Source organism: Falsiroseomonas frigidaquae (assembly GCF_012163145.1).
GTDB classification, from domain to species: Bacteria; Pseudomonadota; Alphaproteobacteria; order Acetobacterales; family Acetobacteraceae; genus Falsiroseomonas; species Falsiroseomonas frigidaquae.
Window position 1 is genome coordinate 223,908 of the sequence record NZ_JAAVTX010000003.1, and the last position, 448,673, is coordinate 672,580.

General features: G+C 70.3%; 421 protein-coding genes, 3 tRNA genes, 1 other RNA gene, 2 pseudogenes, 1 riboswitch and 2 other annotated features (2 of these 430 cut by a window edge). Of the genes and pseudogenes, 174 read left to right on the forward strand and 253 right to left on the reverse strand.

Annotated features, from left to right (window positions below; translation table 11 throughout):
* Both dut and HB662_RS10030 read left to right on the forward strand, forming a co-directional pair.
* A protein-coding gene (gene dut / locus HB662_RS10025) for a dUTP diphosphatase (protein WP_171970237.1) crosses the window boundary here: on the forward strand, nucleotides 1–374 show its 3' portion. Its footprint begins 73 nt before the window's first position; only the last 374 of its 447 coding nucleotides appear in the window; its start codon lies beyond the left edge, outside the window; the stop codon is at nucleotides 372–374.
* An 83-nt stretch (nucleotides 375–457) separates the two neighbouring features.
* On the forward strand, nucleotides 458–1,054 hold the full coding sequence (locus HB662_RS10030; RefSeq protein ID WP_168049602.1) for a hypothetical protein: 597 nt from the start codon (nucleotides 458–460) through the stop codon (nucleotides 1,052–1,054).
* 81 nt (nucleotides 1,055–1,135) lie between these two features.
* Here HB662_RS10030 and HB662_RS10035 read toward each other — a convergent pair whose 3' ends face one another.
* Nucleotides 1,136–1,573 (reverse strand): DoxX family protein, encoded by a 438-nt coding sequence (locus HB662_RS10035; protein WP_168049603.1) that lies wholly within the window; start codon nucleotides 1,571–1,573, stop codon nucleotides 1,136–1,138.
* Nucleotides 1,574–1,724: 151 nt separating this feature from the next.
* On the opposite strand from HB662_RS10035, the gene HB662_RS10040 reads away from it, so the two are divergent.
* The 3 genes from HB662_RS10040 to HB662_RS10050 all read left to right on the forward strand — a co-directional run bounded on the left by HB662_RS10040 (nucleotide 1,725) and on the right by HB662_RS10050 (nucleotide 5,324).
* Complete coding sequence (locus tag HB662_RS10040) at nucleotides 1,725–2,657, forward strand: LysR family transcriptional regulator (RefSeq protein WP_209443216.1); 933 nt, start codon at nucleotides 1,725–1,727, stop codon at nucleotides 2,655–2,657.
* Between the two features lie 187 nt (nucleotides 2,658–2,844).
* Nucleotides 2,845–4,683, forward strand: coding sequence for a transglycosylase domain-containing protein (locus HB662_RS10045; RefSeq protein WP_342449481.1), 1,839 nt, complete (start codon nucleotides 2,845–2,847; stop codon nucleotides 4,681–4,683).
* Nucleotides 4,684–4,697: 14 nt separating this feature from the next.
* Nucleotides 4,698–5,324, forward strand: coding sequence for a sensor histidine kinase (locus tag HB662_RS10050; protein WP_168049605.1), 627 nt, complete (start codon nucleotides 4,698–4,700; stop codon nucleotides 5,322–5,324).
* A 99-nt stretch (nucleotides 5,325–5,423) separates the two neighbouring features.
* Here HB662_RS10050 and HB662_RS10055 read toward each other — a convergent pair whose 3' ends face one another.
* The 6 genes from HB662_RS10055 to HB662_RS10080 all read right to left on the reverse strand — a co-directional run bounded on the left by HB662_RS10055 (nucleotide 5,424) and on the right by HB662_RS10080 (nucleotide 9,299).
* On the reverse strand, nucleotides 5,424–5,975 hold the full coding sequence (locus HB662_RS10055; protein WP_245185560.1) for an NUDIX domain-containing protein: 552 nt from the start codon (nucleotides 5,973–5,975) through the stop codon (nucleotides 5,424–5,426).
* A complete protein-coding gene (locus HB662_RS10060) occupies nucleotides 5,968–6,582 on the reverse strand; it encodes an FMN-binding negative transcriptional regulator (protein WP_168049606.1) in 615 nt (204 codons plus the stop codon). Before HB662_RS10060 ends, HB662_RS10055 begins: the two co-directional genes overlap by 8 nt.
* A 139-nt stretch (nucleotides 6,583–6,721) precedes the next feature.
* Complete coding sequence (locus HB662_RS10065; RefSeq protein ID WP_168049607.1) at nucleotides 6,722–7,597, reverse strand: DMT family transporter; 876 nt, start codon at nucleotides 7,595–7,597, stop codon at nucleotides 6,722–6,724.
* Between the two features lie 221 nt (nucleotides 7,598–7,818).
* On the reverse strand, nucleotides 7,819–8,661 hold the full coding sequence (folD, locus tag HB662_RS10070) for a bifunctional methylenetetrahydrofolate dehydrogenase/methenyltetrahydrofolate cyclohydrolase FolD (RefSeq protein WP_168049608.1): 843 nt from the start codon (nucleotides 8,659–8,661) through the stop codon (nucleotides 7,819–7,821).
* A complete protein-coding gene (locus HB662_RS10075; RefSeq protein ID WP_168049609.1) occupies nucleotides 8,658–8,957 on the reverse strand; it encodes a DUF167 domain-containing protein in 300 nt (99 codons plus the stop codon). The genes folD and HB662_RS10075 overlap by 4 nt, the downstream gene beginning before the upstream one ends.
* 30 nt (nucleotides 8,958–8,987) lie before the next feature.
* Nucleotides 8,988–9,299 carry a YggT family protein gene (locus HB662_RS10080; protein WP_168049610.1) on the reverse strand — a complete coding sequence of 104 codons (312 nt, stop codon included), beginning with the start codon at nucleotides 9,297–9,299 and terminating at the stop codon, nucleotides 8,988–8,990.
* Between the two features lie 166 nt (nucleotides 9,300–9,465).
* Between HB662_RS10080 and HB662_RS10085 the strand changes: the two genes are divergently transcribed.
* The 6 genes from HB662_RS10085 to HB662_RS10110 all read left to right on the forward strand — a co-directional run bounded on the left by HB662_RS10085 (nucleotide 9,466) and on the right by HB662_RS10110 (nucleotide 13,891).
* Nucleotides 9,466–9,541 (forward strand) — tRNA-Ala (locus HB662_RS10085).
* 126 nt (nucleotides 9,542–9,667) lie between these two features.
* The gene (locus tag HB662_RS10090) at nucleotides 9,668–10,516 is read left to right on the forward strand and encodes a phosphate/phosphite/phosphonate ABC transporter substrate-binding protein (protein WP_168049611.1); all 849 of its coding nucleotides are present in this window, start codon (nucleotides 9,668–9,670) and stop codon (nucleotides 10,514–10,516) included.
* Between the two features lie 10 nt (nucleotides 10,517–10,526).
* Nucleotides 10,527–11,273 carry a phosphonate ABC transporter, permease protein PhnE gene (gene phnE / locus HB662_RS10095; RefSeq protein ID WP_209443217.1) on the forward strand — a complete coding sequence of 249 codons (747 nt, stop codon included), beginning with the start codon at nucleotides 10,527–10,529 and terminating at the stop codon, nucleotides 11,271–11,273.
* Nucleotides 11,274–11,295: 22 nt separating this feature from the next.
* Entirely contained in the window at nucleotides 11,296–12,123 is an 828-nt protein-coding gene (locus HB662_RS10100; protein WP_168049613.1) for a metallophosphoesterase family protein, read from the forward strand.
* Nucleotides 12,124–12,177: 54 nt separating this feature from the next.
* Complete coding sequence (locus HB662_RS10105; protein WP_168049614.1) at nucleotides 12,178–12,978, forward strand: DUF72 domain-containing protein; 801 nt, start codon at nucleotides 12,178–12,180, stop codon at nucleotides 12,976–12,978.
* Nucleotides 12,979–13,045: 67 nt separating this feature from the next.
* Nucleotides 13,046–13,891, forward strand: coding sequence for an SH3 domain-containing protein (locus HB662_RS10110; RefSeq protein WP_168049615.1), 846 nt, complete (start codon nucleotides 13,046–13,048; stop codon nucleotides 13,889–13,891).
* A gap of 5 nt (nucleotides 13,892–13,896) precedes the next feature.
* Here the strand turns inward: HB662_RS10110 and HB662_RS10115 are convergent, their stop codons facing one another.
* Together HB662_RS10115 and HB662_RS10120 are read right to left on the reverse strand one after the other, a co-directional pair.
* On the reverse strand, nucleotides 13,897–14,607 hold the full coding sequence (locus tag HB662_RS10115; protein ID WP_245185561.1) for a TVP38/TMEM64 family protein: 711 nt from the start codon (nucleotides 14,605–14,607) through the stop codon (nucleotides 13,897–13,899).
* 11 nt (nucleotides 14,608–14,618) lie between these two features.
* Nucleotides 14,619–16,112 (reverse strand): dihydrolipoyl dehydrogenase family protein, encoded by a 1,494-nt coding sequence (locus HB662_RS10120; protein WP_245185562.1) that lies wholly within the window; start codon nucleotides 16,110–16,112, stop codon nucleotides 14,619–14,621.
* A gap of 116 nt (nucleotides 16,113–16,228) precedes the next feature.
* On the opposite strand from HB662_RS10120, the gene HB662_RS10125 reads away from it, so the two are divergent.
* The 15 genes from HB662_RS10125 to HB662_RS10195 all read left to right on the forward strand — a co-directional run bounded on the left by HB662_RS10125 (nucleotide 16,229) and on the right by HB662_RS10195 (nucleotide 32,605).
* The gene (locus tag HB662_RS10125) at nucleotides 16,229–17,248 is read left to right on the forward strand and encodes an ABC transporter substrate-binding protein (RefSeq protein ID WP_168049617.1); all 1,020 of its coding nucleotides are present in this window, start codon (nucleotides 16,229–16,231) and stop codon (nucleotides 17,246–17,248) included.
* The gene (locus tag HB662_RS10130; RefSeq protein WP_168049618.1) at nucleotides 17,248–17,874 is read left to right on the forward strand and encodes a cysteine hydrolase family protein; all 627 of its coding nucleotides are present in this window, start codon (nucleotides 17,248–17,250) and stop codon (nucleotides 17,872–17,874) included. The genes HB662_RS10125 and HB662_RS10130 overlap by 1 nt, the downstream gene beginning before the upstream one ends.
* The gene (locus HB662_RS10135) at nucleotides 17,871–18,656 is read left to right on the forward strand and encodes an ABC transporter ATP-binding protein (protein WP_168049619.1); all 786 of its coding nucleotides are present in this window, start codon (nucleotides 17,871–17,873) and stop codon (nucleotides 18,654–18,656) included. The genes HB662_RS10130 and HB662_RS10135 overlap by 4 nt, the downstream gene beginning before the upstream one ends.
* Nucleotides 18,656–19,471 carry an ABC transporter permease gene (locus HB662_RS10140; protein WP_168049620.1) on the forward strand — a complete coding sequence of 272 codons (816 nt, stop codon included), beginning with the start codon at nucleotides 18,656–18,658 and terminating at the stop codon, nucleotides 19,469–19,471. The genes HB662_RS10135 and HB662_RS10140 overlap by 1 nt, the downstream gene beginning before the upstream one ends.
* Nucleotides 19,472–19,613: 142 nt before the next feature.
* Entirely contained in the window at nucleotides 19,614–20,762 is a 1,149-nt protein-coding gene (locus HB662_RS10145; protein ID WP_168049621.1) for an acyl-CoA dehydrogenase family protein, read from the forward strand.
* Nucleotides 20,759–21,628 carry an amidohydrolase family protein gene (locus tag HB662_RS10150; protein ID WP_168049622.1) on the forward strand — a complete coding sequence of 290 codons (870 nt, stop codon included), beginning with the start codon at nucleotides 20,759–20,761 and terminating at the stop codon, nucleotides 21,626–21,628. Before HB662_RS10145 ends, HB662_RS10150 begins: the two co-directional genes overlap by 4 nt.
* Complete coding sequence (locus tag HB662_RS10155) at nucleotides 21,625–23,064, forward strand: class I adenylate-forming enzyme family protein (protein WP_168049623.1); 1,440 nt, start codon at nucleotides 21,625–21,627, stop codon at nucleotides 23,062–23,064. Before HB662_RS10150 ends, HB662_RS10155 begins: the two co-directional genes overlap by 4 nt.
* A gap of 178 nt (nucleotides 23,065–23,242) precedes the next feature.
* Complete coding sequence (locus tag HB662_RS10160; RefSeq protein ID WP_168049624.1) at nucleotides 23,243–25,147, forward strand: hybrid sensor histidine kinase/response regulator; 1,905 nt, start codon at nucleotides 23,243–23,245, stop codon at nucleotides 25,145–25,147.
* Between the two features lie 417 nt (nucleotides 25,148–25,564).
* Nucleotides 25,565–26,920: a tyrosine-type recombinase/integrase gene (locus HB662_RS10165; protein ID WP_168049625.1), complete on the forward strand. Its 1,356-nt coding sequence runs from the start codon at nucleotides 25,565–25,567 to the stop codon at nucleotides 26,918–26,920.
* A 231-nt stretch (nucleotides 26,921–27,151) separates the two neighbouring features.
* Nucleotides 27,152–27,514, forward strand: a complete 363-nt coding sequence (locus HB662_RS10170) for a hypothetical protein (protein ID WP_168049626.1) — start codon at nucleotides 27,152–27,154, stop codon at nucleotides 27,512–27,514.
* A 72-nt stretch (nucleotides 27,515–27,586) separates the two neighbouring features.
* Nucleotides 27,587–28,246, forward strand: coding sequence for a hypothetical protein (locus tag HB662_RS10175; RefSeq protein WP_168049627.1), 660 nt, complete (start codon nucleotides 27,587–27,589; stop codon nucleotides 28,244–28,246).
* Nucleotides 28,247–28,335: 89 nt separating this feature from the next.
* A complete protein-coding gene (locus HB662_RS10180; RefSeq protein WP_168049628.1) occupies nucleotides 28,336–28,626 on the forward strand; it encodes a hypothetical protein in 291 nt (96 codons plus the stop codon).
* 246 nt (nucleotides 28,627–28,872) lie between these two features.
* A complete protein-coding gene (locus HB662_RS10185; RefSeq protein WP_168049629.1) occupies nucleotides 28,873–29,838 on the forward strand; it encodes a DUF7146 domain-containing protein in 966 nt (321 codons plus the stop codon).
* Nucleotides 29,835–31,025, forward strand: a complete 1,191-nt coding sequence (locus tag HB662_RS10190; protein WP_168049630.1) for an AAA family ATPase — start codon at nucleotides 29,835–29,837, stop codon at nucleotides 31,023–31,025. The genes HB662_RS10185 and HB662_RS10190 overlap by 4 nt, the downstream gene beginning before the upstream one ends.
* Nucleotides 31,026–31,180: 155 nt before the next feature.
* Nucleotides 31,181–32,605, forward strand: coding sequence for a DEAD/DEAH box helicase (locus HB662_RS10195; RefSeq protein ID WP_245185564.1), 1,425 nt, complete (start codon nucleotides 31,181–31,183; stop codon nucleotides 32,603–32,605).
* Between the two features lie 588 nt (nucleotides 32,606–33,193).
* On the opposite strand, the gene HB662_RS10200 is transcribed toward HB662_RS10195, so the two are convergent.
* The 5 genes from HB662_RS10200 to HB662_RS10220 all read right to left on the reverse strand — a co-directional run bounded on the left by HB662_RS10200 (nucleotide 33,194) and on the right by HB662_RS10220 (nucleotide 38,395).
* Entirely contained in the window at nucleotides 33,194–33,793 is a 600-nt protein-coding gene (locus tag HB662_RS10200) for a hypothetical protein (RefSeq protein WP_168049631.1), read from the reverse strand.
* 787 nt (nucleotides 33,794–34,580) lie between these two features.
* A complete protein-coding gene (locus HB662_RS10205) occupies nucleotides 34,581–35,324 on the reverse strand; it encodes a hypothetical protein (protein WP_168049632.1) in 744 nt (247 codons plus the stop codon).
* Nucleotides 35,325–35,434: 110 nt separating this feature from the next.
* Nucleotides 35,435–36,088, reverse strand: coding sequence for a hypothetical protein (locus HB662_RS10210; RefSeq protein ID WP_168049633.1), 654 nt, complete (start codon nucleotides 36,086–36,088; stop codon nucleotides 35,435–35,437).
* On the reverse strand, nucleotides 36,085–36,927 hold the full coding sequence (locus tag HB662_RS10215) for a TIGR04255 family protein (protein ID WP_168049634.1): 843 nt from the start codon (nucleotides 36,925–36,927) through the stop codon (nucleotides 36,085–36,087). Before HB662_RS10215 ends, HB662_RS10210 begins: the two co-directional genes overlap by 4 nt.
* A gap of 1,378 nt (nucleotides 36,928–38,305) precedes the next feature.
* Nucleotides 38,306–38,395, reverse strand: a tRNA-Ser gene (locus HB662_RS10220).
* A 211-nt stretch (nucleotides 38,396–38,606) separates the two neighbouring features.
* Between HB662_RS10220 and rplU the strand changes: the two genes are divergently transcribed.
* The 6 genes from rplU (at nucleotide 38,607) to HB662_RS10250 (ending at nucleotide 44,346) form a co-directional block, all read left to right on the forward strand.
* Nucleotides 38,607–38,924, forward strand: a complete 318-nt coding sequence (rplU, locus tag HB662_RS10225; protein WP_168049635.1) for a 50S ribosomal protein L21 — start codon at nucleotides 38,607–38,609, stop codon at nucleotides 38,922–38,924.
* Between the two features lie 29 nt (nucleotides 38,925–38,953).
* Nucleotides 38,954–39,223: a 50S ribosomal protein L27 gene (gene rpmA / locus HB662_RS10230; RefSeq protein WP_168049636.1), complete on the forward strand. Its 270-nt coding sequence runs from the start codon at nucleotides 38,954–38,956 to the stop codon at nucleotides 39,221–39,223.
* A 76-nt stretch (nucleotides 39,224–39,299) separates the two neighbouring features.
* Nucleotides 39,300–40,325, forward strand: a complete 1,026-nt coding sequence (gene obgE, locus HB662_RS10235) for a GTPase ObgE (RefSeq protein WP_168049637.1) — start codon at nucleotides 39,300–39,302, stop codon at nucleotides 40,323–40,325.
* Between the two features lie 78 nt (nucleotides 40,326–40,403).
* Nucleotides 40,404–41,552: a Fic family protein gene (locus HB662_RS10240; protein WP_168049638.1), complete on the forward strand. Its 1,149-nt coding sequence runs from the start codon at nucleotides 40,404–40,406 to the stop codon at nucleotides 41,550–41,552.
* Complete coding sequence (proB, locus tag HB662_RS10245; protein ID WP_168050060.1) at nucleotides 41,549–42,682, forward strand: glutamate 5-kinase; 1,134 nt, start codon at nucleotides 41,549–41,551, stop codon at nucleotides 42,680–42,682. Before HB662_RS10240 ends, proB begins: the two co-directional genes overlap by 4 nt.
* A gap of 134 nt (nucleotides 42,683–42,816) precedes the next feature.
* On the forward strand, nucleotides 42,817–44,346 hold the full coding sequence (locus HB662_RS10250) for an ABC transporter substrate-binding protein (RefSeq protein WP_245185565.1): 1,530 nt from the start codon (nucleotides 42,817–42,819) through the stop codon (nucleotides 44,344–44,346).
* 183 nt (nucleotides 44,347–44,529) lie between these two features.
* Here HB662_RS10250 and HB662_RS10255 read toward each other — a convergent pair whose 3' ends face one another.
* Nucleotides 44,530–44,892, reverse strand: coding sequence for a hypothetical protein (locus tag HB662_RS10255; protein WP_168049639.1), 363 nt, complete (start codon nucleotides 44,890–44,892; stop codon nucleotides 44,530–44,532).
* 70 nt (nucleotides 44,893–44,962) lie between these two features.
* Nucleotides 44,963–45,325, reverse strand: a complete 363-nt coding sequence (locus tag HB662_RS10260; protein WP_168049640.1) for a hypothetical protein — start codon at nucleotides 45,323–45,325, stop codon at nucleotides 44,963–44,965.
* A gap of 254 nt (nucleotides 45,326–45,579) precedes the next feature.
* Here HB662_RS10260 and HB662_RS10265 point away from each other — a divergent pair, with 254 nt between their 5' ends.
* From HB662_RS10265 to HB662_RS10275, 3 genes are read left to right on the forward strand one after another with little or no spacing between them, the layout of a single operon-like run.
* Nucleotides 45,580–46,845, forward strand: a complete 1,266-nt coding sequence (locus HB662_RS10265) for a glutamate-5-semialdehyde dehydrogenase (protein ID WP_168049641.1) — start codon at nucleotides 45,580–45,582, stop codon at nucleotides 46,843–46,845.
* 19 nt (nucleotides 46,846–46,864) lie between these two features.
* Nucleotides 46,865–47,728 (forward strand): 2-keto-4-pentenoate hydratase, encoded by an 864-nt coding sequence (locus HB662_RS10270; RefSeq protein WP_168049420.1) that lies wholly within the window; start codon nucleotides 46,865–46,867, stop codon nucleotides 47,726–47,728.
* Complete coding sequence (locus HB662_RS10275; protein WP_168049642.1) at nucleotides 47,725–48,327, forward strand: nicotinate-nucleotide adenylyltransferase; 603 nt, start codon at nucleotides 47,725–47,727, stop codon at nucleotides 48,325–48,327. Before HB662_RS10270 ends, HB662_RS10275 begins: the two co-directional genes overlap by 4 nt.
* Nucleotides 48,328–48,341: 14 nt before the next feature.
* On the opposite strand, the gene HB662_RS29690 is transcribed toward HB662_RS10275, so the two are convergent.
* Nucleotides 48,342–49,187, reverse strand: a complete 846-nt coding sequence (locus HB662_RS29690) for a hypothetical protein (protein WP_168049421.1) — start codon at nucleotides 49,185–49,187, stop codon at nucleotides 48,342–48,344.
* 31 nt (nucleotides 49,188–49,218) lie between these two features.
* Between HB662_RS29690 and rsfS the strand changes: the two genes are divergently transcribed.
* The 4 genes from rsfS (at nucleotide 49,219) to HB662_RS10300 (ending at nucleotide 52,147) form a co-directional block, all read left to right on the forward strand.
* Nucleotides 49,219–50,013 (forward strand): ribosome silencing factor, encoded by a 795-nt coding sequence (gene rsfS, locus HB662_RS10285; RefSeq protein ID WP_342449483.1) that lies wholly within the window; start codon nucleotides 49,219–49,221, stop codon nucleotides 50,011–50,013.
* On the forward strand, nucleotides 49,964–50,479 hold the full coding sequence (locus HB662_RS10290) for a 23S rRNA (pseudouridine(1915)-N(3))-methyltransferase RlmH (RefSeq protein ID WP_168049643.1): 516 nt from the start codon (nucleotides 49,964–49,966) through the stop codon (nucleotides 50,477–50,479). The genes rsfS and HB662_RS10290 overlap by 50 nt, the downstream gene beginning before the upstream one ends.
* 31 nt (nucleotides 50,480–50,510) lie before the next feature.
* Entirely contained in the window at nucleotides 50,511–51,182 is a 672-nt protein-coding gene (locus HB662_RS10295; protein WP_168049644.1) for an NnrU family protein, read from the forward strand.
* A 104-nt stretch (nucleotides 51,183–51,286) separates the two neighbouring features.
* Nucleotides 51,287–52,147 carry an ion transporter gene (locus HB662_RS10300; protein WP_168049645.1) on the forward strand — a complete coding sequence of 287 codons (861 nt, stop codon included), beginning with the start codon at nucleotides 51,287–51,289 and terminating at the stop codon, nucleotides 52,145–52,147.
* 243 nt (nucleotides 52,148–52,390) lie between these two features.
* Here HB662_RS10300 and HB662_RS10305 read toward each other — a convergent pair whose 3' ends face one another.
* Nucleotides 52,391–53,473: an alpha/beta hydrolase gene (locus HB662_RS10305; protein WP_168049646.1), complete on the reverse strand. Its 1,083-nt coding sequence runs from the start codon at nucleotides 53,471–53,473 to the stop codon at nucleotides 52,391–52,393.
* A gap of 118 nt (nucleotides 53,474–53,591) precedes the next feature.
* Here HB662_RS10305 and gpmI point away from each other — a divergent pair, with 118 nt between their 5' ends.
* The gene (gpmI, locus tag HB662_RS10310) at nucleotides 53,592–55,118 is read left to right on the forward strand and encodes a 2,3-bisphosphoglycerate-independent phosphoglycerate mutase (RefSeq protein ID WP_209443218.1); all 1,527 of its coding nucleotides are present in this window, start codon (nucleotides 53,592–53,594) and stop codon (nucleotides 55,116–55,118) included.
* 57 nt (nucleotides 55,119–55,175) lie between these two features.
* On the opposite strand, the gene HB662_RS10315 is transcribed toward gpmI, so the two are convergent.
* Together HB662_RS10315 and HB662_RS10320 are read right to left on the reverse strand one after the other, a co-directional pair.
* Nucleotides 55,176–55,430 (reverse strand): chaperone modulator CbpM, encoded by a 255-nt coding sequence (locus HB662_RS10315; protein ID WP_168049647.1) that lies wholly within the window; start codon nucleotides 55,428–55,430, stop codon nucleotides 55,176–55,178.
* A complete protein-coding gene (locus tag HB662_RS10320) occupies nucleotides 55,427–56,347 on the reverse strand; it encodes a DnaJ C-terminal domain-containing protein (protein WP_168049648.1) in 921 nt (306 codons plus the stop codon). Before HB662_RS10320 ends, HB662_RS10315 begins: the two co-directional genes overlap by 4 nt.
* A 189-nt stretch (nucleotides 56,348–56,536) precedes the next feature.
* On the opposite strand from HB662_RS10320, the gene HB662_RS10325 reads away from it, so the two are divergent.
* From HB662_RS10325 to HB662_RS10340, 4 genes are all read left to right on the forward strand, one after another.
* Nucleotides 56,537–57,787: a murein hydrolase activator EnvC family protein gene (locus HB662_RS10325; RefSeq protein WP_168049649.1), complete on the forward strand. Its 1,251-nt coding sequence runs from the start codon at nucleotides 56,537–56,539 to the stop codon at nucleotides 57,785–57,787.
* Between the two features lie 207 nt (nucleotides 57,788–57,994).
* On the forward strand, nucleotides 57,995–59,377 hold the full coding sequence (locus tag HB662_RS10330; RefSeq protein WP_168049650.1) for a S41 family peptidase: 1,383 nt from the start codon (nucleotides 57,995–57,997) through the stop codon (nucleotides 59,375–59,377).
* 75 nt (nucleotides 59,378–59,452) lie between these two features.
* Entirely contained in the window at nucleotides 59,453–60,952 is a 1,500-nt protein-coding gene (locus HB662_RS29925; protein ID WP_168049651.1) for a divergent polysaccharide deacetylase family protein, read from the forward strand.
* Nucleotides 60,953–60,969: 17 nt separating this feature from the next.
* Entirely contained in the window at nucleotides 60,970–61,452 is a 483-nt protein-coding gene (locus HB662_RS10340) for an RNA pyrophosphohydrolase (protein WP_168049652.1), read from the forward strand.
* A gap of 144 nt (nucleotides 61,453–61,596) precedes the next feature.
* Here the strand turns inward: HB662_RS10340 and HB662_RS10345 are convergent, their stop codons facing one another.
* The 7 genes from HB662_RS10345 to atpH all read right to left on the reverse strand — a co-directional run bounded on the left by HB662_RS10345 (nucleotide 61,597) and on the right by atpH (nucleotide 68,794).
* A complete protein-coding gene (locus tag HB662_RS10345) occupies nucleotides 61,597–62,736 on the reverse strand; it encodes an endo-1,4-beta-xylanase (RefSeq protein ID WP_245185567.1) in 1,140 nt (379 codons plus the stop codon).
* Nucleotides 62,737–62,738: 2 nt separating this feature from the next.
* Nucleotides 62,739–63,599, reverse strand: coding sequence for a ferritin-like domain-containing protein (locus HB662_RS10350; RefSeq protein WP_168049653.1), 861 nt, complete (start codon nucleotides 63,597–63,599; stop codon nucleotides 62,739–62,741).
* Between the two features lie 98 nt (nucleotides 63,600–63,697).
* Nucleotides 63,698–64,108 (reverse strand): ATP synthase F1 subunit epsilon, encoded by a 411-nt coding sequence (gene atpC / locus HB662_RS10355; RefSeq protein WP_168049654.1) that lies wholly within the window; start codon nucleotides 64,106–64,108, stop codon nucleotides 63,698–63,700.
* 190 nt (nucleotides 64,109–64,298) lie between these two features.
* Nucleotides 64,299–65,729, reverse strand: a complete 1,431-nt coding sequence (gene atpD, locus HB662_RS10360) for a F0F1 ATP synthase subunit beta (protein ID WP_168049655.1) — start codon at nucleotides 65,727–65,729, stop codon at nucleotides 64,299–64,301.
* Nucleotides 65,730–65,745: 16 nt separating this feature from the next.
* On the reverse strand, nucleotides 65,746–66,639 hold the full coding sequence (locus tag HB662_RS10365) for a F0F1 ATP synthase subunit gamma (protein WP_168049656.1): 894 nt from the start codon (nucleotides 66,637–66,639) through the stop codon (nucleotides 65,746–65,748).
* Nucleotides 66,640–66,650: 11 nt separating this feature from the next.
* The gene (atpA, locus tag HB662_RS10370; RefSeq protein WP_168049657.1) at nucleotides 66,651–68,189 is read right to left on the reverse strand and encodes a F0F1 ATP synthase subunit alpha; all 1,539 of its coding nucleotides are present in this window, start codon (nucleotides 68,187–68,189) and stop codon (nucleotides 66,651–66,653) included.
* Entirely contained in the window at nucleotides 68,189–68,794 is a 606-nt protein-coding gene (atpH, locus tag HB662_RS10375) for an ATP synthase F1 subunit delta (protein ID WP_245185568.1), read from the reverse strand. Before atpH ends, atpA begins: the two co-directional genes overlap by 1 nt.
* Nucleotides 68,795–68,984: 190 nt before the next feature.
* On the opposite strand from atpH, the gene HB662_RS10380 reads away from it, so the two are divergent.
* Entirely contained in the window at nucleotides 68,985–70,181 is a 1,197-nt protein-coding gene (locus tag HB662_RS10380; RefSeq protein WP_168049659.1) for an MFS transporter, read from the forward strand.
* 12 nt (nucleotides 70,182–70,193) lie between these two features.
* Here HB662_RS10380 and HB662_RS10385 read toward each other — a convergent pair whose 3' ends face one another.
* The 3 genes from HB662_RS10385 to hisC are packed head-to-tail and all read right to left on the reverse strand — an operon-like array spanning nucleotide 70,194 to nucleotide 73,037.
* Nucleotides 70,194–71,063, reverse strand: coding sequence for an LOG family protein (locus tag HB662_RS10385; protein WP_168049660.1), 870 nt, complete (start codon nucleotides 71,061–71,063; stop codon nucleotides 70,194–70,196).
* Between the two features lie 8 nt (nucleotides 71,064–71,071).
* Nucleotides 71,072–71,959, reverse strand: coding sequence for a prephenate/arogenate dehydrogenase family protein (locus HB662_RS10390; RefSeq protein WP_168049661.1), 888 nt, complete (start codon nucleotides 71,957–71,959; stop codon nucleotides 71,072–71,074).
* Nucleotides 71,952–73,037, reverse strand: a complete 1,086-nt coding sequence (gene hisC / locus HB662_RS10395) for a histidinol-phosphate transaminase (RefSeq protein ID WP_168049662.1) — start codon at nucleotides 73,035–73,037, stop codon at nucleotides 71,952–71,954. The genes HB662_RS10390 and hisC overlap by 8 nt, the downstream gene beginning before the upstream one ends.
* Nucleotides 73,038–73,182: 145 nt before the next feature.
* On the opposite strand from hisC, the gene metX reads away from it, so the two are divergent.
* Nucleotides 73,183–74,373 (forward strand): homoserine O-acetyltransferase MetX, encoded by a 1,191-nt coding sequence (gene metX / locus HB662_RS10400; protein WP_168049663.1) that lies wholly within the window; start codon nucleotides 73,183–73,185, stop codon nucleotides 74,371–74,373.
* 279 nt (nucleotides 74,374–74,652) lie between these two features.
* Here metX and HB662_RS10405 read toward each other — a convergent pair whose 3' ends face one another.
* Nucleotides 74,653–76,230, reverse strand: coding sequence for an ABC transporter substrate-binding protein (locus HB662_RS10405; protein WP_168049664.1), 1,578 nt, complete (start codon nucleotides 76,228–76,230; stop codon nucleotides 74,653–74,655).
* A 171-nt stretch (nucleotides 76,231–76,401) separates the two neighbouring features.
* Here HB662_RS10405 and HB662_RS10410 point away from each other — a divergent pair, with 171 nt between their 5' ends.
* Nucleotides 76,402–77,256, forward strand: a complete 855-nt coding sequence (locus HB662_RS10410) for a metallophosphoesterase family protein (protein ID WP_168049665.1) — start codon at nucleotides 76,402–76,404, stop codon at nucleotides 77,254–77,256.
* Nucleotides 77,257–77,337: 81 nt separating this feature from the next.
* Entirely contained in the window at nucleotides 77,338–78,360 is a 1,023-nt protein-coding gene (locus tag HB662_RS10415; RefSeq protein ID WP_168049666.1) for an ABC transporter substrate-binding protein, read from the forward strand.
* A gap of 89 nt (nucleotides 78,361–78,449) precedes the next feature.
* Here the strand turns inward: HB662_RS10415 and HB662_RS10420 are convergent, their stop codons facing one another.
* Complete coding sequence (locus tag HB662_RS10420; RefSeq protein WP_168049667.1) at nucleotides 78,450–78,656, reverse strand: hypothetical protein; 207 nt, start codon at nucleotides 78,654–78,656, stop codon at nucleotides 78,450–78,452.
* 499 nt (nucleotides 78,657–79,155) lie between these two features.
* Here HB662_RS10420 and HB662_RS29930 point away from each other — a divergent pair, with 499 nt between their 5' ends.
* Nucleotides 79,156–81,489, forward strand: a complete 2,334-nt coding sequence (locus HB662_RS29930) for a hybrid sensor histidine kinase/response regulator (RefSeq protein WP_209443219.1) — start codon at nucleotides 79,156–79,158, stop codon at nucleotides 81,487–81,489.
* A 302-nt stretch (nucleotides 81,490–81,791) separates the two neighbouring features.
* Nucleotides 81,792–83,648 carry a hypothetical protein gene (locus tag HB662_RS10430; RefSeq protein WP_168049668.1) on the forward strand — a complete coding sequence of 619 codons (1,857 nt, stop codon included), beginning with the start codon at nucleotides 81,792–81,794 and terminating at the stop codon, nucleotides 83,646–83,648.
* 1 nt (nucleotide 83,649) lies between these two features.
* Here HB662_RS10430 and HB662_RS10435 read toward each other — a convergent pair whose 3' ends face one another.
* Nucleotides 83,650–84,714: a class I SAM-dependent methyltransferase gene (locus HB662_RS10435; protein WP_168049669.1), complete on the reverse strand. Its 1,065-nt coding sequence runs from the start codon at nucleotides 84,712–84,714 to the stop codon at nucleotides 83,650–83,652.
* A gap of 254 nt (nucleotides 84,715–84,968) precedes the next feature.
* On the opposite strand from HB662_RS10435, the gene HB662_RS10440 reads away from it, so the two are divergent.
* Nucleotides 84,969–85,178: a hypothetical protein gene (locus tag HB662_RS10440; protein ID WP_168049670.1), complete on the forward strand. Its 210-nt coding sequence runs from the start codon at nucleotides 84,969–84,971 to the stop codon at nucleotides 85,176–85,178.
* A 2-nt stretch (nucleotides 85,179–85,180) separates the two neighbouring features.
* Here the strand turns inward: HB662_RS10440 and HB662_RS10445 are convergent, their stop codons facing one another.
* Entirely contained in the window at nucleotides 85,181–86,293 is a 1,113-nt protein-coding gene (locus tag HB662_RS10445; RefSeq protein ID WP_342449484.1) for a glycosyltransferase family 4 protein, read from the reverse strand.
* A 160-nt stretch (nucleotides 86,294–86,453) separates the two neighbouring features.
* Here HB662_RS10445 and HB662_RS10450 point away from each other — a divergent pair, with 160 nt between their 5' ends.
* Both HB662_RS10450 and HB662_RS10455 read left to right on the forward strand, forming a co-directional pair.
* Nucleotides 86,454–87,860: a leucyl aminopeptidase family protein gene (locus tag HB662_RS10450; protein WP_168049672.1), complete on the forward strand. Its 1,407-nt coding sequence runs from the start codon at nucleotides 86,454–86,456 to the stop codon at nucleotides 87,858–87,860.
* 172 nt (nucleotides 87,861–88,032) lie between these two features.
* Entirely contained in the window at nucleotides 88,033–88,416 is a 384-nt protein-coding gene (locus tag HB662_RS10455; protein ID WP_168049673.1) for a MarR family winged helix-turn-helix transcriptional regulator, read from the forward strand.
* Between the two features lie 113 nt (nucleotides 88,417–88,529).
* Here the strand turns inward: HB662_RS10455 and HB662_RS10460 are convergent, their stop codons facing one another.
* The 8 genes from HB662_RS10460 to HB662_RS10495 form a co-directional block, all read right to left on the reverse strand.
* Entirely contained in the window at nucleotides 88,530–89,462 is a 933-nt protein-coding gene (locus HB662_RS10460) for a 2-hydroxyacid dehydrogenase (RefSeq protein WP_168049674.1), read from the reverse strand.
* The gene (locus HB662_RS10465) at nucleotides 89,462–89,920 is read right to left on the reverse strand and encodes a hypothetical protein (RefSeq protein ID WP_245185569.1); all 459 of its coding nucleotides are present in this window, start codon (nucleotides 89,918–89,920) and stop codon (nucleotides 89,462–89,464) included. The genes HB662_RS10460 and HB662_RS10465 overlap by 1 nt, the downstream gene beginning before the upstream one ends.
* The gene (locus tag HB662_RS10470) at nucleotides 89,917–91,530 is read right to left on the reverse strand and encodes an ABC transporter ATP-binding protein (protein ID WP_168049675.1); all 1,614 of its coding nucleotides are present in this window, start codon (nucleotides 91,528–91,530) and stop codon (nucleotides 89,917–89,919) included. Before HB662_RS10470 ends, HB662_RS10465 begins: the two co-directional genes overlap by 4 nt.
* Nucleotides 91,527–92,564, reverse strand: coding sequence for an ABC transporter permease (locus HB662_RS10475; RefSeq protein ID WP_168049676.1), 1,038 nt, complete (start codon nucleotides 92,562–92,564; stop codon nucleotides 91,527–91,529). Before HB662_RS10475 ends, HB662_RS10470 begins: the two co-directional genes overlap by 4 nt.
* The gene (locus HB662_RS10480) at nucleotides 92,561–93,673 is read right to left on the reverse strand and encodes a microcin C ABC transporter permease YejB (protein ID WP_168049677.1); all 1,113 of its coding nucleotides are present in this window, start codon (nucleotides 93,671–93,673) and stop codon (nucleotides 92,561–92,563) included. Before HB662_RS10480 ends, HB662_RS10475 begins: the two co-directional genes overlap by 4 nt.
* Nucleotides 93,674–93,930: 257 nt before the next feature.
* Nucleotides 93,931–95,802: an extracellular solute-binding protein gene (locus HB662_RS10485; protein ID WP_245185570.1), complete on the reverse strand. Its 1,872-nt coding sequence runs from the start codon at nucleotides 95,800–95,802 to the stop codon at nucleotides 93,931–93,933.
* A gap of 43 nt (nucleotides 95,803–95,845) precedes the next feature.
* Complete coding sequence (gene hisN / locus HB662_RS10490; protein ID WP_245185571.1) at nucleotides 95,846–96,625, reverse strand: histidinol-phosphatase; 780 nt, start codon at nucleotides 96,623–96,625, stop codon at nucleotides 95,846–95,848.
* Between the two features lie 11 nt (nucleotides 96,626–96,636).
* The gene (locus tag HB662_RS10495) at nucleotides 96,637–97,167 is read right to left on the reverse strand and encodes a c-type cytochrome (protein ID WP_168049678.1); all 531 of its coding nucleotides are present in this window, start codon (nucleotides 97,165–97,167) and stop codon (nucleotides 96,637–96,639) included.
* A gap of 204 nt (nucleotides 97,168–97,371) precedes the next feature.
* Here HB662_RS10495 and HB662_RS10500 point away from each other — a divergent pair, with 204 nt between their 5' ends.
* Nucleotides 97,372–98,235 (forward strand): prephenate dehydratase, encoded by an 864-nt coding sequence (locus HB662_RS10500; RefSeq protein WP_168049679.1) that lies wholly within the window; start codon nucleotides 97,372–97,374, stop codon nucleotides 98,233–98,235.
* A 9-nt stretch (nucleotides 98,236–98,244) separates the two neighbouring features.
* On the opposite strand, the gene HB662_RS10505 is transcribed toward HB662_RS10500, so the two are convergent.
* The 3 genes from HB662_RS10505 to nudC form a co-directional block, all read right to left on the reverse strand.
* The gene (locus tag HB662_RS10505; protein WP_168049680.1) at nucleotides 98,245–99,756 is read right to left on the reverse strand and encodes a hypothetical protein; all 1,512 of its coding nucleotides are present in this window, start codon (nucleotides 99,754–99,756) and stop codon (nucleotides 98,245–98,247) included.
* Nucleotides 99,757–99,829: 73 nt separating this feature from the next.
* Complete coding sequence (locus HB662_RS10510; protein ID WP_168049681.1) at nucleotides 99,830–100,132, reverse strand: phosphoribosylamine--glycine ligase; 303 nt, start codon at nucleotides 100,130–100,132, stop codon at nucleotides 99,830–99,832.
* On the reverse strand, nucleotides 100,129–101,058 hold the full coding sequence (nudC, locus tag HB662_RS10515) for an NAD(+) diphosphatase (RefSeq protein ID WP_168049682.1): 930 nt from the start codon (nucleotides 101,056–101,058) through the stop codon (nucleotides 100,129–100,131). The genes HB662_RS10510 and nudC overlap by 4 nt, the downstream gene beginning before the upstream one ends.
* 215 nt (nucleotides 101,059–101,273) lie before the next feature.
* On the opposite strand from nudC, the gene ffs reads away from it, so the two are divergent.
* The 4 genes from ffs (at nucleotide 101,274) to recR (ending at nucleotide 104,493) form a co-directional block, all read left to right on the forward strand.
* Nucleotides 101,274–101,370: signal recognition particle sRNA small type (gene ffs, locus HB662_RS10520), an RNA gene on the forward strand.
* Between the two features lie 50 nt (nucleotides 101,371–101,420).
* Entirely contained in the window at nucleotides 101,421–103,388 is a 1,968-nt protein-coding gene (locus tag HB662_RS10525; protein ID WP_168049683.1) for a DNA polymerase III subunit gamma/tau, read from the forward strand.
* A gap of 6 nt (nucleotides 103,389–103,394) precedes the next feature.
* Complete coding sequence (locus HB662_RS10530) at nucleotides 103,395–103,736, forward strand: YbaB/EbfC family nucleoid-associated protein (RefSeq protein WP_168049684.1); 342 nt, start codon at nucleotides 103,395–103,397, stop codon at nucleotides 103,734–103,736.
* 160 nt (nucleotides 103,737–103,896) lie between these two features.
* Nucleotides 103,897–104,493, forward strand: a complete 597-nt coding sequence (gene recR, locus HB662_RS10535; RefSeq protein ID WP_168049685.1) for a recombination mediator RecR — start codon at nucleotides 103,897–103,899, stop codon at nucleotides 104,491–104,493.
* 5 nt (nucleotides 104,494–104,498) lie between these two features.
* Here the strand turns inward: recR and HB662_RS10540 are convergent, their stop codons facing one another.
* Entirely contained in the window at nucleotides 104,499–105,419 is a 921-nt protein-coding gene (locus HB662_RS10540; protein ID WP_245185572.1) for a YihY/virulence factor BrkB family protein, read from the reverse strand.
* 125 nt (nucleotides 105,420–105,544) lie between these two features.
* Here HB662_RS10540 and HB662_RS10545 point away from each other — a divergent pair, with 125 nt between their 5' ends.
* The 6 genes from HB662_RS10545 (at nucleotide 105,545) to HB662_RS10570 (ending at nucleotide 109,722) form a co-directional block, all read left to right on the forward strand.
* Entirely contained in the window at nucleotides 105,545–105,958 is a 414-nt protein-coding gene (locus tag HB662_RS10545; RefSeq protein ID WP_168049686.1) for a DUF3830 family protein, read from the forward strand.
* A gap of 16 nt (nucleotides 105,959–105,974) precedes the next feature.
* Nucleotides 105,975–106,307 carry an FKBP-type peptidyl-prolyl cis-trans isomerase gene (locus tag HB662_RS10550; RefSeq protein WP_245185573.1) on the forward strand — a complete coding sequence of 111 codons (333 nt, stop codon included), beginning with the start codon at nucleotides 105,975–105,977 and terminating at the stop codon, nucleotides 106,305–106,307.
* Between the two features lie 61 nt (nucleotides 106,308–106,368).
* A riboswitch (SAM-I-IV-variant riboswitch) is annotated at nucleotides 106,369–106,479 on the forward strand.
* Between the two features lie 30 nt (nucleotides 106,480–106,509).
* Nucleotides 106,510–106,800 carry a hypothetical protein gene (locus tag HB662_RS10555; RefSeq protein WP_168049688.1) on the forward strand — a complete coding sequence of 97 codons (291 nt, stop codon included), beginning with the start codon at nucleotides 106,510–106,512 and terminating at the stop codon, nucleotides 106,798–106,800.
* Between the two features lie 50 nt (nucleotides 106,801–106,850).
* The gene (locus HB662_RS10560; protein WP_168049689.1) at nucleotides 106,851–107,813 is read left to right on the forward strand and encodes a Bug family tripartite tricarboxylate transporter substrate binding protein; all 963 of its coding nucleotides are present in this window, start codon (nucleotides 106,851–106,853) and stop codon (nucleotides 107,811–107,813) included.
* A complete protein-coding gene (locus HB662_RS10565) occupies nucleotides 107,810–109,000 on the forward strand; it encodes a 3-hydroxybenzoate 6-monooxygenase (RefSeq protein WP_168049690.1) in 1,191 nt (396 codons plus the stop codon). The genes HB662_RS10560 and HB662_RS10565 overlap by 4 nt, the downstream gene beginning before the upstream one ends.
* Nucleotides 108,997–109,722 (forward strand): class II aldolase/adducin family protein, encoded by a 726-nt coding sequence (locus HB662_RS10570; RefSeq protein ID WP_168049691.1) that lies wholly within the window; start codon nucleotides 108,997–108,999, stop codon nucleotides 109,720–109,722. Before HB662_RS10565 ends, HB662_RS10570 begins: the two co-directional genes overlap by 4 nt.
* A 3-nt stretch (nucleotides 109,723–109,725) precedes the next feature.
* On the opposite strand, the gene HB662_RS10575 is transcribed toward HB662_RS10570, so the two are convergent.
* The 5 genes from HB662_RS10575 to ppsR are packed head-to-tail and all read right to left on the reverse strand — an operon-like array spanning nucleotide 109,726 to nucleotide 116,677.
* Complete coding sequence (locus HB662_RS10575) at nucleotides 109,726–111,585, reverse strand: putative bifunctional diguanylate cyclase/phosphodiesterase (RefSeq protein WP_168049692.1); 1,860 nt, start codon at nucleotides 111,583–111,585, stop codon at nucleotides 109,726–109,728.
* On the reverse strand, nucleotides 111,582–112,466 hold the full coding sequence (locus HB662_RS10580; protein ID WP_168049693.1) for a substrate-binding domain-containing protein: 885 nt from the start codon (nucleotides 112,464–112,466) through the stop codon (nucleotides 111,582–111,584). The genes HB662_RS10575 and HB662_RS10580 overlap by 4 nt, the downstream gene beginning before the upstream one ends.
* Before the next feature lie 24 nt (nucleotides 112,467–112,490).
* Nucleotides 112,491–113,099 (reverse strand): biliverdin-producing heme oxygenase, encoded by a 609-nt coding sequence (locus tag HB662_RS10585; RefSeq protein ID WP_168049694.1) that lies wholly within the window; start codon nucleotides 113,097–113,099, stop codon nucleotides 112,491–112,493.
* A gap of 3 nt (nucleotides 113,100–113,102) precedes the next feature.
* Nucleotides 113,103–115,334 (reverse strand): GAF domain-containing protein, encoded by a 2,232-nt coding sequence (locus HB662_RS10590; RefSeq protein WP_209443220.1) that lies wholly within the window; start codon nucleotides 115,332–115,334, stop codon nucleotides 113,103–113,105.
* On the reverse strand, nucleotides 115,331–116,677 hold the full coding sequence (ppsR, locus tag HB662_RS10595) for a transcriptional regulator PpsR (RefSeq protein WP_168049695.1): 1,347 nt from the start codon (nucleotides 116,675–116,677) through the stop codon (nucleotides 115,331–115,333). Before ppsR ends, HB662_RS10590 begins: the two co-directional genes overlap by 4 nt.
* 254 nt (nucleotides 116,678–116,931) lie before the next feature.
* On the opposite strand from ppsR, the gene HB662_RS10600 reads away from it, so the two are divergent.
* Both HB662_RS10600 and HB662_RS10605 read left to right on the forward strand, forming a co-directional pair.
* Nucleotides 116,932–118,374, forward strand: a complete 1,443-nt coding sequence (locus HB662_RS10600; RefSeq protein ID WP_342449485.1) for a phytoene desaturase family protein — start codon at nucleotides 116,932–116,934, stop codon at nucleotides 118,372–118,374.
* Nucleotides 118,371–119,309: a carotenoid 1,2-hydratase gene (locus HB662_RS10605; protein ID WP_168049697.1), complete on the forward strand. Its 939-nt coding sequence runs from the start codon at nucleotides 118,371–118,373 to the stop codon at nucleotides 119,307–119,309. Before HB662_RS10600 ends, HB662_RS10605 begins: the two co-directional genes overlap by 4 nt.
* Nucleotides 119,310–119,325: 16 nt before the next feature.
* On the opposite strand, the gene HB662_RS10610 is transcribed toward HB662_RS10605, so the two are convergent.
* On the reverse strand, nucleotides 119,326–119,595 hold the full coding sequence (locus HB662_RS10610) for a hypothetical protein (protein ID WP_209443221.1): 270 nt from the start codon (nucleotides 119,593–119,595) through the stop codon (nucleotides 119,326–119,328).
* A gap of 186 nt (nucleotides 119,596–119,781) precedes the next feature.
* Between HB662_RS10610 and HB662_RS10615 the strand changes: the two genes are divergently transcribed.
* Nucleotides 119,782–120,162, forward strand: coding sequence for a c-type cytochrome (locus tag HB662_RS10615; RefSeq protein WP_168049698.1), 381 nt, complete (start codon nucleotides 119,782–119,784; stop codon nucleotides 120,160–120,162).
* Nucleotides 120,163–120,183: 21 nt separating this feature from the next.
* Here the strand turns inward: HB662_RS10615 and HB662_RS10620 are convergent, their stop codons facing one another.
* The 5 genes from HB662_RS10620 to HB662_RS10640 form a co-directional block, all read right to left on the reverse strand.
* Nucleotides 120,184–121,038, reverse strand: coding sequence for a substrate-binding domain-containing protein (locus HB662_RS10620; protein ID WP_342449486.1), 855 nt, complete (start codon nucleotides 121,036–121,038; stop codon nucleotides 120,184–120,186).
* On the reverse strand, nucleotides 121,031–121,825 hold the full coding sequence (locus HB662_RS10625; RefSeq protein ID WP_168049699.1) for a class II aldolase/adducin family protein: 795 nt from the start codon (nucleotides 121,823–121,825) through the stop codon (nucleotides 121,031–121,033). The genes HB662_RS10620 and HB662_RS10625 overlap by 8 nt, the downstream gene beginning before the upstream one ends.
* 92 nt (nucleotides 121,826–121,917) lie before the next feature.
* The gene (locus tag HB662_RS10630; RefSeq protein WP_209443222.1) at nucleotides 121,918–122,886 is read right to left on the reverse strand and encodes a Bug family tripartite tricarboxylate transporter substrate binding protein; all 969 of its coding nucleotides are present in this window, start codon (nucleotides 122,884–122,886) and stop codon (nucleotides 121,918–121,920) included.
* A 135-nt stretch (nucleotides 122,887–123,021) separates the two neighbouring features.
* Nucleotides 123,022–124,068, reverse strand: coding sequence for a questin oxidase family protein (locus HB662_RS10635; RefSeq protein ID WP_168049701.1), 1,047 nt, complete (start codon nucleotides 124,066–124,068; stop codon nucleotides 123,022–123,024).
* A gap of 113 nt (nucleotides 124,069–124,181) precedes the next feature.
* Nucleotides 124,182–125,378 (reverse strand): amidohydrolase, encoded by a 1,197-nt coding sequence (locus HB662_RS10640; protein WP_168049702.1) that lies wholly within the window; start codon nucleotides 125,376–125,378, stop codon nucleotides 124,182–124,184.
* A 150-nt stretch (nucleotides 125,379–125,528) separates the two neighbouring features.
* Between HB662_RS10640 and HB662_RS10645 the strand changes: the two genes are divergently transcribed.
* The 4 genes from HB662_RS10645 (at nucleotide 125,529) to HB662_RS10660 (ending at nucleotide 129,070) form a co-directional block, all read left to right on the forward strand.
* On the forward strand, nucleotides 125,529–126,206 hold the full coding sequence (locus tag HB662_RS10645; protein ID WP_168049703.1) for an isochorismatase family protein: 678 nt from the start codon (nucleotides 125,529–125,531) through the stop codon (nucleotides 126,204–126,206).
* A complete protein-coding gene (locus HB662_RS29935; RefSeq protein ID WP_168049704.1) occupies nucleotides 126,203–127,597 on the forward strand; it encodes an amidohydrolase family protein in 1,395 nt (464 codons plus the stop codon). Before HB662_RS10645 ends, HB662_RS29935 begins: the two co-directional genes overlap by 4 nt.
* A 70-nt stretch (nucleotides 127,598–127,667) precedes the next feature.
* Nucleotides 127,668–127,744: transfer RNA gene (locus HB662_RS10655), tRNA-Arg, on the forward strand.
* A gap of 369 nt (nucleotides 127,745–128,113) precedes the next feature.
* Nucleotides 128,114–129,070, forward strand: coding sequence for a LysR family transcriptional regulator (locus tag HB662_RS10660; protein ID WP_168049705.1), 957 nt, complete (start codon nucleotides 128,114–128,116; stop codon nucleotides 129,068–129,070).
* Here HB662_RS10660 and HB662_RS10665 read toward each other — a convergent pair.
* The 13 genes from HB662_RS10665 to HB662_RS10725 all read right to left on the reverse strand — a co-directional run bounded on the left by HB662_RS10665 (nucleotide 129,046) and on the right by HB662_RS10725 (nucleotide 141,255).
* On the reverse strand, nucleotides 129,046–129,306 hold the full coding sequence (locus HB662_RS10665; RefSeq protein WP_168049706.1) for a DUF2274 domain-containing protein: 261 nt from the start codon (nucleotides 129,304–129,306) through the stop codon (nucleotides 129,046–129,048). The two genes, HB662_RS10660 and HB662_RS10665, sit on opposite strands and share 25 nt — an antisense overlap.
* A gap of 3 nt (nucleotides 129,307–129,309) precedes the next feature.
* A complete protein-coding gene (locus HB662_RS10670) occupies nucleotides 129,310–130,470 on the reverse strand; it encodes a TrbI/VirB10 family protein (protein ID WP_168049707.1) in 1,161 nt (386 codons plus the stop codon).
* The gene (gene trbG, locus HB662_RS10675) at nucleotides 130,467–131,420 is read right to left on the reverse strand and encodes a P-type conjugative transfer protein TrbG (protein WP_168049708.1); all 954 of its coding nucleotides are present in this window, start codon (nucleotides 131,418–131,420) and stop codon (nucleotides 130,467–130,469) included. The genes HB662_RS10670 and trbG overlap by 4 nt, the downstream gene beginning before the upstream one ends.
* The gene (gene trbF / locus HB662_RS10680) at nucleotides 131,417–132,100 is read right to left on the reverse strand and encodes a conjugal transfer protein TrbF (protein ID WP_168049709.1); all 684 of its coding nucleotides are present in this window, start codon (nucleotides 132,098–132,100) and stop codon (nucleotides 131,417–131,419) included. The genes trbG and trbF overlap by 4 nt, the downstream gene beginning before the upstream one ends.
* Nucleotides 132,100–133,362, reverse strand: a complete 1,263-nt coding sequence (trbL, locus tag HB662_RS10685) for a P-type conjugative transfer protein TrbL (RefSeq protein ID WP_168049710.1) — start codon at nucleotides 133,360–133,362, stop codon at nucleotides 132,100–132,102. The genes trbF and trbL overlap by 1 nt, the downstream gene beginning before the upstream one ends.
* 44 nt (nucleotides 133,363–133,406) lie before the next feature.
* Nucleotides 133,407–134,156 (reverse strand): P-type conjugative transfer protein TrbJ, encoded by a 750-nt coding sequence (gene trbJ / locus HB662_RS10690; protein WP_168049711.1) that lies wholly within the window; start codon nucleotides 134,154–134,156, stop codon nucleotides 133,407–133,409.
* Nucleotides 134,153–136,591, reverse strand: a complete 2,439-nt coding sequence (trbE, locus tag HB662_RS10695; RefSeq protein WP_168049712.1) for a conjugal transfer protein TrbE — start codon at nucleotides 136,589–136,591, stop codon at nucleotides 134,153–134,155. Before trbE ends, trbJ begins: the two co-directional genes overlap by 4 nt.
* 7 nt (nucleotides 136,592–136,598) lie before the next feature.
* Complete coding sequence (locus HB662_RS10700; protein ID WP_168049713.1) at nucleotides 136,599–136,871, reverse strand: VirB3 family type IV secretion system protein; 273 nt, start codon at nucleotides 136,869–136,871, stop codon at nucleotides 136,599–136,601.
* Nucleotides 136,871–137,191: a TrbC/VirB2 family protein gene (locus tag HB662_RS10705; protein ID WP_168049714.1), complete on the reverse strand. Its 321-nt coding sequence runs from the start codon at nucleotides 137,189–137,191 to the stop codon at nucleotides 136,871–136,873. The genes HB662_RS10700 and HB662_RS10705 overlap by 1 nt, the downstream gene beginning before the upstream one ends.
* Entirely contained in the window at nucleotides 137,188–138,156 is a 969-nt protein-coding gene (gene trbB / locus HB662_RS10710; protein WP_168049715.1) for a P-type conjugative transfer ATPase TrbB, read from the reverse strand. Before trbB ends, HB662_RS10705 begins: the two co-directional genes overlap by 4 nt.
* Before the next feature lie 372 nt (nucleotides 138,157–138,528).
* Nucleotides 138,529–138,909, reverse strand: a complete 381-nt coding sequence (locus HB662_RS10715) for a YkvA family protein (protein ID WP_168049716.1) — start codon at nucleotides 138,907–138,909, stop codon at nucleotides 138,529–138,531.
* Entirely contained in the window at nucleotides 138,906–140,915 is a 2,010-nt protein-coding gene (locus HB662_RS10720) for a bifunctional DedA family/phosphatase PAP2 family protein (RefSeq protein WP_168049717.1), read from the reverse strand. Before HB662_RS10720 ends, HB662_RS10715 begins: the two co-directional genes overlap by 4 nt.
* 61 nt (nucleotides 140,916–140,976) lie before the next feature.
* Nucleotides 140,977–141,255, reverse strand: coding sequence for a hypothetical protein (locus HB662_RS10725; protein ID WP_168049718.1), 279 nt, complete (start codon nucleotides 141,253–141,255; stop codon nucleotides 140,977–140,979).
* Nucleotides 141,256–141,372: 117 nt separating this feature from the next.
* Between HB662_RS10725 and HB662_RS10730 the strand changes: the two genes are divergently transcribed.
* On the forward strand, nucleotides 141,373–141,651 hold the full coding sequence (locus tag HB662_RS10730) for a metal-sensing transcriptional repressor (RefSeq protein WP_168049719.1): 279 nt from the start codon (nucleotides 141,373–141,375) through the stop codon (nucleotides 141,649–141,651).
* A gap of 92 nt (nucleotides 141,652–141,743) precedes the next feature.
* On the opposite strand, the pseudogene HB662_RS10735 reads toward HB662_RS10730, so the two are convergent.
* The 17 genes and pseudogenes from HB662_RS10735 to HB662_RS10815 all read right to left on the reverse strand — a co-directional run bounded on the left by HB662_RS10735 (nucleotide 141,744) and on the right by HB662_RS10815 (nucleotide 156,114).
* Nucleotides 141,744–142,387, reverse strand: a pseudogene (locus HB662_RS10735) (transposase).
* Between the two features lie 162 nt (nucleotides 142,388–142,549).
* Nucleotides 142,550–143,113, reverse strand: a complete 564-nt coding sequence (locus HB662_RS10740; RefSeq protein ID WP_245185574.1) for an SCO family protein — start codon at nucleotides 143,111–143,113, stop codon at nucleotides 142,550–142,552.
* Nucleotides 143,079–144,313 (reverse strand): IS3 family transposase gene (locus tag HB662_RS10745; RefSeq protein ID WP_168049720.1). Its coding sequence is split into 2 segments (ribosomal slippage): nucleotides 143,079–144,019 and nucleotides 144,019–144,313, totalling 1,236 coding nucleotides; the frame shifts between segments, so codons are not numbered across the junction. Before HB662_RS10745 ends, HB662_RS10740 begins: the two co-directional genes overlap by 35 nt.
* Nucleotides 143,910–144,026: a sequence feature (AL1L pseudoknot), on the reverse strand. (Overlaps the previous gene by 117 nt.)
* A gap of 199 nt (nucleotides 144,314–144,512) precedes the next feature.
* A complete protein-coding gene (locus HB662_RS10750; RefSeq protein ID WP_168049721.1) occupies nucleotides 144,513–145,007 on the reverse strand; it encodes a copper chaperone PCu(A)C in 495 nt (164 codons plus the stop codon).
* 58 nt (nucleotides 145,008–145,065) lie between these two features.
* A complete protein-coding gene (locus HB662_RS10755) occupies nucleotides 145,066–145,458 on the reverse strand; it encodes a hypothetical protein (protein ID WP_168049722.1) in 393 nt (130 codons plus the stop codon).
* Nucleotides 145,455–145,781, reverse strand: coding sequence for a YnfA family protein (locus tag HB662_RS10760; protein ID WP_168049723.1), 327 nt, complete (start codon nucleotides 145,779–145,781; stop codon nucleotides 145,455–145,457). The genes HB662_RS10755 and HB662_RS10760 overlap by 4 nt, the downstream gene beginning before the upstream one ends.
* A complete protein-coding gene (locus HB662_RS10765; RefSeq protein WP_230411007.1) occupies nucleotides 145,778–146,188 on the reverse strand; it encodes a M23 family metallopeptidase in 411 nt (136 codons plus the stop codon). Before HB662_RS10765 ends, HB662_RS10760 begins: the two co-directional genes overlap by 4 nt.
* A 131-nt stretch (nucleotides 146,189–146,319) precedes the next feature.
* A complete protein-coding gene (locus HB662_RS10770) occupies nucleotides 146,320–147,015 on the reverse strand; it encodes a thioredoxin domain-containing protein (protein WP_168049725.1) in 696 nt (231 codons plus the stop codon).
* Nucleotides 147,012–147,518 (reverse strand): signal peptidase II, encoded by a 507-nt coding sequence (gene lspA / locus HB662_RS10775; protein WP_230411006.1) that lies wholly within the window; start codon nucleotides 147,516–147,518, stop codon nucleotides 147,012–147,014. The genes HB662_RS10770 and lspA overlap by 4 nt, the downstream gene beginning before the upstream one ends.
* Nucleotides 147,518–148,240 carry a cytochrome c biogenesis CcdA family protein gene (locus HB662_RS10780; RefSeq protein WP_168049726.1) on the reverse strand — a complete coding sequence of 241 codons (723 nt, stop codon included), beginning with the start codon at nucleotides 148,238–148,240 and terminating at the stop codon, nucleotides 147,518–147,520. The genes lspA and HB662_RS10780 overlap by 1 nt, the downstream gene beginning before the upstream one ends.
* Nucleotides 148,230–149,825: an apolipoprotein N-acyltransferase gene (lnt, locus tag HB662_RS10785; protein WP_168049727.1), complete on the reverse strand. Its 1,596-nt coding sequence runs from the start codon at nucleotides 149,823–149,825 to the stop codon at nucleotides 148,230–148,232. Before lnt ends, HB662_RS10780 begins: the two co-directional genes overlap by 11 nt.
* A gap of 163 nt (nucleotides 149,826–149,988) precedes the next feature.
* Nucleotides 149,989–150,456 carry a copper chaperone PCu(A)C gene (locus HB662_RS10790; RefSeq protein WP_168049728.1) on the reverse strand — a complete coding sequence of 156 codons (468 nt, stop codon included), beginning with the start codon at nucleotides 150,454–150,456 and terminating at the stop codon, nucleotides 149,989–149,991.
* The gene (locus tag HB662_RS10795) at nucleotides 150,453–150,746 is read right to left on the reverse strand and encodes a TFIIB-type zinc ribbon-containing protein (RefSeq protein ID WP_168049729.1); all 294 of its coding nucleotides are present in this window, start codon (nucleotides 150,744–150,746) and stop codon (nucleotides 150,453–150,455) included. The genes HB662_RS10790 and HB662_RS10795 overlap by 4 nt, the downstream gene beginning before the upstream one ends.
* A gap of 12 nt (nucleotides 150,747–150,758) precedes the next feature.
* A complete protein-coding gene (locus HB662_RS10800; RefSeq protein ID WP_168049730.1) occupies nucleotides 150,759–151,682 on the reverse strand; it encodes a cation diffusion facilitator family transporter in 924 nt (307 codons plus the stop codon).
* Between the two features lie 12 nt (nucleotides 151,683–151,694).
* Complete coding sequence (locus HB662_RS10805) at nucleotides 151,695–153,911, reverse strand: heavy metal translocating P-type ATPase (protein WP_171970238.1); 2,217 nt, start codon at nucleotides 153,909–153,911, stop codon at nucleotides 151,695–151,697.
* 129 nt (nucleotides 153,912–154,040) lie between these two features.
* Nucleotides 154,041–154,493, reverse strand: coding sequence for a DUF411 domain-containing protein (locus HB662_RS10810; protein ID WP_168049732.1), 453 nt, complete (start codon nucleotides 154,491–154,493; stop codon nucleotides 154,041–154,043).
* 283 nt (nucleotides 154,494–154,776) lie between these two features.
* Nucleotides 154,777–156,114, reverse strand: a complete 1,338-nt coding sequence (locus HB662_RS10815) for an Nramp family divalent metal transporter (protein ID WP_168049733.1) — start codon at nucleotides 156,112–156,114, stop codon at nucleotides 154,777–154,779.
* A gap of 82 nt (nucleotides 156,115–156,196) precedes the next feature.
* Between HB662_RS10815 and mntR the strand changes: the two genes are divergently transcribed.
* The 9 genes from mntR (at nucleotide 156,197) to HB662_RS10860 (ending at nucleotide 163,604) form a co-directional block, all read left to right on the forward strand.
* A complete protein-coding gene (gene mntR / locus HB662_RS10820) occupies nucleotides 156,197–156,649 on the forward strand; it encodes a manganese-binding transcriptional regulator MntR (protein WP_168049734.1) in 453 nt (150 codons plus the stop codon).
* Complete coding sequence (locus HB662_RS10825; protein ID WP_168049735.1) at nucleotides 156,646–157,119, forward strand: MerR family transcriptional regulator; 474 nt, start codon at nucleotides 156,646–156,648, stop codon at nucleotides 157,117–157,119. Before mntR ends, HB662_RS10825 begins: the two co-directional genes overlap by 4 nt.
* 225 nt (nucleotides 157,120–157,344) lie before the next feature.
* Entirely contained in the window at nucleotides 157,345–157,752 is a 408-nt protein-coding gene (locus HB662_RS10830; RefSeq protein ID WP_168049736.1) for a hypothetical protein, read from the forward strand.
* A 131-nt stretch (nucleotides 157,753–157,883) separates the two neighbouring features.
* A complete protein-coding gene (locus HB662_RS10835) occupies nucleotides 157,884–158,435 on the forward strand; it encodes a cupredoxin domain-containing protein (RefSeq protein ID WP_456305470.1) in 552 nt (183 codons plus the stop codon).
* Nucleotides 158,436–158,451: 16 nt separating this feature from the next.
* Nucleotides 158,452–160,263, forward strand: coding sequence for a copper resistance system multicopper oxidase (locus HB662_RS10840; RefSeq protein WP_168049737.1), 1,812 nt, complete (start codon nucleotides 158,452–158,454; stop codon nucleotides 160,261–160,263).
* Nucleotides 160,263–160,988 (forward strand): copper resistance protein B, encoded by a 726-nt coding sequence (locus tag HB662_RS10845; protein WP_168049738.1) that lies wholly within the window; start codon nucleotides 160,263–160,265, stop codon nucleotides 160,986–160,988. Before HB662_RS10840 ends, HB662_RS10845 begins: the two co-directional genes overlap by 1 nt.
* Before the next feature lie 35 nt (nucleotides 160,989–161,023).
* A complete protein-coding gene (locus HB662_RS10850) occupies nucleotides 161,024–161,767 on the forward strand; it encodes a response regulator transcription factor (RefSeq protein WP_168049739.1) in 744 nt (247 codons plus the stop codon).
* Complete coding sequence (locus HB662_RS10855; protein ID WP_168049740.1) at nucleotides 161,764–163,134, forward strand: ATP-binding protein; 1,371 nt, start codon at nucleotides 161,764–161,766, stop codon at nucleotides 163,132–163,134. Before HB662_RS10850 ends, HB662_RS10855 begins: the two co-directional genes overlap by 4 nt.
* A gap of 137 nt (nucleotides 163,135–163,271) precedes the next feature.
* Nucleotides 163,272–163,604, forward strand: a complete 333-nt coding sequence (locus tag HB662_RS10860; protein ID WP_230411005.1) for a DUF411 domain-containing protein — start codon at nucleotides 163,272–163,274, stop codon at nucleotides 163,602–163,604.
* 322 nt (nucleotides 163,605–163,926) lie between these two features.
* Here HB662_RS10860 and HB662_RS10865 read toward each other — a convergent pair.
* The 4 genes from HB662_RS10865 to tnpA all read right to left on the reverse strand — a co-directional run bounded on the left by HB662_RS10865 (nucleotide 163,927) and on the right by tnpA (nucleotide 167,960).
* Nucleotides 163,927–165,161 (reverse strand): IS3 family transposase gene (locus HB662_RS10865; RefSeq protein ID WP_168049720.1). Its coding sequence is split into 2 segments (ribosomal slippage): nucleotides 163,927–164,867 and nucleotides 164,867–165,161, totalling 1,236 coding nucleotides; the frame shifts between segments, so codons are not numbered across the junction.
* Nucleotides 164,758–164,874 (reverse strand) — a sequence feature (AL1L pseudoknot). It overlaps the preceding gene by 117 nt.
* 382 nt (nucleotides 165,162–165,543) lie before the next feature.
* The gene (gene tnpC, locus HB662_RS10870; RefSeq protein WP_168050075.1) at nucleotides 165,544–167,082 is read right to left on the reverse strand and encodes an IS66 family transposase; all 1,539 of its coding nucleotides are present in this window, start codon (nucleotides 167,080–167,082) and stop codon (nucleotides 165,544–165,546) included.
* 117 nt (nucleotides 167,083–167,199) lie between these two features.
* Nucleotides 167,200–167,550 carry an IS66 family insertion sequence element accessory protein TnpB gene (gene tnpB / locus HB662_RS10875; protein ID WP_168049742.1) on the reverse strand — a complete coding sequence of 117 codons (351 nt, stop codon included), beginning with the start codon at nucleotides 167,548–167,550 and terminating at the stop codon, nucleotides 167,200–167,202.
* A complete protein-coding gene (gene tnpA, locus HB662_RS10880) occupies nucleotides 167,550–167,960 on the reverse strand; it encodes an IS66-like element accessory protein TnpA (RefSeq protein ID WP_168049743.1) in 411 nt (136 codons plus the stop codon). Before tnpA ends, tnpB begins: the two co-directional genes overlap by 1 nt.
* Nucleotides 167,961–168,584: 624 nt before the next feature.
* Between tnpA and HB662_RS10885 the strand changes: the two genes are divergently transcribed.
* The 10 genes from HB662_RS10885 to HB662_RS10925 all read left to right on the forward strand — a co-directional run bounded on the left by HB662_RS10885 (nucleotide 168,585) and on the right by HB662_RS10925 (nucleotide 175,888).
* Complete coding sequence (locus tag HB662_RS10885) at nucleotides 168,585–169,028, forward strand: hypothetical protein (protein WP_230411004.1); 444 nt, start codon at nucleotides 168,585–168,587, stop codon at nucleotides 169,026–169,028.
* A 207-nt stretch (nucleotides 169,029–169,235) separates the two neighbouring features.
* Nucleotides 169,236–169,439, forward strand: a complete 204-nt coding sequence (locus HB662_RS10890) for a heavy-metal-associated domain-containing protein (protein ID WP_168049744.1) — start codon at nucleotides 169,236–169,238, stop codon at nucleotides 169,437–169,439.
* A gap of 286 nt (nucleotides 169,440–169,725) precedes the next feature.
* Nucleotides 169,726–169,995, forward strand: coding sequence for a CopM family metallochaperone (gene copM / locus HB662_RS10895; RefSeq protein ID WP_168050077.1), 270 nt, complete (start codon nucleotides 169,726–169,728; stop codon nucleotides 169,993–169,995).
* A gap of 96 nt (nucleotides 169,996–170,091) precedes the next feature.
* The gene (locus tag HB662_RS10900; protein WP_168049745.1) at nucleotides 170,092–170,706 is read left to right on the forward strand and encodes a Spy/CpxP family protein refolding chaperone; all 615 of its coding nucleotides are present in this window, start codon (nucleotides 170,092–170,094) and stop codon (nucleotides 170,704–170,706) included.
* Between the two features lies 1 nt (nucleotide 170,707).
* Nucleotides 170,708–170,962, forward strand: coding sequence for a DUF2933 domain-containing protein (locus HB662_RS10905; protein ID WP_209443224.1), 255 nt, complete (start codon nucleotides 170,708–170,710; stop codon nucleotides 170,960–170,962).
* A 29-nt stretch (nucleotides 170,963–170,991) separates the two neighbouring features.
* Nucleotides 170,992–171,429 (forward strand): hypothetical protein, encoded by a 438-nt coding sequence (locus tag HB662_RS10910; protein ID WP_209443225.1) that lies wholly within the window; start codon nucleotides 170,992–170,994, stop codon nucleotides 171,427–171,429.
* A 14-nt stretch (nucleotides 171,430–171,443) separates the two neighbouring features.
* Nucleotides 171,444–173,813, forward strand: coding sequence for a heavy metal translocating P-type ATPase (locus HB662_RS10915; RefSeq protein WP_168049746.1), 2,370 nt, complete (start codon nucleotides 171,444–171,446; stop codon nucleotides 173,811–173,813).
* A gap of 37 nt (nucleotides 173,814–173,850) precedes the next feature.
* Nucleotides 173,851–173,979, forward strand: coding sequence for a hypothetical protein (locus tag HB662_RS29695; protein WP_280864153.1), 129 nt, complete (start codon nucleotides 173,851–173,853; stop codon nucleotides 173,977–173,979).
* 103 nt (nucleotides 173,980–174,082) lie between these two features.
* Nucleotides 174,083–174,445 (forward strand): c-type cytochrome, encoded by a 363-nt coding sequence (locus HB662_RS10920; protein WP_245185575.1) that lies wholly within the window; start codon nucleotides 174,083–174,085, stop codon nucleotides 174,443–174,445.
* Nucleotides 174,446–174,562: 117 nt separating this feature from the next.
* Nucleotides 174,563–175,888, forward strand: coding sequence for an MFS transporter (locus tag HB662_RS10925; protein WP_168049747.1), 1,326 nt, complete (start codon nucleotides 174,563–174,565; stop codon nucleotides 175,886–175,888).
* Between the two features lie 103 nt (nucleotides 175,889–175,991).
* Here the strand turns inward: HB662_RS10925 and HB662_RS10930 are convergent, their stop codons facing one another.
* The 11 genes from HB662_RS10930 to HB662_RS10980 all read right to left on the reverse strand — a co-directional run bounded on the left by HB662_RS10930 (nucleotide 175,992) and on the right by HB662_RS10980 (nucleotide 185,080).
* Nucleotides 175,992–176,408 (reverse strand): CopG family transcriptional regulator, encoded by a 417-nt coding sequence (locus tag HB662_RS10930; RefSeq protein WP_168049748.1) that lies wholly within the window; start codon nucleotides 176,406–176,408, stop codon nucleotides 175,992–175,994.
* A gap of 6 nt (nucleotides 176,409–176,414) precedes the next feature.
* The gene (locus tag HB662_RS10935; protein ID WP_168049749.1) at nucleotides 176,415–178,391 is read right to left on the reverse strand and encodes a conjugal transfer protein TraG; all 1,977 of its coding nucleotides are present in this window, start codon (nucleotides 178,389–178,391) and stop codon (nucleotides 176,415–176,417) included.
* 154 nt (nucleotides 178,392–178,545) lie between these two features.
* A complete protein-coding gene (locus tag HB662_RS10940) occupies nucleotides 178,546–180,303 on the reverse strand; it encodes a relaxase/mobilization nuclease domain-containing protein (protein ID WP_168049750.1) in 1,758 nt (585 codons plus the stop codon).
* Nucleotides 180,304–180,615: 312 nt separating this feature from the next.
* The gene (locus tag HB662_RS10945) at nucleotides 180,616–181,332 is read right to left on the reverse strand and encodes a lytic transglycosylase domain-containing protein (protein ID WP_209443226.1); all 717 of its coding nucleotides are present in this window, start codon (nucleotides 181,330–181,332) and stop codon (nucleotides 180,616–180,618) included.
* A gap of 113 nt (nucleotides 181,333–181,445) precedes the next feature.
* Entirely contained in the window at nucleotides 181,446–181,976 is a 531-nt protein-coding gene (locus tag HB662_RS10950) for a S26 family signal peptidase (protein WP_230411003.1), read from the reverse strand.
* Complete coding sequence (locus HB662_RS10955) at nucleotides 181,973–182,437, reverse strand: DUF2840 domain-containing protein (RefSeq protein ID WP_168049751.1); 465 nt, start codon at nucleotides 182,435–182,437, stop codon at nucleotides 181,973–181,975. The genes HB662_RS10950 and HB662_RS10955 overlap by 4 nt, the downstream gene beginning before the upstream one ends.
* On the reverse strand, nucleotides 182,434–183,507 hold the full coding sequence (locus tag HB662_RS10960; RefSeq protein WP_168049752.1) for a replication initiator protein A: 1,074 nt from the start codon (nucleotides 183,505–183,507) through the stop codon (nucleotides 182,434–182,436). The genes HB662_RS10955 and HB662_RS10960 overlap by 4 nt, the downstream gene beginning before the upstream one ends.
* Before the next feature lie 12 nt (nucleotides 183,508–183,519).
* The gene (locus HB662_RS10965; RefSeq protein WP_168049753.1) at nucleotides 183,520–183,804 is read right to left on the reverse strand and encodes a helix-turn-helix transcriptional regulator; all 285 of its coding nucleotides are present in this window, start codon (nucleotides 183,802–183,804) and stop codon (nucleotides 183,520–183,522) included.
* A gap of 124 nt (nucleotides 183,805–183,928) precedes the next feature.
* On the reverse strand, nucleotides 183,929–184,321 hold the full coding sequence (locus HB662_RS10970; protein WP_168049754.1) for a DUF2285 domain-containing protein: 393 nt from the start codon (nucleotides 184,319–184,321) through the stop codon (nucleotides 183,929–183,931).
* Between the two features lie 31 nt (nucleotides 184,322–184,352).
* Nucleotides 184,353–184,691 (reverse strand): transcriptional regulator domain-containing protein, encoded by a 339-nt coding sequence (locus HB662_RS10975; RefSeq protein ID WP_168049422.1) that lies wholly within the window; start codon nucleotides 184,689–184,691, stop codon nucleotides 184,353–184,355.
* A gap of 122 nt (nucleotides 184,692–184,813) precedes the next feature.
* On the reverse strand, nucleotides 184,814–185,080 hold the full coding sequence (locus HB662_RS10980) for a DNA -binding domain-containing protein (protein ID WP_168049755.1): 267 nt from the start codon (nucleotides 185,078–185,080) through the stop codon (nucleotides 184,814–184,816).
* A 152-nt stretch (nucleotides 185,081–185,232) separates the two neighbouring features.
* On the opposite strand from HB662_RS10980, the gene HB662_RS29940 reads away from it, so the two are divergent.
* The gene (locus HB662_RS29940; protein WP_168049756.1) at nucleotides 185,233–185,550 is read left to right on the forward strand and encodes a helix-turn-helix domain-containing protein; all 318 of its coding nucleotides are present in this window, start codon (nucleotides 185,233–185,235) and stop codon (nucleotides 185,548–185,550) included.
* A 140-nt stretch (nucleotides 185,551–185,690) separates the two neighbouring features.
* Here the strand turns inward: HB662_RS29940 and HB662_RS10990 are convergent, their stop codons facing one another.
* The 14 genes from HB662_RS10990 to HB662_RS11055 all read right to left on the reverse strand — a co-directional run bounded on the left by HB662_RS10990 (nucleotide 185,691) and on the right by HB662_RS11055 (nucleotide 202,624).
* Entirely contained in the window at nucleotides 185,691–186,008 is a 318-nt protein-coding gene (locus tag HB662_RS10990) for a DUF736 domain-containing protein (RefSeq protein WP_168049757.1), read from the reverse strand.
* 464 nt (nucleotides 186,009–186,472) lie between these two features.
* On the reverse strand, nucleotides 186,473–187,012 hold the full coding sequence (locus HB662_RS10995) for a hypothetical protein (protein ID WP_209443227.1): 540 nt from the start codon (nucleotides 187,010–187,012) through the stop codon (nucleotides 186,473–186,475).
* Nucleotides 187,013–187,114: 102 nt separating this feature from the next.
* Nucleotides 187,115–188,047, reverse strand: coding sequence for a DUF2493 domain-containing protein (locus HB662_RS11000; RefSeq protein ID WP_209443228.1), 933 nt, complete (start codon nucleotides 188,045–188,047; stop codon nucleotides 187,115–187,117).
* 614 nt (nucleotides 188,048–188,661) lie between these two features.
* On the reverse strand, nucleotides 188,662–191,418 hold the full coding sequence (locus HB662_RS11005; RefSeq protein WP_168049759.1) for an AAA family ATPase: 2,757 nt from the start codon (nucleotides 191,416–191,418) through the stop codon (nucleotides 188,662–188,664).
* A 380-nt stretch (nucleotides 191,419–191,798) separates the two neighbouring features.
* Nucleotides 191,799–192,827 (reverse strand): DUF7146 domain-containing protein, encoded by a 1,029-nt coding sequence (locus HB662_RS11010; RefSeq protein ID WP_168049760.1) that lies wholly within the window; start codon nucleotides 192,825–192,827, stop codon nucleotides 191,799–191,801.
* A 62-nt stretch (nucleotides 192,828–192,889) separates the two neighbouring features.
* Complete coding sequence (locus HB662_RS11015) at nucleotides 192,890–195,010, reverse strand: ParB/RepB/Spo0J family partition protein (protein ID WP_168049761.1); 2,121 nt, start codon at nucleotides 195,008–195,010, stop codon at nucleotides 192,890–192,892.
* A 77-nt stretch (nucleotides 195,011–195,087) separates the two neighbouring features.
* The gene (locus HB662_RS11020) at nucleotides 195,088–195,507 is read right to left on the reverse strand and encodes a hypothetical protein (RefSeq protein ID WP_245185576.1); all 420 of its coding nucleotides are present in this window, start codon (nucleotides 195,505–195,507) and stop codon (nucleotides 195,088–195,090) included.
* A 44-nt stretch (nucleotides 195,508–195,551) separates the two neighbouring features.
* A complete protein-coding gene (locus HB662_RS11025; RefSeq protein ID WP_168049762.1) occupies nucleotides 195,552–196,472 on the reverse strand; it encodes an ArdC family protein in 921 nt (306 codons plus the stop codon).
* Between the two features lie 161 nt (nucleotides 196,473–196,633).
* On the reverse strand, nucleotides 196,634–197,026 hold the full coding sequence (locus HB662_RS11030) for an XRE family transcriptional regulator (protein WP_168049763.1): 393 nt from the start codon (nucleotides 197,024–197,026) through the stop codon (nucleotides 196,634–196,636).
* On the reverse strand, nucleotides 197,026–197,397 hold the full coding sequence (locus HB662_RS11035; protein WP_168049764.1) for a type II toxin-antitoxin system RelE/ParE family toxin: 372 nt from the start codon (nucleotides 197,395–197,397) through the stop codon (nucleotides 197,026–197,028). Before HB662_RS11035 ends, HB662_RS11030 begins: the two co-directional genes overlap by 1 nt.
* Before the next feature lie 22 nt (nucleotides 197,398–197,419).
* Nucleotides 197,420–198,802, reverse strand: coding sequence for a tyrosine-type recombinase/integrase (locus HB662_RS11040; protein ID WP_168049765.1), 1,383 nt, complete (start codon nucleotides 198,800–198,802; stop codon nucleotides 197,420–197,422).
* Between the two features lie 447 nt (nucleotides 198,803–199,249).
* The gene (locus tag HB662_RS11045) at nucleotides 199,250–201,289 is read right to left on the reverse strand and encodes a prolyl oligopeptidase family serine peptidase (protein WP_168050084.1); all 2,040 of its coding nucleotides are present in this window, start codon (nucleotides 201,287–201,289) and stop codon (nucleotides 199,250–199,252) included.
* A 139-nt stretch (nucleotides 201,290–201,428) separates the two neighbouring features.
* Nucleotides 201,429–201,827: a RidA family protein gene (locus tag HB662_RS11050; protein ID WP_168049766.1), complete on the reverse strand. Its 399-nt coding sequence runs from the start codon at nucleotides 201,825–201,827 to the stop codon at nucleotides 201,429–201,431.
* 104 nt (nucleotides 201,828–201,931) lie between these two features.
* Nucleotides 201,932–202,624, reverse strand: a complete 693-nt coding sequence (locus tag HB662_RS11055; RefSeq protein WP_168049767.1) for a type 1 glutamine amidotransferase domain-containing protein — start codon at nucleotides 202,622–202,624, stop codon at nucleotides 201,932–201,934.
* On the opposite strand from HB662_RS11055, the gene HB662_RS11060 reads away from it, so the two are divergent.
* The 5 genes and pseudogenes from HB662_RS11060 (at nucleotide 202,623) to HB662_RS11075 (ending at nucleotide 204,969) form a co-directional block, all read left to right on the forward strand.
* Complete coding sequence (locus tag HB662_RS11060) at nucleotides 202,623–202,904, forward strand: hypothetical protein (protein ID WP_168049768.1); 282 nt, start codon at nucleotides 202,623–202,625, stop codon at nucleotides 202,902–202,904. The two genes, HB662_RS11055 and HB662_RS11060, sit on opposite strands and share 2 nt — an antisense overlap.
* 197 nt (nucleotides 202,905–203,101) lie before the next feature.
* Nucleotides 203,102–203,152 (forward strand): annotated as a pseudogene (locus HB662_RS29945) (hypothetical protein); the annotation flags it as partial.
* Between the two features lie 100 nt (nucleotides 203,153–203,252).
* Nucleotides 203,253–203,975, forward strand: a complete 723-nt coding sequence (locus HB662_RS11065) for a LysR substrate-binding domain-containing protein (RefSeq protein ID WP_342449488.1) — start codon at nucleotides 203,253–203,255, stop codon at nucleotides 203,973–203,975.
* Between the two features lie 143 nt (nucleotides 203,976–204,118).
* Nucleotides 204,119–204,529 (forward strand): hypothetical protein, encoded by a 411-nt coding sequence (locus tag HB662_RS11070; protein WP_168049769.1) that lies wholly within the window; start codon nucleotides 204,119–204,121, stop codon nucleotides 204,527–204,529.
* A 107-nt stretch (nucleotides 204,530–204,636) separates the two neighbouring features.
* Nucleotides 204,637–204,969, forward strand: a complete 333-nt coding sequence (locus tag HB662_RS11075) for an Atu4866 domain-containing protein (protein WP_168049770.1) — start codon at nucleotides 204,637–204,639, stop codon at nucleotides 204,967–204,969.
* A gap of 209 nt (nucleotides 204,970–205,178) precedes the next feature.
* On the opposite strand, the gene HB662_RS11080 is transcribed toward HB662_RS11075, so the two are convergent.
* From HB662_RS11080 to HB662_RS11110, 7 genes are read right to left on the reverse strand one after another with little or no spacing between them, the layout of a single operon-like run.
* Nucleotides 205,179–206,930 carry a SulP family inorganic anion transporter gene (locus HB662_RS11080; protein WP_168049771.1) on the reverse strand — a complete coding sequence of 584 codons (1,752 nt, stop codon included), beginning with the start codon at nucleotides 206,928–206,930 and terminating at the stop codon, nucleotides 205,179–205,181.
* A gap of 4 nt (nucleotides 206,931–206,934) precedes the next feature.
* A complete protein-coding gene (locus HB662_RS11085; RefSeq protein ID WP_168049772.1) occupies nucleotides 206,935–208,599 on the reverse strand; it encodes a bifunctional protein tyrosine phosphatase family protein/NAD(P)/FAD-dependent oxidoreductase in 1,665 nt (554 codons plus the stop codon).
* Between the two features lie 47 nt (nucleotides 208,600–208,646).
* On the reverse strand, nucleotides 208,647–209,297 hold the full coding sequence (locus tag HB662_RS11090) for a peroxiredoxin (protein WP_168049773.1): 651 nt from the start codon (nucleotides 209,295–209,297) through the stop codon (nucleotides 208,647–208,649).
* A gap of 24 nt (nucleotides 209,298–209,321) precedes the next feature.
* Nucleotides 209,322–210,215, reverse strand: coding sequence for an MBL fold metallo-hydrolase (locus HB662_RS11095; RefSeq protein ID WP_168049774.1), 894 nt, complete (start codon nucleotides 210,213–210,215; stop codon nucleotides 209,322–209,324).
* 31 nt (nucleotides 210,216–210,246) lie between these two features.
* A complete protein-coding gene (locus HB662_RS11100; RefSeq protein WP_168049775.1) occupies nucleotides 210,247–210,702 on the reverse strand; it encodes a DUF6691 family protein in 456 nt (151 codons plus the stop codon).
* An 8-nt stretch (nucleotides 210,703–210,710) separates the two neighbouring features.
* Nucleotides 210,711–211,139, reverse strand: a complete 429-nt coding sequence (locus HB662_RS11105) for a YeeE/YedE family protein (protein WP_168049776.1) — start codon at nucleotides 211,137–211,139, stop codon at nucleotides 210,711–210,713.
* 1 nt (nucleotide 211,140) lies between these two features.
* Nucleotides 211,141–211,359 carry a YgaP family membrane protein gene (locus HB662_RS11110; protein WP_209443230.1) on the reverse strand — a complete coding sequence of 73 codons (219 nt, stop codon included), beginning with the start codon at nucleotides 211,357–211,359 and terminating at the stop codon, nucleotides 211,141–211,143.
* 75 nt (nucleotides 211,360–211,434) lie between these two features.
* On the opposite strand from HB662_RS11110, the gene HB662_RS11115 reads away from it, so the two are divergent.
* Nucleotides 211,435–211,806: an ArsR/SmtB family transcription factor gene (locus HB662_RS11115; RefSeq protein WP_168049777.1), complete on the forward strand. Its 372-nt coding sequence runs from the start codon at nucleotides 211,435–211,437 to the stop codon at nucleotides 211,804–211,806.
* On the opposite strand, the gene HB662_RS11120 is transcribed toward HB662_RS11115, so the two are convergent.
* The gene (locus HB662_RS11120; RefSeq protein ID WP_168049778.1) at nucleotides 211,725–212,198 is read right to left on the reverse strand and encodes an Rrf2 family transcriptional regulator; all 474 of its coding nucleotides are present in this window, start codon (nucleotides 212,196–212,198) and stop codon (nucleotides 211,725–211,727) included. The genes HB662_RS11115 and HB662_RS11120 overlap by 82 nt on opposite strands.
* Before the next feature lie 96 nt (nucleotides 212,199–212,294).
* Between HB662_RS11120 and HB662_RS11125 the strand changes: the two genes are divergently transcribed.
* The 7 genes from HB662_RS11125 to HB662_RS11155 all read left to right on the forward strand — a co-directional run bounded on the left by HB662_RS11125 (nucleotide 212,295) and on the right by HB662_RS11155 (nucleotide 218,646).
* Nucleotides 212,295–213,707, forward strand: coding sequence for a cytochrome ubiquinol oxidase subunit I (locus HB662_RS11125; RefSeq protein ID WP_168049779.1), 1,413 nt, complete (start codon nucleotides 212,295–212,297; stop codon nucleotides 213,705–213,707).
* A gap of 10 nt (nucleotides 213,708–213,717) precedes the next feature.
* Complete coding sequence (cydB, locus tag HB662_RS11130) at nucleotides 213,718–214,722, forward strand: cytochrome d ubiquinol oxidase subunit II (protein WP_168049780.1); 1,005 nt, start codon at nucleotides 213,718–213,720, stop codon at nucleotides 214,720–214,722.
* Nucleotides 214,719–214,835: a DUF2474 family protein gene (locus HB662_RS11135; RefSeq protein WP_209443231.1), complete on the forward strand. Its 117-nt coding sequence runs from the start codon at nucleotides 214,719–214,721 to the stop codon at nucleotides 214,833–214,835. Before cydB ends, HB662_RS11135 begins: the two co-directional genes overlap by 4 nt.
* Before the next feature lie 35 nt (nucleotides 214,836–214,870).
* The gene (locus tag HB662_RS11140) at nucleotides 214,871–215,302 is read left to right on the forward strand and encodes a hypothetical protein (protein ID WP_168049781.1); all 432 of its coding nucleotides are present in this window, start codon (nucleotides 214,871–214,873) and stop codon (nucleotides 215,300–215,302) included.
* Nucleotides 215,303–215,322: 20 nt separating this feature from the next.
* Nucleotides 215,323–216,753, forward strand: a complete 1,431-nt coding sequence (locus tag HB662_RS11145) for a dihydrolipoyl dehydrogenase (RefSeq protein WP_168049782.1) — start codon at nucleotides 215,323–215,325, stop codon at nucleotides 216,751–216,753.
* Nucleotides 216,754–216,820: 67 nt separating this feature from the next.
* On the forward strand, nucleotides 216,821–217,801 hold the full coding sequence (locus HB662_RS11150; protein WP_209443232.1) for a Bug family tripartite tricarboxylate transporter substrate binding protein: 981 nt from the start codon (nucleotides 216,821–216,823) through the stop codon (nucleotides 217,799–217,801).
* Complete coding sequence (locus tag HB662_RS11155; protein ID WP_168049783.1) at nucleotides 217,798–218,646, forward strand: amidohydrolase family protein; 849 nt, start codon at nucleotides 217,798–217,800, stop codon at nucleotides 218,644–218,646. The genes HB662_RS11150 and HB662_RS11155 overlap by 4 nt, the downstream gene beginning before the upstream one ends.
* Here the strand turns inward: HB662_RS11155 and HB662_RS11160 are convergent.
* Nucleotides 218,625–219,410: a helix-turn-helix domain-containing protein gene (locus HB662_RS11160; protein ID WP_168049784.1), complete on the reverse strand. Its 786-nt coding sequence runs from the start codon at nucleotides 219,408–219,410 to the stop codon at nucleotides 218,625–218,627. The genes HB662_RS11155 and HB662_RS11160 overlap by 22 nt on opposite strands.
* Before the next feature lie 88 nt (nucleotides 219,411–219,498).
* On the opposite strand from HB662_RS11160, the gene HB662_RS11165 reads away from it, so the two are divergent.
* The 4 genes from HB662_RS11165 to HB662_RS11180 are packed head-to-tail and all read left to right on the forward strand — an operon-like array spanning nucleotide 219,499 to nucleotide 223,407.
* Complete coding sequence (locus HB662_RS11165; protein ID WP_168049785.1) at nucleotides 219,499–220,473, forward strand: Bug family tripartite tricarboxylate transporter substrate binding protein; 975 nt, start codon at nucleotides 219,499–219,501, stop codon at nucleotides 220,471–220,473.
* Nucleotides 220,470–221,339 carry a MaoC family dehydratase N-terminal domain-containing protein gene (locus tag HB662_RS11170; protein WP_168049786.1) on the forward strand — a complete coding sequence of 290 codons (870 nt, stop codon included), beginning with the start codon at nucleotides 220,470–220,472 and terminating at the stop codon, nucleotides 221,337–221,339. The genes HB662_RS11165 and HB662_RS11170 overlap by 4 nt, the downstream gene beginning before the upstream one ends.
* Complete coding sequence (locus HB662_RS11175) at nucleotides 221,336–222,550, forward strand: CaiB/BaiF CoA transferase family protein (RefSeq protein ID WP_168049787.1); 1,215 nt, start codon at nucleotides 221,336–221,338, stop codon at nucleotides 222,548–222,550. Before HB662_RS11170 ends, HB662_RS11175 begins: the two co-directional genes overlap by 4 nt.
* Nucleotides 222,547–223,407, forward strand: coding sequence for an HpcH/HpaI aldolase/citrate lyase family protein (locus HB662_RS11180; RefSeq protein ID WP_168049788.1), 861 nt, complete (start codon nucleotides 222,547–222,549; stop codon nucleotides 223,405–223,407). The genes HB662_RS11175 and HB662_RS11180 overlap by 4 nt, the downstream gene beginning before the upstream one ends.
* A gap of 3 nt (nucleotides 223,408–223,410) precedes the next feature.
* On the opposite strand, the gene HB662_RS11185 is transcribed toward HB662_RS11180, so the two are convergent.
* Complete coding sequence (locus tag HB662_RS11185; RefSeq protein ID WP_168049789.1) at nucleotides 223,411–223,647, reverse strand: thioredoxin family protein; 237 nt, start codon at nucleotides 223,645–223,647, stop codon at nucleotides 223,411–223,413.
* 11 nt (nucleotides 223,648–223,658) lie between these two features.
* Nucleotides 223,659–224,711, reverse strand: a complete 1,053-nt coding sequence (locus HB662_RS11190) for a permease (RefSeq protein ID WP_168049790.1) — start codon at nucleotides 224,709–224,711, stop codon at nucleotides 223,659–223,661.
* 156 nt (nucleotides 224,712–224,867) lie between these two features.
* On the opposite strand from HB662_RS11190, the gene HB662_RS11195 reads away from it, so the two are divergent.
* Complete coding sequence (locus HB662_RS11195) at nucleotides 224,868–225,101, forward strand: cyclic nucleotide-binding domain-containing protein (RefSeq protein WP_168049791.1); 234 nt, start codon at nucleotides 224,868–224,870, stop codon at nucleotides 225,099–225,101.
* A gap of 34 nt (nucleotides 225,102–225,135) precedes the next feature.
* Here the strand turns inward: HB662_RS11195 and HB662_RS11200 are convergent, their stop codons facing one another.
* The 8 genes from HB662_RS11200 to HB662_RS11235 are packed head-to-tail and all read right to left on the reverse strand — an operon-like array spanning nucleotide 225,136 to nucleotide 234,302.
* Nucleotides 225,136–225,981: a sterol desaturase family protein gene (locus tag HB662_RS11200; RefSeq protein ID WP_168049792.1), complete on the reverse strand. Its 846-nt coding sequence runs from the start codon at nucleotides 225,979–225,981 to the stop codon at nucleotides 225,136–225,138.
* 44 nt (nucleotides 225,982–226,025) lie between these two features.
* Complete coding sequence (locus HB662_RS11205; RefSeq protein WP_168049793.1) at nucleotides 226,026–227,213, reverse strand: MFS transporter; 1,188 nt, start codon at nucleotides 227,211–227,213, stop codon at nucleotides 226,026–226,028.
* Nucleotides 227,214–227,245: 32 nt separating this feature from the next.
* Nucleotides 227,246–228,313 (reverse strand): ABC transporter ATP-binding protein, encoded by a 1,068-nt coding sequence (locus tag HB662_RS11210; protein WP_168049794.1) that lies wholly within the window; start codon nucleotides 228,311–228,313, stop codon nucleotides 227,246–227,248.
* Between the two features lie 2 nt (nucleotides 228,314–228,315).
* Nucleotides 228,316–230,058, reverse strand: a complete 1,743-nt coding sequence (locus HB662_RS11215; protein WP_168049795.1) for an ABC transporter permease — start codon at nucleotides 230,056–230,058, stop codon at nucleotides 228,316–228,318.
* 12 nt (nucleotides 230,059–230,070) lie between these two features.
* The gene (locus tag HB662_RS11220; protein ID WP_168049796.1) at nucleotides 230,071–231,135 is read right to left on the reverse strand and encodes an ABC transporter substrate-binding protein; all 1,065 of its coding nucleotides are present in this window, start codon (nucleotides 231,133–231,135) and stop codon (nucleotides 230,071–230,073) included.
* Nucleotides 231,136–231,181: 46 nt separating this feature from the next.
* On the reverse strand, nucleotides 231,182–232,240 hold the full coding sequence (locus HB662_RS11225) for an ABC transporter substrate-binding protein (RefSeq protein ID WP_168049797.1): 1,059 nt from the start codon (nucleotides 232,238–232,240) through the stop codon (nucleotides 231,182–231,184).
* A 43-nt stretch (nucleotides 232,241–232,283) separates the two neighbouring features.
* Complete coding sequence (locus HB662_RS11230; RefSeq protein ID WP_168049798.1) at nucleotides 232,284–233,093, reverse strand: enoyl-CoA hydratase; 810 nt, start codon at nucleotides 233,091–233,093, stop codon at nucleotides 232,284–232,286.
* Between the two features lie 9 nt (nucleotides 233,094–233,102).
* Nucleotides 233,103–234,302: a CaiB/BaiF CoA transferase family protein gene (locus HB662_RS11235; RefSeq protein ID WP_168049799.1), complete on the reverse strand. Its 1,200-nt coding sequence runs from the start codon at nucleotides 234,300–234,302 to the stop codon at nucleotides 233,103–233,105.
* A gap of 196 nt (nucleotides 234,303–234,498) precedes the next feature.
* Here HB662_RS11235 and HB662_RS11240 point away from each other — a divergent pair, with 196 nt between their 5' ends.
* The 7 genes from HB662_RS11240 to HB662_RS11270 all read left to right on the forward strand — a co-directional run bounded on the left by HB662_RS11240 (nucleotide 234,499) and on the right by HB662_RS11270 (nucleotide 240,004).
* Nucleotides 234,499–235,236, forward strand: coding sequence for a GntR family transcriptional regulator (locus HB662_RS11240; RefSeq protein WP_168049800.1), 738 nt, complete (start codon nucleotides 234,499–234,501; stop codon nucleotides 235,234–235,236).
* Complete coding sequence (locus HB662_RS11245; RefSeq protein WP_168049801.1) at nucleotides 235,233–236,063, forward strand: sugar phosphate isomerase/epimerase family protein; 831 nt, start codon at nucleotides 235,233–235,235, stop codon at nucleotides 236,061–236,063. The genes HB662_RS11240 and HB662_RS11245 overlap by 4 nt, the downstream gene beginning before the upstream one ends.
* A complete protein-coding gene (locus HB662_RS11250) occupies nucleotides 236,060–237,127 on the forward strand; it encodes an enolase C-terminal domain-like protein (RefSeq protein ID WP_168049802.1) in 1,068 nt (355 codons plus the stop codon). Before HB662_RS11245 ends, HB662_RS11250 begins: the two co-directional genes overlap by 4 nt.
* Before the next feature lie 65 nt (nucleotides 237,128–237,192).
* Entirely contained in the window at nucleotides 237,193–238,170 is a 978-nt protein-coding gene (locus HB662_RS11255) for a Bug family tripartite tricarboxylate transporter substrate binding protein (protein WP_168049803.1), read from the forward strand.
* Nucleotides 238,163–238,645: a GAF domain-containing protein gene (locus HB662_RS11260; RefSeq protein ID WP_168049804.1), complete on the forward strand. Its 483-nt coding sequence runs from the start codon at nucleotides 238,163–238,165 to the stop codon at nucleotides 238,643–238,645. Before HB662_RS11255 ends, HB662_RS11260 begins: the two co-directional genes overlap by 8 nt.
* 33 nt (nucleotides 238,646–238,678) lie before the next feature.
* Nucleotides 238,679–239,743 carry a ketopantoate reductase family protein gene (locus tag HB662_RS11265; protein ID WP_168049805.1) on the forward strand — a complete coding sequence of 355 codons (1,065 nt, stop codon included), beginning with the start codon at nucleotides 238,679–238,681 and terminating at the stop codon, nucleotides 239,741–239,743.
* A 60-nt stretch (nucleotides 239,744–239,803) separates the two neighbouring features.
* Complete coding sequence (locus HB662_RS11270; protein WP_168049806.1) at nucleotides 239,804–240,004, forward strand: hypothetical protein; 201 nt, start codon at nucleotides 239,804–239,806, stop codon at nucleotides 240,002–240,004.
* Between the two features lies 1 nt (nucleotide 240,005).
* Here HB662_RS11270 and ggt read toward each other — a convergent pair whose 3' ends face one another.
* Nucleotides 240,006–241,619: a gamma-glutamyltransferase gene (gene ggt, locus HB662_RS11275; RefSeq protein WP_168049807.1), complete on the reverse strand. Its 1,614-nt coding sequence runs from the start codon at nucleotides 241,617–241,619 to the stop codon at nucleotides 240,006–240,008.
* Nucleotides 241,620–241,725: 106 nt separating this feature from the next.
* Here ggt and HB662_RS11280 point away from each other — a divergent pair, with 106 nt between their 5' ends.
* The 3 genes from HB662_RS11280 (at nucleotide 241,726) to HB662_RS11290 (ending at nucleotide 244,907) form a co-directional block, all read left to right on the forward strand.
* Entirely contained in the window at nucleotides 241,726–242,703 is a 978-nt protein-coding gene (locus HB662_RS11280; protein ID WP_168049808.1) for a Bug family tripartite tricarboxylate transporter substrate binding protein, read from the forward strand.
* A gap of 6 nt (nucleotides 242,704–242,709) precedes the next feature.
* Nucleotides 242,710–243,612 carry an ABC transporter substrate-binding protein gene (locus HB662_RS11285; RefSeq protein WP_168049809.1) on the forward strand — a complete coding sequence of 301 codons (903 nt, stop codon included), beginning with the start codon at nucleotides 242,710–242,712 and terminating at the stop codon, nucleotides 243,610–243,612.
* 113 nt (nucleotides 243,613–243,725) lie between these two features.
* On the forward strand, nucleotides 243,726–244,907 hold the full coding sequence (locus HB662_RS11290) for an MFS transporter (RefSeq protein WP_168049810.1): 1,182 nt from the start codon (nucleotides 243,726–243,728) through the stop codon (nucleotides 244,905–244,907).
* Here the strand turns inward: HB662_RS11290 and HB662_RS11295 are convergent.
* The 17 genes from HB662_RS11295 to HB662_RS11375 form a co-directional block, all read right to left on the reverse strand.
* A complete protein-coding gene (locus tag HB662_RS11295) occupies nucleotides 244,829–245,560 on the reverse strand; it encodes an ABC transporter permease subunit (RefSeq protein WP_168049811.1) in 732 nt (243 codons plus the stop codon). The genes HB662_RS11290 and HB662_RS11295 overlap by 79 nt on opposite strands.
* On the reverse strand, nucleotides 245,557–246,471 hold the full coding sequence (locus tag HB662_RS11300; RefSeq protein WP_168049812.1) for an ABC transporter ATP-binding protein: 915 nt from the start codon (nucleotides 246,469–246,471) through the stop codon (nucleotides 245,557–245,559). The genes HB662_RS11295 and HB662_RS11300 overlap by 4 nt, the downstream gene beginning before the upstream one ends.
* Nucleotides 246,468–247,592, reverse strand: a complete 1,125-nt coding sequence (locus tag HB662_RS11305; RefSeq protein WP_168049813.1) for an ABC transporter permease subunit — start codon at nucleotides 247,590–247,592, stop codon at nucleotides 246,468–246,470. The genes HB662_RS11300 and HB662_RS11305 overlap by 4 nt, the downstream gene beginning before the upstream one ends.
* A 10-nt stretch (nucleotides 247,593–247,602) precedes the next feature.
* Entirely contained in the window at nucleotides 247,603–248,520 is a 918-nt protein-coding gene (osmF, locus tag HB662_RS11310; RefSeq protein WP_168049814.1) for a glycine betaine ABC transporter substrate-binding protein OsmF, read from the reverse strand.
* Nucleotides 248,521–248,689: 169 nt separating this feature from the next.
* Nucleotides 248,690–250,213, reverse strand: coding sequence for an ABC transporter substrate-binding protein (locus HB662_RS11315; protein ID WP_168049815.1), 1,524 nt, complete (start codon nucleotides 250,211–250,213; stop codon nucleotides 248,690–248,692).
* 26 nt (nucleotides 250,214–250,239) lie between these two features.
* Nucleotides 250,240–251,871, reverse strand: a complete 1,632-nt coding sequence (locus tag HB662_RS11320; RefSeq protein WP_168049816.1) for a hydantoinase B/oxoprolinase family protein — start codon at nucleotides 251,869–251,871, stop codon at nucleotides 250,240–250,242.
* The gene (locus HB662_RS11325) at nucleotides 251,868–253,922 is read right to left on the reverse strand and encodes a hydantoinase/oxoprolinase family protein (protein WP_168049817.1); all 2,055 of its coding nucleotides are present in this window, start codon (nucleotides 253,920–253,922) and stop codon (nucleotides 251,868–251,870) included. Before HB662_RS11325 ends, HB662_RS11320 begins: the two co-directional genes overlap by 4 nt.
* Nucleotides 253,923–253,978: 56 nt before the next feature.
* Nucleotides 253,979–255,586, reverse strand: coding sequence for a dipeptide ABC transporter ATP-binding protein (locus tag HB662_RS11330; protein WP_168049818.1), 1,608 nt, complete (start codon nucleotides 255,584–255,586; stop codon nucleotides 253,979–253,981).
* Complete coding sequence (locus HB662_RS11335; RefSeq protein ID WP_168049819.1) at nucleotides 255,583–256,416, reverse strand: ABC transporter permease; 834 nt, start codon at nucleotides 256,414–256,416, stop codon at nucleotides 255,583–255,585. The genes HB662_RS11330 and HB662_RS11335 overlap by 4 nt, the downstream gene beginning before the upstream one ends.
* Nucleotides 256,413–257,387, reverse strand: coding sequence for an ABC transporter permease (locus HB662_RS11340; protein WP_168049820.1), 975 nt, complete (start codon nucleotides 257,385–257,387; stop codon nucleotides 256,413–256,415). The genes HB662_RS11335 and HB662_RS11340 overlap by 4 nt, the downstream gene beginning before the upstream one ends.
* Before the next feature lie 131 nt (nucleotides 257,388–257,518).
* Nucleotides 257,519–259,120 (reverse strand): ABC transporter substrate-binding protein, encoded by a 1,602-nt coding sequence (locus HB662_RS11345; RefSeq protein ID WP_168049821.1) that lies wholly within the window; start codon nucleotides 259,118–259,120, stop codon nucleotides 257,519–257,521.
* Nucleotides 259,121–259,185: 65 nt separating this feature from the next.
* Nucleotides 259,186–260,019, reverse strand: a complete 834-nt coding sequence (locus tag HB662_RS11350; protein ID WP_168049822.1) for a VOC family protein — start codon at nucleotides 260,017–260,019, stop codon at nucleotides 259,186–259,188.
* A 9-nt stretch (nucleotides 260,020–260,028) separates the two neighbouring features.
* A complete protein-coding gene (locus HB662_RS11355; RefSeq protein ID WP_168049823.1) occupies nucleotides 260,029–260,994 on the reverse strand; it encodes an oligopeptide/dipeptide ABC transporter ATP-binding protein in 966 nt (321 codons plus the stop codon).
* A complete protein-coding gene (locus HB662_RS11360; protein WP_168049824.1) occupies nucleotides 260,991–262,001 on the reverse strand; it encodes an oligopeptide/dipeptide ABC transporter ATP-binding protein in 1,011 nt (336 codons plus the stop codon). Before HB662_RS11360 ends, HB662_RS11355 begins: the two co-directional genes overlap by 4 nt.
* On the reverse strand, nucleotides 261,991–262,842 hold the full coding sequence (locus HB662_RS11365; protein ID WP_168049825.1) for an ABC transporter permease: 852 nt from the start codon (nucleotides 262,840–262,842) through the stop codon (nucleotides 261,991–261,993). Before HB662_RS11365 ends, HB662_RS11360 begins: the two co-directional genes overlap by 11 nt.
* Nucleotides 262,842–263,846: an ABC transporter permease subunit gene (locus HB662_RS11370; RefSeq protein ID WP_168049826.1), complete on the reverse strand. Its 1,005-nt coding sequence runs from the start codon at nucleotides 263,844–263,846 to the stop codon at nucleotides 262,842–262,844. The genes HB662_RS11365 and HB662_RS11370 overlap by 1 nt, the downstream gene beginning before the upstream one ends.
* Nucleotides 263,847–263,877: 31 nt before the next feature.
* Complete coding sequence (locus tag HB662_RS11375; protein WP_168049827.1) at nucleotides 263,878–265,467, reverse strand: ABC transporter substrate-binding protein; 1,590 nt, start codon at nucleotides 265,465–265,467, stop codon at nucleotides 263,878–263,880.
* A gap of 173 nt (nucleotides 265,468–265,640) precedes the next feature.
* On the opposite strand from HB662_RS11375, the gene HB662_RS11380 reads away from it, so the two are divergent.
* From HB662_RS11380 to HB662_RS11390, 3 genes are read left to right on the forward strand one after another with little or no spacing between them, the layout of a single operon-like run.
* Nucleotides 265,641–266,393 (forward strand): SDR family NAD(P)-dependent oxidoreductase, encoded by a 753-nt coding sequence (locus tag HB662_RS11380; RefSeq protein WP_168049828.1) that lies wholly within the window; start codon nucleotides 265,641–265,643, stop codon nucleotides 266,391–266,393.
* A 5-nt stretch (nucleotides 266,394–266,398) separates the two neighbouring features.
* Entirely contained in the window at nucleotides 266,399–268,438 is a 2,040-nt protein-coding gene (locus tag HB662_RS11385) for a hydantoinase/oxoprolinase family protein (RefSeq protein ID WP_168049829.1), read from the forward strand.
* A gap of 11 nt (nucleotides 268,439–268,449) precedes the next feature.
* Complete coding sequence (locus HB662_RS11390; RefSeq protein WP_168049830.1) at nucleotides 268,450–270,414, forward strand: hydantoinase B/oxoprolinase family protein; 1,965 nt, start codon at nucleotides 268,450–268,452, stop codon at nucleotides 270,412–270,414.
* Here the strand turns inward: HB662_RS11390 and HB662_RS11395 are convergent.
* The 5 genes from HB662_RS11395 to HB662_RS11415 are packed head-to-tail and all read right to left on the reverse strand — an operon-like array spanning nucleotide 270,411 to nucleotide 275,626.
* Entirely contained in the window at nucleotides 270,411–270,959 is a 549-nt protein-coding gene (locus HB662_RS11395; RefSeq protein WP_168049831.1) for a carboxymuconolactone decarboxylase family protein, read from the reverse strand. The genes HB662_RS11390 and HB662_RS11395 overlap by 4 nt on opposite strands.
* Before the next feature lie 56 nt (nucleotides 270,960–271,015).
* Nucleotides 271,016–272,371 carry a cytochrome P450 gene (locus tag HB662_RS11400; RefSeq protein ID WP_209443235.1) on the reverse strand — a complete coding sequence of 452 codons (1,356 nt, stop codon included), beginning with the start codon at nucleotides 272,369–272,371 and terminating at the stop codon, nucleotides 271,016–271,018.
* Nucleotides 272,368–273,999, reverse strand: a complete 1,632-nt coding sequence (locus HB662_RS11405; RefSeq protein WP_168049832.1) for a Dyp-type peroxidase — start codon at nucleotides 273,997–273,999, stop codon at nucleotides 272,368–272,370. Before HB662_RS11405 ends, HB662_RS11400 begins: the two co-directional genes overlap by 4 nt.
* 13 nt (nucleotides 274,000–274,012) lie before the next feature.
* Entirely contained in the window at nucleotides 274,013–274,963 is a 951-nt protein-coding gene (locus tag HB662_RS11410; protein WP_168049833.1) for a hypothetical protein, read from the reverse strand.
* 15 nt (nucleotides 274,964–274,978) lie between these two features.
* Nucleotides 274,979–275,626 carry a hypothetical protein gene (locus HB662_RS11415; protein WP_168049834.1) on the reverse strand — a complete coding sequence of 216 codons (648 nt, stop codon included), beginning with the start codon at nucleotides 275,624–275,626 and terminating at the stop codon, nucleotides 274,979–274,981.
* 208 nt (nucleotides 275,627–275,834) lie between these two features.
* Between HB662_RS11415 and HB662_RS11420 the strand changes: the two genes are divergently transcribed.
* Nucleotides 275,835–277,100, forward strand: a complete 1,266-nt coding sequence (locus HB662_RS11420) for a twin-arginine translocation signal domain-containing protein (protein ID WP_209443236.1) — start codon at nucleotides 275,835–275,837, stop codon at nucleotides 277,098–277,100.
* An 8-nt stretch (nucleotides 277,101–277,108) separates the two neighbouring features.
* Here HB662_RS11420 and HB662_RS11425 read toward each other — a convergent pair whose 3' ends face one another.
* Entirely contained in the window at nucleotides 277,109–277,495 is a 387-nt protein-coding gene (locus tag HB662_RS11425) for a VOC family protein (protein WP_245185577.1), read from the reverse strand.
* A gap of 7 nt (nucleotides 277,496–277,502) precedes the next feature.
* Nucleotides 277,503–278,270, reverse strand: coding sequence for an alpha/beta hydrolase (locus HB662_RS11430; protein WP_168049835.1), 768 nt, complete (start codon nucleotides 278,268–278,270; stop codon nucleotides 277,503–277,505).
* Nucleotides 278,271–278,387: 117 nt separating this feature from the next.
* Between HB662_RS11430 and HB662_RS11435 the strand changes: the two genes are divergently transcribed.
* The gene (locus HB662_RS11435; protein ID WP_168049836.1) at nucleotides 278,388–279,479 is read left to right on the forward strand and encodes an isocitrate/isopropylmalate dehydrogenase family protein; all 1,092 of its coding nucleotides are present in this window, start codon (nucleotides 278,388–278,390) and stop codon (nucleotides 279,477–279,479) included.
* A 73-nt stretch (nucleotides 279,480–279,552) separates the two neighbouring features.
* On the opposite strand, the gene HB662_RS11440 is transcribed toward HB662_RS11435, so the two are convergent.
* From HB662_RS11440 to HB662_RS11450, 3 genes are read right to left on the reverse strand one after another with little or no spacing between them, the layout of a single operon-like run.
* A complete protein-coding gene (locus tag HB662_RS11440) occupies nucleotides 279,553–282,441 on the reverse strand; it encodes a CHAT domain-containing protein (protein WP_168049837.1) in 2,889 nt (962 codons plus the stop codon).
* Nucleotides 282,441–288,491 carry a two-partner secretion domain-containing protein gene (locus HB662_RS11445; protein WP_168049838.1) on the reverse strand — a complete coding sequence of 2,017 codons (6,051 nt, stop codon included), beginning with the start codon at nucleotides 288,489–288,491 and terminating at the stop codon, nucleotides 282,441–282,443. The genes HB662_RS11440 and HB662_RS11445 overlap by 1 nt, the downstream gene beginning before the upstream one ends.
* 13 nt (nucleotides 288,492–288,504) lie before the next feature.
* Nucleotides 288,505–290,244, reverse strand: coding sequence for a ShlB/FhaC/HecB family hemolysin secretion/activation protein (locus tag HB662_RS11450; RefSeq protein WP_168049839.1), 1,740 nt, complete (start codon nucleotides 290,242–290,244; stop codon nucleotides 288,505–288,507).
* A 182-nt stretch (nucleotides 290,245–290,426) separates the two neighbouring features.
* On the opposite strand from HB662_RS11450, the gene HB662_RS11455 reads away from it, so the two are divergent.
* Complete coding sequence (locus HB662_RS11455) at nucleotides 290,427–290,879, forward strand: DUF1622 domain-containing protein (protein WP_168049840.1); 453 nt, start codon at nucleotides 290,427–290,429, stop codon at nucleotides 290,877–290,879.
* Between the two features lie 981 nt (nucleotides 290,880–291,860).
* On the opposite strand, the gene HB662_RS11460 is transcribed toward HB662_RS11455, so the two are convergent.
* Genes HB662_RS11460 through HB662_RS29700 form a run of 4 tightly spaced genes read right to left on the reverse strand, consistent with a single transcriptional unit; the run spans nucleotide 291,861 to nucleotide 296,885 of the window.
* Nucleotides 291,861–292,289: a c-type cytochrome gene (locus tag HB662_RS11460; protein ID WP_168049841.1), complete on the reverse strand. Its 429-nt coding sequence runs from the start codon at nucleotides 292,287–292,289 to the stop codon at nucleotides 291,861–291,863.
* On the reverse strand, nucleotides 292,286–292,810 hold the full coding sequence (locus tag HB662_RS11465) for a DUF3341 domain-containing protein (RefSeq protein WP_168049842.1): 525 nt from the start codon (nucleotides 292,808–292,810) through the stop codon (nucleotides 292,286–292,288). The genes HB662_RS11460 and HB662_RS11465 overlap by 4 nt, the downstream gene beginning before the upstream one ends.
* The gene (nrfD, locus tag HB662_RS11470; RefSeq protein ID WP_168049843.1) at nucleotides 292,807–294,126 is read right to left on the reverse strand and encodes an NrfD/PsrC family molybdoenzyme membrane anchor subunit; all 1,320 of its coding nucleotides are present in this window, start codon (nucleotides 294,124–294,126) and stop codon (nucleotides 292,807–292,809) included. The genes HB662_RS11465 and nrfD overlap by 4 nt, the downstream gene beginning before the upstream one ends.
* Entirely contained in the window at nucleotides 294,123–296,885 is a 2,763-nt protein-coding gene (locus HB662_RS29700; protein ID WP_168049844.1) for a 4Fe-4S dicluster domain-containing protein, read from the reverse strand. Before HB662_RS29700 ends, nrfD begins: the two co-directional genes overlap by 4 nt.
* Before the next feature lie 116 nt (nucleotides 296,886–297,001).
* Here HB662_RS29700 and HB662_RS11480 point away from each other — a divergent pair, with 116 nt between their 5' ends.
* Complete coding sequence (locus tag HB662_RS11480) at nucleotides 297,002–297,481, forward strand: c-type cytochrome (protein WP_209443237.1); 480 nt, start codon at nucleotides 297,002–297,004, stop codon at nucleotides 297,479–297,481.
* On the opposite strand, the gene HB662_RS28780 is transcribed toward HB662_RS11480, so the two are convergent.
* From HB662_RS28780 to HB662_RS11515, 7 genes are read right to left on the reverse strand one after another with little or no spacing between them, the layout of a single operon-like run.
* On the reverse strand, nucleotides 297,475–297,864 hold the full coding sequence (locus HB662_RS28780; protein WP_209443238.1) for a hypothetical protein: 390 nt from the start codon (nucleotides 297,862–297,864) through the stop codon (nucleotides 297,475–297,477). The genes HB662_RS11480 and HB662_RS28780 overlap by 7 nt on opposite strands.
* Entirely contained in the window at nucleotides 297,861–300,404 is a 2,544-nt protein-coding gene (locus tag HB662_RS11490; protein WP_168049845.1) for a cbb3-type cytochrome c oxidase subunit I, read from the reverse strand. The genes HB662_RS28780 and HB662_RS11490 overlap by 4 nt, the downstream gene beginning before the upstream one ends.
* The gene (gene coxB, locus HB662_RS11495) at nucleotides 300,404–301,417 is read right to left on the reverse strand and encodes a cytochrome c oxidase subunit II (RefSeq protein ID WP_168049846.1); all 1,014 of its coding nucleotides are present in this window, start codon (nucleotides 301,415–301,417) and stop codon (nucleotides 300,404–300,406) included. The genes HB662_RS11490 and coxB overlap by 1 nt, the downstream gene beginning before the upstream one ends.
* Before the next feature lie 58 nt (nucleotides 301,418–301,475).
* Nucleotides 301,476–302,081 (reverse strand): cytochrome c3 family protein, encoded by a 606-nt coding sequence (locus HB662_RS11500; protein ID WP_168049847.1) that lies wholly within the window; start codon nucleotides 302,079–302,081, stop codon nucleotides 301,476–301,478.
* On the reverse strand, nucleotides 302,078–304,618 hold the full coding sequence (gene ligD, locus HB662_RS11505; protein ID WP_168049848.1) for a DNA ligase D: 2,541 nt from the start codon (nucleotides 304,616–304,618) through the stop codon (nucleotides 302,078–302,080). Before ligD ends, HB662_RS11500 begins: the two co-directional genes overlap by 4 nt.
* Complete coding sequence (gene ku / locus HB662_RS11510) at nucleotides 304,618–305,565, reverse strand: non-homologous end joining protein Ku (protein ID WP_168049849.1); 948 nt, start codon at nucleotides 305,563–305,565, stop codon at nucleotides 304,618–304,620. Before ku ends, ligD begins: the two co-directional genes overlap by 1 nt.
* Nucleotides 305,566–305,587: 22 nt before the next feature.
* Nucleotides 305,588–306,088: a YciE/YciF ferroxidase family protein gene (locus HB662_RS11515; RefSeq protein WP_168049850.1), complete on the reverse strand. Its 501-nt coding sequence runs from the start codon at nucleotides 306,086–306,088 to the stop codon at nucleotides 305,588–305,590.
* A gap of 182 nt (nucleotides 306,089–306,270) precedes the next feature.
* On the opposite strand from HB662_RS11515, the gene HB662_RS11520 reads away from it, so the two are divergent.
* The gene (locus tag HB662_RS11520; protein ID WP_168049851.1) at nucleotides 306,271–307,143 is read left to right on the forward strand and encodes an SDR family oxidoreductase; all 873 of its coding nucleotides are present in this window, start codon (nucleotides 306,271–306,273) and stop codon (nucleotides 307,141–307,143) included.
* A gap of 13 nt (nucleotides 307,144–307,156) precedes the next feature.
* Nucleotides 307,157–307,402, forward strand: a complete 246-nt coding sequence (locus HB662_RS11525) for a hypothetical protein (RefSeq protein WP_168049852.1) — start codon at nucleotides 307,157–307,159, stop codon at nucleotides 307,400–307,402.
* 63 nt (nucleotides 307,403–307,465) lie between these two features.
* Here HB662_RS11525 and HB662_RS11530 read toward each other — a convergent pair whose 3' ends face one another.
* Genes HB662_RS11530 through HB662_RS11540 form a run of 3 tightly spaced genes read right to left on the reverse strand, consistent with a single transcriptional unit; the run spans nucleotide 307,466 to nucleotide 309,856 of the window.
* On the reverse strand, nucleotides 307,466–308,155 hold the full coding sequence (locus tag HB662_RS11530; protein ID WP_168049853.1) for an extensin-like domain-containing protein: 690 nt from the start codon (nucleotides 308,153–308,155) through the stop codon (nucleotides 307,466–307,468).
* A gap of 22 nt (nucleotides 308,156–308,177) precedes the next feature.
* Complete coding sequence (locus tag HB662_RS11535) at nucleotides 308,178–308,900, reverse strand: UTRA domain-containing protein (RefSeq protein WP_168049854.1); 723 nt, start codon at nucleotides 308,898–308,900, stop codon at nucleotides 308,178–308,180.
* Entirely contained in the window at nucleotides 308,900–309,856 is a 957-nt protein-coding gene (locus tag HB662_RS11540; protein WP_168049855.1) for an isopenicillin N synthase family dioxygenase, read from the reverse strand. The genes HB662_RS11535 and HB662_RS11540 overlap by 1 nt, the downstream gene beginning before the upstream one ends.
* A 156-nt stretch (nucleotides 309,857–310,012) precedes the next feature.
* Between HB662_RS11540 and HB662_RS11545 the strand changes: the two genes are divergently transcribed.
* From HB662_RS11545 to HB662_RS11560, 4 genes are read left to right on the forward strand one after another with little or no spacing between them, the layout of a single operon-like run.
* The gene (locus HB662_RS11545; protein ID WP_209443239.1) at nucleotides 310,013–310,852 is read left to right on the forward strand and encodes a transporter substrate-binding domain-containing protein; all 840 of its coding nucleotides are present in this window, start codon (nucleotides 310,013–310,015) and stop codon (nucleotides 310,850–310,852) included.
* A gap of 55 nt (nucleotides 310,853–310,907) precedes the next feature.
* Nucleotides 310,908–311,534 carry an amino acid ABC transporter permease gene (locus HB662_RS11550; RefSeq protein WP_245185578.1) on the forward strand — a complete coding sequence of 209 codons (627 nt, stop codon included), beginning with the start codon at nucleotides 310,908–310,910 and terminating at the stop codon, nucleotides 311,532–311,534.
* Nucleotides 311,531–312,184 carry an amino acid ABC transporter permease gene (locus HB662_RS11555; protein WP_168049856.1) on the forward strand — a complete coding sequence of 218 codons (654 nt, stop codon included), beginning with the start codon at nucleotides 311,531–311,533 and terminating at the stop codon, nucleotides 312,182–312,184. Before HB662_RS11550 ends, HB662_RS11555 begins: the two co-directional genes overlap by 4 nt.
* Complete coding sequence (locus HB662_RS11560; protein WP_168049857.1) at nucleotides 312,181–312,921, forward strand: amino acid ABC transporter ATP-binding protein; 741 nt, start codon at nucleotides 312,181–312,183, stop codon at nucleotides 312,919–312,921. The genes HB662_RS11555 and HB662_RS11560 overlap by 4 nt, the downstream gene beginning before the upstream one ends.
* 87 nt (nucleotides 312,922–313,008) lie before the next feature.
* Here HB662_RS11560 and HB662_RS11565 read toward each other — a convergent pair whose 3' ends face one another.
* From HB662_RS11565 to HB662_RS11610, 10 genes are all read right to left on the reverse strand, one after another.
* The gene (locus HB662_RS11565; RefSeq protein WP_168049858.1) at nucleotides 313,009–313,704 is read right to left on the reverse strand and encodes a PEP-CTERM sorting domain-containing protein; all 696 of its coding nucleotides are present in this window, start codon (nucleotides 313,702–313,704) and stop codon (nucleotides 313,009–313,011) included.
* A 154-nt stretch (nucleotides 313,705–313,858) separates the two neighbouring features.
* On the reverse strand, nucleotides 313,859–315,346 hold the full coding sequence (xrtA, locus tag HB662_RS11570; protein WP_168049859.1) for an exosortase A: 1,488 nt from the start codon (nucleotides 315,344–315,346) through the stop codon (nucleotides 313,859–313,861).
* Nucleotides 315,343–316,560 (reverse strand): TIGR03087 family PEP-CTERM/XrtA system glycosyltransferase, encoded by a 1,218-nt coding sequence (locus tag HB662_RS11575; RefSeq protein ID WP_168049860.1) that lies wholly within the window; start codon nucleotides 316,558–316,560, stop codon nucleotides 315,343–315,345. Before HB662_RS11575 ends, xrtA begins: the two co-directional genes overlap by 4 nt.
* Nucleotides 316,560–317,591, reverse strand: a complete 1,032-nt coding sequence (locus HB662_RS11580) for a FemAB family XrtA/PEP-CTERM system-associated protein (protein ID WP_168049861.1) — start codon at nucleotides 317,589–317,591, stop codon at nucleotides 316,560–316,562. The genes HB662_RS11575 and HB662_RS11580 overlap by 1 nt, the downstream gene beginning before the upstream one ends.
* 2 nt (nucleotides 317,592–317,593) lie before the next feature.
* Nucleotides 317,594–318,508 (reverse strand): XrtA system polysaccharide deacetylase, encoded by a 915-nt coding sequence (locus HB662_RS11585; RefSeq protein WP_342449490.1) that lies wholly within the window; start codon nucleotides 318,506–318,508, stop codon nucleotides 317,594–317,596.
* Entirely contained in the window at nucleotides 318,505–319,473 is a 969-nt protein-coding gene (locus HB662_RS11590; RefSeq protein ID WP_168049862.1) for an AAA family ATPase, read from the reverse strand. Before HB662_RS11590 ends, HB662_RS11585 begins: the two co-directional genes overlap by 4 nt.
* 9 nt (nucleotides 319,474–319,482) lie before the next feature.
* Nucleotides 319,483–321,177 (reverse strand): porin family protein, encoded by a 1,695-nt coding sequence (locus HB662_RS11595; RefSeq protein WP_168049863.1) that lies wholly within the window; start codon nucleotides 321,175–321,177, stop codon nucleotides 319,483–319,485.
* Nucleotides 321,170–322,084 carry a P-loop NTPase family protein gene (locus tag HB662_RS11600; RefSeq protein ID WP_168049864.1) on the reverse strand — a complete coding sequence of 305 codons (915 nt, stop codon included), beginning with the start codon at nucleotides 322,082–322,084 and terminating at the stop codon, nucleotides 321,170–321,172. Before HB662_RS11600 ends, HB662_RS11595 begins: the two co-directional genes overlap by 8 nt.
* Nucleotides 322,081–323,580, reverse strand: a complete 1,500-nt coding sequence (locus tag HB662_RS11605) for an XrtA system polysaccharide chain length determinant (protein ID WP_168049865.1) — start codon at nucleotides 323,578–323,580, stop codon at nucleotides 322,081–322,083. The genes HB662_RS11600 and HB662_RS11605 overlap by 4 nt, the downstream gene beginning before the upstream one ends.
* Before the next feature lie 2 nt (nucleotides 323,581–323,582).
* Nucleotides 323,583–324,224, reverse strand: a complete 642-nt coding sequence (locus HB662_RS11610) for an XrtA/PEP-CTERM system exopolysaccharide export protein (protein WP_168049866.1) — start codon at nucleotides 324,222–324,224, stop codon at nucleotides 323,583–323,585.
* 327 nt (nucleotides 324,225–324,551) lie between these two features.
* Between HB662_RS11610 and HB662_RS11615 the strand changes: the two genes are divergently transcribed.
* The 7 genes from HB662_RS11615 to HB662_RS11645 all read left to right on the forward strand — a co-directional run bounded on the left by HB662_RS11615 (nucleotide 324,552) and on the right by HB662_RS11645 (nucleotide 335,675).
* Nucleotides 324,552–325,883: an exopolysaccharide biosynthesis polyprenyl glycosylphosphotransferase gene (locus HB662_RS11615; RefSeq protein WP_168049867.1), complete on the forward strand. Its 1,332-nt coding sequence runs from the start codon at nucleotides 324,552–324,554 to the stop codon at nucleotides 325,881–325,883.
* Nucleotides 325,883–326,050: a hypothetical protein gene (locus HB662_RS11620; protein WP_168049868.1), complete on the forward strand. Its 168-nt coding sequence runs from the start codon at nucleotides 325,883–325,885 to the stop codon at nucleotides 326,048–326,050. The genes HB662_RS11615 and HB662_RS11620 overlap by 1 nt, the downstream gene beginning before the upstream one ends.
* A complete protein-coding gene (gene prsK / locus HB662_RS11625) occupies nucleotides 326,038–328,065 on the forward strand; it encodes an XrtA/PEP-CTERM system histidine kinase PrsK (protein WP_168049869.1) in 2,028 nt (675 codons plus the stop codon). Before HB662_RS11620 ends, prsK begins: the two co-directional genes overlap by 13 nt.
* Nucleotides 328,062–329,447: a PEP-CTERM-box response regulator transcription factor gene (gene prsR / locus HB662_RS11630; RefSeq protein ID WP_168049870.1), complete on the forward strand. Its 1,386-nt coding sequence runs from the start codon at nucleotides 328,062–328,064 to the stop codon at nucleotides 329,445–329,447. Before prsK ends, prsR begins: the two co-directional genes overlap by 4 nt.
* A gap of 12 nt (nucleotides 329,448–329,459) precedes the next feature.
* Nucleotides 329,460–332,231, forward strand: a complete 2,772-nt coding sequence (gene prsT / locus HB662_RS11635; protein WP_168049871.1) for an XrtA/PEP-CTERM system TPR-repeat protein PrsT — start codon at nucleotides 329,460–329,462, stop codon at nucleotides 332,229–332,231.
* A gap of 100 nt (nucleotides 332,232–332,331) precedes the next feature.
* Nucleotides 332,332–333,597, forward strand: coding sequence for a glycosyltransferase family 4 protein (locus tag HB662_RS11640; RefSeq protein WP_209443240.1), 1,266 nt, complete (start codon nucleotides 332,332–332,334; stop codon nucleotides 333,595–333,597).
* Nucleotides 333,594–335,675: a hypothetical protein gene (locus tag HB662_RS11645; RefSeq protein ID WP_168049872.1), complete on the forward strand. Its 2,082-nt coding sequence runs from the start codon at nucleotides 333,594–333,596 to the stop codon at nucleotides 335,673–335,675. The genes HB662_RS11640 and HB662_RS11645 overlap by 4 nt, the downstream gene beginning before the upstream one ends.
* A 16-nt stretch (nucleotides 335,676–335,691) precedes the next feature.
* On the opposite strand, the gene HB662_RS11650 is transcribed toward HB662_RS11645, so the two are convergent.
* Genes HB662_RS11650 through HB662_RS11660 form a run of 3 tightly spaced genes read right to left on the reverse strand, consistent with a single transcriptional unit; the run spans nucleotide 335,692 to nucleotide 338,707 of the window.
* Nucleotides 335,692–336,684 (reverse strand): glycosyltransferase family 2 protein, encoded by a 993-nt coding sequence (locus HB662_RS11650; protein WP_168049873.1) that lies wholly within the window; start codon nucleotides 336,682–336,684, stop codon nucleotides 335,692–335,694.
* The gene (locus HB662_RS11655) at nucleotides 336,681–337,706 is read right to left on the reverse strand and encodes an FkbM family methyltransferase (protein WP_168049874.1); all 1,026 of its coding nucleotides are present in this window, start codon (nucleotides 337,704–337,706) and stop codon (nucleotides 336,681–336,683) included. The genes HB662_RS11650 and HB662_RS11655 overlap by 4 nt, the downstream gene beginning before the upstream one ends.
* Complete coding sequence (locus HB662_RS11660) at nucleotides 337,703–338,707, reverse strand: glycosyltransferase (protein WP_168049875.1); 1,005 nt, start codon at nucleotides 338,705–338,707, stop codon at nucleotides 337,703–337,705. The genes HB662_RS11655 and HB662_RS11660 overlap by 4 nt, the downstream gene beginning before the upstream one ends.
* A 235-nt stretch (nucleotides 338,708–338,942) precedes the next feature.
* On the opposite strand from HB662_RS11660, the gene HB662_RS11665 reads away from it, so the two are divergent.
* The 4 genes from HB662_RS11665 to HB662_RS11680 all read left to right on the forward strand — a co-directional run bounded on the left by HB662_RS11665 (nucleotide 338,943) and on the right by HB662_RS11680 (nucleotide 344,545).
* On the forward strand, nucleotides 338,943–340,034 hold the full coding sequence (locus HB662_RS11665; protein WP_168049876.1) for an NAD-dependent epimerase/dehydratase family protein: 1,092 nt from the start codon (nucleotides 338,943–338,945) through the stop codon (nucleotides 340,032–340,034).
* 131 nt (nucleotides 340,035–340,165) lie between these two features.
* Nucleotides 340,166–342,076, forward strand: a complete 1,911-nt coding sequence (gene asnB / locus HB662_RS11670; protein WP_168049877.1) for an asparagine synthase (glutamine-hydrolyzing) — start codon at nucleotides 340,166–340,168, stop codon at nucleotides 342,074–342,076.
* The gene (locus HB662_RS11675) at nucleotides 342,066–343,610 is read left to right on the forward strand and encodes an oligosaccharide flippase family protein (protein ID WP_168049878.1); all 1,545 of its coding nucleotides are present in this window, start codon (nucleotides 342,066–342,068) and stop codon (nucleotides 343,608–343,610) included. Before asnB ends, HB662_RS11675 begins: the two co-directional genes overlap by 11 nt.
* Complete coding sequence (locus HB662_RS11680; RefSeq protein WP_168049879.1) at nucleotides 343,607–344,545, forward strand: glycosyltransferase family protein; 939 nt, start codon at nucleotides 343,607–343,609, stop codon at nucleotides 344,543–344,545. The genes HB662_RS11675 and HB662_RS11680 overlap by 4 nt, the downstream gene beginning before the upstream one ends.
* On the opposite strand, the gene HB662_RS11685 is transcribed toward HB662_RS11680, so the two are convergent.
* Nucleotides 344,479–345,567: a GNAT family N-acetyltransferase gene (locus tag HB662_RS11685; RefSeq protein ID WP_168049880.1), complete on the reverse strand. Its 1,089-nt coding sequence runs from the start codon at nucleotides 345,565–345,567 to the stop codon at nucleotides 344,479–344,481. The genes HB662_RS11680 and HB662_RS11685 overlap by 67 nt on opposite strands.
* A gap of 47 nt (nucleotides 345,568–345,614) precedes the next feature.
* On the opposite strand from HB662_RS11685, the gene HB662_RS11690 reads away from it, so the two are divergent.
* From HB662_RS11690 to HB662_RS11720, 7 genes are all read left to right on the forward strand, one after another.
* The gene (locus HB662_RS11690; RefSeq protein ID WP_168049881.1) at nucleotides 345,615–347,870 is read left to right on the forward strand and encodes a glycosyltransferase; all 2,256 of its coding nucleotides are present in this window, start codon (nucleotides 345,615–345,617) and stop codon (nucleotides 347,868–347,870) included.
* A complete protein-coding gene (locus HB662_RS11695; RefSeq protein ID WP_168049882.1) occupies nucleotides 347,867–348,655 on the forward strand; it encodes a YdcF family protein in 789 nt (262 codons plus the stop codon). Before HB662_RS11690 ends, HB662_RS11695 begins: the two co-directional genes overlap by 4 nt.
* A gap of 374 nt (nucleotides 348,656–349,029) precedes the next feature.
* Nucleotides 349,030–350,043, forward strand: a complete 1,014-nt coding sequence (locus HB662_RS11700; protein WP_168049883.1) for a GNAT family N-acetyltransferase — start codon at nucleotides 349,030–349,032, stop codon at nucleotides 350,041–350,043.
* Nucleotides 350,040–351,233, forward strand: coding sequence for a glycosyltransferase family 4 protein (locus tag HB662_RS11705; RefSeq protein ID WP_168049884.1), 1,194 nt, complete (start codon nucleotides 350,040–350,042; stop codon nucleotides 351,231–351,233). Before HB662_RS11700 ends, HB662_RS11705 begins: the two co-directional genes overlap by 4 nt.
* Nucleotides 351,230–352,444, forward strand: coding sequence for a glycosyltransferase family 4 protein (locus tag HB662_RS11710; RefSeq protein ID WP_168049885.1), 1,215 nt, complete (start codon nucleotides 351,230–351,232; stop codon nucleotides 352,442–352,444). Before HB662_RS11705 ends, HB662_RS11710 begins: the two co-directional genes overlap by 4 nt.
* Before the next feature lie 593 nt (nucleotides 352,445–353,037).
* Nucleotides 353,038–356,250: a carbohydrate-binding domain-containing protein gene (locus HB662_RS11715; RefSeq protein ID WP_168049886.1), complete on the forward strand. Its 3,213-nt coding sequence runs from the start codon at nucleotides 353,038–353,040 to the stop codon at nucleotides 356,248–356,250.
* A gap of 290 nt (nucleotides 356,251–356,540) precedes the next feature.
* Entirely contained in the window at nucleotides 356,541–357,047 is a 507-nt protein-coding gene (locus tag HB662_RS11720; RefSeq protein ID WP_168049887.1) for a helix-turn-helix domain-containing protein, read from the forward strand.
* Nucleotides 357,048–357,249: 202 nt separating this feature from the next.
* Here HB662_RS11720 and HB662_RS11725 read toward each other — a convergent pair whose 3' ends face one another.
* From HB662_RS11725 to HB662_RS11770, 10 genes are all read right to left on the reverse strand, one after another.
* Nucleotides 357,250–360,159 (reverse strand): response regulator, encoded by a 2,910-nt coding sequence (locus HB662_RS11725; RefSeq protein ID WP_168049888.1) that lies wholly within the window; start codon nucleotides 360,157–360,159, stop codon nucleotides 357,250–357,252.
* A gap of 284 nt (nucleotides 360,160–360,443) precedes the next feature.
* Nucleotides 360,444–361,481 carry a UDP-glucuronic acid decarboxylase family protein gene (locus HB662_RS11730; RefSeq protein WP_168049889.1) on the reverse strand — a complete coding sequence of 346 codons (1,038 nt, stop codon included), beginning with the start codon at nucleotides 361,479–361,481 and terminating at the stop codon, nucleotides 360,444–360,446.
* Between the two features lie 4 nt (nucleotides 361,482–361,485).
* Nucleotides 361,486–362,580 carry a CgeB family protein gene (locus HB662_RS11735; RefSeq protein ID WP_168049890.1) on the reverse strand — a complete coding sequence of 365 codons (1,095 nt, stop codon included), beginning with the start codon at nucleotides 362,578–362,580 and terminating at the stop codon, nucleotides 361,486–361,488.
* Nucleotides 362,577–363,671 carry a CgeB family protein gene (locus HB662_RS11740; RefSeq protein ID WP_168049891.1) on the reverse strand — a complete coding sequence of 365 codons (1,095 nt, stop codon included), beginning with the start codon at nucleotides 363,669–363,671 and terminating at the stop codon, nucleotides 362,577–362,579. The genes HB662_RS11735 and HB662_RS11740 overlap by 4 nt, the downstream gene beginning before the upstream one ends.
* Nucleotides 363,668–364,774, reverse strand: coding sequence for a CgeB family protein (locus tag HB662_RS11745; protein ID WP_168049892.1), 1,107 nt, complete (start codon nucleotides 364,772–364,774; stop codon nucleotides 363,668–363,670). Before HB662_RS11745 ends, HB662_RS11740 begins: the two co-directional genes overlap by 4 nt.
* Before the next feature lie 2 nt (nucleotides 364,775–364,776).
* On the reverse strand, nucleotides 364,777–365,868 hold the full coding sequence (locus tag HB662_RS29705; RefSeq protein ID WP_209443241.1) for a glycosyltransferase family 4 protein: 1,092 nt from the start codon (nucleotides 365,866–365,868) through the stop codon (nucleotides 364,777–364,779).
* Nucleotides 365,865–367,865: a TIGR03862 family flavoprotein gene (locus HB662_RS11755; RefSeq protein WP_168049893.1), complete on the reverse strand. Its 2,001-nt coding sequence runs from the start codon at nucleotides 367,863–367,865 to the stop codon at nucleotides 365,865–365,867. Before HB662_RS11755 ends, HB662_RS29705 begins: the two co-directional genes overlap by 4 nt.
* Nucleotides 367,862–368,965, reverse strand: coding sequence for an NAD-dependent epimerase/dehydratase family protein (locus HB662_RS11760; RefSeq protein WP_168049894.1), 1,104 nt, complete (start codon nucleotides 368,963–368,965; stop codon nucleotides 367,862–367,864). The genes HB662_RS11755 and HB662_RS11760 overlap by 4 nt, the downstream gene beginning before the upstream one ends.
* A gap of 25 nt (nucleotides 368,966–368,990) precedes the next feature.
* Nucleotides 368,991–369,974 (reverse strand): Gfo/Idh/MocA family protein, encoded by a 984-nt coding sequence (locus HB662_RS11765; protein WP_168049895.1) that lies wholly within the window; start codon nucleotides 369,972–369,974, stop codon nucleotides 368,991–368,993.
* Between the two features lie 8 nt (nucleotides 369,975–369,982).
* Nucleotides 369,983–370,972 carry an MDR/zinc-dependent alcohol dehydrogenase-like family protein gene (locus HB662_RS11770; RefSeq protein WP_168049896.1) on the reverse strand — a complete coding sequence of 330 codons (990 nt, stop codon included), beginning with the start codon at nucleotides 370,970–370,972 and terminating at the stop codon, nucleotides 369,983–369,985.
* A gap of 250 nt (nucleotides 370,973–371,222) precedes the next feature.
* On the opposite strand from HB662_RS11770, the gene HB662_RS11775 reads away from it, so the two are divergent.
* Nucleotides 371,223–372,131: an endonuclease/exonuclease/phosphatase family protein gene (locus tag HB662_RS11775; protein ID WP_245185579.1), complete on the forward strand. Its 909-nt coding sequence runs from the start codon at nucleotides 371,223–371,225 to the stop codon at nucleotides 372,129–372,131.
* Nucleotides 372,132–372,227: 96 nt separating this feature from the next.
* The gene (locus HB662_RS11780; RefSeq protein WP_168049897.1) at nucleotides 372,228–373,766 is read left to right on the forward strand and encodes a phospholipase D family protein; all 1,539 of its coding nucleotides are present in this window, start codon (nucleotides 372,228–372,230) and stop codon (nucleotides 373,764–373,766) included.
* Here the strand turns inward: HB662_RS11780 and HB662_RS11785 are convergent.
* From HB662_RS11785 to HB662_RS11810, 6 genes are all read right to left on the reverse strand, one after another.
* Nucleotides 373,761–374,426, reverse strand: coding sequence for a 4'-phosphopantetheinyl transferase family protein (locus HB662_RS11785; RefSeq protein ID WP_168049898.1), 666 nt, complete (start codon nucleotides 374,424–374,426; stop codon nucleotides 373,761–373,763). The genes HB662_RS11780 and HB662_RS11785 overlap by 6 nt on opposite strands.
* Nucleotides 374,414–374,902, reverse strand: a complete 489-nt coding sequence (locus HB662_RS11790) for an aminomethyltransferase family protein (RefSeq protein WP_168049899.1) — start codon at nucleotides 374,900–374,902, stop codon at nucleotides 374,414–374,416. The genes HB662_RS11785 and HB662_RS11790 overlap by 13 nt, the downstream gene beginning before the upstream one ends.
* On the reverse strand, nucleotides 374,895–377,789 hold the full coding sequence (locus HB662_RS11795; RefSeq protein ID WP_168049900.1) for a sarcosine oxidase subunit alpha family protein: 2,895 nt from the start codon (nucleotides 377,787–377,789) through the stop codon (nucleotides 374,895–374,897). Before HB662_RS11795 ends, HB662_RS11790 begins: the two co-directional genes overlap by 8 nt.
* Nucleotides 377,786–378,037, reverse strand: a complete 252-nt coding sequence (locus HB662_RS11800; protein ID WP_168049901.1) for a sarcosine oxidase subunit delta — start codon at nucleotides 378,035–378,037, stop codon at nucleotides 377,786–377,788. Before HB662_RS11800 ends, HB662_RS11795 begins: the two co-directional genes overlap by 4 nt.
* On the reverse strand, nucleotides 378,037–379,287 hold the full coding sequence (locus HB662_RS11805) for a sarcosine oxidase subunit beta family protein (RefSeq protein ID WP_168049902.1): 1,251 nt from the start codon (nucleotides 379,285–379,287) through the stop codon (nucleotides 378,037–378,039). Before HB662_RS11805 ends, HB662_RS11800 begins: the two co-directional genes overlap by 1 nt.
* A 67-nt stretch (nucleotides 379,288–379,354) precedes the next feature.
* Nucleotides 379,355–382,312, reverse strand: a complete 2,958-nt coding sequence (locus tag HB662_RS11810) for an L-glutamate gamma-semialdehyde dehydrogenase (RefSeq protein WP_168049903.1) — start codon at nucleotides 382,310–382,312, stop codon at nucleotides 379,355–379,357.
* A gap of 71 nt (nucleotides 382,313–382,383) precedes the next feature.
* Between HB662_RS11810 and HB662_RS11815 the strand changes: the two genes are divergently transcribed.
* Together HB662_RS11815 and HB662_RS11820 are read left to right on the forward strand one after the other, a co-directional pair.
* Nucleotides 382,384–382,848: an Lrp/AsnC ligand binding domain-containing protein gene (locus HB662_RS11815; protein ID WP_168049904.1), complete on the forward strand. Its 465-nt coding sequence runs from the start codon at nucleotides 382,384–382,386 to the stop codon at nucleotides 382,846–382,848.
* 31 nt (nucleotides 382,849–382,879) lie between these two features.
* Nucleotides 382,880–383,464, forward strand: coding sequence for an HdeD family acid-resistance protein (locus HB662_RS11820; RefSeq protein ID WP_168049905.1), 585 nt, complete (start codon nucleotides 382,880–382,882; stop codon nucleotides 383,462–383,464).
* Here the strand turns inward: HB662_RS11820 and HB662_RS11825 are convergent.
* The 3 genes from HB662_RS11825 to HB662_RS11835 are packed head-to-tail and all read right to left on the reverse strand — an operon-like array spanning nucleotide 383,449 to nucleotide 386,515.
* Nucleotides 383,449–384,957 (reverse strand): tripartite tricarboxylate transporter permease, encoded by a 1,509-nt coding sequence (locus tag HB662_RS11825; RefSeq protein WP_168049906.1) that lies wholly within the window; start codon nucleotides 384,955–384,957, stop codon nucleotides 383,449–383,451. The two genes, HB662_RS11820 and HB662_RS11825, sit on opposite strands and share 16 nt — an antisense overlap.
* A complete protein-coding gene (locus HB662_RS11830) occupies nucleotides 384,954–385,448 on the reverse strand; it encodes a tripartite tricarboxylate transporter TctB family protein (RefSeq protein WP_168049907.1) in 495 nt (164 codons plus the stop codon). Before HB662_RS11830 ends, HB662_RS11825 begins: the two co-directional genes overlap by 4 nt.
* 59 nt (nucleotides 385,449–385,507) lie before the next feature.
* On the reverse strand, nucleotides 385,508–386,515 hold the full coding sequence (locus HB662_RS11835; RefSeq protein ID WP_245185580.1) for a Bug family tripartite tricarboxylate transporter substrate binding protein: 1,008 nt from the start codon (nucleotides 386,513–386,515) through the stop codon (nucleotides 385,508–385,510).
* A gap of 166 nt (nucleotides 386,516–386,681) precedes the next feature.
* Here HB662_RS11835 and HB662_RS11840 point away from each other — a divergent pair, with 166 nt between their 5' ends.
* On the forward strand, nucleotides 386,682–388,382 hold the full coding sequence (locus tag HB662_RS11840; protein ID WP_168049908.1) for an FAD-dependent oxidoreductase: 1,701 nt from the start codon (nucleotides 386,682–386,684) through the stop codon (nucleotides 388,380–388,382).
* Here the strand turns inward: HB662_RS11840 and HB662_RS11845 are convergent.
* Nucleotides 388,373–389,167: a shikimate dehydrogenase family protein gene (locus tag HB662_RS11845; RefSeq protein ID WP_168049909.1), complete on the reverse strand. Its 795-nt coding sequence runs from the start codon at nucleotides 389,165–389,167 to the stop codon at nucleotides 388,373–388,375. The genes HB662_RS11840 and HB662_RS11845 overlap by 10 nt on opposite strands.
* A gap of 44 nt (nucleotides 389,168–389,211) precedes the next feature.
* On the opposite strand from HB662_RS11845, the gene HB662_RS11850 reads away from it, so the two are divergent.
* The 3 genes from HB662_RS11850 to HB662_RS11860 are packed head-to-tail and all read left to right on the forward strand — an operon-like array spanning nucleotide 389,212 to nucleotide 392,479.
* Nucleotides 389,212–389,994, forward strand: a complete 783-nt coding sequence (locus HB662_RS11850; protein ID WP_168049910.1) for an IclR family transcriptional regulator — start codon at nucleotides 389,212–389,214, stop codon at nucleotides 389,992–389,994.
* Nucleotides 389,991–391,667 (forward strand): FAD-dependent oxidoreductase, encoded by a 1,677-nt coding sequence (locus tag HB662_RS11855; protein ID WP_168049911.1) that lies wholly within the window; start codon nucleotides 389,991–389,993, stop codon nucleotides 391,665–391,667. Before HB662_RS11850 ends, HB662_RS11855 begins: the two co-directional genes overlap by 4 nt.
* Entirely contained in the window at nucleotides 391,664–392,479 is an 816-nt protein-coding gene (locus HB662_RS11860; protein ID WP_168049912.1) for a sugar phosphate isomerase/epimerase family protein, read from the forward strand. Before HB662_RS11855 ends, HB662_RS11860 begins: the two co-directional genes overlap by 4 nt.
* On the opposite strand, the gene HB662_RS11865 is transcribed toward HB662_RS11860, so the two are convergent.
* From HB662_RS11865 to mutM, 14 genes are all read right to left on the reverse strand, one after another.
* Nucleotides 392,462–393,307: a sugar phosphate isomerase/epimerase family protein gene (locus HB662_RS11865; RefSeq protein ID WP_168049913.1), complete on the reverse strand. Its 846-nt coding sequence runs from the start codon at nucleotides 393,305–393,307 to the stop codon at nucleotides 392,462–392,464. The genes HB662_RS11860 and HB662_RS11865 overlap by 18 nt on opposite strands.
* A gap of 51 nt (nucleotides 393,308–393,358) precedes the next feature.
* Entirely contained in the window at nucleotides 393,359–395,449 is a 2,091-nt protein-coding gene (locus tag HB662_RS11870; protein ID WP_168049914.1) for a TonB-dependent receptor family protein, read from the reverse strand.
* A gap of 38 nt (nucleotides 395,450–395,487) precedes the next feature.
* Nucleotides 395,488–395,859 (reverse strand): DUF2946 family protein, encoded by a 372-nt coding sequence (locus HB662_RS11875; protein WP_168049915.1) that lies wholly within the window; start codon nucleotides 395,857–395,859, stop codon nucleotides 395,488–395,490.
* Between the two features lies 1 nt (nucleotide 395,860).
* Complete coding sequence (locus HB662_RS11880) at nucleotides 395,861–396,679, reverse strand: exodeoxyribonuclease III (RefSeq protein WP_168049916.1); 819 nt, start codon at nucleotides 396,677–396,679, stop codon at nucleotides 395,861–395,863.
* Nucleotides 396,680–396,760: 81 nt separating this feature from the next.
* A complete protein-coding gene (locus HB662_RS11885; protein WP_168049917.1) occupies nucleotides 396,761–397,444 on the reverse strand; it encodes a fumarylacetoacetate hydrolase family protein in 684 nt (227 codons plus the stop codon).
* Nucleotides 397,445–397,542: 98 nt separating this feature from the next.
* Nucleotides 397,543–398,412, reverse strand: coding sequence for an aldose 1-epimerase family protein (locus HB662_RS11890; RefSeq protein ID WP_168049918.1), 870 nt, complete (start codon nucleotides 398,410–398,412; stop codon nucleotides 397,543–397,545).
* Nucleotides 398,409–399,335 (reverse strand): 2-dehydropantoate 2-reductase, encoded by a 927-nt coding sequence (locus HB662_RS11895; RefSeq protein ID WP_168049919.1) that lies wholly within the window; start codon nucleotides 399,333–399,335, stop codon nucleotides 398,409–398,411. The genes HB662_RS11890 and HB662_RS11895 overlap by 4 nt, the downstream gene beginning before the upstream one ends.
* 164 nt (nucleotides 399,336–399,499) lie before the next feature.
* Nucleotides 399,500–400,333 carry a DUF4394 domain-containing protein gene (locus HB662_RS11900; protein WP_168049920.1) on the reverse strand — a complete coding sequence of 278 codons (834 nt, stop codon included), beginning with the start codon at nucleotides 400,331–400,333 and terminating at the stop codon, nucleotides 399,500–399,502.
* 101 nt (nucleotides 400,334–400,434) lie between these two features.
* Entirely contained in the window at nucleotides 400,435–401,115 is a 681-nt protein-coding gene (locus HB662_RS11905) for an anti-sigma factor (RefSeq protein WP_168049921.1), read from the reverse strand.
* 11 nt (nucleotides 401,116–401,126) lie between these two features.
* Nucleotides 401,127–401,666 (reverse strand): sigma-70 family RNA polymerase sigma factor, encoded by a 540-nt coding sequence (locus HB662_RS11910; RefSeq protein WP_168049922.1) that lies wholly within the window; start codon nucleotides 401,664–401,666, stop codon nucleotides 401,127–401,129.
* Between the two features lie 69 nt (nucleotides 401,667–401,735).
* Complete coding sequence (dnaA, locus tag HB662_RS11915) at nucleotides 401,736–403,319, reverse strand: chromosomal replication initiator protein DnaA (RefSeq protein WP_168049923.1); 1,584 nt, start codon at nucleotides 403,317–403,319, stop codon at nucleotides 401,736–401,738.
* 341 nt (nucleotides 403,320–403,660) lie between these two features.
* Entirely contained in the window at nucleotides 403,661–403,939 is a 279-nt protein-coding gene (gene rpsT / locus HB662_RS11920; RefSeq protein WP_168049924.1) for a 30S ribosomal protein S20, read from the reverse strand.
* A 175-nt stretch (nucleotides 403,940–404,114) separates the two neighbouring features.
* Complete coding sequence (locus HB662_RS11925) at nucleotides 404,115–404,891, reverse strand: enoyl-CoA hydratase (RefSeq protein WP_168049925.1); 777 nt, start codon at nucleotides 404,889–404,891, stop codon at nucleotides 404,115–404,117.
* Nucleotides 404,892–405,054: 163 nt separating this feature from the next.
* Nucleotides 405,055–405,954 carry a bifunctional DNA-formamidopyrimidine glycosylase/DNA-(apurinic or apyrimidinic site) lyase gene (mutM, locus tag HB662_RS11930; RefSeq protein WP_168049926.1) on the reverse strand — a complete coding sequence of 300 codons (900 nt, stop codon included), beginning with the start codon at nucleotides 405,952–405,954 and terminating at the stop codon, nucleotides 405,055–405,057.
* A 126-nt stretch (nucleotides 405,955–406,080) separates the two neighbouring features.
* Between mutM and HB662_RS11935 the strand changes: the two genes are divergently transcribed.
* A complete protein-coding gene (locus HB662_RS11935) occupies nucleotides 406,081–406,818 on the forward strand; it encodes a class I SAM-dependent methyltransferase (RefSeq protein ID WP_168049927.1) in 738 nt (245 codons plus the stop codon).
* The gene (locus HB662_RS11940) at nucleotides 406,806–407,264 is read left to right on the forward strand and encodes a PaaI family thioesterase (protein WP_168049928.1); all 459 of its coding nucleotides are present in this window, start codon (nucleotides 406,806–406,808) and stop codon (nucleotides 407,262–407,264) included. Before HB662_RS11935 ends, HB662_RS11940 begins: the two co-directional genes overlap by 13 nt.
* A 58-nt stretch (nucleotides 407,265–407,322) precedes the next feature.
* On the opposite strand, the gene HB662_RS11945 is transcribed toward HB662_RS11940, so the two are convergent.
* Nucleotides 407,323–408,294, reverse strand: coding sequence for a Bug family tripartite tricarboxylate transporter substrate binding protein (locus HB662_RS11945; RefSeq protein WP_168049929.1), 972 nt, complete (start codon nucleotides 408,292–408,294; stop codon nucleotides 407,323–407,325).
* Nucleotides 408,295–408,359: 65 nt separating this feature from the next.
* On the opposite strand from HB662_RS11945, the gene HB662_RS11950 reads away from it, so the two are divergent.
* On the forward strand, nucleotides 408,360–409,430 hold the full coding sequence (locus HB662_RS11950; protein ID WP_168049930.1) for a mandelate racemase/muconate lactonizing enzyme family protein: 1,071 nt from the start codon (nucleotides 408,360–408,362) through the stop codon (nucleotides 409,428–409,430).
* Here HB662_RS11950 and HB662_RS11955 read toward each other — a convergent pair.
* The 9 genes from HB662_RS11955 to HB662_RS11995 form a co-directional block, all read right to left on the reverse strand.
* Nucleotides 409,417–410,187 carry an enoyl-CoA hydratase/isomerase family protein gene (locus HB662_RS11955; RefSeq protein WP_168049931.1) on the reverse strand — a complete coding sequence of 257 codons (771 nt, stop codon included), beginning with the start codon at nucleotides 410,185–410,187 and terminating at the stop codon, nucleotides 409,417–409,419. The genes HB662_RS11950 and HB662_RS11955 overlap by 14 nt on opposite strands.
* A complete protein-coding gene (locus HB662_RS11960) occupies nucleotides 410,184–411,152 on the reverse strand; it encodes a Bug family tripartite tricarboxylate transporter substrate binding protein (protein ID WP_168049932.1) in 969 nt (322 codons plus the stop codon). The genes HB662_RS11955 and HB662_RS11960 overlap by 4 nt, the downstream gene beginning before the upstream one ends.
* Nucleotides 411,149–412,117 carry a Bug family tripartite tricarboxylate transporter substrate binding protein gene (locus HB662_RS11965; protein ID WP_168049933.1) on the reverse strand — a complete coding sequence of 323 codons (969 nt, stop codon included), beginning with the start codon at nucleotides 412,115–412,117 and terminating at the stop codon, nucleotides 411,149–411,151. The genes HB662_RS11960 and HB662_RS11965 overlap by 4 nt, the downstream gene beginning before the upstream one ends.
* A gap of 4 nt (nucleotides 412,118–412,121) precedes the next feature.
* Nucleotides 412,122–413,111: a Bug family tripartite tricarboxylate transporter substrate binding protein gene (locus HB662_RS11970; RefSeq protein ID WP_168049934.1), complete on the reverse strand. Its 990-nt coding sequence runs from the start codon at nucleotides 413,109–413,111 to the stop codon at nucleotides 412,122–412,124.
* 40 nt (nucleotides 413,112–413,151) lie between these two features.
* Nucleotides 413,152–414,003 (reverse strand): amidohydrolase family protein, encoded by an 852-nt coding sequence (locus tag HB662_RS11975; protein ID WP_168049935.1) that lies wholly within the window; start codon nucleotides 414,001–414,003, stop codon nucleotides 413,152–413,154.
* Nucleotides 414,000–414,593 (reverse strand): carboxymuconolactone decarboxylase family protein, encoded by a 594-nt coding sequence (locus HB662_RS11980; protein WP_168049936.1) that lies wholly within the window; start codon nucleotides 414,591–414,593, stop codon nucleotides 414,000–414,002. The genes HB662_RS11975 and HB662_RS11980 overlap by 4 nt, the downstream gene beginning before the upstream one ends.
* Nucleotides 414,590–415,792, reverse strand: coding sequence for a CaiB/BaiF CoA transferase family protein (locus tag HB662_RS11985; RefSeq protein ID WP_456305471.1), 1,203 nt, complete (start codon nucleotides 415,790–415,792; stop codon nucleotides 414,590–414,592). Before HB662_RS11985 ends, HB662_RS11980 begins: the two co-directional genes overlap by 4 nt.
* Nucleotides 415,792–416,391 carry a glutathione S-transferase family protein gene (locus HB662_RS11990; protein ID WP_168050098.1) on the reverse strand — a complete coding sequence of 200 codons (600 nt, stop codon included), beginning with the start codon at nucleotides 416,389–416,391 and terminating at the stop codon, nucleotides 415,792–415,794. Before HB662_RS11990 ends, HB662_RS11985 begins: the two co-directional genes overlap by 1 nt.
* A gap of 77 nt (nucleotides 416,392–416,468) precedes the next feature.
* Nucleotides 416,469–417,407: a 2-hydroxyacid dehydrogenase gene (locus HB662_RS11995; protein WP_168049937.1), complete on the reverse strand. Its 939-nt coding sequence runs from the start codon at nucleotides 417,405–417,407 to the stop codon at nucleotides 416,469–416,471.
* A 76-nt stretch (nucleotides 417,408–417,483) separates the two neighbouring features.
* On the opposite strand from HB662_RS11995, the gene HB662_RS12000 reads away from it, so the two are divergent.
* Nucleotides 417,484–418,353 carry a fumarate hydratase gene (locus tag HB662_RS12000; RefSeq protein ID WP_171970241.1) on the forward strand — a complete coding sequence of 290 codons (870 nt, stop codon included), beginning with the start codon at nucleotides 417,484–417,486 and terminating at the stop codon, nucleotides 418,351–418,353.
* The gene (locus HB662_RS12005) at nucleotides 418,350–418,976 is read left to right on the forward strand and encodes a fumarate hydratase C-terminal domain-containing protein (protein ID WP_168049938.1); all 627 of its coding nucleotides are present in this window, start codon (nucleotides 418,350–418,352) and stop codon (nucleotides 418,974–418,976) included. The genes HB662_RS12000 and HB662_RS12005 overlap by 4 nt, the downstream gene beginning before the upstream one ends.
* 70 nt (nucleotides 418,977–419,046) lie before the next feature.
* Here the strand turns inward: HB662_RS12005 and HB662_RS12010 are convergent, their stop codons facing one another.
* Entirely contained in the window at nucleotides 419,047–420,294 is a 1,248-nt protein-coding gene (locus tag HB662_RS12010) for a M24 family metallopeptidase (protein WP_168049939.1), read from the reverse strand.
* 87 nt (nucleotides 420,295–420,381) lie between these two features.
* Here HB662_RS12010 and HB662_RS12015 point away from each other — a divergent pair, with 87 nt between their 5' ends.
* Genes HB662_RS12015 through HB662_RS12025 form a run of 3 tightly spaced genes read left to right on the forward strand, consistent with a single transcriptional unit; the run spans nucleotide 420,382 to nucleotide 423,183 of the window.
* Complete coding sequence (locus HB662_RS12015) at nucleotides 420,382–421,392, forward strand: TRAP transporter substrate-binding protein (protein ID WP_168049940.1); 1,011 nt, start codon at nucleotides 420,382–420,384, stop codon at nucleotides 421,390–421,392.
* A 1-nt stretch (nucleotide 421,393) separates the two neighbouring features.
* Entirely contained in the window at nucleotides 421,394–421,897 is a 504-nt protein-coding gene (locus HB662_RS12020; protein ID WP_168049941.1) for a TRAP transporter small permease, read from the forward strand.
* Nucleotides 421,894–423,183: a TRAP transporter large permease gene (locus tag HB662_RS12025; RefSeq protein ID WP_209443242.1), complete on the forward strand. Its 1,290-nt coding sequence runs from the start codon at nucleotides 421,894–421,896 to the stop codon at nucleotides 423,181–423,183. Before HB662_RS12020 ends, HB662_RS12025 begins: the two co-directional genes overlap by 4 nt.
* Nucleotides 423,184–423,186: 3 nt before the next feature.
* Here HB662_RS12025 and HB662_RS12030 read toward each other — a convergent pair whose 3' ends face one another.
* From HB662_RS12030 to HB662_RS12060, 7 genes are all read right to left on the reverse strand, one after another.
* A complete protein-coding gene (locus tag HB662_RS12030) occupies nucleotides 423,187–424,797 on the reverse strand; it encodes an FAD-dependent oxidoreductase (protein ID WP_168049942.1) in 1,611 nt (536 codons plus the stop codon).
* Between the two features lie 4 nt (nucleotides 424,798–424,801).
* The gene (locus HB662_RS12035) at nucleotides 424,802–425,779 is read right to left on the reverse strand and encodes a Bug family tripartite tricarboxylate transporter substrate binding protein (RefSeq protein ID WP_168049943.1); all 978 of its coding nucleotides are present in this window, start codon (nucleotides 425,777–425,779) and stop codon (nucleotides 424,802–424,804) included.
* 22 nt (nucleotides 425,780–425,801) lie between these two features.
* Nucleotides 425,802–427,076 carry an FAD-dependent oxidoreductase gene (locus tag HB662_RS12040; protein ID WP_168049944.1) on the reverse strand — a complete coding sequence of 425 codons (1,275 nt, stop codon included), beginning with the start codon at nucleotides 427,074–427,076 and terminating at the stop codon, nucleotides 425,802–425,804.
* A 50-nt stretch (nucleotides 427,077–427,126) separates the two neighbouring features.
* Complete coding sequence (locus tag HB662_RS12045; RefSeq protein WP_168049945.1) at nucleotides 427,127–427,675, reverse strand: demethoxyubiquinone hydroxylase family protein; 549 nt, start codon at nucleotides 427,673–427,675, stop codon at nucleotides 427,127–427,129.
* A 105-nt stretch (nucleotides 427,676–427,780) separates the two neighbouring features.
* On the reverse strand, nucleotides 427,781–428,908 hold the full coding sequence (gene dnaN, locus HB662_RS12050) for a DNA polymerase III subunit beta (RefSeq protein WP_168049946.1): 1,128 nt from the start codon (nucleotides 428,906–428,908) through the stop codon (nucleotides 427,781–427,783).
* Between the two features lie 111 nt (nucleotides 428,909–429,019).
* Nucleotides 429,020–430,048 carry an agmatinase gene (speB, locus tag HB662_RS12055; protein WP_168049947.1) on the reverse strand — a complete coding sequence of 343 codons (1,029 nt, stop codon included), beginning with the start codon at nucleotides 430,046–430,048 and terminating at the stop codon, nucleotides 429,020–429,022.
* Nucleotides 430,049–430,389: 341 nt separating this feature from the next.
* A complete protein-coding gene (locus HB662_RS12060) occupies nucleotides 430,390–431,193 on the reverse strand; it encodes a gamma-glutamyl-gamma-aminobutyrate hydrolase family protein (protein ID WP_168049948.1) in 804 nt (267 codons plus the stop codon).
* Between the two features lie 216 nt (nucleotides 431,194–431,409).
* Here HB662_RS12060 and HB662_RS12065 point away from each other — a divergent pair, with 216 nt between their 5' ends.
* On the forward strand, nucleotides 431,410–432,408 hold the full coding sequence (locus HB662_RS12065) for a Bug family tripartite tricarboxylate transporter substrate binding protein (protein ID WP_168049949.1): 999 nt from the start codon (nucleotides 431,410–431,412) through the stop codon (nucleotides 432,406–432,408).
* Here HB662_RS12065 and HB662_RS12070 read toward each other — a convergent pair whose 3' ends face one another.
* Nucleotides 432,409–433,242, reverse strand: a complete 834-nt coding sequence (locus HB662_RS12070; RefSeq protein WP_168049950.1) for an FkbM family methyltransferase — start codon at nucleotides 433,240–433,242, stop codon at nucleotides 432,409–432,411.
* A gap of 175 nt (nucleotides 433,243–433,417) precedes the next feature.
* On the opposite strand from HB662_RS12070, the gene HB662_RS12075 reads away from it, so the two are divergent.
* Nucleotides 433,418–433,558, forward strand: a complete 141-nt coding sequence (locus tag HB662_RS12075; protein WP_168049951.1) for a hypothetical protein — start codon at nucleotides 433,418–433,420, stop codon at nucleotides 433,556–433,558.
* A gap of 2 nt (nucleotides 433,559–433,560) precedes the next feature.
* Here the strand turns inward: HB662_RS12075 and HB662_RS12080 are convergent, their stop codons facing one another.
* A complete protein-coding gene (locus HB662_RS12080; protein ID WP_168049952.1) occupies nucleotides 433,561–433,992 on the reverse strand; it encodes a DUF488 domain-containing protein in 432 nt (143 codons plus the stop codon).
* A gap of 16 nt (nucleotides 433,993–434,008) precedes the next feature.
* Entirely contained in the window at nucleotides 434,009–436,318 is a 2,310-nt protein-coding gene (locus HB662_RS12085) for an NADP-dependent malic enzyme (protein WP_171970242.1), read from the reverse strand.
* Between the two features lie 150 nt (nucleotides 436,319–436,468).
* Here HB662_RS12085 and mutS point away from each other — a divergent pair, with 150 nt between their 5' ends.
* The 3 genes from mutS to HB662_RS12100 are packed head-to-tail and all read left to right on the forward strand — an operon-like array spanning nucleotide 436,469 to nucleotide 442,826.
* A complete protein-coding gene (gene mutS / locus HB662_RS12090; RefSeq protein WP_342449493.1) occupies nucleotides 436,469–439,273 on the forward strand; it encodes a DNA mismatch repair protein MutS in 2,805 nt (934 codons plus the stop codon).
* Nucleotides 439,274–439,278: 5 nt separating this feature from the next.
* Nucleotides 439,279–442,077 (forward strand): [protein-PII] uridylyltransferase, encoded by a 2,799-nt coding sequence (locus HB662_RS12095; RefSeq protein WP_168050103.1) that lies wholly within the window; start codon nucleotides 439,279–439,281, stop codon nucleotides 442,075–442,077.
* Nucleotides 442,078–442,130: 53 nt separating this feature from the next.
* A complete protein-coding gene (locus tag HB662_RS12100) occupies nucleotides 442,131–442,826 on the forward strand; it encodes a DUF4410 domain-containing protein (protein WP_168049954.1) in 696 nt (231 codons plus the stop codon).
* Nucleotides 442,827–442,830: 4 nt separating this feature from the next.
* Here HB662_RS12100 and HB662_RS12105 read toward each other — a convergent pair whose 3' ends face one another.
* From HB662_RS12105 to HB662_RS12120, 4 genes are read right to left on the reverse strand one after another with little or no spacing between them, the layout of a single operon-like run.
* The gene (locus HB662_RS12105; protein WP_168049955.1) at nucleotides 442,831–443,601 is read right to left on the reverse strand and encodes a (Fe-S)-binding protein; all 771 of its coding nucleotides are present in this window, start codon (nucleotides 443,599–443,601) and stop codon (nucleotides 442,831–442,833) included.
* A gap of 9 nt (nucleotides 443,602–443,610) precedes the next feature.
* Nucleotides 443,611–444,315, reverse strand: a complete 705-nt coding sequence (dnaQ, locus tag HB662_RS12110) for a DNA polymerase III subunit epsilon (RefSeq protein ID WP_168049956.1) — start codon at nucleotides 444,313–444,315, stop codon at nucleotides 443,611–443,613.
* A 3-nt stretch (nucleotides 444,316–444,318) separates the two neighbouring features.
* The gene (gene coaE / locus HB662_RS12115) at nucleotides 444,319–444,903 is read right to left on the reverse strand and encodes a dephospho-CoA kinase (RefSeq protein WP_168049957.1); all 585 of its coding nucleotides are present in this window, start codon (nucleotides 444,901–444,903) and stop codon (nucleotides 444,319–444,321) included.
* Entirely contained in the window at nucleotides 444,900–445,739 is an 840-nt protein-coding gene (locus tag HB662_RS12120) for a shikimate dehydrogenase (RefSeq protein WP_209443243.1), read from the reverse strand. The genes coaE and HB662_RS12120 overlap by 4 nt, the downstream gene beginning before the upstream one ends.
* Before the next feature lie 119 nt (nucleotides 445,740–445,858).
* On the opposite strand from HB662_RS12120, the gene gshB reads away from it, so the two are divergent.
* Complete coding sequence (gene gshB / locus HB662_RS12125; protein ID WP_168049958.1) at nucleotides 445,859–446,824, forward strand: glutathione synthase; 966 nt, start codon at nucleotides 445,859–445,861, stop codon at nucleotides 446,822–446,824.
* 92 nt (nucleotides 446,825–446,916) lie between these two features.
* A complete protein-coding gene (locus tag HB662_RS12130; RefSeq protein ID WP_168049959.1) occupies nucleotides 446,917–447,504 on the forward strand; it encodes a D-Ala-D-Ala carboxypeptidase family metallohydrolase in 588 nt (195 codons plus the stop codon).
* Nucleotides 447,505–447,517: 13 nt separating this feature from the next.
* Here the strand turns inward: HB662_RS12130 and HB662_RS12135 are convergent, their stop codons facing one another.
* The 3 genes from HB662_RS12135 to HB662_RS30115 all read right to left on the reverse strand — a co-directional run.
* A complete protein-coding gene (locus HB662_RS12135) occupies nucleotides 447,518–447,769 on the reverse strand; it encodes a GlsB/YeaQ/YmgE family stress response membrane protein (RefSeq protein ID WP_168049960.1) in 252 nt (83 codons plus the stop codon).
* 79 nt (nucleotides 447,770–447,848) lie between these two features.
* The gene (locus HB662_RS12140; protein WP_168049961.1) at nucleotides 447,849–448,493 is read right to left on the reverse strand and encodes a lytic transglycosylase domain-containing protein; all 645 of its coding nucleotides are present in this window, start codon (nucleotides 448,491–448,493) and stop codon (nucleotides 447,849–447,851) included.
* Nucleotides 448,494–448,525: 32 nt separating this feature from the next.
* On the reverse strand, nucleotides 448,526–448,673 hold the end of the coding sequence (locus HB662_RS30115) for a hypothetical protein (RefSeq protein ID WP_456305472.1). Its footprint extends 284 nt past the window's final position; the window shows 148 of its 432 coding nt (coding positions 285–432); its start codon lies off the right edge, out of view; the stop codon is at nucleotides 448,526–448,528.

A 448,673-nucleotide genomic window follows, 5' to 3' on the forward strand; every position in this document is an offset into this window, starting at 1 on the left:
CCGCCGGGATGGACCTGCTGGCGGCCGTCGCGGCGCCGCTGGTGATAGCGCCCGGCGCCCGGGTGCTGGTGCCGACCGGCCTCTGCATCGCGCTGCCGCCCGACCATGAATTGCAGGTGCGGCCACGTTCCGGCCTGGCGCTGAAGCACGGCATCACCCTGCCCAACAGCCCCGGCACGGTGGATGAGGATTATCGCGGCGAGCTGCAGGTGATCGTGATGAATGCCGGCACCGAGCCGTTCACGGTGGAGCGCGGCATGCGCATCGCGCAGGCGGTGGTGGCGCCGGTGGTGCGGGCGCGCTTCCGCGAGGTGGAGGTGCTGCCGGAAACGGCACGCGGCGTCGGCGGCTTCGGGTCGACCGGCACGCGGTAAACGTCGCTGCGGCGACCCTGGGACCAGCTTGGCATACTATTTCTATATCGTTATGGTTCTGATCCATAACGGAGACGTCCTGCATGCCTCGCCTTCTGCGCCTGGTGGCGCTGCTGTCCATCGCCCTGCTGCCGGCCTGCGCGACCGTCACCTCCGGCACGAGCCAAAGCCTCGCAATCCAGACGGAACCGACCGGGGCCGCCTGCACCGTCTCCCGCCAGGGGGCCGTGATCGGTACTGTCGGCGCCACGCCGGGCAGCGTGGAGATCTCGAAGTCGCGGCAGGATCTGGCGGTGGCCTGCACCCGCCGCGATTTCCTGCCTGCCTCGCAGGTCGTGGTCGCGGAAGCGCAGGTGATGACGGCCGGAAACATCCTGCTCGGCGGCGTGATCGGCCTGGCAGTGGATGCCGCGACGGGCGCCATGACCCGCTATCCCACCAGCGTGTCCCTGATCCTGCCACCCTCGCGCTTCGCCTCGGAAGCGGAGCGGGACGGCTTCTTCGCAGGCCGCGCCGCGGAGACGCGCCGCCGCCATGCTGAGCGCCTTCAGGCGCTGACATCCCAATGCGCGGTCATCGGACCAGACGCCTGCGACACCCAGACCCGCGCCCTGGAAGCCGAGCGCGATGCGGCGCTGGTGGAGCTGGAGCGGCAGCGCGGCGTCACGACCACCGGGTAAGCGCCGGCCCCAGGGTCTCCCCACGGGGGCTGGCAGGCCCAACGGCGCCGCGGGTTGCCCCGCGGCGCCCCATTGCAGGCTTCAGGCCCGCGCCACCTCGGCGCCACGGCCGGACAGGCGGCCCAGATCCACCGCATGCGCCCCGGCGCCCAGCCCCGCCTGCACCAGCAGCAGCACGGTCCAGAAGGCCGGGAATTCCCAGCCGCCGCCCGGCGCGCTGAAGATCCAGGGGTTGCCCATGTGCTGGATGGTGGCGCCGATCATGATCGGCAGCAGCAGCAGGCTGACCGGCCGGACCCAGATGCCGAGGATCAGCGCGATGCCGGCCAGCGTCTCCGCCACCGCCACCACGGCACCTAGCACGGGCGGGTAACCGAGCGAGCCGAAGAAGCCCATCGTGCCGGCGAAGCCGAAGGTCATGATCTTCAGCAGCAGGCCATGGGCCAGGAACAGGACACCCATGCTCACGCGCAGCAGCAGCGCGGCATAGGGGGTGGTGGTGCGGGGGTCGAGGTTCATATCCGTGGCTCCGTCAGGAAGGGGCGCGGTTCGCGTCCCGGTGTGGCCCGGTTATGGGGTCGCAACGGTGGGTGCTTCCGACGCGGGGATGGAACACCCATCATCACGACCACAAATGATGCGCCCTCGACGCATCCGGGATGCCCCGACCTTGGCCGACCTGCAGACCCTCGACTTGAACCTGCTGCGCGTCTTCGACGCGGTGGCGCGCGAACGCCATGTGACGCATGCGGCGGAGAAGCTGAACCTGTCGCAGCCCGCCGTCTCCAACGCCCTGGCGCGGCTGCGCGCGGCGCTGAACGACGAGTTGTTCCTGCGCCGGCCCGGCGGCGTGGAGCCCACCGCCCTTGCCCTGTCGCTCGCCGGCCCGGTGGCGGAGGTGCTGGACCGGCTGCGGACCACGCTGGCCGACCACGCACCCTTCGAGCCGGCCAGCACGGATCGCGTCTTCACTGTGGCGCTGTCCGAATATGCCGAAAGCGTGCTGGTGCCGCCGCTGCTGGAACAGATGCACCAGGACGCGCCGCGCGCCCTGCTGGCGGTGCGCCACGCCGACCGCACCAATGCGCTGGACCTGCTGGCGAAGGGGGAGGCGGAGCTGGCGGTGGCCGTGCTGCCGGACCCGCCGGCGCTCTACACCCGGGTGCGGCTGCTGCCGGAGAACTTTCTCACCCTGGTCCGCAAGGGGCATCCGCTGGCGGAGGGGCCGCTGACGCTGGAACGCTTCACCGCCTTCCCGCACCTGCTGCATTCCCCGAACGGGTCGCGCGACGGCGCGCTGGACGGGCCGCTGCGGGATGCGGGCTTCCCCCGCCGGCTTGGCGCCGTGGTCGCCCATCTCGGTGCGGTGCCCGAGATCCTGGCGCGGACGGACATGGTGATGTCGCTATCGGCCCGGCTGGCACAGCGCATGGCGGAGACCTATGGCCTGGCGCTGCGACCCTGCCCGGTGGAGTTCCGGCACACCCGCCTGTCCATGATCTTCCACCGCCGATTCGAGGCCGACCCCGGCCACGCCTGGCTGCGTCGTTCGCTGCTGGCGGTGGCGCGGGAAGTGGGACCGGTGCCGGGAGTGGGCGCCTAGGGCGAATCATTCACCCCCGGCTTTGTAATCAAGGGTTTCGCGCCCAGGATTTGCGTTCCCTGGCAGGGGTTTTGCGCTAAGCCTGCCGCCGATGGCCCGCACCGCCCGCCCCCGCACCGCTGCCCCACGCCCACGGCCCGCCGCTCCGGCCGCCGCGCCGGCACGTCCGGGGCCAGGGCGCGCCGCGGTGGCAGGGTCCGCGCCGGCGCGGGCCGGGGTGGGGCGACGGCGTGCCTGGTTCTGGCTGCGGCTGCTGGTGCTGGTCACCATCTGGGGCAGCCTGGCGCTGGCGGCCGTGCTGCTGGTGCTGGTCTGGGACCTGCCACGCACCGATCTGGCGCTGAGCCAGACCCGCCGGGCCGGCGTCACCCTGGAAGCCGCCAATGGCGCCATCATCGCCACCTCCGGCGATGTGCACGGCCAGATCGTGCGCCTGCCGGCGCTGCCGGCGCATCTGCCCGCGGCGCTGCTGGCGATCGAGGACCGGCGCTTCTACCAGCATCTCGGGCTGGACCCGATCGGCATCGCCCGCGCCGCCTGGGTGAACTGGTCCACCGGCCAGATCTCGCAGGGCGGCTCGACCCTGACGCAGCAGCTCGCAAAGAACCTGTTCCTGACGCCGGAGCGCAGTTTCCGGCGCAAGGCGCAGGAAGCGGTGATGGCGCTGTGGCTGGAATGGCGCTTCAGCAAGGATGAGCTGCTGGAGATCTACCTGAACCGGGTCTACCTCGGCGCTGGCGCCTTCGGCATGGATGCCGCCGCGCGGCTGTATTTCGGCATCCCCGCCACGCGGCTGAACCTGTGGCAATCGGCCGTGCTGGCCGGGCTGCCCAAGGCGCCCTCCCGCCTCAACCCCCGCACCGCGCCGGAGGCCGCCGCCGGGCGCGCGGCGGAGGTACTGGGCGCGATGGTGGAGGTCGGCACCATCACCCAGCGCGAGGCGACCCTGGCGGCGGAGAGCATCCGCATCCCGCCACGCCCGTCCCGCGATTCGGGATGGTTCGCGGATTGGGCGCTGGATGACCTGGGCGCGCGCTTCCCGGGCAATGCGGATCTGGTGCTGCGGACCTCGCTGGACCTGCGCATCCAGGCGGTGGTGGAACAGCGGCTGGAGGCGCTGCTGGCCGGCCCCGGCGCGCGGGCCGGCGTCGGCCAGGGTGCCGTGGTGGTGATGCAGGCGGAAACCGGCCATGTGCGGGCCATGGCGGGCGGGCGGGATTACCGCCAGAGCCAGTTCAACCGCGCCACCCAGGCGCGCCGGCAGCCGGGTTCCGCCTTCAAGCCCTTCGTCTTCCTCACCGCGCTGGAAGCCGGGATGGGGCCGGGGGACGGCGTGGCGGACGGGCCGATCAACCTCGGTGGCTGGCGTCCCGGCAACGGCGCCTGGCGCAGCCAGGGCCAGATCACGCTGGAGGAAGCGCTCACCCATTCGGTGAACACCGCCGCGGTACGCGTGCTGGCGCGTGGCGGTGGGGCGCGGGCGGCCAATGCCACGGCGCAGCGCTTCGGCCTGCCCGGCCCGTTTCCGCGCGATGCGACGCTGGCGCTCGGCACCGGGGAGGTGACGCTGCTCGACCTGGTGGCCGCCTATGCACCCTTCGCCAATGGCGGGCTGCTGCCGGAACCGCGCGGCCTGGTCTCCGCCCGCGCCGATGGCCAGGCGGTAGCGGCCGGGCGGCCAACCCTGCTGCGGGTGACCACGCCCGAATATGCGGCGGCGATGCGGCAGATGCTGGAATCGGTGGTGACGCGCGGCACCGGCCGCGCCGCGCAGCCACCCGGCGGGCGCCAGGTGGCGGGCAAGACCGGCACGACGCAGGATTTCCGCGACGCCTGGTTCATCGGCTTCACCGCCGCGCCACCCGGGACTGGCGGCGGCACGCTGGTGCTGGGCGTCTGGCTCGGCAATGACGATGCCACGCCGATGGCGGATGTGCGCGGCGGCACCCTGCCGGCACGGCTGTTCCGCGACATTCTCGAAACCCTCGTCCGGCCGTCGCCGGGCGCCGCCTCCCTGTCCCGATGAAGGAGAATTCCGGCTTGGCGGATGACCCGACCCTGTCCCCACCCCAGGATGCGCCGCATCCGGGGCCGGAACGCCTGGACCGCCTGCGCCGCGTGGCGCCGGCGGTGCAGCATGACATCAACAACGCCATGATGGTGCTGGCCGCCAATCTGGACCTGCTGGCCCGCAGCGTCGGGGATGCGGAGGGTGCGCCGCGGCGACAGCTCGACCGCGCCGTTCAGGCCAGCCGGCGGCTGGAGGAGACGATGCGCGGCTTCCTCGACTGCGCGCGCCGGGCGGCGGAGGAGCCGGCGAAGGTCTCGCCCGCCACCGTGCTGCGCCAGGTGCTGCCGCTGCTGCGCGTGGCGCTTGGCGCGCGGCTGAAGGTGGAGGCGACGATGCCGGAGCGGCTGGTCGAGGTGCGAATGGACCGTGCAGCGCTGGAACTGGCGCTGCTGGCCCTGGCCCAGGACGCCGCCGCCCGCATGCCACAGGGCAGCCGCCTGCTGGTCGAGGTGCGGGAGGCGGCGGCAGAGGTGGAACTGGCACTGACCCTGCCGCAGGGCGCGGGCGAGGCCGCGCTGATCCTGCTGCGCGGCTGCTGCACGCGGCTGGAGGTGCTTCCGGATGGCTGCGTGCTGGCGTGGCGGAAGGAAGGCTGAGGACCCGCGCGCACCAGCCTCAGTCTCGGACGCCTCGGCGGCGGCCCTCCGGCCGGGCCGAAGGCCGCGGCCTCAGGCGGGCAACGCAGGAGGGTGATCTCAGATCAGGCCCTTGAGGCGCAGCAGGCCGAAGCTGGCGACGGTGGTCGCGTCCAGGATGCAGCCATCGCGAAGCATGGCCTCGAACTCGGCCAGCGTCACCGCGCGGGTGACCAGGTCCTGCTCCTCCACCTCCGGCATCGCCGCCCCCTGCGTCAGGCCGCGGGCCACGAAGATGTCGTAGCCCTGGCGCATGGTGCCCTGGGCCAGGTTGAGGAAGCCGCCATGCAGCCATTCGGCCGCTTCCATCCCGGTTTCCTCCAGCAATTCGTGGCGCGCCGCCTCCAGCGGGTCCGTCCCCGGCGGGCCCCACATGCCCTGGACGAATTCCCAGTGCCGCTGCCCGACCGGGTAGCGGAATTGCTGGACGAGCTGGATCGATCCATCCGGATGCACCGGCACGACGGTGACGAAATCCACCTTCTCCACCACGCCATAGATGCCGGTGGAGCCATCGCGCCGCCGCACCTGATCCTCCCGCACCGTCATCCAGGCGTTGCGGTAGATCTCGCGGCTGGCGAGGGTCTCGATATCCGGTCGCGTGTCACTCAATGCCGTTGGCCTCGCGCAATGCCGCGGCGGCCGCGTGTTCGCCGCGCGCCTCGAGTGCCGCGGCGACGCTGGTGCGGTCCGCCTGCGGGCGATTCTGGCTCTGCTTGCGCTTGCCCGTCCAGTGCCGCACCGAAATGCTCACCCCGACCAGCGCCTTGAACATGCCGTCCATGTATTTCGCCGGCTGCGCGTCCATGTCGAAGCCCGGGGTGGGCTCATAGGCGGCGGCCATGGCACGCATCTGCAGCGCGATCTCAGCCGGGTCCTCGATCAGCGTGGCGATGCCCTCGGCCTGCACCACATCGTAGTTCCAGGTCGGTACGCTGGGGTGCTGGCCGTACCAGGTCGGCGAGATATAGGCGTGCGGGCCGCGGAACACGGCCAGCGCCTCCTCGCCCGCGCCGGCGAAGGCCTGCCAATGCGGGTTGGCGCGGGCCAGGTGGCAGACCAGCCTTGCGGGTTTGTCGCCTGCCGGGCGGACAAGCTGAAACGGCAGGTGGCTGACCATCAGCGGCGTGGCGCTGACCAGCATGCCGAAATCATGCCGCTCGACATGGGCGAAGATCCAGGCCGGGTCGTCCACCCGGAAGGCGGCTGGCGTGTACATGGGGGGTATCCTGCAGGCGAACGGGCGTGGCGGCCAGGAGGCCGGCTGAGTTCAGAAGCTGATGGGTGCTCGTCGTCGCGCTTGCATGCCCGCATCCTGCATCGAAACCCCGGCGGCGCAGCATTGCATTGCCGGAAGATCAGCCCCGCGACCGCGCATGCACCAGCAGCGCCAGCCCGCCCAGCGTCAGCACGCCACCCATGATGTCGCTGGCATAGAGCCGCTCGCTCAGCAGCGCCCAGCCGAACACCGCGGCTAGCGGCGGCGCCAGCAATTGCAGGGCGGCGGCGGTGGAGGCCGGCACGCGGCGCATCATGGCGAAGTTCAGCGCATAGGCGCCGATGCCCACCACCACCATCGACCAGCCCATCGCCGCGACCGTCGGCAAGCTGGCGGAAGTGGGCGGCGCACCCTCCAGCGCCAGGGCCAGCACCAGGCACAGCGCGGCGGAAACCGCGGTCTGGCCGAAGCTCGCGAACCAGATATCGACGCGCCCCTTGGCCGGCGCATAGACCAGCAGCCCCACCGCCTGGCTGATCGCGGCGCCCAGCGCGAAGACGAAGCCCAGCGCCTCTGCCGCCGCCAGCCCGTCGACCGCGCGGAGAAAGCCCAGCAGCGCGACGCCGGACCAGCCGATGGCGAGCCCGACCCAGGCGAGGCCCGGCAGCGGCCGGCGCAGGAACAGGCTTTCCCCGGCGGCGACCATCAGCGGCGTCGTGGCGCAGATCAGCGCCACCAGCCCGGTCGGGATGCGCGCCATGGCGAGCCAGGCGAAGGCGAGGTACCCGCCCATGCCGCACAGCCCCAGTACCGCGACCCGCCCGATATCGCCCGGCCGCGGCAGGCGGGACCGCATGATGAGCAGGATCGCCAGCAGCAGCGGCACGGTCAGCCCGAAGCGGATGCCGAGCGCCCAGAGCGGCGGCCATTCCTTCACCACCACCCCGGCCACCGTGAAGGCGGAGGCCCAGATGGCAACGAATGTGCCCGCGATCAGCAGCCCGCTGCCCTGCATGGGAAAGCCCTTCGGTCGAGGCGCCTCAGTAGCGCGGGCGCGCCACCGCGGGCACCCTCAGAGCCTGACCCAAAAGCTCGGCGGATCAGTCCTGTGCAGCTTTTCCGCCCTGGCGGCGTCCGACAACTTGCCGATGCAGTTAGCATCGGCGGCGTTGCCGTCCTGGCCAGGACGAAAAATCCGCGACTGGCCCTCAGCCGCCGACCTTATGGGTCAGGCTCTCAGCCGCGGCGGGCCAGGGCCGCGTCCAGCGTGTTCTCCAGCAGGCAGGCGATGGTCATCGGGCCGACGCCGCCGGGCACCGGGGTGATGGCGCCGCAATGCGCCGCGACCTCGGCGAAGGCGACATCGCCCACCAGCCGCCCATCGGCCCGGCGGTTGATGCCGACATCGATCACGGTGGCGCCTTCCGCCACCCAGTCGCCGCGCACCATCTCGGGCCGCCCGACCGCCGCCACCAGGATCTCCGCCCGCCGGCACTCGGCGGGCAGGTCGCGGGTGCGGGAATGCACGATGGTGACGGTGCAATCGGCTGCAAGCAGCAGCTGCGCCATCGGCCGGCCGACGATGTTGCTGCGCCCCAGCACCACCGCCCGCGCCCCCGGCAGCGCCGCGCCAGCCGCCTTCAGCAGATGCATGACGCCCTTCGGCGTGCAGGGCACCAGGCCCGGCTGCCCGCTGGCCAGCCGCCCGGCATTCAGGGGATGAAAACCATCCACGTCCTTCTCCGGCGCGACGGCAGCGATCACGCGGTCGGCGCGGATCTGCGGCGGCAGGGGAAGCTGCACCAGGATGCCATCCACCGCCGGGTCGGCATTCAGCCGCGCCACCTCGGCCAGCAGCGCATCTTCCGTCGTGTCCTCGGGCAGGGCGATGGTGGCGCTGTCGAAGCCCACCTCCTTCGCCGCCTTGTCCTTGTTGCGGACATAGACGCCAGATGCCGGATCCTGCCCCACCCGCACCACGCGCAGGCCGGGCCGGAAGTCGAGCCCGGCCACGCGCGCGGCGATGTCCTGGCGCAGCGTGGCGGCAACCGCCTTGCCGTCGATGATTGTGGCGCTCATGCGATCAGCTTTTCCAGGATGGGCGCCAGCGAAGCCGGGTCGCCGGTCACGCGCAGGGTTTTCTGGCGGGCGCCGGCGCCGTGCAGCACCGCCACCGCGGAATTGGGCAGGTGCAGGGCACGGGCCACCGCCTCGCACACCGCACGGTTGGCGCGGCCATCCTCCGGCACCTCCGCCACCGCGATGCGCAGCGCGGCGCCATCCGGGGACAGGCCGCCGAGCGCCGGGCGCCTGGCGCGCGGCTGCACCTTCACCGCCAGGTCCAGCCCATCCGCCCGCAGGCGCCAGGGGGGCATGGCGGCTTCAGAGGTACCGGACGTCCCACATCAGAAATACAGGCCGCTCCGCAGCAGGTAGCCCTGCACGGCGGTCACCGCGATGCTTGCCGCGGTGATCAGCAGCAGCACGATCAGCGGGGAAAGGTCGATGCCGCCCATGTTCGGCAGCAGCCCGCGCACCCGCCGCAGGGCCGGTTCCGTCACGCGATACAGGAAGTCCGCGATGGTCCAGACGATGCGGTTGCGGCCGTCCAGCACGTTGAAGGACAGCAGGGTCTGCATGATCGCGGCCAGCAGCACGGCCCACCAGAACAGGTCGAGACCAGCCCGGACCAGAAAGAAAACGGCATCGAGCAGCATCTGCGACCCCTGGGCGTTGCGCCCGGAACCTAGTGGCGGGCCGCGCGCGGAACAAGGCTTGGTACAGGGCTTGGACGGGCCGCGGAGAACTTGTGCCCCCCGCCTTGACACCCGCCCCCGCCGCTTTCATAAGCCACGCCCTGCGGTGGACCCACGCTTGGCGTGTGGGGGTGTAGCTCAGTTGGTAGAGCGCGTCGTTCGCAATGACGAGGTCAGCGGTTCGATCCCGCTCACCTCCACCACCGTCCTCATCCCGTTTTCCTGGCGTGCCATTCGCTGAGATGCAGGCTTCCTGGCCTGCCCGCCTGCGCGTAACCCTTGGCGGGCGCGCGGCGAAGCAGTGGCGCCCGCGCCATGGAGCACACCGGATGACCACCCGCCTGCCGCGCCGCCTCCTGCTGGCCGCCGCCGCCACTCTCGCCAGCCCCGCGCTGGCCCAGGCGGCGCCGCTGCGTTTCGCGGTCGGCCCCTTCCAGCCCACGCCGGGCGATACGCGGCGTGCCTTCGAGCCCTTCTTCGCCCACCTCGCCGCGCGGCTGGAGCGCCGCTACGAACTCGCCGTCACCAGCGACTGGGCCGGCATTGCCGTGGCACTCGGCAGCGGCCAGTCGGATTGCGCCTGGATGGGCCCCTGGGGCTATGTGCTGGCCCGGGCCCGGGCCGGGGCGGAACCTGTCGCCAGCGTGCTGTGGCGCGGCAGCCCGACCTACCACGCCATCATCCTGGCCCGCCCGGACCTGGCCATCGCCCGCTTCCCCGAGGATGCGCGCGGCCTGTCCATCTCCTTCGCCGATGCCGGGTCCACCAGCGGCTGGCTGGTGCCGCATCACTGGTTCCTGCGGCAGGGCATCGATCCGCGCAGCTTCTTCCGCTACCGCGACGGCGCCAGCCATGCGGCCAATGTCATCGCCGTGGCGAACGGGCAGGTGGACCTCGCCACGGATTACGACCGCAACCTGGCCGCGATGATCGCCAGCGGCAGGGTGCGGGCGGACCAGGTGAAGGTGGTCTGGCGCAGCGCGCCGCTGCCGAATGACGCGCTGGCGGTGCGCCGGGACCTGCCGGCGGAGACCAGGGCGGCGCTGGCCGCCGCCGCCCTGGCCAGCACCGCCGCCATGCTGCCGCCCGACTACACCGGCTGGGTGACCGCGACACCGGAGACCTATGCCGGCATCGAGGAAGCCGGCCGCGCGCTCGGCCGGTTGCGCAACGCGTGAGGCTGCCGGCTTGTTGAAGCTTGGCGGCTGGGCCGCCTTCCTGGCCCTGGTCGCGGCCTCCGTCTGGGTGGTGGGGCCGGACCCGGCGCGGCTTGCGGCCGGGCTGCCGCGGCTGGCCGGCTGGCTCGCCACCGCCTGGCCGCCGGACTTCTCCAACCCGGGCGACATCGCCCGCCGCGCGGCGGAAACGGTGGGCATCGCCACCCTCGGCACGCTGCTCGCCGCCATCCTGGCCGCGCCCATCGCGCTGCTGGCGGCGCGGCCGGTCACGCGCGCGGCCCTGCTGCGCCAGCCGGCACGGGGCGCGCTGGATGCGCTGCGCGGGGTGGATGGCTTCGTCTTCGCGCTGATCTTCGTCGCCGCCGTGGGCCTCGGCCCCTTCGCGGGGATGATCGGCGTGGCGCTGCATTCGGCCGGCTCCCTCGGCAAGCTGTGGTCGGAGGCCTTCGAGGCGGCGGATCCTCGCACGGCGGAGGCGATCCTGGCCGTCGGCGGCACGCGCCTGCAGGTGGCCCGCCTGGCGCTGATCCCGCAGACCCTGCCGGAGACGGCGGGCGCGCTGTTCTATGTGTGGGAATTCAACATCCGCGCTTCCACCGTGCTCGGCCTGGTGGGCGCCGGCGGCATCGGGCAGGAGTTGAAGAACGCGGTGGACCTGCTCGACTTCAACCGGCTTTTCGCCATCCTGCTGGTGGTCGTCGGGCTGACCCTGGCGGCGGACCGGATCAGCGCGGCGCTCAGGCGAAGCCTGGCTTGAGACGCACTCGGAGACGCCTGGCATGATGATCGCGCTCGACGGCCCGCTGCTCGCCTTCGGCGGCCCCTACTCCAACCTGCAGGCCACCACGGCGCTGCTGGCGGAGGCGGCGCGGCGGCATATTCCGCCATCCCATGTCCTCTGCACCGGCGATGTCGTCGCCTATGGCGCGGATGCCGCGGCGACCACGTCGCTGGTGATGGACAGCGGCATCGCGGTGCTGGCCGGCAATTGCGAGGAACAGCTGGCGGACGCCGCGGAGGATTGTGGCTGCGGCTTCGAGGAGGGCACCGCCTGCGACCTGCTCAGCCGGAGCTGGTACGCGCATGCCAATGCCGAGGTGACGCCGGCGCAGCGCGAATGGATGCGCGGCCTGCCCAGGCGCATCGAGCTGGCGCTGCCGGATGGAAGGCGCCTCGCCGTGCTGCATGGCGGCGCCGAGGAGACCAGCCGTTTCCTGTTCGCCTCGACACCCGAGGAGGTGCTGGCGGCGGAGATCGCGGCCACCGGCTGCGACGGCGTCGTCGCCGGCCATTGCGGCATTCCCTTCGCGCGGCGGGTTGGCGACGGGCTTTGGCTGAATGCGGGCGCGGTGGGCATGCCGGCCGATGACGGCACCCCGCGCAGCTGGTTCGCCCTGCTGACGCCCGAGCGGACCGGCCTGCGCGTCGAGATCCTGCCGCTGCACTACGACCACGCGGCGGCCGCCGCGGCGATGCGCGCCGCCCGCCTGCCGGAGGGATATGCGGAGGCATTGTCCACCGGCATCTGGCCGTCCTGCGACGTGCTGCCGGCGGCGGAACGCGCGCGGCGCGGCCAGGCGCTGGCCCCGATCTCGCTGATGTGGTGAGGCGCCACCGTGGGTTGCGGTGCAGCCTGAGACGAAGGGACAGGGAGGCGCATCGTGGCGGGTGAGATTCGCGTCGGCATCGGCGGCTGGACCTTCGAGCCCTGGCGGGACAATTTCTATCCCAAGGGCCTGCCGCAGAAGCAGGAGCTGCATTTCGCCAGCCGCCACGTCACCACCATCGAGATCAACGGCACCTATTACGGCGCCCAGAAGCCCGAGAGCTTCGCCCGCTGGCATGACGAGGTGCCGGAGGATTTCGTCTTCGCCCTGAAGGCCAGCCGCTTCACCACCAACCGCAAGGTGCTGGCCGAATCGGGCACCTCCATCACGCGCTTCCTGTCCAGCGGGCTGGTCGAGCTGAAGGCGAAGCTCGGCCCGATCAACTGGCAGTTCCTGCCAACCAAGACCTTCGAGCCGGAGGATTTCGAGGCCTTCCTGCAATTGCTGCCGAAGACCCAGGACGGCGTGGCGCTGCGCCATGTGGTGGAGGTGCGGCACCCCAGCTTCGCCGTGCCGGAGTTTCCCGAATTGCTGCGCCGCTACGGCATCGGCGTGGTCCTGGCGGATAGCGAGAAGCACCCCGCCATCCATGATGTGACCGCACCCTTCGTCTATGCCCGGCTGCAGGCGGCGGCGGAGGAGGAGGCGCTGGGCTACCCCGCCGCGGCGCTCGATCGCTGGGCGGCGCGGGCACGGGAATGGGCCGGCGGCGGCACGCCGGAGGATCTTCCCCTGCTCGCGCCTGCGCAGCAGAAGCCCGCGAAATCGCGTGAAGTCTTCATCTTCATGATCAACGGCTACAAGCCCAAGGCGCCGAAGGCCGCGATGGCGCTGATCGAAAGGTTGCGCGGGTAACCCGGCCTTGGTTGACGCTGTGTCGGCGGCACCGCAACTCTGCCGCCCGGGACGAGGAAAAGCCGATATGCGACGAGCCGGACTGATGAATGCCGCGCTGGGTGCCGCGCTGCTGGCACTGGGTGCCTGCGCCGTGCCCCAGGGTGGCCCCTCGGCGACCGGAGTGGCGGCAAACCGGGCGGCGGCTGACCCGCAGGATAGCTGCGGACCGCAGGTGGTGGTCTTCGTCAATGCCGGGGACCTGTTCGGCAGCCCGCCCCGCCGCAGCGGCCCGCCCTCCGTCGCCGAGCTGGAGGCGGAGCTGGAGCGGGAGAATGCGGCGCTGGAACGCCTGCAGATCGCCTTCGACGCGCTGCTGTATTGCCGCTGGACGGAGGTGCGGGTGATCCGCGCCGAAACCCCGCCCGCCGCCCTGCCCGCCCGGCTGCAGGAAGCCCAGGGCCGCATGCGGCGGGACCTGGACCAGGCCGAGCGCACCCGCGCCGCCATCGCCGCCCGCGCCGCACGCATCGAACAATCGGTGGAAGCCGTCGCCCCCGGCACCCGCGCGGCGATCTCGGCGCGGCGGGCGGCGGATGCGGCGCTGCCACGCGGCGTCGCCTCCGCCGGCGTGCCGCTGCGGGTGCGGCCGGAGGCCAATGCCCCGGTGGTCGGGCGGCTGACTGCGGGGGCGGAGGTCACCCTGCGCCCGGCGGCCGGCGGCTTCGCCTATGCCGATGGCGGCCCCGCGCTGCGCGGCTACGCCCCCGGCAACGCCTTCACCCTGCAACCCGCCACCGAGGCGGCGCCCAGCGGCGGCCCGGGCCGGCTGCGAACCCTGGCGGCCACCAACATCGCCCGGCGGGATGCCTTCGCGCAGAGCCTGGAACTGGCCGGGCGGCCTGGCGCGGGCGGCTTCGAGGCGGCTTCGTAGAGGCATCAGCCCTTGGCGAAGCGCGCCTTCAGCGGGATGGCGGCGAGCGACAGCGCCGCCAGCCCGAGCAATGCGCCCAGGATCTGCGGCGTCAGCACGCGGCCGACATCGAAGCTGCCGCCGGCCTCCAGCACCTCCCCCAGCCCGGCGCCGGCCAGGCTGAACACGGCGGTGGCCGGCAGGATGCCGAAGAAGGTGGTCAGCACATAGACCGGCAGCCGCACCCCGGCGAAGGCCGGCACCAGGTTGACCAGGAAGAAGGGGAACAGCGGCACCAGCCGCAGCACCAGCAGGTAGGACGCCGCGTTGCGCCTTATGCCCTCGGCCAGCTTCTGCGCCGTGGGGCCGAGGCGGTCCAGCGCATCCGGCCCGAAGATGCGGCGCGCCAGCAGGAAGACCAGCGTGGCCCCGATGGTGGCCCCCAGCACCGTCAGCGCCGTGCCCAGCACCGCGCCGAACAGGAAGCCGCCGGCCAACGTCAGGAACACCGCGCCGGGCACGGAAAGCGCCACCGCGGCGGCATAGGCGGCGACGAAGGCCAGCCCCGCCAGCAGCGCATTGGCCTCCACCAGCGCCGTCAGGCTCACCCGATGGCGGGCGAGCGTTTCGAGCGACAGGTGCTCCGTCAGCCCGGTCAGCCGCAGCGCCAGGATGACGGCGAGGATCGCCAGCACGATCCACAGCCGGCGGTCGCGCATCCAGTTGGGCAGGGTCATGGTCGCGGTCCTCATGGCAGCAGGCGCTGGACCAGCCCGACGATGCGCCGGGTGCCCGCGCCGAACAGGCGGGGCGTGTAGAAGCCGCCCGCGGCGCGCTTCGAGATCTCGGACAGGGTGGGGTAGGGCGCAAGGGAGGATGCGATGGCGCCGATGCCCAGCCTGCGCTGGATCGCCAGCCCCCAAAGCCCGATCATCTCCCCGGCGCGCGGCGCCAGGATGGTCGCGCCCAGGATGCGCCCGCGCGGGCCGAGCACCACCTTGATCAGCCCCTCCGTCGCCGCCTCGGCCTGGGCGCGGTCATTGCCGGACAGTTTCTGCGTCAGCAGCGAGACCTGGTGCCCGGCCTCCCGCGCCGCGGCCTCGGTCAGGCCGACATGGGCGAGTTCGGGGTCGGCATAGGTGACCCAGGGCAGCGCCGCGTAATCCACCTTCACCGGCAGGCCGAACAGCGCGGCGCGGATCACCAGCCCGGCATGGTAGCCGGCGATATGGGTGAATTGCGGGCCACCGGCGACATCGCCGATGGCGAAGACGCGGCGGTTGGCTGTGCGCAGGCCCGCATCCACCGTGATGCCGCGCGGCGTGGCGGCGATGCCGGCCAGGTCCAGCCCCAGCCCTTCCGTGTTCGGCCTTCGCCCGGCGGCGACCAGCAGATGGCTGCCGCGGATCAGGCGCAGCGCGGCGGGCGCCTCCAGTTCCAGCTCCACGCCGTTGCCGGCGCGGCGGATGGCGGTGACGGATGCGTTCTCCACCACCGCGATCCCTTCGCGCCGCAGCGCATCGCGCAGGATCGCCACCGCCTCGGGCTCATCCTTCGGCAGGATTTCGGCGCGTTCCACCAGGGTGACGACGGCGCCGAGGCGGCGGAAGGCCTGCGCCATCTCCACCCCGATCGGCCCGCCGCCCAGCACCACAAGATGCGCCGGCCGTTCCGTCAGATCGAAGATCGATTCGTTGGTGAGGAAGGGCGTCTCCGCCAGGCCCGGCACCGGCGGCACGGCGGGGGCGGAGCCGGTGGCGAGGACGAAGCGGCGCGCACGGATCCGCTCGCCGCCCGCCTCCATTTCCTCCGGCCCGGTGAAGCGGGCGGCGGCTTGCAGCACGGTGACGCCGAGCCCGGTGAAGCGTTCCACCGAATCATGCGGCGCGATGGCGGCGATGACGCCCTGCACATGCGCCCGCACGGCGGCGAAATCGATTTCCGGTTCATGCCCGTTCACGCCGAAGCGTGCGCCACCCCGCACCACCGCCGCCGCATGGGCCGCAGCCAGCAGGGCCTTGGAGGGAACGCAGCCGGTGTTCAGGCAGTCGCCGCCCATCAGGTGCTTCTCGACCAGCACGACGGAAGCGCCCATCTGCGCCGCGCCTGCGGCGACCGACAGGCCGCCGGAGCCTGCGCCGACGATGCAGAGATCGGCATGCAGCGCGCCGTCGCGCCGAACCGGGCGACGGCCCGCGGGGTGAACCGGGCGGCGGCCCGGTGATTGGGCAGGGTGCATCATCCGTCCGCTCCTCATGGCCCCCACGCTTCGCGCGCCGGCCAATGAGGGTTACGGCGGGCATTGACGCGCCGCGCCGGCGGGGTTCCCCTGCGCGCTTCATGCGAAGGAGACGGAAGATGTCCGCACCGACCACCACGCGCCGCGCCGCGCTTGCCCTGGGCGGCGCAGCGATGCTGTCCCTCACCTTGCGCGATGCCCGTTCGCAATCACCGCGCAGCATGACCTTCGTCACGCCCTTCTCCTACATCCTGGCCTTCGCCGATGTGCTGAACGCCAAGGGCGGCGGCTTCTTCGAGCGGGAGGGGCTGGACGTCACCATCCAGCAGGGTCGCGGTTCCGCCATGGCGGTGCAGCAGATCGTCGGCGGCGGCGCGCTGCTGTCGCGCACCGGCGTGGGCGACCACATCCGCGCTTCCTCCCGCCCCGGCGGCGACGATCTCATCGCGGTCGGCACCATCAGCCAGGGCTCGCCCTTCTACGTCATCAGCGCGCCGGACAAGCCGGTGCGCACGCCGGCGGATATGGCGGGCAAGACCATTGGCGTGCTGTCGGTCGGCGGCGCGACGGAGATCGTGCTGGATGTGATGCTGCAGGAACGCGGCGTGGAGCGGGCGCGCGTGGCACGCCAGGTGGCGCCGAATTCGCCGGCCGGGCTGCAGCTGATCGCCCAGGGGCGGATCGATGCCTATATCGTCTCCGCCGGCGTGCCGGTGGCGCTGCAGGCATCCAATACGCCGCATGTGAGCTGGAACACGGATGACGTCGCGCCGATCCCCGGCCAGTGCTACATCGCGCGGCGCTCCACCCTGGAGCAGAACGGCGACATCGTGGTGCGCTTCCTGCGCGCGGTGAAACTCTCGCTGGATGCCATGCTGGCGGATACCGACCTGTCGAAGACGCTGGCCAATCTGCGCGGCTTCGAGATCGCCGAGATGCGCAACGCCACCACCGCGCCGCTGATCCTGCGCAACGAGATGCAGTTCTGGCTGACCGCCGGCCGCCAGAACATGCTGCGCAACGTGCCGGAACGCTGGCAGCGCGGCTACGACCTGATGGCGGCGGCGGGCTTCGCGCCGGCCGGGGTGAAGGCGGAGACGCTCTACACCAACGCCTATGTCGAGCGCGCGCTGGCCTGATGCGATTCCATCGCGCGGAAGCCGCGCTGCTGCTGGTGGACTACCAGCGCGGCTTCCTGCATCCGGAAGGCTTCGTCGCCGCGCAGGGGCGCGACGTTTCCGCCTGCGCGGCGGCCGCGCAGCAGGGTTACGCGCTGGCGCGGGCGGCGCGGGCTGCCGGCATGAAGGTGATCTGGACCCGGCATGTGCTGCGTGCCGATCATGCCGATGGCGGGCTGCTGACGACGGAGCTGCGGCCGCGCCTCGGGCAGATCGGCGCGCTGGCGGCCGGCAGCGCCGATGTGGCGATTCCGGAGGAGGCGGGGGTCGATCCCGCCGATGTGGTGCTGGACAAGCCACGCTATTCCGCCTTCTTCGGCACGGCGCTGGATGTGGTGCTGGCGAGTGCCGGCATCCGCGCGCTGATGGTGGGCGGCGTCACCACGTCGATGTGCGTGGAAAGCAGCGTGCGTGATGCGGCGCAGCGCGACATCCGCACCTTCGTGGTGCGCGATGCGGTGGCGGATTTCGACGCGGCGCGGCATGCGGCATCGCTGGACGCCATGGAATTCGGCTTCGCCCGCATCCTCGGCGCCAACCAGGCGCTGGACGCCATCGCGGCCGGACAGGCGGATTTCGCACCATGACGCATCCCGCCATCGCCTTCGACGCGGTCGAGAAATGGTACGGCACGCGGGACGAGCCGGTGCATGCGCTGGCGGCGACCGACCTTGCCGTGGCGGAGGCCGAGTTCCTGGTGCTGCTCGGGCCTTCCGGCTGCGGCAAGACCACGCTGCTGCGGATGATCGGCGGGCTGATCGCGCCGACCTCCGGCGCCATCGCCATCGAGGGCAAGGGGCTGTGGCAGAACGGCCAGCGCCAGGCGGAGGCGCTGTCCGACCTCGGCATGGTGTTCCAGGAAGCCAACCTGTTCCCCTGGCTGTCGATCGAGCAGAACATCGCCCTGCCGCTGGAGCTGAAGGGCGTGCCCAGGGCGCAGCGCGCGGCGCGGGCGCAGGAGCTGGCGCGGCTGGTCGGCATCCAGGGCTTCGAGAAGCGCTGGCCGCGCGAGCTCTCGGGCGGCATGCGGCAGCGCGCCGCCATCGCACGCGCTTTGTCCTACGACCCGCGCATCCTGCTGATGGACGAGCCCTTCGGCGCGCTGGACGCAATGACGCGGGAGGCGATGAACCTGGAGCTGCAACGCATCTGGCTCGCCACCCGGAAAACCATCGTGCTGGTGACGCATTCAATTGCGGAGGCGGTGTTCCTCGGCGACCGCATCCTGCTGCTGTCGCCGCGTCCGGGGCGCATCGACATGGTGGTGGACGTGCCCTTCGCCCGGCCGCGCGTACCGGACCTGCAATCGACCGTGGAGTTCCAGGAAATCGTGCGCAAGCTGCGGCATCGCCTGGCGGAGATCAGCTGATGGCCGAGGCCGCCCCCGCGCAATTCCGCAAACGCCTGGTGACCCTGCAGGGCGCGCTGCCCTGGATCACCACGCCCATCCTGCTGGCCGTCTTCGTGCTGATCTGGGACAGCTATGTGCGCTTCTCCGGCATCTCCCCGCTGATCCTGCCGCGGCCGGTCGCTGTGTGGTCCGCCTGGCTGGAATTGCTGGCCGATCCGCGCGCCTGGCACCATACCTGGATGACGGTCTATGCGACGCTGACCGGCTTCGCCTATGCCACGGTGATCGGCGTGACGCTTGGCGTGCTGATCGCGCGCATCCGCTGGCTGGAGCAGACGCTGAACCCCTTCATCGTGGCGACGCAGGTGATCCCGAAGGTCGCGCTGGTGCCGCTGTTCGTGCTGTGGTTCGGCTTCGGCGTGACGTCCAAGGTGATCGTCGCCGCGGTGCTCGCCTTCTTCCCGATCCTGACCAATACGGCGATGGGGGTGAAGTCGATCGATGAGGGGCACCGGGATGTCATGGTGTCGCTGAATGCGACGCGCTGGCAGGTATTCCGGCGCCTGGAACTGCCCTCCGCCCTGCCCTTCATCATCACGGGGCTGGAGATCGGCATCGTGCTGGCGATCATCGGCGCGGTGGTCGGCGAATACCTCGGTGGCAATGCGGGGCTGGGGCATCTGCTGATCGCGCGGCTGAACGCCTTCGAGACGGATCAGATGTTCGCGGTGCTGATCCACATGTCGCTGCTCGGCTTCCTGTTCTACTTCGCCATCGGCGCGCTGCGGCGGATGCTGGTGCCGTGGCATGCCTCCGCGCGGCTGCGGGTATGATGGGAAGTCGGCGCCCTTCCGCCCTGCGGCCCGCAGGGCCGAGCGCCCGAATGGGCGCCGCCGCTTTTGCGGCGAAGCCAAGCGGCCGGAGGCCGCGCCCGGCGTTTGAGGGGCATGGAAGCGAAGCCTTCATGCAATGCAAGTGACCCCGGAGCAAACGCAGATCCTGGCGAGCGTCGAGACATTCCTCGCCCGCCGCCTGCCGCCGGCGGAAATCCGCCGGCGCGATGCGGCGCATGTGCCGCCCTACGACCTGCTGCCGGAGATGGGGGCGCTTGGCCTCTTCGCACTGGCGGTGCCGGTGCCGGAAGGCGGCCTCGGCGGGGATTGGGCGACGGTGGCGCTGGTGCAGGATGCGCTGGGCCGGCACGCCTATATGGCCGCTTCCATCTTCAACCGCGTCGTCGGCTTCGGCCTGGCCACCATCCGCGCCCATGGCAGCGCCGCCCAGCGGGCGGAGCTGCTGCCGTTGCTGATGGCGGGGGAGGCGTTCTGCGCCCTGGCGCTGACCGAACCGCAGGCCGGCAGCGATGCCGCGGCGATCCGCACCCGCGCCGTGCGCCACGAAGGCGGCTGGCGCATCAATGGCCGCAAGACCTGGATCAGCGATGCGGAAGGCGCGCGCTGGCTGATCCTGCCCGCCCGCACGGGGCCGGAGCCTGCGGGCGCGCGCGGCATTTCCCTGTTCCTGGTACCGACCGCGACGCCCGGCCTCGCAATGACCCGGCTGCCCAAGGTGGGCAACAACTGCATGCCCTCCTTCGACATCGGGCTGCAGGATGTGGATGTGCCGGAGGATGCGCTGCTGGGCGAGGAAGGCCGCGGCTTCCCGCATATGATGTCCACGCTGCATTTCTCCCGCGCCTCCATGGCCGCCACGGTGACGGGGGCTGCGGAAGCCGCGCTGCGGATCGCGCTGGCGCATGCGCAGGAGCGGGAGCAGTTCGGCCAGCCGATCGGCCGCTTCCAGGCCATCGCGCACCGGCTGGTGGATATGCGGATGCGGGTGGATCAGTCCCGCCTGATGGTGCGGCACCTGGCGCAGCTGATCGACCAGGGCGCGCCCTGCCGGCGGGAAGCGGCGCAGGCCAAGATCATCGCGACGGAGACGCTGCGCGATGTCGCCGATGCCGGCATGCAGATCCTGGCCAGCGCGGGCTATGCGGCGGAAAGCGACATGCAGCGGCTGTGGCGGGATTCGCGCCTCTACACCTTCGGCGAGGGCGCGAATGAGGTGCTGCGCGATTCCATCGCGCGGGAGATGGGTCTGACGACAAGGGGAATGGCGTGACGGGCATCCGGGCGATCGACGCGGTGGTGAACATCTGGACGCCGGAGGCGCTGGCCGGAAGGCCGGACCGCACCGGCTTCTACACCAGCAAGATGCGCGTGAAGCGCGAGATTTTCGAAGGCATGAGCCTGAAGGACATGATCGCCCGCATGGATGCGGCGGGCATCGAGAAGGCCTTCCTGATCGCCGCCAAGGTCGGACGACTCGGCCACCCCGCCTGCTATCATGTGGACTACAGGCTCGTGGCGGATGCGGTGCAGGCGCATCCAGACCGCTTCTACGGCCTGGCGGGCCTGGACCCGACCGAGGGCATGCGCGGCGTGCGCGAATTGTCCCGGGCTGTCACCGAATACGGCTTCATCGGCGCGCATTTCTATCCGCATTGGTTCGAGCTGCCGCCGGACCATGCCAAGTGGTACCCGTTCTACGCCAAATGCGCGGAGCTGGACGTGCCGGTGCAGCTGCAGGTCGGGCAATCCATGGTCTATGACCCGAGCTACCCGCTGCGCTCCGTCGGCCGCCCGATCGCGCTGGATGCGGTGGCCTGCGACTTCCCGGAGCTGAAGATCATCGGCATCCATGTCGGCATCCCCTGGACCGAGGAGATGATCGCGATGGCCTGGAAACACGCCAATGTCTTCATCGGCTCCGACGCGCACAGCCCGCGCTACTGGCCCGAGAGCTTCAAGCACTACATCCGCAGCTACGGCCAGGACAAGGTGATCTTCGGCACGGATTTCCCGGTGCTGGATTTCGGCCGTACCATGGCGGAGATCGCCGAGCTGAACCTGCCCGAGGCAGTGCTGGCGAAATTCCTCCGCACGAATGCCGAACGAATCTACAAACTGGACGGCGCCAGCCAATGAACCTCGCCGATGCGCTGGACATCCACGCCAAGGCGCGGCCCGGCCACATCGCGCTGATCGATGGCGAGCTGGTGCTGACGCACGCGGCATTCGCCACCCGGGTTCGGCGCATGGCGGCCTGGCTGCTGGGTCTCGGCCTGCCGGGCGACCAGCCCGTCGGCATCTGCCTGCGTGACACGGCGCAGCATGTGGTGGCGCTGTACGCGGTGGCGCGCGCCGGGCTGCCGATCCTGCCCATGGATGTCCGCTGGACGGCGGAGGAACAGCGCAACGTCGCCACCCATTTCGGCGCCGCCCTGGTGCTGCTGGAGGCCGGCACGCCCGCCTTGCCGGGCCTGCGCTGCGACCAGCCGGGGGAGTCCGAGGCGGAAGGCATGGTCTTCGCCAGCGATGCCGAGGCACCCTTCGTGCTGTCCCTGTCCTCCGGCACCACAGGGCGGCCGAAGGGGCCGCTGATCGCACACCGGCATTTCCTGGCGCGCTTCCGCACGCATTGGATCAATCTCGGCCTGAACGGCCGCGACCGCTTCATCTGCGCCACGCCGCTGTATTTCGGCGGCGGCCGCACCTTCGCCATGTCCGTGCTGTTCTCCGGCGGCACGCTGATCCTGAAGCCGCCGCCCTGCACGCCGGAGGATCTGGTAGCCTGCGTGGCGCAGCATGAGGCCACCAGCCTGTTCCTGGTGCCGACGCAGTTCCGCCGGCTGCTGGCACTCGACGATGCCGCGCTGGCGCCGCTGCGCGGGCTGCATCTGCTGTTCTCCTCCGGCGCGCCGCTGTCGCCCGAGGAACGGCTGGCGATCCGCGACCGGCTCTGCCCGAACTTCTTCGAATACTATGCGAGCACCGAGGGTGGCGGCGTGTCCCTGCTCACCCCCGGCGACCTCGCCACGCATGGCGAGACGGTGGGCCGCCCGGTCTTCGGGGTGGAGGTGGAGGTCGTGGATGATGCTGACCAGCCCCTGCCGCCGGGCGAGACCGGCCTGCTGCGCTACCGCGGACCCGCCTGCGCCACCGGCTACCACCGCGACCCCGAGGCCTCCGCCGAGGCGTTCCGCGCGGGCTGGTTCTACCCGGGCGACCTCGCCTCCCTGGACGCGGAAGGCTTCGTCACGCTGCGCGGGCGGCGCAAGGACATGATCATCCGCGCCGGCATCAACATCCACCCGGCCGATATCGAAGCCGCGCTGAACGCGCACCCGGCCGTCGCGGAATGCGCCGTGCTGGGCTGGCCCTCGGCCGAGTTCGGCGAGGAGATCGCGGCCTTCGTGAAGCTGGCCGCGCCCTGCGACCCGGCCACGCTGCTGGAATTCGCGCGCGCCCGGCTGCCCCGGCCGAAATGGCCGCGCCAGGTCTTCGTGGTGGCCGACCTGCCGCGCAACAGCGCGGGCAAGGTTCTCAAGCGCGAACTGGCGTTGCAACTGCCGGCAAGCTGATCGTCACGACTGTTTACATTTCGACAACCTCCGGTTGAGTGATTCGGCGAATTCGCGCTATAGGGCAGCGCGACAGCAAAAGGCGTCCTGTTGAGGGGGCGGAACTGCATTGCCGGACATCCACCTGCCGACAGTCTTTGTTTTTTCAGCGATACTTGGCGGCTTCCTCGGGTTTGCCATGCTCTGGCTGTGGTCCCTCGACCGCCGGGAAACCGCCCTCGCATCCTGGGGCACGGCCCGGCTGCTCGGCGCCGGTGGCACCATCCTGCTGGGCATGCGCGGCCTGGTGCCGGACTGGGTTTCGATCGACGTCGCGAACCTGCTGATCTGCATCGGCTACGGCCTGCACTGGACCGGCGCACGCCAGTTCGAGGACCGGCGACCGATGCCGTGGCTGCTGCTGCTGGGCGCCGCCGCATGGCTGCTGGCAAACCGGATACCGGCCTTCCACGACAGCGTCGATTCCAGGGTGGCGCTGATGGGGCTCGTGCTGCTGGGCTACAACGGCCTGGCGATCATGGAATTCCTGCGCGGCCAGAAGGTCAATCCGCTGCCGACGCGGCCCCTGTTCATCATCCTGCTGGCCGGCGTTTCCGTCACCTACCTCGCGATCGCGGGGGTGACGCTGGCCTTTGCGCCGCGGCCGGTCAGCAACGAGCTTCCGCAAGGCTTCATGTTCGGCGCGCTGGTGGTGCTCAACGTGGTCTTCCTGGCCGGCGGCACGCTGCTTCTCGTCGCGCTGACCAAGGAGAAGGCGGAGCGGCGATCCACCGCCGCGCTCGCCGCCGCCCGTGATGCCGCCGACCGCGCCAGCGCCCACAAGACCCGCTTCCTGTCGCGCATGAGCCATGAATTGCGGACCTCGCTGAATGGCGTGCTCGGCCTGGGGCAGGCGCTGGCGCATGATCGGAGCCTCGGCGCGCCGCAGCGGCGCCAGGCGGAGACGTTGGAGCAGGCGGGCCGGCACCTGCTGGCCATCGTCAACGACGTGCTCGACATCTCCCGCATCGAGGCGGGGCGCTTCGTCGCCCTTCCGCGGCCCTTGCAGCTGGGCGGCTTCCTGCGCGAGACCCTGGCCCTGGTGGAGGAGGCGGCGGCGGCCAGGGGCGTGGCGCTGGAACTGCGCCTGGACCCGGCGGTGCCGGAGGCCATGCTGGGGGATGCCCTGCGAATCCGGCAGGTCCTGCTCAACCTGCTGGCCAACGCCATCCGATTCACGCCGCATGGCGGGACCGTGACGCTGGAGGTTGCGCTGGATGGGGAGCCGGTTGGGGCGGCGATCCGCTTCGCCGTGATCGACACCGGCAGCGGGGTGCCGGCAGCATTGCGGCCGCGACTATTCGAGGAATTCGTCCAGGCGACCGACTACGATTCGCAGAATGGCAGCGGCCTGGGCCTCGCCATCAGCGCGGCCCTGGCACGCGCCCTGGGCGGCAGCCTGGACCACGCCGATGGGCCACAGGGGCTGGGCAGTTGCTTCACCCTGGCGCTGCCCTTGCTCCCCTGCGCGGCCGAGGCGCCGCCGGCAGCCGACCCGGCGGTTGCCCCTGCGGACGCCCCCACGGGCACCCCCACGGGCACCCCCACGGGCACCCCCTGGGACGCCCCGCCTGCCCTGCCCGCGCCGGAGGCCCCGCAGCCTGTGCCCCCTGGCCCTCAGCGGGCCGGGTTGCACATCCTGGTGGTGGATGACGTGGCCGCCAACCGCTTCGTCGCCGCAGCCCTGCTGGAGCCCGCCGGGCACCGGGTGGTCGGCGTGAAGAGCGGGCAGGAGGCACTGGACCTGCTGGCGACCGGCGACCTGCCGGACCTGATCCTGATGGATGAGCAGATGCCCGGCCTGAGCGGCAGCGCCACCGTCCAGCGCATCCGCGCCCTGCCCGGGCCGGCCGCCGCCCTGCCGGTCCTGGCGCTGACCGCGGATGCGCTGCCGGAGCAGGTGGAGGCGATGCTGCAGGCGGGCTTCGATGCGCATCTGTCGAAGCCGGTGGAACGCCATGCGCTGATGGCCGCCGTGGCCCGCGCCGCGGAGACGCCGACGCCGCGACCCTGGCAGAGGCTGGAGACAGGGGCGGCCGCCTGACAGGCCGGCCGCAGCGCATGTGACCGTTCACGAGAGAACGTGGGAACGGGGTCGCCTGGACCACTTGGTCATCGCGGGGACTTTGGCCGCCTTCGCGCCGGGCGGGTCGACGGGTCAGTCTGAAGAACTGCCTCTGATCGCGGCTGCAGGCCAGGCCGAGCGCGCGGCTCCTGAGGGGAACTGGCGGAGAGGGTGGGATTCGAACCCACGGTAGACTTGCATCTACTTCGGTTTTCGAGGACGAAGTAGTCAGGTTACGTGGGTCTCCGTCGGTCTGCGCAGTGCTACGCTGATCTATCGTAATACGGTGATTTTGCACGCTTTATAGCCCCGGCAGCCCCCGCATCTTTCCGCTTGCTTCCGCAGCCGATGTCCGGTCATTGTCCGGTCTGGTTCAGGCGGCGAAGGAGGCGAGCGGTGACGGAGAGTGCGGCCAAGCTGAAGATCATCCGCGAGGCCCCGAAGCGCCTGCGAACCAGCGACGCGGACCGCTACTGGCGGCAGCGGGCGCCTGGCCAACGGTTGGTGGTGGCGCACCCGGAGTGCCCCGGCCTGGCGCTCGTCATCCACGCCAAGACCTGGGCTTGGGTCCTTTCCTTCAAGCCGCGTGGGCGAGACAGCGTGACAGGAAAGCGCTTCCCCTCGACATCCATGACGCTCGGCAGCCCGGAGCAGCTGAGCCCGGAGGACGCGAAGGATAAGGCGAACGCCTACAAGGGGCAGCAGAAGTCCGGCGTGGATCTGGCTGGCGAGCGACGCTCGAAGCTCGAAGCCGATGCCAAGGCGCGCAGCCAGACCGTCGAGCGGCTGCTCGATCGCTACAAGGTCTACCTGCCAACGCGGGAGAAGAGGAAAGGCGGGGGCACGCTGAAGTCCGCCTACGTGACCGAAGACCTCGCCTGCGTGGAAGCGGCGTTCCAGGCGATCAACGCCCTGTCGCGACCAGTGGGGAGCATCGGCAAGTCCGAGATCCTCGCCATCCTGAAGCACCGCGCTAGCGAGCAGAAGACTGGCCGCCGTTGGTTCCAGTCCGTCAGCCGCTTTCTCGACTGGGTGCACGAGGAGGAGATCATCGATGTGAACCCGTGCGAGTTGATTCCGAAGAATCGCCGCCCGAAAAAGCCGAAGGACCGCAAGCACTATCTCAGCGTCCCCGAGCTCGCGGCAATCTGGAAGGCAGCGGGCACTGTTGAGGGGCTGAACGACGCACACCGCGACCTTCAGCGATTCATCATCGCTGTGCCATGCCGTGTCAGCGAGGCACGCCTGATGCGATGGGAGCACGTCAACCTCGTCGAGGGCATCTGGATGCAGCCAGACAAGATGACCTCAAACGAGAAGGCCCACCGCATTTACCTGCCTTCCTTGGTGTGCGGCCTGCTCGCTGCCCGCCACGAGGCGCAGGGGAAGCCGAAGGCAGGTTGGGTCTTCCCTGGACCACGCGGGAAGGGCGCCATCACAGGCGAGAGCACGTTGAAGGCCCGCATGGAGAAGGCGAGCGGCTTGACGGGCTGGTGGAACCACGATGTGCGCCGCAGTTTCGTCACCGTTCTTTCGGAGGAGCACGGACACGAGGAAGCAGTCCTAGATTTGGTCCTCAACCACAAGGCCAGCGCGTCGCGCCCCGGCGTGATGGGGACCTATCAGAGGGCCGAGAAGTGGAACGCGCGGAAGCAGGCCATGGTCGACTGGTGCGAGCTGTTGGATGCGCACATCAATCCTGTGACTGCGGAGCACCTGCCGGAGAATCTGCGGCATCTGGCCGCCGCCTGAAATCCCTGCTCGGCGGGTTGCCGGGCGCGCCGCCGGAGGCGCCTGAAGGATCCGGAAATGCGGAGGCGGGTCGGTGCAGCGAACACCGGACCCGCCCATACCCAAACATGGAGGGATAGCCCCATGCCTGAGTCGCCCTACGTGCCTACCACCGCTGCCCTGGCGCAGTTGACTCGCATTGTCGCGATTGGCCGTTCGGCCGCCCCCCCGGCTCGTCCGTGGCCAGTCCACATGGTCGAGGAGATCCCGGAAGCATCGGCGAGTGGCCAGCTCGCGCGAGAGGCAGTGTCCCGCGTCGCGGCCGCTCATCACCCGATGGAGGAGATGCAGGGGTCTCTGCCAATCGAGATGCAGACCTTGAGCGGAGCCTGCATCGCGGTGTCGCCCGACGATTGGGACAGGCTCACCGTCGAGTGCCGCGGCAATCGGGGCCTTCAGTCGATCACCATTTCCTCGCCTCGAGACGCAAGGGCACTGGCGGCGGTGCTGAACGCCTTTGCGGACGCCATGGATAGCAGAGCAGCGTTGGAGGAAGCACGGCCAGAGGCACACGCGCAGATGCGGCAGAAGCGCTCCCGGCGACGCGCCAGCTAGGCGCCCGGCAACTGGCTCGGCGGAGCAGGCCCAACCTGCGCCGCCCTTCCTCTTCATGAAGCGAGGTGATCCATGGCCAAGCGGCAGCCGCGGCCCGGTGGTAGAGGCCGTGAAGTCCAGGCGCCAGAAGTGGAGAGCGCCGACAGCATCATCTCCCGCGCCGTGGCTGCGGGCCCGGAGTACATGGCTCGCGACCTTGAGGCGTGGCGTAGGGAATTTCTCGCCGTGCAGCAGGAGGGCAAGCCCTCGACCTACTGGGCGTTCATGGCCATCGCAACCATCGTGGCGCGAGATTTGGCAGACCTCGACGGGGCGCGGGAAATCGCCGGATTGCCGCCGGTGAACCACGTTCGTGAAGTTCCGCACAGGACCGTCGAGGTGCCCCTTTGGGCAGCAGCCGCGATTAGGGCGGGCTGGATGAGGGCGGTGAGTGGTGAGGTGCACGATGGGCAGACCGAGCCCCGGCCGCCGCGCCCACTCCCGTTGTCTGAAGCCTTCGGGCTGGCCGGAGAAGGCGGCAACCGGACCGTCGGGAGCCAGCACCTGCAATCGCGTCGCGACCGGGAAATTGCCCTTGAGGTCGAGAACCTACTCGCCCGAAATGACGGCATGAGTGCTCATGCAGCTCATGGAGCCGTGGCCGAGATACGGGCCATGACGGTGAAGACAGTGGAACGAGCCCACACCAGATGGCGCGACCTGGCGAGGAAGCGTCTTGAGGCTTCGACATGATCGGGCAGCCTATGTCGAAGTCTTAGCCCCGCCAGATCGCGATGGTCTCCGCACCCACCCGGACCGTCCGGGAAAGCGGAGGCAGGTTGATGAAGCCGACACTCATAGCGTCCAACCCACCGGCCGAAACCAAGGCCGACACTGATGAAATTGATCTTGCGTCGCTGCCGAGGCGGGTAGACCGCCGCGCGGCAGCTGATCTGGTCTCCCGCCACTTCTTCCCCGTCAGCCCGAGGACTGTCGAAGCCTGGCCGCTCACCGTTCGGAGGGTGAACGGCAAGGCCCTTCTCGAAGTGCAGGAACTGATGGCCTTCGCCAGGGCCAAGCTGGAAGCGGCGCCACCTGTCCGTGGTGGGCGCCGGACCAGCACGGCTGCCTGACATGGAAAGCCCCCGGCCCGCAAATGACGCGGGGCGCGGGGGCGGTGGTTCGGCTGGCAGGCACGACCATCGTCCCTATAGCGCACCTCAGCATCAGACACGATGCGATATTCGCCGCTGCCTTGGGGCAGCCGCGGAGGCACGCCGCGTTGGTGATCTTGCCGCGGCAGAGGCCGCAGAGGTGGCGGCGCTGCTGGCACTTCGAACCATCTCTGTCCCGACCCCTGCCATGGGAGCAGGACGCGCATGACGGGCCAGCCCAATGCCTCTGCAGTCGCCGTGATGCTGGCGGAGCGGATGCCGGACCTGGTCAGCGACGTCATCGGTGAACCTTCCCAGCGCGGTCGCGAGGAGTGGCGCTTCCGGCGGAAGGGCTCGCTCGCGGTGGTGGTGGCTGGCCCGAAGCGGGGCGCCTGGCAGGATCATGAGGCGGGCGAGGGCGGCGACGCGCTGGCCCTTGTCGCTCATGCTCGCCGGGAGCCCATGGGCGCCGCCTACGGCTGGGCGCTGGCGTGGCTGGGCATCGCCCGGAGCGGGGAGCCCCGCCCGACGCCCCGGCCCGTTCCTGCGCCGCCTGAGAGCCCGCGCGAGGCGTCCCCGTCCACCACCCTCGACCTCGCCCGTCGGATCTGGGGTGAAGCTGTCGTCGCCGCCGGGACGCCCGTGGAGACGTATCTTGCGGCCCGGGGCCTTGCTCTGCCGGACGGCGCCCCCCTGCGCTTCCATCACCGTGCCTGGCGCAACGCCGCCTTCGGTCCTGCCGGACCCGCCATGGTGGCGCTGATGACCGACGCGGAGACGGGTGAGCCCTGCGGCGCGCACGTCACCTACCTGCGGCCGGACGGCGGTGGGAAGGCGGCGGGCGAGCGGGTGAAGGTCATGCTCGGGCGGGTGGGCTGCATCAGGCTGACGCCCGACCCGGAGGTGACGATGGGCCTTGGGCTGGCCGAGGGCATCGAGACGTCAATCTCGGTCATGCAGGGGTTCGGCTGGCGCCCGATCTGGGCCGCCACCAGCGCGGGGGCAATCGCGCGCTTCCCGCTACTCCGCGGGCTCGACGCCCTCACGGTCTTCGCCGATGCGGACGATTCAGGGCTCGCCGCCGCACGTCGCTGCGCTGAGCGCTGGGCCAGTGCCGGACGGGAGGCGCATATCGCGGCGCCGCCGTCGGGCGACTTCAACGACGTCCTCAATCGGAAGCGCGCGGCATGATGGACGGGATCGCCTCGCCGGAGGCCGAGATGCGCGCTGACGGCATTACCACGGAGCGGCTCGCCCCCCGCCGTGGCCGCGGTCGCCGAATGAGGCTCCTCACCCTGGCCGAGTGCGCCGACGCGAAACCGCGCGGCTACTTGGTGAAGGGGCTGATCGCGCCTGGGGATCTGGTGGTGCTGTTCGGACCGCCTGGCAGCGGCAAGAGCGTCCTTGCCCCCTATCTCGCCCACGCTGTCGCGGCAGGGCGGATGGTCTTCGGCCGCCGGGTGCGCCCCGGCCCGGTCCTCTACATCGCCGCCGAGGATCCGGAGGGCATGAAGATGCGCGCTACCGCCCTGCGTGCCGTTTATGGCGACGCAAAGGGTATGCGCGTCGCCGCCGAGCCGGTGAACCTGCAGAGCGACGGCTCGACTGAACCGCCGGACCTCGCTGCAATCACCGAGGCAGCGGACGAGCTTGGCGCCGTCCTCATCGTCCTCGACACGGTGGCGAAGGCGTTCCCCGGCCTGGAGGAGAACGATGGCCGGAGCATGGGCCGCGCCGTTCATCTGCTCCGGCTCCTGACCACCCGAGAGCGCGCCGTCATCGCCGTCCACCACGGGGCAAAGCCCACCAGCAACAGCGTGCACGGCGGATCCACGCCTCGAGGCCACGGCGTTCTCAACGGCGACGCCGATGTCACCATGCGCATCGAGGTGGCCGAGGCCAGCGGCATCCGCACCGTCCACCTCGGGAAGAACCGCAACGGCGTCGCGACCGCGCAACTGGCCTTCACTCTTCGCAGCCACGCCCTCAGCATGGATGAGGACGGCGACGCCGTCACGACCGTGGTGGCCGAGGAAGTGGATGAGGTCGCCGGGGCGCAGGCCAAGGCGGGGCCAGCGCTGACCGACGCGACGGCCCTACTGCTGCGGGCCATCCAGTCCCTTGATGCTGAGGGTGCTGGGGAGATCGCGAAGCCACAGCCGGGGATGCCCAATGTCCGGGCGATTCCTCGCTCCTCCCTCAGGGAGGAGTTGGTCCGCGACGGATGGTTCCCCGAGGTACAGATCCTCCCGAAGCCACTCCCCTCCGGAGGAGTGCTCTCCACGGCTGGGTATCAGCGGGAGCACAACGCGCTTATGCGCTTGCAGCGCAAGGGGTTGGTGGGTTTCGACCGCCGCGCGGTGTGGCTCGCCCGATGATGCCACTCCTCCCTACTCCTCCGTCTACTCCTCCGGGGGACAGCACCCGTCTCCCCTACTCCTCTCCTCCCGCCCCCCCTTTAGGGGGCAGGAGTGGAGGAGTGAGGAGTGCTTGCGGCTGCCGGGACGAGAAGGGATCAGCGCGACCGCAAGGCTTGCGCCTCTACCAGGTGGATGCGGTCGAGCAGCTGCGCGATGCCTACCGACGCGGCGCGCGGGCGCCGCTGCTCGTCCTCCCGACCGGCGGCGGCAAGACGGTGGTGTTCAGCCACATCGCGGCGGCAGCCGTCGCCAAGGGCCGATCCGTGCTGGTGCTGGTCCACCGGCGCGAGCTGCTCAGGCAGGCATCCGAGAAGCTGACCAGCGCTGGCGTGGCTCATGGCATCATCGCCCCCGGCCATGCCGCCACGGATCATCCGGTGCAGGTCGCGTCGGTTCAGACCCTCGCGCGTCGCCTCGATCAGATGCGCCAGGCGCCGCCGCAGCTGGTCATCATCGACGAGGCCCACCACGCGGTGGCAGGCCAGTGGCGCGCCATCCTCGACGCCTTCCCGGAGGCGCACATCCTGGGGGTCACGGCGACGCCGATCCGCAGCGATGGTGCCGGGCTCGGCGTGCGCGCGGGCGGGGTGTTCGACGCGCTCGTCTCCGGGCCGTCCATCGCGGACCTGATCGATCAGAGGCACCTTGTGCGGCCGCGCATCTTCGCACCAGCCCCGGGTGAAGCGCCGGACCTGTCCGGCATCCGCACCCGCGGCGGGGACTACGAGGTGGCGCAGCTGGCTGAGGCGATGAGCGCCCCGCAGGTTGTCGGCTGCGCGGTGGAGCACTACCGCCGCCACGCCGCAGGCCTGCCCACCGTCCTCTTCGCCGCGTCCGTCCACCATGCCGAGGCCGTGGCGGAGGCATTCCGCGCCGCCGGGATCCGCGCCGTCGCCGCCTCGGGCACCACACCCCCGGCCGAGCGGGATGCGGCCATCAAGGGGCTCGCCACCGGCGCGGTGGAGGTGCTGTGCAGCTGCGACCTCATCAGCGAGGGCCTCGACGTTCCGGCGATCGGCGCAGTCATGCTGCTGCGGCCCACGCAGAGCTTGGCGCTCTACCTGCAGCAGGTTGGCCGTGGGCTACGGCCCGCGGACGGCAAGAGCGAGCTCATCGTGCTGGACCACGCCGGGAACAGCCTCGTGCATGGGCTCCCCCAGATGCCGCAGCGATGGTCGCTGGAGGGCGATCCCACGCGCCTGTCAGGGAAGGGGCGGCGCAACAAGCCTATCTGCACCGTCTGCGCCTCGGTGCTTCGGCGCGGCGCAGAGGCGTGCGGCGACTGCGGCACCCCAGCGCGACCGCCGAAGCGTGAGATGCAGCAAGGGCACGGCGTGCTCTCCGAGGTGCCGCCAGACGTCGTCGCGTGGATGCTGGCGGTGCACACGCTCCCTGTGCCCGAATTGCTCAACCGGGCGCGCACTGTGTCCGACCTCATCGCCATTCAGCGAGCGCGCGGCTTCAAGCCTGGATGGGTCTGGCACAAGTGGCGTGACATCCTGCAGAGGCGAAGCCCATCCGCCAATGATAGATGCTGAGTGAAGCGCGCGCCGGCCTCCGTGGTGCCGCACCCGCCCAAGTATTCGTGGTTTCTCGGCGGAGCCCCACCTGTCCCAGAAGGAATGGTTTCGGCCTCTCTGTCCCACTCATCTTGATGGCAAGCTGAGCGATCGGGGCCGGGTGGAGGATTCGGCTCGTGTGCGGCCTTCCGCTAGGGCTGGCCGTTAGGTGGTGGCCTCCCGGAAGAGCGCCTATTGAGCAAACTGGACGAAGGGTGGAACGAAGGTTTCCGGCGACGAGCGAATCTATTTCTTGGGCATGACGAACCCGCGTTGAATGCGTTGGGCTGCGCGGCTGCAGCGTGGGCTGATTTGCCGCGACCGTTGGTGTCATGCCTCGTCGTGGGCGCGCTGATTCGGATCTCGGCGGCGTGCAGATTTTCGTGCGACGGCATCAGCCGGGATGAGGGAGGCACGCCAATCTGTCGGCGACCCGGCGGGGCAATCCGTTTGCGCCTAACGGGTGTAGGACGCGGCCTCCCAGGGCGCGCTGTATCCGCCGTCGGGCCTACTCGCGCCGATGGCGGACGACCCAGAGGTGAAGAAGACCCTGGCGCGGCTGCGCCGTTAGCCTCGGGTGATCGAAACCGCTTCCCAGGTAGAGCCCGGGCTGCCGGTCCCGCGCACCAGCCGGGACACCTGCTTCACCAGAACGCCCGTCCCTCGCTCGAAGTAGAACACCTGCTCGCCGCGGTAGCCGTTGTTGAAGGTGCCTTCCTCGATGCGCTCGACGACCCAGACGTCGAACCGCCCGGCAGGAACGGTGACGGTATCCGCCGACACGACGCGAATGGTGTGGTTCCACGCTCCATCGGACGAACGCGACTGATACTGGGCCACCCGCCCAACCGAGAGCGGCAGCATCTGCCGGACGCCCGCCCTGTGGAAGGCCTCGGTCCCGGCAGGCACCGGGCGCAGGTTGTGAAGGTCGCGGCCTAGCCGGTCGCGCGCGCGCCAGACGCAGAACTCGGCGTCGGACGGATCGCGGCCGAGATAGGTGAACTCGGAGCCGATCGAGGTGCGGATGACGGTATTGGCCGGCGGGCAGTCGGCAGGAACGGCGGAAGCCGCCGCCACCGTCATCTGGGATGTGGCAGGCCGGATCGACGCCACGTCCTGCTGGCACCCCATCAGGGCCACCGCTAAGCCCATCATCAACACCCGCATCTCGGCCTCCCGTTCTTGCGCCGACATAAAGCGCTGGGGCCGGAGCGCCCGCAACAACTTCGTTGCGGTTGGGCGCGCTTCTACAGGCCGCCCGCGGCGCGCGCTGCCGCCTGGTTCATCGCCAGCAGCCTGCGCCGGTTGATCTCCCTCTCGTTCGGCGCGGCCAGCGCGGCCTCCAAGGAACTGCGGGCCGAGTTGATCGGCGGAGGCGGTGCTGCCGGTTGTGCCCCCGGTGCGATGGGCAACGCCGGTTGAGTCTCGCCCGACTGGGCTTCGGGAGACACAACCGGCGCAGAAGGTGTCGCCGCCCCTGCCGGCGCGCCTGATGTTGCTCGCCTCCAGTCGGACGTGACGCCAATGCGCTGCCGAACAAATTTCCGGGGAGCTGCATTTCTCGCCCCCCCACCCCCCTCGCGATGGATATGGGGGGGAGGCCCGGCGCGTGGCCGATCGCACCCGCTGCCACCCCACTAGCTCCCGCGGCTCCTGGCGCCCGCTGGAATGGGCTGCGTGCTCCCTGCCTGGGCCACCGACACGACCACCCGCCCTGCCTCGGCAGGTGCCCGGGGGCAGGATGACAATGAGGTCACCGTATGGCCCCTGCCTGTTGCCGCTTCGGTCCCGGTAACGCGCACCAGTCTACCGGACTGGGGGCCGTCCACCCCGCTGCAGGCGGATCAGATTCGGCACCCGGCGCTTGTCAGGTGGCGCGGCAAATCGGCCGCACCGTGGTCGCATGAACCCCTAGCCCCTGGCGCACAGCCCCGCCGCAGTGATCCGGGTGGAGTCAGCCGATGAAGCCGGTCAACTCGTCCAAGGCGGTGAACAGCCGCATGCGGAGGGTATCCTCCAGCTTCACCTCGCTCGCCAACTGCACGTCCGGGTCGTCCATAATGAGCCCGTTGACGAGGGGCTTGCCTTTCACGCCGCTGGCCAGGCCCGCCAGTTCCTCCAGGAGGTATTTCTCGGTCCCCCTCCTGCCGCAGACAATCAGGACGCCGACGGTGTAGTCCTCCGCGGGCAAGATCTCAGCGTCTGGGCTCCAGGTCATGTAGATGCGGTGGATGTCCGATGAGACGTCGTAGCGATTAAGCCCGTCCAACAGCTTGTGGCTCTTCGCCTTGCTGAGCCTCTTTTGGAACTGCCGCTTTTCCAACCGCTTGATGAGGGCGTCGGGCAGGGCGATCCGGGCGTAGTAGCGGGCCATCCAGCCTTGGAACGCCTTGGCCGATAGGTCGGGCACCCGGAGGGGCAGCAGCTCCATCCCGCCTAGACACTCCCGCGGGAGGATCGCCCGGCGCGAAACGTCCAGGGCGACGCCTGCGATGGAGGGGGATCCTTCGACGGGCAGCTCAATGTAGCGGGTCCTTCTCCCCCGAGCCGAGTCCGTGTCCTCCTTGAACTCCGGCAGGGGACTGGCGACGACGACCTCAAACGAGGGTTCCGCGCCCGCTCCGGCGAGGGAGCAGGTCTGTGTTCCAATGAGCAGGAGCTCGCTGTCTGGCGCGTAGGAGAGATGGCTGGGCAGCATCGCCGGGTCGGCCGGCTTGCATAGGCAGCACTGACGCCAGTCAGGCGCTGGCGCGCCCGCACCGCCCTCGGGTTCCCTCCCGGCGCCAGACATCGCCCCCCTCCAGCCTGCTAACTTGAACCTGCCTCCAGGTAGGCGGACAGGAGGTCGGCCGGATGGGGCGGTGGCAAGTCTACCGGGCCTCGGCCACGATCGGAAGCTATCGCCGCATGGACGGCGTCCCGGAGGGCGCCCATGGCGTCCCGGATGCGCGCCCGGTCCAGATCGGGCGCCATCAGCACGTCCCGCAGCGAAGAGCCGTCTGGCAGTGGCCGCTTCCAGAAGCGGTGGTAGTAACGCAGCGAGCCGTCCGCCTCCGTCCCGAGGGCGTCTAACAGGGCGCGCAGGCGCTGGGCGTTGGCGGGTGTCGCCTCGGCGCCCTTCAGCCAGTCGTAAATCGTCTTCCGCTCGAGATCGAGGATGTCGGACAGCGCCGTGATCGGCAGGCCCAGCCTGTTCACGAGCCGATCCGCCATCTCCTGTGCCCGGACAACCACAGGGACCACCGCCGCCGCGGCCCCGCGGTCATCCTTCACCATCGGCGCGGGAATGGGGGCGGAGGGTAATAAGGTGACCGATCCGGTTAGCCTCCGGACTGTGTCCAGCAGGCTCCTGGCGAAGGGGGTGGTCCTTTCGCCCCCGCGGGCGGCGCCGGCGCCGCTCGGGTAGAACTCCGCAAACGGGGCATAAAAACCAAACTGGCCGTGCCCGATGACGGTGCTCATGCCTTCCTCCTGTCCCAGATCGTCACGGCGCGGGGTCTGACTGCGGAATCGAACGCGCGCCGGGACGGACCGTGCAGTTCCCGGAACTTGGCCAGCAGTCCCCGCGGGTCGAGCGGCATGGCCGGGTCAAACGCCGCGAAATGGTCGATGTCGAGCAGCACGAAGTCCCCCGCCGCAACCTTCGGAATCCACCCGTTCGCCTCCACAAGCGGGGTAAGGAGATCGGGCGGGAACGGTACCTTGGGGCGCCGCAGGGCCTGGAAGCGCAGAGTGCCCGGGCCTGTCTTAAAGGAGGCGATGTACGCGCCTTCCTGGAGCTCCATGGGCTGGTCCCCAAAATCGGCCGGGTCCGTCGGAAGAGCCCACGGCTTCAGGTAGTCCGAAATTTCCTCCCTCGTTCCGACGCGCGGCTCCACAAGGTCGATCATGCGGTAGCCCACGGCGGTGGCGTGGGTGACGCCCATGCCGGGGGTATCCCCGAGAGCCTGCACGGCGGCGCACAGGCGGGCGAAGAAGCCGTCATGCCCCTCGTAGGCCGTGCCCGCGTGGACCAGGAGGAAATCAGGGCCCAGAATGATGGCGTGCGACCTGCCCGGCTCGGAGAACTGCCACATCTTCTCGGTAACGTGCCGAAACTCAAAGCCTTGGTTGCTTAGATGGGCGACCATGCCAACGTTGTTGTGCTCGTCGACCAGGGGGTAGGTTGCCCGAACCTGCTCCTGGAAGGCGGCCACATGTCCCGCCATGTCGAGGAGCCGGGGAAACCGAACCAGGGCCAGCGCGTAGCGGAGGGGGGCGAAGCGCATACGCGACATGGGATCCGACACCTCCTCCTGCATGACCGACTAAACACCTGACTACACAGTAGGGTCGTGGAGGCTTCGTCACAAGCCGGTGACTGAGCCGGGCCAGAGCCATCCGCTGCGCCATCCCCGTTCTACAGCCGATCGGAGAGACTTGGTTCCCGTCTGTGCCGCCCTCACAATGCTGGATGAGCCTGCCGCCGAGTCCAGCAGCAGCAGGTCAACGAATACCGAAAGCGAAAGCCTGGCGGTCACCTCCAGCGTTTGGGCCAGCAGTGTGCGCTAAATGCGGCCCACTGCGGACGCGACCGGGAGGCATACATGGCTCAGCACGACGGCACTGCGGACGTTGATCGGCCTGACGAGTGCTATCCTAATCTCCTCAAGTCGTGCCGCCCATGGAGCGCCTCGAGAGCTCTTTCGCCGCCACTGGCAACCCGATCTGCGCTTGGCTTGCGGTTCGTCGCATCACGCGGGATGGCCGCGCTGACTTGCCCGAATGGGTGTTGGTCTACCTCCGCGAGGCCAGCCACGAGGTGATGCGTCTCGCGATGGGCCACACGCACTACACGCGTCCGCTGCCGCGGTCATAAGCCTGGGCCCGGGCGTTTCGGCTGGTGGTGAACACGCGCCATGCGGCAGCGGCCTACCTCCAGGCGGCAGAGGAGGCCTGGAGTCTGAAGGCTCAACTTCGAGGTCAGTCGGGGGCGCCCGGCCGGGGAGGCCGTGGCCTCCTTAGCGGCTCACTGGAAACAGGACAGTCGCAGCATGCAGCGCCGCCTTGCCCGCGCGCGGAGGGTATTTGGCTTCGGGCTGCCGTTCGCAGATCGTCCGCTGCCACGGCGTCCCAAGCGGCCAAGGTGACGGACTTGGGGCCAAGTGCGGGGGACGCTATCGAGGCCTCGCATCTGCATCCTCCGGCCAGCCTGCGGACCACCGCGGCACAGGAGGCATGGATGCCGAAAAGGAAAGCCGGGCGCCGCGTCGCGCCGACAAAACCGCCTCCACCCTCGCTACCGCCGGACCAGCTGCTCAACCGAAAGGCTGCAGCCGAGCTCGCCACCAAGGAATTCTTCCCGGTGTCAGACAGGACAATTGAGCGGTGGCCCCTGGCGTGGCAGCGTCGCAACGGAAGGGTCGACTGCCGCGCGGAGGATCTTCGCGAATTCCTGAACCGGCGGCTGGAAGAAGCTCCCTGGCTGCAAGGAGGACGGTCGAAGCGCCGATCGTCGGAAGATGGATCGCATCGAGCCGGGGCGACCTGCTAAGGTGCCGCGGCGGGCCTTACAGCTAGGCCGCGCCTACGGGCACTTCCGTCTGCTTCCGCACCATGCGTCCGGTCTAAGTCCGGTCACAGCCGGTTCTGAAACCGAGATTGGGCCGGACAGAAAGCACGATAAGCCACTGAAAATACTGGCGGAGAGGGTGGGATTCGAACCCACGGTAGACTTGCATCTACTTCGGTTTTCGAGACCGACGCGATCGACCACTCTGCCACCTCTCCGCAGGCGGTGGCGCCCTATAATCACCGGAAGCGCGACGCGCAACCCGCCACGCCGTTGACTCTCCGCCCGGCGCCCCGCTATACGCTGCGCCCTCCGGCCACCCAGGTGCCAACTGCCTGGGGATGCTGGCGGCCAGTCCTGGTCGAACCACCCAATTGTCCGGGCGAACCCGCCCAGAAGCACCGGACCTCCGAAAGCCCGAGCGCGAACATGACCTATGCAGTGATCCGCACCGGCGGCAAGCAGTACCGCGTCACTCCCGATGCCGTGCTGATCGTCGAGAAGCTCGAGGCCGAGCCCGGCGCCACCATCACCTTCCACGACGTCCTGGCCCTCGGTACCGATGCCGGCCTCACCCTTGGCGCGCCGACCGTGCCGGGTGCGACCGTCACCGCGGTGGTCGAAGGCCAGACGCGCGGCGACAAGGTGATCATCTTCAAGAAGCGCCGCCGGAAGAACAGCCGCCGGAAGAACGGTCATCGCCAGATGCAGACCGTGCTGCGCATTTCCGCGATCGCCGCGGCCTGATCCGCTAGCGACAGAAAGGGACCCCCTCCATGGCACACAAAAAGGCCGGCGGTTCGTCGCGCAACGGCCGCGACTCGGCTGGCAAGCGGCTTGGCGTCAAGCGCTCGGACGGCCAGTTCGTCCAGGCCGGCAACATCATCGTCACCCAGCGCGGCACCAAGATGCGCCCGGGCTCCAACGTCCTGGTCGGCCGCACGCACTCGCTGCATGCGCTGGTCACCGGCCACGTGAAGTTCGAGCGCAAGGCCGAAGGCCGCGTGCAGGTTTCCATCACGCCCATGGCCGTCGCGGCCGAATAGGCCGAGACCTCCTGGCGAGCGTTTGGACGGGGGCCGCCAGGCCCCCGTTCGCGTTTCCGGGTATCGGACACAGACCATGAAATTCCTCGACGAAGCCAAGGTTCATGTGAAGGCGGGTGACGGCGGAGACGGCGTCATCGCCTTCCGGCGCGAGAAGTTCATCGAATACGGTGGCCCGGACGGCGGCAATGGCGGCAAGGGTGGCGACGTGATCATCGAGGCCGTGGACGGCCTGAACACGCTGATCGACTACCGCTACGCGCAGCACTTCAAGTCCCGCAAGGGTGGCAACGGCGCCGGCCAGGACCGCAGCGGCGCCGGGTCCGACGACGTCATCATGAAGGTGCCGGTCGGTACCCAGATCCTGGCCGAGGACAAGGAAACCCTGCTGGCGGACCTGACCGAGGTGGGTCAGCGCATCGTCATCGCCAAGGGCGGCGATGGCGGCTACGGCAACGCCACCTTCAAATCCGCCACGAACCGATCCCCCCGCCGGGCCGATCCCGGCTGGCCCGGACAGGAACGTGCGATCTGGCTGCGGCTGAAGCTGATCGCGGATAGCGGCCTGCTCGGCCTGCCGAATGCCGGGAAGTCCACCTTCCTCGCCGCCGTCTCCGCGGCGCGGCCAAAGGTGGCGGATTATCCCTTCACCACGCTGCACCCGCAGCTCGGCGTGGTGCGGCTGAACCCGGATGGCACGCCGTCCCGCGACGGCTCGCTGGAATTCGTCCTGGCCGATATTCCCGGGCTGATCGAGGGCGCGCATGAAGGCGCCGGCCTCGGCACCCGCTTCCTCGGCCATGTGGAGCGCTGCGCGGTGCTGCTGCACCTGGTGGATGGCACCGCCGCCGACCCGGCCGCCGCCTACCGCACCATCCGCGAGGAACTCGCCGGCTATGGCGGCGGGCTGGCGGACAAGCCGGAGGTGGTGGCGCTGAACAAGTCGGATGCGATGACGCCGCAGGCCACAGCCTCCCGCCTCAAGGCACTGTCGAAGGCGGCGGGCAAGCCGGCGCTGCTGGTCTCAGGCGCCACCGGGGCCGGCGTGAAGCAGGTGCTCTACGCGCTGTACCAGCAGATCCTGGCCGACCGCACCCGGTAATTAAATGTCCTCGTTGATACTCAGCGAGGCTGCGCGCAGTATGCACAGGCTCTTGGATAACAGGCTGCGGTCCGCCCCATGTCCCCTTCTCGCGTCACCGGCGATTATCGCCCGCAGCCGGGCGGGTACCGCGCTTTCCACCCTGCTCCCCTGCCGCCCGACCCGCCGCTGGCCTTGACCGCCGCGCGGGTACGTCTGTTGTCGGAGGCAGATCGTGCCGTTGCTGGTCTGGACAGCGTCACGGACCTGCTGCCAGACCCGGATGGCTTCGTCTATTCCTACGTACGGCGGGAAGCGGTGTTGTCCTCCCGCATCGAAGGCACCCAATCCTCGCTTGACGATCTGGTGCGCCGCGAGGCGGGGATCGAGGCCGGCCGCGGCAGCGATGTCAACGAGGTCTCCAACTATGTCTCGGCGCTGAACGAGGCCCTCGCCGCCCTGGCGGAGGTTCCGGTTTCGGTGCGACTGATCCGCGCGATGCATCGCCGCTTGATGCAAGATACGCGTGGAGGTCAGCGCGAGCCCGGCGAATTGCGTCGGCACCAAGTGCATATCGGCGCGGAGGGGACCGGCGTCGGTGGGGCCGTGTTCATCCCGCCACCACCCGATGCCGTGCTGGACGCCCTCGCCGCCCTCGAATCCTACATTCATGCCGAGGACGGCGATGTCGCCGATGCGCCCCTGATCCGCATTGGTCTGGCCCATGCCCAGTTCGAGACGATCCATCCCTTCGGCGATGGCAATGGCCGGTGCGGCCGGCTTCTGATCAGCCTGTTGCTTGCCGAGAAGCGCCTGCTGCGCCAGCCCGTTCTTTATCTGTCGCTGTATTTCAGCCGGCACCGCCAAGACTATTACGATCACCTGCAAGCGACCCGCGACAGAGGCGATTGGGAAGGCTGGATCGACTTCTTCCTTCGCGGCGTCATCGAAACGGCCGCCGACGCTCGCGACCGGGCGCGCCGCATCGTCCGGATGCGGGAGGATCATCGCGACCTGATCGTGTCACGCGGCGGGGCGGCGAAGGCACTGCGGCTGCTGGATCATCTCTTCCGACAGCCCTATGTCAGCATCAACACGGTGGCGGAGCGTCTCGAGGTCAGTTTTCCCACCGCTTCACGCATGGTGGAGAATCTCGAACAGGATATGATCCTGCGTGAGGTTACCGGGCAGCAGCGCGGCCGAATCTACGTCTACCAGCCCTATATCGACCTGTTCTCGGATCGCTGACCTTGTCCTCCCTCGCCACCGCCCGCCGCATCGTCGTCAAGATCGGCTCCGCCCTTGTCGTGGACAACGCCACCGCCGCGCCGCGGGCCGCCTGGCTGGCGGGCGTGGCGCAGGATGTGGCGGCGCTGCGGGCGCGGGGGGCGGAGGTCATCCTGGTGTCCTCCGGCGCCATCGCGCTGGCCCGCCACGCGCTGGGCCTGACGCGGAAGAAGACGCTGCGGCTCGAGGAAAAGCAGGCCGCCGCCGCCGTCGGGCAGATCCGCCTGGCCGGTGCCTGGGCCGATGCGCTGTCCGCCGTGCAGCTCAACGCCGCGCAGCTGCTGCTGACGCTGGAGGATAGCGAGGACCGCCGCCGCTACCTCAATGCCCGCGCCACGCTGAACACGCTGCTGTCGCTGGGCTGCATCCCCGTCATCAACGAGAACGACACCGTCGCCACGGCGGAAATCCGCTTCGGCGACAATGACCGCCTGGCCGCCCGCGTGGCGGAGATGGTGGAGGCGGATGCGCTGGTGCTGCTGTCGGATATCGACGGCCTCTACACCGCCGATCCGCGCCGCGACCCCGCCGCGGCGCACATCCCCGTGGTCGAGCACATCACGGAGGAGATCATGGCGATGGGGGGCGAGCCGCCGCCCGGCTATTCCTCCGGCGGCATGCGCACCAAGCTGATCGCCGCCCGCATCGCGACCGGCGCCGGCTGCGCCATGGCGATCGCGCTCGGCACGCGGGAGCGTCCCCTGCAGGCGATGGAACAGGGCGCGCCCTGCACCTGGTTCCTGCCCGAGGGCGAGGGCCGTTCCGCCCGCAAGCGCTGGATCGCCGGCAGCCTGGCACCACTCGGCGTGCTGGTGGTGGACGAGGGGGCGGCCCGGGCGCTGGCGCGCGGCTCCTCCCTGCTGCCCGCCGGCGTGCGCGCCGTGGAAGGCCGTTTCGAGCGCGGCGACCCGGTCAGCGTGCGGGACGAGGCGGGGCGGGAACTGGCGCGTGGCCTGGTTGCCTATGATGCGGCCGACGCCGCCCGCATTGCCGGCCATCGCAGCGAGGAGTTGGAGAACATCCTGGGCTGGCGCGGGCGGGACGAGATCATCCATCGCGACGACCTGGTGCTGCTCGCCTTGGCCGGCTGAACCGGCCACCCTCCGGCTTCACCGCCATTCTTCCTGCCCATGGGGCAGATGCGATGAGCATCCGGCAAATGGCCTGGCTTGCCGGGCGGGGCCGGCTGGACCAGCATCGGGCGGTGTCGGAAAGGATGTTGCCCATGCGCCGTGCCCTGCACCTCGCAGCCGCCATGTTGCCCCTGCTGGTGGCGCCAGCGCTCGTCCTGCCTGCGGCGCCGGCCGTCGCGCAGACCACGCTGCGGATCGGCATCGGCGCGGACCCGGCCGTGCTCGACCCGGCGCAATCCGGCAGCTTCGTGGAGCGCGTGGTCTTCGCCGCGATGTGCGACAAGCTGATCGATGTCGGGCCGGACCTGCAGTTCCGGCCGGAACTCGCCACCGCCTGGGAATGGGCGCCCGACGGCCGCGCCCTGACCCTCACCCTGCGCGAGGGTGCGCGGTTCCAGGATGGCGCGCCGATCGATGCCGCCGCGGTGAAGGCGAATCTGGACCGCTACCGCACCGCCCGCGAAAGCCGCCGCCGCACGGAACTGCAGCAGGTGAGCGCGGTGGAGACGCCGGATGCCCGGACCGTGCGCCTGGTACTGTCCGAGCCCTTCGCGCCGCTGCTTTCCGTGCTGTCGGACCGTGCCGGCATGATGCTGTCCCCCGCCGTGCTGCCGATGGCGGAGCGGGTAGGCGAGAACCCGGTCTGCTCCGGCCCCTTCATGCTGACGCGACGCATCGCGCAAGACCGCATCGAGATGCAGAAATTCGCCGGCCACTGGAACGCCGCGAACATCCATGCGGACCGCCTGGTCTTCCAGCCGATCCCCGACAACAATGTCCGCCTGCTGAACCTGCGCGCCGGGCAGCTCGACCTAATCGAGCGCGTGGCACCGGTGGACCTGCCCTCGGTGAAGCGCGACCAGCGGCTGCGGCTGGTGGCGGGCGATTCCATCGCCTACCAGACGCTGAGCATCAATGTCGGCAACGGCCCGCTGGCGCAGCGCCCGCTCGGCGCCGATCCGCGGGTGCGGGAGGCGTTCGAGCGCAGCATCGACCGCGGCATCATCAATCAGGTCGCGCTGGAGGGCCGCTTCGCCGCCAACAACCAGCCGGAGGCGCCGGGCACCACCTACCATTTCGCCGACCTCGCACCGCCGCCGCGCGACCCGGCCCGCGCCCGCGCGCTGCTGCGGGAGGCGGGGCATGAACGGGTCGCCTTCACGCTAAAGGTGCCGAACCAGCCCGTGGAATCGCAGGTCGCGCAGATCATCCAGGCGATGGCGGCCGAAGGCGGCTTCGACATCAGCATCGAGACGCTGGAATCCGGCGCGATGGTCGCAGCGACACGGCGCGGCGATTATGAGGCCGCGATCGCCATCTGGTCCGGGCGGCCGGACCCGGATGGCAATATCAGTTTCTGGCTGGCCTCCAACGGCTTCCTGAACTGGGGCAAATACGCCAATTCGCGTGTCGATGCGCTGTTCACGCAGGCCCGGCAGGTGACCGACACGGCGCGCCGCCAGGCGCTGTACCGTGAAGCGGCGACGATCTGGATGGCCGATCGCCCGCATCTGATGCTGTACCACCACCGCTGGTTCTGGGCGATGCGCAGTGGCGTGGAAGGCTTCGTGCCGAGCCCGGACGGCATCATCCGCTTTGCCGGGCTGCGCGTCGGCCGCTGAAACGCCGAAACCCCCACCCGCGGGGCGGGTGGGGGCAAGGCAGGGCTGACCGGACGGTCAGCCCCGGGATCAGGACCGGGGGTCAGAGCCGCTTCATCGCAAGCGAAGACGCGAAACGGATCTATCCTTTTGTTCTAGCGATTTTCCGGGTCGCCTTGCGAAGCCGCAAGGCTTGAAATTGCCCTAGCCGCGAAAGCCGGCATCCGCGCGGCGGCCTGCATCGGCGGAGGGCACCCAGATGGTGCGCTCGCTCTCACCCGAGCCGACGGTCACGGCGCGCAGGCCCTGGCGGCCCTGCTGCGCGAAGCTGCTATCCGTGTGCCGGATATGGACGCTGCCATTCGGCTCCTCAGTCACCGAGACGGCACCGCCGCCGACGATGTTCTGCGCCGGGCCGGGGCCGTACTCGACTTCGGCATTCTCACCGGAGCCGACGACGCGCGGGTAGTAGCTGTTCTCCGCGATGGTCTGCGCGAAGGCGGGGCCGGAAAGGGCCAGGGCGCCGGCGGCGAAGGCGGCGGCGGCGATGCGATTGAAGCGGGTCATCTCATTCATCCTTTGATCTGTGTCGGGCCGGCGGCGCGGGGGCGCCTGCCTGGCCGGAAATGCTGCGGGTTCAGCCGCCGGTGACGTCGAAGCCACCGGCCAGGCCGGTTGCCGGGGCGGAGCCGGCCGGAACCCAGGCGGTTTCGACGTTCTCGCCCGAGCCGACCGTCACCGGCTGCAGGCCCGGCCGCGGCGCCTGGGCGAAGCGCGGCTCCAGGTGACGCAGCTGCACGTCATTGCCCGAAGCCTCGAATGTGGCCACGGCGCCGCCGCCGACAGTGTTCTGCGTGTCAGTTGGCGCATAGACCACGGAAGCATTCTCACCAGTCCCGACCACGCGGGGGTAAGAAACGTCGTTCGCCAGGGCCGGCACGGCGAAGCTCAGGGCTCCGGCGGCAAGCAGCGCGGTGGCGATGCGATTGAAGGGGTTCATCTGCGTATCCTTAACTCGTCTCTGCCGTGGTACCGACTTCGTTGGCGTCGGCCCCGGCGTTACGCAGCAGATAGTCCCCGGGTGCTTTTTTCCCCAATCGGCATGACGCATCGTCGCCATAAGGCTATATGATGACACGGCCGCGCGAGCCCGCTTGAATGCAGCCCGGTTACAACCACCTCCGCGGCAGGTTACCGCAGGTTGCTTCCCTCCCCGCCGGCCGCGCGCTACCTCTCGGGCGAGGAGAAACCGCCATGACCGCCCTCGCCGACGAGGTTGCCCGCCTGCTCGACACCGCTGCCCGCGCCGCACGCGACGCCGCGCGGGTGCTCGCCACGGCGCCGCGACCGCAGCGGGATGAAGCGCTGATGCAGGCCGCCGCCGCGCTGCGCGCACGGGCGGATGTGGTGCTGGCGGCGAATGCCGAGGACCTTGCCGCCGCGCCCGACCTGTCCGCCGCCTTCCGCGACCGCCTGGCGCTGACGCCGGCGCGGGTGGAGGCGATGGCCTGCGCGGTGGAGGAAGTGGCCGCGCTGCCCGATCCGGTCGGCCGCGTGCTGGCAGAATGGACGCGGCCGAACGGCCTGGTGATCCGCCGCGTGGCGCAGCCGCTCGGCGTGATCGGCATGATCTATGAAAGCCGCCCGAATGTCGGCGCCGATGCCGCGTCGCTGTGCCTGAAGGCGGGCAGCGCCGTGATCCTGCGCGGCGGCAAGGAATCGCTGCGCAGCGCGGCCGCGATCCATGGCTGCATGGTGGCCGGGCTGCGCGCGGCCGGGCTGCCGGAGGCCGCGGTGCAGGTGGCACCCACCGCCGACCGCGCCTTCGTCGCCGCCATGCTGCGCGCCGCCGGGCTGATCGACCTGATCATCCCGCGCGGCGGCAAGGGCCTGGTGCAGCGGGTGCAGGAGGAAGCGCGCGTGCCGGTGCTCGCCCATGCCGAGGGCCTCTGCCACACCTACATCCACGCAGCCGCCGACCCGGCCATGGCGCGCAGCATCCTGGCCAATGCCAAGATGCGGCGCACCGGCGTCTGTGGCGCGACGGAGACTCTGCTGATCGATGCCGCCATCGCGCCCGGCCTGCTGCCGTTGCTGGTGGCGGATCTGCGCGCGCTCGGCTGCGATTTCCGCGCCGAGGATCGCGCACGCGCCATCCTGCCGGATCTGCCGGCCGCCACCGAGGCGGATTTCGCCACCGAATGGCTGGACTCCATCCTGTCCGTGAAGGTGGTCGACGGCGTCGATGCGGCGCTGGACCACATCGCCCGCTTCGGCAGCGAGCACACGGAGGCGATCATCACGCAGGATGATGCCGTGGCCGCGGATTTCCTGGCCCGGCTGTCCTCGGCCGTCGGCATCCACAATGCCTCGACGCAGTTCTGCGACGGCGGCGAATTCGGCTTCGGCGCGGAGATCGGGATCGCCACCGGGCGGCTGCATGCGCGGGGCCCGGTCGGGCCGGAGCAGCTTTGCACCTTCCGCTACCAGGTGATGGGGACCGGACAGACCCGGCCCTGAGGCAAGGGATTCCAGCGCCATGAACGCCAAAGCCGCCATTGCCGCCGCCGCGCTGGCCGTGCTCGCCAGCCCCGCCGCCGCCGCCTGCCCGGAGGCGCCGGAGGTGGCGCGCCTGGCCGCCGCCATACTGGAACGCCGCGCCGCGCCGCTGCCGCCGCCGGGCATGTCGCTGGCCGATGCCGTCTGCGCCCGGGACCGGCTGGTGGCGGCGCTGGCGCAGCCCTGGGGCGACCGGATCGGCTGGAAGGTGGGGCTGACCAACCCGGCGGCGCAGGCCCGCTTCGGCGTGCCGCATCCGGTGGCCGGGGCGATCTTCCACGGCACCATCCGCGCCCGCTCCGGCGCTGAGATCCCGGCCGGCTTCGGCATCATCCCCGTGGTGGAAAGCGACCTGCTGGTGCGGGTGCGGGATGAGGGGGTGAACGAGGCGGGTGACGATCCCGTCGCGCTGCTGCGCCACCTGGATGCGGTGATCCCTTTCCTGGAACTGCCGGACCTGGTGCATGGCGCCGGCACGCCCTGGTCCGGCCCGCTGCTGGTTTCGATCAATGTCGGCGCCCGGCTGGGCGTGGTGGGGGAGGAGATTCCGGTGCAGGCCACGGCCGAATTCGCCGCCCGCCTGGCCGCGATGGAAGTGGCGCTGACCGATGATGGGCGGGAGGTGGCGCGCGCCCCGGGCCGCGCCCTGCTCGGCCATCCGCTCGCCGCGCTGGCCTGGCTGGTGGAGGATCTGCGCGCCCAGGGGCGGCGGCTGCGCGCCGGGGAATATGTCTCGCTCGGCGGCTTCTCACCGGCGCTGCCGGTCCAGGCGGGGCATGACTACACCGCGACCTATACCGGGTTGGTCGCGGCGCCGGTTGCGGTGACCGTGCGCATCAGATGACGCTGAACCCGCGGGGTGACCGCAGGCGCCGGCGCATCGGGCTGCTCGGCGGCAGCTTCAATCCCGCACATGACGGGCATCGCCATGTGGCGGAGCAGGTACGCCGGGCCCTGCGGCTGGACGAGGTCTGGCTGATGGTCTCGCCCGGCAATCCGCTGAAGCCGCGACGCGGCATGGCACCCTTCGCCGCGCGCCTGGCTTCGGCGCGGGCCATCGCCGATGGCTGGCGGATCCGCGCGACGGGAATCGAGGCGGCGCTCGGCACCCGCTACAGCATCCATACGCTGGCGGCGCTGCGGCAGCGCTTTCCGCGGGCGCGCTTCGTGCTGGTGATTGGCGCGGATAATCTTTGCCAGCTGCCGCGCTGGAAATCCTGGGCGGCGATCGCCGCGACGACGCCGATCGCGGTACTGCCGCGGCCGGGCTGGACGCGCCAGGCGCTGGCCGGGAAGGCGGCGCATCGGCTGGCGCGGCACCGCAGGCGGCCCGCTGCGTTGCTGTGCGGCGGGGGTTCCGTACATGCGCCCTGGTGCTTCGTGCCGGCGGCCGAGCATGCGGCCTCCGCCACGGCGATCAGGGCCGCGATGCAGGCGGCATGACGCCGCGCGTTGTGCTACAGCCTGCTGCAATGCATTCGTGGAGAGGAGGCGGCCATCGCCCGCAAACCGAAAACCCCTGAGACGCCGGACGTGGAAACTGTGACGCCGCGCCCGCGCGCTGTCGCCGCACGCACGACCACGGCCACCCGCACGGCAAAGCCGAAGGCCGCTGCGAAGCCTGCTGCGAAGCCTGCTGCGAAGCCGAAGGCTGCCGCGAAGCCCGCTGCCAAGCCAAAGGCCGCTGCGAAGCCCGCCGCAAAGCCGAAGGCCGCTGCGAAGGCCGTTGCCAAGCCGAAGGCCGCTGCGAAGCCCGCTGCAAAGCCGAAGGCCGCTGCGAAGCCCGCTGCAAAGCCGAGGGCCGCTGCGAAGCCCGCCGCAAAGCCGAAGGCCGCTGCGAAGCCCGCCGCAAAGCCCAAGGCCGCTGCGAAATCCGCCGCCAAGCCGAAGACCGCTGCGAAGGCCGTCGCCAAGCCGAAGGCTGCCGCGAAGCCCGCCGCAAAGCCGAAGGCTGCCGCGAAGGCCGTCGCCAAGCCTAAGGCTGCCGCGAAGCCCGCCGCCAAGCCTAAGGCTGCCGCGAAGCCCGCCGCAAAGCCAAAGGCTGCCGCGAAGGCCGTCGCCAAGCCTAAGGCTGCCGCGAAGCCCGTCGCCAAGCCTAAGGCTGCCGCGAAGCCCGCCGCCAAGCCTAAGGCCGCTGCGAAGCCCGCAGCAAAGCCGAAGGCCGCTGCGAAGCCCGCCGTCAAGCCGAAGGCCGCTGCGAAGTCCGCCGCGAAGCCCAAGGCTGCCGCGAAGCCCGCCGCCAAGCCGAAGGCCGCTGCGAAGTCCGCCGCGAAGCCCGCAGCAAAGCCGCGCGCCAGCCGCAAGGCCGAGCCTGTGGCGCCGGAGGCGGCACCGGTGAAGCAGCGGCGTGCGCGCAAGCCGGCCGCGGACACCGCCACGGATGCACCCGCCGAGGCACTCGCCGCGCCCATGCCGGCCGAGGCCGCGCAGCCGGCCAAGCTCCGCGCGCCGCGCAAGGCGAAGGCCGAGCAACCCGCTGCCCCGGACACCGACTCCGGCACCGAAGCTGGCACGGAATCTGGTGCGGACAGCCTGCCTGAGGCCGAGCCGGCCCCGCCCGCCAAGCGTCGCGCCACGCGCAAGCCCAAGGCGAACGCCGTTGCGCCGGCCGAAGGCGAGGACGAGGCAGCCGCGCCGTCGGCCGAGGAAGCGGCGGCACCCGCCACCGCCCCGCGCCCGCGCCGTGCGGAACGCCAGAAGGTGGAGCCCGCGCTGCTGGACCGGCTGGTCGCCGCCGCGCAGGAAAGCCTCGACGCCGACAAGGCGGAGGACATCGTCGTGCTGGATGTCACCGGCCGCGCCGACTACGCCGACTGCCTGGTGATCGCCACCGCGCTGGCCGACCGGCAGATGCAGGCCATGGCCTCGCATCTGGAGGACGCCTTCGAGAAGGAAGGCCTCAAGCTGCGCCGCGATGCCACCCAGGCCTCCCCGGACTGGGTGCTGATCGACGCCGGCGACCTGGTGGTCCACCTGTTCAAGCCCGAAGCCCGCACCTTGTACGGGCTGGAGCGGATGTGGGGCCCCGACAGCCCCGCCGCGACGGTGGATGAGGAGGAAGACCGCACCCCGCTGCCCGATGACGGCTCCGTGCCCGAGCCTGGCATCGAGGAAGACGACGACGAGTAGGGGCCCACGCCTCATCGCCATCGGGCGGATGAAGCCGGGGCCGGAACGCGCGCTGTTCGAACAGCATGCGGCCCGGCTCCGGCCCGCTTTGGCGGTGACCGAATTGCCGGAGGCGCAGGGCGCCAACCCGGCGGAGATCCGCCGGCGGGAAGGCGCGGCACTGCTCGCCGCGCTGCCGGAGGCGGCCTTCGTCGTGGCCCTCGACCTCGGCGGCACGGCGCCGACGACCGAGGCGCTGGCCGCCCTCGTCACCCGATGGGACGAGGCCGCCCGCCCGGTCTGCTACCTGATCGGCGGGACGGAGGGGCTGGACCAGGCGGTGCTGGACCGCGCCGATCATCGCCTGTCCCTCGGCAAGCTGACCTGGCCGCATTTCCTGGTGCGCGGCCTGCTGGCCGAACAATTGTTCCGCGTGCAGGCGATCCGCACAAACCACCCCTACCATCGGGCGTGGCGCCCTGCTTGAGTGCGCCGGCAATCGCCGGAGCGCCTGCGCCATGACCCTGCTGATCCTCGCCGCCCTGCTCTGGGTGGGTGTCCATGTCGGCATCTCCGGCACCGCGCTGCGCGGCCGCGTGGTCGCCGCGGTGGGGGAGAGGGCCTTCATGATCGGCTTCTCCCTTACCTCTGTCGTTTCCATCATCCTGCTGGTGATGGCCTGGCGCGCGGCGGAGACGACGCCGCTGTGGTTCGCCGGCCCCGGGCTGCGCTGGGTCCTGGCCGTGCTGATGCTGCCGGCCCTGGTGCTGTTCATGGCCAGCCACAAGCGCAACCCCACCGCGGTCGGCGGCAAGGGGCTGGGGGAGGAGCCGCGCGGCATCCAGCGCATCACCCGCCACCCCATGCTGTGGTCCTTCGCGCTGTGGGCCGGCATCCACATCCTCGGCAATGGCGACACCGCCTCCCTGGTGTTCTTCGGCGCCTTCCTGGTGACGGCGCTGGCGGGCATGCCGTCCATCGACGCCAAGCTGGCGGCGCGGCACCCGGAAAGCTGGCCGGGCTTCGCCGCGCGCACCTCCATCATCCCCTTCGCCGCCATCGCCACCGGGCGGAACCACCTGGTGCTGCGCGAAATCGGGCTGATGCCGCCGCTGGTGGGGCTGCTGCTATGGGCGGCGCTGCTGCACTTCCACCGCGCCATCTTCGGCGTGCCGGCAATTCTCATGTAACCGTTCCGAGGGCTTGAATGCGGCGCGGGGAAACGCCATTCCCTGCGCCGCCCACAGGGAACCTCCAGAGGTTCCCTGCGCCACCGAAACGGAACCTCTGATCGATGCAGGAAGTCATGACGCCGGCCGATGCCGGCGCCTCGCCACGCGCGCGTGCCGCCCGCCTTGTCCTTACGCCGCTGTTCCAGAAGGTGGTGATCGGGCTGATCATCCTGAACGCCATCACCCTGGGCCTGGAGACCTCCGACAGCATCATGGCGCAGTGGGGCGGCCTGCTGCATGTGGTGGATACCGCGCTGCTGTGGATCTTCACCGCGGAGATCGCCTTCCGCATCTACGCCTTCCGCGGCCGCTTCTTCCGCGATCCCTGGGGGCTGTTCGACATCATCGTCGTCGCCATCGCCTGGGCACCCGCCACCGGCGCGCTGTCCGTATTGCGGGCCCTGCGGGTGCTGCGCGTGCTGCGGCTGATCTCCGCCGTGCCGTCGATGCGCCATGTGGTGGAGGCGATGCTGGCGGCGCTTCCCGGCATGGGCAGCATCGTGCTGCTGATGGGGCTGATCTTCTACGTCTTCGGCGTGATGGCGACCAAGCTGTATGGCGACATCCTGCCGGAGCGCTTCGGCTCGCTCGGCCTCACGCTCTACACCCTGTTCCAGATGATGACGCTGGAGAGCTGGTCCGAGGCCAATGTCCGGCCGATCCTGGCGGTGCAGCCGCTGGCCTGGATGTTCTTCGTGCCCTTCATTCTGATCGCGACCTTCGTCGTGCTGAACCTGTTCATCGGCGTGATCGTGGACAGCATCCAGACGCTGCGCGCCCAGCGCGAGAGCGCCGATGTCGCGGCGACCCAGGCCGCCGCAGATGCCGTGCGCAGCGAGGCGCATGCGGACAACCAGATGCTGCTGGCCGAGATCCGCGCGCTGCGGGCGGAGATGGCGGAGCTGCGCGCCCGTTCCGGCTGAAGCGCGTTCATGCCAAATCCCATTGATGGGAACCTGCGCCCGCCGAATGGCGGGCGAGCGGCCGCATGGCCGTCGCGCCAGGTGGCGCTTAGCCAAGCCGGCGGATGCCGGCGCCGTCACGCCTTTTGGCGTGCCTGCGGCACGACTGAGGCCTTTTGGCGTGCCTGCGGCACGACTGAGGCCTTTTGGCGTGCCTGCGGCACGACTGAGGCGGTGATCGGTCACGATCACCGGGATCTGGTATCAGCCCTTGCGGCGCGCCCGCGGCACCAGCCGGAAGGCCCGTGCCGCGGCGGCAAAGACGCGCTGCTTCACCTGGTCCGGCGGCAGGCCGGCGAGCACCGCCTGCACATCCTCCACCACCTCCCGCCGCGACCGGTAGTATTGGTGGTTGGCATCCGTCAGCCCGTCGATATCGGACACCGCCGCGCAATCCACCAGCACCACCTTGCGCGGCAGGTCGGTCAGCGTGCGCGGGCCGGCCTGGCCCAGCCGGTCCGGATTGCCCTTGCTGATGTCGCTGATGCCGAGCGCCGCGTCATTCGCCGCGAAATACACATGCACCGCCGCCGCCAGCTCCGGCAGCCGCGCGAATTTGTGCGGCAGTTCGAAGGCGTCGTCATCCTCATCCGCCGCCATCAGGAAGATGTTCTCGAACAGCCGCGGCATGCCGCCCGGCTTGAAGTCCCGCGCGAAGGATTGCACCGCGTGGCGCAGCACGTAGTTGCCCATGGAATGCGCCATCAGGTGCATCCGCCGGCCACAGGCCAGTTCCGGCGGCAGGTGGCGGAAATAATCGATGATCCGGCGCAGCGAACGGGCGATCGCCTCCCGCGACGCCTCGGCATCGGTGCGGTCGTTGAAATAGGCCAGCTTGAACAGCTCGGTGCCATCCGGCACCAGGGTCCGGCCATCCGTCGGCCAGGCGAAGACCGCGACCTCGATCGGGCGCGCCGCGGTGCCATAGACCTCCCGCAGATGCGCGGCGCGTTCCAGGCTGTCCTGGAAGCTGCAGCCGAAGCCGTGCAGCAGGATCAGTAGATCCGCCCCGGTGGCGCGCAGCCGGTCGCGCAGCGCGTCGAAGATGGTGTCGGAGCCACGGATCACCGGCGCATCCGGCGCGGCGCCCAGGCCGGGGATCGATTCCGCGGCCACCGAGACGGATACCAGGCGGTATCGGCCATTCAGCCGGTCCTTCGGCACCGCCACCTGGGCCGCGCCGTAGCGCACGCAATAGGGGCCGTCCGGATTGTACTGGTTGCCGAAGCCGAAGGCCTCATCCACGTCCAGGTTGCGGTTGGTGGCGAAGTACACGGTGGTTTCCATAGTGCATCCCCCCTGCTCCACCGATGATCGTAACAAACCAATGCCCCTGGCCGCAGCGTTTCTTTCCATGACGATCTTGCTGTAGAGCCAGCCCGACCACCGCCGAGGACCATGCCCGATGCCCGCACCCGCCCACCGCCCCGTCATGCTCGCGATCCTGGATGGCTGGGGCTGGCGGGAGGAAGCGGCGGATAATGCGGTGGTGCAGGCGAACACCCCGGTCTTCGACGCGCTGTGGCAGGCAGGCCCGCGCGCCTTCCTGTGCACCTCCGGCCGCGATGTCGGGCTGCCGGAGGGTCAGATGGGCAATTCCGAGGTGGGCCACCTGAACATCGGCGCCGGCCGCGTGGTGATGCAGGACCTGGTCCGCATCGATGCCGCCTGCGCCGACGGCTCCATCGCCACCCTGCCCGCCTTCACCCGCCTGGTGGCACGCACGAAGGAGGCCGGCGGCGTGCTGCACCTGATGGGGCTGCTGTCCGAGGGCGGCGTGCACAGCCACCAGGACCATGCGCTGGCGCTGGCCCGGGCCGCGGTGGCGGCGGGGCTGCAGGTGCGGGTGCATGGCTGGACCGATGGCCGCGACACCGCCCCCAAATCCGCCCCCCACTTCATCGGGAAATTCGAGGCCGCGCTGCCCGAGGGCGCGCGCATCGCGACCATCTGCGGCCGCTACTTCGCCATGGACCGCGACAATCGCTGGGAAAGGGTGCGCCAGGCGCATGACGTGATGGTGCTGGCCAAGGGCGCCCGCTTCGCCACGGCGCAGGCGGCGATCGCCGCGGGCCATGCGGCGGGCAAGACGGATGAATTCCTGCCCGCCAGCGTCATCGGCGATTTCGCCGGCATGCAGCACGGCGACGGGCTGCTGTGCTTCAACTACCGCGCGGACCGGGTGCGGGAGATCATGGCATCCCTGGTCGATCCCGCCTTCGCCGGCTTCGAGGCCGACCCCACCATCCGCTTTTCCGCCACCGCGAGCATGACGGAATACAGCAGCGCCCTGGCGCCCTTCCTGCCGGCGCTGTTCCCGCCGCAATCGATGGAGGACATCCTCGGCGCTGTCGTCTCCGCCGCCGGGCTGACCCAGCTGCACATGGCGGAGACGGAGAAGTACCCGCACGTCACCTACTTCCTGAATGGCGGGGAGGAGACACCCTATCCCGGCGAGGACCGCATCATGGTCGCCTCCCCCAAGGTCGCGACCTACGATCTGCAGCCGGAGATGTCGGCGCCGGAGCTGACCGACAAATGCGTTGCGGCGATCGAATCCGGGAAGTACGACCTGATCGTGCTGAACTTCGCCAATGCGGACATGGTGGGCCACAGCGGCAGCCTGGCCGCCGCCATCAAGGCCTGCGAGGCGGTGGACCAGGGCCTTGGCCGCATCGCGCAGGCGATCCGCGCCGCCGGCGGCCGGCTGCTGGTCACCGCGGACCATGGCAATGCGGAGCTGATGCGCGACCCGGTGACGGGCGGACCGCATACCGCGCACACCACCAACCCGGTGCCGGTACTGCTGATGAATGCGCCGCAGGGGACGACGCTGGCCGATGGCCGCCTGGCGGATATCGCGCCGACGCTGCTGGCGCTGCTCGGCGTGGCGCAGCCGGCGGCGATGACGGGGCGGTCGCTGCTGCGGTAGCGCGGGCTGCCCCCCGCCCAACCCTCCCCCGCAAGCGGGTTGAGGGCCTGCGGGTGGTCAGCCTTCGCCGAGGCGGCGGCGCAGCGCGTAGATCTGGTCCAGCAGGGACAGCACGAGGGCCAGAGGCTCCTCCTCCAGCGCCAGCGTCTCGCGCAGGTCCAGGATCAGGCCGATTCGCGCCACGTCGATCTCCTGGAAGACCAGGGCCTCGCCTTCCGCATCGGCGCGGACATAGCCGGCGGCGACCCAGCCGCGCAGTTCCTCCGGCGCCAGGCCCTGGAAGCGTGCGCAGACCAGCTCCAGCGTCATCATGGCGTGGCCTCCCCCATCGCCTCCCGCGGGTTCTGCGGGTGTTCCGGCTTCCAGTCGCGCAGGAAGGCCTCCAGCGCCGCATCCGGCTTGCCCACCATTACCCGGAGCGTCAGCAACAGGTCACCGGCCGCGCGGTTGCCTTCCGCCGCCACGCCCTTGCCGCGCAGCCGCACCACCCGGCCGGTATCGCTGCCCGCCGGCAGGGTGACGCGCAGCGGGCCGGTGGGGGCGGGCACCGTGACAGGGCCACCCAGCACCGCCTCCCGCAGCGTCACCGGCAGGTCCAGGTGCAGGTCGAAGCCTTCGCGGCGGTACAGCGGGTGGTCGGCCACCTCCAGCTCGATCACCGCATTGCCGGGCGGCCCGCCATTACGCCCCGGCCCGCCCTGGCCGCGCAGCCGCAGCGACTGGCCGCTGACCACGCCGGGCGGGATCCGCACGCTCAGCTGGCGGCCATCCGGCAGCACCAGCTGTTCCGTGGCGCCCAGCACGGCGGACAGGAACGGCACGCGGAGCTGGTAGGCCATGTCCCGCCCCGGCCGCGGCGCCGATTCGGCGGCCCGCTGCCGGGCGAACAGGTCGGCGAAGACATCGCCGAAATCGCCGAGATCGACATTCGGATCGTAGCGCCCGCCCGAAGCGGCATCCGCATGGCGCCGCCAGCCGCCGGCCGGGCGCGGCGGCGGCATCTCCTGCCCCTCGGCGTCGATCTCGCCGCGGTCGAAGCGGGCCCGGCGGTCCGGGTCCGAGAGCAGGTCATGCGCCGACGAGGCGGCCTTGAAGCGCGCCTCCGCCTCCGGCTTGCCGGGGTTGAGGTCCGGGTGGTTCTGCCGCGCCAGCTTGCGGTAGGCTTTCTTGATCGCCTCCGGCGTCGCGTCGCGGGCAACGCCCAGGACCTTGTACGGATCCTCTGCCATGCAGCCCTCTCGCGGGGCGCAGATGCCCCTTCTGGTGACATGGCAGCACGCGGCCCGCGCGCCAAGCCATCCGCGCTTGTCCCCGCGCGGGACAGGGGTCTATGCAGCGCGGGGGTGCAGGGCTTGAAGGCTTCGAGAGTCGATCCGTTCCGGGCTGGCGCATGGCGCGCGGCGGGGATGCTTGCCCTGATGCTCGCCGCCCTGGCGGCCCCGGCCCCGGCCCAGGCGCAGGCGCAGGCGCAGGCGCAGGCGCAGCCCACCGCACGGGACCTGCAGGCGGCGGAGCAGGCCGCCGAACAGCGGCGCCAGGAAGCCGAGGCCGCCGCCGCCCGCGCCCGCGCCCTGGCGGAGGAGGAGGTGTCGCTGGCCGCCCGGCGGGTGGAACTCGCCGCCCTGGCCCAGGCGGCGGAGGCGGAGGTGCTGGACGTTTCCGAACGGCTTGAGGCGGCGCGTGCGGCCGGCGCCCGCGCCGCGCGCGAGATCGCCGACCGCGCCACCGCCATGCGCCCGCTGCTGCCGGTGATGCTGCGGATGTCGCTGTACCCGGCCGAGACCGTCCTCGCGATTCCGGGCGAGCCGGAGGATGCGCTGCGTGGCGCCCTGGTGCTGCGCGGCCTGATCCGCCGGCTGGAGGAGGAAGCCACCGCGCTGCGGGAAGCGCAGACCGCCGCGCAGCAGGCCGAATGGCTGGCGGCGCGGGAAGCGCTGGCGCTGGAGGCCGCCGAGCGCGCGGCGCGGGAGGCGGTGGCGGGGCTGGAGGCGGAGCTGGCCGCCGCGCGCACCCGGCGGGGCGATGCCGAAGCCGCGGAAGAACGCGCCGCCACCCAGGCGGCGGCGGCGGCCGCACGGGCCGGCGACCTGGCCGATGTGCTGGCGCGGCTGCAGCGCGACCGCCAGCGGCGTGAGGCCGCCGCCCGTGCCGATGCCGCCGCCCGCCAGGCCGAACAGGCACGCGCGGCGGCCGAAGCGGAGCGGGAGCAGAGGCTGGCGGAGCGGCAGCAAAGGCAGGCCCCGCAATCCACCCGCGACGCGCCGCAGCGCCAGGCCTCGGTGCCGGTGCCGTCCGGCGGCCGGGCGCTGCCGGTGGCGGGCCGCATCGCCACCGCCTGGGGCCAGGCCGCACCGGGCGGGCCGCATCGCGGGCTGACCTATGCCACGGCCGGCGGTGCGCGCGTGGTCTCGCCCTGCAATGGCCGGGCCGTCTATGCTGCGCCGTTCCGTTCCTTCGGGCTGTTGTTGATTGTGGATTGCGGAGGGGGTTACCATTTTGTGCTGGCGGGGATGGAGCGGCTAGACGCCTCGGCCGGGCAGCGGCTGCTGGCGGGAGAACCGATCGGCATCCTCGGCGGCACTGGCGCTTCCGGCGGTTCCCTATATGTGGAGTTGCGCCGCAATGGGCAGCCAGTGGACCCGCGACCGTGGTTTGCGGCGCGGGGGTAACCTTCGGGTCATCTCCTGAAGGCATGTTTGGTCAGGTCGGCGGCAAGCGTGGCCGCGACCCAAGGATCGGGTGGTCGCATGAGCGACGTGTCTGGGAACAAGGATGTGCGCCGGGATGGCAGGATGCCGAGCCGGGGTAGCGTGGCGGAACCGGTGGTAGGGCCGGTGGCCGAACGGGCGCCGGTATCGAGACGCCGGCGGCTGGGCATGGCGGGCGCCGTCGGCGCGGCCTTCCTGGCCGGCGCGGTGGTCGGCCCGATGGTGGCCGTGCCGGGCATCCAGGCCTGGGCGCAGGAGGGTGGCCGGGCTGAGACCTACCGGCTGCTCAACCTGTTCGGCGACGTGTTCGAGCGCGTCCGCGCCGAATATGTCGAACCCGTCACCGATCGGGACGTCATCGAGAATGCCATCAACGGCATGCTCCAGGGCCTCGACCCGCATTCCTCCTACATGAACCCGCGCAGCTTCCGGGACATGCAGGTGCAGACCCGCGGCGAGTTCGGCGGCCTCGGCATCGAGGTGACGCAGGAAAACGGCTATGTGAAGGTGATCAGCCCGATCGACGAGACGCCGGCCTTCCGGGCCGGCATCAAGCCGGGCGACCTGATCACCCACCTGAACGGCGAATCCACCCAGGGCCTGTCGCTGCAGGATGCGGTGGAGCAGATGCGCGGCGAACGCGGCAGCACCATCCGCCTGACCATCCGGCGCGAAGGCGAAGCCCGGCCGCTGGAAATCTCCCTGACCCGGGACGTGATCCGGCCGCAGGTGGCGCGCTTCCGGCTGGAAGGCAACGACATCGCCTATATCCGCCTGTCCTCCTTCAACGAGCGCACCGAATCCGCGCTCCGCAACGCCATGAGCACCATGCGGAACCAGGCCGGCAGCAATCTGCGCGGCCTGGTGCTGGACCTGCGGAACAATCCGGGCGGCCTGCTCGACCAGGCGGTGCAGGTGACCGACGATTTCCTCGACCAGGGCGAGATCGTCTCCACCCGCGCCCGCCGGCCGGAAGATGCGCAGCGCTGGAACGCCCGCCCGGGCGACATCGCGCAGGGGCTGCCGATTGTCGTGCTGGTCAACTCCGGCTCCGCCAGCGCCTCGGAGATCGTCGCCGGTGCCTTGCAGGATCATCGCCGCGCCGTCGTCATGGGCGTGAAGTCCTTCGGCAAGGGCAGCGTGCAGACCGTCATGCCGATCCCCGGCAACGGCGCCATGCGGCTGACCACGGCGCGCTACTACACCCCCTCCGGCCGCTCCATCCAGGCGACCGGCATCCAGCCGGACATCGAGGTCCTGGCCTCCCGCGCCGACCCGACCGCCGCCACGCGCGAGCGGGACCGTGAGGCGGATCTGCGCCGGTCGCTGCGCAACGAACGCGACCGCAGCACGGAAGCCACGCCGCCGCCGCCGCTGCCGCCGCTGGAACTGCCCGCCGGGGTAGTGGAGCGGGTGGTGCGGGAACCTGCGGAAGGGGCGACCGCCTTCGACCCGACCAAGCCGGAAACCGACCACCAGCTGCAGCAGGCCCTGCAATTGCTGCGTGGCATGGCCGCGGCCCCGGCGCCGCAGCGGCGCGCCCAGCGGTGACCAGGCTGTGACAGCAGGCCGGCCCGGCGGCGGCGCGGATGAGGTGGCGGCGCAGCGGGCTGCGCCGTACCGGCGGTGACCAGCGCCTTCTCCCGGCGCCGGCTCGGGCTGTTCTGGGCGGTGCTGGTGCTGGGCCTCGGCGCTGGCGCCGCCACGCTGCAATGGCTCGGCCCACCCGCTGAGCCGATGCTGGCGGCCATTCCGGCGGAGCCGGCAGGGGGCGCCACACCGGCGGTGCCGGCGGGGACCAGCACACCGGCAGAGCCGGCGGGGGCCACCATTCCGGCGGAGCCGGCAGGGGCCAACATCCCGGCGGAGCCGATGCGGGCCGGCACACCGGCGGAGGCGGCGCAAGCCAATGCTCCGGCGGTGCCCGCCCAGCCGAACACGCCGGCAGAGCCAAGTCAGGCGACTGCCCCCGCGGCGCCGCTGGCAATGCAGCCGCCTGCGCCCGCCGTGCTGGCAGCAGCCACCCCTGCGAGCCTTCCCCCAGCCACACCGGCCGCGGCCGGCGCCCCCGCCGCCCCGCCGCCGCCGCCACTCGCCGGCCCGCAGACCGGCGCCACCCCGCCGGGTGCCAGGCCCGCCGCGGCGCGCGAAGCGGCGGACCCGGTAATCCCGCCGCCGGATCCGGAGATGCTCGAACGGTCCCGCCACGGGATGGTGCCGAAGCTGGGGCCGGATGGCCGTACCTCGATCCGCGCCTATGCCCGCGCCTTCGACCGGGACGCGGATCGCCGACCGAGGATCGGGCTGGTGATCGGCAATCTCGGCCTGTTCGCGCAGCATTCCGAGGAAGCCATCGCCCGCCTGCCCGGCGCCGTCACCCTCGCCTTCAGCCCCTACGCGCTGCGCCCCGAACCCCTGCTGGAACGGGCGCGGGCGCGCGGGATGGAGGTGCTGGTGGCGCTGCCGCTGGAGCCGGCGGGCTTTGGCCAGGACGCCGACCCGGGCGACCGCGCCCTGCTCACCAGTCTTTCGGCGGAGGAGAATCTGGAGCGGCTGGCTTGGGCGCTGTCCCGTATCCGCGGCCAGGTCGGCGCCATCGGTGCGCTCGGCCGGCTGCGCGGCGAACGCTTCGCGGCGAATACCGACATGCTGGGCATCATCCAGGCGGCGCTGACCTCGCGTGGCCTGCTGTACGTGGACCCGCGCCCCGGCGCCCCCACCCCGGCCCGCGCCTTCGGCCGCACCGTGGACCTGGTGCTCGACGATCCCTCCGAGACCCGCAGCGAGGTGGAGCGGCGGCTGGTGGAGCTGGAGGCGCTGGCCAGGCGCAACGGCTCCGCCCTCGGCCTGCTCGGCAACCCCGCGCCGTTCTTCACCGCCGCTATCCTCGCCTGGTCGGCCGGGCTGGATGAGCGGGGCGCGGTGCTGGTGCCGATCACGGTGCTACTGCGCCGGCCCGCATCGCCGGCGGCCCAGACGCCGGCTGGCGTCACGGTGTCCCAGACGCCGGCTGGCGTTACGGTGTCCCAGACGCCGGCTGGCGTTACGGAATTTCCGGCGCCGGCTGGCGTCCAGGCATCCCAGACGCCAGACACGGCAAGGCCGGGGTCGCAGGCGACGCGCTGAGCCGTTACAAGACGCGCATGACCCTGCTTCCCTATCGCGCCAATGTCGGCGCGCTGCTGTTCAACCCCGCCGGCCAGGTGCTGGTGGCCCGTCGCGCCGACATGCCCAATGCCGAAGGCGCCGCCGGCGGCTGGCAGCTGCCGCAGGGAGGCATCGATGCGGGTGAGGACCTGCGCCGCGCCGTGCTCCGCGAACTGGCCGAGGAAATCGGCACCGACCGCGCCGAGATCCTGGCCGAGCATCCGGAATGGCTGAGCTACGATTTTCCGCCCGAATTGCAGGCCATGCGGATCGCCCGGAAGTACCGTGGCCAGCGCCAGAAATGGTTCGCGCTGCGCTTTACCGGGCAGGATTCCGACATCCGCCTGGATGCGGACCCGCATCCGGAATTCGATGCCTGGCGTTGGGCAGCGCTGGCGGAACTGCCGGGGCTGGCGGTCAGCTTCAAGCGGGCGATCTATGAGGATCTGGTTCGCGAATTCGCCCGCTTCGGCGCCTAGAGCGTGATCCGCGAAGGCGGAATCGCCGTAGCGGTGAATCACCCTCTCAGCAAAGGCTAGACCATGATCCGTGTTTGCGGATCATGGTCTAGCTCCCTTTCCGGCGCACTCCCAGGCCCGGCTACTACGCCGGACCGGCAACGCTCAGCCGACGCCCTGGCCCAGGAAGGCACGCGCCAGAGCGCGCCACATTTGTTTGCGGTTCAGCTCCCAGTCGTAAGGCAGGCCGCGATGCACATCGCCGGGGTCCAGCGCCACCGTCTGTTCGCGATGCAGCCAGGACCAGCGGTCGCTGATGCCCCAGGTCAGCAGCGTGCGGGCGCCGCCCTCGAAGGCGGCGGAGGCGAAAGCGTGGACGCGCTGCGCCACCGCCGAGTCGCGGGCGACGAAATCGCCCACCGGCGGCTTCACCTCGCGCACATCCAGCTCCGTGATCAGCACCTGCAGGCCGAGCGCGCGGATGTCCTTCACGAAGGCGCTGAAGATGGCCGGGCTGAACGCCTCCCGCATCTGCAGGTGGCCCTGGATACCGACGGCATCGAGCGCCACGTTGCGGTCACGCAGCGACCGCAGCAGGCGCAGCAGGCGGCGGCGCTTCTCCTCCGCCGGAGGGCTGTCCGCCTCCACGCCGTAATCGTTCAGGGTCAGGCGCAGCGTCCGGTCCCGCTGGCGCGCGGCGCGCAGCGCGATGGCCACGTAATCCGGACCGAGGGCGCGCAGCCAAGGGCTGTCGCGCAGGTCGCCGCTGTTGCCTGGGGGTTCCGGCACGTCGCTTCCCGGCGGGTTGGCGATCGGCTCGTTCACCACGTCCCAGTCGCGGATCCGCTCCCGCGTATGGGCCAGCACATGGTCGAAATGCGCCTCCATCACGCCCTGGGCGCGGGCGCGGCTTTCGGCGAGGACCGGCGGCACCCAATCCGGCAGGGCGTTGTGCCAGATCAGCGCGTGGCCGCGCAGCGGCTTGCGGAAATGCTCCGCCCAGCGCAGCAGCGCGTCCAGCGGCCCGGTGTCGAAGCGGCCCTGTTCGGGCTGCAGCGTGTCGAACTTCGCCTCGTATTCCGGCACCAGCAGCCCGGCCTCCCGGGCGACCAGGGCGGCGAAATCCGGTTCCTCCGCGATCAGCCGGGCGGTGACGGCACAGCCGTAGGTGTAGCCACGGCCCTGGGCGATCTGCGCCAACGGCTGGTCCGGCGCGCTGCCGGGGGTGAAGCTCTGGCCCATGGCTGCCCGCGCTGCCAGCGGCGCCAGCAGAAGCGGGCTGAGCGCCCGGCGGGTGAACGACAAGCTCAGGCCGCCATGGGGCGGCTGTCGGCGGCACCCCGCGGCGCGCGGGCAAGCTGCGCCGCGTAGCGGTTGCGGCGCCAGGCCAACAGCCGCCAGGCGCCCCGGGCCGCGAGCGCGGCGAGCCGGCCGCGCGGCTGGAGCCCCACCGATTTGAAGACCATGCTCATGCCCCGCTCGATGTGCCGGAAGCGATAGTAGTTCATTGCGCGGCCCATGTAGCCGGCGATGCAGCGGTCATGATCGTAGGGGGTGCTGACGTCTTCGTTACCACAGTGGAACGCAAAGGCGAGTTCGTCGTCCTCGCTCTCGCCGATCCGGCCGGCCGCGACGCGCAGGCGGCGCGGGAAGGACAGGTTCTCGCGCGCCAGATAGCGCCGCATGTGGTCGTAGAACAGCTTGAAGTGCCGGTACTCATCGGCCGCAATCAGGCGGCAGACCTCCTTCAGCACCGGTTCCTCGGTCGCTTCGCCCAGCGCGGTGTAGTAGCTGCTGGTGCCGGTCTCCACCATGCAGCGGGCGATCAGTTCGCCGGTGCGGGACCCGCGGATCGAGGCGTCCGCCTTGACGTCGATCTTGTAGCCTTCGCGGTAGCGGGCGAAGGCCCGTTCGAAATCCCAGGAAGGATCGGCCAGCATCGCCCATTTGCCGAGCGCGTCGCCGTGCTGGACCTCCTCCTCCGCCCAATGGGCGGCGGCCTGGTGGAAGTCCGGGTCGTCATGGAAGACGGATTGCAGGTACAGCGCGTAGTCGTCGCCATTCCGCTCGACCATCGCGGCGGCCTTGACCAGTGGGATGATCTCGGGGTCGAGCCGGCTGGGGTCGAATGCGTCCCAGCCCACCTGCTCGATACGCCAGTGCTTCATCCTGCATCCCGCCCAGTCATTACGCGTACGCACGCCGCGGCGAACGGGCCGGCGGCGGCGACGTTAATGTTCGACGACGGGGCGCCGGATTCAAGCCGTCAGGCGGCCTCGGCAGCCAGCACCATGGCGCGAGCGGAGAGAAGGCGGGCCATTGTGGCATCGCGCTTCTCCGGCGTGTCCATGGCCGCGGCGGTGTAGGCGGCCTCGGCCTCCCGCACCCGGGTCTCGGCGGCGGCCTTGGAAAGCTGGCCGACCGGCGTCGCTTCATCGGCCAGCACGGTGCAGCGGCCCGGCGTCACCTCGGCGAAGCCACCGCCGACGAACAGGCGTTCCGTCACCTGGCCGTTCTCGGTCACCGCGATGACGCCGCCGCGCAGCGTGACGATCATCGGCGCGTGGCCGGGCAGCACACCCATCTCACCTTCGGCGGCCGGCAGCACGGCCATCTCCACCGCGCGGCTGAGCAGCAGCTTCTCGGGCGAGACGAGTTCGAACTGGAAGGTGGCCATCACGCGCGCTCCTCAAAACCGGCAGACCAAGCCTGGCCGACCGATCGCAACCTAGCAGTTTCCGGCCGCTCGGCGGTCGGCGCCGCCCAACAGGCCTGGCCTCTCGCGCAACGGTTGCGCGGCGAAGCCAAGCCGCCGGAGGCGGCGCCCGGCGTTTGAGGGCAGGAAAACCAAACGATCAAAGACGCTGCTACGCAGCAGCCTTCAAGGTCTCGCCCTTCTTCACGGCGTCTTCGATCGTGCCGACCATGTAGAAGGCGGCTTCCGGCAGGTGGTCATACTCGCCGGCGCAAATCGCGGCGAAGGAACGCACCGTGTCCTCGAGCTTGACGAACACGCCCGGCGAGCCGGTGAAGACTTCCGCGACATGGAAGGGCTGCGACAGGAAGCGCTGCAGCTTGCGGGCGCGGGCGACGACAAGCTTGTCCTCCTCGGACAGCTCATCCATGCCCAGGATCGCGATGATGTCCTGCAGCGACTTGTAGGTCTGCAGGATGCGCTGCACTTCGCGCGCCACGCGGTAGTGCTCCTCGCCCACCACGCGGGGGTCCATGGCGCGGCTGGTGCTGTCCAGCGGGTCGACCGCCGGGAAGATGCCGAGCTCGGCGATGGAGCGGTTCAGCGTGGTGGTGGCGTCGAGGTGGGCGAAGGAGGTGGCCGGCGCCGGGTCGGTCAGGTCGTCCGCCGGCACGTAGATGGCCTGCACCGAGGTGATGGAGCCCTTCTTCGTCGAGGTGATGCGTTCCTGCAGCGCGCCCATGTCGGTCGCCAGCGTCGGCTGATAGCCCACCGCGGAGGGGATGCGGCCCAGCAGCGCGGACACTTCCGCACCGGCCTGGGTGAAGCGGAAGATGTTGTCGATGAAGAACAGCACGTCCTGGCCCTGCTCGTCGCGGAAGTATTCCGCGATGGACAGGCCAGACAGCGCGACGCGCGCGCGCGCGCCCGGCGGCTCGTTCATCTGGCCGTAGACCAGCGCCACCTTCGAGCCTTCGGTGGAGCCGTTCTCGCCCAGCTTGATGACGCCGGCATCCACCATCTCGTGGTACAGGTCGTTACCCTCGCGGGTGCGCTCGCCGACGCCGGCGAAGACGGACACGCCGCCATGGCCCTTGGCGATGTTGTTGATCAGTTCCTGGATGGTGACGGTCTTGCCGACGCCGGCGCCGCCGAACAGGCCGATCTTGCCGCCCTTGATGTAGGGGGCGAGCAGGTCGATCACCTTGATGCCCGTCACCAGGATTTCCGCCGAGGTCGCCTGGTCCTCGAAGGACGGCGCCGCGCGGTGGATGGTGTAGGTCTTGCTGTGGCCGACCGGGCCACGCTCGTCGATCGGCTCGCCGATGACGTTCAGGATGCGGCCCAGCGTCTCGTTGCCCACCGGCACGGAGATGCCGGCGCCGGTGTCCACCACCTCGGTGCCACGGACCAGGCCGTCCGTGGTGTCCATGGCGATGGTGCGGACGGTGCGCTCACCCAGGTGCTGCGCGACCTCGAGAACCAGGGTGCGGTCCTCGATCTTCAGGGTCAGCGCGTTCAGGATGGCAGGCAGCTCGGCCGGGAACTGCACGTCCACGACGGCGCCCAGAACCTGCGAAACCTTGCCGACGTTGTTCTTCATCGTGCCAATTCCCTGGTCAGACAGCTTCAGCACCGGAGATGATCTCGATCAGCTCCCGGGTGATGTTGGCCTGTCGCGTGCGGTTGTAGTTCAGCGTAAGCTTGTTGATCATCTCGCCGGCATTGCGCGTGGCGTTGTCCATCGCGGTCATCTGGCTGCCGAAGAAGCCGGCGGAGTTTTCCAGCATGGCGCGATAGACCTGGATCGCCAGGTTCTGCGGCAGCAGCGTCGCGAGGATTTCCTCCTCGTTCGGCTCGTATTCGTACAGCGCCTGCGCCCCGCCGGCGGCCGGTGCGTCGGTCGCGCCAACCTCGGGCAGCATGGTCGGGATCATCTGCTGGGCCGTCGGCACCTGGCTGATGACGCTGCGGAAGCGATTGTAGACCAGCGTGCAGACATCGTACTCGCCGGCTTCCAGCATCGCCGTGATCCGCAGCGCAATCTCCTGCGCATCCGCGAATTCGACGCGCTTCTTGCCGGCCATCGAGATCTCGCCGACGATCCGGTTGGCGAATTCCCGCTTCAGGTAGGCGGCGCCCTTGCGGCCGACCGACAGCACCTTCACCGTCTTGCCGGCCGCTTCCAGTTCACGGATGCGGCTGCGCGCGAAGCGCCCGACATTGGTGTTGAAGGCGCCGGCCAGGCCGCGATCGCCGGTCACGACGACCAGCAGATGCACCTGTTCCGCACCGCTGCCGACGAGCAGCTTCGGTGCGTCCGGGCTGCCGGCGACCGAGGCGCCGAGCGAGGCCAGCATGCGCTCCATGCGTTCCGCATAGGGGCGCGCGGCCTCCGCCTGCGACTGGGCGCGGCGCAGCTTCGCAGCCGCGACCATCTTCATCGCCTGCGTGATCTTGCGCGTGCTCTTCACCGAGGTGATGCGCGCGCGAAGTGCCTTGAGGCTGGCCATTGCGCTCTATCTCAGCCGAAGGATTTCACGAAGGCATCGAGGAAGGCGACGAGCTTCGCCTCGGTGTCCTTCTTGATCTCGCGGTCGGTACGGATCGAGGCCAGGATCTCGGGGGACTGCGACTTCAGGCCCGAAAGCAACTGCCGCTCGAACTCGCCGACCTTGTTCAAGGCGACCTTGTCCAGGTAGCCGCGGGTGCCGGCGAAGATCGCCACCACCTGCTCCTCGACCGGAACCGGCTTGTACTGCGGCTGCTTCAGCAGCTCCGTCAGCCGCGCGCCGCGGGCCAGCAGGGCCTGGGTGGTGGCATCGAGGTCGGAGGCGAACTGCGCGAAGGCCGCCATCTCGCGGTACTGCGCCAGGTCCAGCTTGATCTTGCCGGCCACCTGCTTCATCGCCTTGATCTGCGCGGAAGAACCCACGCGGGAGACGCTGAGGCCGACGTTCACGGCGGGGCGGATGCCCTTGAAGAACAGTTCCGTCTCCAGGAAGATCTGCCCGTCCGTGATCGAGATCACGTTGGTCGGGATATAGGCGGAGACGTCGCCGGCCTGCGTCTCGATGACCGGCAGCGCGGTCAGCGAACCGGCGCCGAACTCGTCGTTCATCTTGGCCGCGCGCTCAAGCAGGCGGCTGTGCAGGTAGAAGACGTCGCCCGGATAGGCTTCGCGGCCCGGCGGGCGGCGCAGCAGCAGCGACATCTGGCGATAGGCGACGGCCTGCTTCGACAGGTCGTCGTAGAAGATGACCGCGTGCATGGCGTTGTCGCGGAAGTATTCGCCGAGCGTGCAGCCCGTGTAGGGGGCGAGGAACTGCATCGGCGCCGGGTCGGACGCGGTGGCGGCGACGATGATGGAGTATTCCATCGCGCCGTTTTCTTCCAGCGTCTTCACCAACTGGGCGACGGTGGAGCGCTTCTGGCCGATGGCGACGTAGATGCAGAACAGCTTCTTGCTGTCATCAGCCCCGGCGGCGTCGTTCGCCACCTTCTGGTTGATGATGGTGTCCAGGATGACGGCGGTCTTGCCGGTCTGCCGGTCACCGATGATCAGTTCGCGCTGGCCACGGCCGATCGGGATCAGGGCGTCGATCGCCTTGATGCCGGTCTGCATCGGTTCATGCACCGACTTCCGGGGAATGATGCCCGGGGCCTTCACCTCGACGCGCATGCGCTTCTCGATGGCGATCGGGCCCTTGCCGTCGATCGGGTTGCCCAGCGCATCGACGACGCGCCCGAGAAAACCCTTGCCGACGCCGACGTCCACGATCTCGCCGGTGCGGGAGACGGTGTCGCCTTCCTTCACGCCGCGGTCATCGCCGAAGATGACGACGCCGACATTGTCGGTCTCGAGGTTCAGCGCCATGCCCTTGATGCCGGCGGAGGGAAATTCCACCAGCTCACCGGCCATCACGTTCTGCAGGCCGAAGACGCGGGCAATGCCGTCGCCCACGGTCAGCACGGTGCCGACTTCGGCGACATTGGCTTCGGCGTCGAAACCGGAGATCTGAGCCTTCAGGATCTCCGAGATTTCGGCAGGACGGATATCCATCAGGCGGCCCCCTTCATGGCGTACTGCAGGCGCTGCAGCTTGGACTTGAGAGAATTGTCATAGAGGCGCGAGCCGATGCGGACCACGAGACCACCCAGCAGGGTCGGGTCCACGTTTTCCTTGAGCTGCACGCCGGAATATCCGGCCTCCGTCAGCCGCGCGACGATCTGCGAGCGCTGCGTGTCGGACAGGCCATGGGCGGTGGAGACGGTGGCGATCTGCTGGCCGCGGCGGGCGGAGAGCAGCGCACCGAAGCTGGCAGCGACCGCCGGCAGCGTCGCGAGGCGCCGGTTGACGATCATCACGCCCAGCAGGTTGCGGACTTCCATGCCGATGCCGACGCGTTCCAGCACCGCGAAGACCGCGCGCTTCTGCTCGGTGGAGTCATACCGGGGATCGGCCACGAAGGACCGGAAGCCGGCGTCGTCCTGCCAAAGGCGGAACAACGTGTCGAGATCCCCCGCGATACGGTCGGCGGCGCCGGGCTCCGTCGCGCGCAGGTCATCGACGATGCCGAGCAGCGCGAGCGCATAGCGCTCCGACAACCCGGTGGGGTTCGGGGCCTGGGTGGAGGCCGAGGTTACGTTGGTCGCTTCGGAGGCCAAGGGGATCCCGGTCCTGTCTCTGGTCGGAGCGTGAATAGCGGCACGCGGGTCCGGGGGGCAGTTGTGACCGCCCCCTTTATGCGGCGGCGGCGCCTTAGCATGCGTATTGCGTTGCGGCAACACATCTCCGGCGCAAGACCGTGCCGCAGATGGCATTCCCAGGGCCGCCGGAGGGCGCCAGGATCGGCGCATGACAGGCGGATTCCGGGGCTGGAGGGTGGTGGCGGGCGCCTTTGCGCTCGCGGTCTTCGCCTGGGGAATCGGCTTCTATGGGCCCGGCGTCTACATTGCCACTTTGGTAGAAAGCCGCGGCTGGACGGTAGGCCTGCTTTCGGCCGCGGTCACCTGGCACTTCCTGGTGGCCGCCGCCCTGGTCGCCAATCTGCCGGAAATGCACCGCCGCTTCGGCATCGCGGCGGTAACCCGGGGCGGCGCCCTGGCCTCCGCCGCCGGTCTGCTCGGCTGGGGATTCGGCGCCGAGTCCTGGATGATGTTCGGCGCGGCCACCCTGACCGGGGTGGGCTGGGCGCTGACCAGCGGGGCGGCGATCAACGCCATGCTGAGCCCCTGGTTCGACCGCCGGCGGCCGGCGGCGCTGGCCATGGCCTTCAACGGGGCGAGCGTCGGCGGCATCCTGATGACCCCGTTCTGGGCCTGGCTGATCGCCGGCTTCGGCTTCGGCAGCGCCACCGCCGTGGTGGCGGCGCTGCTGCTGGCGGTGGCCTGGCCGCTGGCCGGGCGGGTGCTGGCGCGCGCGCCGGCGGAGTTCGGCCAGCATGCCGATGGACTGGCCGCCCCGCCCGAGGCCCCGGCAAGGCCCGCCCCGGCGCGCGACCGCGCCGCCCTGCTGCGGGACCCGGTCTTCCGCGGCCTGTCCCTCGCCTTCGCCATCGGGCTGTTCGCGCAGATGGGGCTGGTGACGCATCTGGTGTCGCTGCTGCTGCCTGCGCTCGGCGTCCGCGGCGCGGGGCTGGCCATGGCGCTGGTCACGGTATTCGCCCTCGTCGGCCGCACCGTCACGGCCTGGGTGCTGCCGGCCGGCGCCCGCCGGCGCTGGGCGGCCGCGGCCACCTTCGCGGTGCAGATGGCGGGCAGCCTGGCGTTGGCCTCGGCGGAGGGGTCGGTGCCGCTGCTGCTGGCCGGCTGCGCGCTGTTCGGGATGGGGGTGGGCAACCTGCTGTCGCTGCCGCCGCTGATCGCCCAGGCGGAATTCCCCGCCGCCGAGGTGGGGCGGGTGGTGGCGCTGATGCAGGCAATCAACCAGGCACTATACGCCTTCGCCCCGGCCGCCTTCGGATTGTTCCGCGAATCCGGCGGCGCCGAGGCGGCGCTGTGGGTGACGCTGGCGCTGCAGGGGCTGGCGGCGGTGCTGGTGCTGCGACGGTAGGGGAAGCAGCTTCTACTTCCGCGGGCGCGCGCGCTTCGGCGGCGGCGGCGCCTCCGGCCGCTCGGCGGGCGGGGTGTGGGCGCGCAGGCCGCGGCGCACCAGGGCGGCCCAGCCCTCCTCCGGCTCGTCCACCACCTCGAACAGGTCGAGATCCGACTTGGCGATCATGCCGTGCCGGGCCATCGCCTCGAAGTTCACCACCTCGTTCCAATAGGCGCTGCCGAACAGCACGATGGGCAGCGGCGACGCCTTGCGCGACTGCACCAGGGTCAGCAGTTCGAACAGCTCGTCGAAGGTGCCGAAGCCGCCGGGGAACACCGCCAGCGCATTGGCCCGCATCGCCAGGTGCATCTTCCGCATGGCGAAGTAGTGGAAGCGGAAGGTCAGCGCCGGGGTGGAATAGTCATTCGGCGCCTGCTCATGCGGCAGGGTGATGTTGAAGCCGATGGAGGGCGCGCCGACATCCGCGGCGCCGCGATTGGCGGCCTCCATGATGCCGGGTCCGCCGCCGGTGGCGATCACATTGTCCCGTGGCGCGCCGCTTTCCGCCAGCGCGCCACCGCGCAGGCTGACAATGCGGGCGAAGGCGCGGGCCTTGTCGTAATGCGCGGCGAAGGCCAGCCGTTCCTGCGCCAGCCGGCGCGCCTCCGGCTTGCGGGCCGCCTTCAGCGTGCGCTGCGCCTCCTCCGGGCTCGGCACCCGGGCGCTGCCGAAGACCACGACGGTGGAGCGTACGCCCCAGTCCCGCAGCGCCAGCTCCGCCTTCAGGTACTCCATGCCGAAGCGCGCCGCGCGCATCTCGTCGCGCAGCAGGAAGTCCATGTCCTCCACCGCCAGCAGGGTGCTGCGGTTGGGCTTTTCCGGGGCTGCCTGCTTGGCCATGCTTCGCCTCAGGCCTGCTTGCGTTCGATAAGCCCGGTGCGGATCTTGCGGCCGCGCTGGATGCGGTCCTCGATGAAGCCGGCCTCGCCCCAGCGCACGGCGCGGCCCAGTGCCTGCGCATCCTCCGTGAAGCGGGCCAGCATTTCCAGCAGCGCCTCCCGGTTGTTCAGGAAGATGTCGCGCCACATGGTGGGGTCGCTGGCGGCGATGCGGGTGAAGTCGCGGAAGCCGGAGGCGGCGAATTTCAGCACCGCCTCCTTCGTCTCCTCCGCCAGGTCGTCCGCGGTGGAGCAGATGGTGAAGGCCAGCAGGTGCGGCAGGTGGCTGACGATGGCCACCACCTTGTCATGCGTCGCCGGGTCCATGCATTCGATCATGCTGCCGGCGCGGCGCCACATCTCCCGCACCTTCTCCACCGCCGCCGGGTCGGTCTCCGCCACCGGGGTGACGATGACGTAGCGGCCCTGGAACAGCTCGGCGAAGCCGGCATCGGGGCCGGAGAATTCGGTGCCGGCCATCGGATGCGCCGGCACCAGATGCACGCCCTTGGGCGTGAGGGGCGCCAAATCCCGGTACACGCTCATCTTGGTGGAGCCGACATCGGTGACGATGGCGCCGGGCTTCAGATGCGGCGCGACCTGCGCCATCACCCCGGCATAGGCGCCGACCGGCACGCAGAATACCACGCAATCGGCGCCCTGCACGGCCTTCGCCGCATCGGCCTCCACCACATCGGCGATGCCCAGTTCCCGCACCCGGTCCAGCGTCGCCGGCGTCTTGGCATGCGCCACCACGGTGCGGGCGATGTCGCCTCGCGCCCGCGCCACGCGGGCGATGGAGGAACCGATCAGGCCGACCCCGAGCAGGCAGAGCCGATCGAACAGAGGCTCAGCCATTTCGGGTAAATTCGCCCAGCGCCTCGATCACCATCTGGCATTCCTCGGCGGTGCCGATGGTGATGCGCAGGCAGGGCGCCAGGCCGTAGGACCCCATGGCGCGCACGATCAGCCCCCGCGAGCGCAGATGCGCATCCGCTGCCTTGGCACGTTCCGCCACGCCGAAATCGACGAGAAGAAAGTTGCCCTCGCTCGGCCAGACCTTGAGGCCCGCCGCTTCCAGCGCCGCCGCCACCTTGCCGCGCCATTCGGTGTTGTGGGCGACGGAGGCCTCGATCCAGCCCGGCTCCGCCAGCGCCGCGATGCCGGCCACCATGGCGGCGCCGGAGACGTTGAACGGCCCGCGCACCCGGCCCAGCACATCCACCACATTGGCCGGCGCATAGCACCAGCCCAGCCGCATGCCCCCCAGCCCATAGATCTTGGAGAAGGTGCGCGTCATCACCGTGTTGTCGCCGGCATCGACCAGCGCCTGGCCCGGGTCGTAATCCGGCTTCGTCACATATTCCGCATAGGCGCTGTCCAGAACCAGCAGCACATCGCCCGGCAGGCCCCGGCGCAGCCGCACCAGCTCCGATTGCGGCAGGATGCTGCCCGTCGGGTTGTTCGGATTGGCCAGGAACAGCAGCTTCGTCCGGGGCCCGACCGCGGCCAGCAGCCCATCGACATCGGCCCGCAGATCCTTCTCCGGCACCTTGATGACGCGGCAACCGGCCCAGCGGCCGGCCAGGTCGTACATCAGGAAGCCATGCGCGGACATGACGATCTCCGTCCCCTCCCCGCCATAGGCCAGGATCAGCAGGGTCAGGATCTCATCCGAGCCATTGCCGCAGACGATCCGCGCCGGGTCCAGGCCGAAGCGGGCGCCGATCGCCTCACGCAGCGCCGTCGCACCGCCATCGGGGTAGCGATGCGCCTCCTTCGCCGCCTGGGTGATGGCGGCGATGGCGCCGGGCGGCGGGCCGAAGGCGCCCTCGTTGGAGGACAGCTTGATGATGCGGTTGACCCCCGGCACCTTCGACTCACCGCCGACATAAGGCTCGACCGAGAGGATGGACGGGCGCGGCATGACGGTCATGGGGCTGATCCGGCTGGAAAAGGTTCGGCCCTGCATAGACGCCGCGCGTGCCGCCGCCAAGTTGTGCGAGACCCGCCACACGCGCCGGTTGCCCCCGGGGGCCACCGAGCCTATTTCTGCCCTGCGACTAAACCCCCCGGGATCCATGACCGAGGCCCTCGCCCAGACCCCCCAAAGCCAGACGCCGCCCAGCCAGACGCCGCAGATCGACCACCAGCGGGTCGTCTTTCCCGCCGGGCTGGCCCTGGATTCCGGCGCCGTCATCGCGCCGGTCACGGTCGCCTACCGCACCTATGGCAAGCTGAACGCCCAGCGCAGCAACGCCGTGCTGGTCTGCCACGCGCTGACCGGGGACCAATACGTCGCCGAACCCCACCCCATCACCGGCAAGCCCGGCTGGTGGGAAGCCGTGGTCGGCCCCGGCAAGGCGGTTGATACCGACCGCTACTTCGTCATCTGCGCCAACGTCCTGGGCGGCTGCATGGGCTCCTCCGGCCCCGCCGAGCTCATGCCGCCACAGGCGGAGCCGACGCCTGGCGCCAGCCGCCCCTACGGCACGGATTTCCCCTCCATCACCATCCGCGACATGGTGCGCTCCCAGAAGCTGCTGGTGGACCATTTCGGCATCGCCCGGCTGCTGGCCGTGGTCGGCGGGTCCATGGGCGGCATGCAGGTGCTGGAATGGGCCGCGACCTACCCGGAGATGGTCGCCGCCGCCGCGCCCATCGCCTGCGCCGCCTACCACTCCGCGCAGAACATCGCCTTCCACGAGGTCGGCCGCGCCGCCATCCATGGCGACCCGGACTGGATGGGCGGCCGCTACTGGGAAGACGGGCGCATCCCGGCCAAGGGGCTGTCGGTCGCCCGCATGGTGGCGCACATCACCTACCTCTCCGAAGCCGCCCTCGGCCGGAAATTCGGCCGCCGGCTGCGCGGCGCCTCCGCGCTGACCTTCCTGGAAGACGTGTTCGAGGTGGAAAGCTACCTGCGCTACCAGGGCAGCACCTTCGTCACCCGCTTCGACGCCAACAGCTACCTGACCATCACCCGCGCCATGGACTATTTCGACATGGCCTCCGAACACGGCGGCGACCTGCCGGCCGCCTTCCGCAACACCACCACCCGATTCCTCGTCGCCTCCTTCAGCAGCGACTGGCTGTTCCCCACCGAGGAATCCCGCGCCCTGGTCCGCGCCCTGAACGCCGCCGCGGCCAATACCTCCTTCATCGAAATCTCGACCGACAAAGGCCACGACGCCTTCCTGCTCGACGAACCCGTCTTCCACCGCGCCCTCGGCGGCTTCCTGCGCGGGGCGGCGGAACGGGTGGGGGTCTGACAGGGGCAGTCTTACGCTGGTGATTGCAGGGGGACGCTGTCCCCCTGCACCCCCTGCCAGGGGCCTCGGGCCCCTGGACCGCGAGGCCTTTAAGCGGAGAAGCGGAGGGGGCCAGCTGTTCCGCTGAACACGCGGTCGCTCCGGCCCCCTCTCCATTCCTGCTCATATTCGTGGGTTCAAAGGGCCAAAGCCCTTTGCGGGGAGGTGCAGGAGGGGCAGCGCCCCTCCCGCGAACAACCAGCGCAACTGCCCCAGGTCAGCCCCGCAATCGCCCCGCCGTCACGTGAAGCGCAGGTTATCGGGGCGGAGGTCCATGAAGTAGAAGGTGTAGGGGCGCCAGTCGATGTTGCGGCGCATCGCGTAGAATTCGGCGGGTTGGTACAGCACGGTGCCGGGGGCGGCGTCTTCCCAGGCGTCGAGCATGGTCTTGAACAGCGCCTTGCGCTTGGCCGGGTCGGTTTCGGCTTCCAGAGCGCGGCCGGCGGCGTTGAAGGTTTCGGTGCTGCGGAAGGCGCCGCTGACCTGGAAGTAGCTGGACGGCCCCCAGGAGATCCAGAGTGCGCCGAGCGGGTCCGGCAGGCGGGTGGAGTTTGAGTTGTTGCCGATCTGCTGGCCGGCGGCGCGCATCTGCGCGAAGTTCTCCACCACCTGGAGCTTGGCGTTGACGCCCACTTCGCGCCACATCTCGATGGCGACCTGCGCGGCGCGGAGTGCGTTGGTGTAGTAGTTCGGCATGGTGCGGTAGATGATTTCCTGCCCGCCGTAGCCGGCTTCACGCAGCAGGCGGCGTGCGCCGGCCGGGTCGTGGCGCAGGCTGCGGCCTTCCAGGAACATCGGGCCGTATTCCGGGTAGTTGTGGCCCGGCGGCACCACGGCCTTGCCGTCCCACAGCGTGTCCACCAGCAGCTGGCGGTCGAGTGCCAGGCCGAGTGCCTGGCGCACGCGCTTGTCGCCCATGCCGGGGCCGCGTTCGTCGAAGGTCAGGACGTGGGAGTTGGCGAGCACCACGTCGCGCACCACGATGCCTTCGGCGCGGCGCAGCGCGCCGATCTGGTCGGGCGGCACGTTGGTGATGAGGTCCACGTCGCCGGCCTGCAGCGCGGCGACGCGGGCGGCGAGTTCCGGGATCTGGCGGAACACCACGCCGCGCGCGGTGGGGCGGCCCATCCAGTAGTCGTCAAAGGCATCCAGCGTGATGCGCTGGTCGGTCTGCAGTTCGCGCACCTTGTAGGGGCCGGTGCCGATCGGGGCGCGGGAGAAGCCCTCGAAGCCGAGTTCCTCATAGGCGCGCTTGTTGACGATCCAGGCGCACCAGCTCGCCAGGCGCTGTTCCAGCAGAACGTCCGGCACGCGGGTGGTGAAGCGCACGGCGTTCTCGCCCACGGCTTCGACGCCGGCGAGGGTGGCGAAGTAGGACCGCGCCTCCCGCATCAGCGCGTCCGGGCCGAACATGCGCTGGGAGGTGAAGGTGTAGACGACATCCTCCGCCGTCAGCAGGTCGCCATTGTGGAAGCGCACGCCGGGGCGGAGCTGCAGCACCAGGGAGGACGGGCTTTCGCGTTCCCAGCTGGTCGCCAGATGCGGCTTGAGGGTGGAGCCGCCGCCATCCGGGCTGCCGAGGAAGTCGCGGCGGATCAGCGTATCGAAGATCGAGTAGGTGACGCGGGTTCCGACGTTGGAGAGTTCGCGCGCCGGCTCCAGCGTCGGCGGCACTTCCGCCACGCCGATGGTGAGCAACGGGCGGGTGCCGGGGGAAGCGGGCTGTGCGGCGGCAGGGCGGTTCTGGATGATGGCGGGCAGCGCGAGGCCCGTCGTCATCAGGCCGGCGCCGATCAGGCTGCGGCGGGGAAGCATCATGGCCGGGGACTCCTCCGGGGTTTCGCGGCGGAACCTGCCAAAACTCGATGATGGTGCGGCGACGGTTTGGCGTCGCGGCGATGACGTCGCGCAGCTGACGCCAAACCGTCATCGCCGCGCAGCCCGCCCGCCGCAGGATGCGGCCTCGATTCGGACGAGGATCTGCAAGGCATGCCGCCCATCCGGCTGGTGCATGTGACGGACACGCATCTGTCCGCCACCCACGGCTACTTCGCCCATAACTGGGCGGCCTTCCGTGACGCCATGGCGGAGTCACCCCCGGATTTCCTGGTGCATGGCGGCGACCTGACCTTCAACGGCCCGGTGGCGGAGGGCGACATCGGCTTCGGTGCGGCGGAGTTGGCGCGACTGGGGCTGCCCTGGCGCGCCATTGCCGGCAACCATGATGTGGGGGAGGCGCCGCCCTTCTCGCGCCTGGACCAGCCGGTGGATGCGGCGCGGCTGGCGGCCTGGCACCGCCATGTGGGGCCGAGCTGGTGGGTGCAGGATCTCGGCGAATGGCGGCTGGTGGGCCTCGACACCGCATTGATGGGCAGCGGCCTGGCGGAGGAGGCGGCGCAGGCGGATTTCCTGGCGCAGGCGCTGGCCGGGCGGGATGGGCGGCCTGTGATGGTCTTCATCCACATGCCGCCCTTCGATGCGGATGCGGCGGATACGGCGTTCAGCACCTCCGTCATCCTGCCGGCGCCGCGCGCGGCGCTGCTGGATGCCTGCGCGGCCGGCGGGGTGAAGGTGATCGCCTGCGGGCATCTGCATGTGTACCGGCGCCTGCGGCACCGGGGCATGGAGATCGTCTGGGCGCCGCCGACCGCGATGGTGGATGTGCAGCGGCAGATGGCGCGGCGGCGGCGTTTCCCGCGGCCCGGCTATGTGGAATGGGTGCTGGAGGGCAAGCGCGCGACGCACCGGCTGGTGGAGCCCCAGCGCATGTTCGTCATCGACATGTCAGGCTGGACGAAGCGCAACGGCGGCACCACCACGACGCTGCCGCCGCTGGGGGTCTGACGCGGCGGCGCCACGGCACGGGGCTTGCTGAACCTGCGGCGCGCCGCGCGCCGCGCGGTCCCCGACCGGAGGTTGCCCAAGATGCACGCAGTCACTCGCCGGAATGTCCTGACAACTGCCCTGTTGCTGCCCAGCCTGGCCGCTCCCGCTCTGGCGCAGGGTGCGCGACGGCCGGTGAAGTTCTGCCTCGACTGGGCTTGGCAATCCGCCCATTCGGCCTGGACGCTGGCGGCGGATCGCGGCTTCTTCGCAGAAGCGGGCCTCGATGTGCAGATCGACCGCGGCTTCGGCTCCGGCGATACGCTGACCAAGGTCGCCGCCGGCACCTATGACATCGGCTTCGCCGACACCAACCTGGCACTGAAGTTCAACACCGAGAATCCGGGCAGCCAGGTCACCTCCGTCTTCGTGCTGTACGATGCCTCGCCGAATGCGGCGATTTTCCTGAAATCCTCCGGCATCACCAGGCCCAAGGATCTGGAGGGGCGGACCGTCTCCGTCTCCCCGGGCGAGGGCACGCATCTGTTGTTCCCGATCTTCGCCCGCGCCAACCAGCTCGACGTGTCGAAGATCAACCTGCTGTCGGTCACGGCGCAGCTGCGCGACACCATGGTGGTGCAGCGCCGCGCCGATGCGACGCTGGGCTTCCTGACCACCACGGCGCTGAACATGGTGGGCACCGGCATCCCGCTGCGCGACATCGGCTGGCTGCAGTACAACCAGTGGGGCGTGCAGCTTTATTCCTCGGGCCTAGTGGTCCGGAAGGCCTTCGCGGAGCAGAACCCGGATGTCGTGCGCGGCTTCATCAAGGCCACCATCCGCGGCCTGCGCGCCATGCTGGCGGAACCCGCCGCCGCCATGGAATCCCTGAAGCGGCGCGAGCCGCTGATCGACACGGCGGTCGAGATCGCGCGCAATGAGCTGCTGAACGAGGTGGCGCTGCTGACGCCGCATGTGCGGGCCCAAGGCGTGTCGAGCGTGGTGAAGGACCGCTTCGAGACCTCCGCCCGCCAGGTTGCGGAGGCCTTCGGCATCTCTGCCCCGCCGAGCATGGACTTCACCTACACCGACCGCTTCCTGCCGGAAGATCGCAAGATCCTTTGATATCGACCTCAGGCGCCGGCGCCGCCGCACAAGCGGCGGCGGTCATTCGGCCGCCCGGCCCGCCGAGCGGGCGGGCCGCAGGTCGTGCACTACGCCCGCCCGGCCGCGATGCCCGCGGGGTGCTGCAGCCGCCACACATCCATGATGGTGGTGGAGCCGCCCTTCATCGTCTCCAGCAGCGCCATCTCGGCGACATCGCCGATCGCGTCTTCGTCCAGCACCTCCGCGGCGATGCCGCCCATCGGCATCAGCAGGGAATAGACGATGTCCCGGCAGCTCGCCCTCGGCGATGTCATCCGCCAGGCCGCGGAACAGCGGGGCGCTGAAGGCGTGATTGTGAAGATTGACGAAGCCGTGCAGCAGCAGCCCGTCCGACAAAGTGATGCGCGGCGCGTCCAGGGACGGACGCTGCGTCACCACGTCCGCGATGCGGCCATCCTGCACCTCCACGAAGCAGCCGCCCCGCAGGCCGCCTGCGGAATCCCCTTATCCATCCTTGGCTCGAGGACCAGCGTCTCCAAGCCAGCCTCCATCCTGTGCTCGACGGATGTTGGCATGCTTGGCGTGCGGTGTGGGCCTGCCGCGCCGGGCCTGCACGGAATCATGGGGCCTTGCGGCGCAGGCGGTCAGAAGGCATGGGAAGGTTTCGCGCCGGCCAGGGCATCGCCCTGGCCCGCCCGGCGCCGCCGCCGCCGCCGCCCGTTCCATCCCGGAGCCCGCTTGTTGGATACAGCCGCGCCGCGCCCGCCCGAGACGGACCAGACGAATGAAGCCCGTCCTGCGGCCGGCCGTCCGGTGAGTCGTCCGGTCCGGAGGCATCTGGCGCTGTTCGCGGCGGCGCTGGCGCTGCCCATCCTGGTCTTCGTCGCCACCCTGTCCAATCGCTTCGCCGATGCCCAGCGCAGCCGGCTGTCGGACGAGGCCCTGAATACCGCCCGTGCCGTGGCGCTGGCCGTGGACCGGGAGCTGACAGGCATGGCCGCCACGCTCAACCTGCTGGCCCTGTCGCCGCAGCTCCGCGCGGGCGACCTCGAAGGATTCCACCGGCAGGCGATCGAGCTGCGGCTGCGCCTCGGCGTGGCGACGGTTTTGCGCGATGCCACCGGCCGGCAGCGCCTGAACGCCTGGCTGGCACCCGGCCAGCTGCCGCCCGGGACCTCCCCCCTGCCACCGCCCCAGCCGGGCGGCCGGCTGGCGGTGACGAACCTGTTCCAGGGCATGGTCTACCGGGTGCCGATGTTCGCGGTGGAGGTGCCGGTCGAGGTCCCGCTGCCCGGCGAGACCGGCCTCGCCTTCCTCAGCCTGAGCGCCCCGGCACAGCGCATCCGCCAGGTGCTGGAGGATCGCCAGGCGCCGGAGGGCTGGACCCTCGCGGTGGTGGATGGCGCGGGCCGCATCCTGGCGCGCAACCGCCGGCATGAGGAATTCGTCGGCCAGCCGGCCACCGATGACCTGCGCCAGAATGCGACGGGCTGGGAGGGCAATTGGCACGGCTTCACCGCGGATGGCATGCCGGTGCTCGGCAGCTACGCCAAGACCGCGCTGGCCGATTGGCGCATCGCGGTGGGCGTACCGCTGGCCACGCTGAACGCGCCGTTGCACCGCACGCTGCTGCTGCTCGGCGGCGTCGGCCTGGCACTGGCGGCCCTGTCGGTGATGCTGGCGCTGGTCCTCGGCAACCGCATCGCGGACCCGCTGCGCCGCCTGGCCGCGCAGGCCGCGGCGCTGGGACGGGGGGAGCCGGTCGAGCCGGTGCAAACCAGCATCCGGGAGGTCGCGGAATCCGGCGCGGCGCTGGCCGAAGCCTCCCGCACCATCCGGCGGCGGGAGGAGGACCTGCGCCGGCTGAACGATGCGCTGGAAACGCGGGTAGGCGAACGCACCCGGGACCTGGCGGAAACCAATGCAAGGCTGATCGCCGCCGCCACCGGCCGCGAAAGGGCCGAAGCCCAGCTCCGCCAGTCGCAGAAGATGGAGGCGGTGGGCCGGCTGACCGGCGGTGTGGCGCATGACTTCAACAACCTGCTGACCGTCGTGCTCGGCAATCTGGCGTTGGCCCGGCGCCGGCTGGGAGAGCTGGAGGAACATTCCCCGGCGACGGAGCGCATCGGCCGCGGCATCGACAACGCCGTGGAGGGGGCCAACCGCGCCGCCATCCTGACCCAGCGCCTGCTTGCCTTCTCCCGCCAGCAGCCGCTGGCGCCGGAGGCGGTGGACGCCAACCGACTGGTCGCCGGCATGTCCGACCTGCTGCGACGCACGCTGGGGGAGGATATCGAGATCGAGACCGTGCTGTCGGGCGGGCTATGGCGCGCGCATGCGGACCCGAACCAGCTCGAATCCTCGCTGCTGAACCTGGCCGTGAATGCGCGCGATGCCATGCCGGCCGGCGGCAAGCTGACCATCGAGACCGCCAACGCATATCTGGACGAGGCCTATGCGGCGGGGCGGGAGGATGTGGATGCCGGCCAATATGTGCTGATCTGCGTCTCCGACACCGGCACCGGCATGTCGCCCGAGGTGGTGACCCGTGCCTTCGAGCCCTTCTTCACCACCAAGCCGACGGGCAAGGGCACCGGCCTCGGGCTCAGCCAGGTCTATGGCTTCGCCCGGCAATCCGGCGGCCATGCGGCGATCTACAGCGAGCCGGGCCAGGGCAGCACGGTGAAGCTGTACCTGCCGCGGCTGCGGGATGCGGAACTGCCTGCCGCCGCGGGGACGCAGGCGCAGCCCGCCGCGCCCGGCACCGGTCTCCACACCGGCCGCGGCGCCGTGGTGCTGGTGGTGGAGGATGAGGAGATGGTGCGGGACTTCGCCGTGACGGCGCTGGAGGAAGCCGGCTGCCGCACCATCGCGGCGGGCGATGGCCCCTCCGCCCTGGCGCTGCTCAGCGCGCATCCCGAGGTGACGCTGCTGTTCACCGACGTGGTGCTGGCCGGGCCGATGAACGGCCGCGAACTGGCCGCCGCGGCGCTGGCCCGGCGGCCGCGGCTGCTGGTGCTGTTCACCACCGGCTATACCCGCAACGCCATCATCCACCATGGCAGGCTGGATGAGGGGGTGAACTTCCTCGGCAAGCCCTATACCGCCTCGGCGCTGCTGGAGCGGATCAGCCGGCTGCTGGCCTGAGGCCGCGCACCGGCGGCGCCCGCGCCTGCCTCAGCCGGTCGGTCTCCATGGGGCATGGTTATGCCAAATCCCATTGATGGGAACCTGCGCCCGCCGATGGCGGGCGCTCGGCCGAATTGCCGCCGCGCCAAGTGGCGCGTAGCCAAGCCGGCGGATGCCGGCGCCGTCACGCCTTTTGGCGTGCCTGCGGCACGACTGAGTCGGTGCTCGGTCACGATCACCGGGATCTGGTATTAACCGGCACTTCACCGCACCCGCAGCACAATGCCCCGCGCCGGCCAGCCCCGGCTGCGGAGCCCTGCATGACCCTTCCGGCGCTTCCCGCCGCCGCCGCCACGGTGACGGACAGCATCTTCACCTGGACCTTCCGCGCCACCACCGGCGATAGCTGGGGCGGCACGCTGGTGGAGGATTCCAGCCGCTACGTCATCGGCAACACACTCGGCACCGCGCATGGCACCTACACCATCGTCGCCGCCGACGCGCAGGGCACGGATCTCGGCGATTTCGGCATGGAGGAAGGCTGGATCTCGGTCGGCTGGTACCGCGACCGCACCGGCGCCTGGATGCTGACCCGGCTGGGCGAGACCAGCGCCGCCGGCCTCGCCGGACTGGGCAGCGAGGTGGATGCCGCCTGGAGCGGCAGCGGCTGGGACAGCTTCGGCCTGGGCGGAGCCGACCAGGCGGACCCGGGCAACCTGGCCGACAGCCTGTTCACCTGGTCCTTCACCGCCGACAGCGGCGACATGCTGTTCGGCACCCTGCTGGCGGATAGCGTGGACTGGGCGGCAGGCGATACCTTCCGCACCGCCTACGGGCTGTACCGCATCCTGACGGAGGTCGCCTTCGGCCAGGACCAGGCGCAGGGCGGGGCGGAAGGCACCGTGCAGACCACGCGCTACTACGACGGCGCGGCGCGCACCGACTTCTCGCTGGAAAGCGGCGGCGCGGCGCCGACCGGCTATGCCGGGCTGGGCAGCGAGCTGGACCGCGCCTGGACCGGCAGCGCCTGGGTGCAGGTCGGCCAGGGTGGCTCGCTACAGGCGGACCATATCCCGGACGTGCTGTTCGACTGGACCTTCCAGATGCTGGATGGCGACCGCTACTTCGGCCGCCTGGTCGGCCACGGCACCGCGATGGATGTCGGCGACACGGTGGTGAGGCCGGGCGGCACCTACACCGTCACCGCGGAATCCTCGCTGGGCGGCCAGGTGATCGCGGATGGCACCGTCTGGACCACCGGCGGCTACCACGACATCAGCGCCAACCAGCAGCTCACCAGCTATTCCGCCTATGTGCTGGCCGGCGCGCCCAGCGGCTATGGCGGGCTGGGCTCGGAGTTCGATTACGTCTGGGACGGCGACGAATGGGATGATTTCGGACTGGCGGGCACCGTGAAGGCCAGCGTGGAACAGCCGGCGCGCTTTGCCTGGTATTTCCAGCACGCCACCTCCGGCGACCTGTATGTCGGCTTCGTAGTGGCCGATGCTGGCCTTTACACCATCGGCCAGCAGGTCGCCGGCGCGCGCGGCAGCTACACCATCTACGACCGGTCCTGGGATACCTCCGGCCAACCGGAAGGCGCGGTCTGGGTGACGGATTACCTCGATGGGCCGTCGCAGCGCTGGTTTCAGGCGCGCAACTGGTCGCAGAACGGGCAGCCGGTGACGCAGGCGGGGCTGGGCCAGGAATACGACTACGCCTGGGACGGCGTCGAATGGGATGATTTCGGCCAGGGTGGCATCTACCAGCTCGACGTCGGGCCGGACGGCTACTACGCCTGGGCCTTCTACAGCAATTCGGGCGATCTCTATGCCGGCTGGCTGGCCGAGGATTATGCGCGCTTCCAGCTCGGCGACCGTCTGCAGGGCGCGCACGGCTACTATGAGATCTATGCCAAGTGGGACCACCCCAACCCGACCAACATCCGCGACGGCACGCTTTGGATCACCGACTACTACGACGGCAACAGCGACCGCTGGCTGCCGACGCGGTCCTGGGGCCAGAACGGGCAATCGGCCAGCGAATGGGGCATCGGCAACGAGTATGAATATGCCTGGACCGGCAGCCAGTGGGTCGGCTTCGGCGTCGGCGGCATCCATGAACTCGATGTGCAGCCGGGTGCCGCGAATGATCCGCCGGAGCCGTTTCCGTTCTGAATCACCAGCCCAAGGGCAGCGGCTTGCGGCAGATCATCACGTCCTGGAACGAGAGATCATGCTGCGGCGGCAGCAATTCCAGCACCTCCAGGTAGCGGCCCCAGTTGCGGCGGGCGATCTCCGCCTTCCAGAAGGCCTGGCTGACGGCGATGTCGCCGTGGTGGAACCAGTCGGCATCCATCTCCGGCCGGTCCAGCATGCGGGCCGAATGCGCCCGCCGCACCCAGGCCTCCTCGCGCTGGCCGTGGTAGAAGGCCCAGGCATTCTCCGTGTGGATGGTCTGCACCAGCAGCCCGCCCGGCTTCAATACGCGCCGCAATTCCAGCAGCCACATATCCCAGAGATACTTGATGTGGGTGAAGACGCTGAAGCCGTAGATCACGTCGAGGCTGTTATCCTCGAAAGGCAGGTGCGGCTGCACCGTGCCGGTGGTCACCAGGTAGTCCTGCGGGAAATGCAGCCGCAGCCATTCGATCGGCCGGGCCTGGATGTCCACGCCATGCAGGCGCCAGCCCTGGGCACTGCGCTCCGCGTCGAAATGCCGCAGCACGCGGCCGGAGGAACAGCCGAAATCCAGCAGCGCCAGGTCCTGCCGCGGGCCGAGATGGCGGTCGATCGCCGCCCGCACCACCGCCGCATCCAGCGCGCCCATGTGCAGATACGCCGCATCGTCGGCCGGGTAGCCGAAGCGTTCCGCCGGCGCGGGCAGCGGCAGGGCCTCGCCCGGCACGACCACCGGCGGGTCGAAATGCGGCGGCAGGCTGTCCGGCTCGTAGTCGATCGGCTGGTGGAAGCCGAAGCGCGGCAGCACGGTGTATTCGGCGCGCACCATGGCGAGCGTCTGCTCGACCCGGGCATTGCCGTCTACGTGTTGCCGCTGCAGCACCTCGTCCAGCATGCGCTGGGCTGATTCCGCCTGCTGCTGCGCGGACAGCGCCTGCTGCTGCTCCGCATGCGCCTGCTGCTGCGCCAGGTCGCGTTCGCGGATGGCCGCATCGCGGCTTTCCTCGAGGCGCATGATCTGCGGGATGAAACGTGCCAGGGCGCGCAGAGCGGGGTGGCTCAAATGGGATTTTCCCTTGGGCTTCGACCGGCGGCGCCGGAAGGGGCTTCGGACCGGCGGCGCCGGAAGGATTCGGGCGATCTGGACAGCAGAAGCGCCCCGCGCACGCCACGCAACGCCCAATTGCAGCGATGACCCGCCTACGCCCTTTTTGTTGCATGACCGTTCCCGACGATCAAGCCGGGTGCCGCGGCTTGTCCCCGCCGCGCCCATGCGCCAGAAACGGGCCCTGGCTGCGTTGACGAGGATTGAGCCGAATGCTGCGGGCGATGCGGGCCGTCTGGTTCGCCGGTTTCACCTTCCTCGGGCTGCTGCTGCTGGGGGCGAGCTTTTGGCGCGCCCTGTTCGGCACGCTGGCGCTGCTGTCGCTGCGGCTCGCGCCGGTGCCGCCGCCGATCATCTATGGGCTCGGCGCCACCATCTTCGCCCTGGGCATCCTGCAATGGGCCACCGGCCTGCTGCACTGAATTCAGCGGGGCAGCCGCGCCAGCCCTGCCAGCAGCGCCGTGGCGGCTTCATCCCAATCCGATTCGGCCGCGCCGGCGCGCATGGCTTCCAGCCGCAGCGACGCCAGGCGCAGGGGGTCCATCAGCCCGGCCAGGGCCTCGGCCAGCGCCGGGGCTGAGACGGCCTCCGCCAGCACGCCGCCGGCACCGGGCCGCACCTGCTCCGCCAGGCCGCCGACCGGCGTGGCGACCACCGGCACGCCCATCGCCAGTGCCTGCGGCACCACGCCGGACTGGCTGGCCTCCCGATATGGCAGCACCACGGCATCCGCGGCGGCGAGCAGGGTGGGGATCTCATCCTCCGCCACCCAGCGCCGCTCCAGCCGCACGCCGGGCAGCGCGGCGAGGCCAGGGGCGCAGGCCTCCGCATCGCCTTCGCCGACCACGCGCAGACTGGCACCCGGATGCGCCTGGTGCAGCAGGCGGAAGGCATCGCGCAGCAGGTCGAGGCCCTTGTAGGTTCGCAAACGGCCGAAGAACAACAGGCGCAGCTCGCCCTTCCGGCCCGCCGGCGCCGGCCCCGCCGGAGCAGCCCCAAGCAGTGCGGGCAGCCGCATGCGGATCAGCGGCAGGGCCGGCGCGCGGGCAGCGAGCGCCGCCGCCACCTGGTCCGACAGCGCCACCGCCGCACGCGCCGCGCGCAGTTCCCGGCCCAGGCGCCAGTTCCAGCCCCAGGCGAAATCGCCCGGATGCGGCGTCGCATCATGCACCACCGGCACGAAGGCCGCGCCCGACCGGGCCAGCGAAGGCGCCACCAGCGGCGTCCATGTATGGGTCATGCCGGAGACGACGACATCCGCCTGCCGTGCCACGCTGGCAAGCTGCTGCGTCAGGGCAGGCAGGCGCAGCAGGCCGGTGGCGAAACCGGTCAGATCGCGATAGGTGTCCACGATGTGTATCGGAACGCTCAAAACACGAAATCGATCCAGTAATTCGCCCTGCGCCGAAACCGACAAGCTGAGTTGGACGCCGGGCCGTGCGGCCAGCGCCTGGGCAAGCCCGAGCGTGAATTGCGCGCCGCCACCGCGCCGCCCCCAGTACCACAGCAGGATCCGCATGGGCCGAGGCCCTAGCATCGGCCGCGCCGCGCCGGAAGCGGCACCTCGCACCCGGGCTGGACGCGGTAGAACCGCCGCCATTACAGCCTGTGGTTGTCGTTCGTTACCGTGCTAGCGTTCTCGTTGCAGACGCGACGCGCGACCCTCCTCTCTGCCTTCCGACCCGGGAATTGTTGCAATGGACTGCCTGACCCACGCCACGGATTCGACGCTTCCCCTGCGGGCCGTGCGGCCGGATGGGCTGGAGGCGCTGCTGGCGGGGCTGCCGCCGGCCAGTGCCGCCTGGCTGCGTGCCAGCGGCTTTACCGCCAAGGCGCAGGAATTGCGCCTGCTGCCCGGCCAGGCGGAACTGGGCGAGGCTGGCCTGGCCGGGGCCGTGCTCGGGCTGGGCGAGGATGCGGCCGCCGCTGCCAGCCCCTGGGCCTTCGGCGCACTGCCCTTCGCCCTGCCTGAAGATACCAGCTGGCGCATCGAGGGTGCGCCGGATGCGGAGGCGGCGACGCTCGGCTGGTGCCTCGGCGCCTACCGCTTCGCCGGGCTCAAATCGAAGCCGCAGCGCCGCGCCGCAAGGCTGGTGCCGGATGCGGGCACGGAGGCGGCGCAACAGCAGGCGGCGGCGATCTGGGCCGGGCGGGACCTGGTGAACCAGCCCGCCAATCACCTGGGCCCGGCCGAACTGGCCGAGGCGGTGCGCCGCCTGGCCGCCTCGCATGGCGCGGGCTTCGAGGACATTTCCGGCGCCGCGCTGGAACAGGGCTTTCCGGCCATCGCCGCCGTGGGCCAGGGCAGCCCGCGCGCGCCGCATGTCGCGATCCTGCGCTGGGAAGGTGCGGCGGATGGTCCGCTCATCGCCCTGTGCGGCAAGGGCGTGTGCTTCGACACCGGCGGACTGGACCTGAAGCCGGCCGCAGGCATGCTGCGGATGAAGAAGGACATGGGCGGCGCCGCCGCGATGATCGCGCTGGCCGACATGCTGATGCGCGCCGGCACGCCGATCCGCCTGCTGCTGCTCGTGGGTGCGGTGGAGAACAGCGTCTCCGGCACCGCATTCCGCCCGATGGACGTGATCCGCACGCGCAAGGGGCTGAGCGTCGAGATCGGCAATACGGATGCGGAAGGCCGCCTGGTGCTGGCGGACCTGCTGGCCTTCGCCGGGGAACAGAAGCCAGACCTGCTGCTGGACGCCGCGACATTGACCGGGGCCGCACGTGTCGCGCTTGGACCGGATCTGCCTGCGTTGTTCTCTGACGATGCAGAGCTCGCACAAAGTATTCTCTCTGCAGGAACAACAGTTCACGATGCGGTGTGGCAATTACCACTGATGAAAAATTACGTTTCTTGGCTGGACAGTTCAGTTGCGGACCTGAACAACGTCAGTTCGAAGCCAATGGCAGGATCTGTGGTAGCCGCTTTGTTTCTGCAACATTTTATACCAAGCGGTGTGCGCTGGGCGCATCTCGATCTCTATGCCTGGAACGACCAGACGCGACCTGGGCGTCCCGAGGGTGGGGAGATCCAATCTGCCCGCGCCTTGTTACGCGCCGTCACCGCGTTGGTTGCCTCAAGTCAGCCCTCAGGACGGTAACGAATTTGAGATGAAACGGGAACTTTCTGCCTCGCGGCGCTCTCACAAGGGGACGTCGGGACAGGACCTTTCGCAAAGCGGGCCGAAAGGAAGGCGCGGCCGAAGCCGCGCCGGCGCCGCGGTGAAACCGACCCAGGCCAGCCGCAAGCGTGACGAAGAAGGAATGGACAATATGGCCAATCAAGCGAATTCAGATCAGCTCGTCGGCATTCTCCGCGACACCGTCGTGGCGCTGGTCCGGCGTGACGGACCCGATCTGTCCGCCCGACAGCTCGGCGTCTTCCTGACCGTCTACCTGACGGACGGCCCGCACACGGTGCGCGGGCTGGCGGCGGAGCTGAATGTCTCCAAGCCCGCCATCACGCGCGCGCTGGACCGGCTCGGCGAGCTCGACCTGGCGCGCCGCAAGGTGGACCCGATGGATCGCCGCAGCGTCCTGGTGCAGCGCACCCTGAAGGGCGCGAGCTTCCTGCGCGACATGCGGAGCATCATGACGGCCGCGGAGCAGACGGCGCGGGAGACGGTGGTGCCCGAGGAAGCCCGCAAGGCGGGCTGACGTCTGGCCCGCCATCAGGCGGGCTGACGTTGGAGCCAGCAGCGAGGCCCCGGGTCGGGCTGCAGTCCGAAGCTGCAGGGAATCCCGCAGAGGGCCGACGGGTGTTCGCCGGTTCAGTAGCCGGCGCTGAAATCGACCAGGTTCAGCAAGGGCTGACCGGCACGGGCACGGCGGAGATTCTCCACCACCTGTGGCGCGGCACTCGCGGGAATGGTGATGCTGGCAGCATGCGGCGTCATCACCACGCGCGGATGCGCCCAGTAGGGATGCGCCTCCGGCAATGGCTCCGGACTGAACACGTCGAGCGCCGCGGCCGCGACCTGCCCAGTCTCCAGCGCCGCCAGCAGATCGGCATCGACCACATGCCCGCCCCGGGCACCGTTGATGACGAAGGCCCCGCGCGGCAACAGGCCGAGCAGCCGGGCGTCGATGACGCCGCGCGTCTCCGGCGTCAGCGGCAGCAGGCAGACCAGCATGCGCGCACGCGCCGCCATCGCGGCCAGGCCATCGGCGCCGTGGAAGGTCTCCACCCCTGCCACCTGCTTCGGCCGGCGCGACCAGCCGAGCACCGGAAAGCCGAGGCCGCGCAGCAGCCCGGCCGCATGGGTGCCGAGTTCGCCCAGGCCGAGGAAGCCCACGGGCGTTTCCGCCGTCACCGGCGCCGGCAGTTCCTCCCACACCCGGCCCTGCTGCTGGGCGCGATAGGCCAGATCCTGGCGGTGGAAGCGCAGCACGTTCAGCAGCACCCACTCGCCCATCTGCGTGGTCAGCATGCGGTCCACCAGGCGGGCCACCGGAATGCTGGGCGGCGGGCCGGGCGGGCGCAGCAGGTGATCCACTCCGGCGCCCATGGAGACGATCAGGCGGAGATTCGGGTAGCGCCGTAGCTCCGCCATGTCATGCGCAGTCCAGACCACCGCGGCCTCGATCGCTGCCGGGTCGCCGGCATCGGGGAACATGCGGATCTCCAGCGAGGGATCCACCGCCAGCAGCGCATCGCGCCACATCGCCATCGCGGCCGGCTTGGTCGAGAGCAGGACAGCCATCAGGCCGCATTCCCCTTGGTTTCACGGTAGACCAGCCGGGCAAAAGCGCGCCAATCGTCGCGCCGCGCCGCGGCGAATTTGCGCCCATCCGGCAATTCGGCATGCAGCGTCAGCACACCCTTTGCCCAGAGCGCGTCGAAATGCTCTTCCGATTGCAGCGCCCAATGGCTGGCGCGTTCGAAGACGCCGTCGCGGATGCGCGGCTGCACCTTCGCCAGCCACCACCAGCAGCCCACCGCCAGGATCGCCGCGCCGACATAGAAGTGGATCAGCGCGGTGCCGGCGAAGGAGGCGACGAGGATGCCGGCCGCCGGCCAGATGTTCTCGCCATGCCGGTATACCGGGCTGCCGGGCGAGTTCATCTTGCGGATATGCACGCCTAGCTTCACCTGCTGCGCGTCCAGCAGCAGGCGCAGCCGCTCCAGCGGCGGCAGCACCGCATCCTCCGCCTCGCTCATGTCCTTACGGCGCCCTCGCTGCCGGCGGTGGTCAGGTCGAAGGCCGCCGCCATCAGGGCGCGGGTGTAGGGTTGTTGCGGCGCCTCGACAACCGCCTGCGCCTCCCCTTCCTCCACCACGCGGCCATCCTTCAGCACGATGATGCGGTGGGCCAGCGCGCGGACCACGCGCAGGTCGTGGGAGATGAACAGGTAGGCCAGGCGATGCCGTGCCTGCAGGTCGCGCAGCAGATCCACCACCTGCGCCTGCACCGAGACATCCAGCGCGCTGGTCGGCTCATCCAGCACCACCAGCCGCGGCTTCAGCACCAGCGCGCGGGCGATGGCGATGCGCTGGCGCTGGCCGCCGCTGAATTCATGCGGGTAGCGGGCGAGCATGGTCGAATCCAGCCCCACCTCCTCCAGCGCCGCAGCGACGCGCCTTTCGGATTCCGCGGCCGAGAGGCTTTCATGCACGCGCAGGCCCTCGCCGACGATCTCCGCCACCGTCATGCGCGGCGACAGGCTGCCATAGGGATCCTGGAAGACGATCTGCATGCGCCGGCGCAGCGGTCGCAGCGCGGACCGGGACAGGGATTGGATCGGCGCGCCCTCGAAGTGGATCGGGCCCTCGCTGGTCTCCAGCCTCAGCAGCGCCAGGCCGAGCGTGGTCTTGCCGCTGCCGGATTCGCCGACCAGCCCCACCGTCTCACCTTCCCGGATGGCGACGGTGACGCCATCCACCGCCTTCACCAGCCCCACCGTGCGGCGCAGGATGCCGCGCTTGATCGGGAAATGGACTTTTATCTGTTCGCCCTGCAGCAGCAGCTTCGCGTCGGCCGCCACCGGGTCCGGCCGGCCGCGGGGTTCCGTCGCCAGCAGCATCTTCGTGTAGTCGTGCTGCGGATTGCGAAAAACCTCCGCCACCGTGCCGGCCTCCACCGCCTCGCCATGCCGCATCACCACCACGCGGTCGGCATGGCGGCGAACGATGGCCAGGTCGTGGGTGATCAGCAGCACGGCCATGGACAGGCGCCGCTTGAGGTCGGCCAGCAATTCCAGGATCTGCGCCTGGATCGTCACATCCAGCGCCGTGGTCGGTTCATCCGCGATCAGCAGCGCCGGATCATTGGCCAGCGCCACCGCGATCATCACCCGCTGCCGCTGGCCACCGGAGAGCTGGTGCGGATAGGCATTCAGCCGCGCCTCCGCCTGCGGGAAGCCGGCGCGGGTCAGCAATTCCACCACGCGCAGGCGCAGCGCCTCCCCACCCAGGTTGCGATGCAGCGTCACCGCCTCCGACACCTGGCGGCCCACGCTGTGCAGCGGGTTGAGCGAGGTCATCGGCTCCTGGAACACCATGCCGGCGACGCCGCCGCGCAGCCGGCGCAGATCCTCCCCCTTCGCGGTCAGCACGTCGGTGCCGTCCAGCGTGATGCGGCCCTGCGGGTTGTGACCCGCGCCGGCCAGCAGCCGCAGGCAGGACAAGGCGGTGACGGATTTGCCGCTGCCGCTTTCGCCGACCAGCGCCACCGTTTCCCCGCGCGCCGCGGTGAAGGACACGCCATGCACCACCGTCTTGGCGCCGAAGGCGACGGTGAGGTCCTGCACATCCAGCAAGGGCGCACTCATGTCCCGCCCCCCGGCAGCTTGCGCGGGTCGAAGGCATCGCGCACCGCCTCGCCCACGAAGATCAGCAGCGTCAGCATGCCGCCGAGCACAAAGAAGCCCGTCATCGCGAGCCAGGGCGCCTGCAGGTTGTTCTTGCCCTGGTTCACCAATTCGCCCAGCGAGGGCGAGCCCGGCGGCAGACCGAAGCCGAGAAAATCCAGGCTGGCCAGCACCGTGACGGACCCCGACAGGATGAAGGGTAGGAAGGTCAGCGTCGCCACCATGGCATTCGGCAGGATGTGCCGCGTCATCAGCGCCGTGTCGGAAACCCCCAGCGCCCGCGCCGCCCGCACGTAATCCAGGTTGCGCCCGCGCAGGAATTCCGCCCGCACCACGCCGGTCAGGCTCATCCAGGAGAACAGCAGAAGGAAGATCAGCAGGGTGAAGAAGCTTGGCTCCAGCACGCTGGCCAGGATGATCAGCAGGTAAAGCTGCGGCATGCCCGACCAGATCTCGATGAATCGCTGGAAGCCGAGATCGACCCAGCCACCGTAATACCCCTGCACCGCCCCCGCCGCGATGCCGACGATCGAGCTGACGATGGTCAGTGAGAAGCCGAACAGCACCGAAAGCCGGAAGCCATAGATCACCCGCGCCAGCACGTCCCGGCTCTGGTCATCCGTGCCCAGCCAGTTGCGCGTGGAGGGCGGCGCCGGGGATGGCTGGCCGACATCGCGCACCACCGAATCATGCCGGTAGGGCACCAGCGGCCAGACCGCCCAGCCGCCACGTTCCGCGAACTCGGCCTGGAGCGACGGGTCGTGCCAGTCCATCGTGATCGGCAGGCCATCCGGCAGCACGTCGCTTTCCGCATAGCCGCCGACCACCGCCGGAAACAGCCAGCGGTCATCGATCCGCGCCACCAGCGGCTTGTCGTTCGCCAGCAGCTCCGCGAACAGCGTCAGGACGAACAGGACCAGGAATATCCACATCGACCAGTAGCCGCGCCGGTTCGCCTTGAAGTTCGCAATGCGGCGTAGGGTGATGGGGGTCATCGGCGTGCTTCGAAGTCGATGCGCGGATCGACCACCGTGTACATGACGTCGCCAATGATCTGCAGGATCAGCCCCATCAGCGTGAAGATGTAGAGCGTGCCGAACATGATCGGGTAGTCGCGCCGGATCGCCGCCTCGAAGCCCAGCAGGCCCAGCCCATCCAGGCTGAAGACGATCTCCACCAGCAGCGCGCCGGTGAACAGGATGCTGATGAAGGCGGCCGGGAAGCCCGCGATGATCAGCAGCATCGCATTGCGGAACACATGGCCATACAGGATGCGGGTTTCCGAATTGCCCTTGGCCCGGGCGGTGACGACATACTGCTTGCCGATCTCATCGAGGAACGCATTCTTGGTCAGCATGGTCAGGCCCGCGAAGCCGCCGATCACCAGTGCCAGCGTCGGCAAGGCCATGTGCCAGGCATAGTCCAGCGCCCGCTGCCAGAAGGGCCACATCTCGCTGCCCGAACTCGCCAGGCCCCGCAGCGGAAACCACTGCAGGAAGGACCCGCCGGCGAAGAACACCACCAGCAGGATGGCAAACAGGAAGCCCGGAATCGCATAGCCCACCAGCACCACGCCACTGGTCCAGACATCGAAGCGCGTGCCGTCCTGCACCGCCTTGCGGATACCGAGCGGAATCGACACCAGATAGATGATCAGCGTCGACCACAGCCCGAGCGAAATGGACACCGGCATCTTCTCGATCACCAGATCCACCACCGGCTGGTCGCGAAACAGGCTCCGCCCGAAATCGAAGGTGAGATAGCCCCACATCATCTCGCCAAAGCGCACATGCGCCGGCTTGTCGAAGCCGAAGATCCGCTCGATCTCCGCCACGATCGCCGGGTCTAACCCGCGCGCCCCGCGATAGGTGCCAACCGGCCCGTCGCCCCCGCCTCCGCCCATTCCGGCACCACCCGGGGCCCGCGTCTCACCCTGCCCCTCCCCGGTCAGACGCCCCAGCGTCTGCCCCTCGCCCCGCAACTCGGCGAGCATCTGCTCCACCGGCCCACCCGGCGCGAACTGCACGACGGCGAAATTGATGAGGATGATGCCAAGCAAGGTCGGCACCACGAGCAGAAGCCTGCGGAAGATGTAGGCGGCCATGGGGGTGCGCTATGCGACCGCGGGGAGGGCGCTGCCCTCCCCACACCCCACCCGCAAAGGGCTTTGGCCCTTTGAACCCATGACCTTTGAGCAGGAAAGGAGAGGGGCCAGCGGAGGCGCCTGTTCGATGGTCGCTTCGGCCCCTCTCCTTTCCTGCTCAAGACTCTCGCGGTCCAGGGGCCCGAGGCCCCTGGCGGGGAGGTGCAGGAGGGGCAGCGCCCCTCCTGCAGGCCACAGGCGCAGCACCCCCATGGCCACTACAGCGTCCGCCGGGCGTCGCTCAGCGCACGGTCCTTGGCCGGGTCCACCCACCAGGTTTCGAGGCCGAGGCCGTAGCGCGGGTTGCGTTCGGGGCGGCCGAATTTGTCCCAGAAGGCGATGCGGAAGGTCCGGCTGTGCCAGTTGGGGATCATGAAGTTGTGCCACAGCAGCACGCGGTCCAGCGCGCGGGTGCGGGCGACGAGTTGCTCCCGGTCCGGCGCATTGATGACGAGTTCGACGAGTTCGTCGATCACCGGGTCGCTGATGCCGGCCACGTTCTGGCTGCCGTTTTCCCGCGCCTTGGCGGAGGAGAAGAAGTCGCGCTGTTCGTTGCCGGGGGACAGGGACTGGGGGATCACCTCGACGGTCATGTCGTAGTCGAAGGCGTCCATCCGCGTCTGGTACTGTGCCGGGTCCACGGTGCGGACGCGGACGGACATGCCGATGCGTTCCAGCGCCTGCACATAGGGCAGGGCGATGCGCTCGAAGGTGGCGCCCTGCAGCAGGATCTCGAATTCGAAGGGCTGGCCCTGCGGCCCGACCAGGCGGCGGTTCTGCACCCGCCAGCCGGCGGCCTGCAGCAGCCGGAGCGCGGTGCGGAGGCCTTCGCGGTTGTTGCCGGAGCCGTCGGTGACGGGAAGCTTGTATTCGGTCGTGAAAACCTCCTCCGGCACGCGGCCGCGGAAGGGCTCCAGCACGGCGAGTTCGGCGCCGCTCGGCAGGCCGGACGAAGCCAGTTCGGAGTTGGAGAAGTAGCTCTGCGTGCGCGTATAGCTGCCGTAGAACAGGTTGGCGTTCATCCACTCGAAGTCGAACAGCTCGATCAGCGCGCGGCGCACCCGGGCATCCTGGAACAGCGGCCGGCGCAGGTTCACGGCGAAGGCCTGCATGCCGGTAGGCAGTTCGTGGCGCAGTTCATCCTGCTTCGCCAGGCCGCGGCGCATGGCGGGGAAGTCGTAGCCCGTGGCCCAGTCGCGCGCGCTGTTTTCCGTGCGGAAGTCGATCTGGCCCGCCTTGAAGGCTTCCAGCGCGACGGTGGTGTCGCGGAAGTATTCGTAGCGCTGCACGTCCCAGTTCTGCGTGCCCTTCTGGCTGGGGATGTCCTTGGCCCACCAGTCCTGCACCCTTGTGTAGACCAGGCTGCGCCCGGCTTCGAAGCGCTCCAGCCGATAGGGGCCGGAGCCGAGCGGCGGGTCCAGCAGCGGCCGGGCGAAGTCGCGGCCTTCCCACCAATGCGCGGGCATGACGGGCATCTGGCCGAGGATCAGGCCGAGCTCGCGGTTCTCGTTGCTGCGGAAGCGGAAGGTCACGCGGCGGGGCGACTCGGCCACCACCTCCGTCACATCGCCCCAGTAGGACCGGAAGAAGGGCCGGCCATGGGTGCGCAGCGCGTTGAAGGTGAAGATCACATCGGCGGCGGTAACGGGGCGGCCATCATGGAAGCGCGCGGCGGGGTTGAGGTCGAAGCTGATCGAAAGGCGGTCCGCGGGCAGGTCGATCCATTGCGCGAGATAGGGGTATTCGGTGCTGGATTCATCCGGGCTATTGGCCAGCAGCGTGTCGTAGATCAGCGGAAGCCCGACGGCGGCGGTGCCGCGCAGGATGTACTGGTTGAAGCTGTCGAAGGAGCCGAGCGCGGTCAGCGCAAGCTCCCCGCCCTTCGGCGCGTCCGGGTTCACCCAGGGGAAGTGGGTGAAATCCGCCGGCAGGGCGGGCTGCCCCAGCAGCGACAACGCATGGGTGCGGATCGCCTGGCCGGGCGCGGCGGAGCCGCCGGCGGGCGTCACGGCATGCAGGGCGCCCGGCGCGAGGCCGAGGGCGGCGGAGAGGGTCAGCAGGTCGCGCCGGCGCATGGGATGGGTCTGCATGGCTGCTAGTTTGGGGGTTCCCCCCCGCCACCGCAACCGCGGCTCAGCCGGTCAGCAGGCCGGTCGCCTCCGGCAGCAGCGCGGCATCGCCCAGCGCCAATACGGTGCCGTCGCCATCCAGGCGCAGCGGCCGGCCGGCCCAATCGGTGCAGGTGCCGCCGGCACCCTCGATCACCGGCACCAGCGCGGCCCAGTCCCAGGGCTTCATGGTGGCGTCCACCACCGCATCCACCAGGCCCAGCGCCAGCAGGCCATAGGCGTAGCAATCACCGCCCCAGGTGGTACGGCGCGCGGCGGCCTTCACGGCGGCGAAGCGCGGCGCGGTCTCGGCGTCGAACATGTCCGGGGAGGTGCAGGAGAGTTCCGCCTCCGCCAGGCGGCCGCAGGGGCGGCAGCGCGGGGTGCCGCCGAAGCCGGAGCGGAAACGGGTGGGCTGGCCGGCGATGCCGATCCAGCGTTCGCCGGTGGTCGGCTGGTCGATCAGCCCGAGCACGGGCACGCCCCGGTGCAGCAGGCCGATCAGCGTGCCGAACAGGGGGCGGCCGGTGACGAAGGCGCGGGTGCCGTCGATCGGGTCGAGCACCCAGACCCATTCGGCGTCCGGGTTGCTGTCGCCGTATTCCTCACCGATCACGCCGTGTCCGGGGTGGCGTTCCGCCAGCAGCGCCCGGATGGCGCGTTCCGCCGCCCGGTCCGCTTCCGTGACCGGGCTGGCGTCGCCCTTGGCTTCCACCAGCAGGGCGGAGCGGAACAGCGGGCGGATGACGGCGCCCGCCGCCTCGGCGGCGGCTTCCGCCGTCGCCAGGAAGGCGCTTTCCGTCAACGTCCGGTCGCTCAGGGCAGCGGCGCCGGCTCGGCGGCCAGGGAACGGAGGAATGCGATGAGGTCCGCGCGCTGGTTGATGCTGGACATGCCGGCATAGGCCATGCGGGTGCCCGGGATGGCGGCGGAGGGACGCGTCAGGAACGCGTTCAGCGCCTCATAGTCCCAGGGCTGGTCATGCTTCGCGCGCATCGCCGCGGAGTAGTTGAAGCCCTCGACATGCGCATGCGGCCCATTCACCACGCCCCACAGGTTCGGCCCGACGCCATTCGGGCCGCCCTGCGTGAAGTTGTGGCAGGAGGCGCAGGCGCGCTGCGCGATCTGGCGACCGGTATCCGGGTTGGCGGCGGCCAGCAGCGGACCGATCGGCTGCGCCTCGACCGGCGCGGCCGGCGCGGCAGCCGGCTCCGGCGTCGCCACCGCGATCGCGCTGGTCTCCAGCCTGTGCGGGTGCACGATGGCACCGCCGACCACGCCGGCGACCATGAAGACCACCCCCGCGGTCAGGACCGCGGCGAACACCTTATTGACTTCCAGACTCATCCTGGAGTGCACCCTTCCGAAGCGCCGCTGAGGGCTGCCAAAAACCGGGCCACCGCACGGCCAGCATGAAACGCAGGTTCATGAACGACCTGGTGCGGCGGGCTTGCGCCGGTTCCGGCCTGCCGTAAAACCTGCCGGACAATATAGGCGCCGGCGGTTAACGACAACCCGTGCGGACGCCGCGTGCAGGACCTTCAGCACCCCATGCCCCAAGCCCCTTCCGGGATCATCGCCTTCCAGGGCCTGCCCGGCGCCTATTCCGACCTCGCCTGCCGCCAGGCCTATCCCGGCTGGACCACACTGCCCTGCGCTTCCTTCGAGGCGGCGATCGCGGCGGTGCGCGAGGGCCGCGCCGGGCTGGCCATGCTGCCCTGCGAGAATTCGCTGGCCGGCCGCGTGCCGGACATCCACCGCCTGCTGCCCGATAGCGGCCTGCATGTCGTGGGCGAGCATTTCGAACGGGTCGAGCATTGCCTGCTGGCCCCGAAGGGTGCCTCGATCGCCACGCTGAAGCGCGCCCACAGCCACCCGGTCGCGCTCGGCCAGGTGCTGAACCTGTTGCGGGACCTGAACCTGCAGCCCGTGATCGAGGCGGATACCGCCGGCGCGGCCAGCCTGATCGCGGAGCGCGGCGGGGTCGAGGATGCGGCCATCGCCAGCCAGCTGGCGGCCGAGATCTACGGCCTCGAGATCCTGCGGAAGAATGTCGAGGACGCGGCGCACAACACCACGCGCTTCTATGTCTGCTCCCTGACCCAGCTCGCGCCGCCCTTCGAGGCCGGCGACTGGGTGACCAGCTTCGTCTTCCGCGTCCGCAACATCCCGGCCGCGCTGTACAAGGCGCTGGGCGGCTTCGCGACCAATGGCGTGAACATGACCAAGCTGGAAAGCTACATGGTCGGCGGCGCCTTCACCGCCACGCAGTTCCTGGCCGATGTCGATGGCCGGCCGGACGAGCCGGGCCTGGCTCGGGCGCTGGAGGAGCTGTCCTACTTCTCGGCCGATCTCCGCATCCTCGGCACCTACCGCGCGCATCCGCTGCGGCTGGCGCAGCGCGAGGGGAACTGAGGAGGCGGCCTACCGAGGCTCCGCCGCAAGGGTCAGCACCAGGTCCGGCTGCAGCCCGAGCGCGGCCTCGGGCCGGGCGATGTGCAGCGCTTCGCTGAGCACGCATTCCGCCACCATCCGGCGCAGCCACCAGCCGATGCGCGCCGGCCCGTCGCTGCCACCGAGGCCGGGCTCGGCCAGCACCACCACGCGCCAGGGCAGCGGCGCGGCTTCGGTGGACCAGGCTTCCAGCCCGGGCAGCGCCGGGCCCGTCGCACGCGGCGCCGGCAGGTCAGCGAAAAGCTCCGCGGGCAGCGCCGGCTCCGTCTCCGCCACCGACACGCCCAGGAAGGCTTCCCGTCGCGCCGGGCCGGCTTCCGGCCCGCCCGCCCCTGGCGACACGTCGCGCCGCGGCAAGGCGACCAGATCGGCGCGGGCAAGCAGCCCGGCCGCCCGCAGCAGATGGTCCCCGGCCTTGGGATGCCGCAGCTGCAGCACCGCCAGCAGGGTGGTCAGCAGCGCCACGCAGCCCTCCACCGTCAGGCTGGCGCCATCCAGCCGCCACAGCGTCGCGGGTTGTGGCTGACGGGCGAAGGCGTGCCGCAGCGGCACCCAGTCCCGCGCCAGCAGCGGCCGCGCCGCCGCCAGGGCCTCCAGCGCCGCCAGGCCAGGCGAAGCCACCCCGCCCAGCACGGAGCCGCGCACCGGCACCAGCAGATGCAGCACCGGGCGGTGCACCGCCTCCGCCAGCCGCGCCAGCGCGTTCATGGCCGCGAGCGGCGCTGGCAGCGGTGGCTCCGGGTCGGGGCCGATGTCGGGCGGCGGTGTGGCGGCCGAGGGCGCGCCCGTCGGGGGAGCGACCGGCGCGGTGGAAACTGGCGAGTGCGTGTCCGGGGTGGGTGGAGGCACCGGTGCGACAGCAGGCTTCGGCCGCTCCCCGGGCGCCGGCGGCCGCGGCACCCAGCCCGGCGCGGACCAGGTGGCGGCGGAGACTGGAAGGGCGGCGGGTTCGGGTGCCGCAGGCTCTGGGCGGGCCGCTTGAGGACCGGCAGGCTCGGGACCGATAGACTGGGGACTGGTAGGCTGGGGACCGGTAGGCTCCGGCAGGTCAGGCTCGGGCGTCGCCTGCGGCGGCTCCGGCTCTTGCACGGCCGGGGCGGGCCGGGGCGCCGCGGGTGGCGCGGCCTGGGTGGTTGGCTCCCAGCCCGCCGCGGATTCCAGCTGCTCCCGCATCCGCCGGGTCATCGCCAGGGTGGTGGCCGCGTGGTGGCCGGGCAGCAGCGCCCGCACCCGCACACGGCCTTCCAGGAAATCCTCCGGCGCCAGCGGCACCGGGGCGCGCAGGCGGAAGCCGGGGTTGCCATCGTCGCGGGCCACATCCGCGGTGCATTCCGCCAGGACCTCCAGCCCGCGCATCAGCCGGATCACTGGCCGCGCCGCAGGGTCCCTGGGATCCGCGGCCCAGCCCACCACCACCTGCCCGTCGCGCAGCGCGTCCAGGAAACCGATCAGGCCGCGGGTCTGCGGCGCGGCGCCGCTCATCGCCCCAGCTGCCGCGCGGGCCGCAGCGAGGCGGGCCGCGGCAAGGTGGGGCGAAGGACGCGGCGCGGCACGGTCAGAAACCCGACTGGCGCAGCGGCTCGACTCCGCCGCCACGGGCCAGGCCACGGCGGCGCAGGCAGTCGGTGAAGGCGCGGCCCTCGGCTTCCTGGCGCGCCCGGGCGAAGCGGTCCTCGCTGGAGGGCAGGCCGATGACGACCCGGCGCGATTCGGCGGCCACCGCCGGCGCCTGCCGCGCCTCCGCCCGGCATTCGGCGTGCGCCGGCGTCTCGGCCATGGCGGGCGTGGGGGCCGTGCGGCCGCCGCAACCGGCCAGCAGCAGGATTGCGGCCAGGGAGGTGGGGACCAACAGCTTCATGCTTCCTGCTCCAGCCAATCCTCGATCAGCCGCCGGGCAATCGAATCGACGCGCGGCAGGGAAAATCCATGCGCCGCCGGGTCACGCAACTGGTCCCGCGTGAACCAGCGGGCGTCCTTCAGCTCCTCAGGGTCGATGCGGATCTCATCCGACAGCCCCTCGGCATGGAAGCCCAGCATGATGCTGGCCGGGAAGGGCCAGGGTTGCGAGGAATGGTACAGCACGTCCCCCACCTCGATGGAGGCTTCTTCCATCACCTCCCGCCGCACCGCTTCCTCGAGGCTCTCGCCCGGCTCCACGAAGCCCGCGAGGGTGGAATACATCGCGACATTGGGAAAACGGTGCGAATGGCCCAGCAGGCAGCGGCCCTGGCGCACCACCAGCATGATCACGGCCGGATCGGTGCGCGGGAAATGCTGGGCGTTGCAATTGGTGCATTGCATGGCGTTGCCGGCGCTGCGCGGGGCGCATTCATGGCCGCAGACGCCGCAGAAGCGGTGCCGGGTGCGCCAATGCATCAGGCCGCGCGCATGGGCGAGGACAGAAGCCTCCCCCGGCGGCAGCAGCCCGGCCACCTGGCGCAGGTCGGTGAAGCCGCCCATGCCTTCGGGCAGCAGCGGCAGCGGATCCTCGGCGGCGGAGCAATCCACCGCGAAGACCGGGCGTTCGGCCCACAGGCCGAGGAAGGCCCAGGGGCCGCCGGCCATGCGCACGGCTTCCGCGGCCGCGCCGGTCAGCAGCACCGCCTCGGGGTGGCCGTCCTCGACCCCCTTCATCAGGCTGCGGCTGCGCCAGACCGGGGCGAACAGCGTTTCGGGATCGGCGATCGCCTCGGCGATCCAGTCGGCATCGTCCCGGCGGGTGCCCGCGCGGTCGATCGGGCTGCCTGTATAGGCGTTGGGGCGGCTGGCGGGGACGGAGAGCATCGGCGCGGACCCTGCCACGCGGGCGTGATCGGGGCAACCAAGCGCCGCACCCATCCGCGCAAGCGGCGGTTGGCAGGGCGGGCGCCCGACCCAGCCCGGCGGAGCTGGCGCCCGACCCAGCCCGGCGGAGCTGGCGCCCGACCCGCCCGGCGCTTGAAGGCAAGAATGGCCGCGGGGCATTGCCCCGAGCGGCCGGAAGCCCGATATTGGGGTCGGAAGGTCGGCGACGGACGTGCCCCTCGCCAACCCGGTCAGGTCCGGAAGGAAGCAGCCGTAACGAGTTCTCGCGCGGGTCGCCCGCCGATCTTCCACCTTTCCCGCGGCCCTGGCATCCGGGCCCCCGCTTCCCGGACAGCGCCCCGATGACCAGCGACATCTTCGGCGACCCCATTGCACAGGACCTTCCCGAGCCGCCGCAGGACGGGCCGGGCCTGTTCGGCGACCCGGCGCCCGCCCCAGCAGCATCGGCCCCAACGGTACGGGCCCCTGCCGCAGCGGCCCCCGCGGCACCGGACTCCGGCGCATCCGCCCCCGCCGGCACGCCCTATCGGGTCCTGGCCCGCAAATACCGCCCCGCCAGCTTCGCCGACCTGATCGGCCAGGAAGCCCTGGTCCGTACCCTGCGGAACGCCTTCGCCCAGGGCCGGGTGCACCACGCCTTCATGCTCACCGGCGTCCGCGGCGTCGGCAAGACCACCACCGCCCGCATCATCGCCCGCGCGCTGAACTGCATCGGCCCCGACGGCCAGGGCGGGCCGACGCCGGAGCCCTGCGGCGTCTGTTCCGAATGCCGCGCCATCCTGGCCGACCGCCACCCGGACGTGCAGGAGCTGGACGCCGCCAGCAACAACGGCATCGACGATGTGCGGGAGTTGCGCGAACGCCTGCGCTTCCGCCCCGCCCAGGGCCGCTTCAAGGTCATCATCCTGGACGAGGTCCATATGATGTCCAACGCCGCCTTCAACGCGCTGCTGAAGACGCTGGAGGAGCCGCCGCCGGACGTGAAGTTCATGCTGGCGACCACCGAGTTGCGAAAGGTGCCCACCACCATCCTGTCCCGCTGCCAGACCTTCCGCCTGGCCCGGGTGCCGCAGGAGACGCTGCGCGCGCATTTTGCCCGCATCTGCGACCTGGAATCCGTGCCGGCGGAGGCCGAGGCGCTGGCCATGGTCGCCCGCGCCGCCGATGGCTCCGTGCGCGATGGCCTGTCGATCCTCGACCAGGCGATGGCGCTGGCCGGCGGTGAGCCGGTCACCACCGGGCTGGTGACGGAAATGCTCGGCCTGGCGGATCGCGGCCTGGCGATCGACCTGATGGAAGCGCTGATGGCCGGCGACACCGCGGCGGCGCTGGCGCTGTCCGAGGCCGCGCACGCCACCGGCACCGACCCGGCCGTGGTGCTGTCCGACCTGCTGGAGCTGGTTCACCTGCTGTCGCGCATGAAGACCGTGCCGACGCTGAAGGACGACCCGGCGCTGCCGGAGGCGGAGCGCACCCGCGGCGCGGCGCTGGCGGAAAAGCTGGGCATCCCGGTGCTGGCACGGGCCTGGCAGATGCTGCTGAAGGGCCTGGCGGAGGTGGCGCAGGATGGCGTGAACCGCCGCGCCGCCGCCGAGATGGTGCTGATCCGCCTGGCCCATGTGGCGGATCTGCCGACCCCGGGCGACCTGGTGCGCCGCCTGACCGAGGCCGGCCCGGCCACCGCTGCGCCCGCGCCCGCGCCCGCGCCCAACGGCGGAGGCGGTGGGTTGCGCGCGATCGCCGGCGGCGGCGGCGCCGCGCTGGCCATGGCGGCGCCCGCCCCGGCCGCACTCGCCGAGACCGCACCACAGGCCGCGGCGCCCGCGCCCATGCCGTCCAGCTTCCGGGAGATCGTGGCACTGGCCTCCGGCCGGAAACCCAGCCTGCACGCGCATCTGCGGCTCAATGTGCATCCGGTGCGGATCAGCCCCGGCCGCATCGAGATCCGCCCCCGCCCGGAGGCGCCGCGCGACCTGGCGCAGCAGATCACCGCCCTGATGCAGGAAGCGACCGGCACACGCTGGACCGTCTCGCTGGTGAATGAGGGGGGCGAGCCGACCCTGGCCGAACAGGGCAAGACGGCGGAGGCCGACCGCCTGGCCCTGGCGCAGACCCACCCGCTGGTGCAGGCCGTGCTGGCCGCCTTTCCGGGTGCGAAGATCGAGGCGGTGCGCGACGCCTCGCTGGATGCCTATGGCCTGCCCCCGGCCATGGCGGCGGAAATGGCCGCCGCCGGGGATGGCCGCGACTTCGCCCCGCCCGATGCCGAATCGGCCGGGCTGGATGACGACCTTTCGCAGGAGGATTGAGAGCCCATGAAGAACCTCGGCAACATGCTGAAGCAGGCGCAGCAGATGCAGACCCGCATGCAGGAAATGCAGGCGAAGCTGGAGCAGACGGAGGTCGAGGGCGGCGCCGGCGGCGGCATGGTGAAGGTGCTGCTCTCCGGCAAGGGCGACCTGCGCCGCGTCACCATCGACCCGTCCCTGATGGTGGCCGATGACCGGGAGGTGCTGGAGGACCTGCTGGTCGCCGCCCATGCCGACGCCAAGCAGAAGGTGGAGGCGACGATGGCGGAGGAGATGCAGAAGGCCACCGCCGGGCTGAACATCCCCGGCGGGCTCGGGGGCCTGGGTGGCCTCAAGCTGCCCTTCTAGGATCCCCACCACGTTGCTGCGCAACGCGGCGGGGGCCCCGGATGGGCGCCCATCCTGCGCCGTTGGCCGCCCTGCCGTGGCAAAGCCACGTCAGGATTTCGGCGGTCGCCGGGGTGGCAAGGACGTCCCGGTGCTGCGTTGGAGGATGGGTCGGTGATGCATGGCTGACCGCGACCCGATCGAGCACCTGATCTCCCTGCTCTCGCGCATCCCCGGCCTCGGCCGGCGCAGCGCGCGGCGGGCGGCGCTGCGCATGCTGATGCGGCCGCAGGAGGCGATGCTGCCGCTGGCGCAGGCACTGGAAGCCGCCGCCCGCGCCGTGCGCCCCTGCGAAAGCTGCGGCAACCTGGATGCCCAATCCCCCTGCGGCATCTGCCGCGACCCGCGACGCGACCGGCATTTGGTCTGCGTGGTCGAAGGCGTGGCGGATCTCTGGGCGCTGGAACGCGCGCATGCGCATCAGGGGCTGTACCATGTGCTCGGCGGCGTGCTGTCCCCGCTGGCGGGGGTGGGGCCGGAGGATCTGTCGATCAGCCCCCTCCTGGCGCGCATCGCGGCCGAGGGGGTGGAGGAGGTGATCCTCGCCTTGCCCGCCACGGTGGATGGCACCGCGACGGCGCATTACGTGACGGACCGGCTGAAGCCCGCCGAAGTGGCGGTGACAAGGCTGGCGCAGGGCGTGCCGATGGGCGGCGCGCTGGACGTGCTGGACGAGGGCACGCTGGCCGCGGCGCTGCGGTCACGCCGGCCCGCATAGGGCCTTCATTTCTCCCCCGGCGCCACCTCGTCCCGCCCATCCCCGATCGAGGGCGGCGGCACCACCTCCCCGCCGACCGGCGCCTTGCGCCGGCTGCCGATGCGCCCGGTCCAGGCGCGGGTGAATTCGGCGCCCAGCAGGAAGACCTGGGCCGAATAATACACCCACAGCAGCACCACGATCAGCGCCCCGGCCGCGCCATAGCGCGCCGCCACGCCGCTGCCGCCCAGGTACCAGCCGATCAGCACCCGCCCGATGGTGAACAGGAAGGCGGTGACCAGCGCGCCCACCGCCACGTCCCGCCATCGCAGCCGCCGGTCCGGCAGCACCTTGTAGATGGCGGCGAACAGCAGCGCGGTCAGCAGGAAGGACACGCCCATGTTCATCGCCCGCAGCACCGGGGCGAATTCCGGGAACATCGCATCCGTCCAGGCGCCGAGCGCCGCCAGCAGCGCGCTGGCGATCAGCGAGACCAGCAGCAGGAAGCCGGTGGCGCCCACCAGGCCCATGCTCAGCAGCCGGGCGCGCAGCAGGTAGGACACCGTCATGGATGGCTCGGTCGTCTTCCAGATGGCGTTGAGCGCGCCCTGCAATTCCGCGAAGACACCGCTCGCGGTGATCAGCAGCACCACGAGGCCGACGATGGCCGGCACTCCGGTGCCCTCGATCCCGCCGGCATCGCGCACCATGGATTGCACCGCGCTGGCGCCCTGGCGGCCCACCAGGGCAACGAGTTGCGCGTCCACCGCCCCGCGCACGATGGTCTCACCGAAGAAGACGCTGGCGATGCCGACCGCCACCACCAGCAGCGGCACCAGGGAGAACATGGTGTAGCAGGCGATCGCCGCGCCCCGCGTCATGGCCTCGTCGGCGATGTAGCCGCGGATGGTATCGGCGAGCAGGGCACGCGTCCGGGCCAGTAGCATCGGCGTCTCCTGTCTCTCACGGGCCAGAACGGTCGGCACCCGCGACGGTTGCGTTCCCTACCGCGCCGCTTGGCAAGACGCGACGGCTCGCGTAGGCGGGGCGGGCAGTACGGAGGCAGCGTGACGTGACGGATATCGAGATCGAGATCGCGGGCGAGGTCTTTCAGGCCCGCTTCGAGGACCAGGATGCCCCGCAGACCTGCGCCCGGTTCCGCGAGTTGCTGCCCTTCAGCGACCGCATCATCCATGTGCGCTGGTCCGGCGAGGCCTGCTGGATTCCGATGGGCGACCGCGACCTGGGCATCGGGCATGAGAATGCCACCAGCCACCCGGCGCCCGGCCATGTCATCGTATACCCAGGCGGGGTGAGCGAGACCGAGATCCTGATCGCCTACGGCCCCTGCTGCTTCTCCTCCAAGGCCGGGCAGCTCGCGGGCAACCATTTCCTGACGATCACCGGCGGGCTGGACCGCCTGGCGAAGATCGGGCGGTCCGTCCTGTGGGACGGGGCCAAGAACATCACCTTCCGAAAGGGCTGAGATCATGGGCGTTGCAATGGTTGACCACACCGTCGGCGAGGGCACGCTCGCCGTCTCCGGCAAGCCGGTCGCGGTGCATTACACGGGCTGGCTGTTCGACCCGAAGGCGGACGACAAGAAGGGCCGGAAGTTCGACAGCTCCCGCGACCGGGGGGAGGCGTTCCGCTTCCAGCTCGGCGCCGGCCAGGTGATCGCGGGCTGGGACCGGGGCGTGCAGGGCATGAAGGTGGGCGGCCACCGCACCCTGACCATCCCGCCGGAGTTCGGCTACGGCGCGCGCGGCGCCGGCGGCGTGATCCCGCCGAATGCCACGCTGGTCTTCGACGTGGAGCTGCTCGAGGTCGGCTGACCTTCCCAGGGGGCAAGGGGGGAAACCCCTTGCCCCGATCCGCCGCCGCTTGCTATTTCCGCCCCTGCATCAAGAGTTGGGCCGACGCCCAACGCCAACCTGCCCCTCCCGGGCAAGGTGGCGCCTCCTTCACCGGGGGGATGCGGCCGTTCCGGCAATTATTCGGGAAGCGCCGCCGTCGGTCCGTGTGTTGGAGGACGGCATGCTGGATTCGGCGGGCGATGGCCCGGATTTCTCCCTGTTCCTGGGACCTGAGGACACGGCGGATTTCGTCGGTGCCTGCCAGTGGCGCGACCGCGCGGGGCGCTGTCGGCCGGCGCTGCTCTATGTGCTGCTGCACCGGCGGGGCGGCGAGACCTGGACCCATGCCTGCCGCCTGCCGCCGGACCGCCGCGCCGGCCACCTGACCCTGCATCTGGAACGCGCCCTGCCCGGCGACCGGCGGGCGGAGCTTGCGACATGGCTGCGGGCGCGAGCCAATCTGGCCGATTGACAGCGCCGGCCAGCGCGCGATCCTGCCGTTGCAGGGCAGGAAACAAAATCATGAATCGCAGGACCATATTGGCCGCCGCCGCCATGGCCGGCCTGGCGCGGCCATCGCACGCCCAGGGCCGCCCCGTGCGGCTGGTGGTGCCGGCCCCACCGGGCGGCGCCATCGACGTGATCGGCCGGCTCTACGCGGCGCGGCTGACGGCGCGCGGCGGGCCGGGCTGGGTTGTCGAGAACCGCGCCGGCGGCAACAACACCATCGGCGCGGCGGAGGTGGCGCGCAGCGCGCCGGATGGCGCGACCTTCCTGGTCAATGCCGACATCCACCTGATGGGCAAGCGCGTGGTCCCGGGCCTGGCCTATGACCCGGTGGCGGATTTCACCCCGGTCGCCCGCCTGGCCACCGCGCCGCTGGTCATCGTCGGCCATCCGGAGGCGAGCCGCGCCACCACCCTGGCGCAGCTGGCGGAGCGGATGAAGGCGGCGCCGCGCGACTACACCATCTCCACCTCCGGCGCCGGCTCCATGGCGCATCTGGCGGCGGAGGGGCTGAAGCGCCGGGTCGGCGCGGAGGATGCGGTGGTGGCGCATTACCGCGGCACAGCGCCGGCCATCAACGACGTCGTCGCCGGCAATGTCGCGCTGATGGTGGCGCCGCTGCTCTCCGCCCAGCCGCTGGTGCAGGCCGGGCGGCTGCGCGCCTTCGCCGTCGTCTCCCCCACCCGCAGCGCCGCCATGCCGGAGGTGCCGAGCGTGGAGGAGGCCGGGCTGCCGGGCCTGCATTTTCTTCTCTGGTACGCCGTCTGGGGTCCGCGCGGCCTGCCGGGCGACGCGGCGGCGACGCTGGCGCAGCACCTCAACGCCATCGGCAAGGAGGCCGAGATCGCGCAGCGGCTGACGGCAATGGGGGCGGAGGCCTTCACCACCGACACGCCCACCAGCTTCGCCAGCTTCATCGCGGCCGAGGATGCAAAGAATGCCCGCATCGCCGAACAGGCGGGAATCAAGCCTGAATGATTGAGCCCATCCTGGTCGCCGGCGGCGGCATCGGCGGGCTGGCCGCGGCGCTCGGCCTGGCGCGGCAGGGCTTTGCCGTGACGGTGCTGGAGAAGGCGCCGACAATGGGGGAGGTGGGGGCGGGCATCCAGCTCGGCCCCAACGCCTTCCACGCCTTCGACTGGCTCGGCATCGGCGAGACCGCCCGCGCCATGGCGATCCAGATCGACCGGCTGCGGCTGATGGATGCGCTGACGGCGGAGGAGATCTGCCACATCGATCTGGGCGAGGATTTTCGGGCCCGCTTCGGCGCGCCCTATGCCGTGATCCATCGCGGCGACCTGCACGGCGTATTTTTGCAAGGCTGCCGCCGCAGCGATTCCATCAGCCTTCGCACCTCGGCGGAGGTGGTGGCGTATGAACAGGATGCGTCCGGCGTCACCGCCATCCTGGCCGGCGGCGAAAGACTGCGCGGGCGGGCGCTGATCGGCGCGGATGGCTTGTGGTCCAAGGTGCGGCGGCAATTGGTGGGGGATGGCGCGCCCCGCGTCTCCGGCCACACCACCTATCGCAGCGTGATCCCGACGGAACAGATGCCGGAGGCGCTGCGCTGGAACGCCGCGACGCTGTGGGCCGGGCCGAAATGCCACATCGTCCACTACCCGCTGCAGGGCTGGAAGGCGTTCAACCTGGTCGTCACCTACCACAACGACGCGCCGGAGCCGGTGGCTGGCAAGCCGGTGCCGGATGAGGAAGTCTTCGCCGGCTTCGAGCATGTGCACGAGCTGGCGCAATCGATCATCCGCCAGGGGCGCGACTGGAAGCTGTGGGTGCTGTGCGACCGCGACCCGATCGAGGGCTGGGTGGACGGCCGCGTCGCGCTTCTCGGCGATGCCGCGCATCCCACGCTGCAATACCTGGCGCAGGGCGCCTGCATGGCGATGGAGGATGCGGTTTGCCTGGCGCAGATGATGGCGACGCATCAAAGCGAGGTCGCACCGGCGCTGACGGCCTATCGCGATGCGCGCGTCCTGCGCACCGCGCGGGTGCAGCTGCAGTCCCGCGCCGTGGGCGACCACATCTACCACCCCGCCGGCGCGCATGCCGCGCTGCGCAACAGCATCATGGCCGCGAAGTCGCAGGCGGAATGGCGGGATACGCTCGCCTGGCTCTATGGCGGCAACGCAATGCAGGAGACCACGACATGAGCAGCGACGCCGTCGCCCACGCCATCCGCGAGCTGGTGCTCGCCAACCGCATCCTGGCGCGGGAGGATGTGATCGACGATTTCGGCCATGTCTCGCTGCGCCACCCGGAACGCAAGGACCGCTACTTCCTGTCGCGCAGCCGCAGCCCCGTCGCCGTCACTGCCGACGACATCATGGAATTCGAGCTGGACGGCACGCCCGTCGCGCAGAATGGCCGCCGCATGTATTCGGAACGCGCGCTGCATTCGGCCATCTTCATGGCACGGCCCGATGTGACGTCCGTCATCCATCACCATGCGCGTAGCGTCATCCCCTTCACGGTGGTCCGCACGCTGCAGCTGAAGCCGATCTTCCACATGGGCAGCGTGATGGGCGCGGAGGTGCCGCTGTGGGACAGCCAGCCGGAGTTCGGCGACACCAACATGCTGATCGACGATCTGCCACGCGGCCATTCCCTGGCCCGCGCACTGGGCGGCAATCGCAGCGTGATGCTGCGCGGCCATGGCGCCTGCAATGTCGGCGTCAACCTGCGCGCCGCCGTCTTCACCGCCGTCTACATGAAGCACAATGCGGAGATGGTGCTGGCCAGCCTGCCGCACGGCACGCCCGAATACCTGACTCCTGGCGAGGTGGAGAAGACCGCCGCCATGCTGCTGTCCGACATGCCGCTGGCCCGCGCCTGGGACTACTGGATCACCCGCGCCGGATATGGCGGCGTGTGATCCTCATGCCGCAGCATCGCGGCTGACGCCGAGCAGCACGGCCAGATCCTGCTCCGGCATGGCGCGGCCATAGAGGAAGCCCTGCGCCTCCGTGCAGCCCTCGGCCCGCAGCAGCGCCGCCTGGGCGATGCTTTCCACCCCCTCGGCGTTGCAGCGCAGGCCGAGCGCCTGGGTGATGGCGATGACGGCGCGGATGATGGCGACCGATTGCGGATCGTCGCCCAGGCTGGTGACGAAGCTGCGGTCGATCTTGATCTTGTCGAAGCGGAATTTGTGCAGGTAGCCGAGCGAGGAATAGCCGGTGCCGAAATCATCCATCGCCACCGACACGCCCATCTCCCGCAGCGCGCCCAGCGTGGCCAGCGTGCGCTCCGTATCCGTCAGCAGCACGCCTTCCGTGATCTCGATCTCCAGCCGGCGGGGATTGAGGCCGGTGCTGTCCAGTGCATGACGCACGGCGCGCAGGAAATCGGCGCTCTGGAAATGATTGGCGGAGATGTTCACCGCCATGCGCGGCCCGGGCCAGCGGATGGCGGTGGCGCAGGCCTCCAGCAGGACCCATTCGCCGATGCGGTTCAGCAGGCCGATCTCCTCCGCCACGCCGATGAAGGCATCCGGCATCACCTGGCCGCGCTGCGGATGTTCCCAGCGCAGCAATGCCTCCAGCCCCACCACCTGCTGCGTCACCAGATCCACCTGCGGCTGGTAATGCAGCCGCAACTGCCCCTCGGCCAGCGCCCGGCGCAGGTCGCGCTCCACCTGCCGCCTTTCCTGCAGGGCGCGGTTCATCTCGGCGGAGAAGAAGCGGAAGCCGTTCCGCCCTTCCGCCTTGGCGCTGTACAGCGCGGTGTCGGCATCCTGCAGCAGCTGGCCCGGGTCGATCTCCGCCGCCCCAGCCTTCGGCCCGCCGGACAGGGCGATGCCGATGCTGGTGCCGATCAGCGCCTGGTTGCCATTCAGGTCGAAGGGCATCGACAGCCGTTCCACCAGCCGCGCCGCCAGCGCCTCCGCCGAGCGCGGTTGCTGGGCATCGACCTGGATGATGGCGAATTCGTCGCCGCCCAGCCGCGCCAGCGTGTCGCTGTCCCGCAGGGTGGCGGCCAGGGCGCGCGCCACCTGGCGCAGCAATTCATCGCCCGCGGCGTGCCCCAGCGTGTCGTTCACCTCCTTGAATCGATCGAGGTCCAGCGCCAGCACCGCGAAGCCGCCGCCATAGCGGCTGGTCCGCAACCCGATCTGCGCCAGCCGGTCGTGGAACAGGCGACGGTTGGGCAGGCCGGTCAGCTGGTCATGCGTCGCCAGGTAGGTGGCGCGCCCCATCGCCTGCCGCAGCAACCGCAGCGGCAGCAGCCGCAGCGCGGCGTAGGAGCCAGCGGCCAGCAGCAGGGCCAGCACCGCCACCAGCGAGGTCCCCGCCAGGGCCGGCACCATGGATCGCTCGACCCGTACCGAACCCACGGCCATGCCGCTATCGAAGATGGTGTCGGAGGCGGCAAGGCGCGGCCAGGCCAGATCCATCGGCAGTTGCACGATCACCCGGCCGGTTCCGTCGCGCACCTCCAGGGTGGACCGCGCATCGTCCCCGGCGCTCAGCAGGGCGCGCAGCCGGGCGTCCTGGTACACCCACATGTCCGGGTTGCGGGTCGCGAACTGGGTGATGACATGGGCGAGGACGCGGGCCTCCGCGGACAGCGCCGCCCGCTCCTCCCGCAGCGTCGACCAGGCATGCATGGCCGGGACGGTGAAGGCGAGAAGCAGGGCGATGCCGGCGGCGAAGCCGCTGACGAGGCGCGCCAGCGTCGCCTCCCCCGTCAGTCGCTCGGCGGCTTCCGCTGCCGCAGGGGTGACGCGCGGCTGACTCATTGGCGCAGCCCTGTCAGCGGCTCGAACCCGAATTCCAGCAGGGTCCGGCCGGCCTGCGGCGTCGCCAGGAAGCCGACGAATTCCGTTACCCAGGGTGGCGCGTCGCGGCGCCAGGCCAGCCGGATGCTGCGCGCCATCCGGTAGCGGCCGGATTGCAGCGCCGCGACCTCCGGCGCCACGCCATCCAGCGGCAGCAGGCGCAGCCCGCGATATTCGGAAAGGGTCTGGCCCAGCGTTGTCAGGCCGAAGGAGCCGGGCAGGCGTTCGAGCAGGTCGGCATTGTCCTGGTCCGACACGGCCACGGCGAGGCCCGGCCGGTCATGGGCCCGTTCCATCGCCTCCGCGAGGATGGGCGAGGAGAGCCCGGCCCGGATCCAGTCGGTCTCGCTGCGGTCGCGCCGCACCAGGCGCACCGGGACGCCCTGCGACCATTCCCGCGTGCCGCCGGCCAGCAGGGCCGCAGCCTGCGCCGTCGTCACGGCATCCACCGGCGTGTCCTGGCGCGTGGCGAAGCCGATGGGGGTGCGGGCGAAGGGTAGCGCGGCCAGGCCGGCACTGATCTCCGCCGGGCTCAGGTCGCGGGAGACCACGGCGAGGTCGATGCGCCCCCCCGAAAGCGCGGCCAATCCGCCGGATGTGCCCAGGCTGGACAGGACCGTGATGCCCAGCGCCTCGCCCGCCCTGCCATCCAGGTCGAGCAGCATCCGCGTGATCGCCAGCCCCATGCCGCTGCCACCAAGCCGCAGCGGCATGGTCTGCATCGCCCGCGCCGGCCCGGCCAGCAGCGGCAGGCCGGCCAGCAGCAGCCGGCGGGTCGGGGCCGGGCCAGAGCAAGGCACGCCGGCGCCCGATGGCGAGGTGGTCGGTTGGAATCGGGTCATGCCGGCATCGTGAGCCGGTACCTGTTACCCTGCTGCTAAGGGATTGTTTCGGGGGCCGAGGTCGGGCCGGTTGAACCAGGCCTCGAAGCGCTCGAAGGTGGCCTCCGCGCCCGCGATCATCGCCGCCAGCCGCCCGGCCTCCGCGCCGCAGGCCTCGATCGCCGCGCAGCAATCCCGCCACATGGCGCCGTGCCGCGCGCCGTAGCCGCGCAGGAAGCTGCGCCCCGCCTCCCCCGGCAGCACGCCGTCCAGGGCGCGCGCCAGATGCTGGCCACCGAGGGTCGAACCCTCCGTCACATACAGGCAGCCCATCGCCCAGGCGGCGCAGGCGGGTGGAGGCAGGGTCGCCACCGGGGCCAGCGGCGCGGCGCCGAGCGCCACCAGATCCGCCACCAGCATGGGCGAGCGGCGCCGCGATGCGACTTCTATGCCATAGGCGGATAGCGAGGGCGCGGCCCCGAGGGCGGCCTCCACGCCCAGGTGGAAGCCGAGCAGCCGGCGCAGCAGCCCGACATATTCGGCCGGTGCGATCCGCCCGGCGGCAAGCCGTGCAAAGACCGGGACGCCGTGCAGCCGCTCATGCACAGCCCCCGTGGCCTGCCGCAGCGCCAGACGCGCGGCATCCACGGGCATCGCTCAATCGCCTCCCGGCTTGGGGCGGTCGTCGGCCGGCGGGGTGCTGGAATGGCGGATCAGCGTCTCCAGCACCGCGGCGGTACGGGCGACGGAGGCCCGCACGGATTCCAGCAGGTCCGGCATGCGCGCCACATCCACGCCATCGGCGATCTCCAGCGCCGCGAGCTGCGCATTCTCCACCACCGAGGCGAGGATCGCCTGGAAGGCGATGTCGGCCTGCCGGTCCAGCCGCCCGCCGGGGCGACGGGCGCCTTCCTCGATGCCCGCCTGGAAGCGCCGCCGCGCGGCGTCCGCCGCCTTGCGCTCCGCCAGGTCGTTGAACAGGAAGACGAAGCCGAGCACCCGGTCGGGCGCGGAGAAGACCGGGTCGGCGCGCACCAGCACCGGCCGCCCGCCGCCGAGCCCGGCGCCCTGGCCATCCGCCAGCCGCACCTCCCCGCGCCAGGACCGCTTGTTCTCCATCACGTCCCGCAGCCGGCGGCCGACCTCGGCCGGGTCGGCGAAATAGGGCAGCAGGTGGTCGATGCGACGCGGCGCGGCGCCGCGCAGGCCGGGCAGCAGCCGGTCGAAAGCCTCGTTCCGCAGGTCGATGTTGCCGGACTGGTCGCAGATCACCACCGGCTGGGCGGAAAGCCCCACCTGGCGGCGCACCTGCGCCAGCTGGTCCTCCGCGATCAGCATGCGGACGGAGCGGAACTGCAGGACCACGTCGGTGACGGTGTCGCCGATCAGCCGCGCGGTCGCCAGGTCCTTCGGCGACCAGGGCTCCGACCGCCCCTCCACCACCTGGTTCCACTTGGCGAAGGACCGACGCGGCGAGAGGTCGCGCGGGTCGTCGCCGACCAGCACCGGCTTGGTCGGGTCGCCGCCCCAGGTGACGGTGGAGACCTGCTCCGGCCGGAACCACACTAGGTATTCGCCCGGCGCGGTGGAGATCGGTGCCGCCAGCACGCCGCTGGCAACCCGCGTCAGCCCCGCCAGATGCGGCGCCTCCCCGACCAGGGAGGAGGTGGCGATGACGGGCGCGATGCCGGCCGAGCTGCGTGGCCGGCTGTCCAGCCATTTGCCGATGTCGCGCAGGCCGGCGGTGCCGGGCACGTCGCCGGCGGTCTGCATCTGGCCCTCGAACAGCAGGGCGGCGCCGCTGGCGCCCAGCGGCAGCAGCAGGGTCTGCGCATTGTCGAACAGCGCGGTGCGCCAGTCGCCGTCGCGGGTGATCGCCTCGATCATCCGCTGTTCCAGGCGGCGCACGGCGAGTTCCGCCTGCGACTGCACGAAGGATTCCAGCGCCGCGATGCGGGTGCCCACCGCTTCCGCCAGCAATTCCGTGATGGCGCGCAGCGCGAAGGGGGTGCGGCGCGGCGTCTGGTGGTGGCAGGAGATCAGCCCCCACAGCCGCCCGCCGACCAGGATGGAGGCGACCAGCGTGGCCCCCACCCCCATGTTCTTCAGGTACTGCACATGCATCGGCGACGTGCTGCGCAGCACGCACAGCGACATGTCCAGGTCCTGCCCGGTCAGCGGCGAAAGCCGCGGCTCCAGCGGCACCGGCGCGTAATGCACATCGGTCACCACGCGCACCCGGTTGCGGATGTACAGGCGCCGGGCGATTTCCGGGATGTCGGAGGCCGGGTAGCGGTTGCCGAGATAGGGCTCCAGCCCCGCCGCATGTTCCTCGGCGAAGACCTCGCCATGGCCGTCATCGTCGAAGCGATAGACCATGACCCGGTCGTAGCCGGTCAGCCCGCGGAAGATGCGGGCCACTTCCTCGCATAGCGGCTTCAGCGCGTAGCTGCCGAGGATGGCCTGCAAGGCGGGCTCGATACGCCTGGCGCCATCATCCTCCGGCGCCGCGCGCTCCAGCTCCAGGATCACGCCGCCGCCGATCGGCCGGTGCAACTGCACGTCGAGCGGCACCGCCGCGGTGCCGGAGACGCGAACCGCCGCCGGTACCACGTCCAGCGGGTCGGCCAGCAGGGGCGCGATGGCGCGGGCGATGTCGGGGGCGCAATCGGCCAGCCGGCGGCCCAGCGCCGGCCCGTCCAGGCCGAGGAAGGCCGCGGCATTGGCGCTGACCTGCAGCACCGTCAGCTCCGGCTCCCGCAGCGCGAGCAGCGCGCCATGCGGCTGGATCGAGGCGGCGAGGTGGATCTGCTCCCGCTCGCAATTGGAGAGATCGGCCGCACCGAAGGCGGGAGAGCCGGCAGCGCTGCCGGGCAGCTGGATGGTCACCGCCCGCGATCCTCGTTGGCCTCGCGATCTTCGCCCATCTCGTACCGTTCGAGCTTGGCGTAGAGACTTTGCCGGCTGAGACCCAGCGCATCGGCCGCCGCGGTGCGGTTGCCATTGGCCAGGCGCAGGGCCTGTTCGATGCAGGCGCGTTCCACCAGCGCCGCGGTGTTGCGGACCATGGTGGGCAGCGGCACACGGCCGACATCATTGGCCAGCATGCCGAGCGCGGTCCGCAGCGCCGCCGCCTCGCCGGAGGCGAGCACCCGGCGGCCGATGTCGCGGATGATCAGGCCGATCATGCGCTGGCCGTCGCGGTTCACGGCGCAGCCGGAAATCTCCACCTCGATCTCGGAGCCGAGGTTGCCGGTAAGCTGCGTCGGGAACAGCCGCACCTCCCCGTGCTGGGTGATGGTGTTCAGCAGCACGCCGATATCCATGCCGGGCTGGGCCAGCCAGCGGTCCAGTTTCTCACCGATGATGCTGGCTTCCGTCCCCGCCTGGGCGAGGTCGAGGAAGGCGCGGTTGGCGCGGCGGATGGCGCCTTCGGCATCGATGGCGACGAAGCCATCCGGCATGTCCTCCAGCAGCGTGTCGCCCCGCAGCGGAATCGCGCGCGGCTGCACCGCCGGCGCGGCGGGGCTGAGCTGGATCAGGAAGACCGGACCCGGGGTGCGCGCCATCAGGGATGCACGCAACAGCCAGGGCGTCCCATCGGCGCCAAGATGCACCATGATGCCGGGGGCGCGGCCCTGTTCACGGGCACGCATCAGCACGTCCCGCAGCGCGGCGCGGTCGCGCGGCGCGACCTCATCCGAGAAATTCCAGCCCGGCGCCATGCCGAGCTCGCGGATCGCCGCCGGATTGGCCTCGACGATGCGCAAGGTGGAGGCGGCGATCACCAGCACCGCCTCGCTGGATGCGTCGAACAGCAGGCGGGACCGGGTCTCGATCTCGCGCAGCTTCCAGTAATCCTGCTCCCGCGCCTGCTGGGCCGCGACCAGGCGGGATTGCAGCTCCGCCACCGCCTGCAGGTTCTTGCCGACCGCGATCAGCCCGGCCTGCCCGCCGAGGCGGACGGTGGTGTATTCGATCGGCAGTTCGAGGCCCGAGGGAAAGCGCTGGGTGACCTGGAGATAGGCGGAGACGCCGCTGGCGCGGGCATCCTCCACCATGCGGCGGACCTGCAGGCCGGCAATCTCCCCCACCGTCTCCATCCACGGTCGCCCGAGCCATTCCTGCACCCTTTCGGATGGGATGGCGTCCGAGAGGGAGGCGTCGCGGATCACACCCTCCCAGTCGAGGCTCAGGGTGATGTCGGGCTGGATCACGGCGACGCGGGTCATGCAGGTATCCGAATGATCTGCCAGGACCGCACCGGCGATTCGGGACGGCTGGCCCTGAAGCGGCACCAGGGAGGACGCGCCGCAACGGTAGAACATCTGTGGTGTTTAGCCAGGGGAACGTCAACGCATGATGACGTTTTCACACGATTGAGCCGTGAATCTTCGCCGATTTGCACAAATGTCCAGGGTGCTTGACACCACCACAGGACATTCGCCCTATTCGTGTCATGCGACAATCGGCGGAGCCCAGGATCGTGGTGGTCGGTGCCGGTATCGGCGGGCTGGCCGCCGCGCTGCATCTGGCCGCCGCGGGGCGCCCGGTGCTGCTGCTGGAACGGGCCGCCACGCCCGGCGGCCGGGTGTCCAGCCTGCGGCCCGCCGGCGCGGTCACGGTGGATGCCGGCCCCGCCGTGCTGACCCTGCTGCCGGTGTTCCAGCGGCTTTTCGCGGCCGCCGGCGCCAGGCTGGAGGATCATCTGGCGCTGCGGCCGCTGCCGGTGCTCGGGCGGCATGTCTGGCCGGATGGCCGGTACCTCGACCTGATGGCGGACCAGCAGGCGGCGGCGGCGGCGATCGGCGATTTCGCCGGGCCGGATGCGGCGCGCGGCTTCCTCGATTTCCAGGCCCGCGCCGCCCGCTGCTGGGATGCGCTGGAGAAGCCGTTCCTGACCGTGCAGCGGCCCGGGATGCTGGCGCTCGGCGCCCAGGTCGGGCTCGGGCTGCGCGGCACCTCCCCCTTCGGCACGTTGTGGGACGCCCTGGGCGAGCATTTCGCCGACCCGCGGCTGCGCCAGGTGTTCGGGCGGATGGCGGCCTATGTCGGATCTTCCCCCCTTCTGGCGCCGGCCACGCTGATGCTGGTCGCGCATATCGAGATGTCCGGCCTGTTCGCCATCGAGGGCGGCATGGACCGGCTGGCCGAGGCCCTGGCCGGGCTGGCGCAGGCGCGCGGGGTGGAGTTGCGGCTTGGCGCGGCGGTGGCGGAGATCCTGGTGCAGGGCGGCCGTGTCGCCGGGCTGCGCCTGGCGGATGGGCAGCGCATCGCGGCGCGGCAGGTGGTGCTGGCCAGCGATGCGGCGAGCCTCGCCGCCGGGCATTTCGGCGCCGCGGCGGCGCGCGCGGTGCCGCCGCTGCCGGCCTCCCGCCGGTCCTTCTCCGCCTTCGGCTGGGCGATCGCGGGGCGGGCGGAGGGGCTGGACCTGCCGCGCCAGGCGGTGTTCCACCCGGCCGACCCCGCCGCCGAATATGCGGCGCTCGCCCGCGGCCGGATGCCGGAGGCACCGACCGTGACGCTATGGGCGCAGGCGCGGCTGGCCCCGGCGCCAGCGCCGGATGGCGCCGAGCCTTTGATGGTGCTGGTCCCTGCCCCGCCCCGCGCCGATACGCGGGAGATGCCCGCGGGCCCGGCGGAGGCCGCCAGCCTGGCGGCGCTGGCCCGGGCCGGCCTGCGGCTGCGGCGGGATGCGGTGCTGGCGGTGACGCCACGGGACCATGAACGCGCCGCGCCCGGCAGCGGCGGGGCGATCTACGGCCAGGCGGTGCATGGCTGGCAATCCATCTTCAGCCGGCCGGCGGCGCGCACCACGCTGCCGGGGCTGATCCTGGCCGGCGGCACCACCCATCCGGGGGCCGGGCTGGCGATGGCGGCGCTGTCCGGGCAACTGGCCGCGGCGGCGGTGATCGGGGAGAGGGCATGACCAGGACCGGATGGGAATTCGACCGGCCGGCGCCGCCGCGCGGCTATGGCTGGTGGTACCTGGATGCGCTGAGCGCGGATGGGCGGCACGGGATCACCATCATCGCCTTCATCGGCACCGTCTTCTCCCCCTGGTACAGCCTGGCCCGGCGCGGCGGCGCGGCGGCGGAACCGGAGAATCATTGCTGCCTGCATGTCGCGCTGTATGGCGCGCCGAAACGCTGGGCGATGACCGACCGCCGCCGCTCGGCGCTGAAGCGGGGCGCGGATTTCCTGCAGATCGGCCCCAGCGCCCTGCATTGGGACGGCAACGCCCTGACTGTGCGGATCGAGGAGGTGACCGCCCCCCTCCCCAGCCGGCTGCGCGGCACCGTGGTGCTGCGGCCGGAGGCGGTGTCCGGCCGCGCCTTCCAACTCGATTCCGCGGGTCGCCACCATTGGCACCCGATCGCCGCCCGATCCTCGGTGGAGGTGACTCTCGAAAACCCGGCGCTGCGCTGGTCCGGCCCGGCCTATTTCGACACCAATTGGGGCAGCGCGCCGCTGGAGCAGGATTTCGTCGGCTGGGACTGGTGCCGCGCGCCGATGCCCGACGCCACCGCCATCCTGTACAACGCGCGGCGGCGGGACGGCACGGACCAGTCCCTGGCGCTGCGGGTGGCCCGCGACGGCAGCGTGACGGATTTCGAACCGCCGCCGCCGGTTGCCTTGCCGAAGACCTTGTGGCGCATCGCCCGGCCGACCCGGGCCGAAGGCGGCGCAGCGCGGGTGGTGCAGACGCTGGTGGACGCGCCCTTCTATTCCCGCTCCGAAATCCAGACGCGGCTGCTGGGACGGGATGCGACGGCAATCCACGAAAGCCTGTCGCTGGACCGCTTCGCCTCGCCCGCCATGTACGCCATGCTGCCCTTCCGCGTGCCGCGGCCCCTTCGGTGAGCCAAGCTTCGATGACTCAGCGCCGCAGCCGCACCGCCAGGTCGAACAGATGCGCCGCCAGGGCCGCCACCAGCGCCGCGGCCACCAGCCCCCAGCCGGCACCGACCAGCGCCGCCCGCAGCGCCAGCACCAGCGCCACACCGGGCAGCACCAGCCCGGCCAGGGCCGCCGGCGCCAGGCCGCGGCCGGTGCGGCGATGCCAGGCGAACAGCAGCAGCGCCTCCGCCGCCAGTACCGCCAGCACCAGGTCCGCGACCTGGCCGGATGCGAAGAACCCGGCCATCATCGTTCCGCTCCCGAAGCCTTGCGTGACCGAGGTTTCATGCCGCAGGAACCTTGCGCTGTCCGAAGCTGCCGCCAAGTCGACCAGGGCAGGTTGCCGGCAGTCTTGCCGGGGCGCGGCTTTTCGCCAAGAACCCGCAGCGCGGCCGCCGCGTTTGGGCCGCGGGAAACACCAAGGAGGATGCTTCGGATGCGACGTCTGACACTGACCCTCGCGACGGCCCTCGCCCTCGCCCCCTTCGCTGCGAAGGCGCAGGACGGCGATGCCGCGGCTGGCCAGCGCGTTTTCAACCAGTGCCGCGCCTGCCACACCATCAATGAGGGCGGCCGCAACGGGGTCGGCCCGAACCTGCACGGCGTGGTGGGACGCGCCGCCGGCTCCATCGAGGGGTTCCGCTACTCCGCCAACATGCAGGAATGGCGCGAGGGCCAGAGCTGGACGGAAGACAACCTGCGGACCTACCTGGCCAATCCGAAGTCGCTGCTGCCGCGCGGCAGCATGTCCTTCCCGGGGCTCCGCAACCCGCAGCAGCTCAACGACGTCATCGCCTATCTGAAGGCCCAGAGCTGATCCGAGGGCCAGCGGCCGAGGTCAGGCGACCTCGGCCGGCAGGCCATCCCAAGCCTGTTCGGGCGTGAAGCGGCGGGGCAGCAGGCCCTGCTCGGCGCAGTATTCGATGGCCAGCGCGATGGCCGGGCGCAGTTCGGCCCGGCTGCGCACCGCGGCGCCGGATTCGCGGAGCATCCGCAGCAGCTCCACGACCAGCTCCGGCCGGGCCTTGGCGATGTCCCGGCGCACCACCACCAGGTGGTTCAGCGGCAGGAAGCCGTGCTTGGCACGGAAGGCGGCGCCTGCCGCCTGCGGATCCGGGAAGACGGTGCGGAGATCCGGTGCATCCGGCATGTCGTTGCCGAAGATCGCCGCATCCACCTCCCCGCCCTGCAGCATGGCGAGCAATTCCTGGCCCTTCTGCGCCCGCGTCACCCAAGCCGGGTCGGAGAATTCGCTGACATGGGCATCCTCGAAGGTGGTCCAGCGCTGCTGGTCGGCCTTCACGCCATAGCTTTCGGCCAGGCTGCCGCGCAGCCACATGCCGGTCGTCTGGCTATAGGCGCGCACGGCGATGCGCGCGCCCGCGAGGTCGGCCGGGCCCTGGATCGGCCCGTCCCTGCGGCACAGCATCGCCGCTTCCTGCGCACGCTCCACCAGCACCACCGGCAGCAGCACCAGCGGCTTGTCATAGGCGCGGGCCATCAGGAAGGTGGCGATCGCCATCTCGCTGACGTCGTATTTCTGGTCCCGCACCATGGGCGCGAAGGCCTTCGAGATCGGCGCGACCTTCTCGAACTCCAGCCGCAGCAGGCTGGAGGGGATCGCCCCCTCCAGCAGCTTCCGCGTCCCGGCATAGCTGCCGAGCGCGGTTTTCAGGACGGCAGACTCAGTCACGATAGGAGGGGTCCATCCGGTCCAGCTTGCGCAGCAGGCCCGGCCATTCCATCACGCCATAGGGGCGGCGCGTGCCGGGCTGGTAGTTGTTCCAGGTGGCATCCACCACCGCCTGCGGCACCTCCACCAGCTTCTGGCCGGTGGCCTGGGCGGCCAGCTGGGCGCGGCAGGACAGTTCCAGGCGGTGCATGGCGTTGAAGGCCTCGCCCACCGTCTTGCCCACGGTCAGCAGCCCGTGGTTGCGCAGGATCAGCGCGTTGTTGTCGCCCAGGTCGCGCACCAGGCGGTCCTGCATCTCCAGGTCCAGAACCACGCCTTCGTAATCGTGGTAGCCGATCTTGGCGAAGCGCATGGAGGTCTGGTTCATCGGCAGCAGCCCGCATTCCAGCGAGGAGACCGCCATGCCGGGCCAGGTATGGGTGTGGATGACGCAGGCGATCTCGTGGCTCGCCTCATGGATCGCGCCATGGATGACGAAGCCGGCGCGGTTGACGCCATAGCCCAGCTCGCCGGGGAATTCCGGCTTGGCCAGGATGTTGCCCTTGACGTCGATCTTGACCAGGGAGGAGGCGGTGATCTCCTCATACAGCATGCCGTAGGCGTTGATCAGGAAGGCGTTGTCCTCCCCCGGCACGCGAACCGAGATGTGGTTCGCCGCCATGTCGGACATGCCGTAGAGGTCGATCAGGCGGTAGCAGGCGGCGAGGTCCACGCGGGCCTGCCATTCCTCCGGCGTCACGCTGTCGCGCAGCGACGGGATGCGGAAGCGGTCGGGGCTGTCGGGCATCGGTGTGTTCTCCGTTATTCAGGCAGCGCTTCGGTCGGGCAGCACGGTCGTCAGGCCGGAAGTCACTCAGCCGGGCGTCATCGAGCCGGGCTTCACTCAGGCAGGGCGCCGGCGATGCGGACGATCTCGCGCCAGCGGGAAATCTCCTGTTCCAGGAAGGCGCGGAAGGCCTCCGGGCCGTTGCCGACGGGGTCGGCGCCCTGCTGGATCATGTTGTTCGCGTTCTGCGGCAGGGCCAGGGCGGCGTGCACGTCGGTGACGATCTTGTCGATGACCGGCTTCGGCGTGCCCGCCGGCGCCACCATGCCGAACCAGGAGGAGGCGCTGAATTCGGGATAGCCCAGCTCCACCATGGTCGGCACGGTGGGGTTGGAGCGCGACCGCTCGGTGGAGGACACGGCCAGGGGCCGCAGCCGCCCGTCGCGGATATGCCCCATGACGGAGGGAATGGTCGCGAACATGAAGTCCACGCGGCCGGCCAGCAGGTCGTTCAATGCGACGGCGCCGCGATAGGGCACGTGCAGCATCCGCACATCCGCCATGTGGTCCAGCATGACGCCGGACAGGTGGGCGGAGGTGCCGACGCCGGTGGAGCCGTAGCTGAGCGCGCCCGGGCGGCGCTTCGCCTCCGCCACCAGCCCCGGCACATCCTTGATGGGCGACGCCGCCGGCACCACCAGGATGTTCGGCACGCCGGCCAGCAGCGTGACCGGGGCGAAATCCTTCAGCGTGTCGTAGGGCATGTTCCTGACCAGCGACTGGTTCACCGCCAGGGGGCCGACCGAGCCGACCAGCAGCGTGTAGCCATCCGGCGCCGAGCGCGCGACATGCTCGCTGCCGATATTGCCACCCGCGCCCGGCCGGTTCTCGATGACGACGGACTGGCCCCAGGTCTCGGTCAGCGTGGCGCCGAGCAGGCGGGCGATGATGTCCGTGGTGCCGCCGGGGGTGAAGGAGACGACGAGCCGCACCGGACGGCTGGGCCAATTGCCCTGCGCACGGGCATGCGCGCCGAGCGCCAGGAAGGGTAGTGCCAGCGCCGAGCGGCGTCCGATGGTCATTGGTCGCATTCTCCCGCCGGGCGATCATACTGCCGCCCGCTTCAGCAGTGCAGGATGCGCCATCGCGGCCCATGCGACAAATGGGAAGAATGACGCCAGCGTTTCCTTTGGTGCATCTATTGCGGAGGAGCGTGTTCAGCCTTTCCAGGCGGGCAGCAGGCCGACCCGCCGCGCCGCGACCACCCGGTAGAGCGGGTCGCCCCACTGCGCTTCCTCGCAGCGGGCGGAATAGACCAGCGAAACGTCATGTTCCTCGTCCGAGGCGCAGGCCGCGGCCGCGATCGCCGGCCAGCCCGGCACCGGCAGCGCGCGCTGGCTTTCGGCTTCCGCTTCGGTCAGCGGCAGCGGGAAGCGCATCTTCGGATAGACCGAGGCGATGGCCTGCCAGAAGAACCGGATGGCGCGATCCTGGTCCACGGGCTCCAGCACCGGCAGGACCAGGCGCAGCCAATGTGTGCCGGAGACGGCATGCAGCGCGCAGAATTCGCCGGTGGCGGCGAAGACCATCAGCGAATCCTGCGCCATCCGGCGAATGGTGTCCGGCCGCACCGCCAGCCAGTCATGCACCGGGGCGAAGGCGGGCATGGCGGCGGTGCGACGCATGGCGTGCCACAGCAGGCCATCATCGAATTCCAGCGCGCGCAGCGTCGGTTGCTCCGCCACGCGCAGCAGCACGGCGGCGGGCTGGTCCGTGACCGGGGCGGCGCCGATGCCTTCGCCCAGCGGCAGGTAGGTGGCAGCCCAATAGCCCAGTGCCTCCGCCACCTCCGCCACGCTGCCTGAGTCCTGCGCGTAGGCCAGGCGCATCAGCGCATGCAGCGCGCTGGCGGCGATGCCGGGCAGCAGCCGCGGCAGATACTGGCGTTGCAGCGTCGCGGCGCTGCCCAGCCGGGCCAGCTCTTCGCGGAAGAAGGCGCGATAGGCCGCCTCGGCCCGCCGGTCGCCCAGCCGCGCGGTCCAATCCGTGCGCAGGATCGGCTCATCCAGCGGCAGCATCGGGGCCAGGTGGTTGGCGCGGATATAGGCATCGAGGAAGCGCCGCGCATCGCGCTCGGTCCCGCCGAGCTGGCGCTGCGCCCACAGCACCATGGCGGCGTGGTTGGCCAGCGCCTCGCCGAACTCCGCGCTCAGCCTGCGCGCGTCGGTCAGCGCATCGGTGGTGTCGGCGGACGCAAGGCGCATGCAAGTTCTCCGGCGTGTGGTCTGGCGCGGGCCTGCAATCCTCACGCCATATCCGCCCCAGGTCCAGCAGCGTGGCCCGTTTGTTGCAGATGCAACCTTAACGGAATGCAACCTTAGCGCAGCAGCAGGCCGTCCCGGGCGACGATCTGCCCGGCCTTCACCACCAGCGCCCGTGGCGGCGCCGTCGCCACTGCCTCCGGCACATGCGCGGCGTCCACCAGCACGAGATCGGCGGCGGCCCCTTCCAGCAGCGCCGGGTCGGGCAGGCCCATCACGCGGGCCGGCGCGGCGGTGACGAGGTCGAGCCCGAGGCGCAGTTCCGCATCGGTCAGCAGCGCCGCGCGGTAGCCGACCAGCCGGGCCCGTTCCAGCATGTCGCCATTGCCATAGGGCGACCAGGCATCACGGATGTTGTCGGAGCCGACGAAGACGGTGACACCCTCCGCCACCAGCCGCTTCACCGGCGGCATCGCCTCCGGCCCCGGGCCGTTGGTCATGATGGCGACTCCGGCTTCGGCCAAGGCGGCGGCGGTCCGGGCCAGCGTCGCCTCCGCCACCTGGCCAAGCGCATAGGCGTGGCTGACGGCGACGCGGCCCTGCAGCCCCGCGGCCCGGCTGCGCGCTGCGATGCGGCGCAGCTCGAAGGCACCGAGCTCGCCGGGGTCGTGCAGGTGGATGTCGATGGGCACGCCATGGCGCTCGGCAATGCCGAAGACGATGGCGAGCTGCGCCTCGATATCCTCGTCGATGCCGGCGGGATCGAGCCCGCCGACGACATCGGCGCCGGCGGCGACCGCATCCTCCAGCACCCGCGCATGGCGCAGCACGCCGGATTGCGGGAAGGCGACGATCTGCATGGTGACCAGATGCGCAACCTCCGCCCGCAGTTCCAGCAGCGCCTCCAGCCCGGCCAGGCCGGCTTCGGCATCCACATCGACATGGGTGCGGATGGCGGTCGTGCCGCGCGCGGCGATCGACTCCACCAGCCGGCGGGCGCGCAACGCCATCGGCTCCGCGATCACGGCGCGTTGCGCCCGCTCCGCGGCGATGCGGCCGGCGACACTGCCATTGGGGCTGCCATCCGGCTGGTGCGGCTGCCAGGGCAGGCCGAGGAAGGTCTTGTCCAGGTGGATGTGCCCGTCCACCAGACCGGGCAGCGCCAGCAGGCCGCGGCCGGGTTCCACCGGGCCGCCCGAAAGCGTTCCGGCGGGCGCGATGCGGGCGATGCGGCCGGCGCGCAGGCCGAAATCGCGGGCCAGCCCCTCAAGGCGCACATCCGACAGGATCAGGTCGAAGCCGGCATCGGTCATCGCGGCTGTTTCGCATGTGGCGCGGCGGGCGGCCAGGACCTGATGGCCGGCAGACGTCGCCAGCGCTGGGCGGGCTAGGATTGGGCGCGAGAGGGCGCCTAGGATACACCTTGTGTGCGCGGCCCCGGCCGTGCCGGAGGAGGACGTCACATGAAGCCGTGGGATGGAATCATCTCGGAGGAGGAGCAGCGCGCCTATGCCGCCGCCGGCTTCGGCCGCCGCGCCGGGCTAGGCCGCAGGCCGGCGCTGCTGGTGATCGACGTGCAGTACCGCACCACCGGCACGCGGCCGATGCCGTTCTGGGAGGCGGTGCGGGAGTATCCGACAAGCTGCGGCCAGCCGGCCTGGGATGCGGTGGCCCGCATCCGCCGGATCATGGACCTGTTCCGCGCCCGCGCCTGGCCGGTGCTCTACCCGCATGTCTCGCAGAAGGAGAGCTTCGATGCCGGCCGGCTGGCGGCCAAGGTGCCGGCGCTGATGACGGTGCCGGCGGAAAGCTACGCCTTCGTCGACGAGATCGCGCCGCAGCCCGGCGACATCCTGCTGCCGAAGAAGCATCCCAGCGCCTTCTTCGGCACGCCGCTGGCGAGCTACCTGGTGGATCTCGGCGTCGATACGCTGGTGGTCACCGGCTGCACCACCAGCGGCTGCGTCCGCGGATCGGTGGTGGATGCCTTCGCCTATAACTGGCGGGTGCTGGTGCCGCAGGATGCGGTCTATGACCGCAGCGCCACCAGCCATGCGGTGAACCTGTTCGACATGGCGCAGAAATACGCCGATGTGATGCCGACCGAGGACGCGCTGGCGGCGCTCGGTGCGCTCGCGTGACACGGCATGACGTGCTGCTGCGGGGTGGGACCGCGGTGCTGCCGGGGCTGGGGCCGGTGGCTTGCGACATCGCCATCGCGAATGGCCGCTTCGCCGCGCTTCTGGCCCCCGGCGCGGCGGCGGAAGCGGCGGAGAGCTGGGACATCACGGGCCTGGTGGCACTGCCCGGCGCCATCGACGCGCATCTGCATCTGGGCCATGGCGCGGACATCTCCCGCCCCCGCGTGCCGGCGGATGCCGCCGCGGAAAGCGGCGCGGCGGCGGCGGGAGGCATCACCTGCTTCCTGCCCTACCTGATGGCGACCGAGCCGTTCTCCGCCATCTGGGATGATGTGCTGGCGGTGACCGAGGCAGGATCCTGCATCGATTTCGGCTTCCACCCGATCATCTCGACCGAAGCCCAGCTCGCCGAGATCCCGATCTATGTCCGCGACTACGGCGCGCCGAGCTTCAAGATATTCATGAACAACCGCGGCGGCGAGGGAAAGCGCCTCGGCCTGCCGGATATCGATGACGGCTTCCTGCTGCGCCTGGCGGAAGCCGCCGCCGCCCATGGCGGACTGGTCTGCCCGCACCCCGAGACGATCGAGCTGGCCTGGGTGCTGCGCGCCCGGATCATGGCGGCGGATCCGGAGGGGACGGGCGGCCTGGCCAGCTGGAATGCCTCCCGCCCCCCCTTCGTCGAGGCCGATGCGGTGCAGCGGGCCGGGCTGGTGGCGCGGCATGCCGGGGCGCCGCTGCATATCGTCCACTGCTCCTCCGCCGCCGCGCTGGATGCGGCGCGGCAGCAGCGGGCGCTGGGCGGGCGGATCTTCATCGAGACCTGCCCGCACTACCTGACCCACGACATCGGCTGGGATGGTGGCGTCACCGGCAAGATCAACCCGCCCTTGCGGGAGGCGGCGGACCGGGCGGCGCTCTGGGCCGGCCTGGCGGATGGCAGCATCGACACGGTGGGCAGCGACCATGTCCACCGCGACCTTTCGGGCAAGCAGGGCAACATATGGCAGGCCAGCCCCGGCTGCCCGGGGCTGGAGACGCTGCTGCCCGTGCTGCTGTCCGAGGGCCACGCCCGGCGCGGCCTGCCGCTGGCGCGGATCGCGGAGCTGGTGGCCGGCGCCCCGGCGCGGATCATGGGGCTGGCCGGCAAGGGCGCCATCGCGCCGGGGCTGGACGCCGACCTGGCCCTGGTGGACCCCACCGCGCGCTGGACCGTGACGCGGCCGGCGGTGCGCTCCGCCGCCGGCTATTCGCTGTATGAGGGGTGGGAGATGACCGGCCAGGTGGTCCACACCCTGGTCCGCGGCCAGGCGGTGCTGCGGGACGGGGCGCTGCAGCCCGCCAGCCAGGGCACCGGGCGCTACGTGAAGCGGCGCCTCGACCATCCCTGAACCGGGCGCGGATCCGGCGCGGATCGGGACTTCCCCAGCCTGCCCGGCCGGGCTATGGAGGGGTCGGCAAGGACCCGTAGCTCAGCTGGATAGAGCGCTGCCCTCCGAAGGCAGAGGTCGAAGGTTCGAATCCTTTCGGGTCCGCCAACTTATCTACACTAATCAACGCGCTAGTGGAAGCACTTCCGGGCCGGAGCGTGTCGCGCAGGCGCACGGAAGCACCACGGAAGCATGCGGTTGAAACCGGCCCTGAGTTAGTCGGTGCATGCGCGGCGGCTTGGCCTGCCAGTTTCGAGCCCACACTCTGAGCCGGCGACCGCTCACGCGGTCAGGCAAGGGGGGCTTACCGATCCCCCCCGAGCGCGCAAACTCAGCCCTTCCCGCCGAAATGTGATTGCAGCCAAATCGCAGGCTCAGGCAGGTTCGGCAGGATAACCTTTAAATCAAGGCCGGTCCTGCTGAGGTTGATTGCGCTCCAAGGCGTGCGCGGGTCGGGGTCGGCCGAAATTGTGGCCGGTGGCGGTGGAAGGAAAGCGCGGTTTAGGCCCCGTACCAGGGCATCTAAACGGATCGATCAATCTCCGGACGCTTCAGCTCGCCATCCATGTCGAGCGTCACGGTAGCATTCGACTCGCGGCTAAAGCCGCCAACATTACCGCTTCAGTCGTCAGCCGACGGATCGCCCTTCTGGAAGATGAGCTGGGCGTGTCTCTGTTCGAGCGGCGAACGTCAGGTCTTCGGCCAACCGCGGCGGGCGCTCGGTTTTTGGAGGCCGCGCGCCGGATGCTAGCCGAGCTCGATGGTGCGGCCGGTGCAGCCCGAGCAGCGGGCTCTGGCCTGGTCGGCCAGCTTGTCATCGGCACTTACTTCTCGGCCTCGAGCGGTCGCTTCCGCGATGCCCTCCTACGCTTTGTGGCACGGAATCGTCATGTCGAAATTTCGGTGGTCGAGGGCGATCGCGAACACCTACTTGGCGAACTGCGCCGCGGCCGAACAGACGTCGCGATCCTCCTCGGGCCCCACGACGAAACGGGCCTGGACCGACTTGCACTATGGCAGGAGACAGGCATGGTCGCCCTGAATGAGGGCCATCCCCTTTCCGCCTCGGACCTGGTCCCGTGGCGGGGCCTCGCGGGCGAGACATTCATCACCACATCCCGTGGATCCGGACGGGAGGCCCGCGCCACGGTCCAGAGGATGCTGCCTCACGAGCACCCAGCCCGCTTCGCGACGCACGATGTCAGTCGGGAGGGCATGTTCAACCTGGTCGGCACGGGGCTCGGCGTTGCCGTGCTCGCGGAGTCCGCTTCGGGCGCATCCTATCCTGGCGTCGTGTTCCGGCCAGTCGGTGACGAGGCAGGGCCGACGATGGTGGAGGCTGCGGCCTATTGGGATCCCAAGCGAGACAACCCTGCCCTGCGTCGGTTCCTGGCGCTACTTCGGGCCACTCAGAGGTCCCGTGGCGGCGTCTGAGGCTGCGGCATGCGTGACTTAGGCGCGGGCTTTCGGGCCGAGCGAAACCCCCTGTCACTCGCCAAGAAGCTGGCCATCATCGGCGCTACGAGCTTCGTCGGCTCCACCGGCTGGCTGGTTTCGCGTGAGAGCGCGTCGGCGTAGGCGACCAGGTCGCGATGCAGTCCGGCCGGCAGCTCCACGGTGAGCTTGACCGGACGGTCGTCGAGGATCGGACCGAGCTTTAGCTTCGGCATGGGTCAGCCTCCATACGGTTCGAGCACGAGATCGCGGTGGACGATGACGCGGACCGGGAAGCCCGGGCGTACGGTCAGCGTCGGCGGGACCGAGAGCTGCCGGCGGACGATCTCCTCGCCGGCGCGGCCGACGGTATCCTGGCCGCTTTCGCGGATGGCGCGGGCGATGTCGCTCTCGTCGTCCTGGCCCAGTTCCAGGCCGAGGTTGAGCAGTGTCGCGAGGCCCGCGGCTAAAAAGAGCTGTCCCCAATGGTGGTCGACGCCGTCCTCAAGCCCCGCATAGCCCGCCTCATCGGTACCCGGCATGCGCTCCAGCACGATGGAGCGGCCGCTGGGTAGAATCAGCCGGTTCCAGGCCAGCAGGATGCGCCGCTGCCCGAAGCTGATCCGGCTGTCGTAGGCGCCGATCAGGCGCGCGCCCTGCGGGATGAGCAGATGCCGCCCCGTTGGGCTGTCGAAGACGTTTGCAGTGACCTGGGCGGTGATCTGCCCGGGCAGGTCGGAGCGGAGGCCGGTGAGCAGCGCCGCGGGGATGACGCTGCCGGCCTGGATGACGAACGGACTAACCGGTGCCTGAAGGCGGTCCGCTGAGGTTGTGCGCCGATCCGCCTGGCCTCCGAGGAAGGCGGTGCGACGATCGGTCGCATCCTGGCCTATGGGCAATGCGCCGGGTTCCACAGCTTGCGGCCCGACCGGCTCGGCGCCGCGCGGCGCACCTCGCGCCTCGACCTGCACAAAGAGCCGGCTGGTGCGCGCTGCTTCGATTTCCTGTAGCCGGCGCTGCTCGGCAGGATCGGCGGTTGTCGGCATCGCCGGCGGCACGACCGGCTGACCGCGTTCCTGGGCGCGCAGGATCGGGCGGCCCAGATCGCCTGGCAGCGGCGGCCCCAGCTGCGGAATGCCCGCATAGTCGCGCGGCAGGTTGGCAAGGCCATCGGCCTCCGGATTCCTGTCGGTGCTGTAGAGCTCGCGCGGGCCCTCGCCGCCGCTGCGGCTCTGTAGTGCCACGATCAGCGCCCCGCCGATCCCGAGCCCGGCCGCGACGCCAAGGCCAATCAACACCCGCCGGGAGAGCCGCATAACCCTGGGCGGATCGGGGCGCAGGCGCAGTGCCGCCGCGATGTCGCGCTCGCTCCCGCCCCGTTCCGGTGCCGCCCCGCTCATCGCGCCCGGCCGTCGGTGCGCACGATGCGTACGCGCTGCTGGCGGTCGCCGAGGCGCAGCTCCGCCGCGGCGAAGAGCCGGTCGACGATCATGAAGTTCTGCCGGACGCGGTAGTTCACCAGCTGCCCCTCGCCCTTCGGCCCAATGACGAAGAGCGGCGGCATCTCGCCCTGGCCGATGCCGCGCGGGAACTCGATGAAGACCTGCCGCTCGTCGTCGAAGGCGCGCAGCGGCCGCCAGGCCGGGCTGTCGCCCTCGACCTCGTAGCGGAAGCGCAGCCGCGAGAGATCGAGTCCTTGCTCGACGGGCGCCGCAGCATTCTGCCGGCGCAGAGCGATCAGCGCGTCCTGCGGATACTGCCAGGAGACCGAGGCCATAAAGGTGCGCTCGGTGGAGCGCAGCTCCAGCAGGTAGGTGCGCCGGTCGGTATTGATGATGAGGTTGGTGGTGAGGTCGGGCCGCGTTGGCTTGACGATGATGTGCACGCGGCGCGCAGGACCCGTGCCGCTTTCGGTGTCGCCAATGATCCAGCGCACCGTGTCGCCGGCGGCGACGGGGCCATTGCCGACCAGCGTCTCGCCCTCCTGCAACATGATGGCCGTGACCTGGCCGGGCGCTGTGTAGACTTGGTAGAGCGCGCCGGGCGTGAAGGGGTAGACCTGCACCGCGTTGATAAAGCCAGCCCGGAGCGGCTGTACCCGGGCCGCGGCGTTGGCCTGGTTGACTCGGACGGTGGGATCGGGCGGCTCGGCTGTGCGCCTTGAGGGCGGGAGCCGCTGAAGCTGCCCTGGCAGCGGTAGCGGCGTTGGCACCTCGACGATCTCAACCGATCGCGGCGGCTCCGGTATCTGCGTCGCCTGGATTGGCTCGTCATCGTAGCTGATCTCGGGCGGGCGGAAGGCGCAGGCGCCAAGGAGAAGCAGCGCCAGGATGATATGTGCCTGCCTCATTGCCCGAGCTCCCGTGACCAGTTGATGGCGTGGACGAAGATGCCGAGAGGGTTCCTGCGCAGCCGCTCGGCATCGCGTGCGGGCTGCACGACAATGGTCAGGATCGCGGTCCAGCGCTCGGTACGAGAGAGCTGCCCGTTCTCGTAGGTCCGTTCGATCCAGGCGACGCGAAAGCTGTCGTCGGAGGCGCGGATGACGCTGGAGACCTCGATTGCGACCTGCTCACGCCCGACACGGCCAAAGGGGTCGCTGACGCGGGCGAAGTCGTTCAGCGCCAGCGCGCCGCGGTCGGTCGCGAAGTCATAGGCGCGCAACCAGTTTTGGCGGACGATGATCGGGTCGGCGGCGATGCCGCGCACCTGTTCGATGAAGCGCGCAAGGTGCCAGGCGATCTGCGGGTCGGTCGGCCGGAAACTCGCGACGGCGGGGGCGACCGCCTGCGCCTCGCCGAGCCGGTCCACCTGCACGACCCAGGGCACGATGGTGCCCCGGGCGGACTGCCAGACCAGGGCGGCCGCCAAGCCGGCGATCAGGGCAAGTTCACCCAGCGCCATGAGGCGCCAGTTGCGCGCCTGGACGCGAGCGGAGCCGATGCGCTCATCCCAGGCCTGGGCGGCGCGCTGGTAGGGCGTCTCGGGCTCGGGGGTGCGGCCGTAGCGGACGGACGGGCGACGGAACATCAGCGATCCTCCGAGAGGCGGATGGAAGTGCCGGCGCCGCCGCCGTCACCCGAGCGGATGGCGTGGCCGAGGGTCGTGACACCGTGGCTGAGCGCCTGGCCGCGCCGCATGCGGCGGGCCCAGGCCGGGGCACCGGAGGACGACGGCGGGTCCACCGGAGCCGATGTGCCGCCGGACATGGCCGCGCTGCCGGCCGCGTGGCTGGCGCGAAGGCTGTCCGCGGCGGCGCGCAGCGGGCTCATGGCGGCGGAGCCCGCGGCCATCGTCACACCGGATGCGCCACCATCGCGGTAGGCGGTGCTCGCGGCGCCGAGCGCGTAGGCCGAGCCGCGCGCGCCGGCTCCGATGGCCGATCCTGCTCCCCCGACCGCGGCGGCGCCCGTGCGCACGGCAGCGGCACCGGCGACCATGGCCCCGCCCGCCGCGAGTCCCGCGCCGACCGCCGCGCCCGCCCCAAGCTGCGGCCCGCCGGAGATCAGCCCATTGGCGATGCCCGGCCCAAAGATCCCGAGTGCCAGCAGCGCCAGCGCGGCGAGGACGATGGACATCGCCTCGTCGATGGTCGGCTGATTGGCGCCGAACCCCGCGGTGAACTGGGTGAAGAGCGTCGAGCCGATGCCGACGATGACGGCCAGCACCAGCACCTTCACGCCGGAGGAGACGACGTTGCCGAGCACGCGTTCGGCGAGGAAGGCCGTCTTGCCGAACAGCCCGAAGGGCACCAGCACGAAGCCCGCCAGCGTCGTCAGCTTGAACTCGATCAGCATCACAAAGAGCTGGATCGCCAGGATGAAGAAGGACAGCAGCACAACCGCCCAGGCGAACATCAGGATCGCGATCTGGACGAAGTTCTGAAAGAAGGAGATGTAGCCCATCAGGCCGGAGATCGCCTGGAGCAGCGGCCGCCCGGCATCAAGGCCGACCTGCGCGACGCGGCCGGGCTGAAGCAGCTGCTGGGCGGTGATGGTGGAGCCCGAGGCGACCAAGCCGAGGCCGGCGAAGCTGTCAAAGATGACTTGGGCCAGGAAATTCCAGTTACCGATGATCCAAGCGAAGATCCCCACGAACAGGGTCTTCTTGATCAGGCGCGCGATGATGTCGTCGTCGGCTCCCCAGGCCCAGAAGAGGGCTGCGAGGGTGACGTCGATGACGATGAGCGTCGCGGCGAGGAAGGCGACCTCGCCGCCAAGCAACCCGAAGCCGCTGTCGATGTAGCGGGTGAAGACGTCGAGGAAGCGGTCGATGACGCCGGTGCCGTTCATGGCACGTCCCGGGGGCGGCAGGGATGTGGCGCCACGATACGCTCTCAGGGACCATGGAACATGCGGGCGGAGCCGGGCTGATAGCCGACTCCGGGTGCCAGGAAGCGCTCCATCTGCTCGTGCGCCTGCTCCTCGCCGCTGGCGGCGCGAGCGGCTTCCAGGGCTTCTGCGCGGCCCTGGGCGGCGACGAGGGCCGTGAGGTCTGCGATCTGTTGCGACTGGAGAGCGAGAAGCTGATTGCCCGCCTGCGCCGCCTGAAGCGCACCAGTCGCGCCCTGGCTCTGGCCCATCAGCGTCTCGGCCTCGGCGCGCGTGCCGGTTAGGTTGCCCATCACGGTTGCCTGGGTCATCAGCGCGTCCTGGAAGCCGGCGACCGAGGTCTGCCAGCGCTCGCGGGCATTGGCGTACATCTGCTGGCTGGAGCCGAGCGAGGCGGCGCTGCCGTAGCCCTGCGCGAAAGCGCGCTCGATGTCCGTGACGTCGTAGGCAAGGCGCTGAGCGCGGGCGATCAGCATTTCCGTCCGCGCGAAGGACTGCTGCAGCCGCGTCAGCGACGAATAGGGCAGGCTCGTGAGGTTGCGCGACTGGTTGACCAGCATCTGCGCCTCATTCTGGAGCGAGCTGATCTGATTGTTGATCTGGTCGAGTGCGCGGGCGGCGGAGAGGATGTTCTGGGCGTAGTTCCACGGGTCGAAGACCGTCCTCTGCGCCATGGCGGGTGTGACCGCGACGGGAAGAGGGAGGCCTAGCAGGGCCGCGCCGAGCAGCGCGGCGTGAACTGGGCGGCGGATCATGGGGCAGAATCCTCCACAGGGTCGGGCAGCAGTTCGGCAGCCCATTCCAGGCCGTGGCGCAGCAGCCAGGCGCAGGCGAAGCCAGCGTGGCCATGGGCGGCGAGGGTTTCGGCGATGGCGGACTGGTCGGTCTTGGAGGAGGCCGCGCAGAAGGCGAGCGCGACCTCCGACAGCCCCAGCTCGAACAGCCGGTTGCCGCGGCGCGACTGGCAGTAGTAGTCGCGCTTGGGCGTGGCGCGGGCGAGGATCTCCATCTGTCGGTCATTCAGCCCGAAGCGCGCGTACATCGCCGCGATTTGCGGCTCCAGCGCGCGCTCGTTCGGCAGGAAGACGCGCGTCGGGCAGCTCTCGATGATGGCGGGCGCGATAGCCGAGCCGTCCACGTCGGCCAGCGACTGGGTCGCGAAGACCACTGAGGCGTTTTTCTTGCGGAGCGTCTTGAGCCACTCGCGCAGCTGCGCGCCGAAGGTGGCATCATCCAACGCAAGCCAGCCCTCGTCCACGATGATGAGTGTCGGCCGGCCGTCCAGGCGCCGGCCGATGGCGTGGAAGAGATAGGCCAGCACCGCAGGGGCGGCGGCGGTACCGATCAGCCCCTCGGTCTCGAAGGCCTGCACCTCCGCCTGGCCCAGCCGCTCCGCCTCGGCGTCCAGAAGTCGCCCCCAGGGTCCGGCGAGGGTGTAGGGCTCGAGGGCGCGCTTGAGCGCCTGAGACTGGAGCAGCACTGCAAGGCCGGTCAGAGTGCGCTCGTGGATCGGCGCCGAAGCAAGGCTGGTGAGCGCGGACCAGAGGTGGTCCTTCACCGCCGGATCGATCGCGACGCCCTCGCGGGCGAGGAGGCCCGCGATCCATTCGGCGGCCCATGCGCGTTCCTCCGGCGCGTCGATGCGGGCCAGGGGCTGGAGCGCGACCGGCTCGGCCATGTCGCCTGCCAGCGCGCCGCCGAGGTCATGCCAGTCCCCGCCCATGGCGATTGCGGCGGCGCGGATCGAGCCCCCGAAATCGAAGGCGAAGACCTGCGCGCCCGCGTAGCGGCGGAACTGCAGCGCCATGAGCGCCAACAGCACCGACTTGCCCGCGCCGGTCGGGCCGATGAGCAGCGTGTGCCCGACATCCCCGACATGCAGCGAGAAGCGGAAGGGCGTCGCGCCCTCCGTCCGCGCATGGAAGAGCGGCGGGCCACCGAGATGCTCGTTCCGCTCCGGCCCGGCCCAGACTGCCGAGATCGGTACGATATGGGCAAGGTTCAGCGTCGAGATCGGCGGCTGCCGGACATTGGCGTAGAGGTGCCCCGGCAGGCTGCCGAGCCAGGCCTCGACAGCGTTCACCCGCTCGCGGATGACGGTGAAGTCGCGGGATTGGATGACCTTCTCGACCAGGCGGAGCTTGTCGTCCGCCGCGCGGGCGTCCTCGTCCCAGACCATCACGGTCGCTGTGACATAGGCCCAGCCGGCGATGTCCTGGCCGAGCTCCTGCAGCGCCTCGTCGGCATCGGCGGCCTTGTTGGCGGCGTCGCTGTCGAGCAGGACGCTTTGCTCGTTGGTCATCACCTCCTTGAGGATGGCCGCGATCGACTTGCGCTTGGCAAACCACTGCCGGCGGATGCGCGTCAACAGCTTTTGGGCATCCGTTCGATCGAGGCAGATGGCGCGGGTGCACCAGCGATACTCGAAGGCGAGCGCGTTCAGTTCGTCGAGGATCCCGGGGAAGGTGGCGCTCGGGAAGCCGATGACGGTGAGTACGCGAAGATGCGCGTCGCCGAGCCGGGGCGCGAGGCCACCCACTAGCGGCTGCTCAGCCAATAGAGCGTCGAGGTGCATCGGCGTCTCGGGGACGCGCACCAGGTGGTGGCGTGTTGAGACGGTCGAGTGCAGGAAGGTCAGGGTTTCGCCATCGTCGAGCCAGCGCGCCTCCGGCACGAAGGCCTCGATTTGGTCGAGCACGCGGGTGGTTCGGTCGATAAAGCCGCGTAGCGCCTCGCGGCCAGTGGCGGCGTCGGCGCCCTCTGCGCCCTCGTAGAGCCAGCTTTCGGCGCGGGCGGCCTCGTCGGCCGGGGGCAGCCAGGCGAAGGTGAGAAGGTAGCGGCTCTCGAAATGCGCGCCAGCCTCCTCGAACTGGGCGCGGCGTTCGGCGTCGACCAAGGCGGAGACAGGGTCGGGGAAGGTGCTGGCGGGGTAGCCGCGCGCCGGCACCCGCTGGGCCTCCGCGAAGACTGCCCAGCCCGAGCCGAGGCGGCGTAGCGCGCCGTTCAGCCGCGCAGCGGTCGCGGCGAGTTCGGCGGGCGTGGCGCTGTCCAGATCCGGGCCGCGGAAGCGCGCGCTGCGCTGGAAGGAGCCGTCCTTGTTCAGCACAACGCCGGGTGCGACCAGGGCGGCCCAGGGGAGGAAATCCGCGAGCATCTGGGGCTTCGTGCGGTACTCTGCGAGGTTCAGCATCGCCGCCTCACGCGCGCAGCCAGGCGGGGTAACGCAGGTGCCGGCGCACCACCTCGACGAACTGCGCATCGCGTCGAGCCGCCCAGACAGCGGCGAGATGGCCAGCCAGCCCGATCAATAAGCCGGCGACCCAGAGGCGCAGCCCGAGGCCGATCGCCGCGGCGATCGTGCCGTTGGCAATCGCGACTACGCGCGGCGCACCGGCGAGCAGGATCGGCTCGATCAGCGCGCGGTGCACCGGCGCCGAAAAGCCCGGGACGGGATCGGCCGGCGCGGCCATCAGATCAGCGCTCCGCCGCCGAACTGGAAGAAGGACAGGAAGAAGCTCGATGCCGCGAAGGCAATGGAGATCCCGAAGACGATCTGCACCAAACGCCGGAAGCCGCCGGAGGTATCGCCAAAGGCCAGCGTCAGGCCGGTGACAATGATGATGATCACCGCGATGATTTTGGCGACCGGCCCCTCGATGGATTCCAGCACCTGCTGCAGCGGCTGCTCCCAGGGCATGTTGGAGCCTGCGGCTTGGGCGGGCGCGGCAAGCGCGAGGCAGAGCGCAAAGGCGGCCGCGCCGGCGAGGCGCGTGCGCAGCGTGGATGTCATGGGGTATCTCCTGATGGGGTGAGGTCGTAGTCGCCGGTTGAGGTCAGGCCACGGACCTGGGCGAGTTCAACGAGGCGGCGGTCCACGCCGCGGCCGGCGAGCACGGCGATGACGTCGATCGTCTCGGCGATCAAAGCGCGCGGAACGGTGACGACGGCTTCCTGGATCAGTTGTTCAAGACGACGCAGTGCGCCCAGAGCAGAGCCCGCGTGGATGGTGCCGATGCCGCCGGGGTGGCCTGTGCCCCAGGCCTTTAGGAGGTCGAGCGCTTCGGCGCCTCGGACCTCGCCGATGGGGATACGGTCGGGGCGCAGGCGGAGCGCGCGCCGGACGAGTTCTGAGAGCGAGACGACGCCATCCTTGGTACGCAGCGCGACCAGGTTCGGCGCGCGGCACTGGAGCTCGCGCGTGTCCTCGATCAGCACGACACGGCCGCCCTCGCGCGCCACCTCGGCGAGCAGGGCGTTGGTCAGCGTTGTTTTGCCGGTCGAGGTACCACCAGCCACTAGAATGTTGCTGCGTTCTGCGATCGCACAGCGTAGCGCGGCCGCCTGCGTGGCCGTCATGATGCCGGAGGCGGCGTAGTCCTCCAGCGTGAACACGGCGACGGCGGGCTTGCGGATCACGAAGGCCGGGGCCGCGACGACCGGGGGCAGCAGTCCCTCGAAGCGCTCACCCGTCTCGGGCAGCTCCGCCGAGACGCAGGGGCGGTCCGCATGCACCTCCGCCCCGACATGGTGGGCCACGAGGCGGATGATGCGCTCGCCATCGGCGAAGGCGAGCCGCTGGCCCGTGTCGGCGAGGCCTTCCGCGAGTCGGTCGATCCACAGCCGGCCGTCGGGGTTGAGCATGACCTCAACGACGGCCGGGTCCTCGAGCCATGCCGCGATGCCGGGACCGAAGGCCGTACGCAGCATGCGCGCGCCACGCGCGGTCGTCTCGGCCTTGAGTAGATGCAGCGACATGCGGTCCCCGTGGTGGTGCCGCGGCGGAGATGCCGAAGCAGGCTGGGACGATTTAGGAGCGCTGGAACGGCGAGCTCGCAATCGACGAATGCTAGCGTCGTGGATAGGCGCGCGAAGAGAAGCGGCCTTCGGCGGCCTTGCGCTTCGGCGCGCCATCTGTCGTCGTACTGGGCCGCGCGACTCAATCCCCGGCATACAGGGCTGCGACCGCCGCGGAAGCGCGTCGCGCATACCCTGCAAATCCAGCTAGCGAGCCCTATCCGCACCATCTTGGACATCAGTCCCAGGTCGGCTCGGAGAAAATGGCGATTGCCCCCATGCGAAGGTCAAGGGACGATGAGGAACCCAGGTTTCGGAGAACATCGCGCCACATCAGGCTATGACTGCCCAAACCAGCAGCGCCGCTGTACCGATCCAGACAATGGCGATAACTGCCGCAGCAATCCTGCTAACCGGGCGCCGCGCCATGGCCATGGCTGCGGCACGATGCTCCGCGATCAGCTCGTCGGGGATCAGCCGCAGCACGAGCCAGATACCGAGCGGCACCAGGATGATGTCGTCGAGATAGCCCAGCACCGGGATGAAATCCGGGATCAGGTCGATCGGCGAGAGGGCATAGGCCGCGACCATCAGGGCCAGCACCCGCGCCAGCCAGGGCGTTCGCTTGTCGCGAGCGGCGAGGTAAAGCGCCAGAACCTCGCGCTTGAGGTCTCGCGCCCAGGCGCGCAGTGCCTGCCATGCCCGGGCCATCATGGCGCGGCCTGGCCGAGGCGCAGCACGCCTCCGCAGCCGCCGTCGCGTGGCGCCAGGCCGCGGTCCGTCTGCACGGCCGCGGCCAGGCCACCGATTGCAGTGCGATCGCCCTGCGCGCTTGGCCGGGGCAAGGACAACACGCCCGCGATCGGGGCCAAAGTCTCCGACATCACCGACGCGATCAGCAGCGCCTGGTCTGGTCGCTCCGGATCCTGCCAGCCGGATGACCATGCCCGCAGGACAAGCCGCTGGTCAGGAGACCCGGCTGGCCGGGCCAGGGTCAGCGCCGGAATCCTGCCGCGGTCCATCACCGGCATGGCCGGCAGGTCCATGGCCGGCGTGCCGGGGGCAATCATGCGGCCGAGCGCCGACGCCGACCAGCCCGGCAGGCTCTGCCAGCGATCAGCCGCGAGCGCCGCCGCGAGGGCGGCGGCCGAGCCCTGCCATTGCAGGAGGATGGGTTCCTCGTCCTCGCCGCCGAGGTCGCTGCGATGGGCGGGCAGGCTTCGCCAACCGCCCGCCAGCCAGGGCTCGGCCAGCAGGCTCGGCCGCAATTCATTGCCGCGCAGCACGGCCATGTCAGGGCCGATATGCGTGGCGATCCGCGCGCCGCCAACGCCGAACAGCAGCACCCCCACCACGGCCGCCATCGCCAAGGGCGCCACGGCCTCGTGCCGAAGATCGCGGAACACGAGCGCGAAGCCCGCCACCACGGCCGCACCCAGCAGCATCCCGCCCACGACATCGGACGGCCAATGCGCGGCCAGATATACGCGCGAGAACGGGATCAGGACGATCAGCGCCAGGATCGGGGCCAGCGCCAGCCGGCGCCACCGCCCCCCTGGCCCGCCGGCGACGAGCCAGGCGAGCAGCCCCAGTGTCACCACCGCCATCGTGCTGTGGCCGCTGGGGAAAGAGAAGCCGGGAGCAATCGGGGTCACCAACGGCGGGCGTCCGGCATGGACGCCGAGCTTGATCGCGGTCATCAGCGCCGCCGTCGCGGCTATGGCGACCAGTACCCCGGCGCCCAGCCGGAACTGGCGCCGGACCAGCAGCCAGCCGATCATCGCGCCGCTGACCACCAGGTTCATCGCGGTGTCGCCAAGCCGCGTTGCGGCCAGCATCACAGGATCGGTCCATTGGGTGTGCAGCGATCCGACCAGCGTCAGCACCGCGGCATCGACACGGACGATCGCCTCGCGCCCGACCACGCCTTCCAGCAGCGCCAGGAAGGCCAGCAGGCAGAAGGCGGCCAGCGCGATCAGCAGGGCGCTGCCACGAAGCCCCGCATGCTCCGGCGCGGCCGCGAGGCGCCCGAGGCGGCCCGCGAGATCGCGCCGCGGCGCCGCCCAGGCGGCGAGCGCGGCGCGGCCTTGCCCGACCCAGCGATGTCCGAACAGGGCCGCTGCCCGCAGCCCCTTCAGCGTCGCCAGTAGCAGGGCCAGAAGCAAGGCGATCGCCAGCCCCAGCCGCAGGCTGATGGCGCCGGCACCCGCGAAAGCCGTGGCCGCCAGCACGCCCGGCAGGACATGCGCTGGCGCCCAGACCAGCGCGGAGGCAATGTTGGCGGCATAGAACCGCCCGGCCCCCATGCCGAGCATCCAGGCGGCAATCGGCACGGTGGAACGCATCACCGGGACGAAACGCGCGATCAGGATGCTGCTGGCGCCGCGCCGCAGGAAATAAGCCTTGCCCCGCTCCAGCAGCTCCGGCCGGCGCGAGAACAGGCTCACATAGAGGGCGATATGCTGCAGCCGATAGAGGAAGAAGATCACACCGAACAGGAACAGGATGTGGTCGTAGCCCGTCATCATCTGCTTGGCGCCCAGGTAGACGAACGGCAGCAGGTTAACCCCGGTGATCTCCTGGATGTAGCCCTTGTCGCCCTCGGCGACGGCATGGGCGAGCGCCTCGGCGGTGGCGCCGAGCAGGGTGAGGCCGAGGACCAGGACGCATAGCCATGGAATTCGCGAAAGGCGCGTGGCGCCCGCGACGGTGGAAATCATGAGATGAGACCGCTCAGGTGAGATAAGGAAGAAACCGTCCGAAGACGACGGCAAGGGTTGCTCAGTCCAGCCCGCGGGGTTGCCGTTCCATCCTGCTGCGTGGCGCCGGCGCAAAGTTGTCCTGACCCAGTATTCCGAGCCGGGCACGCGCCATCCAGCGCGGTGCCAAGGAGGTCAGGCGCACGGTCACCGCCTCATGCACATGGTCTGTGATCGCATGATCGGCAGCATCGTGGGACCCGGGCAGACCCGGATCGTCGGTGGCGTGGACATGGTCACCGGCAATGTGCGTCGACACCGCGGCGAGGGGCGGCGCGAAGGTGCTGATCAGCAGCGCCACGAGCAGCAGCCTGAGTATGGGTCGAAACGCCCTCATGCCGCGATGCTGCTCCAATCGGCCATCGCGGCGACAGATTGCAGATTGACGGTATCCCTACCAGGAGGATAGGACAGACTCATGAATGATCGCCATGTCCACGGCTCCCACCCGGAGATCGCCAAGCGCCTGAAGCGGGCCGAGGGTCATCTACGCAGCGTGGTAGAGATGATCGAGGCGGGCCGGGCATGCCTGGACATTGCGCAGCAGCTCCACGCCGTCGAAGCGGCGATTGCGAACGCCAAGCGCACCCTCATCCATGACCATCTCGACCATTGCTTGGACCATATGGTCGGCGCGATCCCGCGCGCCAATCGCGGGCCCATCGATGATCTCAAGGCGCTCACCAAGTATCTCTGACGCCCAACTGTCATTCTTGGTTTAGCGATGCGGCACGGCTGATCCGCGTGACATCTCTATGGTGACGTCTCAGAGTCGGTCCGCGAACATTTTCAAGGTTGGCAGAGCCTTTGCATCATGAGGCGAATGGATGCGAGGCGGAGGAATGCGAGCGCGGTGCGGCTGAGGTTCCCCCAGTCCTTGGCGAGGCGGCGCCATCGATTGAGCCATGCGATGGTGCGTTCGACGACCCATCGCCGGGGCAGCACCTCGAATCCCTGCGCTGTGTCGGAGCACCTGACGATCTGGATCTGCACCTGGCGCAACACGCGCTTCAGTGCGGCTTGGAACTTCGGCCCCTGGTAGCCGGCATCGGCGGAGAGCTTGCGCAGGAAAGGGAACATCCTGAACAAGGTCGCCATCACCAACACGCCGCCGTCACGGTCTTGCAGACCAGCGCTGTGCACCACCGCGTGCAGCATCAGACCGAGCATGTCGACAAGGACGTGGCGCTTCTTGCCCCATGCAGCATTCTGCGCGGCGGCAGGTCCTTCGGGATCGCACGCGACCGGCAGCCGGTGCCGAGCACGTAGAGCAGACCGTTGACCACCTCGCGCAGGTTCACCGTCCGCGCGTTGCCGCCGCGCTTCGCCGGCGGGATCATCCCAGCGATCAGCGCCCAATCCGCATCGGTCATGTCACTCGGGTAGCGCAACCCGCGCCGGTCATACCGGGACCGGTTCTCCGTCGTCCACATCCGCAACGCCTCCGCAAATCGCTCCAGCCGAGCGAATCACAGGTGACTCAAAGGAATCAAGATGTCTGCGGACAGACACTCATCGTGACCCCGTTGCTGAAGGCGACTTGGCGGTGGGAGTCGTCAAGTCAAGCGAGAGGCTCAGTGTGCCCTCCCTCGTCGTCAATTCTGACCCACCAGCAGCCGCAGTTTCTCCAACGCGACCCGCTCGCTCTCCTTGTAGTCGACCGTCCCGGCGAAGCGCCCCTCGGCATCCAGCAGGAAGATGCTCGCCGAGTGGTCCATCGTGTAGCCACCGCCCTCCAGCGGAACGCGCTGGTAATAGACGCGAAAGCTTCGCGCAGCCTCCGCAATCTGCGGCTCGGTGCCAGACAGGCCCGTGATCCGCCGATCGAAGGCTTCGAGGTAGTTGGCCATCGCCTGCGGTGTGTCGCGCTCGCTGTCCACACTCACGAACAGCCACTGGATCCGATCCGCATCCGCACCCATGGCCTCGATGAAGCTCGTCATCTCATTGAGGGTGGTCGGGCAGACATCGGGACACGACGTGAAGCCGAAGAAGATCGCCACAGGCCGTCCGCGGAAATCCTGCTCGGTCACGGGCCGGCCGCGGTGGTCAGTCAGTCGGAATGGCCCGCCGATCGCAAGGCTCTGAACCGCGCCGGGTTTGCCGGAGGCTGTTTGGTGTGAGTCAGGCCGCCAGGGGTGTGGCTTCCTGGGCGGCATAGTAGCGCGCCTCCGCTTCGGCGGGCGGGATGTTGCCGATCGGCTCGAGGAGGCGGCGGTTGTTGAACCAGTCCACCCATTCGAGAGTGGCGAACTCGACGACCTCGAGGCTACGCCACGGCCCGCGGCGCCGGATGACCTCGGTCTTGAACAGGCCGATGACGCTCTCGGCCAGCGCGTTGTCGTAGCTGTCGCCGACGCTGCCGACCGACGGCTCGATCCCGGCCTCGGCCAGGCGCTCGGTGTAGCGGATCGACACGTATTGCACGCCGCGGTCGCTGTGATGGACCAGCCCCGTGCCCTGGACAGGCCGCCGGTCGTGCAGCGCCTGCTCAAGAGCATCGAGGACAAACCCCGCATGGGCCGTCCGCGACACCCGCCAGCCGACGATCCTTCGGGCGAAGGTGTCGATGACGAAGGCGACGTAGACAAAGCCCTGCCAGGTCGCGACGTAGGTGAAGTCGGACACCCAGAGCAGGTTCGGACGCGGCGCGAGGAACTGCCGGTTCACCCGGTCGGCCGGGCACGGGGCGCCCCTGTCCGGCACTGTCGTCCTTGTCTCCTTCCCGCGCACCACGCCGCGCAAGCCCAACTGCCGCATCAGACGTGCCACGGTGCAGCGGGCGACCGGCGTCCCCTCGCGACCGAGTTGGCGCCAGACCTTCCGCACGCCGTAGACGCCGAAGTTCTCGGCGTGGACGCGCCGCACCTCCGCCCGCAGCATCCCGTCTCGCTGCGACCTGGTCGAGCCTTGGGTGGGATCGGCGCGCTGCGCAACGCGGGCGTGGTAGGTGGACGGGGCGATCGGCAGGACACGGCAGATCGGCTCGACCCCATACTCACCCCGATGATCGTCGATGAACGCGATCATGGCTTCGACCGGCGGTCGAGCTCCGCCAGGGCAAAATACGCCGACGCCTTGCGCAGGATCTCATTGGCCTGGCGCAGCTCGCGGACCTCCCGCTCCAGCGCCTTGATCCGATCCCGCTCCTCGCTCGTGGGGCCCGCTCGCTTGCCGCGATCGCGCTCTGCCTGCCGCACCCAGCGCCGCAGCGTCTCCGCCGTGCAGCCGATCTTCGCCGCGATCGAACCGATCGCCGCCCACTGCGAGCCGTGCTCCCCGGCGCCGTCCAGCACAAGCCGCACCGCCCGCTCCCGAACCTCAGGCGAGTAGTTCGCCGCCGTCTTCCTTGCCGTCATCGCTCCATCCTCTCAACGGTTGGAGCCTCCGGCAAACCCGGCGCGGTTCACTCGACGGGCCGGTTGCGACACGTTCGGGAGCCAAGGGCCCATCGGTCACCAGCCAGCCGCCGGTGGTCGCCAGGAGAGCGAAACCCACGACAGCGACGGCACCCCAGGCGAGCCAACGCATCAGGCGCAAGAGCTTCATCGCACGGCCTCAATGCCCGTCGTGGCCGGAGCCGCGCGCGCCGGCTGCTTCGACCGCAAGTTCGACTTCGACGCGCCCGGCCCGCTCGAACACCAGCGTGAGTGGGATGCGCGCACCCTGGGTGAAGCCGCCCTGCGGGCCGACCAGCATCAGGTGCTGGCTGCCAGGTGCGAGGCGGACCTCTTGCCCGGGCGGAATGGCGATCCCGCCAGGGATTGGGCGCATGCGCATGATGCCGTCAGTCAAGGTCATCTCGTGCTGCTCGACCTTGTTCACCCGCGACATCTCGGCTCCAACAAGCCGATCGGCGACGCTGCCGGTGTTGCGGATGGTCATGTAACCCGCCGCGGTCGGGGCGCTGGCCGTGACCGCGCGCGTCCAGGGATGGCCGATCTGCAGGTCGCCGGCGCGGAAATCATGCGCGGTGGCAGACCCGGATGGCAGAGCAGAGGCAGTGAGGGTCGCGCCGGCCATGAGGGCCGCGCGCAGGAAAGTGCGACGCATGAAGGAGAACTCCGAATCGGAATGGAAAGCAGCCGGCGCACGACGCCGGCGATGACGATCAGCCGATATTCGGAGGTGTGGGCGGTGCACGCGCTGGCGGCGGGCCACGCGCTGGCGGCGAGAAAACGAGCCGACGGCCAGGCGGACGAGCCTGTTCGAGGTTCACCCAAGCGGGCTGATGCAGAACGACGTCGGCCGGCGGCAGCGCCCAGGCACCATCCGGCAGACGGCACAGTGGGCAATGCCCGGCCGGCGCCGCATGCGGAGCCTGTTCTTCCTCCGCGGGTCCGGGTTGTCCGGAGGGCAGGCAGAGCGATGAACGCAGCAGCGCGTCGAAGGCCGAACGCTCCACCGTCGCGAAGGCCGGCAGCGGCAGCAACAGGCGCGCGATGATCCCGAGCAGCACCAGCGCCGAGACAGGCGCGCGCAGTTCTGCCCAGATGCGCCTCATGCTTGGCGCGGTCCGTAGAGGATGATCAGCGCGCCAATGACGGAGACGGCGCCACCGATCAGGTCCCAGCGATCGGGCGAAACGCCCTCCACCGCCCGCAGCCAGACCAGCGAAGCCGCGATGTAGATGCCGCCATAGACCGCGAAGGCCCGGCCGGCGCTCTCCACATCCGTCAGCGACAGCAGCCAGCCGAACAGGGCAAGCGATACGACGCCAGCAGCAGCCCAGCCAATAGACCCGCCGAGCCGCCACCTGGTCCAGATCGCATAACAGCCGGCGATCTCGGCCGCGGCAGCCGCGAGGTAGATCGCGAGAGATTTCATTGCGCTGTCGGAGCTTCCGCGACCTCGGTCAAAGGCACGCATGCGGTTCGCGTCAGCCAGGGCCAGGGGTTCTCGGGCCTGCCCCCGCGGCGGAGTTCGACATGCAGGTTGGCCCCGGTGGTGCGTCCGGTGCGTCCAACGACGCCGATCTCCACTGCCGCGTTCACAAGCGTTCCAGCGCGGATGCCTGGCGCGAAGCGGGCAAGATGGGCGTAACGCGCGCGTGAGCCGTCCGGATGTTCAATCTCGACCATCAGGCCGTAGTCGAAGTAGCGCCCGGCGAAAAGCACAACCCCTCGCCCGGCCGCGATCACCGTCGTGCCTTCCGGGGCCCGCAAGTCGATCCCCGAATGCATCCGGCCATGGCGGGGCCCGAAGCCCGAGGAAAGCTCCCCAGCCACGGGCATGGCTGCCGGACACGGGGCCGCCATGCCAGTGGCTGGGACGAATGCAAGGGTTATACCCAGGATTATGCAACGCAGTCCCATAGTGCGACAGGATGTGCCGCAGGGTAGCCATACGCGCAACCCTGCGCGCCTCATAGGCGCGGAAGCACTCTGGGAGCCGGAGCAGGGACCGCCCCTGGCGGCAGAAGCGGTTGCACCAGCTGCGCGAAACGTTCGAAGGTCAGCACACCGCGCTGTACCTGGCCGCCGATGACGAAGGAAGGCGTTGCGCTGATGCTGAACTCCCGTTCGGCTTGCAGCCGGGATGCGATGATGGGGTCGGAGAAGCCGCGGTCGGTCCAACAGGCTTCCAGGCGAGCGGGAGAAAGACCCGCCAAACCAGCCGTACGGCGCAGCCAGCCGCGAGCATCTGGGCTGTGCGCCCAAGCCTCCTTGTTGGTGTAGAGCACGGAGAGCAGGGCCTCGAACCGCTCCGGCCCCGCGCAGTGGACAAGCGCGGCGGCATCGACCGCCACGCGGTCGAGCGGGAAGTCCCTCAGCACGAAGCGCACCAGCCCAGGATCCACATAGGCAGCCTTGATGCGGGGAAAATGCTGGGTGTGAAAATTGGCGCAGTTGCCGCAGGTCAGCGAGTGGAACTCGATCACCGTCACAGGAGCGTCCTCCCGCCCGATCGCGCGCTCGCTAGGCAGTGGGCGCGGGGTCTCCGGGCCAGGCTCGGTGACCGCGAAGGGTGGGGCTGCCGCTTGCTGTCCCAAGGCAGGGGCGGACAGGACCAGGACGCCCAGGCCGGTCAGGGTGCCGCGGCGCGAAAGATCTTTGCTCATTGGATTTTGCTCCCAGTATTTTGAAAGGCGGTGGTGTTCTCGGCCGATGCGGGACGCAGGCCGGCAAGGATGAGCAGGGCGACACCGCAGACGATTGCAACATCGGCCATGTTGAAGGTGGGCCAGTGCCAGCCCGCGTAATGCGCGTCGAGGAAGTCAACGACGGCCCCGATGCGCAGCCGGTCGACGGCATTGCCAAGGGCACCGCCGATGATGAGGCCGAGCGCCAGGGCCTCCACTCTTGATGTCCTGCGCCAGAGCCAGCGCAGCAGAACACCTGTGATGGCGAGGGTGACCAGCACCAGCACCCAGGCGGCGCCGGCTGCACTGTCGGCAAACATGCCGAAGGTCACGCCGGTGTTGAAGCCGAGCCGCAGGTTCAGCACGGGCAGCACCGTGATGCCCTCACTATAGGGTGGCCAAAGGGCGCCGAGCGCCCAGGCTTTGGTGGCCTGGTCCACCGCACCGGCGGCCAGCGCCGCCATGATCCCGATCAAGCGCATCAGCCAAGCCTCAGCAGGAAGGGAAAGGTCTGGACGAACCAGCCCGCGATGCTGGTCATCTCGCCCAGCATCATCAGCACGCCCATCGCCGCCATGACGAAGCCAGAGGCGACTTGCGCTCCGCGGCCGAAGCCACGCCATTGCCGCAACGTCGCCGCGGCCGCAGGCAGGTAGAAGGCGACCAGCAGGAAGGGCACGCCCAGCCCCAACGAGTAGGCCAGCAGCAGCGGTGCCCCTGCGCCATCACCCTGGATAGCCGCGACCGCCAGTACTGCACCGAGGACAGGGCCAATGCAGGGCGTCCAGGCAAAACCGAAGGAGACGCCGAGCAGCGCCGCGCCGCCGGGCGTGCCGCCCGCTGCAAAGGCGGGCAGCCGCACGTCCCGTAGCAGCCAGGAGGGGCGCAGCGCACCGATCTGCACCAGGCCAAAGGCCAGGACCAGTGCCCCGCCGGCGACCTGGAACTCCAGGCTCCAGCGCCGCAGCCATTGCGACAACGCCGAGGCACCGAGCCCGAGCAGCACGAAGACCAGCGAAAAGCCTAGGACGAAGCTGGCACCCAGCAGCATGGCGCGGCTTCGTGGCGGCGCATCCCGCACGCCGGTGCCGCAGGCGTAGGCCACCCAGCCCGGAACCAGCGGCAGCACGCAGGGCGACAGAAAGGAGACCAGGCCGCCACCGAACGCCAGGAGCAGGCCGAGGGCCGAGAATTCAAGCGCCATGCGGCTCGCCTCCCCTGCGGGTCGCGGCTAAGCCTGCCAGCCCTGTGAACAGGACCGCCAGCAGCGGCCAGTCTCCGAAGCTTGCGTAGGGCGTTCGGCTCGGCAACGCTCCAGGCAGCGCCACGTCCAGTACGCCCCGCGTGCCAAGTGCCAACTGCTGCCGCACCCGCCCGTAGGCATCGGTGACGAAGGAAACCCCGCCATTCGCAACGCGCACCATCGGTAATCCGAGTTCCACAGCGCGCATCCTGGCCGCAAGCGCATGCTGGTGCGGCCCCCAGGAGCGACCGAACCAGGCGTCGTTGGTGAGGGTCAGAATCCAACCTGCGTCGCGTGCTGTTCCACCGCCACCACCAGGAAAGATTGCCTCGTAGCAGATCAGCGTCATGGCGGCAGGCAAGCCGGGAACCGGCAATGGCGCCGGGTCCGTGCCCGGCGAGAAATCTACTGCGCCATCCGTCAGCTTCGGCACCCCCGGTAGCCACGCGCGGAAGGGCACGTATTCGCCGAAGGGGACCAGCCGCATCTTGTCGTAGGCCGACAGGATTCGGGCCGTGCCATCGAGGACCAACACGCTGTTCCGCATCGACGGCTGCCCGGCGACGTCCAGCCCGCGTCGTACCCCGCCAGTCACGAGGGCGCCCCGCGGCGGCACCACAGCGGCGATTGCCGCGCGGACGGCAGGCTCCTCTGCGATCAGGTAGGGAACTGCCGTCTCGGGCCAAAGCAGATGCGTCGGTTCTGCGCCCAATGCTCCCGGTGTGCGGCTGAGAGAGAGAAGATCGGCGAGGATGCGAGCCCTTTCCGAGGGCGCCCATTTGAGGGACTGCGCCACGTCGGGCTGCACCAGGCGCAGCCGAACATCCGGCAATTCCGGTGGCGGCGGCACCGCGAGCCTTGCCGCGCCGCCGGCCCACAGCAGCGCCACGCAGCAGGCGGCGAGGCCGAACGGCAAGACCCGCCGAGCGGAAAGCGCGAAAGCCGGCAGCGCCGCGAGGAGGATGGTCGCCAGACCAAGGCCATGAATTCCAATGAAGGCGGCAAGCTGAAGGGGCGCGTCGGCGAACCCCCAGACGTGCCCTGCGAGATTCCATGGAAAGCCGGTCAGGACCGTCCCGCGCAGCCATTCACCCGCCGCCCAGCAGATCGTGAATGCGATGAGAAGACGCGGACCGCGCCCGGAACCCGCCACGTATCGCGCAGCCGCGAGCGATAAGGCGGGAAACGAGGCCAGACCCGCCGACAACGCCACGAGCGCCGGAACGGCGAGCGCACCGAAGGTCTCGGCATCCACGGCGAATGCCTCGGTGATCCAGCCAAGCCCGACTATGAAGTTGCCGATGCCGAACAGCCATCCAAGAAGGAAGGCGCCTTGGACCGAGCGCGTCCGCTCCAGCAGCAGAAACAACCCGCCGAAGCCGAGAAGGAAGGCCGGCAGAAGGTACAGCGGCGCGAAAGCGAGCGGCGTCATAGCCCCGAGAGCAAGTGCGGCCGCATTCGACTGCAGCCCAAGCCGGAGCGGCGTCAATGTCGGATTGCCCACCGATGCGGTGCCTGCTTCCGCAGCCAGCGGGCCGGCCTTCATCTTTGCTCCGTCGCACGCGCCCTCCGCGCCTCCGCCTGTTCGTCCATTCGCGCTATGGTGATGGCGAAGAACACGGCTACGAGGGTGAAGAGTACGGCAAGGATGGCGCGCGACCGGCGCTGTTGGGCACGGATGCGGACGGCATCGGGCGACATGTCATCGTTCAATGGTCATGACCTCGGAGTTCAACAGGTACGTCGCCGGCCTGCGCAAACCGAAGGAACACCCGGATCATGTTGCCCGACCCAAGAGGCTGACGCAGTCCATTCAGCGCAAGGTATGGCCCGCCGGGTTCCAGTGTGAGAGTTCCGCCAGGAAGAATGGGAAGCCCCTCGGCTGGGGGACGGAATGCGCCGGCTGAGATCGGATCGCGCTCCAGCACGCGTGTTGTCTCGACGTCGGGCGACCAGGCGGAGACCAAAAGATCCGCTGTCGCGCCGACATTGCGGACGATGAAAAATCCCTGACTTTCGCGAGCTTCAGGCGGCACGGCTCGCGCCCACGCGCCGCTGACGACGACCGGTCCTCCCTGTCCATCCTGCGCCTCGGCCGAGCGCGACGAGATCGCCCGCCAAGCCAAGGCAATCGCCATCACCAGCCAGCGGCGTTGGGGTTCATGCAGGTCCTTCAATCGAACATCTCCTGCAACCAAGACTTTCGGCGCCCATGTAGGGCTTGCTTTCCATGGCCCCCGTGCTCCTCGCGGTGGCCGCCTTCCGGCCGCCATCCACTTGCGTTCGGCCTGGTCCAGGCTGAACTTGGCGCGGCAGGCGCGGCCTCCGCACGCTCGATGATCTTGTCCAGCTCGCCGCGGTCTAGCCACACGCCTCGGCAGCTCGGGCAGTAGTCGATCTCAATGCCGGCGCGGTCGCTCATTGTCAGCACGGTGCCACAGCGTGGGCAGTCGAAAGGAACGGTCATGCGGTGAGATCCTCAGTGTTTGCCGGCGACAAGGGCGCCAGGTGGATCAACCTGCGTGGTGACGTGGTCGATAGCATAGCGTTCGCGCAGCCGTGACGCGACCAGCGCCGGCAGCGCCAGCGGATCGGCACCGGCCTCCGGGACGACATGGACCGTGGCCACGCTGCTCTCGTCGGTCAGCGTCCAGGCATGGAAGTGTCCGGCCTCGGCAATGCCGGGAAGAGTGGCAAGATCGGCCTCGGCGGCGCGGGCATCCAGGCCGCGTGGTACGGCCTGTAACAGAACGCGGATCGATTCAGACACCAGCCCCCATGCGGAACGCACCACGAGCACGGCGACCAGGACCGACAGGATCGGGTCAAGCAGGGTCCAACCGGTCAGCATGATGCCGATGGCGGCGCCAATCGCGCCTACCGAGCCTAGCAGGTCGCCCAACACATGCAGCATCGCACCGCGCAGGTTGCTGTCACCCTGGTCGCCGCGGCGCAGAATCAGGGCGCCGATGATATTGATGGCGAGACCGATGGCCGCGACCACCAGCATGGGTCCGGCCAGGACTTCCGATGGCTCACGCAGACGCGACACGGCCTCCCAGGCGATCCAGGCGACCAGCAGCAGCAGGGAGGCGCCGTTGGCCAATGCGGCCAGCACCCGGAGCCGGTGGAAGCCATAGGTCCGTACCGCATCCGGCGCCCTTGCCGCGACACGATAGGCGATCAGCGCCAGCAGCAGGGCCGCCGCGTCGGACACCATGTGACCAGCATCAGCGATCAGCGCCAAGGACCCTGAGAGCCAGCCGCCGACGGCCTGCACTGCGGCGTAGCCGGCAGTCATGATGAGGACGGTGCGGATCCGCCGCTCGCTGCCTGCCGTCACCCGCGCGCCGTGCGCGGGCCCAGCATGGTTGTGCGGCGCATGGTCATGTCCCTCGGACATCAGGTCCCCCTATCAAGCCTGGGGCCGCCAGCGCAGCAGGCGCAGGGCGTTGAGGGTTACAAGCACCGTGGCCCCAGTGTCAGCCAGGATCGCGGGCCAGAGGCCGGTCAGGCCGATCAGCGTCGTCACCAGGAACACGCCCTTCAGCCCGACCGCCACTGCCACGTTCTGCTTCACGTTGGCCATGGTCGCCCGCGAGAGGGAGACCAGTTCCGCCACGCCGGTCACACGATCCTTCAGCACTGCGGCATCCGCCGATTCCAGCGCCACGTCGGTGCCGCCGCCCATCGCCACGCCGACAGAAGCCGCCGCCAGCGCTGGCGCATCGTTGATGCCGTCGCCGACCATCACGACCGGGCCACCCTCCATCAGGCGGCCGATCTCCCGCAGCTTGTCATCCGGGAGCAGTTCCGCCTTCACGTCCAGACCGAGCGAGACGGCGATGGCCTCGCCGGTCCGGCGGTTATCGCCAGTCAGCATCACCGACCGCACGCCGAGGGTTGAGAGCGCTGCGATGCCCTCCTTCGCATCGACGCGTGGCTCATCGCGCAGCGCGATCAATCCGAGCGTGGTGCCGTCTGCCAGCACCACGGCGACCGTCTTGCCCTGGGACTCCAGCCGCGCCAGCCTCATCTCAAGGATGCCAAGTTGCGCGCCTGCCTCGCGCGCATGGCGCGGGCTGCCGACGCTAATGCGGCGCCCGCCGATCATGGCCGTGACCGCCTTGCCGGGGATGGCAGCGAGATCGGTTGCTGTCGGCAGGGTAAGGCTCCGCGCCGAGGCCTCGGCCAGGACCGCCTTGGCCAGCGGATGCGCCGAGCCCTGCTCGACGGAAGCCGCCAGTTCAAGGACCTGCTGCTCCATCTGGCCGGGCGCCGGAAGGATCTCGGTCACGCGCGGGTGACCCTCGGTGAGCGTGCCGGTCTTGTCGAAGGCCACCGTCCGGGCGGCACCGATGGCTTCCAGGGCAGCACCACCCTTCACCAGCAACCCGCGCCTGGCGCCGGCCGAGAGACCGGAGGCCATGGCGGCCGGTACCGAGATCACAAGCGCGCAGGGGCAGGCGATCAGCAGGACCGCGAGGCCGCGATAGACGCTGGTGCCCCAATCCCAGCCGAACAGGAAGGGCGGCAACAGGATTACCAGCGCCGATACAATCATCGCCCCGGGCGTCCACCACTCGGAGAAGCGCTCGATGAATCGCTGGGTCGGCGCCCGAGACGCGGCCGCTTCCTCCACCATGCGAATGATACGGGCGATGGTGTTATCGGAGGCCGCGCGCGTCACGCGGACGCGCAGCACGCCATCTGCGTTGATCGATCCCGCGATCACCGCCTCGCCCAGCCCGCGTGCCACCGGGATGCTTTCCCCGGTCACCGGGCTTTCATCCAGGGCTGAGGTGCCTTCCTCGATGGTGCCGTCGCAGGGCACCCGGTCGCCTGGCCGGATCAGCACCAAGTCGCCGATCGCCAGCCTGTCAGCGGGCAGTTGCTCGGTGGTGCCATCTGGCCGCACGCGTAGCGCCACGCGCGGCATAAGGTCGGCCAAAGCGCGGATGCCGGCACGGGCACGGCCGGCGGCAACGTTTTCCAGCAACTCGCCGATCGCGAAGAGCAGCACGACGACCGCGGCCTCCTCCGCCGCGCCAATCACCACGGCGCCTATGGCCGCGGTGCACATCAGCGTCTCGATGCTGAAGGGGCTGCCGACACGGGCCAGCGCGATGGCGCGCCGGCCAAAGGGAAACAGCGCCACGGCGGTGGCGACGAGGAAGAGCGGATAGGTCAGCTGCTCAGGCAGAACCAGCGATAGCGCATAGGCGCCAAGAACCAGCGCGCCGAGCAGCCAGACCAGCTTTGCCTTGCCGGTCGCCCACCAAGACTTCGTGGCGTCGACAGGATCTTCATGGTCGGTGTGGCTGTGGCCATGTGCCGCGGGCTTCGCTGAGGCAGACTCGTGGCTATGGCCATCCTCGTGATCATGATCGTGTGGATGGTCAGGGCCACAGGTGGGCGCCGCACCGCCTGGGCCTGCCGCCGTCGCGGCGCCATCGAGCCGCTTCGTCGAATAGCCGAGTGCCGCAACCTGCGCCTCGACGGCCTCAGGCCGGCCGGCCGTATCGAGGTCGAGCGTCAATCGCTCGGCCATGAGGTTGACCTCGACACCCGAGACCCCCGGAAGCCGTTCCACGGCTTTGGTGACCTTGGCAACGCAGGAGGCGCAATCCATGCCCTCCACCCGCCAGGTCTGTCTTGTTACAGCGCCCATGACATCCGTCCGATCGTACAGGCGGTAGGTATGGGACCTCTAGTGGCTAGAGGTTCAAGCCCCTTCTTATCGGCCAGCTCAAGTCGGGGTTCACCCGTTGAAGCGCATGAAAGGCCGGTGTGGGCCGGTGCCGAAGGCGATCACGTCGTAGCTGTCAGCCGGTGCGCCGGGCACTTCCATGCCGGGCGAGCCAACCGGCATCTCCGGCACAGCGAGGCCACGAACGCCCGCGGGGCGCTCTGCCAGCAGCCGGCGGATGGCAGCCGCGGGCACATGGCCTTCGAGCGCGAAGCCTTCGACCTCGCCCGCGTGGCAGGACAGGAGGTCGGCCGGCGTCCCAAGGCGGCGCCGCACTGGGGCGACCGACTGCACCACCTGGTCCGCCACGGTAAAGCCCTCAGCGCGCAAATGCGCGATCCAGCCCGAACAGCAGCCGCAATTCGGGTCGCGCCATACGCCGATCTGCGTGGCGCGCTGGGCAAGTACGGGCATCGGCAGCGCAACAAGTGTGGCGGTGGCGAGGAGAGAGCGGCGTGACGTCATGGGTGTTCCTCATCTCGGCCGGACGGGCGGTGACACTAAGCTGGCGACATAAGCCGGTTTGCCCCGGTGGGAAGGTCAAGCGGAACCGGTGCCATGGCTCGTTGCCAACGGGAGCGATTAGCGGGCAGCACCAATATAGCCTCACATTGCATCGCTGACGCGGCCCGTTGGGCCTCTGTACCGGCGTTGCGGGCGCCCTTGGGCAAGTGGAGCCGGCTACAGCATAGATCGCGCCAGCAGACCTGGATGCGGTGCAACCGCCGCCGGACGCGCGGGACCTGCCTTAATCCCCAAGCCCTGCGTCAAACAAAAGCTTCATGTTCAGCCCGACTATCACCGCCGCCGTCGCCCAGCCAAGCGCGATCTGCCAAGCCGGTGCCGTGAAGACACCCATGCGGTTGCGGTCCTGCGCGAACAGCATCAGCGGGATCACCGCGAAGGGCAGCTGGATCGACAGGATAACCTGGCTGAGGATCAGCAGCTGCGCGGTGCCGGACGCTCCATACATCCAGGTGACGATCACAGCGGGGATGATGGCGATCAGCCGCGTCACCAGCCGCCGCAACACCGGGGGCAAGCGGAACCGCAGGAAGCCCTCCATCACCACCTGCCCCGCCAGGGTGGCGGTGACGGTGGCGTTAAGTCCGCACAGCAGCAGCGCCACGCCGAAGGCGGTGGCCGCGATGCCTGCGCCCAATAGCGGCGTCAGCAGCTGGTAGGCCTCACCAATTTCCGCCACCTCGGTATTGCCGCTTGCGTGGAACGTGGCGGCTGCGGTGATTAGGATCGCCGAATTGATCAGCAGCGCCAGGGTCAGCGCCAGAGTGCTGTCGATGGTGGCGAACTTGATTGCCTCCCGCTTGCCCGCTTCATCGAAGTTCCAGGACCGCGACTGCACCACGGCGGTATGCAGGTACAGGTTGTGCGGCATCACGGTGGCCCCGAGGATGCCCATGGCGATGTAGAGCTGCGTCTGGTTAGTCACGATCGAGACGGCAGGGATATAGCCGTTCAGCACCGCCGCCCAGTCCGGGTCGGACAACACGATCTGGATGCCGAAGCAGCCGACGATCAGCATGATGAAGCCGAAGATCAGCGCTTCCAACCAGCGCACGCCTTTGTTCTGGAGCCACAGGATCAGGAAGGCGTCGAGCGCGGTCAGGAACACGCCGTACAGCAGCGGAATGCCGAACAGCAATTCCAGCGCGATGGCCGTGCCGATCAGCTCGGCGAGGTCGGTGGCGCAGATCGCAATCTCGGCAAACAGCCACAGTGGATAGGCGACCACCTTTGGAAACCGCTCACGGCAGAGCTGGGCGAGGTCGCGGCCGGTGGCGACGCCGATCCGGACGCACAGCGCCTGCAGCAGGATCGCCATCAGCGAGGAGGTCAGTGCGACGGCGAGCAGGGTGTATCCGAAGGCCGATCCGCCGGCGAGCGAGGTCGCCCAGTTGCCCGGGTCCATGTAGCCGACCGCAACCAGGTAGCCTGGACCCATGAAGGCAAAGAGCTTGCGGAGGAACCCGCCTGCGTTTGGCACCGCAACCGAGCGGTGCACCTCCGGCAGGCTTGGCAGCCCGGCGGGTGCGGGCGAGGCGACAACCTCGGATGGCGGGTTCACGCACGGCCTCCAAAACTTAGTGTCTGCTAAATTATAGTGATCGGACTATGGCTGATGTCAAGCGGAGGCGCTAATGTCAGGCATGCCTCGCGCCTCGCCACGTTCCCTCCCGCCCCCGGAAGATCACGCAGCGCGCTTCACGCAGCAGCGCGAAGCCGATCGCTCGGCCATTGCCGAAGACTACGTCGAGCTGATCGCCGACCTCCTTCAGGAGGAAGGCGAGGCGCGTGCCGTGGATATTGCCCGACGCATGGGTGTTGCCCAGGCGACCGTCGCCGCGACGGTCGCGCGGCTGCAGCGCGACGGCCTGGTGGAAACCAAACCGTACCGCGGGCTGTTCCTGACGCCTGCCGGCCAGGCGGTGGCATCCGCTGCCCGGGCGCGACACGAATTGGTCGTCCGCTTCCTGCTGGCGGTGGGGCTCGACCCCGAGACTGCGGAGGCTGATGCCGAGGGGCTTGAGCATCATGCCAGCGAGAAAGCCCTGGCCGCCTTCGCACGCTTTCTCGCCAAGCATGAGGCCGACCCAAAGTGAGCGCGACATTCTCGATCGGCGATCTCGCGCGCGCCACGGGCGTCAAGCCAACCACGATCCGGTGGTACGAGCAGGAGGGGTGGCTGCCGCCGCCAAGTAGGACCGAGGGCGGCCATCGCGCCTATGGCGCCGCGCATCTGCGCCGCCTCGGGTTCATTCGCCACGCCCGAGAACTGGGCTTCGAGAGCGAGGCGATCCGCGCATTGCTCGACCTTGCGGACAGGCCAGACGCAGACTGCGGTCAGGCGCATACGCTTGCGACCGCGCAGATTGGCGAGATCGACGCGCGGCTACGGCGGCTCACGGCTCTGCGCGCGGAACTTCAGCGCATGGCGACGAGTTGCGAGGGCGGCGTGGTTGGAGAGTGTCGGATCATTGAGACCCTTGCAGACTTCGCCCACGGGCACTGTGAGGATCCAACACACGGGACGCGTCGACTCCGAAGACGAGACGCGTCTCACATATTGTGACAACCCCCGCCGCGGACAGCCGCCTCCGCTGGCCCGTAGGGCATCCCTGCTGCGGTCGTCCGCCCGATGCAAGACGCTCACGCGTCGCGGTGCGAACGCAGCGTCGCAATGCGACGTATTGAATATGCTTTGTCGGCAAGCCGATAAACCGCTGCAACGGAGGCATTCCATAAGTGGCCTGTGCCGCACCGCAAGGTGCTCGGCCCACGCAAGGAGAGAGCCACCATGTCCCCGACTTCACCCACTGGATTAGCCCTCGCACTCGTCGCCGGCCTGGCCGTGGCGCCAACCTTGGCGCACGCCAACGGTCAGCCGGTGGTCTCCCTGGAGCCGATGTACCTGGGTCGCCTGCCTGTGCTGATCTACTCCAACCGCGCTTCAATGGTGACCTCGCTACCGGTGCGGCGCGTGACCGGCAGCGGAGAGAACGTTGAGATCGAATACGACACCTCCGCCACACCGAGTCCTGTCGTCAGCTGCGTCAATCCACGCATTGTCGGAACTGGGGAGAACGCCAGCAGCGAGTGCGACGAGGCCGCGACCGCCGCCGCGCCTCACACGATGCCCGACATGGGTGGGGGCCACAATTCGGCACTCTGGAACCTCCAGCGGCTGTCCAATTCGGTCCGCTGACCATCCTCCGGACGTCCCGGTCAGCAATATTTTGTCATGATCGGGACGTGCCCCGTACATGTTGGCAAGGCATCCTCCATGCCGAGGGGTTGTTCCGTCCGCCCCCCGCCCAACCATTCCAGGAGAGACCTGTGATCAAGATGTCCCGTTTGGCTGCCCTGACGTTGCTGGCGGCCGCCGCCGCGACGCCTGCGATTCTCGTTCCAGCCCCTGCGCTCGCCTCGCCAGAAGGTCATGGCAACAACGCCCAGTTGCTCGGCCAGCCAGCCGCGCGCGGCACCGGCCGCGTGGTGCGGATCGAGATGACGGAAAACGCTTACAGCGTGCCACGCATCCAGGTTCGCGCCGGCGAGACGATCCGCTTCGTGGCGGTGAATCGCGGCCAGTTCCTGCATGAGTTCAGCTTTGCGCCGGCTGCCGTCGCGGCCGCGCACCGGCCCGAGATGGCACGCATGTTCGAGCACGGCATGATCACGCCGGAGCGCGTCGTCAGCCTGACGATGACGATGCCGGACGGCACACGCATGGACCACACGGCGCCCAACACGGTGCTCGTGGAGCCGGGCAAGACCGGCGAGATCTCCTGGCGCTTCACGCGCGCCGGCACCATTGAGATCGCCTGCAACATCCCCGGCCACTATGAGAGCGGCATGGCGGCCGAACTCGTCGTGACGCCGCGCTGAACGACGGAGAACGCACATGACCAGCCCGCTTTCCCGTCGTGACTCCCTGAAGCTGGCCGCCGCCGCCGGGATGGCGGGCGTGGTGACCGCCTTCCCAGGCCGCCAGAGCTTCGCCAATGCGCATCGCGTTCAGGATCTGGCGGTGGAGGCTACGCGCATCACCGTTGATGGCACGCAGACCAATGCGCTGACCATCGGCGGCACTGTGCCCGGCCCGGTACTTCGGTGGCGCGAGGGCGAGGAGGTGGTGATCCGGGTCACCAACCGCCTGAGCGAGCCGACCTCCATCCACTGGCACGGGCTGCTGCTCGCCGGCGTCATGGACGGCGCGCCCGGCTTCAACGGCTATGAGGCGATCCAGCCCGGTCAGACCTACACCTACCGCTTCCAGCTCCGGCAGGCCGGCACCTACTGGTACCATAGCCACTCCGCGGCGCAGGAGCAGGCGGGCATGTACGGCGCGATCGTCATTGAGCCGGCGAGACCGGAGCCGGTGCGCGTGACGCGCGACTATGTCGTGTTGCTCTCGGATCATAGCCCGGAAGCGCCGGACGCTATCTTCCGTAATCTCCGGAACCGCGAAGGCTACTACAACCGTGGCCAGCGCACGTTTCTGGATTTCATGCGTGACGTTCGACGTGATGGCTGGAGTGCCACAATGGCCGATCGAAAGGCCTGGGGCGAAATGCGGATGGACCCGACGGACCTAGCCGACGTCACCGGCTACAGCTTCCTGGTCAACGGGCGCGGCCCGCAAGACAACAAGACTTTCCTTTTCACCCCGGGCGAGCGGGTGCGGCTACGCTTCATCAACGGATCAGCCATGTCCATGTATGACGTAGCGATTCCCGACCTGCGGATGACGGTGATCTCGGCGGACGGGTTGCCTGTCATCCCGGTGCCGGTCGACGAGTTCCGCATCGGCGTCGGCGAGACCTACGACGTGGTGGTCAACCCGACGGAGGCGCGAGCCTTCACCATCATGTCGGAGCCGCTCGACCGCAGCGGTTATGCGCGCGCCACGCTGGCACCGCGCGAAGGGATGGAGGCGGCTATTCCGCCACGTCGGCCGAGGACCGTGCTGACCATGGCAGATATGGGCATGGCCCATGGCGGGATGGCGATGGGCGGCTCAGCGATGGCTGGCATGGATCATAGCGGTATGGCGATGGGTGGCTCGGCGATGGCGGGCATGAACCATGGTGGCATGCCGATGAGTGGAAGTGGCACCGGCCCGGCCGCGGCCAACCCTCATGCGGGGCATGTGATGCCCGGCGCGCCGGCGCAAGCCGCAGCCGACCCCCATGCGGGACATGCAATGCCTAGTGCCACTGCCATGGCCGATCCGAACAACCCTTTGGGTTGGGAACAGGCCGGCACACCCGAAGGCAAGCGTGCACTGCGCTACGCCGACCTCCGTAGCACGCGAGCTCGCCCGAACGCGCCGCAGCCTTCACGGGACATCATCCTGCGACTCACCGGCCAGATGGGGCGCTATTCCTGGTCACTGAACGACCGCCGCTTCGGCATGGAGGAGGGAATCCGGGTCCGCGAGGGTGACCGCATTCGCATCCGATTCATGAATGAGACGATGATGGCGCATCCCATGCACCTGCACGGGATGTTCATGGAGATGGAGAACGGCGCAGGCGACCGGCTGCCCTACAAGCATGTTGTGCTCGTCCGCCCGGGTGCCGAAGCCTCCGTTCTGCTCACCGCCGACGAGGTAGGCGACTGGCCGTTCCACTGCCACCTCCTGTACCACATGGAAGCCGGCATGATGACGCGCTTCATCGTCGAGCCGGCTCGCGTGGCGAGCGCCGGTTGATGCGAAATGTTGTCCTTGCTGCCGTCGCGGGTGCCTTTCTGGCGCCCGCTATGCCCGCCCTGGCCCACAGCCATAACGCCATTAACTCAGTGGTCCGCCTCAATAATCTCGACTACGGCGGGTCTTCGCAGGGCGATCGATTCTCATGGGATCTCGATGCCCGGGTTGGAACTTACGATCATCGGCTCCTGTTCCGTACGGAAGGCGAGCAAATCCGTGGTCAGACAGACAAGGCCGAGATCCAACTCTTCTACAACCGACCCATCTCGGAATTCTGGGACGTCAACGTCGGGTGGCGCCGCGACTTCTTCCGGACCAATAGGAACTACGGCGCTTTCGGCTTTTCGGGCATCGCGCCCTACTTCTTTGAGGTCGAGGCAACCGCCTATGTCAGCGAAGAAGGCGTGCTGAGCGGGCGCCTGGAGTCTTCAACCGACTTGCTGATCGCCCGAAGCATCTTCAACGACAACGGACCAGGTCTCTATCTGAAGCCCGCAATCGAGATCAACGCAAGTGCGGGCAATGACCGCGAGTTGGAGATAAGGCGGGGACTGACGGACATGGATCTGTCGCTACAGCTGCGCTACGAATTTACCCCTCAGATCGCGCCCTACGTCCAGGTCGGCTGGGAGCGTCAGTTGGGCGAGACCGCCAATCTGGCACGCGCGAATGGAGAGCGAATTTCCAACAGCTATGCTGTCATTGGCATTCGATCGATGTTCTGATGTTACAGGGCCCGCGTACACGGAGGTAGTCAGCTATGCGGGCCGATCAATTGTCACCAGAAGCGCATCTCCTCGTTGTCGAGGATGACGGGGAGATGCGAAACCTGATCACGAAATTCCTGCGCCAGAACGGCTTCCGCGTCACTGGCGCGCGCGACGGGCGGGAGATGTGGGACGTGCTAGGCAGCGCCCCGGTGGACCTTATTCTTCTCGATGTCATGCTTCCCGGGCAATCCGGCCTCGATCTGTGCCGCGCCCTGCGCGCGAAGTCAGGCGTGCCGATCATCATGGTGACGGCGCGCGGTGAAGAGGCAGATAGGGTGCTCGGGCTCGAATTGGGTGCAGACGACTATATCCCAAAGCCGTTCGGCCGCGCAGAACTTTTGGCGCGTGTGCGGGCTTTGCTGCGTCGGTCCAGCGGCGCAGCTGGCGAGCCGGTGGCAGGCACGACGGGAGGCACGATTACCTTCGGCGGTTGGTCGCTTGATGCCCGGCGGCGGGAGCTGGCGTCCCCGGACGGCGTGGCGGTCGACCTCTCGGGCGGCGAATACGATTTGCTGCTGGCCTTCTGCGAGCACGCACAGCGGGTTCTGAGTCGGGACCAGCTGCTCGACCTGGCGCGGAACCGCCATGCATTCAACGGCACCGACCGGTCGGTGGATGTGATGGTGAGTCGCTTGCGGCGGAAGCTTGAACCGACCGACGAAAGCCCGACAGTGATCAAAACGATCCGCGGCGCCGGCTATATGTTGGTGCCTGCCGTGAAGCGCGGCGTGTGAGGTGGCTCGGCTGGCTGGTTCCCGGGACGCTTGGCGGGCGCGTCGTCCTTGTCCTGCTGGTCGGCCTGCTCACCTTCCATGTCGGCAGCCTTTGGGTGCACCAGGCGGGAACTGCGGCGCTGCTCGGCACGACGTGGGAAGCAGTGCTCGCGGAGCGTCTGGTTTCCGTCAAGCGCGCGGTGGTCGCGCTGCCGCTTGCGGAGCGCGACGGCACAGCTCATGCCCTATCAACCGCTAGCCTGGACCTGCATTGGACCGCAGACCCGGCCGTAAACTTGGTGGAGGAGGCAAGCTCACGCATTGAGGCGCTCCGGGCAAGGCTCGGCGAACTCGTGCCAGTATCCGACCTTGCCGGCCTTCGGCTGGGCTATGCCGAGCAGGGCGCGAATCAGGCCGACCCGGCGCGCCACCTGCTTCTAGGCGCACTGCCAATGGCGGATGGAACTTGGCTCAACTTCTCGGCGACGCTGCTCCGTTCGGGTGCACCCGAACACGCGACAGTATTGTCCACCACGGCCATGGGTGTGGGTATCCTCATCCTCGCGCTGTTCGTGGTTCGGCTGATAAGCCGACCGCTGCGCGCGCTGTCGGAGGCGGCGGACCGGATCGGCGGGGTGGGGTCGCAGGCGCCGATCCCGGAGGAGGGGCCACGTGAGGTCCGCCAGGCGGCGCAGGCCTTCAACCGAATGCAGGGGCGCATCGACCGTCTCATCGCCGACCGCACGCAGGCGCTGGCCGCCGTCAGCCACGACCTGCGCACACCAATCGCGCGACTGCGGCTGCGCGCCGGCTTCGTCGAGGATGGCGAGGCGGCGCGTGCGATTGATTCCGATCTCGACGAAATGGAGGCAATGATTGACTCAACACTCGCCTATCTGCGTGGCGAAACCGAAAGCGAGCCGCGCAAGGCGGCCGATTTGGTGGCGATGATCGAGACCCTGTGCGACGCGGCCGCCGATGCGGGCGCGGCCGTGACCTATACCGGCCCATCGCAGGCGAGGCTGGTCTGCAGCCCGGTGACGCTGAAGCGAGCGTTCTCGAACCTGATCGACAATGCCGTGAAATATGGAGGCGGCGCTCGTGTCGGGCTGATCGATGAGGGATCCCGGATCCTAATCCGAGTTGAAGATGACGGGCCCGGCATTCCAGAGGCGGACATGCAGGCAGTGTTCGAGCCGTTCCGGCGCCTCGAGACATCGCGCAATCGCGGCACCGGCGGCAGCGGGCTCGGTTTGACTATCGCTCGTCAGGCTGTCGAGCGGCACGGCGGTACGCTGCGGCTTTCAAATCTGCCCGCTACTGGGTTGTTGGCAGTAGTTACGCTACCGATATCAACAAACACATCGACAAAGGAGAGTGCGTCGTGACGCTAGGAAGACGTGGACTGTTTTCGGCGGGATTAACCTTGCTGGCTGCACCGGCCGCTGCGGTCGCGGGGGGGCTACCGCGCGTTCAGGTGTGGCGAGATGCGAACTGCGGCTGCTGTGGCGCGTGGGTGGAGCACATGCGCACGGCAGGCTTCGCCGTTGAAGACAATGTTGTGGGATCGGTAGCCGCTGCGCGCAGGGCGCTCGGCACACCGGCTGACCTGCTCTCCTGCCATGCGGCGCTAGTCGACCGCTATGTACTGGAAGGCCATGTGCCAGCGGTTGCCGTGAAGCGCCTGCTGGCAACGCGTCCCCCAGGTGTCCGCGGGCTCTCGGTGCCGGCCATGCCGCTGGGATCGCCGGGCATGGAGATGCCTGGCGCAGCGCCGGATACCTACGACGTAATCGCTTTCGACGGCACTGGCGGCCGAATGAGCTTCATGCGTTTCCGGGGCGGCGAGCCGGCCTGACCGCTTTGCGCGGCCACCCGGCAATCTCGTCCGGTGTTCCCGCTATATCCGCCGAAGCCGTAGAAGGAACCGACGACGCCGGTTCTCGCTGTGAAGCCAGGCGATTGGAAAGATGTGAAGCCGTTCGCCGAGGTTCGAAGTGGCGAGACGTAGCGGGCGGAGAAGATCGCAAGGCGGGTTGCGAAGCCCGCCGAATCTCGCTCGAGGCTGCTGGCGCCCGTGTGGATCGCGAATGTGAGACACGTGTTCGCGAGATTCACTCGCTTGGCCACGCCACACTGCTTGAACCGCGCCGGGTTTGCCGGAGGCTGTTTGGTGTGAGTCAGGCCGCCAGGGGTGTGGCTTCCTGGGCGGCATAGTAGCGCGCCTCCGCTTCGGCGGGCGGGATGTTGCCGATCGGCTCGAGGAGGCGGCGGTTGTTGAACCAGTCCACCCATTCGAGAGTGGCGAACTCGACGACCTCGAGGCTACGCCACGGCCCGCGGCGCCGGATGACCTCGGTCTTGAACAGGCCGATGACGCTCTCGGCCAGCGCGTTGTCGTAGCTGTCGCCGACGCTGCCGACCGACGGCTCGATCCCGGCCTCGGCCAGGCGCTCGGTGTAGCGGATCGACACGTATTGCACGCCGCGGTCGCTGTGATGGACCAGCCCCGTGCCCTGGACAGGCCGCCGGTCGTGCAGCGCCTGCTCAAGAGCATCGAGGACAAACCCCGCATGGGCCGTCCGCGACACCCGCCAGCCGACGATCCTTCGGGCGAAGGTGTCGATGACGAAGGCGACGTAGACAAAGCCCTGCCAGGTCGCGACGTAGGTGAAGTCGGACACCCAGAGCAGGTTCGGACGCGGCGCGAGGAACTGCCGGTTCACCCGGTCGGCCGGGCACGGGGCGCCCCTGTCCGGCACTGTCGTCCTTGTCTCCTTCCCGCGCACCACGCCGCGCAAGCCCAACTGCCGCATCAGACGTGCCACGGTGCAGCGGGCGACCGGCGTCCCCTCGCGACCGAGTTGGCGCCAGACCTTCCGCACGCCGTAGACGCCGAAGTTCTCGGCGTGGACGCGCCGCACCTCCGCCCGCAGCATCCCGTCTCGCTGCGACCTGGTCGAGCCTTGGGTGGGATCGGCGCGCTGCGCAACGCGGGCGTGGTAGGTGGACGGGGCGATCGGCAGGACACGGCAGATCGGCTCGACCCCATACTCACCCCGATGATCGTCGATGAACGCGATCATGGCTTCGACCGGCGGTCGAGCTCCGCCAGGGCAAAATACGCCGACGCCTTGCGCAGGATCTCATTGGCCTGGCGCAGCTCGCGGACCTCCCGCTCCAGCGCCTTGATCCGATCCCGCTCCTCGCTCGTGGGGCCCGCTCGCTTGCCGCGATCGCGCTCTGCCTGCCGCACCCAGCGCCGCAGCGTCTCCGCCGTGCAGCCGATCTTCGCCGCGATCGAACCGATCGCCGCCCACTGCGAGCCGTGCTCCCCGGCGCCGTCCAGCACAAGCCGCACCGCCCGCTCCCGAACCTCAGGCGAGTAGTTCGCCGCCGTCTTCCTTGCCGTCATCGCTCCATCCTCTCAACGGTTGGAGCCTCCGGCAAACCCGGCGCGGTTCAGCTTGCCGCGACGCTTACGCTGCCGCTGTTCGTACTCGAGATGGTGGGCCACCTTGTGCGTGCGCTGCATCTTTGGATAGCCGGCGCGATCGGATGGAGGTGTTCTGGTAACTGCATTTCGCCCTGGCCGCGGTGATGCTCTTCGGGCTTGGCCTGTGCTTCCATTTGAAGGGCTGACCGACCTGCTGCGCGGTGCGCCTAGCATGGACTCTCGCTGGTAGCGATCGGCACCGGCACCGCTTGGGCCTACTCGGTCGTGGCAGCTTTCGCGCCGGGGCTGCTACCTGCGTAAGCGTGCGCTGACGGCTGCGGCCGTTGCGGCTTGACGCGGCTCAGGTGGCGTCGGGCCGGAGGTTCCAGGGTGCGAGTTCGCCGATGCGGTTGATCGGGTGGTCGGCGATGCGGTCGAGGAGCACGCGCAGGTAGGCCTGCGGATCCCAGCCGTTGAGCTCGGCGGTGCCGACCAGGGTGTAGATGATCGCAGCCCGTCTGCCGCCCTCAAGCGACCCGGCAAACAGGTAGTTTTTCCGGCCCAGGGCGAGCGGGCGCATCCGGCGCTCGGCGGCGTTGTTGTGCAGGCAGGCGCGGCCGTCGCGCAGCACCGTCGTCAGCGCGTCCCACTGCGCCAACGTGTAGCGGATGGCCTTGGCCAGGTCCGACTTGCCGGAGATCCGCCGTAGCGTCGCCTCCAGCCAGGCATGCAGGTCCGCCATCACCGGCGCCGAGCGGGTCTGGCGGGCGGCGAGGCGGGCCTCCGGCGGCTGCCCATGGATGTCAGCCTCGATGGCGAACAGCGGCCCCATTCGCTCGATCGCCTCGCGCGCGATCGGGCTGCCGTTGGCCAGCATCTCATCGTGGAAGTAGCGCCGCGCATGCGTCCAGCACGCCGCCTCGACCACGCGGCCGCTCTCGTAGAGCGCGTTGAACCCGGAGTACGCGTCGGCTTGCAGGATGCCCTGGAAGTCGCGCAGGCGCTGCTGCGGATGCTCGCCCTTACGGTCCGGCGTGAACTCATAGAACACCACGGGCGGGTCGCGCCCGCCGAACGGCCGATCGTCGCGGAGATAGGCCCAAACCCTTGCCGTCTGCGTCTTGCCGCGGCCCGGTGCCAGCATCGGCATCGGCGTGTCGTCGGCATGGATGCGCGGGCCGGACAGCGCATGGCGACAGATGAACGCCGCCATCGGCTCGACCAGTGCGGCCGACCTGCCAACCCACCCCGCCAGCAGCCCCCTGGGCAGATCCAGCCCGTCCCGGGCGTAGATCTCTGCCTGGCGGTAGAGGGGCAGATGGTCGCAGTATTTCGAGACCAGCACATGGGCCAGCAGCCCCGGGCCGGGCCTGCCACGCTCGATCGGCAGCGAGGGCATCGGCGCCTGCGTCATCGCCTCGCAGCTCCGGCAGGAGAACGCAGGCCGGACATGGCGCACCACCTCGAACCGGCCGGGGCGGTATTCCAGAATTTCTGTCACGTCCTCGCCCACCTTGCGCAGCACCCCGCCGCAGGATCGGCAGGCGCAGCCGCCAGTGAGCAGGTGCTCGACATCCCGCCGCGGCAGGTTCTCCGGCAGCGGGCGGCGGCCGCGGCGTCGGACCTTCTCCTCCGGCGCCGGACCGTTGGCGATTTCATCCTCGGTGTCACCGTCGCCACCCGCGGCGGCGATGTCGGCGAGCACCCGGTCGAGCCGCAGTTCCAACTGCGCGACCTCACCGGCCAGGCGCTCCGACGATCGCCCGAACCGCTCATGCCGCAGTCGTGCAATCTGCACCCGCAGCCGCTCCGCCTCGAGTGTCTTGGCCTGCAGGCCAAGTTCCGCGATGCGACGGGCCGCGCGCTCCTCGGCCAGCTCACCGTGCAGCGCCGCGATCATCGCCGCCAGGGCGGCGGGATCCTCAGGCGGCGCGCTGTTCGGGTGCGGCGTCACGCAGAAATCGTCCCAAACACAGCCGCGTCGGGGCAAGGTGAAACTGCGCGGAACGCCGCATTTCTATACCGCGATCTCGGGCTTCCAGCTGGGCGTCGGCGTGCGCCAGTCCAGCCCCTCCAGCAGCATCGCCATCTGCGCCGTCGTCAACGTCACCGCACCCTGGCGCGCGATCGTCGGCCAGATGAACCGGCCCTTCTCGAGCCGCTTTGCCAGCAGCACCAGGCCCTGGCCGTCCCACCAAAGCGCCTTGAGGAGATCGCCGCGCCTGCCGCGGAACAGGAACAGGTGACCGGAGAATGGATCGGCTTTCAGCACCGTCTGCACTTGCGCGGCCAAGCCGTCGAAGCCCTTGCGCATGTCCGTCGCACCGAGCGCGAGGTGCACGCGCATCCCGGCATGCAGCGATAGCATCAGGCGTCGAGCGCCGCCGCCAGACGCCCCAGCACCTCAGGCCGGATCGTCTCGGAGATGCGCAGCACCCGGCCGTTTGTCAGCACCACCTCGACCATCGCTGCGGCCTTGACTGGTCGCACGACAGGCCTGCGCGACGACAATGGCGGGCACGGTGCCTGCCTGGAGGCCGCAGCCTCGACCACGCGCACCGGGACCAACGTCGAGGCTGCATCAGCGCGCACCACCCCAGGCATCGTTCCCTCTCGCACCTGGCGCCGCCAATCAAACAGCAAGCTGCGGCTCATCCCGTGCCGGTCCGCCACAGCCGCGACCGATGCCCCAGGCCGCGACAGCTCTTCAACCAACGCAAGCTTCTGCTCGACCGGCCACCGCCGACGACGCGCCACCACGCTGATCACCTCGCTCACACGACCGTCCGGCAACGACCTTACCCCTAGGCGTAAGGGCGCCAACGGACATCCGCGTCGCCCAGCATCACAGGAGATCAGCCGATCAGCGATACCCGCCACAAGGCAGTCAGCAGAGGACGCTTACCTACCTGCGCAGGCACTGGCGGTTTTTACGAGGCGGAGGCTGTCATCGCCACCCTGATCCTGCTTGACCGCCGGCTCGAGGCGCGGAGCAGGCACTGACATCGCCATCAAGAGCGCCGACGGGGTGCTTATACGCGGCGACCTACTCGGCGTGCCGAACGCCATTGCTCTTGGCCATGCTACGATCCGGAACATCCGCCAGAACCCGTTCTCGGCTTCCGCCTACAATGGCGCGCTGATCCCGGTGGCCGCGGGCGCACTGCATCCTGCCTTCTGCATACTGCGCTCGCCGATCCTCGCAGCAGCCGCGAAGGGACGCTCCAGCGTCTTGGTTCTCATTAAGGCATTGCGCTCAAGAAGCGTCCGGACGCCCGGGGAGCTACAGCGGAAGATCCCTACTCTTCCTCACACAACCCACCAGCGACGGAGCCGCGCAGCATGTCGTAGGGATGATCGCCGAGAAAGGTGTCCACGGCTCTGCTACAATGAGACAAAGTATTGCTGGTGGAGGACTTTTACAACCATTGGGGAGATTCGCGCATTATGAAGGGCTCGCGCCAATCGACGGTGCTCAAAGGTCCTTCGGTCGGCGTCAACAAGGGCGAGCAAGAGGAGAATGCCGTGATAGGACTGACCAGGGGTATCGGCGTGAGCTTGGCTGTGCTGCTCGCCGTGGGCGCAGCTGCGTGTGCACCGCAGCAGAATTCTCCCGCAGCGGCCTCAGCGCGGAGCGCGAGTGGCTCACAGGCACCGCCGGGCCAGGGAATGTCCGGCATGCAGGGACACAGTATGGGGGGCATGGATCATCAGGCGATGATGACGCACTGCGCCCAGATGCGGCAGTCGGTGCAGCAGGGTGCGCAGTTGTCCTCTGACATGCAGCAGATGATGACACAATGCGACCAGATGGACCGGTCCATGGGATCGCAGCGGACGCGCTGACAGCCTTTGTCCTCTTGGCCGAAAGACCTGGGCGTTAGGGGGCGATTTAAATCTTACTGGCGAACCTGGCGACAGCGGCCGATGCGCGGAAGGTTGCGCGAAATCGGCCGTCCAGGAAATCGCTTGTCGCACACTGTTGCGCCTCTTGACCTTACCCTTGTGGCAATCACCACATGTGAGGAGGCGAGATTTCATTAGGGGGGCGTTATGCATCGCTTTCGGATCACAAACATGAACTGCGGCGGCTGCGCGAAGGGCGTAACGGCGTCGCTCCGGCAGGTCGACCCGCAGGCGGAAATCGATATCAAGCTGGACACGCGCGAAGCCTCCGTGAAGTCGACCATGGATACAGCGCGTCTCGAGCAGGCGCTGCGCGATGGTGGTTGGCAGGCCGAGCGCATCACCGCCTGATCCCACGGCGACATGCTTCGTCCTGGCGCTGTGAAGCCGGAGATATACGCCGACTTGATGATGCAGATCGTTCAAGGGAAGGAAGCCATCTGATGCCTCGCAAATCCTTCGTGCTGTCTCTCGCAGCCGGCATATTTTTTAGCGCTGGCCTCGGTTACGCCGTGTCGCAGGGCATTTCTCCAGGGCATCTCATGCCGGACGGCACGATGATGCACGGCCAAATGCCGAATGCGCCTGGTCACACGCCCGGGATGCAGCACGCACCCACCGCGCAGCAGCTGGGCGCATCGGGCAGGCAGTCCCCTCGACCGTCGCCTTTCTAGCTGCGAACGAGAAGATGCACCGCGACATGGCCATCACTTTCACGGGCGATGCGGACCTCGATTTCGCGGCCTCCATGATCCCCCATCATGGGGGTGCGATCGCAATGGCGCGCATTCAGTTTGCGCACGGTCGGGATTTGGCGATGCGCCGACTGGCCGAAGCCGTGATCCGCGAGCAGGAGCGGGAGATCACCGAATTGCGTGCCTTTTTGGCGCATACGCCTCCCCGGTGACGCTCTGAGCCGACGCCGGGCGGCACCCTGCGCGCACTCAACCGGCTCCCGTTCGTCTCACAACACGGTTGCCCAACAACCGAAGAGGACAAGACCATGAGGAAGCTCAGCAGTTTCACAACGGCAGCCATTCTGGCGCTCGGAGTGGCCGGAACGGCGCTCGCGCAAGCGCCAGCACCTGCTGGCGGAGCAACCGATCCCCATCATCCCGGAGCGCCCACCGGCGCCCCGCAGCCAGCGACGCCGCCAGCCCAACACGGCGCGCCAGGTCCCGGCATGGCAGGCCCGGGTGCCGGAATGATGGGTGGCGACATGGGCCGCATGATGCAGCAGATGATGCAGAGCCGGATGGCAGCTGCATCGATGCAGCCCTTCCGCCGGATTGAGGGACATCTGGCCTTTTTCCGCGCTGAGCTGCGGATCACGGACGGCCAGATCTCTCAATGGAACGCGTTCGCGGATGCGGTTCGCGCCCAGAGCGACAGGCTTCGGCAGGCAATGCAGCAGGCGATGGGCAGCAGCACCGGCCCTGGCACCGCGCCAGAACAGATGGAGCGCCGTATCGCCCTGCTCTCCGCCCATCTGGAAGCGATTCGCGCGGTCAGCGCGGCGGCGACACCGCTCTATGCAGCGCTGTCCGAGGAGCAGCGCCGCACCGCCGACGAGCTAATGGCCGAGCACCTGCGCGGCATGCGGATGGGGATGCGGTGACATGGACCGCATGGTTGGCGTCCATGCGCAGGGCGCGCCATCCTGGTGGCGCACCCGCACCGGAATCGCCGTGATCGGCTTCGCGCTAGTCGCGGCCTTCTACGTCCTGCGAGAGCATTGGGGCCACGCGTTCGGCGCGCTACCGTATTCTATCCTCCTCGCCTGTCCGCTGTTGCACCTGTTCATGCACCACGGGCATGGCCACGGCGGAGGCGGGCAAAATGCTGGTTCAGATCGTGGCACCGGCGCCAAATGATGCAACTTGCGCCGCAAGGGTGGGCTGCCTTGGCCACCCCCGCGGCACGCTACCTCGCGGTCATGGTAGCCTTGAATCTGATCTGGGAAGTGGCGCAGCTCCCCCTCTACACGTTGTGGGCGGAGGGAACGCCGGGCGAGATTGCCTTCGCCGTCGGTCATTGCACCGGCGGGGACGCGATGATCGCCGCTGCCGCGCTGGCGATCGCGATACTGCTGACGAGAGCCTGGCAATGGCCGAGCCGGGGGTGGGGACGCGTCACCGTTACCACGACCCTGGCGGGCCTTGGATACACGGTGTTCAGCGAGTGGCTGAACGTCGATCTGCGCCAGTCGTGGGCCTACACGGCCGCCATGCCGCGCCTTCCGCCGTGGGGAACCGGGCTCACCCCTTTCCTTCAATGGCTGCTGTTGCCGCCACTGGCGATGCTGACAGTGCGGCCGCCCGCGCGACCTTTCGCGCGCTGAGGAGTTAGACGGACATGGAACATCACGGCCCCCACACCGCCCACGGCAAGCACGATCCTGAGCTTGAAGGGACTGCCTCGGCATCGGGAACCGTGAAGGATCCGGTCTGTGGCATGACGGTGGACCCGGCAAAGACGGCTCACCACGCCGATCATGCAAGGCATGCCTACCATTTTTGCTCAGCAGGTTGCCGCACCAAGTTCATCGCCGAGCCTGGTAAGTATCTGCAGCCAGGTGCCCCGCTGCGCGCCGAGGCTGTGGCGCCGGGCACCATCTACACCTGCCCGATGCACCCGCAGATCCGACAGCCGGGCCCCGGCAGTTGCCCGATCTGCGGCATGGCACTCGAACCTGAAACCCCCTCGGCCGAGACGGGACCCAACCCGGAGCTTGTGGATTTCACCCGGCGCTTCTGGATCGGCCTTGTGCTGACCATCCCGGTCTTCCTGCTGGAAATGGGTGGCCACCTGACGGGGATGATGCACCTCGTCGGCGGGCCGCGCGTCGGCAACTGGATTCAGCTGGCGCTGGCGACACCCGTGGTGCTCTGGGCTGGCTGGCCGTTCTTCGTCCGGGGCTGGCAGAGCCTGGTGAACCGAAGCCTCAACATGTTCACCCTGATCGCCCTGGGCACTGGGGTCGCCTGGGTGTTCAGCGTCGTGGCCACCTTGGCGCCTGATATCTTCCCGGCGGCCTTCCGCGCGACCGATGGCTCGGTTGCCGTTTATTTCGAGGCGGCTGCGGTAATCGTCGTGCTGGTGCTGCTCGGGCAGGTGCTCGAACTTCGGGCGCGCGAGCAGACAGGCGGCGCAATCCGCGCCTTGCTCGATCTGGCACCAGCCCAGGCCCGGCGGCTGCGGGACGACGGATCAGATGAGGAAGTCCCGCTGGCCGCAATCGTGGTCGGCGATCGGCTCCGCGTCCGCCCAGGCGACAAGGTGCCGCTCGACGGCGCGGTGCTGGAGGGCACCTCCAACGTCGATGAGAGCCTGGTGACGGGTGAGGCAGTGCCGGTCACCAAGACGGTGGGCGATCAGGTCGTCGGCGGCACGCTGAACGGCCAGGGCAGCTTCATCATGCGCGCCGATCGCGTCGGCCAGGACACGGTACTGGCGCAGATCGTCCGCATGGTCGCGGGAGCGCAACGTTCCCGCGCGCCGATCCAGCGCTTGGCCGATCAGGTCTCTGGCTGGTTTGTGCCGGTGGTGGTGGCAATAGCCATAGTTGCCTTCGCGGTCTGGGCGATATGGGGACCAGAGCCGCGCCTCGCCTTTGCTTTGGTCGCCGCGGTGACGGTGCTGATCATCGCCTGCCCGTGTGCGCTAGGGCTGGCGACACCGATGTCCATCATGGTGGGCGTGGGACGGGGCGCGCAGGCCGGCGTGCTCATCAAGAACGCCGAGGCGCTGGAGCGCATGGAGCGGATCGACACGCTGGTCGTGGACAAGACCGGCACCCTTACCCAGGGGCGGCCGGACGTGGTGGCGGTGATCCCGGCGGTGGGCGTGGCCGAGGATGAGGTTTTGCGCTTAGCTGCGGGGTTGGAGCGGCCGAGCCAGCATCCGCTCGCTGAAGCCGTGGTGCGGGCGGCGGAGAAGCGCGGCTTGGCCGTACCGGCGGTCGAGGGCTTCGATGCGCCAATCGGACGTGGCGTGACGGGGGCGGTCGAGGGACGCCAGGTCGCGGTTGGTAACGCCCGTCTGATGGACGAGGCGAAGGTGGATGTCGGCGCGCTGTCGGCGGAAGCCGAGCGCCTGCGTGGGGATGGCGCCACCGTCTTCTTCGTGGGGGTGGATGGCCGCGCCTTCGGAATTGTCGCCGTGGCCGATCCAGTCAAGGCGACGACACCAGCGGCGCTCGCGGGTCTCGCGAAGGATGGCGTGCGGGTGGTGATGCTGACCGGCGATAACCGCACGACGGCGGAGGCTGTGGCGCGGCGCCTTGGCATCACAGAGGTCGAGGCGGAGGTTCTGCCCGAGGACAAGCAGCGCATCATCGAAAAGCTGAAGGTCGAAGGGCGTCGCGTGGCGATGGCGGGTGATGGCGTGAACGACGCGCCTGCGCTGGCGGCTGCCGAGGTCGGCATCGCCATGGGCACGGGTACGGCCGTTGCGATCGAAAGCGCGGGCATCACGCTGCTCGGCGGTGACCTCATGGGGATCGTTCGAGCGCGGCGGCTGTCGGAGGCCGTGATGGGCAACATCCGGCAGAACCTGTTCTTCGCCTTCGCCTACAACGCTGCCGGCGTGCCGATCGCCGCGGGCGTGCTGTATCCGATATTCGGGATTCTGCTCACGCCCATCATCGCGGCGGCGGCGATGGCGCTATCGTCGGTGAGCGTTGTGGGCAACGCGCTGCGGCTCAGGGCGACGCGGCTCGATTGAAGATGCCTGATCGCTGCTGAGGAGGGCACGGAAGAGTATGATGAATGAAACGATGATGAGTGGCGGGATGTTCTGGGGAATGGGTGTGGTTGGGCTGCTGTTCCTTGCCCTTCTTGTCCTGGCGATCCTCGCGCTTGCCAAATACGTGTTCGGACGACGCAACTGATGCGGGTTCATTCCCACCTGCTCGCCGCGGCAGTAGGTGTAGTCGTGGCGGCGGCGCTCGCGGGGGGGGGGGGTGGAACCTGTGGAGACCAAGCAGTGATAGCTTGGAGGGAGACGAGGCAAGTATCCATCTCGGGCGGCGCGTTTATGCGGAGAACTGCGCCTCCTGCCACGGTGTGAAACTCGAGGGCCAGCCGAACTGGCGGACGCGCCGGCCGAACGGCCGCTTGCCCGCGCCGCCGCATGACGCCACAGGCCACACTTGGCACCACCCGACTGCCCAGTTGATCGAGTTGACCCGCAAGGGGGTCACCGGCCTTGTGCCGGGCTACGAGAGTGACATGCCCGCCTTCGAGGGCGTGCTCACCGACGCAGAGATCGCGGCTGTCATTGCCTATATTGCCAGCACTTGGCCGCAAGAGCTCCGGCGCCGGGCGGAGGACGTTCCCAAAGGGGCCAGCCGATAATGGGGGGGGGGAAACGTCCAGCATGCCTACTGTTCAATCGAATCCTGACTTTTGGTGTCGCTACCGGCGCGTGTCGCCGTTCGTTTGATGCCATAGAATGGCACACGGATGCCCTCCATGTTCAGCCCGCTTGCCAACCTGACCTATCGCCGCCTGTTCGCGGCGCAGGTTTTGTCGCTGCTCGGCACGGGCCTCTCCACGGTCGCGCTGGGGCTGCTCGCCTATCACCTCGCCGGCGCCGATGCCGGGACCGTGCTGGGCACGGCGCTGGCAATCAAGATGATCGCCTATGTGGGCATCGCGCCCGTCGCCGGAGCCTTCGTGCATCTGGTGCCTCGGCGCAGCCTGCTGGTGGCACTCGACCTGCTGCGCGCCGCGGTTGTACTGGCGCTGCCCTTCGTGACCGAGATCTGGCAGGTCTATGTGCTGATCTTTGTGCTGCAAACTGGCTCCGCCGCCTTCACGCCGACCTTCCAGGCGACCATCCCCGACATTCTCCCGGATGAGGCCGGCTACACCAAGGCGCTGTCTCTCTCGCGCCTCGCCTACGACCTGGAGGCGCTCGTTAGCCCCGCGATCGCCGCTGCGCTGCTCGGGTTGATCGGATTCCATTGGCTGTTCGCCGGCAATGCGCTGGGCTTCCTCGCCTCGGCCGTTCTCGTGCTGAACGTGGCGCTGCCCTCGCCCAAGCCACTGGCGACGGAGGAGGGCGCCTGGGGCCGCATCACGCGCGGTGCGCGCATCTACCTTGCCACGCCCAGACTGCGCGGGCTGCTCGCGCTGAACGTCACAGTGGCCATGGCCGGCGCGATGGTGATCGTGAACACCGTGGTGCTCGTGCGCGCGGGCTTCGGCCTGGGCGCAGCCGAGCTGGGCTGGACGCTGGCGGCCTATGGCGCCGGCTCCATGCTTGCCGCACTCGCGGTGCCGCGGCTGCTCGACGGCGTGATGACCGACCGCACCGCCATGTTGGCCGGTGCCGGACTGCTTGTTGCGGGCTTGCTGATCGGGCTGCTGGTGCCGAGTTGGTCGATGCTGCTGCCGCTTTGGATGCTGCTGGGCCTTGGCAACGGGCTCGTGCTGACGCCGAGCGGACGGTTGCTACGACGCTCAGCTCATGCCGGCGATCGCCCTGCATTGTTTGCGGCGCAGTTCGCACTCAGCCACGCCTGCTGGCTTGTCGCCTATCCGGTGGCAGGGCGGTTCGGCGCTGCAGCGGGCATGGATGCCACCTTCCTGGTGCTCGCTGCGCTCGGCGCCGTGGGGTTGGTAGCGGCCATGCTGCTGTGGCCGAGGAATGATGCCGAGGAGGTCGAGCACATTCACGATCAGCTTCCACCCGGGCATGCACATCTGGATGATGCGCGACCGGATCCGACGGGCGCGCTTCGCCACCGCCATGCCTTCGTGATCGACGACCTTCACCAGAGCTGGCCACGGTAGAATCAGGCGCGATGCGCTGATGGGTCAGAGGCGTTCGGGCGGGATGGTGAGGATGGTCACGGCATCCTTCGCTTCGTCACCTCCACCGAAAGCGTCGCCGCCGCTAGTCGGATTGACTTGGTTCACGCTCAGAAGCGACCTCATCTGCAAGACCCCGGCTTTGAACCAGTCGGCGTCCTAGCGCCTCTATAAATGCCTGGTAACGTTCTCGTCCCTTGGCCTGAGTGGCGGCCGGAGCAGTGTCCGGTAATGCGGGCGTACTGGTCAGCCAGAACCGTACGAACAGGGCTAACGCCTCATTGCCGATGGTGGTGTGGCGTTCCAGCCGCTCGCTGACACGCGACAGGCGATCGAGCCGACGTGCGAGGGCTGCCTCCAGCCGCTCAGGACCGTCCGGCGACAGGTAGCTCTCGAGTGCGGCCTCGACCACGACGGCTTGGCTCATGCGCTTGCGCGTCGCGTAATCGGCGAGGCGGCGCATCAGACCCGGGGGCAGCCGGAAAGTTGCCTTGGTCCTCATGGCGGGTCAGAGGGCAATGCCGTCATCGGGGTCGAGCGCCGCCTGGCGTACCAAGCGACGTGCGCGCGCCGCGAGGGCCCGCGTACGGGCGACATCGTCGTCCTGCTCGTCCTCCGAGAAGACGAACTCTTTATCGGACGGCGGCCCTGGCTCAGGCGCGATCTGCTCATGCTCCGGCAGGGTAGGCTCCCGTCGGATGCCGCCCTCCGTATTGTCGATCGCGGCGGAGGCGGATTTTGCTGCCTCAAACGCGGGGGGCTTAAGCGCGCTCCAGTCATCCGGGCGGGGCACTGACGGCTCAACCGATACGGGGTCCGGCGGCGCCACCACGCGTGCGCGAAGCTGCCTGTCCTCGTAGTAGCGCGCCTTCAGCGCGCGGATTGGCGGGCAGCCCGAGACCAGGACGATCTCATCCGTCGGTGGTAACTGCATCACCTCGCCCGGCGTCAGCAGCGGCCGCGCGGTCTCCTGGCGGCTGACCATGAGGTGGCCGAGCCAGGGCGAAAGGCGATGCCCCGCATAGTTCCGGCTATCCCGAATCTCAGTCGCAGTGCCGAGCGCATCGGAGACGCGCTTCGCCGTGCGCTCGTCATTCGTCGCGAAGGCAACGCGGACATGGCAGTTGTCGAGGATCGCGTTGTTGGGTCCGTAGGCCCGCTCGATCTGGTTCAGGGACTGCGCGATGAGGAAGGACCGGATGCCGTATCCAGCCATGAAGGCGAGCTGGCTTTCGAAGAAGTCGAGCCGCCCGAGTGCGGGGAACTCATCCAGCATCAGCAGCAGCCGATGACGTCGCCGATCGTTTTCCAGCGCCTCGGTCAGGCGCCGGCCGATCTGATTCAGCACGAGTCGTACCAGCGGCTTGGTCCGCACGATGTCGGAGGGCGGGACGACGAGGTAGAGCGTGACCGGCTCGCGCGCCTCGACCAGGTCGGCGATCCGCCAGTCGCAGCGGCGGATCACCTGCGCGACGACCGGATCACGATATAGACCGAGAAAGCTCATCGCGGTCGATAGAACACCGGATCGTTCATTTTCCGACTTGTTGAGCAGCTCTCGCGCGGCGGAGGCGACGACAGGGTGTGGCCGGTTGCCGAGATGGGGCGTCGTCATCATCGCCGCCAGTGTGCGCTCGATCGGGCGGCGTGGATCGGAGAGGAAGCCCGCGACGCCGGCGAGCGTCTTGTCCTGCTCGGCGTAGAGAACGTGCAGGATGGCGCCGACCAGCAGGGAGTGGCTGGTCTTCTCCCAGTGGTTCCGTCGCTCCAGCGCGCCTTCGGGGTCGACCAGGATGTCGGCGATGTTCTGCACGTCGCGCACCTCGCTGTCGCCGCGGCGCACCTCGAGCAGCGGGTTGTAGGCGGCGCTCGCCGGGTTGGTGGGGTCGAAGAGCCGCACCCGGCCGAAGCGCGCCCGCCAGCCGGCGGTGAGCTGCCAGTTCTCGCCCTTGATGTCGTGGACGATGGCCGAGCCGGGCCAGGTCAGCAGTGTCGGCACCACGAGCCCCACGCCCTTGCCGGAGCGGGTCGGCGCGAAGCACAGCACATGCTCGGGGCCGTCATGCCGGAGGTAGCGCGGCGCGAACCAGCCGAGGACGACGCCATCGGGGGCAAGCAGCCCGGCGTCTCGCACTTCGCGCTCCGTCGCCCAGCGGGCCGAGCCGTAGGTGGTCACGTCCCGGGCCTCGCGGGCGCGCCAGACGGACATGCCGATGGCGATGCCGATCGCCGCGAAGCCACCGGCGACGGCGATGATGGCGCCCTCGTAGAACACGCTCGGCGCGTAGGCGTCATACCAGTACCACCAGAGGAAGAAGGCGGGCGGGGGGTAGACCGGCACGCTCCCCCAGACGTCCATCGGTTGCCCGAGCTGCGCTTGGTAGCCAAGGCGCCAGGCGACCCACTGCGTCGCACCCCAGACCGCGGCGAGGACGATCAGGAAGACGACCAGGACCTGACCCCAGAGGATCTTGGTGGCGGTCATCGACGGGTGGGGAGCGCGGCGGACATGCCATGAGAGGTGCGCGATTGACGCGGTGACCTTCAAGCGGCCAGCGGCCGGCATCGTGCCCGCGGCGAGCGCATCGCGCGAAACGGCGGGGACGCCTACCTAGCCGATGCGGTGGCGCGGCATCCGCTCAGAGGCTGAGGCCTCGCTTGCGCGTGGGTGTGAGCTCGAGACCGCCGCCAGGCGCAATGCTCCCTGCCACGGCCAGCCCTCGCTGTCGCTCCATTGATGGCTTCCACGGTACAAGCTGGAAGCCCAGCCCGTCTTCGATTATCGCAAAGCGCCCCGAGGCCAGGTCGAGGCGTCGGGTGAACACCCCGGAGACAGGGTCACCCTCCCGCGCCGGCCGCCATGACTTGCCCGTCTCGGCCGCTACCCGCGCGGCAGCCGCCTCCACCTCGCGCTGGCGCAACGTGTTGAGCAGGTCGCGCGCGAAGACCACGCGCTGACCCTGCCGTCGTGCGAGACCGGCCGCGACGAGATGCTCGGTCCGGCGCGCGAGCGCGCCCTCGATTTCCGCACCGAAGCCCTGCCCCGCCAGTGGTAGCGCCCCGCGGTCCAGCAGGCGCCGGTCCAGCCAGGTCGTGCCATTGGCGGTGACCTGCGCCTCGACCGAAAGATCCGACCGCACGACCAGAGCGCTGCGTTCCCTCCCGCCGACGTCCTGGTAGCGACGGAGTTCGACGACCGCACCTGGGTGCCCGTCGCCGGTTGCATCGATATCCGCGAAGCGGACATGATGCACGCGGCCATCGACGCCGTCGATGATCGCGTAGCCGCTGCCCTTGAGCTCGTCGGCGATGCCGCGCTCGAGGAGGCGGCCGATGATGGGCTCGGGACGGTCGCCATGGATGGCGAAGTCACCGGCCGCGCGCTCGGCACCGAGGCCCTGCATGGCGCGGTGCATGGTCCTGATGATGTCGCCGCGGGTGCCGAGGTCGCGAAGCGTCTCCTCCATGCCGGGCTTGAGCGTCCAGACCGCGGGACCATGCCGGTCGGCGAGACCGAACCGCTCCAGGGTCTGCGCCCGGCCGATCATCAGCCGGCGGAGTTCCGGATCGGCAGCGTCCGCGCCGCCGGGGCGCAGGTCCAGGATGCCGCCACCCTCATCGGCGGCGGCGCGGAGGGCACGATCGAGACCGGTCCAGCGCTCGGCACCGACCTCAGCCTCCAATGCGCTGCGGATCTCCTTCTCGGTCCGCGGCCCAAGTTCCAGCTCGACCAGCGCTTCGGCGCGGCCGCGGAAGCCGCGCGAGATGTAGTCGCGCGAGATCACCAGGTCGCCGCCATCCTGGGCCCGGCCGCGCACCAGGACATGGACGTGGGGGTTGTCGGTGTTCCAGTGATCGACCGCGACCCAGTCGAGGCGGCTGCCAAGATCCTGCTCGGCCTGGCGCATCAGGTCGCGCGTCCAGGCCTTCAGGTCTGCGAGCGCGGGCGCGTCCTCCGGGCTGACGATGAAGCGGAAGTGGTGCCGGTCATCGGCGCAGCGCTCCGCGAAATCCCGGCCGTCGGCATTGTCGGTGCCCGCGCCGAAGAGCTGGGCCTTGGCGCCGACGCGCGTCACCCCATCGCGCTGAAGGTAGCAGATGTGGGTGGCGAGGGAGGCGGAGCGGAAGCGCGTGCCCTGATGGCGCACGACGCGCGCCTTGATCACGACGCGGCGCGACGGCGAGCGAAGCGCTGCCTGTGCCGCAGCGGCGCGGCCCCGCCCGAAACGCGAGCGGTTGCTAGCCCGCGACCCGCCGCCAAAGCCGGGGCCGGTATGGCCGGCCTTGCGGACAGCTCGCATGACCTGACCGACGAAGCTCTGCGACCGGCGGGTTGGCGCACGTGTGTCGCCGATGCGGCCGGGGCGGACGTTCAGATCGTCGTCGCGGGTCGTCATGGCCGCCGAGCCGCCGGCGCGCAGCGGCGGCTGGCGCTGAGGCCGTTGATTTGCTTTGGATTTTGGCAGGAAGAGCCAGCCGCCACTTCGGCGCGAGGCGGGGATTTCTGTGTTGGATTAGTGACATACGTCCGACCGCCAGCCCTGCTTTTATCTGGCAATCGGCGGTCGGGGTTCCTGAGATGCCCGGCTCTCCACTTCCGTTGTCCCTCCCGGCGGTATCCGATGACACTACAGCAGCACATCAGCGCGCGCGGGGGGGCGACGCATGCTGAGCGGAAAGGGGCTGCGCGATCCCGCGCTGCGTGGCGGTCACTGATCATGCCCACCGCTGCCACGACGAATGGCGAAAATGTGGTCGCGATCGGTTCCCGGGCCGTCAAACTCGGGCGCCTCGGCTGTTCGGGATCTGCGAGCCATCGGCTGCGCCGCTTGCCCACCGGCGGTGATCGATGTGTCCGCGACAGGCACGAAGATCGACCGGGCCAGTGCTGCTGTCTCCGCCGGTGCGTCACCGCCGAGCAGCACAAAGATGCCGTCGGGACCGTGCGCCGTTCTCGCCGCAAGCTGGCCAGGCGCCGCATTGCCAGCGCCGCCGGTCATCATCGGCGCGAGGGCCGCGACATACGCTCGCGTCTCCGCCGGCAGCGGCTGTCCGGCCACCAGATGGGCCTCCACTCGTCCCGGACCGGCGTTGTAGGCCGCCAGCATGAGCGGCGCCGATCCAAAGCGGTCCAGCATCTCCCGAAGGTAGGCGGTGCCCGCCAGGATGTTGTCCTGCGGTGCGAAGGGATCGGCGCCGAGGCCGTGCCGCGTGCGCAGGCTTGCCCAGGTCGCCGGCATCACCTGCATCAGCCCCATGGCGCCACGGTGCGACACAGCGAGCCGATCGCCGGCGCTTTCGGCGCGCATGACCGCCCTGATCCAAGCCTCTGGGATGCCGAAGCGCTCCGATGCAGCCGCAATCTCGGCGCCGTGAAGCGTCTGCGCCGCCGACCCGGTCGGCAGCAGACCAAGTAGCAGCAGCAAGGCCGCGATGAAGTGGAGCGACCGGGACGGGAGGGAAGACGCGTGGCGTCCAGCGCGCGCTGTCGGAGCGCCGTGCGTCGTCGATGGGCGTGCGTGGAAAGGGGGCGTTTTGCTCACAGTCCGCGCTCCGTGATCCAGATCGGGCGAAGCCTGGCGACGATGCTGTTGCGCGGGATGGGTCCGAAGTAGCGGCCGTCAAGGCTGTCGGGCTCCGCCGCATTGAGCAGGAACACCTGATCGGATTCGAGCCCGTGGCATCCGTGCCAGGCCGGCAGCGGGCGGCCCAGGCGGTCGGCGACGCGACGATGCGCCACCCTCTGGTCGTCTACCTTGATGGCGTCACCCATCGCGCACACCACCTGCGGCGGCAGAGCGACGACGTGCTTTAGAAGCGGCACCCCGCGCGCGACGTAGCCGCGCTCGTCGAGGAACCTCGCCAGCGGCTCGGGCGGGCTAACAAGCACCAGGTCGCCCAGTGCGACATCGTCGGCCGGTGCCGCGATGTAGAGGCCGAGCGGCACGCTCGCTGATGCGTTCCAGATGATGCGCGGCTGCCAACCCGCGATTGCCGGGACAGCGATCAGCCCCAGCCCGGCCAGTATGGCCGCGAGGGGCACCGCGCGGCGTCTGCGCAGCGCCATCATGCGTCGATCCTCCGGCGCAGCAGCCAGGCGCGGTGGCGCTCGCGCGTGTAGGCGCGCGGCTGCTCGCCGGCTGCCAAGCGGTTCATCACGTGCCGCCAATGGTCGGGGCAGGCCTCCTCCGGCGCGACGCCCGTCTGCTCGACCGCATCGATCGCGCGCAGCACCTCGTTGACCTTCGGCCAGCCGGAGATGCGCAGCAGGATTTCTGCCCCCGGCGTCACGAAGCCGATCGTGCTGTAGGCCTCGCCAGGCCCAACCGCGCGCAGGATGTCGATGCGGCTGACGACGGTGCCATAGCCGTTCGACGCCCACCGCACGAACGCGAAGACCTCACCCGGCGCAAAGGCGACGACGCGGCGGCGGCGGTCGAGGATCGTCTCTTCGGCGATCCGCCCGAAGCGGATCCAGCGCTCGACGCGGCCCTCGAGCCAGAGCAGCTCGACGCCGGTCAGCGCGGTCATGGCGCGCCCTCCCGTTCCCCGTCTCGGTCGGCTTTCCCGCCGGGCGGGCGCCCCACTACCAGTTTAGAGTTAGACTCTCTATTAGACTCATTAAGCGGCCGAATTTCGTTGTCGTGGCAATGGTTTGCGGGGCATTCCTGCGCCTGATCTGCCGATAGTCCTGCGCCTGATGTGCCGATACCTTCTGCGCCTGATCTGCCGTGCTGATCCACAGGCGCACGTATGTTATCCACAGTTTGCCCACAGAGTTGTCCAGGCGAGATGTGGAGAACTTCGGCCCCTGCGGCCGTCCGTTGAACAGCCAGCCGGTAGCGCGGGAGTGGCTGCCGGGCTGCGATGCGGCGCAGATCCAGCGCGAAGTCGGTAAAGCGCGCCAGGCTGCCGGATTTGGCGTGCAGGTGCCGAAACTCGAACGCCCAGCCGCGCGGCTGATGGCCGGCATGCTTGCGTGCGATGCGATACAGCCAGCGCTCGATGCCACCGGTCAGACGGAAATAGGCCGGGTCGATCGTCAGCACGAGTTGTTGGTCGAGGACGCCGCGGTGGAACCAGTCGGGCAGGATGAACTCCATCCCCTCGCAGCGGCCGGAGGCCGTGACGCGCTCCTCCCATTCGTTGATCCAGGAGAATTGCTGGCGCCGCCACTGCGCGCCGTTGCGGATCGTGGTGCGGACGGCCGTGGATTGCAGGCGCGCCAGGGCGGCCTTGAGGAGGAGGTACTGGTGCTGGCCGGCGCCTCGGCCGATGGCCGTCAGCAGGTGATATGGCGTGAAGCGGAGGAACCGTGAGGTTGTCACCCCGCGTTCCGCTGCTGCGACGATCTGCGAACCGGCCCAGATCAGCACATCGGCGTCCCAGATAGTCGCCATGCCGTGCTCGGGGACGGCGTGGACCTGCACCTCGATGCAGCCGGCGCGGTACAGGATCGGTGCGGTTCGACGGCCTTTTGCCAGCGAGAAGAACGGTCGCTCCATGAGATCGCGCTGGTCGCGGCGCGGCGGACCGTCCTCCGGCAGCGCGTCAAAGGGGCTGAGCCGGAGCCGTTCGCTGCCGGCATTTTTGGGGTGCATTTGGCGACGCCCTCAACGCCGGGCCGCGCCGGCATAGGCCGGCGAGACTGCCGCATGGCGCTTGGCGGGCAGCACGGTCGCGCCCGTGTCGTCGCTGGTCGAGGCCTTGGTGCCGCGGTTCACCCAGGCCTGGAGGTCTGTGACGGCATACACGACGCGGCCACCGAGCTTCGAGTAGCGCGGGCCGGTGCCATAGGTGCGGTGCTTTTCCAGGGTGCGGCCGGACAGGCCAAGGAAGCGGGCGGCCTCGGGGGTGCGGAGATAGCGCGGCGGCAGGCCGGCATTCGGGTCGGGCATCGTGAGCCTCCGGTGACGTTGTGGGATGCAGCGCATGGGGCGCGGCGGTCAGGTCGGAGGCTGGCGAAGGGGAGCAGCGTCGGGGGAGTACGAAGGGACGGGCCGGCTGGGCGTACCCACACCGTCAGCGCGCGAGCTTCACGCGCGGGCCCTGGCGAAGCAAACCGCGATAGCCGCCGTCGCGCAGCCGGATGGCGTCCGCGACCAATCGCATGGTGCGACCGCGGAGGTCATGGGACTTCCAGGCCGCGCCCACGGGTACGCGCGCTGGTCCGAACAAGCCCGCCGCCAGCTGCCTGTAGCTGGCACCGGTGTCGCGTCCGTCGAGGGCGCGAAGAGCCTGCACGAGCCGATGCCGGCGCTGCCTGGTCATGTCGTCCGCGGGCAGATTTCGGTCATGCAGCGCGTGCCAGAGGCGCAACACCGATCCGAGACGCTGCGGAAGGTGTTCGTCGAGCGGGATCAACGCCCCAAGCGGCGCTCCGTCGGGCGTGCCGGCGACCACCCAAGTAGGCATGGCAAGCTTGCCGACGGCGCCATGCAGCCCGTCACTCGCCGGGCGTGGCGAGCTCACCCACGGCAGGGCAGCCGGTGAGGGTGGCGAGAACGACAACTGCAAGGCCGAGAGCGCCACGGTGGAGGAGCAGATTAGTGGTGCCCAGACCACCCCTGCCGCTCGCGCATTCAGCGCCGGATCGGCCGGGAAATCGCAACCCCCAGTGCTCGGCGACTGCTTCGGCCGCATCGTCGGGCGGCGCGTCGTCGAGCTGTTCCCAATCGCGCTCGTAGCGCGGGTTGCGCCGAAGGAACTCCCAGGCGAGATCGCTTGCCGAGGCGTTCTCCAGCTCTGCATAGGCGGCCGCCGACCGCCAGTCTCGCGCCGGCATGGCAAGGCTCCGACAGGGGACGGAATTTAAGCTCCGCACACAGTATGCCGACAGATGCAACCATTCCGTGCCCTGTGGAGTCGCACGGCGAGCAACACGTGTTGCCCCTTGCGCAACGTCGCTCAGCTGCTCGAGCCCTGTCGCAGCAGATCGCGATAGCCCGATTCCGTCATCCAGCGGGCTCGAGCGAGGTGGCTATCGTGGATACGCCGCGCGCGATCTGGATCGCTGCCAGCGTCAAGGCCAAGCACGATCCGCGCGACTTCCCGCCAATCCGCGCCCTCAGATGCCGCATCGAGTAGCCGTAGGTAGGCGACTTTGTGCGCAAGGTCATAGGCCGTAACGCGCGGCTCATCTGGCGGGGTGTCCAGGATCGTCGTGGCGGTCATAGGGGCCCCTCAGCCCGGTATCGTTCGCGTGAGCACAGGGTCACCGATCTGTGCGGCAAACGCCAGACGTGGCGTTACATGGTGGAGGCCGCGAAGCATTTACACACTATAGAAGATAAACTCAAAGTATGTAACGCGCCAAGCGTGCCGGCATGGACATGCGCCGGCTGGTCGGGAGGAATGTGCGTCGGATCAGGCTGGAAAAGGGCCTGACGCAGGAGGCATTCGCCGAGCGGTCAGGGTTCAGCCAGCAGTATCTCAGCGACCTTGAGCGTGGCCGGCGCAATCCAACGGTGGTGACGCTGTTTGAGCTCGCCACTGCGCTGGGTGTCAGTCACGTCGCGCTGGTCGAGCCGGATGGCGAGGATGCGCGAGTGACCCCGCTACGGCGTGGGGGCCAGCGCAAGGAGAGTGCAGACAAAGCACTCGCGCGAAATGCAGGCGGAGCATCCAAGGCGACGATGTCGTGATCCAGGTTGGTGCTGCATTACAGCTGGCAGGCCGATCAGTGGTGTGAGCTCGCCGGTCGGGTCTGGGAGCCAGCCTAATCCCAGAAGGGGCCGCGGCGTCACTGGCGCCCCGCCCATCCGGGCGGGGCGCTGATGGCCGTTCACTCCCTGCTGCGGTTGCCGCTGGGGCGGGACCAGATCAGCTCGAACTCGCCGCCCTCCATCTCGAAGAGGTTCGCCAGGATCGGCGCTGGCAGGGAGGGGTCGTCAAGCTTGACCGAGAGGTAGTCGCGGCCCTCGTTCGAGGTCTTCTTCCACGCCGCCCCGATCTCGGCGCGGCCGGCGAAGATGCGGAAGTCGGGGGCCTTGTCGCTGCTCTTCTCGGCCGGACGGACCTGGACCTTGGCGTCGAGAGTCAGCGTCGAGACCGTGCCGTTGAAGCCGTCGCCGGTGCGGGTGAAGGTGCCGATGGTCGCCATGACTGTCTCCTGTCTGTCGATCGGGCCGCGCCCATCGCGGCCTCGATGGCGATCGTCCGGCCGGGGGCGGGCGCCGACGCACCCCGGAGGGGCCGCAGCGCAGCGGAGGACGGGGCTGGGAGACTTTCTTGCCTCGCGAGGAATGCGCGGCACGCGCAGGGGAAGAAAGTCGCACCGGCGCCGTTGCGGCCGAGGCGCCCGAGGCGTCAGCCATCCCTCGGCCAGATCAGGCCATCCGAGGCAGCGTGGCAGCGCGACACCGGACGGACCATGGAGACAGCAGGCGACTGTCGCCGCGCCCGCACAAGCGCGATGAACTAGGCATCGCGGTCACGGCGCCCAAGGCGTGTTCAAGGGAAGATCCGGCCGGAACGGGGAAGGCGAAACGCCAGTCCTGTTGCGCATCATCCTGGCTATACGGGTCGCGGCGCGGATGTTCCCGACGGGGGTCGCCCTGCTTCGTTTCAGCTGCGCGATCCCGATGACGGTGCGGGCAGGCGTGCCGCGGAAGAGGATGGCAGGCGAGGCTGATCCGGTCCCGCCGCTTTGGCGAACTCAGCGTCAGGGCGGCCAATGGTGACCTGCCTCGGCTGGGTGCCGAAGCCCGCGAACGCAGCCAACTGCGCTGCCGCTGAGACACCCACCACGAGGCCGCCGATCGCCGCGAAGACGTGGCGCCAGGCTTCCGACGGCACAAGCAGCGCCGAGATCCCGAGCACCGCGTGGTAGCCCACGACGGCGGCCGGTGCGGCGAACAGCAGCGCGATGACGGCCCGCAGGGCGAGCGAGCGCACGGACGCGAAGAGCAGTTGCGCAGCGAACAGCGCGACCACACCCGCGATGATGCCGACCAGTATGGCGCCGATGACCCCCGCGCCTGTCTCGAACGCCCACATGCCGACCGTCAGCCCAACGAAGAACGGCACGGCGTAGATAGCGAGTGTGAACAGCAGCACGAGCATCGTGCCGAGGCCGAACAGGCTGACGATGACACCGAGCGTCATTCGACCCTCCCCGGTCGAGGCGCGATGATGCGCCCCGATTATAGCGGATCGCGGTCGCCCAGCGGTTCGCCTTTGCGCGAGCGCATCATGGTGCGGGCGGCGCTACCCGCCGCCCCCGCGGAAGTCGAAGAGCGGGATGCCGAGTCGCTTCGCCTTATCGGCCAGGTTGTCGGTGACGCCCGAGCCGGAGAAGACGATGACGCCGATCGGCAGCGTCTCGAGCAGCGCGTCGTTGCGCTTGAAGGGCGCGGCCTTGGCGTGGCGGTGCCAGTCCGGCTTGAAGACGATCTGCGGCACCTTGCGCTGGTCGGCCCAGCAGGCGGCGATGCGCTCGGCGCCCTTCGGCGTGCCGCCATGCAGCAGCACCATATCGGGGTGCTTCGCATGCACCCGGTCGAGCGCGGCCCAGATGCGCTGGTGGTCGTTGCACTCGACGCCGCCGGCGAATGCGATGCGCACGCCCGGCGGCAGCAGCGGCTCGGCCTCGGCGCGGCGCCTGGCGGCGAGGAAGTCGCGGCTGTCGATCATCGCCGCGGTCATCGTGCGGCGGCTGACCATCGAACCGGCGCGCGGGCGCCAGGCGGAACCGGTGTGGTGCTCGAAGTGCTCGGCCGCGGCATCACGGAGGAACTCGAAGGCGTTGCGGCGCTCGATGAGCGTGAGGCCCTGGGCGAGGAGGCTTTCCAGCTCGACGGAGCGGACCTCGGAACCGTCCTGCTCGCGCTGGGAGCGCTGCTGGGCAACCTCGTTGGTGTCGAGCTCGCGGCCGATGCGGTCGATGCCGCGATGGAAGAGGTTGACCAGCGACCAGAGCAGGTCGGGCAGGTCGGGCTCGAGGCGCGTCTCGCCGAGGCTGGCGACCAGTACGTCGAAGATGTCGGCGACGGCGCCGGAGAGGCGGTCGGGATCGGGCAGTGGCCGAGGGTCGGGCTCGTCGGCGAAGGGGCGGTAGCCGTGGAGCTGGAGCTCGTCGAGCAGGTGCGCGGTGGCGGAGGCGGCGTGGGTGGGTTCGGTGTCGTCGAAGCGGTCGGTCATGGCCGGGTCCTCGCTGTCACGGGCCGCGCCCATCGCGGCCTTCGTGGCGATCACCCGGCCGGGGGCGGGACGGACCGGCACCCGCAGGCGAAGCCGGAGGGCCGCAGCGCAGCGGAGGACGCCGGCGCGCGGCTTTCTTGCGTCGCGAGGAAGCGGCCCGTCAGGGCCGCGGGGAAGAAAGTTGCGCGACGGCGTTGCGGGGAGGGCCCGGCTCCGGCCCGATCGCCAGCGAGAAGGCCGTGGGCGCGGCGATGCGCGAGAGACTGCCGACTGACACCTGGCCAGCCCAGTACGTCCACTGCTTCCACGTTCACCCCATGTCGGTACTCAACGACAAGTTTTGGCCGTATCCGCACGGTCTGCTTTTGGAAAGCGGTGGCCAGTAAGCGGGCCGTTCATGCGGCGCATCATCGAGCAAAATTTGCCTCGTCAGCTCGCGACCTCATCCGAGCCGTTCGATGGCCCACTGTGAAGTTTTAGCTGCCATGTAGGCGGTGGCCGCATGAGACCGGATCGGTATGAGCCGGCAAAGCTTATCGGGTGCGCAGAAACACCGCACTGTGTGGACTCAGAGACGCAATATGCATCGGCGATCGGCGGTGGCAGAAGCGTCTCTACTGTCGTTGCGATAGTGACTTGTAGTAAATCCTGGCCGCGCCCGGAGTGGGCTCGAAGGTAAAGCAATCGCAATAGTCATCGATCGCCTGCATCACGCCGAGCAGGGCTGGGCCGGAGAATGCCGCTGCCTGGCCGGTGCCCCAATGGCTTAGGAAGTTTCCAACGATCGTCACCATGTTGGTGTTCAGGCCGGCTTGCTGGGCCGCGTCGAGTTGGAGGCTGTTGGCGGCCTTGTGCAGTTTGACGGCCGCCTCAATGGCCTTAAGGAATTCGCCCGCCAATTGCTTGTCGTCGTTGAAGGCGATGTCCACCGGCACCGGGATGCGGAGCTTGCTGATGAGATCGCTTAATCGATATTCCAAATACTGCCGCACGCCTTCCTTTGCGGAGTCGACCTGGCCGGCTTGAAGCATCGAAATGGTGCGGTCGCGCACCTTGTTGACCGCTCCGGCCTGCGGCAAGACGGCAACCTGCGGCGATCCCTCGAGGCGCTGGTGCCACCACGCTCCCGAACCGCTGTGCTTGTTGAACAGCTTTTCGAGCATCGTGTCGTGGCTCAACAGGATCACCTGCGGTCCTGTCGCGTTTCCGGGCCTCGCGAAGGTGGTTCTGATGAGTTCAACTAGAAAGTGCTGGTGCCCGGCGTCGAAGCTGGACGTCACATCATCGAGAACTACGAATTTCGGCAGTCCGCCGTAGAGAGACGCGGCCGCCAGATAGAGCGAGATCGCGAAGGCGTTGCGGAAGCTCTCGGAGAGAAGCGCCTGGGGCGAGACGTTCGTTAGCCCGTAGAATTGGGTAAGGCCGATGCGCAGTTCTTCGCTATCTGCCTTTTTCGAGACGGCCGGCTCGACGCCGTGAAACGACATCTTCTTGAAATACTCCTTGAAGACGGGCTCGACGGCAGCGAGGCGCGCCTTGCTCATACCTGCCTCGGCCGTCGCGAAGGTCTTGGATGCATCAACGAGAAAGTCACGAACCCGATCAACACAGGCGTCTCTTACCGCTTCTTCCGCAATCGCATTCCGGGATTGCTCGAGCTTATTCCAGCTATCCTGCAAGCGCCGCGCGGTCTCCACTTTCTTGGTCACCTCGACCGACGACGGCGGCAATTCTTTCTCGAGCTGGGCCTGCTCGGCTGCCAACTGCGCATCGATCTCGCCAGCCCTGGTGCGCAGCGCCGCAAGATGTTCCACCAACGCCTCGGCTTCCGCCTTGGAGATCGAGCCAGCGGCGGCTCGGGTATTCCGGGCGGCGAGTAGGCGTTTTTCGGCGGTGGACTCCATCGTGGATTCGAGTTGAAGAAGCTCAGTCCACCCGGACGCACTCCATTCCGTCGCCAGCGCCGTAGCCGCCTTATCCAAGGCCTCGAACTCGGAGAGCTTGGAGGCAATGTGGTCCCGCAGGCTGTGAGTTCCCGTCCCATCGCAAAGCGGGCAAAGATGCGGATCCTCCCACTGTTCGGTTTCCACGACCTTCGAGCCTGCCTGATAAAGCTGGAGCATCAGATCGCCGGCGGTCCTTGCCACCGCGTCCTCCCGCTCAGCGGCAAGCGCGGTGAGTTGCGCGGCCCGCTCCGCAGTTGGAGCCTCATGATTAACTTTAGCGAGATCGCTACGCTCTCGGATGCAGGTGCCAAGGCGCTCGCGTTTCGGCCCGCCCTCGGCATCCTTGATCGCCTCGATGCAGGCGTCGATGTCGATGGCTGCGAACGCCTTTCCTTCACAGACAGGTTTCAGCGGCGCGATCTGGGCCAGCGCGTCCTGGCACTTCTCTTTCGCCGCCGTTGCATTCAACTCCCCAATGGCCGCGCCAACTAGAATCTCGTAGTCGTTGGCAATTGCTGCTGCCAGATCACGGGCGGTCCGCTCTTCGCGCGTCTTGTTTTGCGCATGGGCAGCAACACTGAAGTGATTGTTGAACGCGCGCGTGTTCACCAGACCCGCGAGAGCTTGGCGAAGATCGCTGTATGCCGATAGCCCCAGCAACCCGGAAAAGGTACGTCCGCGAACGAGTGGCCCCGCAGCGATGAACTTCTGAAAAGTCGGTCCATCGAGGAATACGAACTCGCGATTGAGCGCGGTCAGAATCGCGCTGGTATCCCAAGGCGCGGTGGCTGCGACCGAGCGATGGCCTAGCGCGTTCCGGCCGATGGTGATCGCGCATTTTTCCCCGCCGGGTTCGGCGACGAGCCGGAGCTTTATAGTGGACTGACCGGTCGAGTGAAATCGATTCTGGTAGTAGTCTTTGTCCCGCTCGGCGGCGGGGAGTTCATCCAGCCAGGGTAGCTTTCCGGTGATCGCGTAACGCACGGCGTCGTAAACGGATGTCTTGCCGACGCCGTTCACCGCCGAGATACTGCTGACCTTGTCGGGCTGCAGCCTGAGCTCGAGGGGGTGCCCCTCATTGTTCACGCCTCTGAAGCCTTCGATCGAAACGCCTTCAAGTAACCAGCCGGTCACTGGCGGCAGGGGCGCGGCCAATGGTTGGGCGGTAGCCGCGTTAGCGGGCGCTGCCGCGACCTCTACCTCGCTTGTGTTTTTGTCCTCGGTGGGCGGCGCGGCGCAAATCTCGAACAACCGATCCCAGACTTCATCCGCCTTGTACGTTCCCTCGAGAAGCGCCGTGAATTGCTTTCGCATTTCCGCTCCCAGCGCGGCGTCCATCTCGTCGATATAGTTTCCGAACGCGGATAGATTGTCGTCGAGACTTGCATTCTCGTCGAATGCAAAGGCAGCTGCCCGTACAGGCATAATATACAGCCCCCCATTTTTGCCCATTTCAATTATGACGTGATTACTTCGTGGGCACAAGTGTCGGAGGTTTGATCGGGGTGAGTGGCGCGGTGGCGATAAAGCCGCCGCCAGCAGCGCCCAAGGTGCCAGAACCCGTGAATGCCACGCTGCCACTGAGAATCATGCTTGGAGGGCAATTCATGACCCTCCAAATGATCGCGCGCGGTGGATTTTGTCGAAGCCGCTCTGAACCCGAATAGTGATGCCACACCGTCAAGGTCGCCAAGTACTAGCCGAAACGTCCGCTTCTTGGCGATGGCAGGGTCTAGCTGAAGGTCCGCGATGGGCGCGAAGCGGACGAGGGTCATGCCCGCGTTGAGATGACCGTTTGGCTAAGGTTAGCCATTGCCGGTAGGCAGCAGGGCTGCATCCACAGGTGCCATCTGCACGCGCACCCACGCGGCCAGCTCGGCAGCTCCGATCTGGCGTAGATCTTCGTTGAAGTCTTCCGAACGCGGGCTCAGGGCGACAGACTCAATGCCCGCTCGCCCGGCGCACTCGGTTAGCATTGCGGCAGCTCGGTTGCCCGCGTGGTCGCTGTCTTGGGCAACGTAGAGTCGACGCACACCAGGCGGCAGGACAAGAGCGACGAGATGACTCGCCGATAGCGCCGCGATCATCGGCAGCGTGGGCAAAACACAGCGCAGTGCGAGCATCGTCTCGATGCCCTCGCCTACCGCGACGACCTCCTGTGCGGCGCCGAACCGCACGCCATTCCCAAGCAGTCGGCCCATCGCCCGCCGCGGGGTCGCGACCGGCGCCTTGCCGCTGCCGTCACGCGCGAGCCAGGTGCGGTGTACTCCGGTGATCGTGCCGCCGAGGTCCGTCACCGCGGCGAGCAGCGCGGGCCACGTCTCGACTGGCGCGTTCTCGTTGGCGCGGTAGTAGCAGCGGGGGTGGAAGCGCAGTGCCGGCAGGTCGTCCAGGCACGTGATGCCGCGCGCGCGCAGATAGGTCTCGGCGAGCGTCCCCTTGATCGGCTGCCCGGCGTTGAACAGCCGGCACGCCGCATCCGGGGAGCCGGCCGCGACCGGCGCGCGCGGCTCGGGCCTTTGCGGCGCGGGCAGGCTCAGGAATCGCCGAGCCTCCTCCAGCACGTCGCGCAGGCAGTCGAGGCCACCCGCCCGGGCAATCAGGTCCAGCAGGTCGCCATGATCGCCCGTCGCGGCGTCGGTCCACTTCCCGGCGGCGCCGCTGCCCGTCTCCGGCCCGTGCAGCCGCACGAACAGGCTGCGCCCCGGCGTGTTCGCGACATCGCCCACGGTCCACCAGCGGCCCTCGCGCTGGCCGTTGGAGAGGTAGTGGCGGCAGACCGCCTCGGCGTTGCGGGCCAGGCGGCGCGCGAGCGCGGCGGCATCTTCGCGCATCGGTTCCTCCATGAAGATGCGGGCCCGCCTTGCGACGGGCCCGCGAGGTGCAGGGAGGCCGGTTACTCGGCGGCGATGGCGGCGATGGGGATCGCCGCCGTCTCATTGTCCTCGGCCGGCGGCGCCGAGACGATGGCCGTATCGCCGCCGTCCGCCGCCGATTCCGCTTCGCCCTCCGACGCCGCCTCTGTCTCCGGCTCCACCGCTGCGAAGACCTGGCCCGGCGTGCGCAGCGGCTCGGGCACCCAGCCGGTGCCGGCGAGCAGCTCCTCGGCCGCCGTCGCCATTTCCGCCTTCTTCAGGCCGGCAATGCGCTCCGCCGCCCGCGAGCCGCGCGCCTCCCGCACGGCGGCGAGGATGCGGCCCTTGGTGACGCGGCCGAGATAGGCCTCCGCCGTCGGCCGCCAGCCGACCGCGGCCATGTCGAGGCTGACCGCCCCGGCGATGCGGTCCGCGTGCGCGATCGCCTTGGGCCGGCGGTTGTAGCCCTCGTGCACCGCGTTGACCGTGAGGCCGACGCAGTGCGCGAACAGCGCCTCGCGGCTGTCGGCGTCGAAGCCGGCGAGGGTCGGCCAGAGCTCGCCAGGCTCCGCAGGCATCTGCGCCTGCCAGCGCGCGTGGCGGGCCTCGATGGCGCGCGCCGAGGTGGTGTCGGCGAGGCCCAGCGCCTGGGCGGAGAACAGCGCGCTCTTCGGCTCGATCTCCAGGCAGGAGTCGAGGCCGTAGCGATAGAACAGCCGCAGGCAGAGCGCGTGCAGTGCGGCGAGGAAGGCCGTCTGCGGATCGGCGGCTAGCGCGTCGCGCAGCGCGAGGGTGCGGTGCGCGGTGAGCTCGGTCAGCAGCCGGTCGGGCAGCGGGCGGATGCCCTCTTCCTCCTCCGGCGGCTCGACGGGCGGGGCGGCCGTGCCGGTGTCGGGCTCGGAAGTGGTCTCGCCCTCCGTCTCCGGATCGCCCGATCGCTGGTCGGTCCCGACCTGCTCCTGCTCCGGCTCAGCCGCGACCGGCGGCTCGTCCTCCGGCCGGACGTAGCCGCTCTCGACGCGCAGCGCGCCCGACCCATCGATGCTGACGAAGACGCCGGCGCACGCCATCTCCTCAGGATCGTAGGCGACGGGCCGATCCTCGAAGGCGGCGAGCGCCTCCTCAATCTCGGCCAGGCGCCGGTCGGTCTCCTCCGGCACCTCGTCGGCCTCGGCGCAGTCCTGCTCCAGCCGGTCGAACTCGGCCTGGAGCGCCTCGCGCCGCGCCGTCTCCTCCTCGGTCAGCGGCTGTGCTTCGCCGGCCAGGCGACGGAGGCCGTAGCTGTGGCCGTAGGGGAAGTCGGGCGCGGCCTCGACCCATCGCCAGCCCTCGGCGCGGATCGCCTCGGCCTCGCGCTCCAGCCGCTCCCGCGCGAGGCGGTCGAGCAGCCCGGCATCCTGCCACCAGCCGCCGTCGTCGGGCTGGAACAGGTCGCGCAGGATCAGCCCGCCCGCGGCCTCATAGGCCTCGGCGCCGACGAAGCGGGCGCGCTTGTCGGAGGCGCGGACGGCACCCTCGGTCAGCAGGCGGCGTATCTGGTAGGGCTCCTTGGTGTAGGAGCGCTGCAGCGCCTCCCAGACCTGCTCCTGGCGCTCATGGTCGGGGCTAACGGTGAAGGCCATCAGCTGTTCGAGCGTCATGCCGTCTTCGGCGTAGAGGTCGAGGAGGCGGGGCGAGACGGCGGCGAGGCGCAGCCGCTGCCGGACGACGCTCACCGAGACGAAGAAGGCCGCGGCGATCTCCTCCTCCGAGCGGCCGCGCTCGCGCAGGGCCTGGAAGGCTCGGAACTGGTCGAGCGGGTGCAGCGGGGCGCGCTGCACGTTCTCCGCCAGGCTGTCCTCCTCAGCGATGCCCTCGGTGCGGATGATGCAGGGGATCGGCGCGGTGCGGGCGAGGCGCTTCTGCTTCACCAGCAGTTCCAGCGCGCGGTAGCGGCGGCCGCCCGAGGGCACCTCGAAGGTGCCGGTCTCGCGGCCATCGTCGTCCAGCACGGGGCGGACGGTGAGGCTCTGGAGGAGGGTGCGCCGGGCGATGTCCTCGGCCAACTCCTCAACGGCGATGCCGGCCTTGATGCGCCGGACATTCGCCTGGCTGAGCACAAGGCGGTTGAAGGGGATGTCGCGCGAGGCGGACAGCGCGACCTTCGGGGCGGACTTCGACATGGGGGGTCTCCATGACGGGCCGGCCGGGAGCCTCTCTCCCTACCCCTGAACCCGTCACGATGACCGCCTCGGCCCTCTCACTCTGTTCGCGCCGCTGGTGCGGGACAGGGTGCGAGGTTCCACACCTCCGCGCCGTCCGCACGATAGGCATCCGCGACATCCGCGAGTGGCGCGTAGGAGAACGCATCCCAGGGCGGCGGACTGGCGGGCTCGCCGACCGCGACCATCGGGCCGCGCACCGCGAGATCGCAGACGACCTCGAAGGGGAGAGCGCAGCTGTCGATCACCGGCAGGCCAGCCGCGATGCAGGCCGTCTTGATGGTCTCGCAGTCGTGCCCACTGAGATATCCACCGCGGGCGAAGTAGAGGGTAAAGCCGCCGCGGCCGATGGCGAGGTGACCACCCTCGGTCGTCAGAGCTTCGCGGATGTAGTGGCCATAGCGCTCCTCTGCCTCTGACGCGATGAGCGGAACCATGGCGCTGTGCTGCTGGGTCATGACACGGCCTCCGCCACATGTGTTTCATCGGTGACCGCGTCGGTCTAGGGCGCGAAGGCGAGCAGGAAGTCGGCCGCCTTTGACGCTGCGCTCGCCGCCCGAACGATCGCGCGATTGTCCTCGCGCAGCACCTCCAGCCAGGAGCCGATGTAGTCGGCGTGGCGCACCGTCGGCACGATGCCCAGGTCGGCGCAGGTGAAGGCCGCGGTCATCTCGGCGACCAGCTCCTCCTGCGCGTACTTCTTCGAACCGAAGCTGTTGGCGATCTCGCGGCCAAGGCGCGACGCGTGCCCCGTCCAATGGCCGAGCTCATGCAGTGCAGTCCGGTGCCAGTCGATCGGCTGGAAATAGGCCTGCGGCGGCGGAACGCGGATGATGTCGCCGAGCACGTCGTAGTAGGCGCGCTCCCCGCCGATGCGGACGTTGGCGCCGGAGGTCGCGATCAGCGACTGGACGCGCGGCTCGATAAGCGAGGTATCCGCGGGCGGCGCCGTCGCGGCGAGTTCGGGCGGCAGTCCGTCGCACTGCTCGACGTTGAATACGGTAAAGCGCTTGAGGAAGTGGATCGCGCGGGCGTCCTTGCCCGTCTCCTGCGCGCGCTGGCGTTCCTCGCCGGGAATGAAGCGGTCGGCATAGACGACGGTGGTACCGCGCTCGCCCTTTCGCACGCTGCCACCGAGCGCAAGGGCCTGGCGGAAGGTGAGCCAGCTCTGGCCGGCGTAGCCGCGCTCGACGACGGCTCCCCAGAGGATCAGGACGTTGATCCCGGAGTAGCGCCGGCCGGTCGCGGCGTTCTTCGGCAGGGCAAGCGGCGCGGCCACACCCGAGGCTCCCCAGGGCTGCACCCAGGGCAGCCGCCCGGCATCGAGTTCAGCGATGATCCTGTCGGTGATCTCGTCGTAGAGGTTCGCGCGGTCACCCGAGGCTCGGCCGCTCGGGGCCGGCCGCGTCGCGGAGCGGGTCATGGCGGTTCTCCATGACGGGCCGGCCGCGAGCCTCTCTCTCGGCCCGGAAACCCGTCACGGCGCCAGCCGCCAAACTCTCACTCTGCGTTCGAAGCGCTACCGCCGGATTTCGCCCATCCCGGCACCCGGATCCTGGGTACTACTCACGGCGGATCGTCCGATCACCCGGCGCGGGCGGCCGCACGCGGCTTGGTCTGCCGCTTGACTGCGACCTTCCTGGGCCCGGCGGAAACGCTCGGGGCGACGTCGCCCAAGTGCTCGATCCGTACAGGCGCGCGTGAAGGCAGGCGGACGACGAGCTCCAGCTTTCCGCCGATCGCCTCGACATAGCTTCGGAGCGTCGAGAGATACATGTCCGCCTGCTTCTCGATCTTCGAAATCGAGGGCTGCTTAACCCGCAAGGCAGATGCGATTTCCACCTGCGCCTTGCCAGCCATACGGCGCAGCTCGCTCAGGCTCTCAACCTCATCAATGAGCTCCTGGGCGCGCGCCTCAACACGTGCCCGCCGCGCCTCGGGAAGCGCGGCAACGACATCATTCAGTGTTCGTCCCATCACGTTTTTCCCTTCTTCGCGGCCTTGAGCCGATCGAGATGCACCCTGAAGCGCCTTTCGGCTTTCGCGATGAGCGATCTGTAGAAGCGCTTCTCACTGCCACCCGATTTGTCGCCGGCGACGAGCAGGATGGCCTTGCGCTCGGGATCGAACGCGAAGGCGACACGCCAGACGCCGCCCTCCGCCTCGAACCGCAGTTCCTTCATGTTGGCGAACGCCGAATCCTTGAGCGTATCCGCATGCGGGCGGCTCAAATTCGGACCGAACGCGGAGAGGAGCTTGGCGGAAGCCAACAGTTCATCCTGCACGGCTTCCGGTAGCTCTCCGAACTCCGCATCGAACTCATCAACAAATAAGACCTGCCAAGTCATTTATAGCTCCCAGGCTATATCGTCAAGGCTTCAGGCCGTGAGGCCCCGGGGTCTGATCGGCGGCGCTGGCTTCGGCCAGGTGGCTCACGGCCGGCAGCAAAGGGTTCCCGAGGTGCCGTGAGAGCGCCATCTCCCTGGACGCGCGATCCAGCGCGTAGCCCCGACGCCGGAACTGCGCACCCTCCAGCAGCGCCTGGATGTATCCGGCGACCGTATCGGCGGCCATGATCAGCGACGTGTCGACCGCGTGAATGTACCGGCTGGTCACCGATCCCTGAGCGTGTCCCAGCAAAGCTGCGACAGTCGACTCAGTGAAGCCGAGATCGTTTGCGATGCTGGCGAAGCTGTGGCGCAAGACATGGGGGGTGACGTCAGCGAGCGGTGTCTTCGCGAACATCCTATCCCAGTGCTTCGGGAAGCCGATCAACGGCTTGCCATCGAGGAAGCCGCGGAACACCGGGCCGACTGGCTCACGCGGCCTATCCGACTCCAGCATATCGACGGCGGGAAGTCCGATCGGGCGCACGGACGCGCCCTCCTTCGTATCGTGGAGCCGAAGACAGCTGTTACCGGTGTCCACCTCGGACCAGGTCAGATTCAGGATCTCGCCGCGCCGGCACCCGCTCAGGGCGAGCAGCCGGGTGATCTTGGCCGAGGTTCGGAGCTGATCGTCAGCGTGCGCCTTCGCCAGCAACCTCCCGAGCAGCCGATACTCGTCCTCCGAGAGACGTCGCGTCCTCTTCTGGTCGGCGGCTTTACGAATGCCATGCGCCGGGTTGGTACTGATGATGCCGGCCTCCCGCGCATAGGTCAGCAGCGCGCCCAGGAAGCCAACCGTGCGGCGGCCCGTCCCCATGCCGCCGCGGACGATGGCGCGCCCGCGCCTCCGCGTCTTTACGTCGGCCTTTGTCTTTCCAGATGCGATGTCGCGCATGAATTGCGTCACGTCGGCGTTGGTGAGGTCCTTCACGCGCCGCGTGCCGAGCAGCGGGACGATATGGCGCTTGATCCGACCTTCGTCCGTGTAGATCGTCGAGGCCTTCTTGGGCCGTTGCTTTTTGCCAAGGATCAGGCCGGCCTTGGCATCGGCCAGATAGCGCTCGCAGAGCTCTTTGACCGTGATCGCGCGGTGGTCGAGCTCGCGCTGCTCCGCCGGATTGTCGCCTTGCGCAATCCGGCCCAGGAGCACGCGAGCTTCCCGCCTCGCCGTCTCGGGCGTCCACACGCCATGAGTGCCGATCGTGAAGCGGCGGGTGCGCCCCTTGGCGCGATACTGCACCAGGTAACTGCGCCGGCCCGAGGTGAACACCCGCATGCCGAACCCGGGCAGTTCGTCATCCCAGATGAAGTAGTCCCCGGCCTGCGGCGTTGCCTGGTCGACGGTGCGCTTGCTGAGCTTTCCCACGTCCTGTGCTCCTGGTCCGAGTTGGGACCCGTGGCTCCACTTACGGAAGCACCACGGAAGCACCCGGGCCGAAACTTCGACGTGCAGACGGATACACGATGCGGTCGGCGGTGCCAGAAAATCTCAATCTACGTAGTGGTTTAGGGGGTTCTAGCGTAAAGAGAGAAAGACTGGCGAAGACCGCCCCAACACGCTCCGAAGGCAGAGGTCGAAGGTTCGAATCCTTTCGGGTCCGCCAATTTCCAAACTGATCAAGGGTCTGGCGGAACATCGTTCCGGCCGAGCCCGGCTGCGCCTGCTCACGGAAGCGGCGTCGGCCCAGGCATCCGCCCGACCTTGGCCTCCCGGCCTGCTCGCCCTCGCGGCACACCTTTTGCCAAACCAGCGCGGATCCGCGCTCCGGGTGCTTTGCGGATCCAGCCGAAGCCGCTTCTGCCCCGCGCACCCTCAGGATGCCAGACCCGTCCAGCGCGCCGCGAAGGCCCACATGTCGGCGACTTCCTCGATCACCTTGGCGATCGGCTTGCCGGCGCCATGGCCGGCGCGGGAATCGATGCGCAGAAGCCGGGGGCGGTCGCCGAGATCGGCTGCCTGCAGCGCCGCGACATATTTGAAGCTGTGCGCGGGCACGACGCGGTCATCCGTGTCGGCCGTCGTCGCCAGGATTGCGGGATAGCCCTCGCCGTCGCGGATGTTGTGATAGGGCGAGTAGCCCAGAAGATTGCGGAAATCCGCTTCATCGGCCGGATCGCCGAACTCGCTCACCCACAGCTGCCCGCCGGTGAACCGGTCGAAGCGAAGCATGTCCATCACCCCGACGCCGGGCAGGGCGGCGGCGAACAGCCCAGGCCGCTGATTGATCACGGCCCCGACCAGAAGCCCGCCATTCGACTCGCCCTGGATGGCGAGACCTTCGGGCGCGGCGATTCCTTCAGCCGTGAGATGGGCGGCCGCGGCAATGACGTCGTCGAAGCTGTTCTGCTTGTTGAGGAGACGGCCGGCATCATGCCACGCCTTGCCATACTCCCCACCGCCCCGGACGTTCGCGACGGCAACCACGCCGCCCCGCTCGGCCCATGCCAGGAAGGCCGGCGAATAGACGGGGACGATGCTGATGCCATAGCCGCCATAGGCATGCAGCAGCGTCGCGGCCGGCCCGGTGATGTCGCTGCGGCGGATGATGAGCATCGGCACCCGCGTGCCGTCCTTCGAGGCATAGAATCGCTGCTCGACGACGATCCGCGCATCAATCGCGACATTCGGCTCCGCCCAGCCCGTGCTGGCATTGGCGGCCACGTCGTAGCGATGAATCGTGACCGGTCGGTTGTAGCTGGTGAAGGCGAAGAAGGCCTCGTTGTCGGAAAGGCGGCCGCTGAATCCGCCGGCGCTGCCAATGCCGGGCAACGGCACCACGCCATCAGGCGTACCGTCGAGCCGGAAGCGCTTCACCTGCGTCTTCGCATCGGCCAGGTACAAGACGATGAGCCGGTCGCCAAGCAACGCCACGTCGTTCAGGACGTCTTCCTGCTCGGGGACGAGATCCGTGAAGCCGGGCACGACCGCATCGAGATCCAGCGTGACGATCCTGCCACGCTCGGCGTCAAGCTGGGTCGTCAGGAAGACCCGCGTGCCGACGCTGCCAACAACGCTCCAGTAGTGGTCGAAGTTGGAAACCAGCGTACGCGACGGCCAGTCCGGCTTCGTGAGATCCACGATCGTCGGCATGCTGCCGCCCGATCCGGGGGTTGAGTAGATCGCGGCATGGCGGCCATCCTCGGTCACCGTCGCGATGTGCACCAGGTGCGGCTGCCCCGGCGTGGCGTGAACGATCCGGTCCTGTGCCTGTGGCGTGCCGAGCGCATGAAAATACACGGCATGACCACCCACGGGCGCCGCTGACGGCGCATTATCCGCCGGTGCGGGAAAGCGGGAGTAGAAGAAGCCGGCGCCATCCTTCGCCCAAGCGATGGTCGTGAAGCGCGCCCATTCGATCCAGTCCTCCAGAAGCTCGCCGCTGGCGACATCGAGGACACGGATCGTCCGCCAATCCGTTCCTCCGTCCTGCACGCCGAAGGCAAGGAGCGTGCCGTCCTCGGAGGGCGACCATTCCGCAAGCGCGGTCGCGCCATCCGCCGACCATCGGTTCGGATCGACCAGCACGCGATCCGGCCCATCCGGCCCCTCGCGCATGACGAGGGCCGGTTGATTGTCCAGCCCGGCATTGCGCGTGAAGAAGTAGCGCCCGCCCCGCTTCCGCGGGACCGTGAGGCGTTCATGATCGAACATGGCCGCCAGTCGCGCGCGGAATGCATCGCGCCCCGGCAGCGTCGCGAGATGGGCGCGGGTGGCGCGGTCCTGCGCCGCGATCCATGCGGCCACCTCGCGGTCGCGGCGCGCGTCGTTCTCGAGCCAGCGGTACGGATCGACGATCCGGTGGCCGAACCGCTCCTCCACGACATCGGTCCGGCGCGTTTCCGGGTAGGTCATCTTCGGCACGATCGGCTCCGTTGCTGTCTTGGCTTGGGCCGGCTGGGAAAACCGGCGTTGCGTCGATTGCTCGGCACCGCGTCGCACGGCGCCCGGGATCGGCGCGATGGACGGATGGCCAATGGGCGATGCTGGCCGGCTATGCCCGCCCGGGAATCCGCGCGATCACCTTGATCTCGAAGTCGAACCCGGCGAGCCAGGTGACCCCGATCGCCGTCCAGGCCGGGTGGGGCGGTTCGGGGAAGTGCTGGTTCTTGACCTTCATGACCGCCTCGAACTGGCGCTCCGGGTCCGTGTGGAAGCTGGTCACGTCGAGGATGTCCTCGAAACCGCAGCCGGCGGCCCTGAGCGTCGCCGCGAGGTTGTCGAAGGCCCGCTGGACCTGGCGCTCGAAGTCCGGCTCGGGGCTGCCATCCTCGCGGCTGCCGACCTGGCCGGAAACGAATAGAAGATCGCCGGAGCGGATCGCGGCGGAATAGCCATGCGCCTCATACAGGGCGTGGCGGCCGGCCGGGAATATGGCTTCGCGCTTGGTCATGAGATTGCTCCTGGTTGTTGGTGCCTGGCGCATCCGCGCCGATCGGGATGCGCGCTGTCACGCAGGGCAGGTCGGTCGGTCCGTCTGCAGTTGGTTCATCGGGCCTATCGCGCGAGCGGGCGCCTGACTGCCTCAAGCAGACGCTGCGCGGCGCTGGCGGACGAGGCCGGATTCTGACCGGTGATCAACAGGCCGTCCTGCACCACATGGGGCCCCCAGTCCGGACCGCTCGAATAGATGCCGCCTTTCGCCTTCAGTTCGTCCTCGACGAGGAAGGGCACCACCTTGGCAAGGCCGACGCCGGCTTCCTCGGTGTTGGTGAAACCGGTCACCTTCCTGCCCTCGACCAGCGGGCGGCCCTCCGCGGTCTTCACGTGCCGCAGCACGCCCGGCGCGTGGCAGACCAGAGCGACCGGCTTGTCCGCCGCGACGAAGGCTTCGATCAGATCGGCCGAATCCCGGCTCTCCGCCAGATCCCACATCGGACCATGGCCGCCCGGGTAGAAGACCGTGTCGAAATCGCGGGACGTGACATCGGCAAGCCGCACGGTGTTCGCCAGCGCCGCATTCGCCTCGTTATCCGCCTCGAAGCGGCGCGTCGCATCGATCTGGAAATCGGCTTCGGCGCTCTTGGGATCGAGGGGCGGCCGGCCGCCCTTCGGGGAGGCGAGCGTGATCTCGCAACCGGCGTCCTTGAACACGTAATAGGGTGCAGCGAGTTCCTCGAGCCAGAAGCCGGTCTTGCGGCCGGTGTCGCCGAGCTGGTCGTGCGAGGTCAGAACCATCAGGATCTTCATGTCGGGTGCTCCGTTGGATGTTCGTCGGCGGGGCGGCAGTCCGCTCGAGCCGTCCCTCCCCTGTCCTTCGCTGTCGTCACACCCCCAAAAGGTGCCGGGCCAGCAGGTGCCGGGCCAGCAGGTGAGTGTTGCGGCTAAGCATTTCGAGGCACAACTACATGACATGCTCGATCCGGACCGGCAGATCGCGCAGGCGCTATCCGATGGCATGAAGGACGGCTTTGGAGATGACCGCCGCAACGCCGACCACGCCGACCTGGTCCACATCCATCGAATATGATGGGGGATGACAGCTTCGGAAGTTCGGCACCATTGCGTGGACGATGAGCCACCTTTGAGACCGGCATGAGCGAACCTGGCCAGGATGACGGGTGGTGCGTCCCGGCCAGGCACGCGCCGGGGCGATGCCCGCCCCCCGGGGCACCCTATGTCGAAGCATTCGACGATGGATCGTGAGAAATGGACCTGTTCAACGCCATGCGGATCTTTGTCCGCATCGTGGAGCGGCGCAGCTTCACCAAGGCCGCCGAGGACCTCGCCATGCCACGCTCCACCGTGACTGGCGCGGTGAAGGCGCTCGACGGCGCGGCTGCGCGTACAGCTCCTCCAGCGGACCACGCGGACGGTCGTGCCGACCCCGGATGGGGGGGCCTACTACGCCGAGTGCACGCGCCTGCTGGCCGAGCTGGAGGACGCCGAGAGCGCCTTCTCCGGCTCCCGCCCGCGCGGCCGGCTGCATGTCGATGCGCACGGCACGCTGGCCCGTCGCTTCATCGTGCCGCGGCTCCCGGCCTTTCTCGAGGCCTATCCGGAGATCGAGCTCTTCATGAGCGACGGCGACCGCTACGTCGACCTGCTGCGGGAGGGTGTGGATTGCGTGGTCCGGGCCGGTACACTCACCGACAGCGACATGATCTCGCGCCGCGTGACCGAGCTGGAGGAGATCACCTGCGCCTCCTCGGCGTATCTCGCGCGGCACGGCGTTCCGCGCGGCCTGGATGACTTCGAGGGCCATCGCATGGTGGGCTTCCGTTCCTCGGCCAGCGGCTCCGTCCTGCCGCTGGAATTCACCGTCGGCCAGGCGGTGCGGGAGGTGAAGCTGCCCTGCGCGCTGACGGTGGGCGGGGCCGAAACCTACGCGGCGGCGGCGATCGCCGGCTTCGGCCTGATCCAGGCACCGCGCTACCGCTTCGAAAGCGAGCTTGCATCCGGCCAGCTGCAGATCGTGCTGCCCCAGCATCCGCCGGTGCCGCTGCCGATCTCGGTGCTGTATCCTCGGGCGAGGCACCTCGCGCCCAGGGTGCGGGTTTTCATCGATTGGCTGGCGGAGGTCTTCCGGGACGTGAGGTAGCGGGCCGGCCGAGGAGTCTGGGCGGGCATTGTTCGCCCTGATGAACGGTGATGTTGGAGAGCGACCGATTATCCGGGGCCAGGGGCAGCACATCTCCTGGCCAGCCGCCGGGCATCTCCGGTGGTGGATCAAGGAGAATCGTGATGCCCCGCTTCCATTTCACCGCGGCCGCCGTCGCCGCACTTGCCCTGTGCTTCGGCGCTCCCGCTCTGGCCGATGACCTCTACCCCCGCACCACCGGCTCCGGCGAGAATATCGAGATCGACTACGGCCCTGCCGGCCAGGGCAACCTCGTCGGCGGCGGCCGCGTGGCCGTCTCCGGCAGCGGCGAGAACGTGCAGCTCCGGCACCTCGACACCGCATTCGCGCAGGCGCCACGGCAGGGCCAGGTTCCGTTCACCATCGGATCCGGCGAGGGGTCCGCCACGGTCTGGGTGCCGGCCGGCATCGAACGCAGCCGCCTTGCGCTGATCGGCTCGGACGGCTCGGTGCCCGGAGCGACGGACAGGCCCTTCCTCGCGGCCACGCCCAGCCGCGTGCCTGGCCGCGGCTGATGCGGACGCGCCACATCCTGAACGGCGGGAAAGCCTCGGTCGAGGCCGGCCCGTCTGCCTCGCATGACGCGCCGATCGCGCCGCCACGCGGCCGGCCGTCGGGAACGATGCGCCGTGCATTCGCAATCCTGCTGACCGGCACGCTGCTGGGGCAATCCGCTGAAGCCGGGGAACCTGCCATGCAGACCAATCATCCCTATGCCGGAATGTGGGTGACGGAGGACGGCCGCGTGCGCCACGAACTCCTGCCAGGCGGCCGTTATGTCGAGGCCCGCGGCAGGCGCGAGCGCGCCTACGAAGGCCGCTACGAAGTGACGCGCACGCATATCGAATACTGGGACGACACCGGCTTCACCGCCGATGGCGACTTCGTCGACCTGAACACACTGCATCACGGCGGCATGGTCCTCCGCCGCCGCCAGGGCGCCGGGGAGAATTGATCGGCCATACGCGCAAGCGGGCCCACCATGCGGCACTCGCGAAGCGCGTCGTGAGAGGAGTGGGCCGGCCCCTGACAGGTCGTCACTGCTCATGTCCCTTCACGGCTTCGCGGTGCGCATGTCCCGGCCCCGCACCGCTTCCACAAGCGTCTTCGGCGCGGCAGGTCGGCCGCGCCGAGGTCGCGTTCAGCCCGGCCAGGCGGCGCCTGTCATCCGGCCGCGTCGGCCGCCACCGGCTGGGCCGGAACTGCATCACCCAGCAGCGTCGCGCAGGCTTCGTGCTGGGACAGGAACACCTGCCCCTTGAAGTGGTCGAAGAAATCCGACCGCTGCAACGCGTCCATCACCGGGCCCTTCACTTCGGAGAGGTGGAAGCCGATGCCGGCGGAGCGCAGCCGGTCCGCGATCGCCTCCAGGCTTTCCAGGGCGCTGGCGTCGATCAGGTTCACCGCCGAGCACATCAGCACGACATGCCGCAGGCCCGGACGCGCCGCGACTTCCGCGATGACGCGATCCTCCAGGAAGCGCGCATTGGCGAAATACAGGCTCTCATCCACCCGGATCGACAGCAGCGCCGGGTTGGTGATCACGCGGTGCCGGTCGACATTGCGGAAATGCTCGGTGCCCGGCACCTGGCCGACTATCGCGATGTGCGGCGTGCTGGTGCGCCACAGGAACAGCAGCAGCGACAGCGCCATCCCCGCGATGATCCCGGCCTCCACGCCGACGAACAGCACCAGCAGGATGGTGGTCGCCATCGCCGCGAAATCCGCCTTCGAATAGACGAAGGTCCGGCGGATCGCGGCGAAATCGACCAGCGACAGCACGGCGACGATGATGGTGGCCGCCAGCACCGCCTGAGGCAGGAAGCGGAACAGCGGCGTCAGGAACAGCGTCGCGGCCAGGATGCCGGCCGCGGTCGCCGCACCCGCCAGCGGCGTCGCGGCACCCGCGTCGAAATTGACCACGGATCGCGCGAAGCCGCCCGTCACCGGGTAGCCGCCGGAGACCGCGGCCGCCAGGTTGGCGGTGCCCAGCCCCACCAGCTCCTGATTCGGCACGATGCGCTGCCGCCGCTTTGCCGCCAGGGTCTGCGCGACGGAGACGGATTCGACGAAGCCCACCAGGCTGATCAGCACCGCCGCCGGAAGAAGCTGCAGCCACAGCGCCGGGTCGAAGCTGGGCAGTGCGAAGGGCGGCAGGCCAGCGGGAATTTCGCCGACGATCCGCACCCCGGCCTCATCGAGACCGAGCACCACCACCGCCAGGATCGACAGGATGATGGCCGCCAGCGGCCCCGCCTTGGCCAGCAGGTCCGCCAGCCGCCGGCCCAGCCCGGCGCGCAGCAGCAACGGCTTCAGCGACTGCCGCGACCAGAACAGGAAGCCGGTCGCGGCGACGCCGATCAGCAGCGTCGCAGCATTCGTCCCGCCCAGCCCCTGCGCCAGCCCCGCCACGATATGCGGCAGCGTGTCACCCTCCGCCCGGATGCCGAGGATATGCTTGAGCTGGCTCGCCGCGATCAGGATGCCCGACGCGGTGATGAAGCCGGAGATCACCGGATGGCTCAGGAAGTTCGCCAGGAAGCCCAGCCGCAGCACGGCCATCGCCAGCAGCACCAGGCCCGACAGGAAGGCCAACGTGATCGCCGCCGTGACATACTCGGCCGAGCCCGCCAAAGCGATCGGCGCCACCGCCGCCGCCGTCATCAGCGACACCACGGCGACCGGCCCGACCGCCAGCGTACGGCTGGTGCCGAACAGCGCATAGGCGACCAGCGGAAGGATGGAGGCATACAGCCCCACCACCGGCGGCAGGCCGGCCAGCATGGCGTAGGCCAGGCTCTGCGGCACCAGCATGATGGTGACGATGATGGCGGCGAACAGGTCGTTCACCGCCTCCGCCCGCGTGTAGCGCGGTGCCCATTCGAGGATCGGCAGGAAGCGTGCGAGGTGGCGCATGGTATCAGCCGGCCATCTGCGGCTTGGCCATCCATTCCCGCCCGCGCAGCATCGCCTTCCAGTAGATCGGCGGCAGCATGCGTTCCTTCAGCAGCCAGGCGAGATGGCTCGGCTCGGTATCCTTGATGAGCCAGGACGGGAAGCTCGGCAGGCGCTTGCCGCCATAGCCGAATTCCGCGAGCACGATCTTCCCCCGCTCCACCGTCAGGGGGCAGGAACCGTAGCCGTCATAGACGGCATCCGCCCCCTGGATCAGGCCGAGATCCTTCAGCAGATTATGCGCGACCACCGGCGCCTGCTTGCGGGCGGCCGCGGCGGTCTTCGCGTTCGGTGCGCTGCAGGCATCGCCCAGGCCGTAGATGCCGGGGAGCGTCCTGTGGCGCAGCGTCGCCTGGTCCACGTCGATCCAGCCCGCCGCATCGGCCAGCGGCGAGACACGGATGATGTCGGGCGCCATCTGCGGTGGCACGACATGCAGCATGTCGAACTCGGTCTCCACCATGCTGGTCCCGCCCTCCGCGTCGGCGCGGCGGAACCAGGCACGCCGCGCCGGGCCATCCACCTTCACCAGCGTATGCTGGAAATGCAGTTGCGCATGATACCGCTCGATGTAGCGCATCAGCGCCGGCACATACTCCTTCACGCCGAACAGCACCGCGCCGGAATTGTAGAAATCGACCGCGATGTCATTCAGCCGGCGCGACCGCAGCCAGTGGTCGGCCGAGAGATACAGCGCCTTCTGCGGCGCACCGGCACATTTGATCGGCATCGGCGGCTGGGTGAAGACGGCGCGGCCGGCCTTCAAGCCCCGCACGCATTCCCAGGTATAGGGCGCCAGGTCGTAGCGGTAGTTGGAGGTGACGCCGTTGCGGCCCAGCGTCTCCGTCAGCCCCTCGATGCCGGCCCAGTTCAGCTTGATGCCCGGCGCCACGGCCAGCGCGCGATACTTCACCACGCGGCACCCATCCAGGATGAGCGCGTTCTTCTCCGGCTCAAAGGCGGCGACGGCGGCCTTGATCCAGCGCACGCCCGGGGGAATGAGCGAGGCCATGGTCCTGGCCGTCGTCGCCGGGTCGAAGATGCCGCCGCCGACCATGGTCCAGCCGGGCTGGTAGTAGTGGATATCGGCCGGGTCGATCAGCGCGATATCGAGGTCCGGCTTGCGCGCCTTGAGGCTGGAGGCCAGCGCGATGCCGGCCGCGCCGCCGCCGATGATCACCACCTCATGCGTCGCATCCGCCGCATCGGTCGGCGTACGACCGCCATTGGCAATACGCCGCGCCACCGCCGCCATGTCATAGCCGGCGCCCTTGGTGGCAGAGAGGATGTCCGGCAGCGGGCGTCCCTCGGCGGCCTGTGACAGCGACCACAGCGTGGCGGACCGCGTGCCGCTGCGGCAATAGGCGAGGACGGGCTTCGGCAGCGCCGCGAAGGCCCGGCCGAAATCCTGCGCGTCGCTGTCCTTCACCATGCCGGAAACGACCGGCTGGTAGGCCACCTGCAGCCCGGCGGCGCGCGCTGCCGCCTCGATCTCGGCGAAGGCCGGCTGGTCCGCGCCCTCGCCATCGGGCCGGTTGCAGATCACCGAGCGGAAGCCGGCGTCGGCGATGTCGGCGACGGCGATCTGCGGCGAGACGGACAGCGCGTCGTTGATGGCCCTGATGGTCATTCGTTTCCTCCCTGCCGGCCCTTGCGTCGGGCCTGTCTTCGATGAGGTCAGGCGACCTTGCGAGTGCTGAAGTACCAGTCGGTCGTGGCGAAGCCCTCGCCGGCACGCGCGCGCGCCGCCTCGGCGGTCTTCGGCGGCGGCACGATGGCGTCCTCGCCGGGCGCCCAGTTCTCCGGCGTCGCGATCTTCTGCGTGTCACTGGCCTGCAGCGCCTTCACCAGGCGCAGGATCTCGGCGACCGAGCGGCCATTGCTCATCGGGTAGTAGAGCATGGCGCGCAGGATGCCCTGCGGATCGATCACGAAGGTGGCGCGGACGGCGGAGGTATCGCTCGCACCCGGCTGCACCATGCCATAGGCATGCGCCACCTTCATCGACAGATCCTCGATGATCGGGAAGGGGATGACGACGCCGAACTTCTCCTCGATGTTACGGATCCAGGCGATATGCGCGAAGATGCTGTCGATCGACAGGCCGAGCAGCTCGCAGCCGATCGCCTTGAACTGGTCGTGGTGCCGCGCGAAGCCGATGAATTCGGTGGTGCAGACCGGCGTGAAATCGGCCGGGTGGGAGAACAGCACCAGCCAGCTTCCCTTGTAGTCGGCCAGGCTGCGCGGCCCATCCGTGGTATTGGCGGCGAAGTCGGGCGCCGGACGGTTCAGCCCGGGCAAGGCGAGGGTGGCGGTCTGTTCGGTCATGTCCGTGTCCTTGGCGACGAGGGATCAGAGGGCGTTGACGGGCACCTTGAGGAAGACCCGCCCATTCGGCTCGGCCGGCGGCAGGGCGCCGGCGCGCATGTTGACCTGCAGCGAGGGCAGGATCAGGCGCGGCATGCCAAGGGTACGGTCGCGCGCTTCGCGCATCGCGACGAACTCCTCCTCCGTCATGCCGTCGCGCACATGGATGTTGTGGGCGCGTTCCTCGGCCACCGTGCTCTCCCAGCGGATCTCGCGACCGTTGGGGCCGTAGTCGTGGCACATGAACAGCCGCGTCTCCGGCGGCAGTTGCAGGATGCGGCGCATGGAGCGGAACAGCGTGCGCGCATCGCCGCCTGGGAAGTCGGCGCGGGCGGAGCCACCATCGGGCATGAACAGCGTGTCGCCGACGAAGGCGGCATCGCCCATCACATGCGTGGTGCAGGCCGGCGTATGACCGGGCGTGTGCAGCACGAAGGCCTGCAGGCCGCCGATGGCGTAGCTGTCGCCATCCTTGAACAGACGGTCGAACTGGCTGCCGTCGCGGCGGAACTCGGTGCCCTCGTTGAAGACCTTGCCGAAGACCTCCTGCACCACGGTGATCTTCTCGCCGATGCCGATGCGGCCGCCGAGCTTGTCCTGGATGTAGGGCGCGGCCGAGAGATGATCGGCATGTACATGCGTCTCGATCAGCCATTCCAGCTTCAGCCCATGCGCGCGGATATGGGCGATGATGGCGTCGGCGCTGTCATGGCTGATGCGGCCGGCGGCGTAGTCGATGTCCATCACGGAATCGACCACGGCGCAGGCATTCGAGGCCGGGTCCTTGACCACGTAGCTGATGGTGTTGGTCGGCGCATCGAAGAAGGCCGTCACCTCGGGCTTCACGGACAGGTCCACGCGATGCGGGATGGCGTTCATGGGGCGTCTCCTGTTGTTGCGTTGCGTCGGGTCAGGAACGATGCGGGACGGGGCTGGGGGCAGGCTCCCGCGCGGCGAGCCAGCGGGCGCCCGCCATGCCGGCGAACATGGCGGCCAGGAACAGCCAGGCCGGCGGCCCGCCGGTGGTCAGCGCGGTCAGCGCCGGGCCAGGGCAGAAGCCGGCCAGGCCCCAGCCAATGCCGAAGATCGCCGGGCCCACGAGGATGCGCGTGTCGATCGCGGTCGATGTGGGCAGGTGGAAACGGCTGTCGAAGATCGGGCGGTCCCGGCGCAGCACCAGGCGGTAGCCGATGAAGGTCACCACGACGGCGCCACCCAGGACGAAGGCCAGGCTGGCATCCCAGCCGCCGGTCGGGATGGCGGCGAGGTCGAGGAAGTTCAGCACCTTCGCCGGGTTCGACATGCCGGCGATGACAAGGCCGAGGCCCAGCACGAGGCCGATGACGAATTGCGCGAGAATGACCATGGCTGGCCTCAGATCAGGTGGCGTGTGAGGAAGACGGTGGCGATCGCGGTCGCCATGAAGACCGAGGTCGCGACCAGCGACCGCGGCGAGAGCCGCGCCAGGCCGCAGACGCCGTGGCCGGAGGTGCAGCCATTGCCCCAGACCGCGCCAAAGCCCACCAGGAGGCCGCCGATCAGCAGCAGCGGCGCGGAAGCCTCGATCTGCGGCACCGGCAGGCTACCGGTGGCAAGCCCAACCAGCAGCGGCGCCAGGACGATGCCGAGCACGAAGGCGAAGCGGCCGGCCAGGCCGTTGTCGGCATAGGGTGGCAGCAGGCGGGCGGCGAAGCCGCTGATGCCGGCGATGCGGCCATTCGCCGCCATCAGCGCCACGGCGGCGGCGCCGATCAGTGCGCCGCCGAGCAGCGACGCGACCGGGGTGAAGTCGGTCGCGATCATGTCAGGCCTTGCCCGCGGCGCAGGTGCGGATGCCGAACAGCATGTAGGCCGGGCAGATGCGGAAGATGGCGGTGCCAAGCATCACCACGCCCCATGCCACCAATGCGAAACGCCAGACGCCGAGCGGCGCGAAGGTCTCGACGAAAAGGAAGGGGGCGGCGACCAGCACGACGCCGAGCAGGAAGCGAAGGGCGCGATCGACGGAACCGACATTGGCCATGATGTGTGTCCTCCAGCGTGTTCGTGCTGGACTTTGTATCTGCGCATCTTCTAAGGTGTCAAGATGAAAAGCGAGATGCCGGATACCGCATTTGACGTGATGGCAGGGAGGGCGGAAGGCGCAGCGCGGCTGCTCGCGACGCTGTCCAACGCTAAGCGGCTGCTGGCGCTGTGCCACCTGCTGCATGCCGAGCAATCCGTCGGGCAGCTGGCGGCGCTGGTCGGCCTGACACCCACCGCATTGTCGCATCACTTGGCGCGGATGCGCGACCTCGGCCTGGTCGCGACGCGGCGGGAGGGGCAGACCATCCTGTACAGCCTGGCGAGCGCCGAGGTGGCGGCGATCCTGGAGACGCTCTACCGCCTCTACTGCGCGCCGGCCACCTGCGGCACGGAACCCGCCGGCTCCGCCAGGTCCAGCCGCGCCAGCAGCGCGGCGCGGTTGTAGGCGATGTCCGCGATGGTCAGGTCATCCAGTACCGACAGGAAGGCGCGCAGTGCCCGCTGCAGGCCACGCGACAGATGACAGGCGCCGAGCAGCGGGCAGGTGTTGGTCTCGGGGTTGAAGCACTCGACCAGTTCGAGCGGCGCCTCGGTCCAGCGCACCACCTCGCCCACCGTGATCTGTTCCGCCGGCCGGGCCAGGCGCATGCCGCCATTGCGGCCGCGAATGCTCTCCACATAGCCGCGCCGCGCCAATTCCGCCGCCACCTTCACCAGATGCGCCTTCGAGATTCCATGCGCGCGGGCGACATCCTCCACGGTCACGATTGCCGGCGCGCGAACCGCGGCGAATTGCAAGGTACGGAGCGCATAGTTCGAATACTGGGTCAGGCGCACAGGTCGTCCTTCACGAGATAACCGACATGCAGCGTATTGCTTTTCTGCCGCAATCGCAATAACCTTCCCGTCCGATGACGGTTTAGCGGGGTCCCCATGTTCGGTCTCGAAGCTCTACTGCTCGCACGCATCCAGTTTGCCTTCACGGTCAGCGCGCACATCATCTTCCCCGCCTTCACCATCGGGCTGGCCAGTTATCTGGCGGTGCTGAACGGGCTGGCGCTGCGGACCGGGCGGCCGGTCTTCACCGACCTGTTCAACTACTGGAAGAAGATCTTCGCCGTCACCTTCGGCATGGGCGTCGTTTCCGGCATCGTGATGAGCTACCAGTTCGGCACGAACTGGTCCGTCTTCTCGGACAAGGCCGGCCCCGTGATCGGCCCGCTGATGGGGTACGAGGTGCTCTCGGCCTTCTTCCTCGAAGCGGGCTTCCTCGGCGTCATGCTGTTCGGCCGCGACCGCGTCGGCCCGAAGCTGCATTTCCTGGCGACGCTGATGGTGGCGCTGGGCACCTTCATGTCGGCCTTCTGGATCCTGTCGGTGAACAGCTGGATGCAGACGCCGGCGGGCTACGCGATCAACGATGTCGGGCAGTTCGTCGCCACCGACTGGTGGGCGGTGATCTTCAACCCATCCTTCCCCTATCGCCTGGTGCACATGGTGCTGGCCGCCTACCTGACCACCGCCCTGGTGGTCGGCGCGGTCGGCGCGCTGCACCTGCTGCGCGACCGCGGCAACCAGGCGGCGCGGATCATGTTCTCCATGGCGATGTGGATGGCCGCGATCGTCGCGCCGATCCAGATCATGGCGGGCGACTTCCACGGCCTCAACACGTTGGAACACCAGCCCGCCAAGGTCGCCGCCATGGAGGGACATTTCGAGACCCATGCGGGCGCGCCGCTGATCCTGTTCGGCATCCCCAACCCGGCGGAGGGCCGCGTCGACTACCGGGTGCAGATCCCCAATCTCGGCTCCCTCATCCTGACGCATGAATGGAATGGCGTGGTGCGCGGCCTGAACGAATGGCCGGAAGACCAGCGGCCGCCCGTCAGCATCGTGTTCTGGAGTTTCCGGATCATGGTCGGCATCGGCTTCCTGATGCTCGGCCTGGGGCTCTGGAGCCTGTGGGCGCGCTGGCGCGGCCGGCTGTACGACATGCCATGGCTGCACCGCGCGGCGGTGCTGATGGGCCCCTCCGGCTTCGCCGCGGTGCTTGCCGGCTGGATCACCACGGAGGTCGGCCGCCAGCCCTGGACCGTCTACGGCCTGCTCAGCACCGCGGACTCCGTCTCGCCGATCGCGGCCGCCGCGGTGGGATCCTCGCTGGTCGCCTTCGTCGTCGTTTACTTCCTGCTGTTCGGCGCCGGCACCTACTACATCCTGCGGCTGATGAACCACGCGCCGATACCGGCCGAGCCCGGACTGCCGGCGGAGGAGCCGGTGCGCGCCGGCGGCATCATGCCCGGCCCGGTCATGGCGTCGAAGAACGCCCTGCCGGCTGGCGAGTAGGAGAATAGCCATGACCCTCGACCTGCCGATGATCTGGGCCGCTCTGATCGCCTTCGCGGTGCTGGCCTATGTGGTGCTGGACGGCTTCGACCTCGGCGTCGGCATCCTGTTCCCGCTGCTGGCGGAGGAATCGGATCGCGACGAGGCGATGAACTCCGTCGCCCCCGTATGGGACGGCAACGAAACCTGGCTGGTGCTGGGCGGCGGCGGGCTGCTCGCGGTGTTCCCGCTGGCCTATGCCATCATCATGTCGGCGCTGTACGTGCCGATCATCGTCATGCTGCTGGCGCTGGTGTTCCGCGGGGTCGCCTTCGAATTCCGCTGGCGCACCAAGCGTGGCCAGTTCCTGTGGGACTGGGCCTTCGCCTTCGGCTCCATCCTCGCCGCCTTCGCACAGGGCGTGACGCTGGGCGCGCTGGTGCAGGGCATCGCGGTGGAAGGCCGCGCCTATGCCGGCGGCTGGTGGGACTGGCTCACGCCGTTCAGCCTGCTGACGGGGGTGGCGCTGGTCATCGGCTATGCCTTGCTCGGTGCCACCTGGCTGATCTGGAAGACCGAGGAACATGTCCAGCGCCGCGCCTACCACATCGCCTTCTGGGTCGCCCCGGCGACGCTGCTGCTGATCGGCGCGGTCAGCCTGTGGACGCCCTTCCTCGACCGCCTCTATGCCGAACGCTGGTTCGGCTGGCCGCAGGTGCTGCTGGCAGGGCCGGTGCCGCTGGCCGTGCTGGGCGCGGCCTTCCTGCTGCTGCGCGGGCTGACGCAACGGCGCGAGCTGACACCTTTCCTGGCATCGCTGGCGCTGTTCGTGCTGTGCTTCATCGGCCTCGGGATCAGCTTCTTCCCCTACATGGTGCCGCATGCGGTGACGATCCGCGACGCGGCCGCACCGGATAACAGCCTGGCCTTCCTGCTGGTCGGCGCCGCCGTGCTGGTGCCGATGATCCTGGCCTATACCGCCTACGCCTACTGGGTGTTCCGCGGCAAGGTGAAGTCCGTGGGGGGCTACCATTGAGCCAGGGCCCGCGCGGCCTGCAGTCGCGCCTGCTGTGGTTTGTTCTGATCTGGGCGGCGAGCGTCGCGGCGCTCGGCGTCGTCGGCCTTGCCATCAAGGCGACGCTCCGATGAGCCGCCGCTCCAATCCTCGCAAAAAGGATCCCGTGATGACCCGCAACGTGCTTGCGCGCGCCGCGCTGATGCTGCTGGCTGCCACATCGCCCGGCTTGGCGCAGGAAGCGCCGCGCATACTCGCCCTGGTCACCACGGCGGAGCCGCAGGTGCAGGGCATGGCCTTCGTGCTGCTCGGCGCCATGCGCCAGCAGGGCGCGACGGTGGAGGTGATGCTGTGCGGACCGGCCGGCGACCTTGCGCGGCGCGAGGCGCCCGCCACCACCCCGTTGCGGCCGATGAACGCGACCCCGGCGCAGATGCTGGCCGGCCTGGTGCGTGCCGGCGTGCGCACCGAGGTCTGCGCGCTGTACCTGCCCAATGCCGGCGTCGGGCCGGAGGCGCTGATCGAGGGCGTGCGCCCGGCCCAGCCGCCGGAGATGGCGCGGCGCATGACCGATCGCGGCACCACGGTGCTGCCGTTCTGAGCGCCTCGGGAGGAATGCCCATGGACACGAGAAATGTCGACGTCGCGATCATCGGCGCCGGCACCGCCGGGCTGAATGCGCGCCGTGCGGTGGAGAAGCAGGGCGGTCGCCCGTTGCTGATCGAGGGCGGCGCCTATGGTACCACCTGTGCCCGCGTCGGCTGCATGCCGTCCAAGCTGCTGATCGCCGCCGCGGAAGCCGCGCATGCGGTGGCCGGCGCCGCGCTGTTCGGCGTGCAGGCGACGGCGCGCATCGACGGCAGGGCAGTAATGGCGCGCCTGCAGCGCGAACGCGACAGCTTCGTGGCTGGCGTGGTCAAGGGAACCGAGCGGATTCCGGCGGATCAGCGGCTGCTTGGCCAGGCCCGCTTCACCGGCCCGACAACGCTGGAGGTCGGCGGCCATACCCGGGTTCAGGCCCGCGCCGTGGTGGTCGCCACCGGCAGCGCGCCCTTCGTGCCGCCGCCCTTCGCCGCGGTGCGCGAACATGTCCTGACCAGCGACACCATCTTCGACCTGCCGGACCTGCCCGAGAGCCTCGCGGTGATCGGCACCGGCATCATCGCGCTGGAACTCGGCCAGGCGATGCAGCGGCTCGGCGTGCGCGTGGTCTTCTTCTCGCCCTTCGACGATGTCGGGCCGCTCACCGACCCCGAGGTGGCGCGCGTTGCGCGGCATGCCTTCACGCAGGAGCTGGACCTGCGCCTCAAGACCGAGATGCTGGACGCGACGCCGGAAGCGGGCGGCCTGCTGCTGCGCTGGCGCACGGCCGATGGCGCGGAACGGCAGGAGCAGTTCTGCCAGGTGCTGGTCGCGGCGGGGCGCCGGCCGAACCTGCAGGGGCTGGACCTGGCGGCGAGCGGTCTGGCGCTGGACGACAAGGGCATGCCGGCGGTGGATGCCGCGACGGCGCAATGCGGCGATGCGCCGATCTTCCTTGCCGGCGACGTCGCCGGCCACATCCCGCTGCTGCATGAGGGCGCCGATGAGGGGCGCATCGCCGGCGACAATGCGCTGCGCTGGCCGGATGTGCAGCGCCAGGCCCGCCGCACGCCGCTTTCCATCGCCTTCACCGATCCGCAGATCGCCATGGTCGGGCTGCACCACGACCAGCTTCCGGCGGATTGCAGCACCATCGGCGAGGTCTCCTTCGAGAAGCAGGGCCGCGCCCGGGTCATCGGGCGCAATCGCGGCCTGCTGCGCGTCTATGCCGACCGGCGCGACGGCGTGCTGCTCGGCGCGGAGATGGCGGGCCCTGGCGCGGAGCACCTGGCGCATCTGCTCGCCTGGGCGGTGCAACAGCGCATGACGGTGCCGCAGGCGCTGACCATGCCGTTCTACCATCCGGTGCTGGAGGAAGGGCTGCGCGAGGCGCTGCGCGACCTCGCGGGCCGGCTGCGCATGCTCGGCGCGTGCCGGGTGCAGGACCTGGCGGAATCGCCGGGGAGTTGAGGGCAGGTTTGCCAATCCCCCCGCCGATGGCATGATGGGCGCAACGATAGACGTCGAGGAACCCGTCATGATGAACCGCCGCGCCCTACTGGCCGCCGCCGCCACGCTGCCCGCCTTGCGCGCGATGCCTGCCCTCGCCGCCTGGCCGGACCGGCCGGTGCGCGTCATCGTGCCCTTCGCGGCCGGCGGCAATGCGGATACCATCGCCCGGCTGATGCAGCCGCTGCTGCAGGAACGGCTCGGCCAGCCCGTGGTGGTGGAGAACCGGCCGGGCGCCGGCGGCAGCGTCGGCGCGCAGGCGGTGGCCCGCGCCCAGCCGGATGGCTACACGCTGCTGATCGGCTCGAACGGCCCGCTCAGCGTCAACCCGGTGGTGCAGGCCCGGCTGCCCTATGATGCGGCGAAGGATTTCGCGCCGGTCGGCATGGCGATGCAGGTGCCGCATTGCCTGGTTGTGCAGCCATCCTCGCCCTATCGTAGTGTCGCCGATGTGGTCGCCGCATCCCGCGCCCAGCCGGATGCGCTGGGCGTCGGCACCGCGGGCGTGGCGAGTGCCACGCATCTGTCGCTGGAAGCCTTCATCGTCGCCAGCGGCGCAAAGCTGCTGCATGTGCCGTATCGTGGCGGCGGCGCGGCGGTGCCGGATTTCATGGCCGGCAACATCCCGCTGCTGTTCACCGAATTCTCCACCGCCCTGCCGCTGCACCGCGCCGGCCAGGCGCGCATCGTCGCCGTGGCCTCGGCCGCGCGGCTTGCGGCGCTGCCGGATGTGCCGACCATGGCGGAACAGGGCGTCGCGAACTTCACGGCCGGGTCCTATGTCGGCCTGCTCGCCACCGGCGGATCGCCGCCCGAGGCGCTGCGGAAGCTGGGCGAGGCCGTCTCCGCCATCGTGCAGCTGCCGGCCTTCCAGGCGCGCATGACGGGCATGGGTGGTGAGACGGCGGCCGGCGCGCTGGCCACGCCGGCCGGCTTCGCCCGCTACATCGCGGAGGATCTGGAACGGTCCCGCGCCGCCGCGCAGGCTGCCGGCATTCGTCCGGAATGAAGCCCGGCATCCCGGCCGGCGCGACGGACTGCCACTGCCACATCTTCGGCCCGGCGGCGCGCTTCCCCTATGCGGAGCCGCGATCCTACACGCCGGAGGATGAGACGCTGGAGGACTACCTGGCGCTGCTCGACCGGCTGGGGCTGGATCGCGGCGTCATCGTGCAGCCCTCCGCCTATGACCGCGACAATGCCTGCACGCTGGATGCGCTGAAGCGCGCGCCGGACCGTCTGCGCGGCATCGCCGTGGTGGGCAGCGAGGCGACGGCGGAGACGCTGCGGGCGATGCATCGCGACGGCATCCGCGGGCTGCGCGCCAATGAATACCGCCGTGACGGCGCCGCTGCCTACCACGGCGGCGTGCGGCTGGCGGAGATCGAGCCGTTGATGCCGGTGATGGTCGAGCTCGGCTGGCACCTGCAACTCTGGATCGATGCGCGGCACCTGCCCGAGCTGGAACCGCGGCTGGCGAAGCTGCCGGTGCCGATCGTGATCGACCATATGGGCCGCATGCATCACAGCCATGGCGTGGCCGATCCCGGCTTCCAGGCGCTGCGGCGTGGCGTGGCGGAGGGGCGCTACCACGCCAAGGTCTCCGGCACCTACCGCCTCGGCGCGCTGGGGCCGGATTACGCCGAGGCGAAGCCCTTCCATGATGCGCTGGTCGCCGCCAATCCGGATGCGCTGGTCTGGGGCACGGACTGGCCGCATCCCCGCCCGGATGGCGGCCGCCCGGATGCGGCGCGGCTGCTGCAGGTGTTCCTGGACTGGACGCCGGATGCGGCCCTGCGGCAGCGCATCCTGGTGGACACGCCGGCGCGGCTCTACGACTTCCCTTCCGGCTGATCCGGTGCGCGGCGCGCGGCTTCGCGCTGCAGCGCCGCGCAGACATCCCGCAGCGCGGTAACCAGGCTGTCCCGCCGCCGCGCCACCTCGGCCTCCGTCGTGCCCAGGCCGATGGCCAGGCGCGGATGTTCCGGCAGTGGCGGCAGGGGCATGGCGAGCACGTTCTGGCCCGGCACCACGGCGCCGCCGCTTTCCACCCAGCCGCAGGCGCGGGCCTGGCGCAGGCTGTCCATCACGGCGGCGATGTCCACGCGGCGGGCGGGGTCCGCTTCCTCGGCATTGGCACGGCGCAGGATGCGCTGCGCCTCGGCATCCGTCTTCAGCGTCAGCAGCGCCTTGCCCACCGCGGCGCGGCCGATGGCGCGCGTCATGCCGGCGCGCATCTGCAGGCCGGCGGCCGGGCGGCGCAGGGTCAGGATGTAACGCACCCGCGCGCCGGCCTGCATGCCGATCAGCACCGTCACGTCGTGGCGCGTGCGCAGCGTCTCCATCCGCCGCAGCAGGCTGCTCTCGCCGATCAGCCGGTCCTGCATCCAGCCACCCAGCAGCATGACGCGCAGCGTCGGGCGATAGGCGCGACTCGTGGAATCCTGTTCCAGGTAGCCGAGGCGGGCCAGGTCGGCGAGCAGGATGGAGGTGCTGGATTGCGGATAGCCGAGGTCGCGCGCCACCTCCGCCACCGTCGCCGCGCGGTGGGTGCCGGCGAACAGCTCCAGCACCTCCAGCGTCCGCTGCGCGGATTTCACGAAGCCTTCGCGTGGCACGGCTTCCCTCCGTCAACATCACATATGCGATGCACCACGCAGCGCAGGGCGAGTCTAGACTGCGGCAAAACCGGATGGAGGAAATCGGATGCCGAAGCTGCACCGCCGCGCCCTGCTGGGCGCCACCGCTGGCCTGTTGGCCGCGCCCCGCCTGGCACGCGCCGCTTGGCCAGACCGGCCGATCCGCATGATGATCCCCTATGGCGGCGGCGGGCAGACCGATGTGGTGGCGCGCATCGTGGCGGATGCCATGTCCCGCAACCTCGGCCAGACGGTGATGCCGGACAACCGCCCGGGGGCCGCCGGCGTGGTGGCGGCGGAGGCGGTGGTGCGGTCGCCGGCCGATGGCTACACCATCCTCGTCGGCACGCGGAACACCCAGGCGATCAACGAGGCGCTGCGCCCCAACCTGCCCTTCGCCCATGCGCGGGACCTGGTGACGGTCGGGCTGTATGCCACCACGCCGAACATCCTGCTGGTCCATTCCAGCGTGCCGGCGCGCAACCTGGCGGAGTTCATCGCCTATGCGCGGGGCAATCCGGGGAAGCTGAACTACGCCTCCTCCGGCATCGGCGCGACGACGCATCTGTCGATGGAACTGCTGAGCGAGAAGGCGGGGCTGGAGATGACCCATGTGCCCTACCGGCAGAGCACGCAGGGCATGACGGACCTGCTCGCCGGCCGCGTGCAGGCCCGGTTGGTGGGGCTGCCGGAGGCGGAGCCGGTGAAGGCGGATCCGGCGATCCGCGCCCTTGGCGTCACCAGCCCGCGGCGTTCGCCGAACTGGCCGGAGGTGCCGGCGATCGGCGAGGTGGTGCAGGGGTATGAGGCGCTGAACCTGTTCGGCCTGATGGCGCATTCCGGCACGCCGCCGGAGGTCGTGCTGCGGCTCAACCGTTCCCTGAACGAGGCGCTGGCCTCGCCGGAACTGCAGGCGGCATTCGCCCGCGTCGGCGCCGACCCGGCCCCGGCCAACACGCCCGAACAGGCGGAGGATCGCGCCTTGGCGCAGGCCAATCTCTGGGTGCCGATGATCCGCCGCCTGAACCTGTCCGCCCAATGAGTGACGCCGTTACGGCCGCCATGCCGGAACTGCGTGGCTGGATCGGCCGGTCCCGCGTGGTGGCGGAGGAGATCACGCTGCCGGCGGTGCGCCGCATCGCCGGCATGCTGGATCTGGACCCGGACAGCTTCGGCCCGGGCAGCACGCTGCCGCCGCATTGGTTCAGCCTGTTCTTCGCCGATGTCGCGCGGCAGAGCGAGATCGGGCCGGATGGCCACCCGCGCCGCGGCGCCTTCCTGCCGCCGATCCCCTTGCCCCGCCGCATGGGCGCCGGCCGCCGCACGCGCATCCATGGCGCGCTGCAGGTGGGCGACGCCGCGACCAAGACCATCGAGGTGGCGGCGATCGAGCCGAAGCAGGCGCGCACAGGCCAGATCGTCGTGCTGACCATGCGCCAGACCATTTCCGCACGAGGTGTGATCCTCGCGGTCGATGAGTTCGATGCGGTGTACCGCGAAGCCGTGCCACCCGGCGCGAAAAGCGCCAGCACGCCGCCCGTGCCGGCGCCGGATGGCGCGGCCTGGTCTGATGCGATCCTGCTCGATCCCGTGCTGGTTTTTCGCTACTCCGCCGTCACCTGGAACAGCCATCGCATCCACTACGATGCGGATTATGCGCGCGATGCGGAGGGCTATCCCGCCACGGTGCAGAATGGCGGGCTGACCATGCACCTGATCGTCGATGCCGCGCTGAAGCGCGCGCCGGGACCGCTGCTGGGCTTCACCGCGCGGCTGCGGCGGCCGCTTTTCGTGGGTCAGACCGTGACGCTGGCCGGCGCGGCGCCGCAGGACGGCAAGATGGCGGCCTGGGCCGCGGCGCCGGACGGCACGCTGGCGGCCGAGATGGAACTGGAATTCGGCGCATGAGTGGTGGCCCGCTGGAGGGCGTGCGGGTGGTGGACCTCACCTCCGTCGTGGTCGGCCCGATCTGCTCCCGCACCCTCGCCGATCAGGGGGCGGAGGTCATCAAGGTGGAGGCGCCGGGCGGCGGCGACCTGCTGCGGACCATGGCGCAGGGCAGCCGCAACCCCGGCATGTCCGGCAAGTTCATCCAGTTCAACCGCAACAAGCGGTCTTTCTGCGTGGATATCAAGCATCCGGAGGGCCAGGCGGCGCTGCTGGCGCTGATCCGCACCGCGGATGTCTTCGTCAGCAACATCCGCCCCAATGCGCTGGACCGCGCCGGGCTGGGGTGGGAGGCGCTGCGCGCGATCAACCCGCGCCTGGTGCATTGCTCCATCCTCGCCTTCGGTCGCGGCGGCCCCTATTTCAACCGCCCGGCCTACGACCCGATCATCCAGAGCCTGTCCGGCGTCGCCGGCACCTTCCACCGCGCCAATGGCGAGCCGCGCTTCGTGCCGATGGTGATGACGGACCACATCACCGGGCTGATCGCCGCGCAATGCATCGGCTTCGCCCTGTTCCGCCGCGAACGCAGCGGCGTGGGCGAGGCGATCGAGGTGCCGATGTTCGAGAACATGGCCTCCTTCGTCATGAGCGAGCATCTCGGCGCCGGCACCTTCGACCCGCCGGTGGGGCCGCTGGGCGATGGGCGGCTGCTGAGCCCGGATTACCGGCCGGTGCCGACGCAGGATGGCTACATCACCGTCGGCCCCAACACCAACGCCCAGGCCTTCGCCTTCTTCGATGCGATCGGCCGGCCGGAGCTGAAGACCGATCCGCGCTTCCTCTCCGCCGCCGCGCGCACCGCGAATGCCGCCGAGTACCTGGCGATCCGTGCCGCCGCGATGCGGCAGAAAACCACGGCGGATTGGCTGGTGATCCTCGGCGCGGCGGATGTGCCGGCGGCCGCCTACAACAGCCTGGACGACCTGCTGGAGGATCCGCACCTCGCCGCCACCGGCTTCTTCGCGCCGGAGGATCACCCGAGCGAGGGCCGCATCCGCCGCACCGCCACGCCGAACCGCTTCAGCGGCGGCATGCGGCAGGATGCGCTGCCCGCGCCGCGCCTCGGCGAAAGCTCCCGCGCCGTGTTGCGGGAACTCGGCGTGGCGGAAGATGCGATCGACCGCATGATCGCCGCCGGCATCGTCACCACCACGGAGGACCAGGCATGACCGACCACCCCGCCCGCTGGCGGTCGCTGCTGTTCGTGCCCGTGCTGGCCGAGCGCTTCGTCGCCAAGGCGCATACGCGGCAGGCCGATGTCATCATCCTCGACCTGGAGGATTCCATCCTGCCCGCGCGCAAGGCGGAGGCCCGCGCGGCGCTGGCCGCCGCGGCGGCGCAGGTCGGCCAGGCGGGGGCCACCATCTGCGTCCGCATCAACCGCCCACTGGACCTCGCCGTGCCGGATATCGAGGCCGCGATCGCCGCCGGCGCAACCGCGCTGATGCTGCCCAAGGTGATGGGGCCGGAGCATGTGCGCCTGCTGGCGGAGCTGGCCGCCGCCGCCGAGGTCCGGCACGGCCGCGCGCCGACGCGCTTCCTGGCCATCGTCGAGACGGCGGAGGCGCTGCCCCGCCTGCCGGACATCGCCCGCGCCGATCCACGCGTGGTGGCGCTCGGCGTGGGTGGGGAGGATCTGGCGACGGAGATGGAGGCGGTGCCCTCCGCCGACAGCCTGTACCTGCCGGCGATGCTGGCGCTGCTGGCGGCGCGCGGGGCGGGGATCACGCCGATGGGCTCGCTCGGCGCCTTCGCATCCTTCGACGATCCGGAAGCCTACCGCACCGCGCTTCGGCGGTCCCGCGCGCTGGGCTTCGGCTGCGCCGCATGCATCCACCCGGCGCAGGTGCCGATCATCAACGAGATCTACGGGCCGAGCCCCGAAGCCGTGGACCGCGCCCGCCGCCTCATCTCGACCTTCGAGCAGGCCGTGGCGGAAGGCCAGGGCGCGGTGGCCTTCGAAGGGGCGATGATCGACCTGCCGGTGGTGGACCGCGCGAAGCGGCTGCTCGCCCGGGCGCGCTGAACCTCAGCCCGCCAGCCAGCGCGCCAGGTCGGCGGGCTTCGGCAGCCCGCCCGCATGCACCACCTTGCCATCCACCACGATGCCGGGGGTGGCGGCGATGCCATAGCCGGCGATCGCCGCGTAATCCGTGACCTTGGAGACGGTGACCGGCACCCCGGCCTGCGCCGCGGCATCCTGCACCATCTGCACCGCAGCATCGCAGCGCTTGCAACCCGGGCCCAGCACCTTCACGTCCTTCATGACGAAACCCCTCAAGCGAACAGCAGGTTGAACAGGAAGCCCACGGCCAGGATGCCGGCACCGACCACCGCGACGAAGACCGCGATCAGCTTCGGCGACAGCACCTTGCGCAGGATGATCAGCTCCGGCAGCGACAGCGCGATGACGCTCATCATGAAGGCCAGCACGGTGCCGAGCGCCGCGCCCTTGCCCAGCAGCGCCTCCACCACCGGGATGATGCCGGCGGCGTTGGAATACATCGGGATGCCGACGAGCACGGCGGCCGGCACGGACCACCAGGCGTCCTTGCCCATGATCGAGGCGAGCAATTCCTCCGGCGCATAGCCGTGGATCAGCGCGCCCATGGCAATGCCGGCGATGATCCAGTGCCAGACGCGGCCGACGATATCGCGCACGGAGTCGAGCCCGGCGCGGATGCGGTCCGGCCAGGTCGGCGCCGCTTCCTCCAGGCTGGCGGGGCCGGCATGGATCTGCAGCACCCAGGGCTCGAGCCAGGATTCCAGGTGCAGGCGCCCGATCACCCAGCCGGCGGTGATGGCGATGGCGAGGCCGAAGCCGAGATAGGTCAGCGCCACCTGCCAGCCCAGCAGCGCAAACAGCAGCCCCAGCGCCACCTCATTCACCATCGGCGCGGCGATGAGGAAGGAGAAGGTGACGCCGAGTGGCACCCCGGCGGAGACGAAGCCGATGAACAGCGGCACGGCAGAGCAGGAGCAGAAGGGCGTCAGCACGCCGAGCCCCGAGGCCAGGACATTGCCAACACCGACACGCCGCCCCGCCAGCAGCGCCCGCGTGCGCTGCGGCGAGAAGAAGCTGCGCACCACGCCCATGGCGAAGACCACCAGCAACAGAAGCAGCAGCACCTTCGGGACGTCGTACAGGAAGAAGGCGATGGCCTCGCCCAGCCGGCTGTGCCGGTCCAGCGGCAGCAGGGAGACCAGCCAGTCCGAGACCGGGATGAGTTGGCTGTACGCCAGCGCCCAGGCCGCAAGCCCGGCGGCGCAGCCCGCCAGCCAGGGCAGCGCCGCATGACGCGCCTGGGGTATGCCGCCGGAGACGCTCATGCGCCGGTCTGCCTGAGCTTCTGCACCTGTACTGGCGTCCCCTGCGATCCGATGTGACCATGGCAGGAAACGGCCCTGGACATCTTGCGGCGCATCAACCCCGGCGCCCCGCATCGCGGGGGGAGTGGGAATGGGAGCAGCCTCTGCCTGTCGCCGATGACCACGATACTGCGGACCATCCCGCGCCGCGGCCGATCAGCGGCGCCACCGCCCACCGCGCAACTGCGCGACCTGCGGGCGCGGGCGGAACTGCGCGCGATCCGCGCGGCGCCGGAGCGCATCCTGGCCTGGCTGGTCCTGCGGGCGGAAGGCGCACCGCCGGGCGTCACGCTGGACCGCAGCTGGACCGCGGTCGCGGCCGAGATCGGCCTGACCCGCGAAACCCTGTAACGTACCCTGTCCAGGCTGGAGGCGCAGGGCCGGATCAGCCGGGCGGCGGGGCGGGTGACGCTCGGCCGCTGAAGGATGCGGAGCGCCCCCGCAGCGGTTGCACCAGCATCCGGTCGAGCCGCAGGTCGCGTGGATCGCGGAACGCCTCCAGCCCGAGGGTCATGCCGGCATGTCCGGCGGCGGGTTGCGCCCGGTAGGTGCCGAACAGCCGGTCCCAGATCGCCAGGCTGAAGCCGAAATTGCTGTTCGTCTCCTGCGGCACCACGGAATGATGAACGCGGTGCATGTCCGGCGTCACCAGCACCCGGCGCAGCACGCGGTCCAGCCGTGCGGGCAGGCGCAGATTGGCGTGGTTGAACAGGGAGGTTGCGTTCAGCAGTATCTCGAACAGCAGCACCGCCACCGCCGGCGCGCCCAGCGCCACCACGGCGGCCAGCTTGATGAGCATGGAGCCGAGGATCTCCAGCGGGTGGAAGCGCAGCCCGGTGGTCACGTCGAAATCCAGGTCCGCATGATGCATCCGGTGCAGCCGCCACAGCAGCGGCACGGCGTGGAACAACCGGTGCTGCAGGTAGATGACCAGGTCGAGCAGCAGGATGGCCAGCACCACCGCCGCCGGGCCGGACAGGCCGAGCCAGGGCAGCAGCCCGGCGCCCCGCGCCTCCGCCGCCAGGGCCACGCCCACCGCCGCGGTGGGGAACACCAGTCGCAGGACCAGCGTATCCAGCAGCACGATGCCGAGGTTGGAAGGCCAGCGCCGCCAGCGCGGGTGCTGGCGCGGCCGCCTCGGGTAAAGCGCCTCCGCCACCGCCATCAGGGCGAAGACTCCGGCGAAGGGCAGCAGGCGCAGCAGCGGCTCATGCGACAGGATCGCGTTCATCGGTCGCCTCCGCCAGCAAGCATAGCGGAAGGCGGCGCGGCGCGTCAGGCCGGCCGGCCGAGGCGGCGCAGGACCAGCAGGCCCAGCAGCGTCACCACCGCCACATGGCCGAAGGCGAGGCCCCAGGAGGACAGCGCCTCCGGCCCCGCCCAATCCAGCGCCACGCCCACGCCGATTGGCCCGACGAAGCCACCGGCATAGCCGCACATGCTGTGCAGCCCCATGGTTGCGCCCCGCAACCCCGGCTCCGCCGCCTGCACCGTGCCGGCCGTGAGCGCCGAGCTGTCGAGGTAGATGGCCGCGTTCCAGGCCAGCACGCAGGCCACGGCAAAGGGCGCGGAGACCAGCGCCGAGAAGCCGGTGAGCAGCGACAGCAGCGCCGCCGCCCCCATCGCCGCGGCCACCACCCGGCCGCGGCCGAAGCGCTGCGATGTCTCGTTGCCGAGGATGGAGATGGCGATGCCGACCAGCCCGGCGATGGTGAACAGCACATTCGGTCCCGGCAGCCAGCCCGGCGCACCCTGGCGCGCGATGACCAGCGCCAGGAAGGTCACCGCCCAGGCGCGCAGCGCGGCGAGTTCCCAGGTGTGCACGGTATAGCCGGCGATCCACGCCATGGCGGGGCGGTTGCGCAGCACCGGCCGGAAATCCAGCAGCGCACCGGGCCGACGGGCGGGGCGCGCATCCGGCAGCACGGCGGCGCCGATGCCGCAGGCTGCCAGCGCGGCGATGCCGCCGAACAGGAAGGCCGCCTCCGGCCCCGCCAGCGCATCCAGCGTACCGGCCACGAGGAAGGAGGCCGCGCCGGCAATGCCCACCCCCGCCGCATGCCAGGACACCGCCCGCGACTGCGCCGCGCCCTCCAGCCTGTCCGCCAGCGCCTTCAGCCCCGGCATGTAGCAGCCCGCCCAGCCGATGCCGGCCAGCGCCCGCAGCGCGAGGCCGGACCAGAACCCCTCCGCCAGCCAGGCGAAGCCGAGATGCGAGGCGGCGGTGAGCACCGTGCCCAGCAGGTAGATGCGCCGCGCCGGCAACCTGTCGGTCAGCGCCACCAGCACCGGCACGGCGGCGACATAGGCGGCGAAGAAGGCGCCGATCAGCCAGCCGGCCTCGGTGGCGGAAAGCTGCCAGCGGGCCAGGTAGCCCGGCAGCAGCGCGGGCAGGGTGAAGGCGCCGATCTGCGCCAGCACCTGCGCCGCGACGATGGCCGCGACAAAGCGGGATGCCTGCATGCCGGCCAGTGTAGCGAAAGGCCGGCTTCGCGCTACACCACCATGGCCATCTGCTGCGGGTCGAATTCCATCCAGACCCGCTCGCCCACATCATGGATCTGCAGCGGCGGCGCCGTGGCGCGCAGCCGCAGGTCGCTGCCATCGGCGCGCACCACATAATCCCAGGTCTCGCCCAGGAAGGTGCGCTGCGCCACCACGCCTTCCAGCACCGGCGCGCCACCACCAGGCGGCGCGCGGTGCAGGCCGATGCTCTGCGGGCGGACGGACACCAGGATGTCACCCGCCGCCGCCGTGTCGGAACCCGGCACCTGCCCGGCCTGCATGGCGATGCCGCCGAAGCCGATCTCGCCGTTGCGCAGCTGCGCCGGCAGAAGATTGGTGCGGCCGATGAAGCCGGCGACGAAACGCGTGCGCGGCCGGGTGTAGAGCATGTGCGGCGCATCCACCTGCTCGATCCGCCCGGCATTCATCACCGCGATGCGGTCGGATGTCGCCATCGCCTCCGACTGGTCATGGGTGACGTAGACGGTGGTGATGCGGAATTCGTCGTGCAGGCGGCGGATCTCGAAGCGCATTTCCTCACGGAGGTTGGCGTCGAGATTCGACAGCGGTTCATCCAGCAGCAGCACCGCCGGCTTCACCACGATGGCGCGGGCCAGCGCCACGCGCTGCTGCTGGCCGCCCGAAAGCTCCGCCGGGTAGCGCGCGGCCAGATGGCCCATCTGCACCACCTCCAGGATCTCTGCCACGCGCTTGCGGATCTCCTCCCCCGGCAGCTTCCGCAGCTTCAGGCCGAAGCCGACATTCTCGGCGACTGTCATGTTCGGCCAGATGGCGTAGCTCTGAAAGATCATCGACATGCCGCGCTTCTCCGGCGGCAGCACCGCGCCGGGCGCGGAGATCACCTGCCCGTCGAGCGAGATGCTGCCCTCATTCGGATCGACGAAGCCGGCGATCATCCGCAGCGTGGTGGTCTTGCCGCAGCCGGAGGGGCCGAGCAGGGAGACGAATTCTCCCTCCTGCAGCGTCAGCTCGATGGAATCCACCACCCGGTTGGGACCGTAGGCCTTGGTCAGCCCCTGGATCTGGAGACGCGACATCCTCAGTTTCTCCGCAGCATGAAGTCACGCCCGACCAGCTTCATGCCGATTCCGACGAAGACCATCGTCACCACCAGCAGAAGTCCGCCGAAGGCCGCAAGTACCTCGAAATTCCCGGCCTCGCTGAGGTCGTACAGCAGCACGGACATGGTCCGCGTGCGTGGCCCGACCAGGAAGATCGCCGCCGACAATTCGCGCGACGCCACGATGAAGACGATCAACCAGCCGCCCAGCAGCGACTTGCGGACCAGCGGCGCCGTGATCATCCAGATGGCGTGCAGCCGCCCGCTGCCCAGGATGCGCGCCGCTTCCTCCATCTCCGGATGCACGGCCCGGATGGCGGAGGAGGAGTTGGCATAGGCAATGGGCAGGAAGCGCGCCGCGAAGGCCAGGATGATGATCACCGCCGTGCCGTACAGCGCGAAGGGCGGGGAGGCATAGGCGGCGTAGAAGCCGATCGCCATGACGATGCCGGGGATGACGAAGGGCGCCATTGCCATGAAGCCCAGCGCTTCGCCGAAGGGCACCAGGCGGCGGTTGACGATGTAGGCAACCAGCAGCGCCAGCACCACGGCGATGGAGGCGGCGGAGGCGGAGAACCAGATCGTGTTCCAGATCGAGGTCATCGCCATGTCGTGTTCGAAGATCAGCAGCCGGTAATTCGCCAGCGTCAGATTGTCCCACGCCAGGCCGCGCCCCCAGGCCTTGGCGAAGCTGGCCTGCAGCAGCACGAACAGGGGCGCGATCACCGCCATCAGACCGACCGCGGCGCACCAGGCGAAGGCTACCCAGCGCCAGGGGCCGAGCTTGATCGGCCGCCGCTCACCACCCTTGCCGGTCTGCGAGACATAGCCCTTGCGGGACAGCATCAGTTTTTGGACCACGATCATGCCCGCGGTGATCAGCAGCAGCGGCATGGCATAGGCGGCGGCGACCTCCACCCGCACCGGATATTCGAAGAACTGCCAGAGCTGCGTCGTCACCACGTTGATGCGCGCCGGGATGCCGATGATGGCAGGCGTGCCGAACAGCGCGATGGCTTCCAGGAAGACGATGATGAAGCCCGCCATGATCGCCGGCCAGACCAGCGGCAGGGAGACCTTGCGCATCGCGGTCCAGGTGCCGGCGCCCAGGATATTCGCCGCATCCTCCATCTCGGAGGAGACGAGATCCAGCGCCGACTTCACGAAGATGAAGACCAGCGGGAAGGCATTCAGCGCGATCACCAGCGCCAGGCCGGCGAAGCTGTAGACGTTGAACAGCGGATCCTCGAGCCCGGTGATGGCGCGCCAGGCGATATTGAGGAAGCCGCTGTTCGGCCCGGCCAGCAGGATCCAGCCGATGGCGGACAGATAGGGCGGCAGGATGAAGGCGCCCAGTACCACCGCCCAGGTCAGCCCCTTGAACGGCATGTCGGTGCGCGAGACCGCCCAGGCCATCGGCACCGCCATCACCACCGACATGGTGGCGGACAGCAGGCCAAGCAGCAACGAATTCACCAGCGCATCGACATAGCGCGACCGGCCATAGGCGGAGACGTAGTTCATCAGCGTGAATTCGCCGGTGCCCCGCGTCTCGAAGCTGACGACGAGCAGCTTGCCGAGCGGGAAGGCGACCAGGAACAGCAGGATCGCGATCAGCGCGATCCATAGCAGCGTCACCGGCTCGAAGCGTGCGAGCCAGCCGCTGCGCCGGGCCGTCATCGGCCCGGCCTGCGCGCGTGGAAGTGCGGGAGCTTCGCTCATCGGACTTCCCGATCAAACGCCGAAGATGTCACGCCACAGCTCCTTCACCTCGGTCATCTCGTTCTGGACCTGTGCAGGCGTCGGCGTGATGGTCTTGATCTCGTCCAGCGGGCGCGAACCCTGCGGCGGCGGCACTTCCGGACGCAGCGATTCGGCGGAGAACTCCCGTACCGCACGCGAATAGGCCGGGCCGCAGGCGAACTCCATGAACAGCTTCGCCGCGTTCGGCTTCGGTGCATTGGCGATGGCGGCGCTCGGTGCCGGCACCAGCAGCGTGCCGTCGGTGGGATAGATCAGCGCCAGCGGATTGCCGCGGGAGATGCTGAACAGCGTGGCGGCGGAAGGAATACCGACGCCGACGATGCGTTCACCGGCGTTCAGCGTCGTCACCGGGTCACCGGCGGAGCGACCGATCTGCGGCTTGTTGCGCTCGAATTCGCGGAAGAAGCCCTCGCCATACATGGCCTTCATCATGATGGCCCAATTGCCGATGGCGCCGCTGAAGCCGGGATGGCCGACCGCCATCTTGTCGCGCCACTTCGCATCGGTCAGCTCGCGCCAGCTCTTCGGCGCCTCCGCCTCGCTCAGCCGGTCCGTGCGGCGTGCCAGCATGTACAAAGCGAGGTAGGTGACCTGGAAATGCCCGTCCGAATCCGCGGCATCCCGGGCCGCCTTCACCATTCCGGCGGCATTCTCCGGCTTGTAGGCCATCAGCCGGCCTTCACGCTTCAGGAAGGTGAAGTGGCTGTAGTCGGTGGAGCTGAACACGTCGCATTGCGCGACGCGCGCCCGCGCATCCTGCGACAGTCGCTGGAACGCCACCTGGGACGTCGTGCGCACCACATTGCAGCGCACGCCCGGGTAGCGTTCCGTGAAGGCGCGGCCGACCGCCTCGGAAGGTTCCGCCTGGAGCTGGCCCGTGTACCAGGTCAGCTCCCCTTCCCGCTGCGCCGCCTCATACAGTTGGCGTTCATGCGCCGGCATGTCCTGCGCCGCGGCGCGGCGCGCGGGCAGGATGGCAGCGGCTGCAAGGGCCGTGGTGGTGCCGAGCAGGCCCCGCTTGGTGATACCGGTCATGTTCTTCGCTCCCCTTGATTGTCTTGCGGCGCCTGGCCTTCAGGCCTCAGACGCCGAATGTGTCGCGCCAGGCTTCCCGCACCTCGGGCACGCCCTTCTCCTGTTCCTCCAGGCTCGGCGCCAGCAGGGTGACATCGGCGAGCGGCCGGCCACCCTCGGGCGGCGGCACGTCGGGGCGCAGCGGCTCGTTGAAGGTCTGGCGCACCGTCTGCGACATCGCCTGGCCGTGCTGGAATTCCATGAACAGCTTGGCGGCGTTCGGGTGCGGCGCATTGGCGAGGATGGCGGAGGGCGAGATCGCCGCCAGTACACCCTCCGTCGGGTAGATCAGCTTCAGCGGATTGCCGCGGGAGATGGCGAGCTGCGTGGTGCCGACCGGCACGCAGAGCCCGACAGAACGCTCGCCGGCATTCAGCGTCGTGACCGGGTCCTGGCTGGAGCGGCCGATCTGCGGGTTGTTGCGCTCCAGCTTGGTGAAATAGTCCCAGCCATACATCTTGCGCATCTGCACGGCCCAGACGCCGATGGCGCCGCTGAAGCCCGGATGGCCGACCGCGAGCTTGTCCTTCCACTTTGAATCCAGCGCGTCCTGCCAGCTCTTCGGCGCATCCGCCTCACTGACCATGCGCGTGTTGTGGGTCATCAGGAACAGGCCGAGGAAGCTGGTGTGGAAGTAGTTGTCCGGATCCGCGTTCTGGATCGCGGGCAGGATGCCGTCGGTGTTCTGCGGCTTGAACTGCATCAGCCGGCCCTCGCGCTTCAGCTGCACGAAATGGCCGGAATTGGTGGAGCTGAATACGTCGCACTGCGCGACATTGGCGCGTGCATCCTGCGACAGCCGCTGGAACGCGACCTGGGAGGTGCTGCGCACCACGTTGCAGCGCACGCCGGGATAGCGTTCGTTGAAGGCGCGGCCGATGGCCTCGGAGGTTTCGGCATTGTACTGGCCGGAATACCAGGTGATCTCGCCTTCGCGCCGCGCCGCCTCATACAGTTGGCGTTCATGCGCCGGCAGGTCCTGCGCCGCCGCGCGGAAGGCGGCACCGCCGCCCAGGGCGATGCCGGTGGTGAGGGTCAGGATCTGGCGCTTGGTGAAGCCGCTCATGGTTATTTCCTCCCTTGGTATGGCACGCGTTTCGTGCCGGTCGTCAGCCTCCGGTGAAGACGGGCGGGCGCTTCGCCATGAAGGCGGCGCGCCCTTCCGCATAGTCGGCGCTGTCGAAGCAGGCGCGGTACAGCGCCTCGAACCGGGACTGGTCGATCTTCGACGGCTCCCCGGCAATCTGGTCGATTCCCTCCTTCGAGGCGCGGATCGACAGCGGCGCGTTGCGTGCGATGCCGGCCGCCATCTCCCGCACCACGGCCTCGAGCTGGTCCACCGGCACCACGCGGTTCACCAGCCCGGCCCGCAGCGCTTCCTGCGCATCCAGGAAGCGCCCGGTGAACATGATCTCCTTCGCCATGGCCGGACCGACCAGTGAGACCAGCCGGCGCAGGCTGTGCCAGGCATAGGCTACGCCCAGCTTGGCGGCGGGAATGCCGAAGCGGCCATCCTCCGCGGTGATGCGGATATCGGCGACCATCGCGGTGGCGCAGCCGCCGCCGATGCAGAAGCCGTTGATCATGGCGATCAGCGGCTTGCCCAGCCCCTCCAGCCGCTGCCGCGCGCCTGCCGATACCGCGGAGTACTTCGCCTCCGCCTCCGCGCTGTCGCGCAGCTTCTCGAACTGGCTGATATCGGCGCCGGAGGCGAAGGCCTTGCCGCCCGCGCCGTGCATCACGACGACGCGCACTGCCGGATCCTCGGCGAAGCGCTGCGCCGCCGCAGCCACCGCCTCCCACATCTCCAGCGAGAGGGCGTTGCGCTTCTCCGGCTGGTTGAAGGTGAGCCAGCCGATGCCGTCCTCGATGCGCGCCAGGACCTTGGACGTGCTGAGGGTCAGGTTGATGCCGTCCATGGCGGGCTCCTATTGCACCACGCGCGCGGCGCGCAGCCTGGCGATGGCGTCGGGGGAATGACCCAGCTCGGCCAGCACGGCATCCGTGTGCTCACCGGAATCCGGCGTGGCGCTGCGGATGTCCCAGTCGAGATCGGACATGTTGATCGGGTTGCGCACCAGCCTCTGCTCACCGAGCCGCGCATGCGAAACCGGCTTGGCCATCTGCAGGTGCTGCACCTGCGGATCGGCGAAAGTCTGGTCGATGGTGTTGATCGGCCCGCAAGGAATGCCGGCGGGGTCCAGCACCTCGATCCAATGCAGGCTCGACTTGGTGCGCGTGATCTCCGCGATCGCCTCATTGATGGCAGCGCGGTCGGCGGAACGGCCATCCCGCGTGTCCCAGCCCTGCCGCGTCTTCCACTCCGGCCGCTCCAGCGCATCGCAGAACCGCTCCCACATGCGGGGGGAGGAGGCGGCGAGCGCGATGGGCCGGTCGGCGGTGGGGTAGACGCCGGTCGGGATCGAGGTCGGGTGGTCGTTGCCGGCCTGCCCGGCCACCTGGTTCGCCAGCAGCCAGCGGCTGGCCTGGAAGTCCAGCATGAACACCATCGATTCCAGCAGGCTGGTATGTACCCAGCGACCACGCCCCGTCTTGGTGCGGTCGAACAGCGCCATCATCACCGCCAGCGCCAGCAGATTGCCGGCGGTGAGGTCCGCGATCGGGATGCCGACGCGCACCAGCCCCGCACCCGGCACGCCCGTGATGGACATCAGCCCGCCCATGCCCTGCGCGATCTGGTCCACGCCGGCGCGATGGCCATAGGGCCCGTCCTGCCCGAAGCCGGAGATCGAGCCATAGACGATGCGCGGATTGACCTTGCTGACGCTGGCGTAGTCCACGCCCAGGCGGAATTTCACCGCCGCACGCATGTTCTCAACCACCACATCGGCGGTCTTCGCCAGTTCGAAGAAAATCGCCTTGCCCTGCTCGGTCTTCAGGTCGATCTGCATGGCGCGCTTGTTGCGGTGCAGGTTCTGGTAGTCGAAGCCGTCCTGGTCGCCGGTGATGTCTCCTGCATCGGCGGAAGGCGGCGCGATGCGGATGACCTCCGCCCCCCAATCCGCCAGATGGCGCACGCAGGTCGGCCCGGCACGAGCCACGGTCAGATCGAGTACGCGCAGGCCCGAAAGGGGCAGGGCATTGGTGGCGGGCGCTGAATCGTTCATGCGCTGCGCAGCCCTGGCGGATTCCTGAGCCGATGCGTGCAGCACCGCTTTGCGGTGTTGACCATCTACGTCCTCCCGAACGTGGTTTTTTTTCTCGCTGCATTCAGCTTGTCAGGCCGCAGCGGAACTGTAAACACTTTATCCCATGGCTGATGCCCCAGCGCTTCCCACGCTGCCCGCCGCGCCCGCAAAGGCCATGCGAAATGCTGCGCTGCACCGTGATGCCGCCGTTCCGCGGAAGCCGGCGGGACGCGCGCGCCGACCGCAGGCGCTGGGCATCGACGTGGCGCGGCGGATCGAGGCGCTGATCCTCGATGGCTCTCTACGCGCTGGCGAAAGGTTGAACGAGGTGTCGCTGGCACGCAGCCTCGGCGTCAGCCGTGGGCCGGTGCGTGAGGCGGCGCGCGCGCTGGAGAAGACGGGCCTCGTCACCGTCATCATGAATCGCGGTGCCTTCGTTCGCACGCTGAGCCTCGACGAGGCGATGGACATCTACGAGATCAACGCCGTGCTGCTCGGCCTGGCCGCCGCGCGTGCCGCCGCGCTGCTGGTGCCGGCGCAGGCACTGGCGCTGCGGATGATGGTGGCGGCGATGGATGGCGCGATCGCGCGCGGCAGCCGCGATGGGTTCTTCCAGATCAATTCGGATTTCCACGCCTTCATCCTGGCCTGCGGACGCAACCGGGAAGCCGAGGCGCTGTACCGGCAATTGACCCGCAAGCTGCTGCTGCTGCGCCGCCGGTCCTTCGAGCGGCCGGGCCACATGAAGACCGCCAACCGCGAGCATCGGGACCTTATGGAAGCGATCCTGGCCGGCGACGCGGCGCGTGCGCGGAGCCTGGCCGAAGCCCATGCCAGGCGCGGCCGCGCCCGCTTCCTGGATGCCATCGGCCACGCCGCACAAGACGGCACAACAACGGAGGAAACACCATGACCCTTCTCGAGCGCATCGGCGTCGATGTCGGCCGCCGCCTGAAGCTGGAAGACGCCATTGCCTGGGCCGGCGCGCACAAGGTGCGCCACATCGACATTCAGCTCGACACAGGCGCCAACGCCGTCACCAGCTTCGACGCGGCGCGCGCCAAGGGTATCCGCGCGCTGCTGGAGAAGCACGAGGTGCATCTCGGCCTGCACACGCTCTCGGCCGTGAATGTCGCGGAGTATTCACCCTTCCTGTCGGAAGCGGTGGATGCCTATATGCGCGCCTATATCGAGGCGATGCCGCTGCTCGGCGCCGGTTCCATCGTGGTGCATGCGGGCTACCACTTCACCGCGGATGTCGAGATGCGGATGCAGGCAGGGCTCGACCGGCTGAAGCGCATGGTGGAGCACGCTGAAAAGCACAAGGCGCTGCTGCTGCTGGAGAACCTGAACAAGGAACCGGCGGATGCGGAGGTGCACTACCTGGCGCACACCATGGATGAATGGGCCTATTACTACGACGCCATCGACAGCCCCGCCTTCGCGCTGAGCTTCACCGCCAACCACGCGCATCTGATGCCCGATGGCGTGGAGGGTTTCCTCGCGCGCATCCCGATGCATCGGGTGGTGGAAGTGCGGCTGGCGGATTGCTGGCGCAACGGGCATGAGCAGCATCTGGTTCCCGGCGAGGGCGACTTCGATTTCGGCGACATGTTCCGCCGCATCGAGGCCATGGGTTTTCGCGGCCACTACATGAACGCCTTCGGATCGCTGGAGGATATGGACCAGTCCCGCCACCGCCAGGTGGAAGCCGCCCGCGCGGCCGGCGTCGCGGCGTGACCTGCATCCGCGCCATCACCGCGACGGTCGAGCGCCTGGCACCCGTCGAGGCCGCGAAGGGCTATGCCGGGCTCGACACCCCCGTCTTCGTCCGCTGCCGCGTGGAGACCGAGGATGGCCTGGTCGGCACCGGCGTCACAGGCCGCTTCCTGGCGGAGGAGGTCGTGGCGCTGCTGACGCGCATGGACGAACCGCTGAAGGGTGCGGATGCGCGGCCCATCGAGGCGATCCGCACCAGGCTGACCAGTCGCTTCAACCCGCGCAGCGCGACCGGCGCCTTCGTCTCCGCGCTGTCCGCGCTGGACATGGCGCTGTGGGACCTGCGGGCGCGCGCGCTGGGGGAGCCGCTGTGGCGGCTGCTCGGCGGTGCACGACAGGCGGTGCCCTGCTACGCCACCGTCGGCCTGCCTGGCTATGCGGAGGCGGAGCTGGCGGCCGTCTGCAAGCGCAGCATCGATTCCGGCTTCGTCGGCGTGAAGATGCTGGTCGCCGCCGGCGGGCGCGGCGTGGCGGAGGATGCGCAGCGCGTGCGGGCGGTGCGGGACGCCATCGGGCCGAAGGCGCTGCTGATGCTGGACGCCAATTGCGGCATGGATGTCGCCACCGCGCGCCGCCTCGCGCTGATGGTGGAGGAATGCGACATCGCCTGGTTCGAGGAACCGGTGCTGGGCAACGATCTGGAGATGCTGGCCGCCCTGCGCCGCGCCATCCGCATCCCCATAGGCGCCGGGCAGATGGTGCAGTCCCTGTCCTGGTTCCGGGAGGCGCTGACGCGCGGCGCGGTGGATTGGCTGCAGCCCAACGCCGCCTTCTGCGGCGGCATCACCGCCGCATTGCGCATCCTGGCGCTGGCGGAGGCGCATGGCACGCCGGTGGCGCATGCCGGTGGCTGGGACATCGCCAATGCCGCGCTGATGGCCGGCCACGCCCAGGGCGGACTGCTGGAGATGCATGGCGCGCAACTCGCCCTGCGGCAGCGTCTGTCGGAGGATCTGGTGCCGGAGGGCGGCGTCATGAATCTGCCCGACCGGCCCGGCATCGGCTTCGCCTTTCGCGAAGGGTAGCTGGCCGCCGCGGGGCAATCTGGCTACTTTCGCCGCCAGATTGCCCCGCACGAGGAATGTTCCCCATGTCCCAGATCACGCGCCGCACTGCGCTGGCCACCACCCTCGCCTTCGCCGCCACGGCGACGCAGGCGCAGGACCGCTACCCCAGCCGCACCGTAACCATCACCGTGCCCTGGGCCGCTGGCGGCACGACGGACATTCTGGCGCGGGTGCTGGCGGAGCCGCTGCGGCGTGCCATGGGTCAGCCCTTCGTGGTGGAGAACCGCTCCGGCGCCTCGGGCAATATCGGCTCCAACGCCGTGGCGCGGGCGCGGCCGGATGGCTATGCGCTGCTGTTCGGGTCGATGAGCACGCATGCGATGAACGATGCGCTGTTCAACAACATGCCGTTCCACGGCGTGAATGACTTCACCCCGGTCGCGCTGCTGGCCTTCGTGCTGAACACGATGGTGATCCATCCCTCCGTGCCCGCCAACACCGTCCCGGAGTTCATCGCCTACTGCAAGGCGAACCCGGGGAAGATCGCCTATGCCTCCGCCGGCCTCGGCTCCACCAACCATCTCTGCGCCGCCATGTTCGCGCGCATGGCGGGGGTCGAGATGGTGCATGTGCCCTATCGTGGCGGTGCGCCGGCGGTGCAGGACACGGTCGCCGGGCAGACGCAGCTGTTCTTCAGCGCCGGCACGCAGACGCTGAGCCATGTGCGCGACGGCCGCCTCAAGCTGCTCGCCGTCACCGAGGGCCGTCGCTCCACCCTGCTGCCCGAGGTGCCGACGGTGGCGGAGACGGTGCCGGGCTATGAGATGGCGGTGTGGTACGGCGTGCTCGGCCCGAAGGGCATGCCGCAGGATCTGGTCGCGACGCTGAATGCCGAGATCAACAAGGCGCTGCTGCTGCCGGAGGTGAAGGACCGCATGGCGGCGATCGGCGTGGAGGTGGTGAACCAGAGCCCCGCCGAATTCGGCACCACGCTCAGCGCCGATGCGGAGAAGTGGGGCCGGGTGATCCGGGAGCTGGGCATCGGCATGACCGATGCCTGAGCTGGACGCGGCCGCCCTCGCCGCCTTCACGGCTGCGGCGCGGGAGGCGCGGCCGCTGGCGCTGCTGGAGGCGGCGGATGCGGTGGGGCGGCGGGCCATGGGCCACCGCCTCTGCACCGCCATGCGCTTCGATGCGGCGACGATGACGGTGCGCCGCCTCTACAGCTCCGACCCCGCCGCCTACCCTGTGGGCGGCGCCAAGCCGAAGCGGGACACCGCATGGGGCCGCCATGTGCTGCTGCGGCGGGAGGTCTTCGTCGGCGAAGGCGCCGACGTCATCACGGAATACTTCGATGACCACCCGCTGATCCTCGGCCTCGGCCTGCGCAGCATCGTGAACGTGCCGATCCTGCATGGCGGCGCCTGCCTCGGCACGGTGAACTTCCTTTGGGCGGAGGAGCGGTTGGCGCCGGAATGGCGGGCCTTCGCGGAACTGCTGGGGCTGCTGGTGGCGCCGGATTGGGTCGCGGTCTAACCTGCGCCGCAGGTTCAGGAGGAAGCGGGTTTCATGGGCAATCGCATCGCCATCATCGGCGCCGGCGCCGTCGGCTGCTATGCCGGCGCCTATATGGTCCAGGCCGGGGAGGATGTGACCTTCGTCGACTGGTGGCCGGAGAATGTCGAGGCGATCCGCGGCTCCGGGCTCCGCATCAGCCATCTGAAGGACGTGCCGGAATTTACCGTGCAGGGCCGCGCGCTGCACCTGACCGAATTGCAGCAGGTCTCCCGCGAGAAGCCCTTCGACATCGCCTTCATCTGCGTGAAGTCCTACGACACCGCCTGGGCCACGCAGATGGTGGCGCAGTACCTCTCGCCGAACGGCTTCTGCGTCAGCCTGCAGAACTGCATGAACGAGGCGACCATCGCCGGCATCGTCGGCTGGGGCCGCACCCTCGGCGCGGTGGCCAGCTCCATTACGGTGGAGCTTGCGGCGCCGGGCCATGTGAAGCGCGCCTCCGGCAAGGGCGGCGCGGCGCATACCGTGTACCGGGTAGGGGAGGTGCATGGCCGCATCACCGACCGGGCGCGGGAAGTGGCGCGGCTGACGGCGCTGTCCGACAGCACGCTGGTCACGCCGAATCTGTGGGGGGAGCGTTGGACCAAGCTGGTGGCGAACGTCATGCAGAACGGCATGTCCGCCGCCACCGGCCTGATCAGCCGCGAGATCCTGCTGGATGACCGCCTGCGCCACTTCACCGCCCGCCTGGGCAGCGAGGCGATCCGCACCGGCCAGGCGCTGGGCTATGCGCTGGAGGAAGTGCTGCACATCGACCCGGAGGTCATCGCCCGTGCCGGTGAGGGCGATGCCGCGGCGCTGGCCGAATACGACCAGCACCGGCTGGCGGAAGCCCGCAAGCCGGGCGGCGGCGCGCACCGCCCCTCCATGGGCCAGGACATGATGAAGGGCCGCCGCACGGAGATCGAGGCGATGAACGGCTACATCGTGCAGCAGGCGGAACCGCTCGGCATCGCAACGCCGGCCAATGCGGCGCTGACGGCGCTGGTGCAGCGGGTGGAGCGCGGCGAGATCGCGGCCGACCCGCGCCACATCCAGGACCTGCGCCTGAACTGAGGCAACCGGCCCGCGCCCTGCGCGTTCACGCCCACGCCGAAATCCAGGATGGAGGACAGCATGTATGTGAACGACCTGCAGCGGCGCATCGTTTCCGTCTCCCGCGGTGCCGCGACGCGTGCCGCCCTGCGCGCCCTGTGGCACCGGCAGCAGCCGCAGGTGCCGGGCTCGGCCGAGGAATGCCTGCGGGTGGCGCAGGACCCGCAGCGGCGGCTGGAACCGCTGCGGCGCCAGCACGGCGCGCCGCTTCCGCGACTCTGATCTACCAGGCCACGGCGACGCCGCCGCCACCGCGCGGGTCGGCGCCGCCGCTGGGCTTCCCGTCGCGCAGCAGGATCGCGTGGGCGCGGCTCATCCCCGGGTCGTAGGACAGCGGGGAGTGCCGCACCTCATGCCCCAGGTCGCGCAGCGCCTGCACCACGTCGCCCTGCACGCGCGCCTCGCAGAAGACCGGGCCGCCTTCGCAATGGATGCGCGGGAAGGACACCGCCTCCACCGCGCCCATGCCGAAGTCGATGGCGTTGACGATGGTGGTCAGCACGGCGGAGATGATGACGCTGCCGCCCGGCGCGCCGACGATCATCCAGGGCGCGCCATCCTTCGTCACGATGGTCGGCACCATGCCGGTGGTGCGCGCCTTGCCGGGTGCCATGCTGTTCGGGCGGCCCGGCCGCATGTCGAACAGCTTCATGGCGTTGTTCCAGTTGAAGCCCAACCCCGGCGTCACCACGCCCGCCCCGGTGCCCAGCGTATGCGTCAGGGACACGCAGTTCCCCGCCGCATCCCAGGCCGAGACATGCGTGGTGCAGGAAGGTGGCGATGCCATGCGCCCGCCCGGCAGCCAGCCGCCGCGGATGCGCGCCGCCCAGTCCGCCGCGCGGGCCTTGGAGATCATCTCCGCCACCGGCACCTCGACGAAATCCGGGTCCGCCAGCCAGTTCTCCCGGTCCTCATGCGCCGCGGCCATGGCGCGGGCAACCAGGTCCAGGTGTCGCGCGCTGCCCGGATGCACGCCGGCCAGGTCGAACTGCTCCAGGATGTTCAGCATGGCGATCAGCACGGCGCCGGAGCCGGGCGGCGGATTCGAGGCAATGCCGTAGCCGCGATAGCTGCCGATCACCGGCGGCACCTCCCGCACCGCGTAGGTCGCCAGATCTTCCGCTGTGACGAAGGCGCCGTTGCGGGCGAAATCCTCGGCGATGCGGGCGGCGGTCTCGCCGCGGTAGAATTCCGCCGCACCATGCCGCGCCAGGCGCTCCAGGCTGTCCGCCATCTCCGGCTGGCGCAGCGTGTCGCCCACCTTGTGCAGCGCGCCCTGCGCATCGAGGTAGAGCGCCGCGCTGGCGGGCGTGGTGGAGACGCGGCGCAGCCCGCTGGGCAGGCCCGGCTGCGGCGTGCGGGCCAGGAAATCATGGTGGAAGGGCGCCACCACCACACCCTCCCGCGCCATACGAATGGCGGGCGCCAGCAGCGTGGCCCAATCCTGGCTGCACAGCATCTCATGGAAGCGGGCGAGGCCGGCGACGGTGCCGGGCGTCATGATCGCCTGGTAGCCGAGCTCCGCGCGGAAATCCTCGAACAGCGCATAGCCGGAAATCTCGGAGCGCCCCTGGCTCTCGCCCGCCCACATCGCCGGCGTCACCTTCGCGCCGGCACGCGCATGGAAGTCGATCATGCCGTGGCGGCCGCTGCGCGCGTCCAGGTATTGCAGCGTGCCCATGCCGCCGAGGCCGCACATGAAGGGATCCTGCACCATCTGGCAAAACGCCGTTGCCAGCGCGGCATCGAAGGCATTGCCGCCGCGCCGCAGCACCTCCGCCCCCGCATCCGCCGCGCGCGGTTGCGGGCAGACCACCAGGCCCTTGATGCCGTCCATGTCGCCTCCCCTTCCTGCCGCGTCAGCCTGCACCGCGAAGCCGGTCTTTGACAGTCCTGCCGCACACTGGTTTCATCAGGACAATTCGACGCGAAGGACGCAGCCCATGCCGACCAGCCGCCGATCCCTGCTTGCCGCCGCCGCCGCACTTCCGCTCGCCGCACCCGCTGCCTTGCGGGCGCAGGGCCGCTATCCGGATCGACCGGTGCGCGTCGTCGTGCCCTTCGCGGCGGGCGGCATCATCGATGTGGTGGGGCGCCTGGTGAATGAGCCGCTGGCGCGCGAACTCGGCCAGCCCTTCGTGATCGAGAACCAGCCCGGCGCCGGGTCCACCATCGGTGCGCGCACCGTCGCGCGGGCGCGGCCCGATGGCTACACGCTGCTGCTGAACGGCGCGGCGCAATCCGTGATCCCGGCGCTGTACAAGGAAGCCGGCTTCGACAGCGTGGCGGATTTCATCCCCGTCGGGCTGGTCGGCGACCAGACCTTCCTCGCCTGCGTGCATCCCTCCGTCCCGGTGCGGGACGTGCCGACGCTGCTGTCCTGGCTGCGGGAGAAGCGCGGCCAGGCCACCTTCGCCACCACCGGCATCGGCGCTGCCTCCCACCTCGCGGGGGAATTGCTGAAGAGCCTGGCGGGCGTCGATTTCACCGTGGTGACCTATCGCGGCACGCCGGCGGCGGTGACGGATTTCATCGCCGGGCGCATCGACATGATGATCGACAGCCAGACGCTGCTCGCGCCCTTCGTCGCCGATGGCAAGGCGCGCGCCGTGGCCGTCACCACCACCCGCCGGTCGAAGATCCTGCCGGAATTGCCGACCTTCGACGAGGCGGGCGTCACCGGCTACCGCGCATCCTCCTTCCAGGCGCTGTATGCGCCGACCGGCACCCCGGCGCCGATCGTGCAGACGCTGTCCGCCGCGCTGCTGAAGGTGCTGGCGGACCCGGCGGTCCAGGCATCCTTCACCGCACGCGGCGTGGACCCGATGCCGGGCGACAGTGCGGCGGCGCGCAGCTTCCTCGCGGCCGAATCCGCCAAGTGGCTGCCGATCCTGGAGCGCACCGGCGCCACGGCCGGCTGACCGGAGATGGAAACGCTGGTCCTGGTCGAGCCCTTCCGCGCCGTCTTCTACGCCCCCTACTACGTCGCGCTGGAACGCGGCTGCTTCACCGACCAGGGCATCCGGATGCAGCTGGAGACCGCCGGCACGCCCGATGCGGCGGCCGGCCGGTTGCTGGATGGCAGCGCGGACCTGGCCTGGAGCGGCCCGATGCGGCCGATGCTGGAACGCAGCCGCGATGCCGCGAGCCCGCTGCGCAGCTTCGGCGCGGCGGTGATGCGCGACCCCTTCCTGCTGCTCGGCATGGGCGCGCGGCCCGGTTTCCAGATGGCCGACCTCGCCACGATGCGCGTCGCCATCCCCTCCGAGGTGCCGACGCCCTGGTGGTGCCTGATGCATGATTTGCGCCTGGCCGGCGTGGACCCCACCACCTGCCCGGGCCATGTCCGCATGCCGATGCCGGAGGGTGCGGCGGCGCTGCGGGAAGGGCGCGTCGATGCGGTGATGCTGTTCGAGCCCTTCGCGGCGGCGCTGGAGGATGCCGGCGCCGCGGTCTGGTACGCCGCGGCGGATCGCGGCCCCACCGCCTATTCCGCCCTTTATGCCGTGATGCCGCGCATCGCCGAGAAGCATGCGGCCTTCGAGGCGGTGGTGCGCGGCCTGGGCGTGGCGCTGGACTGGACCAGGGATGCCACCCCGGCCCAGATCGCCACCGTGCTGGCGCCGCGCTTCGCCGACATGCCGGCGGACCACCTGCTGCGCGCCGTCGAGCGCTACCAGGGGCTCGGCCTGTGGGACAACACCACGCATCTGCCGCGGGCGGCGCTGGATGGGCTGGCGGCGGCCATGGTGTCCTCCGGCGCCATGACCCACCACCCGGGCTATGAAAGCTGCATCGAGGCCTCGCTGGATCTCGTGGGCCCCGGCTGAACCCGCGCGGAGGGAGGGTCTGCCCCTCCCCTGGCGCGGCTTCACATTTCCCGCCTGGTTGGAAATGATGGCGACGGGAATTGGGCAGGGGCAGGATGCAACGCAGCCAGAGAATGAACCTGCTGCTGGTCGCGCTAGGCGCCATGTTCCTGCAGCAGACCTTCGCGGCGCTGGGTCGCAACCTGCCTTCCATCATCGCGCCGGCCATCCTGGATGACCTGCGGCTCGATGCCGCCTGGCTCGGGGTCTATGTCGGGATCGGGGCGCTGGCCTCGCTGGGCTTCCAGCTCGGCTGCGGCAGCTTCATCATCCGGCACGGCGCGCTGCGGGTCAGCCAGGTGGCGCTGCTGATGCTGGCGGCGGGGCTGGTGGTGGCCTGCGCCGGGCCGCTGGGCTTCTTCGCCCTGTCGGCGGTGATCGGCGCGGGGGGTGCGGCGGTGTCCACGCCGGCCAGCTCACACCTGCTCGGGCGCTATTCGCCACCACGCTATGCGCCGCTGGTGTTCTCCATCAAGCAGACGGCGGTGCCGGCGGGGCTGCTGCTGGGCGGGCTGCTGGGGCCGCTGCTGACCGGCTGGTGGGGCTGGCGCGGCGCATTGCTGGCCTCGGCGGCGGCCTGCCTGGTGCTGGCGGCGCTGCTGCAGCCGCTGCGGGCCGAGTTCGATGCGGACCGCGTGCCGGGCCGCAGTTTCCGGCTGTCGGACTTCCACACGACGCTGGCGGTGGTGATGCGCGACCGGGCGCTGTTCAACCTGTCGCTGGCCTGCTTCGTGTTCAACGGGCTGCAGACCGTCTTCATGGCCTATTTCGTGGTCTACCTGACCGCGCTGGGGCATCCGCTGGCGGTCGCCGGCTTCGTGTTTTCCGCCGCCACGCTGATCGCGGTGCCCGGGCGCGTGCTGTGGGGCTGGATCGGCAGCGTGCTGGCGCCGCCGCGCGTCGTCATGGGGGCGCTGGCGCTGGGCATGGCGGCCAGCTCCGTGCTGGCCGGGCTGTCCGGGCCCGGCTGGCCGCTGCTGCTGCTGGGCGTGGTGGGCGGCGGCCTCAGCCTGACCGCCCTCTCCTGGAACGGCGTGCTGCTGGCAGAGGCGGCGCGGCTGGCGCCGGAGGGGATGCGCGGGGCGGCGACCGGCGGCGTGCTGTCCTTCGGCCAGCTGGGCGCGCTGCTGATGCCGCTGGCCTTCGCCGCGGTGCTCGGCCTGACCGGCCGCTATGATTACGGCTTCCTGCTCTGCGCCGTACCGTCGCTGCTGGCCGGGCTGGCGCTGCTGCGGCGGCCACGGCCGGCGCCGTAGCCGGCCAGCGCCAGCAGCAGCCCCTCCGCCGCGAAGGCCAGGGCGGCCGTCGCCGCCGCGCCCTGCAGCACCAGGAGCTGGTTCTGGTTCTGCAGCCCGAGCACGATCGGCGTGCCGAGCGTCGCCGCGCCGGCCAGCGCACCCACCGCGGCGGTGGCCACCGCCAGCACCAGCGCGACGCGCAGCCCATCCAGCACCAGGGGCCAGGCCAGTGGCAGCTCCACCTCCCGCAACGCGCCGGCCGGGGTGTAGCCGAGTGCGAGGGCGGCGAGCCGCGCCTCCGGCGGCACCGCCTCCAGCGCCGCCACGGTGGCGCGCAGCACGGGCATGATGCCGTAGAGCAGCAGGGCCAGGATGGTCGGCCCCCAGCCGAAGCCGAAGGCGGGCACCGCCAGCGCCACCGCCACCACCGGCGGCACGGCCTGGGCGGCGGCGGCCAGCGCATCCGCCGCCGGGCGCAGCGCGCGGCCGGATGGGCGGGTCACCAGCACGCCCAGGGCCAGGCCGAGCAGCGCCGCCGGCACCACCCCGGCCAGCGCCAGCCCGGCATGGCTGGCGGCCAGGCCCAGCAGCCGGCCGGGCGGAAAGCCGCCGAACCAGCCCGGCAGCAGCGCCACCAGCGCCAGCCCCGCGGCCAGCAGCAGCGCCATCATCGGCCGCGCGCCAGCACGGCCTCCAGCCGCAGCGATCCCTTGCCGAGCGCCAGCACGTCCCGCCCCGTCTCCGCCATGCGGGACAGCGCATCGGCCAGGGTGGCGCCTTCCGGCAGGGCGGGTGCGTCGGCGGGGGCGGGGCAGGCATCCCGCGCCACCTCGGCCGGCAGCAGGGACAGGCGACGCAGGCCGGGCTGGCCGCCGCCGAGCAGGGTGCGGGCGAATTCCGGCGCATCCTCGGCCACCAGCGCGGCGGGCGCGCCATCGGCCACCACCGCGCCGTCGCGCAGCACCACCACCTGGCTGGCGAGTTCCAGCGCCTCCTCCGGATCATGCGTCACCAGCAGGATCGTCTTGCCCGTCCCGGCATGGATGCGGCGCAGTTCCGCGCGCAGGTCGCGGCGGGTGATGGGGTCCACGGCGCCGAAGGGTTCGTCCATCAGCAGGATGTCGGGGTCCGCGGCGAGCGCGCGGGCCAGGCCGACGCGCTGCGCCTGGCCACCGGAGAGTGCGCCGGGCAGGCGCTGCGCCAGGTCGGGGTCGAGTTGCACCAGTTCCAGCAGGTCGGCGACGCGGGTGGCAATCCGGGACGAATCCCAGCCCAGCAGCCGCGGCACGGTGCCGATATTGGCGGCGACGGTCCGGTGCGGGAACAGCCCGGTGGATTGCATGACATAGCCGATGGACCGCCGCAGCCGCGCCGGGTCCTGGCCCGCCACATCGGCACCGCGCACCAGCACGCGGCCGGCGCTGGGTTCCACCAGCCGGTTCACCAGCTTCATCAGCGTCGATTTGCCGGATCCGGAGGGGCCGACGAGGGCGCAGAGCACGCCCTCCGCGACCTGGAGGTTCACGCAGGACAGCGCCTCGGTGGCGTCGAAACTGACGGAGACATTTTCGAACGCGATCATGCGCTGGCCCCCAGCCGGTGTTCCAGCAGGCGGATCAGCGCATCCGCCGCCAGCGCCAGCGCCATGATCGGCAGCGCGCCGAGCAGCATCAGGTCCGTGGCGAATTGCGACAGCCCCTCGAAGACCAGCGCGCCGAGGCCGCCGGCGCCGACCAGCCCGCCGAGCGTCACCAGCCCGATCGCCTGCACCACCGCCACGCGCAGGCCACCGGCGAAGACCGGCAGCGCCAAAGGCAGCCGCACTTCGCGCGTGATGCCGCCCTCCGTCATGCCCATGGCGCGGGCGGCGGCGACGGCGGCCGGGTCGGCGGCAGCAAGCCCGCCCAGCACGGACCGCCAGAGCGGCAGCGCCAGGTAGCCCGCGGTGGCGAGCACCGCCGGCGCCGGGCCGATGGCGCCGAGGCCCAGGCCACGCAGCGCCGGCAGCAGCGCCAGCAGCCCCGCCAGCAGCGGGATCAGCGCCGCGAAGAGCGCAATCGCCGGCACCACCTGCACCGCGCCGAGCGTGGCCCCCACCGGCCCCGCGGCACCCGGCCGCCGGAAGCCGGCCCAGGCCAGCGGCACCGCCAGCAGCAGCGCCAGCGCCAGCGCGGCGCCGGCCAGCATCAGATGGCGCAGCAGCGCGGCATGCACCGCCGCCTGCCGCGCCCGGTATTCCACCACAAGGGACAGGGATTCGAAGCTGCCGGCCTGCCAGGGCAACCACAGCGCGGCCAGGGCGACGGCAGCCAGGGCCGCGCGGCCGGGGCCTGGCAGGGCGGCGCCACGCGCCACCACCAGCGCCGCGCCCGCCACCAGCCCGAGCCAGAAGCCGCCGCCCAGCCCTGCCCGCGCAGCCGAGGCCAGACCTTCCAGCGAATCCGCAGCGGCCCAGCCTGTTGCCACCAGCAGCAGCGCCACGCCGCCCAGCCCGGCGGCGGCCCCGAGCCAAGCCGGCACGCGGCGCGGCACGGCCAGCGCCAGGGCGGCCAGCGCGGCCGCCGCGGCCCAGCCCAGTCCCGAAAAACCGTTGGTCGCTGTGCCGGGTAGCAGGCGGTTCGGCGCGACCGTCAGCCAGGGCAGCAGCAGGCCGGCCAGCACCGCCAGCAGCAGCAGCGCGCGGCCCGCCTCCCCGGCGCGCATGGCGGGCAGGTCAGCCCAGCGAGGCGAAATGCGCCCGCGCCACGGCCGCCGCCGCCTGGCCTTCCACCGCCACGCGCGCGTTCAACTGCTGCAGCTTCTCCAAAGTGAGGGAGGCGAAGACCGGGGCCAGCGCCGCGCGGATGCCCGGATGCGCCTCCAGCACCGCTTGGCGGACCACCGGCGCCGGCTCGTAGACGATCTGCGCGCCCTTGCTGTCCTGCATCACCACCAGGCTGAGGGCGGAGATCGCGCCATCCGTGCCATAGACCATGGCGGCATTGACGCCGGAGATGCCCTGGGCGGCGGCGCGCATGGTCACCGCCGTATCACCGCCCGGCAGCACCACGATGCGGTCGCGCGGGAAACTGAAGCCGTAGGTGCGCTCGAAGCTGCCCAGCGCGGCCGGGCTCTCGACGAATTCGGCTGACGCCGCGAGGCGCAGCTTGCCGGCCCCGGCAGCGCGGCCGAAATCCTCCATGGTGGCGAGGTTCTCGGCACGGGCCACATCGCCGCGGACGGCGATGGCCCAGGTATTGTTGGCCGGGGCACGGGCCAGCCAGATCAGCCTGTTGGCCTCCCGGTCCAGCCGCGCCACAGCCTCATAGGCGGTGTCGCCGTTGCGCCAGGCCGGCGCCTCCGGCTGCTGGAAGAAGAAGGCGCCGTTGCCGGTGTATTCGGGATAGAGGTCGATCTCGCCCGCCACCAGCGCGGTGCGGACGATGCGCGTTGGGCCGAGCGACAGCCGCGCCTCGGTCGGGATACTGGCGCGTTCCAGCGCCACCAGGATCAGGTTGCCGAGCAGCGCGCCCTCGGTGTCGATCTTCGAGGAGACCACCACCGGCCGCGCCGCCTGGGCGCGCGCCAGGTGCGGGGCTGCCAAAACCAGGGGAAGCGCGGCCAGAAGCCGCCGCCGGATGATGCCTGCCATGATCCTGTCCTGTCCCGCTTCGGTGCCAAGCTCTGCCAGCAGCACAGCGTGCCACATGGCCATCGGTTCCGTCCCGCTTCGGTTGCAGGGGGCCGGCCGGACCCAGATGGGGTCGGCCGGCCGCTTGACCACCCTGCTCAGACCAGCCTGGGCTCAGACCAGCTTGGGCTCAGCCCAGCGCCGCATCCTCCAGCGTGATGCCGGAGAAGAAGTTCAGCGCGCCGGGCATCGCCTTGAAGCCGGTGATCTCCTTCTTCATGGCATAGCCTTGGCTGCGCCAGGCGAGGCCGACCATCGGCACCTCCTCCAGCGCCACGCGCTGTGCCTCCCGGTAGATGGTGCGGCGCTTGGCCGGGTCGAATTCGGCGCGGCCGGCCTGCATCAGCTCCTCCAGCTTCGGAATCCGCAGCCCGGCGCTGCGGGTGTAGGAAGGCGAGAGCGAGCCATCGATCAGGTTGTTCAGCCCATCCGCGTCGTTGTTGTCCGTTGCCGTGCCCATCACCGCGATGTCGAACTGGCCGCGATTGCCGAGGTTCACCCGCGTCGCCCAATCCGGCAGGCGCAGCTCCGCCTGGATGCCGACGGCCGCCAGGTGCTGCTGCACCACCTCCGCCGTGTCCTTGTGCATGCCGTATTGCGCGGTGGACAGAAGGGAGGTGCTGAAGCCATTGGCCAGCCCGGCTTCCCGCAGCAGGGCCTTCGACTTGTCCGGGTCATAGGCCTGGCCCTTGGACAGCGCCTCGTCGAAGAATTCGCTGCCGGGGGCGATGGGCAAGCCCTCCAGCGGGCTGCCGCGGCCGAAGAAGGCGACCTTGACGATGTCGTCGCGCTTGATGGCGTGGGCGATGGCCCGCCTCACCCGCGCATCGCCCAGATGCGGCCGGGTGGCGTTGAAGTTGAGGTACATGAAGGGGCCGTTGGTGGCGTCCAGCCGCAGCCGCTCATCCGCCTCGATCGCTGCCATGGCCTGCCAGGGCACGTATTCGATGAGGTCCACATCGCCGGCGCGGATGGCGGAGACGCGCAGGTTCTCATCCGCATAGGCGATCAGCCGGATGCCGGTCAGCTTCGGCATGCCCGGCTTGTAGTAGCGGTCGAAGGCCGCGAGATCGATCGAGGTGCCGCGTTCCTGCGCCCGGATGGTGAAGGGCCCGGCGCCGATCGGCAGCACGCCCGCGCCGGTCGGGCTGCGCGGGTTGACGATCATCATGTGGTAGGACGCCATCCAGTTGGGCAGGGTGGCGATGGGCGCCTTGGTGGTGATGCGCAGCGTGCGCGCATCCGGCGTCTCCATGCTCGCGATCTGCTGCATCTCCGCGCGATAATGCGCGGTGGAGCGTTCGGCGGCGATCTGCTCGATGTTCCACTTCACATCGGCGGCGGTGACCTTCTCGCCATTGTGGAACACCGCGTTGTCGCGCAGCGCGAAGACCCAGACGGTGGGGCTCTCGTTGCGCCAGGATTCCGCGATCTCGCCGCGCAGCGTGCCATCCGGCGCGTAGGACAGCAGGCCGCGATGGATCAGCAGCTTCACGGTGGCCGCGGCCGTGCCGGTATTGGCCCAGGGCAGCAGGCTCGGCGGGAAGGAGGACAGGCCGAAGCGCAGGGTGCCACCCTGAGCCCGGGCGGTGCCACCCGGCAGGAAGGGCAAGGCGGCGGTGGTGGCGATCAGGCCACGACGGGTGAAGCGCATGGTAAAGTCTCCCTTTTGTTGTTGGCTCAGTCTGCTCCGTAGATCGTCTGCGCGGCCTGCGGCGTGATGCTGCCTTCGGCCAGGTCGCGTTGCAGCGCAGCTGGGTCGCGTTCCGCCGGCGGGCCGTAGCCGCCGCCGCCGGGGGTGATGATCTCCACCCAGTCGCCCGCCTGCAACAAGCCATTGCCGAGCACGAAGGGCGCGATGCCAGGCCCGTAGACGAAGCGCCCGCGCCCGCCCGGCTGCCCGCCCTGCAGGCCCCAGGGGGCGGAGGCGAAGCGGGACCCATCCATCCGCAGGCGGCATTCGGCTTCAGCGCGATAGACGCGGCGCAGCCCCATGCCGCCGCGCTGCCGCCCGGCGCCGCCGGAGCCTTCCACCAGCTCGTAGCGCATCAGCGTCAGCGGATACTCGATCTCCAGCGCCTCCACCGGCAGGTTGGAGGTGTTGGTGGTGTGCACATGCACGCCATCCAGCCCGTCCTTCGTGGCGCGGGCGCCGAAACCGCCGCCGATGGTCTCCAGATAGACCCAGGGCTCGCCGGTGATGGGCTGGCGGCCGACGAAGGAGGCGACGAAGCAGGCGCCGTTATGCGCCGCCGTCACCCGTTCGGGCACCGCCTGGGCCAGCGCGCCATGGATGAGGTCCACCACGCGCTGGCAGGTGGACAGCCGCGCATTCACCGCGGCCGGCAGCACGCAGTTCAGCACGCTGCCTTCCCGCGCCGTGACCTGCAGCGGCCGCGCCAGGCCGGCATTGGGCAGCAGCGTCGGGTCCACCACGGTCTTCACCGCGTAGTAGACGGTGGCGAGCAGCGCGGTGAAGGTCATGTTGATGCCGGCGCGCACCTGGTCCGGCCCGTCGAAATCGAGCGACATGGTATCGCCCGCAACGGTGAGGGTGAGCGTCAGCGGCAATTCGCCGCTGATCTCCGGGCTGTCATGCACATCGGCGAAGGTCCATGTGCCGTCGGGGATCGCGGCGATGCCGGCGCGCATCTTGCGCTCCGCGTAGTCCTGCAGGGCCTCGCCGGCCGCCAGCACCGTCTCCGTGCCGTATTTCGCACACAGCGCCTGCATCCGGGACACGCCGAGCCGGTTCGCCGCCATCTGCGCCCGCAGGTCCGACAGGCGCTCGCGCGGCACCTGGCAGTTCAGCAGGATGAGTTCCTGCACGTCCTGCTGCAATTCGCCGGCGCGGTACAGGCGGATCGGCGGGATGCGCAGGCCTTCCTGGAAGATATGCGCATGGCCGCGATCGGCGAAATCCGAGTGATGCGCCAGGTTCACGGCCCAGGAGACGATGCGGCCATCCACGAAGATCGGCTCGGCCAGCACGATGTCGGGCAGGTGGGTGCCGCCGCCCTCATAGGCGTCGTTGCCGACGAAGACGTCGCCGGGCTGCATCCGCTCCATCGGGTGGCGCTTCAGGATATGCGCGATGATGCCGATGAAGCTGCCGAGATGAATCGGGATGTGTTCCGCCTGGCACAGCGTAGCGCCCGCGATATCGAACAGCGCAGTGGAACAGTCCCGCCTTTCCTTGATGTTGGTGGAGTAGGAGGCACGGACCAGCGCCTCCCCCATCTCCTCGACGATGGAGGACAGGGCGGAGCCGATGACCTCGACGGTGATCGGGTCCGGACGCGTGTTGCTCATGGCGCCGCCTCCAGGATCAGGTTCTCGTATTCATCCACGCGGGCCTCCTGGCCGGGCAGGATGACGGTGGTGGCATCCATCTGCTCGATGATGGCGGGGCCGGCGATGCGGTTGCCGGGGGCGAGGCGATCCCGCGCATAGACCGGCACGGCGACGACGCCCTGCGATTCCGGCAGCCAGATGTCCCGAGTCGCCTCCAGCGCCGCTTGCGGGTCGGGACCCTGTAGCGGGCGGGGCCGCAGCTCCGCCTTACGGACCACGCCGGTGGCTTCCAGCCGGAAGGTGACGAGCTGCACAGCCTCCCCTTCCGCGACGAAGCCGTACATCTGGCGATGCGCGGCGGCAAAGCCCTCGGCCAGATGCGCCAGCGTGGCCGCGGTGAAGGGGCCGTCCGGCAGCGCGACGGGTAGTTCGTAGTTCTGGCCGGCATAGCGCATGTCCACGCTGCGGCGGATCATGCGCTTGTCGGAGGCGATGTGCTCCTGTTCGAACCAGCGCTGCGCCGTGGCGGTCAGGGTGGCGAAGGCGGCCTCCATGGGCGCGAGGGCGTCGTGATCCAGCGCCGTCAGCCGCGTGGCGGAGAAATCCGCGCGCAGGTCGGTCAGCAGCAGGCCCATGGCGCACAAAATGCCGGGGTTGCGCGGCACCAGCACGCGGCGGATGTCGAGCTCCTTCGCCAGCCGCGCCGCATGCAGCGGGCCCGCGCCACCGAAGGCGATCAGCGTGTAGTCGCGCGGATCATGCCCGCGCTGCACGGAGATGACGCGGATCGCCTTCGCCATGTTGGCGGTGACGACGGAGAGAATCCCCTGCGCCGTCTCCATCACCCCCATGCCGAGCTGCTTGGCCAGCCGCTCCACCGCCGCCAGCGACAGGTCGCGGCGGATCGGCATGCGGCCGCCCAGCAGATGCGTCGGGTGCAGCGTGCCGAGCACGACATTCGCATCCGTCACCGCCGCTTCCGGGTTGCCGCGGTCGTAGCAGACCGGCCCCGGATCGGCGCCGCAGCTGCGCGGGCCGACCTTCAGCAGCCCGCCGGAATCAACATAGGCGATGGACCCGCCGCCGGCGCCGACCGTGTGGATATCCAGCATCGGCGCCTTGATCGGGTAGCCATGCACGATGGCCTCCCCCGTCAGCCGCGCCGCGCCGCCCTGCAGCAGCGCGACATCGGTGCTGGTGCCGCCCATGTCGAAGGTGATGAGGTCGGGGAAGCCCGAAAGCTGCCCGATGGCCTGCGCCCCGACCACGCCGGTGGAGGGGCCGGAGAGCACCATCCGCACCGGCATTTCCGCCGCCGCCTCGAAGCCGATGACGCCGCCATTGGATTGCGTGAGATGCGGCGTGGCGGTGACACCCAGCGCAGCCAGGCGTTCCGCGAGGCGCTTGATGTAGCCGCGCATCACCGGGCCGAGGTAGCTGTTGACCACCGCCGTGGACAGCCGCTCGAACTCCCGAAATTCGGGGGCAATCTCGTGGCTGGTGGTGAGGAAGATGCCGGGCAGTTCCTCCGCGATGATGCGCTTCGCCGTGGCCTCGTGCTCCGGGTGCACGAAGCTGTAGAGGAAGCAGATGGCGATGGCCTGCACGCCGGCCGCCTTCAGCGCCCGCGCGGCCTCCCGCACCGCCTGTTCGTCCAGCGCCGTCTCCACGCTGCCGTCGTGGCGGATGCGTTCCGGAACCTGCAGCCGCAGCTCCCGCGCCACCAGCACCGGCGGCTTGTCCACCTGCAAATCGTAAAGGTCCGGGCGTTTCTGCCGGCCGATCTCCAGCAGATCGCGAAAGCCGTCGGTGGTGACCAGGCCGGTGCGGACGCCGCGATGCTGGATCAGCGCATTGGTCGCCACCGTGGTGCCATGGCCGAAATAGGCGATGTCGGAGGGCGCCTGGCCGATCTCCGCCATGCCCTCCGCCACGCCGCCGGCGATGCCGCGGGAGGGATCATCCGGGGTGGAGGACACCTTCCAGACCGCGATGCGGCCGGTATCCTCCTCGAACAGACAGACATCCGTGAAGGTGCCGCCCGAATCCACGCCGACGCGCCAGCCCAATGTCGCGATCCCCGCTCCAGCCTGTCCGGCAGTGTCGCGCCGAACTTCGTGAACGGTCAATTCTTCCGCGCGAAATCCCGGCCGGGAACGGAGGCGAGCAGCGCCTGGGTGTAGGGATGCTCAGGCGCCTCGAAGACGCGGGCGATGGGGCCGTGCTCGACCACCTCCCCATCCTTCATCACCGCGACCAGGTCACAGACCTGCGCCGCCACGCGCAGGTCGTGCGTGATGAAGACCAGCGACAGGCCGAGCCTCTCGCGCAGCTCCGCCAGCAGCCGCAGCACCTGCGCCTGCACGGAGACATCCAGCGCCGAGACCGGCTCATCCGCCACCAGCACTTCCGGCTCCAGCGCCAAAGCGCGGGCCAGGCCGATGCGCTGGCGCTGGCCGCCGGAGAATTCATGCGGGAAGCGCTCGGTGGAGGCGGGGTCGAGGCCGACCAGTTCGAAAAGCGCCTTGGCGCGACGCATGGCTTCGACGCGCGGCGTGCCGTGGATCATCGGCCCCTGCGCGACCAGTTCGCCGGCGCGTCGGCGCGGGTTGAGCGAGCCATAGGGGTCCTGGAAGACCATCTGGATGCGATGCGCCTCCCGCCGCATCTGGCGGCGCGTGAGGCTGGCGAGGTCCAGCCCATCCAGCGCCACGCTGCCGCCATCGGGCGGAACCAGCCGCACCAGGCAGCGCGCGAGGGTGGATTTGCCGGAGCCGGACTCGCCGACGATGCCGAGCGTGGCGCCCTTCGGCAGCATCAGCGTCACGCCGCGCACCGCATGCGTCACCCGCCCGCCGCGGCCGAGGAAGCCGCCGGTGCGGTAGGTTTTTCGCACATCCTGCATCACCAGGATCGGCTCCGCGCTGATGGCGCGGGGCGCGCGGGCGGTGAGTGGCGGGACGGCGGCGATGAGGGATTGTGTATAGGCGTGTCGAGGCGCGTTCAGCACCTGGCTGGCCGGGCCTTCCTCCACCACCAGCCCGTGCTGCATGACAGCGACACGATCCGCGATTTCCGCCACCACGCCGAAATCATGCGTGATGAACAGCACGGCCGTGCCCTTGCGGCGCTGCAGATCCTTGATGAGGTGCAGAATCTGCGCCTGGGTCGTCACATCCAGCGCGGTGGTCGGCTCATCCGCGATCAGCACCTTGGGGTCCAGCGCCAGCGCCATGGCGATCATCGCGCGCTGGCGCTGGCCGCCCGAAAGTTCGTGCGGATAGGCGCGGGCGGCCTGACGCGGGTCGGGGATATGCACCTCGGCGAGCAGGGACAGCACGCGCGCCTCGATCTCGGCCTTCAGCAGGTCCGTGTGGATACGGAACATCTCGCCGATCTGGTCGCCGATGCTGCGCAGCGGGTTCAGCGCCGTCATCGGTTCCTGGAACACCATGGCGATGCGGGCACCGCGCAGCCGGCGCATCGTCGCCTCATCCGCAGTGGCGAGGTCCTGGCCCTCGAAGATCACCGCCCCGCCGGTGATGGCAACCCCCGGCGGCAGCAGGCGCATCACCGCGCCGGCCGTCATGGATTTGCCGGAGCCGGATTCGCCCACGACGCAAAGGATTTCGCCCGCATTGAGGTCGAGCGAAACCTGGTCCAGCGCATGCGGCCGGTCCGCGCCCTGGGGCAGCGCGACCGTCAGGCCCTGGATCGCCAGCACGGCGCTCACCGGCGGCGCAGCCGCGGGTTCAGCGCATCGTTCAGCCCCTGCCCCACCAGCGACACCGCCAGCACCGTCAAGAGGATGGCCAGCCCGGGAATGGCGGAGACATACCACTGCACCCGCAGCACATCCCGTCCCAGGCCAATGAGGTTGCCCCAGGAGGCGACGTTCGGGTCCGACAGCCGCAGGAAGGCCAGCGCCGATTCCAGCAGGATCGCCACCGCCATGACGACGGAGGCATAGACGATGATCGGCGGCAGCGCGTTGGGCAGGATCTCGCGGAAGATGATCCGTGCATCGCCCATGCCCAGCGTGCGACAGGCCTGGACGAATTCGCGGTTGCGCAGCGTCAGGAACTCCGCCCGCGTCAGCCGCGCCGGGGCGGGCCAGGAGACGGCGCCGATGGCGATGGTGACAGTAGTGAGGTCCGATCCGAAGACCGCCACCAGCACCAGCAGCAGCAGAAAATTCGGCAGCGTCTGGAAGGCCTCCGTCAGCCGCATCAGCACGTCATCCACCCAGCCGCCATGGTAGCCGGCCAGCGCGCCCACCACGATGCCGACCAGGATGGCAATGGCCGTCGCCACCACGCCGATCAGCAGCGAGATGCGTGCGCCGTGAAAGATCTGCGCCGCGATGTCCCGGCCGGAATTGTCGGTGCCGAGCGGGAAGCGCGGATGGCCCGCCGGCCATTGAAGCGGCCGCCCGGCCAGCGCCAGCGGGTCGCGCGGGAACAGCCAATCCGCCGAGATGGCCATGGCGACCACCGCCAGCAGCAGCAGCAGCCCGATCATCGCCGGCGGGCTGCGGAGGTAGCCGCGCAGGAAGGCCTTCATGGCGTGATGCGCGGATCCAGCCGCGCATAGAGCAGGTCCACCACGAAGTTCACGCAGATCACCAGCACCGCCGAGACGAAGACGATGCCGAGCAGCGTGTTCAGATCCCGCTGCACCACCGATTCATAGGCCAGCCGCCCGAGGCCAGGCAGGGAAAAGACACTCTCGACCACCACCGACCCGCCGAGCATGGTGCCCGCCTGCAGCCCGATCAGCGTCACCATCGGCAGCAGCGCGTTGCGCAGCACGTGCCGCACCACCACCCGCGTCTCATCCAGCCCCTTGGCGCGCGCGGTGCGGACGAAATCCAGCGACAGCACCTCCAGCATCGAGGCGCGCATGATGCGCAGGTAGATCGCCAGGAAGATCAGCCCGAGGGTCAGCGTCGGCAGTACCAGATGGGCGGCGATGTCCAGCGTGCGCCGCAGCCCGGTATAGCCGGCGCCGATCTCCTCCAGCCCGCCGGCCGGCAGCCATTGCAGGTGGACGGAGAACAGCACGATGGCCATCAGCCCGAACCAGAAGGAGGGCGTGGCGTAGAAGACCAGGCCGAGGGTCGAGATCAGCGTATCCGGCCAGCCATTCACCCGCCGCGCCGCCAGCACGCCCAGCACCAGGCCGAAGAAGAAGGCGAAGGACAGCGCGGACAGCATCAGCAGCAGCGTCGCCGGCAGCCTCTCGAAGATCACGGTGGAAACCGGCTTGCCGTAGATCGAGGAGAAGCCGAGGTCCAGCCGCACCAGCCGCCACATGTAGTTCGCCAGCTGCGCCGGCACGGAAAGGTCGAGCCCCATCTGCGCCCGCATCTCCGCCGCCGCGCGGGTATCCGCGCCGCCGCCGGTCTGCGCGATCAGCGCATCCACCGCATCGCCCGGCGCCAGTTGCAGCAGCAGGAAGATGCCGACCAGGATCAGCAGCAAGGTGGGCAGCGACGACAGAAGCCGCCGCCCCGCCAGAGCCAGAACGCGCATCAGCCGGCCTGCCGCACTTCAGGCAGGCCGAGGCCGCGGATGCGGCCCGCGGCTGGTGCCGCGAAGCCGAGGCGCGCGGATGCGCGGCGCACGGCGCCTGAGGGGCAGCGATGCGTCAGCATCGATGCAGCTCAAGATGCCAGCCACAGATCGTGCCAGGAGGAGGAGGCCCAGCGCGGGTTGTTGGCGTAGTTGCGCAGCCGCTTGTTGAAGACGGAGACGAAGATCTGCTCGATCGGCATCCAGACCGGCAGTTCCGTATTCACCCGCCGCACGAAATCGGCGTAGAGCGCGCGGCGCTTCGCCGGGTCCAGCTCCGTCTGCGCCGCATCCATGATCCGGTCCGCCTCATCATCCTGCCAGCCCCACTGATTGGTCCAGGGCGCCCCCTTCGGCTGGCCGGAGCGGTACCAGACGCTGGTCGAGACCGCCGGGTCGTTGCGGTACTGGTGCCAGCCGGTGGCGAGGTCGAAATTCCAATCGTTATAGACGGTGCGCAGGAAACCGGCCGCGTCCAGGCGCACGATCTCGACGCGGATGCCCACCTCCTGCAACGATTGCTGGATGAAGGTGGACCACAGGGCGATATCCTCCCCCCACGGCGCCGGGGTCAGGCGCAGCGTGAAGCGCACGCCACCCGCGCCACGGCGCTGCCCCGCCTCGTCCAGCAGCGCATTGGCGCGGCGGCGGTCGAAGGGGTACTGCGGCATCGGCTCCGTCGGGTAGTAGTCGGTGGAGACGGACGGGATCGGCCCGGTGCCGGCCTTGGCAAAGTCGCCGAGGAAATTCTCGATGAAGAAGGGCACGTCAATCGCATGCGCGATGGCGCGGCGCACGCGGAGATCCGCCAGGACCGGGTTCCGGAAATTGAACTCCAGGGTATTGGTGCGGGCGTTGCCCTCATTGCCCTTGGTCGTCACCTCGAAGCGCGGATCCTGGCCGAGGCGCTGGAGGTCCGCGATGGTGAGCGAGGAATAGGGGCTGAACAGGATTTGCCCAGCCTCCATCTGCGCCGCCGCGGCGGAGCGGTCCGTCACCACGCGCCAGACCACGCGATCCAGATAGGGCAGGTTGTCGCGCCAGTAATTCGGGTTGCGCTCCGCGATGATGTACTGGCCGCGCTCGTATTGCAGGAACTTGAAGGGGCCGGTGCCGATCGGCGCGGTATTCGCCGGATTCTCGCGGATATTCCCCGTCTCATAGACATGCTTGGGCGAGATGTAGCCGAGGTCCGGCAGCGCCCGCAGCAGCAGGCCGAGCGGCATCGGCCGGGCGTATTTGAACACCGCCGTATGCGCATCCGGCGTCTCCACCGCTTCGAGGAACTGCTGGAGCGCGGAGCCGTAGTTCAGAATCTTCTTCCACATCTCCATCGCCGTGAACTGCACGTCCGTGGAGGTGAAGGGGCGGCCATCATGCCAGGTGACGCCACGGCGCAGCCGGAAGGTGATGGTCTTGCCATCCGCCGAGCTCTCCCAGCTTTCGGCGAGGCAGGGCGCCGGCCGGCCACTGGCGTCCAGGTCCACCAGCGGTTCCTGGATCTTGCCGCCGACGATGTAGACGCCGGTGGAGGCCTGCAACGACGGGTTGAGGATGCGCTGCTCGGTGCCGAAATGCACCGTCATCACGCCGCCTCGCCTCGGCTGTTCCTGCGCCAGGCCACGCCCCGGCAGCGCCACGCTGCTGGCCAGCGCGGCGGAGGTCAGGAGTATCGCACGACGCGTCGCATCCATGGCTGGGCCCTCGGGTCTTTCGCGACGCAGCATGGGACCCGGGAGCGCGGCCCGTCAACCGAAGCTCACACCGCGATGAAGCGCAGCAGCACCCCGTTGGCCCGCGTCGCCGGCACGGCGGGCGCACCGCCCAACGCCGCCGTCGCCGCGGCCAGGTTCGTGGTGCCGAGCACCAGCGCCGCGGCGCCCTGTTGCGGCAGCCCATCCAGGGACACGTCCGGATGGCGCGCCGCCAGCGTGGCGCGATCCAGGAAGACGAAATCCGCGCGCCCGGCGCCGGAGGCGACACGCCAGGCGCCATCCGCCTCCGGCTCCGCCACCCGGTCGACCAGCCCGGCGAGCTCGGCCGCGCCAGCCTGCGGGTCGGCCGCCAGAACCTCGATCCGCAGCAGGCGGCAGGCGCCGTTGGCATGGGCTTGCAGCGCGGGGATCCACACATTCTCCCGCGTCAGATGCTGGCAGGCGAACAGGCCGAGTCCGGCCGGGCGCGCCGACTGCGGCCAGTGAAAGACCTGGAACCGCGCCTCCGCCGTGCCGCCGCCCGGCAATTCCACCGGACGGCCGAAGGCGATCGGTCCGGTGGCGGCGATGCCCTTGGCCTGCAGCTCCGCCACCCCCGCCGCCGCGTCGTCCGTGGTGAAGGCGACGCGGTCCAGACCCTCCCGCCGCGCCAGTGCCGCGCGCATCGGCGCATTGTGCTCGGTCGGCACCAGCACGCCCAGCAATTCGAGATAGTCCTCGCCGAACATGATGGTGTAATTGCCGGAGCCCATATGGGCGCTGTGCGTGCCGCGCGGCGACACGGTGAAGCCCAGCCCCCGCCAGGCCGCTGCGGCCGCATCCAGGTCGCGCACAAGCACCATCACATGGTCCACGCCGATCACATGCCGCAGGGCCATCGCTGCCTCCTATTCCGCGAAATGGCAGGCGGCTTCCTGCCTGGGCCAATCCGCCCGCAGCGCCGGGTCCTTCTCCGCGCAGAGCGGCTGCGCCTTCGGGCAGCGTGTGCGGAAGCGGCAGCCGGAGGGCAGGTTGGTGGGGCTCGGAGGCTCGCCTTCCAGCGCGAAAGTGTCCGTCACACGCGCGCCGCCGATCTTCGGGATCGCGGCGAGCAGCGACTGCGTATAGGGGTGCCGCGGCGTGGCAAAGACCTGCGCCGTCTCGCCGATTTCCACGATGCGGCCGAGATACATCACCGCCACCCGGTCGCAGATCAGCCGCACCACGGACAGGTCATGCGAGACGAACAGGTAGGTCAACCCGAACTGCTCCTGCAGCGACAGGAAGAGCTTCAGGATGGTGGCCTGCACGGAGACATCCAGGCCTGAGGTCGGCTCGTCCAGGATGACGACGGAGGGCTTCAGCGTCAGGATGCGCGCCAGGCCGACGCGGCGCTGCTGCCCGCCGCTGATCTCATGCGGATAGAGATCGAGATGCGTCTCCGGCAGCCCGACCGCGGCGAGAATCTCCCGCACCCGCGCCTCGCGCTCCGCCTCGCCCAGATCGGTATGCACGATCAGCGGCTCATGCAGGGAGGCGCGGATGGTCCAGCGCGGGTCGAGCGAGGCGCCCGGGTCCTGGTAGCAGTATTGCAGGTGCTGGCGGAATTTTCGGGATTGATGCGGCTTGAGCGGGGCGATGTCCTGGTCCTGGAACAGGATGCGGCCCTGGGTCGCGGTGTGGATGCCCATCAGCGTCTTGCCGAGGGTCGATTTGCCGCAGCCGGATTCGCCGACGATGCCGAGGATCTCGCCCGGCTGCACGGCGAAGGAGACATCGTCCAGCGCCCGCAGCCAGCCCACGCGGCGCTTCCACAAATTGCGCACGGGGAAGTATTTGCGGAGGCTTTGGACCTCAAGGATGGGCGCGCTCACGCCGCGAACTCCGTCAGCCGGTGGTGGCAGCGCACGCTGTGGCCCGGCCCGACCTGTTCCGGCGCCGGGCGCTGCTGGCAGATGGCGGTCGCGCGTTCGCAGCGCGGGTTGAAGCGGCAGCCGGGCGGCGGGTCGATCAGGCGCGGGATCTCGCCGGGGATGCCGCGCAGGCCGGTCTCGGCGCTGGGCAGGCTGTCCAGCAGCTTGCGGGTGTAGGGGTGGCTCGGGCGGTTGAAGAACTCCGCAACCGGCGCTTCCTCCACCTCCTGCCCCGCATACATCACGGTGATGCGGTCGCAGATCTCGTAGGCGGCGCCGAGGTCGTGGGTGGTGAAGAGCACGGCGACGTTGCGCTCACGCGCCAGACCCTTCAGCAGCTTCAGGATCTGCGCCTGCACCGTCACGTCCAGCGCCGTGGTGGGCTCGTCCGCGATCACCAGCTTTGGCTCCGGCAGCAACGCCATGGCGATCATCAGCCGCTGGCGCTGGCCGCCCGAGACCTCATGCGGGTATTTGCGCAGCAGTGCTTCCGGGTTCGGCAGCTGCACCAGCCGCAGCCATTCAACCACCCGCGCCAGGTCGGCCTCTCGCCTTGCACGGGCATTGCCCTTGAAGGACGGATCGCGCAGCAGCGGCGATTTCCAGTGCATCAAGTCGGCGATCTGTGTGCCGATGGTGAAGACCGGGTTGAAGGCGGTGGACGGGTCCTGCGGGATATAGGCGATCTCCCGCCCCCGCACTTCCCGCGCCAGCGTGCCTTCCGCCACCGTCAGCAGGTCGCGCCCGCCGAACAGCACCTGGCCACCCTGGATGCGGGCGGAGTTCTGCGGCAGGATGCCGAGGATGGCGCGCGCCAGGGTGGTCTTGCCGCAGCCGGATTCGCCGACCAGCCCGCGGATTTCGCCCGGGCGGATGGAACAGCTCACGCCATCCAACACCTTCGCCAGCCCGGCATCGGAGGCGAAGGCCACGCGCAGGTCGCGTACCGTGATCAGGTCACTTTCCACTGGAAGCCCGCCGCAGCCGGGGGTCGAGCACGTCGCGCAGACCGTCGCCCAGCAGGTTGAAGCCCATCACCACGATGAAGATCGCAAGCCCCGGGAAGGCCGCATACCACCAGGCCATCGGCAGGAATTCCCGGGACTCCGCAATGGTGCGCCCCCATTCCGGCGTCGGCGGTGGCGGGCCGAGGCCGAGGAAGCCCAGCGTGGCGGCCGTCAGGATGGTGCCGCCCATGCCGATGGTGGTGCGGACGATGATGGAAGAGGAGATGGAGGGCAGGATGTGCAGCACCATCACCCGCCAGGGCGAGCAGCCCAACGCGATGGCGGCCTCGACGAAGGTCTCGTTCTTGCAGGACCGCGTCTCAGCATACACAAGCCGCGCCCAGAAGGGCCAGTAGGTGGCGGACAGCGCGAGGATGACGTTCTCGATGGACGGCCCCAGGGTCTGCGCGATGGCGATGGCCAGCACGATCTGCGGCACGGCGAGGAAGACATCCGACCCGCGCATGAGGATGTCGCTGCCCAGCCCCTCGTAATAGCCGGCGATCAGCCCGATCGGCACACCGATCAGCACGGCGACCAGGATGGCGACGACCGCGATGGTGATGGTGATGCGCGCACCGAACAGCAGGCGCGAATAGATGTCGCTGCCCATACGGTCCGTGCCCAGCCAGTTGTCGGCATTGGGCGGGCTCAGCCGGATGGCGGTGTGGAATTCCGCCACGTCGCCGGGATGAGTGGCCAGCCACGGCGCCAGGATGGCGGCCAACACCACGACCATGATCAGCGCCAGGCCGAGCATGGAGGCCCGGTCCTCCGCCAGCTTCCGAAACACCTGTTTCATCAGCGGGTCTCCCGCGGGTCGATGAGACCTTGCAGGATATCGACCAGCAGGTTCACCACGATGAACATGGTTCCCGCAATGAGCGTAAAACCCATCACCGCATTGTAGTCCGAGTTCAGGATGGAGTTCACCGCGAACATGCCGAGGCCCGGCCAGTCGAACACCGCCTCCACCACCACCGCACCGGCCAGCAGGATGCCGAAGATCAGGCCGATCTGCGTCACCGTGCCGATCAGCGCATTGCGCAGCACATACTTCCAGACGATCTGCCGGCGCGGATAGCCCATCGCCGTTTCATACAGCACGTAGTTGCTCTCCAGCGCATTCAGCACGCCGGCGCGGGTGAAGCGCACGATGGTGGCGGCCGCCGGCAGCGCCAGGGTGGCGACCGGCAGGATCATGTGGTGGAAGGCGTCCAGCAGCGTCTCCATGTCCCAGTTGATCAGGGAATCGATGACGTAGAAGCCGGTGATCGGCTCCGGCCCCCAGCCCTCCACCCGGCCGGTCAGCGGCGTGATGCCGAGCCGCATCGAGAAGAACAGCTGCAGCAGGATGGCGAACCAGAAGCTCGCGATCGCCAGGCCGGCGATGGTGACGAAGCGCAGCCCGTGGTCCAACCAGGAATTGCGTCGCAGGGCGCTGATCACGCCAAGCGGCACGCCGATCAGCGTGGCGATCACCACGGTGACCAGCGTGAGTTCCAGCGTCGCCGGCAGACGGCTCAGCAGATCCTCCGAAACCGGTCGCCCGGTATAGATGCTGCGGCCCATGTCGCCGGTCAGGATGGACTGCACATAGCGCAGGAATTGGATGTGCAGCGGCTGGTCCAGCCCCAGCCGGGCCCGCATCTCCGCAATGGTGGCGGCGGAGGCGTTCTCCCCGGCGGCGAAAGCCGCCGGGTCGGCCGGGATGACATGCGAGATGAAGAAGACGATCGCCAGCAGGCCGAGCAACGTCGGCACGAACCAGATCACGCGGTTGACGACCAGGACGAGAATCTTCACGGGGCCGAAACCCCGTCATGCAATCCTTGCGTCACGCGATGCTGAGCCAACGCATCTCCTGCCCATCCCCGATCGGGCAGAACCGCACGCCGCTGACATTCTTGCGGAAGGGTCCGTACCACTTCGTATTGTGGATGAAGATCGCCGCCGCATCCTCGGACGAGATGCGGGCCACCTGTTCGTATAGCGGCGCGCGCTTCGCCTGGTCCGGCGTTGCCAGCGCCTCCTCCAGAAGGCGATCGACCTCCGGGTTGGAGTAGTAGCTGGCATTGCCGCCGCGGTGGCGTTCGGTGTGCAGGATCTCGCCGGCCCAGTTGTGCGGGTCCGCGTAGTAGGTGGAGCGCCACAGGAACAGCAGGTCGTACATCTGTTCCGGGTCGCGCATCTTGTTGGAGACGACGGGCCAGGGCTCGTTCAGCAGGCGGCTCTGGATGCCGGCGCGGGTCAGGCCGTTCTGCAGCAGGGACGCCGCCTGGATCGACTGCTCGTAGCCGATCATGCCGGCGACCACGATCTCCCGCATCGGGGCCTGGACGCGGGCCAGGTGCCACTTCGCCTTGTCGATGTCGTAGGTGTAGCCGGCCAGATCCTTGGGCGCGCCCCACATCGGGTTCGGCACCACGCCGGTGTTCCGCACCACGGACCCGCCGAGGATGTTGTTGATCCAGCCATCATAGTCGAAGGAGTAGCAGAGCGCCTTGCGGAAGTTCACGTCGTTCATCGGCGCGCGCTGGTTGTGGATGCAGGAATAGAACAGCCGGGTCGATTCGGCTTCCATGACGTTGAGGTTCGAATCGCCCTGCAGCCGGGTGATCTGGTCCTGCGGCATGTAGGGATCGGTGCCCTGGAAGTCGCCGCGGATCAGGCCCAGCACGCGGCTGTTCACCTCCGCCACGTAGCGGAAATCGATCTCCGCAACCCCGGCCGGGCCAAGGAAGTGGTTGTCGAAGCGCTGTGCCAGGAAGCCGCGCGCCGGGTCGAAGCGGCGGATGATGTAGGAACCCGATCCGGCATCGTTGCGGCCGATGAAGGCCTGGCCCCAGTCGCCATCCCGCTCATTCCGCTTCAGCAGCGCGCTGTTCACCACATAGATGTCGTGGGTGGTGGCGGCGAAGATGGCCGACGGCGTGGTCAGGTTGAACTGCACCGTGTGGCGGTCCAGCGCCTTGGTGCTGCCCGGCGCGACCAGCGGGGCGAAAAGCGGATAGGCGCCCTTCTTGACCGCAAGAATGCGCTCCATGGAATAGACCACATCCTCCGCCGTCAGCGGGGCACCGTCATGGAAGGTGACGCCCTGGCGCAGCTTGAAGGTGTAGGTCTTGCCGTCCTCGGACGTCGTGTACGATTCCGCCAGCCAGGGCTCCAGCTTCGGCGGATTGTCCACCCAGCGCATCAGCCCGTCATAGCAGTTCAGGCGATAGGCGACGCGACCGACATCGAAGGTGGCGTGCGGGTCCATCGTGTCATAGGCGCTGCCATTGGCGAAGACGATGCGCCCGCCGCCGCCACGCTGCGCCTCCGCGATGCGCGGCAGGCCGGCGGCGCCCGCGACCGCACCGGCCACCAGCAGATTGCGACGGCTGATCTCCGTCGCGCTTCCCTTCATCCCGCGCGTCGTCATTGCAGCATCCCCGTCTTTGTATTGAGGCGATGCTGCACTCGGCGAAATGCGGCCGTCAAGCGGGCTTCGCCGTGCGAAGCGCCCCGCCGGCATGTTGCCGCGCCTGCATTGCACGGATAGCGTTCGCGCCTGGCGCGGGACCAGGCAGCCGCGCACGACAGGGAAGGGCCCCGATGCCAACCGAGAACAAGGTCGCATTGGTCACCGGCGGCGCACGCGGCATTGGCCGCGGCTGCGTGCATGCGCTGGCGGAACGTGGCTACGACATCGTCATCGTCGACCTGCTGCGCGCCGAGATGGAGCGCACCCAGGCGGAGGTCGAGGCCATGGGCCGCCAGGTGATGATCGCCGAGGCCGATGTCGCCGACCATGCCCGGGCGCGGGAGATCGCGGCGGAGGTCCGGAGCCGCTTCGGCCGCATCGACGTGCTGGTGAACAATGCCGGCCGCGGCAATCCCACCGGCATATTGGATATCACCGAGGAGGCCTTCGACCGCACCATCGCGGTGAACCTGAAGTCCTGCTTCAACTACATCCAGGCCCTGGTGCCGCTGATGCAGGAAGGCGGCGGCGGGCGCATCGTCTCCATGTCCTCGCTGAACGCGCATACCGGCGGCGTCACCAGCGCCGTCTCCAAATTCTCCTATGCCGCGGCCAAGGCCGGCATCATCGGCATGACGAAGGCGCTGGCCAAGGAATTGGGCCCCGAGATCGCCATCAACTGCGTCTGCCCCGGCGTGATCGAGACCGAGGTCGGCAATAGCCTGACCAAGGCGCGCGGGCCGGAACTGGCGAAGAAGATCATGCTCGGCCGGCTCGGCACGCCGGCGGATGTGGCACAGCTGGTCGCCTTCCTGGCCACGGCGGAGCCCTTCTTCATCACCGGCCAGGCCATCACCATCGACGGCTTCCAATGGGAGATCTGAGCCCCGTGCGCTACCGGCTCGGCGTCGATATCGGCGGCACCTTCGCGGATTTCTGCGTGCTGAACGAGGCGACCGGGGAGGTCTCGACGCTGAAGGTGCTGTCCACCCCGGCGACGCCGGGGCAGGAAGTGATCGACGGGCTGCGGGGCGTGCAATCGCGTTTCGGCATCGCTCCGGCCGATCTGGCCTGGTTCACGCATGGCACCACCGTCGGCGTGAATGCGGTGATCCAGCGCAAGGGCATCCCGCTCGCGCTCTTCGTCACGCGGAATTTCCGGGATGTGCTGGAGCTGGCGCGGCTGAAGACACCGGATCCCTACGACCTGCTCTCACGCCGCCCAGCGCCGCTGGTGCCGCGGGAGAGGGTGATCGAGATCGATGGCCGCCTGGATGCTGATGGCACGGAAGCGGAGCCGCTGGACGAGGCCTCCGTCCGCGCCGCGCTGGAACAGGCGGAGGCGCGGGGCGCGGAGGGCATCGTGCTGGCCCTGCTGCACAGCTACCGCAACCCGGCGCAGGAACATGCGGCGCAGGCGCTGCTGCGGAAGCTGCGGCCCGAAATGCCGGTCTATTGCTCCGCCGATGTCTGGCCGATCATCCGCGAATACGAACGCAGCGTCACCGCCGTGGTGCATGGCCATGTGCAGCCGCGCGTCGCCTTCTACCTCGCCTCGCTGCAGCGCGCCCTGCTTGAAGCGGGCGTGGTGGCGGAGCCGATGGTGACCAAATCCAATGGCGGCGTCATGCGCGCGGAGCTCGGCAAGACGCGCTGCGTGGAGATGCTTTTGTCCGGCACCGCCGCGGGCGCCATCGGCGCCGCCTTCGTCGCGCGTGCGGCCGGCGTGCCCCGCGCGATGAGCCTGGATATCGGCGGCACCAGCGCGGATGTCGCGGTCATCACCGATGGCGCGCCGAGCTATGGCACCGGGGAGCGGGTGGGCGACTTTCCTGTCTATATCCCGACCGTCGCCGTGACCTCGATCGGCGAGGGCGGCGGCTCCATCGCCGCGGTGGACGCGCTGGGGCTGCTGACGGTGGGGCCGGAGAGTGCCGGCTCCACCCCCGGCCCGGCCTGCTACGGCCGCGGCGGCACGCGCGCCACCATCACGGATGCGATGTGCGTGCTCGGCTTCATCGGCCATGGCGCGCTCGGCTATGACAGCGTGCGGGTGCGCGCGGATTTGGCCGCGCAGGCGGTGGACGAGGTCGCGCAGGCGCTGGGTCGCAGCCGGCAGGAAACGGCGGAGGCCATCGTGCAGGTCGCGGTCAGCGGCATGTACCGGGAGGTCAGCAAGCTGGCCGCGCGGCAGGGCGTCGATCCGCGCGATTTCTGCCTCATGCCCTTCGGCGGCGCCGGCCCGATGCTCGGCGCGCTGCTGGCGCGGGAACTGGGGATGCGGGAAGTGCTGATCCCGTTGACGCCGGGCGTGCTCTCGGCGCTTGGCGGGCTGATCGCCGATATCCGCAGCGACTTCATCGAGACGGTCTATGCCGATCTCGATGCCGCCGCCTTGCCCGGCCTCACCGCCGCCTTTGCGCGGCTGCGGGCGGAAGCCACGCGCTGGATCCGCGAGGACCAGCGTTTCGCTGGCGAGGTCACCTTCCGGCCCTCCGCCGAAATGCGCTACCGCGGCCAGTCCTTCGAGATCGAGGTGCCTCTGGAGGCCGCCTGGATCGAGGCCGGCGACCTGGCGGCGATGGCGGAAGCCTTCCACCAGGCGCATGAAAAGCTCTACGGCCATGCGGATCGCGGTGCGCCGATCCAGGCCATCGCGCTGCGCATGGTGGTCGCCGGCACCGTCCCCGCACCGCGCTTCCCGGAGCAGGACCGCGTCGAAGGCGCGCCCGAGATCCTGCGCGAGGTGGAGGTCTGGCTGGACGGCCGCGCGCAAGCCGCGCCGCTGTATCTCCGCAGCGCGCTGCGCCACGGCCACCGCTTCAGCGGCCCCTGCATCGTGCTGCAGGACGACACCACAAGCTGCATCCCGCCCGGCATGACGGGCGAGGTGGACCGCTTCGGCAATCTGCGCCTGACCGCCGGCTGAGGAGACGCGCCATGTCGATCGACCCGGTCACGCTGCAGATCTTCGGCAACCACGCCCAGGCGGCGGCGGAGGCAATGGCCTTCACCCTGTTCCGCACCGCCCATTCCACCTTCGTGAAGGAGACGGAAGATTTCACCACCGGCCTCTGCACGCCGGAGGGCCTGACCTTCGCCAGCCCGCGCGAACTCGGCGCCACCTGGTTCATCGGGCTGGAATACGGGCCGGTGATCCGCGCGCTGTCCGATTATCGCGAGGGCGATGTCGGCATGACCAACGACCCCTATAGCGGCTTCGTCTGCACCCACTCGCCGGATATCCATCTGTGGAAGCCGATCTTCTGGGAGGGCGAGCTGGTCTGCTTCGCCGTCGGGCACATCCACAACACGGATGTCGGCGGCGCCGTGCCCGCCTCCCTATCCCGCGCGCTGACGGAGGTGCATCAGGAAGGCATCCGCTTCCCGCCCGTGAAGCTGGTGGCGGAGGGCGTGCTGGACCAGCGGCTGCTCGACATCATGCTGCTGAATGTCCGCGCGCCGACGCAGAACTGGGGCGACCTCAAGGCCCAGCTCGCCGCCATGACCACGGGCGAGCGCAAGGTGCACGAAATGATCCGCCGCTTCGGCCTGGCGACCTTCCGCGCGGGCATGGAGGGGCTGCTGGACCTGGCGGACCGGCAGGCACGGCGCGTCCTGTCCTCCATCCCGGATGGCGACTACGAATTCCACGACTATCTGGACGAGGATTCGCCGGGCGGCCTGCCCTGCCGCCTGCAATTGAATATGCGCATCCGGGGCGAGACGGCGGAGCTGGATTTCACGGGGTCGGACCCGCAGCTCACCGCCTCGTTGAACATGCCGACCGGTGGCTCGGCGCGGCACATCCTGCTGATGGTAGGCTGGAACTACGTGCTCTACACGCTGGACCCGACCATGCTGCTGAATGGCGGGCTGGTGCGGCCGGCCACCTGCATCGTGCCGGAGGGGACGGTGCTGAACCCGGTCTTCCCGGCCGCCGTCGGCATGCGGTCGATGACCTGCATGCGGCTGCAGGGCGTTCTGATGGGCGCCTTCCAGCGCGCGGTGCCGGACCGCCTGCCGGCCGGCCCGGCCAGCGGCGGGCCGATGATGAACGTCAACACCACGGACAACCGCACCGGCCGCCGCGTGATGGCGGCGATCGACCCGATCACCGGCGGCGGCGGCGGCGCGCCGGATGGCGATGGCAATGACGGCTCCGGCGGCAATAGCGGCTTCCTGAAGAACACGCCGGTGGAGATCAACGAGGCCGAGGTCCCCATCCGCATCCTGCGCTACGGGCTGGAACCGGATTCCGGCGGCGCGGGGAAGCATCGCGGCGGCATGGCGACGGTGCTGGAATTCCGCGTGCATGCGCCGGGCACGGTGGTAACGGCGCGCAACCGCGACCGGTCCCGCTTCCGGTCCTGGGGCGTGCAGGGCGGGCTGCCCGGCGCGGCCTCCCAGTTCTGGCGCAACCCGGGCACGGCGCGGGCGGAGAATCTCGGCAATACGGATGTGGTCACGCTGGACCCGGGCGATGTCATCCGCATCGTCTGCTCCGGCGCCTCCGGCTGGGGGCCGGCCTGGGAACGGCCGGTGGCGGCGGTGGAGGCGGACCTCGCCGCGGGCAAGATTTCCGCAACGGCGGCGGCGCGGGATTACGGCGTCGTGCCGGGCAATGCGGCGGAAACGCAGCGCCTGCGCGCCGCCCTGGCCGCCGCGCCGCGCCGCGACTTCGATCCGGGTCCGGAGCGCGAAGCCTACGAGCAGGTTTGGACCGATGCGAATTACGCGGCGCTGACCGCAATCCTCGCCAGCCTGCCGATCCATTGGCGCCACTACGCCAAGCGCCAGATTTTTGCGCGCATCGAGGCGATGGCGGAACGCCGCGGCGATGGCAGCGAGGTGCAGGCCGCCTTCGCCGCGCTGCGCCAGGACTTCCCGCAGATCGCAGGCTAAGGCAGCGGGTGCTCATCGAGGCAGGGCTGGTAGGACGGCTCCACCTCGATCCCCGCGGCGCCGAGGAAGCGCACCACGCCGCAATAGAAGGCGATGATCACCAGCAGGTCGGTCAGGCTTTCGGCATCGAGATGCGCCTGCACCTCGGCGAAGGTCGCGTCGCTCAGCGCGTCGGCACCATGCGCCATCTCCCGCGCCGCGCGCAGCACCGCGCGCGCGGCGGGCTCCAGCGCGGAGACGCCGCCATTGGTCTCCACGGCAATGGCGCGGATGTCGTCATCGGTCACGCCGAAATCACGGCCGATGGCGACATGGTGCGACCATTCGTAAGGCGACCGCGCCACCCACCCCACCTGCAGGATCGCCAATTCGCGCAGCCGCGCATCCAGCGCGCTGTGGTGGCGGATATGGTTCGCCAGGCCGAGGAAGGCGCGCGTCATCCCCGTGCTGTTCACCATGGCGCGGTACAGGTTGATCGGCCGCACCAGCAGCGCCTGGTCTTCCGGCGCCAGGTCTGCGGCGTCGCGATAGGGCAGTCTCGCCATGCTGGCCTCCTCGGTTTCCGGCAGCAGACCAGCCGCGGCGATGGCGCGCAAGCGGGTCAGGCCGCGTCGAAGGTGACCGGGAAATGCACCGGGAAGGGCGTGCCGGCCCCATCCACCGGCCCCGCACGCCGCAGCCCCGCCCGCCGCAGCAATGGCTTGAGAAGCTGCGGGATGACGGCTTGGTTGATATGGGCACCGAAGCAGGTGTGCATGCCATAGCCCCAGAGGATATAGGCCTCCGCCCCCCGCCCGGGCCGGAACTCCTTGGGCCTGTCATGCGCGATGGGGTCGAACATGGCGGAGAGGTTGGCGACCAGCACCATCGCCCCTGCCGGCACGCGCCGTGCCCGTAGCGTGCCGCGGGCGATCACCGTCTCCCGCACCGCACGGCGGTAGATGAAGGGGTTCACCGGGTCGAAGCGCAGCGCCTCCCACAGCACCGCCGCCAGCGCGGCATCGTCATCGGCGCGGGCGGCGGCCTGGGCGGCGGCAAGCGCCTCCGGCCGGTCCAGCAGCGTGTCCAGCGCCTTGACGCTCGCCTTGGACAAGGTGGGCACCAGCCCGATCAACAACCCGATCAGATTGTTCCGGATGCCGAGGTCATCCATGCCCGGTACGCCCGCCGCCTGCAGCGCCAGGCAGCGATCCAGCACCTGGTCCGTGCCGCTGGGCTGCGCCTTGCGCGCGGCGATGGCGGCATCGAGCCAGGCGCGGCAGGCGCTAGCGGCCTCCAGCGCCGCGCGCGTCACCTTCTCCTCCCCCGCCAGGTCGACGAAGAGGTACCAGAACATCCGCGTGGTCCAATCGGCCATGACGGGGCCGGAGGGGCCGGGCGTGCCGAAATACTGGCCGAGCAACCCGGTCAGCACCGGCAGCGTCAGCGTGGCCGGCACGTCGATCCGCCCGCCGGCGGCCGCGACGATCGCCTCCGCCTGCGTCGCCACATGGGGAATGACGATCTCCGGCACGTCGCTGCGCCGCACCGCGAGCCGCATATTTGACACGTCCCGCGTATAGGCGGGGCTGTCCTGCATGCCGAGGAAGAAGTTCTCGCCATCGGTGATGGCGCGCATCTTCGGCTCATAGACCACGGCGAAGTCGGATTCGCGTTCCAGCACCTCCGTCACATCGGCATGGCGGGTGACGATGACGGTGCCGGTGTTCTCATAGGCCGCGATCAGCTTGCGTTGCAGCGCCAGGTTCGGCCGCGCGGCGCGCAGCAGGGCGAAGACCAGGCGCTGGTTTTCCGTGGCACCCAGCAGCGCCGCGATGCGCTGCGCCCTGCCTTCCGCGCCGCCGGCATAGGCGCGCGCGCCGCGCACTGCCAGCCTGCCCGCCGCGCCCAGCGCCGCCCCCGCCATGCCCAGCCGCACGCCCGCCGCATGGGCGGCATTGCCCAAAAGGCCGCTCATGTCGGGTCGACGATGCCGGCGGCGATCATCCGCAGCGCCGTCATGCTCGGCGTGAAGAAATATTCACCGCCGCGCGTCTCCACGAATTGCGGCAGGCGGTCGCAGATGAAGGGCGGCTTGTCCCCGGCCGGGTCGGCGGCGATGACGAATTTCGCCTCCGGGCCGTGGTTGCCGATGATCGGGCAGGTGTCGTTGCCGGCGTTGAAGTCCAGCCCGTACTGCATCCATTGCTGCTGCACGAATTCGAACTGCCGGAACAGGCTGGCGCAGGTGGCCAGCAGGACGATGCCGTGTTCCTGCCCATCCGTGGTCGCATCCGGCGCCGCCTGCCCATAGGGCAGGCCACGGCGCAGGATGCGGCGGCGGTTGTTGAGCACGGAGCCGTTGAGCTGCTTCGGATCGTTGGAGGCCAGCAGCGGGTCCATCATGTCCCGCGTATTGGACCGGCGCAGATGCGACCCGAAGGGGCATTTGGCGCCATGCGGGTCGTCGCGGAAGGTGAATTCCACCATCGCCCGCGCCAGCGCCGCCAGGGTCGCCTTGTCCTCGCGCTTCTCCGCCTCCGCCCGCCGCTGCTGGAAGGCGCGCCATTCGGGATAGGTGGGGGCGGCGATCAGCGGCACGCCGTCGGACCAGCGGCCGGCGATCTTGGCCTTCAGCGTCTCGCAGGCTTCGTCCTGCGGCACCTGCATCACCGCGGCGAATTTCACCGCCATGCGGTCCATCGCATCCCGCCAGGCGGCGACATTCTGGTGCAGCTTGCGATAGGCGACGAAGGTGCCGTTGCGGCTGAAGGGCAGCGGCATGCCGGCACCCGGAATCTCCTGCGATTCATCCGGGTGGCCGAGCAGGAATTCCCCGGTGGCGAGCGGCGCCCAGCTCTGGTCCGGCAGCAGCTTGCCCTGGCCGATCACGGCACCTGCCATGCGGTCGGGCGCATACTGCCCATCGAACACCGCATCACCGATCGCATCGATGAAGCCGAAATGCTCCCTCGGGCTGGGCGCCGGGCTGCCATCCGGCCCGTGCTCCATCAGGGCCGACAGATCCTGCCAGCGTTCATCCTGGCCGCGATGGCCGGACAGCAGCGTGACCTTGCCTTCGGTGGCGCGCACCAGCGCCTCGATCTCCGCCGTCACCTCGTCCAGCCGCGCCACCGGCGTGCCGTCCGGGTTCATCTGCGCATTCAGCGTGACCAGCACATGCACGCGCCGCCGCGGGTCGTCCTGCCACAGCCAGACGGGGTCCCAGGCCTCCCCGATCGGCTTCGGAAAATTGTCGCACAGGATGTCGGCGCGGGCCGGCATGCCGTCGATGAACTCATCCGGCATGCCGCGCAGCGTGCGGATCGGCACGCCCAGCGCCAGCAGCCCCCAGAAGGTGAAGGCGACATTCACCGCGACCTGCGGACGCGGCTGGAACACCGTACCCGGCGGCGGCGCCTTGTCCTTGGAGGATGGCCAGCGCAGCGCCGTGGTCACATAGGGCCGCACCATATCCAGCAGGTTGCGCCCGGCGCGGCCATCCGCGACGTTCAGCAGCAGGCAGCGCCCCTTGGGGAAGCCGAGCTTGCCATAGGCGGTCAGGACATTGCCCTGGATATCCGCAAGATCGAGCTGCGTGGCCATGGCTACAGGCTCCTCAGCATCGCACCACACCTCGGTGCTGGGTGGGTGCGGCCACATCCTCCGGCCGATGCGTCGCCAGGAATTCGCCGAAGGCGGCGTGCAGCGCCTCCGGGCTCTCGCCCTGCATGTCGATCGCGAAGCGGGTGAAGTGCTGCTGCAGGTACAGCGCCTTCAGGACGGAGGGCAGGTCCGACCGCGGTGCCATGGGAAACGGTTGCGCACCGGCCGCCATCACGCGGGAATAGGCGAACCACAATGCCAGCGGCAGCGCCACCAGCCCGGCGAGCGCCAGCCACAGCCATTCATCCTCGAACATGCCCACTACCAGGCCCAGCACCAGCGCGGCGGCGGAAAGGATGGCTGGCAGCAGCAGCTTCTTCAGCGGCAGCGGCGACAGCGGCGGGGCGCCCTGCCAGTAGTCGTTGAAGGGCATGGTGGTCTCAAGCTGGCAGGCGCGGATCAACCGCACGAAGCCTGCCGCGTCGGGGATGCGGTCATGCCCCTCGGTATGTTCCAGGATCTCCCGCAGCTCCGGCTCCATCACGCTCCACAGATGCGTCAGGTAGTCCCGCAAAGCCGCGTCGCTGCCATCCGGCGCGTCGAAATCGACCACGAAGATCAGGAAGGGACAGGGCAGCCGGTCCACCGGGTCCGTCACGCTGGGCTGCGGTGAAAGCTTCAGCGCCACCTTGATCGGGTCGCGCTGGCCGCGGCCGTTGAAGGCCACGTCATCCAATATGGCGAATCGTGCGAAATGCGTGCGGTCGCTGCGCGCGAAGGGGCTGTTGAGGCCGATCTGCTCCGTCGCCGGCGTCTGCAGCGCCGTCGGCAGCGCCGCCAGCCGGCCGCGCAGCGCCTGGGCGTGGGAGGTGACGGTCGCATCCGTGCGCGGATCGCTGCACAGCCCGGCGCGCACCGGGATCAGCACGGTCAGGAAGTAGTGGCCGCCGTCGAAATTGGGCATGGCTCGGGCTCCTGCTCAGGTCGGCGGCCGGCGGATCAGCGCCTCGCGGTTCAGGTCTGCGTTCTGGGTGTCGTTGCTCGCCACCGGCGCGTAGCCCGGGGAGGGCAGGTCGTTCTGCACGGCGATGAAGGCGCGGCGATAGGCCACGGCGAATTCCGCCGGCGTCAGCGCGGCATGCTGCCGGCGCAGGTCATCCAGCGCCGCCCAGACCCGCAGCGCCGCCTTGATGTCCCGCTGCGCCGCACCGGGCGTCGCGTTGTAGTAGAAGGCGCAATCCACCTGGTTGGCGCGGATGTAGTTCTTGAAGGGTGTGATCGGGATCGATCCCGGGTACTTCGTGCTGGAATACCAGAACAGGTCCAGCCCGTTCGGGATGCCGTCGCTGAAGGCGTCGATGTACTGGTCCCAGGTTCCGTTGAAGTTGCTGACGAACAGCATGTAGTCGTTCTCGATATCCGGCCGTCCCTGGCCGAGGTCCGGCCATTGGTCACGCCTGATCATCACCCAGCGGGCGAAATGGATGATGGACAGGCCGAGCAGCCCGCCCAGCTGCTGCGGCTGGGTGCGCGCCACCATGAACAGCAGCCGGTTGATCCAGGTCTTCCAGGGCCGCATCGGGGTGACGACGTTCATCCCGTAGGCCTTGCCCGCGACATTCGACATCGGCCGCCCCCTTCGCACGACGCAGCCTTCGCCGCGTGTTCCGGGGCACGCTATCGCGCCGTACGGTCGTTGCAAGACAAAACACTTCCCGCCGAGGTTGCGCGAAACCGTCGGAAACATTGCTTCGCGCCACCTGCCGCCGCCGCGGCGCATGCAACCCCCTGGCCGGACGCGGCGTTGGCCCGCCGACCCAGAATGTGGACGCATCATGGCCGAGGCAGATCGCGCCGGCTTCCCGCCGCGCGCGCGCAGACAGGCGCATCCCACGCGCCGCGGCTTTCTCACCGGGCTCGCCGCCGGGGCGGCGCTGGCGCCCGCCGCGCTGCACGCGGAAGCCGCGCCGCGGGATTTCGCGCCGACGTTGTTCGACAGCTTCTTCCTCGGCGGCTTCGAATGCTCCACCCACCGCCGTGGCGACGGCCAGCGGCTCGATGTGATCGCCGCCACCGGCCACGACCGCCTGGCGCTGCAGGACTACCGCCAGCTGCGCGAGCACGGCATCACCGCGGCGCGCGACGGTGTGCGCTGGCACCTGGTGGAGCGGGCGCCGGGGCGGCACGACTGGTCCTCGCTGCTGCCGATGCTGCGGGCGGCGGAGCAGGCGCGGATGCAGGTCACCTGGGACCTGATGCATTTCGGCTGGCCGGACCACCTGGATGTCTTCTCCGCCCGCTTCGTCGCGCATTTCGCCCGCTACGCCGGCGCCTTCGCCCGCCTGCACCTGGCGGAGACCGGGCGCGCGCCGATGCTCTGCCCGATCAACGAGATCTCCTTCCTCAGCCATGGCGGCGGCGAGATGGGCTGGATCAATCCGCGAACGCGCGGCCGCGGCGCGGAGCTGCGGCGCAACCTGGTGCGCGCCGCCATCGCCGCCGCCCAGGCGATCCGCGCCGCGGCCCCCGGCGCCACGCTGCTGGCGATCGAGCCGCTGGTACACATCGCCGCCGGCGCCGGGCACGACCCCGCCCGCATCGCCGCGCTGAACGAGGAACAGCACGCGGCGCTGGACATGCTGGACGGGCAGCGGGAGCCGGGGCTGGGCGGCGGCGCGGACAGCTTCGATGCGGTCGGCGTCAACTACTACTGGAACCACCAATGGGTGCATCATGGCGCGCGGATCGGCGCCGACGACCCCCGCTACCGGCCGCTCGCCCGGCTGATGCAGGATATCGGCAGCCGCTACGACCGGCCCATCTTCCTGTCCGAGACCGGCATCGAGGGGCCGAAACGCCCGGAATGGCTGCGCTACATCGGCCGCGCCCTGCGCGATGCGGTGAAGGCCGGGGTGAAGCTGGAAGGCATCTGCCTCTATCCCATCATGGGCCATCCCGGCTGGGATGATGACCGCTACTGCCCGAACGGCCTGTTGGAGATGGCACCGCATGACGGCATCCGCCGCCCGGTCCACCAGCCGCTGGCGGCGGAGCTGGCGCGGCAGCAGGCGCTGTTCCGGGCGGTCTTCGCGGCGGCCTGAACCCGCCGTCAGGCGAATAGCGCGGCCACCGCCGGGTCCAGGAAGCGCTGCACCTCGATCGCGTAGCCGGCGGGGTCCTCCAGGAAGAAATGCTCGATCCGCGCATTGCGCTGCACCGGCCCCAGCTTCGGCGCGCCGGCCGCCGCCAGCCGCGCATGCCAGGCCGCCACATCCGCCACCACCAGGGTCAGCAGTGCGGCGCTGCGCGGCTGGTGGCGCAGATGGCCCCTGTTGCCATCGACGATGCCGAAATGGCTGCCGGGCGCGATGCGGTAGAGCCGCGCCAGGCCCTGGTCCACCAGCAGCTCGAAGCCCATCGTCTGCTCGTAGAAGGGGATCACCGCGGACAGGTCCGGGTAGTAGAAGAAGGTGATGCTGGTGCTCGGCGTCATCATCGGTCCCTCACGCGGTCAGGGCGTCGTGCAGCGCGCCCTGGGCGGGCGCATAGGCGGCGGCGAAGTGGTTCACGCCGGGCAGCACGAAGGAAGCGGCGCCGGTCGCGGCCACCATCGCCTCCGACTGCCGGATGAATTCCGGGCTTTCCGCCGTGCCCCAGGCCAGGCGCAGCGGCGCGCGGATGCGCCCGGCCTGGCGGATCGGGCTCAGCGCCGCGACCTCCGCCGCATCCAGCGCCACATAGGCGCGGCGGGCGGAAAGCAGCACGGGTTCCAGCTCATAGACGCCGGAGACCAGCGTGACGCTGGCGAAATCCATCTCCACGGCCAGCACCGCCGCCAGATGCGCGCCGGAGGAATGGCCGGACAGGTGGATCGGCCCGCGCGGCCGCAGGAAGCGGACGCAGTCGCGCAGTTCCGCCACCACATCCGGCAGGCGGCGCGCCGGCAGCAGGCTGAAATCCGGCACGGCCACGGCGAAGCCCGCCGCCGTCAGCGCCGGCGCCAGGAAGCCGGAATCGTCGCGCGACTGCGCCCGCCAGGCGCCGCCATGGATGTGCAGGTGGATGCCGCGCGGCGTGCCTCGCGCAGGGTAGAGGTCCAGCCCATGCGGGCCGTAGGACAGCGTCTCGGGTCGCAGCGCGGCGCGGGCGGCGGCGGTATCCGCGCGGTAGCGCGCCAGCCATGCCGGCATGTCCGGCGCCCAGACCCGCTGGTCATAGGCCGCATCCAGCGCCGCCTGATCATACTCCAGCCAGACCTTGTCCCCTGCCATCGCCCACCCCCTGCCCCCCTCGCACCTGCCACGCGCGCGCGCCGCGCGGAAGCCCGGCTTGTCCCGCGCCGAAAACCGCGCCACGGATGCGGCCAGGGAGAAGAAGGGGATCGCCTCATGCCGACTAACGCCGTGCGGGTTGCGGTGATGCCGGGGGATGGCATCGGCGTGGAGGTGACGGAGGCCGCCGCCTTCGTGCTGGAGAAGCTGGTGCGCCGCCATGGCCTGGGCCTCGCCACCGAGACCCTCTCCGCCGGCGCCTTCGCCTATCGCGACACCGGCACCGCGATGTCGGAGGCGGTGTTCCGCCAGGCGGAGGCCGCGGACGCCATCCTGCTCGGCGCCATGGGCTGGCCCGGCATCCGCTACCCGGATGGCACGGAGATCGCGCCGCAGATCGAGCTTCGCATGCGCCTCGGCCTCTATGCCGGCGTCCGCCCGATCCGCGCCCTGCCCGGCGTGCCGCTGGCCCTCGCCGATCCCCGCGCGGCGAAGATGGATTTCGTCATCCTGCGCGAAAGCACGGAGGGCCTGTTCTGGGCGCGCGGCCGCGGCGAGGTGATCGAGGACCGGGAGGCGCGGGACACCATGGTGATCACCCGCGCCACGACGGAGCGCCTGTCCCGCTTCGCCTTCCGCCTGGCGGAGCGTCGCGCCGAGAGGCTGCGCCGGCCGCAGAAGGTCACGCTGGTGGACAAGGCCAATGTCTTCACCAGCATGGCCTTCATGCGCCGCATCTTCGACGAGGTGGCGCGGGACTTCCCGCAGATCCCCGCCGGACACCATTACGTGGACGCGATGGCGCTGGACCTGGTCCGCCGGCCCTGGGATTTCGACGTGCTGCCGATGGAGAACATGTACGGCGACATCCTGTCGGACCTGGCCGCCGGGCTGATCGGTGGCATGGGCTATGCGCCCTCGGCCGATATCGGCGACACCCATGCGGTGTTCCAGCCAAGCCACGGCACCGGGCCGGACATCGCCGGCAAGGGTGTGGCCAACCCCACCGCCATGCTGCTCTCGGCCGCGCTGATGCTGGACTGGCTCGGCACGCGCGGTGCCGGCCAGGCCTGGTGCGATGCGGCGGCGGAGCTGGAGGCGGCGGTGGATGCCGCCTTCGCCGCAGGGCTGCGCACCGCCGAATTCGGCGGATCGGGCACGCGGGACGTGGTGCAGGCGGTGGCCGCGCAGCTTCCGGCGGTTGGGTAAGGGGGACGCCGGGGCATCCGGTACCGCGCGGCTTCCCTCTCCCCCCTGCGGGTGGAGAGGGTTCCAGGGCCCGCTACAGCGCGCCCAGCACCGCAAACGGCGCCCATTGCGCCGGGTGGGCGCCGCCCTCCGCCTGCCGCTGCGCCAGCTGCGCCTTGCGCAGCGCCACCGCCGGCGCATCGCCGGCCTGCATCGCCTCCAGCGTCAGCACGCCGACGCGGGCGGCGGCGATGTCGTCCACATACCAATGCGTCACCATCAGCGACCGCGCGCCGGCGAAGAAGAAGGCGCGGGCGAGGGTCGAAAGGCTCTCCCCCGCCGCGATCCCGCCGCCGGAATTGCAGGCCGAGAGCAGCACCAGATTCGCATCCAGCTGCAGGTCCAGGATGGTGCCGGAGGTGATCAGCGCCTGCGCCGCATCCGGCCCGGCGGCGGCGGTGGAGGCGATGATGGCCGGCTCCGTCAGGCAGGTCAGCTCGCTCGGCAGCACGCCATGGGTGGCGAAATGCACCGTGCGGTAGGACCGAAGATCCGCCTGGCGCACCGCCTGCGCGGTGAAGGCCGCGCCGGTGCGGCTGGCCGTGGGCGGTGAGCCGGTGACCAGCGCCGCCGCCTGCAGCTCCACCTCCGCCCCACGCAGCGCGGCCAGGGAGGCGAGGCCCTGGCCGCATTCGGGCGCCGCCGGGAAGCTGCGCGCGGCGTAGCTCACCGGCACCGGGCGGGGCGCGCCGAAGCCGATCCAGGGCTGTGGCGCCTGCGACGGCGTGACACGGCGCAGCGCCACGAGGCTGGCCGGCGCCGGCAGATGCGAGATCGGCAGCCGGTCCAGCAGGAAGGCGGCGCCGGCATGGCCGCGCGGCTGCGGCGGCGGCGCGGTGACGAGAATGCCGTAGGGCAGCGACAGCATCGGCCCCTCCGCCACCGCCACCAGCGCCGATGCGCGGCCCAGCGGCGCGGCCACGCCGGCGAACAGCGCCTGGTGCAGATCATGCGCGGCGGCGGCATCGAAGGGGGCGTTGCCGGAGCCATCCTCCACCCCCGCCCGCACCCGCGACACCAGCGCCGCCACCTGCGCGCCATCCACGCCCAGCGGCGCCACGTTGATGGCGCCGTCCAGCAGGATGAAGCTCCAGCCCCGGCCACGTGGCGGGATGGTGCTGAGCACCAGCGCCTCCCCCGGCCGCAGCGCCGCAAGCACCTCCTCCGCGCTCGCCACGGATTGCACGAGCTGCGCGAAGCCGGGGGCGGCGGCCTGCACAGCGGCATCGGCCTGCGCCGCCACATCCGCGCCCTGTGTGATGCGGCGGTCGAAGACCGCCAGCTCGGCGGCGGCGGCACCTTCCGCCACGGCGGCATCACGGGCGCGATACAGCTGCACCAGCGCCCGTTCCGCATCATCCTTGGCCCGCAGCGCCTCGGCCACCGCCGGGTCCCGCGCCCCGGCCGCCAGCCGCGCGGCGGCGCTGGCGATCTGCGTGGTGGTGACGCTGCCCTGGGAAAGCTGCGCGGCCTCGAAGGCCTCGCCGGTGGCGCCGCCGGCGATGAAGGCATCGAGGCAGGGTGCGATGCGCGCGGGGGTCGTGCCTTCCCGCAGCACGCGCAGCACCGCCACCGCCTCCCGGCACAGCGCCGCCGTGGCGGGGGCGCCGTCCTGCTGTTGCGCCGCGCGCAGCAGCAGCGTCTCGGCATAGGGGCGGGAGCGCGGTACGCCGCGGGCGAAGCGAACGGCGGCGCGGGCAAAGCTGGCATCGGCGCTGGCAAGGCGGCCGATGCCCGCCGCCGCCGCGCCATCCGTGCGCGCCAGCCGCGCCGCGATCAGGTCCGAGCCCTCCGCCCCCGGCGCCGCGCGTGCCAGCGCCTGTGCCGCCTCGGCTTCCTCGGCCGCCTCGGCATGCCGGCCCTGGCGGCTGAGCACCGCCGCGCGGTTGCGCCGCGCCTCCACCAGCCCGAGCAGGGCACGGGCGGCGATCGGGTCCACCGCCAGGCCGCCGAGATCCAGCCCTGCCACGCTGCCGCGCGGCGCCACGCGGCCGCTGCGTGCTTGCGGCGGCACCAGCGCGCCATACAGCGTCGCACTGCGGCCGAGCGCCGCCAGCGCCGCCGCATCCTCGCCCTGGTTGGCGGCGTGCAGCCCGCGGTAATGCGCCAGCATGGCAGGCGCCAGCGGGTCCGCCGCACGCGGCGCCAGCGTGGCGGCACGGGTCAGCAGCGCCTCCGCCTCGGGGAAGCGGCCCTGGTTGGAGAGCTGCAGCGCCAGCAGCACCAGCGGCGTGAAGCGGCCGGAGGGATCGGCCCCCGGCACCCGTTCCTGCAGCGCGAGCGCGGCGCGATAGGCGGTCTCGGCGGCGACGAAGCGCTCCGCCTGGTTGGCATCCCGCCCCACGGCCATGAGCTGCTCGTAGCGGCCGAGGTCGCCGGTGGCGAAGGCCTCCCGTGCCAGGCGCGCCGCCACGCCGTCGATCGCATCCGAGGGCAGCGGCGCGGCTTCCGCGCTCAGCCGGCCGGAGAGCACGCCGATGGCACGTTCCGCCGCCGGCAGCGCCGGCAGCACGCCATCCGCCTGCCAGACCCGGCCGCCGCTTTCCGCCGCCAGCGCGAAGGCCGGCCAGCCGCCGGCGCGCCGGCGGCATTCCATCAGCGCCGCCGGCTGCCCGCCCAGCACGCGCGTGGCGCGCGGCGCGGCGCAGTCCAGCCGGGATGCGAGCGTGGTGGAGAGCAGCGCGGCGCCGGCCATGGCGTCGGGCGCGGCCACGGCGCGGATGCGCGCGCTCGGCGCCGTCCAGTCACCGCAGAACACGTCGCCGCCGGTGCCGCTGCGCGCCAGCCGGCAGGCATCGCCGGCGGCGGTGCGGCCGAGGTCGAGCATCGCGGCGCCATCGGCCGGCGTGGCGACCTGTGCGGAGGGCGGCGGCAGGGTGCAGCCGGCCAGCGCGAGCAGCAGGGCAAGCGATGAACGGCGCATCAGAAATCGCCTCCGCGGATGTTGGGCGGCGCCAGGTCTTCCGCTTCGGAGCGGTCACGCGCGAAGCTGCCGCTGACATAGGGGACGGAGGGACGGGTCTGCGCCACGGATGCGGCCAGCGCCGCCGGGTCCAGCACCTGAATTACCGGCGCCGGGTTGTCGGTCACGGTGAAGGCGCCTTCCGGCAGCGTCACCAGGCCCGGTGCCGGCTCCCCAGGCACCACCGGGATTTCGGGCGGCGCCTCGCCCGGCCCCTCCGGCGTGCCCGGGATCTCGGGCTCACCCGGTATCTCCGGCTCGCCGGGGCCTTCCTCCGGCGGCACGGGCGGCACCGCGCCACACAGCGGAACGCCGATCGGGCAGCCATTGAACAGGAAGGCGGTCGGCTCCGGCGGGTCCGGCAACGGCGTGCCGGTGGCGCTGCTGCGCCGTCCCTCCGCCGCGGCCGGGCCACCGCCGATGCTGGCGATGCTGCCGGTCAGCGCGGCGCCGCTGCCGCCCCGGACCTCCAGCGCCAGCGCATCCAGCGCCCCGGTGGCGCGGCCGCCGACGCCCAGTTGCAGCCGCACCGGCGTGTTGCTGGCATCAAGCGCATCGAAGCTGATGCTGGGTGCGGCGATGCGCAGCAGGCTGCCGGTGGCGATACCGCCGAGGCTGGCGCTGCTCACCGCCTCCACCCCGATCACACCGAGCGCCGAGAGCAGCCCGTCCACCGCCACGTTGTCGCCGCGCAGCAGCAGGTCGCCACTGCGTGCGATGGCGGAGAAGCCGTTGACCGCCAGCGCGCCGGTGGCGTCGAGCGTGGTGGTGGCGCCGGTCGCGGTGCCGTCGATCAGCAGGTCGCCGGCCTGGGTGATGGCCAGCGTGCCGCCGGCCCGCAGCGTGCGCCCGGCCGGCAGCGCCAGCAGCGGCGCGGCGTTGTTCAGCAGGAAGTCGCCGGTCCCGGCATCGAAGCCCTCGATCGCGGCGATCTGGTTGGCGCCCTCCAGGAAGGCGCCGCCGGTGGCGCTGCCGGACAGGGCGGCGGCGATCACCGCGCCACCAGGTGCCTGGGTCAGCGTGCCGGTCACGTCCAGCGCCACGGCCTGTCCGGTGGCGTCGAGGCTGCCGGCCACCAGCAGGTTGCCGCTGTTGCGCAAGGTGAGGCCGCCGCCAAGGCTGGAGGTGCCCAGCGCACCGATCAGGTTCGTTCCCTCCAGCGTCACTGCGCCAGTGGCGTCCAGCACCAGCAGTGGCGCCTCGATGCGGCCGGCGCCGGTGGACAGGATGGTGTTGCCGACGAGCGTCACGGCATTGCCCGCCTGCAGCAGCCCTGCGAGCCCGATGTCGCCACCGACCGCCTGCAGCGCGATGCCATCCGCTGAGATGGTGCCGTCCACGGCGATGCCGCCGCTGTTGGTCAGCGCCACCTCGCCGGTGGCGAGCAGGCTGGCGCCGGTCGGCACAATCAGCAGGGGCGTCGCGTTGTTCAGGAGGAAGCCGCCCGTGCCGGCGTCGAAGCCGCCGATCGCCGCCACCTGGTTCGACCCGGCCAGCGTGGCGCCGCCAGTGGCGCGGCCGCTGAGGGTGTCGGCGATCAGCGCGCCACCAGGCGCCTGGGTCAGCGTGCCGGTGACGTCCAGCGCCACGGCCTGGCCGCTGGCGTCGAGGTTGCCGGTCAGCAGCAGGTTTCCGGCGTTGCGGAAGCTGAGACCGCCGCCCAGGCTGGCCGGCCCGAGCGCCGCCACCAGATTCGCACCATCCAGCGTCACCGCGCCGGTCGCGTCCAGGGCGAGCGAGCCCGCCTCGATCCGCCCCGCGCCGCTGGACTGGATGACATTGCCGATCAGCGTGACGCCGTTGCCCGCCTGCAGCAGCCCCGCCAGGCCGATGTCGCCGCCGGTCGCCTGCAGCGCGATGCCATCCGCCGCGATAGTGCCATCCACGGCGATGCCACCGCTGTTGGTCAGCACCACATCACCGCCGGCGAGGAGGCTGGCGCCTGCTGGCAGGCTGAGTGACAGCCCGCTGTTGTTCAGCAGGAAGTCGCCGGTGCCGGCGTCGAAGCCATCGATGCGCGACAGGCTGTTCAGGCCCAGCAGCGAGGCGCCGCCGGTCGCGCGGCCACTGAGGGAGGTCGCCTGCAGCCCGCCCGCCGACTGGGTCAGTACGCCCGTGACATCCAGCGCCACGCCGAAACCGGACGCCTGCACCAGGCCGCCCAGCAGCAGGTCGCCGACATTGGTGAAGGCGATGTTGCCCTCGGCGGAGGACGCGCCCAGCGTGGCAACCGTATTCGCACCCGACAGCGTCACGGCACCGGCGGAGGAGAAACTCAGCTGCGAAGCTGCGATCCGCCCGGCACCCACCTCCGTGATGCCGTCCGCGGCGGAAAGCGTCGCCGTTCCATCTGTCTGCAGCAGCCCATCCAGCGGCAGCGCACCGCTGCTGCGCAACGCGAAACCCGAGGTCGCCGTGAAGTCGCCGAGCGTGCCGGGCTGGTTGCCCTCGTTGTCCAGCGTGACTGCGCCGCCCACCACACCGGTCAGCCGCGCCACATCCAGATCGGCCCCCGCCACCTGCGTCACCGCGCCCAGGCTGCGCAGGTCCAGCGTACCCTCCAGCGCCAGCGGCCCGCCGAAGCGCAGGGTGGTCGCCGTGGTTTCCGTCACGTCGCGGAAGGTCGTGGCGCCAAGCCGCAGCGTCGTCGGCTGGATGGCGGCGAAGGCTGCCGGCGTCAGGTTCAGGCTGCCCGGCTCGGGCACCGGGAACACCACGGCGAGGTCGCCCGGCACCGCCGGCGCCACCTCCACCAGCCCGCCGCGGATGAAGGCGCCGGTCAGCACGGACAGGTCGCCGACGCGCAGCGAGACGCGGCCCGCCCCGGCATCCAGGCTGGCCGTCGTGCCCAGGCTCAGCGCGGCATCGGTCCGCAGCCCGATATTCGCCGCGGCGATGCTGCTGCCCTCCAGCAGGATCGGCGTGCTGCCATTGTCCAGCACGAAGTCGCCGGGGATGGCGATGCTGGCCAGGTTGCCGGTGATGGCATTGCGCAGACCGGTCTGGTCGCCGCCACGGTCCAGAATGGCGTTGCCTCCCGAGAGCAGGTTCAGATTCTGCCCGACCAGCCGCCCGGCAGTCTGCTGGATGCCGCCCGTGCCGGCGCCGAGGAAGATCTGGTTCAAGCCGCCCGCATCGCCCAGCGTGCCGGCGAGGAAAAGCCCGCCGGCCAGGTCGGAGGATTCCGAGGAGGGGTTGAAGCCGGCCGCCACATCCACGGCCGCCGCGCCATCCGCCCGCACCGTGCTGCCGGCCGCCAGGGTGACGTTGCCGCTGGCGCGCAGCGCGGCACCCTGGCCGCCGCTGACGATGCCGCTGACCAGCAGGTCGCCGCCCTGCACATCGATGCTGGCGAAGGCGTTCTCCGCGACGAAGGGGCCTGCCACCTCCAGCGAGGTGACGTTGCGAAGCTGCACGACATCGTTGAAGCCGCCGCCGACCAGTTGCTGCACCACCGCGATCTCGTTGTCGCCGCCGAGGCTGATGCCGCTCGGCGTCGTCGCATCCAGCGCGCCCAGCAGCAGGCGCGAACCCTCCGCCTGGCTGAGCCGCCCCCCGCGAAGTCGCAGCGTGAAGGTCTCGCCGACGCGGATGTCACCGGACAGCGCCGTCGCACCCTCGCCGAGCGACGCGGTCAGGCTGTAGTTGCCGCCCACATCACTGGGCCCGATCCCGCCGAGGATGTTGCCCGCCAGCGGATCGACCGGCGTCACGGCCAGCGCGGCATCGCCCGGCGTGGCGACGCGAAGCTGGCCGCTCGTGAAGATCCGCCCGCCACTCTGGTCGATGCCGCCAGCCCCGGCGGTCATGGTCAGGTTCTGCGCCGCGATGATGCCGCCATCCTGCAGGATGCCGCCGGCCCCGGCCGTCAGTTCCACATCATTCGGACTGCCATCGCTGAAGGCGCCTTGGATGACGCCGGTCAGGCGCAGCGCCGCAGCCGCGGCGGCATCCGGCGCGCCGGTCGCGAAGTCGAATCCCGCGATCAGGCGCAGCCCGTCGCCTTCCACCCGCCCGGTTTCCGGCACCACGATGTCGCCGGTCGCGCGCAGCGTGACGGCGAAGGGGCCGGCGCCGGCGCGCACCTCGCCATTCACCGTCAGCGTGCCGCCCTCAACGTCGATCTGCACCTGGTCCGCACGCACCGTCTGGCCGGCCAGGATGGTCAGCGGCGCGGTGTTGCGGAACTGCAGCGTGAAGGCATCCAGGCGGCCCAGGCTGGCGATGGCGTTGTCGCCCTGCAGGTTGATCTGGTCGAAGCTGCCGGGGATGGAATCGGCGCCACTGTCGAGCACGCCGCCGAGGAAGCGCCCGTCGCCCGACTGCACGATGTTGTTGCCGAGGAAATCCGGCGTCTGCAGGTTGATGCGCCCGGTCGCCGGCACCTGCACCAGCGCGTTGATGGCGATCTGCGCGCCGGACAGCACCAACACCAGCGCCGGGTCCGCGTCCTGCAGCACCAGCGGGGCGTTGATCGTGAGGTTGTTGCCGGCCACCAGCGCCAGCCCGCCCAGCGCCTTGGTCAGCGCCACCTCCACCGTCAGGTCCTGCGTCGCCTCCAGACGCAGGTTGCCGGCGAAGCCGCCGACCACGCCGGTGGCGATGAAGGAATCATTGCCCTCGCCGCCGCTCAGCACGCCGTCATCCAGCAGCGCCGGGTCGATGTTCACGCGCGGGTCGTCATCGGCCACGATGGTCAGCAGCACCGGGTCCAGCAGGATGCTGCCCGCCTCGCCCTGCGGCGCCGCCACGTCGATCCCGCCCGTGATGGCAAGCCGGTTCTGGCCGGAGACCTCGACGAAGCCGCCATCGCCGCCCTGCGGCCCGCCGCGCGCGGAAATCGCGCCGGCATGCACGGTGGCCTCGATCGAATTGACCAGCACCTCCCCGCCCGCGCCGCGCTCCGTCGCATCGGCGCGGATGGTGGCGCCGCTGGCGATGGTGGTGCGGCGCGCCATGCGGGGCGCGACCGGGCCGCGCCGGTCCGTGCCCAGCGCCACGCGGCCGCCACCGGCCCGGCCGGATGCCTCGATGCGCGCGGTACCCGCGACCGCCACGCGATCCGCCTGCGCCGCGATGCTGCCGCCCGTCCCACCGGCCTCCGGCGCACTGGCGGTGACCTCGCCCTCGATCCGCACGGAGCCGCCGGTGCCCTGCACCAGCACGCGCCCCGCCCGGGCGCCGCCGGTGCCATCGGCGGCGATGCGGCCGCCGGCGCGCACCAGGTCCTGCACGATGCCGTCGGCGGCCTGCGCCGTCAGCAGCACGGTGCCGCCGGGGGCGTCGATCAGGCCGCTGTTGCTGACCAGCGCCTCCCCATTCGCGGGCGCGCGGCGCACCGGGCCGGTGACCTCCAGCGACAGCAGCCCGTCGCCATGCAGGTCGATCGCATGCGTCTCCGCGCCGCCCAGCACCACGCGGCCCATGCGGGCGGCGATGGTGCCGCGATTGGCCACCTGGGGCGCCACCAGCGCGGCCAGCCCGGCCTCCCGCACCGTGATGCTGCCCTGGTTCTCGATCCGCGCACCGGGCTGGCCGGGACGGTCGAAATGCAGCCGCGCGCCGCCGGCCATGAAGGCCTGGTTGCTGATATCGGCGGTGGAGATGATGACGGATTGCGCCTGCACCTGCGCGCCCGGCGTCACCAGCACGCCGGATTGGTTGACCAGCGCGATCTGCCCATTCGCCGTCATCCGCCCGGCAATCACGGAGGGGTCCGGCCCGGTCACCCGGTTCAGCGTGATGGACCCGGCGGAGGGCTGCTGGAACTGCACCGTGTGGTCACGGCCGATGTTGAAGCTGCGCCAGTCCAGCACCGCGCGGTCGGAGGATTGATGCACGCTGGTCAGCGCCGGGTTCTGCGCGATGCTGGCGCTGCCGGCCACCACCTGGCCGCCCTGCGGCCGCGCATCGGGCGCGATCTGCGCGAGCGCCGCGCCGGCCATGATGGGCACCAGCGCGGTGCCGCAGAGCAGGCTGTGGCGCCAGTTCCGGGTGCGGGTCGCGGCCATGGCGGAAATCCCTTCAGAAACGCGCCAGGACGCGCCAGAACAGCGCATCCGCCTTGACCTCGGCGGCGCCGGGGTTGGGCCGCCGCGTCAGCCGGCGCACCCCCTCCAATTGCAGTTCCACCACATCATTCACCGGCATCCGCACACCCACCCCGGTGGAGCGCAGCCGGCGGTCCGGATCCTGGTCCTGGTTCTCCCAGGTCCTTCCGTGGTCGTAGAAGGCGTAGAAGGTGGGCAGCAGGCGCAGCGGCGTGCCCCAGGCCTCCGTCTCGATGCTGGTGGTGAGCTGCAATTCGGCCGAGGCCGCCAGCGCGCGGTCGCCCGTCACCTCCCCCGCATAGAAGCCGCGGCCGAGCCGGGCGCCGCCGAGGTAGAATTTCTCCGACAGCGGCAGGATATCGTCCGACCATTGCCCGGCCAGCGTGCCGACCAGCGCCACATCGGCGCCTGCCCATGGCTGGAACAGCGCCTGGCGGCGGCTGACCTCGAAGGCCAGGCGGGTGAAGTCCACCTGCGCGCCGAGCCGCGCCGCGTCCACATTCCCCGTGCGTTCCGCGCCCAGCCCCTCCAGCCCACGCGACAGGCGCAGGGTGGCGCTGTTGGCGGCGGGGAAGGCCTCGCCCAGCAGCAGGTCGAAGCGTGCCCATTCGGCACCGAGCCGCAGCACCCGCAGCGAATCGCGGCTGAGCCGCGTGGCGGCGCCATTGGCACCGTCGATCTCGATCTCGCTCTCGATCAGGTCGAACTGGCCGGTCAGCAGCAGCGATTCAGACCGGCGGCGGATCAGCGGGTAGGACAAGGCGAGGCCCGCCGTCGTCGTCGTTCCCTCATAGCCGATGCCGCGCAGCGCATCCGAGGGCGTGGCGCGGCCCTGGCCGACGTAGACCCGTGCCCGCAGGCCGGAGCCGCCGAGGAACAACTCGGTCGAGGCCTGGCCGAAAAGCTGCGTTGCGCCGGCGGCGCCGAACAGCAGCAGCTCCGTCCGCTCGCCGAATTCGGTGAAGCTGTTGAACTGCACCGCCGCCAGCCCCTGTTCCGGGCCGGTCAGCCGATAGGCGCGGTTGTCCGCGGTGACATAGCCGGTGACGGGCCGGCGGCTTACCTGCGCCACCAGGGTCAGCGCGCCGGGCGCGGTGCCGGCCGGGCGCAGCACGCTGCGGATGCCGACGCCCGGGATATCCTGCGCCAGCAGCAGCGCGCGCTCCAGGCTGGCGACATCCAGCGCCGGGCGCAGGATCAGCCGGTTCAGGAAGCGCAGCACCTGGGTGCCGGCGGGGCCGATATCGCCCTCCAGCAGCACTTCCGTCACATGGCCCTCGGCCACCACCAGGCGAAGGTTGCCCTGGGCGTCGAGCACCGCATCGACGGCGGTGAAGACGTAGCCCTCCTGCCGGTAGGCTGAGACGATGGCGGCGCGGGCCGCCTCCACCGCCGCCAGCGGCACGGCGGGCCCGGTCAGCCCCTCGGTCAGCGGCGTCAGCCGCGCCGGCGGCAGCACGGTGGCGCCCTGGATGGATACGGCGCGGATCGCCAGCGTGCCGGCGGGCGCCGCGGCGGGGGCGACGGGCTGCGTGCCGAGGCCAGGCCCGACCGGCGGAGCGGCCGGGGGCGCGATGCGGGGAATCGGCGAGCCCTGCGGTGGCGGAACGGGCTGCGCCAGCGCCGTGGCTATGCCGGCCGCCAGGCAGACTCCGGATAGCGCCACCCGGACGGAGAAGCTGGCGAAGCGGGCGAGTCGTTCTTTACCGGTCATGCCGCCCCGTCTGTGCCGCTTGCTGGCGCCTTGCCCTCCAACTGCTAGGCCCCCGGAACGTGATTGCGAAGTGCCAAACTCGTGATTCGGTTTCGCGTTGTTTCACGCCGCCTTGACCGGAGGTGCTGCCGCAACCGCACCGGTTCCGGCAACCATGACGGCCCTGGCCGCTTTACCCGGCCATGATTGAAAACGAGCCCGGCGCCTGGGTGGGCATGATCGCGGACTGGACGGCGGCGGGGCTGGAGATGGCCGGCGTGCTGGCGCTTCTGGCGGGCGTGGTCATCACCACCTTCCTGTTCCTCCGCACCGGGCTGCAGCGGGGCGCCCCGGGCTGGGCGGCGGCCTTCATCCCCTACCGCGCCAATCTCGGCCGGGCGATCCTGCTGGGCCTCGAATTGCTGGTGGCGGCGGATATCGTGCACACCGTCGCCGCGCCGCTGACCTTCGAGACGGTGGCGACCCTCGGCCTGATCGTGCTGATCCGGACCGTGCTCAGCCTGTCGCTGGAGGTGGAGATCGAGGGCCGCTGGCCCTGGCGCCGGCATGGGCCTGAGACGCCGGAGAATTCGGTGGCGCAGCCCCGTTCCGTGACACCGCGTTCGAAATCGACCGAGCACCCGATCCGCGACTGAGCAAGGCGGCGCGTTCCGCCCGCCACCACAGGCCGAAGGCCAGGCTCAACCCCGCCAGCACCAGCGCATCCAGCCACGCCGCCGGCTGGGCCATCGGTGCATCCGGCCGGACCACCCACCACAGATGCGCGGCGAACTGCACCAGCAGCAGCCAGCACACCGCCACCATGCGCCAGCGTCCATGGTCCGGCGGCGCGGCCAGGGCGATGGCCAGCAGCAGCGCCGGCAAGGCGATACCCGGCTGCAGCCAGCTCCACCCCTCCAGCCGCCGCAGGTACCAGGCCGATTCCTCGGGCAGGTCCGCCATCCAGACCACGATGAACTGGGTGAACCACAGCCACAGCACGGCCAGGCCCAGCGTCAGCAGCGCCCGTTCCAGCCCGGGCAGCCCTTCCGAATCCGGATGCGTGCGCGCCGCCAGGATGGCCACCGCCAGCGCCGCGGCCAGACCGGCCACCCACATGGAGAAGCCCTGCAGGCTGGCGTACCAGGTGGTGTCGCGGGACAGCACCCAGTCGAAGCCGGCCAGCGTCGCCGTCGGCAGCAGCAGCACCAGCGCCAGCACCGACAGCCGCGGATGCGGCCCCGGCCGCGCCAGTCCCCAGCCCAGCAGCGCCCAGACCAGCAGGCAGGCGGCACCGCGCAGCCGGAAGAACCAGGGCTGCATCAGCGCCGCGATCGGGCTGTCAGCCGCCAGGGTGGAGCCTGCCGCCCAGAGGTAGAGGTGTTCCGGCACCAGCAGGACCGGCAGCGCCATCAGCGCCAGCAGTGGCAGGCTGCGCGCTGCGGCCTCCAGCGGCAGCCGCACCGGGGTCAGCCAATCCTCCCGCAGCAGATGGCCGAGTGCCAGCACGCCAACTGCGCCGACGCCGATATGCGCCCAGGCGAGGAAGCCGGTGAGCCAGGCCTCCGCCAGCGCCGGCCCGCCGAAGGCCGTCACCGCCAGCACGGCAAGGGCGAGCCCGAGGAAGGCTGCGATCCTCATGGCGACAGGCGCTCCACGAAGCGGGCGATGGCCCAGCGATCCGCGGGCGACAGGCGATCCGCGAAGGGGTGCGCGCGGGCGTGGTTCTCCGCGATCACCGTCATCGTCCGCATGGCATCGGCCGGCAGCCTCGGCGGCGCCGGGAAGCCCTGCGCCACCGCGCCGCCATCCCCGGCGCCGGTCGCGCCATGGCAGGGCGCGCAGAAGATGGCGTAGCGATCGGCGCCGCGCGCCAGCAGCGCCTCCGTCACCGGCGGGCCGGGCGGGGCGAGCGCCCGGCGCCAGGCGGCATCGCCCTGCGCCACGGCACCGGGCGGCGGCGGCGCGGGCGGCGGCAGCGGTTCGCTGGCGGGCCAGCCATCGCAGCCGGCCAGCAGCAGCAGGGTGGGCAGTAGCAGAGCGGGCAGCAGCAGGCGGGCCTTCATCCGGGAAGCTCCGCCAGGCTGAGCGGCTTCTGGCGACGCAGCAGATGCAGGGCCTCCCGCGCATCCAGCCCGGGGTCGCCGGCGAACAGGCAAAGGAAGAAGCGGTCCTCGCTGGCACGGCCGAAGCCGGGCACGGCGAAGACCGGGTGGCTCAACCGCGGCAGCCGGTTCAGCGCCAGCATGCCGATCAAGGCGCCCGCCGCCGCCCAGAGCACGGCGACGATGGTGGTGGCGGGCAGGAAGGCGGGCAGCGCATGCAGCGGCCGGCCGCCGACATTCAAGGGATAGGCGTGCACGCTGAGCCACCACTGCGTCGCATAGGCCAGCGCCGCGCCGAACAGCCCCGCGCCGATGGCGATCCAGGCGACGCGCGCGCCGGTGGCGCCGAGCAGCTTCGCGGCCTCCGGCACCGGATAGGGGGCATAGGCATCCATGCGCCGCCAGCCGGCATCCCGCGCCGCGCGCAGCGCCGCCACCAGCGCATCCGGATTGTCGAAGGCCGCGATCACGCCGGGGCTCATGGCACGTCCGCCTCGCTTTCCTCGTGCCGCGTCTCGAACATCGACACCACCGGCACGAAGCGGGCGAAGGCCAGCATCAGCAGCGCGAACAGCCCGATGGTGCCGAGCAGCAGCGTCCATTCCGGCACCGTCGGCGCATACAGCGGCGCGGTGCTCGGCAGGTGGTCGCGCAGCAGGCCGCCGGCCACCAGCGAGAAGCGGTCGAGCCACACCCCCGCCGCCGCCCCGAGCCCGATCGGCACCGCCCATCGGGCCTGCACCCGCGCCCGCTTCAGCCACAGCAACTGCGGCACCGCCACCACCAGCGCGGCGCCGCCCCAGTACAGCCCGGCATAGGCACCGAAGGCCCGTGCCGCGATCGCCTGGCGCGTCGTCGCATCCTCCAGCAGCCCCACCAGCAGCGCCTCGGCATAGACATAGCCGCAGACCAGCGCCGCCGCGGCGGTCAGCTTCGCCAGCAGGTGCATGTCCTCGTCATCGATGTAGCGGGTCAGGCCCAGCCCGCCGCGCAGCAGCGCCGCCAGCGCCAGCACCACGCCAAGGCCGGAGGGAATGCCGGTGGCCACCACATGCAGCGGTAGCCGCGCCTGGTGCCATTCGGGCACCAGCGTGGTGGCGAATTCCAGCGCCACGATGGTCTGCGCGGAGACCAGCATCGGCAGCACCATCGCCGCCACCAGCCGGTAGGCCGCCTGGTGCCGCGCCCAGTGCCGCACCGATCCGCGCCAGCCCAGCGCCAGCACGCCATAGATGCGCGCCTGCACCAGGCGGGACCGCGCCACGGCACGGTCCCGCATGGTGGCGAGGTCCGGGATCAGGCCGGTGTACCAGAACAGGCCGGTGACCACGACGTGGGACATGATGCCCCAGAAATCCCACACCAGCGTGCTGCGGAAATTCGGCCAGACCTGGTAGGTCGCGGGATAGGGGAAGGTCCAGTAGAACAGCCAGGGCCGGCCGAGATGCAGGATCGGGTAGATCGCCGCCGCCGCCACCGCGGCCAGCGCCGCCGCCTCGGCAAACCGGTTCACCGCGGTGCGCAGCCCGTGCCGGCGCAGCACCAGCACCACGGCGAACAGGCTGGCGGCGTTGGCGATGCCGATCCACCAGACGTAGTTGATCAGGTCGAAGCCCCAGACGAAGGGGATGTTGGTGCCCCACAGCGCCGTGCCGCGCAGCAGCAGCGCCACCACCGCATAGGCCAGCAGCAGCGTCAGCACGGCGGAAGCCGCGACGCCACCGGCGAAGCGCCAACCGAAATCCTCCCGCAGCGGCGGGTCGGAGACCGGCCGGGTGGAGAAATCCGCGCTGCTCATGCCGGCGCACCAGGCTCGGGACGCACCAGGCGGGCGAGATAGGTGGTGCGCGGCCGTGTATCCAGGTTGCCGAGCAGCGCGTAGTTCCTGCCCTCCGCCTTGGCGCGCGAGACATCGCTGTCCGGGTCGTTGATGTCGCCGAAATGGATGGCGCGTGTCGGGCAGGCATTCTGGCACGCCGTGGTGACGTCACCGTCGCGCAGCGCGCGGCCTTCCTGCCGCGCGGTGTCCTGCGCGCCCTTGATGCGGTGCTGGCAGTAGGTGCATTTCTCGATCACGCCGCGCGGCCGTACCGGCACATCCGGATTGCGCACCGGCACGGCACCGGCCTGCCGCGCATAGCCAGCCCAGTTGAAGCGGCGCACCTTGTAGGGGCAGTTGTTGGAGCAGGTGCGCGTGCCGATGCAGCGCGGATAGACCATCAGGTTCAGCCCCTCATGGTCATGCACCGTGGCGTTCACCGGGCAGACCACCTCGCAGGGCGCCTTCTCGCAATGCATGCAGGGAACAGGCTGAAAATCGACCGCCGGAGCCTCGGCCGGGCCGCTCACCACGCGATCGACGCGCAGCCAGTGCATGGCGCGGCCGCGCGCCGCTTCCTCCGGCCCCACCACCGGCGTGTTGTTCTCCGCCTGGCAGGCGACGACGCAGGCATTGCAGCCGATGCAGGTATCCAGGTCGATCGCCATGCCCCAGGCGTGGCCCGGATACTTCCAGTCCGGGTACAGCGACCGCGGCGGCGGCAGCGGCGGCACCGCCTGCCCCGGCGCCAGGCGGTGCACCCGCGGCGTCTCGTCGGGCAGCGCGAAATCGGCGCCGCGCGCCGCCCAGCCCTCGCCCCCGGTGGCGCGCAGCACAAGGCCGCCGGCCAGCCAGGGCGCGGTGGAGGACCGCAGGCGATAGGCGTCGATCCCGATGCCGCCCGGCACGCCGCCCGCCAGCCGCCGCCCGCCGCCCAGCGGCAGCGTCACCACCCCCGGCGCCTGGCCAGGCGTGACCAGCACCGGCGCGTGCAGCACCCGGCCATCGAGCCGCAATTCCACCTCCGCCCCCTCCGCCAGCCCTGCGGCCCGCGCATCGGCCGGGGCCATCAGCACGGCATTGCCCCAGGCGAGGTTGCCGAGCGGCCGCGGCAGTTCCTGCAGCCAGGCCTCGCTGGCGTAGCGGCCATCCCGGAGATGCGGGTCCGCCGCGAAGATCGCGACGGGCGTGGCGGGGATGGGGGAGGCTTCGGGCAGCGCGAAATCCGGCCGCAGCGCCGGCACGCGTGCGGGCGCTGCGCTGTCGGCCACCACGCCCGCCTCCAGCACGTCACGCCAGCGCGTCTCGAACTCCGCCTCGCCCCATGCGCCGCGCCAGGTCTCCCGCACCAGCGCCTGGCCATCGGCGCGGCTGCCGGCGAGCGCGGCCAGGATCTCCTCCGGCGACACCGCCGTATCGACCAGCGGGCGCGTCACCGGCTGGCGCAGCGCGGCGGTGCCGTCGAAGGCCAGACTGTCGCCCCAGCTTTCCAGCGGGTGGTGCAGCGGCAGGTGCCAGGTGCACAGCAGCGCCGTCTCATCCACATGCACGCCGGCATGCAGGCTGTGCGGCACGCGTCGCAGGAACCCGGCGACATCGAGATCCGTCGGCGCGTCGAAGACCGGGTTCGCATCCAGCACCAGCAGATGCGTCACCGCCTCCGCCTCCGCCACCAGCTCTGCCAGCGTGCCGGCCTCGGCCGCGGTGGGATCGGCGATGCAGGGCACCGCGGCGCCGAGCGTCGCGTTGATGGCATGCGCCAGCGCCTGCACCGCCACGCCCTGGCCGCGCCCGGCCAGCACGCAGGCCGCCTCGCCCGCCTCGCGCAGCGTGGCGGCCAGCGCGGCGGCCTCGGGATGCGTTGCGCCGGCGGCGGCGGGGATCCCGAGTTCGGCGGCGACCGCCCGGGCCAGCGCCTCGATTTCCCAGGGCGGCAGCACCAGCAGGCGGTCGGCCTTGCTGCCGGTCAGGCTCGGCGTCGATTCCGCGACGATCAGCGCCGGCAGCCTGCCGGCCTGGCGGCCCTGCGCCCGTGCCTCGGCCCAGCCGCGCGCCTGGGCGAGCTGCGCCGGGCCGGGGCCGAGCGGATCGGCGCCCAGCGCCAGCACGCAGCGCGCCCGGGCCAGGTCCGGCCGTGGTACCAGCGGCTCCCCGAATGCCAGGATCGAAGCTTCCGCCGCCGCCGCATCGGCCAGCGGCGCATGCACATGCCAGCGCGCCCCCGGCCAGGCCGCCAGCACCCCCGCGATCAGCCGCTTTTGCGTGGGGGAGGAGACGGGGCCGGTGAGGATGCGCAGCCCCTGCCCGCCCCGCGCCGCCAGCGCCGCCTGCCGTTCCGCCAGCCAGGCCGAGAGCCGCGCCGGGTCGCGCACCACCCGCCCCTGCTGCCGCAGCCGCCGCGATCGCGCCGGGTCATGCAGGCCGAGCACCGCCGATTCCAGGAACACGTCGGTGGCGCCGAGGCTGCCGGGGTGGCGCGGATTGCCCTCGACCTTGATGGCGTGGCCGTTCTGCACGCGGACCAGCACGCCGCGGCCGATGCCATCCAGTTCCAGCACCGTGGCATAGCTGCCGCGCGGCCCGCCCAGCCCGCGCGCCGGGGCATAGAGCGGGCTGCCGAATTCCTCCGGCGCGCCATCGCACCCCGCCGCCGCGGCAAGCGCCAGGGAAGCACCCGCGGCGCGCAGCACGCTGCGCCGGTCCGGGTCGGGAGGTGGCAGGGCGTCGGGGGTTGTCATGCAGGCGGCGGCTCCGCTGGGGCAGGGCCGTGCAGCCCCCAGCCCCGGCTACGCCACAGAACGGCATTGGTTCCCGCCCGCTGCAACCGGAACGGGCCTTTCCACGTTGGCCCGGCATGTCCCAAGCCCGATGCCACGCCATGCTGCCGTTGCTTGCCAGCCTCGTGCTCGGCGCGTGCGGGGAGGCTGCGCCCCCGGCCGAGCTGCAGGTCGCCGGCGGCGATGCGGGGCGCGGCCGGCTGGCCATCGCGGAACATGGCTGCGGCGCCTGCCATGTGATCCCGGGCATTCCCGGCGCGGTGTCCTGGGTCGGCCCGCCGCTGATGGAATGGGCGCGGCGCAGCTATGTCGGCGGGCGGCTGCCGAACGCGCCGCAGAACCTGGTGGCCTTCCTGCTGGACCCGCAAGCCATCTCGCCAGGCTCCGCCATGCCCGACCTGGCGTTGCGGGAGGCGGAGGCGCTGGACATCGCGGCCTATCTCTACACGCTCGGCCGGGCACCGGCCGTACCGCCGGGCCAGCCGCTGGCGCCCGGGGAAGCCGGCACCCAGCCGGAGCCGCGCCTGCGCCCCCGCTTCGACCGCCCCGCTCAGTAGCCCACCCCGCAGGCCGGCAGCACCAGGGATGGTACGGCCTGGAACAGCACGGCCAGCAGCGCATAGCCGGCGGCCGCGGCGGCGAACCAGGTGGTGAAGCGCGGCTCGGCCTGGCCACCCTCCGTCACCGGTAGGCCGAGGCGCCGGGTGGTGCCACGCAGGACCAGCAGCAACGGCAGCAGGACCAGCAGCGTCGCCAGGCCCACCATCGCCGGCACCCAGGGCAGGCCGAGCAATGCCTCCCGCTCGTAGCCACGCTCGCAGGCGAAGGCGTTGATGGCGTAGATCATGGTGAAATGCAGCGCCCACAGCACGAAGCCGGCGAGGATGGCCAGCACGGCGTAGGCGGGGCGCGGACTGCGCCGCAGCCGGTCGGCGCTCATGGCAGCAGCCTCGGGAAGCCGTGCAGCAGCACCAGGCCGACCGCACCCTGGCCCGCCGTATACAGCCAGAACAGCCGGGTGTTGTCGATGCTCAGCCGGCGCTGCCCGCCGAGCTTGCCGGCGAGCGAGCGTGCCAGGGTGTAGCCACCCATCAGTAGGGCGATGGCGACATGCGTGGCCTGCCAGACAAACAACCCCCAGGCGCTGGCGCCATAGGCGTGCAGTGTCGGCCTGATCGGCCCCTGCCACAGCGCCCAGCCATCCGCCGCGAAGCCCGCCGCCAGCAGCGCCAGCCCGGCGAGCAGCGCGATGCGGTGCGTCCATCCCCTTCCATCGCCCAGCGTGGCCGAGGCGACGACCAGGGACAGTGCCGCGGCGCCATACAGCGCGAAGGCCGCCAAGCCCCATTCCACCACCGGCAGGCCCTGCCCCGGCGGCGGCCACATGCCGTCGCCATTCACCAGCCACAGGAACAGGTAGGTGCCGATCAGACAGGCATAGGCGGTGCCGCTGACCAGCATGGTGCAGACCATCGCCCACCAGGAGGTGGTGATCGGCCCGGTCGCATGCGTCGGCAGCACGATGCCACCGCCGATATCGACGCGCTCCGGCGTGCCGGGCTCGACATCCGTGCCGTTCCAGACCCAGGTGATGAACGCGACCAGCGCCACCACGCCGGCCGCCGCCGCCGGAATCACGAAGGACCCGGCCAGCGCAAGGAAGAAGGCGGCGGTGCCGGCCGCGGCCACCACATGGGACCAGCCGGGGCCGGCGACGAAGGCGACGTATTGCGGCGTCGCCTCCGCCGGGCTGCAGATCAGCGATTCCCGCCGGCCGGTCGCGGCGAAGGGCAGATAGTGGCCACCGGCCTCGACCTGACGCTTCAGGTCGGGGTCATGCCACAACGGGTAGCGGTCCTGCACCAGGGGCAGGCTGCGCATGCCGTAGTTGGGGCCGGCGATCCATTCCATCGTGCCGGCATTCCAGGTGTTCTCCTGCTTGTCCTGCCGGCCGAAGCGGAAATGCAGCACCGCATCCACCAGCACCACCGCCACGCCGGCCGCGAACATCGCGGCGCCGATCGAGGACAGCAGGTTCCACAGCTCCAGCCCGAAGCCGCCGGGATAGGTGTAGATGCGCCGCGGCATGCCCATGAAGCCGCTGATATGCATTGGGAAGAAGGTCAGGTTCGTGCCGAGAAACATCAGCCAGAAGGCGATCTTCCCGAGCCGCTCCGACAGCTGCTGCCCGACGGCGGGCGCCCAGTAGTAGATCGCCGAGAACAGCGGGAAGACCATGCCGCCGACCAGCACGTAGTGCAGGTGCGCCACGATGAAGTAGGTGTCGTGCGCCTGCCAGTCGAAGGGGGTGACGGAGACCATCACGCCGGTCAGCCCGCCCAGGGTGAAGATGAACAGGAACCCCAGGATGAACAGCGCCGGCGTGGTGAACTGGATGCGCTGCCGGGCGCTGGCGAAGGTGGCGATCCAGGCGAAGACCTGCAGGCCGGAGGGGATGGACACGGCGAACCCCGCCGCGGCGAAGAAGGACAGCGAAAGCGGCGGAATGCCCGTGGTGTACATGTGGTGCACCCACAGCCCGAAGCTGATGAATCCGGTGCCGACCAGGGCGACCACCACCATCGAATGGCCGACCAGCCGCGCCCCCGCCATCGCCGGCACGATCATCGACACCATGCCCGCCGCCGGCAGAAATATGACGTAGACTTCCGGGTGGCCGAAGAACCAGAACAGATGCTGCCACAGCATCGGGTCGCCGCCGCGCTCCGGCAGGAAGAACGGCCAGTCGAAGGCGCGTTCCAGCTCCAGCAGCGTGCTGGCGATGATCACGGCGGGGAAGGCGAAGATCACCATGCCGGCGAAGACCAGGATCGCCCAGGCATAGATCGGCATGCGCCCCAGCGTCATGCCGGGGCCCCGGCAGCGCAGGATGCCGACGATCAGCTCGATGGCGCCGGCGATGGCGCTGATCTCGATGAAGCCGATGCCCAGCAGGTACATGTCGGTGTTGACGCCGGGCGAATAGGCCTTGCCGGTCAGCGGCGGATACATGAACCAGCCGCCATCGGGCGCGATGCCGAAGAAGATGCTGCAGTAGAAGCACAGCCCGCCGATCAGGTAGATCAGGAAGGCATAGGCGCCGAGCCGCGGAAACGGCAATTCCCGCGACCCCAGCAGCGCCGGCAGCAGGGTGATCGCCACCGCCTCCACCGCCGGCACGGCGAACAGGAACATCATCACCGTGCCGTGCATGGTGAAAAGCTGGTTGTAGGTGCCGGCATCCACCAGCGTCAGGCCCGGAAAGGCGAGCTGCGCGCGGATGATCAGCGCCAGCACCCCGGCCAGCATGAAGAACAGCAGGGCCGTGGCGACGAAAAGCGGCCCGACCAGGCCGTTGTTCACCTCCGAGATCGCACGCCAGCCCTTCGGCTGGCGCCAGACCTGCTGCAGCAATTCAAGTTCGCCCGCCGGCCGCGGCAGCGGGTTGGGCAGATCGGGCCTCGGCGCCTGGGTGTCCATCAGCGCAGCGACTCCATCCAGGCGGCCAGCGCCAGCAGATCATCGCCCGGCAGCGCGCGGCCGAAGGCGGGCATGGCGTTACCCGGCTTGATGTCCTGCGCCCCGGCGACCCAGCCGGCCAGCGTGCCACGATGATTGTCCAGCGCGCCGGCCGCGAGCGAGAGGCGCGACCCGACGCGGGACAGGTCCGGCCCCAGCCTGGCCTGCCAGTCCGTGCCGCGCACCGTGTGGCAGGCGCCGCAGCCGGCCTCGCCGAACACCTGCATGCCGCGCGCCTGCTGCGGCGTGGAGGGCGGCGGCACGGGTTCGCGCTGGCGGGCCAGCCAGGCCTCGAATTCCGCCGGTTCCTCCGCCACCGCCCAGAACGCCATCAGCGTGTGCTGCAGGCCGCAGAATTCGGTGCATTGCCCGCGCATCACGCCAGGCCGGTCGGCGCGCATGCGCTGGCGGTTCACCCGGCCGGGGATCATGTCCATCTTGCCGTGCAGGTTGGGAATCCACAGGCTGTGGATGACATCGCCGGAGGACAGCAACAGCTCCACTTCCCGCCCGACCGGCAGGTGCAGCTCATTGGCGGTGACGGCGCCTTCCCCCGCATCCGGGTAGCGCACTTCCCACCAGTATTGCCGGCCGATCACCTCGATCCGCAGCGGATCGTCGCTGCCCGGCAGCACCACGGCGCGGGAGACGCCGAGGCTGTAGACCAGCAGCGCGACCAGCGTGACGACGGGGAAGATGATGCCGCCGCCAACCACGAAGCGGCGATTGCCGAGCGCCTGGCGCACCCGCGCCGGCGCGATCAGCGCGAAGACCAGCAGCCCCATCACCAGCACGAAGATCACGCTGCCGCCAATGAACAGGACCCAGGTCAGCACGGCGATGCGGGCGGCGTGGTCGCCCATCGGGTCGAGCGGCGTCTGCACGCCGCTGCAGCCGGCCAGCAGGGCGAGCCCCAGCAGTACGGCGAGCATCCCACCCAGCGGCGCGCGGCGGCGTCCCGGCGTCTCCGTCATGCAGCATCCCCCGTCCTCCGCCGGCCAACGCGTCGTGCCCGCGGCGGTTCCGTGAAGATCAACGGTGGCAGGTCGAGCAATTCGCCAGCGGCGGCACTTCGACGCCGAACTGGGCGTGCCGGGCGGCCACCAGCGCGGCGGATTGCGGCGCTGCGTCACGATGGCAATCCAGGCACCAGCCCATGGATTGCGTCTCGACCTTCACCGTCCGGGCCATGGTCTCGACGGGCCCATGGCACTGCGCGCAGGTCAGGCCGGCGCCGATATGCGCGGCGTGCTGGAACCGCACATGCTCCGGCAGCCGGTGCACGCTGGCCCAGGTGACAGGCGTGCCCAGCGCCAGCGCCGTCTCCAGCGGCGCGAACTGGGCGGAGACGTTCCACACCTGGCTGTGGCAGCCGAGGCAGGTCTCCGCCGTCGGCATGCCGGCATCCGCGGCGTGTTCCACCGTGGCGTGGCAGAAGCGGCAATCCAGGCCGACCCGGCCGGCATGGATGGCGTGGCTGAAGGGTATCGGCTGCGCCGCCGGCGTGCCGACGCCCCAGGCGCCGTCGGACCGGCTGAGCGCGAAGGCGACCATCGCAGCCAGCACCAGCGCGGCGGCGCCGATGATGCCGAGGGCGCGCAGGCGGCGATCGGCACGCGGGGAGAAAAGCTGGCTCATGCGGCGCGGGAGACCTTCTGCATGGCATCCCGCAGACTGCCGGCGGCGGCGGCGAAATCCGCCCAGGGGTCTGCCGGCATCTTCCCCTGCAGCAAGGCCGCGATCTTCCACCCGGCCGGGTCCAGCCCCGGCTTCACCGCGGACCAGGCGATCGGTCGCGCCACCGGCGCGCCCGGCCGGGCGCGTGGCGACCAGCTGGCGATCGCGGTGGAAAGCCGGTCATTCCGCAGGTAATCCAGGAAGATGCGCCCCTTGCGCGCCTTCTTCGCCAGCGTGGTGGTGTAGCGGTCCGGCGCATCGCGCTCCATCAATGCGCAGACCAGCCGGGCGAAGCCCTTGGCCTCCGGCCAGCCGGGGCCGCCGTCGCGCTTCGGCGGCGCCAGCGGCACCACCACATGCAGCCCCTTGCCGCCGGTGACGCGGGCGAAGGGGGCCAGGCCGAGCGCCTTCAGGCGATCCCGCAGTTCCAATGCGCCGTCCAGCACGCGGACGAAGGGAATGCCCTCATCCGGGTCCAGGTCAAAGACCAGCCGGTCCGGCACGGCCGGCGCATCTGCTTTGGCACCCCAGGGGTGCAGCTCCACCGCGGAGACCTGCGCCAGCGCGGCCAGTCCGGCGGCATCGTCGATCCGCATATAGGGCTTCGCCTGCCCCTCCACCTGCACGGCGCGGACCAGGGGAGACTGGCCCGGCATGGCATGGCGCTGGAAGAACAACCCGCCGGTGATGCCATCCGGCGCCCGCAGCAGCGACAGCGGCCGGCCGGCAACGTGTTCCAGGATGCGGTCGGCGAAGCGCGCATAGTAGGCGGCGAGATCCGCCTTCGTCAGCACCGGGCTCTCGGCGGTCGCCGGCCACAGGACACGGTCCGGGTTGCTCATGCCAAGCGGCGGTTTGACGCGCGACTTCGGCGCGGGGGTTGGCTCAGGCTCCGGCGGCGGCATCACCGCCTTGGCGGGCTTGTCCTCGCGCAGCCCCTGGAAGCTGGCGTGGCGCAGCAGGCCTTCCTCAGTCCAGCCGCCATAGGCGACCTCCGCCACCAGTTCCGGCTCCACCCACACCACGTCGCTGGTCTTGGCCGGGGTGCCGAGGAAGGGCTTGGTGCGCCGTTCCAGCTTCGCCAGGCGCGGCACCAACTGCGCCGAGGTGGCGGCGGAGAAGCCGGTGCCGACGCGGCCGAGATAGGCCAGCTTGCCGTCCCGCCAGGCACCCACCAGCAGCGCGCCCAGCCCGCGTGCGCCGCGGCTGAAGCCGCCGATGACGAATTCGTCGCGCCCGCGGCACTTCGCCTTGGTCCAGGATTCGCCACGACCGGAGGCATAGGCGGCGTCGCGCCGCTTTGAGACGATGCCCTCCATCTCCAGCCGGCAGGCGGAGGCGAGCACGGCATCGCCCGGGGCCGGAAAATGCTCGAGGTAGCGCAGCACCGCGCCCTTCGGCGGCAGCAGCTTGCGCAGCGCCGACTTGCGCGCCTCCAGCGTCTCCCCGCGCAGGTCCCGCTTCCCGTCATGCAGCAGGTCGAAGGCGAAGAACACCAGCTTCGCCTTGCTGGCGCCGGAGAGCACGGCCTGCAGCGTCGGGAAATCCGGCTGGCCCTCCGCATCCAGCGCCGCGGCCTCGCCGTCGATGATCGCATCAGGCAGCGCGGCAGCGGCCTCGGCAATGGCGGGGAAGCGTTCGGTCCAGTCGAGGCCGGTGCGGGTGCGCAGCGTCGCCTTGCCGGCCTCGACACGAAGTTGCAGGCGGTAGCCGTCGATCTTCAGCTCGTGCAGCCAGTCCGCGCCATTGGGCGGGGAGGCGACCAGGCGGCAGAGCTGCGGTTCGACGAAGCGGGGCATGGCCGCCGCCTCCGCCGCGGACGCCTTGGGTGCCTTGGTCTTCGGCGCCGCTTTACTGGCTGCCTTGGGCTTGGGTGTATCGGCCTTGGCCGTGTTCGCTGCCTCGCCCTTGGCGATCTGCGCCAGGGTCCGGCCGCTGGCGATGGAGGTCTCGGCCCGCAGGACGTCATCGCCCTGCCCGGGCGTCGCCATGCTGTCCTTCTCCTTGATCAGCAGCCAGTTGTTGCGCGATTCCGTCTTGCCGCCGCGCGGCTTCATCCGCACCAGCACGAAGCCGCCCTTCAGCCTTTCCCCGGCGAGGACGAATTTCAGCTCGCCCTTGGCCAGGTCGCGATCGACGTTGTCCGGGTCGAGCGGCGCCCAGACGCCACGGTCGAACAACTGCACCGTGCCGCCGCCGTAATCCGGCTTCGGGATGGTGCCCTCGAAGCTGGCATAATCCAGCGGATGATCCTCGACCTCCACCGCCAGCCGCTTGTCGGCCGGATCGAGCGAGGGGCCGCGGGTCACCGCCCAGCTTTTCAACACGCCGCCCCATTCCAGCCGCAGGTCGTAATGCAGCCGCCGCGCATCATGCCGCTGCACCACGAAGGCCAGCCGTTCCCCGGCGGCGCCTGGCGCGCCCTGTGGCTCGCTGGTGCGCGCGAAATTGCGCTTGGCGCGGTAGGGCTGCAGATTGTCGCGGGCGAGGGACGGCATCAGCCCGACGCGGCGCGCTTGCGCGGCGGCGCCTTCTTGGCGGTGCCGGCCTTCTTCGCTGGCGCCTTCTCAGCGGGTTTCTTCGCCGGCGGCTTCTTCGCGGCCGGCTTCGCCTTGGCGGCGGCGACCTTCTCCGGCGCCTTCGCGGCCACCTTCTCCGGCGCCTTGGCGCCGGGCCCCTCCAGGCTGCGGCGCAGCGCCTCCATCAGGTCGATGACATTATCCTCGCGCGGCGGCGCGGCCTTGGTGCCGCCACCATCGCCATCGCGCTTGCTCTCGATCAGCGCGCGCAGCGCATCCTCGTAGCGGTCCGTGAATTCGGAGGGATCGAAGGGCCCCGCCTTCTGGGCGATGATGCGCTCGGCGATCTCGATCATGCCAGCATCGGCCTTGCGGTTGGGGATGTCGTCGAAATACTCCTCCGACTCCCGCACCTCGTCATGCGTCCGCAGCGTGGTCAGCAGCATGCCGGCGCCGCGCGGCTCGATCGCCACGATGCGCTCCCGCGTTCCCATCACCACGCGGGCCAGCGCCACCTTGCCCGCCTGTTCCATGGCGGCGCGGATCACCACGAAGGCATCCACGCCCGCCTTGCCGTCCGGCACCAGGTAGTAGGGGTCGTTCCAGAAGATCCGGTCGATCTCCGTCGCATCGACGAAGCGTTCGATGTCGATGGTGCGCGTTGATTCGAGGCGGACGGATTTGATCTCCTCATCCGTCAGCAGGATGTATTCATCCTTCTCGATCTCGAAGCCGCGCACCAGCTCCTTGCGCTCCACCTCCTCCCCATCCGCATCGAACACCTTGGTGCGGATGCGGTTGCCGGTGGCGGGGTTGATCAGGTGGAAGCGCACGTCATGCGCGCTGGTCGTCGCCGGAAACAGGGAGACGGGGCAGGACACCAGCGACAGCCGCAGATGCCCACCCCAACTCGACCGCGCCGCCATGCTACGCCTCCCCCAGCCGGAATCAGGCCGCCTTCAGGGCTTCCTTGTGGATCGTCTTCACCGCCATCTGCGTCAGCAGCTTGTCGGCGGCCTTCTCCTCGTCCAGCGTCGCCTTCAGCAGCTCTGCGATATCCGTCTGCTTCTGCGCCTCGGCCCAGGCGAGCAGCGTGCCGTAGCGTGCCATCTCGTAATGCTCGACCGCCTGGCCGGAGGCGATGAGGCCGGCGTCGCGCACCGCGCTCGGCTCCGGCGCTTCCTCGAGCAGTTCCTCGGCTTCCTGGATCAGGCCCTGGATCGCCTCGCAGGTCTGGCCCTGCGCCCGCTTGCCGAGGATCTGGAACACCTGCTGCAGGCGCTCCACCTGGCCTTCGGTCTGGTCCTTGTGGTCCTTGAAAGCCTGCTTCAGCTCATCATTCTGTGCCGCGCGCGCCATCTTCGGCAGTGCCTTCAGCAGCTGGCGCTCGGCGTAGTAGATGTCCTTGAGCGTCAGCAGGAACAGATCGTCCATCGTCTTCATGGCCATGGGGGCGTCTCCGCATACTGGCCGCGCTCTTCCGCGCCGGCCGCAGCAGTGAAACGCGGCGCCGGGCCGGAGTTTCTGACGGGGGCCGAAGATTCCCGGGCCGGCTTGACTCGGCCCGCGCAAGGAACTGCCGCTGCCCGGGCCGGTTGCAGTCGGCACCACGGCAGCCGAGGCCATCCGCCATGCCCGAAGACCCGAAGAACCTGCAACCGCCGCAGCACCAGGACCGCCAGCCGGGCCTGGAATCCGAGATGACGCCGCGCCCCCGCTCCGCCATGGAGGGCTGGCGCGCCGCCGGCAAGCTGGAAGGCCGCACCGCGCTGATCAGCGGCGGCGATTCCGGCATCGGCCGCGCGGTCGCCATCGGCTTCGCCAAGGAGGGCGCCGATGTGGTGATCCTGCACAAGGAGGAACCACAGGACGCCGAGGACACCCGCGCCCATGTCGAGGCCGCCGGCCGCCGCTGCGAGGTGATCGCCGGCGACATCGGCGATGCCGCCTTCTGCCGCGACGCGGTGGCGCGCGCGGTGAAGTTCCTCGGCGGGCGCATCGACATCCTGGTGAACAACGCGGCCGAGCAGCATGAGTGCAAGGATTTCGCCGAAATCCCGGAGGCGCAGATAGAGCGCACCTTCCGCACCAATATCCTCGGCATGATGTGGCTGACCAAGGCGGCGCTGCCGCATATCCCGAAGGGCGGGTCGATCATCAACACCACCTCAATCACCGCCTACCAGGGCAGCCCGGAGCTGATCGACTACGCCTCCACCAAAGGTGCCATCGTCGGCTTCACCCGCAGCCTGGCGAAGGCGATCTGGAAGGACCGGCAGATCCGCGTGAACGCCGTGGCGCCTGGCCCGATCTGGACGCCGCTGATCCCGGCCTCATTCGGCGAGGAACGCACGGCGCAGCACGGCGCCAGCACCACCATCGGTCGCGCCGGGCAGCCGGACGAGGTGGCGCCGGCCTATCTGTTCCTCGCCTCGGAACAGGACAGTTCCTATTTCACCGGCCAGGTCCTGCATCCGAATGGCGGCACGGTGGTGAATGCCTGAGGAGGAGAACCCCATGACCAAGCCCGACAAGCCCACCCCCGGCGCGCTGCCCGAACGCCAGCCCATGCCGGAAGGCAGCAGCGGCACCGGCATTCCCGCCGGCACCGCGCGCAAGGGCACCGACAACCGGCCGGATATCGGCGACGAGGTTTCGGGCAAGCGCCTGATCGACCAGGTCGAGGGCAAGAAGACCGAGGATCTGGCGCCCGAGGCCAAGGGCGGCGCCGGTGCCGGCCGCCGCTGGGCCGGCGATTCCTGATAGCCTGCCTTCGCTGAGAGGGTGATTCACCGCTGCGGCGAGTCCGCCTTCGCGGATCACACTCTACCGGCAGGCGCGCCAGGGCCCCATGTCGAAGTGGAAATGGTCCCGGTGCGCCGCATTGTAGTCCGGGCCGAGCACGGCGCGGAACCAGTCGCAGGCGCCATCGCGCAGCGCCCGCAGGAAGGCGCCCTCCGCGCCCGTTGAATCCCAGTGCCGCAGCAGCGTGATTTGCCGCCCGTCGCGCAGGGTGAAGCCGGCGACGTCGATGGCGTTCGCCGTGGCATGCTGGCTGCGGCGGCCGCTGCGCGCATGATTCACGTTGCGGCAGTTCTGCGTGCCGAGGTGCCGCAGGCTGGCAACCTCCGTCCCCAGATGCCGTTGGGCGGCCGGCTGCATCACCTGCGTCTCGAACAGCGCCCAGGCGGCGGCGACGCGGCAGGTGGCAATGGGGGTCGAGGGCGCCAGCGGCGTCGCGGCGGGCAGGCGCACCGCATTACGGATCTCGCAGCCGATGTCGGAGGCGCGGTCCGCCACGCGCTGCACAGGCCGCCCCGTGGTCTCCAGCGCGGCGAAGCAGGCCTGCGGCTGCATCGCCAGGCGGCGCAGCTTAAATCCCGTCACCCAGTTCGGGGCCGCGGCCAGGTCCAGCGGCTCGCGCGGGTCCCATTCCGGTGGCAGGTAGCGCAGGCCATACCAGCCCGCGCCGCCCAGCATACCCAGCAGCAGCACCCACAGCAGAAATCGTCGCATGGGGCGCCATGTGGGGGCGCCTTCAGAGCGGCGCCAGCGCCGCCCTGCCGGCAATCTCGAAGCGGTTCGCCGGCTGCACCAGGCGGGAGAAGGTCATCGCCACGCCATCGGTGAAGGTGGTGCGGCGGATCACCAGGCAGGGCTGGCTGCGCGGCACATCCAGCAGCCGCGCCAGCGCCGCATCGGGCAGGATCGCGCTGACCGCCTGCTCCATCTCATTCGCCCGGCCGGTGCGGACCAGATGCGCGAAGGTGGTGAAGCGGCGATAATCCTGGTCGAGATAGCCGGCGGAATAGCCGGACCGCAGCCAGCGCGCCTCGTGCTGGATCGGCGCCGTGTCGCCGCGATGCAGGATGGCGCTATGCGGCACCGGGGCGCCGGGCGGCAGGCCCAGCGCCTGGGCGGCTTCCGCCGGCAGCGGCGCGGCGGCCAGCGCCAAGACCTGGCAGGACCAGGCCATGCCGCGCCCGGCGATCTCCTCCGCGATATCCTCGATGGTCATCAGCCCGAAGCGCGGCTTGTCCCGCGCCACGAAAGTGCCGACGCCCGCCACCTTCTGCAGCACCCCGTCCCGCGCCAGCTCCGCGAAGGCGCGGTTGATGGTGATGCGCGACACGCCAAGCGCCGGCCCCAGCGCATTCTCGGACGGAATTCGCGTGCCGGGCGGCCAGCTGCCGTCGCGGATGCGCGCCGTGACATGCGCCTTCACCACGGCATAGAGCGGCTTCGGCGTCTCCTCCCGCATCAGGCCGATTTGCGGTAGGCGAAGGCCTGGGCGAAGCGGCCGAGGATATGCGCGCCGCAGGTGGTGGGCTCATACACCGGCTGCGCCGCGCCCAGCGCGCGCGGGTCGATCGCCGCGTCGAAATTCGGGTCGTAGAAGGTGGCGATGGACATGCGTTCATGGCCGGATCGGTTGACCACGCGGTGCGGCGTGCTGGCGAAGCGGTCATTCGACCAGCGGCCGAGCAGGTCGCCCACATTCACCACCAGCGTGCCGGGGATCGACGGTGCCGGGATCCAGGCGCCGGATTGCCTTTCCCGCACCTCCAGCCCGCCACTGTCATCCTGCCAGAGCAGGGTGATGCAGCCGAAATCGGTGTGCGGGGCGACGCCGAAGCCATCCGTGTCATCGGCCGGCTGCGGCGGGTAGAAGATTGCCTGGGTGCGTTGCAGCGGCAGGGTGTAGCTGGGCTCGAAGAAGGCCGCGGGCAGGTCCAGGCTGACGGCCACCGCACGCAGCAGGCGGGCGCCGCAGGCACCGACGGCGCTGAAATACGCCTCCATAGCCGGCTTCAATTCGGGCACCGCTTCGGGCCATTGGTTCGGGCCGCGCAGCTTCTCCCCGGCCAGCACCACCGGATGGTCCTCCGGCAGGTCGAGGCCGATGGAGAAGAACTCCTTCAGGTCGGGCTTCTTCGCCCCCTCCATCACCGCGCCGCCGGCCCGGTGCCAGCCGCGATGCACCAGATTGGCGCGGGTTTCCGCCTTCACCGCCTCCGGCAGGTGGAAGAAGCGGCGGCTGGCGGCGACGGCCTGTTCGATCACCGCATCGGGCACACCGTGGTTGCGGATGTAGAAGAAGCCAGGACCTGTGCAGGCGGCCCGGATGGCTGCCGCAACGCTGTGCAGATCGCCGCCGGCGGCGCAATCCGCGGCGTCGATGACCGGAAGTCCCTGTTGGACGGCGTCATCGGGCATGATGAAATGCTCCGAACGATCCGGGCTTGATTGCGCGGTGAAGTGAAGCCTACGGTCATGACCTGTCATGTCAACCTGCTTTGCAGGGCATGGCGAGACGGGGGTGCGCCGGCGCGGCCGGACGACAACACGCAGGCCGCCAAGGCCGAGGAGAGCATGATGACGAAGCTGCCGATTTCGCGGCGCGCGGTGCTGGCCGCCGCGGCGCTTGCCGCCCCCGCTTTGCTGGCCACCCGCAGCGCCAGCGCCAACAACCTGGAGAAGGCGCGCGCGGCCGGCGAGCTCCTGGTGGCGACGGAGCTGCACTTCGCCCCCTTCGACTTCACCGAGGGTGGCCGCCAGACCGGCATGAACAGCGAGATCTTCGCCGAGATCGGCAAGGCGCTGAACCTGCGCATCCGCTTCCAGGACCTGCCCTGGCCCGGCGTGCTGCCCGGTCTGGAAGCCGGCCGCTTCGACCTGGTCGCCGGCCCCGCCACCATCACCAAGGCGCGGATGGAGCGCTACCGCTTCTGCGCGCCGATCGCCGATGCCACCGTGGCCCTGCTGAAGCGCGCCAGCGACGCGTCCATCACCAAGCCGGAGGACATCAACGGCAAGACGGTGGGCTGCGCGCAGGCGACGGCGCAGCTCACCCAGCTGCAGAACTTCATCCGCGACAAGGGCCTGAACGTGCAGGTCCGCGAATACCAGTCCTTCAGCGAGACCTATGCCGACCTCGCCGCCGGGCGCATCGTCGCGGTGGCCAATTCGCTGCCCAACATCGCCTATGTCGCGCAGCAGCGCCGGGTCTTCGCGGTGGTCAGCCCGCCCTTCGGCGCCAAGGTCTATTTCGGCTATCTCGGCCGCAAGGATGCCGAGACGGCGCCGCTGCTGGATGCGATCGACGGCGTGATCGACGCGATGCGCACCGATGGCCGCCTGGCCGCGCTGCAGACCAAGTGGTTCGGCCAGTCCTTCGAAGTGCCGGCCCGCGTCGTCGAAGCCAACGCCTGACAGGAATGGGCGGGCCCGCGCGGCCCGCCCGCATCGATCCGAAGAACCCAAGCCCTTGGACTTCATCATCGAGGCGCTGCCGTCCATGCTCTGGGCGACGGTCGCCACCATCTGGATCTCGGCCGCCGCCGTGCTCATCGGCTTCGTCATCGGCGTGCCGCTGGCGGTGGCCTGCGATGGCGGGCGGGGCTGGGCGCTGGTCTATGTCAGCTTCTTCCGCGGCGTGCCGCTGCTGATCCAGCTTCTGCTGGCCTATTACGCGCTGCCCTTCATCGGCATCGACCTGCCACCGCTGGTCGCCGCCATCGGCACGCTCGGCCTGTGCTGCGCCGCCTATATGGCGGAAATCATCCGCGGCGGCTTCGCGCTGGTGCCGAAGGGTGGGCTGGAGGCGGCGCGGCTATTGGGGCTGACGCCGCTGCAGACCCTGCTCCGCATCCGCCTGCCGATCTCCGCCCAGGCGATGCGCCCGGCGCTGATCAGCGAGGCGATCCTGATCGTGAAGGCCTCCTCCCTGATCTCCGTCGTCGGCATCCTGGAACTGACGCGCAGCGCACAGGCGCTGGCGTCGAGTACCTTCGAGCCGCTGCCCGCCTATGCGCTGTGCGGCGCCATCTACCTGCTGATCAACCTGGCGCTGATGCTGGTCGCGCGCGGCCGCGATCCGGGGCGGGCGGCATGATCGCGGCGCTACTGGAGAGTTTCGCCGCCGCCGCGCGCGGCCTGCCGCTGACGCTGGCGATCTGGGGCGCCGGCGTCGCCACCGGCCTGGCGCTCGGCTTTGTCATCGGCGCGGTGCGCTTCTTCGCCCCCGCCGCCCTGTCCTGGCCGCTGGCCGCGGTGGTGGAGGCGGTGCGCGGCGTACCCTTCCTGGTGCAGTGTTTTCTTCTGTATTTCGGCGGCCCCTTCATCGGCATCGACCTGACGCCGATCGTGGCCGGATGGGTCGCGCTGTCGGTCTATGGCGCGGCCTATTTCTCCGAGGTGTTCCGCGCCGGCTTCATGGCGGTGCCGCCGGGGCATCTCGAAGCCGCGCGCATGCTCGGCATTCCGCGCAACCAGGCGGTGCTGCGGATCATGCTGCCGATGATGGCGCTGGCCGTGCTGCCCTCGCTCGCCAATCTCGCCGTCATCCTGATCAAGGAGACCGCCATCCTGTCCATCATCACCGTGCCGGAGCTGACCTTCCGGGTGCAGGGCGTCGGCTCCGCCACCTTTGCCTTTGCCGAAACCACGCTGGTCCTCGCATTGGTCTACTGGGCTCTGGTGGAGGCAACGGCCGTCGCCTCCCGCCACGCCGAACGCCGCATCGCCCGGGCGCTGGCGGCATGAGCGCGCCGATCCTGTCCGTCCGCGCGCTGGAACGCCGCGTCGGCGATGTGGAGATCCTGCGCCGCATCGACCTGGACGTGATGCCGGGCGAGGCGATCGGCGTGATCGGGCCAAGCGGATCCGGCAAATCCTCCCTGCTGCGCTGCATCGCCGGGCTGGACGAAGTTTCGGGCGGCGCGGTGATGGTGGAGGGCCGGCAGACCAGGCCGGGCGATGGCGCCGTCGGCATGGTGTTCCAGCAGTTCAACCTGTGGCCGCATCTGACGGCGCGGGAAAATGTGGCGCTGGCGCTGAAGCTGGTGCGCAGGATGCCGGCGGCGGATGCCGCGGCGAAGGCGGATGCGGCGCTGGCGCGCGTCGGTCTCGGTGCGCTGGGCGGGCGCAAGCCGGCGGCGCTGTCCGGCGGCCAGCAGCAGCGCGTCGCCATCGCCCGCACGCTGGCGATGGAACCCCGCGTGCTGCTGTTCGACGAGCCCACCGCGGCGCTGGACCCGGAGCTGACGACGGAGGTGCTGGACGTGATCCGCGACCTGGCCGCCGCCGGCACCACCATGCTGGTGGTGAGCCACGAGATGGGCTTCATCGCCCGGCTGTCGACGCGGGTGGTCTTCCTCGACCATGGCGTGGTGGTGCAGGCCGCACCGCCGGCCGCGCTGTTCGGCGCCCAGGCGGAACCCCGCGTGCGCAGCTTCCTGCAGACCTATCTCGACCGCGTCGCCTGGGCCCGGGACGCCTGAAACGCTAAACGCGCGCCCGGCCCGAGGGCCGGACGCGCGTCCAGGAAGCACCATGGACCGGCCCCGCGAAGGGCCGGTCGTAGGGGTTCAGGCCTTGTTGCGGCGCACGCGGCGCACCAGGCCCATGCCCAGCAGCGCGGTGCCGAACAGCGCGAGGGAGGCCGGCTCCGGCACCTTCACGATCTGCGAGGTGGCCTGCAGGCCAGCCTGGCCGCCCGTGAAGGTCGCGGTGATCACCACGGTCTCCGAGAACAGCTCGTTCGGCAGCTCGACATTGGCAACGATGGCCGGGCTGGAGTTGGTCGGGCCGTCGTCCCAGCTCTGCGTCGCGATCTGCTCGCCACGGCCGAAGGCGGTGTTGTCGATGCTGACATAGTTGGTCAACGTGATGTCATCGACGAACTGGCCGTTGGTCAGGAAGTTGGAGGTGAAGGTGCTCGCCAGGCTGGCGAACAGGCCACCGGCCAGCTCCGAGGTCAGGTCGGTCTGCGTGAACTCGATACGGATCGTGTGCGTGCCCGTGAAGGGGTTGCCGGAGATGCTGGTGGTCTGCGCCAGCAGCGACGGCTCGGCCACCAGCGGCGCACCCTGCGCCGAGGCGCTGACGCTGAAGTTCGGCGTGCTGCCGGAGGTGAAGATGGAGCCGCCGGTCGAGGTCTGGCTCAGCGAGCCGACCAGGGCATCATCCTCGAACACCTGCACCGAAAGGGTCGGGGCGGCCTGCGCCGCGCTGAATGCCGCGAGGCTGAAAAGGCCGACGCCGGCCGCGAGAATCTTGTTCATGATGACTTCCCTACGCTTCTGCGGATGCCGGAACGCCCGCACCCTGAGCCATGATTAGCAAGCACCGTGCCAGAGTGTTTTTCTGTTATTTTTCATATGTTTATGCCGACTTGCGGCAGACCTGCCGGCGGGCCGTAAGGCCTGCCGACAGTCCTCAGGGTTGCAGGGAACGAACCGCTGCAACCGCGGCCAGCCCTTGCTGCTGCGCCGCCAGCACCTGGCGCATCACCCGCCGGGCCTGCGCCGCATCCGCCAGGGCCGAACCCTCCGGCGTCACCTGCACAACCGCCAGCACCGGCTGCGCCGTACCGCCACGCAGCGCCGATTGCGCCTGCGCAGCCCGCGAGCGCAGGCCATCCCCGGCCGGGGCGCCGTCGCGCCAGGCGGCAACCGCCACCAGCGCCGCCTGGCCGGAATCCTGCCGCACCTGCCAGGCCATGCCCGGCGCATGCACGCCGAAGGTCAGCGCCTCGTCATCCAGGGCGCCCGCGGCGGTGCGGCGGGCGGCGGCGATGGCGGACCAATTGCTGTCCGGGGCGAAGACCAGCAGCCGCGCGGTGACGAGGGTGCCGGCGCAACGCAGCGCCAGCCCGTCGGCGACACAATCCGCCACCGGCGCCAGGGCCACGTCCTGGGCCTGCGGTGGCGCCACGCCGGCATCCAGCCGCGCCGCCGCCAGCGGCCCCGTCGCCGCCAGCCCGACCACCAGGGCCGCCACCGCCACGCCACGCGCGGTCCCCACGGGATGCGGGCGCAGCGGCGCCAGCGGGTCCCGCGCCACCGGCGGCACCGCGCCATCCTCGCGGAAGGGCAGGCCCGCCAGCACCAGCAGCAGCAGCACGGCGGAGAAGAACACCCAGCCATAGATCAGGTGGTCGGCCGCCGCGGCCTCCGCGCTGCCCAGATGGTGGCCGAGCAGGACGATGCCCAGCGCGCGGATGCCGTTCGCCAGCACCGGCACGCCCACCGCCAGCAGCATCACCATCAGCCGCCGCCCCGGGCTGCGGAACATCACCAGCGCATACAGCGCGCCGAAGGCGATCGCCGCGATCAGGAAGCGCAGCCCGGCGCAGGCCTCCGCCACCAGGAAGGTGCCGGCTGGAATCTCGATGACCAGGCCATCGGCGTAATGCGGAATTTCGAGGAAGCGCAGCCCCACGAGGATCATCCGCAGGGTCACGTCCTGCAGGAACGGCGTGGCGAATTCACCGAAAGGCACCAGGAAGATCAGGTAGGCCAGCGGGGCTGCCATCGCCAAGGCGATGCGCCAGCCCAGCGTCGCCAGCACCAGAACCCAGACCAGCCCGATGACGACGAACTGCCGGCCCTCCATGATGCCCAGTCGTTCCGCCACCAGCCAGGCCAGGGCGCCGCCCAGCGCCGGCAGCGCCAGCAGCAGGGACGGCTCCGGCCGCAGCACGCGCAGCCGGTCCCGCCGCGCCCAGCCGAGCCAGATCGCGATCGGCAGCACCAGCCAGCAATGGGTATAGGCGGCGGAGCGGTCCCAGGTGGCGACGGCCGCCACCACCTCGGCCCGGAACAGCAGGCCGAGTGCCAGCAGGCCAAGGCCAAGCGCCAGCAGCGGCAGGCCCCAGGCGCCGCGCAGGCCGAGCGCAGGCCGGGTGGGCAGGATCACATTCATGCCGGCACCCTCTCCCGCAGCGGCAGCACTGCATCCAGGCGCCGCAGCGTGGCGCCCCAGTCATGCGCCTCCGTCACCGCCGCCCGCGCCCGCTCACCGAGGCCAGGATGCCGGCCGGCGAGCACGCCGCGCACCGCCTCCGCCATCGCCTCCGCCCCTTCGGCCACCAGGATGTCGCGGCCGGGCAGGGCCCGGACGCCTTCGAAGGCCTCCGGGCTGGCCACCACGGGGCGCGCCAGGGCCATCGCCTCCAGCACCTTGTTCTGGATGCCGCGGGCGATCCGCAGCGGCGCGACGGCGCAGGCCGCATGCGCGATCCAGGGCTGGATGCGCGGCACGGCCCCCGCGACATGCACGCCCGGCCGCGCCGCCAGCGCGCGCACGGCGGGTGCGGGATTGGCGCCGACGATGTGGAACTGCACGCCCTGCTGGTCCGCCAGGCGCGGCATCACATGCTCCGCGAACCAGCACACCGCCTCGACATTCGGCCGGTAATCCATGGTGCCGGTGAAAACGATGGCCCGCGTGCCGGGGGCGTAGGGGCTCGTGGTGGGCTGCGCCGGGTCGAAGGCCGTCAGGTCCACGCCATTGTCCACGTGGTCAACCCGCGCGGCGGATTCCGGCGCCATGGCGCGGAACTGCGCGGCCTCGGCGGCGGAGACGAACAGGGTGCGGTCGAAGGCCGCGGCGGCGCGGCGCTCGAAGGCCAGCAGCGTCCGTGCCTCCCGCGCCCAGACCTGGCGCATCGGCGGCCGCGCATCTTCGGCATAGGCGCGCCACTTCTCGGAATCGACATCGACCATGTCGAGCACGCGCCGCATGTCCGGGTGACGCTTCCCCATGACATAGGGCGCCATGGCGGAAGAATAGACGAAGCAGGCCTGGTGCGTGCCGGCGGCGAGATGCGCCTGCGTCCAGTCCCACAGCCCCTTCTCATGAAACCAGCCGAGGCTCAGCGGCAGGCCGGGGCGGCAGCGCAGCAGCGCCCGCAGCGCGGCCTGCCGGCGCGATCCGGTCTGCCGCGCCACGACGCTGGCGCAACGCGATTGCAGCACAGGCAGGTGGCGCAGATCGGCCGGGTCATCCACCAGGCAGCCGAGATCCACGTCCCACTTCTCCGCCAGCCGGTCCAGCATGTGCCAGGCGCGGATCTTGTCGCCCTTGTCCGGCGGGTAGGGGATGCGGTGGCACAGGAACAGCAGGCGCGGCTTCATCAGCCGAGACCCCGCACGATCTGCGGCCCGATCAGGTTCGCAACCTGCAGCGGCAGCCTGCGCCAGGCGGCAATCATCAGCTTGAACTTCGGATTGGCCGGATTGTTCTCCGCCAGCGTCGCGCCCTGGCGAAGCTGGTAGCAGTAGTGCAGCGGCTGCGCTTCGAACCCCCAGTTGCGTTTGAAGTCGAAGGCGCCTGTACCAGCCTTGCTGCGGCCGAAATCGAACATCCGCGCACCGCGTTCGGCGCCCGCGCGGCGCATCACTTCCCAGTACAGGAAGTCATTGGCCGCCAGCCCGCGCGCCTGCGGCGTGCCGCCGCCGTAATAGGGCAGCACCTCGTCGCGAAAGTGGAAGTTCAGAACGGCGGCCACCGGACGGTCCTCATGCAGCACCGTGGTCACGTCATGCTGGTCCGGGAATGCCTCGCCCAGGATGCGAAAATACTTCTCGGAGAAGACCGGCGTGCCGAGCGCATGGACCATGCGGGCATAGACATGATGCAGCCGCCGCGTATCGCGGTCGGACACGCTGGTCAGGCCGTTGGAGATGCCCTTGCGGACCATCGCGCGCTGCTTGCGCGGAATCGCCTTCATGTCCGCCTCAGCATCGCCGGTGATGGCGCGGCGGAAGGTGTGGTGCAACGCGGGGCGCTCGGCCCAGCCTTCATCCGCGGCATCGCGCCGCCGGAATTCCAGGCTCGGCACGCCGGTGCGGCGCATCAGGTCCATGGCGTGGGATTCCAGCGCAGCGGCGGCCTGCGGCGTGGCGGCCACTGGCCCGCCATAGACGCAGAACGGCGTCGAGATCAGCGCATCGCCGAACAGCAGCGTCTTCATCCGCGCCAGCGGCAGCACGCCGACGATGGCGCCATCCTGTTCCGCATAGGCGTAGTGGGTGCGGTGGCCGAAGGCACGCTCGATCACCTGCCGCCAGGGCGACAGGTGGAAGAAGGTGGCGTCCGGCGTACGGTGGACGAAATCATCCCAGGCGGCGCTGGCGCCGTCGTCCAATTCGCGGATTCGCACCATGCTCACCCCGCCATCGCGCGCAGCTTGGCGGGCATGGCCGGCTCCGCCAGTTCGAGTGCGAAGACATCGGACATGCTGCCCCAGGCGAAGTCGCGCAGCAGCCGGTCCAGCCGCGCGCCCATCGTCGGCAGGCCGGTGTAGTGGCGGAAGCGGGATAGCGGCCTCGCCTGGAAGACGCGCGGCTGCTCCGGGTCCAGCTCCCACGGGTGGAAGTAGAAGATGCCGGGGCGGGCCTCCATCTGGTTCACCCGCTGCAAGCCGGCTCGGAACAACTGGTACGGCGCCAGCCGGAACCAGCCGCCACCGGAGCACGGCAGGGAGCGGCCAAAGGCGCGCACCGTCGTCATCGGCAGTTCCAGCACGCCATCCGGATGCGGCCGGTGCGGCCCGCGCGGCGCATCGGGCGCGCCGTACAGATCGTGCTTCACCGGGAAGATGGAGGAGGAGTAGCGGTAGCCTTCCTCCGCCAGGACCTGATGCGCCCAGGGCGTATGCGGCCCGATCGAGAAGGTCGGCGCGCGGTAGCCACGCACGGCGACGCCGCCGGCATCCTCCAGCAGCATCCGGGCCTTGCGGATATCGGCGCGGAACGCCTCGGCGCCGATCGCATCGACGCGCTCATGCCCGTTGCCATGGCTGGCGAGTTCATGCCCCGCATCGACGATGCGCCGCACCAGCGCCGGGTAGCGCTGCGCCACCCAGCCCAGGGTGAAGAAGGTGGCCCGCACGCCGGCTTCGGCGAAGCGTTCCAGCACCTGCTCGGTATTCGCCTCGACGCGGCAGGACAGGTAGTCCCATTCGTCGCGCGGGATCGCATCGGCGAAGGCCTGGACCTGGAACCAGTCCTCGACATCCACACTCATCGCGTTGCGGATGCGGTTGCCCTCGGGCTGGGCGTTGCTGTTGTGCCAATTCACCGGTGCGTCCTCCGCCCACCACCGAACAGGTCGGCCATCTGCTGGAATACCCGTTCGCGGCGCGCGGTCAGGTTCTCCAGCGCCTCGATCCGGTTCTCGATATCGCGCAGCACCACGCCGGCATCGGGCGCGGGCATGCCGAAAAGCTGGCTGTGGGCGCCGCCGCCGAGGTCTTCCTCCAGCTCGATCGCCGTCGCCTCCACCAGCGGCGCGGTCAGCACGTCGGCGCGTTCCAGCGCGGCGCCGAGCAGCACGCGGGAACACAGGCGGTTGATGCGGCGGGGGATGCCCTCGCTGTGGCGATGCACCAGGTCCAGCGCGCCGGTGTCCCAGCGCGGATGATCCAGCCAGCCCACCGCGCGCATGCGGTGCTCGACATAGGCGTGGGTTTCCTCACGCGACAGCGCGCCGAGGTGGTAGCAGGCCAGCACGCGCTGGCGCAGCTGGTCCAGGTCCGGGCTGGCCAGCGTGCGGCGCAGCTGCGGCTGGCCGAGCAGGATGGTCTGCATCGGCGCCTGCCCGCCTTCCGTCACGTTGGACAGCATGCGCAGTTCCTCCAGCGCCGGCGGCGCCAGGCCCTGCGCCTCGTCCACGATCAGCAGGTAGCGCCGGTCGCCGTTGCGCAGCGCGGCGGAGATGCCGCGCAGCACGGCGGCCTTGTTGCCCTCCGGCTCCGCGCCGAAGGCATCCGCCACCAGCCGCAGCAGGTCGTCGCCCGCCACCTGCGTGGTGGAGACGCGCGCCACCGCGAAGCCGGTCGGGTCGAGCTGGCTGCACAGCCGCTCCACCAGCGTGGTCTTGCCGGCGCCGACCTCCCCGGTCACCACGACGAAGCCCTCGCGCTGCGCAATGCCGTACAGCAGGTGCGCATAGGCACGCGCATGCACGGAGCTCTCGTAGAACAGCCTGGCATCCGGTGTCATCTGGAACGGATGCGCTCGGAAACCGTAGATCTCGCCTAGCATCGCGGGCTCCTAGAAGGTTTGGCGCAAGCCGATGAGAATGAAGTTCTGCGTCGAGGTGCCGCTGCCGCTCACCTGTTCCCGCCGGCTGCTGGCCAATTGCAGCGTGACGGAGGTGTTCTCCCGCAGCTCATGCACGAAGGTCAGGCTCGCGCTCATCACGGTGCCGTCGTTGTTCAGGTCGCTGCTGGTGCGGCCGTATTGGAGGAAGCCGATGGCATTGGTGCGCGGCGTCAGCGCATGCGACCAGGTGAAGCCGGCGGAGGTGCCACGCTGGCCGAAGCTCCTGCCGCCCGCGGCGACGGAAACCGGCGTGCGCTCCTCCCGCGTCACGGTCAGGGCGAAGGTGTCCCGCGGCCAGGTCTGCACGATGGCGGCGGAGGCACTTTTCACCCGCACCAGGCTGGTCTGGCTGCCCAGGAAGGACCCGCTGAACGGCCGTATCACCGGCAGGCCGGTGGACAGGTCGATCGGGTTGCCGAACTGGTCGAGCGACGTGGCCGAAAGCAGGTCCGCCGCCTCCAGCGCACCGGTGCTCAGCGTCTCCGCATAGCGGCCCGAGATCCGCGTGCGGCCACCGACATCAAAGCCCCCATCGAAGGAGAAGGAATTGAAGCCGTTGCGCCGCCCATAGCGGACGGTCATCTGGCTGGTGTCGGAGAAGTCGAAGCGCGCACCGACCGACCAGATCGGCTCGTCGATATCGATGCCCGGCGTGCCGGCGAAGCGCTGCTGCTCGTAGCCGCCCTGCAGCAGCACCGAGAAGCCGCGCAGGATGGCATAGCGCGCCTCGACCGAGCCGAGGCGGCGATAGGCGCCGTCCAGCACGCCGTCGCCGATGTAGGAAGTGGCCTCCAGCCGCCCCTCCATCGCCAGCCGGCCGAAATCCGGCCCGGTCCGCACCACCGCATAACCCTCATGCGCGGTGAAGGACTGCGCCGCGGTGCCACCCTGCACGCCGGGCGTCGAAAGGCCCGGCTGCAACGCCAGCACCGGGTCGTCGCCGCTCTGGTCGACATACTGGAAGGCGTAGCCGATCTGCGCCGTTGCGGTATCGCCGAAGCGGTGCACGATGTAGGGCGAGACCTGGAAGCTGGTGGTCTGCAGCCGGTCGCGGTCGTTGGTGACGATATTGCCCTCGGGCGCGAAGCCGCCGGCAATGCTCTGCACCGAGGATGCGCCACGCACATCGAGAAACACCGTCCCCGGCACCACGCTGAGCAGCGCCTGGCCGTTGAAGTTCTGGTCGATGCGATCCTGGTCGCCATTCTCCGCATGGAAGCGGGCACTCGGCGTGTAGCTCAGCACGCCCTGCAGCCGCGCAGTGTCTGCGGACACCAGCACGCCGGGCGTGATGGTGGTGAAGACGTCGCCGCTTTTCCGGTTGGGGCTGTTGAACAGATTGTCCGTCGCCACCGCCTGCACCGACAGGCTCGGCACGATGGTCCACGGACGACCGGAGGGGGCCGTCTCCGTCGGCGGCGCGCCGGTGACGGGAAAGCCGAACTGGCCGATGCGGATCGGCGGCGCGGTCGAGGGCACAACCTCCGTCCCCCGCGCAGCCGCGCTCTCGGCCTGCGCCGCGGCGCGGACGGAGGGAAGGGAGCCGGGGCCGGTGGAGCCGGGCAGCGGCGGGCTGGCGGCAATCGCCGGCCCCGCGGCCACCGCCAGCGCCATGGCGGCGCCGCGCAGGATCATGTCAGCCATCGGCGGTCGCCGCGGGATCGCCAAAGCTGTCATCACTGCTCATCCGGCTCTGGTTCAGCATGAGCTGAAGCACCGGGCAGGCCTCCAGTACATCCAGCGCGGCTTCCACCGCATCGCGCGGCGTCTGCTCGGCGCGCACCACCAGCAGCACCTGCCCGACCATCGCGGCCAGTGTCGGTGCGTCGCTGGAGGACAGCGCCGCAGGCGTGTCCAGCAGCACCACGTGCCGCGGCAGCGCCACCGCCACCGCCCGCAGCGCGGCGGCCAGGGCCGCGCTGCTCGGCGCCGCCTGGCCGGGCTGGCGCGCGCCGTAGGGCAGCACGGAAAGGCCGGTGATGGCGGTGGTCCGCAGCAGCAGCGAAACCGGCTGCGCGGGGTCCTGCGCCAGCGCCCGCAGGCCCGGCGCATCCGCCAGGCCGAGCCGCTGCGAAACCCCGCCATCGACATCGACCAGCAGCACCGGCTGCCCGGTGCCTGCGGCCAGGCTGGCGGCGAGGTTCAGCGCCATGAAGCTCTTGCCCTCCTCCGCCTTGGCGCTGGTCAGCATCACCAGCTGGCGGCAGGTGGTGGCGTTGCGCGCCGCATCGACGGGCGGCATGGCGCGCAGCACCTGGTTCTGGATCAGCGCCAGCTCCTCCGCCAACCGCGTGCGGGCTTCCGCCTGCGGCTCGAAGGCCAGCCCCGCATCGCGCAGCGCCTGCATGTCCACCGCCGGCGGCGGCGCCACCGGCGCCTGCGCGAAGCTCTCCGCATTGCGCGACACCTCCCGCAACGGCGCCTGGCTGGTGGAGGCCAGCCCCGGCGGGGCCAGCGTGTCCGGCGCCAGGGTCTCCACCCCGCGCAACGGACCCATCGCAGCCACCGCGCGCTCAGCGAGGTGGGTGCGCGGTGCGCTCATTCCGGTCATGCCAGCAGCATCCTTGCAATGAGGCGGGGCGCATCCGCGAGCACGGCGCCGAAGGCGACGAACAACAAGGCCAGGCCACCGGCAAAGCCGATGCCGGACAACACCGCACCGCGACGCGGCGGGGCGGAGACGGCACCCAGCACAGGAAGACCGATGCGGCGCAGGTCGGCCAGCGTGTAGAAGCTGCGGTCGAACTGCATCAGCAACAGCACCAGCCCGACCCCGGCGCCGAGGCCCACCACCAGCACGCCGGCCGAGAGCAGCAGGCGGTTCGGCGCCACCGGCTGCGCCGGCACCGTCGGCGGGTCCACCACCTCCAGCTGCACACGATCGGAACTATCGCGCGCCGCGCCGGCGAGTTGCAGCGATTCCCGCCGCGCCAGCAGTTCATCATAATTGCGGCGCAACACCGTGTAGTCGCGGTCCAGGTTCTGGAACTGCGCCTGCACCTGCGGAGCACTGCGGGCGATCTCGTCCAGGCGCTCGACCTCCGCCAGGCCCTCGCGTTCCTGGCGTTCCAGCGAGGCGATCTGCGATTCGGCATCGACCAGCCGCACCCGCAGCAACTCCAGCGCCTGGTTCAGCGGCTGTGCCGCCGCAGTGCGCGTGCCGCCACCGCCACCGCCGGCGGCGCGGGCCGCATTCACCTCGCCCATCGCGGCGCGGACATCGGGGTGCGCGTCGGTGTAGCGCAGCCGCAGCGCCGCCAGGGCGCGTTGCGCCTCCGCCAGGCGCGGATTGCCGCCGCCGGTGACGACCGGCGCGGGCGCATCCGCCATCTCATCGAGCTGCTGCTGTGTCAGGTCGCGGCGGCGCCGCGCATCGATCAGCTCGCCCTGCACCTGGGTCAGGCGTGCCCGCGCGGATTCGAGGCGGGAGGAACCGCCGAGCGCATCGGATGGCAGGATATCCAGGTAGCGCGCGCGGAAATCGGCGCGCCGGCTTTCCGCCTGGCGAAGCTGCACCTCATAGGATGCGATCTGCTGCGAGACGAAGCTGCGCGCATTGTCCATCTGCTGGCGGTCGGTGACGGTCGCCGCTTCCATGAACAGGTTCAGCGCCGTCGCCACCACATCATGTGCCAGCCGCGGGTCGCGGTCCTGGAACTCGATGGTGAACAGGTTGCGCGTCTGCGTGCGGATGCGGATGTCGCGCGCCAGGCGGTTGAGCATCTGCTCGCGGCTGACCGCATCCTGCACCTGCGCCTCGAGCCGCGTGCGGGCGATGATCTTCTCCAGGTTGGGGCGCGACAGCAGCGTGCGCTGCAGCGTCTCCACCTGGCTGGCCGGGGAGCTGTCGATGGCGATGCCGCGCAGCAGCAGGCCGAGGATGGCATCCGCATCGGCATAGATGCGCGTGGTGGCGGCGTACTGGTTCGGGATCAGCGTGACCCCGGCCCAGCCGCCGAGGCACACCACCCAGGCCAGCGCCAGCGCACGCCACCGATGCCGTGCGCCGGCGGCCAGGACGCGGCGGAGCAGCCCGTGCAGGTCCATGGTCAGAACCAGCCTTGCGGGATGACCAGCGTGTCGCCCGGCTGCATCGCGACATCCTGCGAGATGTCGCCGCCGCGCAGCAGGTCATCCAGCCGCACCGGGATCACCTGCGGCGTCTCGCCACCAGGCGGGCGGCGGATGATCTCGGCGCGGTTGCCGGCGGCGTAGCGCGTCAGCCCGCGGGCATTAATCATTACGTCCAGCACGCTGAGACCTTCGCGGTACGGGATCGCCAGCGGCTGCGTCGCCTCGCCGATCACGCGGATCTGCCGGCTGGGCTGCCCGACGAAGGACTGCACCATGACGGTGACATTCGGCTCCCGCACATACTCCTTCAATTCCTGCTCGAGCGCGCGGGCGAGTTCGCTGGGGGAACGACCCGCGGCCTCGATGTCCGGCACCAGCGGCAGGGAGATGCGGCCGTCCGGCCGCACCGGCAGCGCCGTGGCACTGAGTTCGGGTGCGCGATAGACGAACACGTTCAGCGTATCGCCCGGGCCGATCAGGTAGCTGCTGGCCGCGGCCGTTTCCGCATTGGCGGCGGGCAGCGCCGGGGGTGCGCCTGCACAGCCGGCAAGCCCGGCGGTGAGCCCAAGGGCGAGGGCGGACCAGGCCGGGATGCCTGCAAAGCGGAAGCTCTTCATGCCGATGGCCTCTGGCTGGAGGAAAGCGGGCCGTGGGGGCCGGGAGGATACCCGGACCGGCGTCGCCTCTGAGGGCAGGAGCGATACAAAACTGCGTCCGCCAGCGCTATCTAAAATTTAAGTCGTCGCTTTCACGCGGAATGCAAACAGCGCACATCTCATGTACTTCAATGCAAAGTTTTACCAAAATTGGCGGTTATGTTTATGCAGAATGCAGCTTCCTGCCATTTTTGCCTAAATCATCTCATTTACAATATTTTGTGATTATTATTCGGATCGCGTTTGTTCAGCGATGTCGCATTATGCTGGCTGAAGAGGGCGACACTCATGACAAATTTGTTTGGCCACAGCGTACGATCCGAAGTCTTGGCGCTGTGTCTCGGCGAGGCTGCGGCAGTCTTCGTTTGTGTCCTCGGGCTGCTGGTCGTGGGCGGCCCTTTCGGCGCTGCCGAGGGCGCCCCGTCTGCCGTGGCGCTGGCGGCGATCACCGCGGCAACCGTGCTGCTGGTGGCCGGCGCCGTCGGGCTCTACGAGCCTTCCACCCTGGCGGGGCTGCGGGCCACGCTGGTCTCCGGCCTTGTCGGCACCACCATCCTTCTGCTGCTGTCCGTTCTGGCACTGCAGTTCACGGCGGGCGATGGCATCAGCCCGGTGCAGCGGCATGCGCTGGTCTCCGTGCTGCTCGGCACCGCCGTCGCAATCCTGTTCACGCGGCTCGGCTTCCTGCTGCTGCGCCCGCCGCTGCGCCGGCTGGCGCTGGTCGGCGCGGAGAAGCCTGGCGCGGACAAGCCGGATCGCGGCTACGCGCCCTTCGAGGTGACGCTGGCGCTGCCGATGGCGGAGGCCCTGTCGCAGGCCATCACGCGCGGTCGCCTGCGGGCCTGGCGCGTCTGGGCGGTGGTCGCGCCGTCCCGCACGCCGCTGCCGGCGGATACGCGGCAACATTGTGCGGCCGCTGGCGTACATGTCTTCACCGCCGCTGAATTCAGCGAGCATGGTCTCAATCGCCTGGATCTCGAAACCCTCCCCGCAGGCTGGCTCGCCACCGCCAAGGCGGCACATACCAGCCGCGCCGAGGCGGCGCTGCGGCGCGGGTTCGACATATTCGTGGCAAGCTCCCTGCTGCTGCTGACGCTGCCGTTACTGCTGGTCACCATGCTGGCGATCCGCCTCGATAGCCGCGGGCCGATCTTCTACCGGCAGGAACGTGTCGGCCAGAACAACCGGCCCTTCATGCTGTTCAAGTTCCGCAGCATGGTGACGGATGCCGAGGCCGGCGGCGTGGCGCGCTGGGCGATCCGCGGCGATCCGCGCGTCACGCGCATCGGCCGCATCATGCGGCTGACCCGCATCGACGAGATCCCGCAGGCCATCAACGTGCTGCGCGGCGACATGTCCGTCGTCGGCCCGCGCCCGGAACGGCCCACCTTCGTGGCGCAGCTCGGCGAGATCATCCCGCACTACCACGACCGCGCCATCGTGAAGCCAGGCATCACCGGCTGGGCCCAGGTGAACTATCCCTACGGCGCTTCCGTCGAGGATGCGCGCATGAAGCTGGCCTACGACCTGTACTATGTGCGGCGCCGCAGCCTGCTGCTGGACCTGCTGATCCTGCTGTCCACGGTGCGCGTGGTGCTGTTCCAGGAAGGCGCCCGCTGATGCCCGGCGCGGCGCGTCCAATGATCTCCGGCGCGGCGCGCCTGCTGGTCTCTGGCGCGGCGCGCCTGGTGGTGTCCGGCGCGGCGCGCCTGCTGGTGTCCGGCGCGGCGCGCTCGCTGGCACAGCGCGGCGCGAGCCGGGCGGGGCTGCCGTCATGGTCACGGTGAATGCCGTGGCCACGCTATGGCTGCACGCCGCCGCGGCGGTGCTGTGCCTCGGCTGGGCCGCGCTGATCCTCGCTTGCGGGCGGCTGCGCGCCACCCTGCCGCTGGCGCTGGCCTGCCTGGCGGCGGCGGCCTGGGCGGCGGCGGTGGCCTGGCGGCCCGCGGCACCGCTGGCCGGAATTTCCGGCGCGCTGGAGATCCTGCGCAGCGCCGCCTGGTTCGTTCTGCTGCTGCTGCTGTCGCATCGCTACGGCGGCAGCACCGCCACACCGCAGGCCTGGCGCTTCGCCGCCGTCGGAGGCGTGGTAACGCTGCTGGCACTGGGCGCGCTGCTGCCCGATGGACCGCAGCTGCCCACCCTCGGCTCGCCGGGGCTGATGGCGCGGCTCGGCCTGGCGCTGCTGGTGCTGCTGGTGGCGGAGAACCTGTACCGGAACGCAGATCGTGCGGCGCGCTGGCATGTGATCCTGCCCTGCCTGACGCTCGGCGGCCTGTCCGCCTTCGACGTGGTGCTGCACGCGGATGCCGCGCTGCACCGCTTCTATGCCCCGGCGCTGCTGGATGCGCGGGCGGTGCTGACGGCGCTGGCCATGCCGCTGCTGGTGCTCGCCGCGCTGCGCGACCGGCGCTGGCGCCGCAACCCGCCGGTCTCCCGCCAGGTGGTGTTCCATGGCGCAACGCTGGTGATCGCCGGCACCTTCCTGACCGGCGTCGGCGCGGTGGGGGAAGGGTTGCGGCAATTCGGCACGGACTGGGGCGGCGCGGCGCAGGTCAGCCTGCTGGCCGGCGCGGTGCTGGCGATCGCGGTCGCCGCATCCTCCGCCTCCATGCGGTCCCACATCCGGCGGCGCGTGGTGGACCATTTCTTCGCCGCGCGGTTCGACTACCGCGCCGAGTGGCTGCGCTGCGTCGCCACGCTGTCCGCCCAGCATGCGGAAGCGGAACAACGCGCCATAATCGCCATCGCGGACCCGGTGGACAGCCCCGCGGGCCTGCTGCTGCTGCGCGATGCGCCGGATGCCGCCCTGCGCTGGGCCGGGTCCTGGAACCTGCCGGTGCAGGACATCGTGCTGCCGCCGGACCATGCGCTGGTCGGCGCGCTGCGCGATGGCACGCATATCGTCACCGATGTGCCGCGCGACCTGGCGACGGACCTGGCGCCGCTCTGGCTCGCGGTGCCGCTGCGGCATCACCGGGACGGGCTGCTCGGCCTCGTGCTGCTGGCGCCGCCGCGCGCCCGGTTCAACCTGGATGCGGAGGTCTTCGACCTGCTGCGCGCCGTGGGGCGCGAGGTTGCGATGTTCCTGTCCGAGCGCCGCGCCGCCGAACGCCTGCACGACCAGCGCGCGCTGGCCGACCACGCCCGCCGCTTCGCCTTCGTGGCGCATGACGTGAAGAACGTCGCCAGCCAGCTCACCCTCGTGCTCGCCAATGCCGAGCACAACATTTCCGATCCGGAGTTCCAGCAGGACATGCTGCTGACCGTCGGCGCCTCCGCCCAGCGCATCAACGCGCTGATCGCGCGGCTGCGGGAGCCGGAGGCGGAACAGCCGCCGGCCCGTATCGCGCCGCTGGAGATGGTGCAGACGGTGCTGCGGGAGGTGGCGCATCCGGTGGAGATCGAGGCCGCGGAGCCCGAGGCCTGCTGCATCGCCATCGCACCGGACCGTTTCGCCGCCGCGCTGCGCCACCTGCTGGACAACGCGATCGAGGCCTCGCCCGCCGGCGATCCGGTGCGCATCGCGCTGCGGCGGGAGGCTGACCGCGTGCTGCTCGACATCATCGACCGCGGCCCCGGCATGACGCCTGAATTCGTCCGCGACCGGCTGTTCCGCCCCCTCGTCTCCGGCCGCGCCGACGGCAACGGCATCGGCGCCTGGCAGGCGCGCGACCTGTTGCGCGGTGCCGGCGGCGACCTGCTGGCGCTCAGCACCCCGGGCGCCGGCACCACCATGCGCCTGACCCTGCCCTGCCAGCCGGCAGCCAGGCCCACGCAACTGCAGGAGATCGCGGCATGAGCAAGCCGAAGCTGCTGGTCGTGGAGGATGATCCCGGCCTCTGCGCGCAATATCGCTGGGCCTTCCCCGCCTGGCGCGTCGTCATCGCCAATGACCGCCGGCAGGCGGAGGCGATGGCGAAGCGCGAACAGCCTTCCGCCGTGCTGCTCGACCTCGGCCTGCCGCCGGATGCGGAGGGCGTGGCCGAGGGCTTCGCCACCCTCGCCGCGCTGCGCGGGCTGTCGCCCGGCCTGCCCATCATCGTCGCCAGCGGCCAGGGGCAGCGGGAGACGATGCTGCGCGCGGTCGGCCTCGGCGCCTATGATTTCTGCGAGAAGCCGGTCGATCTCGACGTGCTGCGCACCATCCTCGACCGCGCCCTGCATGTGCGCACGCTGGAGGAGGAGAACCAGCGCCTCGCCGCCGCGCCGCGCCCGAGCCCGATCGCGGACATCATCACCGCCGATGAATCGATGCTGAAGCTGTGCCGCAGCATCGAGCGCCTGGCCACCGTTTCCGTCCCCGTGTTGCTGCTGGGCGAAAGCGGCACCGGCAAGGAAGCCCTGGCCCGCGCCCTGCACCAGCTCGGTCCGCGGGCCGCAAAGCCCTTCATCGCGCTGAACTGCGCCGCGATCCCGGAGACGCTGCTGGAAAGCGAGCTGTTCGGCCATGAGCGCGGCGCCTTCACCGGCGCGGTGCGGCAGGTCACCGGGCAGATCGAGGCGGCGAATGGCGGCACGCTGTTCCTGGACGAGATCGGCGACCTGCCGATGTCGCTGCAGGCCAAGCTGCTGCGCTTCCTGCAGGACCAGGTGATCGAACGCATCGGCGGCCGCACCAGGATCCGCGTCGATGTGCGCGTCGTCTCCGCCACCAACCAGCCGCTGGAGGCGCAGGCGGAGACCGGCGGCTTCCGGCAGGACCTGCTGTACCGGCTGAATGCGCTGACGCTGCGCGTGCCGCCGCTGCGCGAGCGTGGCGGCGATTCGCTGCTGCTGGCGCGCTGGTTCCTGGCGCGCCACGGGCAGGAGGCGCAGCGCCGCCTGCGCGGCTTCGACGACACCGCGCTCGCAGCCATCGCGGCGCATCCCTGGCCCGGCAATGTGCGGGAGCTGGGCAACCGCATCCAGCGCGCCGCGCTGATGTCGGAGGGCCCGCTGGTCAGCGCCGCCGATCTGGAGCTGGCGCAGGCCGCACCCGACGTGGCGCCGGAGAGCGAGGACCTCGACCTGCGCGCTGCGCGGGCGCGGGCGGAACGGGAGATCATCGGCAGGGCCCTGGCGCGCTGCAATGGCAGCCTGTCCGCCGCCGCTCGCCTGCTCGGCATCAGCCGCCCGACGCTTTACGACCTGCTCGAGACGCATGGGCTTTCGCCGCAACGTGCCGACGCGCACCCGTCCTGACGGAGACCGACCATGGCCCGCAACAAGTACCGCCTGCCCGCCTGGACCCTCGCCGCCCTGATGGCAGCGACGGCGCCCGCCTTCGCCGATGCCGCGGACCGCGCCCGCGCCGCCGCCGCGCGCGGCGAATTGCGCGCCGCGCAGATCGAATGGCGCAATGCCGTGCGCGAAAGCCCGGAGGATGGCGCCATCCGCATCGGCCTGGCGGAAGCCAGCCTGCGGATCGGTGACGTGGACACGGCGGCGCGGGAAGCCCGCGCGGCGCTGGAACGCGGCCATGATCCGCAGGGCAGCACCACCGCGCTGCTGCTGCGGACCTACCTGGTGCAGGGCCGCGCGCGCGAACTGCTCGCCGATTTCCCGCAGGCCGAAACGCCGCCCGCCGCCGCCGGGCAGATCGCCGCGGCGCGCGCCCTGGCGCATCTGCTGCTGCGCGACGTGCCCGCGGCGCGGGAAGCAGTGGCGACGGCGGAACGCCTGGCGCCCGGCGTCGCGCAGCCCGGCCTCGCCGCAGTGGCGCTGGCGCTGACCGAGGGCAACCGCCAGGCCGCGGAGGCGCGGTTGGACAAGGTGCTGGAAGCCCACCCCGAGGTGGACGAGGCGTGGCTCCGCAAGGGGTCGTTGCAGCTCGACCGCGGCGATCGCGCAGGCGCCATCGAAAGCTTCGGCCGCGTCGTCGCCCGCTCGCCCAATGACGTGCAGGCGCGGCTGCGCCGGGCGGAGGCGTTGCTGCGCGACAACAAGGCGGAGGCGGCGGCACAGGACATCGACGCCGCGCTGACCATCACGCCGAACAACCCGACCGCGATCTATCTGCGCGCAATGCAGTTCGGCAGCCAGAGCGATTGGCAGCAGGCCGATTCCACGCTGCAACGCATCGGCGGCCAGCTCGGCAACTTCCCCGACGGCTTCCTGTTGCTGGCGCTGGCGAAAAGCGGCCTCGGCCAGAAGGCCCAGGCCGAAGATGCGGCGCGGCGGCATGTCGCGCGGTTTCCGGATGACCCGCGCGGCGCCAGGCTGCTCGCCGGCATGGCGATGGCCGCCGGGCGCCCCGCCGAGGCCGCCGCGGTGCTGACCCGCGCGACGCAGAACCGCCCACGCGACGCGGCGCTGTACGATGCGCTGGGTCGCGCGCAGACCGCCGCCGGCCGCCCCGACCTGGCGGTGCAGGCGCTGGCGGAAGCGGCGCGGATCACGCCCGAGGATTCGGCGCTGCTGGCGCGGCTGGGCATCGCCCGCATGGCCACCGGCGATGCCGCCGGCGCGGAGGGCGCGGTGGAGCGTTCGCTCGACCTCGGCCCGGCGCAGCCCGGGGCACGGGAAATGTTGGCCGCCGCCGCCCTGGCGCGCGGCGACCTCGACGCCGCGGCGGCGGAGCTGGAACAGCTCGACGCCACCGCGCGGCAGGGGGAAATGGCCGGCGTGCTGGAAGGCACCCTGCGGCTGCTGCGCCTCGATCTCGCCGGCGCCCGCAGCGCGTTTGAAAGCGTGGTCGCGCGCAAGCCGGCCACCGTGGCCGGGCGGCTCGGCCTGGCCCGCGTGATGGTGCTGCAGAATGACGCCGCGGCGGCCGTGCCGCTGCTCGGCGCGGTGCTGCGCGAACAGCCCAACAACAACGAGGCGGCGACGCGCCTGGCCGCGCTGGCGCAATCGCAGACCGAGGTGGCGCCGGCCGCCGAGGCAGCGCTGATCGCGGCGCAGCAGGCCAACCCCGCCGCCGCCCGGCTGGCGCTGAACCGCGCCGGGCTGCTGCTGCGGCGCGGCGAACCGGCCGCCGCGCTGGCGCTGCTGGATACGCAACCGCTGCGCAACCAGCGCGGCGTCGCGCTGCCCCTGGCGCGCGCCGAATTGCATGCCGCGCTGGAGCAGTTCGACGCGGCAGAGACCGCGGCGCGGGAGGCGATGGCGGAGGATCCGTCCTCCGTTCCCGCCCGCCGCCGCCTGGCCGCGCTGCTGATGCGCAAGGACGACAAGCGCGGCGCGGAAACGCTGCTGCGCCAGGGTCTGCGCGAGGCCCCGGACGATGCCGGCCTGCAGCAGGCGCTGCTTGGCGTGCTGCGCGACGGCGGCGGGGCGGAGGCAGCCAGCGCCGAGGCGGAACGCCTGGCCCGCGCGCCGAACGCCCCGACCAGCGCCCGCGCCCTGCCCGGCGACCTGCTGATGAGCCAGCGGCGCCATGCGGAAGCGGCGGAAGCCTATGCCGCGGCACAGGCCCGCGCGCCGGCTGCCCTGCTGGTGCTGCGGCAGGTCGCGGCGCTGCGGGCCGCTGGCCGCGTGCCGGAGGCGACGCGCGTGCTGGAAGCCTGGGTGGCACAGAACCCCGAGGATACGGCGGCACTCGGCACGCTGGCGCAGTTCGACCTGCTGGCTTCACGCTACCCGCAGGCCGAGGAGCGGCTGCGCCGCGTGGTCGCGGCGGCGCCTGAGAATGCGATGGCACTGAACAACCTGGCCTGGGTGCTCAGCGAACAGGGCGAGGCGAAGTTGCCGGAAGCGCGTGGCTTTGCCGAACGCGCCTATTACCTCGCCCCCAGCCCGAACACGGCGGATACGCTGGGCTGGATCCTGGCACGCAGCGGGGAGCCGCAGATGGCGGTGACGCTGCTGCGCCAGGCGGTCGCGACGGGCCAGCAGCCGGCCGCCAGCTACCACCTGGCCTTCGCGCTGCACCAGGCCGGCGATGCCGATGCGGCGCGCCGCGTGCTGGAGCCGCTGCTGGCCTCGGATGCCAGCTTCCCGGACCGCGCGGCGGCGGAACGCCTGCGCGCCACGCTGGCGAATTGACGCGGCCGATGCACCGCGGAGGCAGATTAACGCCACCAATGCGGCGCGGCGGCGAAATGACGGCGCCGATGCGGCGCAGGCCCGAAGGAGGCCAAGGTTGATGCCACCGGACCAGACCCTCGTCCTGCCCGAGACGCGGCCCGTGCCGCGCAGCGCGCCGACGCCAGCCAGGAAGCTGCGGCTGCTGACCTTCAGCACGCTGTACCCGAATGCGGCGCAGCCCAACCACGGCGTCTTCGTCGAGAACCGCCTGCGCCACCTGGTGGCCAGCGGCGCGGCGGGCAGCACCGTGCTGGCGCCCGTGCCGTATTTCCCCTTCGCCGCTGCCGCACGGCTCGGCGGGGCGCGTATGCAGGGCTGGGCGCGCTATGCCGGCATCCCGGCGCGGGAGGAAAGGCACGGGCTGGCGGTGCATCATCCGCGCTTCGCCGCGCTGCCCGGCATCGGCATGCTGACCGGCCCGGCCACGCTGTATGCCAGCGCACGCCGCGCGCTAGCCCGGCTGCTGGCGGAGGGCCACCGCTTCGATGCCATCGATGCGCACTACGTCTATCCGGACGGCGTCGCCGCCGTGTGGCTCGGGCATGAATTCGGGCTGCCGGTGGTGATCACCGCGCGCGGCTCCGACATCTCCCAATTGCCGAACCATGCGGTGCCGCGACGCCTGATCCAGCACGCCATCCGGCGCGCCGATGCGCTGATCTCCGTCAGCGTCGGGCTGAAGGACGGGCTGGTGGCGCTGGGTGCGCCGGCTGGCAAGGTGACGGTGCTGCGCAACGGCGTGGACCTGCAGGCCTTCCGGCCGACCGGGGACCGCCTGGAAACCCGCGCGGCGTTCGGCATCGGCTGCGGGCCGCTGCTGCTCTCGGTCGGGCACCTGATCCCGCGCAAGGGGCATGATCTGATCCTGCGCGCCCTGCCGCTGCTGCCGGGCCACGCCCTGATGATACTCGGTGAGGGGCCGGAACGCGCTGCGCTGCAGGCACTGGCCGAGAAGCTGGGCGTGGCGGACCGCGTGCATCTGCTGGGCGCACGGCCGCATGCGGAACTGCCGCGCTTCTACAGCGCCGCCGATGCGCTGGTCCTGGCATCCTCCCGCGAAGGCTGGGCGAATGTGCTGCTGGAATCGATGGCCTGCGGCACGCCAGTGGTGGCCAGCCCCGCCTGGGGCAGCCGCGAGGCGGTCCGCAGCCCGGCCGCCGGCCTGGTGCTGGAGGAAACCACGCCGGAAGCGATCGCCGCCGGCCTGCGCCGCCTGCTGACCGCGCGCCCGGACCGGGACGCGACACGCCGCTATGCCGAGGGCTTCGGCTGGGAGGATACGACGCAGGGCCAGCTTTCGGTGTTCCGCGAGGTGCTGGCATGAGGCTGACGCGGCGCGGACTGGCCGCCACGATGGGCGGGCTGGCGATATCCGGCTGCGCCAATCCGGCCGGCGCGCAAGGCGGCGTGGTCCAGGCCGCGCCGATGCCCTGCCTGGAGCGGGCTGGGGATGTGGTGGGCCTGGTGCTGGAGGGCAGCGGTGCCCCCGCCGGGCGCATCGTCACCTTCGGCCAGGTCTTCCGCCCCGGCGACCTGCCGCGCGATGCCGGGCTGGTGGCCCGGCTGGCAGATGGCCGCGCCCTGCCGCTGCAGGCCGACATCAAGGTGCGCCACGCCGATGGCTCCGCCCGGATCGCGCTGCTGTCGCTGGCCGCACCCGCTCTGGCACGCGGCGCGCGGGCGGGGGTGATCCTGTCCCGTGGTGCCGCCGGCCCCGGCGCGGCTTTCGACACCGCGCCCGCGCTGGCGCGGCACAGCGCCATCCTGCATCTGGGCGACCAGCGGATCGACCTGCTGGGCGCCCTGCGCCAGGCGCGGCAGCCCGCCGGCCTTTGGCAATCCGGGCCGCTGGCGGTGCAGGCGCGGCTGATGCAGCCGGTCGAGATCGGCCGCGTCACCTCGCTGCGCGTGGTCGCCGACGTGGCCCTGCTGGCGGATGGCGAGATGGCGGTGGAGCTGTGGCTGCGCAACGACGGCGCCATGCGTCCGGGCGGCGGCGCCGAGGCCTATACCGCGCGCCTGCTGCTGGATGGGCGGGAGGCGCTGGTGGCGGAAATTCCGCGCCACCACCACTACACCGGCTGGGGCCGCCTGCTCCACACCGGGCCGCCGCCGCCGCTGCCGCGGCACGATGCCGCCTACCTGGCGGATGCCGGCGCCGCGCCGCGCTACGACCTGTCCACCGGCGTCGCGGCTTCGCTGCTGGCCAGCATGGGCAACCGGGTGCAGGAGCCCGCCTGGCAGCAGGCGCTCGGCCCGCGCCATGTCACGCAGCAGATGGGCCGCGCCGGCGGGCGGGCGGATATCGGGCCGATGACCATGCCGCAGGCGGTCTGGCTGCAGACCGGCGATCCGCGCGCGGCCGCCTTCGCCATCGGCCAGGCGGAAGCCGCCGGCAGCATCCCCTGGCATTTCTGGGACAGCGCGGCGGATCGCTGGATGGATACGCGGCGCTGGCCGCAGCTATGGACCGATGGCCGCGGCGGCGCGCCGCCGGGCGGGCTGGCGCAGCCGATCGCGGGCGATACCGGCTGGCAGCTCGCATCATCCCACCAGCCGGACCTGGCGACGCTGCCCTGGCTGCTGACCGGCCGCCGCGCCTTCCTCGACGAGATGCAGGCGCAGGCCTGCTGGTGCGTGCTCGGCCAATGGCCACGGCAGCGCGGCACGCCTGGCCGGCCCGGCGTGGCGGAGGGCGTGAACGTGGTTCGCGGCAACCAGGTGCGCGGCGCGGCCTGGTCGCTGCGCCAGCTCGACAACGCTGCCTGGGCGACCCCGGAGGAGGAGCCCAACGCGCCGTGGCTGCAGGAGGCGGCGGCGGCGAACTGGGCATGGCTGCGCCAGCAGACCCCGCGCTGGACGCGCAGCCAGGGCGAGGCGCATGGCTGGGTGCCCGGCGAATACGGCACCGCCGGCATGCTGCCGCCCTGGCAGCAGGACTACCTGGCTTCCTCCGTCGCCGCCGCGGCGCGGCGCGGCAATGCGGATGCGCGGGCGGTGCTGGGGTGGATGACGAACTTCCTCGCCGGGCGGTTCCTGATGGGATCGGCGGGATTCACGCCGCATGACGGCGTCGCCTATCTGCTGGCGATCCGCGCCGATGCCGATGCCGGCAACCCGATCCGCGACTGGGGTGAGCTCGGTACGGCGATGCGCGCGCAGTCGATGACGAATGGCGATGGCTGGCGCAAGACCGAAGGCGCCTCCGCCCAGCTTGCCCTGCAGGCACTGGCGCAGGTGATGGACGTGACCGAGGCCGGGGCGGCGCGCGTCGCCTATGAATGGCTGCGGAAGGCGGATGCGCCCTTCACCAGCGTGGCGGATTACCGGCGCGACCCGATGCTGAACATCGTGCCGCGCGACATGCCGCTGGTTCCCGGCAGCGTGCCGCGCTGCCGGTAGCGCGGGGCGGGGCGGCTCAGCCCCGCGCCACGCCGCGCAGCGAACCCAGGCGCAGCAGCGCGGCACCGGCCACCTGGCCGACCGGCCGCGGCAGCGAGGCGACCGCATGCTTCACGCGCCGCAAGGCGCCGTGATGCGAGGCGGGCAGCAGCCGGTAGATGGCCCGCACCGCCGCATAATCCCGCCGCGCGAAGGCGGTATCCAGCGCCGCGGCGCGGCGTGCGGCGATGCTGGCGGTGATCTGCGCGGCAAGCGGGCGCAGCGTGGGCCGCGTGGCCAGCACATGTTCCAGCACCTGGGCATCGCCCAGGTTCATCTTCTGCACATCGCCTGAATAATTGTCGCCATGCTTGCGGATGCCGACCAGCGGCCGGCGCACCACGCCGAAGGGCGGATATTCGCCGAGCAGCAGGATGGTGACGAAATCCGTGCTGACGATCCGCCCGAGGCTGGCATCCCAACCGCCCAGCCCTTGCAGGAAGCCGCGCTCCGCCACGAAGCAGGAAGGGAAGAAGGGCTGGAACTGTACCAACCGGTCCACGATCGGCGCCTCGAACACGGCCAGGTCGTCGCCGAGGTCGCGCATTCCGTCCCAGTAGCCGGGCGGCGCGTCGGCGAATTTATCGCGCGGCAGCAGCACGCCATCGCGCAGGATGCGGAAATTGGCGAAGGCGGTCCGCAGCGCCGGTGTGCGCGCCCACAGCGCCTGCATCGTCGCGATGAAATCCGGCTGCCAGATGTCGTCGCTGTCGCAGAAGGCGACGAGATCGCCGCGCGCCACCGCCAGCGCGGAGTTGCGCGCCGCCAGCTCCCCGCCATTGGGGATGCGCATATAGGTGACGCGCGGCGCGTAGCGCGCCACGACCTCCGCCGTGTCGTCGGTGGAGCCGTCATCCACCACGATCACCTCCAGCGCCGGGCTGGTCTGCGCCAGCACGGCGTCCAGCGTCTCGGGCAGCAGATGGGCGCGGTTGTAGGTCGGGATGATGACGCTGACGGATCGCATCATGCGGCCCTCCGGAACACCAGGTCCGCCACCTCGAAATCGCGCCGCGCCAGCGGCACCACCTGCAGGGGCGGCGTGTCGATGTAGAATTGCGCGCGGTAGGGGTTCATCACCTCGAAGGCCTGGAAGCCGGCGCCGGCGAACAGCGCCAGCAGCTCATCCAGCGAACCGCCGAGCTGGCGCAACGCCGCCGGATTCACCTCGCACAGGATCTCGGCATCCGCCCGCAGCAGCGGCAGCACATCGCGCATGCCCTGCACCACCAGCCATTCGGCGCCCTCCACATCCATCTTGATGAGGCGTGCGGCGCGCAGTTCCTCCAGCGGCACGATCTGCGAAAGCGGGCGTCCTTCCACCACCGCCTCCTGCGCCGCGCCGAGCCGCTCGGCCTCCGTCGCCACGATGGTGGTGCCGCCGAGGTTGCGGTCGTCATGCAGGTAGACGCTGACGGTGCCGGGCACATCCGTCGCCGCCAGGTTGTAGGTCTGCACGTTGGTGACGCCATTCGTCGCCAGGTTCTGCCGCAGCCGCGCATGGATCCAGGGCGAGGCCTCCACCGCATGCACGCGGCCCGTGGGCCCCACCAGATGCGCGGCGAGCAGCGCATGGGTGCCGACATTGGCGCCGATATCCACCACCACGTCGCCGGGCTTCAGCGCGGCGCGGTAGATGGCGGTGATCGCCGGTTCCCACACGCCGAAGAAATACATGTAGCCATGCACCGCATCCGGCAGCGCGCCGGCGAAGCGCGCGCCGAAGCGGGAACGCGCCTCGATCTCCAGCCGCCGCCACAGGATACGGCGTTCCACCACATGCCGCCACAGCCAGGCCTTGCCCAGGCTGCCCGGCATGCTCTGGAAATAGTGCCGCAGGCCGGCGCAGGCGGCTTGCAGCGCCGCGGTCTTCAGGCGTTCGCGCAGCGTATTGTTGCGATCAGGTCCATCGGAATGGTGCGGCCCGGCCTGGTGCGGCCCAGCCTGGTGCGGCCCAGCCTGGTGCGGCACTGAGATATTGATGGCGTTCATGTCGCGCTCCGCACGGTGAATTGTTCTGCCTGGCTGTAGTGCCGCAGGTCGCGGCCTTCGGTTCCGCCCAGCCACAGGCTCAGGAAGCGGGCGAGGTCGCCGACCTCCCGCGGGTCCACCAGCCAGGCCGCGACGGCGGCGCGCAGCGCCGTGAAGCGGTTGCCGGCCAGCAGGTTGTTCAGTGCAAGGCCCTTGGTGGCCTTGTAGCGTGCCCAGCGCCGCTCCCGCGCGAAGCCGTGCAGCAGCGGGTCCCGTGCCGCCGCCACATGCACCTTCAGCGCCGAGAAGCGCAGCCGCGCCGCGTTGGAGGTGAGGCTCGGCCGGCCGCGGCGCCAGGCGTAGCCCTGGGCATCCAGGTAATGCAGCGGCGCCAGCACCGACAGCCGCGCCATCAGGTGGATATCCTCGCCATAGGTCACGCCCTCGGCGAAGCCGCCGGCGCGCAGCAGCACGTCCCGGCGCACCAGCATGGCGCCCAGATGCATCCAGAAATTGCTGAGCATCAGCGCCGTCAGCCTGGCGCCGCCATGCCGGGTCAGGCCCGGGGCCAGCGGCTCCGCGCCCTCGGTGGGCAGGCCGGCGGCCGGCTCCGTACCGTCATCCGGGTTGAGCAGGCAGTGGCGGGAGCCGATCCAGGCCGCGTCCGGCCAGGCCGCCGCCACCGCGCACAGCCGTTCCAGATGGCCCGGCAGCCACAGGTCATCGGCATCCAGGAAGCCGACCCAGTCGCCGATCGCGACCTGCATGCCGAGGTTGCGCGCGCTGGCGGGCCCGGCATTGCGCGGGTTCCGCAGCACCAGCACGCGGCTATCCGCTTCGGCCAGTTCGGCCAGCGCCGCGCAGGTTGCCGCGTTGCGCGACGCATCGTCGACGAGAATGAGCTGCGCGATTCCATCCGGCACGCCGTCCGCCTGCTGCGCCGCGCCCAGCACGGATCGCGCTGCGGCGCGCAGCAGGTCGGGCGGTGTGTCGTAGACCGGGCAGATGAGGCTGATCCGCACCCTGGGGATCCTTTATGCGAGGTGATGACGCGGAACATCCTCCAAATTCCCGGATACGACAGCATAAAAATGATCAATTTTCTCTCATGATAAAACATCGAATATAATTCAATCATAATGCAATTTAGGTGATCTTCGCGTGTTTTATCAAGAACATGCGAACCAATAATTCGAACAGTCTATTTTCCATGGGATCAGGGTAAGCATGTAGGCATGGAAACAGCACGGTAGTCCGGTGGCATTACTTCTCGTGACAGGCGGTTGCGGCTTCATCGGATCGCATCTCTGCGCCGCCCTGGTGGCGCGTGGCGACCAGGTGAGGGTGCTCGATGACCTCTCAACCGGCTCCCGCGCCAATCTGGCGCGCGGAGCCACGCTCATTGTCGGCAAGGTCGAGGACCCAGCCACGGTGCAGGCGGCGATGCAGGGGGTGGACGGGGTGTACCACCTCGCCGCCATCGCCTCCGTCGCGCGCTGCACGGAGGCGTGGCAGGAGACGCACCGCATCAACCTTTCCGCCACCATCTCCGTGCTCGACGCAGCGCGCGATGTCGGGCACGGCCTCGCGGTGCCGGTGGTCTACGCCTCCTCCGCCGCCATCTACGGCGTGCCGGACATCTGCCCGCTGGACGAGGATGCGCCGGCGCGGCCGCTCTCGGCCTATGGCGCGGACAAGCTGGGCTGCGAACTGCACGCCCGCGTCGCCGGCGTGGTGCATGGCGTGCCAAGCGTCGGGCTGCGCTTCTTCAACGTGTATGGGCCACGGCAGGACCCGCGCTCACCTTATTCAGGCGTCATCTCGATCTTCTGCGAGCGCCTGGCCCGCAACCAGCCGGTCTTCGTGCATGGCGATGGCCGGCAGACGCGGGATTTCGTCTTCGTCGCGGATGTGGTGGCCGCGCTGCTTGCGGCGCTGCCCGCCGCATCCACCGACGCGCCCGTGTTCAATGTCTGCACCGGCCAGCCCACCTCGCTGCTCGAACTGATCGACACCATCGGCCGCGTCTGCGGCACGGCGCCACAGGTCGAACACCAGGCGCCGCGGCTGGGTGACATCCGCCATTCGGTCGGCTCCGTCCTGCGCGCGCGCCAAGCGCTGCGGCTGCGGCCGCCGATCGCGTTGCAGGATGGTCTTTCCGCCGTGATCGGCTGGCTGCGGGATGGCAGCCCGGCGCTGTCCGATGTGCGGCCCGTGGCGCTGCGGGCGCCGCGCGCGTCTCAGGCGAACAGCCAGCGCAGGATCGCCACGACCAGGAACCAGGACGCGATGGAAAGACTGAGGATGACGGCGATGGAAAGGCGCCAGGACCAGCGACCGCGCACCTAGCGCACCCCGCCTGCGGACACGCCTCGCCGACACTCCACCCCGCAGACCCCCGCATCTTCGATGCGTTTCAGAATGACCGCGGCCCCCAGGGGCCGCAAGCGCCTTCGCCCGCGCGCCAGGAGACACCGCCCATGTGTGGACTCGTCGGTCTGTTCCACCCGCTTGATCCGGCAACGCCGGATCGTCGCACGCTGCACGGCATGGCCGAATTGCTGCGCCACCGCGGCCCGGATGGCGAAGGCGTCCATGCCGAGGCGCATCTGGGCCTCGGCCACCGGCGCCTCGCCATCGTCGACCTCGCCGGCGGTGCGCAGCCGATGGCGACGGAGGATGGTCGCGTCGTGATCTCCTTCAACGGCGAGATCTACAACCACACGGAACTGCGGCAGGCGCTGGAAGCGCTCGGCCATGTGTTCCGCACGCGTTCGGACACGGAGTCGATCCTGCTCGGCTGGAAGGCCTGGGGCCTGGCGGTGCTGGACCGGCTGGATGGCATGTTCGCCTTCGCGCTGTGGGACCGCGACCGTGGCGAATTGCTGCTGGCGCGCGACCGGCTGGGCGAGAAGCCGCTGCACTACGCGCGCACCCCCGGCGGCGGCTGGGCCTTCGCCTCCGAGTTGCAGCCGCTGCTGTCCCTGCCTGGGGTTTCGCGCGGGATGAACGCGGCGGCGGTGGAGGATTTCCTCGCCCTTGGCTACGTGCCGGACCCGCACAGCATCCATCTCGGCATCCAGCGCCTGCCACCGGCGCATGCGCTGCTGCTGCAGCGCGGGCGGCCGGAACCGGCGGCGCTGTACCGTTACTGGCAGCCGCCGACGCGCGCCGCCGCCGCCCCCGCCGATGCGCCGGCGGAGCTGGCAAGGCGGCTGGATGCCGCGGTGCGGGCGCGGCTGATGGCCGATGTGCCGCTCGGCGCCTTCCTCTCCGGTGGCCTCGATTCCGGCGCCGTCACGGCGCTCGCCGCGCGCGCCCATGCGGGCATCGACAGCTTCACCATCGGCTTTCCCGGGCCGGAGGATGAAAGCACCATCGCGGCGGAGGTCGCCGCCCGCACCGGCACGCGCCACCACACCCAGGCGGCGGAGACGGATTACCTGGCCGCCGCGCGCGGCCAGGCCGCGCTGTTCGGCGAGCCCTTCGGCGACCATTCCGCGGTGCCGACGCTGGCGGTCTGCACGCTGGCGCGGCGGCATGTGACGGTGGCGCTGTCCGGCGATGGTGGCGACGAGGTCTTCGCCGGCTATCGCCGGTACCGCTTCCACAAGCTGTCCGAAGGCGTGCGGCGGATGCTGCCGCCCGGCGTGCGCCGCCAGGTGATCGGCCGCCTCGCCGCCGCCTATCCGGTGCTGGCCAGCGCGCCGCGCTGGCTGCGCGCGCGCAACACGCTGACAGAACTCAGCCTGGACAGCGCGCTGGGCTATTATCGCACCGTCTGCAAGCTGCATGATTCACGTCGCCGCGCGCTGTTCTCGCCGGCGATGCGCGCGCAGCTCGATGGCCACGACCCGGCCGCGCGCTTCCCCGCGCTGATGGCGGAATGCGATCCGGAGGATGCGCTGCTGCAGGCGCAATACGCGGACCTGCATACCTACCTGCCCGGGGACATCCTGACCAAGCTCGACCGCACCAGCATGGCGGTGTCGCTGGAGGTGCGGCCGCCGCTGCTGGCGCATGGGCTGGTGGAATGGGGCATGTCGCTGCCCGCCCATCTCAAGCTGCAGGGCGGCCGCGGCAAGCAGGTGCTGCGCCGCGCCATGGCGCCGCTGCTGCCCGATTCCGTGCTGCACGGCGCCAAGCGCGGCTTCGCGCAGGGCATCGCCGGGCAGTTCCGCGAACGCGCGGAGACGGTGCGTGCGCGCCTGACCGGGGAGGCGATGCTGGATAGCGGCCTGTTCGAGGCCACGGCGCTGCAGCGCCTGGTGGATGAACATGCCAGCGGCCGCGCCGACCATTCGCAGCCGATCTGGCAGATGCTGGTGATGGAAGGCTTCCTGCGCGGCGGCACGCAGCCGGCGGAGGCCGAGTTGACGCATGCCGTCTGAGTCCGAAGCACACACGCCGAAGGGCAGCATCCTCGCCCGCACCGCGCTCGGCGCCTTCTGGATGGTGGCCTGGCGCATGGCGACGCGGCTGCTCGGCCTGGTCAGCACGCTGATCCTGGTGCGGCTGCTGGTGCCGGAGGATTTCGGCCTGATCGCCCTCGCCGCCTCCTTCGCCACCGCGCTGAATGTCGCGCTGACGCTGGGGGTGGAGGAACAGATCATCCGCGCCCGCGCGCCGGACCGCGCGATGTACGACACCGGCTTCACGCTGAACCTGCTGCGCGGCGTGCTGGTCGGTGCGCTGGTCTGGGCCGCTGCCGCCCCCGCCGCGGATTTCTTCGACGAGGCGCGGCTGGAGCCGGTGCTGCTGGCGCTGGCACTGTCCGCCGCGCTCAGCGGGCTGGCGAATATCGCCGTGGTGGATTTCCGCCGCGACCTGCGCTTCGACCGTGAATTCACGCTGAACCTGTATCCGCGCCTGGCCGGCATCGCCGTCACCATCGGCCTCGCCTTCCTGGTCCGCAGCCATTGGGCGCTGGTCGCAGGCATCTTCGTCAACCGCTTCGGCATGGTGGTGATGAGCTACACCATGCACGCCTACCGCCCCCGGCTGACTCTGGTGGCCTGGCGCAGCCTCGCCGGAATTTCCGCCTGGACCTGGGCGCTCAGCATGGCGACCATGGTGAAGGACCGTTCCGAGAGCCTGGTGATCGGCCGGCTGCTCGGCACCACCTCGGTCGGCCACTACGCCGTGGGCGTGGAGATCGCGACGCTGCCGGCGACGGAGGTGGTGGAGCCGATCTGCCGCGCCTGCATGCCGGGCTTCGCCGCCAGCCATCGCGCGGAAGCCGATGCCGGGCGCGACAATTTCCTGCGCATCTCGGCGCTGCTGGCGCTGCTGACGCTGCCGGCCGGCGTCGGCATTTCGGCCGTCGCCGGGCCGGTCGTGGCGCTCGGCTTCGGCCAGCCCTGGCTGGAGGCGGTGCCGGTGGTCGCCATCCTCGGCATCGCCGGCATGCTGACGCTGTTCGGCAATGTCAGCACGGCGCTGCTGCTGGCGCATGCGCGGCTGGCGCTGCTGATGGTCATCACGATCGGCGCCGGCGCGCTGCGGCTGGCGCTGCTGCTGCTGCTGACGCCGACGCTCGGGCTGACCGGCGCCGCGCTTGCCGTCGGCGCCTCGGTGCTGGCGGAGCATGTGGTGCTGGTGCAGCGGGCGCTGGTGCTGCTGCGGCTGCCGCCACCGGCGCTGCTGGCGCGGCTGTGGCGCCCCACCCTGGCGGCCGGGCTGATGGCGGTGCTGCTGTGGGGCACCGGCCTCGGCTGGGCGCCGCCGCCGGGCACCGCCGGCAGCGCGGCGCTACTGCTGGCACAGGGCGCGGCGCTGGGTGCGCTGGCCTATGCGCTGGCGCTGTTCGCGCTGTGGGCGCTGTCCGGGCGTCCGCCGGGGGCGGAGACGGATCTGCTTGGCCTGCTGCACCGCCTGCTCGGCCGCCTCACCATGCTGCGGCCGGCGCAGCGCCGCAGCGCATGACGGAGCTGTGGTCGATCGGCGTGTTCGGCCGCAACGAGGCGGCGCGGATCGGCGCCTGCCTGCGCGCCATCGCGCGCGCCGGGCAGCAGGCGGCGCCGCGTGCCCGCCTGCATGTCACGGTGCTGCTGAACGGCACCACCGATGATTCGCCCGCGCTGGCCGCCACGGCGCTGCGCGAGCTGGGCCTGGCGGGCGCCGTGTACCAGGTGCCGCATGGCTGCAAGTCGCACGCGCTGAACCTGTTCCTGCACGAGCTGCGGCCGCCGGCGGCGATGTATGTCTGCATCGATGCCTATGCGGAGATCCAGCCGGATGCGCTGGTGCGGCTGGCGGCGCGGCTGGATGCGTCGCCGCAGGCGCTCGCCGCCGCCGCGGTGCCCAGCAGCGGCCGCAGCGCCGCCGCTCTGCGGCAGGGCATGCTGCAATATCCCGGCCTGCACGGCTCGCTGTTCGCGCTGCGCGGCAGCGTGGTGGCGCGGCTCGCGGAGGCCGGGCTGCGCCTGCCGGTCGGGCTGTATCGCGGCGACGGGCTGCTCGGCGCCTTCCTGATGCACGATCTGGACGCCGCCCGGCATGATTGGGAATGGGCCCGCGTGGCGGTGGAGCCGGAGGCGAGCTGGACCACGCCGCAATGGCAGCCCTGGCGCCTGCGGGATCTGCGCCGGCATCTGCACCGGCTGGTGCGGCAGGGCCGCGGGCGGCTGGAATCCGCGGCGCTGCGGCAGGCGATCTACCAGGGCGGCGGCTTCGCCGCGCTGCCCGTGGATGCGGACCGGCTGGTGCGCGACTGGGTGGCCGCCGACCCCGCCGCCCGCCGGCCGCGCCCCTGGCGCGACCCCTTCGCCTGGCTGGCCTTTGCCGGGCTGCGTCAGGCCTCCGCGCCATCGCCCGCCGCGCTGCGGCCTTCCCTGGTGCTGCGGAACGACGCGGCATGAGGACGCAGCGCATGCCAGGCGCGCAGCGCCACGCCGGTGGGCGACCAACGCGGCACCAGCTCCGCCCAGGCCAGCGTCGCTTCCTGCTTTGCCAGGCTGCGTTTGTAGCGGTCGGCGCCGCCGAGGAAGTCATACACGCGGTCGCCACGCGCCAGGCTGTCGGCGATCGCCAGCGCGTGACAGGTCAGGCCCGGCTTGGCATGGTTGCCCTCCGCCGGCGCGAAGCCGCTCTGGTAGGCGGAGACGCGGCCGCGCAGGCGGAAATTGTACAGAATGCCGAGGGTACCGGCACCGGCGCGGAATTCCAGCAGCTCCACCTCCCCGCGTGGCAGCGCGCGCGCCAGCAGCGCGTCGTGGAAGCGGCGCAGATAGGCGGTGGCGAAGGCGCCCGGCCGGCCGCGCGCCTGCCAGGTCGCCTCATGCAGCCGGACCATGCGCGCCAGCATCGCCTGCGCGTCCTGCAGCGTCGCGGCGCGGTGCAGCTGCACCTCGCCGTAGTGCCGCAGGGACCGGCGGATCTGCTGTCGCGCATTGGCGCTCAGCATCGCCAGATGGTCGCCGCCGGCGGCACGGATGGCATCCAGATCGACGAAGGGCGCCTGCCGTTCCTGGCAGCGCAGCCGCACGCCCGGCGCGGCGGCCAGTATCCCGGGCGCGACGCCGCCCAGCACCAGCCGGCGCACGCCGCGCGCCGCGGCGGCCTGCCGCAGCAGCGCGGCGAGAAGGCCCGGTTCATCCAGCATCAGGGGGCCGTTATGCTCGACGAAGGGCGCATCCCGCGCCGGATCGCCGCTTTCGCCGAGACACAGGCGGCCACCGCGGCGGTTGCACAGCGCCAGCGCCACCACCTGCCCCGCGCGTTCGGCGCGCAGCAGCAGCGCATCGTCGAAGCGTTCCGCGGCCAGGCAGCCGACCCAGCTCCAGCTCCGGAAGAAGGACAGCTCCGGCACGCGGGCCTCCAGCGCACGCCATTCCGCGCCGAGCGTCTGCAGGTCCGGGCGCGGGATCAGGTCGATCTTCATTGCCGCCATGCAGCGCGATGCGCGCCCGCTCCGCAAGGGGCCGGCGCATGAGCACGACCGAAAAGCAGCCGGCTGCGCCGCGGCGCCCGCGCCGGGTGCTGCATGTGCTGAAATACTACCGCCCCGCCTTCACCGGCGAAGGCGTCTTCCTGGAACGCTCCAGCGCGGTGATGCAGGAAATCGCGCCGGAGGTCGGGCACGACCTGCTGGTGACGCATACGCCGCGCCCGGCGGAGGATCCGGCCGCCTGTTCCACCCTCGGCCGCATCATCTACCTGGCGGATCGCCCGCTCGGCACGCTGCAGCGGGAGTTGCGGATGGTGGCGTGGTTCCTGACGAACCTGCACCGCTACGACACGGTGCATGTCCGCACCCATGCGGACTGGTATTTCCTCACCTACCTGCTGGCCCGCCTGGCCCGGCGCCGGCTGGTGATCTCCGCCACGCTGGATGACAGCGTACCGGTGCTGGTCGGCCAGTACCGCCCCAGCCTGCGTCCATGGGCGATGCGCGGCTTCCGGCTGTTCGACGGCTTCATCAGCATCAGCCCGAAGCTGGATGCGGAAACCCGCAGCGTCGCGGACCCCGCGCGCTGTCACCTGATTCCCTGCGGCGTCAGCATCCCCGTGGTGCCGCCGGATGGCCGAGCCCGGCTGCGCGCCGAGCTCGGCATCGGGGCGGAGGAGCTGGTGCTGCTGTTCGTCGGCGGCCTCGGCGCGCGCAAGGACCCGCTGTTCCTGGTGCGCGCCCTGCCGCGCATCCTGGCGGCGCGGCCGGATGTGCGGCTGCTGCTGGTCGGCCCGGTGCTGGAGGAAGCGCATCTCTGGGCGATCGAGGATGAGATGGCGCGCCTCGGGCTGCAGGACCGCGTCATCCTGGCCGGCGAGCAGCGCGACCCGCACCCCTATTTCACCGCGTCCGACGTGCTGGTCTTTGGCTCCCACCTCGAAGGCTTCGGCACGGTGGTGCCGGAGGCGATGGCGCATGGCCTGCCCGTGGTGGTGCGCCACCTGCCCGGTGTGAATGACAGCTTCGTGCGGCCGGACGAGACCGGCTACCTGTTCACCGACGAGGATGGCTACGTGGCCGCCGTCAATCGCCTTGCCGCCGATGCGGAACTGCGCGCGCGGATCGGCGCGGAGGGCCGCAAGCTGGCACGGGCGCGCTTCGGCATGCGCGGCGTGGCGCAGCGCTACCTGTCCGTCTACGGCGTCAAGGCGCCGCCGCTGCCACCGGAGGAAACCCGGCTCGGCGCCAACGCTTCCGTGCTCGACCGCCGCTTCCACCTGCCGGTGCCGGCGCCAGCGGAAGCCCAGCCGCTGCTGATCACGATGGTGGATGCGGAGGAGGCCTTCGACTGGTCCGGCCCGTTCCGCCGGGATGCGCCGGATGTCACCTCCATGGCGGCGCAGGCGCTGGCTCACCGGGTGTTCGAACGGCACGGCGTGGTGCCGCTGTACCTGGTGGACTACCCGGTGGCGACGCAGGATGCCGGCCGCGCGCCGCTGCGCGAATTGCTCGCCTCCGGCGCCTGCGAGATCGGCGCGCAGATGCACCCCTGGGTGACACCGCCCTTCGCCGAGGAGGTGAATGAGCGCAACAGCTATGCCGGCAACCTGCCGGTGGACCTGGAACTGGCCAAGGCGCGCTGCCTGACGGACACGCTGGCGGAGGCCTTCGGCACGGTGCCGCGCATCTACCGCACCGGGCGCTTCGGCGCCGGGCCGCGCACCGCGGATATCCTGAAGTCGCTGGGCTACATGGCCGACAGCAGCGTCACCCCGCATTGGCCGCCGGGCGGCGTGGCGGGCGGGCCGGCCGGCAACTGGGCCTTCTCGGCGCGGCCCTACTGGGCGGACCGCGACCGCACGCTGGTCGAGATCCCGGTCTCCGCCGCGCTGGTCGGCCGGCTGGCCGGCACGCGGGCGGAACGGCTTGCGCCGCTGCTGTTCGGGCCGACCGGGCAGCGCCTGCACATGGGCGGTGCGCTGGCCCGGCTCGGGCTGCTGGAACGCATCCGGCTGAGCCCGGAGGGCATGACGCTGGAGGAAGCCAAGCGGCTGACCCGGCACATGCTGGCGCATGGCCATCGGGTGTTCGTGCTGACCTACCACTCGCCCTCCCTCGCTCCCGGCAACACCCCCTATGTGCGGGATGCGGCACAGCTCGAACGCTTCCTGGGCTGGCTGGATGCCTTCTACGCCTTCTTCCGGGAGGAAGCCGGCGGCCGCTTCGGCAGTTGGCGGGAAGTGCGCGGCAGCCAGCCGGCGCCGCCGCGCCCGGCCACGCTGACCAGGGCATGAACCAGCTTCAGAACGCACTCGCGCCGCTGCTGCTGCCGCCCCTGGCGCTGGTGCTGCTGGCGCTGCTGGCTGGGCTGCTGGCGGCGAACCGGGCGCGGCGACAGGCGGGGCCGCACAGCGGCTGGGCAGCGTCGCGGAGCGGTTGGGCGGGTCTGCTGGCGGCCGCCTGCAGCTTCGGCGTGCTGCTGCTGGCGACGCCGCTGGTCGCCGGGCTGCTGATCCATTCGCTGGATGCGGCGCCCGGTGAAGCGTCGGGTGAAGAGCCCGGCGCCATCATCATCCTCGGCGGGGACATGGCGCAGGGCCTCCAGGGTGCGGAGGTCGGGCTGCTGACGCTGGAACGCCTGCGTGCCGGTGCCGCGCTGCACCGGGAAAGCGGGCTGCCGATCCTGGTTACCGGCGGCACGCTTTCCGCCGGCCAGCCGCCGCTCGCGCGGTTGATGGCGCGCAGCCTGGAGGCGGATTTCGGCGTCCCGGCGCGCTGGGTGGAGGCGCGCGCCGCCGATACGCGGGAGAATGCGGCCTTCGCGACCGCGCTGCTGCGGGCGGATGGCGTCGCCGCAGCCTGGCTGGTGACGCAGGGCTGGCACATGCCCCGGGCCCAGGGCGCCTTCGCGCGGCAGCACTTCCCCGTGCGCCCGGCGCCGGTACGGCGCAGCCACGCACCGGTGCTGGAGCCGGCGGCACTGCTGCCGCGTGCCGACCACCTGACGGAAAGCTGGTTCGCCCTGCACGAATGGGCCGGGCGCGCGTTCTACGCGCTGCGCGACGGGTGGGCGCCATGACCAGGGCTGTCGAAGCGCCTTACAGCACCATCCCCTGCTGCCGGAAGCTACGGACAGCGCACTGTTCTGAAATGAAAAATTCCATGGCAAGCGGCTTGCATCCCGGTCACGTGAACCTGCCACCCGCCGGCCGCGCCGATGGTGCCCCGGCGGTCGCCACGCCCTATCCGGCACCTGCACCGTTACCGACCGAGGATCTGCTTGCCCATGCGCCCCCACCTGCGGCATCGCCGTCCCGCGCCAGGTCAGGCCACCCCTTGAGCCCAGACGGGGCACATGGCGGCGCCACGCGGCCGTACCGCAACGGGCCCCTCCATGACGGGCCCCTCAGCCCCGGCCCGAGGCCGCGGCCGGCACCGCTGCGCCTGTTGCCGTTGACGGAAGCTCGCCTGCCGGATTGGTGCGACCGCTTCCTGCAGCCGGTCGATGCCGGGGACATCTTCGCCACCCGCCTGTGGTACGACACGACGCTGGCGCACGCCCTGCCGCCGGGCGCCAGCCCGCTGCTCGGCCTGTGCGCGGAGGAGTTGGCGTTGCTGCCGTTGCAGCGCGGCGCCGGCGGCAGCCTCCGCAGCCTCACCACCCCCTATTCCCTGGCCTGGCGCCCGCTTGTGGCGCCGGATGCGCCCGCTGCCATGCTCGCCACTTCCGGCGCCAGCTTCGGTGCCGCGCTGCGCTTCCGCGCTCCGGCCCGGCTGGAGGCACTGGCAGAGGATGCGCCGGGGCTGGAGGATTGGCTGGAGGGGCTGCAGTCGGCTGGCATCGCCGTGCAGCGCTACCGGCATTTCGGCAATTGGCATGAGGCGCTGGCACCGGGCGCCGGCTGGGCCGGCTACCTGGCCGCGCGCCCGCCCGCGCTGCGGACCACGGTGCGCCGCAAGCTGGACCGGGCGCGCCGCGATTTCCGCTTCGAGATGCTGCGCGAGCCAGGCCCGGCTCTGGAGGCCGGGATCGCCGGCTACCTCGACGTGCATGCGCGAAGCTGGAAGCCGGCGGAGCCCTTCCCGGCCTTCGACCCGGCTTTGATGCGCGGCGCCGCCGCGCAGGGCGCGCTGCGCCTGGCGCTGCTGCGGGATGCGGCGGGGCAGGCGGTCGCGGCGCAGTACTGGCTGGTCTCCGGCGGTCGCGCCTGGCTGCTGAAGCTGGCGCATGTCGAGGCCAGCCGCGCCGCATCCCCCGGTACCGCGTTGACCGCAATGATGATCCGCCACCTGATCGAGGAGGAAGCCGTGCAGCATCTGGATTTCGGGCGCGGCGACGATGCCTACAAAAGCCTGTGGGTGGCGGCGCGGCGGCAGCGCATCGGCCTGGTGCTGGCGCATCCGGGCCATCCGCTCGGATTGCTGGCCGTGGCGCGCAATGGATTGGCGGGATGGTTCGGCCGATGAGGATTCTCTACAGCCACCGCATCCGGTCCCGCGACGGGCAGGGCGTGCATCTGGACGCCATGGTGGCCGCGCTGCGTGCCGACGGGCATGTGGTGCAGGTCACCGGCCCGGCCGGCTATGACAAGGCCGAACTGGGCGGCGAAAGCGCCGGCCTAGCGCGGCTGCGCCGCCTGCTGCCGGCCTGGGCGCAGGCGCTGGCGGAGATTGCCTATGCGGTGCCCGCCACCTGGCGGCTGCACCGCGCCGCGGCCGCCTTCAAGCCGGACGTGATCTACGAACGCGCCAATCTGTACCACGTGGCCGGCCGCATCGTGGCCCGCACCCGCGGCGTGCCGCTGCTGCTGGAGGTGAATGCGCCGCTGGCGGAGGAACGCGCCCGCTTCGGCGGCCTCGGCCTGCCCCGGCTCTCCGCCTGGATCGAACGCTTCGCCTGGCGCGGCGCGCATCGCGTGCTGCCGGTGACGGAGGTGCTGGCCGGCCGCGTCGCGGATGCCGGCGTGCCACCCGGCCGCATCACCGTGGTGCCGAACGGCATCGACCTGGCGGATTTCCCCGAACCCGCGGCGCGCCGGGAGGGTGCTCCGGACTCGGGCGCGCTGGTGCTCGGCTTCGTCGGCTTCGTGCGGGACTGGCACGGGCTGGACAAGGCGCTGCATGGCATTGCCGCCTGGCGCGGCGACCGGCCCCTGTCGCTGGTGGTGGTGGGCGATGGCCCGGCCCGGCCGGGGCTGGAAAAGCTCGCGGCCGAACTTGGTATCGCCGACCGCGTGCGCTTCACCGGCCTGGCGGCACGGCATGCGGTGCCGGCCCTGGTCGCCGGCTTCGACATCGCCCTGCAACCGGCCGCGGTGCCCTATGCCTCTCCTCTGAAGGTCTTTGAATACATGGCCGCTGCCCGCGCGATCGTCGCCCCCGACCAGCCCAACCTGCGGGAGGTGCTGCGCGATGGCGAAACCGCGCTGCTGTTCGATCCCGCCGCGCCGGGCGCCTTCTGGGGCGCCGTGGCGCGGCTGGCGCAGGATGCCACGCTGCGGCAGCGGCTGGGCGACGCGGCCCGGGCGCAGATCCTGGCGCGCGACCTGACCTGGGCCGGCAATGCCCGCCGCGTCGTGGCGATTGCGGAGGCGGAGCGTACGGCGCTGCGGCCGCGCGGCGCGGCCGGTGAAATCGCGCGGGGGTCGCTGGCATGAGGATGCCTGCCTTCTCCCAGCCCCGGCTGGCCGAGCAGTTCCCCGATGCCGTGGCGCGGGCCGGCTCCAGCCAGGCGGGCCAGGCCGGGCAGGCCAGCACCGGCAGCCCGCTGGTGATGCATGTCTTCCCGAGCTTCGCCGTGGGTGGCGCTCAGGTGCGCTTCGCGGCGCTGGCGAACCGCTTCCGCGCCCGCTGGCGGCACGTGGTGGTGCCGCTGGATGGCAATGGCGCCTGCGCCGCGCGAATCGGCCCGCAGGTGCCCTTCACGCTGCTGGACCCCCCCGCGTCCCGCGGTACCGGCGCGGCCGGGCTGGCGCGCAAGCTGTGGGACATCCAGGCGCTGCTGCGGCGGCTGCGGCCGGATGTGCTGGTGACCGGCAATTGGGGCAGCATGGACTGGGCCATCGCCCGCCACGCCGTGCCCGGGCTGCGCCACATCCACATCGAGGACGGCTTCGGGCCGGAGGAGGCGGAGCGCCAGTTCCGCCGCCGCGTGCTGGCCCGGCGCTGGGCGCTGCGCGGCAGCACCGTGGTGCTGCCCTCCCTGACCCTGCAGCGGCTGGCGCAGCACGAGTGGAAGCTGCCGGAGGCCGCGCTGCGCTACATCCCGAACGGGCTGGACCTGAACCGCTTCCGGCCGGACGGACCGGTGGCCTGCCCGGTTCCGGGGCACGGACAGGGCGCGGTACCGCTGATCGGCACCGTGGCCGCGCTGCGGCCGGAGAAGGCGCTGGACCGCCTGCTGCGTGCCTGCGCGCTGCTGGCGCGGCGGCGCACCGCCTTCCACCTGGCGATCATCGGCGACGGCCCGGACCGCGCCCGGCTGCAGGCGCTGACGGCCTCGCTGGGGCTGGAGCAACGGGTGACCTTCGCCGGCCATGTGCCGGACCCGGCAGCCGCCTACCGGTCCTTCGACGTCTTCGCCCTGACCTCGGACACCGAGCAGATGCCGTTCTCGGTGCTGGAGGCGATGGGCACCGGCCTGGCCGTGGCGGCCACCGATGTGGGTGACGTGGCGGAGATGGTGGCCGCGCAGAACCGCCCCTTCGTGACCCCGCGCGACGATGCGGATTTCGCCATCGCCCTGGCGACGCTGCTGGAGGAGCCGGCCCGGCGGCGCAACATCGGCGCCGCCAACCGGTCCCGCGCCGTGCTGGATTTCAGCGAGGAAGCGATGTTCCAGGCCTACGCGGCCCTGATCGAAGGCTGATCCCCGCAGCCTCGGCCGCGCCCGGTCCTGTGGCACCGGGTCGCTGCCGGCTGCGCCGCATGGTTGTACCCGGCGTGGTTCGCGCGCTGCCAGATCGGGCAGCTTGACGCCGCAACCCCATCCCGTTCCTGCAGCAGCCACGGCGAATTCGCCCCTTAAGCGCACAGGTTGTGCGGTGAGGCCGCTTGGGCGGCCCCGGCCTGCCCCTGCAGCCGGCCACGTCGCGCACGCCACCCCCCTGCTTCGTGTTCAGGAACGATGGGATTTCAGGGAACCGGCGCGCAGCCATCACCTCGCCACAAACACGGTCAGAATGCGGCCGGAGCGGAGCGTCGTAACTATTCATGTATCATACTACAGCGGGGGTACTTCCAAATATGCGCAATTCTGGTGTTCATTCTGTTGCTGAACCGGTATGGATCCATACATAAGCTTACACCTCCCGGCTTTCAAATTACCGAGATCGATCTTGGACGACTTTATCTTACTGCATACCGGCCCTTCCTTTCGTAATTTTAATCAATCTTCGCGCAGATATGATGCAACTTCCGGTGGTGGATGCGTCGGTTTTCTCGGCGCCGAGGGAGTTGCGTATGTCTGATTCAACCCACGGTCTCGTCCTTCAGAATGCGGGCGGCGGCCCGCTGGCGGCCGGTATCGCCACCTTCGGCCAGGTGTTCCAGCAGGGCGAGGTGCCCGCCGGCGCCAGTCTCGTGGCTCAGCAGGGAGGGACCGCCCTGCCCGTCCAGATGGACGTGAAGACCCGCTATGAGGACGGTTCGGTGAAGATGGCCGTGCTGGCCGTGCAGCGCCCCGCGCTGGCCGCCGGCGAGTCGGTCGATCTCGTCCTGGCCGCCGTCTCCACAGCCTCCGCGCCTCCGGCGCTCGACCTGGCGCAGGGCCTGACGGGCCACAGCTTCACGGTGGACATCGCCATCCAGGGCGGCGCCACGCTGCAGGTGGACGTGCTGGCCGAACTGCGCGCCGCGCTGGCCGATGGCAGCGCCAGCTTCTGGCAGCAGGGCGCCCTGACCAGCGAGGCGCGGGTCGAGATCGACCTGCCCGGCTCGCAGCGGATGGTCTTCGACGTGGCCGTCTTCAAGGGCGGCGGCTTCGCGGTGGAAGCCCAGTTCAACAACGACCAGGCGATGCAGGCCAGCGGCGGCCGCGTCCAGTACGACGTCACCGTCACCATGGACGGCAAGGTCGCGGCGCAGGAAACGCTGGACCAGGGCCAGTACCAGAACTGGCACCAGGGCTTCGCCAGCAACACGCATGATGGCGGCCAGGGCATCGGCAGCCCGGCGCAGGGCTGGCTCAACATTCAGCACGACATCGCCTGGCTGCAGGATGCCGGCGCCGTCGCGCGCTACGACCTGGACCAGTCGGTCAATCCCAGCCTGCTGAACGGCTATGCCAACGCGATCAAGGCGGCGGGCTGGGACGAGCCGCTCGATGCCAACGGCGTCACCACCTACATGCCGGGCACCGGCGGGCGCCCGGACATCGGCTTCACCACGCTGCCCAACACCGTCTGGCTGCTGACGCAGGATGCCCGCGCCGCGGCCTATGCGATGGGCCAGGCCGAAGCCGCCAGCGCCGTGCCGTGGCACTTCTGGGACGCCGAGAACGGCACCTGGCTGAACACCGACGCCTATCCGAAGCTGTGGCTGGACGCCCGCGGCGGCACCGGCACGCCGGGCGATGCCAACTCCACCGGCCTGACCCAGCAGGTGGATGGCCAGACCGGCTGGCATACCGACGCGGCGCACCAGCCCGACCTGTCCTACGTGCCCTACCTGATGACCGGCGAGCGCTGGATGCTGGACAACCTCCAGGCCCAGGCGGTGTGGTCGATCCTGTCCTACTGGCCCGATCCGCGCGGCGATGGCAACGACAACGTCATCGACGGCAGCCAGGTCCGCGCCGCCGCCTGGTCGCTCCGCCAGGTGGATGAGGCCGCCCGCGTCAGCCCGGACGGCAGCGCCGAGCAGGCCTTCTTCCAGGAGGCCTCGGACGCCAACTACGCGTGGCTCGTCTCCAAGATTCCCGAATGGACCGCGATGCAGGGGGAATCGCATGGCTGGGTGCCGGGCGATTACGGCACCCCCGGCGCGATGCCGCCCTGGCAGCAGGACTACTTCGCCTCCACCGTCATCGCCGCCACCCGCAACGGCAACGCGGACGCCAGGACGTTCCTGGAATGGCAGACCAACTTCCTGGTCGGCCGCTTCATGTCGGAGGATCAGGGCTTCGAGGCCCGCGACGGCGCCGCCTACCTGATCGCCACCAGCGATCCGCAGAGCGGCCGCATCTACACCAGCTGGGCGGAGATCGGCGCGCAGACCGAGGCACTCGGCTGGAGCAACGGCGACTCGGGCTGGGCGCGCAGCGAGGGCGACTACGCGCAGCTCGCCCTGGCGACGCTGGCCGGGATCTATGAGATCACCGGCTCGGCCGAGGCCAAGCAGGCCTATGAGCTGCTGATCGCCGAGAAGGCGCCCTTCTCCACCCCCGCCGACTACACCCGCGACCCGACCTATGCCATCGCCGCGCCTGGCAAGGTGACGGTCGAATTGCCGCCGGTGGAGCTTCCCCCGGTGGAGCTTCCCCCGGTGGAACTGCCATCGGTGGAACTGCCGGGGACGCCGGCACCGGCGCCGGAGCCTGCGCTGGTCGCGCTCGCGGTGGTGCTCGGCGCGGAAAGCTGGTCCGGCGATCCCATGGCGGTCGTAAAGGTGGATGGCGTCGAGGTTTTCCGCGGCAGCGTTTCCGCGCAGCACAGCCAGGGCGGCGCACGCTACGAACTCGGCGAGTTCGCGGCGGGCCAGCCCCATGTGGTGCAGGTCGCCTTCCTGAACGACGCTTGGGGTGGCTCGGCGGAAACCGACCGCAACCTGCATGTCGAAGCCGTACTGGTGGACGGCGTCGAGACCGGCCATTCGCGCGGGCTGTTCAACAAGGGCGAGGTCGCCTTCGACCTCGATGCGGCCGCAACCACGGCGCAGACGCCGCCGGTCGCGACGCCGCCGGTCGTAACGCCGCCGGTCGTAACACCGCCGGTCGTAACGCCGCCACCCGCCACACCCGCACCGGTCGCGCCGCAGCAGGATGTGCTGACCATCGGCATCTCCGGCGACGCCTGGCAGGGCAATGCACAATACGTGCTGACGCTGGATGGCGAACGGATCGGCGGCATCCGCGTGGCGGATGCGGTCCACGCGCAGGGTGAGACGGAGCAGGTCACGATCACCGGTGACTTCACCGGCGGGTTGCACAAGCTCGGCATCACATTCATCAACGATGCGTGGGGTGGCCATGCGGCGGCCGACCGGAACCTCCACGTCGACTTCCTGTCGATCAACGGCACCGATCTCGACCAATCCGTGTCCCTGACCAACAACGGTTCGGCGAGCTTCGACTTCACCGCGGATACGGCGGCCGCCTCGCCGTCGCTCACGCCGGTGCAGACGCTGGGCGCAGGCGAAGACAAGCTGCGCCTCGCGGTCTCGCAGGACGCGTGGCAGGGGGATGCGCAGTTCATCCTGTTCCTGAACGGCGAGCAGCTCGGCGGTACGCGGACCGTGCAGGCCTCGCATGCCGAAGGCGCCGTCGAGATCTATGAGATCCTCGGAACCTTCGGCGATGGCAACGACGTGCTGGGCGTGCGCTTCCTTAACGATGCATGGGGCGGCAACGCCGCGGCAGACCGGAATCTGTACGTCGATCACCTGTCGTTGAACGGCACCGAGTTGCACGGCGTGACGCCGCTGCTCTCGAGCGGCGATGTCTTTCTGCAGTTCTAGGCCAGGAGAACGAGACAAAATGCAGCGTGCCGCGCACAATCTTCCCGTGCGTGGCACCTGCCGCTGTTCTTTACGTGAGTATTTTCCGGTCCTGCCACAAGGGTGCAAACGGCTGTAGGCGGATGCAAGCGCGGGGCTGATCGCGGTCCGGTCCGAGAAGGGCAGGCGGCATCAGCAGGTGCGAACCGGCTTGTCCGGCGAGACATCCCGCAATTGAGTGCCCCCGCGGCCCCCGTCGCCTCCCCATGCGGCCACGCCGCCTTGTCCAAGGACCCAAGAAGATGCACGGCATGGCAAAATCCCCCACCCCGCCTTCCCGGATCGTCGCTATCGAGGGCCGCCCGCAAGGTCTGTCCGATCTCGATACGGCGGAGTCCGAGCCGGTTGTCGCGACGCCGGGCAATCGTTCGCCGACCTCCGCCGATGCGAGCGTCGGCAGCCGCATCAAGGAACTTCGTCGCGCAGCCGGACGGACCCAGAAGGAGATCGCCGATATCGTCGGCGTGACGGGTGCGCAATTCCATCGCTATGAGACCGGTGCGACGCGCATCGCAACGAGCCGGCTGCTGGGCATCGCCACGGCACTCGGCGTGCGGCCGGAGGCGCTGGTCGGCAGCGCCTCCCCGCGTCCGGAGCCGATGGTCGATTTCATCGAAGGCGCGACTGATGAGCTGGTCGAGCTGGTGCAGGTGTTCTCCACCATCAGCGATCCGCGCCGCCGCAGCGCCCTGATGGCATTCGCCCGCGCCGTCGCCCGTGGCCAGCCGCTGCAATCGGCCGGCGGATCGGTCGAGTAAGGCACCACGCGTCAGGCGGTAACGCCTGACAAACTGGCGCGGCACGGGAGACCGATCTGGAAGCGTTTCGCCGTGCCGCAGCACGGCGAAACGAGGCTGACCACCCAGGCCATCGGCAGCGGTGCCTCACTGATCCCGCACGGCGAGATCAGCCGGATGCGCGGGCCTCGCGCGGATCGCTGGCGCAACATTTGCTGCAGTATCAGCCCTGCTGATTGCCTGCGGAGACCACCTTGCGGATCAGCTCCGGCAAGGACCGCGCGCCGATCTTCGCCATGATCGCGGCGCGGTGATTTTCCACCGTGCGCTGGTTCAGCCGCAGCTCCGCCGCGATGATCTTGCTGGGAGAACCGGCGATCACGCGATCCAGGATCTGGCGCTGCCGCGGCGTCAGCTTTTCCAGCCGCGCTGCCACTTCCGCCCGGATCGCCGCTTCCCCGATCGACTGCGAGATGCGCGCACTGGCGGTGGCGATGCTGCGCAGAAGGTCGGATCGCACGATCGGCTTCTCGATGAAGTCCATCGCTCCCGCCGTCATCGCGCGCACCGCCATGCGGACATCGCCATGGCCGGTCACCATGATGGCCGGCAGGCGCTGCGCATGCGGCCGCAGCGCGGCGAGCAGCGCGACACCATCCATCCCCGGCATCACGGCATCCACCAGCACGCAGCCACGGCGGGCCGGATGGTCCGCCTGCAGGAAGGCTTCCGCGGTTGCGAAGCTCTCCACCGCAAGCCCGTTCGCCGCCAGCCACTCCGCCGTGTCGCGGCGCAGGGTCGCGTCATCATCCACGATGAAGACCTGGCCCGTCACCCGCGGGCCGTTGATCTGGGTATCGGCAACCTGGCTGCCGGTCGCTTCCGGCTGGGCCGCGGCGCCCCTGGCAAACCCGTTGCCACCCGCCGTGCCGGCTCCATTCGCTGGCGCCGCAACAGGCTCATCAGCGGATGCGGCATCGGGCGCGGGCTCATCCGCATCCTCATCCGCGACATCGAAGGCGTCCGCGTCTGGCCCGACCGCCTCGCCGACATCCGGCGCCGGCGTGCGCGCCGCCAGAAGCCGGCGCACGCGCGCCAGAAGGTCGTCCGCGCGGATCGGCTTCGGTGAATGCTCGACATCGAGCAGGCCGATCTCCTGCCGGGTGCGGGCGGAGGTATCGCCGCTCAGGATGATGGCCGCCGGCGGCGCCGCCAGCACCTGGCGCAACTGCAGGGTCAGATCGACCCCGCTGAAATTACCCGGAAGGTTGTAGTCGGTGATGACGAGCGCCGGAGGATTCTCGACGGCGAGCGCGATGGCGCGGGACCCTTCGAAGGCCACCGAGACCAGGTACCCCTGCTCCTGCAGCAGCATGCGCAGCGCGTCGGCCACCGCCCGGTCATCCTCGATCACCAGGATGCGCGCCGCCTCGCTCGGTGGCGGCGGCATGTCCTGCGGCAGCAGCGCCGCCCCCTGCGCCAGCGGCAGGTCGACATGGAAGCATGACCCGGCATGTTCCCGCGACCGGACGCCGATAGGGTGGCCCAGCAGGTTGGCGAGGCGCCGCGCGATGGCCAAGCCAAGTCCCAGCCCCTGGCTGCGTGCCCGCGCGGTGTTGCTGATCTGGTGGAATTCCTCGAACACCGCCTGCATCTGCGCCTGCGGAATGCCGATGCCGGTGTCCCAGACCTCGATCCGCAGATGCCCGCCGATCCGCCGGCAACCAACCAGGATGCGCCCCTGCCGGGTGTATTTCAGGGCGTTGGACAGCAGGTTCCGCAGGATCTGCCGCAGCAGCCGCGCGTCGCTCAGCACCACCGCATCGCTCGGCACCATGCGCCAGTCGAGACCCGCGGCGCGCGCCGCATCGGCGAATTCCCGATCCAGGCTGGACAGCAGCGAACCCACCGGCACGGGCGCGATATCCGCATGCACCCGCCCGACTTCCATGCGGTTGATGTCGAGCAGCGCATCAAGGATGCCGGACATGGCGTCTATGGTTTCGTCCAGCCGCCCGATCAGGCGCAGCAGCGTCGGGTCCGCCGCCTTCGCCGCCAGCAGGCCGTGCAGCATGCTCATGCTCTGCAGTGGCTGGCGCAGATCGTGGCTTGCCGCCGCCAGGAAGCGCGATTTCTCGCGATCCGCCCGTTCGGCCACCGCCTTGGCCAGTTCCAGCCGCCCCGCCAGCCGCGTGCGCTCCGTCAGATCCTCGATCGTCAGCACGCTGCGCGGCGGGTCGGCGCTCAGGCGCCGGGCGGAAACCCTCAGAAGCCGGGTTTCGCCGTCCTGCTGGGCCACTTCCAGGATGGAATCCTCGACCTCGCCCGGCAGGCCGTGCGCGGCGGTCAGGAAGGCGTCCAGCCGTGGCGCCGCCAGCAGGGCCGCCTCCAGCCGTTCCGGCGTGACGCCCAGCGCCATGCGGAAGCCGGCATTCGCGGCGACGATCCGGCGCCGGCCATCCAGCACCGCGACCGGAAGCGGAATCGCCTGCAGCATGTCCTCCGGCAGCGCACGCCGGGCGCCGGCGGCCCAGGCCGCCAGCGCGCCGCCGATGACAGCCAGGGGCAGGGCCTGGTCGGCATCGCCGCGCGCCGGGTCCTGGTCGGCCTGATCGGCCGGGTCCATCGGCGGATCGCCTTCCGGCAGCTGGGCCATGACCCAGCCGCCGGCCTGCCGCAATGCGTCCAGCCGGCCGCCGATGCGGGCGGCATCGGCCGATAGCAGCACGGCGATGCCGCGCGCGCCCTCGGTCTCCGCCAGGCTCCGCATGAGCAGTTCCAGCGCGTCGCCGGCCGGCTCCGCAACGGCGTTAAGCCGGCGGTCGCGCAGCACCATCGGCGCTTCCCAGGGCACCACGAGCACGGCATCCGCCTGTACCGCCATGCCATCCTCGGCCGGCAGCACCGGCATGGCGACCTGCCCGGCCAGCGCCGCGCAGCATTCCTCGACCAGGGCCGGTTCCGTCTGCAGCAACAGCACGATGGCGAGGCCGGTGCGCGCCGGCAACCCGTGCAGCAGGGTCAGGCAGGCCTCGAGACCGCCGACGGAGGCATCGACAACCACCACCGCAACCGCCCGTTCGGCGTGTTGCAGGCGCGCAGCATCGACATCGCCGCAGCCGGCACCAGACATTCAGGCCACCCTGGTTTTTTGGGACGAAGATCACGCAACATATAGCCGGCTTCGGAAATCCAAGCCGCCCAAAATCAGCAAACCTGTTCAACTAATTGAGCGAGCGGGGCGGGATATAGAACAACCACCCTGGATGGCATCTTGGCGCAAGTGCACCGACGCTTGATACAAGCATTGCAGAGCTTGGGGTAGCTTATGGCCGAAGTCGATACGAACCGGGCATGGCGCGCACGTCTGGACGCACAGCGCAGGCGGGCGTTACCGGTGCGGCACGGCGCGCCGGATCAGATGGCGGAGGACGGAACCTGCGGGGCCGCGACCTGCGGCGGATGCGCCGCGAACCATTCGATGGTTGGCCGCAGGCCCTGCTCCAGCCCCACCACCGGATGCCACCCCAGCAGGTCCTGTGCGCGGCCGATATCCGGGCAGCGGCGACGCGGATCATCCACCGGCAGCGGTCGGAAACCGATGCGGGACCGCGATTCCGTCAGCGCCAGCACCCGCTCCGCGATCTGGCTGATGCTCTGTTCATTCGGGTTGCCGAGGTTGACCGGGCCGTCCGGATTGGACCGCACGGCCATCAGTGCCATCAATCCCCGGATCAGGTCGGTGGCGTAGCAGAAGGAGCGGGTCTGCGTGCCATCGCCATAGATCGTCAGGTCCTCCCCCGCCAGGGCCTGGCAGATCAGGTTGGAGACGATGCGGCCATCATCGGCGCGCATGCGCGGACCATAGGTGTTGAAGATGCGCGCCACCCGCACATCGGCACGGCCCAGCCGCAGATAGTCGAAGCAGAGCGATTCCGCCGCCCGCTTGCCCTCGTCATAGCAGGCGCGCGGGCCGGTGCTGCTGACATGGCCGCGGTAATCCTCGCGCTGCGGATGCTGCTCGGGGTCGCCATAGACCTCGCTGGTGGAGGCCTGCAGGAAACGGGCGCCGCAGCGCGCCGCAAGGGCGAGCAGATGCTGCGTACCGAGGACATTGGTCAGCATCGTGTGCACCGGATCCGCCTGATACTGCGGCGGCGATGCCGGGCAGGCCAGGTTGTACACCTCATCCACCAATAGCGGTTCCGGCAGCGCCTGGCAGACATCGTGCCGGATGAAGCGGAAGCGCGGCCCCTCAAGATGGGCGAGGTTCGCCTCCACACCGGTCAGCAGGTTGTCCAGGCAGGTCACCTCATGCCCCTGCGCCAGCAGCGCGGCACAGAGATGCGAGCCGAGGAAGCCGGCACCGCCCGCCACCAGCACGCGCTTGCGGCGCGCCGGCGCCGGCCCGCCGCCCTCATCCTGCCGCCAGCGCGCCGCGCCCTGCCTGTGCATGCGCCTATTCCCCCACCGCGGCGGTGTGCCGCGCGGCAGCCTGCCGCAACGACGCCGCCAGTTCCCCAGCCCGCGCCTGGCCAGTATGTTGCCGCAGCACGATGTCCCGCGCCCGCCGCGCCATCGCCTGATGCGAGGCGTCCTCCGGCGCATCCAGCAGCGCCACGACCTCCTCCGTCGTCCGGGCGATGGCGATGCCGCCGGGCAGCAAAGCCTCCAGCCCTTCCCATGCATCGCTGATGATCGGCGTGCCGATGGCCGCCGCCTCGAACAGTCGCACGCTGGGCGACCAGCCGGCGGCGATCATGTCGGCGCGGGTGACGTTCAGCGTGAAGCGCTGCGCGCTGTAGAAATCCGGATGCTCGGCCGGCGGCAGATGCGCGATGCGCTGCACATTCGCCGGCCAGTCGATGTCGTCCGGATATTGCGCGCCGGCCACCACGAAGCGGCGCTGCGGAAGGCGGCGGGCCGGGGCCAACAGCAGCCGCTCCAGCGTCGGCTGGCGATCCACGCTGTAGGTGCCGAGATAGCCGAGGTCCCAGCGCGGCGCCGCGCCGGTGTGCCGGTAGTGCTCCGGCTCCACCGAGCAATACAGCGCCGCCGCCCGGCGCGCGCCGTACTGGTCCTGCAGGCGGTCCAGCGTCGGCCCGCCGGTGAAGGAGAAGTAGGTGGCAAGCACCGGGATCTGGCGCGGCGCGATATACGCGCAATCCCCGCGCGCCAGCCGCGCCAGCGTCACCGGCGTGTCGATGTCGTAGAAGCTGACACGCCCGGGGGCGAGCGCCTGCACCGCATCGATGACCGCCACGCCATCCGGCACATAGGAGCCGACGATCACGGCATCCGCCGCCCGGATGGCGTGGGCATGCTGCGCCGCCAGATCCACGACGCTGTCGTAGAATTCCAGCGCACAGAAATCCGGCGCGCCGAGGTCGCGGTTGGCCGCGTACCAGGGCTGCTCGCGTTCCAGGAACAGCACGCGGTGCCCCAGCGCATGCAGCCCGCGCAGCAGCGCCCGGAAGGTCGTGGCGTGGCCATTGCCCCAGGAGGAGGACAGCGACAGGCCCAGCACCACCAGATCGAGTCGTGGCGCCCTCATGCCGCAGCCCCCGCCGCCTTGTCCGCAACCAGCCGTCGCAGCAGCGTATCCACCAGCACGGCGCGGCTTTCATAGGTGTGTTCGGCCAGCACCCGCCGCAGCGCCGCCTGGCCGATCCGCCCGGCATCCTCGCGCGTCAGCCCCGCCACATGCTCCGCCACGTCGCGGCCATCCCGCGCCACCAGGATTTCCTCGCCCGGCTTCAGGAACAGGTCGATGCCCGGCCAGTCATCCGTGATCAGGCAGGCACCGGCGCCCGCCGCCTCGAAGACGCGAGTGGGCGGGGAGAAGCCGGTGGCCGCCATGCTGGCGCGGTTGATGTTCAGCACCGCCATCGGCGTCACGTTGAAGGCATTGTGGTCGCGGGTCGGCACATGGCCGATGTCGCGCACATTCGGTGGCAGATCGCGGTCGCCCCAGCCGGAACCGCCGAGCAGGAAGTCGCGCTGCGGCAGGGCCTCCGCCGCGGCGAGGAAGAAATCCTCGACCCGCGCCTCGCGGTCCGGCAGGCGGTTGCCGAGGAAGCCGAGCGTGGCGTCGAAGCGCGCATCGGGCGCCACCGGATGATGCGTGGACGGATCCAGCGCGTTGTAGATGGGCACGCAATCCGCGGCCCCCAGCGCGCGATACGCATCCACCACCGCATCGCCGCCGCCATAGGTCAGCACCAGGTCCAGGCGCTTCAGCGCGGCGTGGCTCGGATGCTCGGGCGCCGCGTGCAGCTCGGCCAGCGTCGCCGGCGCATCCACGTCCCAAAAGATGCGGATGGCGTGCGGCGCCGCGGCTTCCAGCAGCCCGGCCAGCAGCGCATCATCGGCATAGCCGACGCCGCTGGCCTTCACCACCACATCGGCCTGCCGCGCTTCCACCGCCGCCCGGGCCAGCGCCTCCGGATTCGCCTCATACACCACCACGCGGCACCATTCGGGCGGCTCGATGTCCCGGTGCTGTTGCCGGCCGAAGGCATCCGGTTCGTAGAAGGTGATCTCGTGGCCATGCGCGGCCAGTGCGCGCAACAGGCCCCGGTAGTAGGTCGCGGCACCATTCCAGTAGGAGGACAGCAGGCTGGACCCGTAGAATGCGATCTTCATGCCGCCAGCTCCGTCCCTGCGATGCCCAGCCGCCGCAGGATGTCCATCAGCTCCGCCACACGGTGGCGGCAGGTGTGGCGCGCCTGGATCGTCTCCAGCCCCGCCGCGGCCAGGGAACGGGCGCAGTCGCGGTCATGCAGCACGTCGCGCAGCCGCGCCTGCATCTGCGCGGAATCGCGCGCCTGCAGGTAGTCCATGCCGGCGCGGAACAGGCCCTCCGCATCCTCCCACGGCGCGCAGATCAGCGGGATGCCGCAAGCCAGCGCCTCGAAGACGCGAATGGTGGGAATGCCCGGCAGGGCCTCCACATAGGGGCGGCGCGGGATGTGCAGGGTCACGCGATGCCGCGCGAAGGCGGTGGGCACCGCGGCATTGGCGATCCAGCCCCGATATTCCAGCCCCGATTCCCGCAGCGCCGCCAGCGCCGTGTCCGGGTAGCGCACGCCATGCACATTGCCGGTCAGCGACAACGCCTTCACCGGCTCCATCAGGAAGTGGTGCAGTTCCTCCGTCCGTTCGCCATCGCCCCAATTGCCGATCCAGACCAGGTCGGCGGCCTTCGCAGCCGTCACCGGTCGGAACAGCGAATCATCCGCCGCCTCATGCCAGGTGAAGACCCGCGCGCCCCAGCCATATTCCAGGTAGCGCTGGCGCAGCGTCTCGCCGAAGGCCAGGATGCCGTCGTAATCCTGCAGCATCATGCCGGCGATGGCCTCGCGCTCCGACACCGCGCGATGATGCGTGTCGTGGAACAGCAGGCGGAAGCCGCCGCCGCGGCGACGGAGCCGGCCGAGCTGCGCCACCAAGGCGGGTTCGGTCCATTCGTGCACGATGACGACATCCGCATCGGCGGTCGCCCGCTCATGGTCGAAGCCGTCGCCATAGGCCTGGCTTTCAAGGTCGGGAAAGCTGTGGGCGAAGGCCTCCACCGCCGCCGGCCCGGCTTCGCGGATCAGGTTCTGCCGGCTCCAGCCATCCTCCGGCTCCAGCGCCAGCGCCGAATGCCCGCGTGCCACCAGGTCCCGCATCACGCCGCGCAGGAAATGGGCATTGCCGTGGTTCCAGTCGGAGACCAGGGAGTGCGTGTAGAAGACGAAGCGCATGGCTAGTCCACGAGGGATGATGATGATGAGGCCGCTGCAGATGATGCATAAGCGGCCAGCAGGGCGCAGAGTTGCCGTCCGGAGGTGTAACGCTCCGCCCGCGCCCGCGCCTGGGCGCCCAGCGCCGCGCGAAGCGGTGCATCGGCGAAAAGCGCGTCGATCGTCGCGGCGAAGCCCGGCGCGTCCCTGGCGAACAACGCCGCGCCGTCCCATATCTCGCGATAGGTCGGAATCTCGGCGAGCAGCAGCGGCGCCCCGCCCTGCGCTGCCTCCAGCGCCGCCAGTCCGAACGGCTCATACTGCGATGGCGAGGCGAAGATGGCGCAGCGCTGCATCAGCCCGCGCAAGGCCGTATGCGTCAGCGGGCCGAGCGTGCGCGCATGGCGGAATTCGAATCCGGGCCCGCCCGGGCCGTCGCAATCGCCGGCCGCCAGCACGGGCAATGTGCTGCGCGCCGCCGCCGCATCCAGCAGCGCGGCTCCCTTGCCCTCATCCCACCAGCGCCCGGCCGCGAGGACGAAGCTTTCCCGTAATCCTGCAGCTTGCGGCGCCGCTTCCACCGCATTCGGCACCACATGCACCGGGCAGGCCAGCGCATAGGCCTCCCGCAGCGCCGCGGCATGGGACATGCTCGGCGCCACCACCGCATCCGCCCGCGCCAGTCCGCGCGCATTCAGCGCCTTCTGCCAGGCCCAGCCCTTCGGCAGAGGGGTGCCGCGCATCATGGCCCACCAGGTCACCACGCAGGAATGCGAGACGGCCACCACCGGACGCCGGCCGCCAAGCCCCGCCGCCTGGGTCGGCAGGTTCAGGTGCAGCAGGTCGCAACCTGCCGCCAGATCCTCCAGCTGCCCGGGCAGCGCGGCCAGTGCCGCCGGGTCCTCCACCATCCAGTCCAACGGGGCATCCAGCAGCTGCAGATGCGTGGCGCGCAGCGCCGCCACCTCCGCCCGCTGGCCCGCATTCGGCGCCGGGCCGAGGCAGACCAGCAGCACCTCGACACCCGCCCCGTTCAATGCACGGCAAAGATCCACGCCGTAGCGCCACACGCCGCCGACGGCATCGACCGTCATCAGCACGCGGCGCGGTGTCATGCGATCAGCCGCGCCTTCGCCCGCGGCGCCTCGTGCCGAGCGGCCAGCCAGCGATGCAGTTCGGCCAGGCCCTGCCGCCAGCCGATCCGTGGCGCCCAGCCGCAGGCCTGCGCCAGCTTCGTGCTATCCGCGACGAAATAGGCCTGGTCGCCCTGCCGCGTAGCACCGTGGCGCAGATCCACGTCCCGGCCGGTCAACCGGCCGATCTCGCGCAGCACCATCCGCAGGCTGACGCAGTTCGCGGGCCCGCCGCCGAGGTTGTAGGCCTGCCCGCCCAGCATGCCGATGTCATCCAGCAGCATCCGATAGGCTGCCACGGCATCCTGCACATGCAGGATGTCGCGCACCTGCTTGCCGTCGCCATAGATGGTGATGGGCTCGCCCCGCAGCGCCCGGATCAGGAAATGCGCCACCCAGCCCTGGTCTTCCGTGCCGAACTGGCGCGGGCCGTAGATGCAGGACATGCGCAGCACCGCCGTCGGCAGGCCGTAGGATTTCGCGTAGTCCAGCACATACTGATCCGCCACGCCCTTGGAGCAGCCATAGGGCGTGCAGAAGTCCAGCGGCCGATCCTCGGCGATGCCCTGCGCCGCGATGGCGTTGTCCGCCGGCACGTAGCGGTCCTCATGCTCGATCATCGCGAGGTCATCGAGGTTGCCGTACACCTTGTTGGTCGAGGCAAAGATCACCGGCGTGCGGCGGCCGGATTGCCGCACCGCCTCCAGCAGGTTCAGTGTGCCGCGCGCATTCACCTCGAAATCCGCGACCGGTGATTCGAGGCTGGTGGTCACCGCCGTCTGCGCCGCCAGGTGGAACACCGCCTCCGCATCGCGCAGAACGTCGCGCATCAGCGGCGCGTCGCGCAGATCCGTCGCCTGCCAGGTCACACGATCCCCATGCGCCTGCTTCAGCCAGGCCAGGTTCTCCTCCACCCCCGGCCGGCTCAGATTGTCCAGCAACACCACGTCGCGCCCTTCCCGCAGGAAGCTGTCCGCCAGGTTGCAGCCGATGAAGCCGGCGCCGCCGGCGACGACGATGGGCCGTGCGGCCGGGCGCAGCGAGGGTGCGCCCAGGCGCAGCGTATCCGCCAGCGACTTCGGCCCGCCCTGCGTCAGCAGCCGCGCCAGCAGCTTCGGCCGGCCCTCCGCATCCACCGCGCCCATGTGGTAGTGGCGCTGGTCGAAGCGCAGACCCTCCTGCACGCTCACCGTGTCGGGGATATCCTGCCAGCCGTACCAGTACAGGCGCTCCGCCGGCGCGGCCAGCGCATCGAGGAAGCTGCGCGCCTGCTCGCCCTCGTCGTGCCGCCAGGTGGCATAGCCGGCCTCCGTCAGCCAGAAGCGCATCGCCGGATTGAACGGCGCGACGATGTCGCGCGCTCGTTCCAGCAGCGCCGCCCAGCCATCCCAGCTGCCGAACTCGCTGTCCCAGGTGCCGGGGAAGCCATGCAGGCCGAGCACGTCGATCTCCGCCAGCACGCCGCGTTCACCCATCAGCCGCAGCCAATGCGCATCGAAGGGGCAGGGGCCGCCGAGTACCGTGGTGAAGCCGCGCTGCCGCGCCCAATAGGCGGCGGCGCCCACCATCTCGCAGAACAGCGCCCAGTCAGGGTCCTCGCGCCAATCCCAGTCGAGCAGGTTGTTCGGCTCGTTCCACAGCTCCACGGCGCGGAAGTGCCGGCCATAGCGGGTCAGGCAGTGATCGACGAAGTCCGCATAGTCCAGCAGGCGCCGCGGTGCGCCGGATGCGGTGCCGGTGCGGGACAGGGATGGCGGCGTGTAGTGGATGCAGGGCAGCAGCTCGAACCGCGCCGCCAGCTTCGGCAGCAGCCAGTCATACCAGGCGGGGCCGTCCGCGGTGTGATATTCGGCCCAGGACAGGTGCGTGCGGAGATGCGTCGCGCCGCTCGCCGCCATGGCCTCGATCGCCTGCTCGGTGCGGCCGTATTCCCCCGGGCGAAACCATTCCGCGAAGCCGAAGGCGGGCGGGCTGTTCATGCGACCAGGCCCCGCATCTCCAGCTGGCGCCGCATCTCCGCATTGCGGTCCACCACCTTCTGCGCCGCCACCCAATCCGCCAGTTCGCGCAGCGAATCCTGCAGCGCCTCGCGCGGCTCGAAGCCCAGCAGACTGCGCGCCCGGCCGATATCGGCAAAGCAGTTGCGGATGTCGCCGATGCGCGCCTTGTGCATGATCTCGGGCTCCAGGTCCCGGTCCATGGCGCGCGCCACCATCCGCGCCACCTGCGTGATGGTGTAAGCCTGGCCGCTGCCGATATTGATCGTGGTGTCCTGAAGCTGCGGCGTTTCCAGCGCCAGGCGGAAGGCGCGCGCCACATCGCGCACATGCACGAAGTCCCGCCGCTGCTCGCCATCCTCGAAGATCGTCGGCGACTGCCCCGCCGCAACGCGGGAGGAGAAATTGGCCAGCACGCCGGTATAGGGGTTGGACAGCGCCTGGCCCGGGCCGAACACGTTGAACAGCCGCAGCGCCACCGCCTCCCGCCGATAGGCCCGGCCGAAGATCAGCACCGCCTGTTCCTGGAAATACTTCGTCAGCGCGTAGATCGAGGCGAGGTCCACCGGCTTGCTCTCGTCCGTCGCCACCGGCGTCAGCGCCTCCCCCTGCGGCGTCGTCAGGCCCCAGCGGCCCTCGGCGATCTGCTGCGGGCTGCGGCGCGCGTCATCCACCGCACGGCCATCCGGCGTGCGGTAGCGGCCCTCGCCATAGACGCTCATGGAGGAGGCGACGACGATGCGCCGCACCGGCCGGTCGATCATCGCCTGCAGCAGCACGGCGGTGCCGACATCATTGGTGCTGACGTAGCGCTCGATCTCATACATGCTCTGGCCGACACCGACCTCGGCCGCCAGATGCACCACGCCCTCCACGCCCTCCAGCGCGGAGTCCACGGCGGCCGGGTCGCGCACATCGCCGCGACGCAGCTCCACGCCCTGCATGTCCACCGGCTGGTCGGCGCCATGCACCTGGTCGATCAGCGAATCCAGCACGCGCACCTGATGACCCTGCGACACCAGCTCGCGGCAGACTTCCCGCCCGATGAAGCCGGCGCCGCCGGTGACGAGATAGAGGGTCAATGTCGCTGTCTCCCTGATGCGGCCGTCAGCGCCCGTAGATGCGGTCCAGCGCGGCGGCGGTGTCGATGAAGCGCAACGCGGTGGAATCGAAGCGGTTCTGTTGCGCCAGTTGCCACGCCCACTGCACGGCCATGCGGCCGCCCCAGGCATCGGGCGGCGTCGCCAGCACCTCCCGCGCCGTGCCGCGGAAGCGCTCGGCGCTGAAATCGTAGAAGGACCCGTCCACATTGTGCAGCGCCGCGCCGCCCTGCGTGCCGTGAAAGGCGGCGGAGATCACCGCGTCGCGCCCGGCATGCAGCCACCAGGAACAGGCCAGCCGCACCACCGTGCGATCCGCCAGCACCAGCGTGGCCAGCGCGAAATCCTCCACCTCCGCCGCATCGCGCGGCAGCGGCGCGCCCTTGGCGAAGAGCTGCGCCGAAACCTCCGCCACCTCCGGGAAATCCAGCGCCCACAACGCCAGATCCACCAGATGCACGCCGAGATCCATCACGCAGCCGCCGCCCGACTGAGCCTTGTCCTTGAACCACGGCTTGTCCGGCCCGTAGGCATTGTGGAACACCAGATCCACGGCCTGCACGCGGCCCAGCTCGCCGCCCTGCACCAGCGCGCGGATGCGCTGCATGGCATCGGTGGCGCGATAGGACAGGTCCAGCCCCAACAGCCGGTCGGCCTGCTGCGCCGCCTGCACCACGCCGCGCACCTCCGCCGCATCCCGCCCGAGCGGCTTCTGGCAGAACACCGCCACGCCCTGCCGCAGCGCCTGCACCGATTGCGCCGCGTGCTGCGCGCTCGGCGTCGCGATCACGATGCCGTCGAGGCCCAGCGCCAGCAGCTCCTCCATCCCGGCCACGCGGTGCGCATGTGGCGCCGCCTGCTGCGCGGCCAGCGCCATCTCCTCCACCGGATCGGCAAAGGCGACGATTTCCGCGACATCCGCCTCCGCGATCGCCTGCATCCGGTGCCGGCCGATCCAGCCTGTGCCGAGGAAGCCCAGCCGTGGCCTCATGGTGGGCCTCATGGCACCACCAGCGCCTTCATGAATCCGTCGGGCCGGTCCCGCGTCGCGTCCAGCGCCGCATCCAGCGCCGAGAGAGGGAAGCGGTGCGTATAGAGCGGCGAGGGGTCCAGCCGGCCGCTGGCCACCGCCTCCACCGCCTCCCGCATCCCGCGCATGTATTCGGCCGGGTCGCGCTCATGCGCGTTCACCACATCCAGCCCGCGCCAGTTCCAGAGCTGCATGTTGACCTGGCGCGGCCCGTCCTGGTGGTAGCCCGCGATCACCAGCCGCCCGCGCACCCGCGTCAGCTCCGCCGCCAGGTCCAGCGGCCATTGCTGGCCCACCGCCTCGATCACCCGGTCGCAGAACGCACCGCCGGTCAGTGCCTTCACTTGTTCGATGATCGCCCAATGATCGTCCATCGGGATGATCTCCGCCGCGCCCATGCGCCTTGCCATGTCGAGCGAGGTTGGGCGGCGGGAGATGGCGAGGACGCGCGCGCCGGCCTGGCTGGCCAGCCGGGTCAGGATGGCGCCGAGGAAGCCGATGCCGATGATGGCGACGCTCTGCCCCGCCTCGATGCCCGCACGGCGGAAGATGTTCATGGCGCAACCCAGCGGCTCGCCCGGGAAGGGCTGGCCTGCCAGGCTGTCGGGCAGCCGGATCACCTGGCTGGCCGGGCCGGTGTCGAAGGCGGCGTAGCTGCGCTGGAACAGGGTGGCGACGCGGTCGCCTGGCGCCAGGTCCCGCACCTGGGCGCCGACCGCATCGACGACCCCCCAGGCCTCATGCCCCAGCGCGCCGGGCTCGGTCGGAAAGCGCATCCAATCCGGCCCCGCCCAGGGCGTGAGGTTGGAGGCACAGACGCCGCAACCTTCGATCCGCACCCGCACCTCGTCCGGCCCCGGTGCGTCGTGTTGGAGCCGGACCAGTTCGATCCGCCCCGGCGCGGTCAGGATCGCGGCCGGCGCGGCGGTGGATCCGGCCGGTGCTGGAGCAGGTGGCAAGTGGCGGCATCCTTGAGCGTCGCGCCGCGCGCGTCGGCGACGCGGCAGTCTGTGTCAGGCGGCGTGACAACGGGGCTGTCCCGCGAAAGTTGCAACGCGCCCTTCACCCCTGTTGACCTAGGATGTTCACGCATCAGGACGCTGCTGCACCTTGGAAGCAGCATCGGCAGCCACTATTTCTGTACTGCTGTCCTTTCCACATCGGGTCGCCGGAGCGCCCCGTCTCACGGAATCCGGCCTCGAACCTCGCATGACGAAGAGCCAGCACGCCGACGGCCCGCAGGGGTCCGGACCCACTCGCCTCAAGGTCGCCGCCCGCCTGCGCCGCACCGGCGCGGCGGTGCAGGGACTTATGGTTGAGCTGCGAAGTCCGGTCCGGCCGGAACCCGTGCCCGGGGTGGCGCCGCGACCGCGGCCCGGGCTGATTCGGGTGGCATCCTACAACATCCACAAATGCGTCGGCATCGACCGCCGCTTTGACCCGGCCCGCACCGCTGCCGTCATCGCGGAACTCGGCGCCGACCTGGTGGCGGTGCAGGAGGCGGATCGCCGCTTCGGCCGCCGCGTCGGCCTGATGGACGCCAAGGCACTGGAGCGGGAGACCGGGCTGGCGCCGTTGCCGGTTTCCGACCTGGCGGATGGCCATGGCTGGCACGGCAACGCCATCCTGGTGCGCCCCGGCACGCCCGCCCGTATCCGGCGGCTGGCCCTGCCGGGCGCGGAACCCCGTGGCGCCCTGGTGGCGGAGCTGGACCTGCCCGGCGGTCGGCTGCGCGTGGTGGCGGCGCATCTCGGCCTGCTGCGCCGCTGCCGCGCCCGGCAGGCGGCCGCGATCCTGCGCGCCCTGGCGGAACAGCCGGAAGATGAGGCGCCACTGCCAACCCTGCTGCTGGGCGACCTGAACGAATGGCGGCCCGGCGCCCGGTCCTCGCTCCGCGTCTTCGAGCCGTTCTTCGGCCCGCTGGCGCACGCCCCGGCCAGCTTCCCGACCCGCCTGCCGGTGCTGGCGCTGGACCGCATCCTGGGCTGGCCGCGTGGCGTGGTCAGCGATGTCGCGGTGCATGACAGCGCCCTGGCGCGTATCGCCTCGGACCACCTGCCGCTGACCGCGGCGGTCCGGCTGGGCGCGCAGGATGGGGTGGTGAGCGAAGCCGCCTGATGCAGCCGGCGTTGCAACCGTAACGCTGCTGCCCCGTTCGCTTGAGGCCGGCGGCACGCATCGCCAGATCACCCCGGCAGACGGGAAGGGAGCGGCATGCGACAGATTTCGGCCAGCGTGCCCGCACAGCGCCCCGCAGCGCAGGCCGCCGCGGCCCGGAAGGTGGCCGCCCCCGCGCCGGCCACGACTCTGGAGGAGGCGGTACGCCAGGTGCTGGGTGGCCTCGGCAACGCGTCCGGCGGCGCGGCCCTGGTGCCGGAAGGGCTGGATGCCTTCGCCGTGCGTGTCGCCACGGCTCGCGCCGCCGGCCGCAGCCTCGACCTGCAATATTACATGTGGCACGGCGACGTGACCGGCAAGCTGCTGGCCTGCGAGGTGCTGGCCGCCGCCGATCGCGGCGTGAAGGTCCGGCTGCTGCTGGATGATGCCTATGCGCTGGGTCGCGAACGGGTTCTCTCCGCGCTGGATTCCCATCCGACAATCGAGGTGCGGCTGTTCAACGGCACGCGCTGGCGCATGTTTGGGCGCGCCGGCTTCCTGCTGGAGATGCTGTTCGGCGGCTGGCACCTGAACCGCCGCATGCACAACAAGGCCTGGATCGCCGATGGTGCGGTGGCCATCGCCGGCGGCCGCAACCTGGGTGACGAGTATTTCGGCGCCGAGGCGGATGAGTTCAACTTCCGCGACCTGGACCTGGTGCTGGCCGGCGATGCCGCCGCCGGCACCAGCCGCGTCTTCGAACGCTACTGGCGCAGCAGCCTGGCCCGCCCCGCCGCCGTGGTCTGCCCGCCAAGCGACAAGCGCGGCCTGCCGAAGCTGCGCCACGCGCTGGCCGATGCGGCGGCGGAGCCGGAGGCGATGCGCTATCTGGAGCACCTCGGCGCCTTTCACGGCGCGGCCGGCCCGCTCGCCCGTGGCATGGTGGCGCTGGCGCCCGGTTCCGTGCAGGTGGTGGCTGACCCGCCGGAGAAGGCCCGCCGCGGCCTGGCCGCGCGCCGGCTGGCCCGCGCCGCCGGGGGCATCGCGCCAGAGATCGCCGATGCGCTGCGCAAGGCGCAGCGGGAAGCGCTGCTGATCTCGCCCTATTTCGTGCCCGGCGAGGCCGGACTGGCGCTGCTGCTGGGGCTCGTCGCACGCGGCGTGCGGGTTTCCGTGGTGACCAATTCGCTTGCCGCCACCGATGTGGTGGCCGTGCATGGCGGCTACGCCAAGTACCGCGAACCGTTGCTGCGCGCCGGCGTGCCGCTGTTCGAGCTGAAGCCGAGCGGCGAGGATGAGGATACCAGCGTCTTCGGGTCCCGCGGCGCCAGCCTGCACACCAAGGCCTTCGTGGTGGATGACGGGCCGGTCTTCGTCGGGTCCTTCAACCTCGATCCGCGCTCCGCCGCGCTGAACACGGAAATGGGCGCCTTCGTCGATCACCCGACTCTGGCGCGGGAGCTGCGCGCGGAGCATGACCGGCTGGCAGACCCGGCACGAAGCTGGCGGCTGGGGCTGGAGGAAGGGCGGCTGACCTGGACCGGAAGCGGCCCGGATGGCCGGTTGCGCACGCTGCGGCGGGAACCGGACGCCTCGCTGCGCCGCCGGGTGCTGGCGCGGGTGCTGCGCTGGCTGCCGATCGAATCGCAGCTATGATTTTCGCCGCAGCGCCACGGCCAGGATGTGGCCCGGCGTCGGCTGCCATTGCAGGAAGCGCCAGCGCGCGGTGCCGCCGGGGGCGAAGGACAGGCGCGGCGGGTCCAGGGTGAAGGCGAAGCTGTCCAGCCCGGCGGAAATCCCCTGCCCGGTCGCCTTCACATAAGCCTCCTTCAGCGTCCAGATGCGCAGGAAGGTCGCATGGCGGTCCGCCGGTGGCGTGGCTTCCAGCAGGGCGGCCTCGGCGGGGGCGAAGTAGCGTTCGGCAAGGCCGGGGCCGGCCTCGCGCCGGGACAGGTCCTCGACATCCAGGCCGATATCGTCCTCGGCGGCCAGGGCGCAGGCGACCAGGCTGCGCGTGTGGGACAGGTTGAAGCGCAGCCAGGGCAGGCCATGGGTGGGGTCCAGCTCCGGCTTGCCCTGCGGGCCGCGCAGGAAGCGGAGGGCGGGCGCGGGCAGGCCGGCCGCCTCCGCCAGCATCAGGCGCGCCAGGGCATGGGCGGCGATATAGGCGCGGCGATCGGCCTCGAAGCGGAAGCGTGCGGCGGCGTCCTGCTCCGCCGCATCCAGCGTGGCGTGCCAGGCGGCCAGCGTCGGCGCATCGACGGCATCTGGATGCACCCAGCGCAGCCGCACCGCGCCTCGGGTCAGGCGGGCCATGGCACGGGGTCACGCTCCACCAGGCCGCGGCCACGCCCGGCGGCCAGCAGCGCGGCGCGCAGGGAGGCGCCATAGGACCGGGCGCAGGCCAGGCGGAAGGCCGCGCCATCGCGCCAGAGCAGCAGCGGGATCTGCGCGGCGAGCGTCGCCGCCGCAGCGCCGTCGGGGAAGGCGCGCGGATGCAGGTCCAGCGGCAGGATAGTGGCCAGCGCCTCCCGCGCCAGCGGGCCGGACAGTTCGAAGACGGCGCGGGAGCCATCCATGGGCGTGCGCTGCGCCTCCGCCACCGGCGGCGGAGCGCCGGGCGCGTGCAGGCACAGCCAGGTGCCGGGCGCGGTCCAGATCGCCGTGGCGCCCGCCACCGGCGCCCAGCCGGGGCGCGGCGGCAGGCCGGGCAGCATCGCCGCCGGGCCGTGCAGCGCGGTGGCGCCGATGGCGGTGAAGGGGCGGAGTTCCAGCATAGTCTCCTCAGGCACGGGTGCGGGTGCCTTCCGGGTCGATGAAGACGGGCGCCACCACCTCGGCCTCCCCATCTTGCCCGCGCAGGGCGTCATAGACCCGGATGCGGGTCCCGATGCGCGCCTGGCCGCCGGAGAGCAAGGCCAGGCCGATCTGCGCCTGCAGATGCGGCGACCAGCAGCTGGCGGTAACATGGCCGAGGTCGTTCGCCGTGTTCGCCGCCGCGCCAGGCTCCAGCAGATGCGCGCCGGTCCGCAGCCCATCGCCGCGCAGCCCGACCAGCACGGGCCGCGCGGGATCGACCAGCGCCGGCCGCTGCGCCATGACCCGGCCGATGAATTCCTTGCGGCGCGAGAGCATCCGGCCGAGGCCGAGATTGCCCGCGGTCGTCTGGCCGTTGATCTCGCCGCCGCCGGCATGGCCCTTCTCGATCCGCAGCACGCCCAGCGCCTCCGTCCCATAGGGCTCGGCGCCGGCCGCGCGCAGCCGATCCGCGAGCGCCTCCGCATCATCCGGCGGCACGCCGAGTTCGAAGGCCAGCTCGCCGGAGAAGGACAGGCGGTACAGCCGGCCGCGCAGCCCGCCGGCGAAGACCGCTTCCGTGCAGGCCATGTGCGGCAGGGCGGCGTTGGAGACATCCTGCGCCGTGACCTGCGCCAGCACGTCGCGCGCCCGTGGACCCGCGAGGGCGATCTGCGCCCAGGCATCCGTGACGGAGAGGATGCTCACGTCCAGCTCCGGCCGCAGCACCTGATGCGCGTATTCCAGATGCTGCATCACCCGCGCCGCATTCGCCGTGGTGGTGGTGACGAAGAAGCGGTTTTCCGACAGCCGCGCACAGGTGCCGTCATCGAGCACGAAGCCGTCCTCGCGCAGCATCAGGCCGTAGCGGATGCGGCCGGGCTTCAGGGTGGAAATGTCGTTGGCATAGACGAAATCCAGCAGCGCCGCGGCGCCCGGCCCCACCACCTCGATTTTTCCAAGCGTCGAGACATCGCAGAAGCCGGCGGCGCGGCGCACATGCAGCACCTCCCGGTCCACGCTGTCGCGCCAGCCGGCCTCGCCGGGGCGGGCATACCATTCGGGGCGCAGCCAGGCGCCGGTGGTGACGAAGCTGGCGCCGTGGCGGGCGGACCAGGCGTGCAGCGGCGTCAGGCGGGTCGGCCGGAAATCCGGGCCGGTCTGCGCGCCGGCCAGGGCGCCGATGGCCACCGGCGTATAGGGCGGGCGGAAGATGGTGGTGCCGGTCTCCGCGATGCCGCGGCCGGTGGCCTCCGCCAGGATGGCAAGGCCGACGACATTCGCGGTGCGGCCCTGGTCCGTCGCCATGCCGAGGGTGGTGTAGCGCTTGGCGTGCTCGACGCTGCGAAACCCCTCCCGCGCCGCGAGTGCGATGTCGTCGGCGGTGACGTCGTGCTGGAAATCCACGAAGGCCTTGCGGCCGGGCACATGGTACAGCGCGCGCAGCCCGGCGGGTTCGTCATCCGCCCGCGGCAGCGCCAAAGGCTGGCCCTCATGCCCCGCATCCCGCGCGGCCTGCAGCCCGGCGGCGGCACCGTCGGCGAGGCAGGCGGCCAGGGTGAAGCGGCCCGCGGCGGCGCCGGCCACCGCCATGCCGGGCGGCGGCGTGCCGGGCAGGAAGGCGGCCAGCGCCTCATCCCAATGCGGGCGGCCGCCCTGATGGCTGGCCAGGTGCAGCGTCGGGTTCCAGCCGCCCGAGACGGCCAGCAGATCCGCCGCGATGGCCTCGCCCGTGTCCAGCCGCACGGAGATCAGGCAGAGCCGCCCGCCGGTGCCCACCACCCGCGCACCCGCCACCACACGCAGGCCCGGGCAGGCGGGCCTGTCGCGCGGGTCCACCACCGTCACCTCCGCCCCCGCATCGCGCAGCGCGAGAGCGGTGCGCCAGCCATCATCGCCGGCGGTGAACACCACGGCGCGGCGGCCGGGCAGCACGGCGTAGCGGTGCAGGTAGCCGCGCGCGGCGGCGGCGGACATCACGCCGGGACGGTCATTGCCCGGGAAGGCGATCGGCCGTTCCACCGCGCCGGCCGCCAGCACCACGCGCTTCGCCACGATGGTCCAAGCCCGCTGACGCGGCTGGCCTGGCGCGGGTTCGGCCAGGTGGTCCGCCACGCGCTGCACCGCGCCATAGGTGCCGTGGTCGAAGGCGCCGAAGATGGTGGTGCGCGGCAGCAGCGTAACATCCGGCAGGTTCTGGAGCTCCGCCAGCACCCGCGCGACCCAGCCCGTGGCCGGCGCGCCGTCGATCTCCTGCCGCTCCGCCAAAAGCCGGCCGCCGAGTGCGAAATCCTCATCTGCCAGGATCACGCGCGCACCCGTCCGCGCCGCGGCCAGCGCGGCGGCGAGGCCCGTGGGGCCGGCGCCCACCACCAGCACGTCGCAATGCGCATGCATGCGTTCATAGCGGTCAGGATCAGGCGCCGTCGCGGCGCGGCCGAGGCCGGCGGCACGGCGGATCAGCGGCTCATACACCTTCTCCCAGAAGGCGGCGGGCCACATGAAGGTCTTGTAGTAGAAGCCGGCCGAGAGGAGCGGGCCGAGGAGCCCGTTCAGCGCCATCACGTCGAAGCGCAGGCTGGGCCAACGGTTCTGGCTGCGCGCGGACAGCCCCTCGAACAATTCGGCGGTAGTGGCGCGGGTGTTCGGTTCCTGGCGTGCGCCGTCGCGCAGCTCGACCAGCACGTTCGGCTCCTCGCTGCCCAGGCCCCAGATGCCGCGCGGGCGATGGTATTTGAAGGATCGGCCGACCAGCCGCACGCCATTGGCAAGCAGCGCGGAGGCGAGCGTGTCGCCCGCATGGCCCTGGTATGCGCGGCCGTCAAAGGTGAAGCGCAGCGTCTGCGCGCGGTCGATCAGGCCGCAGGTGGCGAGGCGCGTCATGGCCGGCACGCCTCGGCGCTGGCCACCGCATGGCTGCGCGTATCGCGCATCACCCGCAGCCATTGCCGGCAGCCATGGATGTGCTGCCACAGCTCCGCATGCAGGCCGGCGGGGTTGTCGCGCAGATGCAGATACGCGTGCCAGTCTTCCATCGGCGCATCGGCGGACGGGCGCGGCGGGGGCGCGCTGCCAATGGTCGAAAATTCGGCAGCGTCGCGTTCGCCGCAGAGGGGGCAGGGGATGCGCATCAGTGCAGGTTCGCCTGGGCGCCGGCGCCCTTCTCATCGATCACATGGCCGCTCGCAAGACGGTCCAGCCGGAAGGCCGCGTTCAGCGCATGCGGCTGCCCCGTCGCGATGGTATGCGCAAAGCACCAGCCAGAGGCCGGCGTCGCCTTGAAGCCGCCATAGCACCAGCCGCAGTTGAGAAAGAGGCCCTCCACCGGCGTGCGGTCGATGATCGGCGAGCCATCCATCGACATGTCCATGATGCCGCCCCATTGCCGCAGGTAGCGCAGCCGCGACATGGAAGGGAAAAGCTGCACCGCGCATTCCATCACGTCGTGGACCACCGGCAGGTTGCCGCGCTGGGCGTAGGAGTTGTAGCCGTCGATATCGCCGCCGAAGACCAGCCCGCCCTTGTCGGACTGGCTGACATACAGATGCCCCGCGCCATAGGTGATGACCGTGTCGATCATCGGCTTCACCGCCTCCGACACGAAGGCCTGCAGCACATGGCTTTCGATCGGCAGGCGCAGCCCCGCCATGGAAGCGACGCGGGAGGTGTTGCCCGCCACCGCCAGCCCCACCCGTTTCGCACCGATGAAGCCGCGCGTCGTCTCCACCCCCAGCACGCGGCCGGACTGCACGCGAATGCCCGTCACCTCCGTATTCTGCAGCAGGTCCACGCCGCGGGAATCGGCGGCGCGGGCATAGCCCCAGGCGACGGCATCATGCCGCACCGTGCCGCCGCGCCGCTGCAGCAGCCCGCCCTTCACCGGGAAGCGCACACTGTCCAGGTTCAGCCCCGGCACCATCGCCCGCACCTGCGCCGCATCCAGCAGCTCCGCATCCACGCCCGCCAGGCGCATCGCATTGCCGCGCCGTGCATAGGCGTCCCGCTGGCTGTCGGAGTGGCACAGATTCAGCACGCCGCGCTGGCTGACCATGGCGTTGTAGTTGATGTCCTGCTCCAGCCCTTCCCACAGCTTCATGGAATGCTCGTAGAAGGGCGTGTTGCCGGGCAGCAGGTAGTTCGACCGGATGATGGTGGTGTTCCGGCCGACATTGCCGGAGCCGAGATACCCCTTCTCCACCACCGCCACATCCGTGATGCCGTGCCGCTTCGCCAGGTAATGCGCGGTGGCCAGCCCATGCCCGCCGCCGCCGACGATGATGGTGTCATAGGCCGGCTTCGGCGCCGGATCGCGCCAGGCGGGGGTCCAGGACCGGTTGCCGGTCAGGGCATGGCGCAGCAGGGCCAGGGCGGAATAGCGCATGGCCGCAGCATGGCAGGCGGCGTCCGGACCACTTGCCTCAGAACGACATCGGCTGGTCGTTGCGCGACTATTCTCCCTCCGCCAGCAGGGCTGCGTCACCGCCGGCGGCGGCAGTGTTCACCGTCACCACCCGCTCGGTCATGAAGCGCGGCAGGTAATGCGGCCCGCCGGCCTTGGGCCCGGTGCCGGACAGCCCCTGCCCGCCGAAGGGCTGGCTGCCGACCACGGCGCCGACCATGTTGCGGTTCACATAGACATTCCCCGCCGGCACCGCCTGCGCCACCCGCACGGCAAAGCCCGCGCGGCGGCTCTGCACGCCGAGCGTCAGCCCATAGCCGGTGCCGCCGAGCGCGCGCAGCAGCGCGGCCTCCGTCGCCCCGCGCCAGCGCACCACATGCAGCACGGGGCCGAAGACCTCCTGCGTCAGATCCTCCACCCGGCGCAATTCGACGATGCGCGGCGCCAGGAGATTGCCCTCCTCGGCGGCGGGATGGCGAAACACCTCCCGCGCCCCCTCCGGCAGCCTCGCCAGCCAGTCCTGGATGCGCGCCTTGGCCTGCGCGTCGATCAGCGGCCCGACATGGGTGGCCGGGTCGCGCGGGTCGCCCAGCTTCAATTCGCGTGCCGCGCCGGCGATCATCGCCAGCATCCGGTCCGCCGCTTCCTCCTGCACGCAGAGCAGCCGCAGCGCGGAGCAGCGCTGGCCGGCGGAGCGGAAGGCGCTGGTCAGCACGTCGTCCGTTACCTGTTCCGGCAGCGCCGTGGCGTCCACCACCATGGCGTTCAGCCCGCCCGTCTCCGCGATCAGCGGGATGATCGGCCCGTCCTTCGCCGCAATGGCGCGGTTGATGGCGCGCGCCGTCGCCGTGCTGCCGGTGAAGGCGATGCCCGCCACCGCCGGATGCGCCACCAGCGCCGCCCCCAGATCCGGCCCGCCCGGCACCACCACCAGCGCCTCCGCCGGCAGCCCCGACTGGCGCAGCGCCTGGGCGGCGAGCCCGGCGATGCGCGGCGTCTGCGGCGCCGGCTTCGCCACCACGGCATTGCCCGCGACCAGCGCCGCCGCCACCTGGCCGAGGAAGATCGCCAGCGGGAAATTCCAGGGCGAGATGCACAGGACCACGCCGCGCCCGGACAGGCTCAGCACATTGCTTTCGCCGACCGGGCCGGGCAGCGCCGTGGGCGTGGCCAGGCGTTCGGCCTCATTGGCGTAGAAGCGGCAGAAATCGACGGCCTCCCGCAGTTCGGACAACGCGTCATCCAGCGTGCGGAACCCTTCCTCCTGGATCGCCGCGATGAACTTTTCCGAGTTCGCCTCCAACGCATCGGCCGCACGGCGCAGCACCGCGGCGCGCTGGCTGACGGGCGTGGCGTTCCAGGCGGGAAAGGCGGCCTGCGCACGCGCCATGGCGGCGGCGGGGTCCAGGGCCGGCACTGCCTCCAGCGGCGGCGCCGCATCGCGCGCGGCGATCAGCGCGGCGAGTGCCCGGCGGTCGCCGAATTCCACGCCGCGGCTGTTCGGGCGGTCGCCGAACAACGCCGCCGGGCGCTTCACGCGCGGATGCCGCGGCGGGCCCTCCGCAAGCACGACGGAGGGATGCCGCAGCAGCCGTTCCAGCGGCACCGAGTCATCCGCCACCGCGGCGACGAAGCCGCCATTCGCGCCATTCTCCAGCAGTCGGCGCACCAGATAGGCCAGCAGATCCTCATGCACGCCGACCGGCGCATAGATCCGCAGCGCCGCATCCGGCCGCTGCTCCGCCAGCTTCGCATAGAGCGCGCCGCCCATGCCGTGCAGCCGCTGGAATTCAAACTTTCCCGAGTCCACGCCCTTGGCCGCGGCCAGCGCCAGCACCTCCGCGATGCTGGCGGCATTATGGGTCGCGAGCTGCGGAAAGATGCGGCCCTGCTTCGCCACATCCAGCAGCGCGGCCGCCTGGGTCAGCCAGGCCAAGTCGGTCGCCGCCTTCCGCGTCCAGACCGGGAAATCATCGAGACCGCGTTCCTGCGCGCGCTTGATCTCCGCATCCCAATAGGCGCCCTTCACCAGCCGCACCATCAGCCGCCGCCCGGTGGAGGCGGCGCGATCCGCGAGCCAGCCCACCACCGCCCCGGCACGCTTCTGATAGGCCTGCACGGCCAGCCCCAGCCCTTCCCACCCGGCCAGGGACGGCTCCGTCAGCAGCCGGTCGAAGATCTCGAGCGACAGCTCCAGCCGGTCCGCCTCCTCGGCATCCAGCGTCAGGTTCAGGTCGTGGGCGCGCGCCGCCTGGGCCAGCTCGATCAGGTCCGGCACCAGCTCCGCCATCACCCGGTCACGCGACACCGCCTCATACCGCGGATGGATCGCCGAGAGTTTCACCGACAGCCCCGGCCGGTCCGGCAGCGAACCGCGCGCCGCGCGACCGATCGCGGCACAGGCCGCGTGATAGGCCCCCAGGTATTTTCGCGAATCTGCCGCGGTGCGCGCGCCCTCCCCCAGCATGTCGTAGGAATAGCGCGCACCCTTCGCGGATCGGCCGAGCGCATCCTCGATCGTCTCGCCCAGCACGAATTGCCCGCCCATCAGCCGCACCGCCTGCCGCGCCGCCTGGCGCACCGCCGGCACGCCCAGCCGCCTGGCCATCGGCGCCAGCACGCCGCCCGGCGTCTCCCCGCGGCCGACCAGCCGCGCCCCCATCGCCAGCGCCCAGCCGGAGGCGGCGGAGGCAAAACCCTCCGCATGCTGGCGCCAGTCGCCCTCGGCCAGCTTTTCCGCGATCAGCGCATCGGCCGTCGCGTCATCCGGCACGCGCAGCAGCGCCTCCGCCAGCGCCATCAGCGCCAGGCCCTCGCGGGTGGAGAGCGGCCAGCCGCGCAGGATCTCCTCCACCGCCAGCGGGCCGCCGCCCTCGCGGGCGGCCTGGGCCAGGGACAGCGCCAGGGGCGCGGCCTCCGGGCGGGGGGTGGGGGCGGCGGCGAGCAGCGCGGCGCGCGCGGCTTCCTCGGGCGGGGCGTAGGGGGCCTGGAACATGGCATGCAGCATGCCGCGCCGCCGGCCGTGGATGCAGCGGGATTTTCGGCGGTATAACCGCAGGATCAACGGCGGATGGCCGCATGGACCACGAAATCGACCGCATCGACCGCCGCATGCTGGCGCTGCTGCAACGGGATGGCCGGGCCACGGTGGCGGAACTGGCCGCGCGCATCGGCCTGTCCCCCTCCGCCGCCTCCGAACGCCTCCGCCGGCTGCAGGCCCAGAACATCATCACCGGCTGGGGCGCCCGGCTGGATGCGGCGCGGATCGGGCTGGGCCTGCTGGTCTTCGTCGAGATCAGCCTGGACCACACCACGCCCGACGCCTTCGACCGCTTCGCCACCGCGGTGAAACGGGTGCCGGAGGTGCTGGAATGCCACATGGTCGCCGGCGGCTTCGACTACCTGGTGAAGGCGCGCGTCGCCGACATGGCGGCGTATCGCCGCTTCCTGGGCGATGTGCTGCTCAGCCTGCCCGGGGTGAAGGCCAGCCATACCTACGCCGTGATCGAGGAAGTGATCGCGGAGGCGCCACTGCCCGTGTGACACCGCGAAGCGGCGAATGGGGGACGAAGGCATGTCGCATGCGATGGTGGCGGGGCGCTTCGCGGAGGTGCGGGCGCTGGCGCAGGGCTGGTGGCTGTTCCTGCTGCGCGGCGTGGTGGGCATCCTGTTCGGGCTGGTCGCGCTGCTGCTGCCGGGCATCGGGCTGGCGCTGATCCTCGGCTTCCTGGCGGCCTTCCTGACGATCGATGGCGTCTCCTCCATCACCCAGGCGGTGCGCGGCGGGGCGGGGCGGTCCAGGACCTGGCTGTGGGTTGATGGCATCGCCTCCCTCGCCGCCACGGTGGCGCTGCTGCTGCTGCCGGCGGTCTCCGCCGTGCTGCTGGTGGTGATGGTCGGCGCCTGGTCGCTGGTGGTGGGCGTGATGCGCCTGGTGCTGGCCTTCCGGTCGGGCAGCATCATGCTGGGCCTGCTCGGCGCGCTGGCGGTGCTGGTGGGGGCCTGGATGATCGTCTCGCCCGGGCTCGGCCTGCTGGCGCTGATCTGGGTGGTCGCGGCGCAGGCGATCATCGCCGGCGCGCTGTTCCTGGCGCTCGGCTGGCGGCTGCGGCGGGTCGCGCACGACCCGCATGGGCCGGAGGTTCAGCCGGGCGGCTGACCGCGCAGCCGCCGCCACAGCGCGCCGAACGGCACCTGGCTCAGCAGCAGGAAGGACATGAAGGCCAGCAGCACCAGGGTCAGCGGGCTGGCGAAGGCTTCCTCGACGAAAAAGCCGAGGTCATCGCCCACGGAGATCACCGCGCGGCGCCAGGACACGTCGATCATCGGGCCAAGGATCATCCCCAGCACCACCGGCCCCACCTGGAAGCCGTACATCTTCAGCAGGTAGCCGAAGATGCCGAAGCCGAGCATGAAATACACATCCACCACGCTGTTCTGGATGGCGTAGGTGCCGACCACGGACAGCACCAGGATCAGCGGGATCAGCACGGAAGGCGGGCATTCCACCAGCTTCGCGAAGGCGCGGATGCCGGTCAGGCCGAAGACCAGCAGGAAGATATTGGCCAGCGTCAGGTTGCCGACGGTGAACCAGAACAGATGCGGCGTCTCGATCATCAGCATCGGGCCGGGCTTCAGCCCGTGGATGAACAGCGCGCCAATGATCACGGCGGTGACCGCATCGCCCGGAATGCCCAGCGTCAGCATCGGCACATAGGCGCCGCCGACCGCCGCGTTGTTCGCCGATTCCGGCGCGATCAGCCCCTCATAGGCGCCCTCGCCGAAAGGCCGCGACGGGTTCTTCACGGTGCGCTTCGCCTGGTCATAGGCCATCAGCGCCGCGATATCGCCGCCGGTGCCGGGCAGCGCGCCGATCACCACGCCGATCAGCGAACTGCGCAGCGACAGCGGCAGGTATTTCCGCACCAGGTGCCAGGGCGGGACGATGCGGGAGACATCCTGCTTCACCGGCTTCACGCGCAGATTGTGCAGCTGCACCAGCGCCTCCGACACGCCGAAGAAGCCGATCATGGCGGCGACATAGGGGATGCCGGCCATCAGCTGCACGGTGCCGAGGGTGAAGCGCCCCTCCGCCGTCATCGGGTCCAGCCCCACCATGCCCAGCGCCACGCCAAGCGCGCCCGCGAACAGCCCCTTGGCGAGGCTCTCGCCGGACATGGTGCCCACCAGCAGCAGCCCCATCACGGCCAGCAGCAGATAGTCCCGCGGCGCGAACAACAGCGCGAAGTCGGAGATCACGGGCGCCGCCACGGCCAACGCGATGATGCCGACGAAGCCGCCGATCACCGACATCACCGTGGACAGGCCGATCGCCACCCCGGCCTCGCCGCGCCGGGCCAGCGGGTAGCCATCCAGCGCCGTGGCAATGGCCGCCGGCGCGCCCGGGATGTTCAGCAGGATGGCGGAGCGTGAGCCGCCATAGACACCGCCCGTGAAGACGCCCGCGATCAGCGCCAGCGCCGCATTCACCTCCCATGTGAAGGTGAAGGAGATCAGGATCGAGGCCGCCATGGTGACGGACAGGCCCGGGATGGCACCGATATAGATGCCCGCCAGCGTCCCCGCCGCGGTCAGCGCCAGCAGCGAGGGATCCAGCCAGGACAGCAGGAAGAAGCCAATCTGCTCCGTCACAGCAGCCACCCGGGCGGCAGCAGGCCGCGCAGCAGCCAGCCCTGCGGCAGCACCACGGTGAAGACCATGCGGAACACCACATGCACGACGATGACGGAGACCAGTGCGACCAGCAGCGCGAAGCCCGGCCCGCCCCGGCGCAGATACAGGACCAGTGCGGACAGGAAGGCGAAGGTGGCGATGTGGAAGCCCACCGGCTCCAGCAGCGCCATGTAGAGCGCGATCATCAGCACGGAGAGCGCGACATCGCGCGGCGCGATGCGCGTGGCGAAGCCGGCCTCCGTCGGCACCACCCGCCGCGTGCGCAGGATGATGGCCAGGGAGGACATCGCCATCACCACGCCCGCCGCCAGCGGCGCGATGCCCGGCGCGCTGACGGAATCGAACCCCTGGAGGCGGCTGCCCTCGGCCATCACCGCCAGGCTCATCAGCAGCAGCAGGTAGCCGAACAAAGTCTCGCCCGGCTCCCGCCGCCGGCGCTGGTCATGCATCACGGAAATCCTCGGTGGCGGGGGCGCGGCCCCGCCACTGGGACCGCGCCAGGGTCAGCTCAGGACGGGCGCGGAATGTTCAGCGTCGCCGGGTCGGTGCGCGCGGCGCCGGCCTCCTGCAGGATCCAGGCGGTGACGGATTGCCAGCGGGCGAGGAAGGCCTCGGCCTCGGCGCCCGAGGTGTTCATCACGACATTGCCGTTGCCGGTCATCAGCTGGGTGAATTGCGGGTTCGCCGTGCCGGTGCGGAAGGCGGCCACCAGCTTCTCCCGCGCCTCGGCCGGAATGTCCTTCTTGGCCCAGACGCCGTAGAAGGACCCCCAGGGCATCAGCCGCGCCAGTTCCGGGTAATCCGCCGTCGCGGGCGGCACGTTGGGCAGGCTGGGCAGCGGCGCGTCGTTGAACACGGCCAGCGCCTTCACGCGGCCGGCCCGCACATGTTCCGCCACGGCGCCGGAGCCCACCGTCATCCAGTCCGCATGCCCGCCCTGCAGCGCGGTCAGGCCCGGACCCTCGCCATCGAAGGGGATCGAGATGTGGCGGAACGGCCCGGTGGAGGCGAGCATGGTGGAGACGACATGCGCCTGGCCGCCCGGCCCGGTGCTGGCCATGCGGATGCGGCCCGGATTGCGCCGCATATCCTCCACCAGTTCCTTCAGCGAGTTCCAGGGCTTGTCCTTGTTCGCCACGATCACCGGCACGCTGCGCGCCAGCAGGCAGATCGGCGTGAAATCGGTGTAGTCGAGGCGGGAGATGTTCAGCACCTTGTACAGCAGCGGATTCTCCGCCCCGTAGAGCAGCGTGTAGCCATCCGAGGGCAGGCCATGCACGTAGGTCAGCCCGATGGCGCCGGTGCCGCCGGTGCGGTTCTGCAGCACGATCTTCTGGCCGAGCGCCGCTTCCACATGCGGCGTCACCGCGCGCCCCGTCACGTCGGTGGCGCCGCCGGCGCCCCACTGGATCACGCCGAGCAGGTCGCGCGACGGGAAGGCCTGCGCGCGGGCCGTGGTGGCGCCCAGCAGCGGCGCAGCCGCCAGCCCGCCGAGCAACATCCTGCGATGCATCATGGTTCTTTTCCCCCCGTTTGGTGGCGTCTTCGTTTCCGGGACGCAGGCTGGCACGGCTGGCCGCGGCTTTCCAGACGGGGAAGCCACGCGCCGCGCCGCACGGTAGTGGAATTGCATTCCAGAATGAAAGCCCCTTACGCTGGCGCCAATCGGGTGGACACGGCGCATGCACCAGGCTCTCCGCGACCTGCGGGCGGATTACGACCTCATCGTGCTCGGCGCCGGCGGGGCCGGCATGGCGGCGGCGCTGTTTGCCGCACTGGATGGGCTGCGCGTGCTGCTGGTGGAGCGCACCGAATATCTCGGCGGCACCACCGCCTTCTCCGCAGCCACCACCTGGATTCCGAACACCCTGCATGCGGGGGAAGGCGACAGCCCCGCCCAGGCAGCTGAATTCCTCGACCATGCCGTGGGCAACCATGCCAGCCGGGCGCTGCGCCAGGCCTTCCTGGAGGCCGGCCCACAGGCCATCGCGCGGCTGGAGGCGGAGACGGAGGTCAAATTCCGCGCCCGCCCGCTGCACCCGGACTACATCCAGGAGATCCCCGGCGCCACGCTACGCGGAAGGGCGCTGGAGCCGCTGCCCTTCGACGGCCGCAGGCTGGGCGCGCTGTTCCCGCTGCTGCGGCCGCCGATCCCGGAATTCACCATCCTGGGCGGGATGATGGTGGACCGCGACGATATCGGCCATCTGCTCGGCCTGCGGAAATCCTGGCGCTCCGCCCGCCATGCGCTCGGCCTGCTGGCGCGCCATGCGGCGGACCGGCTGCGCCACCCGCGCGGCACGCGGCTGGTGATGGGCAATGCGCTGGTCGGGCGGCTGCTGCACGAATTGGCGCGGCGTGGCGTCACCATCCTGACCGAGACGAAGACGGAGGCGCTGATCCGTGAGGGTGGCCGCGTCACCGGCCTGCAGCTGCGCCAGCATGCGACGCAGCAGCAGGTCGGGACGCGGCGCGGCGTGGTGCTGGCCACCGGCGGCTTCGGCCGGCACCCGGCGCGGCGGGCGGCGATGCTGCACGCGCCGACCCCCGCCCACAGCCCCGCCGCCCCCGGCCATACCGGGGAGATGCACGACCTGGCGCTCGCCATCGGCGCCCGCTACGGCGAGGGTGGGATGGACAACGCCTTCTGGGCGCCCGTCTCCACCCGCATCCGCGCCGATGGCAGCACCGCGGTCTTCCCGCATTTCGTGCTGGATCGCGGCAAGCCCGGCACCGTCGCCGTCAATGCTGCCGGCCGGCGCTTCGTGAATGAGGCGACCAGCTACCACCTGTTCGCCCGCGCGATGTTCGCCAGCCACGCGACAGTGCCGACCATCCCGTGTTTCCTGATCGCGGATGCGGCGGCGCTGCGGAAATACGGGTTGGGCATGGTGCGCCCCGGCGGGCGCGGCCTGGCGCCCTACCTCGCCGATGGCTACCTGGTGGAGGCGCCGAGCGTGCCGGCGCTGGCGGCGAAGCTCGGCGTGGATGCGGAGGGGCTGGCGCAGACGGTGGCGGCGATGAACCGCTATGCCGAGACCGGGGAGGACCCGGAATTCGGCCGCGGCAGCACCGCCTATCACCGCGCCAATGGCGATGCGGCGCAGCGGCCGAACCCCAATCTCGGCCCGATCGCGACGCCGCCCTTCTACGCGCTGCGCCTGCTGCCCGGCGATATCGGCGCAGCGACGGGGCTGGTGACCGATGCGGATGCGCAGGTGCTGGACGAGGCGAACCGGCCGATCGGCGGCCTCTATGCGGTGGGCAACGACATGCATTCGATCATGGGCGGCGCCTATCCCGGGCCTGGCATCACCATCGGGCCCGGGATCACCTTCGGCTTCCTCGCCGCGCGGCATGCGGCGCGGGGCGGTCAGGCGTGAAGCAGGAAATCCACCATCATGGCGCGGCCGGCGGCGAACATGCCGATGCCGGTCTGCGTGCCGCAGCCTTTGGCGCGGGCGGCGGCGAGCAGCGGCGTGACCTCCGGGCTGGTGATCACCTCGCCCACGAACATGCCGGGGGTCAGGCGATCCGCCTGCACCGGCAGCGCATCGCCGGGCTTCATGCCGGCGGGGGTGGCGTTGCAGATCAGCTCATAGCCGGTGGGGTCGTCGCTGCCCGCGCTGAGCTTCGCCGCGCCGCGCCCGGCCAGCCGCGCCAGCAACCGGTCGCGACGCGCCGCATCGGCATCATGGATGGCGAGTTCCGAAACCCCCGCCTCCAGCAGCGCCAGCGCGATGGCGGTGCCGGCGCCGCCCGCGCCCACCATCAGCGCGCGCTTGCCCTGCGGCAGGCAGCCCGCCTGGCGGATGCCGCCGACGAAGGCCACGCCATCCGTCATGTCGCCATGCCAGCTGCCATCCGCGTTGCGGCGCATGATGTTCACCGATTGCAGGAAGCCCGCGCGGTCCGTGGTGCTGGCGCAATGGGCGAAGGCGCCGAACTTGTGCGGCACGGTCACGACGATGCCATCCAGGTTGCCGGCCAGCGACACGCCCCGCACGAAGTCATCCAGCGCCGCGACGGAAACCTGCGCCGGAACCAGCACCGCATCGCGCCCCCGCGCCGCGAATTCCCTCGTGATGCCGCCGGGCGACTGCACCTGCGCGATGGGATCGCCGATGATGACGAAGACGCGCGTGGCGCCGCTGAGGGCTTCGAGCATGTTGGTTTCCTCCTGTCCCCGCAGCTAGCCACGGCGCGCGCCGCATGACCACCGTGCTCGACCGGTCCCTGCGGCTGCTGGAGGCGCTGGCCCGCGCGCCCGAAGGCCTGCCCCTGGCCATGCTGGCGGACCGCCTGGCAATCCCGCGCAGCGCCGCGCACCGGCTGCTGACGGAGCTGTCGCGCCAGGGCTATGTCCGCCAGGGGCATGATGGCGGGCCCTATGCGCTGACCCTGAAACTGGCGGGCCTCGGCCTGACCTTCCTGGCGCAGTCGGGCATCCCGGACATCGCCCAGCCGGTGCTGGACCGCCTGGCGACGGCGAGCGGGGAGCTGGTGCGCCTCGGCGTGGTCCGCGACGAGAGGCTGGTCTGGGTGGCCAAGGCGCAGGGCGCGCGGGCCGGGCTGCGCTACGACCCGGACAATGGCGCGGAGGCGCATCTGGCCTCCACCGCCAATGGCCAGGCCTGGCTGGCCACGCTGGAGGAGGATGCGGCGCTGGCGCTGGTCGCGGCCCAGGGCTTCGGGGATGCCGCGCAGCTCGGCCCGCAGGCACCGCGGGACCTGCCGGCGCTGCTGGCGCGGCTGCAGGCGGCGCGGCTGCGGGGCTTTGCCTGCGTCACCGAAAGCAGCGCCCCCGGCACCGCCGCCATGGCCGCGGTGGTGCGCGCGCCGCAGGGCCAGGCGATCGGCGTGGTCAGCATCGCCGGCCCGGCCTTCCGGCTCGACGCCGCGCGGATGGAGGCGCTGGCGCCGGCGCTGCTGGCGGCGGCGGCGGAGCTGGCGGAGGCCAGCGCGGCCTCCCCACTGCTGCGGGCCGTGCCATGAGCCAGGATTGCGACGTGCTGGTGATCGGCTCCGGCGCCGGCGGGCTGGCCACCGCGGTGACCGCGGCCTTCCACGGGCTGCGCGTGGTGGTGGCGGAGAAGGCCGATCTGTTCGGCGGCACCACTGCCTGGTCCGGCGGCTGGATGTGGGTGCCGCGCAACCCCCTCGCCGTGGCCGCCGGCATCGTCGAGGATGTGGAGGCACCGCGCAGCTACCTGCGGCACGAGCTGGGCAACCAGTACGACGCGGCGAAGGTGGAGGCCTTCCTGCACGCCGCGCCGCGCATGGTGGATTTCTTCGCGGGCCATACGGCGGTTCAGTTCATCGCCGGCAACGCCATTCCGGATTTCCATGGCGACACGCCCGGCGCGGCCAAAGGCGGGCGTTCCGTCTGCGCCGCGCCCTTCGACGGCCGCGTGCTGGGGCCGCTGCTGCACCGGCTGCGGCCGCCGCTGGCGGAGCTGACCCTGGCCGGCATGGGCATCGCCTCGGGCGAGGATCTGCGGCGCTTCATGACCGCGACGCGTTCGCCGCGATCCGCCCTGCACGCGGCACGGCGCCTGGCGCGGCATGGCTGGGACCGGTTGCGGCATGGGCGCGGCATGCATCTGGTGAACGGCAATGCGCTGGCCGCGCGGCTGCTCAAATCAGCCGATGATCTCGGCGTGGCGCTGTGGGAGTCGGCGCCCGCCGCACGCCTGCTGATGCAGGATGGCGCGGTGCACGGCGCGGTGCTGCGGCGGGGCGGGACGGAGGTGCAGGTGGTGGCGCGGCGCGGCGTGGTGCTGGCCTGTGGCGGCTTCCCGCATGAGGGGAACCGGATCCGCGCCCTGTTCCCGCACGCCCCGGATGGCGCGCATTTCTCCGCCGCCCCGCGCGGCAATACCGGCGACGGGCTGCGTCTGGGGGAGGATGCGGGCGGCGCCGTGGTGCGGGATTTTCCCGATGCGGGCGCCTGGGCGCCGGTCTCCCGCGTGCCGCATGCGGATGGCAGCGCGGGCCACTTCCCGCATCTGGTGGAGCGCGGCAAGCCGGGCGTCATCGGCGTGACCGCGCGCGGGCTTCGCTTCACCAATGAGGCGCGCGCCTATCACGACATGATGCGCGGGCTCTTCGCCGCGGTGCAGCCGCCGGAGGAGGTGTGCTGCTGGCTGGTCTGCGACCATCGCTTCCTGCGGCGCTACGGCCTCGGCTTCGTCAAGCCGGCGCCGCTGCCGATCTTCCCGCATCTGCGCTCCGGCTATCTGCATCGCGGTACCACGCTGGCGGCGCTGGCCGCCGCCTGCGGCATCGATGGCGCGGCGCTGGAGGCCACCATCGCGCGCTACAACGGCCCGGCGCGGCAGGGCGCGGACCCGGAATTCGGCCGCGGCAGCACCCCCTATGAACGCATGCAGGGCGATGCCGGGCGCTGCAACGCGCCGATCGAGCGCGCGCCCTTCTACGCGGTGAAGATCGTGCCCGGCAGCCTCGGCACCTTCGCCGGGCTGCGGACCGATGCGGCGGCGCGGGTGCTGGATGCGGCGGGCGCGCCGATCCCGGGCCTCACCGCCGTGGGCAATGACATGGCGAGCATGATGGGCGGGCACTATCCCTCCGGCGGCATCACCCTCGGCCCCGCCATGACCTTCGGCTGGATCGCCGGCCGCCGGCTTGCGGGGATCGAGACATGACACGCCGCCTCGGCATCGCGCAGCTGACCCTGCTGGAGACACCGCCGCCGGAGCTGCTCTCCATCGCTGCGGAAGCGGGCGCCGATTGCGTCGGCATCCGCCTGATCCCGGTGCTGCCCGGCACGCCCTTCGCCCCGCTGATCACCGACGCACCGCTGATGCGGGAGACGCTGCGGCGCATCGCGGCGACCGGCGTGCAGGTCTTCGATATCGAGATCGTGCGGCTGGAGCCGGACACCGATGTCGCCCGCTTCACGCCATTCTTCGAGGCCGGTGCCAGGCTGGGCGCCAAGGCCATCCTGGTCGCGGCCTATGACCCGGAACCGGCACGGCTGGCGGAGAATTATGCGCGGTTCTGCGACGCCGCGGCACCCTATGGGCTGACCGCGGACCTGGAATTCATGCCCTGGACCGCGGTGCCAAATGTGCGCGCGGCGGTGGCGCTGCTGGCGCAGGTGGACCGGCCGAATGCCGGCATCCTGGTGGACCCGATCCATTTCGACCGCAGCGGCAGCACGCTGGCGGACCTCGCCATGATCCGCCCGGACTGGCTGCACTACTGGCAACTCTGCGACGCGCCCGCCGCGCAGCCCGCCGATCTGGAGGAGATGCTGCACCAGGCGCGCGCCGAACGGCTGCGGCCCGGCCAGGGCGGGCTGGACCTTCCTGCGCTGATCCGCGCCATGCCGCCCGATCTGCCGGTCAGCCTGGAGGTGCCGGAGGTGACGCTGGCGCGCAGCGTGGCGGCGCGGGCGCGCGGCGTTTCGATGCTGCGGGAAGCCCGCGCCTTCCTGTCACAGCACGCTGCGTAGCCAGGCCAGGCTGCGCGCGACCTGCGGTTCCTCCTCCTCGCCATAGGCCGGGTCGAGGTAGTCGATCTCCAGCGCCAGCAGGCCCTTGTAGTCGGCAGCACGCAGATGGCCGAGCACGGCCACGATATCCACCAGCCCCGCATCCAGCGGCACGCTGGGCCAGAAGGCGAAGCTGCGCGGGTCGCCGCGCACCGCTGAGACGTTCTTCACATGCGTCGCACGGGTCCAGGGCGCGAGCTTGGCCGCCACCGCCACCGGCTCCTCGAACATCCGCAGGTTGTTCGCGGTGTCGAGGCAGACGCCGAGGCCGGGGCTGTCCACCGCCTGCATGATCTCCACCATCTCATCCGCCAGCAGGTCGATATGGTTCTCCACCGCCAGCACCACGCCCTGCCGTGCGGCGGCCTCCGCCAGCGGTTGCAGCATCGGCACCAGCTTCGCCTTGTGCTGCGCCCAATCCGCCGGCCGCGTGCGGCGGCTGCCGGCGCAGATGCGCATCACCGTGGCGCCGACGCGTTTCGCGATGCCGATATGGCGCAGCAGGTCCTGCGCGGCCGCCTCATCGGTGCCGGAGCGCAGCCCGTCCGGATGGCCCCAGGCCCAGACCGGCTCCAGGCCCAGCTCCGCCACGCGATCCGCCAGCCTTCCCAGCGTGGCGTCATCCTCCGGGATATAGACCGCCTCCAGCGACACGCCGGCCACGCCATGGCCATGGGCGATGTCGAGGAAGTCGAAGACGTCGATGCGGCGGCCGGGGTCGCGTTGCAGCCCCTCATACCAATCGCCGAAGAAGCGGTGGTAGCAGTAGCTGTCGATGCCGATGCGCATGCTTTGGTCTCCCCAGGGGAGCGTCGCACGGACGCTCCCCTGGGGCGATACTCAGAAGCGCAGCTGCAGCCCGCCATAGACGGAACGGCCGAAGCCCGGCTCGAACAGCGCCGCATTCGCCGTCGCACTCGTCGCCACACTGGTCGAGGAAATGTAGCGCACATCGGTCAGGTTGCGGCCCGCCACGAAGGCGGTCACGCCATTGCCGAAATTCCAGCCGGCGCGCAGGCCGAACAGCGCGTAGCTGTCGGTGCGTAGGGTATTGGCATTGTCGGCATAGAAGCCGCTCGGGACCCAATCGACATTCGGCGCCACCCAGCCGCCGGCCGGGTGGGCGTAGCGCAGCTCCGCATGCAGCAGGTGGCGCGGCGCGCCGGGCAGGTCGTTGTCGCCATAGGTGCTGTCATCGTCGAAGCGGAAATCGCTGAAGGTATAGGCGGCGCGCAGCGTCACGCTGTCCCCGGTCGCCAGCGCGTTGCGCCGCGCCGTCCAGTCCAGCCCGGCCTCGATGCCCTGGTGGATGGTGCGGTCCACATTCTGCGCCAGGGAGGATCCGGCGGTGGGGCCGGTCAGCAGCTGGATCTCATCGCGGATCCAGGCGCGGTACAGCGCCACCTCGAAGCCCAGATCGCCGATCCGCCCGCGCGTGCCGATCTCCGCCGTCACCGCGCGCTGCGCATCGAGTCCGGAGAAGCCGGCACTTGGCACCAGCGGTGTCAGGTCCGAGAGCGTCGGCGGCTCCGTGCTCCAGGAGACATTGGCGAAGACCTGCGCCTGTGGCGTCGCATCCCACAGCAGGCCCAGGCGCGGATTTACCCACTGCCAGCGGCCGCTGCCGCTGTCATCCGCCTTCGGATCCGCCGCCGTCACCGCCTCGCCGAAGAATCGGTCACGGCTGGCGCGATAGGCCTCGCCCGCCTGCAGCCCGGCGATAACGCCGACCGTCGGCAGCACCCGCAGCGTGCTTTCGGCATAAAGGTCGTTGGTGCGCGCGCGGTCGGTGGAGGAGGCAGTCCTCGCCCCCGGCTGGCCGCCAGTGTTCACGTAGCGGTTGCTGTCGGTGACGCCGATCGCCGCGTTGGCGCCGACCACCAGCCGATGCTCCAGCCCCGCGATCCGCCCCTCCAGCGTCGCGCGGCCGAATGCCGAGAAATCGTCGTTGCGCTGGTCGATATACTGGAAGATCGGGTGGTCCAGTTCCCGCCGCACCGCGCCGATGCCGGCTTCCAGCAGCACGCCCTCCATCGGCCGGTAGGCGGTGCGGCTGCCGAGGCGCAGGCTTTCGATATTGCGCTGGTAGTCCTGCACCAGGTTGGCCGAGGCCGCGCCGCGCGGATTGCGCAGCGCCTGCTCGCGCGTGACGGAGCCCGGGATCTGCTGCCAGATGTTGTTGTAGGTCAGGTAGAAGCGCGTCTCCGCCTGCTCCGACCAGCGATAGCCGACATTGCCGGAGATCCGCTGGCTGCGGCCGGCGCTGTGGTTGCGGAAGCCTTCCTGAGTCAGGGTGGAATAGGCGAGGAAGGCATCCGCCGCGCCGCTCGCCAAGCCATAGGTCAGCAGGCCGCGCGCGAAGCCGTCGCTGCCCACCTCGCCGCGGATGGTGCCGCCCGGATTGCTGCGTCCGGTCTGCGACACGCCGTTGATGGCGCCGCCCAGCGTGTTCGATCCTTGCGCGAAGCCCTGCGCGCCGCGGAACACCTCCAGCCGCTGCAGCGTCTGCGAATCCAGCTCCTGGAAATCGCCGCTGCCATCGGCCTGGTTCAGCGGCACGCCATCCAGCGTCAGTCGCACGCCGCGCAGATGGAAGTTGCGGGCGAGGCCGGAGCCGCGGATGGAAAGCCGCGAATCCTCGCCCCATTTCGGCCGGGCGAAGACGCCGGGCGTCAGCTCCAGCATGTCCTGCAGCGTGGTGGTGCCTGGCCGGTCGAGGAAGGTCTCGGCGGGGACGACGGAGGCATTGCCGGGGATCTGCCGCAGCGCGGTCGCGGCGGCGTCGTTGTCCGGCGTGGCGGCCACGGGCGGCACGCGAGGCGCGGTGACCAGCAGGTCGGGCAGCGTGGTGGGGTTGGGCGTTTGGGCCAAAGCAAGCCCAGGCAGCATCAGGGCGGCGCCGGCAAGCCGGGCGCGCGTGATCTTGGTCATCGGGAAACATCCTTGTCTGAGTGCGGAAGCGCGGCGTCTCAGACGAGGGCGGGTGGGGCCTGCGCACCCAAGGGCGGGCCACGGATCGGCGGGCGCAGCGTGGTGGCGGCAGGCAGGACATGCTGCGGCCCCGCCAGCACCCAGGCCGGGCGCGGCAGCGCCGGCGGCTCGGGCAGCAGCACCGCCGGCAGGCTGTGGCAGACCGGGCAGAACTCGCCATGCGCGGGCGGGTCCGGCAGCACCTGGCCATCCGGCCCGATCACCACCCGGCGCATGCCGTCCATGGTGCAGAGCTCGGTCACCAGCCCGCCGGCATGGGCGGACTTCCGCCACAGGCACAGCGCCGGCGCCAGCGCGGTCTGCGCCAGCAGCACCAGCAGCAGCGCCAGCAGGGCGGGCCGGCAGATCATCTCAGCCGGCGATTTCCACCAGCACCGGCACATGGTCCGATGCCTGGGTCCAGCCGCGGGCCTCCTTCAGCACGGTGTGGCTGACCAGCCCGCCCGCGAGGTCCGGCGAGACCCACACATGGTCCAGCCGCCGCCCGCGATCCGCCGCGCGCCAATCCGCCGCGCGATAGGACCACCACGTATAGAGCTTCTGGTCCGCCGGCACGAAGTGGCGCAGCGCATCGTGCCAAGCGCCCGCCTGCATCATGGCGGTCAGCGCCTCGGTCTCCACCGGCGTGTGGGAGACGATTTTCAGAAGCTGCTTGTGCGACCAGACATCATGCTCCAGTGGCGCGATGTTCAGGTCGCCGACCAGCACGGCACGCCGGAAGCCGCCGGCGGCGTGGCGCGCGGCGGACCAGGCGGTGGCCTCCGCGACGAAATCCAGCTTGTGGGCGAATTTCACGTTCTGGTCCCGGTCGGGAATGTCGCCGCCGGCCGGGATGTAGAAGTCGTGCAGTTCCACCGGGCCGCCGGGGGCGTCGAGCTCCACCGCGATATGCCGGCAATCGCCCTTGGCGCACCAGTCCGGGTCCACGCCGTCGCGGCGCGTAAAGGGGATTCGCGAAAGAATGGCGACGCCGTTGTAGCCCTTCATGCCGCGCACCGCGCGATGCTCGAAGCCCAGCGCGGCCACGCCCTCATGCGGGAAATGCTCGTCGGGGCATTTCGTCTCCTGCAGGCAGATCACGTCGGGCGCCAGCGCGGTGACGAGATCGGCCAGCAGCGGCAGGCGCAGCCGGACGGAGTTGATGTTCCAGGTGACGATGCGAAGGGTCATGCGGCCTGCATTCGAGGTGGGTCAGGTGGCTTGCCCCCACCCCGACCCTCCCCCGCTTCGCAGGGGAGGGAGAAGTTGAGACTAGACGATCTTGACGGTGACCGTGCCGACGCCCTCGACCATGCCTTCCAGCAGGTCGCCCTTGTTCACGGCGGCGACGCCTTCCGGCGTGCCGGTCATGATCAGGTCGCCCGGCTCCAGCCGCACCAGGCCGGAGAGGTTGGCGATGACTTCCGGCACCGACCAGATCAGTTTTGCAAGATCGGAGGTCTGGGTGACCTTGCCGTTCACCCGCAACTCGATCTTGCCCTTCGAAGGGTCAAAATCGCCCGCGGGGATCAGCAGGCCCATCGGGGCGGACTTATCAAAACCCTTGCCCATGTCCCACGGGCGGCCGGTCTTCTTCGCCTCGTTCTGCAGGTCGCGGCGCGTCATATCCAGGCCGCAGCAATAGCCCCAGACATGCTTCAGCGCGTCCGCCTGGCTGATGTCCACGCCGCCGGTGCCGATGGCGACCACCAGCTCCATCTCATGGTGCAGCGACTTGCTGGCGGGCGGATATGGCATGTCCGCATCGTTGATGACGACGGCGTCCGCCGGCTTGGTGAAGTAGAAGGGCGGCTCCCGCGTCGGGTCGCTGCCCATCTCGATGGCGTGTTCCGCGTAGTTGCGGCCGACGCAGAAGATGCGGCGCACGGGGAAGGACCCGCCGCCCTTCACCGGGATGAAGGCCTGGGCGGGCGGCGGAATCACGTAGTCGGCCATGCTTGAGCTTTCCTTCGGGAACGCGATGCGCGGGACCATACCCCCCCGCATACGCCGCGCAAGTGGCGCATGCCGGCAACGACGGGCGCGGGTTCGGATCAGCCCAGGCTGACCCGCCACATGAAGCGCCGGCTCTCGCCCGCGCCCAGCATCTCCATCCCCGGCTTGGCCCAGATATCGCCCCAGAACTGCGCCGGGTCGGCATGGCCGGCCCAGGGCTCGATGCAGAGGAACTCGGCGCCTGGCTTCATCCAGAGGCCGAGTTGCGAAAACCCCTGCCAGGTCACCTCCAGCCCCGGCGTGCCGGGGGCGGCATAGCGCAGGCGGCGGCTGGCCGGGTTCAGCAGGATGATGGCGGAGGGGCGGAACAGATCCTCCCGCAGGCCCAGATTGCGGCCATGCACCGGCAGGGGATGCGGCGTCGCGTCGATCAGCCCGTTCTCGTCCAGCCGCCAGGCGGGGCCGGATTCCGCCTGCTCGAACTCGATCCGGTGCGCGTTCTTGCCGCCGGCGCCGGGCAGCGGCCAGCGGAAGGCGGGATGCGCGCCGATCGAGAAGGGCAGCGTGCCCTCGCCAGGGTTGTGCACCGTATGCGTCACGGTCAACGACGCACCATGCAGCGCATAGGCAACCTCCAGCCGGAAGGCGAAGGGGTAGGCGGCGTGCGTCGTGGCATTGTCCACCAGCAGGAAGCGGCAGCTTTCCGCGCCCTGCTCCAGCAGCTCGAAGCGGCTGTCGCGGGCGAAGCCGTGCTGGCCCATCGGGTAGACCTCGTGGCCGACGCGCAGGGTGTCGTCGCGCAGCCGGCCGACGATGGGGAACAGCACCGGCGCATGCCGCGGCCATTCCGGCCCGGCCTGCCACAGGAATTCGCGCCCCGCGGCATCCCGCAGGCTGGCCAGCTCCGCACCCTGCGGCTTCACCGCGATGGAGAGCTGGCCGGAGGAAAGGGTGACGCGGTCCGTCATGGCAGCCGCCCCGCTTCGCGACGCTGGTCGTAGGCGCGCGCATGCAGATGCGCCAATTCGTGCAGCTCCGCCGGAATGCCGGCCTGGCGCGCGGCCGCCGCCAGGTAGCCGAGGATATGATCCGCCTCGGTCCGCCCACCGGCTTCCAGGTCGCGCAGCAGGGATGCGGTGTAGGTGCTGGCGGGGTCGGCGAACATCGTGCGGTAGCTGGCCATGAAGGCGTCCGTCATGGCATGGCCGCGCGCGGCGGCGATGGCGGCGTTGCGGTCCAGCAGCGTCATCAGGAAATCGGTGCCGCCGGCGCGGACGATCTCGCCCACGCTGGCGCGCATCAGCACGGTGGCGGCGGCGACGGTGCCGAGATGCACCAGCTTCTCCCACATCCGCCTTTCGATATCCGGCACCGCCTGCGCCACCAGGCCCGGCGCCCCGCCCAGCGCGGCGGCGAGCGCGCCGGCGCGGCCGTCCATGCGGCCATCCTGTTCGCCGAAGGTCAGCCAGTGCCAGTCGCCGAGATGCTGCACCACGCCATCGGCCGTCAGCGTCGCGGCGCATTTCGCCAGGCCGCCCCAGACCTGCGCGGGTCCGAAAGCCTGGTTCAGCCGGTCCATATGCGCCATGCCGTTGAGGATCGGCAGCACGCAGGCGCCGTGCTGCACCGCGTAGCGAATGGCCTCGATGGCGCTGTCCAGGTCATAGGCCTTGCAGGACAGCAGCACAACATCGAAGCCCGGACCGGCCGTCTGCGTGGTGCTGACGGGCCGATCGATGTCGCCGAGCGCGCTCCGCACCCGCAGCCCGTCCCGCGCCAGGGCCGCCGCACGCGCCGGCCGCACCAGGAAGGTCACGTCCAGGCCGCGTTCCAGCGCCCGGCCGCCGAAATACCCCCCGAGGGCGCCCGCCCCCAGCACCAGCATTCGCATCGTGTCGTTTCCCCGTTGCGACCGGGAGCAATCGCCACAAAGCCCGCCGCTGTCCAGCCCGCCGACCTCCGAACGCAGGACCGCCGCCGTGCGGGGGCACACGGCGGCGGTTTCGGGCGGGATGCGCGGGAGGAGGGTGGGGTCAGCGCATCACGCCGAAGGGGTCACCGCATCGCGGCGATGTCCAGCACCTCGGCGCCCGGCAGGCCGGCCACGGTGCCCAGCGCCGTCAGCTTGCCATCGGCCAGGTTCACGCTGTGCAGGGTGTTGCCGGACAGCAGGAAGCCCATGTTGCCGCCCTGGCCATCCGACAGCACGTCGAAGCCCACGGCCACCGGCAGGCCCATGCCCAGCATGCCCTTCACCTGCTGCACGCCATCATTCGGCGGCGCCTGCAGGTTGTAGGCGCCGAGCAGCGTGTCGATCGTATAGAGCGCGGTGCTCGGCGCGCCCGGCTGGCCCGCGGCCGGTGCGTTGGCAGGCGGGGCCACGCTGTTGGTATAGGCGCCGGCGGTGATGCGCGGCGCGGTGCCGGCCTGCGGCGAGCCGTCCATGTACTTCTGCTGGCCATCGCGGACCACCTCGCCGGTGTCCACGTTCACCCGGAAGTTCACGCCGCTCATGCCCATCAGGCGCAGGCGGTTGGCGACCGGATTGAAGTCCACCACGGCGCGGCCGCCGCTCTCGAACGGCATGTTGAGGCGGGAGACCTGCGTGGCGCGGCCATTCATCGGGTCGATGCGGACGATCTGCCCGCGCTCGGTCACGCCATACAGCCCGCCATCCTGCGGCCGCTGATCGATGCCGAGCAGCCGGCCGTCGGTGCCGGTGACGCGGATGGGCGATTCGGCACGGCGCGTCTCGCTGTCCATGCGGACCAGCATGTTGTCGGCGGTGAGCCCGATCAGCGTCGCGGCCTGGGCGCCAATCGGGGCGCTGGCGGCGCCGCCGGCGATCAGGGCGGCGGCGGCAAGGGCGGTGCGCAGGGTCTTCGACATCGGCTTCTCTCCATCTTCCATGGCAGGCCTCGCGGCCTCGCTGATGGCGTTACGGAGGGCGGATGCGGTTGGATGCACGGACGCCGGAATAAATCGGCCGATCAGGTTCCCGTGGCGCGTGCCAGGCGGCCGATGAACAGGATCGGCCCGGTCGGCCGCCCGATCGGCGAGCCACCGGGCGGCTCAAGCGTGATCTCGATCAGCATGCCCGGGCTGGGCCGGATGGTGCTGGGCGCCACGCTGATACGCCCTTCCGCCGGAATCAGGCCGAGCGAGGTCGGCGCCGTGGCGCCCTGCGGCAGCGCCCACAATTCCAGCACGCGACCTTCCGGCGCCGGGCGCGGGTTCAGCGAGGCCAGGCGCAGACCGCCGCCATCGGCCTCCACCAGCCAGGCCGGCTGGTCGCGATCCGTCAGCAGCACGGTCATCAGCCGCGGTTCCGGCTCCGGCCGCAGCAGGATGAAGGCGGCGAGGCCGGCGGCCAGCGCGGTGCCGCCGATGGCGCCGATGCGCCACGGGTCGAGCAGCCCGGCCAGCCAGCCGCGTGCCTTGGGCGGCGGCGCCGGGTCCAGCGCGGCGGCGATGCGGTCCCACAGCCCGGGCGGCGGCGCCTCGGGCGGGGCCAGCGTGGCGAGCGGGGCCAGCCGTGCCTCCCACCGCGCCACCGCCTCGGCCAGCGCCGCGTCGGACTCCAGCGCGGCGGCGACGGCAGCAGCCTCCCGCGCCTCCAGCGTGCCGAGCACGTATTCGGCGGCCAGCGCGTCACGGTCCTCTGGGCTCATGCCGGGGGGGATCATGCCAGGCACTCCCGCAGGCGCAGCAGGCCGCGGCGGATCCAGGCCTTCACGGTGCCCAGCGGCAATTCGAGCTGGGCGGCGATCTGCGCATGGCTCAGCCCATGCACGAAGGCCAGCACGATGCCGCGGCGGTTGCGTTCCTCCAGCGTCGCCAGGCACTGCCGCAGGCGACGGCCTTCCGCACTGGCGGAGACACGTTCCAGCGCCTCCGGCTCCACCGGCTGGTCGCCCAGCGCGGGGTCATCGGTGGGAATCTCCCGCCCGCGCGCGCGCGCCATGTCCAGCGCCGCATAGCGAACGATGGCGGCGAGCCAAGCCTCCGGCGTGCCACGGGCCGGGTCGAACTGGTGCGCGCGGCGGGCGATGCGGAGGAAGGCGTCCTGCAGCGCATCCGCCGCGGAATCCCGGTCCCTGAGTATGGCGTTGGCAACGCCGAACAGCCGCACCGACTGGCGCTCATAGACCGCGCGCAAGGCCTGACGATCCCCGGTGGCGACGGCGGATAGCAGGGGGGCGAGTTCGGTGGCGGCGTCCATCGGGCGGCAGGATGACCACGCCGGCGCGTCGCAGGCAACCCAGGATGGGAAGCCTGAGCACAGGGCCGGCTAGGTTTCCAGCATCCGGCGCAGCAGCTCGACATCCTCGGCGAAGGCGCTGTCGGCCTGCATCAGCTCCGCCACCCGGCTGACGGCGTGCATCACGGTGGTGTGGTCGCGCCCGCCGAAGCGGCGGCCGATCTCGGGCAGGGACCGGCTGGTGAGCTGCTTGGCCAGGTACATCGCCACCTGCCGCGGCCGCGCCACAGCCCGCGCCCGGCGGGGGGAGGACATGTCGGTCAGGCGGATATTGTAGTGTTCCGCCACCCGCTTCTGGATTTCCTCGATCGTCACCCGGCGGTCATGCGCGCGCAGGATGTCGTGCAGCACCTCCTGCGCGCCTTCCAGCGTCACCGGGCGGCCGAACAGGTTGGCGTGCGCGATCAGCCGGTTCAGCGCGCCCTCCAGCTCCCGCACGTTGGAGGTGATCTTGTGGGCGAGGAACTCCATCACCTTGGGCGGCACCGGCACGCCCTGGGTCTGCGCCTTGGCCTGCAGGATCGAGATGCGGAGCTCATAGGTTGTGGCGTGCAGGTCGGCGACCATGCCGCAGCCCAGCCGGGTGCGCAGCCGGTCCTCGATGCCGGAAAGATCCGAGGGCGACTTGTCGGCCGAGACGATGATCTGCTTGCCGGCATCAACCAGAGCATTGAAGGTGTGGAAGAATTCTTCCTGTGTATTGTCCTTGCCGATCAGGAATTGCAGATCGTCGATCAGCAGCACATCGACCGACCGCAGCGATTCCTTGAATTCCATCGTGCTCTGGCTGCGCAGCGCCGCGATGAAGCGGTACATGAACTTTTCCGCGGACATATAGGCGACGGACAGCGGCGGGCGCCCATCGGCGGCGCCATGGTCGCGGATCGCCCAGGCGCTGGCATGCATCAGGTGGGTCTTGCCCAGCCCGACGCCGCCATACAGGAACAGCGGGTTGAAGCCCGGGCTGGCCGGGCGTTCGGCCACCCGGCGGGCGCAGGCATAGGCGAATTCGTTCGGCTTGCCGACCACGAAGGTATCGAAGGTGAAGCGCGGATCGAGCGGTGCGGTCCAGTCGCCGCGGGCATCGCCCGGGCGCGGTTCCGCCGCGCGGCCAAGCGATTCCGCGAGGCCGGAGGCAGCCTCCTGCGGTTCCGCCGCCAGTTGCCGCGGCGTGATCCGGGCGGATTTGCCTGACCCGGCGCCGCCATCGTTCAGCGGCTCCGCCATGCCATTCGGCTGCGGTTCCGGCCGTTGCAGCGCATGCTGGTCCGCCGCCTGCTTCAGCTCCGTGCCACGGCCGTCCGAGCTCCGGTTATCCGGGCCACGGCTCTCCGGCATGACGCGGAATTCCAGGCGGCGGATGGTCGGCAGTTCCGCCTGCCACAGCGCGCGCAGCCGGTCGCCGTAGTGGCCACGTACCCAATCGCGCAGGAAACGGGTGGGCAGCAGGACGATTGCTTCCTCGCCCTGGACCGAGGCCAGCGTCATCTGCCGCAGCCAGGTGCGGTATTCGACCTCGCCGACCTCTTCCTTCAGTCTACCCCGGATGCGCGCCCACACCTCCGCCAACTGCGTGGAGGAAGACGAAGACGACGGGCCGACCGCATGCTCCATGTGATGCACCTGCCAACCTCGTGGGCCCTTGCGGGCGATGTGCATTTGACCGTTCGGCTGCGGAGAATCCGGCCGCGAAGACAGGCGCGCGGCTCCGGGGGGATGAGCGCGACTGCCCCGAAGTTACCGCGACGCGCTTAGCCGGCGCAAATGATTACTGGTGGATTCCGAAATTGCTGCACCGCAGACCAAGTAGTCACGGGAGCAATGCCGAGACATTTCGCAGCAGAAATGGCAAGCCGCCCGCTTATCCGGCAGGCTGCTTGTCATTTATGGCAAAATGGTGAATCTCCGAGCAGATCCGCCGCGCGCCGCATCAAGCGGCGAGGCGGATTGCCGGGTCAGGCCTGGACGGCTGCGCCCAGGGCCTTGATGCGCGCCGAAAGCCGGGACAGCTTGCGGGCGACGGTGTTGTCGTGGAACACGCCCTTGTCGGCGGCGCGCTGCATTTCCGGCTGGGCCGCACGCAGCGCTTCCTGCGCCACGGACTTGTCGCCGCCGGCAATCGCCAGCTCGACCTTGCGGATGAAGCCACGCACGCGGGACCGGCGCGAACGGTTGCGCTCCGTGCGCTTCTCGGTCTGACGGATGCGCTTGCGCGCGGAAGCCGTGTTCGCCATGGCGTCTTATCTGACCAGTCAATTGTTACGGGTGCCAGCGGCACAGACCGCCGGCGAAGGCCGGGTTACTACCTCCGGTGCCGCCAGCGAGTCAATGCGCGGCGTGTCGCCCACGCCGGGCCCGGCGGATCAGCTGCGCCGGGCCCGGCGGGTTACCTGCGCCGCGCCCGGCGGATCAGCGATGCCGGAAGGCCGGCTTCCGCTTCTCGGCGAAGGCCGCCATGCCTTCCTTCTGGTCCTCCGTGGCGAACAGCGAATGGAACAGCCGCCGCTCCAGCCGCACGCCGTCCGTCAGCGTCGTCTCGAAGGCGGCGTTCACCGCCTCCTTCGCCATGGCGACGGAGGGCGCGGAAAGGCTGGCGATCTTCTCGCCCATCTTCAGCGCCTCCGGCAGCAGATCCGCCACCGGCACCACCCGGGCCACCAGGTTGGCGCGCTCCGCCTCCGCCGCATCCATCATGCGGGCGGTCAGGATCATCTCCATCGCCTTGGACTTGCCGATGGCGCGCGTCAGCCGCTGGCTGCCACCGGCGCCGGGAATGATGCCCAGGTTGATCTCGGGCTGGCCGAATTTCGCGTTGTCGGCGGCCAGGATCAGGTCGCACATCATCGCCAGCTCGCAGCCGCCGCCCAGCGCGAAGCCCGCCACCGCCGCGATCACCGGCTTCTGGATGCGCAGCACGTCTTCCCAGCGCTTGCCGATGAAGTCGTCGAAATAGACCGCCGGGAAGTCGCGGTCCTTCATCTCCTTGATATCGGCCCCGGCGGCAAAGGCCTTCTCCGAGCCGGTGACGACGATGGCACCCACCGCCGGATCGGCATCGTAGGCGCGCAGCGCCTCGCCCAGCTCGGTCATCAGCTGGTCGCACAGCGCGTTCAGCGCCTTCGGCCGGTTCAGGGTGATGACGCCGACCCGGCCCTGAATTTCCGCCAGGATCATCTCATAGGCCATGCGCCGTCTCCCCGTTTCCGGCCCAAGCGGTAGCGCAACCGGCAGCCTCGCTCAACGCTGCCTGCGAGCGCGATAGCGCTCGAGGCTACTTGCGAGCGCGATAGCGCTCGACGCTGCCTGCGAGCGCGATAGCGCTCGACGCTGCGCCAGCGCGCCGAAGCGCTCAACGCTGCGTGCGGGCACAATAGAAGGTGCTGCGGCCCGACTGCACGATGCGCGATACGCCGGCACAGCCGCTTTCCGGGCCTGGGCATAGCGGGCAGGGCTGGCCTTCCCGGTCATAGACGGAAAACCGGTCCTGGAACCGGCCCAGCTCGCCATCCGCCCGCACATAATCCCGCAGGCTGGACCCGCCGGCGCCGATCGCCTCCTCCAGCACCGCCTTGATCGCCGGCGCCAGCCGAACCGCCCGGGCGCCTGGAATGGTGGCCGCCTCCCGCCTCGGCGAGATCCTGGCGCGAAAAAGCGCCTCCGCCACATAGATGTTGCCCAGCCCCGCCACCACGCGCTGGTCCAGCAGCGCCGCCTTGATCGGCGTTTTCTTGCCGGCCAGCGATGCCCCCAGGCTGGCCGCCGTGAATTCCGGCTCCAGCGGCTCCGGCCCCATCCCTGCCAGCAGTTTGTGGGAATCCTCCGCCGCGCTCGGCACCAGGTCGATGCTGCCGAAGCGGCGCGGGTCGACGAAGCCGATCCGCGTGCCGTCCGCCGTCTCCATCACCAGGTGCTCATGCGCCTCCGGCGGCTGGTTGTGGCCGCGGGCGTCGGAGAACACGCCGTTGGGGCCCATGAACGGCACGGCAGGCCCCGCCATGGGGCGCGCCACCATCCGGCCCGACATGCCGAGATGGATCAGCAGGCTTTCCGCCGTATCCAGCCGCACCAGCATGTATTTGCCCCGCCGCCGGAAGCCGGTGACCGTGGCGCCCGTCAGCCGCCGCGCCAGCCCTTCCGGAAACGGCCAGCGCAGCCCTTCCCGCAGCGTCTCCGCCCGTGTGATGCGCCGCCCCTCGAGCACCGCCCGAAGCCCCCGCATCACCGTCTCCACCTCCGGCAATTCCGGCATTTTTTCCTCGGGCTGCCGCTGTCTTGATGCACAGCGGGGCGCTGGCTTCGGCGGTGGCAGCACCATCTGTCATCGCGTCCGGGCGCCCCACTGGCAAGGCACCCGCCAAAGGGGCAGGATGGGACGATGAGCGACACAACCGATTTCGGCTTCCGCGAGGTGCCGCGCGCCCAGAAGGCCTCCATGGTGCGGGAGGTGTTCGAGAGCGTGGCCCCCCGCTACGACCTGATGAACGACCTGATGTCGCTCGGCATCCACCGCATCTGGAAGCGCATCTTCGTCAGTTCCATCGCGGCATCGCCGCGGGAAACACTGCTGGATCTGGCGGGCGGCACCGGGGACATCGCCTTCGGGGCGCTGGCGCGTGGGGCGAAGCGCGTCATCCTGACGGATGTGAACCCGGCCATGCTGGAAGTCGCCCAGAAGCGGGCGCTGGATCGCGGCATTGTCACGGGCCTCGATTTCGCCGTGGTCGACGCCGAGCACATCCCCCTGCCCGACCGGTCCGTGGAGAAGGTCTCCATCGCCTTCGGCCTGCGCAACTGCACGGACAAGGCGGCGGTGCTGCGGGAGGCGCGGCGCGTGCTGCGCCCCGGCGGGCGCTTCCACTGCCTGGAATTCTCCAAGGTGGCGATCGAGCCCCTCGCGAAGGTCTACGACATCTGGTCCTTCAAGGTGCTGCCGGAGATCGGCGCCCGCGTGGCGCAGGACCGCGACAGCTACGAATACCTGGCCGAATCCATCCGCCGCTTCCCCGACCAGGAGACGCTGGAGGACATGATGCGCGAGGCCGGGCTGGAGCGCGTGGCGCATCGCAACCTCTCGGGCGGCATTGTGGCGATCCATTCGGGATGGCGCCTGTAGTGCCGACGACGGCGCGGGACCCGGATTTCCGGACCCGCATCGAAGCCGCCTTCGCCGCCCAGGGGCTGATGGCCACGCTGGGCGGCCGCCTTGTGGCGCTGGAGCCCGGGCGCTGCACCATCGAGGCCGACTTCGCCCCCGGCCTGACCCAGCATCACGGCCTGTTCCATGCCGGCGTGCTGACCACGCTGGCCGACAATGCCTGCGGCTTCGCGGCGATGAGCCTGCTGCCGGCGGGGGGCGAGGTGCTGAGCGTGGAGTTCAAGGTCAGCTTCCTCCGCCCCGCATCCGGCCTGGTGGCGGTGGCGCGGGGGGAGGTGGTGAAGCCCGGCCGCAGCCTCACCTTCTGCCGCGCCGATGTTTTTGTTCGCGACGCGGCTGGGACCGAGACCCTCGCCGCCAGCATGATGGCGACGATGATGGCCGCCGCGCCCGAGGCGCGCTGAGGCGTTGCCTTGGCGCATTTTCCGAGTCGCCTTACCAAGCCGCAAGGCCTGAAAATGCTTACTGCAGCCGCAGCCCGATGCGGCGGATCACCGGCTCCCAGGTCGCGCGTTCCGCCGCCAGGTACTGCGCCAGATGCGCCGGCCCGCTGCTGGCCGGCTGCGCGCCGATGCGGACCAGCGCCGCGCCCACCTGTTCATCCTTCAGTGCCTCCGCCAGGGCCTCCGCCATGCGCTGCCGGATCGCATCCGGCGTGCCGGCGGGGGCCAGCAGCGCCTGGAAGTTACGCACCACCAGCGCCGGATGGCCGAGCTCCGCCGTGGTCGGGATGGACGGCGCGAGAGGTGAACGCGCATCGGCGGTGATCGCCAGCGCCCGCACCCGGCCCGTCTCCACCAGAGGCAGCAGGGCGGAGATGTCGCCGAACAGCGCCTCGATCTTGCCGCCGATCACATCGGGCAGCGCCGCACCGGTGCCGCGATAGGGCACGTGTTCCAGCCGGATCTCCGCCAGCTGGCCCAGCAATTCCATCGCCAGATGCGGCGTGGTGCCGATGCCGGCGGAGCCGAAATTCAGCGCCCCGGGCCGGCTGCGCGCCAGCGCCACGAAGGCCGCGAGGTCCGCCGCCGGCAGGTCGTTCGTCACCGCCAGGATCTGCGGGCTGTCGGCGATCAGCGCCACGGGTGCCAGCGCACGCAGCGGGTCCGGCGCATCCGCGGCGCCTGCGGCCGGCGCGATCACCAGCGGGCCGGGGGAGCCGACCAGCATCGTGTAGCCATCCGGCCGCGCCGCCGCGACCACGCGGGTGCCGACCAGCCCGCCGGCGCCGGCGCGGTTCTCCACGATCACGGTCTGGCCCAGCGCCCGGCGCAGCCCCTCCGCCACCGGCCGTGCCACATTGTCCACCGGCCCGCCGGGCGCGAAGGGCACCACCAGCGTCACCGGCCGCTGCGGCCAACCCTCCTGCGCGCGAGCCAGGCCGGGCGCGGCCAGCGTGGCCCCCAGCAGCATGCGCCGTGTCGTCCTGATCATGGTGTTCCTCCCTCTTCCCGCGCCGCGCCGCGGCTTCCACACTCGGCAAAACAGGAAAGTCCGCCATGCGCATCGCATCGATCGAAACGCTTCCCTGCGTGCAGCGCCAGGAAGACCCGAGCTGGAATTTCGCCCGCGGCGCGATCCCGAATGTGCGCGGCTGGATCATCCGCGTGCGCGACACGGATGGCGCGGAGGGTTTCGGTTATGGCCATGCCATGGCCCTCGTCACCGGCCTGCCGGAGGCGCTGCCGCATGCCGTCGCGCATTACGAAAAACTGCTGAAGGACCGCCCGCTGGCCGACCTCGCCGCGCATGCGGAGGCGATGGGCGCGGCGCTGGTGCATGCGCCGGGCGCGCGGGCCGGGGTGGAGATGGCGCTGCACGACCTGCTGGCGCGGCGCCTGTCCATCCCCGTCGGCACCCTGTTCGGCGGCCGGTTCCGCGACCGCATCCCCTGCGCCCGCCTGCTGGCGCTGAAGCCGCCGGAGGGCATGGCGGAGAAGGCCGCCGCCCTGGTGGCGGAAGGCTATCGCGCGCTGAAGGTGAAGTTCAGCGGCGATCCGGCGCTGGATGCCGCGCGGCTGGCCGCGATCCGCGCCGCGGTGGGGCCGGCGGTGCGCCTCTCCCTGGACCCCAACCAGGCCTATTCCGCCAAGGGTTTTCTGCAGTTGTTCGAGCGCATCTGCGTCCACGACATCGCGCTGGTCGAACAGCCGGTGCCGGCGAGCGATTGGGACGGGCTGGCGCTGCTGACGGCACGGCTCGGCGTGCCGGTGGAGGCGGATGAAAGCGCCGCCTCGCTCACCGATGTGGCCCGCCTGGCGCGCACGCGCATGGTGGATGTGATGAACCTGAAGCCCACCAAGATCGGCGGCATCCGGGACACGCTGGCGGCCATCGCCATCTGCGAGGCCGCCGGCATCGGCGTGCGCTTCGGCGCCAGCTTCGGGCCGGGGCTGCTGCAGGCCTTCACCAGCCACCTGGCGGCCTCGCTCAAGCATCTGGAGCATTCCTCCGAACTCGCGGAACACGCCCATCTGCTCGATGACCCCTTCGCGCCTTACCCTGTTGTGGATGGCAGCGTGGCCGTGCCGGATGCGCCCGGCACGGGGCTCGATCTCATCGCCCCTTGAAGACGGGCTTGCGCTTCTCCGCGAAGGCACGCAGGGCCTCCTGCGTGTCCTCGGTGGAGGCCAGCGCCACGGTCTGCGACTGCTCGTAGAGATAGCCCTCATGCAGCGGCAGGTCTTCCGTCACCCGAAAACTGCGCTTCGCCGCCCGCACCGCCAGCGGCACCTTCTGGGCGATCTCCGCGGCGATGGCCTGCGCCGCTTCCACCACCTTGTCGCGCGGCACGCAGACCGAGGCCGCGTTCATCCGGTACAGTTCCGGCCCGGTGATGCGGCGCGCGGTGTAGATCATCAGCCGCGCATCGGATTCACCGAGATGCCGGCGCACATGCTTCACGCCGCCCGCGAGGCCGACATCGACCTCGGTCATGGACATGAAGCTCTCCTCCGCCACCACCAGGATGTCGCAGCACAGCGCCAGCACGCAGCCGGCGCCGATGGCGGCACCGTTCACCGCGGCGATCACGGGCTTCTCGCATTCCAGCACGCAGTCGAAGCCGGCGCGCACCAGGCGGTTGTGGCGCGGGAAGGCGCCGGGCGCGCTGCGGTCCGGCCGGTCCTTCAGATCCGCCCCCGCCGAGAAGGTTTTTCCGGATCCCGTCAGCACGACGGCGCGCACGTCGTCGCGGTCATGCAGCTCGTCGAAAACGCGGACAATGTCCTCGCGGAACGCGCCGTTCTGCGCGTTCACGGGGGGGCGGTCGATGGTCACCGTCGCGACGAAATCGGCGACGTCCAGCCTGATGGTCGAAAAACTCATTCCACGCGTATCCCTGCCGCCTCGATCACCTGTTTCCAGCGCGCGCTCTCGCGCTCGATCGTCGCCGACAATTCCTGGGGCGTGGAAGGTGTGGCCTCCTCGCCCAGCTCCTCCATCCGCGCCAGGTAATCCGGGCGCTGCAGGATGGCGACGATCACCTGGTTCAGCTTCGCCACCACCGGCGCGGGCGTGCCGCCGGTGGCCGCGATGTAGTTGAAGGGCGCGGCATCGAAGCCCGGCAGCGTCTCCGCGATCGCCGGCACATCCGGCGCCTGCTTCGACCGCGCCGGCGTGGTGACGCCCAGCGCGCGCAGCTTGCCGTCGCGCGCCTGCGGCAGCAGCACGGAGAGCGTATCCAGCGCCATCGAGACGGTGCCGCCCAGCAGATCCGTCAGCGCGGCGGAGGTGCCGCGATAGGGCACATGGGTGATGTCGATCTGCGCCATGAACTTCAGCAACTCCCCCGCCAGGTGGGAGGAGGAGCCGACGCCGGAGGAGGCGAAGGTCAGCGTGCCCGGCCGCGCCTTGGCGAGTGCGATCAGCTCCGCCAGGTTTCGCGCCGGGACGGAGGGATGCACCACCAGCAGATTGGGCGCGCGCTTGTAGCCCGAGACCGGGGCGAAATCCTTGATCGGGTCGTAGGGCACGCTGCGCATCAGGTGCGGGCTGATGATCTGCGGCGCCGGCGTGCCGTAGAGCAGCGTATGCCCATCCGCCGCGGCGCGGGCCACGGCCTGCGCGCCGATGGTCGCCGCCCCGCCCGGGCGGTTCTCCACCACCACGGGCTGGCCGAGCGGCCCGGCCATCGCCTCCGCCAGCATGCGGGCGGAGGCATCGGCGGACCCGCCTGCGGCATAGGGCACGATCAGCCGCAGCGGCCGGGCGGGGAAATCCTGCGCCTGTGCCTGCGCCAGGGCGGGTGCGGCCAGGCTGGCGGCCAGCAGGCCGCGTCGGGTCATGCTCATTGGATGCGGATGCCTCCCCGCTCGATCACCGGGCCCCAGCGATCATGTTCTTCCCGCACCATCGCGGCCAGTGCTTCGGGCGTGCCGCCCAGCTTCTCGATCCCCAGGATGTCGAAGCGGCTGGTCAGCGGCGGCGAATCCAGGATCTCGTTCAGCGCCGCGTTCAGCCGCGCGATGATCTCGGGCGGCGTGCGGCCGGGGGCCAGGATGTAGTTGAAGCTGGCATCGTGGAAGCCCGGCAGGGTGCGGCCGATCGGCGGCAGGTCCGGCGCCGCCGCGGCGGGTTCCGCGGTGGAGACGCCGAGCGCCTTCATGCGTCCATCGCGCACCAGCGGCAGCAGGGTGGCGATGTTGTCCATCATGAAGTCGACGCGCCCGGCCATCACATCCTGCGTCGCCGGAGCGGTGCCGCGGAACGGCACATGCAGCATCTCCAGCCCCGCCATCTGGCCGAACATCGCCGCGGCCAGATGGCCGGAAGACGCCACGCCGGCGCTGGCGAAGGTCAGCCCATCCGCCTTCGACTTGCCGAGCGCGATCAGCCCCGCCACGTCGTTCGCCGGGAAATCCGGCCGCACCACCAGCAGTTTTGGCGCACGCAGCACCGCAATCACCGGCGTGAAATCCGCCTGCGGGTCGTAGCTCAGGTTCCGCATCAGATGCGGGTTCAGGATCTGCACATTCGGCGTGGCATAGAGCAGCGTCAGCCCATCCGGCGCCGAACGGGCGACGTTGACGGCGCCGATGGTGGTGCCGCCGCCGGGGCGGTTCTCCACCGTCACCGGCTGGCCGAGCATGCTCCCGAGCGGTTCCGCCAGCAGACGGCCCACGGTGTCCGCCGCGCCGCCCGGCGCGAAGGGCACCACCAGCCGCATCGGCCGCGAGGGCGACCATTGCTGCGCTCTGGCCGAACGACTCAGGGCCAGCAGGCCGCCGGCGGCGGCCAGAAGGGTTCTGCGGTTCATCGGCTCAATCCAGGGTGATGTTGTTGGCGCGCACGACCTCGGCCCAGGTGGAGGAGGTCTGCCGGATGAAATTCGCGAAATCGTCCGGATTGCTGCCGACCACGCGGCCGCCCTGGTTGATCAGCGCCTGGCGCGTCTCCGGATCCGCCAGGGCCGCCTGCGCCGCGCTGGCCAGCGCCGCCAGGCGATCGGCCGGGATGCCGGCCGGGCCGAGCAGCCCGTACCAGGTCTCGCTGATCATGTTCGGCACGCCGGCCTCGATGGCGGTGGGCAGGTCCGGCATGATGCCGAGGCGTTCCGCGGAGGTGACGGCCAGTGCCGGCACGCTGCCCGCCCGCACATGCGTCAGCAGCGCCGGCACATCCGCCGCCAGGATCTGGATGCGCCCGGCCAGCAGATCCGTCACCGCCGGCGCCGCGCCGCGATAGGGGATGTGGACGATGTCGATGCCGGCGCGGATCTTCAGCAATTCACCCGCCATGTGCAGCGAGGAGCCGACGCCGGCGGAGCCGAAGGAAAGCTGGCCCGGCCGCGCCTTGGCCATCGCCACCAGCTCCGCCAGGTTCTTCGGGCCGAGATTCGGCGCGATGGCGATGATCTGCGGCACGGCCAGCACCTGGCTGATCGGCGCCAGATCCTTCTGCACGTCATAGGGCATGCTGCGCTGCAGGTGCGGCAGGATGACGATGGCGCCGGAGCTGGCCATCACCACGGTGTGCCCATCCGCCCGCGCCTTCGCCGCCGCATCCACGCCGATGGCACCACCGGCGCCGGCGCGGGAATCCACCACGATGGGCTTGCCCAGGCGTTCGGACATCACCCGCGCCGTGACGCGCGCGATGAAATCGGCCGGGCCGCCCGCGGCGAAGGGCACGATCATGCGGATCGGCTGGTCCGGGAAGGCCGCCTGAGCGCGGGCCATCTGCGGCAGCGCGGCGAGGCCGAGGGTGCCCAGGCCAAGCGAACCGAGGGCGGTGCGGCGGGTGATGTTCATTGTTGTTTCCTCCGTGTCGTTGTTGTCGTTGTTGTCGTTATCAGTCGAAGCCGAACAGCTCCCGCGGATTTTCCACCAGGATGCGGCGGGCGAGCGCCTCGTCGCCCAGCCAGTCGAGAAACAGGTCGAGCATCGCGCCCGCATCGGGTGCCGGCGTCATCCGCACATAGGGCCAGTCCGAGCCCCATAGAAGACGCGCGGGATTTGCGGCCACCAGCGCATCCTGCAGCGGCCGCAGGCTGTCGATCGGCGCGCCGCCGCGCGGCACGCGGCACAGGGTGATCTTCACCCAGACATCGCCATTCCGCAGATGCTCCAGCACCGCGCCGAAGGCCGGGTCCGCCGCGCCATCCGGCATCGCCAGGTGGTCCAGCACCAGCGGCAGACCGAGCGGGATCAGCGCGGGCAGCAATTCGGCATACTGCGACGCGCCGGCCCAGAGATGCGCCTGCCAGCCCCGCTCGCGCAGCCGTGGGGCCAGCGCGCGCAGTGCCTCCGCGCCGATGCTGCCGGGATAGCGGCCGGCACCGTTCGGCGCCTGCATCTCGACGAAGCGCAGCGCCCGCACCCCGGCCTCGTGCCAGGCGGCGAGGGTGGCGTCCGTCACCGTCTCATCCGCGCTCATCACGCCGCGCAGCGTGCCTTCGCTGCGGGCCAGCGCGTCCAGCAGGCAGGCGGCGTCACGGCCATAGGGCGCCGGCTGCACCAGCACGGCGCGCGGCGTGCCGATGGTGGCGCGCATCGCGGCATGGGTCGCAAGGTCCGCGCGCGGCAGCGCATAGGGCGCCGGCCCTGCGGGGAAGCGCGTATCGAAGACATGGGTGTGCGTGTCGCAGGCCCCTGCCGGCACGGCATGCCGCGGGCGGGAGGCTGCGGGCGCGTCCACCGTCACGGGGCGGCTTCCGGCAGGGTGAACAGCCCCTGCTCCGGCGCCGTCAGCGGCGGGGACTCGCCATCCGGCAGCGGCACGCCATGCGCGTTCAGCGTCATGGACACCATGGTGTAGTAGCCGACCAGCGCCGTCAGCTCGACCACGCCCTTCACGCCGAAGGCCTCGACCGCCGCCTGGTAGGTCGCATCCGGCACGCGGCCGTCCTGCTGCAGGGCGCGAGCGAATTCATAGACCAGGCGCTCATCTGCCTTGTCGAAGACCGGCGGGCGGCCTTCGCGCATCGCGTCCAGGATGGCGGGCGCGATGCCGTTCTCCGCCGCGACGCGGGCATGGACGAACCACTCCACCTGCGCGCTCCAGCGGCGGCCGGTGACGCAGATCGCGAGTTCCGACAGCCGCTTCGGCAGGCTGGTGGAAAAGCGCAGGGATTCGCCCAGCGCGGACCAGCGCCCGGCGAGCTCCGCATTGTGGATCGCCGCCCGCAGCGGGCCGATCACCTGGCCGCGCGGGCCGGAGACGACCTTGTCCCAGACCGCGCGCTGCGCCTCGTCCAGATCGTCGCGGGTGGGCAGGGGAATGCGGGGCTTCATGTCACGCCACTTTCGGCCAGGGCCGCACGCGCGGCGTCATCCAATCCCAATTCCGCCAGAACCTCCGCCGTGTGCTGCCCGAGCAGCGGGGGCGGGCGGTTGAATTCAAGCGGGGCATCCTGCAGGCGGATCGGGCTGACCACCTGTTTCACGCTGCCATGCGGATGCGGCAGGTCGCGCAGCATCTGCCGGTGCACCACCTGCGGGTCGGCGAAGACATCTGGCACGGTGTTGATCGGCCCGCAGGGCACGCCGGCGGCATCCAGCAGCGCGGTCAGCTCGGCGCGGGTGAAATCGGCGAAGCGTTCCGTCAGCAGCGGCGTCAGCAGCGCCTCGTTCTTCACGCGGTCGGCGTTGCGGATGAAGCGCGCATCCGTCGCCCATTCCGTCCGCCCGATCGCCTGGCACAGTTTTCCGAACTGCCCGTCATTGCCGACGGCGAGCACCACGAAGCCGTCGGCGACCGGGAACACATCCTGCGGCTGGATATTGGGGTGGCGGTTGCCCGCCCGCTGCGGCACGCGGCCACCCACAAAGTGGTTCATCGCCTGGTTCGCCAGGAAGGCCGCCTGCACGTCCAGCATGGCAAGGTCGATGGTCTCGCCCTGCCCCGTCTCCGCCCGCCGCGCAACGGCGGCCAGGATGGCGACGGTGGCGTACATGCCGGTCATCAGATCGACGATCGGCACGCCAACTTTCTGCGGCGGCGTCTCCGGCGCGCCGGTCACGCTCATCAGCCCGCCCATGGCCTGGATCATGAAGTCGTAGGCCGCCTGGTCGCGGCGCGGGCCGTCCTGGCCGAAGCCGGTGATGGAACAGCAGATCAGGCTCGGCTTCAGCGCGCGCAGGCTGGCGGCATCCAGCCCGTAGCGGGACAGGGCACCGGCCTTGAAATTCTCCACCACGATATCGGCGGTCTGCGCGATCTGTCGCACCACCGCCTGGCCCTCAGGCTTGGTGATGTCGATGGTGACGGAGCGCTTGCCGCGATTGACCGCCAGGAAGTAGCCGGCTTCCTTCGTCGGATTGCCATCGGCGTCCTTCAGGAAGGGCGGGCCCCAGGCGCGGGTATCGTCGCCGGCGCCGGGGCGCTCGATCTTGATGACGTCGGCGCCGAGGTCGGCCAGCACCTGGGTCGCCCAGGGAGCGGCCATGATGCGGCCGAGATCGAGCACGCGCAGATGCGAAAGCGGGCCCATCAGCCTTCCGCCACCGGCGTGGCAAGCATCGAGGGCCGCTGCGCGAAATCCGCGTGGAAGGCGGCGAAGCGCGGGCAGGTGGCGCGCCAGTCGATGTCGGCGAAGCGGAAATCCAGGTAGCTGCCGAGCACGCCGAGGGTGATCTTCGCCAGCCCCATCGGGATGTCGTCGATCTCCGCCTCCACCGCCGCCAGCGCCGCCTTTGCCTTCACCGCGAAGGAGTCCAGCAATTCCGGCAGCGGGTGCGGCTTGTCCCGCTCATTCCGCCACAGGATCAGCAGATCGAGAAAGCCCGTCGCCAGCGCGTGCCGGCGCAATTCGACAAAACGCGCCGGGCCCTCGGCCGGGATCAGCCGCGGGCCGCCATGCAGCGTGTCGAGGTATTCGCAGATGACGAAGCTGTCGTAGAGCACGCTGCCATCTTCCAGGCGCAGCGTCGGGATCTTGCTCAGCGGGTTCTCCGCCATCAGCGCCTGGTGCGGCTTGGTCATCGCCACCGCCGTGCGGGTGGTGACGATGCGATCCGCCAGCCCGGTCTCATGCGCGAAGACCATCACCTTGCGCACGAAGGGCGAGCGCGGCGACCAGTGCAGCAGCATGGACACGGTTGTTTCCCCCGGAAAGCTTAGGTCAGCTCTATGACCTTAAGCCGGTTCGGAGGGCGCCGTCCAGGGGCCTAGGCCCGGGTCGCGTCGTGATGCGGCCGGCCCGCCTGGAAGGCGGCGATGCCATCCGCGATCATCCGCACGATATCCACCCGCGTCTCCCGCGTCAGGGAGGCATAATGCGGCGCCACCACCAGGTTAGGCGCGGCCAGCATGGCCGGGTCCGGCACGGGCTCGGAGGCGAAGACATCCGTGCCGGCGCCGCGGATGGTGCCGTCCTGCAGCGCGGCGACCAGCGCCGGCTCATTCACCACGGACCCGCGGGCGATGTTGATCAGGAAGCCGGCCGGGCCGAGCTTCCGCAGGATTTCTGCGTTCACGATGCCTGCGGTTTCCGCCCCGCCCGGGCAGCACATGACCAGCACGTCGGACTGCTCCGCCAGTTCGGCGAGGGAGGGCACATAGCCCCACGGCGCCTCCGGTTTCGGCCGCGGGCCGGACCAGAGCACCTTCATGCCGATGCCCTGCGCCCGCCTCGCAACCGCCGCGCCGATGCGGCCGAGGCCGAAGATGCCGCAGGTCTTGCCGAACAGCCGCGTGCCGGATTCCGCGCGGCCCTTGGCCCAGGCGCCGGAGCGGACGAAGGCATCCGCATAGACCACGCGCCGGGCGATGCCATAGAGCAGCGCAATGGCGTAATCGGCCGTGTCTTCCGTCAGCACATCCGGCGTGTTCAGCACGGCGCAGCCCTGGGCGCGGGCGGCATCGAGGTCGATGCGATCCAGCCCTGTGCCGGTGCTGGCGAGCATCCGCATCTCCGGCACCCGGGCGAACATCGCCGCGTCGCAGCCGGCCATGGCGCTGGTCACGCCGATGCGGAAGCCGGCCACCGGCCCCGGCGGCAGGCTGGAGAGGTCCACCAGCCGGTTGCCCGTCGCCTCCAGCGCCTGGCGCAGATCGGCGGGGACGGCAGTCATCACCAGAAGGGATTCGGCCTGGGTGGCTTGCATGGGACGTGTCCTGTGGGGGTATGATACCTGAAAGGCCAGGGTAATGACCTTTTTGGGGAAGGAAAGCCTGTCCGCCATGCCGATCACCCAGGACGCCGTGAAGACGCTGTCCGCCCAGTTGTATGACTGGTCGCTGCGCCGTGTGCCCGACGACACCAAGGACGCGCTGCGCCGTGCGCGGGCCACGGAAACGCATGAGGGGGCACAACGTGTGCTGGAGATCATGCTGGGTTCCGCCCTGCGCGCCGAGCAGACGGACCGCTTCGTCTGCTCCGATGCCGGCGTGCCGGTTTTTCGCGTGACCATCGGCGCGCAGGCGCGGTGGGAGGGTGACATCAAGGCCGCCATCACCGAAGGCTTTTCGGAGCTGGTCGGCCGCATCCAGCCGCCCTTGCTGAAGCACGTGACCAACCCCCTGACCAATGAACGCGGCTACCAGGGCAAGGACATGCCGCTGGTGACGTGGGAGGTGGAATCCGGCGCCGACTGGATCGAGATCGCCTGCCAGCCCAAGGCGCTCGGCTCCGGCCGCTGGGCGCAGGCGGAGACCTTCAGCTTCCCCAGCCTCGCGGATATCGAGGCCTATGTGATGCGCGCGGTGATGACCGCGGGGTCCCAGCATTGCCCGCCGGTGATCATCGGGGTCGGCATCGGCGGCAGCTTCGACGTGGCGGCGAAGATCGCCAGCAAGGCCACCTACCGCGCCATCGGCAGCACGAACCCGGAGCCGGTGCTGGCGGCGATGGAGGAACGGCTGCTGCGTGCGGTGAACGCCACCGGCTTCGGCCCGATGGGCACCGGCGGCGACACCACCGCGCTCGCCGTGCATGTCGACTACAGCGCGGGCCATGGCTACACGCCGGTCGCGGTCTGCTTCAACTGCTGGATCAACCGCCGCACCCGCGCGCGCATCCATGCCGATGGCTCCGTGGAGCGCATGGAATGAATCTTCCCGAATATCGCCGCATCCGCATGCCGATGACGCGTGAGGATGCCCGCAGCCTGCGCGCCGGGGACATGATCCTGCTGGATGGCGAGATCACCATCACCGCCGGCCTGCCAACGCATCACCGCATCCTGGCCTGCGCGGATGAGGGGCGCGACCCGCCCATCGATATCCGCAAAGGATCCCTGCTGCATCTCGGCAGCTACAGCCAGGACACGGCCGATGGCGGGCTGGAGGTGCTGTACATGAACCCCACCACCAGCACCCGCTTCAACCCGATCATGCCTCGCCTGATCCGCCACTTCGGCCTGACCGCGGTGGGCGGCAAGGGCGGGCTGGATGCGGCCTGCCGGGAGGCGATGCAGGAAGTGGGCTGCGTCTATCTCTCCTTCCTCGGCGGCGGCGCGCCGCTGCATTCGGGCGCCATCACCGGGGTGAAGGCGGTGGCCTGGAATGACCTGGTCGCGCATTACCGCCTGGTGCGGCTTTCGGTGAACGGCCTCGGCCCCGTCACCGTCGGCATCGACGCGCATGGCAACAGCCTGTTCGAGACGCTCTCCGCCCAGGCGCAGGACCGCATGCCGGAGATTCTGGCGCAGCTCGACCGCGACCGGGCCAGCTAGAAAGCCCTCCCCCCCACTTGGGGGGGAGGGTTGGGTGGGGGGCACCGCCAAGCCCCACCACGAGCCCCTTTCACCCCAGCTCCACCAGCGCATGCGGCAGCCCGCCGCCGGCAAGGGTCTCGGCGCCCGCCTCCGTCACCAGCAGCATATCCTCCACGATGAAGCCGCCGAGCCCGTCAAGGTACCAGGGCAGTTCGAAGGCCATCACCATCCCTGCCTCCAGCACCACGTCGCTGTCGGCGGCGGTATAGGGAAACTCCTCGGACCAGATGGAGGCGCCGAGGCCGTGGCCGAAATGGCCGCGCGCATAGCTCGGGAAGCCCGTCTCATGCATCGCGCCCAGGCAGGCCGCATGGATGTCGCGCAGCGCCACGCCGGGGCGGAACATCGCCAGCCCCACCTCGAAGGCCTGGCGCAGCGCCGCATGCACCTGGCGCGCCGGCGGGCTGGCCGGGCCGCAGGTGAAGGTGCGTGCCAGATCGGCCGAATAGCCGCCGACCACCGCGCCGACATCCACCTTCACCACATCCCCCCGCCCCAGCACCCCCGGGCTGGCCCAGGGGGAGGCGCCGAAGCCGACATATTCCCAGGCGGTGACGCCGCCGGTGCCGCGCACCTTCGCCACCTGCCGCACCAATTCGAGAAAATGCTGCCCGAGCCCGTCCCGCGTCGCACCGGCGCGGATTTCCGGGATCAGCGACAGCAGCGCAGCCTCGGTGATCAGCCCGGCCTCCCGCAACCAGGCGATCTCGGCCGGCGACTTATGGGCGCGCAAACGCTCCACCAGCAGGGAGGCATCCTGCAGCCCGGCCGGCGCGCAGGCCGCTTCCAGCGCCGGCAGGTCGGCCGCCGGCACGGCCGAAAGCTCCACTCCCAGCCGGGCATGGCCGAATCCCTGCGCGGCCAGCACCTGGCGCAGCCCGGCCAGCGCCGCCGCGCGGTCGAAGGTGGCGGGGCGGGTGAAGCCGGGCGGGCGGGCGGCGGTGGCGCGCGCCACCCAGGCGGCCGCGTCGCCCGTCTCGTCCAGGTAGGGCCGCAGATCGGCGGTTTCCGGCCAGATGGGGTGGCGGACCAGCGGCGCGCAGCCGGCAGCCTCCACCGGGCCGGCGAACAGGTCGCTCACCACCGCGCCCACCGGAAGCGCCGGGTCGGCCGGCACCACGGCGATGGCGGCGCCCAGGCGGCGCCAGTTCGCCGCGACGCCGGCCGGCGCACCGGTGGCCCAGCGAAAACTCTCCGGCGCCGCCAGCACCAGCGCATCCAGCCCCGCCGCCTGCATCAGCCGCGCCGCGCGCGCCCGGTCGATCTGTCCTGCCATGGGCCGCATGCGAGGCTGCAGGGCAGGCGTTGTCAACGCCGCGTTCCGCCCCCTATCGTCCGCGCAACCTTGGCGGGAGTGGCAAAGATGCGGAAATGGATGCTGGGCGCGATGACCGCCCTGTTCAGCTTGGCCGGCACGGCGCAGGCCCAGAACGTGGAATGGCGCTTCCACAACAGCTACGCGCCGACGCGGATCGAGAGCCAGCATGTGCGCGACCTCGCGGCGGACCTGCGCACCCGGACGAATGGCCGCTTCACCCTCAATGTCTTCGAGGGCAATGCCATGAACCTGCGGGACGCGGACATGCTGCGGACCATGCAGGGCGCGACGCCGGAGATGAGCTTCATCTGGCCGCCCTTCCTGGGCCGCGACGATGCCGCCATGTCCTCCATCCTGGTCTTCGGCCTGATCCGCAACGCGCAGGAACTCACCCGCGTGATGCCGGCGCTGCAGGAAAGCCTCAGCCAGGGCATCCGCCGCTGGAACATCGAGCCGGTGGGCTATATGCAATTGGGCCTGCTGGACGCCGCGATCTTCTGCCGCAGCCCGGTCCGCACGCTGGAGGAGTTGCGCCGCGTAAAACTGCGCGTCGGATCGCGGGAGCAGGTCGAGACTTTTCGGGCGCTCGGCGTCGCGGCGCAGATCGTGCCGCAGCAGGAGCTTTATGCGGCGATGCAGACCGGCGTGGTGGATTGCGCGCTGTACCCGCCGCGCATCGTCCACACGATCAGCCTGCAGGAGGTGGCGAAGCACGCGACAAGCACCGGCTTCGCCTTCCCGCCCACGCCCTATATCATCCTGGCCAACCAGGCGCGCTTCCGGGCGCTGTCGGCGGACAACCGCGCGGCGCTGCAGGCCTCCGCCGCCGCCATCGAGCAGCGCAGCGCCCGCTTCGAGCAGGATGCGGCGGATGACGAGGCGTCGCGGGAGCGGCTGCGCGGCCAGGGCGTGACCTTCCACCCCACCTTCTCCGAGGCCGAGCAGCAGGCGATCCGCACCGCGGCCATGGGGACCTGGGAGACGCTGATGCGCGAGGCCGGCGGTCAGGGCCCCGCCTGGCGCGCCCGCATCCAGTCGGCGCTGGGCGCGAACTGACTTGCCAGTTGCGCTAAAGGTCGATCGGGTCCTGCTGGGGATATCGCGCGCGCTGCTCGCCCTTTCGGCGGCGGCCTGCGCGGGCATTTTGGGACTTGTCGTGGCGGCGGTGGTGATGCGCTACGCGGTTGCCGCGCCCTTCTGGTTCACCGAGGAGCTGGCGGGTCTGCTGCTCTCGGCTCTGGCCTTCCTGGCGCTGCCCTTCGCCATGGCCGGCAACGCCAATATCCGGGTGACGCTGCTGACGGACCGGCTGCCGCCGCTCGGCCGGCGCATCGCCTGGGTGATCGGCCAGCTCATCATGGTGGCCTTCTGCGCGATCTTCGCCTGGGAGAGCTATGGCCTCGCGGAATTCACCTGGCGGCTGTCGCTGATGAGCGAACAGGCGCGGCTGCCGCTCGGCCCCTGGGTGGCGCTGGCGCCGGCGGGACTGGCCTTTACCGGGCTGGTCGCCGCCTGGGCGGCGCTGCGGCCACCGCCGGCGGAGAAGGCGCAGCATCTGTGATCTGGACCTTCCTTCTCGGCATGGTCACGGCGACCGTGCTGTCGGGCGCCGTGCTGGGCGCGGCGCTGGGGCTGACCGGCTTTGCCATCCTGCATTTCTTTGCGGGGGGGTCCACGCGTATCGGCGTGCAGACCGTCTGGAACACGCTGAACGAGTTCACGCTGACGGCGATTCCGCTGTTCATCCTGCTCGGCGAATTGCTGGTGGCCTCGGGCCTGGCGCGCGGCGTCTATCGCGCCCTGGCGCCGATCTTTGCGAGATTGCCGGGCGGGCTGCTGCATACCAACATCGCGGTCTGCGCGGTGTTCGGCGCCGTCTCGGGCAGTTCGATGTCGGTCGCCGCCGCCGTGGGCTCGGTCGCCTATCCGGAGCTGAAATCGCGCGGCTACGACCCGGCGCAGACGGTGGGCACACTGGCGGCCGGCGGCACGCTGGGGCTGCTGATCCCGCCCTCGCTGTCGCTACTGATCTATGGCGCGCTGACCGATACCTCGATCGGGCGGCTGTTCCTTGCCGGGCTGCTGCCCGGGCTGATGATGGCCGGGCTGTTCATGGCCTGGATCCTGGTGGCCGCCCTGCGCAACCCGGAATTCGCCCCGGCCGAACGCCGCGTGGCGCTGGGCGAGGCGCTGCGCGGGCTGGCGGGCGTGCTGCCGCTGATCGTGCTGATCGTCGCCGTGCTCGGTAGCCTGTTTGCCGGCCTCGCCACGCCGACGGAAGCGGCAGGGGTGGGCGTCGCGGCGTCCCTGCTGCTGGGCTTCACCCTGGGCGAGCTGACCTGGCGCGGCTGCCTTGCCGCCCTGCTCGGCACGGTGCGGACCTTTGCCGTCATCGCCATGGTCTTCATCGGCGCGCTGGTGCTGGCCCAGGCCATCAGCCTTCTCGGCCTGCCGCAGCAATTGCTGGCGACGGTGGCGGAATGGGGCCTGTCGCGCTGGCTGCTGCTGCTGGTCGTCGTCGCGGTCTATCTGCTGCTGGGCATGTTCTTCGACGGGCTGTCGATGATGATCATGACCCTGCCGCTGGTCTTCCCCCTGCTGACCGGCGTGGGGTTCGATGCGGTGTGGCTCGGCGTGGTGGTCACGCTGATGATCGAGGTCGGCATGCTGACCCCGCCCGTCGGGATGAACCTGTTCGTCCTGGTGGGCATCACCGGCGGCGAGGTGAAGCTGGGCGAGGCGGCGCTGGCCGCCCTGCCCTACTGGATCGCGCTGCTGGCCGGCGTGGCGCTGCTCTGCCTGTTTCCCGGCATCGCCACCTGGCTGCCCTCCGTCGCCTTCGGCTGACCCTCACGCATTCCGCTGCGCGAGGCGCAGCCCCGCCACATGGCCCCAGGCCATGTAGGGGCCGATGGTGGTGCCGGTGCCAACCCCGCGGGTGCCGAGCGGATTGGCGCTCGACGCCCCCGCGGCGAAGAGCCCGGCGATCACGCTGCCATCCGGCCGCAGCACCTCCGCCTGGTCATTGGTGCGCGGCCCGCCCTTGGTGCCGAGGATGGCGCGGTTGAAGGGCATCGCCAGGAAGGGTGCCTTCTCCAGCGCCTCCAGCCCGCCGCGCCGCCGCTTGTCGCCGCTGGCCGCGGCATCGGCGGCGGAGGGGCGGCCGAAATCGGCATCCTTCTGCGCCGCGCAGGCAGCGTTGTAGCGCGCAACCGTCGCCTCCAGCGCGGCGGGGTCCAGGCCGATCTTCCGCGCCAGCTCCGCCACGCTCGCTGCTCGGTGCAGCCAGCCCGCATCATCCTTCGCCGCCCAGCGCGCCGGCGGCAGCCGGTCCAGCAGCCGCGCATCGGCGATCACCCAGCAGGGCAGGTGCACCGGCTGGCCCGCTTCGTCGCGCGCATCCATCGCCTCGCCGATGTTGAAGACCAGTTCGTTGACGAAGCGCACGGCGTGGCGGTTCACCAGGATGGCGTTGGGTTCGGTATGGAAGGGCACGGGGCGGGCCATCAGATGCCCCTCATGCCGCACGGGCACGGAGGGCGTCAGCGTCGCCTGGTCCATATGCGCCAGCGCCGCGCCGGCCGCCTGCGCCATGCGGTGGCCATCCCCCTCATTGCCCGGCGGGCTGCCGAGATAATCCACCGGACCCGGGAAATGCCGGGCGCGCAGCGCCGCATCCCATTCGAAGCCGCCGGTCGCGATCACCACGCCGCGCCGCGCCTGCATGGTCCGGCGGCGGCCGCGCCGTTCCACCACCACGCCGGTCACCGCCCCCGTCTCATCCTGCAGAAGCTGAACCGCCCGCGCCGAATGCTCGATCCGCACGCCGGCATCCAGGCAGCCGCGAACCAGCCCGGTGACCAGCGCCGTGCCCTTGCCGCGGCTATTCGCCAGCAGCCGCCAGGCCAGCCGCGGCCAGAGCTTCAGCGCCGTGCGATAGGGGTGGTGATACAGGTCCGTCTCCACCGCCTCGTGATAAGTGAAGATTTCCGGGATGGTCGACCGCCGGATACGAAACGCGAAGCGCCCCGCCCGCCAGCGACTGAGCGGCAGGGGGGACAGCATGCGCCCGCGCGGCTTGGCGCCCGGCAGGGTTCGCAACGGATCGCCCTCCGGCGTCAGCCGAAAACGCAGCGGCGAATGCGCCTCGACGAAGCGCAGCATGGCCGGCGCGGCCGTCACCAGCCGCTGCCACAGCCCATCCTCCGTCGCCGCCCAGCCCTCCGGCGCCGCGGCGCGGATATAGTCCAGCGCCTCCTCCGGGCTGTCCGTGATGCCGGCTGCCGCCGCATGGTGGTTCGCGGGAATCCAGGTGCCGGCACCGGACATGGCGCTGGTGCCGCCGAGCCGGTCCATCTTCTCCAGCACCAGCACGCGCAGCCCCGCCACCGCCGCGGTCAGCGCCGCCGTCAGACCCGCGGCGCCGCTGCCCAGCACCACCGCATCATAGGCCTCGTCCACGCCGCTATTGCGCCTGGATGCCGCGCGCCCGCACCACCGCGCCCCAGCGCTGGTATTCCTGCGGGAACATCGCCGCGAAGGCTGCGCGATCCCGCGTGCCGGGAATGGCGCCGAAGCCGGTGATGCGTTCGCGCAGCGCGGCACTCGCCACCGCATCGCGCAGCAGCGGCACCAGCCGGTCCACCCCCGCCTCCGGCACCGAGCGCGGCGCGAAAAGCGCCTGCCATCCATCCGCCTCGATCCCCGGGAAACCCTGCTCGGCCAGGCTCGGCACATCCGGCAGCACCGCCAGCCGCGCCGCGCCGGCAATGGCCAGGGCGCGCAGCCGCCCGGCCTGGATCTGCGGCAGCACGGTGGACAGGGTCAGGAAGCCCATCGGCACCGCGCCATTCAGCAGGTCCGGCATCAGCACGCCCTCGCCGCGATAGACCACCGGCTCGATCCGCACGCCCGCCGCCTCGCCGAACATCTCGGCGGTGAGGTGGGAGATGGTGCCATGGCCGCTATTCGCCGCCGCCATGCCGCCCTTCCGCGCCTCCGCCACCACATCCGCCACGCTGCGCAAGGCGGAGGCCACGGGCACCACCAGCACGAAGGGGGTGGAGGCCACCAGCCCGAGCGGCACGAAATCCCGCACCACGTCATAGGCCAGCGGCTGCGGCTGCAGATGCGGCACGATGGTCATGCTGACGCTGCCAAACAGCAGCGTATGCCCGTCATTCGCCTGGGCCGCCGCCTGGGTGCCCAGGATGCCGCCCGCGCCGGCGCGGTTCTCCACCACCACGGGCTGGCCGAGCTGCGGGGCAAAAATCTCGGCCAGCATGCGGGCCAGCGCATCGGCCGGGCCGCCGGCTGCGAAGGGCACGATGATGCGGACCGGCCGCGTCGGCCAGCCCTGCGTCTGCGCCCGGGCACCGCTTGCCAGCAGCGCGCCGCCCGCTGCCAGCGCCAGCCGGCGCGTGATGAGCTTCTTGTCCGTCATGTCCTGTCCCCCCGAAAACGCCTCACGGCAGATGCGCGCCGCCCTGGCGCAGCGCGTCCTGCAGGCTGGCCACATCGATCTGCGCCGGCGCCGCATTGCCGGGCGCCGCCATGGCGGCGGCGATCCCCGCCGCCTGGCCGATCGCCATGACGATCGGCATCACCCGGATCGCCGCATGCGCCTTGTGGCTGGCCGAGATGCCGCGCCCGGCCACCAGCACATTGTCGAAGCCGCGCGGCAGCAGCGCGCGCAGCGGAATCGCATAGGCGTGGTCGGCGCCGAACCCTTCGAAATGCAGGCCGGCGCCCTTGGCCGGATGAATGTCCATGGGATAGGCGCCCCAGGCGATGCGGTCGGCGAAGGGCTCGCCGTCGCGCAGCTCCGCCTCCTCCAGCACATGCAGGCCGTGGATGCGGCGGCTTTCGCGCACGCCCACCTGCGGCGCGAAGGCCTGGATGCGGCCCGCGCCGCAACCCGGCACCAGGTCGCGCAAGAAGCCGGCGGCGGCCAGCGACTGGCGCCGCCCCTCCACCTCCGCCGCCGAGAGCGCCAGCGGGTCCGTCGCATCGAAGGCGAGGCGGCCGATATTGAACCAGGCATCGGCCGTGCCCTCGATGCGGCTGGCATGCAGCGCGGCGCGCGCCAGCCTGCCCTCCGCCACGCCCTGCTGCGCCAGCGCGGCCAGGGTTTCGGGCGGGATGGCGTCGAAGGCCGGCAGATCGATCGGGCCGAAGCGGAACATGGCGGTTGCCGGCTGCATCACCTGCCCCGGCTGCAGCGGCAGGAACTCCGCTCCGGCCCGCGCCAGCAGGTCGAGGTCGCCGCTGGCATCGATGACCAGGCGCGGCGTCACCCGGCACACACCCGCCTTGGTCAGCAGATCGACCGAGGCGATGGCGCGGCCCTGGCGTTCCGCGCCGAGGATGGCGGTGTGGAACAGCAGCCGCACGCCCGCTTCCGCCGCCATGGCGTCCAGCACCGGCTTCAGCAGTTCCGGGTCGTAGCAGACGCGGTCCATGCGGTGGCCGGTGGACATGGTGAAGTGGGTATGGCCGTCGCTGGCGCCGAGTGCCTGCAGCCGCGCCACCACCTCCTCCGCCAGCCCGGCCACCACGCGGCGGCCGGCGGCGGTTTCCCAGCCGACGAACTGGCCGACGGCCGCGGCAGTGGCGGCGCCGCCCAGGAAGCCGAAGCGCTCCACCAGCAGCACATCCGCGCCGGCGCGCGCCGCGGCGATCGCCGCCATGGTGCCAGACATGCCGCCGCCGGCGACCAGGATATCCGCTGCAAGATCCATGGCGGTTCTTTACGCCGCCCGCCGCGCGGCGTCAGGGGTGGGGCGCGCCGCTAAATCCGCCGCGCCGCATGGACGGCGGCAGCGGAGCCGCTTCCCACCAGCCAGGCCCAGGCGCGCAGCAAGGCGCCAGGTGGTCCATCGGCGGCCTCCCGCGCCTCGTCCCGATGCTCCACCTCCTCCTCCTGGCACTGCGCCAGCAGGGCGCGGATCTCGGGCAGGATGCGCTCCGCATCCAGCCGGTCGATCTGCGCCTGGTAGTGGTGGTCCACGAAGGTCTCCACCGCATCGATGGTGGCATAGATGGCGCGGTTGCCGGCCAGCGCCGGCAGCGCCCCGGTCAGCCAGCCCGCCACGCGCCATATCGGCAGCAGCCGGCTGTGCCGGTTTCGCGGCAGCAACCCTTCGAGCAGGTCCAGATGCCCCTGTTCGGTGGCGCCATGCCGTTGCGCGAAATCGCGGATCGCCGGGTCGCGGGCAAAGGCCAGGATGCCGCGATAGATCATCACGGCGCCGGTTTCCCCGGCATGGTCGGAACGCAATTCGCCGACCAGCCAGTCAGGCAGGTCGGCGGTGGATGGGGCGGGACGCGGATGGGTCATGATGGACCGGAAATGGTCCGCATCGCCGCAGCGGCAAGCGCCCGGCCTGGCGCGGCTCCCCTCGCCCAACCCTCCCCCCGTCGGGGGGAGAGGGCTTTCCGGGTGCTAGACCCGCATCGGCATCAGCACATACAGCGCTTCCGGCTTCGCGCTGTCCGTCACGATGGTGGGCGCGGAGCCGTCGGAGAAGCGGAACTCCACCGTCTCGGCGATCTGGTCGGTGATGTCGTTCAGGTAGCGCGCCTGGAAGCCGATCTCGAGCGGGCCGCTCTCATAGCTCACCACATCGCCGTCCAGTTCCTCCTGCGCCTGGCCAAGCTCGGCGCTGGCGGCGGAGAGCAGCAGGTGGTTGCGGTCGATCGAGAGCTTCACGGGCCGCGACCGTTCGCTGCTGATGCCCGCCACGCGGCCCACGGCCGCCGCGAAGTCGTTCTTCTTGACCTTCAGCACCTTGTCGTTGCCGCGCGGGATCACCCGTTCGTATTCCGGGAAGGTGCCGTCGATCAGCTTCGAGGTCAGCTGCACCGCGCCCAGCGTGAAGCGGATCTTGGTGTCGGACAGCGCGACGGCGATCTCATCCGTCACTTCCTCGGCCAGCTTGCGCAGCTCGTTCACCGTCTTGCGCGGCACGATCACGCCCGGCATGCCATCCGCGCCATCCGGCAGCGGTTCCTCGACGCGGGCCAGGCGGTGGCCATCCGTCGCCACGGCGCGCAGCACCTTGGTGCCGCCGGCCTCCGTCGCATGGATGTAGATGCCGTTGAGGTAGTAGCGCGTTTCCTCGGTGGAAATCGCGAAGCGGGTGCTGTCGATCAGCCCGCGCAGCATGGCCGCGCCGATGCCGAAGCGATGCGGCAGCTTGCCCTCGGTCATGGAGGGGAAATCCTCCACCGGCAGGACCGACAGCTTGGCGTCGAAGCGACCGGCGCGCAGCGTCATCTGCGCATCGCCGCCCGGATGGTCCAGTTCCAGCTTGGCGCTGTCCGGCAGCTTGCGGACCAGTTCGAAAAGGGTGGCCGCCGGGGCCGTGGTGCGGCCGGCGCGCGTCACGGTCACGCCGGGCACGTCCTCGACCACCGCGATCTCCATATCCGTCGCGGTCAGCCGCAGCCCGCCCTCGCGCGCTTCCAGCAGCACATTGGCCAGGATCGGGATGGTATTGCGCCGCTCCACCACGCTCTGCACATGCGCGAGCGCCTTGAGCAGCACCGCCCGGTCCACCGTGAATTTCATGACCTGGATTCCCGAAATCTGGCGGCGACAGGCCGACCCCTACCCGCACCGCGCGGGCGGGTAGTCTAACAGGCTGGAATCAGGCTTTGAAGGGCCGGACTTCCGTCCATTTCAGGCCCTGAAGGACGGCGCCCGGGCCAGCAGGCAGAGAATCTGGAACATCGCCTGGGCGCCGATCTGCGCGGTGGCGGTGCCGGCATCGTATTGCGGCGCCACCTCCACCACATCGCCGCCCACCACATCCAGCCCGGCCAGGCCGCGCAACAATTGCAGCACCTGCAGGGGAGACAGCCCGCCCACCTCCGGCGTGCCGGTGCCCGGCGCGAAGCCCGGATCCACCGCATCGACGTCGAAGGAGACATAGACCGGCCCGGTCGCCACTTTCCGGACCACCTCCAGCACCGCCGGGACGCCAATCTGGGAGAATTCATGCATCTGGATCAGCGTCATGCCGCTGGCCGTGGAGAATTCCCACAGGTAGCCGGCGCCGCCGCGGATGCCGATCTGGATGGTGCGGTCCGGGTCCAGCACGCCCTCCAGCACCGCCTGCCGGAATGGGCCGCCATGGTGGAAGCGCGTGCCCTCATAGGCGCCGCCGGTATCGGCATGGGCATCGATATGCACCATCCCCAATGGCCGGCCGGCGCCGAGCGCCTTCAGGATCGGCAGGCTGATCGAATGGTCGCCGCCGGCCGCCACGGTGCGGATGCCGGCATCCCGCAGCGCCTTGAAATGCAGCTCGATATCCGCGTGGCAGGAATCCAGCGAGAAGCGGGACGCCATCGGCACGTCGCCGAGATCCGCAACGCGCGCCTCCGTCAGCGGCGCCATGTGCAGGGCGGGCTCATAGGGCCCGATGCGCTCCACCGCGCGGATCGCGCGCGGGCCGAGCCGGGCGCCGGCGCGATTGGTGACGCCGAGATCCATCGGCACGCCGACCAGGCCGATCTCGGGCGGGTTGGTGAAGGGGTCCGCCTGGAACGGGGCACCGCAGAAGGTGGCGAGCCCGGCGAAGGGCCAGGTGCGGCGGTCGCCCTGGAACTGGCTTTCGATGATGCGGCGGAACAGCGGGTCCTCGGCCTCCGACCCGCCGGTGCCCTCGAACCGCGCCCGCAGCGCCGCCAGCCGTTCCGCATCCATGCCGCCACCTCCCTGAACGCAAAGCGCCCGGTCAGGGGGGTGACCGGGCGCCACGCTGTTTACTTCCGATCGGAATGGTCGGGCGAGCCGGCAGGGGAACCGGGCATCGTCCGCCGGCGATAGTCGGCCGGCTTCGCCATGATAGCGCGCCGGGGGCCGGGCATGCAAAACATGTCGTGTGCGCGGCTACTCCGCCGCGCGCTGGCTGGTTTCAGGCCGCTGCCTGGCGGGGTGACTTCAGGCCGCTGCCCGGCCGGGTGACTTCAGGCCGCTGCCTGGCGGGGTGCCTTCAGGCCGCTGCGCGGCCGGGTGACTTCAGGCCGCTGCCCGGCGGGGTGACTTCAGGCCGCTGCCCGGCGGGTGGCTTCAGGCCGCTGCCCGGCGGCCCAGGCGGCGGCGGCGGCGCCGAAGGCTTCGAAGATCACGCGGGACCGGGCATCCTGTTCCCAGTCATATTCCGGGTGCCACTGCACGCCGAGGACGAAGCCCGGCGCATCGGCCACGCGCACCGCCTCGACGGTTCCATCCGGCGCCCAGGCCTCGGCCACCAGGCGCGGGGCCAGGCGGCAGACGCCCTGATTGTGAAGGGAATTCACCGGCACCGCCTCCGGCCGGATGCGCAGCCCAGCCTCCGCCCAGATGCGGGCAAGCTGGCCGTCCGGTGCTACGCGCACCGCATGCGCCTTGCCGGTGCGCACGCCCGGCAGCTTCTGGTCGGATGGCGTGGAATGGTCCATCCGCCCCGGGAGGTCCTGGATACGCTGGTCCAGCGATCCGCCGAGCGCCACGTTCAGCTCCTGGAAGCCGCGGCAGATCGCCAGCACGGGCAGGCCGGCGGCGATCGCCGCGCGGATCAGCGGCAGGGTGGTGGAATCCCGCTGCGGATCCTCCGGCGTGCCCTCCGCATGGGCAGGGCCGTCATAATGGTCCGGATGCACGTTGGACCGGCTGCCGGTCAGCATCAGCCCATCCAGCCGCGGCAGGATATCCGGCACCAGCGCTTCCCCGGCGGCCGGCAGCAGCACCGGCACGGCGCCGATCGGGCCGAGCGAGACCCGGACGTAACTGTCCGAGGCGGCGTGGTTCGGCGTACCGAACAGGCCAAAGGCTTTTACACAACAGGAAATACCGACCATCGCGCGCATGGTGCAAACTTCACGCCGCATCGTGGCAGGTTCAAGTCAATCTTTGGCCGAATGGGTGCGCGTGCCACGCATGGCAGACCGGACCTGCCGCTTTCGGCGGCGCCCTTCGCCCGATTTCGCGGCGAAATGCGCGCCGCTGCGGGCCAGGGGCGCGCTGGCGGTGTTGCGCCCGCCACGCCAGGCCGCATGATGCGCGCAGCAGGACGGAGGCGTGGCATGGTCGGGCGTCGCGAGGTTTTGGCAGGGATCGGGCTGGCGGGAATCGCCGGCATGCCGGGCGCGCGCGCCCAAGGCAGCACCCAGGGCAGCATGCCGGCTGGCTGGCCGGAGCGGCCGCTGCGCTGGATCGTCGGCTATCCGCCCGGTGGCGCCTCCGACGCCTTCGCCCGGCTGATCGCGGCGCAGATGACCCCGCGGCTCGGCCAGAACGTGCTGGTGGAGAACCGCCCCGGCGGTGGCGCCGTCCTGGCCAGCGAAATGGTCGCCCGCAGCCCGGCGGATGGCTACACCTGGATGCATGTCGACAACGGCATCCTGGTCTATAATCCGGCGCTGTATGGGCGGCTGCCCTACAATCCGGATCGGGATTTCACCGGCGTCGGCTTCATCGGGCGCTTCCCGCTGTTCATCGTGGTGCGGCCGGATGACCCGGTGCGGGATTTCGCGGGGCTGGTCGAAGCCTCGAAGGCACGCGCGCCGACCTATGGCACGCCGGCCGTCGCATCGCCGCACCACCTGGCGATGGAACTGGTGAAGCGCCGCACCGGGCTGGCCGGGGAACATGTGCCCTATCGCGGCGGCCCGGCGGCGATGCAGGACCTGCTGGCCGGCAATGTCGATGTGGTGGTGATCGACACCGCCACCGGCACCCCCTTCATCAAGGATGGCCGCGTCCGCGCGCTATGCGTGATGAGCGAGACGCGCAGCGCCCTGTTCCCGGATGTGCCGACCCTGCGGGAACTCGGCCATGCCGAGGCGGTGGCCTATGGCTGGCAGGGCATGAGCGTGCCCAGCGGCACGCCCGGCCCCATCGTCGCCCGGCTGGCGCAGGAGATGGTGCGCGCCATGACCTCCGCCGACATCGCGAAGCGGCTCGCCGACCTCGGCATCGAGTACCAGCCCTGGACCCCGGCGCAGTTCTCCGAATTCGTGCAGCGGGAGAATGCCGTCTGGCGGCCGCTGATCCGGGAGCTGGGGATCCGGCTGGACGGGTAGCTAGCCGAGCGGCCGGCGGGACAGCAGCAGATCCGCATGGGTCAGCCCCGCCAGGCTGCCCTCGGCCAGCGGCTTCAGCCCGCCGGCGGTGATCTCCTGCACATGCACCAGGCCGAGGCCGCGCAGCCAGGCCTCGAAGGCGGCCACATCCTCCCGCGCGCCCATCATGTGGGTGTCCCATTCGGTGACCATCATCAGGTCCGGCGACCGGCGGATCAGCGCCTCCGCCCCGCGCAGCGCCTGCGGCTCGCTGCCCTCGCAATCCAGCCGCATCAGATCAGCCGCCGGCAACGCCGCCAGCGCATCGTCGATGCGCACGCCGCGCGCCTCGAAACGCTCCGGATAGCCCGCCACCGTCTCCGCCAACGCCACATGGCCGCTGCCGATATGCGCGGGATGCACGGCGAAGGCGACGCGCCCCGGCTCGGCCAGCGCGGCCGCCGCATGCACCGTGACGCGGCCGTCGAAGCCGTTCACCGTGACGCTGTCCTTCAGCAGAGCGAGCACGCGAGGATTGGCCTCGAAGGCATGCACATGGCCCTCCGCGCCCACCGCCTGCGCCATGGCGAGGGTGTGGTAGCCCATGCTGGCCCCCACCTCGACCACCTGCGCGCCGGGCTTCAGCAGCCGGCGCAGCAGGCGTTCGACATGACGCTCCCATTCACCGGACAGCGCGATATGCGGCGTCATGCCGACATCCCGCACATCCAGGAAGATCTTCAGCCCCGAATGGGTCAGCGCCACCGCCCGGTTGCCGAGGAAGCAGTAGGTGTTGCGGGATGCCGGGTCAGGCCGGGCCGGGCCGGAGCGGGAGGAGAAAATGCGTCGGAACACGCTTCGGCCACCTTCGGAATGGGGATCGCGGCGCCCAGCATAGCCGGCGGGGCGCATCCCGCCAAAATCCCGCGCACGGCCTCAACCAGCGGTTAATAGTGCCGGCGTAGCGTGAGGCCCCGGCCCATATGCCGCGACGCCAGGAGGGCGAACCCGAACCAGGGAGCCCTTCCCCATGTCCGCAACCCACAGCTTCGGCCCCTTTGGCTTCCGCGCACCGACCCCGATCCGCGATTTCCTGCGCGGGCTGCGCCGCTGGCTGACCTACCGGCCGGAGCGCCGCTACCTCGGGGGACGCGGCAGGGGCCCCGGCTAGCTCTACGGCACCAGATGCCGCACCGGCAGGCCCACCGCCTCGGCCACCAGGGTGCGGTGGCACTGTGAAGGGTCGGCCTCCAGGCACAGCAGGCAGACCGGCTCCGCCCGCGCCTGGGCAGACAGTGCGGCCAGCGCGGCCTGGCCCTCCAGCCCTGCCAGCTTCGCGCCGAAGATGCGCCGCATCTCCGCCGGCCTTCCGGCGCGGGCCGCGGCGCGACCCTCCGCCGGGGTGCCAAGCGCCGGGACATGGAGATAGCCGATCCCGGCCTCCGCCAGCGCGGCGGACAGCGCCCGCTTGGCGAAGCCGGGCTTGCGGCTGTTCGCCAGCGCGCGGACATCGACCAGCGTGGCGATGCCCTGCGCCTGCAAGGCGGCGATCAGCCGCGCCGGCGTCGCCTCCTCATACCCGATGGTGCAGACGCGCTCGGCCATCGCTACTTCGCCATCGCTACTTCGGCAGGGCAGCGTGGGCGGCGAGGCAGGCGATGTCCAGGATCTGGTTCACGCCCGCTTCCATGCCGACGATCTGCACCGGCGCGGACAGGCCCATCAGCAGCGGGCCGATGGTCTGCGCCGAGGTCAGCCTTGGGGCCGCCTTGGTCAGGATATGCGCCGCATGCAGGCCCGGCATCACCAGCACATTGGCCGGACCCGTCAGGCGGCAGAAGGGATACAGGCTGGCGCGCAGCCCGGGGTCCAGCGCCACGTCGGCCGCCATCTCGCCATCGTATTCGAAATCCACCTCCCGCTGGTCGAGCAGCTTCACCGCATCCCGCACATTGCCCGGGATGCTGCCCTTCGGATCGCCGAAGGTGGAGAAGGACAGGAAGGCGACGCGCGGCTCATGCCCCAGGCGACGCGCCGCCGCCGCGGCCTTGGTGGCGATCTCGGCCAGCGTCGCCGCATCCGGCCGCTCATGGATGGCGGTATCGGCCACCAGCACGGTGCCGGACCGCCGCGCCAGCATCAGCGTCAGCCCGAACAGCACCGTGCCCGGCGCCGGGTCGATCGCCGTCAGCACGCCTTCCAGCGTCGCGGCGTAGCTGCGCGTGGCGCCGGTGACCATCGCATCCGCATCGCCGGCCGCGACCATGCAGGCGGCAAACACGTTGCGGTCCAGGTTCACCAGGCGCTGGCAGTCGCGCTGCAGGAACCCCTCACGCTGCTTCTTGGCGTAGAGCCACTCGGCATAGGCGGTGTTGCGGTGGGAGACCCGCGCATTGTGGATCTCGATCCCCTCCGGCATCGCGATGCCGAGGCCGGCCACCACGGCATTCACCCGGTCCTCGCGCCCGACCAGCACCGGCGTGCCGTAGCCGGCGTTGCGGAAGGCGATGGCGGCGCGGATCACCCGTTCCTCCTCGCCCTCGGCGAAGACCACGCGGCGCGGATTGGCCTGCACCCGCTCGGCGATCGCCTCCATCGCATGCGCGGTGGAATCCAGCCGGCCGGCGAGATCCCGCGCATAGCGGTGCAGGTCGATGATCGGCTTGCGCGCCACGCCGGATTCCATCGCCGCCTTGGCGACGGCGGGCGGAATGCGGCTGATCAGGCGCGGGTCGAAGGCGTTGGGGATGATGTACTCCGGGCCAAAGCGCAGCGACTTGCCAGCCCCGGCGCCCGCCACTTCCTCCGGCACGTGTTCGCGCGCCAGCAACGCCAGCGCATTGGCCGCCGCGACCTTCATCTGGTCGTTGATCGTGCTGGCCCGCACATCGAGCGCGCCCCGGAAGATGAAGGGGAAGCCAAGCACGTTGTTGACCTGGTTCGGATAGTCGCTGCGGCCGGTGGCGATGATGCAATCCGGCCGCACCGCGCGCGCCTCATCCGGCGTGATCTCGGGGTCCGGGTTGGCCATCGCGAAGATGATCGGATGGGCGGCCATGGACCGCACCATCTCCGGCGTCACGGCGCCCTTCACGGACAGGCCCATGAAGCAGTCGGCGCCCTCCATCGCCTGGGCCAGCGTGCGGCAGGCCGTGTCGGCGGCATGCGCCGACTTCCACTGGTTCATGCCCTCGGTGCGACCGCGATAGATCACGCCCTTGGTGTCGGCCAGGATCACGTGCTGCGGGTGGATGCCCATGGCCTTCACCAGCTCGGCGCAGGCCACCGCCGCGGCGCCGGCGCCGTTGATCACCAGTTTCACGGACTTCAGGTCGCGGCCGGTCAGGTGGCAGGCGTTGATGAGGCCGGCGGCGGCGACGATGGCGGTGCCGTGCTGGTCATCGTGGAACACCGGAATGTCCATCAGCTCGCGTAGCCGCTGCTCGATGACGAAGCATTCGGGCGCCTTGATGTCCTCCAGGTTGATCCCGCCGAAGGACGGGCCGAGATAGCGGACGCAGTTGACGAAGGCGTCGACATCCTCGGTATCGAGGCACAGGTCGATGCCATCGACATCGGCGAAGCGCTTGAACAGCGCGACCTTGCCCTCCATCACCGGCTTGCTGGCCAGCGCGCCGAGATTGCCCAGCCCCAGCACCGCCGTACCGTTGCTGATGACGGCGACGAAATTGCCCTTGCTGGTGTAGTCATAGGCCAGCGCCGGGTTCTTGTGGATGTGCAGGCAGGGCGCCGCCACGCCGGGGCTGTAGGCGAGCGACAGGTCGCGCGCCGTGGTCAGCGGCTTGGTCAGCCGGATCTCCAGCTTGCCCGGCCGGCCCTCGGCATGCATCGCCAGCGCTTCCTGCTCCGTGATGCGGGCGGTGCGGGTATCGGCCAGCGCCTCGCCCGGTTCCTTGCGCGCGTCATCCATGGTTTCGTGTCTTCCCCAACTCACTTCCCCTCTTCATCGCAGCCTCCGGCGAGCCTGGGAAGACAGCCGCTTCGCAGCTGCGTTGTGCAGCTTTGGCGGGTTAAGCAGGAGGCCCTTCGCAGGCGCGGCGTGGCGGTCTATCGAAGGCAGGTGAGCGATCCGCCCCACATCCCCGCCGCCGAAGGCGAGAGCGTCCCGCGCGCCGAAAGCGCGACCTATCCGCGCGCCGAAGGCGCCAACTATCCGCGCGCCGAAGGCGCGACCCCCGCCCTCGCCCAATGGTTCGTCGCCAAGGCCGCGCATCCGGATGCGCTGGTCTTCTTCCGCATGGGCGATTTCTTCGAGATGTTCTTCGGCGATGCGGAAACCGCCGCCGCCGCGCTCGACATCGCGCTGTCCTTCCGTGGCGAGCATCGCGGCCAGCCGGTGCCGATGTGCGGCGTGCCGGTGCATGCCTGGGAAGCCTACCTCGCCCGGCTGATCCGGCAGGGCCACCGGGTCGCCATCTGCGACCAGATGGAAACGCCGGAACAGGCGAAGAAGCGCAAGGCGCCGACCATCCGGCGCGAGGTGGTGCGCGTCGTCACCCCCGCCACGGTGACGGAAGATGGCCTGCTGGACGCCGCCCGCCCCGCCTGGCTGCTGGCGCTGGCCGAGGCGGAAGGTGGCTTCGCCGCCGCCTGGGTCGATGTCTCGACCGGCGGCTTCGAGACCATGGCCCTGCCGCGCGGCGACCTCGGCGCGCTGCTGGCGCGGATCGAGCCGGTGGAGGCCTGCGCGCCGCGGGACCTGGCCGAGCTGCCCGACCTCGCCCAGCGCCTGCCCGGCCGCATCGCCGAACGCGCCCCGCCGCGCGACCCCGCCCGCCTGCTGCGGGAGGCCTTCGGCGTCGCGACGCTGGACGGTTTCGGCCGTTTCACCGAGGCCGAGCTCGCCGCCGCCGCCCTGGCGCTGTCCTATGTCCGGGAAACCCAGGCCGGCGCCCTGCCGCGGCTGGACCCGCCCCGCCCGCAGGCGGGTGCCGCCGGCACGCTGGCGCTGGACGCGGCGACGCGCCGCAGCCTGGAGATCCTCCGCGACCAGCGCGGCGGCACGGAAGCCACCCTGTTCGCCGCGGTGGACCGCACGCTGACCGCAGCAGGGGCGCGCGAACTGGCCGCGCGGCTGGCCGCTCCGCTGGCGGAGGTAGCCGCCGTCTCCGACCGGCATGATGCCGTGTCCTTCCTGCTGGGCGCGGAGGCCACGCGGATGGCGCTGCGCGGCACGCTGAAGGGCGCGCCGGACATGGCCCGCGCGCTCGGCCGCCTGGCGCTGGACCGCTTCTTCCCACGCGACCTGGCGGCACTCGCCGGCGGCTTTGCCCGCGCCGAGGCGGCCGCCGATGCGCTGGCCAACGCGCCCATTCCGCCGCCGCCGCTGATCGGCGCTTCCCGGGCCGCCTTGCGCCTGGACCCGGCGCTGTCCGCCGAATTCGGCCGCGCGCTGAACTCGGAAAAAATGCCGGCGCGGCTGGAGGATGGCGGGGTGATCGCCGCCGGCTACGATGGCGAATTGGACGCGCTGCGCCGCCTGCGGGACGGAGCGCGGGAGGCGGTGGCGGCGCTGCAGATGGACCTGGCGCAGGCCTGGGGCGTCGCCAGCCTGAAGATCCGCCACCACCAGCAATTCGGCTTCCTCGCCGAACTACCGGCCGCCGCCGGCCAAAAACTGGTGCAGTCCCCGCCGGTGGCCGCCGGCCAGCCGCTCTCGCCCATCCTGCGCCAGACCATGGCCAACGCCATGCGCTTCACCTGCACGGCGCTGGCCGAGCTGGACCGCAAGGTGGCGGAGGCCGGGGAACGCGCGACGGCACGGGAACGCGCCTGCATCGCCCACCTCAAGCGCCTGGCGCTGGACCAGGGCACCGCCATCGCGGCGGCCGCCCGCGCTTTGGCGGAGCTCGACCTGCACGCTGCCAGCGCGCAGCTCGCCACCGAAGGCGGCTGGTGCCGGCCGGAGCTGACGGAGCGCGCGGAATTCTGCATCACCGCAGGCCGCCATCCGGTGGTGGAGGCGGTGCAGAAGCGGGCCCGGGGCCCGGCTTTTGTACCGAATGATTGCGATCTGTCGCCCGGACGCCGGCTCTGCCTGCTGACCGGGCCCAACATGGCCGGCAAATCCACCTGGCTGCGGCAGAATGCGCTGATGGTGGTGCTCGCCCAGGCGGGACTTTTCGTGCCGGCCACCGCGGCCCGGATGGGGCTGGTGGACCGGCTGTTCTCCCGCGTCGGCGGCGGCGACGACATCGCCGGCGGGCGGTCGACCTTCATGGTGGAGATGGCGGAAACCGCCGCCATCCTGAACCAGGCCACCGCCCGGTCGCTGGTCGTGCTGGACGAGGTCGGCCGCGGCACCGCGACCTGGGACGGCCTGGCGATTGCCTGGGCGGTGCTGGAGGCGCTGCACGACCGCATCCGCTGCCGCGCCATTTTTGCGAGTCATTTCCACGAATTGACCGCACTGGCCGGGCGCCTGCCGGAAGTGCAGCTTGCCCGGATGCAGGTGCGGGAATGGCGCGGGGAGGTGGTGTTCCAGCACCTGGTCGGCCCCGGCGCCAGCGAAAGGTCCTGGGGCGTGCATGTCGCGCGCCTGGCCGGCGTTCCGCGCCCGGTGCTGAAGCGCGCGGCGGAGGTGCTGGCCGCGCTGGAAACCCGCGCCCGCGCCGGTGGCCACGATGCGCTGGCGGAGGAATTGCCGCTATTTGCCCAGGCAGCACCAACCGCCCAGGCGGCACCGGCCAGTCCGCTGCACGCATTGCTGGCGGAATTGGACCCCGATACGCTCTCCCCGCGTGAAGCGCAGGATGCGCTCTACCGATTGAAATCGCTCGCGGATCAGAAAACCGATCCGGGTGCGGAAGTTACTGCACCGCAACACGAGAAGACTGTTGCTGCGACGGGTGACACGGTAGTGTGACAAGGATGATCGCCAGCCTCGGCCAACCGCCATCCCCGGCGGCCGCTCTCGCGCTACCCGCCGAACCGCCCGAGGTCCTGCCGGACCTGATCGCAGGGCTGGTTGAACATGGCCGCCCGGTCGCCCGTGATATCGCCCTCGGCCTGCTGCGGCGACAGCTCGGCCGCATCCAGGGCCGCGTGCAGCGGGCCTTCGAGGCGCATGACCTGTCCGGCCTGGGCGCCGCCCGCTGGCTGGCCGCGCTGACGGATGGCATCGTCTCGGCCATCCACACCTACACCCTCGCGGTCTGTGCCAATCCGGCGGATGCGCCGAATGGCGCGGTGGAGGCGCCCTTCGCCCTGATCGCCACCGGCGGCTACGGCCGCGGCGTCCTGGCGCCTTATTCCGACATCGACCTGCTGTTCCTGTCCGACCAGCCGCTCGGCCCGCAAGGGCGGCGTTCGGTGGAATTCCTGCTGTACCTGCTGTGGGATCTCGGCCTGAAGGTCGGGCACGCAACGCGCACCCTGTCCGAATGCATCGAGGATTCGCGCGGCGACGTCACCATCCAGACCGCGCTTATCGATGCCCGCTTCCTGGCCGGCGAACGCCCGGTGTTCGAGCGTTTCGACACCGCCTTCCTCGCCGCCCGCAAGGCCAGCGGCCTGGCGCCCTTCCTCGCCGCCAAGCGGGCGGAACGCCAGGCGAGGCACGCCCGCTACGGCGAAAGCCCGTTCCTGGTGGAACCCCATGTGAAGGAAGGCCGCGGCGGGCTGCGCGACCTGCAGACGCTGTACTGGCTGGCTCGCCATGCCTTCGGCGTGCTGCGCATGCCCGAACTGGTCGGCGCGGACAGCCCGGGTGGCGGGCTGCTGACGCCGCAGGAGGCGCGCGCCATCCGCCGCGCCTGGAACTTCCTTTGGACCGTCCGCTTCCACCTGCACTACGTGACCGGCCGTGCCGAGGAACGCCTGACCTTCGACCTGCAGCCCGTCGTCGGTGCCCGGATGGGATACACACGGCATGGTGTGCAGGACGGCGTCGAGCGCTTCATGAAGCACCTGTTCCTGACGGCACGGGACGTGGTGCGCCTGACCCGCCTGCTGGAACCGGCGATCGAACGCGCCGCGCTCGGCCCGCCCGCGGTGCTGCCCGCCGGCGATGCGGCGCTGTCCCAGGCCGGCATGGCGCTGGCAGACGGGAAAGTGCTGTTCGCGCCGGACCGCAACATCGCCGCCGACCCGGCCATCATGCTGCGCCTGGTGCGCGCCGCGCGCGACCGCAACCTGGAGATCCACCCGCTCGCCCATCGCGCGCTGATCCGCAACGCCCGCTACGCCGTGCATCTGCGGGACGACCCGCCGGCCAATGCGCTGTTCCTGGATCTGCTGACCGGCCGCGACCCGGCGCGCTTCATGCGCGTACTGAACGAGGTGGGCTTCCTGTCCCGCTTCATGCCGGACTGGGCGCGCATCGTCGGCCTGATGCAGTTCGACACCTACCACGTGTTCACCGTGGAGGAGCACACGATCGAGGCGATCGGCGTGCTGGCCGCCCTCGAACGCGGCGAGCTGGGGGAGGTAGCGCCGGTCGCCTCCGAGCTGATCGGCCAGGTGCAATCCCGCCGCGCGCTGTATGTCTCCGTCCTGCTGCACGACATCGCCAAGGGGCGCGGCGGCGACCATTCGGAACTCGGCGCGCAGATCGCACTGGAGATCTGTCCCAAGCTCGGCCTTTCGCCGGAGGAGACGGAGACCGTCTCCTGGCTCGTGCTGAACCACCTGCTGATCAGCCAGACCGCCTTCAAGCGCGACATCGACGACCCGAAGACCATTCTGGATATCGCCGAGACCGTACAGTCACCGGAGCGGCTGCGGCTGCTGCTGGTGATGACGGTGGCCGATATGCGCGCTGTCGGGCCCAAGGTGTGGAATGGCTGGAAGGCAACGCTGCTGCGCGAATTGTACTGGCGCGTGGCGGAGGTGCTGGCCGGCGGTCTCTCCGTGCCGGAACGCGACACCCGCGTGGCCCGCGCCCGGGCCGCCGCGGCGGCACTGCTGACGCACCAGACCAAGGCCGAGACGGATCTGTTCCTCGGCCTCGGCTATCCCGGCTACTGGCTGTCCTTCGACCCCGAGACGCATGCCCGCCACGCCGAGATGATCCGCGAGGCGGAAGCCGCCAACGCCCCGCTGACGGTTCGCAGCCGGGTGATCGAGGCCCGCTCCGTCACCGAGGTCACCGTCTACTGCTCCGACCACCCCGGCCTGTTCAGCCGCATCGCCGGCGCGCTGGCGGTGGCGGGGGCCAGCATCGTCGATGCGCGGATCCACACCATGACCAACGGCATGGCGCTGGACACCTTCTGGGTGCAGGACGCCGCCGGCGGCGCCTTCGACGCACCGCACCGCCTGGCGCGGCTCTCCGTGCTGATCGAGCAGTCGCTGTCCGGCCGCCTGCGGCTGGAGGCGGAGATCGCCAAGGTGCGGCGCGAACCCGCCCGGCTGCGCGCGGTGACCATCCCGCCCCGCGTGGTGCTGGACAACCATGCGTCGAACACCCACACCGTGATCGAGGTGAATGGCCGCGACCGGCCAGGGCTGCTGCATGCGGTGACGGCGGCGATCAGCGGCCAGGGCCTGCAGATCGCCAGCGCCCACATCACCACCTATGGCGTGCGGGCGGTGGACGTCTTCTATGTGAAGGACGTGTTCGGCCTGAAGGTGGAGAACGAGCGCAAGCTGGCCTCGCTGCGCAGCGCGCTGCTGGTGGCGCTCGGCGCGCCGGACATGCCGAATGACGGGTCCGTGCGGATCGTCTGAAGGCATTTTGGATCGCGTGCGGTACAACAGGGCGATCCTCTGAGGAACGCCCGATGACCCGTCGCTTCACCTCCCTGCTTGCCCTGCTGCTGCTCGGCGCCTGCGCCCAGGCCAATGTCGCCCCGCTGGCCACGCCTGCGCCCGGCCAGCCCGCCGCGGAACGCCTGCCGGCGCCGGCGCAGATCGTGGTGGAGCGCTTTGCGCTGGACCCCAGCCAGGTCACGCTGGACGGCGCGCCGCTGCTGCGGGCGCGGCGGGCGATGGACGGCAATGACGGCGCCGCGCGGCGTACGGCGGCGGAGGAGGCGATCGCCGGCTTCCAGGGCGCGTTGGTGACCGCGCTGCGTGAACGCGGCTTTGCAGCAGTCCCCGCCACCGAGGCCGGCCCCGCCACGCCACGCCTGCTGGTGCGTGGCCGCTTCAGCGCGCTGGAGGAAGGCAACCGCGCACGCCGCGCCGTGGTTGGCTTCGGGCTCGGTGCGAGCCGGGTGGCAGGCACCGCGGAGTTGGCCTTCCTGGATCCGGCAACGGCAGCGCCGCGCGTGGTGGATGGCTTCGCGCTGGATGCCGATAGCGGCCGCATGCCCGGCGGCGTGCTCGGCGCCGGGCGCGGCGCGGGCCTGGTGGTGGCCGGCACCGCGATCCGCGGCGCGATGGGCAAGGCGCGTGGGCCGCAGGAGATCGGCGCGCTGGCGCGGGGAACGGCGGACCGGATTGTGGCGTATGCGACGGCGCAGGGGTGGCGGTGAGGCGCTACCCCTTCACCATCCCGATCGGCGCCACCTCCTCCGTCACCCCCGCCAGTACCTCCGCCACATGCCGCACCTGCACAAGCGAGCCTTCCCGGCCCAGCTTGCCCGCCATGTTCAGCAGGCAGCCGAGGTCGCCGGCCAGCAGCGTGTCGGCGCCGGTGGCGATGATGTCCTTGGTCTTGTCGCCCACCATGCGGGTCGAGATGTCGGGGTATTTCACGCAGAAGGTGCCGCCGAAGCCGCAGCACAGCTCGCTGTCGCCCATTTCGCGCAGTGCCAGGCCGGCGACCGAACCCAGCAGCTTGCGCGGCTGCGCCTTCACGCCGAGTTCGCGCAGGCCAGAGCAGCTGTCGTGATAGGTGGCGATGCCGTCGAACTTCGCCTCCACCTGGGTCATGCCGCGCACATCGACCAGGAAGGAGACCAGCTCATGCGTCTTCGCGGCCAGCGCCTCCGCCTTGCCGCGGTAATGCGGGTCATCGGCGAAAAGCCCCGGGAAGTGGTGGCTGATCATCCCGGCGCAGGAGCCTGACGGCGCCACCACATAGTCGAAGCGCAGGAAGTCATCGACCACGGCGCGGGCCAGTTCGGTGGCGGTGGCGCGGTCGCCGGAATTATAGGCGGGCTGGCCGCAGCAGGTCTGGCTTTCCGGCACCACCACCTCGCACCCCGCCTGCTCCAGCAGCTTCAGCGCGGCGAAGCCGACCGAGGGACGGTACAGATCCACCAGGCAGGTGACGAACAGCGCGACGCGGGGGCGGGTCGGGGTCATCTTGCTACCTTATGACAGCGGCTGCGGCTCGGCGAGGCTGACCCAGAGCGGGTCCTTCAGCTTCTTGGCGACGAAGGCGGCATGGGCTGCCAGCTCGTCTTCGCTCGGCACGATGGGTCGCGGCGTGCGGGCGACCGGCGCCACCACGATGCTGCCCATGGCCACCGGGCGGGCGGCCCGGGCGGCGAGTTCCAGGCCCGGCTGCTTGCCGCCCATCAGCTCCAGGTAGACTTCGGCCAGCAGCTTCACGTCGAGCAGCGCGTTATGCGCCGTCCGCATGGTGTTATCGACGCCGAGGCGGCGGCACAGCGAATCCAGGCTGTTCGGCAGGCCGGGATAGCGCCGCTTGGCCACCGCCAGGCTGTCCACCATCCGCGCGCGGTCCAGGCGCTTATGGCCGGCGCGCACCAGCTCCGCATCCAGGAAGCCGAAATCGAAGGGCGCGTTGTGGGCGATGATCTCGCTGTCGCCCAGGAAATCCAGCATCCGCCCGGCGATGTCGCGGAACAGCGGCTTGCCGCGCAGCATCTCCACCGTCATGCCGTGCACGCGGGTGGCTTCCTCGGGGATGTCGCGCTCTGGGTCCACCAGCTCGTGGAACGTCGCGCCCGTCGGCATGAAGTTGAAGATCTCGATCGCCGCCACCTCGATCACCCGGTCGCCGGAGGCGGGGTCGAGGCCGGTGGTCTCGGTATCCAGCACGATCTGGCGCATGGGCTAACGCATCCTTCGGACCAGCGCGCGGATCTGGCGCTGGGCGTGGTGGCGGGACTGGCCGGTATGGATGACCTCATCGGCCAAGCGGCGTTTTCGCGCATCCGGCATCTGCCGGGCGAGGATGGCGGCCAGGCGGTCCGGCGTCATCCCCTTGCGGCGCAGCACCCGGGCCCGCTGCACGGCGGCGGGGGCGGAGACGACCAGCACGAAATCCACCCGCTTCTGGCCGCCGGTTTCCAGCAGCAGCGGAATATCGAGCACCGCCAGCGCCTCCGCCCTCCGCCGGCAGGCCGCCAGGAAGCGGTTTTCGGCCCGGCGCACCAGCGGATGCATGATGCCCTCCAGCCGCTTCAGCGCCGCCGGGTCGCCCAGCACGCGGCTGCGCAGCGCCTCCCGGTTCACGCGGCCTTCGGTCGTGGTGCCGGGGAAGGCGGCCTCCACCGGGGTGACGGCCGCGCCGCCCGGCCCCTGCAAGGCATGCACGGCGGCATCGGCATCGAAGACCGGCACGCGCAGGCGGCGGAAGGTGTTGGCGGCGGTCGATTTGCCCATCCCGATGCTGCCGGTCAGGCCGATGATCCTCACGCCAGCAGATCCGCCGCGACGAATTGGCGCAGTTCCGCATCCACGGTGGGGGCGACGCCGAACCACTGATGAAAACCGGGCCGCGCCTGGTGCAGCAGCATGCCGAGCCCATCCACCGCCCGCAGGCCGCGCCCGCGTGCCTGGGCCAGCAGGGCGGTTTCCAGCGGAACATAGACCATGTCCGCCACCACCGCCGAGGCGGGCAGCGGGGCCAGGTCGATCTCCAGCGGCGGCTCACCGGCCATGCCGAGCGAGGTGCCGTTGACCAGCAGGGAAGCGTCCTCAAGCCGCGGCGCGTCCGTCACCTCGACCGGCCCGCCGAGATCCCGCGCCAGCGCCTCCGCCCGCGCCACGGTGCGGTTGGCCAGCACCAGCCTCGGGCAACCGGCATCGAGCAGTGCGGCGGCGACCGACCGCACTGCGCCGCCGGCGCCCAGGATCACGGCCGGCCCATCGCCCGCCTGCCAGCCTGGCGCCTGTTCCCGGATGGATTCCAGGAAGCCCCAGCCATCCGTGCTGGTGCCCTCGATCCGGCCATCGTCCCGGAAGAACAGCGTATTCACCGACCCGGCCCGCTGCCCCACCGCATCCACCGCATCGCACAGCGCAAAGGCCGCTTCCTTGTGCGGGATGGTCACATTCGCCCCGGCAAACCCCAGCCGGGACAGCGCCCGGACAGCATCGACGAAATGCTCAGGCCGCACCGGCAAGGGCAGGTAGGCGCCATCGATGCCGTGCCGCGCCAGCCAGAAGCCATGCAGCCGCGGTGAGCGGGAATGCGCCACGGGCCAGCCGAGCACGCCGGCCTTGCGGGCCTTGCCGGTTAGGATGTTCATCCCCGTGAAGTGCCCCGCCGCAGCCGCGCCGGTCAATGGTGGCACGTCAATGGTTGCGGGCCCCTCTTTCAACCGGGCGCCGGCAATGCGACAGGAAGGGCCGGAACGGAGAACCCCCCATGGCGCGCAACCTCAAGGTCGCGGTCCAGATGGACCCCATCGCCTCCATCAACATCGACGGCGACAGCACCTTCGCCCTGATGCTCGAAGCCCAGGCCCGCGGCCATGCGCTGTGGCACTATCATGTGCGCGACCTGGCGCTGCTCGGCGGCCGCGTGCTGGCCCAGGCGCAGAAGGTCGAGGTGCGCCGCGAGAAGGGCAACCACTTCACCCTGGCCGCGACCGAGGAACTGGATCTGGGCGAGGTGGATGTGGTGCTGATGCGCCAGGACCCGCCCTTCGACATGGCCTACATCACGGCCACCCACATCCTGGAACACATCCACCCGAAGACCCTGGTGGTGAACGACCCGGCCAGCGTGCGCAACGCGCCGGAGAAGCTGTACGTCACCCATTTCCCCGAGCTGATGCCGCTGACCCTGGTCACCGCCGACATCGGCCAGATCCGCAAGTTCCGGGAAAAGCACGGCGACATCATCATCAAGCCGCTGTTCGGCAATGGCGGCGCCGGCGTCTTCCACCTGCGCCCCGATGATCCGAACATGAATGCGCTGGTGGAGATGTTCACGGAGCGGTCGCGGGAGCCGCTGGTGATCCAGAAATACGTCCCGGCCGTGCGGGAAGGCGACAAGCGCATCATCCTGGTCGATGGCGTGCCGATGGGCGCCATCAACCGCGTGCCGGCGGCCGGCGAGGCGCGGTCCAACATGCATGTCGGCGGCAAGGCCACCCAGACCACCATGACGGACCGGGAGAAGGAAATCTGCGCCGCCATCGGGCCTGAGCTGAAGGCGCGCGGGCTGATCTTCGTCGGCATCGACGTGATCGGCGGCTACCTGACCGAGATCAACGTCACCTCCCCCACCGGGCTGCAGGAAATCGCCCGCTTCGACGGCGTGCATCTGGAACGCGCGCTGTGGGATGCCATTGAAGCCAAGGTCAGCGAAACCAAGGCTGGCGGCTGATCCACGTGAAACATTCGCCGGCACATCGCGACGCGCGGTGAAATGCGGCTGCCGCATCTCCCCCCCATCCTGCGGGGCGGGAGGATGCGGCAATGTCCGACTACAAGACCAAGTTCGCCGCCCGGATCGGTGCGGCCGGGCTGAAATACTTCAACGCGTCCGAGCTGCTGGCCCGGACCTCCGCCAGGAACAAGTTCGGCACGGCCAACAGCAAGCCGCCCGAGAAGCTGTGTGACAACATCATCCCCACCATCATCGTGCTGGACGCGCTGCGCGAGCACCTGGGCAAGTCGATCAGCCTGGTGAGCATCTATCGCAGCGAGGCCTACAACCAGGCCTCCTCCGACAAGACCATGGGCTATACCGGGCGGGCGAAGACGAGCCAGCACATGGCCTTCACCGCGATCGACTTCAAAGTCTCCGGCATGGACTGCACGGAGGTGGAGAAGATCCTGAAGGAATGGAGCAATTCGGGGAAGATGTCCCACTCCCCGGTGTTGTTCGAGCGCAAGGCGGAAAAGGTCTCCGCCGGCACCATCCCGTTCGGGGAACTGCCACGGCTCTGGAAGCTTGGGCCCTTCGGCGTGTGGTTCGCCTTCAAGGGTTATATCCACGCCTACCCGTCCGAGAACTTCACCCACATCGACACCCGCGGCATGACCAGCAAGATGTCGGAGTGAGGCGCGGCACGGATCAGGCGCGGCGCCCGGCCACCGCCCGGAACACCGCCAGCACGATCACCGCGCCGACCACCGCACCGATGAAGCCCGCACCCTCGCCGGCCCGGTACCAGCCCACCGCCTGGCCCAGCCAGGTCGCCACCACGGCGCCCAGGATGCCCAGCAGGATGGTGATGATGAAGCCGCCCGGGTCGCGCCCCGGCATCAGGAATTTGGCCAGCGCACCGGCAAGGAAGCCGATGATGATCGTCCAGATGAAACCCATGTCCCGTCGCTCCGCGTGATGTCGTTGTAACCGTGCAACGCCGCGCGGGTTCCCGCCAACGGGCGATCTGCCAGCCTGGCTACCTTCGGCACACCAGGCGCGGCCGGGCGCCGGCGCCGGGCGGGATCACCAACCGTGCCCGCAGCCCCGGCGCGCACAGCCCGGCCACCGCCCGCGGCGCCAGCGCCGCACCACGCGCCACACGGACGCGCGTGTGGTAGGCGAGGCCGCGGCCCGGCTCCATCGAATGGTATTGCGCCACCGCCTCCGCCCAGCTTGCGGTGCGGCCGCGCAGCTCCCGCAGGAAGCGCACCGCATAGGCAACGTTGGTCGGCGGGTGGAAGGCCTGGGCGAGGTCCGGGAAGGCGTCCGGATGGTAGATCAGGTTCACCTGCATGCAGCCGACATCGATGGAACGCCGCCCATCCTCCCGCAGCGCCCGCACCGTCTCCACCGCTTCCGCCGCGGTTTCCGGGAACAGGCTCTCGCCGCCGGCATTCAGCGCGAAGGGCCAGGGCGCGGCGCCGCCACCGGGGCGCGCGCGGCTGCTCTCGACCCGGGCAATGGCCAGCAGCAGCCCGTCGGGAATCCCGCTCCGCGCCTCCGCCGCCGAAATGGCGCGGGTGCAGGCGGTCCAGGGGTCATCCGTTCCCGAAGCCGCCGGCTGGGCGGACGCGGTGGCGGATGCGACGAGCAGCGCGGCGAGAAGGACAGGGCGCAGCATGCACGCCACCTGCCCGTCCCGCGCCCATCGCGTCAACCTCCGCGGGTCACAGGCCGAAGGTAACCAGGCCGCGCGCATCGATGGTCCAGGCGGGATTCCAGGCGATTTCCCAGGGGTGTCCATCCGGATCGGCGACGTAGCCCCTGAAGCCGCCATGTGGCGGCGCGTCGGCGGCGCGCA

Bases quoted from the DNA above. Each gene is read 5' to 3' on its own strand.
- HB662_RS10030 (WP_168049602.1), top strand. From the start codon at position 458: ATGCCTCGCCTTCTGCGCCTGGTGGCGCTGCTGTCCATCGCCCTGCTG.
- HB662_RS10035 (WP_168049603.1), bottom strand. From the start codon at position 1,573: ATGAACCTCGACCCCCGCACCACCACCCCCTATGCCGCGCTGCTGCTG.
- HB662_RS10060 (WP_168049606.1), bottom strand. From the start codon at position 6,582: ATGTACACGCCAGCCGCCTTCCGGGTGGACGACCCGGCCTGGATCTTC.
- HB662_RS10065 (WP_168049607.1), bottom strand. From the start codon at position 7,597: ATGCAGGGCAGCGGGCTGCTGATCGCGGGCACATTCGTTGCCATCTGG.
- folD (WP_168049608.1), bottom strand. From the start codon at position 8,661: ATGAGCGCCACAATCATCGACGGCAAGGCGGTTGCCGCCACGCTGCGC.
- HB662_RS10075 (WP_168049609.1), bottom strand. From the start codon at position 8,957: ATGCCCCCCTGGCGCCTGCGGGCGGATGGGCTGGACCTGGCGGTGAAG.
- HB662_RS10080 (WP_168049610.1), bottom strand. From the start codon at position 9,299: ATGCTGCTCGATGCCGTTTTCTTTCTGGTCCGGGCTGGTCTCGACCTG.
- HB662_RS10090 (WP_168049611.1), top strand. From the start codon at position 9,668: ATGACCACCCGCCTGCCGCGCCGCCTCCTGCTGGCCGCCGCCGCCACT.
- HB662_RS10100 (WP_168049613.1), top strand. From the start codon at position 11,296: ATGATGATCGCGCTCGACGGCCCGCTGCTCGCCTTCGGCGGCCCCTAC.
- HB662_RS10110 (WP_168049615.1), top strand. From the start codon at position 13,046: ATGCGACGAGCCGGACTGATGAATGCCGCGCTGGGTGCCGCGCTGCTG.
- HB662_RS10115 (WP_245185561.1), bottom strand. From the start codon at position 14,607: ATGACCCTGCCCAACTGGATGCGCGACCGCCGGCTGTGGATCGTGCTG.
- HB662_RS10120 (WP_245185562.1), bottom strand. From the start codon at position 16,112: ATGATGCACCCTGCCCAATCACCGGGCCGCCGCCCGGTTCACCCCGCG.
- HB662_RS10125 (WP_168049617.1), top strand. From the start codon at position 16,229: ATGTCCGCACCGACCACCACGCGCCGCGCCGCGCTTGCCCTGGGCGGC.
- HB662_RS10130 (WP_168049618.1), top strand. From the start codon at position 17,248: ATGCGATTCCATCGCGCGGAAGCCGCGCTGCTGCTGGTGGACTACCAG.
- HB662_RS10135 (WP_168049619.1), top strand. From the start codon at position 17,871: ATGACGCATCCCGCCATCGCCTTCGACGCGGTCGAGAAATGGTACGGC.
- HB662_RS10140 (WP_168049620.1), top strand. From the start codon at position 18,656: ATGGCCGAGGCCGCCCCCGCGCAATTCCGCAAACGCCTGGTGACCCTG.
- HB662_RS10155 (WP_168049623.1), top strand. From the start codon at position 21,625: ATGAACCTCGCCGATGCGCTGGACATCCACGCCAAGGCGCGGCCCGGC.
- HB662_RS10160 (WP_168049624.1), top strand. From the start codon at position 23,243: ATGCTCTGGCTGTGGTCCCTCGACCGCCGGGAAACCGCCCTCGCATCC.
- HB662_RS10170 (WP_168049626.1), top strand. From the start codon at position 27,152: ATGGTCGAGGAGATCCCGGAAGCATCGGCGAGTGGCCAGCTCGCGCGA.
- HB662_RS10175 (WP_168049627.1), top strand. From the start codon at position 27,587: ATGGCCAAGCGGCAGCCGCGGCCCGGTGGTAGAGGCCGTGAAGTCCAG.
- HB662_RS10180 (WP_168049628.1), top strand. From the start codon at position 28,336: ATGAAGCCGACACTCATAGCGTCCAACCCACCGGCCGAAACCAAGGCC.
- HB662_RS10185 (WP_168049629.1), top strand. From the start codon at position 28,873: ATGACGGGCCAGCCCAATGCCTCTGCAGTCGCCGTGATGCTGGCGGAG.
- HB662_RS10190 (WP_168049630.1), top strand. From the start codon at position 29,835: ATGATGGACGGGATCGCCTCGCCGGAGGCCGAGATGCGCGCTGACGGC.
- HB662_RS10200 (WP_168049631.1), bottom strand. From the start codon at position 33,793: ATGCGGGTGTTGATGATGGGCTTAGCGGTGGCCCTGATGGGGTGCCAG.
- HB662_RS10205 (WP_168049632.1), bottom strand. From the start codon at position 35,324: ATGCTGCCCAGCCATCTCTCCTACGCGCCAGACAGCGAGCTCCTGCTC.
- HB662_RS10210 (WP_168049633.1), bottom strand. From the start codon at position 36,088: ATGAGCACCGTCATCGGGCACGGCCAGTTTGGTTTTTATGCCCCGTTT.
- HB662_RS10215 (WP_168049634.1), bottom strand. From the start codon at position 36,927: ATGCAGGAGGAGGTGTCGGATCCCATGTCGCGTATGCGCTTCGCCCCC.
- rplU (WP_168049635.1), top strand. From the start codon at position 38,607: ATGACCTATGCAGTGATCCGCACCGGCGGCAAGCAGTACCGCGTCACT.
- rpmA (WP_168049636.1), top strand. From the start codon at position 38,954: ATGGCACACAAAAAGGCCGGCGGTTCGTCGCGCAACGGCCGCGACTCG.
- obgE (WP_168049637.1), top strand. From the start codon at position 39,300: ATGAAATTCCTCGACGAAGCCAAGGTTCATGTGAAGGCGGGTGACGGC.
- HB662_RS10240 (WP_168049638.1), top strand. From the start codon at position 40,404: ATGTCCCCTTCTCGCGTCACCGGCGATTATCGCCCGCAGCCGGGCGGG.
- HB662_RS10250 (WP_245185565.1), top strand. From the start codon at position 42,817: ATGCGCCGTGCCCTGCACCTCGCAGCCGCCATGTTGCCCCTGCTGGTG.
- HB662_RS10255 (WP_168049639.1), bottom strand. From the start codon at position 44,892: ATGACCCGCTTCAATCGCATCGCCGCCGCCGCCTTCGCCGCCGGCGCC.
- HB662_RS10260 (WP_168049640.1), bottom strand. From the start codon at position 45,325: ATGAACCCCTTCAATCGCATCGCCACCGCGCTGCTTGCCGCCGGAGCC.
- HB662_RS10265 (WP_168049641.1), top strand. From the start codon at position 45,580: ATGACCGCCCTCGCCGACGAGGTTGCCCGCCTGCTCGACACCGCTGCC.
- HB662_RS10270 (WP_168049420.1), top strand. From the start codon at position 46,865: ATGAACGCCAAAGCCGCCATTGCCGCCGCCGCGCTGGCCGTGCTCGCC.
- HB662_RS10275 (WP_168049642.1), top strand. From the start codon at position 47,725: ATGACGCTGAACCCGCGGGGTGACCGCAGGCGCCGGCGCATCGGGCTG.
- HB662_RS10290 (WP_168049643.1), top strand. From the start codon at position 49,964: ATGACGGCTCCGTGCCCGAGCCTGGCATCGAGGAAGACGACGACGAGT.
- HB662_RS10295 (WP_168049644.1), top strand. From the start codon at position 50,511: ATGACCCTGCTGATCCTCGCCGCCCTGCTCTGGGTGGGTGTCCATGTC.
- HB662_RS10300 (WP_168049645.1), top strand. From the start codon at position 51,287: ATGCAGGAAGTCATGACGCCGGCCGATGCCGGCGCCTCGCCACGCGCG.
- HB662_RS10305 (WP_168049646.1), bottom strand. From the start codon at position 53,473: ATGGAAACCACCGTGTACTTCGCCACCAACCGCAACCTGGACGTGGAT.
- gpmI (WP_209443218.1), top strand. From the start codon at position 53,592: ATGCCCGCACCCGCCCACCGCCCCGTCATGCTCGCGATCCTGGATGGC.
- HB662_RS10315 (WP_168049647.1), bottom strand. From the start codon at position 55,430: ATGATGACGCTGGAGCTGGTCTGCGCACGCTTCCAGGGCCTGGCGCCG.
- HB662_RS10320 (WP_168049648.1), bottom strand. From the start codon at position 56,347: ATGGCAGAGGATCCGTACAAGGTCCTGGGCGTTGCCCGCGACGCGACG.
- HB662_RS10325 (WP_168049649.1), top strand. From the start codon at position 56,537: ATGCTCGCCGCCCTGGCGGCCCCGGCCCCGGCCCAGGCGCAGGCGCAG.
- HB662_RS10330 (WP_168049650.1), top strand. From the start codon at position 57,995: ATGGCGGGCGCCGTCGGCGCGGCCTTCCTGGCCGGCGCGGTGGTCGGC.
- HB662_RS10340 (WP_168049652.1), top strand. From the start codon at position 60,970: ATGACCCTGCTTCCCTATCGCGCCAATGTCGGCGCGCTGCTGTTCAAC.
- HB662_RS10350 (WP_168049653.1), bottom strand. From the start codon at position 63,599: ATGAAGCACTGGCGTATCGAGCAGGTGGGCTGGGACGCATTCGACCCC.
- atpC (WP_168049654.1), bottom strand. From the start codon at position 64,108: ATGGCCACCTTCCAGTTCGAACTCGTCTCGCCCGAGAAGCTGCTGCTC.
- atpD (WP_168049655.1), bottom strand. From the start codon at position 65,729: ATGAAGAACAACGTCGGCAAGGTTTCGCAGGTTCTGGGCGCCGTCGTG.
- HB662_RS10365 (WP_168049656.1), bottom strand. From the start codon at position 66,639: ATGGCCAGCCTCAAGGCACTTCGCGCGCGCATCACCTCGGTGAAGAGC.
- atpA (WP_168049657.1), bottom strand. From the start codon at position 68,189: ATGGATATCCGTCCTGCCGAAATCTCGGAGATCCTGAAGGCTCAGATC.
- HB662_RS10380 (WP_168049659.1), top strand. From the start codon at position 68,985: ATGACAGGCGGATTCCGGGGCTGGAGGGTGGTGGCGGGCGCCTTTGCG.
- HB662_RS10385 (WP_168049660.1), bottom strand. From the start codon at position 71,063: ATGGCCAAGCAGGCAGCCCCGGAAAAGCCCAACCGCAGCACCCTGCTG.
- HB662_RS10390 (WP_168049661.1), bottom strand. From the start codon at position 71,959: ATGGCTGAGCCTCTGTTCGATCGGCTCTGCCTGCTCGGGGTCGGCCTG.
- hisC (WP_168049662.1), bottom strand. From the start codon at position 73,037: ATGACCGTCATGCCGCGCCCGTCCATCCTCTCGGTCGAGCCTTATGTC.
- metX (WP_168049663.1), top strand. From the start codon at position 73,183: ATGACCGAGGCCCTCGCCCAGACCCCCCAAAGCCAGACGCCGCCCAGC.
- HB662_RS10405 (WP_168049664.1), bottom strand. From the start codon at position 76,230: ATGATGCTTCCCCGCCGCAGCCTGATCGGCGCCGGCCTGATGACGACG.
- HB662_RS10410 (WP_168049665.1), top strand. From the start codon at position 76,402: ATGCCGCCCATCCGGCTGGTGCATGTGACGGACACGCATCTGTCCGCC.
- HB662_RS10415 (WP_168049666.1), top strand. From the start codon at position 77,338: ATGCACGCAGTCACTCGCCGGAATGTCCTGACAACTGCCCTGTTGCTG.
- HB662_RS10420 (WP_168049667.1), bottom strand. From the start codon at position 78,656: ATGACATCGCCGAGGGCGAGCTGCCGGGACATCGTCTATTCCCTGCTG.
- HB662_RS10430 (WP_168049668.1), top strand. From the start codon at position 81,792: ATGACCCTTCCGGCGCTTCCCGCCGCCGCCGCCACGGTGACGGACAGC.
- HB662_RS10440 (WP_168049670.1), top strand. From the start codon at position 84,969: ATGCTGCGGGCGATGCGGGCCGTCTGGTTCGCCGGTTTCACCTTCCTC.
- HB662_RS10445 (WP_342449484.1), bottom strand. From the start codon at position 86,293: ATGCTAGGGCCTCGGCCCATGCGGATCCTGCTGTGGTACTGGGGGCGG.
- HB662_RS10450 (WP_168049672.1), top strand. From the start codon at position 86,454: ATGGACTGCCTGACCCACGCCACGGATTCGACGCTTCCCCTGCGGGCC.
- HB662_RS10455 (WP_168049673.1), top strand. From the start codon at position 88,033: ATGGCCAATCAAGCGAATTCAGATCAGCTCGTCGGCATTCTCCGCGAC.
- HB662_RS10460 (WP_168049674.1), bottom strand. From the start codon at position 89,462: ATGGCTGTCCTGCTCTCGACCAAGCCGGCCGCGATGGCGATGTGGCGC.
- HB662_RS10465 (WP_245185569.1), bottom strand. From the start codon at position 89,920: ATGAGCGAGGCGGAGGATGCGGTGCTGCCGCCGCTGGAGCGGCTGCGC.
- HB662_RS10470 (WP_168049675.1), bottom strand. From the start codon at position 91,530: ATGAGTGCGCCCTTGCTGGATGTGCAGGACCTCACCGTCGCCTTCGGC.
- HB662_RS10475 (WP_168049676.1), bottom strand. From the start codon at position 92,564: ATGACCCCCATCACCCTACGCCGCATTGCGAACTTCAAGGCGAACCGG.
- HB662_RS10480 (WP_168049677.1), bottom strand. From the start codon at position 93,673: ATGGCCGCCTACATCTTCCGCAGGCTTCTGCTCGTGGTGCCGACCTTG.
- HB662_RS10485 (WP_245185570.1), bottom strand. From the start codon at position 95,802: ATGCAGACCCATCCCATGCGCCGGCGCGACCTGCTGACCCTCTCCGCC.
- HB662_RS10495 (WP_168049678.1), bottom strand. From the start codon at position 97,167: ATGAGTCTGGAAGTCAATAAGGTGTTCGCCGCGGTCCTGACCGCGGGG.
- HB662_RS10500 (WP_168049679.1), top strand. From the start codon at position 97,372: ATGCCCCAAGCCCCTTCCGGGATCATCGCCTTCCAGGGCCTGCCCGGC.
- HB662_RS10505 (WP_168049680.1), bottom strand. From the start codon at position 99,756: ATGAGCGGCGCCGCGCCGCAGACCCGCGGCCTGATCGGTTTCCTGGAC.
- HB662_RS10510 (WP_168049681.1), bottom strand. From the start codon at position 100,132: ATGAAGCTGTTGGTCCCCACCTCCCTGGCCGCAATCCTGCTGCTGGCC.
- nudC (WP_168049682.1), bottom strand. From the start codon at position 101,058: ATGCTCTCCGTCCCCGCCAGCCGCCCCAACGCCTATACAGGCAGCCCG.
- HB662_RS10525 (WP_168049683.1), top strand. From the start codon at position 101,421: ATGACCAGCGACATCTTCGGCGACCCCATTGCACAGGACCTTCCCGAG.
- HB662_RS10530 (WP_168049684.1), top strand. From the start codon at position 103,395: ATGAAGAACCTCGGCAACATGCTGAAGCAGGCGCAGCAGATGCAGACC.
- recR (WP_168049685.1), top strand. From the start codon at position 103,897: ATGGCTGACCGCGACCCGATCGAGCACCTGATCTCCCTGCTCTCGCGC.
- HB662_RS10540 (WP_245185572.1), bottom strand. From the start codon at position 105,419: ATGCTACTGGCCCGGACGCGTGCCCTGCTCGCCGATACCATCCGCGGC.
- HB662_RS10550 (WP_245185573.1), top strand. From the start codon at position 105,975: ATGGTTGACCACACCGTCGGCGAGGGCACGCTCGCCGTCTCCGGCAAG.
- HB662_RS10555 (WP_168049688.1), top strand. From the start codon at position 106,510: ATGCTGGATTCGGCGGGCGATGGCCCGGATTTCTCCCTGTTCCTGGGA.
- HB662_RS10560 (WP_168049689.1), top strand. From the start codon at position 106,851: ATGAATCGCAGGACCATATTGGCCGCCGCCGCCATGGCCGGCCTGGCG.
- HB662_RS10565 (WP_168049690.1), top strand. From the start codon at position 107,810: ATGATTGAGCCCATCCTGGTCGCCGGCGGCGGCATCGGCGGGCTGGCC.
- HB662_RS10570 (WP_168049691.1), top strand. From the start codon at position 108,997: ATGAGCAGCGACGCCGTCGCCCACGCCATCCGCGAGCTGGTGCTCGCC.
- HB662_RS10575 (WP_168049692.1), bottom strand. From the start codon at position 111,585: ATGAGTCAGCCGCGCGTCACCCCTGCGGCAGCGGAAGCCGCCGAGCGA.
- HB662_RS10580 (WP_168049693.1), bottom strand. From the start codon at position 112,466: ATGACCCGATTCCAACCGACCACCTCGCCATCGGGCGCCGGCGTGCCT.
- HB662_RS10585 (WP_168049694.1), bottom strand. From the start codon at position 113,099: ATGCCCGTGGATGCCGCGCGTCTGGCGCTGCGGCAGGCCACGGGGGCT.
- ppsR (WP_168049695.1), bottom strand. From the start codon at position 116,677: ATGACCCGCGTCGCCGTGATCCAGCCCGACATCACCCTGAGCCTCGAC.
- HB662_RS10605 (WP_168049697.1), top strand. From the start codon at position 118,371: ATGACCAGGACCGGATGGGAATTCGACCGGCCGGCGCCGCCGCGCGGC.
- HB662_RS10610 (WP_209443221.1), bottom strand. From the start codon at position 119,595: ATGATGGCCGGGTTCTTCGCATCCGGCCAGGTCGCGGACCTGGTGCTG.
- HB662_RS10615 (WP_168049698.1), top strand. From the start codon at position 119,782: ATGCGACGTCTGACACTGACCCTCGCGACGGCCCTCGCCCTCGCCCCC.
- HB662_RS10625 (WP_168049699.1), bottom strand. From the start codon at position 121,825: ATGCCCGACAGCCCCGACCGCTTCCGCATCCCGTCGCTGCGCGACAGC.
- HB662_RS10630 (WP_209443222.1), bottom strand. From the start codon at position 122,886: ATGACCATCGGACGCCGCTCGGCGCTGGCACTACCCTTCCTGGCGCTC.
- HB662_RS10635 (WP_168049701.1), bottom strand. From the start codon at position 124,068: ATGCGCCTTGCGTCCGCCGACACCACCGATGCGCTGACCGACGCGCGC.
- HB662_RS10640 (WP_168049702.1), bottom strand. From the start codon at position 125,378: ATGACCGATGCCGGCTTCGACCTGATCCTGTCGGATGTGCGCCTTGAG.
- HB662_RS10645 (WP_168049703.1), top strand. From the start codon at position 125,529: ATGAAGCCGTGGGATGGAATCATCTCGGAGGAGGAGCAGCGCGCCTAT.
- HB662_RS10665 (WP_168049706.1), bottom strand. From the start codon at position 129,306: ATGCCGAAGCTAAAGCTCGGTCCGATCCTCGACGACCGTCCGGTCAAG.
- HB662_RS10670 (WP_168049707.1), bottom strand. From the start codon at position 130,470: ATGAGCGGGGCGGCACCGGAACGGGGCGGGAGCGAGCGCGACATCGCG.
- trbG (WP_168049708.1), bottom strand. From the start codon at position 131,420: ATGAGGCAGGCACATATCATCCTGGCGCTGCTTCTCCTTGGCGCCTGC.
- trbF (WP_168049709.1), bottom strand. From the start codon at position 132,100: ATGTTCCGTCGCCCGTCCGTCCGCTACGGCCGCACCCCCGAGCCCGAG.
- trbL (WP_168049710.1), bottom strand. From the start codon at position 133,362: ATGAACGGCACCGGCGTCATCGACCGCTTCCTCGACGTCTTCACCCGC.
- trbJ (WP_168049711.1), bottom strand. From the start codon at position 134,156: ATGATCCGCCGCCCAGTTCACGCCGCGCTGCTCGGCGCGGCCCTGCTA.
- trbE (WP_168049712.1), bottom strand. From the start codon at position 136,591: ATGCTGAACCTCGCAGAGTACCGCACGAAGCCCCAGATGCTCGCGGAT.
- HB662_RS10700 (WP_168049713.1), bottom strand. From the start codon at position 136,871: ATGGCCGCGCCGGCCGATCCCGTCCCGGGCTTTTCGGCGCCGGTGCAC.
- HB662_RS10705 (WP_168049714.1), bottom strand. From the start codon at position 137,191: ATGACATCCACGCTGCGCACGCGCCTCGCCGGCGCGGCCGCCTTTGCG.
- trbB (WP_168049715.1), bottom strand. From the start codon at position 138,156: ATGTCGCTGCATCTACTCAAGGCCGAGACGACCGCGCGTGGCGCGCGC.
- HB662_RS10715 (WP_168049716.1), bottom strand. From the start codon at position 138,909: ATGATGGCCCGGGCATGGCAGGCACTGCGCGCCTGGGCGCGAGACCTC.
- HB662_RS10720 (WP_168049717.1), bottom strand. From the start codon at position 140,915: ATGATTTCCACCGTCGCGGGCGCCACGCGCCTTTCGCGAATTCCATGG.
- HB662_RS10730 (WP_168049719.1), top strand. From the start codon at position 141,373: ATGAATGATCGCCATGTCCACGGCTCCCACCCGGAGATCGCCAAGCGC.
- HB662_RS10740 (WP_245185574.1), bottom strand. From the start codon at position 143,113: ATGCCGCCCAGGAAGCCACACCCCTGGCGGCCTGACTCACACCAAACA.
- HB662_RS10750 (WP_168049721.1), bottom strand. From the start codon at position 145,007: ATGCGTCGCACTTTCCTGCGCGCGGCCCTCATGGCCGGCGCGACCCTC.
- HB662_RS10755 (WP_168049722.1), bottom strand. From the start codon at position 145,458: ATGAGGCGCATCTGGGCAGAACTGCGCGCGCCTGTCTCGGCGCTGGTG.
- HB662_RS10760 (WP_168049723.1), bottom strand. From the start codon at position 145,781: ATGAAATCTCTCGCGATCTACCTCGCGGCTGCCGCGGCCGAGATCGCC.
- HB662_RS10765 (WP_230411007.1), bottom strand. From the start codon at position 146,188: ATGCCCGTGGCTGGGGAGCTTTCCTCGGGCTTCGGGCCCCGCCATGGC.
- HB662_RS10770 (WP_168049725.1), bottom strand. From the start codon at position 147,015: ATGAGCAAAGATCTTTCGCGCCGCGGCACCCTGACCGGCCTGGGCGTC.
- lspA (WP_230411006.1), bottom strand. From the start codon at position 147,518: ATGCGCTTGATCGGGATCATGGCGGCGCTGGCCGCCGGTGCGGTGGAC.
- HB662_RS10780 (WP_168049726.1), bottom strand. From the start codon at position 148,240: ATGGCGCTTGAATTCTCGGCCCTCGGCCTGCTCCTGGCGTTCGGTGGC.
- lnt (WP_168049727.1), bottom strand. From the start codon at position 149,825: ATGAAGGCCGGCCCGCTGGCTGCGGAAGCAGGCACCGCATCGGTGGGC.
- HB662_RS10795 (WP_168049729.1), bottom strand. From the start codon at position 150,746: ATGACCGTTCCTTTCGACTGCCCACGCTGTGGCACCGTGCTGACAATG.
- HB662_RS10800 (WP_168049730.1), bottom strand. From the start codon at position 151,682: ATGTCCGAGGGACATGACCATGCGCCGCACAACCATGCTGGGCCCGCG.
- HB662_RS10805 (WP_171970238.1), bottom strand. From the start codon at position 153,911: ATGGATTGCGCCTCCTGCGTTGCCAAGGTCACCAAAGCCGTGGAACGG.
- HB662_RS10810 (WP_168049732.1), bottom strand. From the start codon at position 154,493: ATGACGTCACGCCGCTCTCTCCTCGCCACCGCCACACTTGTTGCGCTG.
- mntR (WP_168049734.1), top strand. From the start codon at position 156,197: ATGCCTCGCGCCTCGCCACGTTCCCTCCCGCCCCCGGAAGATCACGCA.
- HB662_RS10830 (WP_168049736.1), top strand. From the start codon at position 157,345: ATGTCCCCGACTTCACCCACTGGATTAGCCCTCGCACTCGTCGCCGGC.
- HB662_RS10840 (WP_168049737.1), top strand. From the start codon at position 158,452: ATGACCAGCCCGCTTTCCCGTCGTGACTCCCTGAAGCTGGCCGCCGCC.
- HB662_RS10845 (WP_168049738.1), top strand. From the start codon at position 160,263: ATGCGAAATGTTGTCCTTGCTGCCGTCGCGGGTGCCTTTCTGGCGCCC.
- HB662_RS10850 (WP_168049739.1), top strand. From the start codon at position 161,024: ATGCGGGCCGATCAATTGTCACCAGAAGCGCATCTCCTCGTTGTCGAG.
- HB662_RS10860 (WP_230411005.1), top strand. From the start codon at position 163,272: ATGCGCACGGCAGGCTTCGCCGTTGAAGACAATGTTGTGGGATCGGTA.
- tnpC (WP_168050075.1), bottom strand. From the start codon at position 167,082: ATGATCGCGGCGCTGCACGGTGAGCTGGCCGAGGAGCGCGCGGCCCGT.
- tnpB (WP_168049742.1), bottom strand. From the start codon at position 167,550: ATGCTATCGCTGCATGCCGGGATGCGCGTGCACCTCGCGCTCGGTGCG.
- HB662_RS10890 (WP_168049744.1), top strand. From the start codon at position 169,236: ATGCATCGCTTTCGGATCACAAACATGAACTGCGGCGGCTGCGCGAAG.
- HB662_RS10900 (WP_168049745.1), top strand. From the start codon at position 170,092: ATGAGGAAGCTCAGCAGTTTCACAACGGCAGCCATTCTGGCGCTCGGA.
- HB662_RS10905 (WP_209443224.1), top strand. From the start codon at position 170,708: ATGGACCGCATGGTTGGCGTCCATGCGCAGGGCGCGCCATCCTGGTGG.
- HB662_RS10915 (WP_168049746.1), top strand. From the start codon at position 171,444: ATGGAACATCACGGCCCCCACACCGCCCACGGCAAGCACGATCCTGAG.
- HB662_RS29695 (WP_280864153.1), top strand. From the start codon at position 173,851: ATGATGAATGAAACGATGATGAGTGGCGGGATGTTCTGGGGAATGGGT.
- HB662_RS10925 (WP_168049747.1), top strand. From the start codon at position 174,563: ATGTTCAGCCCGCTTGCCAACCTGACCTATCGCCGCCTGTTCGCGGCG.
- HB662_RS10930 (WP_168049748.1), bottom strand. From the start codon at position 176,408: ATGAGGACCAAGGCAACTTTCCGGCTGCCCCCGGGTCTGATGCGCCGC.
- HB662_RS10935 (WP_168049749.1), bottom strand. From the start codon at position 178,391: ATGACCGCCACCAAGATCCTCTGGGGTCAGGTCCTGGTCGTCTTCCTG.
- HB662_RS10940 (WP_168049750.1), bottom strand. From the start codon at position 180,303: ATGACGACCCGCGACGACGATCTGAACGTCCGCCCCGGCCGCATCGGC.
- HB662_RS10950 (WP_230411003.1), bottom strand. From the start codon at position 181,976: ATGATGGCGCTGCGCAGACGCCGCGCGGTGCCCCTCGCGGCCATACTG.
- HB662_RS10955 (WP_168049751.1), bottom strand. From the start codon at position 182,437: ATGACCGCGCTGACCGGCGTCGAGCTGCTCTGGCTCGAGGGCCGCGTC.
- HB662_RS10960 (WP_168049752.1), bottom strand. From the start codon at position 183,507: ATGCACCCCAAAAATGCCGGCAGCGAACGGCTCCGGCTCAGCCCCTTT.
- HB662_RS10965 (WP_168049753.1), bottom strand. From the start codon at position 183,804: ATGCCCGACCCGAATGCCGGCCTGCCGCCGCGCTATCTCCGCACCCCC.
- HB662_RS10970 (WP_168049754.1), bottom strand. From the start codon at position 184,321: ATGCCTACTTGGGTGGTCGCCGGCACGCCCGACGGAGCGCCGCTTGGG.
- HB662_RS10975 (WP_168049422.1), bottom strand. From the start codon at position 184,691: ATGCCGGCGCGAGACTGGCGGTCGGCGGCCGCCTATGCAGAGCTGGAG.
- HB662_RS10980 (WP_168049755.1), bottom strand. From the start codon at position 185,080: ATGACCGCCACGACGATCCTGGACACCCCGCCAGATGAGCCGCGCGTT.
- HB662_RS29940 (WP_168049756.1), top strand. From the start codon at position 185,233: ATGGACATGCGCCGGCTGGTCGGGAGGAATGTGCGTCGGATCAGGCTG.
- HB662_RS10990 (WP_168049757.1), bottom strand. From the start codon at position 186,008: ATGGCGACCATCGGCACCTTCACCCGCACCGGCGACGGCTTCAACGGC.
- HB662_RS10995 (WP_209443227.1), bottom strand. From the start codon at position 187,012: ATGACGCTCGGTGTCATCGTCAGCCTGTTCGGCCTCGGCACGATGCTC.
- HB662_RS11000 (WP_209443228.1), bottom strand. From the start codon at position 188,047: ATGACCGACCGCTTCGACGACACCGAACCCACCCACGCCGCCTCCGCC.
- HB662_RS11005 (WP_168049759.1), bottom strand. From the start codon at position 191,418: ATGCCTGTACGGGCAGCTGCCTTTGCATTCGACGAGAATGCAAGTCTC.
- HB662_RS11010 (WP_168049760.1), bottom strand. From the start codon at position 192,827: ATGCGCGAAGATGCCGCCGCGCTCGCGCGCCGCCTGGCCCGCAACGCC.
- HB662_RS11015 (WP_168049761.1), bottom strand. From the start codon at position 195,010: ATGTCGAAGTCCGCCCCGAAGGTCGCGCTGTCCGCCTCGCGCGACATC.
- HB662_RS11020 (WP_245185576.1), bottom strand. From the start codon at position 195,507: ATGACCCAGCAGCACAGCGCCATGGTTCCGCTCATCGCGTCAGAGGCA.
- HB662_RS11025 (WP_168049762.1), bottom strand. From the start codon at position 196,472: ATGACCCGCTCCGCGACGCGGCCGGCCCCGAGCGGCCGAGCCTCGGGT.
- HB662_RS11030 (WP_168049763.1), bottom strand. From the start codon at position 197,026: ATGGGACGAACACTGAATGATGTCGTTGCCGCGCTTCCCGAGGCGCGG.
- HB662_RS11035 (WP_168049764.1), bottom strand. From the start codon at position 197,397: ATGACTTGGCAGGTCTTATTTGTTGATGAGTTCGATGCGGAGTTCGGA.
- HB662_RS11045 (WP_168050084.1), bottom strand. From the start codon at position 201,289: ATGACCTACCCGGAAACGCGCCGGACCGATGTCGTGGAGGAGCGGTTC.
- HB662_RS11050 (WP_168049766.1), bottom strand. From the start codon at position 201,827: ATGACCAAGCGCGAAGCCATATTCCCGGCCGGCCGCCACGCCCTGTAT.
- HB662_RS11060 (WP_168049768.1), top strand. From the start codon at position 202,623: ATGTCGGGTGCTCCGTTGGATGTTCGTCGGCGGGGCGGCAGTCCGCTC.
- HB662_RS11055 (WP_168049767.1), bottom strand. From the start codon at position 202,624: ATGAAGATCCTGATGGTTCTGACCTCGCACGACCAGCTCGGCGACACC.
- HB662_RS11070 (WP_168049769.1), top strand. From the start codon at position 204,119: ATGCCCCGCTTCCATTTCACCGCGGCCGCCGTCGCCGCACTTGCCCTG.
- HB662_RS11075 (WP_168049770.1), top strand. From the start codon at position 204,637: ATGCGCCGTGCATTCGCAATCCTGCTGACCGGCACGCTGCTGGGGCAA.
- HB662_RS11080 (WP_168049771.1), bottom strand. From the start codon at position 206,930: ATGCGCCACCTCGCACGCTTCCTGCCGATCCTCGAATGGGCACCGCGC.
- HB662_RS11085 (WP_168049772.1), bottom strand. From the start codon at position 208,599: ATGACCATCAGGGCCATCAACGACGCGCTGTCCGTCTCGCCGCAGATC.
- HB662_RS11090 (WP_168049773.1), bottom strand. From the start codon at position 209,297: ATGACCGAACAGACCGCCACCCTCGCCTTGCCCGGGCTGAACCGTCCG.
- HB662_RS11095 (WP_168049774.1), bottom strand. From the start codon at position 210,215: ATGAACGCCATCCCGCATCGCGTGGACCTGTCCGTGAAGCCCGAGGTG.
- HB662_RS11100 (WP_168049775.1), bottom strand. From the start codon at position 210,702: ATGGTCATTCTCGCGCAATTCGTCATCGGCCTCGTGCTGGGCCTCGGC.
- HB662_RS11105 (WP_168049776.1), bottom strand. From the start codon at position 211,139: ATGATCGCGACCGACTTCACCCCGGTCGCGTCGCTGCTCGGCGGCGCA.
- HB662_RS11110 (WP_209443230.1), bottom strand. From the start codon at position 211,359: ATGGCCAATGTCGGTTCCGTCGATCGCGCCCTTCGCTTCCTGCTCGGC.
- HB662_RS11115 (WP_168049777.1), top strand. From the start codon at position 211,435: ATGCCGGATACCGCATTTGACGTGATGGCAGGGAGGGCGGAAGGCGCA.
- HB662_RS11125 (WP_168049779.1), top strand. From the start codon at position 212,295: ATGTTCGGTCTCGAAGCTCTACTGCTCGCACGCATCCAGTTTGCCTTC.
- cydB (WP_168049780.1), top strand. From the start codon at position 213,718: ATGACCCTCGACCTGCCGATGATCTGGGCCGCTCTGATCGCCTTCGCG.
- HB662_RS11140 (WP_168049781.1), top strand. From the start codon at position 214,871: ATGACCCGCAACGTGCTTGCGCGCGCCGCGCTGATGCTGCTGGCTGCC.
- HB662_RS11145 (WP_168049782.1), top strand. From the start codon at position 215,323: ATGGACACGAGAAATGTCGACGTCGCGATCATCGGCGCCGGCACCGCC.
- HB662_RS11150 (WP_209443232.1), top strand. From the start codon at position 216,821: ATGATGAACCGCCGCGCCCTACTGGCCGCCGCCGCCACGCTGCCCGCC.
- HB662_RS11155 (WP_168049783.1), top strand. From the start codon at position 217,798: ATGAAGCCCGGCATCCCGGCCGGCGCGACGGACTGCCACTGCCACATC.
- HB662_RS11165 (WP_168049785.1), top strand. From the start codon at position 219,499: ATGCCGAAGCTGCACCGCCGCGCCCTGCTGGGCGCCACCGCTGGCCTG.
- HB662_RS11170 (WP_168049786.1), top strand. From the start codon at position 220,470: ATGAGTGACGCCGTTACGGCCGCCATGCCGGAACTGCGTGGCTGGATC.
- HB662_RS11175 (WP_168049787.1), top strand. From the start codon at position 221,336: ATGAGTGGTGGCCCGCTGGAGGGCGTGCGGGTGGTGGACCTCACCTCC.
- HB662_RS11180 (WP_168049788.1), top strand. From the start codon at position 222,547: ATGACCGACCACCCCGCCCGCTGGCGGTCGCTGCTGTTCGTGCCCGTG.
- HB662_RS11185 (WP_168049789.1), bottom strand. From the start codon at position 223,647: ATGAAGGACGTGAAGGTGCTGGGCCCGGGTTGCAAGCGCTGCGATGCT.
- HB662_RS11190 (WP_168049790.1), bottom strand. From the start codon at position 224,711: ATGAGCGTCTCCGGCGGCATACCCCAGGCGCGTCATGCGGCGCTGCCC.
- HB662_RS11195 (WP_168049791.1), top strand. From the start codon at position 224,868: ATGACCACGATACTGCGGACCATCCCGCGCCGCGGCCGATCAGCGGCG.
- HB662_RS11200 (WP_168049792.1), bottom strand. From the start codon at position 225,981: ATGAACGCGATCCTGTCGCATGAGCCGCTGCTGCGCCTGCTGCCCTTC.
- HB662_RS11205 (WP_168049793.1), bottom strand. From the start codon at position 227,213: ATGCAGGCATCCCGCTTTGTCGCGGCCATCGTCGCGGCGCAGGTGCTG.
- HB662_RS11210 (WP_168049794.1), bottom strand. From the start codon at position 228,313: ATGTCGCGTCTCCAGATCCAGGGGCTGACCAAGGCCTACGGTCCCAAC.
- HB662_RS11215 (WP_168049795.1), bottom strand. From the start codon at position 230,058: ATGAGCGAAGCTCCCGCACTTCCACGCGCGCAGGCCGGGCCGATGACG.
- HB662_RS11220 (WP_168049796.1), bottom strand. From the start codon at position 231,135: ATGACCGGTATCACCAAGCGGGGCCTGCTCGGCACCACCACGGCCCTT.
- HB662_RS11225 (WP_168049797.1), bottom strand. From the start codon at position 232,240: ATGAGCGGCTTCACCAAGCGCCAGATCCTGACCCTCACCACCGGCATC.
- HB662_RS11230 (WP_168049798.1), bottom strand. From the start codon at position 233,093: ATGGACGGCATCAACCTGACCCTCAGCACGTCCAAGGTCCTGGCGCGC.
- HB662_RS11235 (WP_168049799.1), bottom strand. From the start codon at position 234,302: ATGAACGATTCAGCGCCCGCCACCAATGCCCTGCCCCTTTCGGGCCTG.
- HB662_RS11240 (WP_168049800.1), top strand. From the start codon at position 234,499: ATGCGAAATGCTGCGCTGCACCGTGATGCCGCCGTTCCGCGGAAGCCG.
- HB662_RS11245 (WP_168049801.1), top strand. From the start codon at position 235,233: ATGACCCTTCTCGAGCGCATCGGCGTCGATGTCGGCCGCCGCCTGAAG.
- HB662_RS11255 (WP_168049803.1), top strand. From the start codon at position 237,193: ATGTCCCAGATCACGCGCCGCACTGCGCTGGCCACCACCCTCGCCTTC.
- HB662_RS11260 (WP_168049804.1), top strand. From the start codon at position 238,163: ATGCCTGAGCTGGACGCGGCCGCCCTCGCCGCCTTCACGGCTGCGGCG.
- HB662_RS11265 (WP_168049805.1), top strand. From the start codon at position 238,679: ATGGGCAATCGCATCGCCATCATCGGCGCCGGCGCCGTCGGCTGCTAT.
- HB662_RS11270 (WP_168049806.1), top strand. From the start codon at position 239,804: ATGTATGTGAACGACCTGCAGCGGCGCATCGTTTCCGTCTCCCGCGGT.
- ggt (WP_168049807.1), bottom strand. From the start codon at position 241,619: ATGGACGGCATCAAGGGCCTGGTGGTCTGCCCGCAACCGCGCGCGGCG.
- HB662_RS11280 (WP_168049808.1), top strand. From the start codon at position 241,726: ATGCCGACCAGCCGCCGATCCCTGCTTGCCGCCGCCGCCGCACTTCCG.
- HB662_RS11285 (WP_168049809.1), top strand. From the start codon at position 242,710: ATGGAAACGCTGGTCCTGGTCGAGCCCTTCCGCGCCGTCTTCTACGCC.
- HB662_RS11290 (WP_168049810.1), top strand. From the start codon at position 243,726: ATGAACCTGCTGCTGGTCGCGCTAGGCGCCATGTTCCTGCAGCAGACC.
- HB662_RS11295 (WP_168049811.1), bottom strand. From the start codon at position 245,560: ATGATGGCGCTGCTGCTGGCCGCGGGGCTGGCGCTGGTGGCGCTGCTG.
- HB662_RS11300 (WP_168049812.1), bottom strand. From the start codon at position 246,471: ATGATCGCGTTCGAAAATGTCTCCGTCAGTTTCGACGCCACCGAGGCG.
- HB662_RS11305 (WP_168049813.1), bottom strand. From the start codon at position 247,592: ATGCGCGCCGGGGAGGCGGGCCGCGCGCTGCTGCTGCTGGCGGTGCTG.
- osmF (WP_168049814.1), bottom strand. From the start codon at position 248,520: ATGGCAGGCATCATCCGGCGGCGGCTTCTGGCCGCGCTTCCCCTGGTT.
- HB662_RS11315 (WP_168049815.1), bottom strand. From the start codon at position 250,213: ATGCGCTTCACCCGTCGTGGCCTGATCGCCACCACCGCCGCCTTGCCC.
- HB662_RS11320 (WP_168049816.1), bottom strand. From the start codon at position 251,871: ATGAGCAACACGCGTCCGGACCCGATCACCGTCGAGGTCATCGGCTCC.
- HB662_RS11335 (WP_168049819.1), bottom strand. From the start codon at position 256,416: ATGAAGGCCTTCCTGCGCGGCTACCTCCGCAGCCCGCCGGCGATGATC.
- HB662_RS11340 (WP_168049820.1), bottom strand. From the start codon at position 257,387: ATGCGCGTTCTGGCTCTGGCGGGGCGGCGGCTTCTGTCGTCGCTGCCC.
- HB662_RS11345 (WP_168049821.1), bottom strand. From the start codon at position 259,120: ATGGATGCGACGCGTCGTGCGATACTCCTGACCTCCGCCGCGCTGGCC.
- HB662_RS11350 (WP_168049822.1), bottom strand. From the start codon at position 260,019: ATGGCCCTGCGGCATGTGATCGGCGTGGACCATGTGATGGTGCTTGTG.
- HB662_RS11365 (WP_168049825.1), bottom strand. From the start codon at position 262,842: ATGAAACAGGTGTTTCGGAAGCTGGCGGAGGACCGGGCCTCCATGCTC.
- HB662_RS11375 (WP_168049827.1), bottom strand. From the start codon at position 265,467: ATGACGACGCGCGGGATGAAGGGAAGCGCGACGGAGATCAGCCGTCGC.
- HB662_RS11380 (WP_168049828.1), top strand. From the start codon at position 265,641: ATGCCAACCGAGAACAAGGTCGCATTGGTCACCGGCGGCGCACGCGGC.
- HB662_RS11390 (WP_168049830.1), top strand. From the start codon at position 268,450: ATGTCGATCGACCCGGTCACGCTGCAGATCTTCGGCAACCACGCCCAG.
- HB662_RS11395 (WP_168049831.1), bottom strand. From the start codon at position 270,959: ATGGCGAGACTGCCCTATCGCGACGCCGCAGACCTGGCGCCGGAAGAC.
- HB662_RS11400 (WP_209443235.1), bottom strand. From the start codon at position 272,371: ATGAGCGGCCTTTTGGGCAATGCCGCCCATGCGGCGGGCGTGCGGCTG.
- HB662_RS11405 (WP_168049832.1), bottom strand. From the start codon at position 273,999: ATGGCCACGCAGCTCGATCTTGCGGATATCCAGGGCAATGTCCTGACC.
- HB662_RS11410 (WP_168049833.1), bottom strand. From the start codon at position 274,963: ATGCCCAATTTCGACGGCGGCCACTACTTCCTGACCGTGCTGATCCCG.
- HB662_RS11415 (WP_168049834.1), bottom strand. From the start codon at position 275,626: ATGTCGAATGTCGCGGGCAAGGCCTACGGGATGAACGTCGTCACCCCG.
- HB662_RS11420 (WP_209443236.1), top strand. From the start codon at position 275,835: ATGGCCGAGGCAGATCGCGCCGGCTTCCCGCCGCGCGCGCGCAGACAG.
- HB662_RS11425 (WP_245185577.1), bottom strand. From the start codon at position 277,495: ATGATGACGCCGAGCACCAGCATCACCTTCTTCTACTACCCGGACCTG.
- HB662_RS11430 (WP_168049835.1), bottom strand. From the start codon at position 278,270: ATGGCAGGGGACAAGGTCTGGCTGGAGTATGATCAGGCGGCGCTGGAT.
- HB662_RS11435 (WP_168049836.1), top strand. From the start codon at position 278,388: ATGCCGACTAACGCCGTGCGGGTTGCGGTGATGCCGGGGGATGGCATC.
- HB662_RS11440 (WP_168049837.1), bottom strand. From the start codon at position 282,441: ATGCGCCGTTCATCGCTTGCCCTGCTGCTCGCGCTGGCCGGCTGCACC.
- HB662_RS11445 (WP_168049838.1), bottom strand. From the start codon at position 288,491: ATGGCCGCGACCCGCACCCGGAACTGGCGCCACAGCCTGCTCTGCGGC.
- HB662_RS11450 (WP_168049839.1), bottom strand. From the start codon at position 290,244: ATGACCGGTAAAGAACGACTCGCCCGCTTCGCCAGCTTCTCCGTCCGG.
- HB662_RS11455 (WP_168049840.1), top strand. From the start codon at position 290,427: ATGATTGAAAACGAGCCCGGCGCCTGGGTGGGCATGATCGCGGACTGG.
- HB662_RS11460 (WP_168049841.1), bottom strand. From the start codon at position 292,289: ATGAAGGCCCGCCTGCTGCTGCCCGCTCTGCTACTGCCCACCCTGCTG.
- HB662_RS11465 (WP_168049842.1), bottom strand. From the start codon at position 292,810: ATGAGCCCCGGCGTGATCGCGGCCTTCGACAATCCGGATGCGCTGGTG.
- nrfD (WP_168049843.1), bottom strand. From the start codon at position 294,126: ATGAGCAGCGCGGATTTCTCCACCCGGCCGGTCTCCGACCCGCCGCTG.
- HB662_RS29700 (WP_168049844.1), bottom strand. From the start codon at position 296,885: ATGACAACCCCCGACGCCCTGCCACCTCCCGACCCGGACCGGCGCAGC.
- HB662_RS11480 (WP_209443237.1), top strand. From the start codon at position 297,002: ATGTCCCAAGCCCGATGCCACGCCATGCTGCCGTTGCTTGCCAGCCTC.
- HB662_RS28780 (WP_209443238.1), bottom strand. From the start codon at position 297,864: ATGAGCGCCGACCGGCTGCGGCGCAGTCCGCGCCCCGCCTACGCCGTG.
- HB662_RS11490 (WP_168049845.1), bottom strand. From the start codon at position 300,404: ATGGACACCCAGGCGCCGAGGCCCGATCTGCCCAACCCGCTGCCGCGG.
- coxB (WP_168049846.1), bottom strand. From the start codon at position 301,417: ATGACGGAGACGCCGGGACGCCGCCGCGCGCCGCTGGGTGGGATGCTC.
- HB662_RS11500 (WP_168049847.1), bottom strand. From the start codon at position 302,081: ATGAGCCAGCTTTTCTCCCCGCGTGCCGATCGCCGCCTGCGCGCCCTC.
- ligD (WP_168049848.1), bottom strand. From the start codon at position 304,618: ATGCCGTCCCTCGCCCGCGACAATCTGCAGCCCTACCGCGCCAAGCGC.
- ku (WP_168049849.1), bottom strand. From the start codon at position 305,565: ATGGCGGCGCGGTCGAGTTGGGGTGGGCATCTGCGGCTGTCGCTGGTG.
- HB662_RS11515 (WP_168049850.1), bottom strand. From the start codon at position 306,088: ATGGCCATGAAGACGATGGACGATCTGTTCCTGCTGACGCTCAAGGAC.
- HB662_RS11520 (WP_168049851.1), top strand. From the start codon at position 306,271: ATGCCCGAAGACCCGAAGAACCTGCAACCGCCGCAGCACCAGGACCGC.
- HB662_RS11525 (WP_168049852.1), top strand. From the start codon at position 307,157: ATGACCAAGCCCGACAAGCCCACCCCCGGCGCGCTGCCCGAACGCCAG.
- HB662_RS11530 (WP_168049853.1), bottom strand. From the start codon at position 308,155: ATGCGACGATTTCTGCTGTGGGTGCTGCTGCTGGGTATGCTGGGCGGC.
- HB662_RS11535 (WP_168049854.1), bottom strand. From the start codon at position 308,900: ATGCGGGAGGAGACGCCGAAGCCGCTCTATGCCGTGGTGAAGGCGCAT.
- HB662_RS11540 (WP_168049855.1), bottom strand. From the start codon at position 309,856: ATGCCCGATGACGCCGTCCAACAGGGACTTCCGGTCATCGACGCCGCG.
- HB662_RS11545 (WP_209443239.1), top strand. From the start codon at position 310,013: ATGATGACGAAGCTGCCGATTTCGCGGCGCGCGGTGCTGGCCGCCGCG.
- HB662_RS11555 (WP_168049856.1), top strand. From the start codon at position 311,531: ATGATCGCGGCGCTACTGGAGAGTTTCGCCGCCGCCGCGCGCGGCCTG.
- HB662_RS11560 (WP_168049857.1), top strand. From the start codon at position 312,181: ATGAGCGCGCCGATCCTGTCCGTCCGCGCGCTGGAACGCCGCGTCGGC.
- HB662_RS11565 (WP_168049858.1), bottom strand. From the start codon at position 313,704: ATGAACAAGATTCTCGCGGCCGGCGTCGGCCTTTTCAGCCTCGCGGCA.
- xrtA (WP_168049859.1), bottom strand. From the start codon at position 315,346: ATGAATGTGATCCTGCCCACCCGGCCTGCGCTCGGCCTGCGCGGCGCC.
- HB662_RS11575 (WP_168049860.1), bottom strand. From the start codon at position 316,560: ATGAAGCCGCGCCTGCTGTTCCTGTGCCACCGCATCCCCTACCCGCCG.
- HB662_RS11580 (WP_168049861.1), bottom strand. From the start codon at position 317,591: ATGGTGCGAATCCGCGAATTGGACGACGGCGCCAGCGCCGCCTGGGAT.
- HB662_RS11590 (WP_168049862.1), bottom strand. From the start codon at position 319,473: ATGCTAGGCGAGATCTACGGTTTCCGAGCGCATCCGTTCCAGATGACA.
- HB662_RS11595 (WP_168049863.1), bottom strand. From the start codon at position 321,177: ATGGCTGACATGATCCTGCGCGGCGCCGCCATGGCGCTGGCGGTGGCC.
- HB662_RS11600 (WP_168049864.1), bottom strand. From the start codon at position 322,084: ATGACCGGAATGAGCGCACCGCGCACCCACCTCGCTGAGCGCGCGGTG.
- HB662_RS11605 (WP_168049865.1), bottom strand. From the start codon at position 323,580: ATGGACCTGCACGGGCTGCTCCGCCGCGTCCTGGCCGCCGGCGCACGG.
- HB662_RS11610 (WP_168049866.1), bottom strand. From the start codon at position 324,224: ATGAAGAGCTTCCGCTTTGCAGGCATCCCGGCCTGGTCCGCCCTCGCC.
- HB662_RS11615 (WP_168049867.1), top strand. From the start codon at position 324,552: ATGACAAATTTGTTTGGCCACAGCGTACGATCCGAAGTCTTGGCGCTG.
- HB662_RS11620 (WP_168049868.1), top strand. From the start codon at position 325,883: ATGCCCGGCGCGGCGCGTCCAATGATCTCCGGCGCGGCGCGCCTGCTG.
- prsK (WP_168049869.1), top strand. From the start codon at position 326,038: ATGGTCACGGTGAATGCCGTGGCCACGCTATGGCTGCACGCCGCCGCG.
- prsR (WP_168049870.1), top strand. From the start codon at position 328,062: ATGAGCAAGCCGAAGCTGCTGGTCGTGGAGGATGATCCCGGCCTCTGC.
- prsT (WP_168049871.1), top strand. From the start codon at position 329,460: ATGGCCCGCAACAAGTACCGCCTGCCCGCCTGGACCCTCGCCGCCCTG.
- HB662_RS11640 (WP_209443240.1), top strand. From the start codon at position 332,332: ATGCCACCGGACCAGACCCTCGTCCTGCCCGAGACGCGGCCCGTGCCG.
- HB662_RS11645 (WP_168049872.1), top strand. From the start codon at position 333,594: ATGAGGCTGACGCGGCGCGGACTGGCCGCCACGATGGGCGGGCTGGCG.
- HB662_RS11650 (WP_168049873.1), bottom strand. From the start codon at position 336,684: ATGATGCGATCCGTCAGCGTCATCATCCCGACCTACAACCGCGCCCAT.
- HB662_RS11655 (WP_168049874.1), bottom strand. From the start codon at position 337,706: ATGAACGCCATCAATATCTCAGTGCCGCACCAGGCTGGGCCGCACCAG.
- asnB (WP_168049877.1), top strand. From the start codon at position 340,166: ATGTGTGGACTCGTCGGTCTGTTCCACCCGCTTGATCCGGCAACGCCG.
- HB662_RS11675 (WP_168049878.1), top strand. From the start codon at position 342,066: ATGCCGTCTGAGTCCGAAGCACACACGCCGAAGGGCAGCATCCTCGCC.
- HB662_RS11680 (WP_168049879.1), top strand. From the start codon at position 343,607: ATGACGGAGCTGTGGTCGATCGGCGTGTTCGGCCGCAACGAGGCGGCG.
- HB662_RS11685 (WP_168049880.1), bottom strand. From the start codon at position 345,567: ATGAAGATCGACCTGATCCCGCGCCCGGACCTGCAGACGCTCGGCGCG.
- HB662_RS11690 (WP_168049881.1), top strand. From the start codon at position 345,615: ATGAGCACGACCGAAAAGCAGCCGGCTGCGCCGCGGCGCCCGCGCCGG.
- HB662_RS11695 (WP_168049882.1), top strand. From the start codon at position 347,867: ATGAACCAGCTTCAGAACGCACTCGCGCCGCTGCTGCTGCCGCCCCTG.
- HB662_RS11705 (WP_168049884.1), top strand. From the start codon at position 350,040: ATGAGGATTCTCTACAGCCACCGCATCCGGTCCCGCGACGGGCAGGGC.
- HB662_RS11710 (WP_168049885.1), top strand. From the start codon at position 351,230: ATGAGGATGCCTGCCTTCTCCCAGCCCCGGCTGGCCGAGCAGTTCCCC.
- HB662_RS11715 (WP_168049886.1), top strand. From the start codon at position 353,038: ATGTCTGATTCAACCCACGGTCTCGTCCTTCAGAATGCGGGCGGCGGC.
- HB662_RS11720 (WP_168049887.1), top strand. From the start codon at position 356,541: ATGGCAAAATCCCCCACCCCGCCTTCCCGGATCGTCGCTATCGAGGGC.
- HB662_RS11725 (WP_168049888.1), bottom strand. From the start codon at position 360,159: ATGTCTGGTGCCGGCTGCGGCGATGTCGATGCTGCGCGCCTGCAACAC.
- HB662_RS11730 (WP_168049889.1), bottom strand. From the start codon at position 361,481: ATGCACAGGCAGGGCGCGGCGCGCTGGCGGCAGGATGAGGGCGGCGGG.
- HB662_RS11735 (WP_168049890.1), bottom strand. From the start codon at position 362,580: ATGAGGGCGCCACGACTCGATCTGGTGGTGCTGGGCCTGTCGCTGTCC.
- HB662_RS11740 (WP_168049891.1), bottom strand. From the start codon at position 363,671: ATGAAGATCGCATTCTACGGGTCCAGCCTGCTGTCCTCCTACTGGAAT.
- HB662_RS11745 (WP_168049892.1), bottom strand. From the start codon at position 364,774: ATGCGCTTCGTCTTCTACACGCACTCCCTGGTCTCCGACTGGAACCAC.
- HB662_RS29705 (WP_209443241.1), bottom strand. From the start codon at position 365,868: ATGACACCGCGCCGCGTGCTGATGACGGTCGATGCCGTCGGCGGCGTG.
- HB662_RS11755 (WP_168049893.1), bottom strand. From the start codon at position 367,865: ATGAACAGCCCGCCCGCCTTCGGCTTCGCGGAATGGTTTCGCCCGGGG.
- HB662_RS11765 (WP_168049895.1), bottom strand. From the start codon at position 369,974: ATGAGGCCACGGCTGGGCTTCCTCGGCACAGGCTGGATCGGCCGGCAC.
- HB662_RS11775 (WP_245185579.1), top strand. From the start codon at position 371,223: ATGACGAAGAGCCAGCACGCCGACGGCCCGCAGGGGTCCGGACCCACT.
- HB662_RS11780 (WP_168049897.1), top strand. From the start codon at position 372,228: ATGCGACAGATTTCGGCCAGCGTGCCCGCACAGCGCCCCGCAGCGCAG.
- HB662_RS11785 (WP_168049898.1), bottom strand. From the start codon at position 374,426: ATGGCCCGCCTGACCCGAGGCGCGGTGCGGCTGCGCTGGGTGCATCCA.
- HB662_RS11795 (WP_168049900.1), bottom strand. From the start codon at position 377,789: ATGACGCGCCTCGCCACCTGCGGCCTGATCGACCGCGCGCAGACGCTG.
- HB662_RS11800 (WP_168049901.1), bottom strand. From the start codon at position 378,037: ATGCGCATCCCCTGCCCCCTCTGCGGCGAACGCGACGCTGCCGAATTT.
- HB662_RS11805 (WP_168049902.1), bottom strand. From the start codon at position 379,287: ATGCGCTATTCCGCCCTGGCCCTGCTGCGCCATGCCCTGACCGGCAAC.
- HB662_RS11810 (WP_168049903.1), bottom strand. From the start codon at position 382,312: ATGCTGCATGCCATGTTCCAGGCCCCCTACGCCCCGCCCGAGGAAGCC.
- HB662_RS11815 (WP_168049904.1), top strand. From the start codon at position 382,384: ATGGACCACGAAATCGACCGCATCGACCGCCGCATGCTGGCGCTGCTG.
- HB662_RS11820 (WP_168049905.1), top strand. From the start codon at position 382,880: ATGTCGCATGCGATGGTGGCGGGGCGCTTCGCGGAGGTGCGGGCGCTG.
- HB662_RS11830 (WP_168049907.1), bottom strand. From the start codon at position 385,448: ATGCATGACCAGCGCCGGCGGCGGGAGCCGGGCGAGACTTTGTTCGGC.
- HB662_RS11835 (WP_245185580.1), bottom strand. From the start codon at position 386,515: ATGATGCATCGCAGGATGTTGCTCGGCGGGCTGGCGGCTGCGCCGCTG.
- HB662_RS11840 (WP_168049908.1), top strand. From the start codon at position 386,682: ATGCACCAGGCTCTCCGCGACCTGCGGGCGGATTACGACCTCATCGTG.
- HB662_RS11845 (WP_168049909.1), bottom strand. From the start codon at position 389,167: ATGCTCGAAGCCCTCAGCGGCGCCACGCGCGTCTTCGTCATCATCGGC.
- HB662_RS11850 (WP_168049910.1), top strand. From the start codon at position 389,212: ATGACCACCGTGCTCGACCGGTCCCTGCGGCTGCTGGAGGCGCTGGCC.
- HB662_RS11855 (WP_168049911.1), top strand. From the start codon at position 389,991: ATGAGCCAGGATTGCGACGTGCTGGTGATCGGCTCCGGCGCCGGCGGG.
- HB662_RS11860 (WP_168049912.1), top strand. From the start codon at position 391,664: ATGACACGCCGCCTCGGCATCGCGCAGCTGACCCTGCTGGAGACACCG.
- HB662_RS11865 (WP_168049913.1), bottom strand. From the start codon at position 393,307: ATGCGCATCGGCATCGACAGCTACTGCTACCACCGCTTCTTCGGCGAT.
- HB662_RS11870 (WP_168049914.1), bottom strand. From the start codon at position 395,449: ATGACCAAGATCACGCGCGCCCGGCTTGCCGGCGCCGCCCTGATGCTG.
- HB662_RS11875 (WP_168049915.1), bottom strand. From the start codon at position 395,859: ATGATCTGCCGGCCCGCCCTGCTGGCGCTGCTGCTGGTGCTGCTGGCG.
- HB662_RS11880 (WP_168049916.1), bottom strand. From the start codon at position 396,679: ATGACCCTTCGCATCGTCACCTGGAACATCAACTCCGTCCGGCTGCGC.
- HB662_RS11885 (WP_168049917.1), bottom strand. From the start codon at position 397,444: ATGGCCGACTACGTGATTCCGCCGCCCGCCCAGGCCTTCATCCCGGTG.
- HB662_RS11890 (WP_168049918.1), bottom strand. From the start codon at position 398,412: ATGACGGACCGCGTCACCCTTTCCTCCGGCCAGCTCTCCATCGCGGTG.
- HB662_RS11895 (WP_168049919.1), bottom strand. From the start codon at position 399,335: ATGCGAATGCTGGTGCTGGGGGCGGGCGCCCTCGGGGGGTATTTCGGC.
- HB662_RS11900 (WP_168049920.1), bottom strand. From the start codon at position 400,333: ATGTCGAAGACCCTGCGCACCGCCCTTGCCGCCGCCGCCCTGATCGCC.
- HB662_RS11905 (WP_168049921.1), bottom strand. From the start codon at position 401,115: ATGAGCCCAGAGGACCGTGACGCGCTGGCCGCCGAATACGTGCTCGGC.
- HB662_RS11910 (WP_168049922.1), bottom strand. From the start codon at position 401,666: ATGGACGCCGCCACCGAACTCGCCCCCCTGCTATCCGCCGTCGCCACC.
- dnaA (WP_168049923.1), bottom strand. From the start codon at position 403,319: ATGGAGCATGCGGTCGGCCCGTCGTCTTCGTCTTCCTCCACGCAGTTG.
- rpsT (WP_168049924.1), bottom strand. From the start codon at position 403,939: ATGGCGAACACGGCTTCCGCGCGCAAGCGCATCCGTCAGACCGAGAAG.
- HB662_RS11925 (WP_168049925.1), bottom strand. From the start codon at position 404,891: ATGGCCTATGAGATGATCCTGGCGGAAATTCAGGGCCGGGTCGGCGTC.
- mutM (WP_168049926.1), bottom strand. From the start codon at position 405,954: ATGCCGGAATTGCCGGAGGTGGAGACGGTGATGCGGGGGCTTCGGGCG.
- HB662_RS11935 (WP_168049927.1), top strand. From the start codon at position 406,081: ATGAGCGACACAACCGATTTCGGCTTCCGCGAGGTGCCGCGCGCCCAG.
- HB662_RS11940 (WP_168049928.1), top strand. From the start codon at position 406,806: ATGGCGCCTGTAGTGCCGACGACGGCGCGGGACCCGGATTTCCGGACC.
- HB662_RS11945 (WP_168049929.1), bottom strand. From the start codon at position 408,294: ATGATCAGGACGACACGGCGCATGCTGCTGGGGGCCACGCTGGCCGCG.
- HB662_RS11950 (WP_168049930.1), top strand. From the start codon at position 408,360: ATGCGCATCGCATCGATCGAAACGCTTCCCTGCGTGCAGCGCCAGGAA.
- HB662_RS11955 (WP_168049931.1), bottom strand. From the start codon at position 410,187: ATGAGTTTTTCGACCATCAGGCTGGACGTCGCCGATTTCGTCGCGACG.
- HB662_RS11960 (WP_168049932.1), bottom strand. From the start codon at position 411,152: ATGAGCATGACCCGACGCGGCCTGCTGGCCGCCAGCCTGGCCGCACCC.
- HB662_RS11965 (WP_168049933.1), bottom strand. From the start codon at position 412,117: ATGAACCGCAGAACCCTTCTGGCCGCCGCCGGCGGCCTGCTGGCCCTG.
- HB662_RS11970 (WP_168049934.1), bottom strand. From the start codon at position 413,111: ATGAACATCACCCGCCGCACCGCCCTCGGTTCGCTTGGCCTGGGCACC.
- HB662_RS11980 (WP_168049936.1), bottom strand. From the start codon at position 414,593: ATGAAGCCCCGCATTCCCCTGCCCACCCGCGACGATCTGGACGAGGCG.
- HB662_RS11985 (WP_456305471.1), bottom strand. From the start codon at position 415,792: ATGGGCCCGCTTTCGCATCTGCGCGTGCTCGATCTCGGCCGCATCATG.
- HB662_RS11990 (WP_168050098.1), bottom strand. From the start codon at position 416,391: ATGCTGCTGCACTGGTCGCCGCGCTCGCCCTTCGTGCGCAAGGTGATG.
- HB662_RS11995 (WP_168049937.1), bottom strand. From the start codon at position 417,407: ATGCAAGCCACCCAGGCCGAATCCCTTCTGGTGATGACTGCCGTCCCC.
- HB662_RS12000 (WP_171970241.1), top strand. From the start codon at position 417,484: ATGCCGATCACCCAGGACGCCGTGAAGACGCTGTCCGCCCAGTTGTAT.
- HB662_RS12005 (WP_168049938.1), top strand. From the start codon at position 418,350: ATGAATCTTCCCGAATATCGCCGCATCCGCATGCCGATGACGCGTGAG.
- HB662_RS12010 (WP_168049939.1), bottom strand. From the start codon at position 420,294: ATGGCAGGACAGATCGACCGGGCGCGCGCGGCGCGGCTGATGCAGGCG.
- HB662_RS12015 (WP_168049940.1), top strand. From the start codon at position 420,382: ATGCGGAAATGGATGCTGGGCGCGATGACCGCCCTGTTCAGCTTGGCC.
- HB662_RS12035 (WP_168049943.1), bottom strand. From the start codon at position 425,779: ATGACGGACAAGAAGCTCATCACGCGCCGGCTGGCGCTGGCAGCGGGC.
- HB662_RS12040 (WP_168049944.1), bottom strand. From the start codon at position 427,076: ATGGATCTTGCAGCGGATATCCTGGTCGCCGGCGGCGGCATGTCTGGC.
- HB662_RS12045 (WP_168049945.1), bottom strand. From the start codon at position 427,675: ATGACCCATCCGCGTCCCGCCCCATCCACCGCCGACCTGCCTGACTGG.
- dnaN (WP_168049946.1), bottom strand. From the start codon at position 428,908: ATGAAATTCACGGTGGACCGGGCGGTGCTGCTCAAGGCGCTCGCGCAT.
- speB (WP_168049947.1), bottom strand. From the start codon at position 430,048: ATGGATGCGGAACGGCTGGCGGCGCTGCGGGCGCGGTTCGAGGGCACC.
- HB662_RS12060 (WP_168049948.1), bottom strand. From the start codon at position 431,193: ATGCGCGCGATGGTCGGTATTTCCTGTTGTGTAAAAGCCTTTGGCCTG.
- HB662_RS12065 (WP_168049949.1), top strand. From the start codon at position 431,410: ATGGTCGGGCGTCGCGAGGTTTTGGCAGGGATCGGGCTGGCGGGAATC.
- HB662_RS12075 (WP_168049951.1), top strand. From the start codon at position 433,418: ATGTCCGCAACCCACAGCTTCGGCCCCTTTGGCTTCCGCGCACCGACC.
- HB662_RS12080 (WP_168049952.1), bottom strand. From the start codon at position 433,992: ATGGCCGAGCGCGTCTGCACCATCGGGTATGAGGAGGCGACGCCGGCG.
- HB662_RS12085 (WP_171970242.1), bottom strand. From the start codon at position 436,318: ATGGATGACGCGCGCAAGGAACCGGGCGAGGCGCTGGCCGATACCCGC.
- HB662_RS12095 (WP_168050103.1), top strand. From the start codon at position 439,279: ATGATCGCCAGCCTCGGCCAACCGCCATCCCCGGCGGCCGCTCTCGCG.
- HB662_RS12100 (WP_168049954.1), top strand. From the start codon at position 442,131: ATGACCCGTCGCTTCACCTCCCTGCTTGCCCTGCTGCTGCTCGGCGCC.
- HB662_RS12105 (WP_168049955.1), bottom strand. From the start codon at position 443,601: ATGACCCCGACCCGCCCCCGCGTCGCGCTGTTCGTCACCTGCCTGGTG.
- dnaQ (WP_168049956.1), bottom strand. From the start codon at position 444,315: ATGCGCCAGATCGTGCTGGATACCGAGACCACCGGCCTCGACCCCGCC.
- HB662_RS12120 (WP_209443243.1), bottom strand. From the start codon at position 445,739: ATGAACATCCTAACCGGCAAGGCCCGCAAGGCCGGCGTGCTCGGCTGG.
- gshB (WP_168049958.1), top strand. From the start codon at position 445,859: ATGGCGCGCAACCTCAAGGTCGCGGTCCAGATGGACCCCATCGCCTCC.
- HB662_RS12130 (WP_168049959.1), top strand. From the start codon at position 446,917: ATGTCCGACTACAAGACCAAGTTCGCCGCCCGGATCGGTGCGGCCGGG.
- HB662_RS12135 (WP_168049960.1), bottom strand. From the start codon at position 447,769: ATGGGTTTCATCTGGACGATCATCATCGGCTTCCTTGCCGGTGCGCTG.
- HB662_RS12140 (WP_168049961.1), bottom strand. From the start codon at position 448,493: ATGCTGCGCCCTGTCCTTCTCGCCGCGCTGCTCGTCGCATCCGCCACC.